The sequence below is a fragment of the Micromonospora sp. NPDC049230 genome (genome assembly GCF_040647875.1).
Lineage (GTDB): Bacteria > Actinomycetota > Actinomycetes > Mycobacteriales > Micromonosporaceae > Micromonospora.
Genome location: NZ_JBEZCZ010000001.1, coordinates 1 through 365,412, shown reverse-complemented (window position 1 = coordinate 365,412; position 365,412 = coordinate 1). Strand labels below are relative to the sequence as shown.

Here is a 365,412-nt window from a genome sequence, read left to right as displayed (position 1 = left end):
CGCAAAACCCCGTTGCGTTACGGCCCGGCTTGGCGATCATGGAGTTGTGGTGCCGACTTTGGGGGTTTTACGGGCGTTTTGTTACCCACCACAACTCCATGATCGGCGAGGCAGTGCTGGTTGACGCAAGATCGAGCACGATCATGCGGTGACACCGATCAACGGATGAGGGCGCGCGGATACGACGGAGGTCGCCGGCGCTGTGCCCGGCGACCCGCTCGTCGCGGCGTACGGCCCGCCTCAGCGGCGGGACTGGCTCAGCGGTGCCCCTCCGGGCGCTGCCGCCACCTGTCCTCCATGCGGTCCAGGATCGACGACCGGCGACCGGATCGGCCACCACGCGGACGGCGACGACTCGTCGTGCCGCCCACCACGTGCAGGTCGGGTGACTGCGCCCGCCGGTGCGACTGCACCGCGTACGCGGCCGACGCCAGCATGACGACAAAGCCCGCCACCGCCAGCGGTGGAGTCTTGATCACCGCGCCATAGACCAGTAGAGCCAAGCCAGCGATGACGACGCCGGCGGCGACGAGCAGGCGACGCCGCGCGTGAAAGCGCGGATCGCTGGCGCGCACGGCCGAGGCGAATTTGGGGTCCTCGGCAAGCGACCGCTCGATCTGCTCGAACAGCCGCTGCTCGTGCTCCGAGAGCGGCACGGCACTCCTCCCCGGTCACGTTGGTCGGGCCCACTCGGGCCGACAGACCGTGGCAGCCATCCGGCTGCTTACCCGCAAGTCTACGAGGGGGGTCGCGCGTCGGAAAGCGGGACGACCTACGGGTGGGGTGGATTTTCCTTTCGTTGGGCGTCACGGTCGCCCATCAGACTGGCCGGACCTATGACGGACCGCCCGAATCGGGCAGCGGCGGCGTCGGCGGCAGCTTCCGCCTCCCGCCAACCACGCTCGGGCGCGCCGAGGGTGAGTTGCCGGGGCGCGCCGTGCGCCGCGCTGAGCCCCTCCACCCGGACACCGACGAGCCGGATCCGCTCGCCCGGGTCCAGTGCGGTGTAGAGCGCCCAGACCGTGTCGAACATCTCGCGGGCGGTGTCGGTGGGAACGTCGAGGGTGCGGGAGCGGCTGACGGTCCGGAAGTCGGCCAGCCGCACCTTGAGCGCGACGGTGCGCCCGACCTGCCCGGAGCCTCGCAACCGGATGCCGACCTTGGCGCTGAGCGCGAGCAACGCGCGGCGGATCTCCGACGGGTCGGCCACGTCGACGTCGAACGTCACCTCGGCGCCGATCGACTTGTCGACGTGCTCGGGGCTGACCCGGCGCGGATCCCGGCCCCAGGCCAGCTCGTGCAGGTGGGTCGCCGACGCCGCGCCGACCGCCTTGCGGAGCATGCCCAGCGGGGCTTCGGCGAGGTCGCCCACGGTGGTCAGGCCGAGCCTGCGCAGCGCCTCGGCGGCGCGCTCCCCCACGCCCCAGAGCGCGTCCACCGGCAGCGGGTGCAGGAAGTCGAGCACCTGCCCCGAGGGCACCACCAGCAGACCGTCGGGCTTGGCCCGGGTGGAGCCGAGCTTGGCCACGAACTTGCTCGGCGCCACCCCGACCGAACAGGTCAGCGCCTGCTCGTCAGCGACCCGTCGGCGGATCAGCCGGGCGATGGTGGCCGGGGAGCCGAAGAGTCGACGGGCGCCGCTCACGTCGAGGAACGCCTCGTCCAGGGAGAGCGGCTCGACCAGCGGGGTGACGTCCCGGAAGATCTGCATCACCGCGCGGGAGGCGGCCGTGTAGGCGCTGAACTCCGGTGGCAGGTAGACCGCGTGGGGGCAGCGCGCCCTGGCCTGGCTGGTCGGCATCGCGCTGCGTACGCCGTAACGGCGGGCCTCGTAGCTGGCCGAGCTGACCACCCCGCGCGGCCCCACACCGCCGACGATCACCGGCCGGCCGCGCAACTCGGGCCGGCGGCGCACCTCGACGGCAGCGAAGAAGGCGTCCATGTCGACGTGCAGGATCGGGCTGCCGGCGTCGTCGGCATCCGGCCCGAAGCGCGGATCGCCGCCCCGGGGCAACGACTGACTGCGGCCCATCCCGGCAGGTTAACCCGGAGGTACGACATCCCCGGCGGCCAGCGAGCCGGAGGACATCCGCAACGGCCGGCGAGCCAGCGGACCGCGGCAACCACCGGACCACGGCAACCACCGGGCAACCAGCAGCCACCGGGCCGCAGGACAGCAGCGGAGGCCAGCGGTCAGCCGCGTACGACCAGCAGTGGCACTGTCAGCTCGGCGGCGGTGTCCGAGCCGTGGTACGCCACCAGCTTCGACGCCATCGGCCGCTCGGTGCGGCTGGCCATGACCGCGTAGGTGTCGTTGCAGGTCACCACCACGTCGCCGATGCGGGCGAGGTGTTCCTCGGGTACCGGCCCGAACCAGCCGGTGGCCACCACCTCGTCGCGGGTGCGTACCCGCGCGGCGTCGCCGAGCACCGTGGACCAGGCGGCCACCACGTCGTCGAGTGCGCCCGGCGCGACGTGCAGGTAGCGCACCCGGGCCTCGCCGGCGACCACCCGGATCCCGTCGCGCAGTCGGGGATCGGTGTCCAGGTCGAAGCGGTGCGTGGCGGGAATGTCGAGCTGGCCGTGGTCGGCGGTCACCAGCAGGGCCGCGTCCGGCGGCAGCCCGTCGACAAGTCGGGCGACGAGTGCGTCCACCTCGGTGGCGGCGTCGCGCCAGGGCACCGAGTCGACGCCGCTGAGATGGCCGTGCCGGTCCAGGTCGGCGTGGTAGCCGGAGACCAGGGTCGGCCCCGACCCGGCGGCCAGCGCGGCCAGCATCGCGGCGGCCACCGCGGCCCCACCGGCGGCGCCCCGGAAGTCGCCGCCCCGGTTGGCGGCCACTGTCAACCCGCTGCCGCCGAACTCCGGCCGACTCACCACTGTCGTCGTCACCCCGGCGGCGCGGGCGCGCTCCAGTTGGGTGGTCACCGGCTGCCAGCTCAGCGGCGACGGATCCCCGGCCCAGTCGGTGTGGGTGAGCACCCGGTCGGTGCCGGGCACCCGCACTGTGAAGCCGAGCACCCCGTGCGCGCCGGCCGGTACGCCCGTGCCCAGCGACACCAGGCTGGTCGGGGTGGTGGACGGGAAACCGGCGATGAGCGGACGGCCCACCGTCGCGGCGAGCCCGGCGAGCGTCGGCGCGTACGGGGCGGCGGTGGGCAACTGGTACCAGCCGAGCCCGTCGACGAGCAGCACGGCGATCCGGCGCACCCCGGCCAACGCGGGCGCCAGCCCGAGCGGGTCGGCCGAGCCGGGCACGCCCAGCACGGCGAGCGCGCTGGGCAGCACCTCGGCGAGACGGCCGCCGCCGTGCTCCGGCCCGAGGATCGCCAGCGGCGCCGGGGTCGGTGATTCGCTCATGCCGGCCGGCGGGCGAACAGGTGCAGTTGGGCGGCCAGGTCCCGGTACGGCGGTTGCGCGGCCAGTACGCGTTCCAACTCCACCACCGCGGCCTGCTGCCCGTCGGCGACAGCGGCCGGCAGCAGGTCGGCCAGCACGCGTACCCCGTGGATCTCCTCGACCACCAGCCCGGCGGCGCCGAGCAGCGCGGCGGCGCCCGGGGCGTCGTAGCGTCGGCGCAGTGTGTCGCGCGGCCCGGCGGTGCCGGCCGGATCGGCGGCCAGGGCGGTCGCGACGTCCAGGTGCCCGTTCATGGCCCGGCCGAGCACTGCGGCGGCCCGGCCGGCCACCAGGACACTGGCCGCCCCGCCGGGACGCAGCGCGGTGGCCAGCGCGGCCACCACCGGTGTCGGGTCGTCGACCACCTCCAGCACGGCGTGGCAGAGCACCAGGTCGACGCCGGCCGGCTCGACCAGCCCGGCGAGGGCGTCGCCGTCGCCCTGCACCGCGGCGATCCGGTCGGCCACCCCGGCCTCGGCGGCGCGGCGGGTGAGCGCCGCGAGGGCGTCGGGGCTGGCGTCGACAACCGTGACCCGGTGCCCGGCGCGGGCCAGCGGGACGGCGAAACCGCCGGTGCCGCCGCCCACGTCCAGCACTGTCAGCTCGGCGTCGCCGCGCCGGTCCAGTTCGGCGCGGAGCACCGACCAGATCACTGCGGTACGGGGTGTCAGCGGCGGCTCGGCGAACCGGCCTCGGGTCTGCTCCACCCGGTCGAGCCTAGTGGGTCAGGAGTCGGTGCCCTCGGCCTCGTCCTCGGCGCGGGACCGGCGTTCGTTGGCCACCGGGCCGTTTGTCACCTCGTACTCGCGAGGGTCGGCGAGGTGCCCCGGCACCCAGCCGGTGCCGAGCCGGGTCCGCCGGGCGTTGGCGATTCCACCGGTGTACGCGTGATTTCCCGTCACTGTCGTTCCCCCTCACGGATCACGGGCCGCTCTGCCCGCTCAGGACGAGTCTCCCGCTCGACGGCGCGAGAAACCGTAATGTGGATCACTCTCCTAACGGAAGTCGCGGGAGGCGGGGCTGACCGGCGGTTCGATGGCGTCCAGCCGGTCGGCGACCAGGTTGGTCACCCCCTCGTGCCGCTGCAACCGCCCCCGGACCACGAGCGCGGCGCTGGTGCGGGCCACCCGCCGGTAGCGCTGCCACAGCCCCGGCGAGCAGGTGACGTTGAGCATCCCCGTCTCGTCCTCCAGGTTGAGGAAGGTGACCCCGCCCGCCGTCGCCGGGCGTTGCCGGTGGGTGACGATGCCACCGACCCGGATCCGCTGGCCGGGCTCCACCCGGCCGAGCCGGGCGATCGGCACCGCGCCGAGCACGTCGAGCTGACCCCTGATGAACCGGGCCGGATGGCTCTCCGGCGACAACCCGGTGGCCCACACGTCGGCGACCAGCCGGTCCACCGCCTCCATCCCGGGCAACGTGGGCGCCGCCGCGCCGGTCACCGTGCCGGGCAGCCGGCCCGGCCGGTCCTGGGCCGCCGCGCCGGCGGCCCAGAGCGCCTCGCGCCGGGTCAGCCCGAAACAGGCGAAGGCGTCCGCGGTGGCCAGCGCCTCCAGCTGCGCCGCGCTGAGACCGACCCGCCGGGCCAGATCAGACATGTCGTGGTACGCCCCGCCGGCCGCCCGCTCGGCCGCGATCCGCTCGGCCACGTCGGCGCCGAGGGTACGCACACCGGACAGCCCCAGCCGGACGGCCGGGCCGCCCAGCCCCCACGCGTGCGGCGGCTCCCCCGGCCCGCTGCCCCACCGGGTGTCCGGGGTGGACTCCAACACCGCCACGGCCCCGCTGGCGTTGATGTCCGGGCGGCGAACCTCCACCCCGTGCCGACGCGCGTCGTCGACAAGTGTCTGCGGGGAGTAGAAGCCCATCGGCTGGGCGTTGAGCAGCGCGGCCAGGAACGGCGCCGGGTGGTAGCGCTTGAGCCAGGAACTGACGTACACCAGGTAGGCGAAGCTCATCGCGTGACTCTCCGGGAAGCCGTAGCTGGCGAACGCGGTGAGCTTGCGGTAGACGTCGTCGGCCAGCTCGCCGGTGATGCCCCGCTCGGCCATCCCGGCGTAGAGCCGGTCGGCGATGCGGGTCATCCGCTCGACCGACCGTTTGGCGCCCATCGCCCGGCGCAGCTGGTCGGCCTCGGCCGCGTCGAAGCCGGCCAGGTCGATGGCGAGCTGCATCAACTGCTCCTGGAACAGCGGCACCCCCAGGGTCTTCTCCAGGGCGTTGCGCATCAGCGGGTGCGCGAACGTCACCGGCTCCTGGCCGTTCTTACGCCGGATGAACGGGTGCACCGAACCGCCCTGGATCGGGCCGGGCCGGATCAGCGCCACCTCCACCACCAGGTCGTAGAACTCGCGGGGCTTGAGCCGGGGCAGGGTGGCCATCTGGGCGCGGCTCTCCACCTGGAACACCCCCACCGAGTCGGCCCGGCAGAGCATGTCGTAGACCTCCGGGTCGTCAAGCGTCATGTCACCCAGGTCGAGGCTCTCGCCGATCATGTCGTAGCCGTAGTGCAGGGCGGAGAGCATGCCCAGCCCGAGCAGGTCGAACTTGACCAGGCCGACCGCGGCGCAGTCGTCCTTGTCCCACTGGAGCACGCTGCGCCCGGGCATCCGCCCCCACTCCACCGGGCAGACCTCGATCACCGGCCGGTCGCAGATCACCATGCCGCCGGAGTGGATGCCCAGGTGCCGGGGGAACGTCTGCAACTCGTTGGCGTACTCCACCACCTGCTCGGGGATGCCCTCGACGTCGACAGTGGCGACCGAGCCCCACCTGTCGATCTGCTTGCTCCAGGCGTCCTGCTGCCCGGGTGAGAAGCCGAACGCCTTGGCCACGTCCCGCACCGCCGACCGGGGCCGGTAGGAGATGACGTTGGCGACCTGGGCGGCGTGTTCCCGGCCGTAGCGGGAGTAGACGTGCTGGATCACCTCCTCCCGGCGGTCGGACTCGATGTCCACGTCGATGTCCGGCGGGCCGTCCCGTTCCGGGGCGAGGAACCGCTCGAAGAGCAGCCGGTGCCGGACCGCGTCCACATTGGTGATCCGCAACGCGTAGCAGACCGCCGAGTTGGCCGCCGACCCCCGACCCTGGCAGTAGATGTCCTGCTCGCGGCAGAACGCGACGATGTCGTAGACCACCAGGAAGTAGCCGGGAAAACCCAGCTCCTCGATCATGTTGAGTTCGTGGTCGAGCTGCGCGTACGCCGCCGGGTGCGCCTGCGGCGGCCCGTAACGCTCGTGTGCCCCGTCGGCGGTCAGCTTGCGCAGCCAGCTCATCTCGGTGTGCCCCGGCGGCACCGGGTACGCCGGCAACTGCGGCGCGACCAGTTGGAGGTCGAAGGCCAACTCGGCGCCGAACTCGGCGGCCCGCGCCACCGCACCCGGGTACGCGGCGAACCGGGCGGCCATCTCCGCGCCGCTGCGCAGGTGGGCGGTGGCCGCCGCGGGCAGCCAACCGTCGATCTCGTCCAGGCTGCGGCGGGCCCGCACGGCGGCGACGGTGGTGGCCAGCCGACGCCGGCCGGGGCTGGCGTAGTGCACGTTGTTGCTGGCCACCGTCGGCAGCCCGGCCGCGGCGGCCAGCTCGGCGAGCGCGTCGTTGCGGTCGGCGTCGATCGGATGGCCGTGGTCGGTCAGCTCCACCGCGACCGTCTCGGCACCGAAGAGCGCGGTCAGCCGGTCCAACTCGCGGGCCGCCGCGTCCACCCCCTCGGTGAGCAGCGCCCCCGGCACGTGCCCCTTGCGGCAGCCGGTCAGCACCAGCACGTGGTCCTTCAGCTCGGCGGCGACCTCCTCCAGGTCCCCGTAGACCGGGCGGCCCTTCTCCCCGCCGCGCAGTTGGGCGCGGGCGATGGTGGTGGCCAGCCGGGCGTACCCCTCGTGGCCGTGCGCGAGCACCAACAGGTGCGCGCCGTGCGGGTCGGGTTCGCCGTTCTGCGGGCCGGGCAGCCCGAGGGACAGCTCCGCGCCGAAGATGGTCGGCAGGCCCAGCGTGCGGGCCGCCTCGGCGAACCGGACCACCCCGTAGAAGCCGTCGTGGTCGGTGACGGCGAGCGCGGTGAGCCCCAGCCGGGCCGCCTCCTCGGCCAACTCCTCCGGGTGGCTGGCGCCGTCGAGGAAGCTGAAGTTGGTGTGCGCGTGCAGCTCCGCGTAGGGCACCACACCGTCGGGGCGGGTCAGCTCCGGTGGTTGGTACCGCTCGCGGTGGCGGCTCCAGGCCGGGGAGTCTCCCCCGTCGGCGTCCACGGCGAGCGGGTCCACCACGTGCAGGTGCCGCTCCTCGCGCGACCGCCCGCCGGAGCTGCCGTCGGCCCGCCCCGAGCTGCCGTCGGCCCGCCCGGAGAGCACCCGCTCCAGCTCCGACCAGGGCATCTTGGGGTTGTGGAAGCTCACCTGGCCGCCACCTCGCCCGGCCAGAGCGTGTGCTCAGTCATAGATCGCCTCCACCAGCCACTGCCCGGCCTCGACGGCGAGCAGCAGAGCGGTGCCGTCGGCGAGGCCGACCTGGAACCGGGCCCGACGGCGGGCCTCGGCCGGGGCCCACCACCGCTCGTCCACCGGCCACGGGCCGACCCAGCCGACGATCTCCGCTGGCCGGCCGGTGCCGACCACCAGCCGGGCCGGCGGAGCGCTCACCGCCAACCGTGCGCTGATCACCACCGGCTCGCCGGCGGCGTCGTGCACTGTCGCGGCGAGTGGGCTGGGCAGCACCACAGCCGGCGCCGGCGCCGGGAGTCGTCCGGGCCACGGCGGAACCCCACCCGTGTCGCGGGCAGCAGGCCGACCGGCACCCACGGCCCGGGCACCGCCGCTGGCGCTCGACTCACCGGCCAGCGGCACCGACGCGACCGACTCCCCCGACAACGACACCGAACCAGAACGCCCGACCGACTCACCGGCCAGCGGTGCCGGGCCGGGGCGGGCGGGCAGACGTTCGTCGCCCCACGGCACCAGTCGGACCTGGTCGGCCGGGGAACGCCCACCGCCGAGCACCGCGGTGACCACCGCCTCCGGGCCGAGGATGCCCTGCACGCGGCTCAACGCCCGGTGTGCCCGTTCCCGTTCCTCGCCGGTCTCCCCCCACAGACCGGCTTGCAGACCGGCCTGGGCGATCACCCCGTCCGGGACCAGCCGCAACCGGATGATGCCGGCCGTCGGCCGGGCCGGTCGGGCGCCGGTACGCCCGCTGCTGCCGGAGAGCCAACCGTCGAGCTGCCAGCGCACCCGGTCGGCGATGGCAGCGGCGGTGAGCAGGCCATCGTGGCGCCACACCCGGTGTAGCTCCTGACCGTGCTCGGTGACCGCCTCGATGCCGAGCCGGGTGCAGGCCAGCCCGTGCCCGGCCAGCCCCTCGTGCAACTGCTCGGCCAGCGCGCGACCCGCGAACGCCGCCGCGTCGACCCGGTCGATCGGCTCGTCGTAGTCGGCGGTCACCGTCAGGTCCGCCGGTGGTTGGCGGACGGCGAGCGGGCGGTGGTCGCGCCCGGCCGCGAGCCGGTGGGCCAGCGCACCGTCGAACCCGAACCGGGCCAACACGTCGCCGGCGGGCAACGCGGCGAAGTCGCCGAGACTACGCACCCCCAGGCGGCGCAGCAGGTCGGCCAACGCCGACCGACCGAGCGCCTCGACCGGCAACCCGGCCAGGAACTCCGGTGTCCCGCCCGGTGCCACCACCCGACCGGCGCGGGCGGCCAACCCGGCCGCGAACACCCCGTCGGCGATGCCGACCTGGCTCTCCACCAGGCACGACTGGGCGACGTGCTCGATGATCCGCTCGGCGGCCGCCTCCTCGCCGCCGAGGTAACGGCCCGGCCCCCGGGCGGCCACCGCGCAGGCGCCCGGACGGACCACCTCCACGCCGGCGACCAGTTCCTCCACCGCGGCGACCACCGGCTCGAACGCCCGGGCGTCACGGCCCGGGTCGTACTCCACGACGGTGAGTTGCGGGCAGCGACCCTGCGCCTCCCGCTTGCGCAGACCTCGGCGTACCCCCTCGGCGCGGGCCCGCTCGGAGCAGGCGACCACCCGGTTGGCGTGCAGCACGGCGACCGGGCCGGTCGCCGGCACCCGGTCGACGATCTCGGCGGCGAGCACCGGCCAGTCCGGGCACCACAGCAGCAGGGTGCGTGCCGGAGAACCGGTCACCCCCGACCGACCAGGGCAAGCGGCGTGGCAGGTCGGCCCACTGTCGACGACACCGTGCGGGGAATGACCCGGGTCAGCTCGTCCCCCGGGAGCCAGACCTTGATCTCCTTGGGTCGGGCGGCCGCCCCGCGCCCGCGCGCCGAGACGGTGACCTCCCGGCGGCGCAGCCGCCCCCGGCCCTGCCCGAGCCCTTCCCACACTCCACGGACCACCTGAAGTGTCACGTCCGCGCCGTCCCACCGGCCGTACGGGACGAGCACGCTGCCGCGCTGCCGGGCCCGGGCGGCCAACCGGGTGGCGACCGAGGCGGAGACCGTGGCCGGCACTGTGGTGACCACGACGTCCACCCCGTCGATCAGCGCGGCGACCACGGTGGCCCACTCGGGGCCGGGATTCGGAACCAGGGCCAACCGGTCCAGGGCGATGCCCAACTCGGCGGCCGCCCCCGCACCGAACGTCGGCACACCGACCACGGCGCACCACGAGCCGGCCCGGGACGCCTCGGCGAGCAGGGCCAGCATCAGCGAGGTGCCGCCGCTGCGCTGGGGCTGGCCGGCGGCAACCGCGATGGTGCTCCCCCGGCGTAGGCCCCGGTTGGGCAGCAGACCGGTCAGCTCGGGTGCCACCGGCAGCACCCGGTGGCCGCCGACCTGGTCGGGTGCGCTCGCGGGGCGCACCAGATCGGCAAGTGCGGCGGAACCGACCACCATGCGGCCCGCCATTGGACCAACCCCCCGTCGTTGCTGCTGCTGTGGATCACATTCCGGACCGACCCGCCGTGCCACCGGCCGCCCGGCTCCCCCCGCGGGGCGGTCGGTGGCACGGCGGGATCATGCGGCGAGGCCGTCCAGGGCCGGTTGGTGGGACACACCGAGCGCGGTCTCCACCACCGTGACGAACTGTTCGGCGGCGCGGAGCAGATCGTCGGCCTCCCGGGCGCTGACCACCCGGGGGATGCCCGCCTCGGCGGCGGCGCGTTTGCTGGCCCCGGCGGCGAAGAACCGGGACCACTCGTCGAGCTCCGGAGCGACGGCGCAGAGGAGGACCCAGACGCTGGTGATCCGGTTGCGCCGACTCGGCGCGGGCCGGGCCCGGGCGGCGAGCAGGGCAGCCGCCGCACGCAGCGCCGCCAGGTGGGCAGCCGCGTAGCGCAGGCCGTCGGGTCGGGTCTGGCCGGCCTCGACCAGCCCGCGCCGGGCCAACGTGAGGAGTTGGGCGGGGGTGCGGTGCGGCAGCACGTGCGCCGGCACGGTCGGTGCCTGAGCCGGATTGGTCGGCATGGGTGTCTCCTCCACGTGGCCGGGCGTCGCCTCGGCGCGTTGGTGCCGCCGACGAGACGCCGAGGTCGGGTGGTGCGGAGGAAGACGCACCGGGTGTGGCCGGCCGGGTGTGGACGCTTCCCCACACCACACCCGGCCGGCGTACCGGCGGGTGCGTCGCCCGCTGCCCGGGGGTCGTGGGCAGCGGGCGACGCTCCTGCCTGTCGGGACCAGGCTCGCGACTGCCCGGAAACCCAGGTGCGGCCCGCGGAGCCACACCGCCCGGAGCTGGCGCCGCGAAACGCCGCGCTCCGGCTGGTTGGAACGGGCGTTCGAGGCAATCGAACACTCGTTCTAACTGCTGCTGACAGTACACCTCCCCACCGACGAAAATGCAACGTGTGACGCGCCGGCCGTGCCAGCCGCGCGAACCGGGTGAACCGACACCTGCCGAACCGGGAAGAATGACGACATGCAGCCACACCCGAACGTACGAGCGGTGCAGGACGCGCTCACCGCCGCCGGCACGCTCGACGGCGCCGGTGAGCCCAGCACGATCCGCCTGCTGCCCGACGCGGTGCCCACCGCGGCGGCCGCCGCCGAGGCGCTCGACATCGAGGTCGGCCAGATCGCCAACTCGCTGGTCTTCGACGCGGACGACACGCCGCTGCTCGTGCTCACCTCCGGCGCGCACCGGGTGGACACCGCCGGCCTGGCCGCGTCGATCGGGGTCACCCGACTGCGCCGGGCCACCCCGGAGTTCGTCCGGGCGCACACCGGGCAGCCGATCGGCGGGGTCGCCCCGCTCGGGCACCCGCACCCGCTGCGCACCCTGGTGGACACGGCGCTGGCGACGTACCCCGAGATCTGGGCCGCGGGCGGCGTACCGCAGGCGGTCTTCCCGACCACCTACGCCGAGCTGCTGCGGGTCACCGCCGGCAGCCCGGCCGAGGTGGCGTGAGCGAGCGGACCAGCGAGGGCAGCCGCGAGACGCTCGCGCCGCCGCCGCCGAGCGGCAGCGTACGCGCGGCGCCGGAGCTGGTCACCCTGCACGTCTGGCGGATCTCCCGCGGCGCGTTGCCCCGGGCGCTGACCCGGATGGCGGTGGACCCGCGCCGGCTGCGGGCCCTGCCCGGCGTCCGGTTCGGCAAGCTGCTGGGCACCGGGACCGGCACCGGCTTCGGGCCGGGTGACGCCGACCTGACCCGGTGGGCGGCGCTGACCGTCTGGGACTCCCCCGCCTCGGCGGCCGGCTTCGACGACTCGCCGGTCGGGCGTGCCTGGGCCCGCATCGCCCGCGCCCAGGCCCGGGTCGACCTGCGTCCGCTGACCAGTCGGGGCGAGTGGTCCGGCCAACGACCGTTCGGCGAGCCCGCGGGCGGCCGGGTGACCGGCCCGGTGCTGGCGCTGACCCGGGCCCGGTTGCGGGCCCGCCGGGCGGCCACCTTCTGGCGGGCGGTCCCGCCGGTGGCCGCCGCCCTGCGGGACGCGCCCGGGTTGCTGGCCCGGTTCGGGGTCGGGGAGGCACCGCTGGGTTGGCAGGGCACGGTGAGCGTGTGGCGCGACCCGACAGACCTGGTGGCGTTCGCGTACCGTCACCCGGAGCACCGGGCGGCGATCATGCGAACCCCCACCGCGGGCTGGTACGCCGAGGAGCTGTTTGCCCGGTTCGAGGTGCGCGACGTGGTCGGCGACCGGACGGTGCTCGGGTGGGTCGCCGACGGCGGCCCCGAAACGGTGAAGGGTGGACGGGCATGAGGTTGGTGCGCTGGACGCCGGACGATCTGGTCCGGCGGCTGGACGACGTGGTGGCCGTCTACGGCGAGGCGATGGGATACCGCACCGACCTGTTGGAGGCCCGGCGCGGCTACATCGCCACCCACGTCCGCCGGCCGGGTTTCCGGGCGGTCGCCAGCCTGACCAGCGAAGGTCACCTAGCCGGCTTCGGCTACGGCTACCTGGGCGCCTCCGGCCAGTGGTGGCACGACCAGGTGCACCGCGCGCTGGACGCCCCGAGCCGGGCGCGCTGGCTCACCCACTGCTTCGAGGTCGTCGAGCTTCATGTCCGGCCACCGGCGCAGGGCCACGGCCTGGGCACCGGCCAACTGCGCGCGCTGCTCGGCATGGCCGAGGGCGACACCACGCTGCTGTCCACCCCGGAGGCCGACGAACAGACCTCGCGGGCCTGGCGGTTGTACCGGCGGTTCGGCTTCGTCGACGTGCTGCGTAACTTCCACTTCCCCGGCGACGAGCGGCCGTTCGGCGTCCTCGGTCGGGATCTGCCGCTCGATCCACCGGCGTCATGACCTGGCGGTTCTCCTGGACGCTACTCGCCGTCCTGGTGCTCGCCCAGATCTGCTACCCGCTCACCACCGGCGCCACCCGGGCCGGGCTCACCGTGGCCACCGTCGTGCTCGGGTGGCTGCTCTCGGTCGGCCACGCGCTGCTCAGCCGGGGCCCGCGGGTCGCGGCGGCGCTTGTCGCGGTGGCCACCTTCGGCGGGTTCGCGATCGAGGCGGTCGGGGTGGCCACCGGCGTGCCGTTCGGCAGCTACGACTACGCCGGCGAGTTGGGCCCCAAGCTGGCCGGAGTGCCATTGATCATTCCGCTGGCCTGGACCTGGATGGCCTGGCCGGCCTGGCTGGCGGCGGTCCGGCTGACCGGCGGCGGCGCATCGCGGGCCGCCGACACCGGCGACAGCACATCGCGGGCCGCCGACACCGGCGACAGCACATCGCGGGCCGGCAAGGCATCGTGGACCGGCCGCGCATCGCAGCCCGGCCGCGGCGGGTCGGCGGCCGGGCTGTGGGTACGGCGGATCGTGCTGGCCACTGTGGGGTTGGCCGCCTGGGACCTCTTCCTCGACCCGCAGATGGTGGCCGAGGGCTACTGGGTCTGGCGCGACGCCACCCCCGCCTTGCCCGGCCTGGCCGGCATCCCGGTCAGCAACTATCTGGGCTGGCTGCTCTTCGCGGTGCTGCTGATGAGCGCGTTGCGTCCGCTGGCCGGGTCGGCTGCCGAGCACACCGACCGGCGCGACGACCCGATGGTCACGCTCTACCTGTGGACGTACTTCTCCAGCATCCTGGCCCACGCGGTCTTCCTCGACCTGCCCGCGTCGGCGCTCTGGGGGGCGGCCGGCATGTCGGTGACCGCCGTCCCGCTGGCGGTGACCCTGCTGCGTGCCCGCCGGGGCGGCGCCACCCGCCGGGGCGGCGCCACCCGCCGGGAGGCCGACCAGCCGCACCGGCCCGGCGTCGACGCGACCCGATGATCGTCCTGCTCGCCCTGCTGGTCGGCGTCGCCGCGTTGACCGGGCACACCTGGCTCAACGCCGCCCACTGGCTGCGCCGCCCCACCGACCGACCCGACGAGCTGGACGAGCGGGTCGCCGTGCTGCTGCCGCTTCGCGACGAGGCCGCCCGGGTCACGCCCTGCCTGCGCGCCCTGCTCGCCCAGCGCGGCGTGCCAGGGCTGCGCGTCGTGGTCCTCGACGACGGGTCCACCGACGGCACCGCCGAGGTGGTCCGCGCGGTGGCCGGCGACGACCCCCGGGTCACGCTGCGCACCGGGGTCGCCCCGCCGCCGGGCTGGCTGGGCAAACCGCACGCCTGCTGGCAGTTGGCCACCGGAGCCGACCCGGACGCCACAGCGCTGGTCTTCGTCGACGCCGACGTGGTGCTCGCCCCGCACGCGGTCGCGGCGGCCGTCACCGAGCTACGCGCCGCCCGCGTGACGCTGCTGTCGCCGTACCCCCGGATCGTGGTGGCGACGGCGGCCGACCGGCTGGTGCAGCCGCTGTTGCAGTGGTTGTGGCTGACGTTCCTGCCGCTGCGCGCGATGGAACGCTCGCCGCGGCCGGCGCTGGCCGCGGCCGGCGGACAGTTCCTGGTGGTGGACCGGGCCGGCTACACCGCCGCCGGCGGGCACGTCGAGGTCGCCGACAAGATCCTGGAGGACGTCGAGCTGGCTCGGGCGGTCAAGCGGGCCGGTGGGCGGATCGCCCTGGCCGACGGTTCCCGGCTGGCCACCTGTCGCATGTACGACGACTGGCCGCAACTGCGCGACGGGTACTCGAAGTCGCTCTGGGCGTCGTTCGGGCACCCGGGCGCGGCGGCGGTCGTGGTGGCGCTGCTGCTCCTGCTCTACACGGCCCCGCCGCTGGTAGCGGTCATCGCCCTGCTCGCCGGCGCGCCGGGGTTGGCCGCCGTGGCCCTGGCCGGTTACCTGCTGGGGGTGGCCGGCCGGGTGCTCACCGCGCGGGCGACCGGGGGCCGGTGGTGGCCCGACGCGCTCGCACACCCCGTGTCGGTCGTGGTCCTCGGTTGGTTGACACTGCGGTCGTACCATCTGCGAAAGCGACACCGCCTGACCTGGCGGGGCCGCTCGGTCAGCTAGGAGGGCGCGGCATGGCGCGGATCGTTGTCGTCGGCGCCGGGGTGGGTGGCCTCGCCACCGCCGCCCGGTTGGCCGCCACCGGGCACCAGGTGACCGTCTTCGAGGCCGCCGACGCGGTCGGTGGCAAACTCGGCCGGTACGCGCACGACACCCCGGCCGGGTCGTTCCACTTCGACACCGGGCCGAGCCTGCTCACCCTGCCCCAGGTCTTCCACGACCTGTTCGAGGCGACCGGGGCGAAGCTCGACGAATACCTGGACCTGGTCGCCCTGGACCCGATCGTCCGGCACGTCTTTCCCGGCGGCGGCCCGACCCTGGACTCGTGCGCCGACCCGGTGGAGTTCACCGCCCGGATCGGGGCCGCCCTCGGTGACCGGGCCGCTACCGACTGGCAGCGGCTGTGGCGCCGCGCCGAACGGGTGTGGCGGGCCTCCGAGCGCGACATCCTGCGCCGCACCGTCGACTCCCCCCGCGATCTCGCGTCGCTGGCCTGGCGGCTCGGCGACCTGGCCGCCATCGCCCCGGGCCGCACCCTGCGCGGGCTGGGCCACCAGCATCTGTCCGACCCGCGGCTGCGGATGCTGCTGGACCGGTACGCCACCTACACCGGCGCCGACCCGCGCCGGGCGCCGGCGGCGTTGGTCGCGGTCCCCTACGCCGAGTTGGCCTTCGGCGGCTGGTACCTGCGCGGCGGGTTGGGCACGCTCGCCGACGCGCTGCTGACGCGCTGCCTGGACCTCGGCGTGGTCGTGCAGACCGACACCACTGTCACCCGGATCGACGCCACCGGCGGCCGGGTGCACGGGGTACGCCTCGCCGGCGTCACCGCCCCGGTGCCCGCCGACGTCGTGGTGGCCAACGTCGACGCGCTCACCGTCTACCGTGACCTGCTGCCGCACCCGCGTCGGCTGGCCGGGCTGACCGACCGCAGCCTCGCCGGCTTCGTGTTGCTGCTCGGTGTCTCCGGCAGCACCGGGCTGGCCCACCACACCGTCTTCTTCCCGCGCGACTACGACGCGGAGTTCGACGCGGTCTTCGGGAACCCCGGGCGCGGCGTACGGGCCCGGCCGGCGGTCGACCCGACGGTGTTCGTCACAGTGGCCGACGACCCGATGGTCCGCCCGGCCGGGCACGAGGCGTGGTTCGTACTTGTCAACGCACCCCGCCACGGCACCGCGGCGGGTGCTGTCGACTGGCGACGGCCGGGGCTGGCCGACGCGTACGCCGACCGGATCCTGGAGGTGCTGGCGGAGCGCGGTGTGGACGTACGCGACCGGCTGCTGTTCCGCGAGATCCGCACCCCGGCCGACCTGGGTGCGGCGACCGGCACGCCGGGTGGCTCGATCTACGGCACCGCCGGTGGGCTGCTGCGCCCCGCCAACCGGGGCCCGGCGAACGGGTTGTGGCTGGTCGGCGGCTCCACCCACCCGGGCGGCGGGCTGCCGATGGTGACCCTCTCCGCACAGATCGTCGCCGACGAGATCGGCCCCGCCTGGTAGGCCCGGGGTGCCTCAGCCGGCGTCGAGCAGGCCCGATCCTCAGCCGGCGTCGAGCAGGGCGCGGCGGATGGTGGAGAGCAGTTGCCCGAGGCCGAAGCCGGCAAGCAGCACCCACACCGCGGTCGCCATGGTGATGGTGCCGGCGGCCAGGTCCGGCTCGATCAGCCCGGCCAGCCCGGCGACCACCAGGCCCGCCAGGGCGACCGAGACCCGGGTGGGGCGTTCCCCCACGGTGACCGCACCGATGTCGCGCATGCCGGCGGCGACCGCCCGAGCCCGCACGTACTCGTGCAGCCAGGACAACGCGCCGCCCGCGACGATCAACGCGCCCGGCGCGCCGACCAGCCAGAACGCCAGCAGCCAGGCCACCTCACCGAGCCGGTCGGCGACCGAGTCGTAGACGTAGCCGAGCCGGGTGGTGCGACCGGTGGCGACCGCCACCGCACCGTCCACGCTGTCGGCCACGGCGGCGAGCAGCACGAACAACGCGCCCAGGAAGGGCCCGTCCCCCGGCCGGGTGACAAGCAACGGTACGCAGAAACAGAGCAGCACCCCGGCCACGGTGACGGCGGTGGGGCTGACCCGTAGCCGCCCCAGCACGTACCCGACGTGGTAGGCGAACCGCAACCAGGCGCGTACCACAGGGGCCGCGACCCGGGGGTCGAACCCGCCGTGCAACCGCGCCCAGGCCGTGGCGTACTGGTCCCAGTTCAGCTGTGTGCCCACCACTGATCAACCGTCGTGCCGGGCATCAGGTAGCGCAGGCTCCGCATTCACACCCGCGCGCCGGCCTTCAGGTTCTGCCAGACCTCGCGGGTCGCGGTGGACCGGTTGAGGGTGATGAAGTGGATTCCCGGCACACCCTCGTCCAGCAGGCGGCGGCACATCTCGCTGGCCTGCTCGACACCGAGCCGGCGGACGGCCTCCGGGTCGTCGGCGACGCGTTCGAAGCGGGCCGCCAGCGCTGACGGGAACGGCGCACCGGACAGCTGCACGGATCGCTCGATGGTGCCGATCTGGGTCACCGGCATCACCCCGGCCAGGATCGGGGTGTCGCAGCCGGCGGCGGCCACCCGGTCGCGCAGCCGCAGGTAGTCGTCGGCCTCGAAGAACATCTGCGTGATGGCGAACTCGGCGCCGGCCCGACACTTGCGGACGAACTGCGCGGTGTCGCTTGCCACGTCGGGCGAGCGGGGGTGCTTGTACGGGAAGGCGGCCACGCCGACGCTGAAGTCACCGGCGTCACGCACCAGCCGGACCAGGTCCTCGGCGTAGTCGACGCCCTCGGGGTGCCGGACCCACTCGCCGCTCGGGTTGCCGGGCGGGTCACCGCGCACCGCCAACACGTTGCGCACCCCTACCCCGGCGAGCCGGCCGACCACGTGCCGCAGCTCGGCGACGGAGTGGTTGACCGCGGTCAGGTGGGCCATCGGCAGCAGGGTGGTCTCGGTGGCGATGCGCTCGGTCACCGCCACTGTGGTGTCCCGGGTCGAGCCGCCCGCGCCGTAGGTGATCGACACGAACGACGGGCGCAGCGACTCCAGCTCGCGGATGGCCTGCCAGAGCAGCCGCTCCCCCGCATCCGTCTTGGGCGGGAAGAACTCGAACGAGAAGGTCGGCTGGCGCTCACGAATGAGCTCCCCGATCGCCGGCTGCGGGTTGGGGAGTACCGAGGGAAGACCGAGCGCCACGATCCGACTCTAGCGGGCGACGCCACCACGGCCCAGACGCTTTCCACCTCGGCGTCCGATACCGCCTGCCGGACGCGGTCCCGGCGGGCGGAAGGCGTCGTACCCCCGGGGTAGCAATGGGGGGCGTGGGAGGGCGACGGGGGCGACGCCCGGGGTCCCGCGCGGGGGTCAGCAACCACGCGGTGACACCGGTCCCGCCCGGTCGGGGCGGGTGGGCCGTCACCGCGCCGACGCCCGCCAGGAGGACGCATGACCCCGCCCCGATCGCCGCGCCCGACGCAGCTCGGCCCGCTGCTGGCCCGGTGCCGGCTGGCCCGTGGCTGGAGCCAACAACGCACCGCCGCCGAGTTGTGCGCCGCCGCCGGGGTGCCGACGTTGAGCCGGCACGAGGTGTCCCGGTGGGAACGACAGCGTCGTGTTCCCGGCGGGTTCTGGCTCGGCTGGCTCGCCGTCGTCCTGGACGTGCCGCTGGTGACCCTCACCGAGGCTGCCACGGCCACCCGCCGAACCGGCTCGACGCGGCCCCCCGGACCGGGCCGAGCGGCGGTGGCCGGTGTGCGGCCGGCGGGGCGCGGCGGCCCCGGCCGCACCGACGGGACTACGCGTGGCGGTAGGGCGCGGAGCGCGGCGACCCGCTAGCGTCGGGGCGTGACCCACGCTGCCCCCGTCTCACCCGTCGACCGCGCCGGCCTACGGCAGCGGGTCGACAAGGCCCTCACCGAGTTCCTGACCGGCCAACGGGTTCGGCTCGCCGCCGTGGATGACGCCCTGGCCCCGGTGGCCGAGGCGATCGAGGCTTTCGTGCTCGGTGGCGGCAAGCGACTGCGCCCGGCCTTCGCGTACTGGGGGTTTCGGGGCGCGGGCGGGGTCGACGGCGACCAGGTGCTCACCGCCCTGGCCGCGCTGGAGTTCGTCCAGGCCAGCGCCCTGATCCATGACGACCTGATGGACCGCTCCGACACCCGACGCGGCGAGCCCGCCGTGCACCGGCGGTTCGCCGCACGGCACCGGGAGGCCGGCTGGGGCGGTGACCCGGACGGCTTCGGCGACGCCGCCGCCATCCTGCTCGGCGACCTCTGCCTGGTCTGGTCCGACGAGCTGCTGCACTCCGCCGGCCTGGACCTGTGGTCGTTGGCCCGGGCCCGGCCGGTCTTCGACGAGATGCGCACCGAGGTCACCGTCGGGCAATACCTCGACGTGCTCACGCAGGTCACCGGCGACACCTCGGTGGAACGGGCCAGCAAGGTCGCCCGGTACAAGTCGGCGAAATACACCGTCGAGCGTCCGATGCTGCTCGGTGCCGCGCTGGCCGACGCGACGGCCGACGTACGGACGGCCTACTCGGCGTACGGGCTGCCGCTGGGCGAGGCGTTCCAGCTCCGCGACGACGTGCTGGGTGTCTTCGGTGACCCGGCGCTGACCGGCAAGCCGGCCGGGGACGACCTGCGCGAGGGCAAGCGCACCTACCTGGTGGCGGCGGCCGTGGAGACCACCGACGACGCGGGCCGCGAGCTGCTGCTCAGCCAGCTCGGCGACCCGGAGCTGGACGAGCGGGGTGTGGCTCGGCTGCGCGAGCTGATCTCCGCGAGCGGGGCGTTGGCCCGCACCGAGCAGCGGATCGTCACGCTCACCGACACCGCGCTGGCCGCGCTGACCAACGTCGACCTGGACACCGAAGCCCGCCAAACCCTCGTCGACCTGGCCATAGCCGCAACCCGCCGAGCCGACTAACCACCCCCACCCTGCCCCCGCCCTCCCCCACTTCCGTGCGTTGATCATGGAGTTATCGCCATTCACCTCGGCGTGTCGTGGCAATAACTTCATGATCGACGCGGGAAAAGGGGGGTGGGGGGACGGGGGTGGGGGTCGGGTTAGAAGCCTAGGGCTTGGGCTCGGCGTTTTACTTCGCGGGCCTGGTCGCCGGAGAGGGCGGCGGCTGGGGTGTTGCCGGGGAGGGTCTCGTCCGGCTCGTACAGCCAGCGCAGGGCGGCCTCGTCGTCGTAGCCGTTGTCGGTGAGCAGGTTGAGCACGCCGGGCAGGTGCTTGAGCACGGTCTGGTTGGCAACCAGGTCCGCCGGGATCCGGCGGACGCCGTCGCGGCGGACCGCCAGCAACTCCCGGTCACGGATCATCTGGTGCACCTTGCTGATCGACACGTCGAGGCGCTCGGCGACGTCGGGCAGGGTCAGCCAGCCGGCCGGGTCGGCGGGGCCGGCGAGCTCCAGGCTGGGCACGGCCTGGTCGGGTACGGGTTCGGTCACCCGACCACCCTGCCACGCCGCCGTCGCGACGGGCCACCGGCACCCCGAGCGGCCGCTCTCGTGGCGCCGCTGACCTGCGGGCACGGGCACGAGGAGTGCGGCGGGACAGACCCGTTAGGCGGCCGGCTGTAGCATCCTGTTCAACCTTCACCCCCTGGACACATAGACTGCCTGCCGATGGACACTCAGGTCGCCGACACGTTGCTGGGCTCGCTGATCGACGGGCGCTACCGCATCCGCGGTCGCGTGGCCCGTGGTGGCATGGCGACCGTGTACACCGCCACCGACGAACGCCTTGAGCGCACCGTCGCTGTCAAGATCATTCATCCGACCCAGGCGCCCGAGGCGCGGGTCGGGACCGCCAACTTCGTGGCCCGGTTCACCGACGAGGCGAAGACCATCGCGCGGCTGACCCACCCGAACGTGGTGGCGGTCTACGACCAGGGCACGCACGCCGGCCTGCCGTACCTGGTGATGGAGTACGTGCGCGGTCGCACGCTGCGTGACGTGCTGGCCGAGCGGCGCCGGCTCAACCCGGACGAGGCGCTGGCCATCATCGAGCAGATGCTCGCCGCGATCGCCGCCGCGCACCGGTCCGGTCTTGTGCACCGCGACGTCAAGCCGGAAAACGTGCTGGTCGCCGAGGCGCCCACCGGCGGTGTCGCCAATCTGGTCGACAGCGTCGTCAAGGTGGCCGACTTCGGCCTGGCCCGGGCGGTCGAGGCGAGCGCCGACGAGGAGCAGGGCAACCAGCTGATGGCCACCGTGGCGTACGTCGCCCCGGAGCTGGTCACCGAGGGCCGGGCCGATCCCCGCACCGACGTCTACTCGGCCGGCATCGTGCTGTTCGAGATGCTCACCGGCCGCGTGCCGTACGACGGGGACCGCCCGGTGGACGTCGCCTGGCAGCACGTCGACCGGGACGTACCGGCGCCCTCGATGCTGGTGCCCGGCCTGCCACCGGTCCTCGACGACCTGGTGCAGCGGGCCACTCGGCGCGATCCGGCGGCGCGGCCTGCCGACGCCGGCGCGCTGCTGGCCGAGGTCCAGGTCGCCCGGGATCGCCTCGGTGACGCCAACACCCGCACCGCCGTGCTCCGCGCGGTGAGCGACGATGCGCCACTCTCTCAGCCGACCATGGTGGTCGCGACGGTCCGCCCGACCGACCGCCCGGCCTGGGCACGGCTGCCCGAGGGCGCCAGCCAGGGGCCGGGGCGACGACGGGCCGCCCCGGAGTCCGCGGAGGGTCTCGGGTCCCGGCTCGCGGCGCTGCGTGCCACATTGCTGGCGAGCCCGCGCGGCCGGTTGGCCGTCGCGGCCGTGGTGGTGACGCTGGGCCTGGTGGCCGCGATCGGGGGTTGGTGGTTCGGCGTCGGCCGTTACACGGATGCCCCGCAGCTGGTGAGTTTGAGCAAGGCCGAGGCGCAGGCGCAGGCCAGCCGCGCCGGCCTCACCCTGAAGTACGGTGAGCCGCGCTTCGACGAGAAGGCACCGAAGGACAGCGTGCTGGGGCAGAGCCCGGCGTCCGCCACCAAGATCGTCAAGGGTGGCACGATCACCCTGACCCTCTCCCTCGGCCCGGAGCGCTTCCCCGTGCCGGACGTGATCGGCAAGGAGTTCGAGCTCGCCGAGGCGGACCTGCTCAACGTGAAGCTGGTGGTGGCGAAGGGTGCACCCCGCTACGACGACAGCCTGCCGGCCGGGGTCGTACTGGAAACCTCCCCCAAGGTGGGCACCGAGGTCAAACCCGGTGCGACGATCACCCTCATCCTGAGCCGGGGCCGGGCGCCGGTGACGGTGCCGAACCTGGTCGGTAAGAACCTCAACGACGCTCGGGCCGCCCTGGCCCAGCTCAACCTGGTGCTGGTGGAGACCTACAAGGACTCCGACAAGCCCAAGGACGAGATCCTCGGGCAGAGCCCGGCCGACGGCGCCGGCGTGGAGAAGGGCACCCAGGTCAAGGTGGACGTCAGCAAGGGCCCGCCGGCGATCGTCGTGCCCCGGGTGATCGACCTGCCCTGCCAGCAGGCCAAGCAGGCCCTGGAGGGCCAGGGCTTCCCGGTGACGGCGCTCATCAACCCGAACGCCACGGTCCGGATCCAGGCCCCCGGTGAGAATTCGCAGGTGCCGCCGGGCACCCCGGTCACCCTCACGTGCTTCTGATGTCGACTGTCACCTCGCGTCCGGTGGGCGCGCACACTCCGACCTCGGGAGGGCTGGCCAAGGCCGCCCTGCCGTACGCCGACGCGACAGGCGCCCAGGTGGTGCAGGTCTACGTCTCCAACTCCCGGGGTTGGGCGCTGCCCAGCGGTGATCCGGTCCAGGACGCCCTGTTCCGCGACGGCTGCGCCGAGCGGGGCATTCCGGCCTTCATCCACGCCTCACTGTTGGTCAACCTCGGCTCGCCCACCCCGGCCACTGTCGAGAAGTCGGCGCAGACGCTGGCCCACGCCCTTCGTCGGGGCATGGCGATCGGCGCTCAGGCGGTGGTGTTCCACGCGGGCAGCTCGGTCGACGAGACGTACGCCGAGGCGGCGATGCGACAGGTCCGCCGGGAGTTGCTGCCGCTGCTCGACTGGGCCGCCGACGCCGGCGGGCCGATGTTGCTGGTCGAGCCGAGCGCCGGCGGCGGCCGGTCACTGGCCTCCCGCGTGCAGCAGCTCGGCCCCTACCTGGACGCGGTGGACCGACACCCCATGCTCGGCGTCTGCTTCGACACCTGCCACGCCTGGGCGGCCGGGCATGACCTGGCGGCCGAGGGCGGCATGACGGCGACCCTGGACACTCTGGTGGCCACTGTCGGTGCGGACCGGCTGCGGCTGGTCCACGCCAACGACTCGAAGGATCTGTGCGGCTCCACCCGGGATCGGCACGAGAACATCGGCAAGGGCACCATCGGCGAGCCGGCCTTCGCCGAGCTGATGGCCCACCCCGCCACCGCGGGCGTCCCGATCGTCGTGGAAACCCCAAGCGAGAAAAGCCTCGGCCACGCCGCCGACATCACAACCCTAACCCGCCTAACCCCACCCCGGTGATCATGGAGTTATAGCCACGACACGCCGATCCGAGTGGCAATAACCTCATGATCAACAGGGGTAAGGCGGGGCGGGGCGCGGTCAGGCTGCGGCGAGGGCGCGGGGTAGGGCTGCTACCGCGCGGTCGATGTCCGCGTCGTCCAGGCCCAGGTGGGTGACCAGGCGGGCGGTGCGGGGGCCGAGCACCGAGACGAGCACACCCTCGGCCCGCGCGGCGGCGGCCAGGGCACGCGCGTCCAGGTCGTGCTTCGTCAGGTCCAACGCGACGATATTGGTACGCACCGGGGAAGCGAGCACCCCGAACGGCGCGACGGCCTCGGCGAGCCGGGCCGCCCGGGCGTGGTCGTCGGCCAGCCGGTCGATGTGGTGCGCGAGCGCGTACCGGCCGGCGGCGGCGAGGATGCCAGCCTGACGCATGCCGCCGCCCATCCGCTTACGGATCATCCGCGCCCGCTCGATCTTCTCCGCGCTGCCCACCACCAGCGAGCCGACCGGCGCGCCGAGGCCCTTGGAGAGACACACCGACAGCGTGTCGAAGAGCCGGCCGTACTCGACCAGGGGCACCCCGTCGGCGACATGTGCGTGCCAGATCCGCGCGCCGTCGCAGTGCGTCGCGACGCCCGCGTCGTCGGCGACCCCCCGCAGCTCCCGCAGGGTGGCGAGTGGTATCACCCCGCCGCCACGGCCGTAGGTCTGCTCCACGGCGATCGCACGGGTGGGGACGGCGAAGTAACCGTCCGGCCGGATCATCCGGGCCACCTGCTCCGGGTCGACGTCCGCGCCGACCGCGGGCCAGGTCCGCGAGGAAATACCGCCGTACGCGGCCGCGGCACCGATCTCGTACGTGACCACGTGCGCGTCGGCGTCGGCGAGCACCTCGTCGCCGGGCGACACCAGCAGTTGCAGGGCGATCTGATTGGTCATCGACCCGCTCGGGGCGAACAGCGCCGCCTCGTGCCCGAACAGCGCGGCGGCCTCGGCCTCCAGCGCGTTGACGGTCGGGTCCTCGCCGTAGACGTCGTCACCGACCTCGGCGGTGGCCATCGCCTCCCGCATCCCGGCGGTGGGTCGGGTGACAGTGTCCGACCGCAGGTCCACAAAGTCAGCCACTGTTCTTCCTCCGGCTGCCGACTGCGGGGCTCGCAAGCTCACTCCTCGCGTCAGCCACGGAGCATTTCCGCCACCAGGAAGGCCAACTCCAACGACTGCTGGGTGTTGAGTCGCGGGTCGCACGCGGTCTCGTACCGGTCGGGCAGGTCGAGGTCCTCGATGCCCTGGGCGCCGCCGAGGCACTCGGTGACGTCCTCGCCGGTCAACTCGACGTGCAGGCCACCGGGATGGGTGTCCAGACCTCGGTGCACCTCGAAGTAGCCGAGCACCTCGTCGACGATGCGGTCGAAGTGGCGGGTCTTGTAGCCGTTCGACGACTCGTGCGTGTTGCCGTGCATCGGGTCGCACTGCCAGACCACCTTGGCACCGGCGGCGGTGACCTTGGCGACGATCGGCGGCAGGGCGTCGCGCACCCGGTGGTTGCCCATCCGGCTGATCAGGGTGAGCCGACCGGGGATGTTGTCCGGGTTGAGCTTCTCGCACAGCTCGATCGCCTCGTCCGGAGACGTGGTCGGGCCGAGCTTGACGCCGATCGGGTTGGCGATGCGGGAGATGAAGTCGATGTGCGCGCCGCTGATCTGACGGGTGCGCTCGCCGATCCAGAGGAAGTGCCCGGAGAGCCCGTACGCCCGACGGTCGGAGACCCGGGTGAGCGCCCGGTCGTACTCCAGGGCGAGGGCCTCGTGCGAGCAGTAGAGCGTGACGGTCCGCAGCGCCTCGTCGTCGGTCATGCCGCAGGCCCGGATGAAGGCCAACGCCCGGTCGATCTCCCGGGCGATCGCCTCGTAGCGCTCCCCCGCCGGGGAGTTCTTCACGAAGCCCTTGTTCCAGTCGTGCACGGCGTGCAGGTCGGCGAGCCCACCGGCGAGGTACGCCCGGAGCATGTTCATCGCCGCCGCCGAGTTGGCGTACGCCCGGATCATGCGCTGCGGGTCGGCGACCCGGGCGGCCGGGTCGGCCTCCAGCGAGTTGATCATGTCGCCGCGGTACGCGGGCAGACCGCGCGCGTCGGTCGGCAGCGAGCGGGGCTTGGTGTACTGCCCGGCCACCCGGGCGACCTTGACCACCGGCAGGGACGCGCCGTAGGTGAGCACGATCGCCATCTGGAGCAGGGTGCGGGCGTTGGCCAGCAGGTGGCTCTCGGTGTTGTCGACGAACGTCTCCGCGCAGTCGCCGCCCTGGAGCAGGAACGCCTTGCCCTCGCAGACCAGTGCGAGTTTCTGCCGGAGCTGGTCCACCTCGTAGGGCGCGACGACCGACGGCACTGTGTCGAGGACCTTGCAGACCGCCGCGACGGCGGCCGGGTCGGACCACGGTGGGACCTGCTCCCGGGGCAGCTCCCGCCAGCGGTCCAGGCCGAGCGCGGCGTCCTCCGCGGAGTCGACTGTCGGTCGGCTGGTCTGCAGGCCCGGGTTACTCACCGCGGGATGGCTCAGCTGATGCCACTCATGGCGCATGACAGAAAGCGTACGGCGACGGTCGGGGCGACCGGGCGGCGAGGGGGACGGTTCCGGCAGATGGGAGATCAATCCGCCGTGGGTTGGCCCGGCCGCGCGGGCACGAAGAGGGCGTCCGGCGCGGGCGTGGGCGTGGCGGGTGGCCCGCCCGGCATTTCCCCGGCGATGCACCAGTCGCTTCCGTCGCGGATAACGGTGAACACCAACGGCCGGGCGACAGTGCGGCCGCCGGCGACGACCGAGACCGACACGCTGACCTCCTGCCCGAGCGGACCGGACCGGACGTCGGTGATGGCCGCCTCCGGCACCTGGAAGTGATCGGCGAAGTCGCCGTTGGGGCCGGTGGCAGCCTGGTCGAAGCTCTCGTACAGCAGAGCGCAGAGCTGACTCCGGCCGGCGGCGACGTCCTTGGCGGTCATCGCGTCGAGGTACGCCTGCACGCGCTCACGGGAACGGCTGGCGGCCTCGTCGGCGGGGGTTCGGGTGGGCGTGACCGGCGGCGGCACGTCCTTGACCTCGTCCCGGGCATCGTCGACGATCCCGCAGCCGACCAGGGTCACCGGCAGCAGCAGTGTGGCAGTCGTGGCCGCCAGCCTCAGGTGGGTCGCTCGCATGACCACCTCCGTCGAGGGTGAGATCGAGACCTACCGAGCCGCGAGTCTGCCACATTGACCTGGCCTAACCCACCGAAAGCGGCCCGGCCGACGCAAGGCGTCGACCGGGCCGCGGTGTCACCGGGCGGGGAGGGGCGGTGCGCACCCCTCCCCGCCGGGTGGGTGGTGCGTCGGCCCTCGGCTCAGCCGAGACCGCCCTTGATGGCGCCGATGAGCTCGCCGTTGCTGGTGTCACCGGAGAGTTCCCAGAAGAAGGCGCCACTGAGGCCCTGGTTGTTCGCGTACTGCATCTTGCCGTTGATTGTCGACGGGGTGTCGTAGCTCCACCAGTTGCTGCCGCACTTGGCGTACGCGGTGCCGGCGATCGTGCCGGTGGCCGGGCAGGTGTTCTTGAGGACCTTGTAGTCCTCGATGCCCGCCTCGTAGGTGCCCGGTGCCGCACCGGTGGCGCTGCCGCCCGGAGCGGCCTGGGTGACCCCGGTCCAGCCTCGACCGTAGAAGCCGATGCCGAGCAGCAGCTTGTTGGCCGGGACGCCCTTGCTCTTGAGCTTCTGGATCGCCGCGTCGGAGTTGAAGCCCTGCTGCGGAATGCCGGTGTACGAGGTGAGCGGGGAGTGCGGTGCCGTCGGCCCCTGGGCGGCGAAGGCGCCGAAGTAGTCGTAGGTCATCGGCATCAGCCAGTTGAGGTTGCCGATGGCCCCGGCGTAGTCGGTCGCGTCGATCTTGCCGCCGTTGCTGCCGTCCGCGGTGATGGCGGCGGTGACCAGGGCGTTGGAGCCGAACCGCGACCGCAGCGCGCTGATCACGTTCTTGAACGCGTTCGGGCCGCTGGTGTCACAGGTCAGGCCGCAGGCGTTCGGGTACTCCCAGTCGACGTCGATGCCGTCGAAGACGTCCGCCCAGCGCGGGTCCTCGACCAGGTTGTGGCAGCTCTCGGCGAACGCGGCCGGGTTCTGCGCGGCCTGGGTGAAGCCGCCGGACCAGGTCCAACCGCCGAACGACCAGATCACCTTCAGGTGCGGGTTTAGCTGCTTGAGCTTGCGCAACTGGTTGAAGCTGCCACGCAGTGGCTGGTCCCAGGTGTCGGCGACGCCGTCCACACTCTCCGCCGCCGTGTACGCCTTCTCGTAGTCGGCGTAGCTGTCCCCGATGGCGCAGCGGCCGCCGGTGGTGTTGCCGAAGGCGTACAGGATGTGGGTCAGCTTGGCGGCGGACCCGCTGGTCTGGATGTTCTTGACGTGGTAGTTGCGTCCGTAGACACCCCACTCGGCGAAGTAGCCGACGACCTTCTTGCCGCCCGGGTTGGGCGGGTTGGTGGTCGGCGGCGCCGTGGTGGGCGGTGCGGTGGTGGGCGGCGCCGTGGTGGGCGGGGCCGTGGTCGGCGCGCTCGTGGTCGGCGGGCTGGTCGGGGTGCCGCCACCGCAGGGTGCGCCGTTGACAGTGCAGTTCAGTGGGGCCTTGAAGGCGCCCGTGCCGTTGTAACCCCAGCTGAACGAGGCGCCCGGGGCGAGGCCGCCGGCCCAGCTCTTCTTGACCGCCACGTAGTGGTTGCCGCTGCTCGTCACGTCGGCGTCCCAGGCGCTGCTGATGGTGGTGCCCGACGGCAGGTCGAACTCGACGCGCCAGGTGGCGACAGCGGCACTCGACCCGTTGGTGACGGTCACCCTCGTCTCGTGACCGGTCCCCCAGTCCTGTGCCCTGGTGAACGTGGTGGTGACACTGCCGGCGCCGAACGCGGTGGTCACCGGCACCGCCGCGACGGTCACGGCGACCACGGCACCGGCCCAGAGGGCCCGGCGGAGCGATCTTTTCATGAGGCGTCTCCCGAACTGTTAGGAAACTTTCCAAAAGAGATGGTGAGACGGTACTCACAGCGTCATCACTTCGTCAAGATGCGCATGTTTCGATTTCCCTGATGCGGGGATTGCCGCTACCTCAACCCGCCGCCGGTCCACTGCGGCGGCCGGCGCGTAGCCTCGGGCCATGACCGTCTTCGACATCCCGATCGACGCCCTCAACGGCGGCCCCGCCGAGCTGGCCCGCTACCGCGGCAAGGCGCTGCTGGTGGTCAACGTGGCCTCCCGCTGCGGCCTCACCCCGCAGTACGCCGGCCTCCAGACGCTCGCGGACACCTACGCCGACCGCGGCCTGGTGGTGCTGGGCGTGCCGTGCAACCAGTTCGCCGGGCAGGAGCCGGGCAGCGCCGCCGAGATCAGCGACTTCTGCCAGGTCAACTACGGGGTCACCTTCCCGCTGACCGAGAAGGTCGACGTCAACGGCCCCAACCGGCACCCGCTCTACGCCGCGCTGGTGAACGCCCCGGACTCCGACGGGCACACCGGGGACGTCCGGTGGAACTTCGAGAAGTTCCTGGTGGCCCCGGACGGCACTGTCGCCGCCCGCTTCGCCCCCACCGTCACCCCCGACTCCGACGACCTACGGGCAGCCATCGACAAGGTCCTGCCCGCCTGAAGGCCAAGCGGCCGGGCGCGCGCCTGGCTCCACAGCACCACCTTGCTCACGCTCGAACCTGGTTGTCGTGGCCTCCCCCTTTCCGGATGCCACCACAACCAGGATTGAGCGCGACCCTGCCGGGTCACCACCCGCGACCTTGCCGGGTCGCCGCCGCAGGACGACCGGCCGCCCGCACGAACCGCCGTCACCGTTGAGTGGGATGTCTCCGGGGAGCCGGTCGGCGACAGGCGTGAGCAGTACCGTGTGCGGGGCGGGCCCGCGGCGCGACCAGGTCGCCGGCGGGGCGGCGAAGGCCGCGAGCAGCCCGCGCGGCCACCCGTCGGCGGGTCACCGAAATAACCCACCGGACTGGTCGGGAATGCGTCGTGGGTGGACGGAGTTGGGAACGAGCATGACAACTGTGGGACTGATCGGCAGCGGCAACATCGGCGGCACCCTGGCCCGGCTGGCCGTGGACGCCGGCTACGACGTGGTGCTGAGCAACTCGCGCGGCCCGGAGACGCTGAAGGGCCTGGTTGACGAGTTGGGTGAGCACGCGAGCGCCGGCACGGCACAGGACGCGGCACAGGTTGGCGACCTGGTGGTGGTCACCGTGCCGCTGAAGGCGTACCGCGCGGTGCCCGTGGAGCCACTGGCCGGCAAGGTCGTCATCGACACCAACAACTACTACCCGCAGCGCGACGGGACCTTCCCGGAACTCGACTCGGGCGAGACCACCAGCAGCGAACTGCTCCAGCGGCACCTGCCGGGCTCCCGGGTGGTCAAGGTCTTCAACAACATCTACTACAAGGGCCTGGCCGCGCTCCCCCGGCCGTCCGGCGCCGCCGACCGCAGCGCCCTCGCGATCGCCGGTGACGACGCCGCCGCGAAGGCCGAGGTGACGGCCTTCCTGGACCGGATCGGCTACGACGCGGTGGACGTCGGCCCGCTCGCCGAGGGCTGGCGCTACCAGCCGGACACCCCGGCGTACGGCACGCTCTACTCCGCCACGCCGACCGACTGGGAGCACCCGGCACCGGGCGACGCCGACAAGCTGCGCGCCGCCCTGGCCGCCGCGACCCGCTGAGCGACGCCGCCGTCCTCCCCCCGACCGCCTACCGGGCGGCCGTGCGGAGGGCGGCGGCGAGTTCGTCGTCGTAGCTGGCGATCGGCTGGCCGTCGGAGGCGTACGCGACGAGCCGCCCCTGCGCCATGTTCGCCGAGCGGAACGAGAACGTGCGGCTTCCCGGGTACGCGTCGAGCAGCGGGATGACCCGGGGCGCCCCGCCGGGCGCGGAATAATATTCCAGGCGGGTCACCTGCGGGGAGACCACGCCGTTGACCCGGACCTTTGTCTTCTCGGCGCGGGTGCCGAAGGTGACCGGCGCGTCGGTGCCGTAGGCGGCGCACTCGACCGGGCCCCGACAGACGAAGAAGTATCGCGGGTTGACCACGTCGTCGAGGGCGTACGCCTTGAAGGTGGGGTCCGCTCCGGCGGGCAGCGGCTGCACGGCGAAGAACGCGAGCGCCACAGTGGCCGTGACGCCCACCCGCAACCAGCCCCGCCCACCGGCCGGCCGGCGCGACGTCCGGGTGACGGCGACCGCGACGCCGCCGAAGCCGACCAGGCACAGCAGGCACACCCCGATCGCGCGGGCGTTCTCGAAGAGGAACTGCACACCCGGGCGTGTGGACACCGGGCTGAGCACCGCCCCCAACGAGACGACCATGGCGGCGAGCAGCGCCACGCCGGCGGCGCGTCGGGTGACGCCGGACGCGCCGATCAGCAGCATCGCGGCGAGCACCGGCCACACCTGGTGGTGGGTCCAGGACACCGGGGACGCGGCGACGGTGGCGCAGCCGACCAGCACGGCCGCGTGCCCCGGGCGGCCCCGCACCGCCAACTGTCGGGCCCGCAGCAGCGCCGCCGCGCACACCAGCGCCACCAGAGCGGCCCAGAGCAGGGGCAACGTCGCCTCGTCGACGCCGACGCGCAGCAGCATCCCGTGCAGGGACTGGTTGCCCAACGACGCGAGGTTGCCGATCCGCGAGGTCTGCCGCACCGCCTCGGTCCAGTACGTCCAGCTCTCGGCGGGTAACACCACCGCGGCGAGTGCCGCGCAGGCCAGGAACGTGGCCACCGCGCGGGCGGCGTCGCGGTAGCGGCCGGTGGCGAGGAAGTAGATCACGAACAGCAGCGGGGTCAGCTTGATCGCCGCGGCGACGCCGACCAACATTCCGCGCAGCCGGGGCGGACCGGCCCCCATCCCGTCGAGCAGGGCCATCAGCACGATGAAGACGCTGACCTGACCGAAGCGCAGGTTACTCTGCACCGGCGCGGAGAGCATCAGCACCGTGGCCGCCACCGCCACCACGAGCGGTCGCCGGGACCGCCGGGTGGTCAGCGCGACACCGACCGCCCCGGCGATGGCGACGACCGCCGCGCACGTCGCCACCAGCCAGATCACCTGGAGTACGCCCTCGGGCACGGCGGTGATCGGACCCAACACGAGAGCGGCGAACGGCGGATAGGTGAACGGGCCACCGTTGGCCGCCACGAACGCGTACAGCGGGCGACCGGCGTGCAGATCGGACAGTGCGCCGTAGTAGATGTGCAGGTCGGAGAGGCGGTCCTCGCGCCGCAGCACGAGCACACAGGACACCAGCGCGACGACGACGAAGGCCGCCCACACCAGTGCCACCCGGCGATCCCGCATCGACCGAGGATAGGCGAACGCGACGATCCACGGCGGCCCGCGGCGGGGAGATGCCGGCTGCCTCTGCCCTCGGCAGAACGGACACGGCGCGACCGGCTCCGCTCCCTAACATCGACCGATGGGAACGACGAGCACACCGGCGTACGACGCCCACGCGGACTGGTACGAGGACTTCATCTCCGGCGGCGGCGACTATCTCCGGCGGGTGCACGCCACAGTGGCGAAGCTGCTGGGCACGGGCGAGGGTGTCTGCCTGGACATCTGCTGCGGCACCGGCGCGCACGCACCGGTGCCGGCGGGTCTGGGTTGGACGCCGGTGGGCGTGGACCTGTCCGGCGGGCAGTTGCGGCATGCCAGCGGGCGGTTGCCGGTGGCGCGGGGCGACGCGACAGCCCTGCCGTTCCTCGACGCGTCGCTGCCGGCCGCGATGTGTGTGCTGTCCAGCACCGACATGCCCGACTACCCGGCCGCGCTGCGCGAGGTCGCCCGGGTGCTGCGCCCCGGCGGGCGCTTCGTGCACGTGGGCGTGCACCCGTGCTTCGTGGGCGCGTTCGCCGACTGGGGCCAGCATCCGAGCGTCGTCGTCGACGCGCGGTACGCGGACCGGTCGCGCAGCTTCGACAGTTGGAACACCAACGGCGTCCGGGTACGCGTCGGCGCCTGGCACCTCCCCCTCGCCGACCTGGTCAACACGACAGTGGCGGCCGGTCTCCGGCTGCTCCGGGTCACCGAGGCAGGCCCGGGCGGGGTCCCCGACCTGTTCGGCCTCCTCGCGATCCGAGAGGGGTAGCGACACGTCACCCGCCCCGGCCGACGAGCGGCGATCTTGCGCGGAGGGGCGGGCGGGGGCGGGCGCGGGGAGACGGCACGGCGGGGACACGCCGAGAAACATCTCGTTGGCAACTTGCGTTGCAGTCCCGCGCACGGGACCCTGTTCTCTGGGTTGCCGCCCGCTCACCGAAAGTGCTTCCGGAGGCGACATGTACACGCTCCGTACCCTTCCTCGCCGGCTGCTCGCCGGCTCCGGCGCGCTCCTGGTCACCACCGCTCTCGCCGCCGCCGGCACGTCCACGCCGGCCAGTGCCGCGGCCGGTGTGGACACCGTCGGCTACGTCCGGCTCGCCCACCTCTCTCCGGACACGCCGGCCGTCGACGTCTACCTGGCCGCGCCGGACGCCGCGAAACCGAGGGTCTTCCCCGGGGTCGGCTACGGGGTGGTCTCCGACTACTTCGAGCTGGCGCCCGGCCGGTACGCGGTGGCGATGCGCGAGGCCGGCGCTCCCGCCAGCGACCCCCCGGTGCTCACCACGGAAGTCGCGGTGACCAGCGGCGACGCGTACACGGTGGCCGGTGTCGGCCGGCACGCGGACCTGGGGTTGCGGGTGCTCAACGATGACCTCAGCGCCCCCGCGCAGGGCCGCGCCAAGGTGCGTGTCGTGCAGGCTTCCGTGCGTACCCCGGTGTTGGACGTGGCCGCCGCGGACGGTCCGCTGATCGCCGACGACGTGCAGTTCGCGACCACGACCGAGTATGAGCAGGTCGAGCCGGGCAGTTGGCGGCTGCGGCTGGCGGGTGCCGACGGGCCGAGCACCAACGCCGAGGTGCGGCTCACCGGCGGCGCGGTCTACTCGCTGCTGGTGCTCGACGCCAAGCAGGGCGGGCTGACCGCCGAGCTGCGCCGCGACGCCGAGGGCGGCACCGTCGTTCCGGCCGGTGGGGTGGACACCGGTGCCGGTGGCACCGCCGGCACGGGACTGCCCCCGTACCCCCTGGTGGCCGGCGGGTTGGCCGCGGCGGCCGTCGCGGCGGCCCTGGTGTTCTGGCGTCGGTGGCGGCGCACCACCTGGTGAGCGCCGGGCCGGGCCTGTCGATCCGGCGGCACCGCGACCGTCGGATGCCGCTCGTCGCGTTCGTCGCGGCCGGCGCGGCGGCCTGCCTGGCCGCCGGCACCGGGGTCGGGCTGGCCGGCACCGACGCTCCGCCGCCGGTGGCCAGCTGGCACCCCGGCTGCACCGACGACTGCCCGCCGGTGGCCGCCGTGTCCGTGCCGCAGGGTCCACCCACGCGGGTACGCGTGCCGCGCATCGGCGTCGACTCCGCGCTCACAGTGCTGGGCCTGGACCGCGCGGGCGCGCTGGTGCCGCCGGGCGACTTCGGTGTCGTCGGCTGGTACGGCGGTGGCCCGGCGCCGGGCGACACCGGCCCGGCGGTGCTCGCCGGCCATGTGGACTCGCGGCGCGGCCCGGCGGTGTTCGCCCGGCTCGGTGAGCTGCGCTCCGGTGACCGGGTGGAGGTGTGGCGCGGCGGGCAGCGGCTGTCGTTCCGGGTGACCGGGTTGCTGCGTACCCGCAAGGACCGCTTCCCGACGGAGGCGGTCTACGGGCCGACGCCCGGCGCGGAGCTGCGCCTGGTCACCTGCGGGGGTGACTTCGACAGGCGGCGGGGCCACTATGTCGACAACGTGGTGGTGTTCGCGGTGATCGAGGCCGCCGATCCGGTCCTACCGACGTCCAGGGCGGGCTGAGCGACACATCCAGCTTGATCCACTCGCGTTCCTGAAGATCGGGGTGTCCGCCAGTCGCGGACACCGCGGATTCCGTGAACCCGAGTGGATCAAGGGGTGCGGGACGGCAGCGACGTCAGATTGGGCGGCGGCCGGCGAAGCCGCACTCGGCCCGGTGGTACCAGCGCACGTCGGAGTCCCCCTCCAACCAGCACCAGAGCACGGATCGACCCTCCCGCTCGCCGGGAAAGTCGAGCAGCACCGGCGCGATGCCCTTGACCTGGATGTCGTGCTGGTGCAGCTCGTCGACGACGGCGTGCAGCCGGGCCTCCAACCCCTTCACCTCGGCCAGGCCGCCGAGGGCACTGACACCGTGGTCAGCCAGGTCGACGCGCAGCTCAGCCAGGTCGGCGCGGACCCGGACCAACTCGTCGACGCGCGGTTGCAGGGTGGCCACCAGGTGCCGGGCCTGGGCGAGTGTGAACACCGGGCCAGTATGCGGCACACACCGGGGCACGGCCTGCCCGCGACGGGCGACAGGCCCAGTCAGCCCGGGCGGCCAGCCCGCGGGCAGGCACCTCCGGCCGAGCGACAGGCTCAGTCGGCCTGGGCGGCCAGCTCGCGGGCGCGGTCCCGGGCAGCCTCCAGCGCGGCGAGCAGCGCCGCCCGGACGCCGTGCTTCTCCAGCTCGCGGATCGCGGAGATGGTGGTGCCGGCCGGCGAGGTGACCGCCTCGCGCAACTTGACCGGGTGTTCGCCGGAGTCGCGCAGCATCACCGCGGCACCGACGGCGCTCTGGACGATGAGTTCGTGCGCCACCTGCCGGGGCAGCCCCAGCAGGATCCCCGCGTCGATCATTGCCTCGACCAGCAGGTAGAAGTAGGCCGGCCCGGAGCCGGAGAGCGCGGTGACCGCGTCCTGCTGCGACTCGGGCACCCGCATCGTGTGGCCGAGGGGCTTGAACATCTCCTCGGCCAACGCCAGGTGCGCCCCGGTGGCGTACGCGCCCGCCGAGATCGCCGTCATGGCCTCGTCGACAAGCGCCGGAGTGTTGGTCATCACCCGGACCACCGGGGTGCCCTCGGGCAGTCGGCGGTTGAAGAAGCTGGTGGGCAGGCCGGCGCAGAGCGAGATGACGAGCTTGTCGGCCGGCACCTTGGGGCCGATCTCGTCGAGCAGTGCGGCGGCGTCCTGCGGTTTCACCGAGACCGCCAGCACCTCCGCCTCGGCCACCGCTGTCAGGTTGTCGACGACCCGTACGCCGTAGCGGGCGGTCAGCTCCTCGGCCCGGGCCGGCCGGCGGGCGGTGGCCAGCAGCCGGTCCACCGGCCATCCCGAGCGCAGCAGCCCGGAGAGCATCAACTCGCCGATCTTGCCCGCACCGATGACCGCGACCGTGTGCACCTCGGCTGACATCTCGGCTCGTACCCCCTCGCGTGTGGTCGCGGCGCGGCGGACCCGCCGGCCCGCCGCGCCGCCTACCGGTTGATCAGCTGCCGAAGAAGACCTCGGCCTCGACGTACCGCTCCAGCGGCACGGTCTTCAGCTCGCGGGTGGCCTCCGCGAGGGGCACCCGGACGATGTCGGTGCTCTGCATCGCGACCATCTTGCCCCAGTCGCCGTCGTTGACCGCGTCGATGGCCTGTAGGCCCAGGCGGGTGGCGAGCACCCGGTCGAAGGCGGTCGGGGTGCCACCGCGCTGGATGTGGCCCAGCACCACGGTGCGGGCCTCCTTGCCGGTCTTGGCCTCCAGCTGCTCGGCGAGCCACTGGCCGATGCCGCCGAGGCGGACGTGGCCGAACGAGTCCAGCTCCTGGTTGGCGAGGACCATCTGGCCGTCCAGCGGCTGGGCGCCCTCGGCGACCACGACGATCGGGGCGTACTGGTGCTGGAAGCGCTTCTCGACGTAGCCGGCCACCTGGTCGACGTCGAACTGCCGCTCCGGCAGCAGGATCACGTTGGCGCCGCCGGCCAGGCCGGCGTGCAGGGCGATCCAGCCGGCGTGCCGGCCCATGACCTCGACGACGAGGGTGCGGTGGTGGCTCTCCGCTGTGGTGTGCAGGCGGTCGATGGCCTCCATCGCGATGTTGACAGCGGTGTCGAAGCCGAAGGTGTAGTCGGTGGCGCCGAGGTCGTTGTCGATCGTCTTCGGTACGCCAACCACGTGCACGCCCAGCTCGTAGAGCTTGGTGGCCACGCCGAGGGTGTCCTCGCCGCCGATCGCGATCAGCGCGTCCACACCCTGGGTGGCGAGGTTGTCCTTGATCCGCTCGACGCCGTTCTCGATCTTGAACGGGTTGGTCCGGGACGAGCCGAGGATGGTGCCGCCACGGGGCAGGATGCCACGGACGTCCGCGATGCCGAGGGGCCGGGACAGACCCTCCAGCGGGCCCTTCCAACCGTCGCGGAAGCCCACGAACTCGTGACCGTAGGTGGCGACGCCCTTGCGGACCACCGCCCGGATGACCGCGTTGAGACCTGGGCAGTCGCCGCCGCCGGTGAGCACGCCGATACGCATGATCCGCTCATCCTCCTGGAGCATCAGGTAAAGCCCGAATTGCCCCAGGGTATGTGTCAGATCAGACCATCGGCGCCGTTGCCGGCCCGGGGCGGGCCGTCACTGCGCACTGTAGTCGGCCTGCCGGTACGGCGACAGCGCGCCCCGGGGGGCGACGGATCAGAACGTCACCTCGTGGTTCTCGCCGGCGTTCGGCGGCCGCCCGGTGACCGCGGCCTTCGCGTAGCCGAGCAGGTTGACCACGGCACTGTTCGCCGAGTCCCAGTACTCGGCGGAGCTGGCATGCACCTTGATCAACGTGAGGCCCGGGGTGTCCAGCCCATCGGGGAACCACGCCTTGAGCAGCGGGTTCCACAGCCGCTCGGCCCGTGCCCGGTCGAAACCCTCGGTGGCGGTGCCGGAGATCGACACCCAGGCGTGGTGCTTCTGGTCGGAGAAGGCGACGTTGACCTCCGGGTTGACCCGGAGCTGGCGGACCTTGGCCGAGTCGGCGGAGGCGAAGAACCACAGCTCGCCGTCGAACTCGGCCTCCTGTAGCCCCATCGGCCGGCTCACCTGCCGCCCGTCCAGAGCGGTAGTGGTGAGCATGCAGATCCGCGCGGCCCGGGCCAGCTCGGTGACCCGGGCTCGAGCGTCGGCGGCGCTTGTCGGCTGGTTGCTCATGGCACTCTCCTCCGCTTCGGTTCGTCGAACCGATGCCCGGGACAGAACCGGTCAAACCTACGGCGGCGCGGCCGGCACTCAGCGGGCGGTCATCGCCCGCCAGCGGGCCAGATTGTGCCGGGCGTCGACCAGAGCGTCGTGCCGGGCCGCGTCCGCGTCCGGCAGGGTCGGCCGACCACTGTCGTCCCAGAGCTGGCGCAGTTCCTTCGTGTAACGGGGGATCTCCCGGGGCAGCGCCGGCATCGCACCCCAGAGCTGGGCGAGCACCACGTGGTCGTACGCGGCGTACCACGCCCACAGCTCCAACTGCTCCCCCGGCCGGTCCCGGATCGGCTCGACCAGGAAGTCGTACAGGTCGTCACGGATGCGCTCGCGCGACCGCCAGGCCCGGTCCGCCGGGGACGGCAGCTTGTCCAGCACGTTGCGCCGCACCCAGGGCACGGCACGGGAGTCGTCGAACTCCGTGGAGACCGCGTAGAACTCCCGGCCGTACTCGTCGACGACACCAATCGAGACGAGGTCGACGGTTGTGCCGTCCTCGATGAACTCGCAGTCGTAAAAATAGCGATAGACCATTCCGGCCATCCTCGCCCACCGCCGTCCGGCCGCGCCCGCCGGGGGCGCCGCACCGCTGGTGACAGGCCCGTTCGGCCCTTCGACAGGGGTACGCGGCAGCTCACGACGGTCACGGAAGTGCTTCGAGGGGTGTACAGCAAGCGACCGGACCGTCATGATCTGATGTGTACCGCTACCGGATGCCGAATCGGTGTCAGTTCACCTTGTCAGGGCCATCAGGTTCACCCGGTGAGCGAGTTTGTGGTCCATGACCGGGGAGGGGTTGGACCGTGGAGATGCGCCTGCCGGAGCCGGGTGACGCGCTCACGGGTGTCGAGATGTTCGCTGGCTTGGAGCCCGAGGTGCGGCAGCGCGTCATCGCCGCCGCCGTCCCCCGTACCTACCGCAAGGGTCAGTTGCTCTTCGTCGAGAACGACCCGGGTGAGTCGCTGATCGTGTTGCGCCGCGGCGCGGTGGCCGTCTTCCGCACCGCACCCACCGGCGAGCGCGCCGTGCTGTCGGTGATCCGTCCACCGGACGTGCTCGGCGAGGTCTCCCTGCTCGACGCGTCCACCCGGTCCGCCTCGGCCGAGGCCATCGAGGACTGCGCGGCGCTCGCACTCTCGCGGGGCGCGTTCATGGAGCTGGTGCACTCCAACCCCCGCATCCTGGACGCGGTGATGCGCTCGCTGGGCGGGCTGATCCGCCGGCTCACCGAGCAGAACGCCGACCACGTCTTCCTCGACCTGCCCGGTCGGGTGGCCAAGACGCTGGTCCGGTTGGCCGGCGAGAGCCAGGCGCCGATGATCACGATCGAGCTCAACCAGAGTCAGCTGGCCGAGATGGCCGGCGGGTCCCGGCAGAGCGTCAACCAGGCGATCGGTTCGTTCGCCAGCCGCGGCTGGCTGCGGACCGAGGGGCGCCGGATCGTGGTGACCGACGTGGCCGCGCTGCGCCGTCGCGCCGGCATGAACGACCGCTGACCGATCGGGCCCGGGCCAGTGCGTGTTTCGCGTGCCGCGAGCCACCCCGTGCCCAGACACGGATGTGGCCGGCAGACCCGTGGGTCCGCCGGCCACATCTGGGCTGATCAGTTGTCCGTGTCGTCGGCCGGCGGCGCGCCCGGCCCCGGCCCGATCTTCTTCGGGTCGGTCGGCTTGTCAGCCGTGGACGTGCTCGACGACGTGGTCGTGGTCTTACCCGACCCGCCCCCCTGGCCCTCAGGCTCTTCCACCATGCCCTGCTCCTCCAGCTCGGCGAGAGTGACCGCATCGACGTCTATCGTGTCGCCCGGAGCCCATCGCATACCACCCGGATCGGTCCACGAGGCGGACAGTCGCACCTGCACGGCACTCTCCCTGACATGAAACTTCCTGGTACGGAACACTAACTCCGACCGATCGATGGCGTCGCCCGCCCACACGTCGGGTACCCGACTGGCCCGGGTGGACGCGATACTGACCCATCTCGCCCACGGAGCTGAACATCGACCTCAGGTGTGGACACTGCGCCCGCGCGGCCGGGCCGGACGACCGTTTCTGCGGCGGGTGTGGCCAGCCGCTCGCGGTCACCTGCGCGCACTGCGGGCATGCCAACAGCACCGAGGTCAGCTTCTGCACCGGTTGTGGCCAACCCCTGCGCGACCACGTCGCGGTGGTGCAGGAGGACCGGCGTCAGGTCAGCGTGCTCTTCGTCGACATCGTCGACTTCACCAGCTACGCCGAACGGACCGACCCGGAGCAGGCCCACGGTCTGCAACAGACCTACTTCGCGACGGTGCGACGGATCGTGCACCAGTACGGCGGGGTCGTCGAGAAGTACATCGGCGACGCGGCGATGGCGCTGTTCGGCGCACCGGTGGCCACCGACAACGACGCGCTGCGATGCGTCCGCGCCGGGTTGGAGCTGCAACGCAGCCTGGCCCACCAGCCCAACGGCCCGCAGCCGCCGCTGGGCTTCCGGGTCGGCATCGCGACGGGCGAGGCCCTGGTCGACCTCTCGGCCACCCGCGACGGCGGGCAGGCCTTCGTCACCGGGGACGTGGTCAACACCGCGTCCCGGTTGCAGGCGTTCGCCCCGGCCGGCGGCGTGGTCGTCGACGAGAGCACCTGGTCGGCCACCCGACACGAGATGGAGTACGCCGACCAGCCGCCGGTCACGCTGCGCGGCCGGTCCGCGGTGAGCCGGATCTGGCTGGCCGTGCAGGTCCGGCCGGACCGGGACCTGCGCACGGCCGAGCTGACGCCGATGGTGGACCGGGAGCATGAGCGCGGCCTACTGATCAACGCGCTACACCGGATGGTGACCGAGCGGACCTCCCAGTTGGTGACGGTGTTCGGCCCGGCCGGTGTGGGCAAGAGCCGGCTGCTCCGCGAGCTCGAACGGCACGCCGGCCGACTGCCCGGACCGCCGGTCACCTGGTTGGTGGGGCAGTGCCCGCCATTCGGCGAGAACGTCACCTGGGCCGCGTTGGCGGACATCGTGAAGAGCTGGGTGGGCGTACCGGAGGTCGACGACCCGGCCGCCCTGCGGGAGCGGCTGCGGGCCCGGCTGGGGCAGCTCGCCGACCCCCACGCGACACGGCTGGCCGAGGCACTCGGTCCGCTGATCGGCGTGCCCGGCGAGCGACTCACCCCGGGCGAGACCGAGGCCTCCTGGCGGCGTTTCCTGATCGCCCTGGCCGGCACCGGGCCGACAGTGCTGGCCTTCGAGGACATGCACTGGGCGGACCAGGCGATGCTGGCCTTCGTCGAGCAGTTGGGCGCGACGGCGCGCGGCGTACCGCTGCTGGTCGTCGCGACCGCCCGCCCGGAGCTGCGGGAACGGCACCCGGCCTGGACCGCCACGATCAGCGGCGCGATGTCCATCTCGGTGCCGCCGATGCACGACACCGACATCGACACGCTGTACTCGCTGCTGCTCGGGCAGTCCACTCTGCCCACCGCCGCGCGCACCCCGCTCATCGAGTTCGCCGACGGCAATCCGCTCTACGCCCAGGAGTACGCCCGGATGCTGCTCGACGGCGGGCTGCTCGACGCGGCGCGCTCGGCCTCCCGCCTCGACCCCGACGGTGGGGCGGAGATGCCGCGTACGGTGCAGGCGGTCATCGCCAACCGGCTCGACCTGCTGGACCCGGCCGACCGGGCGGTGCTCCAGGCCGCCGCGGTGGTCGGCGTGCAGTTCTGGGCCGCGCCGGTGGCCACGGCGCTGGGGCGGCCGGTGGAGTGGGTGGAGCGCGCGCTGGACCGGCTGCAACGGCGCGACCTGGTGTACGAGCAGAGCACGTCGACGATGCCCGGCCAGTCCGAGTACCGGTTCCGGCACATCCTGGTGCGGGACGTCTGCTACCAGCGGTTACCACGGGCCGAACGGGTGCTGCGGCACCAGCGCACCGCCGACTGGATGGCGCAGCTCGCCGATGGCCGACAGCACGACCTGGCCGAGGTGCTGGCCAACCACCGCTGGGCGGCGCACGAGATCGCCCGGACCGTCGGGTTGGACACCGCCCCCTACGCCCCGCCCGCGCGGGCCGCGCTGCACCGGGCGGCCCGTCGGGCGTACGAGCTGCACGCGTTGGACACCGCGGCCGCGCTGGTCGGACGGGCGCTGACCCTGGACGTCGGTCCGGACCCGGCGCTTGAGTTGTTCGACGCGGAGCTGGCGTTCTACCGCGACGGTGACGCGTTCCTGGTGGCCGGCGGCACCGACACACTCACCCGGCTGACCGAGCGGCTCGCGGCGGCCGGCGACCGGACGGGTGCGGCGCGGGCGTGGACGCTGCTCGCCACCGCCGCGTGGAGCCGGGCCGACCGTACCGCGACCCTGCACTGCCTGGACCAGGCGATCGGCATCTACAGCGAGCTACCGGACAGTCAGGAGAAGGCCGGTGCCCTGCTGGAGCTGGCCCGGGTGCACATGCTGAACGCCGAGACCGACCCGGCGTGCGCCGCCGCCCGAGCCGCGGCGACCCTCGCCGAGCGGCTCCAACTGCGCGAGGTGCAGGCCAACGCGCGGATCACCCTGGCGGTCGCGCGTTACCTGGCCGGTTCCGCCGAGGCGTACCCGGAGCTGGTCGAGGTGACCGAGCACTGCCGGGTGGAGCGGCTGACCAGTCGACGTCGGGCGGTGCAGAACCTGGCCTGGGCGTTGCAGGAGGAGGGTGACCTGGCCGGCTCGGCCCGGCTGGTGGACGAGCAGCTCACCCTCGACCTGGGCGGCGAGCACAGCCTGGCGACCAGCTTCGCCGACCAGTGGGCGCGGGCGTACTACGCGGGCGACTGGACTGCCGCGTTGGCGATGGCCGCCGAGTCGACCCGCCGGCCGACCGCGGAGTGGGACCTGCACATCGTGGCGGTCTCCGGCTGGATGCGCGGGCTGGCCGGCGCCGGGCCGGACGCGCTGGCGGGGCCGGACGGCACCGCGCCGGCGGGCGGCACGGGTGGGGACCTGGTCGAGCAGGCGCTGGTCGCCGCGCGGCGCAGCGGATTCCACCGGGTGCTGCGCTCCACCCTGGCGCACTCCGCGCTCTGCCGGGCCGTGCAGGGTCGCCGGGACGAGGCGATGGCGCTGCTGACCGAGCTGGACGAGGACTGGCGGCGGACCCGGATGATCCCGTTCGCCGAGTGGGTGCCGGCCGTCGGGCACGTCGCCGGGGTGCTCGGCGTGGACGCGGCCCGGCTGGTCCGGGAGATGCTCGACCGGGCGCCCCGGACGACCCCGTGGGCCCGCGCCGCGGGTCAGGTCGCCGACGCCACGCTGGCCCGGCACGCCGGGGACGCGGCCGGTGCCGCGGACCTGCTGAGGTCGGCGGCGGCCAGCTACGCCCGGATGGCCGACGTGACCGACGAGATCATCACGATGGCGCTGGCGATCGGCCCGCTGACCGAGACCGACCCCTCCGCCGCCGCGACGACCCGCGCCCGCCTGCACGACTTCGCCACCCGCCACCACGCCCCCACCCTGCTGCGCCTGCCCTGACACCAACGCCCCGGTCGGGGACCGTGCCCCAGCGGCCGGAGCGGCCAAGCGGCCGGAGCGGCACCGAGATGGCGCTTGTCGCGCAAGAACGGACAAAGGACCCCGGTCGCGACCTGCGGCGACAGGCGTGACTTTGGAAGACGCGACACAACGCACTCCCGGAACCATGCCCTGACGTGTCACGATTCAGAGCACGGCGTGCGGACGGGCGTCGAGGGTCGCGCCGCGAGGCGCGTTAAGGGGGATGTCCGGGTGTCAGCGGGTGGTGCCCGCCGGGGACGGCGGGACAACGGGCTCGACGCGAACGAGTACGCCGTCGTCGGCGACGTCGATCCGCGCGTCGGCGAGCACCTGCTCGACGTGCTGGCCGCCGGCGGGATCGCCGCCTACCTCCAGCCCTCCGCCGACCTCAACCCGGTCACCCGCACCACCACCGTTCCGGCCCGGCCGGTCGACCGGCTCTACGTCGACCGCTCGCACCTGACCACCGCCCGGGACTATCTGACCCAGCTCGCCGACGAGACCGCCCCCGAGCAGCCGCCCGCCCGCGACGAACCGGACATCGACGCCGAGTGGGCGCGGATCGTGGCCGGCTTCCACACCTCCTCCACGGTTGGCGAGCACCCGTGGCCGGCCTCGGAGGACGTGGACGACCGCGACGCCCGGGACGAGCCGACCACCGGCCCGCTGGCCCGCTCGGGGACCGACGAGCCCGGCCCCACCGCCACCGACATCCGCCGGCTCCCGTCCGCCACCGACTTCTCCGGGATCTCCGTCGGTCGCGACACCCGGGCGGACGAGCCGTCCCTGCTCGACGGGCTGGACACCTTCGGGGCCGATCTGCCCGACGACGAGGACGACGAGGGTTACCACCCGCCCCCACCGCCGCCGCTTCCCCGCATCAGCAAGTACGCGGTGGTCGGTGTGCTCGGCGTGGTCGTCGGGTTCGTGCTCTTCCTCTTTCCGTCGCTGATCCCGGTGGACCGCTCGGCGGTCACCCTGTTCGGGTTCACCGGCATCCTGGCCGGCTTCGTCACGCTGATCTGGCGACTGCGCCCCGGCGACGAGGACGAGGACGACCCGGACAACGGCGCCGTCGTCTAGGGCCTGTGTCAAAGCCCCTGGCCGGCCTGCGGCGGGCCCAGACGACGACTGGCCTCCGCCTCGGCTCGACCGAGGACTTTGACACAGGCCCCAGGGCCCGCATCCCGGGACGGCTCCGACCCGCCGTGCGCGTAACAGTGGTGTAACTTACTGTCAGTAGGAATACCGCTGTACGTCACTTCCCCCGCTGACTGACCGGTTTTTCCTTGCTCGTGGCGGTCAGTCCTCTGCTGATCGGAATGCCCGAGATGCGACAGAGTTCCCTCGTGGTGGTGGCCAACCGCCTCCCCATCGACGACAGCCAGGCCCCCGACGGGGCCTGTGAGTGGCGGCGCAGCCCCGGTGGGCTGGTCAGCGCGCTGCACCCGCTGCTGCGGCACACCCCGGCGACCTGGGTCGGCTGGGCCGGCGGCACCGGGCCCGCCCCCGCACTACCGGACGTGGACGGCGTCCGCATGCACACCGTCGCGCTCAGCCCGGAAGACCTGCGCGACCACTACGAGGGGTTCGCCAACGCCACCCTCTGGCCGCTCTACCACGACGCCGTCGAACAGCCGCAGCATCACCGGCGGTGGTGGGAGGCGTACCAGCGGGTCAACCAACGCTTCGCCGAGGCGACCGCCGCGGTGACCGAGCAGGGCGGCGTGGTCTGGGTGCAGGACTACCACCTGCAACTGGTCCCCGGCCTGCTGCGCGCACTCCGCCCGGACCTGCGCATCGGGTTCTTCCTGCACGTGCCGTTCCCGCCGCCGGAGCTCTTCATGCAACTGCCGCGCCGGGCCGAGTTGCTGCGCGGGATGCTCGGCGCCGACCTGGTCGGCTTCCAGCGGGTGCAGGCGGCGCACAACTTCGCCCAGTTGGTGACGAGGGTGCTGGACCTGCCGGCCACCGACCGGCGGATCGGCATCGACGACCGGGTCGTGCGCATCGGCGCGTTCCCGGTCTCCATCGACACCGCCGAGATGGGCGCGCTCGCCGCCCGCCCGGACGTGGCCGCGCGGGCCCGCCGCCTCCGTCAGGACCTCGGCGATCCCCGGCAGGTCATCCTCAGCGTGGACCGGATGGATTACACGAAGGGCATCGAGCAGCGCCTCAAGGCGTACAGCGAACTGCTCGCCAGCGGCGACGTCAAGGTCCGCGACACGGTGTTGGTGCAGGTCGCGATGCCGAGCCGGGAACGCGTCGGCCAATACCAGATCCTGCGTGAGCGCATCGAGCGCGAGGTGGGTCGGATCAACGGCGAGTTCGGGCGGGTCGGCGAGCCCGCGATCCACTACCTCACCCAGCCCTTCGACCGGGCCGAGCTGGCCGCGCTCTACCGGGTCGCCGACGTGATGGCGGTGACCCCGCTGCGCGACGGGATGAACCTCGTCGCCAAGGAGTACGTGGCCGCCCGGGTGGACGACACTGGCGCCCTGCTGCTCAGCGAGTTCGCCGGCACCGCCGCCGAGCTGTCCCAGGCGTACCTGGTCAACCCGCACGACCTGGAGGGGCTCAAGCAGGGCATCTGCGCCGCGCTGCGGGCCAGCCCGGCCGACACCACCCAGCGGATGCGGGCCATGCGCGCCCACCTGGAGGAGCACGACATCCGGGCCTGGGCCCGCTCCTACCTGCGCGCACTGGACGAGCGCGGCGCCCTGGCCAGTCGCCTGACCAGCGCCGATACCGGTCCCGGCGACGACACCCAACCCGGCGGCGACGCCCGGGTGCCGCAACCCACCACCCCGACCACCGCGGCCACCCAACAGGCGGCCGGCTGACCGCTCACCCCGGCGGCCGAGCACCCACCCGCCCGCGCCGGCGATCAGCCGGCGGCGGCGACCCCGACCGGGGCGGGCGCGGGTGCTCAGTGCGCCGTGGGCTCCTTCTCCAGCCAGTCCAGGATCGCGTCGATCGGCTCCGCCCAGCGCGCGTCCAACATCAGGTCGTGGCCCATGCCGGGAAAGAGCAGCGGTGCCGAACCGTAGCGGCGGGCCACCCGGGTCAACGTCGACGCCGGCACCACCCGGTCGTCCGGGCTGCCCAACACCAGCACCGGCGGGGCGCCCACCGCCGGCTCGGCCTCCGGCTCACCCAGCAGCGCCCACTGCGCCCGCCGGCCCGCCCGGCCGAGCCGCCCGACATACCGCCGGGCCTCCTCGTCGGGCAACTCACTGCTGAACAACTGCCCACCGTTGAGCCGCAACGCCCCACCGAACACCGCCGGCACCGTGCCCGCCGGGTTGCGGCGCAACGCCGCGCCCAGCACCCCCCAGCCACCGAACACCGGCGCCACCAGCACCGCGCTGCGCGCCGGGTAGCGGGCCAACGCGTGCGCCACCACCAGAGCCCCCGCACCGTGCCCCACCAGCACCGCCTGGCGCGGCAGGCCCGCGGCCACCTGGACCACATCGTGCGCGTACGCCCGCAGCGTCGCCTCCGGCGCCGGCTCGCTGGCACCGTGCCCGCGCAGGCTCATCGCGTACGCCGGGAACCCCCGCGACGCCGCGTGACCCAACCAGTGCTCGGCGAACGCCCACGCACCGTGCCCGAACCCGGGGACGAACAGCAACGGCGGTCGCCCCTCATCCAACTCGGGAAGGACGCTGAGCACCTCCCGTCGGGCCGGCCGGACCGGACGTGCCCACTCCCGGCTCCGCATGATCCGCAGCTCACCGCTCACTTGCTGCCCTCCAGGTCGTGCAGGGCGCGCTGGACGGCGCGCAGGTAGTCGGCGTGCCCGACCTCGAACCAGTGCCGACTGCTCTCCTTGACCGGCCCGGAGTACCGCTCCCCGGCCCGCTCCCGTACCCGACGCGCGAACGCCATGGCCCGTTCCGGCCGGTCCCGACGTGCCTGGAGCAGCCGCGCGAAGAGCACCGTCTGCCAGTGCGACAGGGTGAACAACCCGGAGTCCGGCTGCAACAGGCCCGCGACGGCGAGGGTCGGATGACCCGGCGTGAACGCGTTGAGCCACAGCGTGGGCCGACCCGCCCCGGCGCTGTCGGCGAACACCGACGCGTCGAGGAACTCGAAGCGCGGCAGGTAACCGGTGGCGAAGATGACCACCTCGGGGTCGATCTCGCGGCCGTCGGACAGCTCCACGCCGTACGAGTGGAACCGGGCGACGTCGGGCACCGGGCCGATCCCGCCGTGACCCACGTAGTAGACGAGCTGGCTGTTCGCGATCGGGTGCGTCTCGTACACCCGGTGGTCGGGCTTGGGCAGGCCGAAGCGGGTCAGGTCACCGACTGTCAACCGCATCGTCCAGTGGTAGAGCCACTGCCGCACCCGCAACGGCACCCGCAGCGCCAACAGGGTGTCGTTCACCTGGTCCGCCGGGCGGCCGAGCACGTACTTCGGCGCGTACCAGTAGCCGCGCCGGGTGGAGTGCCAGCACCGCGACGCCTGCTGGGCGGCCTCCACGGCGATGTCGCAGCCGGTGTTGCCGGCGCCGACCACCAGCACCCGCTTACCGCGCAACTGCGCCGGGTCCTTGTACGACGAGGCGTGCATGATCTCGCCGCGGAACTCCTCCAGGCCCTCGTAGCGGGGCAGCTTCGGCGACCAGTTGTGCCCGTTGGCGATCACCACGGCGGCGTACCGGGAGGTGCGCTCCGGGCCGTACCCGCCGGTGGAGCGGGTGGTCACGTCCCACCGGTCCCCCTCGGCGGGCTCGACCCGGATCACCTCGGTGCCGAACCAGATGTGCGAGCGCAGGTCGAAGTGGTCGGCGTACCGCTCGAAGTAGGACAGCAGTTGACTGTGGTGCGGGTAGTCCGGCCAGGAGTCCGGCATCGGGAAGTCGGGGAACTGGGTGAACGGCTTCGACGAGATCAGGTGGGTGCTGGCGTACACCGGGCTGCGGTCGTGCCGCCAGTTCCAGGCGCCGCCGACGCCGGTCTCCCGTTCGTAGCAGTCGACGCCGAACCCGTGCTCGCGCAGGTTCTTGATGGCCGTCAGACCGCTGGCCCCGGCCCCGATGACGCAGACCGTGTCACCACGGTCGGAGACCGGGCGTTCGTCGCCGCGCGCGGACGGGGTCGCCTCCGGGTCGGGCCGGCCGTGGTCGGTGGAGGTGGACACCGGGACATCTCCTTTTGGTACGGCAGGCGTGCCGGTCGCCGCGAAATCCTCTCCACAACGGAGCCGGATGTCCAGTCCTGAGGCGGACGCGTCGACTGTCGGGCCGGGTCGGGGTCAGCCGGCGGCGGGCAGCAGCAGGTCGACAAGGACCGGGAAGTGGTCGCTGGCCCGTCGGGTCTGCGGGGTGTCCACCACGTCGTAGTCGACAACTGTGATCCGCGGGTCGACGAACAGCGCGTCGATGCGGCGGCGCGGGTCGGCGCAGGAGTAGGTGAGCCGGTCCGCCCGGTCGGCCGCCACCGCGGTGTCGGTCAACCCGCGCGACACTGTCGCCCACGCCGGCCCGTCCGGGCCCTCGTTGAGGTCCGCCCCGGCCACCACCGGGCTGGTCGCCGCTTCCAGCCCGCGCTTGAACTCGGCGGCCTGCGCGGGGCGCTCGGTCGGGTCGGTGGACAGGTGCGAGCCGGCGAGGGTGACGTGGGCGTCGCCGACCCGGCAGTCGGCGTACGCGGCGCCGCGCAGGTGTCGGCCGGGGGTCAGCGGGAAGCGTTGGCAGCGGCTGCCCCGCACCTGGACCCGCAGGCTGGTCACCAGCAGGTTGCCCAGCGCGGGCAGCCCGCCGGCGGCCACCACCAGGCCGAACGACTCGGCCAACGTGGCGGACTTCTGCCGCCACCGGAACCGGCGCGGCCCCTCCTGCACGATCACCACGTCCGGCCGCGCGGCCCGGACCACCGCCGCCAGCGCGGCGGTGTCGTCGCGCTGACCGTGGATGTTGTACGAGACGACGCGCAGCGGCACCCCCATCGCGGACCGCCTCAGATCCGGCGGGCCAGGTCGGCGGCGCCGATCACCCCGGCGCTGTTGCCCAGCTCCGCCGGGAGCACCTCGGCCACCGGCAGGCGACCACGTTGGGCGAGCGCGTCGAGGTACGAGCGGCGCGTCGGGCCGAGCAGCAGGTCACCGGCGTCGATCACACCGCCACCGACCACCAGGGTCTGCGGGTCGAGGATCTGCGCCATGTCGGCGAGGCTGGTGCCCAGCCACCGGCCGATCTGCGCGAACGCCTCGGCGGAGACGGGGTCGCCACCCTGCGCGGCGGCGGTCACCATCGGGCCGGTGATCGCCTCGGCCTCGCCGCCGGCCAGGTCCAGCAGCGCGGCGGCCCGGTCGGGCTCCTGCCGGGCGCCGGCGCGGGCGAACCGCACCAGGGCGCTGCCGCTGGCGTACTGCTCGATGCAGCCCAGCCGGCCGCAGCCGCACTGGTGCCCGTCCGGCACGGCCAGCATGTGGCCCAGCTCCGCGGCGATGCCGTGCGCACCCCGCATCAGCTCCCCGCCGAGGACGATGCCGCCGCCCACGCCGGTGCCGATGGTGAACATGATCATGGAGTCGTCGGCGTCGCGGGCCGCGCCGTAGCGGAACTCGGCCCAGGCGGCAACGTTTCCGTCGTTCTCCACGATCACGGGGAGGCCGACTGCCGTGCTGACGTACTCGCGCAGCGGTTCGTCCCGCCAGGCGAGGTTGGGAGCGAAGAGCACCGTCGAGCGGCTGGCGTCGATCCACCCGGCCGCGCCGATGCCGACGGCCTCGACCGTCCGCCCGGCCGCCAACTCGCCGACCAGCTCGATGATGACGTCGCGGGTCTTGCCGACGTCATCGGCGGGGGTGTCCCGTCGGCTCTGCGCGAGGACCGTGCCGGTGTCGTCCACGACACCGCCAGCCACCTTCGTGCCACCGACGTCGACTCCGATGGTCAGCGTCACCGCTGCCGCTCCCCTCTGCTGTCCGACCCGGGTGCCGGCGGCCTGCCGGCCCGGGTCGGGATGTCCCGCGCTCAGGCGCCGTCGCCCGGTGCCTGCGCACCGGTGTCGTCCGGCACCCGCGAGGCGGGCACCGCGGGACGAGTGGTCGGTGCCGGAACGGTCGCCGGCCCGGCGTCGTCGACGGGCGGTGCGGCGGCCGGGGCGAGTGGGTCCGCCGTCCGGGTGGCGACCGACCAGACATCCCGCTCCGGCGCCGGCTGAGAATCATGCCCGCTACGGGTGGCATCGCGCCACACGTGGTTGTCGCCGGCCGCCGGGGGCGGGTCGCCGGGGGCCGGCTGCGGAGCCACGTCGTGGGTGCTCGCGGCGGGCGCGGAGGTCGGCGCGGCGGTCGGCGCGGTGGTCGGCCACGACGCGCTCGTCGCGGGCGGCTCCGCCGGGGAGAACGCGCGGAGCAGGCTGGCGACGCCCGCCGCGAGGTCACCGGCGCCGGTCGCGAGGCGTTCGGCGAATTCCGGACTCGGGTCACGCAACGCGGCGATGCCCCGACAGACCGGGCAGACGCAGCATTCGGCCGATCCGGTGGCGAAAGCACCGCCGGTGCCGGGCCGGCCCTCCGGGTCGGCAGTGTGACCGAGGACACCGGACAACACCGCACCCAGCGAGCCGAACGCGCCGCCCGCCGAGCCGGCGGAGGCCAGTCGTGCCCCCGCGAGCAGGGTGGCGACAAGCCGCTCCGCCTCTTCCCGGGCCGAACCCGGATCCGTTCCGCCCACCGTCGGCTCCTCTACCGTGCCACCGGACCCGTCACTGCGCCGCACCGGTTACTTCTACCCGGCGCTTGAGCTGCTTCAACGCGGTGTCCATGATCATCTTCTCGGCTTTGCGCCGAAACATTCCGAGCATTCCCACCGACAGGTCGACCTCCAGCGTGTAGGTCACCGTCGTACTGCCGTCCGGGTTGCCCACCAGGTCGTACGAGCCGCGCTGGGACTTCTGCATCTTCGAGGGAGCGACCAGGTGCCACTCGATCCGGGAGAGGTCCTCGGCGTAGGAGTAGGCGAGCACGTACTCGTCGGCCATCACCCCGGCGTCGATGGTGAAGCGCACCTGGCTGGCGTAGCCGTCCTCGTACTCCTCGACGACCTCGGCGCGGCGCACCGCCTCGGTCCACTCCGGGTAACGCGCGAAGTCGCAGATGACCGCCGTCACCCGATCCGGTGCGGCGCCGATGATGATCGACTGGGTGGAGGAGTCCGCCATGGGGGGAGGCTACCCGCCTCCTGCCTGTCCCACCCCGACCGCCCGCCGGGTAGGTTTCGACACAGCCGCCGCGGCAGGGCGGTGGCCGGCCCGGCCAGTGCGAGCACGAAGGAGTGCAGGTGCGCGAGTTCTCCGTCCCGCCGATCGTCACCGTCGGCGATGCGGCCAACCTCACCGATCCGGTCTGGGACAACGCCGAGGTCGCGCCCGACGCCGTCCAGTTCGCCCGCCCCGTCCCCGGCGCCGGGGGCACCGTCACCGCCTGGGCCGACGTGACCTGCCTACAGTTCCGCGACGAGGTGGTCGCGGTGGCCCGTGGGCTGATCGCCGCCGGCATCGAGCCGGGCGCCCGGGTCGGGCTGATGAGCCGCACCAGGTACGAGTGGACGCTGCTGGACTACGCCATCTGGACCGTCGGCGCGGTCACCGTGCCGATCTACGAGACCTCCAGCGCCGAGCAGGCCGCGTGGATCATCGAGGACTCCAACGCGGTCGCCGTCGTGGTGGAGACCGACGCGCACGCCGCCCTGATCGCCGACGTCCGGCACCGGCTGCCCGAGCTGGCCCAGGTCTGGCAGATCGACCTCGGTGGGGTCGACGAGCTGGTCAAGGCCGGTGCCACTGTCGAGCTGGCCGAGGTCGACAGGCGACGCAAGGCGGTCCGCGCCGACGACCTGGCCACGATCATCTACACCAGCGGGACCACCGGCCGGCCCAAGGGTTGCGTGCTCACCCACCGCAACATGTACGCCGACATCGCCAACGCGGTGCCGGTGCTGCCCAACCTGTTCCACGCCGGCGCGTCCACCCTGCTCTTCCTCCCGCTGGCGCACGCCTTCGCCCGGCTGATCCAGATCGGCGTCGTGCAGGCGCGGGCCACCATGGCGCACTGCGCCGACACCAAGAACCTGGTCGCCGAGTTGCAGGCGTTCCGGCCGACCTTCGTGCTCTCCGTACCCCGGGTGTTCGAGAAGGTCTACAACGCGGCCAAGCAGAAGGCCGAGGCCGACGGCAAGGGCGGCATCTTCGCCCGCGCCGAGCAGGTCGCCATCGCGTACAGCGAGGCTCTGGAGACCCCCGGCGGTCCGGGCCTGGCGCTGCGCGCCCGGCATGTGGTCTTCGACCGGCTGGTCTACGGCAAGCTGCGGGCCGCGCTCGGCGGGCGATGCCGCGACGCGATCTCCGGCGGCGCACCGCTCGGCGCCCGACTCGGGCACTTCTTCCGGGGCGTCGGCGTGACGGTCCTGGAGGGCTACGGCCTGACCGAGACCTCGCCCGCCGCCGCCGCGAACCTGCCGACCGGCACCCGGATCGGCACCGTCGGCCGCCCACTGCCCGGCGTGACGGTGCGGATCGAGGACGACGGCGAGATCCTGATCTCGGGCGAGCTGGTCTTCCAGGGTTACTGGCGCAACGAGACGGCGACCGCCGAGACGCTCAGCACCGACGGGTGGTTCCGCACCGGCGACCTGGGCCAGCTCGACTCCGACGGCTACCTGAGCATCACCGGGCGCAAGAAGGAGCTGATCGTCACCGCCAGCGGCAAGAACGTCGCCCCGGCGGTGCTGGAGGACCTGGTCCGGGCGCACCCGTTGATCAGCCAGTGCGTCGTCATCGGTGATCGCAAGCCGTTCATCGCGGCGCTGGTCACCGTCGACGAGGAGGCGCTGCCGGCCTGGCTGGAAGGTGCCGGCATACCCGCCGACACCCCCGCCGAGCAGCTGCGCGAGCACGAGGCCCTGCGCAGGGAGATCCAGGCCGCGATCGACACCGCGAACCAGGCCGTCTCCAAGGCCGAGGCGATCAAGATGTTCCGGGTCCTGCCGCACGACTTCACCGAGGCGACCGGCGAGCTGACCCCGTCGCTCAAGGTCAAACGCCAGGTCGTCCACAAGACGTACGCGGCGGAAATCGCCGACATCTACCGAGGCTGACTACCATCCGTCACGTGCCCGCATCCACGATCACCGCACCGCACCCGCATCCCCTCGCCGCGGCCGCCCGCCTGGTGATGCTGGCGCTGATCGCCGTCCTGACCCTCTTCGCCACCCGCGACGTCACCCAGCTGTGGTGGATCGCTCTGCTGGCGGTGGCCGGGCTCCCGTCCCTGCTGGCGCCGCAGCACCAGCTGATCGCGCCGCTGAGCCGGGTGGCCGAGGTGGTGGTGCTGGGCCTGGCCGCGAGCCAGGTGGCCGCGGTGGCGTCGATCGGCACCGTCGACGGGCTCGGCGCCTCGGCGGTGCTGCCCTACCTGGCGGTCCCGGTGACGGTCACCGCGCTGCGCCGCCGCTTCCGCGAAGGCGCCGCCCTGCTCGCGGTCAGCGCCGCCACCCTGCTGGTCAGCGGCGCGCTGACCGAGGTTGGCGGAGGAGTCCAGCTCGGCCAGCCGGGTTACCTCGCGGTCTGCGCGCAGTGGCTGATCCTGGCGGCGCTGGGCCTCTACGCCGCCGGCACGCTGCACCAGGTGATGGCGGTCCGCGGCGAGGGCAAACCCCAGCCGTACGCCGAGGCGACCCGACTGCTGACCCAACTACGGACCGTGGCCCGCCAGTTGCCCGGTGCCACCCTCGACCCGGGCGGCATCTCCGAGCACCTGCTGGAGGAGTTGCGCACGGTGGCCCAGGCGGACCGGGGCGCGGTGCTGTCGGCCAGCGGCGGCGGTCGGCTCGTCGTGCTCGCCCAGGCCGGCGTCGACCGGGTGGACTGGGAGACGACGCTGGACGCGGACTCGGCGATCGCCGACGCCTGGGCCAGCCAGCAGGCCACCACCGCCGCCCGGTCACAGTCGCGCTCGCACCGGGGCGCGGACGTGTCCGCGCTGATCGTCCCGCTGGTCGCCGGGGTGCGCACGGTGGGGCTGGTGGTGCTGGAGGCGGACGCCGCGCACGCGTACCCACCGCCGGTGGTGTCCCGGGTGACGGCGCTGACCCGCCCGGCCGCGCTGCGGCTGGAGGCGGCGCTGCTCTTCGACGAGGTGCGCTCGCTGGCCACCAACGAGGAACGGCAGCGGCTGGCCCGGGAGATCCACGATGGGGTGGCGCAGGAACTGGTGATGGTCGGCTACGGCATCGACAACGCCATGGCCACCGTCTTCGACGACGCCGACGAGACCGCCGAGGCCCTGCGGACGCTGCGCGGCGAGGTGACCCGGGTGATCCAGGAGCTGCGACTGAGCCTCTTCGAGCTGCGCAGTGAGGTGGACCGGCAGGGCGGGCTGGCCGCGGCGATCGCCGAGTACGCGCGCACCGTGGGCGCCTCCGGCGGGCTGCGGGTGCACCTCTCGCTCGACGAGTCCACCGCCCGGCTGCCGGCCGCCACCGAGGCCGAGTTGCTGCGCATCGCGCAGGAGGCGGTGACCAACGCGCGCAAGCACGCCGGCGCCTCGAATCTGTGGGTCACGTGCGAGGTCGACCCCCCGTACGCGCAAATAGAAGTGTCGGATGACGGTCAGGGGATGGCTGACCAGCGCCCCGACGGACGGTACGGTCTTGCGATCATGGCCGAGAGGGCGGAACGTATCCGGGGCCGGTTGGAGATCAGGCCGCGGCAACCCAGCGGCACAACCGTGGCCGTGGTTGTCGGCACCTCGTCCCGCCGAGATAACGTGCGCGACAGCGCAGCACCAGAAGGGGAGTAACCCGAGGATGACCACAAGTCCGACACCGGCCACCCGCACCAAGGTCCTCCTTGTTGACGATCATGACCTGATTCGTAAGGGCCTGCGCCACGCCTTCGAGCGCGATCGGCAGTTCGAGGTCGTCGGTGAGGCCGCCACCGCGGCGGAGGGGGTGCGCCAGGCCGGCGCCCTACAGCCGGACGTGGTGATCATGGATCTGCGGCTGCCCGACGGCAGTGGCCTGGAGGCGACCCGCGCGCTGCGCAAGTCCAGTGCGTCGATGGGCATCGTGGTGCTGACCATGTATGCCGGCGACGACCAGCTCTTCGGTGCATTGGAGGCCGGCGCGAGTGCCTTCGTGCCGAAGACCGCCCCGGCCGACGAGGTGGTGGCCGCCGCGCGGCACGCCGCCTCCTCCCCCAGCGCGTTCACCGCCGCCGATCTGGCCGAGGCGATGAAGCGCCGGCTCGCGCCGTCCGGCCCGCAGCTGTCTCCCCGGGAGGGGCAGGTGCTGCGGCTGCTCGCCGACGGGATGAGCGTGGCGGGCATCGCCAAGCAGCTGTTCGTCAGCGAGTCCACGGCCAAGACGCACATCTCCAAGCTCTACGAGAAGCTCGGTGCGGCCAACCGGGCCCAGGCGCTGATGACCGCCCTGCGGCTCGGCCTGCTCGAGGCGCCGGACGCGCCGAAGTTCTGATCTGCCCCCGCTCCGGTGGCGGGAAAGCACGACCGACGGTCCGCGCCAGCTTCGGCCAGCGCGGACCGTCGCGCATCGACCGACGTCGGCGGGCAACCGCCCGCGCGCTATGGTCTGGCGTGCGTGGCGGGTGCACAATACCCGCGCGGGCGACGACGCCCGCGACGCGGACTCAAGGGGTGAACGCATGCAGCGGCCAGACTGGGCACCCGAGACCATCGACATCGAGCGCCCGAGTGTCGCGCGGATGTACGACTACTACCTCGGTGGCTCGCACAACTTCGCCGCGGACCGCGCCGCGGCACAGGCGATGGTCGCTGCGGTGCCGGAGGCGCCGTTGATGGCCCAGGCCAACCGGGCGTTCCTGCGCCGGGCCGTGCACCACCTCGCCGACGCCGGGGTCCGGCAGTTCCTGGACATCGGCTCGGGCATCCCGACCGTCGGCAACGTGCACGAGATCGCCCAGCGGCTCGCCCCGCAGTCGCGGGTGGTCTATGTGGACGTCGACCCGGTGGCGGTGGCGCACAGCCGCGAGATTCTCGCCGGCAACGACCGGGCGGTGGTGGTGCAGGAGGACCTGCGGCACCCGGAGGCGATCCTGGCCCACCCGGAGGTCCGCAAGCTGCTCGACCTGAGCCAACCGGTGGCCGTGATGGTCGTGGCCGTCCTGCACTTCGTCTCGGACGACGACCGGCCGGCCGAGCTGCTGCGGACGCTGCGCGACGCCCTGGCACCCGGCAGTTATCTGGTGCTGTCGCAGGCCAGCGACGACGGGCGCAGCGACGACGAGCGCGCCGAGGCCGAGCGGGTCTACCGGCGCACCGACAACCCTCTGTGGATACGCGGTCGGGCCGAGTTGACCGCCCTCTTCGACGGGTTCGAGCTGCTCGACCCCGGTGTGGTGTGGGTGCCCCAGTGGCGACCGGACACCCCGGAGAGCGCGGAGGACGCCGAGCGCGCGGTCTTCATGGGCGGCGTCGGGCGACTCGGTGGCTGAGTCGCCCGGGGCCGTCTCCCGCCCGGGCACGTTCGCCCGGGCATGGGCGAAGGCGGTCTCCGGCACCAGCTACCTTCCGATGACCCAGGCCCAGCTGGAGACTCTGCTGGACCGGCTCACCGGCCAACTGGCCGGCGCGCTGCTCACGGAGCCGTTCGACCTGCGAGCCGGGCACCGGGTCGGTGCCGAGTTGGTCGCCGCGCACATCGCCTCCGCGGAGGGGCTGGGTCGTACCGTGGAGGTCATCCAGCTCCGGTTCGTGCGTGACCTCGGGTTGGTGGCCGAGGACGTCGAGGACCGGCTGGCCCGGCTGCTGGCGGCCGTGGCGACCGGCTACGCCCGCGCGCTGCGCGACCGCACCCTCGACGAGCAGGAGTCGATCCGCCGGGCCGCGATGAGGGCCCGGACGCAGGCCGAGCGGGCGCTGCGTGCCAGCGAGGCCCGGTTCCGGCACCAGGCCACCCACGATCCGCTCACCGGCCTGCCCAACCGGACGCTGTTCACCGAGCGGCTCACCGCGGCGCTCAACGAGCCCGGCCGGGGTGCGCGGCGGGTCGGGGTGTTCTTCCTCGACCTGGACCGCTTCAAGGTCGTCAACGACACCCTGGGGCACCAGGTCGGTGACCGACTACTTGTCACTGTCGCCGAACGGCTGTGCAAGGCCACGGGTGAGCACCTGGTGGCTCGCCTCGGCGGGGACGAGTTCGTGATCCTTGTGGAGAACAGCGGCGGCACCGACGACATGGCGGCGTTGGCCGAGACCGCGCTGGCCGCGGTCCGGACACCGGCGCTCGTCGACGGGCACGAGTTGCAGATCTCGGCGAGCATCGGCATCGTCGAGCGACCGGTGGCCGGAGCCAACCCCAGTGACCTGATGCGGGCCGCGGACAGCACCCTGCACTGGGCGAAGTCCGCCGGCGGTGCGCGCTGGGCGCTCTACGACGCCGAGCGCAACCAACGCGAGCTGGCCCGGTACGCGCTCTCCGCGGCCATCCCGGCCGCGCTGGAGCGGGGTGAGTTCTACCTCGACTACCAGCCACTGACCTCACTTCGCGACGGCAGCCTGGTCGGCGTCGAGGCGCTGGTCCGGTGGCGCCACCCGGAGCTGGGGGTGCTGCGTCCGGACAGCTTCATCGGGTTGGCCGAGGAGACCGGCCTGATCGTCCAACTGGGCGGTTGGGTGCTGGCCGAGGCGTGCCGCGAGGCGGAGGCCTGGTCGGCCGGCGGCGCCGCCGCACCGTTCGTCAGCGTCAACCTGGCGGTGCGGCAGGTGCACCGGCCCGGTCTGGTGCAGGAGGTTCGCGCGCTGCTGCGGCAGACCGGCCTGCCGCCGGAGCGGCTCCAACTGGAGATCACCGAGAGCACGATGATGAGCACCGCCGAGGAGCCGGTACGCGCCCTGCGGGTGCTCGCCGACCTCGGGGTACGGATCGCCATCGACGACTTCGGCACCGGCTACAGCAACCTGGCGTACCTGCGGGACCTGCCGGTGACCGAGCTGAAGGTCGCCGGGGAGTTCGTGGCCGGCCTCCGGTCGCCGTCGGTCGGCCGCACCGACGAGCGGATCCTCGCCTCGCTGGTCTCGCTGGCACACGCGTTGGACCTGACGGTCACCGCCGAGGGCGTGGAGACCGCCGGGCAGGCCGAGCGACTGCGGGCGATCGGCTGCGACGCCGGCCAGGGCTGGCACTTCGGGCGCCCGGCCCCCGCCGACCGGATCCTGGCCCGCATCCGCTGAATCCGCGGACCGCGCGACCCGGCCGTCGGCCGCACCGGCCACGATCCACTCGTCTTTCATGATGTCGGGGTATCCGTGGCACCAGAACACCCCGACTTTACGAAACCGGAGTGGATCACAGCCAGCGGTAGACAGCGTCTACGCCACGCTGGTAGACAGTGTCGGTGAGCGCGGACGAGACGGGGCTGCGGACGCGCCTGGTGGCCGTCGGGGTGGACCTGGTGCTGCGGGAGGGCCAGTCGGCGATCTCCCTGCGAGAGATCGCCCGCCGTGCCGGGGTCTCCCACGGCGCACCGCGCCGCTACTTCCCCACCCACGTCGACCTGCTCTCCGCCATCGCCCGGGAGGGCTTCGCCGACCTCACCGCCCGGGTCGAGCGCACGTTGCACGACGTCGACGCGGACCCGCGTACCCGGTTGACCGCACTGGCCCGGACGTACCTGGACTTCGCGGCCACCCACCGCGGCATGTTCGAGCTGATGTTCCGCCACGACCTGCTGGACAGCGGCCGGTTGCGGCTGCGCGAGACGAGCCTGCCGCTGTTCACCGTCCTGGCCGACCTGGTGGCCCAGGCGCGTCGGCCCACCGACGCGCCCACGGCGGTGCTCGCCGGCGCGCTCTGGGCAAACCTGCACGGCATCGCCCAGCTCTGGGCCTGGGGCAGCCTGCCGCTGGCCACCGGCGCCACCGACGACGACACCCTGCTGCGCGCCGCGCTGGAGGCCCACCTCGGCCCGGCGCCGGCCTGAGACTCGACTCCCGGAGGACACGTGCCCCTGCTGTACGACGTCGCCAAACTGACAGTCGGCACCGCGATGCGGGTGGGCTGGCGGCCCCAGGTGGAAGGGCTGGAGCATCTGCCCCGGCACGGCGGCGCGATCCTCGCCGGCAACCACCTGTCCGTCGCCGACGAATGGTTTCTCGTCACCTCGACGCCCCGACACGTCACCTTCTGGGCGAAGGTCGAGTACTTCACCGGCGGCGGGCCGGGCGGCTGGCTCAACCGGCGGATCGTCGCCGGCATGGGCGCCATCCCGGTCAACCGCACCGACGGCCGCGCCGCCCTGCGCGCCCTCGACGCCGCCGTGCCGGTGCTGCGCGCCGGTGGCCTGGTCGCCATCTATCCGGAGGGCACCCGCTCCCCCGACGGGCGGCTCTACCGGGGCCGCGTCGGGATGACCCGGCTGGCCCGCGACGCCGGGGTGCCGATCATCCCGGTCGGCGTGCTCGGCACCGCCGAGGTGCTGCCGGTCGACGCGCGGATCCCCCGTCGACACCCGGTCACCCTGCGATTCGGCCCGCCGATCCCGGTCGCCGACCGGATCCACGGGCCGCGCGACATCCGGACGATCACCGACGAGGTGATGGCGGAGATCCAGAAGCTCACCGGCCAGGAGTACGTGCCGCACTACGCGCCAGCCCGGGAGAGCTGAACGGCGATCAGCCGGCGAGCAGCGCCGCCATCCGTTCCGCCTGCGCCTCCCAGCGCCACTCCCGCTCCACCCACGCCCGACCGGCGGCGCCCAGTTGGCGGGCCAGGTCCCGGTCGGCGAGCAGCCGGGCGACCCGGTCGGCGAGCTGGGCCACGTCCCGCCCGCGGACGACGTAGCCGGTCTCCCCCTCGCGGACCGCGTCCGGTGCGCCCCCGGAGTCGCCGGCCACCACCGGCAGGCCGGTCGCGGACGCCTCCAGGTAGACGATGCCGAGCCCTTCCACGTCGAGGCCACGATTGCGGGTGCGACACGGCATCGCGTAGACGTCGCCGGCCGCGTAGTGCGCCGGCAGCTCGGCCGACGGCACCGAACCGGTGAACACCACGTCCCGCTCCACACCGGTCTGTCGGGCCAGCTTCTCCAGCGTCGCCCGGTACGGCCCGCCGCCCACGATCAGCAGCGCCGCGTCGGGCACCCGGCGGCGGATCTCCGGTAGTGCCCGGATCAGCATGTCCTGGCCCTTGCGCGGCACGAGCCGGGACACACAGACCACCACCGGGCGGTCGGTCAACCCGAGCCGGGCCCGGACCTGCTCGCCGTCGACCGTCGGGTGGTAGGTGTCCACGTCGACGCCGGGCGCGAGGCGGCGCAGCTCGGTCACCCCGTCCAACACGCGCGCCAACCGGGTGCGCGTGTACTCGCCGAGGTAGGTGGTGACGTCCACACCCCGACCGATGCGCCGCAGTGCCGGCCGGGCGGCCGGCAGCGCCGCCCAACCAACCTCGTGGCCGTGGGTCTGTGCCACCACCCGGCGGATGCCGGCCCGCCGACGCAGACCGGCGGCGAGCAGCCCCAGCGGGGCAGCCGCACCGAACCACACGGTGTCGCAGTCGTACGCGCGCGCCAGCCGCGCCGCCCGGCGGGCGATCAACGGGGTGGGCAACAGCACCCGGGTGCGCTCCCGGATCACCTCGAACGGCTGGTCGGCGTCGAACTTCGCGGCCCCGCGCCAGCTCGACGCGTAGACGACCACCGAGCCGGCCGGTTGCCGCACCGCGAGGTTGTGCACGAAGGACTGGATGCCGCCCGGTCGGGGCGGAAAGTCGTTGGTGATCAGCAGCGTGCGGTTCATCGGCCGGCCTTCCGGGCGTACGCGCGGGCGGCGGCCATCCGCTCGACAGTGGACGGATGCGAGGCCGAGTAGAGGTATTCCCAGCGCGGCGGGTCGGGGTCGCCCAGGTTGACCGATCCGAGCCGACGCTGCATCGACTCGAAGGTCTCCGGGTCGTGGGTCAGCGCGAGCGCGTGCGCGTCGGCGCGTGCCTCCACCCGTCGTGACATCAGCGCCTGCATCGGCGTGGCGACCAGCCCGGCGACCGTCACGAGGGCGACAAGCAACGGAAAGGCGCGTGGTTGGGCGACCGAGTCGACGCCGGCCAGTCGCAGCAGCGGCCCCCACGAGCCGAGCAAATAGAGCGCCACCACGGCGGCAGCGGCACCCAGTGCCCCGGTCACCGTGCCCACCGCCACGTCGGAGTCCTTCGCGTGCCCCAACTCGTGCGCCACCACGGCTGTCACCTCGCCCGGGGTCGCCTCGCGCAGCAGCGTGTCGTAGACGACCACCCGCCGGGTCGGCCCGAGACCGGACACGTAGGCGTTGACCGCCCGGGTGCGACGGGAGGCGTCGGCGACGAGCACGTCGCGCACCGGCACCCCGTCGCGGGCGGCCATGCTCATCAGCTCGGTGCGCAGCGGGCCCTGCTCCATCGGTGTGAACTTGTTGAAGACCGGCTCCACCAGCACCGGCAGCACGAACGACAGCAGCACCACCAGCAGCGCCGCGCCCGCCGCGCCATACGCCCACCACCAGCGTGGCGCGAACCGGATCACCGCGTAGAAGCCGACAAGCGCCACCGCGCCGATCACCGCACTGACGGCGTACGACTTGAGCAGGTCGACGGCCCAGCCACTCCAGCCGTTGGTGCTCAGGCCGTAGCGGGTGAGCACGCTCTGGCGCCAGGCGGCGAACGGGAGCGTCACCAGGTCGGCGACGAGCACCACGGCCAGCCCGCCGAGCACCGCCTGCGCGGCCCAGTGCCCCCCGAACGGCCGGCCCACCAACTCGACCAGGCGGCTGCCCAGCGGGGTCAACCCGAGCGCGAGGGCGACCAGCAGCCCCACGGCGAGCGCGGCGTAACCGCCCGGGCGCAGCGCGGCCCGGAACTCCCGCCCCTTGGCCACCTGCTCGGCCGGCAGGTCACGCAGCGCGGCGAGCTGGTCGGCCCGCGGGGCCGGCGGTCGGTGCCACGGAATGAACAGCGCGGCGATCACGACAAGCGCGACGGTCAACCCGGCCAGCGTGAGCAGCGCCCAGCCACGCGGGGTCATCGCGTCACTGCCCGTCGTGTCCCGCTCATCGCGCCGCTCCTCCCGCCGTGACCGCTCATCCTATGGCCCGCGAGAAGCTCGCTTCCGGGCGCGGTGTCGCGCTCAGGCGATGCGGCGGACGGCCCGCTGGCGTGCCACGCCGGGACGCTCGGGCGCGGCCAGCACCTCCACGTCGAAACCGGCCCGCGCGAACACCTCGATCGCCTGGACCTCGGCGGCGACCAGTCCGGCCGCCGGGGACGTCTCGTCGAACAGGGCGGCCAACAGACAGCCGGAACAGCCGTCGGCCCGCCTCGCACACCCGTCGCAGTCGATGAGCATCAAGCCCTCCTGATCGCTCGCGATGCACGGCCGGCGCACCTCGTCGTCGCCACCCGAGCACCGTCGGTCACATCGACGCTAACCACCGGGTACGACAGAAATGACGTCCGACCGGCCGTTTGGGGACGAGATCAACTCGATTTCCATGAAATCGGGCCATCCCACGCGGTCGGACACCCCGACATCGTGAAACCCGTGTCGATCACGGCGGGCGGGGATGGTGTCAGGAGCGGGCGAGGCGCCGCAGCAGCGAGTCGGCGCCCAGCGGGTAGGCGCCGTGTCGGCGTACCCCGTCGGCGACCTCGCGGTCCGACGAGACCACCACCACCGGCCGCCCCGACGGCTCGGCGCGGACCAGCCGACGGATCAGCTCGTCGGCGGTCTCGCCCTTGCGCGAGAACAGCACCCGTACGCCGCGCGGCGCGGGCGGCAGCCCGTGCATCCGCTCGGCGCCGTCGAAGACCACTGTGACCTCGTCGCCGGTCTGCGCGGCGATCCCGCCCAGCCCGGTGATCAGCCGTTTGCGCTGCTGCTCCAGGGACATCTCGCCGAAGCCGCGCTTGGTGACGTTGTAGCCGTCCACCACCAGGTGCGCCCGGGGCAGCGCGAGAAGTTGGTCGAGTCGAGCCGGGTCGTCGGTGTCGCGGGCACGGGCGGCGGGGCTGGCGGGAGCGGTGCCCGGCTGCTCGGCGAACGCGTCGGCGACGAAGTCGGCGGGGAGTTTGTCGACCGGGTCGAGCGCCAGTTCGCGGCGCAACCCCACGGCGGCCTGGCCGATGGTCTCCAGCAGCAGCCACAGCCGTGCGTCGTCGACCGAACGGGCCTCCTTGGCGGTGGCCCGGGCCACCCCGGCGGCGGCCTCCGCCTCGGCCAGCCGGGCGCGGGCGCGGCGCAGCTCGGCGTCCACGTCGGCGCTGGCACGCGCGGCCCGGCCACGCTCGGTGGCCAGCAACTCGGTGGCCTTGCGCTCGCGGGCCTGGGTCTCCCGGAGGGTACGGGCGACCTGCCGGGACTCCTCGCGGAGCTGCCCCAACTCCTCGCGGACGCGGGCCAGCTCGTCGCGGAGCTTCTCCGCCTCGACCCGCGCCACCGCCCGGTCGTGCTCGGCACGGGTGGCCCGCTGCTCGGCCTCACGGACCAGCTCGGCGACGACCGCGCTGTCCGCCTCGGCGCGGACGGCGGCACCGCTGGCGTCGATCAGCTCCCGCCAACCGCGCGGCCGGGCCAGGTAGGCAAGCGCGGCGACCTCGACCGGGTCGGCGGCGGCCGGGGCGGTGCCCTCGACGACGGCGGCACCGAGGTCGCCGGCATCGGCCAGGACCCGGGCGGTGACCCGCTGCCGGAACAGCGGGTCGGCGGTGAGCTGGGCGGCGATGGCCGGCGCACCGAGGCGGGCGCGCCGGTTGGGGGCGAACTTGGCCACCCGGCGCAACGGCACCGGCACCTCGTCGCCCGGCAGGGTGGGCAGCACCGCGGCGGTCAGTGTCACGATCCGCTGCCGGACCGGCTCGGGCAGCGTCGGCTCCGGCTCGACGGTGGGGCCGTCGCCCTGCGGTGTCGGGCCGTCGTCCTGCACGGTCGGGGCGTCGCCCCGCCCTGCCGGGTCGTCGCCCTGCGCGGCCGGGACGGATGCCTCAGATGTCTCGTTGACTACGTTGTCGTCCGGGTTGCCCACGGCACCGTCGAGCACGACCGGATCCTCCTGCGGGAGGTGGTCGTCGTGCGGCTCGGTGAGGGGCATGTGGCAAGTCTCCCACCGCGACCGGGCCCACCGCCCGGTGAGTGAGCCGATCTCTCATCCTAGCCCCATGGTGACTGGTGGGACGGCTGCGCCGGGAGTGTCGGACCGGGGCGCTAGCGTGCCGGCGATGGCACAGGCGGAGTACGTCCAGGAGTCACTTGCCGGTTTCGACCCGGCGGCGGGCGGGGTGGACCCGGCGCTGCCGCTCTACGCGACCACCTTCGTGGTGGTCGACCTGGAGACCACCGGCGGCACGCCGGACGGCGGCGGCATCACCGAGATCGGCGCGGTCCGGGTGCGCGGTGGCGAGCAGTTGGGCGTGCTGGCCACCCTGGTCAACCCGGGGCAGCCCATCCCGCCGTTCATCACCGTGCTGACCGGCATCACCCAGGCGATGCTGGTGCCGGCGCCGCCGATCGAGCAGGTGCTGCCCAGCTTCCTGGAGTTCATCGCCGACGCGGTGCTGGTGGCCCACAACGCCCCGTACGACGTGGGCTTCCTCAAGGCCGCCTGCGCGAAGCACGGCTACCGCTGGCCCAACCCGCGCGTGCTGGACACGGCGGCGCTGGCCCGCCGGGTGCTGACCCGCGACGAGGTGCCCAACCGCAAGCTCGGCACCCTGGCGGCCTACTTCCGCACCGCCACCCAGCCGACCCACCGGGCCCTCGACGACGCGTTGGCGACAGTCGACGTGCTGCACGGGCTGATCGGTCGGCTCGGCGGGCACCGCGTGGACACCGTCGGCGACGCCATCGAGTTCGCCCGGGCGGTCACCCCGACGCAACGGCGCAAACGGCACCTGGCCGACGGGTTGCCCAAGGTCCCCGGGGTCTACGTCTTCCGGGCCGCCGACGACCGTCCGCTCTACGTGGGCACCTCCGTCGACATCGCCACCCGGGTGCGCAGCTACTTCACCGCCGCCGAGAAGCGCGCACGGATCTCCGAGATGCTCGCGGCGGCCGAGCGGGTCGAGGCGGTGGAGTGCGCGCACTCGTTGGAGGCGGAGGTCCGCGAGCTGCGGTTGATCGCCGCGCACGCCCCGCCGTACAACAGGCGGTCGAAATTTCCGGAACGGATGGTCTGGCTCAAGCTCACCGACGGTCCCTATCCCCGGTTGTCGATCGTCCGCACCCTCTCCCCCACCGACACCGCGTACCTCGGGCCGTTCACCTCCCGGCGGGCCGCGGAGCTGGCCGCCGCCGGTTTCCACGACGCCGTGCCGCTGCGCCAGTGCACGCACCGGCTCTCGCTGCGCACGATCACACCGGCCTGCGCGCTGGCCGAGTTGGGTCGCTGCCCGGCACCCTGCGAGCACCGGATCACCCCCGAGGAGTACGACGACAGCGCGGCAGGTCCCTTCCGCACCGCCACGACGAGTGACCCGCAGCCGGTGGTGGACGCGCTGCTCGCCCGGATCGACGTGCTCTCGGCCGACCAGCGCTACGAGGAGGCCGCAGTGGTGCGGTCCCGGCTGGCGGCGGTGCTGCGGGCCACGGTGCGGATGCAGCGGCTGGCCGCGCTCACCGGGATCGTCGAGCTGGCCGCGGCTCGGCCGGCCGCCCGGGGTGGCTGGGAGTTGACGTTGGTGCGGCACGGCCGGCTGGCCGGCGCGGGGGTGTCCCCGCCCGGCGTGCACCCGCGGCCCACGCTGACCGCCATCCGGGCCACTGCCGAGACGGTGTCGGGCGGGCACGGCCCGGTGCCGGCGGCCACCGCGGAGGAGTCCGAACGGATCCTGTCCTGGTTGGAACGACCGGAGACCCGGCTGCTGGAGATGTCCTCCGGTTGGTCCTCGCCGGCCAGAGGCGCGGCGCGGTTCCGTGACCTGCTGGCGAAGGCTGACAACGGCGCGTCCCACCAACTCTCGACCGAACGCTCATGACCAACTGACCGATCGGACTACGTCTACTCGCTTAGGCTGTTAAGGAAGTGCAGTCCTGCCCGATTCGTGGGCCTGCTCCCTGTCGCCGGCCGCCGGCGTCGCGGAGCCGGGGTGAGGAGGTGTCCCTCGTGGACGTCGACGCCGGACACGGCGCCGCCCTGGGGGGCGCCCTGCCGACACAGCCGGGCGAGCTGCCGCTCACCCGCCGACTACGGTCGCTGCTCAGCTGGCCGACCACCGACTCCGACCCGGTCACCCACCTGGTGCGCACCCACCGGGGCATCCACGCCGGCACCGACCCCGCCGTGCTGCGCCGCGCCTACACGATCGCGGAAAACATGCACCGCGGTCAGTTCCGCAAGAGCGGCGAGCCGTACATCACCCACCCCCTCGCGGTGGCGCAGATCTGCGCCGAGCTGGGCATGGACACCACCACCCTGGTCGCGGCGCTGCTGCACGACACCGTGGAGGACACCCGCTACACCCTCCAGGCGCTCTCCGAGGACTTCGGCGGCGAGGTGGCCCACCTGGTCGACGGGGTGACCAAGTTCGACAAGGCGTTCTACGGCAAGGCCGCCGAGGCGGAGACGATCCGCAAGATGATCGTGGCGGCCGCCAAGGACGTCCGGGTGTTGATCATCAAGCTGGCCGATCGGCTGCACAACATGCGCACCCTCGGGGTGCGCTCCGCGTCCTCGCGGGAACGCATCGCCCGCAAGACCCAGGAGGTGCTGGTCCCGCTCTGCGACCGGCTGGGCATCCAGACCCTCAAGCGTGAGCTTGACGACGTGGTGCTGCTGCACCTGGAGCCCGACGAGCACGCCCGACTGGCCCGACACGTGCACGACCGGCCGGGCTGGGACGCGTACCTCGACGCGGTGGTGGCCCGTGCCCGGGTCGCGCTGAAGCGCAGCCGGGTCGACGCCGTGGTGAGCCCCCGCCCCCGGCACCTCTACTCGATCTGGAAGGACACCATCGCCGGCGGCCACACCGCCCCGTTCGACCTGCCCCGCATCGTGGTGGTGGTCGACGGCCCGGCCACCGACTGTTACGCCGCCCTGGGCGCCATCCACGGCACCTGGCGCCCCGTGCCCGGCCGTTTCAAGGACTTCATCGCCTCACCGAAGAACAACCTCTACCGTTCGCTGCACACAAGCATCTGCGGCCCCCAGGACCGCACTGTGGAGGTGCTGATCCGCACCGAGGAGATGCACCGTTCGGCCGAGTACGGCATCGCCGCCGACTTCCGCTTCCCCCAGTCGGGTCGGGGCAGCGCGGCGGCCCGCGCCGAGCAGTTGGACTGGCTGCGCCGGGTGCTCGACTGGGAGCCGGACGCCGCCGACCCGGCGCAGTTCTACGAGTCGTTGCGCTGCGACCTCGCCGAGGGTCAGATCCAGGTCTTCGCCGACGGGCGACAGATCGTGCTGCCGGGCGGCGCCACCCCCGTCGACCTCGCGTACGAGCTGGGCAACGAGCGGGGCGACCACTGTCTCGCCGCGCGGATCAACGGTCGGCTGGCCCCGCTGAGCTCGGAGCTGGACGAGGGCGACGTGGTGGAGATCTTCACCGAGAACGACGGTGACAACGGTTTCGAGGCCGGTGTGGCATCGCGGGGTCCCCGCCGGGAGTGGCTGAGCTTCGTCAAGTCGCCGCACGCGCAGATGCAGATCAACAGGTGGTTCGCCGAACACACCGAGCCGGGCATCACGATCAGCGACAAGGTCCGCCTCGGTCGGGCCACCATCGGGCTCGCCCTGCGTCAGCACAACCGGGGCCTCGCCAGTGACCTGCCGCTGTTGCGCCTCTCCGAGGAGTTGGGCTATCCCGACCTGGAAACCCTGCTGGTCGCGGTCTTCGACCGGGTGATCGAACCAGACACCGTCGTACGCCAGCTCATCGACCTGGTCGACCATCGACAGTGACCCTGGCGGCCCAGCGCGTCCGAGGGACATTCGCGACCACTAGCCTGGAGTCATGATCCCCCGTTCCCGCGCCACCGGTCGGGCCGTCTTCTACCAGGCTTTCTACCGGCTGCCGCTGCCGGTGCGTCGACGCCTGGTCAAGCTGGCGATGCCCAAGTACATCGTCGGCGCGGTCACACTGGTCCGCGATTCCGAGGCGACGGGCGCGGGACGGCTGCTGATGCTGCGCCAGCCGCCCGGCAAGGGCTGGTCGCTGCCCGCCGGCCTCCTGGACCGGGGCGAACCCCCGGTGGTGGGTGCGGCCCGCGAGCTGTTCGAGGAATCCGGCGTCCGACTCCCCCCGTCCCGGTTACGCCCGGCGGTGCCGAACGCGATCGTGCACGCCAAGGGCTGGGTGGACATGGTCTTCGAGACGGAGGTGCCGGCGTCCGACACCAAGCTGACGGTCGACGGCGCGGAGGTCTTCGAGGCCGCCTGGCACCCCCTGGACGACCTGCCCAAGCTGACCTGGCCGACCGCCCGGCTGCTCGCCTACTACGGCATCGGGCCGCTGGCCGGGCAGTACCCGCCCCCGATCCCCGACGACCTGCCATGACCGGCGGGGCCTCCGCACCGGCCGAGGTCTGCGCTGTGGTGCTCGCCGCCGGCGAGGGCACCCGGTTGCGCCCGCTCACCGAGCGGCTGCCCAAGGCGCTCTGCCCGGTGGGTAACGTGCCGCTGCTGGATCGGGCGTTGGCCCGGGTGGCGGGGCTCGGCCTGGCCGGCCCCGACCGGGTCGCGGTGAACGCCTGCTACCTCGGCGACCAGGTGGTCGCGCACGTCGGCGACCGCGCCCACGTGTCCGTCGAGCCCGACGATCCGCTGGGCACCGCGGGCGGGGTGGCCAACCTGCGGGACTGGATCGACGGGCGGCCGGTGCTGGTCGGCAACGCCGACGCGTACCTCGCCGACCCGGCGGCCGCGCCGGGCCCGGACGTGGCCGCCCTGCTCGACGGGTGGGACGGCCACACCGTACGCCTGCTCGGCCAGCCCGCCGCGGACCCGGCGGCACCCGGCACCTTCTCCGGGCACTGCTTCACCGGCTTCTCGCTGCTGCCCTGGCGGCTCGTCCGCGAGTTGCCGGTCGTCTTCTCCGACCTGGTCCGCGCCCTCTGGCGTCCGGCGGAGGCGGCGGGCGCCCTGGAGGTGGTGCCCTACCCGGGCACCTTCTACGACACCGGCACCCCCGCCGACTACCTGGCGGCCAACCTGCACGCCGCCGCCGGGGGCGTCCTCGTCGACCCGTCTGCCACGGTGACCGGTCGTTGCGTCGAGTCGGTCGTCGGCGCGGGCGCGCGGGTGGTCGGCGACGTGTGCCGCACCGTGGTGTGGCCGGGTGCGGACGTGCCGGACGGCGAACGGTTGTGTGGCGTGATCCGGACCGCGGACGGGAGCACCGTTCCGGCCACCACGCACGGCTGACCGGCCTCGGCCGCAACGCCGGGCAGGCCCGCACCGCCGAGCAGCCCCCCGCGGCGCCAGGCTGGCCCGCAGTCTCGGGCGGCGGCAACGGTGACGGCCAGGACGCCAGGCCACACCGGAACATCTAGCATGGGCGACGACGCCGACGAACGGAGAAATGTCCCGTGATCACCGCAATCGTGCTGATCGACTGTGCCACCGACGCGATCCCCGAGGTGGCGGAGACCCTGGCCAGCCTCTCCGGCGTCAGCGAGGTCTACTCGGTGGCCGGGCACGTCGACCTCATCGCCATCGTCCGGGTCCGCGAGTTCGACCAGATCGCCCAGGTCATCGCCGGCAGCATCTCCAAGGTGCCGGGCGTGCTCAACACCGAGTCGCACATCGCGTTCCGGGCGTACTCCCAGCACGACCTGGAGGAGGCGTTCGCCATCGGCCTGGCCAGCGCCGACTGACAAGCGCACGCGCGGCGGCCGGTCCACCCCACGGGGCGGACCGGCCGTCTGCTGTCGCTACGTCAGCTCACGCCGGGAGCCGGCGTCTCGGTGGTGCCGCCACCGGGTGCCGGGGACTCCGGGGTGCCACCAGGAGCCGGCGACTCGGTGCCGGTGCCACCCGGAGCCGGCGACTCGGTGCCGGTACCGCCCGGGCTGGGCGTACCGCTGGCACTGGTCTGCGGAACCGGGATGCCCAGCTTGTTGGCGAGCTGCACCAGCTCGTCGTAGTGCGCCTGCAGCGTCGGCAGGGCGTTCTGGGCCAACTGGACCACCGACTGCTCGGAGCCCTGCGAGATCTCTGTCTGGGTGGCCTGGATGGCCTGGACGTGACCAGCCAGCTCACTTGTCACCCAGAGCCTGTCGAACTCCGCACCGCTGGCGCTGTTCAGCTTGTCGATGACCGCCTGCTGATCGGCGCTGGGCTCGTTCGGCAACTCCACGCCGAGCTGGGACGCGGTCTGCTGCACTGTCTGGTCCAGCTGGGTGTGGTCGGTCTTCAGCATCGCGCCCAGGTCCTTGACCCCCTGGTCCTGCCCCTTCTGCTGAGCCAGGTCACCGGCGGTGATCTCGAACAGGTTGACCTGGTGTACCGCCTGCAGGTACTGGGTGTCCTGCGTCGACGGCTGTGCCGCGGCCTGCGCGGCCGCAGCCGGCGCGACCCCGACCAGTACCAGCGCGGCCAACAGGCCGAGGCGTTTGATACCCAACATGCTTCCCCCCCTTGAGACGTTGGACCGCACGGATACCCGGCTCACCGGGGTTATTCCTGCGATCGCCCGTCGCGCGGGGTCGACCGGTCCCGCCGTGGCCGTCCGACTCCGGGCCGGATGGGCGGTCGGTGCTCATACGACGTGGCGCCCGCCGGGATCCGGCGGGCGCCACGTAACTGTGCGTTCGGGCGGGTCAGCGGCGGCTGTCGCCGCTGGTGATCTCCTCGCGCTCGGGTCGGGGCTCGACCGGCGGGTGCCCCGGTGAGACCGGCGCCTCGACCGGCTTCTCGATCGGGTAGAAGAAGCCCCGGATGGCCGGGCCGAGTGCCCCGAGCCGGTTCATCTTCTTCGGCACGACCCAGCCGACGTACTCCAGCTCGCCGTGGCCGTCGGCGTGCCCGTTGGACGCGCTGAGCGGTTGGTGCACCTCGACGAACCGACCGTCCGGCAGGCGCCGGATGATGCCGGTCTCCACGCCGTGCGCGAGCACCTCCCGGTCGTGCTGCTGCAGGCCCAGGCAGAGCCGGTACGTCACGTAGTACGCGATCGGCGGGACCACCAGCAGACCGATCCGGCCGGCCCAGGTCATCGCGTTCAAACTGATCTGGAACTTGTCGGCGATCACGTCGTTGCCGCCGGAGAGCGTCAGCACGACGTAGAACGACACGGCCATGGCGCCCACCGCGGTCCGCGCCGGCGCGTCGCGGGGCCGCTGGAGCAGGTTGTGGTTCTTGCGGTCCTTGAGCTGTCGGGCTTCCAGGAACGGGTACATCGTCGACAGGCCCACCAGGATGCCGGGCAGCACGACCGTCGGCCAGAACAGCGGCGGGATGACGTACCCGTCACCGAGCGGGATGTTGATCTCCCACGCGGGCATGAGTCGGGTCGACCCGTCGAGGAACATGACGTACCAGTCGGGCTGGCTGGCGGCCGAGACCACCCACGCCTCGTACGGGCCGAACAACCAGATCGGGTTGATCTGGAACAGACCGCCCAGCAGCGCGATGACGCCGAAGACGACCATGAAGAAGCCGCCCTGCTTCAACGCGTAGCGCGGGAACATCCGCTCGCCGACCACGTTGTTGTTGGTCCGTCCGGGGCCCGGCCACTGGGTGTGCTTCTGCTTGAAGACCAGGCCGAGGTGGACGCTGATCAGCGCCAACAGCAGACCGGGGATGAGCAGCACGTGGGCGATGAAGAACCGGCTGATGATGATCGTGCCCGGGAACTCGCCACCGAAGATCGACGAGGTGACCCAGGAACCGATCACCGGGATGGACAGCATGATCGCCGAGGCGATCCGCAGACCGGTGCCGGACAGGCCGTCGTCCGGCAGCGAGTAGCCGGTGAAGCCCGCCAGGAAGCCGACCCAGAACAGCAGCGAACCGATGATCCAGTTGGTCTCGCGCGGCTTGCGGAAGGCGCCGGTGAAGAAGACCCGCAGCATGTGCACGACGATCGCGGCCATGAACAGCAGCGCCGCCCAGTGGTGCATCTGCCGCATCACCAGACCACCGCGGACGTCGAACGACAGGTCCAGGCTGGAGGCGTACGCGGCGGACATCGGGGTGCCCTGCAACGGCGCGTAGCTGCCGTTGTAGACCACCTCGGTCATCGCCGGCTCGTAGAAGAAGGTGAGGAACACACCGGTCAGCAGCAGGACGATGAACGAGAACAGCGCGATCTCGCCGAGCAGGAAGGACCAGTGGTCCGGGAAGACCTTGTTCAGCAGTTTGCGCAGCGGGGTGGCCACCTGGAAGCGGTCGTCCACTCCCACCGCGGCCTTGCCCGGCGTCGCCGCAATGTCAAACTTTCGACGCTTCATGGCCGCTCCCAGAAATCAGGCCCGACGGTCTCAGTGTAGTCGGACTTCGCCACGAAGAAGCCCTCGGAGTCCACCTCGATCGGCAGCTGCGGCAGCCGCCGGCTGGCGGGGCCGAAGACGGGCCGGGCGTTATCGGTGATCAGGAACTGGGACTGGTGGCACGGGCAGAGCAGCCGGTTGGTCTGCTGCTCGTACAGGCTGGCCGGGCAGCCCGCGTGCGTGCACACCTTGGAGAACGCGGCGTAGTTGCCCCACATGTAGTCGCCGTGGCCGACGCTCGGCCGTGAGTTGGCCTCCCGGGACTTCTGGGCGTCGGAATCACGCAGGTGGATCAGCAGCGTCGGGGAGTCGGCGTGGATGTTGCTCACACCGTGCTCGATACCGGGGAAGACCGTTATCTGGCCACCGACGCTGACGTCCGCCGGGCGCACCGGGCGGCCGTCCTCGCGGACCAGCCGGATCTTCCGCCCGCCCTCGCCCGGGGCGAACCCGGTGGTGAACATCTGGTTGTTCTTGTGCGGCTGGGAGATCAGACCGCCGACCAGCGGCGCCGCCGCGACCGCGGCGACCGGCGCGAGACCGGCCAGCAACGAGATGCCGAGCAGCGGGCGACGCTTCACGCCCAGCTCGTCGGCCATGTAGAGCATGGTCTGGCCGGTGATCGTGCGGCCTTCGGAGTCCACCTGGCCCTCGTGCCGGTCCTGGATCGAGACCTCCTTGGGCAGCAACTTCTTGCCCCAGGTCAGGATGCCGAAGCCGACGGCCAGCAGGGCGATGCCGAGGGTGGCGCCCAGCAGCGGCGTGTACCACTTGTCGCCGCCTCGGCCCGCCTCGTACTGCCACGGCCACCAGATGTAGACGGCCAGGAAGGCGGTCGCGGCCAGACCGGTGATCAGGAAGAACCCGGCGACCACGCGGGTCAGCCGGCGCTCCGCCTTGGTGCCGGGCAGCACCTGCGGCTCGTAGTGGACGATCTCGATGTCGTCCCGACGCGCGCCCTCGCGAACGATGTCGAACCGGGTCAGCTTGGGGTCGTCCAGGTCGAGCGGCTCCTGGCCCTGCGGGGCCTGGTGCTCGGTGTGGGTGCTCATGCCGTCACCTCGCTACGGGTGGCGCCGAGCGGCGCCACAGCACTGAATCGGATGATCCGCTCGGTCACGACTTGCCCGCAATCCACAGGCTGGCGAAGACGAGCGCCACGATGCCAACCAGGAAGATCGCCAGGCCCTCGGTGGACGGGCCGTACCGCCCGAGGTTGAACCCGCCCGGGTCCTGGTCGTGCTTCAGCGTCTCCTGGATGTAGGCGATGATGTCGGCCTTCTGCTCCGGACGAAGCTGGTTGTCGCCGAACACCGGCATGTTCTGTGGGCCGCTCAACATGGCAGCGTAGATCTGGCGGTCGGTCGCGGGGTGCAGGCTCGGGGCGAACTTGCCCGAGGAGAGCGCGCCGCCGCCGCCACCGAACGCGTGGCACTGCGAGCAGTTGATCCGGAACAACTCGCCGCCGGACGCGACGTTGCCGTCCTCGTGGAGGTCGTCGCCCGCGGGCACGACCGGGCCACCACCGAGCTCCTGGATGTACTGCCCGAGCTGACGGGTCTGCTCGTCGGTGAAGACGGGGGGCTTGCGGTGCGCCTGGGCCTCCTGGCGGGCCAGCGGCATCCGCCCGGAGCTGACCTGGAACTCGACAGAGGCCGCGCCGACGCCGACCAGGCTCGGCCCGCGACCCTCGACGCCCTGGGCGTTGCGGCCGTGACAGGTCACACAGCTCACGTCGAACAGCGCCTTGCCCTCGGCGGCGGCACCGGTCAGCTGCGGGTTGTCCTGCGCCTGGGCACCGGGGGCGAAGACGGTGTAGGCGCCGCCGGCCAGCATCAGCGCGGCGATCAGCCGGACCGCGGCGCCCAGCCGGCGGCGGCCCCTGCTGCGCGCGGCGGGCCGCTCGCGCAACCGCGCGAGCAGACCGCGTCGGCGGTCGTTGTCAGAAGTCATGAGCGGTGTCCTTAACCGGTTGGACCTGTCTCAGGGGACGGAGCGGCAGCGCGGAGTGTGACGCGCAAGATCACTGAAGCCAGTAGATCATGGCGTACAGCCCGATCCACACGACGTCGACGAAGTGCCAGTAGTACGACACGACGATCGCCGAGGTCGCCTGCGCCGGGGTGAACCGGCCCATGGTCGTGCGGACCATGAAGATGATGAAGGCGATCAGACCGCCGGTCACGTGCAGGCCGTGGAAGCCGGTGGTCAGGTAGAACACCGACCCGTACCCGTCTCCGTTGATCTTGATGCCGTCCTCGACCAGGTGCCGGTACTCGTTCAGCTGGCCGAGCACGAAGATCAGGCCCATCACGAAGGTGACGGTGAACCAGCGCCGCAGCGCGTGCACGTCGCCCTTCTCCGCCGCGAAGACGCCGAGCTGGCAGGTCACGGAGGACAGCACGAGGATCACCGTGAAGGTGGTCGCGTACGGGATGTTCAGCGCCTCGGTGTGCTTCTCCCACTGCTCCGGCGCAGCCGCGCGGATCGAGAAGTACATCGCGAACAGCGCCGCGAAGAACATGAGTTCGCTGGAGAGCCACACGATCGTCCCGACGCTGACCATGTTCGGTCGGGTCAGAGAGTGGATCCGGCTCTTGTCAATGGCTGGGGCCGCAGTCACGCCGTCATTATTGCCCCTGACCGGGGCCGGCGATCAGCGGGGTGGCAAACCTGCGCCTTCCGTGGCCCGACCGTCAGGGTCCGGTTCGCCTGGCCTAGCCTGAAAAGCGTGCTGCACGTCGATTCGATCTTAGCCGCCACCTCGGCCCCGCCGCCGTTCACCGTCGGCACGGTGCTGACCGAGACCCGGCTGGACAGCTGGCTGGCCCTCGGCCTGGTGCTCGCCGCCGGCCTGTACCTCTACGGGGTGTACCGGCTGCGCCTGCGGGGCGACCGCTGGCCGGTCGCCCGTACCGTGTTCTTCCTCGGCCCCGGGCTGGGCGGCATCGCGCTGGTCACGGTCAGCGGCCTGCACGCGTACGACACCGCGCTGCTGTCCGTGCACATGATCCAGCACATGGTGCTGTCCATGGTCGCGCCGATCTTCCTGGCGCTGGGCGCGCCGATGACCCTGGCCCTGCGGACCCTGCCGGTCGGGCCGCGCAAGCGCCTGCTGGCGATCGTGCACAGCCGCGTCGCCCGGGTCTACACGTTCCCGCTTGTGGCGTTCGCCATCTTCGTGGTCAACCCGTTCGTGCTGTACTTCAGCGACCTGTACCGCTTCACCCTCGAACACGCCTGGGCGCACGAGCTGGTGCACGCGCACTTCATCATGACCGGCTGCGTGTTCTTCTGGCCGCTGCTCGGCCTCGACCCGCTGCCCGGCCGCTGGCCGTACCCGGCGCGGGCGCTGCTGATGCTGCTCTCGGTGCCGTTCCACACGGTGCTCGGCCTCACCATCATGCAGAGCACCACGCTCTTCGGCGGCGACTGGTACCCGTCGCTCAACCTGAGCTGGGCCGACCCCAAGGCGGACCAGGTGGTCGCCGGCGGCATCCTCTGGGCCGGCGGCGAGTTCGTCAGTGTGACGATGCTCGCGGTGCTGGTGGTCCAGTGGGTCAAGCAGTCCGAGCGCGAGGCCCGCCGGGTCGACCGCGAACTGGACCGCCAGGAGGCCCGCGAACGCGCCGCCGACGCCGCGGCCGCCTGAGCTGCCCGGACGGTACGCCCCGAGGGGTGGCGGCGGGCGGGATGTCGGCTACGTCACCCCGACCGGTACGATCGGCGGGCAGCTACGAGGTGGGAGCAAGCCCGGCCAATGAGTGAGCACAGCGAACCAACCATCACGCGCAGTGCGATGGTGCCCCACGACGGCACCGCTCACCGTCCGGCTCCCGGCCGAGGCCACCTCGAGGCCATGGGATATCACGAAACGGCCGGTACCCGGACCGTTCGGCGAAGCGGAGTGCCGGCATGAGCGATCGTCTTTGCACCGTCCTGCTCTACAGCGACGACCCGCAGGTCCGTGATCGGATGCGGTTGGCCGTCGGCACCCGACCGGCGCCCGGCCTGCGGATCGAGTTCGTCGACGCGTCGACCTACGCGGAGACCATCCGGCTGGTCGACGACTACGAGATCGACCTGCTGCTGCTCGACGGCGAGGCGAGCCCGGGTGGCGGCATCGGCATCGCCCGACAGATCAAGGACGACCGGGACGACGCTCCCCCGACCTGCCTCGTGATCGCCCGCGCCGCCGACCGATGGCTCGCCGCGTACGCCGAGGTCGACGCCACGCTGGTGCACCCGCTCGACCCGGTGACCACCGGAGGCACTGTGGCCGAGCTGCTGCGGACGCACGCACCCGCCTGACGTCCCCCCAGCAATCCGGCACCGTCGCGGCGTCGGATCCGCCGACGCCCGTTCCAGCCCACCCGCACTTCGCACGCTCGGGAGGCCCGCCATGGGCGATCGGACCTGGCCGCACCTGCTCACCTCGCTGCTGAACGGCGAGGAGTTGTCCACCGCCGACACCGCCTGGGCGATGGACGAGATCATGACCGGCTCGGCGAGCGCGGCGCGGATAGCGAGCTTCGCCATCGCACTGCGGGCCAAGGGCGAGACCTCGGCCGAGCTGGCCGGTCTCGTCGAGGCGATGCTGGGTCGCGCGGTCCCGGTGGTGCTCCCCGAGGAGACGCGCCGCACCGCGCTCGACGTGGTCGGCACCGGCGGTGACCTCGCCCACACGGTCAACATCTCCACCATGACCGCGCTCGTGGTCGCGGGCACCGGCGTACGCGTGGTGAAGCACGGCAACCGGGCCGCCTCCTCCCTGTGCGGCACCGCCGACCTGCTGGAATTCCTCGGCATCCCCCTGGACCTCGACCCCGAACAGGTGGCCCGCTGCGTCGAGGAGGCGGGCATTGGGTTCTGCTTCGCGGCCCGACACCACCCCGGAATGCGGCACGCCGGCCCGGTCCGCCGCGAGGTGGGAGTGCCCACCTTCTTCAACTTCCTCGGCCCGCTGACCAACCCGGCCCGCCCCCGATCCGGCGCGGTCGGCTGCTTCGACGCCCGGATGGCCCCGGTGATGGCCAGCGTGTTCGCCGCCCGCGGCGACTCGGTGCTCGTCATGCGGGGCGAGGACGGCCTGGACGAGTTCACCACGGCCGCGCCGACCCGCGTCTGGGCAGCCCAGGGCGGCACCGTACGCGAGGCCGTGCTGGACGCGACGGACCTGGGGGTGCCCCGGTCCACCCTCAACGACCTGCGAGGCGGTGACGCCGCGTACAACGCCGGCGTGGCCCATCGCCTGCTGGCCGGCGAGACGGGTCCGGTTCGGGACGCGGTGCTGGTCAACGCCGCCGCGGCGCTGGCCACCCAGGGTCCGCTCGACGGCGACCTGACCGAGGCGCTGCGCGCGGGCATGCACCGCGCGGCCGAGTCGATCGACTCCGGCGCGGCCGCCGCGACCCTGGACCGCTGGATCATGACCGCCGCCGCCCTCGCCTCGGCCCCCGTCTGACCGCCACCCGCAGGCCGCCCCCCGTCCGACCGCGGCGCCGCCCGTCGACCCACCGCCGCAGCCCGCCACACCCCAGCCCTTGATCGACTCGGGTTCCTTGAATCGGCGGTGTCCGGCGGCGTTGGATACCGCGACCTCAGTGATATCGAGTGGATCATGCGGCTCGACACTCCAGCGCAGCTCGGCGGCCGAACCCTGCGCCTGGACCCTGCGTCCAGCTCCGCGACGAGACTCTGCGACGGGGCCTTGCGACGAGACCTCTGCGCCCAGCCCTGCGAACGGGGCCCAGTTACGACACCCCGCACCCGGCGCTGCGACGAGGCCAAGCCGGCGGGGCCAAGCCGACGGGGCCAAGCCGACGACGCCAAGCCGCAGGGACGGCGATGAGCCTGTGTCGGGCCTCCCGGGCAGCGCTGGACGGAGATTTGTCGGACCCGCGTGGAAAACTACAGGCGAGTGGTTCTCCGTTTCCGTTGTGCGCCGTTGTCGCATCCGGGGGCGGTTCACCTGGAATGAGAAGGAGACACCCGTGTCGCACCGCGAGCTCTACTGCGATGTCTGCGAGGACTTGGCGGCGTTCGAGACGCCGCCCTGCGTCGACGGCCACGACACCGACTGTCCCGAGCTGATCTGCACCGGCTGTGGCGCCGCCGTGGTGATCGCCACTGTCGCCTTTCCGGTCACCCGGCTGGCCGAGCGCCGACGCCACCAGCCCGCCCACCGCCACGCCGCCTGAAGCGCCCCGCCCCGCACCCCGCGCCTCCTGGGTCGGGCTACGACGAAGGCCCGCTCCCAGGGGATGCGGGCCTTCGTGACGTACGGGTCGGCCGGGACGGCGACCGGGTGGATCAGTGCTCGGCGGTGCGCCGGGTGCCGCTGTAGTACTCGAACAGCAACCCGCAGGCGGAGAAGACGACAGCCAACAGGCCGGCGCCGATCAGCCAGTACTGCCAGAACACCATGCCGAGCGCGGCGGTCGCGGCGGCCAGTGCCAGACCGAACGGCCAGTAGCTGCCCGGGCTGAAGAAGCCGACCTCACCGGCGCCGTCGGCGATCTCGGCGTCGGGACGGTCCTCCGGGCGCAGGTCGATGCGTCGGGAGACGAACCAGAAGAAGCCACCGCACATCGAGCAGAGCAGGAACGACAGCAGCAGGGCGACGGTGCCAACCCACTCGACGCCGCCCGACTCTCCGTGCGTCCACGCGCCGTAGAGGATGGTGGCACCAGCGAGGAACCCGGCAATGATCAGGAAGATACGCCACTCGGTCTTCATGCGGCTGCCTCAGCTTCCCGTGCGGGCCGGAGCTTTGTCCGGGTTGAAGTTGTCCTGCGTCCGCCGGGTCTCGAACGGCTGCGTGGTCGTCGCGTACGGCTGCTCGCCGATCTGGGTCAGCGCGTCCTGGGTCGACTTGCCGCTCTGCTTGGCGGCCAGGAACTGGTCGTACTTCTCCGGCGAGACCACCCGCAGCTCGAAGTTCATGAACGCGTGGTAACTGCCGCACAGTTCGGCGCAGCGCCCGACGTAGGCGCCCTCGGCGTCCAGACTGGAGACCTCGAACACGTTGCGGATCTTGCCCGGCATGACGTCCCGCTTGAACAGCAACTCCGGCACCCAGAACGAGTGGATGACGTCGCGGCTGGTCTCCTCGAAGCGGATGGACCGGCCGGTCGGCAGCACCAGCACCGGGATGACCTCGCTGGTGCCGAGCGTCGACGCGGTGGTGCGGGCCTCGGTGCCCTGGCCGTCGCGGTAGTTGAACTGCCAGTTCCACTTGAAGGCGACGACCTCGACAGTGACGTCCGGGTTCTTCGACAGCTTGTCGACGTCGGTCTGCACGATCGCCGTGTAGTAGAAGAGCACCGAGACGATCAGGATCGGCGCGATGGTGTAGAGGAACTCCATCGGCAGGTTGTAGCGGGTCTGCACCGGCAGCGCGTTGCCACGCTTGCGGTAGCGCACGACACACCAGAAGATCAGGCCCCACACGAAGACGCCGACCGCGAGGGCGGCGATGCAGGAGGCGATCCACAGGTCGTACATCCGCTTGGACTCCGGCGAGATGCCGCCCTGCGGCCAGCCGAAGCCGTGGAAGGTCTGACCCACGTCACAGCCCGTGAGCAGGATCAGCAGCGCCACGCCACTGAGACCGAGCCCGGCCAACCGACCAGCACCACGCCCCCGGCGTCCACCGACCCCTGGCGAAGCGCTGTGCCGTACGGCCGACGGCCGTACCTCCGAACTCCTTGCGACCACCTGGTCCTGCCTCCCTAGCGCGCCGCGGTGCGTCTTCCCTCAGCACCGGCGGCAAAGGCGTCACCGACGGTCGCAGATTACTCGACCATGACGGACTCGACAGTGGTGGGGTCACTGTCCGCCCCCATCGGGGGGATCCTGGGCATACCGCCGCGATAGCGTAATGATCTGTGAGCGCATCCCCGGTCTACCTGGACGCGGCGTCCGCCGCGCCGACGCATCCGGTCGCGCGGCAGGCGCTGCTGGCCGCCCTCGACGACGGCTGGGCCGACCCGGGCAAGCTCTACACCCAGGCCCGTCGGGCGCGGCAACTGCTTGACGCCGCCCGCGAGGCCACCGCGGTGACCCTCGGCGTGCGTGCCGACGAGGTGTCGTTCACCCCCAGCGGTACGACCGCGGCCCACGGGGCGGTGCTCGGAGGGCTGGCGGCGCGGCACCGGGTCGGGTCGGCGCTTGTGCACTCGGCGATCGAGCACTCGGCGGTGTTGCACGCGGCGGAGCGGCACGTCGCGCGGGGCGGGACCGCCACCGGGGTGCCGGTCGACAGGTTGGGCCGACTGGATCTGACCGCGTGGTCGGCGGCGGTCCGGGCCCCCGGGGTCGCGTTGGCCGCGCTGATCACCGCCAGTCACGAGGTGGGGACGGTGCAACCGGTCGCCGAGGCGGCCGCCGACTGTGCCGACGTGGGGGTGCCGCTCTACGTGGACGCCGCGCAGTCGGTTGGCCGGGTGCCCCTGCCGGCCGGCTGGTCGGTGCTCACCGCGAGTGCCCACAAGTGGGGCGGCCCGCCCGGGGTGGGAGTGCTGGTGGTGCGTAAGGGCACCCGTTGGGAGTCGCCCTGGCCGGCCGACGAGCGGGAGGGTGGGCGTACCCCCGGGGTGGTGAACCTGCCCGCGGTGGTGGCGGCGGCGGCGAGCCTGCGCGCGGCGGCGGCCGACGCGGCGGCGGAGGCGACCCGGCTGGCCGCGCTCGTGGATCGGATCCGGGCGCGGGTCGCGGCGGACGTGCCCGACGTGGAGGTGGTGGGTGACCCGGTGCTCCGGCTCCCCCACCTGGTCACCTTCTCGTGCCTGTACGTCGACGGGGAAGCGCTGCTACATGCTCTGGATCGGCGGGGCTTCGCCGTGTCGTCCGGTTCGTCCTGCACGTCGTCGACGCTGCGCCCGTCGCACGTGCTGGAGGCGATGGGGGTGCTCTCGCACGGCAACGTGCGGGTCAGCCTGCATCGGGAGACGACCGAGGCGGACGTGGAGCGGTTCCTCGCCGAGTTGCCGGGGATCGTCGCCGGGTTGCGGGCCGAGGCGGGGGTGGCGGGACTGTGACAATGCCACACGAGGTGATCGACTGTCGGGGGCAGCGGTGCCCACTGCCCGTGATCGCGGCGGCCCGGCGGCTGCCGCAGGTGCCGGTCGGCACCGTGGTGCGGGTGCTGGCCGACGACCCGGCGGCGGCTGTCGACATCCCCGCCTGGTGCCGGATGCGCGGGCAGGAGTTCATGGGCGCGGTGAACGGCCCGGACGGCCCCGCCTACGACGTCCGCCGCCTGCACTAACCCACCCCACGCCCGCGCCCCGCCCACTCCCGTCGATCTTGCACCTTCTGTCCCGGCAAAGGGCACAGAAGCCGTGACATGGCGTCAGAAAGTGCAAGATCGACGAGGAGAGGGGGTCAGGCCGGGATGAGGTGGGGGCGGACTTCGTCTGCTGCCTCGTCGCCGTAGGACTCGGCCAGGCGCTTGACGAACAGGTCGGGGCGGATCTCGTACTCCTGGGTGCCGACGGTCTCCAGGACCAGCGCGGCCAGCAGCGAGCCGACCTGGGCGGCCCGCTCCAGGTCGACGCCCCAGGAGAGCGCGGTGAAGAACCCGGCCCGGAAGCCGTCACCCACACCTGTCGGGTCGACCGCCCGGGCCTCCCGTGCGATCGGTACGTGGATCGGGTCGATGCCCCGCCCGGCGATCTCCACACCGTGCTTGCCCAGCGTGGTGACCCGCACCTTGACCAGGTCCAGCAGTTGGGCGTCGGACAGCTGCGCCTTGCTCTGCAACAGCGACTTCTCGTAGTCGTTCGTCATCAGGTAGTCGGCGCCCTCGATCAGCGCCACCACGTCCTCGCCGGGCATCCGGGCGAGCTGCTGGGAGGGGTCGGCGGCGAACGCGTACCCACGGCTGCGGCACTCGGCCGAGTGCCGCAGCATCGCCTCGGGGTCGTTGGCGCTGACCAGCACCAGGTCCAGGCCGCCGATCCGGTCGGCGACCGGGGCGAGCTCGATGTTGCGGGCCTCGCTCATCGCACCGGCGTAGAACGACGCGATCTGGCACATGTCGGTGTCGGTGGTGCAGACGAACCGAGAGGTGTGCGCCACCTCGCTGACGTGCACCGAGTCGCAGTCGACGCCGTGGCGCTCCAGCCAGGAGCGGTAGTCGGCGAAGTCCGCACCGACCGCGCCGAGCAGCACCGGGCGCAGGCCCAGCTGCCCCATGCCGAAGGCGATGTTCGCCGCCACGCCGCCGCGACGGAGCACCAGATCGTCGACCAGGAAGGAGAGGGACACCTTGTGCAGCTGATCGGCGATGAGTTGGTCGGCGAAGCGACCGGGGAAGCTCATTAGGTGATCGGTGGCGATCGAGCCGGTCACGGCGATCTTCATATCAACCCTCGGGGTAGGAAGCAGGGCGCGGTCAGCCTACCGGCCCGGCAACCTGACGGTGACCTGTCGGTGGGGCGTCGGTGACCGGCCCGTCACCGCCGCTTCGGGGCCGCTCCCGGCCCCACCAGCACGGATGGGGCCATCCCGAAGGACGGCCCCGCCTGTGCTTCGGTGGTGTGACTCAGTTGAACGAGTCACCGCAGGCGCACGAGTTGCCCGCGTTGGGGTTGTCGATGGTGAAGCCCTGGGCGTCGATCCGGTCGGCGAAGTCGATCGTCGCGCCGGACAGGTACGGGGCGCTCATCCGGTCGACGACGACCCCGACACCGCCGAAGTCGGTGACGACATCACCGTCGAGCGAACGCTCGTCGAAGAAGAGCTGGTACCGCAGGCCGGAGCAGCCACCCGGCTGCACCGCGACGCGGAGCCGCAGGTCGTCGCGGCCCTCCTGCTCGATCAGGGCCTTGACCTTCTGCGCCGCGACGTCGGTGAGGACGACGGAAGTAGGGGCCTGGGCCTCGGTCGACTCGGTCTGCGCTGGCGTGGTCACGTGGAAGTCTCCCTGCGCGGTGTGGGTCCGGACACACTGGCCAACGCCGTGCGCCGTCCAGTGATTCCCGGTTGTGGTCCTCCGCCGATCGTACGCCGCCCCGGCCAGACTCACCCGCGTGGCGTGATCGCCGCCGCAGGTCCGCCCCCTCCGCGGGCGGCCGGGAGCCTCAGCGGCTCCACTGCCGGGCCAGCCGGGCGCCCAGGTCGTGCAATCCCTCCGCGGGCCGGCTCAGAGCGGCGTCGAGCCCGCCGCCCTGCTCGCCACCGAAGTGCTCGACCAGGCTGTACGCGTCGGTAACCCCGGCCGAGGCGGCCTCGCGTCGGCCGGTGCTCACCTGCCCGGCCAGGACCACGCAGGGCACCCCCCGGTCGCGGGCGGCACCCGCCACTCCGGCAACCACCTTGCCGCGCAGCGACTGGTGGTCGAACGACCCCTCACCGGTGATCACCAGGTCGACGCTGTCCAGCGCGTCGTCCAGCCCGGTGGCCCGGGTGACCAGGGCAATGCCCGACTCGCAGCCGCCTCCCAGGGCGAGGACGGCAGCGCCGAGGCCACCCGCGGCACCGCCGCCGGGCAGCGCGCCGAGCCCGGCCGGGCAGCCGGGCAGATCCCGCTCCAGCACTGCCGCGAAGCGCTCCAGAGCGGCGTCGAGCAGCAGCACGTCCGCCCGGTCGGCGCCCTTCTGCGGACCGAACACGTTGCTCGCGCCGTGCAACCCGAGCAACGGGTTGTCCACGTCGGTGGCGGCGACGAGCCGGACGCCGCGCAGCCGGGGCACGCCGTCGAGGGCGTCGACCAGGGCCAGAGCCGCACCGCCGTACGGCAGCGCGGCACCCGTGGCGTCCAGGGGGGTCACGCCCAGCGCGGCGAGCATTCCGGCTCCCGCGTCGTTGGTGCCGGAGCCGCCCAGCCCGATCACCACCGTCCGTGCGCCGCTCTCCACCGCGGCGGCCACGAGCAGGCCCAGCCCGTACGACGTGGTGGCCTTCGGGTCGCGTTCGGCGGTGCTGAGCAGGTGCAGTCCGCAGGCCTGCGCGCTCTCCAGGTAGGCGGTCGCGCCGTCGGCGGTGACCAGGATCTCACCGACCGCCGGCCGGCCCAGCGGATCAACTGTCGACACCGGCATCCGCCGGCCGCCGAGGGCTTCGGCGAGCACCCGTACGAAGCCCGGCCCGCCGTCGGAGAGCGGCCGGATCAGCAGCTCGTCGCGGTCGGTGACGGTGCGCCAACCGCCGGCCACCGCGGCGGCAACCTCCGGTGCGGACAGGGTGCCGGCGAACTTGTCCGGGCAGAGCAGCACGCGCATGCCGAGCAGTGTGGCAGCACACACCGAGGGAAGCTGCGTCGCGCTCCCGCTGTGGGACCATGGGCTACGTGACTTCGACCTGGGTGGAACCCTCCAACACCGCGACGGCTCTGCTGCTGCTCGGTCGGGGCAGCGACCCCGACACCGAGCGCGGCGTCGAGTGTCCGGGCGACCTGCCGGCGCCCAGCGACCCGGATCTGGTGGCCCGCGCCACGGCCGCGAAGGCGAAGCTGGGCAGCAAGGTCTTCGTGCTGGGGCACCACTACCAGCGCGACGAGGTGATCCAGTTCGCCGATGTGACAGGCGACTCGTTCAAGCTGGCCCGGGAGGCCGCGGCCCGTCCGGACGCGGAGTACATCGTCTTCTGCGGCGTGCACTTCATGGCCGAGAGCGCCGACATCCTCACCACCGACGCCCAGCGGGTGATCCTGCCGGACCTCGCCGCCGGCTGCTCGATGGCGGACATGGCGGTCCTGGGCCAGGTCGAGGCCGCGTGGGACACGCTGACCGAGCTGGGCATCGCCGGTGAGACCGTCCCGGTGACGTACATGAACTCCTCGGCCGACATCAAGGGCTTCGTCGGCCGCAACGGCGGCGTGGTGTGCACCTCGTCCAATGCCAAGCGCGCCCTGGACTGGGCGTTCGAGCAGGGCTCGAAGGTGCTCTTCCTGCCCGACCAGCACCTGGGCCGCAACACGGCGGTGCTGGAGATGGGCCTGTCGCTTGACGACTGCGTGCTCTACGACCCGCACAAGCCCGGTGGCGGGCTCACCCCGGAGCAGCTGCGCGACGCCAAGATGATCCTCTGGCGGGGGCACTGCTCGGTGCACGGCCGGTTCACGCTCGACAGCGTCAACGACGTCCGCGAGCGGGTGCCCGGCGTCAACGTGCTGGTCCACCCGGAGTGCCGGCACGAGGTGGTCACCGCGGCCGACTACGTGGGCTCCACCGAATACATCATCAAGGCCGTCGAGGCGGCTCCGGCCGGTTCGGCGTGGGCGCTCGGCACCGAGCTGAACCTGGTCCGCCGTCTCGCGCTGGCGCACCCGGACAAGCAGGTCATGTTCCTGGACAAGGCCGTCTGCTACTGCTCGACGATGAACCGGATCGATCTGCCCCACCTGGTCTGGGCCCTTGAGGAGCTGGTCGCGGGCCGGGTCGTCAACCAGATCACGGTGGACGCGGACACCGCCCACCACGCCCGGGTCGCGCTGGACCAGATGCTCGCCCTGCCCGGCGCGGACACCCCGCCGCCGGCGGCGCCCTGATCACGATCCGTAGTGCTCTTGGTACGCAAAAGCGCCGGATCACCGATTAATGCCACACACGCCGATGTGACCGAGTCCTTTTTCGTCACCGAGGGCTATGCTGCCGGAGCGACGACATACGCGGGCCGTTTCGACTTGGCCGCATCCGGGGTAGCGACAGCGTTCAGGCGCCCCACCAACAACACGGCAGCACCGACGCGCTGGAGGTTGCGTTGACCGACGACGTCCTGGTTGTGCACGGAGGCACTCCGCTCGAAGGGCGGATCCGCGTGCGCGGCGCGAAGAACCTGGTATCGAAGGCGATGGTCGCCGCGCTGCTCGGCGACAGCCCGAGCCGGCTGTTCGACGTGCCGAAGATCCGCGACGTCGAGGTGGTCCGGGGTCTGCTCGGCCTGCACGGCGTCAAGGTCACCGACGGCGCCGAGGACGGCGAGCTCGTCTTCGACCCGGCGAACGTGGAGAGCGCCAGCACCGACCAGATCAACGTGCACGCCGGTTCCAGCCGGATCCCGATCCTGTTCTGCGGCCCCCTGCTGCACCGGCTCGGGCACGCGTTCATCCCGGATCTGGGCGGCTGCCACATCGGCCCGCGCCCGATCGACTTCCACCTCCAGGCGCTGCGCGAGTTCGGCGCCACTGTCGAGAAGCGGCCGGAGGGTCTACACCTGTCCGCGCCGAACGGCCTGCACGGCACCAAGTTCGCCCTGCCGTACCCGAGTGTCGGCGCCACCGAGCAGGTGCTGCTGACCGCCGTCATGGCCGAGGGCGTCACCGAGCTGCGCAACGCCGCGGTCGAGCCGGAGATCATCGACCTGATCTGCATCCTGCAGAAGATGGGCGCGATCATCAAGGTCCACACCGACCGGGTGATCGAGATCCAGGGCGTGCCGAAGCTGCACGGTTACACCCACCGGCCGATCCCGGACCGGATCGAGGCCGCCAGCTGGGCGGCTGCCGCCCTGGCCACCCGCGGTCACGTCGAGGTGCTCGGCGCGCAGCAGGCCGACATGATGACCTTCCTGAACATCTTCCGCTCGGTCGGCGGCGAGTACGAGGTCACCGACGCGCGTGCGCCGAAGCTGGGCGACCCGGGGCAGGAGGGCGGCATCCGCTTCTGGCACCCGGGTGGCGAGCTGAACGCCGTGGCGCTGGAGACCGACGTGCACCCCGGGTTCATGACCGACTGGCAGCAGCCACTTGTCGTGGCGCTCACCCAGGCCCGGGGCCTGTCGATCGTCCACGAGACGGTCTACGAGCAGCGGCTGGGCTACACCGAGGCACTGAACTCGATGGGCGCCAACATCCAGGTCTACCGGGACTGCCTCGGCGGCACCCCGTGCCGCTTCGGCCGGCGCAACTTCAAGCACTCCGCGGTGATCGCCGGGCCGAGCAAGCTGCACGCCGCCGACCTGGTCATCCCGGACCTGCGGGCCGGGTTCAGCCACCTGATCGCGGCACTCGCGGCCGAGGGCACCTCCCGGGTGTACGGCGTCGACCTGATCAACCGCGGCTACGAGGACTTCGAGGCGAAGCTCGCCGACCTGGGCGCGCACGCCGAGCGTCCGTAACCTCGCACACCTCCCGTTCGCCACACGGCCGCGCTCGCGACCTCGATCCGCGCCCGGTGCACCGCGATGTGCACCGGGCGCGGATCGTTGGCTACCCTTGCCGCGTGCCGTCGCTCTTTCGCCGCAAGTCCACTGACCTCGTCGACGAGGCCGTCTCATCGGTGACCACCGAGGAGACCGCCGAACGTCCCCGGGGTTACACCCCGGCCAAGGGTCGGGAGACGCCGAAGCGGCCGACCGTCGGCCGTCGCCCGGCCGGTCCCACCCGCCCCCTCACCAAGGAGGAGGAGCGGGAGCGTCGCCGCCAACTGCGCGCCGAGGCCGCGTCGGAGTTCCGCCGTGAGGGTGGCCCCCGCGACCGCGGCCCGGAACGGCTGCTGGCCCGCAACGTGGTCGACTCCCGGCGTACCGTCGGCACCTGGTTCTTCGGCGGTGCGCTGATCGTGCTGATCGGGTCGAACGCCGCGATGCCCGACCCGGTCCGGTTGATCTCCAACGTGCTCTGGGGCGCACTGGCCCTGGGTGTGGTCATCGACTCGGTGTTGATCTGCCGCAAGATCAGCAAGTTGGTCCGGGAGCGCTTCCCGAAGACTGACCAGCGGATGGGCTCGCTCTTCCTCTACGCCGTCATGCGGTCGATCACCTTCCGGCGGATGCGCGCCCCGGCCCCGCAGGTCAACCTCGGCGACAAGGTCTGACCCGGCTCCCTGCCCCATCCACGCAACCCATCGGCGAAACTGCTGTCTCCGACGTCTCGGAGGCAGCAGTTTCCCGTTAGTCGCGCGAATCTTGCTCGGCCAGGGGGACGCTGGCAAGCACCTGCTGCTGTTCGTCGCAACGAACGCTGATCCAATGGAGCGAACGCATGCCTCCGGAACCCGCCGCCCCGCTGGCCACCATCGCCGCCGCCCTGCGTCGGGAGCGGGAACGGGTGGGCATCTCGCTGACCGAGCTTGCCCGCCGGGCGGGGGTGGCCAAGTCCACCCTCTCCCAACTGGAGTCCGGCACCGGCAACCCGAGCGTGGAGACGCTCTGGGCGTTGGGCGTGGCCCTCGGCGTGCCATTCAGCCGACTGGTGGAGCCCCTCGACGACGCCGTACGGGTGATTCGGGCCGGCGACGGGTCCCGGGTCCGCTCCGAGCAGGCCGACTTCGCCGGCACACTGCTCAGCGCCGGGGCGGCACACCTGCGCCGGGACGTCTACCTGATCGAGCTGGAACCGGGCGCGGCCCGGGCCGCCGACGGGCACACCCCGCGCAGTGTCGAACACGTGGTGGTCGCCGCCGGTCGGCTGCGGGTCGGCCCGGAGACGGCACCTGTCGAACTCGACCCCGGCGACTACGCGGCGTTCCCCGGCGATGCCCCACACCGCTACGAGGCGCTCGCACCCGGCACGTTCGCCGTCCTCATCCTGGAGCATCCCTGACCGACGACGACGATCCGCCCGAGCCAGGCGGCAGTCGAATGCGGTAGGGTCGAAGACCAGATTGGGTTATAGGACCAAATGTCCGAAACCATTGGGATAACGTTTGCGCCCGCGGGCGGTGCCACAGTGGCGGTGAGCGAGCCCACGCCGTTACCCTCCATCCGCAGCCACGGCCCGTCGGCGCGGGCGACCTGACCGGCACGTGAGGCCCCAGCACGACAATTTGCAACGAGGTGACAACGCCGTGAGCGAGCGGACGCGAGCCGGCCACCGGGGTGTGGCAGGCGGCGACCGGACGCCCGGCGATCACCCGGCTGCGGCTGCGGAACGCTCGGCTGCGGCGGGAGCCGGCCGGGCGGCCGGGTATGGCGACGGGCTCGGCCGATGAGCGGCCGCTACCCCGACCGGTGGTCAGACCCGAACGAGCCGTCCTGGGTGGTCGAGCCGACCACCGAGTGGCACCCGCAGTTCCCCGGCCAGCGCTATCCCGGCGACATCGGCGCGGCGCACCAGCCGCCACCGCGAGGTCGGGCGACGGTGAGCGGCCGAGCCGAGGTGCCGTCGCTCGCGCCCACCCGCCCGGACGGCACCTACCTCGGCCGGTCCTGGGCCGACGAGCCGCCGGAGGAGCCGGCGGCCCACGGCCGGACCTGGGTGGATGACGAGCCGGGCGAGACACCGACCTACGGCCGGCCCCGGAGCGACGCGCGCTCGGCCGACGCGTCCACCTACGGCCGGAACGACGGCGCGGCCCCCCGCACCTACGACCACGAGCCGTACCGCCGGCCACTCCCCGAACCGCCCCGGCGCGACGATCGTCGCAACCCCGAGTCGGACCGGCGTACCGCCTGGTCCGACCGACGCCCCACGGACGAGCGAGGGCCGGCGCGGGAGGCCGCCTGGCACCGGGACCAGCCCTCTTCCGAGCAGCGGTACGACAGCCGCCGGCAGCGGCCCGAACCCACCGAGCGGGACCGGGGTCACCCGGGCACGCCACCGGTCTCGCCCGCGCCCCGGTCCGATCCCGGTTGGGTGCCGGAGCCGGACGATTCGCCGCGTCGGCGCGGCACGCACGAGCGACCCGTCGCCGGTTACGAACGCCACCCCGGCGACGGATACGGCGGACGACCCACCCGGGACCACGACGGCCGGACGACCGAGGACCGGGTCGTCGACGGAGCCGACAAGTGGGCACCCATGGACGGCCGCCCGCGATACCGTGCCGACGGGCACCCGGACCGCGCCGACGACACCCGTCGCCCGGACCGGCGCTACCCCGCCGACGAGGGGGCCGGCACACAACCGTCACCCAACGGCGTTCGACGGCACCGCCCCGAGGCGCAACTGCCCGATCATCCCCGCCGCGACGACGACCGGCGTCGGGCCGACAGCGACCCGCACCGGCAGCAGCCCCGCGAGACCGCGGCCCGCGCCGAGGCGTACCCGGACCGGCGCCCCCGCGAGCAAGCCCGACCGGACGCCTACCGCGAGGACGGGCACCGCGAGCACGCGTACCGCGAGGAAGCGCCGCGCGACAACGCCTACCGCGACGAACGGGCACACGACAACGCCTACCGCGACGAACGGCCGCACGACAACGCCTACCGCGACGAACGGCCGCACGACAAGACCTACCGCGACGAACCGCCGCGCGACAACGCCTACCGCGAGCCTCGGCCGCAGCCCGGCCAACGGCCGGACGGCGGCCTGCCCTGGCCGCCGTCGGGTCCGTTGCGCCCGGACCGCACGCGGGAGCCGGGCCACCGCGGCGACCCACACCGCAGCGCCGACCCACACCGCAGCGCCGAGTCGGGTATCCCGGCACGACCGGACGCCCGGCCCGAGCGCCCGGCGGTCACCCCGTCCCGCTACGACGAGCGACCGGTACGCCCAGCGGCGACGGCCCCGTCGCCGTCCAGCCGGGTCGTGCCGGTTGCGCCGGAGCGAGCGATGCCGCAATCGCCTGTCTCCCCCGCCGCACCCGGCCGGGACCGACCGGTGTCGGCCGCCCCGGTCTCCCCCGCCTCCGAGGTGCCCGTCTCGGGTCCACCCGCCGCACGCCTTCGGCTGGAGTACCTGCCCGCGCCGGTGGACCCGCCCACCTCCGACGAGCGCTCGGATGTCCCACCGCCGTCCGCGCGCCGGGCACCGGCCGAACCAGCACCGGCTGCCGGGGTGCGTCCCACCCCACCGCCGCGTTACCCCGGTCCGAACACCGCGGACCGCCCAACCGAGCAGCGGCGCGACGGCGAGCCGACCGCAGACCGTCGCCAGGTCGGTGACGTGTCCGGCAGCGCCTCTCCCACCGACCACCGCATGCCGCCGCACTCCATCAACCGCCCGCACTCCCCAGACCGGCCGCACTCCCCAGACCGGCCGCACCCGACCGACCGCCCGCACCCCACGGACCAGCCGCACTCGACCGACCGGCCGCACCCCACGGACCAGCCGCACTCGACCGACCGGCCGCACCCCACGGGTCAGGCGTCTGGGCCGGCAGTCGCACGACCGGCGGTCGCGCCACCGCCCGCCTGGCAGGTCCCGGCCCCGGCGACAACCCCGCCCGCCCCGACGCCGGCGGCCCCGGAACCCCCGGTGCCAGCCGCCGAGGCGACACTCCCGCTCGCCCCTGGCACACCGCGCCGCTACGTACCGCCGCCGCCCTCGGAAGAGCCGGTCGCCCCCGTTCCAGACCCGGACAAGGTTGTGGGTGCCCGCGGGCCGGACGCGTGGTTCAGCCCCGCTCAGCCTGCCGACCCTGGGCCAAGCGAGGCCGCGCCGACCCGGCAACCGTCCGAGTCAGCCGACAATGACCCACGCCCGTCCGAGTCGGTCGACGATGATCCGCGGCGGTCCGCGGCGACCGACGATGATCCGCAGCGGTCCGCGGCGACCGACAATGATCCGCAGCGGTCGGCGGCGACCGACAATGATCCGCAGCGGTCCGCGGCGACCGACAACGACCGACAGCGCTCCGAGTCGACCGAGAATGCGTCGACGGCCGGCGACCCCGAGCTATCCACCGCACCGGCACTCGATCGACCCACCACACCGGGCACTGTGGACCGGAATCAGTCGACATCGACCACCGACGTCCGTCGCGATCTGACCGACGAGCAGGCAGGCAGGTCGACAGCGGTTGACTCTCCTGGATCGGTGTCCGCGCCGCCCGCTCGCCCGACCGCCGGCACCTGGGCCGCCGACCCGTTCGACGACACGCCGGCGACTGTCGGGCCCGAATCGGTGCAGGGCGACGACCGGCCCGTCTCCGGCGCCCCCGCCACCGCGACGCCGCACCAGCAGCCCGAAGCCGTAGCCGAGGTCGACGGCCAATATGCCGCCGCTCGCCTGGTCGGGGACACCGATCCCGTTGCGCCTGATCGAACTGACGACGCCCTGCCGTACGCCCGGCCGTCCGATGTTCAGGGTGATCCGAGCAGCACCGGGTTGACGGACGGTTCACGAACCGACGGCTGGTCGGACGACGTCGCACTGCCGGCCCCGCCCGCAATGTCTGATGACAACGATGCAACGGTCTCGGGAGCACCAGTCCCGGGAGCACCGGGCTGGGCAGACCGCACACCGTCGACCCTGACGCCGCCCGTCGCACCCGTCCCCGCACCGACTGCGCCCGCACCGCCGGTCGCCACGGGACCTGTCTCCGCGCCACCTGCCCCTACACCTTTCGCCGCCGGAGAACAGAGCTTCGGGACCCCTGTCTCCGCGCCACCCACCCCCGCACCTGCCGACTCCGCACCTTCCGCCGCCGCAGAGCAGACCTTGGGGGCACCCGTCTCCGCGGCACCGGTGTCCGCGCCGCCATCCTCGGTGCCACCGCCCGTCTCCGCACCGCCGATCGTCCCCACGCCCGTGTCCGCACCACCCGCGCCGACAGAGCCGGCGTCCGCGACACCCGACTCCACCTCACCCGCGTCGACACAGGCGGCGTCCGCACCACCCGCCTCCGCACCACCCACCGCCCCAGCAGCACCCGTCTCCGCACCACCCGCGCCGACACAGGCGGCGTCCGCACCACCCGCCTCCGCGCCGCCCACCGCCCCAGCAGCACCCGTCTCCGCACCACCCGCGTCGACACACACGGCCTCCGCACCACCCGCCTCCGCGCCGCCCGCCTCAACGGTTCCCGGCCCGAGGACCGGCTCGCGCGGGGAGAACGCGCCCGTCTCCGCACCCCCCGACGACGCTCCGCCGGCGATCCGCCCATCGCTGGCCGACCCGGGCGACCCGGAGCAGGTCCTCGCGGCGTACCGCTGGCGGTTGGACCCGGTCACCCTGCGGGAGGAGCTGACGGAGCCGGACGACCTGCGGGCCATCCGGCGACGGCTGACCGAGAAGCTGGGCTCGGCGGTCGACAACCGCGCCCGGGCCCGGCTGCTCAGCCTGCGGGCGGTGACCTCGCGGATCCTCGGCGACCTGGACGACGCGCTGGCCGATGGTCGGCTCGCCCTCACCTACGCCGAGGCCACCGGCGAGCTGCGCCGGACCGCGTTGGCCCAGGCCCGGCTGGCCCACGTCCTGCGCTGGCGCGGCAACTTCGCCGAGGCTGACCAACTCTTCGCCCAGGCCAACTCGGTCGAGCTACCCGACCGGTTGCGGGCCGCACTCCACGAGCACGCCGGACGGTCGTGTTACGACCAGGGACGGCTCATGGAAGCCTGCCAGCACTTCGAGCAGGCGCTCGACCTGCGCGGCGCCGGCGACGCCGAACTGCTGGACCGAATCCGGGTGGCCCTCGACGCGGTCGCCGTCCGGGCCACGGCTGACGGCTTCGGGCCGTACCGCAGGGGTCGGGACGAGGTGCTCGACCGTGACCGGCCCCCGGTGCCGGACCGGGACGGGTCGCTGTGGGGTTACACCGGCCCGGACGGCGACGTGGTCATCCCCGCCCGGTACGCCGAGGCGCAGCCGTTCCACGACGGTTTGGCCTGGGTACGCCGGCCGGACACCGACCGGTGGTCGCTGATCAACCTGCTCGGTACGACGGTGATCCCGCCCTCCTACCGGGCGGCGCACCCGTTCAGCGACGGCCTGGCCTGGGTGGTCGGCGAGGGTGGGTGGACGGCCATCGACGCGACCGGCGCGGTGCAGGTCGCGCCCAACTTCGCCGAGGTACGACAGTTCCGTCGCGGGCTGGCCGCGGTGCGGCGCGAGGGGTGGGGGGCGGTCGACCGGACCGGTCGGATCGTCGTGCCCACGCGTTACCACGGGTTCGTCACCGAGTTGGCCGACGGCCAGAAGGTCGACGGTTTCACCGACGAGGGGCTCGCCGTGGTCGACGTGGCCGGCCGGCGCGGTGTGGTGGACCGCACCGGCGCGGTGCTGGTCGCACCGGCGCACCCGATGCTTGTCATCCACCCGGTGGCGTTCCTGGTCGAGAGCGGCAACGGGCGATGGGGTGCGCTGGACCGGCGCGGCGTACCGCTCATCGACCCGGTGCACCGCGATCGCGCCGAGGTGCTGGAGGAGATCGACCGGCTACTCACCGACGCCAATCCGGTGCTCTGAGTCGCCGCCCGTCACTGGTGATCCACTGGAGCTAGGGTCGGTACATGGAATTCCGATACCTGGGCCGTTCCGGCCTGATGGTCAGCGAGATCTCGTACGGCAACTGGATCACCCACGGTTCGCAGGTCGAGGAGGACGCGGCGTTCGCCTGCGTCCGGGCCGCGCTCGACGCGGGGATCACGACCTTCGACACCGCCGACGCGTACGCCGGCACGCAGGCCGAGGACGTGCTCGGCCGGGCGTTGCAGAACGAGCGTCGCGAGGGCGTGGAGATCTTCACCAAGGTCTACTGGCCGACCGGGCCCAGCCGCAACAACCGTGGCCTGTCCCGCAAGCACATCATGGAGTCGATCAACGGCTCGCTGCGCCGACTGCGCACCGACTACGTGGACCTCTACCAGGCCCACCGCTACGACATCAGCACCCCGCTGGAAGAGACGATGGAGGCGTTCGCCGACGTCGTGCACTCCGGCAAGGCGCACTACATCGGCGTCTCCGAGTGGACCGCAGCCCAGCTGCGCGCCGCCCACCCGCTCGCCCGGGAGTTGCACATCCCGTTGATCTCCAACCAGCCACAGTATTCGATGCTCTGGCGGGTCATCGAGACCGAGGTCGTGCCGGCCAGCGAGGAACTGGGCATCGGGCAGATCGTCTGGTCGCCGATGGCGCAGGGCGTGCTCTCCGGCAAGTACCTGCCGGGCCAGCCGCCACCTGCCGGTTCCCGTGCCACCGACGAGAAGTCGGGTAAGGGGTACATCTCCCGGTTCATGAACGACGACGTGCTGACCCGGGTCCAGCAGCTCAAGCCCCTCGCCGAGCAGGCCGGGCTCAGCATGGCCCAGCTCGCCGTGGCGTGGGTCCTGCAAAACCCGAACGTCTCGTCGGCGATCATCGGCGCGTCCCGCCCCGAACAGGTGCAGGACAACGTCAAGGCGGCCGGGGTGAAGCTCGACGCCGGCCTGCTCAAGGCCATCGACGACATCGTCGAGCCGATCGTCGAGCGGGACCCGGCGAAGACCGAGTCCCCCGCGCGGCGTCCCTGACACCGTTCCGGCCCGGCCGACGCGAGGGCTTCGCGCCGACCGGGCCGGGGCCGGTCACCTCAGCTCCGCCGGTCGGCGGGGCCGGTCAGCTCCGCCCCGTCGCCGGGGCCGGTCAGCTCCGCCCCGTCGCCGGGGCCGGTCAGCTCCGCCCCGTCGCCGGGGCCGGTCAGCTCCGCCCTTTCGCTAGGGCCGGTCAGCTCTGCCAGAAGCGGATCAGCTCCAGGCCGGTGGCGTAGAGCCACGAGGGCAGACCGAGCAGGTCACCGATCGCGAAGACCGCGTCGAAGAACCAGCCGCCGATGCGCGGGTTCCACAACAGCGCGAAGAGCAGCAGGAAACCGTACGGGGCGAACAGGTCGTACATCTTGCGCCACTGCGGGTTGAGCCACGGCTGGATCATGTTGCCGCCGTCCAGACCGGGCACCGGCAGCAGGTTCAGCACGCTCGCGGTGAGTTGCAGGAAGGCGAGCAGCGCCACCCCCGCCCAGAACTCCACCGGCCCGCCCGACTGGGTGCCGAGCCGCACCGCCAGCACGAGCACCAGCGTGAACAGCACATTGGTCGCCGGTCCGGCGAGGCTGACAAGTGTGTGCCGCAGTCGACCCGGGATGGCGTGCCGGTCCACCCAGACCGCCCCGCCGGGCAGGCCGATGCCACCGAGCAGCACCACCGCCACCGGCAGCACGATCGACAGCAGCGGGTGGGTGTACTTCAACGGGTTGAGCGTCAGGTAGCCGCGGTGGGCGATGTCCCGGTCGCCGGCCCGGTAGGCCACCACCGCGTGGGCGTACTCGTGCAGGCACAGTGAGACCAGCCAGCCGGACACCACGAACAGGAACACGTCGAACCGGACGTTGCCGTAACCGTTCCATGCCATCACTCCGCTGACCGCGAAGAGGGCGACCAGGCCGAGGAAGACCGGGCTGGGCCGAAACGCCGCCCTGGGTACGCCGAGGACCAGCCCGTCGGCTCCCGGCCGGTCGTATGCCATCACTCGGCCGTGGGCAGCAGGCTCATCCGGTACTCCACCCGGTCGTCCTCGACGAGCGCGACCGAGGTGACGCCGGACGCCGCGAGCTCCCGCCAGGTCTGACCGATCCAGGATTCGGCGTCGGCCTGGCTGCTGAACGACTCCGCCGGTCCTTCGACCGTCTGGCCGTCAGTGCCCTCGTACCGCCAGCTCCACGCCATGCCGCGTCTCCCCTCGCCGCTGAAGTCCCCGTGGGACGAACCCTCGCCAGCGTAGTCGGCCCACAGCGCAACGGCCGCTCGCTCACCCACGGAACCCCGGCAAGATCAATCCCCACACCACCCATCCCTCCCGCGATCTTGCACTTTCTGCCGGGATATTGAAGGCATTCCACGCATCTCGGCGACCGAAAGTGCAAGATCGGCGCGGCGGGAGGCGGATCTTCGGCAGGGCTGGGGCGACGTGCCCGGACTCGGACGCGGCGAACTAAGGTACGGGCATGTCCGTAGACGGGTGGAACACGGTCCTGGTGCTCGGCGGGATCCGGTCCGGCAAGTCCGAGTTCGCCGAGTCCCTGGTCACCGACGCGCCGGTGGTCCGCTATCTCGCCACCGCGCCCGAGGGCGACCCGGAGGACACCGAGTGGGCGACCCGGCTGGCGGCGCACCGCGCCCGACGACCGGGCAGTTGGACCACCGAGGAGACCACCGAGGACCCGCGCCGGCTGGCCGACGTGCTCGCGTCCGCCGAGCCCAACGAGACGCTGCTCGTCGACGACCTCGGCGGCTGGGTGACGGTGCTGCTCGACCCGGCGCACCAGCCGGCCAACGACGTGGCGACGATCGACGAGCTGGCCGACGCGATCCGCACCTGCTCGGCCCGGGTGGTGCTGGTGAGCCCCGAGGTGGGGCTGTCGTTGGTGCCGACCACCCCGCTGGGCCGGGCGTTCACCGACGCGCTGGGCGCGGCCAACCGCGCGGTCGCCGACGCCTGCGACGCGGTGGCCCTGGTGGTCGCCGGCCAGCCGGTGTGGCTCAAGCCGGCCACCAGCACGACCATCCCCGCGGCACCCACCAACGCGACCGAGCCGGCCTCCCTCGGCAGCGCCACCACCCCGGCCACCGCCAGCAGCGCCACCACCCTGGCCACCGCCGGCAGCGCCACCACCCTGGCCGCTGCCGGCAGCACGAGCGGGCCAGCCGCCCGCGGCAGCCTGGCCGACGCCGAGCCCGTCCCCGAGGTGAAGCTGCCCGACGTGCTGACCCACGCGCCGCCGGTCGTTCCGACCCAGGAACCCGGCAACCCCTGGGCCGCCCCGACCATGGCGCTGCCGATGGTGGCCACCGGGCTGGTCATCCAGCCGGGCATGGAACTGCCGATGCCCGACGAGTTCGCGGGCCCGCAGGCGGTGGACCGACTGGCCACGCTGGACGTACCGGGCGCCGGGCTGGGCGTACTGGACCGGGTGGTCGGCTTCGCCGCCGCGACCCAGGGCACCCCCACCCCCCGGGCCTGGGGCTCGGTCCGGGTGTTGCTGCTGCACGGCGACCACGCCGGCGGGGCGTCCGCCGGCACCGTCGCCGGCGAGTCGGCACGCCGGGCCGCGCAGGCCCGCGCCGGCAAGGGCGCGTTGGCGCGACTCGCCGCCGAGAGTGGCGCCAGCCTCCAGGTGGTGGACACTCCCACCGCCGCGCCGATGGAGGACCAACCGGCGCTCTCGCTCGATCAGGTGGAGTCGGCGCTGCGCTACGGCTGGCGGCTCGCCGAGCAGGCCGCCGACGCCGGCGTACAGCTGCTGGTGCTGGGGGCGTGCGGCGCCGGCACCGAGGCGGCGGCCGCGGCGGTGCTCGCCGCGACCGCGGGCGCCGAGCCGCCGGCCGTGCTGGGCCGGGTGATCACCGACGCCGGCGAGATCGACGACGCGGCGTGGATGATCCGCTGCGCGGCGGTCCGCGACGCGCTGCACCGCACCCACCGCTCGTCGCGCGGCGCCAAGGACATCCTGGCCGAGCTGGGCGGCGGCGACGTGGCGGTGGCCACCGGCGTGCTGCTCGGCGCCACCGCCCGTCGGGTACCGGTGCTGCTCGACGGGCCGGTCGGGGTGGCCGCCGGCATGGTCAGCCGCGACCTGGCCGGGCAGGCCCGGCACTGGTGCCTGCTCGCCGACCACGGCGGTCACCCGTCGGTGCGGCTCGCCGCCGACGTGCTCGGCCTCACCCCGCTGCTCGACCTGCGGATGGATCTCGGCGAGGGCGCGAACGCGCTTGTCGCGCTCCCGCTGCTGCGTTCGGTGCTCGCGCTGTCCGTCGCGCTGCCGGTCCACCCGTCGCTCGGGGGCGGCGAGACGGACCCGGCCGCCGACGAGCCGCAGCCCACCGGCCCGAGGCATGCCGGCCCGGATGTCGCCGAGCCCGACTTCGCTGAACCCGACTTCGCCGAACCGGAGCCGGACGGGCCGGGTCCGGCCAGCACCGGGGCGGACGAGCAGCCGGCGTCGGGCTGGCGTGCCGGCTGAGTCGCGGTTCCTCGCGGGAACCCGGCTGGCGGTCACCACGTTCACCACGCTGCCGGTGCGGGCCGGGCGGATCGACCGCCCGGTCGCCGGCACCGCGATGGCACTCGCCCCGGTGGTCGGCGCGCTGCTCGGCGTCCTGCTGGCCGGTGTGCTGCTGCTGACCGGCGCGTTCGCTCCCCCGCTGGTGGCCGCGGGTGTGACGGTCGGCGCGGCCGCACTGCTCAGCCGCGGGCTGCACCTGGACGGGCTGGCCGACACAGTGGACGCGCTCGGCTCGTACCGGCGGGGGGCGGCCGCACTGGAGATCATGAAGAAGCCGGACGTCGGCCCGTTCGGGGTGGTCGCCCTGGTGGTCGTACTCCTGGTGCAGGCGGCGGCGCTCGCCGACCTGGCGGGGCGGTCCGGGCTGGCGTGTCTCGCGGCGGTGGTCGCGGCGACCGCCGCCGGGCGGTTCGGCGTCACTGTGGCCTGCCGACGGGGAGTGCCGGCGGCCCGACCGGACGGGCTCGGCGCGCTGGTGGCCGGCACTGTCGGCCCGGTGGCACTGGCCGTCGGCGCGGTCGCCGTCGCGCTGCTGGCGGTGCCCGCGGTGCCGGGCCGCCCGTGGCAGGGGCCGCTGGCCGTCGCCACCGCACTCGCCGTCGCACTCGCGCTGCTGACCCACGTGGTACGCCGGCTCGGCGGGATCACCGGCGACGTGCTCGGCGCGACCGTCGAGGTGGTCACCACGCTGGTCTACCTGGGTGTGGTGCTGTCCGCCTGAACCGGGCACGGCGGGCCGGGTAGCGTTCGGCTCGACAGCACCGGCACGGCCACCGGGGGACACAAGCATGCTCATCACTGACGACTTCCTGCCCGTACCGGTGCCGGAGTCGCTCAGCGCGACCTACCTGGTGCCGATGGCGGGGCTGCCGAAGGTCAGCGCGAAGACCGCGGTGGCGGCCCTGACCGGCCGGCTGGCCGAGCCGGTGCACGGGCTGGCCCGCCAGATGCTGGACAGCCCGCTGATGAGCGTCGACACCCGGCCGATCGCCGACTTTCCCGAGCTGCCGCCGGACCTGCTCACCGCGTTCGGCGCCACCGAGGAGCAGTTGGCCCGGCTGGCCGCGGCGAGCCACCTGGTGGTCGTACAGGCCGAATACCGGCCCGGTTGGCCGCCCGCGCACGAGTGGGCGGCCCGCGCGGTCGCGGCCGCCGTGGCGGAGTCCGTCGACAGCGACGTGGTGGACGTCTTCGGCCTCCAGTTCCTCGACCCGGCGACCGCGCTGCGCTCGCTCCCCGACGAGCAGGGCCGCGTCCGACTCGTCGACTGGGTGCTGGTGCCGTACTCGTCCGACACGGAGGGGCTGTGGTTCACCACCAAGGGGCTGCGCCGCTTCGGGCTGCTGGAGTTGCAGACCCAGGGGGTGCCCGACCACCTCACCCGCGCCTGGGGTGCGGTGATGACCGGGGCGGCCCGTCGACTGCTGCGGGACTGGACCGACGGGCTCACCGGCGAGGAGGTGCCGGCGTTCGTGCAGTTGCCGGTGCTGGCCACTGTCACCGGGCACGACATCGCGGTGGCGTACGGCAATCCGGAGCAGCACGGCGCGACGGCCCCGGTGCTGCTGCGCCTGGAGCTGGACCCGGCGACGGACCCGGAGGCCGACTCGTTCCTGAGCCTGCGCCCACCCGCCGGCCACCCGGGCCCGGACGGGCGCTACTACGCCGCTGCCTGCGCGACCCTGTTCTCCGGAATCCAGCCGGACGTGCGCTACGCCCGCTCCGGTGACGCGATGAGCCGGGCGGTCGCCACCGCGCGGGCGGCGCTGGGTGACGCGCGGGCCCGGTTCGTCGCCGGCCAACTGCCCGCCGAGTCGCAGCTGGTGGTCAAGTACGGCCTGCCCGGCGACGACGGCCCGGAGTACCTCTGGGCGGGCGTCACCTCCTGGGAGGCCGCGGAGCGCATCGTCGGCGTGAGCGCCAGCGACGCCAACACCGACCCGAGCGTGCGCATCGGCGCCCCGGTGGTGGTGGAAGCGACAGACGTAGTCGACTGGGCGGTCCTGGACGCGTCGGGCGTCATCGAAGGCGGCTGGACCCAGGCAGTCCTAGATTCCGGCGAACCCCCCACCCCCTAACCCACCCACCCCACCCCCACCCCGGTTGATCATGGAGTTATAGCCGTGACACGCCGACGGCGACGGCTATAACTCCATGATCAACGGGGCGGGGCGAAGGGGGAGGGGTGGGTGGGGGTTACTTCACTGAGGGGGTTACGAAGGGGGGTTTCGTGAGGGTTAGGGGGGCTCGGCGGCCTCGGATGTCGATCTCGACCTCGTCGCCGTCGGAGAGGTTGGCGTCGGTGTCCAGCAGGGCCAGGGCGATGCCCTGCTTGCGGGTTGGCGAGAAGGTGCCGCTGGTCACGGTGCCGACCTGCTTGTCGCCCACGTGCAGGGTCATGCCGGGGCGCGGGATGGCCCGGTCGACGGCCACCAGGCCGCGCAGCGTACGCCGGGGGCCGGCGGCCTTCTCGGCGAGCAGCGCGTCGCGGCCCCAGAAGGCCGGCTTGTCCCAACCAACGGCCCAGCCCGAGCGGGCCTGCACCGGGGTGATGTCCGCCGAGAGGTCCTGCCCGTGCAGTGGGTAGCCCATCTCGGTACGCAGGGTGTCCCGGGCGGCCAGCCCGCAGGCCCGCAGCTCGAACGCCTCCCCCACGGCGAAGAGCGCGTCCCAGACGGTCACCGCGTGCTCGGCCGGCACCACCAGCTCGTATCCCAGTTCGCCCGTGTACCCGGTACGGCAGACGGTCAGCTCCACCCCGGCCAGGCTCGCCGCGGAGAAGCTCATGTAGCCGTGGTCGGTGGGCAGGTCGAGGGCGGCCAGCAACTCGGCCGAGCGGGGGCCCTGCACGGCCAGCACGGCGTACCCCTCGTGCTCGTCGGTGACGGTGACCTGCGCGGGCGCGGCGGCGCGCAACCGGCGCACCACCTCGGCGGTGTTCGCGGCGTTCGGGATGAGGAACACGTGGTCGTCGGCGTAGAGGTAGGCGATGATGTCGTCCACCACGCCCCCGGTGGCGTCGTCGCAGCAGAGCGTGTACTGCGCCCGGCCCGGCCCGATCCGGCCCAGGTCGTTGCTGAGGCAGGAGTTGACGAAGTCGGCCGCGCCGGGGCCGCTGACCCGGGCCTTGCCGAGGTGCGACACGTCGAAGACCCCGACCGCGGTCCGCACCGCGGTGTGCTCCTTGAGCACCCCGCCGCCGGCGTACTCCAGCGGCATCTCCCAGCCCCCGAAGGGGGCGAACTTGGCGCCGGCGGCGGTGTGCCGCTCGTGCAGCGGGGAACGACGCAGCCGGGTCGCGGCGGCGTCGGAGGTCACGTCGGTCATGGGTGGCAACTTACCGGGGGCCAGGTCGCTGGTTAGCATCGGCGGGAGCCCGCTGGCGCTGTCGGCGGGACAACCATGACGTTCGGCGGGTACGTTCCGCCGAAGACCTTCACCGCCGGTACGCGACGCCGCGACCGGCCCGGCCCGCCCGGAGTAGCTTCAGTGACATCGCCCCGCACCACCAACCTGAGCCTGGTCGACACCGATCCGGCCGAGCTCGCCGTCGACGCGATCGTGATCGGCGTGCACAGCCAGACCGGAGAGCAGGGCGCCACCAGCGGCCTCGCCGGCACCCTGCTGCTCGCCAGCGGCGCGGAGAGCATCGCCGCCGCGTTCGACGGAAAGCTGACCGAGACGCTGGCGCTGCTCGGCGCGACCGGTGGGCCGGGTGAGGTCATCAAGCTGGCCACGCTGGGCACCGTGACCGCCCCGCTGGTCGCCGCGGTCGGGCTCGGCCCGGAGCCGTCCGGTGCCGCGCCGGCCCCGGAGACGCTGCGCCGGGCCGCCGGTTCGGCGATCCGGGCCCTGGCGGGCGCGCCCACCGTCGCGCTGGCGATGCCGTTGCCGGACGACTCGGACGCGTCGGCCGAGCTGCGCGCGGTCGCGGAGGGTGCGCTGCTCGGCGGGTACCGGTTCGCCGGTTACAAGACCCGCCCGCAGCCGACCCGGCGGGAGCCGGTGACCGAGGTGCTCATCGCGGTGCCGGACGCCGGTGACGCGGGCGCCCAGGCGGAGGTCACCCGGGCTCAGGTGGTGGCGAACGCGGTCCGGCTCACCCGGGACTGGGTGAACACCGCTCCGAACGAGTTGCGTCCGCCGTCGTTCGCCGACGCGGTCGCCGGTGCCGCCCGGGACGCGGGCCTCGGCGTCGAGGTGCTCGACGAGGCGGAGCTGGCCGCCGGCGGTTACGGCGGCATCGTCGCGGTCGGTCAGGGCTCGGAGGCCCCGCCCCGGCTGGTGAAGCTCACCTACACGCCGCAGGACGGCGGCAACGGCAAGCGGGTCGCGTTGGTCGGCAAGGGGATCACCTTCGACACCGGCGGCATCTCGATCAAGCCGGCGCAGGGCATGTGGGAGATGAAGTCCGACATGGGCGGCGCGGCCGCGGTGGGCGCGGCCATGCTGGCGATCGCCGCGCTGAAGCCGGCGGTGGCGGTCAGCGCGTACCTGCCGATGGCGGAGAACATGCCGTCGGGCACCAGCTACCGGCCGGGTGACGTGATCACCATGTTCAACGGCAAGCGGGTCGAGGTGCTCAACACCGACGCCGAGGGCCGGATGATCCTGGGCGACGCCATGGCCCGTGCCTGCGCGGACGGCACCGACTACCTGTTCGAGACCTCCACCCTGACCGGTGGCCAGGTGGTCGCGCTCGGCAAGCGGGTGGCCGGCGTGATGGGCACCCCGGAGCTGTGCGAGCGGGTCCAGGTGGCCGGCGACGCGGTCGGGGAGCCCGCCTGGCCGATGCCGCTGCCCGACGACGTGCGTAAGGGCATGGAGTCCGACGTGGCGGACATCTCGCAGGTCAACGCCGGGATGGACCGGGCCGGCCACATGTTGCAGGGCGGCGTGTTCCTGCGCGAGTTCGTGACCGACGACGTGGCCTGGGCGCACATTGACATCGCCGGTCCGAGTTACCACTCGGGCGAGCCGACCGGCTACTGGACCAAGGGCGGCACCGGCGTCCCGGTCCGCATGCTGGTGCAGCTCGTCGAGGACGTCGCCGCCAACGGCTGACGGAGCCCCGCGGAAGGGCCGCCCGCCAACGCGGGCGGCCCTTCCGCACGCCTCAGTGCCGCTCGCGGCGCCAGCGCCTCGGGGCGGCGCCAGCGCCTCAGTGCCGCTCGGGGCGGCGTTTGCGCCGTTCGTTGAAGTCGCGCATCCGCTGCGGGTAGCCCATCAGCCGGACGTCGTACACCGGGATGCCCATCCGGTACGCGAAGCGCCGCGCGCCGTCCGGGCCGTCGATGCGCCGCCGGGTCCACTCCCCGTCGTCGGCGATCAGGATGACAGTGGTCTCGGTCACCGTCGTGCGCGGCTCGATGAACGCCTCGACGCCACGTCGGCTCCGGACGAAGTTCTCCAGATGGTCCAGGTCGCCACGATCGGCGACACGATCACGGCTCGGCACAGCCGCCTGTTTGCGGCGCCGGAACAACCCCACCGGACCTCTCCCCCACCGTACGTCATCGACAACGGTGCCAAGGGTACGTGTCGATGACGTGTCGTTGGGCACCTCGGTACGCACCCTGTGCCCGGTGGTGACAAGATGACCGAGGTGGGGTGTGTCTGTGTTACACCCCGGTGACCCCCCATTGCAGCGACGCGACCTGGGAGTTGGACGTGAGCGAGCCGAACGAAGCGACCTTCGACATCGTCATCCTCGGAGGTGGCAGCGGCGGTTACGCGGCGGCGCTGCGCGCCGCCCAGCTGGACCTGAAGGTCGCGCTGATCGAGAAGGGCAAGCTCGGCGGGACCTGCCTGCACAACGGCTGCATCCCGACGAAGGCGTTGCTGCACGCCGCGGAGATCGCCGACCAGGCCCGCGAGTCGGAGCAGTTCGGTGTGAAGGCCGAGCTGATCGGCATCGACATGGCCGGGGTCAACTCGTACAAGGACGGCGTGATCTCCCGCCTGCACAAGGGCTTGCAGGGCCTGCTGAAGGGCAACAAGGCGATCACCATCGTCGAGGGCCACGGCACGCTCGTCGGCAAGAACGTCGTCGAGGTGGACGGCAAGCGCTACACCGGCCGCAACATCGTCCTGGCCTCCGGCTCGTACGCCAAGAGCCTGCCCGGCCTGGACGTCGACGGCGAGCGGATCATCACCAGCGACCACGCGCTCACGATGGACCGGGTGCCGTCGTCGGTGATCGTGCTCGGTGGCGGCGTGATCGGCGTCGAGTTCGCGAGCGTGTGGAAGTCCTTCGGTGTGGACGTGACGATCGTCGAGGCGCTGCCCCGGCTGGTCGCCGCCGAGGACGAGGAGTCATCGAAGGCGCTGGAGCGGGCGTTCCGCAAGCGGAAGATCAACTTCAAGGTCGGCAAGCCGTTCGAGAAGGTCGAGAAGACCGAGAACGGCGTCAAGTTGACCATCTCCGGCGGCGAGACCGTCGAGGCGGAGCTGCTGCTGGTCGCCGTGGGTCGCGGCCCGAACACCGCCAACCTCGGGTACGAGGAGCAGGGCGTCAAGATGGACCGCGGCTTCGTGCTGACCGACGAGCGGCTGCGCACCAGCGTGCCGAACGTCTACGCCGTCGGCGACATCGTGCCCGGCCTCCAGCTCGCGCACCGCGGCTTCCAGCAGGGCATCTTCGTCGCCGAGGAGATCGCCGGGCAGACCCCGGCCGTGATCGACGAGGTCGGCATCCCGCGGGTCACCTACTGCGACCCGGAGCTGGCGTCGGTCGGCCTGACCGAGGCGAAGGCCAAGGAGCAGTACGGCGCCGACAAGGTCAAGACGTACAACTACAACCTGGGTGGCAACGGCAAGAGCCAGATCCTCAAGACCACCGGCTTCGTGAAGCTGGTCCGGGTCGAGGACGGCCCCGTGGTCGGGGTGCACATGATCGGCGCCCGGGTGGGTGAGCTGATCGGTGAGGCGCAGCTCATCTACAACTGGGAGGCCTACCCGGCCGAGGTCGCCCAGCTCGTGCACGCCCACCCGACCCAGAACGAGGCCCTGGGCGAGGCGCACCTGGCCCTCGCCGGCAAGCCGCTGCACGCGCACGCCTGATCATCCACAACCGCGGCGTCCGGCGACGGGCGAAGATCCCACCAGGGGAATGAAGGAGTCTCAGAAAATGCCGGTATCGGTCACCATGCCCCGGCTCGGCGAGAGCGTCACCGAGGGCACTGTCACTCGCTGGCTCAAGCAGGAGGGCGACACGGTCGAGGTCGACGAGCCCCTGCTCGAGGTCTCGACCGACAAGGTCGACACCGAGATCCCGTCGCCTGCGGCGGGCGTGCTGAGCCGGATCGTGGTCGGCGAGGACGAGACCGCCGAGGTTGGCAGCGAGCTGGCGGTCATCGCCGGTGAGGGCGAATCGACCGGCGGTGGCGAGGCCGCCCCGCAGGAGCAGGCCCCCGCCGAGTCGGTCGAGCCGGTCACCGAGCCGACGGCCGCCGCCGAGGGCACCGCCGACGAGGTGGCCCAGGACGAGGCCCCGGCCGAGGCCCCGGCTCCGGCCGCCGCCTCCTCGGGCGAGGGCACCGCGGTGAAGATGCCGGCCCTGGGCGAGAGCGTCACCGAGGGCACCGTCACCCGCTGGCTCAAGCAGGTCGGCGAGACCATCGAGGTCGACGAGCCGCTGCTGGAGGTCTCCACCGACAAGGTGGACACCGAGATCCCGTCGCCGGTCGCCGGCACCGTCCTGGAGATCAAGGTCGCCGAGGACGAGACCGCGGCGGTCGGCGCCGACCTGGCGATCATCGGCGTTGCCGGTGCGGCCCCCACCCAGGCGAAGCCCGAGCCGAAGCCCGAGCCGAAGGCGGAGGCGCCGACTCCGAAGGCCGCGCCGAAGCAGGAGCCGAAGGTCGAGGAGCCGACGCAGGGCGCCTCGTACAGCGAGCCGGCCGCGGAGACCGAGAGCTCGGCGCAGCCGGCGAAGACCGAGCAGGCCGCGCAGCCGGCCGCGCCGACCTCGGCACCGTCGCGCCCGTCCGCTCCGGCGCCGGCTGCCGGCGAGGAGGCCGCCGGGTACGTGACCCCGCTGGTGCGCAAGCTGGCCAGTGAGCACAGCGTCGACCTGTCCACGCTCAACGGCACCGGTGTGGGTGGCCGGATCCGCAAGCAGGACGTGCTCGACGCGGCCGAGAAGGCGAAGGCCGCCAAGGCCGCTCCCGCTCCGGCGGCACAGCCGGCCGCGTCGGCGGCCCCGGCCACGCCGGCCGCGAAGCCGCAGCCGAGCGGTAAGCGGGGCACCACCGAGAAGCTCCCCCGGATCCGCAAGGCGATCGCCAAGCGGATGCAGGAGTCGCTGCACGAGATGGCGCAGCTGACCACCGTGATCGAGGTGGACGTCACCCGGGTCGCCAAGCTGCGGGCGCAGGCGAAGGACTCGTTCGTGCAGCGGCACGGCGTCAAGCTGTCCTTCCTGCCGTTCTTCGCCCTCGCCGCCGTCGAGGCGTTGCAGACGTACCCGATCGTCAACGCCCAGCTGGACCTGGACGGCGGCACGATCACCTACCCGGCCGCGGAGCACCTCGGCATCGCCGTGGACACCGAGCGGGGCCTCGTGGTGCCGGTCATCCACAACGCCGGTGACCTCAACCTCGGTGGCATCGCGAAGCGGGTCGCCGACCTGGCCGAGCGGACCCGGACCAACAAGATCAGCCCGGACGAGATCGCCGGAGCGACCTTCACGCTCACCAACACGGGCAGCCGGGGCGCGCTCTTCGACACCCCGATCGTGCCGAAGCCGCAGTCGGCGATGCTCGGCACCGGTGCCGTGGTCAAGCGCCCGGTCGTGGTCAACGACCCGGACCTGGGCGAGGTCGTCGCGGTCCGGTCGATGGTCTACCTGGCCATGTCGTACGACCACCGGCTGATCGACGGTGCCGACGCGGCCCGCTTCCTGAGCGCGATCAAGGAGCGGCTGGAGGCTGGCAACTTCGAGTCGGAGCTGGGCCTGTCCTGATCCCGCTCAACGCGTAGAGGGCGCCCCGGTCGTCGGCCGGGGCGCCCTTTCGTCTGCGTCGCTCAGCTCTTCAGCAGGTCGGTCGAGACCTTCCAGAGCCGCTCGGCGGCCTCCGGGTCCAGCGCGTACGCGGCGACGCCCGTGCGCCCGCCGGGCCGGGCGGGGGCGGCTTCCTGACAGTCCTCGAAGTAGCGCCCGCCCACACCGTCGAGCAGTGGTGAGGCGGCGACCAGCACCGAGGTGGCGGCACCCTGTTCGACTGTCTTCCACGCCGCCGCGTTGCCCGCGCGGATCCGGTTGAGTTCCTCCTCGCTGACGTAGCGCTGGAGATTGGTCTGGATCGCGCCGGGCATCAGCGAGTTGGCAAAAATGCCGTCGTCGGCCCAGCGGCGGCTCGCCTCCACGGCGAAGAGCACGTTGGCCGTCTTCGACTGCCCGTACGCCTGCCACGGCTCGTACTCCCGGCGCTCGTACTGGATGTCCTCGAAGACCACCGGTGAGCGCAGGTGGGCGGCGGAGCTGACCGAGACGATCCGGGCCCCGCCGTCGGCGGCGAGTGCCTGTCGCAGCCCGGTGGCGAGCGCGAAGTGCCCCAGGTGGTTGGTGGCGAACTGCATCTCCCAGCCCTGCGGGGTTCGGCTCAGGGGCGCGGCCATGATGCCGGCGTTGTTGACAAGGATGTGCAGCGGGCCGTCCCAGTTGGCGACGAAGGCGGCGACGGATCCCTGGTCGGCGAGGTCGAGCGGCGCGACCATGACCCGGTCGTTGCCCGTGGTGCCGGTGATGTCGTCGGCGGCCTGCTGGCCGGCGTCCGGGTTGCGGACGGCGAGGGTGACCTCCGCGCCGGCGCTGGCGAGGGCCCGGGCGGTCTCCACGCCGATGCCGGACGAACCGCCGGTGACGATCGCCCGCCGGCCGACGAGGTCCACGCCCCGGATCACGTCCATGGCCGTGGAGTGATGGGCGAACGAGGTGGTGATCGGGTTGTTCGTCGTCATGATCCATCCTTGTCCAGGGTGGGTCGGACCGACCGGCCCGCTGCCGGAGGCCGTTGGTGGCCATGATTCGGCCTGCGCGCCGACCGGCGGCGCTCCGGACCGAACGACTGCCCCTCCCGGCGGTTCCCCGCCCCGGGCCGGAGGTAACGCTCGACCGGGCCGCCATCGCCGTTCGAGCCTATGAGCAGGGCAGACGCTGCCAGAGTGGGACCGTGGGCAGTTACCGGCGGGGCGGGCAACTGGGCCCTGCCGTCCCGATCGCCCCCGGTGCCCGGGTGGACAAGTTCGAGGTCTTCTTCGACCTGGTCTTCGTCTTCTCGTTCTTCATCATCACCCGGGCGACCGCCGCGAACATCTCCGGCCGACAGTTGCTGCACGCCAGTCTGGTGCTCGCCGTGCTCTGGTGGATCTGGGTGGTGCACAGCCTGGTCGCCACCCGGGTCCGGCTCGGTGAGGGCTACGTGCCGGTGCTCATGGTGATCGCCATGGTGGCCCTGTTCGCGTTCGCGCTGGCGCTGCCGCAGGCGTTCAGCGACCCGAAGGGCGGCGCCGGCGGCCCGATGCTGGTGGCCATCAGCTACGTCGTGGTCCGGGCCGTGCACATGTACCTGTATCAGCACGTGGTGCGGGACAGCCCGCAGGAGCGGCGGCAACTGCGGCGGTTCGCCCCGGAGTTGGCGGTGAGCATCGTGCTGCTGCTGGCCGCCGCGCTGATACCGCCGCAGATCACCGACCCGGACCGGGCCGCCATGGTCCGCGACGCGCTGTGGATCGCGGTGGTGGTGGTGCAGTACGCCACCGGCTTCATCGTCGGCACCTGGGGCTGGGGAGTGACAAGCGCCGAACACTGGACGGAGCGCTACGACCTCATCCTGATCATCGCGCTGGGCGAGTCGATCATCTCCACGGGTGTGGGCGGCAACCTGCTCGGCAAGCCGGTCACCTGGCCGGCGGTGGCGGCCGCCGCGCTCGGCATCGTGGTCACTGCCGCCCTCTGGTGGGCGCACTTCGACTTCATCGGGCCAGCCGCCCGGATCGCCCTGCACTCCTCCGAGGGCGGCCCGCGGGTGGCGATGGCCCGGGACGCGTACGCGTACCTCTACCTGCCGATGATCGCGGGGGTGATCCTCTTCTCGATCGGCAACGAGCAGATCCTGCACAAGATCACCGACCCGGCCGGCGGGATCGCCGAGCGGGTCGAGGGCCCGGCCGTGCCGATGCTGTTCGGCGGCCTGATCTGCTACTTCGCCGTCAACATGCTCTTTCAGCTACGCACCCTGCACACCGTCACCTGGACCCGCGTCGGCGTCATCGTGGTGTTGACGGCCGCCCTGCCGGTCGGCCAACACCTGCCGGGGCTGGGCGCGCTCACCCTCGCGACAGTGATCTGCGTGGGGCTGGTCGCCGTGGAGGTGCTGGTGTTGTCGGGCTCCCGACACGCGTTGCGGGCCGCCGTCTTCCAGGAGCGCACCAGCCACGAGGCCCACGAGGCGGCCTGGCGCGCCCGCTGGCACGACGTGCGGGAAACCGACGAGCCGACCACCCCGTGACCGCCGGTATAGAATCCGGCGCAGCGTCGCGGTGCACCCGGCTCGAAGGCCGCCGTGGGCATGGAGGCGCGGGGACAGCATGGGACGAACGTGCACCCGAGCACCTCACCGGCCGGCCGGCTCGCCGCCGTCGGCAATCAGATGATCGAGATCCACCTCTGGCTCAGCGCGGAACTGGCCCGACTTCGGGCCGACCTCGACACCTCGGGCGACGCGCGGGCGTCGCGGGACCTGCGGGCGCACTGCCTGACCTTCTGCGCGGCACTCGGCCGACACCACACCGGTGAGGACGCGGGCGCGTTCCGGCTGCTCGCCGACCAGGTCCCCGAGCTGCGCCCGGTCATCGCGAACCTGATCACCGACCACGAGGTGGTGGCCGGCATCCTGGCACGGGTCGAGGCGCTGCTCGCCGGCGACCCGGCGCTGCCGCTCGCCCAGGTGCGCGCCGAGCTGGACGGGTTGGCCGCGTTACTGGAGTCGCACTTCCGCTACGAGGAGAAACGGCTGGTCAGCGCGCTGAATGCGCTCACCGGCCGGCCCGGGACGACCGAGCAACTCCTCGGCCTGACCGCACCGCCGACCTGACGGATGGCCCGGCCCGGTGCCGATCACTCCTGCGGCGCCGGGCCGAGCTGCCGCTCGTAGAAGCGGATCTTCTCCCGCAGGTGGTCGTACTGGCGCTGGAGCAGGCGCATCTGCTCCTCCACCCGCGCCGCGTGGTGGCGCAGCAGGTCGCGCCGCTCGTCGGCGGTGTGCTCGCCCTCCCGGGCCAACTGCGCGTAGCGGCGCATCTGCGCAATCGGCATTCCGGTGTCGCGCAGGCAGCGGAACAGCACCAGCCAGCCCAGGTCGTCGTCGGTGAAGACCCGCTGCCCGCCCGCCGTCCGATCCACGTCGGCGAGCAGCCCGATCTTCTCGTAGTACCGCAGGGTGTCGAGGCTGAAGCCACTGCGGCGGGCGGCCTCCGAGGGGGCGTAACCGTTCATGCTCCGCGATGGTAGTGCTTGACCTGGAGTGCGCTCCAGGTTGGAGGCTGGTGACCATGACGACGACACGAACGCTGGGACGCAGCGGCATCACGGTGAGCGCCATCGGGATGGGGTGCTGGGCGATCGGTGGGCCGCTCTGGGGCGACGACGCGCAGCCGTTCGGCTGGGGCGAGGTGGACGACGACGAGTCGGTCCGCACCATCCACCGGGCGCTCGATCTCGGGGTGACCCTGTTCGACACGGCCAGCAACTACGGTGCCGGGCACAGCGAGCGGATCCTCGGTCGCGCCCTGGCCGGCCGGCGGGACCGCGCGGTGATCGCCACCAAGTTCGGCAACGTCAGCGAGGAGGCCACCCGGCGGGCGCTCGGCACCGACGCCAGCCCGGCGTACGCGGTCCGCAGCCTGGAAGACTCACTGCGCCGGCTCGGCACCGATCACGTCGACCTGTACCAACTGCACATCGCCGAGCTGCCGGTGCCCGCCGCGCTCGACCTGGTCGACACCCTGGAGGGCCTCGTCGACCAGGGCAAGATCCGGGCGTACGGCTGGAGCACCGACGACCCCGCCTCGGCGGAGGCGTTCGCCGCCGCCGGCCCGCACTGCGCCGCGATCCAGCACGACGAGTCGGTGCTGCGCGACAACCCGGCGGTGCTGGCGGTCTGCGACAAACACGACCTGGCCAGCCTCAACCGCGGTCCGCTGGCGATGGGGCTGCTCACCGGGTCGACCCGGGCGGTCGGGCCAGACGACGTGCGCGGACGCGCCCCGGAGTGGTTGGAGTGGTTCACCGACGGTCGGCCGACGCCACGCTGGGCGGCCCGGGTCGAGCAGGTCCGCGCGGCGCTCACGGCGGACGGGCGCACCCTCGCGCAGGGCGCGCTCGGCTGGCTGCTGGCGCGCAGCCCCCGTACCGTCCCGATCCCCGGTCTGCGCACTGTGGCGCAGGCCGAGGAGAACCTGGCCACCCTGGCGCTCGGCCCGCTCAGCGCCGAGGCGTACGCCAAGGTGGAGCGACTGCTCGCCGACCTGCGCCCGACCCACGCGGCCTGACCGCCGCGGTGGCCGGCCGCCCCGGGCGCCGTCACCGGAAGTCGTCCGCGTGCTCCGCGGCCCACTGCCGGAACGTGCGCCCGGGGCGGCCGGTCACCTGCTCGACATCCGGGGCGACCCATCCGCTGCCGTCGGGATGGCGCCCCATCTCCAGGAACCACTCGATCACCTCGGCCGGGTAGAGGTCCTTCCAGTGCTCGCGGGCCTGCTCCGGAGTCAGCTCGTCGAAGCGCACCGGGCGGCCGATCGCCTCGCCGATCATCCGGACGGCGTCGCGGCGGCGGACCGGCTCCGGTCCGGTGGGCTGGTAGACGCGGCCGGCGTGGCCGTCCTCGGTCAGCGCGGCCACGATGACCGCGGCGATGTCCGCCTCGTGGACCAGCGCGCTGTTCCAGTCCCCGAACGGTGCCCGCACCACCCCCTCGGTGCGGATCCCGGCCGCCCAGTCGCGGGTGTTCGCCATGAACTCACCCGGGAAGATGTGCGTCCACTCCAGGCCCGAATTCTCCACCGCCCGGTGCAGGGGCCGGTGGGGTGCCTCGATCGGGTCGTCGTCCGCCCGGCTCGGATCGTTGTGGCCGAGGTGGGTGACCCGGCGGACACCGGCCTGCCGGGCCAACTCCAGGACCTCCGCGCCGGTGGTCAGCGGACCATACCCATCCATCGCGACCAGGTGCATGCGCGTCACGCCGCGCAGCGCCGCAACAAGCGTGTGGGGCCTGGCGAAGTCGCCCGCCACCACCTCCACCCCGGCGGGCAGCGCGGTGGCCGCCGGCGACGCGGGATCGCGGGTCAGCGCGCGTACGTCGTGGCCGGCGCTCACCAGTTGCCGGACCAGGCTGCCTCCGACAGTCCCGGTCGCTCCGGTCACCAGAATCGGCATGGTTCCTCCTCAGGGTCGCCCGTCGGCGGGCGCGGCGAGCCAACCCCGCCATTCCGGGGGCGCTCTCGGATGGCTCATGGTCGGTCAGATCGGCGCCGGAAGCAATTGCGAATAACGTATTCATGTTTGCTCTGACCTGCGGAAACGCGGTGACCCCGAATACGCGCGGCACAGTTTTTTCGGCGGCTGGGACGCCCCTTGACCTGCGTTTTCCACGCGGATCGGCGTGCTGGCGCAGGTTTCTTGGCGGAACACCCCGCCGTCGCCGGGCCAACGCATCCGTCAGTGGCGTTCTGGACGAAGATGGGGGTATGCGCATCCTTCTGGCCGGCGCGTCCGGCTTCCTCGGCACTCGGCTGGCCGAACGGCTCACGGCGGACGGGCACCAGATCACGAGGCTGGTCCGTCGGTCGCCGCGCGACTCGCGGGAACGGCGGTGGGACCCCGCCGCCGGGCAGCTCGACCCGGCCGTCGTCGCCGAGGCGGACGCGGTGGTCAACCTGGCCGGTGCGGGCGTCGGCGACAAGCGCTGGGACGACGACTACCGGCGGCTGATCAGGACCAGCCGGGTGGACAGCACCACCACGCTCGCGACCACCACCGCCGGGCTGCCGGCCGGGGACCGGCCCCGGGTGCTGCTCAACTCCTCGGCCGTGGGTTGGTACGGCAACACCGGCGACCGGGCCGTGGAGGAGGACGCGCCGGCCGGCGAGGGCTTCCTGGCCGACGTCTGCCGGGTGTGGGAGGCCGCGACCCGACCGGCCGAGGACGCCGGGGTACGCGTGGTGCGGCTGCGCACCGGCCTGCCACTACACCGCGACGGCGGGCTGCTCAAGCCGCAGTTGCTGCCGTTCAAGCTGGGCATCGCCGGGCGGTTGGGCAGCGGCCGGCAGTGGCTGCCGTGGATCTCGCTCGCCGACTGGCTGGACGCGACAGCCTTCCTGCTGGACCACGACATCGCCGGCCCGGTCAACGTGGTGGGCCCGAACCCGGTGACGAACGCCGAGTTCACCCGCGAACTGGCCCGGCAGCTGCACCGCCCGGCGATCATCCCGATCCCCGCGCTGGCGCTCAAGGTGGCCCTCGGCGGCTTCGCCCACGAGGCCCTCACCAGCACCAGGGTCCTCCCCGGCGTCCTGACGAGAGCCGCCTACCGCTACCAACACCCCACCCTCCCGACAGCCCTCCAAAAAGCCCTAACCCCAACCCCCTAACAGTGCCCCGCCCCCGCCCCCGCCCCCTCCTGCCCCGCCCCCGTTCGCGTTGATCATGAGGTTATTGCCATTCGCCTCGGCGCGTGTCGTGGCAATAACCCCATGATCAACAGGGGCGGGGGGTGGGGAGGTGGGGGTAGGGAGCAGGGGGTTAGCAGCCGATCACCCAGTGGTTGGGGGCGGTTTGTTTGAGGGTGCTGGTGTAGAAGGTGTTGTACAGGCCCATGCGCTGGTTGGAGCCGTTGGCGTAGGCGTAGCCGCCGGACTGGTAGGCCCGGCCCGCCGCCACGTGCGCGTAGTTGCTGGCCGTCACGCAGGTCGCCGGCGTCGTCGGGGTCGGGGTCGGCGTGGAGGTCACCGTCGGGGTCGGGGTGGGGGTCACCGTCGGGGTGGGGGTCGGGGTGGTGCCGCCGCCGTCCAGGCCGAAGAAGAGCGCGTCGCGGTACGTCGAGCAGATGGTGTCGAGGAAGTACGCCCCGGCGGTGCCGCACTGGTCGGCCCCGGAACCCGGGTCGACCGGAGTGCCGTGGCCCATGCCGGAGACCCGGTAGAGGCGCACCTCGTCGTTGCCGTACACCTCCAGGCTGGTGTTGGCGGGCAGGGACGAGGTGCTGGTCGGGGCCTGCGAGATGCCGCGCACGTTGGTCCACTGGTCGCGGGACTCGGTGCCGTTGAGCGGGGCGACCGTCGGGTCCGAGGTGCCGTGCCAGATGGCCACGCGGGGCCGTGGGCCGGCGTAGCCGGGGTACGCGCCCCGGACCAGGTCGCCCCAGGCGGCGGGGGTCTTGTCCGCGCCCGGGTTCATGCAGCTGAAGGCGTTGACCATGCTGGTGGCGCAGCGGTACGGGATGCCCGCGACGATCGATCCGGCGGCGAAGACGTCCGGGTAGGTGGCGAGCATGACCGCGCTCATCGCCCCGCCCGCGGACAGCCCGCTGACGAAGACCCGGAAGCCGTCCACCCCGAAGTTCGCCTTGGCGTGGTCGACCATCTGCTTGATGGACAGCGCCTCGCCCTGGCCCCGGGCGGTGTCGCCGGCCTCGAAGAAGTTGAAGCAGGAGTTGGCGTTGTTGCCGGCCGGCTGCTGGGCGACGATCAGGGAGAACTTCCACTGGTCGGCGTACTTCTGCCAACCCGAGCCGGCGAAGTAACCGGCGGCGGTCTGCGTGCAGCCGTGCAGCAGCACCACGGCCGGGGAGTTGGCCGGCAGGTTGTCCGGCCGGTAGGCGTACATGGCGAGGTTGCCCGGGTTGGAGCCGAACCCGGTGACCTGGGTGAGGGTGGCGGCCTGGGCGGGTGCGGCGATGGCGACCGCGCCGGCTGCGGCGAGGACGAGCCCGACGCCCGCGCCGATCAGCCGGGTGAGGATGGACGAGGAGCGGCGCACGGCGGCCTCCTGAGGCGGCGAACTGTGAACTGGGTCACTGTCGAATTGCCGTGACGTTACGACGATGTGTCGCCGCCCTGACATGGGGCGCGCTCACACATTCACGGCCGCCGAGGTGTACGCGAAACCGTCGACGCGAGTCCTCCCCAGCCTCACGCGACAACAACGGTCCCCTCCTTGCAGGTCTGACCGGCCTGTCCAGGTCCGGTTGGTAACGTCCGCTGCGTGCCGTCCTCCCCGTCGCTGGCCACCGGGCCCGCACCCGCGTCACCGCCGCGCGCCGTCCGGGACCGCCGGGCCGACCTGATCGTCGTGCTGGTGTCGCTCGTGCTCGCCGTCTGGGTGACGAGCGGGCTGTGGCGGGACCCGAACGTTCGCACCATCACCGTCAACTCCAGCGACCAGGCGCTCTTCGAGTGGCTGTTGGCCTTCGGCGGGCACGCGGTCACCCACGGGGACAACCCGCTCTTCACCTACCTGATCAACGTCCCGGACGGCGTGAACCTCGCGGTCAACACCTCGATCACGGTGTACGCGGTGGTCTTCGCCCCGCTCACGTACCTGATCGGGCCGCCGGCCACGTTCCTGGTGATCCTCACCCTGAACCTGCTCGCCACGGCACTGGCCTGGTACTGGCTGCTCTCCCGGCACCTGGTCCGCAGTCGGCTGGCCGCCGGGGTGGGCGGCCTGTTCATCGCCTACTCCCCCGGCATGGTCTCGCATGCCAACGCCCACCTGAACTGGACCGCCGGTTGGCTGGTGCCGCTGCTGATCTGGCGCCTGTTCGCGCTGCGCCGCCCCGGGCCCTGGCTGCGCGACGGGGTGCTCCTCGGCGTGCTCGTCGCGGTGGCCTTCTCGATCGCCGCCGAGGGGCTCTTCTTCACCGCCCTGGCGCTCGGGGTGTTCGTCGCCGTCTGGGCGCTGCACCCGGTCAACCGGGCCGAGGCCCGCGCCGCGCTGCCGACCTTCCTGCGCGGGCTCGGGGTGACCGCGGTGGTGGCCGGCGCGCTGCTGTCGTACCCGCTGTGGCTGCACTTCGCCGGACCGCAACGGTTCCACGGCACCGGCTTCGACCCGGTGATCCACTCCGAGGACATCGCCGCGTTCGCCGCCTTCCCACGGCGTTCGCTGGCCGGCGAGGCGGGGCTAGGCACCTCGCTGGCCCCGAACCCGACCGAGGAGAACTCGTTCTTCGGCGTGCCGCTGCTGGTGCTCACAGTGGTCTGCTTCGTCGCGCTCTGGCGGTGGGCCGACGCCGGCCGCCGGGCCACCCTCTGGGCGCTGGGCGTCCTCGCGCTGATCTTCGCGGTGCTCTCCTTCGGGCCGGTCGCCAAGGTCGACGGGCGACGCACCGACCTGCCCATGCCGTTCGACCTGCTCGGGCAACTGCCGGTGGTGAACGCCGCGCTGCCGGCCCGGCTGGCGCTGGTGGTGGCGCCGGTGATCGGGCTGCTGCTGGCGTACGCGGTGGACCACCTGCGCGCCGCCCCACCGCGGCACCGCTCCACGGAGTTGGCCTGGCTGATCGGGTTCGCGGTGGCCCTGGTGCCGCTGCTGCCCACCCCGCTGTTGACCGACGAGCGGGAACCCATTCCCCGGTTCATCACCTCGGGCACCTGGCGGGGCTACGTCTCACCGGACGGGGTGCTCACCCCGGTGCCGTTGACAGTGGACATCTACCCGGACGGTCAACGCTGGCAGGCGTACGCGCTGTCGCACCGGCAGGGCGAGTTCGAGATCCCCGGCGGCTTCTTCCTCGGCCCCGGCGGGCCGGACGGGCGCGGCCGGATCGGCCCGGTGCCCCGCACCCTGAGCGCGTTGATGGACCAGGCCGGCCGGACCGGGCTGGTGCCGATCGTCACCGACGGAACGATCCGGGAGGTCCAGTCGGACCTGCGGCACTGGCGGATCGAGACGGTGGTGCTCGCCGACCAGGTGCACGGCGCGAAGTTCGAGGTCGACGAGGAGGCGCTGCTTCGCACCGGCACCGCCCTGTTCGGCGAACCGCAGCGGGTCGACGACGTCTGGCTCTGGCGCATCCCGGCGGCGCAGCGGTAGCCGTGCCGGGAACGCCGGACTGGCTTGCGCCCGAGCGTCCCGCCGCCGGCCCGCAAATGCCGCCGGCCCGCAATGCCACGCCCACCAACCGGAGCCGTCGTCCGCCGCCCGCGTCGTCGCCGCCCGACGCCGAGGGCCCGAGTCCGTGCGGCCTAGCCGCCGGTGAGGCGGCTCACCAGGGACGATCGCCGACATCGGGACTAGGCTGGACGCCGTGACGACGACGACTCCCGGCCTGACGGCCGTCCGCGCCGGCCTGCTCGACTACCAGGCCGCCTGGGACGAGCAGCGGCGCCTGCACGAGGCGGTTGTCGCTGGCGAGCGTGGCGACACCGTGCTGCTGCTGGAGCACCCGAGCGTCTACACCGCGGGCAAGCGCACCGAGCCGTGGGACCGGCCCACGGATGGCACTCCGGTCGTCGACGTGGACCGCGGCGGCAAGATCACCTGGCACGGGCCGGGGCAGCTCGTCGGTTACCCGATCCTGCGGCTGCCCGACCCGGTGGACGTTGTCGCGTACGTCCGCCGCACCGAAGAGCTGCTCATGGGCGTGTGCGCCGAGTTCGGGCTGACCGCCGGCCGGGTCGAGGGGCGCAGCGGCGTCTGGGTGCCCGAGGACGACAGGGGGCCGGCCCGCAAGGTGGCCGCCATCGGCATCCGGGTCGCCCGGGGCGTCACCCTGCACGGCTTCTCGATCAACTGCGACTGCGACCTGACCTCGTTCGACCGGATCGTGCCGTGCGGCATCCGGGATGCCGGCGTCACCTCGCTCACCGCCGAGCTGGGCCGCCCGATCACCGTCGCCGACGTGCTCCCGGTGGTCGAGCGCCGACTCTCCACCCTCGTCGAGGTCTGACCGCGGCATCGGCCGACGAAACGCACCAGCGCACCGGGGACAAGACGTGACGGACGCGGTACGACCGCCGACCGGCACCGCCGTCACGGCCCTCGAATGCATCAGATGCGGCACCCGACATCCGGTCGGCGACTACTCGCTCGGGTGCCCCTCCTGCGAGGCCGCCGGCCGCGGCTCGAACCTGTTCTGCCGTTACCCCGCCGAGGCGGTACGCCAGGACCAGCTGGTGCCGTACCCGGTGGTTCCGGATCTGGGCCAGGGGCGCACACCGCTGTTCCCGCTGCGCTGGCTCGACGGGGTCCTCGTCAAGAACGAGGCGGCGAATCCGACCGGATCCCACAAGGACCGGTTCGCGGCGATGGCGGTGACCCACGCGAAGGCCTCGGGCTACGAGCGCGTCGTCGTCGGATCGTCAGGTAACGCCGGGCTGGCCACAGCCGCCTTCGCCGCCGCCGCCGGCCTCCGGGCCGTGGTCGCCGGCTTCACCTGGCTGCCCGAATCGCTCGCGGAGCCGCTGCGCAGGCTCGGCGCGGACCTGCGCACCTTCGACACCGACGAGGAACGCATTCGGTATGTCAAGGAGGCGGCCGACCGCGACGACTCGTTGGCCGTCTCCAACGTCGCCGACATCGTCATCGGCAGCAGCTGCTTCGGGATCGAGGGCTACAAGGCCATCGCCTGGGAGATCGCAGCCGACGTACCCGGCGGGGTGGACCACGTAGTGATCCCGTCGAGCCGTGGCGATCTGGCGTGGGGCATCCACCTCGGCTTCGCCCAGTGGTCGGCCCTGACCGGCGCTCCCCTGCCACGCCTGCACCTGGTCGAACCCTTCCCCAGGTTGTCCGAGGTGCTCGCCGGCCGGGACATCGCGACACGCTTTCCCGACAGCGCCGGAAGCCTCCACTCGATCGCCGGGGACAGCACGACCGTGCAGGCCCAGGCCGCGGTGACCCGTAGTGCGGGCAGCGTCGTGGTGGTGCGGGAAGACGTGGCGACCAGCTGGTTCGAGCGGGCGAGCCGACACGGACACACCTGGGAGATCAGCAGTTGCACAGTGTTGGCTGCCTACGACCTCCTACGGCGACGCGACGTCATCCCATCCGCCGAGCGGACCGTCCTGATCACCACCTCCCACCTGTTCAAGGGGCTGTGACGCCGCACGGGCCGACGTCGTACGACGTCGGCCCGTGCGTCCACTTAGGGGGTCAGGCGGTGCAGGTCGCGCGGGAACGCGGTGACCTCCCGGATGTTCGCCGCGCCGACCAGGCGGGCCACGAACCGTTCCAGCCCGATGGCGAAGCCGCCGTGTGGCGGCATGCCGTGCCGGAACGCGTCGAGATAACCGGCGTACGGCTCGACCGGCTCGCCCCGGGCCGCCAGCGCGGCCAGGTAGTCGGCGTGCCGATGCAGCCGCTGCCCGCCGGTGACCAGCTCCAGACCACGAAAGAGCAGGTCAAAACCATTCGAGTACGCGGGCCGCGCCGGGTCCGGATGGGTGTAGAACGGCCGCTTCGCCATCGGGTAGCCGGTGACGAAGAGGAAGTCGGAGCCGTGTTCACGGCGGGCCCACTCGCTCAGCGCCCGTTCGTGGGCGGGCGCGAGGTCCGGCTCGTCGGCGGGCGCTCCGGCGATGGTCAACGCCTCGGTGAAGTGCACCGCCGGGATCTCCGCCGGCACCCGCGGTGGTGTGACGCCGAGTGTTGCCAGGGCCCCGCCGGCCCGCTCGCCCACGGTGCCCAGCATCCCGGCCACCGTGTCCCGCAGCACGCGCATCACGTCCCGGTGGTCGGCGACGAAGCCCAACTCGGCGTCGAGCGACGTGTACTGCGCGAGGTGTCGGACGGTGTCGTGCGGCTCGGCCCGGAAGACCGGCCCCACCTCGTAGACGCGCTCGAAGACGCCGACCATCAACTGCTTGTAGAACTGCGGCGACTGGGCCAGGTACGCGGGCCCGCCGAACCAGTCCAGCGAGAACACGTTCGCCCCGCTCTCGGTGGAGGAGCTGACCACCTTCGGGGTGTGGATCTCCACGAAGCCGTGGGCGTCGAGTGCGGCCCGGAACCCGGCGACGGCAGCCGCCGAGATCCGCAGCGCGGCCGACCGGGTCGGGTGGCGCAGGGCAGTCGGTGCGTTGTCGAGTTGGGTGGGCAGGCTCGCGGTGAGCGCCGGCCGGTACAGGTCGAACGGTGGCGGCACTGCGGGCGGCCCGAGTGGGCGTACCTCCGGGTCGGTCAGCTCGACCCCGGCGGGCGCCGTGTCGTTCGCGGTCACCGTCGCGGTGACCTCGACGACCGTCTCCTCGGGAAGTTTCTCCAGCTCGGCGCGGACGGCCGGGTCGGTCACGACCACCTGGGCCAGGCCGGCGGCGTCCCGCACGATCAGGAAGGCCACCGACTTGAGCAGTCGGCGGCGGTGCACCCAGCCGGCGATCCGCACTGTCGTGCCGATCTGGGCGGGCAGGTGGTGGGACAGGGTTCGTCGCATGGCGGGCTCCTCGGTCGATCGCCACGCCGTCGCCGCCCGGGGGCGGCGAAAGCGTCGCATCAGCCCCAGGGAGGTGTGGGCGAGCGGGATCCTCGCGGTGCCACCACACCTTCACCCCCGCCGGAGCGGGGGCCTCGTTCGTCGCCTGATGACCGGGGCCAGCCGGGCGGGCTCTACTGGGCACTGGTGAGGAGTGCCGTTCTTCCCGCAGCTCAGGAGGGTCTTCGCGCACCGGTGCCAGACCGCCTCTCAGCACCGGCGGCTCTCTGCACTGGCGGGTCGGTGCGCTACTCGGCTCCGTCGTCGCTGTTGGCGGTCACCGTAGCACCGGATTCCGACGCGTGTGACGCCCTATTTCGACTATCCGGTGTCCGGCGTCACAACGTTTGGAGCGTGACGCCGGTCGCGTGGCGTACATAGACACCTGCCGTCCGGCGTAGGCTCGTTTTCGTGACGATCGAGCACTCCGCGCCGACGACCGGCCAGGCAGCGCGCACCGCGACGGCAGCCCCCGAGGGGCGGCGTCTGCTGCGCATCGAGGCGCGCAACGCCGAGACGCCGATCGAGCGCAAACCGCCATGGATCAAGGTCAAGGCCAAGATGGGTCCGGAGTACACCCAGCTGCGCGGGCTCGTCTCGCGCGAGGGGCTGCACACCGTCTGCCAGGAGGCCGGCTGCCCCAACATCTACGAGTGTTGGGAAGACCGGGAGGCCACCTTCCTCATCGGTGGCGACCAATGCACCCGGCGCTGCGACTTCTGCCAGATCGACACCGGCAAGCCGGCCGAGTTCGACGCCGACGAGCCGCGCCGCGTGGCCGAGTCGGTGGTCGCGATGGGGCTGCGCTACGCCACCATCACCGGCGTCGCCCGTGACGACCTGCCCGACGGCGGCGCCTGGCTGTACGCCGAGACCGTCCGGCAGATCCACGCCCTTCAGCCCGGCTGCGGCGTCGAGCTGCTCATTCCCGACTTCAACGCCGTGCCCGAGCAGCTGGCCGAGGTCTTCGGCTCCCGCCCCGAGGTGCTGGCCCACAACGTGGAGACCGTGCCGCGCATCTTCAAGCGCATCCGGCCGGCGTTCCGCTACGACCGTTCCCTGGACGTGATCCGGCAGGCCCGCGCCGACGGTCTGGTCACCAAGAGCAACCTCATCCTGGGCATGGGCGAGGAGCGCGCCGAGATCTCCCAGGCGCTGCGCGACCTGCACGAGGCCGGCTGCGAGCTGATCACCATCACGCAGTACCTGCGCCCCACCCCCCGGCACCACCCGGTGACCCGCTGGGTCAAGCCGGAGGAGTTCGTGGAGCTGCGCGAGGAAGCCGAGGAGATCGGCTTCGCCGGGGTGATGAGCGGTCCGCTGGTGCGCTCGTCGTACCGGGCCGGCCGGCTCTACAAGCAGGCGCTCGACGCCCGCGCCGCGACTCCGGTCGTCACTGCCGTCTGACCCCGCACGATCGGTCGAAGCGGCGGGAGGCGAGCCCTCTCGCCGCTTCTCCATGTCGCCGGTCGTGGACGAAACGGGTCACCGCGCGCCACCCCGTCTTCCCCGCCCGCACCGGCCCGATCCGGGTGGGTGCGGCCACGCGAGGTACCCAGCCGGCCTGCACCCGGACGCGGATCAACGGGGCGGGCGGCGACCACTAGACTCTGCGGCATGGCAAAGCCCCAGGAGAAGGTCTCGTTCGGCCAGCGGCTGAAGCAGATCGGGATGGTGTTCCAGTTCACCGCCAAGCAGGACCGGTGGTTCGCGCCGCTGGTCGCCGCCGCGGTGCTCATCCCGCTCGCCCTCACCGTGGTCGCGGTCATCCTCTGGAGCTGGATCTGGCTGCCGATCGGCATCCTGTTCGTCCTGCTCGCGGTGCTGATCGTGCTCAACCTGCGCTCCAACAAGGCGATGATGAACGCCGCCGAGGGGCAGCCCGGCGCGGCGGCGCAGATCATGGAGAACATGCGCGGCGACTGGCGGGTGACCCCCGCGGTCAGCTCGACCACCCAGATGGACATGGTCCACCTGGTGATCGGTCGCCCGGGCGTGATCCTGCTGGCCGAGGGCAACCCGCAGCGGGTGCGTGGCCTGCTCGGGCAGGAGAAGCGGCGGCTGTCGAAGGTGATCGGCTCCGCACCCCTGCACGACTACGTGATCGGGCAGGACGAGGGCGAGCTGCCGATCCGCAAACTCCGCACCACGCTGCTGCGCCTGCCCCGCGCGCTCTCCGGCAAGGACGTCAACTCGCTGGACAAGCGACTCAAGGCGCTCACCGCCCGTCCGCAGATGCCCAAGGGCGCGATCCCGAAGAACATGCGGCCGCCAGGCGCCTTCCGCCAGTCGCGGGGCCGCTGATCCCCCAAGGTGTACGCCTAAAGAGCCGGACCCGTGCGGGTCCGGCTCTTTGCCGTCCGCACCCCGCACCCCGCACCCCGCACCCCGCACCCCGCACCCCGCACCCCGCACCCCGCACCCCGCACCCCGCACCCCGCACCCCGCACCCCGCACCAAGATCCTCACAACTTCAGGGATGTTGCTGCCTCAGACGCGCCGGAGGCAGCAACATCCCTGAAGTTGCTTGGATCTTGCCCAGATGCGACCCGTGGGCCGCCGGAACGTGGGCTTCGCACCCGCCGCCGGTCAAGATCGTGCTCGATCCTGGATCCAGTGGCCTCAAGACGCTGGGACACCACTACATCCTGGTCAACACCGTTGCGTTAGGGCTGTAGCCGGCGGGTCAACCCGGACAGGAAGTGCCCGATCGGGGAGCGGGTTGGGCCCGGCTTGGCGATCATGGAGTTGTGGTGCCGGCTTTGAGGGCTTTACGGGCGTTTTGTTACCCACCACAACTCCATGATCGGCGAGGCAGTGCTGGTCGACGAACAGCCGTTCCACCTAACGCAACGGCGTTGACATCCTGCTTCGAGCACGATCTCGGGCGGGCGGACTGGGCGGACTGGGCGGGCCGGGCGGCAGCAGGGGCCGGGCAGGCGCGGCGGGGGCGGCAGCAGGGGCCGGGCAAGCGCGGCAGGGCGGCGGCGGGGGCGGCGGGGGCGGCCGGGGCGGCGGGGGCGGCCGGGGCGGCTAAGCCGGCATGCCCACCCCCCACCTTCCCCGCCGATCTTGCGCTTTCGTTCGCCGAAATGCACGGAATCACCCTTATGCCGCGACAGTAGGTGCAAGATCGCGGAGCGGCAGGCTGGCCCGGGGCGGCGACCGGGGACGGAGGGGCCGTGGGCGCGGGAGGGCCCCGGGACGCCGGCGGGCCGGGGGGTCAGCCTCGGGGGACGTCGACGATGACCGAGTCGGCGAGTCGGTCGTGCAGGCCACGGCGGTGCTCGTCCATGATCAGGGCGGGGACGACGAGGGCCAGCAGCAGGCCACGGATCAGTCCCCGGAGCACGCCGATCCGGCCGCCGTCGCGCCAGCTCACGCAGCGGATCTTCGTGATGTACATGCCCGGCGTCTGGGCGAACAGGCCGAGGAAGACGCCGTACACCAGGACCAACACCAGCACCGGCAGCCACGGATGCCGAACGGGCCCGCCGAAGAAGTTGGACACCAGCAGGCAGAGCAGCCAGTCGATGATCAGCGCCCCGAACCGCTTGCCGAGGCTCGGCGGGGTGAAGCTGGGGTCGGTTGCCGGCGCTGCCGGGGCGTGCGGATTGGTCACAGCGGTCAAGGGTATCCGCGTCGGCACGGGAGCTTGCCGGGGCCGCCGCCACGGTGTGCTGATTCGGGCCAAAGGCATCAGATGTCATTACACTGGCACAGTCGGTACGGCGTTCGTGGCGGGCCGGAGGCGTGGACCGGGGCGTCGCCCACGTTCCGCGAGGGACGTAACACGGCAGAAACAACGGAGACACGGCCGGGCAACCGCCCGGCCCTAGCGTCGCCAGAAGCCTAGCCACCCCGTGGACGTGCCAGGAGGATGTGTGTTCGCCAATCCCGAGGAACTGCTGCGATACCTCAAGAACGAGGACGTGAAGTTCGTCGACGTTCGTTTCTGTGACCTGCCCGGCGTGATGCAGCACTTCAACCTGCCGGTCGAGTCCGTCAACGACGACCTCTTCACCGACGGCCTCGCGTTCGACGGTTCGTCGATCCGCGGTTTCCAGGCGATCCACGAGTCGGACATGCTCCTGCTCCCGGACGTCGCCACCGCGTTCATCGACCCGTTCCGCGCACAGAAGACTCTCGCGCTCAACTTCTTCATCCACGACCCGTTCACGCGCGAGGCCTACAGCCGCGACCCGCGTAACGTCGCGAAGAAGGCCGAGGCGTACCTGGCGGCGAGCGGCATCGCCGACACCGCCTACTTCGGCGCCGAGGCGGAGTTCTACATCTTCGACTCGATCCGCCACGAGACCTCGGCGCACCAGTCGTTCTACTACATCGACTCGATCGAGGGCGCCTGGAACACCGGCCGCGAGGAGCCGGGCGGCAACCGTGGTTACAAGACCGCCTACAAGGGTGGTTACTTCCCGGTGCCGCCGGTCGACCACTACGCCGACCTGCGTGACTCGATCGTGCGCCGGCTGGTCGACACCGGTTTCAACGTGGAGCGCTCGCACCACGAGGTGGGCACCGCCGGCCAGTCCGAGATCAACTACCGGTTCTCCACCCTGCTGCACGCCGGTGACCAGCTCCAGCTCTTCAAGTACATCGTGAAGAACGAGGCCTGGGCCAACGGCAAGACCGCGACCTTCATGCCCAAGCCGCTCTTCGGTGACAACGGCTCGGGCATGCACACCCACCAGAGCCTCTGGCTCAACGGTGAGCCGCTCTTCTACGACGAGACCGGCTACGCGGGTCTGTCCGACATGGCCCGCTGGTACATCGGTGGCCTGCTGCACCACGCGCCGTCGCTGCTGGCCTTCACCAACCCGACGGTCAACTCGTACCGTCGCCTGGTGCCGGGCTTCGAGGCGCCGGTCAACCTGGTCTACTCGCAGCGCAACCGGTCGGCCTGCACGCGCATCCCGGTGACCGGCAGCAACCCGAAGGCCAAGCGCGTCGAGTTCCGCGTTCCGGACCCGTCGGCCAACGTCTACCTGGCGTTCTCGGCCATGATGATGGCCGGCCTGGACGGCATCAAGAGCAAGATCGAGCCGCCGACGCCGATCGACAAGGACCTCTACGACCTCCCGCCGGAGGAGTGGGGCGACGTCAAGCAGGTGCCGGGTTCGCTGCCGGCCGTGCTCGACTCGCTGGAGGCCGACCACGACTACCTGCTCGACGGCGGCGTCTTCACCCCGGACCTGATCTCCACCTGGGTGGACTGGAAGCGCGCCAACGAGGTCGACCCGGTGCGCCTGCGCCCGACCCCGCACGAGTTCGCCATGTACTACGACTGCTGAGCCTGATCAAGGCCTTTGACCCGCACCAACAGGATCGCTACTGATCTTGGGTACAGGTTGGGTACAACCTCACGAACGGCGGTCATGCCCGGCTCACAGCCGGCATGGCCGCCGTTCCGTGTCGACCGAGCGCGCCGTCAATAAGCAGACGGGTCCGGTCGATGATGGCGGACACGTCGGCCTCGCCTGAGGCTCGCAGCTCAACAGCGATCGCCACCGGTGACGATCGCGGTGATGGTGCTCCGTTCGAGCCGCTGCGTCAGCAGCTCAAGCTCCACCCGGGTTCCCTCGATGCCGGTGGTGACCGCACGCTGAGCCGCCGTCTGCGCCTCCGGCAACGAGGCTCCGGCATCACGGAAGACCTTCAACAACGCCACGCGGCCGGGTCCCGTGGTGCCCTCGACGGTGAGGCGGGCCAAGCCGCAGCCAGCGACCAAGGCGTCGCGGATCTCGGCGGGCGTGTCATCCCAGCCGAACGTCTCTTCGGCCGAGCCGCAGTGGGGACAATGACACCAAGCGGTCCAGTGCAGCCGGTCGTTGACGATGCGCTGCGCCAGGTCACACGTCATCTCAGATCCGCAATCACTACAAGCACGGACGATGCTCACGCCGTAGGAGATCATCTTGCGATCCGTTCAGCTTGACGTGGTTCAGAGCCCAGCAGGCCCGACTTCAGCGCGATCATGTCAAACATCAACTGGGACCGCCGTGTCAAACGCAGTCGCCTCGTCACCGGCAGGCCAGCCCGGCCGGTTCCCGCCCCCCACCATACCTTCGCGTCCGATATATTGCGGCCATGGATACACCGCTGCGTGAGCCCACCTTCCTGATCCTCACCGCGCTCGCCGCCGAGCCGATGCACGGCTACGGGCTGATCGGCGAGGTCGCCGCCCTCTCCGACAACCGCGTGTCGCTGCGCCCCGGGACGCTCTACGGGGCACTGGACCGGCTTGTCGACGCCGGCCTCGTCGAGGTCGACCGGGAGGAGGTGGTGGATGGTCGGCTGCGCCGCTACTACCGACTCTCCCCCACCGGCGACGCCACCCTGACCGCCGAGACCGAGCGGCTCCGTCGCAACGTCGAGGCCGCCACCACCCGGCTCGCCGAGCGGGCTCGCGCCGCCCGACCGATCACCCCGCGCGTGGCCGGAGGGCTGGCATGACCGAGCTTGAGCGTCGCTACCTGCGGCTGCTGCGCGCCTACCCCGTCGACTACCGGCGCTCCCGTGGCGCCGAGATCGTCGGGACGTACCTCGATCTGGCTGACCCGGGTCGGCGCTGGCCCTCGCCCGCGGACGCCGCGGACGTCCTGCGCGGCGGCCTGCGCCAGCGGGTGCGCGCCACCGGCGCGGCCGGCCTCCTGCCGGGTGTACGCCTCGCGGCCGCTCTGGCCCTGCTCACCGCCACCGCACTGGCCGGGGTCTGGATGGTGCTGGAACTACGCCCCGCACCGACCGCCGGCTTCGGCGAGCCGAGGCTCGGGCCGTTCATCTCGCTCGGCATCGTGGCGTGGACCGCCTGGGGGCTCGCCGCGCTGGCGCATGCCCTGGCACCCGGCCGGTGGGCCCGACGCGCCGTCGCCCTCGCGGTGCTCCTCACGGCCGTGCTCGTCCCGGTCGCCGCGCTCACCGGTCTGCCGCGCCCGCCGCTGTTCGTGCTGCTGCCCCAGCTCGGGTTGGGCCTGGTCGCGCTCGGCGCGGCCGACGGGCTGCCGGCGTCGCTGCGGGCGGCCCCGCTTGTCGCCGCCGGCGGCGCCGGCGTCCTGGGGGCGTTTCTGTTGTCTCCGAACGTGTTCTCGTCGAGCTACCACACCTGGACGGTGGTGCCGGTGCTGCCGACCGCCGCCGTGGCGGTGCTCGCCGTGGTGGTGCTGCTCGGCGCGGGGCTGGCGCTGCGCGGCGACCTGCGGGGCGGCTGGGCCCTGCTGATCCTGCTCACCCCGGTGGGCCTGCTGGCTCTGCGCCCTCTGGCGGGAGCGTTCGACAGCATGCCCGCCGAGTTCGTGCCGAGCTGGATGGCGCTCGCCGCGACCACTGCCGTGGTCACACTCGTCGGCCCCGCCCTGCTGCCGCTGGCGCTCGCCGTCCGCTCCCGCTCCACCCCCAACCCCGACCCTCTCCCCCAGTGATCATGAGGTTGGCGGCGCTTTCGAAGATCGACGACGCCGCCACCTCATGATCAGCGCGGTCGGGGTCGCCGGCGTTGGGTGGGCAGGAGGATGGCCGCCAGGAGCAGGGCGGTCATCGCCAGGGCACCCGGAGCTTTCGTGAAGCGGGCCAGGTTGGTGCCGTCGGGCAGGGCGAGGAACGCCGCCGCCGCGGCCGGCACCACGAACCACGTCGTCCGCCGGGCGGTGAGCGCCAGCAGCACCAGCGGCCAGGTCGCGTACCAGGGGTGGAAGACCGGGGACAGGACCACAGTGGCGGCCAAGGCCAGGCCGGCGCCGTGCAGCGTGACCCAGGAGTGGGCCAGGGCCGGATCATCCGGGGCCCGCAGGGCCCGCCAGGCCCTCCACCACAGCACCACCAGCACGACCGCGAGCAACAGCAGGGCCACCGCCCGGAGCACCGGCACCGCCTGCGGGCCCCGCCCGGCCAGCGCGCCGGCATAGTCCACGACCAGGCCGACGGCGGTGGGCGGCGACGTCCACTGCTCCGAGTCCCCGCTGTGGGTCAACCCGCCCACCCAGCCGAACCCGAGCCCGGACGCCGCCGAGCTGACCAGCAGCGCGCCGAGCACCCCCCCGGTCAGCCAGCCGCCGTCGCGCAGCAACGACCGTACGGTGTGGCGACCCCGCACCGCGGCCAGCGCGGCGAACGGCGTCACCACCACCGCGCTGGCCTTCACCGTCACCGCCAGTCCGAGCAGCACCCCGGCGACCAGCAGCGCCGACGGCCGACCCGGTCGGCGGACCGCGATCAGGAGCCCGGACAGCAGCAGGCCCAGCATCACCGCGTCGTTGTGCGCCCCGGCCACCAGGTGCACCCCGACCAGCGGGCCGGCCAGCGCCAGCCAGACCGCCCGCCGGGTGGGCACCCCGGCCGCCCGTGCCAGTCCGGGCAGGCAGAGCGCGCCCAGCAGCAACCCCGCCACGGCGATGACCCGAAGCGCCACGATGGTGCCGGTGAGGCCGCCGCCGAGCACTACCGCGAGCGCCGCGAGCAGCACGAACACCGGCCCGTACGGTGCCGGGGTGTCCCGCCAGATCGGTGCCACCGCGTCCGCCCACGGGCAGCCGGCCGCCGCCACCGGAACGGCGTACGGGTCGACGCCGTGCGCGTACGTCCAGCCCTGGCAGGCGTACGAGTAGACGTCCCGGCTGCCCAGCGGCGGCGCGACAAGCAGCGGCAGCGCCCACAGCCCGGCGGTGCCGTACGCCCACCGGGTCGACGGCACCGCCCCGCGCAGCGACCACCACGCCCCGACCAGCAGCCCGGTGCCGACCAGCCAGCAGGCCAGCGTCGCCGGGCCGCCCGGGGCTCGCCAGATCGACTCCGGTGTCGCGCCGAGCGGTGCGTGGGGCAGTGCCCCACCGAGGTACCCGGCGACGGCGAGCAGGACCGCGCCGACCAGCCCCGCGTATCGGGCCAGGCTTGCCCCCCGCCCATCGACAGGCGGCGGACCGGAAGCCAACCGCCCGGGACGCGGCGGGCCGGGAGCGGTCACCGGCGCACCTTCCCTCAATCGGCGGCGACCGGCTGACGGGCCACCCGAGCCGACCGTACCAACCAGACGACCAGGGCGATCACCAACAGCGTCATCAGCGGCGCCCCGACCGTCTTGGTGAACCGGGGCAGGCCGGTGCCATCGGGCAACACCAGGAACGACGCGACGAGTGCGACGACGACGAACCATCCGGTCCGCCGGGCGGTGGCCGCGAGCACGGCCAACGGCCAGATCCAGTACCAGGGGTGGAAGATCGGCGCGAGCGCGACAGTGGCGGCCAACGCCACAGCGGCGTGCCACAGCGGCTCCCGGGTGCGGGCCCGCCACCAGAGCCAGACCAGCAGCAGCGCCAGCACCGCCACACCGATCCCCCGGGTGACCGGCAGCGCGTCGATGTGCCCGCCGAACGGCACCGCCAGGTAGCCGACGGTCTGGCCGATCGCTGTGGACGGCGACGTCCAGGCGATCGCGTCACCGCCGCTGGCCAGCCCACTGACCCAGCCGAAGTCCAGCCCCGCCGCGACTGTCACCCCGACCACGGCGGCGACAGCGCCGCCGACCACCCACCCGCCGTGCCGCAGCAGAGCCCGGATCGAGTACCCGCCGACGATCGCGGCCAACGCCGCGAACGGCACCACGACGGCCGCGGTCACCTTGATCGCGGCGGCCAGTCCGAGCAGCGCGCCACCGGCGAGCAGCGGGCCGGGGCGGCCCGGCCGGGAGGCGATCACCGCCAGCCCGGCGACCAGCAGGCCGACCATCAGCGCGTCGTTGTGCGCGCCGCCCACCAGGTGCACGGCGACAAGCGGGCAGGCCAGCGCGAGCCAGATCGCCCGATCGGCGGGTACGCCCGCGCGGCGTGCCAGCACCGGCAGGCTGACCGCGGTCAACGCCACGCCGGCCACCGCGATCAGCCGGAACACCACGATCGCGCCGGTCAGCGAGCCGGTGGCCTTGACCACCGCACCGGAGAGCAGCACGAACAGCGGCCCGTACGGCGCGGGCGTGTCCCGCCAGATGTACGAGATGGTGTCCAGCCAGGGGCAGGGCAGCGCGGAGACGCCCTGCTCGTACGGGTTGATCCCGGCGGCGTAGCTGGCGCCCTGGCAGGCGTACGCGTACACGTCCCGGCTGGCCAGCGGCGGTGCGATGAGCATCGGCAGCAGCCAGAGCCCGACGGTGGTCAACGCCCACCGGGTCGATGGCACCGAGTCCCGCAGCGCCCACCAGGCGTAGGCCAGCAACGCGGTGCCGACCAGCCAGGCGGCGAGGACCAGCGGACCGTTCGGGCCCTGCCAGATGCTGACCGGGCTGGAACGCAGCGGGGAGCCGGGCAGGGCGCCGCCGAGGAACGCGGCGACGGCGAGCAACGCCGATCCCGCCAGGCCGATCCAACGCGCGAGGTGGTGAGGCACGCCGGACATGCTGCCAGTACGGTGGTCGCGGTACGGAGGTGGGCATGCGGCGCAGTCGGGTGGTGGCGGTGGCCACCGGTTCCGCCGTCGTGCTCGGCGCGCTCTGGCTGGCCCTGCCGCTGATGGGGTCGGACCTGTCCGCGCAGGTGGCCCGGGCGGACTTCTTCGCGGCCCACGGGCCCACCCCGGTCGACCTGCGGTGGTACGCGGGGGTGCAGCAGTTCGGCTACAGCCTGCTCTCCCAGCCCCTGATGGCACTGCTCGGCGTGCGGGTGACCGGCGCGCTGGCTCTCGTGGCGTCGGCCGCCGCGCTGGCCGCGCTGCTGGTTCGCGCCGAGGTGCCCCGACCGCTGCTGGGCAGCCTGGTCGGGGTGGTGACACTGGTCGGCAACCTGGTCTCCGGCCGGGTCACGTACGCCCTGGGGGTGGCGTTCGGGCTGGCCGCGCTGCTCGCCCTGCGTCGAGGCGTACCCCGAGGAGGGCGAGGGCGGCTCGCGCTCGCCGCGCTCGCCGCGCTGCTGGCCTCGGCGACCAGCCCGGTGGCCGGCCTGTTCGTCGGCCTGGTGGGCGTCGCGCTGCTGCTCACCCGCCGGTACGCCGACGGCCTGGCGCTCGGTGTCGCGGCGGCGGTGCCGCTGGCCGCGACGGCGCTGCTGTTCGGCGACGGCGGCTGGATGAACATCAGCCGCACCGACACGTTGCGCGCGGTGCTGACCAGCCTGCTGGTGGCGGCGCTGGTGACGTGCCGGCCGGTGCGGTTCGGCGCGCTGCTCTCCGCCGCCGGGGTGCTCGCCGCCGCCGCGGTGCACACGCCGGTGGGGTTGAACGCGACCCGGCTGGTGACGATGTTCGCGCTGCCGCTGTTGGCCGCCGCGGCCGGCCCGCCCGCCTGGCTCTCCGAGCGGCTGGCCCGCCGCGCCTGGCTCTCCGAGCGGCTGGCCCGCCGATCGCCACGACCCGCCCGCGCCCGGCTGGCCGGCGGTGTGGGTCTGACCGCGCTGCTGGTGGCGGTCTGCGTGTGGCAGCCGCCGGTGGTCCCCGCCGACCTACGCGGCATCGGCGACCCGACAAGTGCGCCGGGCTACCACGCGCCGCTGCGCGCGTTCCTGGCCGGGCAGCGGCTCACCGGCCGGGTCGAGGTGCCGCCGACCCGCAACTACTGGGAGGCGGCCCGCCTCGGTGAGGTGCCGCTGGCGCGGGGTTGGCTGCGGCAGGCCGACATCGACCGCAACCCGCTGTTCTTCACCACGGTGCCCGGCGCGGCCGGCACCGGCGTACCGCTGACCCCGACCAGCTACCGGGCCTGGCTGGCGGAGAACGCCGTGCAGTTCGTGGCGCTGCCGGACGCCCCGCTGTCCTGGGTGGGGCGGGCCGAGGCGGAGCTGGTCCAGGGCGGGTTGCCGTACCTGACACCGGTCTGGTCCGGGCCGCACTGGCGGGTCTGGGCGGTGGTCGACCCGACGCCGCTGGTCGCCACACCCGCCGAGCTGATCCGCGCCGACGGCGCGGCGGTGACCTTCCGCGCCCCGACCGCCGGTCCGGTGGCGGTCCGGGTCCGGCACAGCCGGTGGCTTGTCGCGTCCGACGGCGCCACTGTCACCGCCGACGGGGCCTGGACCACCGTGACAGTGCCGCGCCCCGGCGAATACACCCTCGGGAGCTGACGCGCCCGCTACCCCTCCAGCACCCGCTGGGCGGCGGCGCGGGAGCGGCGGCCGGTGCGCAGGTACTCGTCGAGGAACTCCCCCGGGTCGTCGCGCCCGAGCAGCCGCACCACGCCGGCCAGCTCCACCCCGTGCCGGGGCAACTGGTCGCCGGCCCGGCCCCGGACCAGCATCAACGCGTTGCGGACCTGTGCGGCCAGGGACCAGCCGGCGGCCATCTCCGCGGCGTCCGCCGGGTCGATCAGGCCGGCCCGCTCGGCCGCCGCGAGGGCATCGAGGGTACGCGTGCCGCGCAGCTCCGGGACCCTGCCCGCGTGCCGGAGCTGGACGAGCTGCACCGCCCACTCCACGTCGGCGAGCCCGCCCCGACCCAGCTTGGTGTGGGTGGCCGGGTCGGCACTGCGGGGCAGCCGCTCGGTCTCCACCCGGGCCTTGATCCGGCGGATCTCGACGACCTGCTCACGGGTCAGCCCCTCGGCCGGGTACCGCACCGGGTCGATCATCGTCGCGAACTCGGCGCCCAGGTCGGCGTCGCCGCAGACGAACCGGGCACGCAGCAACGCCTGCGCCTCCCACACCCGCGACCAGCGGGCGTAGTACTGCGCGTACGCGGCGAGACTGCGCACCAGCGGACCCTGCCTACCCTCCGGGCGCAGGTCGGCGTCCACGCCGAGCGGCGGATCGGGGGCGGGTACGCCGAGCAGCCGGCGCAACTCCTCGGCGATCGCGTGTGCCGCCGCGCTGGCGTCGCTCTCGCTGGCACCGGCGGGCGGGTCGTAGACGAAGAGCACGTCGGCGTCGGAGAGGTAGTTCGACTCGTACCCGCCGAGCCGTCCCACGCCGATCACCGCGAACCGCAGACCCTCCGGGGCCGGCTGACTCGCCCGGGCGGCGCGCAGCGCGGCGGCCAGCGTGGCGTCGGTGACGTCGGCGAGCGCCGTGCCGATCTCGGTGATGTCGACAACCCCGCCGGCGGGCCGGTTCGCGCCGTCCGGCCGACTCGGGGTGGGTGCCAGCGCGCCGGCCCGGCTGAGCACGTCCGCGCAGGCCACCCGGACCAGTTCCCGACGTCGCAGCGCCCGCACCGCGCGGGTGGCCTCGACCGGGTCGGTGTGTCGGGCCGCCGCCGCCAGGAACCCCTCCCGGAGCACCTCGGGCGGGCGCGGGGCCAGCTCGTTCTCCTCGGCCAGCAGCCGCAGCGCCTCCGGGTCCCGGGCGAGCAGGTCGGCCACGTATCGGGACAGGGCGAGGACCCGGGCCAACCGCCGGGCCACCGGGCCGCCGTCACGCAGCAGCCGCAGATACCAGGGCGTGCTGCCCAGTTTGTCGGAGACCTTGCGGTAGTTGAGCAGCCCCCGGTCCGGCTCCGGCGCGTCGGCGAACTCGCTGAGCAGCACCGGCAGCAGCGTCCGCTGGATGGCCGCCGTACGACTCACCCCGCCGGTGAGCGCCTGGAGGTGGCGCAGCGCCCCGGCCGGGTCGGCGAAGCCGAGGATCTCCAGCCGGTGACTGGCCGCCTCCGGAGTGAGTCGCAACCCGTCGGCCGGCACCCGGGCCACCGACTCCAGCAACGGCCGGTAGAGCAGTTTGGCGTGCAGTCGGCGTACCTCGGTGGCGTGGGTGACCCACTCGGCCCGGAAGCTCTCCACGGCGCTGTGCCCCGGCGTGGCCGTGAAACCCAGCGCGGCGGCGAGCCAGCGCAACGCGCCCGGTTCGCTGGGCACTGTGTGCGTACGACGCAGACCCTGGAGTTGGAGCCGGTGCTCGACGGTGCGCAGGAAGCGGTAGCCGCGCAGCAGCGCCTCGCCGTCGGCCCGACCGACGTAGCCGCCGGCGACGAGCGCGCGCAGCGCCGGGATGGTGCCGGGCACCCGCAGCGTCTCGTCGACGCGGCCGTGCACGAGTTGCAGCAACTGGACGGCGAACTCGATGTCGCGCAGCCCGCCGGGGCCGCGCTTGATCTCGCGTTCCAGCTCCTTCGGCGGGATGTGGTCGATGATCCGCCGGCGCATGGCGCGGACGTCCTCGACCGCCTCGGGCCGTTCGGCCGCCCGCCACACCAGCGGCGCGAGCCTGTCGATCCACTCCTGGGCCACCGGCACGTCACCGGCGGCCGGGCGGGCCTTGAGCAGCGCCTGGAACTCCCAGGTGCGCGCCCACCGGCGGTAGTAGGCCAGGTGGCTGGCGAGGGTTCGCACCAGCGGGCCCCGGTTGCCCTCGGGGCGCAGCGCGGCGTCCACCGGCCAGGCGACGAGCCCGCAGATGTGGATCAGCCGGGTCGCCACCAGGGTCGCGGCCGGCAGGTCGGCGTCCTCGGCCGCCACGAAGATGACGTCCACGTCGGAGACGTAGTTCAGCTCGCCGCCGCCGCACTTGCCCATCGCCACGACCGCGAGCCGGGGCCGCTCGGTGCCCTCCGCCAGCTCCGTGACGGCGATCTCGTACGCGGCGGCCAGTGTCGCGTCGGCAAGCGCGGACAGCGCGGCCATTGTCTGCTCCAGGCCACGCCCGCCGGTCAGGTCGGCCGCCGCGATCCGCAACAGTGCCAGCCGGTACGCGGTCCGCAGCGCCGCCACCGGGTTGCCGCCGGCTGTCAGCTCCAGCCGGCCCTCGGCGATCGGGGCGAGCCCGTCCGCGGCGGTGCGCAGCGCCAGGCAGTGCTCGGGGTTGGCCACCAGGTGATCACCGAGGGCCGCCGACGCGCCGAGCACCGCGATCAGCCGCCGCCGCAGGCCGGGATCGGCGTGCAGCTCCGCGAGCAGCGACGATGCGGCGCTGCGGCCGCCGCCCTCGGTGTTCCCGCCGCTCAGGCTGCCCCCGGCGTTGCCGGCGCTCGTGCGGCCCCCGGCGTTGCCGCCGCCCCCGCCGCCGCTCAGGCGGTCCCCGGCGCCGCCGGCGCTCGTGCGCCGTTCGGCCTCCATGATGCGGTGTAGTTGCCGCAGCGCCAGGTCCGGGTCGGCGGCCCGGGACAGTGCGGCGAGCAGCTCCGCGGCGGCCTCGTCGGCCGGCTCCTGCTCCTCCGGCAGCCACAGCCGCAGCCCGTCCGGGCCGAGCAGGTCCGCGGCGCGCGCGCCACCGTCGCCCTCTGCGGTGCCGAAGCCGTAACGGGCGAGCCGGCCCGGTGCCCTGGTCGGCCGGCTCATCAGTGCCCGAGCAGCGGCAGGCCGCGCCGCGTCGTGCTGTCGTCCAACTCGCCGAGGGCCAGCGCGGCGAACCGGGCGGCGAACGGCTGCCAGACCTCCTCGACGTCGGCGAGCACCGAAGCGCAGGCCGCCACCACCAGCTCCGGGTCGTAGCCCAGCTCGGCGAGTTGGGTCGAGTCGGTCGCCCAGTCGGCGATCATCGCGGCGTCGCACTCGATGTGGAACTGCAACCCCCACGCCCGGTCACCGAGCCGGAACGCCTGGTGCGGGTAGCGGGTGGACGCGGCCAGCAGGGTGGCGCCCCGGGGCAGCTCGGTGATCTCGTCGGCGTGCCACTGGAGCACGTCCGGGATCAACGGCACGTACCGGAACAACGGGTCGTGCTCGGCGGCGTCGCGCCGGCCGACCACGCCGGGGCCGATCTCCGGCCCGGACGGGCTCCGCTCGACCAGGCCGGCATGCGCGGTGGCGAGCAGTTGCGCGCCCAGGCAGACCGCCAGGGTGGGCACCCGGTAGCGGACGGCCTTGCGGAGCAGGCCCTCCACCGCCGGAAACCATGAAGCGCCGGGCGAGCCGTCCGGCAGCGGGTACGCCTGTTGGTCGCCGCCGAGCACCACAAGCGCGGCGTACCCCTCCAGGTCGGCGGGGAGTTCTTCGCCGGCGTGCGGGCGGACCACCCGCAGCTCCAGCCCAGCCTCGGTCAGCCACTCACCCAGCCGGCGCGCGTCGTCCGTCGGGTCGTTCTCGATCACCAGCGCGGTTGCCACCCGTCGAGGCTAGCCGGTGCGCCGTGTGCCGCCATGCCCCGCCACCGGGATGCGCGCGCCGGCCGTCGATCCTGGATCCGGCGGGGTCGCTGACGCCTGTTTCCTAAGAACTGGCCGACCTGCGGCGGGCCCGGACGACGACCGGCGGCGTTACGGTTTCGTCCAGATACCACACCGGTATCCGAACGAAACCCCGCCTTGCCGGATCGCCGCCCGGACTCCGCCTCGGCTCGACCGCCCTAATGAAACAGGCGTTAGGCTCTGCGGTTGTGATCAACGAGGACCCCGCCGCCGTCCGCCCGCCCGTGCTGCGACCGGGTGACACGGTGCTGCTGGTGTCACCGTCCGGGCCGACCTCGCCGGAGCGGGTGGCTCGGGGGATGGAGCTGCTCCTCGGTTGGGGGCTGCGGCCGGTCCCGGCACCGCACGCGTACGCCCGCCACGGCTACCTCGCCGGCACCGACGACCTGCGTGCCGCCGACCTGAACGCCGCGTTCGCCGACCCGCAGGTACGCGGGGTGATCTGCACCCGGGGCGGCTACGGCGTCCAGCGGATCGTGGACGCCATCGACATGGCCGCCGTACGCCGTGACCCGAAGGTGGTGGCCGGTTTCTCGGACATCACCGCGTTGCAGTTCGCGCTGTGGCGGGGTGCCCGGCTGGCCGGGGTGCACGGCCCGGGGGCGGCCTGGCGCGACGAGCGGACCCCGCTGCGCTCCGCCGAGTCCCTGCACGCGGCGCTGATGACGACCGAGCCGGTGTCGATCAGCGCGCTGCCCACCGAGGACACCTTCGGCGTACGCGTTCCCGGTCGCGCCACCGGCACCCTGCTCGGCGGCAACCTGTGCCTGATCGCCGCGTCGATCGGCACCCCGGACCTGCCCGACCTGACCGGTGCGGTGCTGTTGATCGAGGACGTGCAGGAGCCCCCGTACAAGGTCGACCGGATGCTCACCCAACTGCGCCGGGCCGGCGTGCTGGACGGGCTGGCCGGGGTGGCGGTCGGGCAGTTCACCGACTGTGGCGACGGTTGGGACACCACGATCGTCGACGTGCTCACCGAACGCCTCGGCGACCTGGGCGTACCAGTGCTCGGCGGCCTGCCGATCGGCCACGGCCACGGCCAGCTGACGGTCCCGTTCGGCACCCAGGCCACCCTCGACACCAACACCAACACCCTGACCGCAGCCCCCGCAGTCCAGTAACCCCCGCCCCCGTCCCCCTCCCCCGGTGATCATGAGGTTGTAGTCGGTCGCCACGGCGTGTCGCGGCAATAACGTCATGATCACCGCCGGGTCAGGCGGGGTGGGGTGGGGTTAGGGGAGGGGGAGGTGGGCTACTGCGCCGGTCTCCAGGGCGGCCCAGATGCCGTTGGCGGTGCGGGTGATGCCGTGTGGTTCGGCGTTGGGCGTGGGTAGGGCGTAGCTGTCGATCCGGCCGGTGGGATCAAGGTGACCGACCCGGTTGGCTCCCCACTCGGTGAACCAGGCCCCACCGGCCGGATCGGCCACGATCGCGTGGGGACGGGCCGCACGATCGGGCAGCGGGAACTCGGCGATCTCGCCGTCGGGGGCGATCCGGCCGAGCTGACCGGCGGTGATCTCCACGAACCAGATCGCACCATCGCTGCCAAGCGTGATGCCGACCGGGCCGGCGTCCGCGGTGGGCAACTGATGCAGTGTCACAGTGCCGTCGAGGTCGATCCGGCCGATCGCGTTCGCCTGGTTGAGGGTGAACCAGAGAGCCTGGTCCGCCCCGGCGGTGATCATCGAGGCGAACCCGCCGGTCACCGGCAACGGGAACACCGTGACCGTGCCGTCGACGTCCACCCGGCCGATCGTGTCGGAGCTCATCCCGGCGTACCAGAGCGCGCCATCTCCTCCGGCGGCGATACCGCCCGGCCCGGTGCCGCTCGGCAGGGCGATCGTGCGCTGCTCGCCGTCGGTGCTGATCCGACCGATCCGGTCGTCCCCCGAGCGGGTGAACCACAGGGCGTCGTCCGGCCCCGCTGTGATGATCAGTGGGCGGCCGCCAGGCGGATCCAGCGGGTACGTCCGGACCGTTCCGTCGGCCCCCAGGCGGGCGATCGCGCCGGCGTGGACCAGCGTCAGCCACAACGCGCCGTCGGGGCCAGCCGTGATGCCGTACGGGCCGACGCCCGGCTCGACGAGTGGTATCTCCCGAATCTCGACAGTCATCGCGACCTGCGTCCTTTCGTCGGTGAGTCGCCAATCCTGACGGTTCATCACGGGCTGGCGCAATCGATTTGGCCGCCGACCGGCCAGGATTGTCAGCCCGCTGACAGGTTCGCCACGGGTTACGCCCAGCCAGCCTGGTCACTGTCGGTGCTGACAGCGCACGTCACCGACCTCCTGGAGGACAGCATGTCCCGCACCATCCGTAGGAAGCACCTGCTGGCCGGTCTGGCCACCGCCGGCGTCCTCGGCGTGGGGATCGCCGCCCCGACGATCGCGTTCGCCGCGGACACCCCGACTCCGACACCGAGCGCCAGCACCGCCCCGGCTCCCGGCGCGAAGGCCGACGCCGCTCCCGGCACGGAGGCCAATGCCGCTCCGGGTGCGAAGGCCGACCGGCAGAACGAGTTCGCCGAAGCGCTCGCCAAGGAGCTGGGCGTGCCCACCGACAGGGTGACCGCCGCGCTGGAGAAGGTCCGCGAGCAGCACCGGCCGGCCGGTCGGCCGCAGCGCCCGTCCGCCGAGGACCGGCAGGCCGCGCTCAGGGAACGGCAGGCCGCGCTGAAGGCACGCCTGGACCAGGCGGTCAAGGACGGCAAGCTCACCCGGGAGCAGGCCGACGCCGTCACCAAGGCCATCGAGGCCGGCGTCCTCCCCGGCCCGGGCGCCCACCGGGGGCCGGGCGGTCACGGCGGACCGGGCAACGACGGCGGCCCAGCGGGTACGCCCGGCAAGTGACCCTCCGGGGCAGGCCCTGGCCGGACCGGGCCTGCCCCGGCTTGATCCACTCGACATTCATGAACCCGCGGTGTCCACACCAGCCCAACACCCCCGATTCCATGAAACCGAGTCGATCAACGCCCGACGCACACCAACCAGACCCACCCGGCCGGCCGCACTCTGGGCGGTAGACCCCGCAGGCGTCCGGCAGCGGGCCCCAGGCAGGCGGGCTTCAGGCTGGCGGGCTTCAGGCTGGCGGGCTTCAGGCTGGCGGGCTTCAGGCTGGCGGGCTTCAGGCTGGCGGGGGCGTGAAGACCCCCAGGTGGTTGCCGGCCGGGTCGAGCAGGTGGGCCAACGTGAGCCCGCTCGGGGCCGTTCGCGCCGGCACCAGCACCCGGCCGCCGGACTCCTCGGCCCGCCGGCAGGTCTCCGCCACGTCGGCGACCTCGGCGTAGAACACCGCGTAGTTCGGCGACGTCCCGTCGGTGGCCCGGATCGCCCCGCCGATCCCGGTGTCGCCACCGGCGCCGGTCACCCGGTAGGACCCGCCGTCGGCCGAGCCCTGCTCCTCGAAGGACCAGCCGAACAGTTCGCCGTAGAAGCGTTCCGCCTCCTCCGGCCGATCGGTGCCGATCTCGAACCAGGTGATGGGTGTCGCGGACATCTGCTGCCTCCAGGGTTTTCGAGCCGTCGTTCGGCCGTCTTCTGGAGCAGTCTCAAGGTCGTCCGCGACACCGTCCTGTCGGTGTTTCCGGATCACCCGACAGATTTTGGGGCCCGGCACATGCCCGGCGCACCCACCGATGCCCCGACACGCGCAGCCGGTTGCCCGGCACGCCCCACCGGGGCCGCTCAGTCGACCCGTCTCAGACCAGGCTCAGCGATCGGACCCGCTCCCGGGGGATGTCCAGATCCGTCGGGCGAAGCTCCCGGACCACCACGTCGGGCAGCGCCTGGACGCTGCGGATCCGGTCGGTGCGAAAGCAGCGCAGTTCGTCGCGCAGCCGGCACCAGGCCAGCAGATACCAGTGTCGGGGGTTGCCGAGGTAGCCCAGCGGCTCGACGTCGCGCGCCGAGGCCGTGCCGGCGCGGTCGGCGTACCGGATGCGCAGCACCCGCCGCGCGGCGACCGCGTCGGCGACGATGGCCGGGACGGGCGTGGCCGGCCCGTCACCGACCAGGTGCACCCGGCCGGCGAGGCGGTGCGCTTCGGCGGCGTCGGCGGCCGGCAACACCGCCACCAGTTTGCGCAGCGCGGTGGCCCCCGGGGCGGCGAACGGCGTGCCGTCGAGGCGGTGCAGCGCGACGGCCATCGCCACCGCCTCGGCGGCGGTCAGGTTGACCGGCGGCAGGGTGCGGCTGCGGTCCAGGACGTAACCACCGGTGCGCCCCGGCTCGGCCCAGATCGGCACCCCGGCCTCCTGGAGTGCGCCGATGTCCCGCTCGATGGTCCGGCTGCTCACCTCGAAACGGACCGCCAGCCAGCGGGCGCTGCGTGGCCGTGGTGACACCGCCCGCAGCTCCTCGACCAACGCGTAGAGCCGGTCCGTACGGTTCATGCCCCGCACGCTACGGCCCGGGTACGACGCCCCGCGGCGACCCGCCCGCACAGCGACGCCGAGACGGCACGCCGACGCCGACGCCGACCCACCAGCACGGGCTTGCGGACAGCCGCCTCAGGCGATGCAGGCGCAGACGATCAGCGCGGCGCCGAAGTGGGTGGCGGCGCTGACCCGGGCCGCCGGGTGCGGCTCGGGCGAGCAGATGACCTCGCCGAGCTTGCCCGGGGTGAGCAGGTCCAGCACCACGAAGGCCAGCGCCATGATGGCCAGCCCGACCAGCCCGAACAGCACAGTGGAGGCGAGCCCCCTGCCGAAGTCGCTGTAGCTGGTCAGGATCGCGGTGAAGACGATCCCGGCGATGCCGAGCTGGTTGGCGGCCAGCAGCAGCCCCGCGTTGGCGTTGCGGTCGACCCAGATCAGGTCCCGCAACCGCCCGGGGGTGAGCAGGTCGACCAGGCCGAAGCCGGCCGCCATCAGCCCCACGCCGACGATCCCGAACACGACGCTCTGCCAGGCACCGCTGAGCAGATCCTCCAGCACCGACTGCCTCCCGACTCTCCGCCCGGAGGGGTACCGGCGCGGTGATCGAGACGATAGCGGCAGTGCGCAACCGCGTCAGCCCCGCGACTGGGCCGCGTGTCGAAGTCCTCGGCCGAGCCGAGGCGGAGTCCAGACGGCGGTCCGGCCGCGCCTGCCGCAGGCCTGGCAGGGGCTTTGACACGCGCCCTAGAGCGCCAGGTAGCGCTGCCGCTCGTACGGGGTGACCTCGCGGCGGTACTGCTCCCACTCGGCCCGCTTGTTGCGCAGGAAGAAGTCGAAGACGTGTTCGCCGAGCACCTCGGCGACCAGCTCGGACTCGGCCATCACGTCGATCGCCTCGGCGAGGTTCTCCGGCAGCGCCTCGTAGCCCATGGCACGCCGCTCGGCGCTGGTCAGCGACCAGACGTCGTCCTCGGCGCCCGGCGGCAGCTCGTAGCCCTCCTCGATGCCCTTCAGGCCGGCGCCGAGCAGCACCGCGAAGGCCAGGTAGGGGTTGGCCGCCGAATCGGGTGAGCGGACCTCGACGCGGGCCGAGTTGGGCTTGCCGTACGCGGGAACCCGGACCAGCGCGGAGCGGTTGAGGTGACCCCAGCAGACGTACGCCGGGCTCTCGGTGATCCGGTCCGGCAGGGCCTGCGGGAACAGCCGCTTGTACGAGTTGACCCACTGGTTGGTGACCGCCGTGTATTCCCGGGCGTGCACCAGGAGGCCGGCGATGAACGACTTCGCGACCTTGGAGAGCTTCATCGGGTCGCCGCTGTCGTGGAACGCGTTGCGCTCCCCCTCGAACAGCGACAGGTGGGTGTGCATCCCGCTGCCCGGCTGGTCGGTGAACGGCTTCGGCATGAAGCTGGCCTGCACACCCGTGGAGAGCGCCACCTCCTTGACCACGTGCCGGAAGGTCATGATGTTGTCGGCGGTGGTGAGCGCGTCGGCGTAGCGCAGGTCGATCTCCTGCTGGCCGGGTGCGACCTCGTGGTGGCTGAACTCCACGGAGATGCCGATGCGTTCCAGCGCCAGCACGCCCTGGCGGCGGAAGTCGCGCGCCACGGCGTGGGTGGTGTGCTCGAAGTAGCCGCCGGTGTCGACCGGGGTGGGCACCGAGCCGTCCTGGGGGCCGTTCTCCAGCAGGAAGAACTCGATCTCCGGGTGGGTGTAGAAGGTGAAGCCCTTCTCGGCGGCCTTGGACAGCGCGCGGCGCAGCACGTGCCGGGGGTCGGCCCAGGAGGGGCCGCCGTCGGGCAGCAGGATGTCGCAGAACATCCGGGCGCTCTCGCCGCTGACCCCGCCCTCGAAGGGGAACACCTGGAAGGTGGTCGGGTCGGGCATGGCCACCATGTCCGATTCGAAGACCCGGGCGAAGCCCTCGATCGCCGAGCCGTCGAAGCCGATGCCCTCCTCGAAGGCCGCCTCCAACTCGGCCGGCGCCACCGAGACGCTCTTGAGCGTGCCCAGCACGTCCGTGAACCACAGCCGAACGAACCGGATGTCCCGCTCTTCCAGCGTGCGGAGGACGAACTCCTGCTGACGGTCCACTTCCCCAACCCCTCGCGACACTCTTTTGTCCGCCTTGGCCGGGCTGCCCCGGCCTGATCGCCCAGTCTTACCGGGCCTGGTTACGCAGACGTTACGCGAACTGCCGCCGGCCGTCCCCTCGTGTCCCGCCCGGCGAGCGTGTGCGCCCCGGCGGTGCCGCCCCGCGTCCGCCGTCCGGACGGCCGGGCCCCTGCCGTCGCGGCCTCGCGGACGCCCGTCGCGGCAGGTGGCGGCAATCTCGTCCGAGGGTACGGATTGTCGCCCGGAGCCTGGGGCAAGATGAAGGCATGCCCACCCTGCGTCTCGCCCTGTCCCAGGTCAACCCGAGCGTCGGCGACCTCGCCGGCAACGCGGCCCTGGTCCGCAGCTGGACTCGCCAGGCCGCCGATGCCGGTGCCCAGTTGGTGCTCTTCCCGGAGATGATGCTGACCGGCTACCCGGTCGAGGATCTGGTCTTCCGGCGTTCCTTCGTCGCCGCGTCCCAGGCCGCCGTCGAGCGGCTCGCCGCGGACCTGGCCGCCGACGGCCTCGGGGAGTTGCCGGTCGTGGTCGGCTACCTGGACGCCGACGGGCCGCCGCAGGTCAGCGGTGACGCCGAGCCGGGCCGGGGGGCCCGCAACGCCGCCGCGCTGTTGCACCGGGGCACCGTGGCCGCCCGCTACTTCAAGCACCACCTGCCCAACTACGGGGTCTTCGACGAGGACCGCTACTTCGTCTCCGGCGACACGCTGACAGTGGTGCGGATCGGCGGCGTGGACGTCGCGTTGACCATCTGCGAGGACCTGTGGCAGGCCGGCGGTCCGTTCGCCGCGGCCCGGCAGGCCGGCGTCGGCCTGGTGGTCAACATCAACGGCTCGCCGTACGAGCTGAACAAGGACGACATCCGGCTGCCGCTGGTGCGCCGCCGGGCCGCCGAGGCGGGCGCCACCATCGCGTACGTCAACATGACCGGCGGGCAGGACGAGCTGGTCTTCGAGGGCGACTCGATGATCGTCACCGCCGACGGTGAGCTGCTCACCAGGGCCCCGCAGTTCGTCGAGCACCTGCTCGTACACGACGTCGAACTGCCGGCCGCCACCGCCGCGACGACCACGGAGACGGTCGCGGACGGCATGCGCATCCTGCACAGCGCACTCGACGGCATTCCGGCCGCGCCGACCGGCCCGGCCGCCACCGGCGGTCTGATCGAGCCGGTGGCCGACGAGGCCGAGGTGTGGCAGGCACTGGTGCTGGGCCTGCGCGACTACGTCAACAAGAACCGGTTCCCGTCGGTGGTGCTCGGGCTCTCCGGCGGCATCGACTCGGCGGTGGTGGCGGCGTTGGCCGTCGACGCCCTCGGGCCGGACCGGGTGGTCGGCGTGTCGCTGCCCAGTCAGCACTCCTCGGAGCACTCCCGGGAGGACGCCGCCGACCTGGCCAAGCGCACCGGCCTGGACTACCGCGTCGAGCCGATCCAGCCGATGGTGGACGGTTTCCTGGCCAACCTGTCGCTGTCCGGGGTGGCCGTGGAGAACCTCCAGGCCCGGGTCCGGGGCGTGATCCTGATGGCCCTGTCGAACCAGGAGGGCCACCTGGTGCTGACCACCGGCAACAAGAGTGAGCTGGCGGTGGGCTACTCCACGCTGTACGGGGACTCGGTGGGCGGTTTCAACCCGGTCAAGGACGTCTGGAAGACGCTGATCTGGCGGCTCGCCAAGTGGCGCAACCGGGACGCGGAGCGGCGCGGTGAGACCGCCCCGATTCCGGAGAACTCGATCGGCAAGCCGCCGAGCGCCGAGCTGAGCCCGGGCCAGCTCGACAGCGACACCCTGCCCGACTACGACGTGCTGGACCCGATCCTGATCGGGTACGTCGACGGTGACCTCGGCCGTGACGGGCTTGTCGAGTCGGGCCACGACCCGGCGGTGGTGGACAAGGTGCTGCGGCTGGTGGATACCGCCGAGTACAAGCGACGCCAGTCGGCCCCGGGCACGAAGATCTCCATGAAGGCGTTCGGCCGGGATCGCCGCCTGCCGATCACCAACCGGTGGCGCGAGCACGGCTGAGGCGTACACCTGGGGGTGCCGGGTCGGTGGCGCGGCCCGGCGTCGCCTCGCGCGGGCCGCGCGGCGCGGACCTCGCGCGGTCCAGTGATATCTCGCACTGGGCCCTGCCGTCACCCCGTCTCGCGGTGCGACGATCGCGACGGAACCCGGGGACCGCGCAGGCGGCCTCGAGGAAGGGAGACAGAGATGGTGGAGTCCACTCCGAGCGAGGTGACCGCCCTGTACGGCGGGCCGGTCACCCGTCGGGTCCGCACCCGCGATCTGATCGCCGCCAAGGAGCGCGGCGAACGGTGGCCGATGCTGACCTCGTACGACCAGTACACCGCGGGGATCTTCGACCAGGCCGGCGTCCCGGTGCTGCTGGTCGGCGACTCGGCCGCGAACAACGTCTTCGGCTACGAGACGACCCTGCCGGTCACCGCCGACGACCTGCTTCCGCTGGTCCGGGCCGTGGTCCGCTCGACCCGGCAGGCGCTCGTCGTCGGTGACCTGCCGTTCGGCTCCTACGAGGAGGGCCCGGCGCAGGCGCTGCGCACCGCCGTCCGGTTCATGAAGGAGGGTGGCTGCCACGCGGTGAAGCTGGAGGGTGGCCGTCGCTGCGCCGCGCAGATCGCCGCGATCGTCGGTGCCGGCATTCCGGTGATGGCACACATCGGCTTCACCCCGCAGAGTGAGCACACCCTCGGTGGCTACCGCGTGCAGGGCCGGGGCGACACCGCCGACGAGGTGCTCGCCGACGCCCGGGCGGTGGCGGAGGCGGGCGCGTTCGCGGTGGTGCTGGAGATGGTGCCCGGTGAGGTGGCCAAACGGATCACCCATGACCTGGCGATCCCCACCGTCGGCATCGGCGCCGGCCCGGACACCGACGCCCAGGTGCTGGTCTGGCAGGACATGGCCGGCCTGCGCACCGGTAGGGCGCCACGTTTCGTCAAGCGGTACGCGGACCTGGCCGGCGCCCTCACCGACGCCACCCGCCGCTTCGCCGACGAGGTCCGTGGCGGCGAGTTCCCGACCGCCGAGCACACCTTCTAGGGCCTGATCGACTCGGCTTTGCCGAAAACGCGGTGTCCCTGACCTCGGGACACCGCGTTTTCAGGAAACCGGAGTGGATCACGCCGCCCGAGAGGACTCAGAGGTCCGTGACGCGGATGCCGGCGTGCGCCTTGTAGCGCTTGTTGATGGCGATCAGATTCGCGGTGAACGCCTCGATCTGGTGGGCGTTGCGCAACCGGCCGGCGTAGATGCCGCGCATTCCGGGGATCCGGGCCGCGAGCGCCCCGACGATGTCGACGAGTTCGCGGTCCTCGGTGCAGATCAGCACGTCGAGGTCGATCCGGTCGACCTCGGGGTCGGCCAGCAGCGGGGCGCTGACGTGGTTGAACGCCGCGCAGACGCGGGAGTCGGGCAGCAGCGCGGCAGCCTGCTGCACGGCGCTGCCCTCGGCGACGGTGAGCGCGTACGGGCCCTGCTTGTCGAAGCCCAACGGGTTGACACAGTCGACCACGATCGTCCCGGCGAGCGGCTCGGCGAGTGCGGCGACTGTCGCGGCGTGCCCGTCCCACGGCACCGCGATGATCACCACGTCGCTGCGGCGGGCCACCTCGTCGTTGGCCGCGCCGGTGATGCGCACGTCGGCCGGCATCCGGGGCAGCGCGGCGATCTCGGCGGCGGACTCGGCGGCCCGCTCCGCGGACCGGGAACCGATCAGCACCGTCTGCCCGGCTCGGGCGAGCCGGTAGGCGAGGCCACGTCCCTGATCGCCGGTGCCACCGATGATGCCGACCGTCAGCCCGGACACGTCGGGCAGCGTGCTCGCGTCGTATGCCATGGGCTCATCCTCGCAAACCGTCCGGCCGGTCAGCAGCGGCAGTCGCTGTGACAATCCCCGCTGCCGGCGGGCCCGCCGCCCGCGACGCCATCCCGGAGACGGGCGGGACCGCCGCGAGTCGGCTCAGGCCAGCTCGAACAGCACGGTGCGGGCTGCCGGGTCGGCGGTGACCAGGCGGACCCGGACCCGCTCGCCGAGCGGCAGGTCGCCGTGGCAGCGGGCACGGACCGGTGGGGTGTCCAGGGCGACGGTGCCGCCGGGCGGGCGGGGCCGGGACTTGCCGTTGGGTGGGGCGTCGACGTCGAGCACGGCCGCGTCGAAGGTCTCCCCCACCCGGTCGGCCAGCAGCACCGCCTCGGCCAACTCCACCGCGCCCCGGGCAGCCGCCGAGGCGATCCGGTCGGTGCTGGCCATCACCTCGGGCAGCCGGGGCAGCGCCGCGCGTGCCCAGTCGGGCACGTCCCGGCCCGTGTGCAGGGCCAGGCAGACCTCTGTGGCGTACCGGTCGGCCAGGCGTCGCAACGGTGCCGTGACGTGGGCGTACGCGGCGGCCACACCGCCGTGCTCCGGCTGCTCCGGCCGCGTGCCGTCGAAGGCGGTGTACGCGGCGCCGCGCATCAGCTCGGCCGCCTGGTCGATGAAGGCCGCGGAGCGCGGCTGCGCGGCGTCCAGGCTGGCGATCACCTCGCCGGGGCCCGCGCCGTCCGGCCAGTGCACGCCGAGCGGTGCGGCGGCCGCCCGCAGCCGCCGCACCGCCTCCGGTTTCGGGGCGGGCATCGTCCGCAGCAGGCCGATCCCACCGGCCAGCATGATGTCGGCGGCGGCCATGCCGGTCAACAGGGAGATCTGCGCGTTGTGCTCCTCCATCGGCACCGGCCCGCGCAGCACCAGCCGCCAGCCGTCGCCGTCGGGCTCCACGTCCTGCTCGGGCAGCGGCAGGTTGATGGCCCCGCGGCGCAGCCCCCGGGCGGTCAGCCGCTCGCCGATCTCGGGCAGCAGCGCGATCGGCTCGGGCAGTCGCCCGGCGTCGGCCGCCGCCTGCACCCCGGCGTAGTCGAGTTTGGCGCGGCTGCGCACCAGTGCGCGTTCCAGCTCGACGGCTACCGTGCCGCCGTCGGCGTCCAGGTCGATGGTCCACACCACGGCGGCCCGGTCGTCGTCCGGCAGGAGGCTGGCCGCGCCCTCGCTGAGCGTCAGCGGGTGCAGCGGCACGTGACCGTCGGGCAGGTAGACCGTCTGCCCGCGCCGCCAGGTCTCCTCCTCCAGCGCGCCACCCGGCTCGACGTGCGCGGCGACGTCCGCGATCGCGTACCGCACCCGGTAGCCGCCGCCCGGACGGCGGGCGAGGTGCATCGCCTGGTCCAGGTCACGCGAGCTGGCCGGGTCGAGCGTGACGAACGGCACGTCGGTGCGGTCGACGGAGGGCCGCGGCGGCGCGGCGGCTGCCGCGTCGGCCTCCCGTTGGGCGGCCGCCGGGAAGCCCTCGGGCAGACCAAACTCGCGGCGCAGCGCGCCGAAGTCGATGCGGGGCGCGAGTACGCGTCGAATGACCACGGGCCAATCCTGACAGCGCCGACGGTGATCCGCTTCCGGTGACCGGCCGAGATCTCCGCCGAGCCGCGGCACCGACCGCCCCGCTCGGAGCGGCGTGCGCACCCGCCACCTCAGCAGCGGCGTCGCGGCGGGTCCACGGGACAAGCCGAGCCGAGACGCACCTGTGCTCAGCCGGTCGCCTTCCGGGCGGTGCTGCGCGTACTCCGGGGGGCGGTGGCTCGGGCGGCCACCGGGCGGGCCGGCGACTTGCGGGCCGTCACCTTGCGGGCCGGCACCTTGGCCGCTGTGGTCTTCTTCGCCGGGGCCTTCTTCGCCGCCGCCTTGCGGGCGGTGCTCGACGACGTGCCCGTCGCCTTCGCGGCCGGCGCCTTCTTCGCGGCGGCCTTGCGGACGCCACCGCTCGGGCGGGTGGAAGCGGCCTTCTTCGCCGTGGTCTTCTTGGCCGGGGCCTTCTTCGCCGGGGCCTTCTTCGCCGGGGCCTTCTTGGCGGCCGTCTTCCGCACCGGGGACGCCTTGGTCGCGGCCTTGCGAGCCGGTGCCTTCGCCGCGGCGGTGGTCCTCTTCGCCGCCGACGCCGTGGTCTTCTTCGCGGCGCTCGTCGTCTTCTTCGCGGCCGACGCCGTGGTCTTCTTCGCGGCGCTCGTGGTCTTCTTCGCCGTGCCCGTCGCTCTGGTCGCGGCGGTGGTGCTCTTGCGTGCCGTGGACGCGGGGGCACGCTTCGCGGCGGTCGTCGTCTTGCGGGTGGCGGTCGAGGTCTTCGCCGGGGCCTTCCGAGCCGCCACGCTGGTCGTGGTCGCGGCCCTCTTCGTCGCGCCGGCCTTGGCGGCGGCGGTGGTCTTGGTCGCGGCGGTGGTCCTGCTCGCGACGGTCTTGGTCGGGGCCTTCTTCGCCGGGGCCTTCTTCGCCGCCGTGGTGGTCTTCTTCGCCGGGGCGCGCCCCGCACCGCCGGCGGCCTTCCGGGCCGGCGCCTTCGCCGCGGCGGCCCCGGCGGTGGACCTGCGCACGGGGGTGGTCCGGCTCGCCGCCGTGTTCCGTTCGGCCGCGGCGGTCTTCTTCGCGGTGGTGCGTCGGACGGTCGGACGGGTGGTGGCCTGCTGTGCTTCGGCCATCGTGGTTCCCTCCTCGGGGGCGTGCTCTCGCGTGCGTCCTCGCGGAGCACGAAATACCTCGGCACGGGCCGTCCCGCGCCGTCTACTTGTCCTCCCCGGCCCAACGAGCGTCCTCGGCGTCCCACGCCTCGTTGCGCTCCTGCACTCGTTGCAGGGCGTTCTCCGCGTCGGCCGCCGAGTTGTACGGGCCGAGAACATGCTTCGCCGGACACACGTCGGCGTCCGTCTCGACCCGGTGGTGCCGGGTGCACCAGTAGAAATGCCCACCACGTCCGCTGTCGCTCATGGGAATCACTGTGCACCGGGAACCGACCGGCCGCCACCGGATCGCGCAAGTCGCCGACCCTCTCCACAGTAGATATGCATCGGCCCGGGCGGGGCAGAACACCCGAAATAGGTCGATCGGGTTGGCCCGCGCGGCGGCTGGCCAGCGGGGGTCGCGGCCTATGATCACCCGATGGCGACACCGGACTACATCGTGGGGTTGCGCAAGCACGTCGGTCACGACCTGCTCTGGCTGCCGAGCGTCAGCGCCGTCGTTCGCAACGACGCCGGCGAGCTGCTGCTCGGCCAACGTGCCGACGACGGCCGCTGGTCGGTGGTCAGCGGCTTCGTCGAGCCGGGCGAGCAGCCGGCCACCGCGCTGGTGCGCGAGGTGCGCGAGGAGACCGGCCTGGAGGTGGCGCCGGTGCGCCTGTCCAGCGCCGTCTCGCATCCGCACACCTACCCCAACGGTGACAGTTGCGAGTACCTGAATCTGGGCTTCCTGTGCCGGCTCGTGAGCGGCACCGCCCGGGTCAACGACGACGAGTCGCTGGCCGTGGGGTGGTTTTCGGTGGACCGGCTGCCCGAGTTGGACAAGCACGCCCTGCTGGTCATCGCGTACGCGCTGCGCGAGAAGCAGGTGGCCGGTTACCTGGAGCCGGGCACGACGTGGGACGACGTGCCCGACTGAGGTTCACACCGGGGTCGGTGTGAGGGCGACCGGCGCGGTGGGCGCGGACCGCGCGGCCCGGATGGTGTACGCGAGCGCGTACGGCGTGCAGGCCAGGTAGAGCATCGGTTCCGCCAGCACGTGCTCGGTGATGATTCCGAAGATCTCCCACGGGATGGCGGGCCGGGGTAGGCCGATGTTCCAGTCTGTCCAGGCGGCGAGGAGCCACAGCGGCGCGGAGCCGCGGTCGATGCTGTCCACTGGTGTCGGACCGATGACCGGCCCGGCGCGGCTGCCCGCCGAGATGGCGTCGACAACGGCGAGAACCACCGCGAGGTCGGCGACGGCGAGTGCGCCGAGGATGCCCACCCACCAGGCCGCGCGGAGGCGGTTGCGGGCGGCGAGGCTCGCCGCGGCCCAGAGGACGAGCGTCAGACCGGCCAACCAGAGCAGCAGCCCGGGGACCGAGGTGGCCAGGTCTTCCGGGACGAGGGCGGACAGCAGCACGACCACTGTCACGCCGATGGGCAGCACCACGCCGAGCGCGATGCGCAGCGGGCCGTCGAGTGCGCCGTGCCGGGCCCAGCGCGCGGCGACCATCGCCAATAGCACCGCCAGCACGACGGTGAGCGCCGTCCAGATTGGCTGCTGTGCCCGCTGCGGCCAGCTCACTCCCGCCAGCCAGGGCTGAAGCGGGTCCAGCGCGTACGCGCCGCCGAGCACGATCCCGACGCAGGCGATCGGGGACAGCAGCAGAGCCGCAGCGGTACGGCCGACTCGACCGCGCAGCAGGCGGCGGTCGACGACCGGAGCGCCGGCCCGACTGACCGCGAGGCTCACCGCGAAGCCCAGCATCGTCGTCCAGCGACCGCTCTCGGCGAGCACGTGCACCTCGGCGGCCCACTCGCGGCGCAGATCCTCGCGGACGTCGGCCGGCCACCGACGCGCGGCCATCTCCAACAGCAGCTCGGCGGCGCGACGGGTCACCACGCCGGCGCGCCGGTCGGCTCGGTGCCACCCCACGAGGGACGACCGTCGGGGATCGCGGCACGCAGGTCGGCGAGCGTCCGCCGGGCCTGCGCCGCGCCTTCGGCGGTCAGCCGGTAGTAGCGACGGGCCGGCCGGCCAGCCTGGACCGGGTCGATCGGCTCCCAGTCGGCGGCCAGCCAGCCGGCCTCTCGCAGCCGGTGCAGCACCGGGTAGAGGGTGCCGCTGGGCAGGCCGGTCAGTCGCATCAGGTCCAGCCCGTAGCGCTGCTCGTCGGGCTCGGCGAGCAGCGCCGCGAGCACCTTGGCGACCGGAATGGTGATCCGCACCCCACCACTGTATCGGAACTCTACATAGGGGTGGGGGTCCTCTCGACCGGGAACCACAGCTCGGCGTCGGCCTCGGTGCCGTCCGCGGACACCCGGACCCGGGAGATCTCCGGTCCGGGTCGGCTGCGGTACGGGTTGGACGGAAACCACTGGGTGAACACGTCGCGCCACAGGTGCTGCACGGCCTGCGGAAACGCCCCGGAGGTGGTGAACACCGCCCACGTGCCGGCCCGCACCGGCAGCGCGTCCAGATCCTCCGGTGGCACGGCGCCGGTGACCACGCCGTGCCAGTAGTCCAGCTCGGCGCCCTCCTGGCGGCCGTCGGCGAGGTTGTCGCTGACGTTGACGATCCCCTTCGGTTCCTGGTCGGAGAGCGCCTCGATCCGCGCGGTCGTCTCCGTGTCGATGCTCCGGACGAACGCGACGATCGCCGGGTTCATCCCCTCGTGCACAAGGGGGACCCGGGCCTTGCGCCCCACCAGCGTGAACGCGTCCTTGTCGACGATTCGGTACTCCATGCTGCCGCTCCCTTCGACGGTGAGTCGGAAGGACATCCGGGGCTGGGCACGCAACGCTGCCCCCGTACGCCGAGCCTCTCCGGGCCCCACGCCGTGCACGGCGTGGAACGCACGGGCGAACGCCTCCGCCGAGCCGTAGCCGTGGTGCACCGCGACGTCGAGCAACGTCCGCTCCCCCGCCAGCACGTCCGCACCGGCGACGGTGAGCCGACGTCGCCTGATGTACTCCGACAGCGGCATCCCGGCCAGCGCGGAGAACAGCCGTCGGAAGTGGTACTCCGACGTCAGCGCGATCCGCGCCAGCTCGGCCACCTCGATCCTGCGGTCGAGGTGCCGCTCGATGTACGCCATGGCCTCGTTGAGCCGATCCAGCACCCGGCACTCCTTCCCTTTCGAGCACCGACGCTAGGTCGCGGAGCCGGTGGCCCACCCGACATCCGATGCCCGCATCGGTCGGGTACGGCCGCACGATCGCCACCGTCGACGCCGCGCTACCTCGCGGAGAGAGCCTCGGCGAGGTGTGCACCCTCGCGCTGTTGCTGCATGATCCAGGTGGGCACGGGCTCGGCCAGCAGGCCCACCACCTCCCAGCCGGCCCGGCGGTACAGCGCGACGTTGCCCGGCTTGCTGGTCTCCAGGATCGCCGGCAGGCCGTCGGCGGCGGCACGATCCAGCCCAGCCCGCATGACGGCACGACCCCACCCGCGTCCGGCGCTGCCCGGGTGGGTGCCCAGGACGCCGAGATACCAGAACGGGTACGTCGGCAGCGCGGCGTGCACGGCGTCGTCGTAGCCCTGGACGCGGACCAGCACGTCGGCGGGGTAGTGAGCGGAGAGCCCGTCGTCCAGGGTGGCATGGTCCTCGGCTGGTGGCTCCCAGATGGCGACGGACGCGCCCCCACCGATAGTCCAGATCGACGAGCGGTGCACCCGCTTGTCGAAGAGGTTCCCGAAGAAGGTGGCGGCGTGGCGCGGGTAGGTCTCGTCGTCGGGGAACAGGTGCCGCAGGATGGGATCCCTGACGAATGCGGCGACCAGCGTACCGATGACCGCGCCGCGGTCCGCTGGGGTGGCGATGGTGATCTCGGGCGTTGTCACAGCAGTCGATGCTATCCGGGGGTGGGCGCGCGTCAGCCGAAGGTGAAGGCGTACGCCTCGGCCCCGGGCTCACCGAACGTGACCTCCAGGGTCCGCTCACCGACCGCGCCGTCCTGGCGGACGAGCTGGTAGAGGCGGCCGTCCTCCAGCACACCGTTGCCGTCGGCGTCGACGTCGACGCCGTGCGACGGGCCGGGCGCCGCGCCGTCGAGCAGCACCCGGAACGGGATCGGCGCTCCCGCCCCGGGGGCCAGCACGAGATGCGCGTCGCGGGCGTGGAACCGGAAGGCGATGCCGCCGCCGGCCCGGTCGAGCGTGACGTTCTCCGACCCGATCGTCCACTCCCCCGCCAGGGCCCACGTGTTGACGCCCAGGCTCTCCGGCACCTGGTAGGCGCGGCGTTCGTCGAGCGCCGGGCCGTTCGGCGACGCGAAGTGTTCGCCGCGACGGAAACCGAGGTACGTCTCGGGGGTGCGCAGGTTGGTCCAGTCGGCCTCCGCCTCCGGGCCGACCCCCTCGACGGGTACGGGGTCGCGCTCGATGCCGAGCAGTTGCTGGAGCACCCGCTCGGACTGCTCGTAGCGCCCCTCACCGAAGTGCTCGTCGCGGATGACCCCGTCGGTGTCGACGAAGTAGAGCGCCGGCCAGTAGTGGTTGTCGAACGCGCTCCAGATCGCGTAGTCGTTGTCGACAGCCACCGGGTAGTCGATCGATCGCGCCGCGACCGCCCGCCGCACCCAGTCGACCTCGTGCTCGAACGCGAACTCCGGCGTGTGCACCCCGACGACGATCAGCCCGTCGTCGCGGTACGCCTGCGACCACGCACGCACGTACGGCTCCTGGCGCAGCCAGTTGATGCAGGTCAGCGTCCAGAAGTTGACAAGGACGACGCGCCCGCCCAGGTCGGCGGGGCCGAGTGGCTCGGAGTTGAGCCACTCGGCCGCCCCGTTGAGCGCGGGCAAATGCACGGCCATCTAGCGCAGCGACCGGAAGGCGGTGCGAAGCTCCTCGGAGAAGATCTTCGGCTGTTCCCAGGCCGCGAAGTGCCCACCCACGTCGAGCTTGTTGTAGTAGATGAGATTGGAGTACGCCTGCTCGGCCCAACTCTGCGGCGCCTCGTACAGCTCGTCGGGAAAGACGCTCACGGCGACCGGGATGGTCACGCCCTTGGCTGCGAAGAACGACAGTTTGTTCTCCGCGTACAGGCGGGACGCGGAGACCGCGGTGTTCGTCAGCCAGTAAAGCGAGATGTTGTCCAGGATGTCGTCGCGGGTGAGGCCCGCCTTGGCGCCGTCGAAGACCTGCGCGATCAGGGCGAGACTCTTCGCGTCATGGTCGAGCAGGAAGGACGCCAGTCCGACCGGGGAATCCGCCAGAGCGGTGAGTGTCTGCGGCCGTGTCGCCATCATGAGGGCGTACGCGACGTGTTTCCAGACGTAGTTGGCTTCCTCGGCGGCGCGCATCTCGTCGGCGGACAGACCGGACGGCAACGAGCCCATGGCGTTGTTCGCGCCAGTGGTGTCGCCCTGGAACAACAGGTCGATCTCGGATGGGATCGCACCGGGCATGTTGGTGTGGATGCCGAGCAGTTCCGCGGGCGCCTGGAGGCCCATCTGATCCACGATGACCGCGCCCCAGTCGCCCCCCTGCGCGACGAACCGCGTGTAGCCCAGACGCGTCATCAGCTCGGTCCAGGCGGTTGCGATCTTCTGCGGGTTCCACCCGGGCGTGGTCGGCTTGGCGGAGAAGCCGTGGCCCGGCAACGACGGGATCACCAGGTGGAAGGCGTCCGACGCGCTGCCGCCGTGTGCGGTGGGATCGGTGAGCGGTTCGATGATCTTCAACTGCTCGATCACCGACCCGGGCCAGCCGTGGGTGACGATGAGCGGCAGCGCGTCCTCGTGCCTGGAGCGCACGTGGATGAAGTGGATGTCCACCCCGTCGATGGTGGTCATGAACTGCGGTAGGGCGTTCAGTCGCGCCTCGACAGTGCGCCAGTCGTACTCGTTCTCCCAATAGCGGGCGACGGCCTGGATTGTCGCGAGTGGCACGCCCTGCGACTGGTCGTCCACCGTCTCCTTGTCCGGCCAGCGGGTCGCCTTGATGCGCCTCGTCAGGTCATCAAGGTCGGCTTGCGGAATGTCGACGCCGAAGGGCCGAATCTCCGTCGTACCGGGACGGGTCTTGGTTTTGACAGCCATGCGTGTTCCTCTCCGTCTAGGTTTGCGCCTCGTGAGGAGAAAACATGGGGTGAAGGCACTGCCCGGACTTCTGTGCCAATTCGAGATGGGCACGCCGCCGCCATATCTCGGAGCCTAGAACGCCGCACCCCGCACCCGTGGCGATACGCCGTCAGTGCGCCCCGGGTGCCGCGACCGCGTGTTCGGCGGCGCGGCTGACCTGCTCCCAGCCGGCCCAGGTGTCCATCCGCCGGCGGGAGATGTCGAACGCCAGGTCGTACACCATGCTCCCGAGCAGGAGCCGCAGCGGCGGGTCGTCGCTGTCGACCAGGCGCAGCAACGCCTCGGCGGCCAGCCGGGGCGCACTGTCGATCGAGCTGTCCGCCCACTGCCGCTCCAACTCGGCCCGCAGCGGCGCGTAGGCCGGCAGGGGCGTGGTGGCGCTCAGGCTGCTGTAGAGGTCGGTCCAGTATCCGCCCGGCTGCACGATGCTGAGCTTGACGCCGAAGGCCGCCGCTTCCATCGCCAGCGCCTCGCTCATGCCCTCCAGGGCGAACTTGCTCGCGCTGTACAGACCGGTGCTCGGAAAGCCGCCGAGGGCGGCGATGCTGGAGATCTGCACGAGGTGGCCGGACCGCTGGGCCCGCAGGTGTGGCAGCACGGCCTGACTGACCCACAGCGCGCCGAAGAGGTTGACCTCGAACTGGGCGCGCGCCTGCGCCTCGGTGAACTCTTCGATCATGCCCATGGACAGGGCGCCGGCGTTGTTGACGACGATGTCGAGGTGTCCGAAGTGCTGGACGGCGGTGTGCACGGCGGCGATGACCGCCGCCCGGTCGGTCACGTCGAGGGTCAGGGCCAGCAGCCGGTCGGCGTGCCGCTCGTCGAAGTCGTCGCTCGCGACGGTCCGGGCGGCGGCGACCACCCGGTCACCCCGGTCGAGCGCGGCGGCGGCGAACGCGCGGCCCAGACCGCGGCTGGCGCCGGTGATGAACCAGGTACGCATGTCGGTCTCCATCCTCGAAGCGAGACGAGACGGTCCGTCTCGTTATGCCAGAAGAATAGGCCCGCACTGGGCACCCGTCAAGACGAGACGGTCCGTCTCGTTGCTGGTATCGTGCCGCCTCATGACGCCCAACACGGCACGCCGGCGGGAGACCTCCCGACGCGCCATCCTCAGCGCGGCCTTCGACCTGCTCCAGGAGGTCGGGTACGCGAAGGTCAGCATCGAGGGCATCGCCACGCGCGCCGGCGTCGGCAAACAGACCATCTACCGCTGGTGGCCGTCCAAGGGCGCTGTCATCTTCGACGCGTTCCTCCTGCTCAGCGAGGCCACCGAGGGTGGGCCGCCGACCCTGCCGGACACCGGCGACCTGGCGGCGGACCTGACCCTGGTGCTGCGCGCCACCGTCGAGGAGCTGAACGATCCCCGGTACGAGCAGCCGATGCGCGCGCTGGCCACCGAGATCGCCCACGACCCCGAGCTGGCGGCGGTCTACGCCGAGCGCCTGGACGGGCCGCTGAAGGAGGCCAAACGGCAGCGCCTGCGCAGCGCCCAGCGGGCCGGCCAACTCGCCGGGGACATCGACCTCGACGTGGCGGTGGACCTGATCTGGGGACCGGTGTTCAGCCGCTGGCTGCAACGCGGTGGGCCGCTCACCGCCGAGTACGCCGACCTCGTCGTCACCACCGCCCTGAACGGACTGCGCCCCCGCCAATCCGCCGAGTGACGATCGCTGGGACGGCTTTGCGCCGCCCCCGCGCCATGCGGCAACATCAGGCGCCGTGACGGCACCAGGCACGGCCCCCGACGACGACAACGGCACACCTCGGTCGAGTCGGCGGGTCAGACACTGGCTGGCCGGCGCCGGGGTCACCGCGCTGGCGGCAGTACTCGGCATCACCCTCGCCGTCCGTGGCGGCGCCGCCCCGGCCTGCGCCGCCCCGCCGACCGGCAACGCCGTCCACAAGGGAAAGGCCAGCTTCTACGACGCGGGCCGCTCGGGCGGCACCTGCTCCTTCCCGGGCCCGCCGGCGGACCGGCTCTACGTGGCCCTCGGCGCGTCCGCGTACGCCGGGTCGGCGGCCTGCGGCAGCTACCTGGACGTGAGCGGCCCGAAGGGCAAGGTGCGGGTCCTGGTCATGGACCAGTGCGGCGGGTGCGGCACCGGCAAGATCGATCTCTCCGACGAGGCGTTCGCCAAGATCGCGGACCGGGCGCAGGGCATCGCGTCGGTGACGTACCGCGCGGTGGTGAACCCGCCACTCGACGGCGGCCTCACCTTCCGGATGAAGAGCGGCGCCTCGCGGTACTGGTTCGCGGTGCAGGTCGGCAACCACGGCAACCCGCTGCGCTCGGTCGAGGCGGCGGGACCGGGCGGCGGCTTCCGCAAGGCGGCCCGGCAGAGCGACAACTACTGGACCGTCGAGGACGGCCTCGGCCCCGGGCCCTTTCGCATCAGGGTCACCGACGTGTACGGGCGTCAGGCCACCGCCACCGGCATCCGGATGACCCCTCAGCGGGTCCAACGCAGCACGGCTGCCCTCGCCAGTGCCGCCCCACCCAGCGCTGTGTCCCCGCCGACTCCCACGACTGCGCCCTCGCCGACCCCGACAGAGTCGGCCGCACCGACGGCGACAGTCGAGGCGCTCGCCGGTGCCGCCCCGCTCGACCGTCCGCGCTGCTGACCCGCCGGCTTGACCGGCGCGGCCGGCGGACCAGGGACAGCCACCCGAGGAACCTGGCCGGCATCGCGGGCGGCACCGGACGCGGCCCCAGGCCGGACTATGATCGCCCGCTGTGACAGCCAGATGGTTCGAGGGCGACGCGGCCCATGGAGGCGACCTGGCGGCCGCGCAGCCGGCCCGGCGTTCCACCGGACGATCAGTGGCTCTCGCGGCGCTGGCCGCGGTGCTCGTGCTCACCGGCTGTTCGAACGGCCCGGCCGGCCCGCCGACCGCCGGGGCCACCCCGCCACGCTCGACGAGCGGGCTGGGTCAGGCGCCGGATGTGCAGCCCGGCGAGTCAGGTTCGGTCAGCGCCGACGAGGCGCAGCGCCGGCGCCTCACCGCGGCGGCCACCCTGGTCACGACCAAACCGGGGGTCCTCGGCATCCTGGTGCGGGACCGGCGGACCGGCGATCTCTGGCAGGCAGGGACCACCGACCATCCGATCTGGACAGCCTCCACCATCAAGCTCGCGATGGCCGTGGGCCTGCTGGAGCGTGCCCGTGCCGGCGAGATCACACTCGACGCCACCGCACGCCGGCAGATCGCCGACATGCTCAGCGTCTCCTCCGACGACGCGGCGACCGCCCTGTGGAACCGCTACGGCCGCGACAGCCAACTCAAACGCTTCCAGCAGCGCTACGGGATGACAGGGCTGACCACCGTCGCCGGCTACTCGCGCTTCTGGGGACACCTCAAGTGCACGGCGGACGATCTACAACGGTTGATGTCGTACGTGCTGGACCGCCTCGACCCGACCGACCGGGCCTACCTCCTCGACGCGATGCGCTCGGTCGGCTCGATCCAGCACTGGGGCGTGTGGGCGGCCGGCGCCACACAGCAGCCCGGCACCAAGAACGGCTGGTCGATCGAGCCAGACCCGGGCGGTAAGCACTGGGTCACCAACACCGTGGGATTCGCCGGCGACGGCCAGCGTTATGTCGTCGCCATCATGTACCAACTCCCACCCGGCAAGACGATCGACGCGGGGGTGCACACGGTGAGCGACCTGGTCGCCACCGTCTTCGGGGCGCGGACCCCGGCGCGGGTCACCGTGCCGGACCCCAGCACCGGGCTCTGAGGACGACGCCCCCATCCCGGCTCACCGGAACGGGCGCGCGAGGATCGCGAACAGCGTCCGGAGCAGCACCACCACGCGGTACACCGCGTAGACGAGCCACGCGAAGAACAGGCCGGCGGCGGTGGCGAGCAGGGCGGGCCCCACGACTGTCGTCTGCTCGACCACCCCGCCACCCGCGATCATGACGGTGACCACGACACCGAGCAGCACGACGGCACGCCCCACCCCCTTCGCCGCCTCCCACACGGCGGTCGCGTGTGCGCGGGCCGGTAGGGCTCCCGACGAGGGCAGGGTGGGCGACGCGACGGATGCCGGTGCCCGCGCCGCCAGCTCGTCGAGCTGCCGACCCGCGGCACGGTCCCGTTCGTCGGCGGAGCGACGCAGGACCGCCTCCAGTGCCCGCAGGTCGTCCCGATCGCGAAGCAGCCCGGTGCGGGGATCGGCGAGGAGCAGCAGAGGCACCGGAGGTTCCTCGTCAGCCGAGCGGACGAGCACCCACGCCCTACCGAAGCCGCTGAGCTGACCGGGTCGCCGCACCCGGACGATCCCCGACAGCAGGCTGATCCGGGGCGCCGTCGGGTCAGGACCAAGCATGAGGCCGGAGCCGTCGATCATCGCCTCCCCGTCGACCAGGTCCCGGCAACTCTCGGTGAATCGCCGAGCCAGGGTGGTGACAAAGCCGACCACCACCAGGGACACGACCAGCACGATGACGCCGAGCAGCTCGTTGCGCAGTGCCGCCGCGTCGATCAGCAGCAGCGGAGGAACGAGGACGAACAGGTACCAGCCGGCGAACAGCAGGGCCCGACGCCGGTCCAGCCACCGCACCAGCCGGGCACGGTCGGGCTCGTCCGGAAAGCGCCGCAGGGGGACCGCGTCGGTCGGCAGGACCGGTTGTCGACACAGATCGTGCAACAGTTCGCCCGCCAACACCGCCAGGTCCCGCGCGAACTGCCCCTCCTCGTATTTCACCTCGCGGAGTTCGAACAGTTCGATGGCCGCCCGACCGTCCACCGGGTTCTTCTCGGGCAACGCGACGCCCAGGCGCACCCCGGCGGCGGGCACCAACAGCAGACGCGGCCCCCGCAGGGTGCGTCGCCCGACGGCCGCCGGATCGTCGACGAGCACCACCGCGGCAACCTCGTCCCACCGCAGGTGACATGTGAGCTTCGGGGTCCGCACCGACCAGCCCTGCGAATCGATGTCGACGCGGAACGGCAACACCGCGTCCCGCACCAGCCGGCCACCCGTCGCCAGGCCGAGCGCCACGGCCGCCGCGCCCAGGAACAGGCCGACCCAGGCGACATCCAGCAGCGCGTACGCGATCCCGACAGCTCCGGTGAGCAGCAGCATCCCGAAGAACAGAAGAACAACACGATCGAAGTACGGCTGCCGTACCTTCACCAGCCCATCGTCCAGCACGAGGTCAAGGCGTCTGCCGCATAGGCGCTGTGAGCCGCCGCAACGGTTCGGTGCGCTGCCCTGCCGGGTTGCCATCGCAACTTGGTGCCAGACTGCCTGGATGCCCGAACGCCTTGCACCTGTCCTCCGGACCACGGACGCCATCGCCGCCGCGACCTGGTATTCACGCCTTGGATTCGTGCGGCAGTGGGAGCACCGGTTCGCCTCTGACCTGCCGCTCTACGTGAGCATCGCCCGGGGCGATATGGAGATCCATCTGTCGGAGCACACCGGGGACGCGCGGCCAGACACCCTGCTGTATCTGTACGTCGACGACATCGATGCAGTCGCGGCTGCCTGCGGCGTGGCAACTGTCGAACAAGAGGACTGGGGGCATGAGTTCGAGGTGGTCGACCCTGACGGCAACCGACTCCGCGTCGGGGCACTCCCCCGATGAGCCGATGGAGGCTTCATACCGCCTTCCGTGCGGTTGCCGTTGGGATGCCGACGTGAGAGGGGACGCGTTCGCCCAGATCGGGCTGGACGGGCAGGTAGCTGTCGAGCCCATGCCGCAACTGGGTTACGCAGCGTCAGAAGCGACCCCTGGCCTCGGCGATGGCCTCGCGCATGTCGGCTGTGTGTTGGTCCGCGAGGTCCGACCGGCCGTGGTATTGCGCCGGCGTGTTGTGGAACAACGCGACACGCCACGTCCCGTTCTGCTGCACCGCGATCAGCGACTGCACCGCGTTCACCGCCGGGTTCACATCTGTTTGGCCTGGTGGGACCATCCCGACCCGCGCTCTCAGCAGCGCGACCGCCTCACCGAGCGGACGCACCTCCTGCACTCTCCACACGTACGAGGCGGTCGGATGGTCCGTGAAGATCGGCGCCAGGTGCCCCTCCAACTCCGACGCGCTGACCTGGCTGCCGTCGAAGCCGACAAGCGAGGCGTCGTCGGCGAACAAGGCGGCGTACCGGCGCGCGTCGCGGTCGTTCCAGGCGGTCAGCAGCTCCTCATATAGCCGCTGTACGGCGACGCTTTCCTCGGCCATGCCTCTCATCCTGCCACGCAGGGTGACGGCGGGCCGGCCAGCGCCGCCGTTCGCCGGGCACCCCCTGGTGGGCACGTCCTGGTTGCTGAGTCGGCTCCGAACCACCCCGAAACTCCTACGCCCGCCAGCGGGCACGGTGTCAACCTGGCAGGACGGCGAGTTCACCTGGATCAGAGGTCGCGCACGATGGGCGCCCTCCAGGCGCATGCAGCGGTACGCCTCAGCCGAGGAGGTCGACGCGCTGCCGCCTCCGCCGCCCGGCGACGGGTGGCTGTACGCGTGGGCGTGGCAGGACCGAGCCGCCGGTCGGGTGCGTACCAGGGGATTTCCGCGCCGGGCGACGCCATCATCGAGGATGAGGCCACCGGAGCGTCCGCGATCGCGCTCACCGCGGAGTTACGCCGGGCGCTGGACATCACGCAGGGCAAGGGATCGCAGATCCTGACCCGACCAGGCGCGGATGACACCGTCGAGGTCGGCGGCCGGGTCGTCCTGGCGGAAACCGGCTCGCTCTGGATGAGTCATCCCCGAGGCGCCCCAAGCATGGCGCTGGCCGCGTGCGCCTCACGCGACAAGCGCGAAGATTCTGCCGCTCGATGGTGCCTGCTGCGGTTGTCCGTGGAACCGGTGAACGCCGACCGAGAACAGCACGTCGGACGGTGCGTGAAAGGCCTCCTCGGCGAAGCCGGCGGCGGCGAACCAGCCGCGTACAGCCGGGGTGAGATCGGGATCGCGGCGCGTCCTGGTCCAGATCACCGTTGCCTCGGAAGCGCACAGCCGGGGCAGAGCATCGATCGTCGCTCGCACGTCGCTCTCGCTGAGGTTGCCCAACACCCCCGCGAGGACGACCAGATCAGCAGGGGCGGCCGTGCCGTACGCGGCGAAGTCGCCCGCATCGGCTTGGGTGACGGTGAACCCCGTGAGCTTGGCGGCAGCGATGCCCATGCGGGCTGCTGCCACGTTGCGTGCGTCGTACTCGATCAACTCCGCGCGTACCCGATAAGCGTCCGACCTCGGCGCAACGGCGCCGATCAGGTCATGCCCTTGTCCCGCGCACACGCTGACGGCCCGGAGCGAGGAGTCCGACCGATGGCCAAGCCAGTCGTTGATGTGCTGCTGAACGAGCCGAAGCCGCCGCGACAACGGCGATGTGTCGTCGCCGTAGGGCAGGTGCCAGTCGTGCCAGTCCCTCGTGGCGGTCACCGAAGCCATACTGCCATCCGGTGGGCGAGCCGCGTTCTCCGGCACCAATACACGCCCACCCTCAACGCTATGCCCATCCCGCCATCCGGAGTTCCACGCCCTTCAACGGGACCCGACAAACGGAGTGGCGCCTCGACGATGAGTAGCGGCTCCCGACCGGCAATCCCACAACCCCGCCCAACCGAGAAGGCAAATGCGCTGGCAGCCCCGGGTTGGCTAGCTGAGGGTGAGTGACGATGAAGAAGTCCCGGTGACGATCGGGCCGTCAGCGGCGATCGAAAGCAACAACTGCCACGCTTGGCGTTGCGGTGTCTGCCCGGATGACAAAGGGCTGCCGGGAGTGGCAACGCGGGAACCCCGACCGGTACACGTGAAGCCCGGAAGGATCCGGGCTTCACGCATTGCTCATTGCAGCACTAGCGCTTGAGGGGTGTTAGCGGGAGGGCCTTTACTGCAATCAACTTATAGGATGTGGACGATCTCGGTTTGTCCCTCGCGGGTCTCCAGCTTGAGTCGCCCGCCCCCGCGTTCGAGCAATTCAAGTACGAGATTGTAAACGACCAAGGCTCTATTTATCGTGTCGGTCTTGGTGTCTCGCGTCTTCTCGCAAGCCTGGTCCAGGGCTTCCACGGCGCGGGGCGTTAGATTGACCGTTACGCGAACCAGCGAGCTGCCAGCGCCTCCACTGCCACCGCCGCCGCCAGTGTCGGCCGGGCGGTCACCCTTGGGGTCTCCAGGCTGCTCCGTCTCGGCTTGTCTTCGGCTTTGGCTGGATCGGCTATTCACGTCCACTCCTCTCGGATGGTCAGGGGTCGTGAGCTGAGGTTCCAGTCCCGCCCCTGGCCCGCCCAGCACACTTCCCGTCTTAACCACGGCGTACTCCTTCTCCTCTAGGCGCAGGCCTGGGCTAGCACCCTTGGCAAACCGCAAGGACGGCAACCTCCTGCTCGCCACTGCGGTGCGGTAAGCACTCAAAAGGCTCATAGCCCCACTCATGCCTGCCTGACGACCGCCTCAACAGTCATACAACGTATGCATCGCTTGCGGCTGTTCCAGCGTCTCACACTGTCACAGTCTGGACTAGGTGCCAACCAGTCGCGGCACGATAGCAGCCAAATGCGAAGATCGCGAGATACAGCCGTCATGCTCGCAAGACTGCCTACCTCGGCTCGGCGCGGCCTCCCACCGACAGTCACTGTGCAGTGTTGTCCATGTCACTTGGGGGTAACGACCCTACGTCCATGTGGCAATGGGGGACGTTACCCTCAGTGTTGTATCCGTTACCACCAAGCATAGTGTCGGGTCTGCGACTCTCCACCGCTTCCGTGCGACTGATCGTCGTCAGTACGCTCATGCAGACAAAAGTGGGAGTGATGCTGGCGGTGAGGATGTGATCCTTGGTGCTAGGGTGACTGGCCGTAGCCCTGCTGGGTCTACGCGTAGAGGTGGAAAGGGCTGTGGCGGGGGAGTAGCCCTATCAACAGGCGAAAGGTGTACAGGGGCATGACGAGTCCCACCCAGCCTGAGCGTCAGGTCGACGTCGACCTGACGCAGCAGGGATACCCGGAGAGCGAGCCGACGGCGAGGGGGCAGACCGAAGACATCGAGGCCGAGGCTGAAATCGAGGCCGAGGCTGAGATCAAGGCTGGAATCTTCCAGGGAAGGGTGCGGCTCCGGGACGGAGCCGGCCGGACCTCCGCGAGCTTCTCCCACCTCGTGGACGCACTTGTGGTGCTGATCTGGCCCGCAGGCGCGGCACTCATTCTGCTGCTAGTTGGTGCGCCAGGGCCTGTCAAAGCGTGGGGGCCGCCCGTGGTCTTCATCCTCGCCCTGATCGTGTTCGTATCGCGGATGTGGCTGACCGGGAGGGAGCGCCGAAGGAAGTAGTGGCGGGGCCGGCGGGGCCGAGGCGGGGCGGCCCGCCGCCCTGCCCGTCCGGGAGCGATCCCCAACGGGTGGGGGCAGGAGACGGCAGCGAGCCCGTGGAGGCGGATCGCCGGTCGAGTTGACAGTCGACGACCAATCGACATCGGCCACGGGTCGGGTCGGGTTTCCTAGGATCCAACCCCCAGATGACCTGCCGGCCCCCCCGGTCCACGACCAACCCTCCCCTCACCACGGTCGAGGCATGCCAGGTCACCGGTATATCCATACAACTGGGCGATGAGCGGTTTGACCCCCCTGGCCGCTCTTTCCACATCTTCGTCGAAGTTGGAAATAATGCGATCAATCTCGCTCGCACACGCAAAAGCCTGGCGCATGAATTTTGTCTTCGACCGCGATCTTGATCCAGGCACACCAGCGAAAACGATTGAATCCGAGCAGAGCTGCCAAAACCAACTCTTGCCAACACCAGCATTGATGTACTCGATTGCGTCGTCGCGATTATCGAAAGACGGCATCATGTCATGACAGTGGCGGCAAAGCGGAACTAGATTTAATGCCTCCATTGAGCCACCGAGCGCATGATCGTGCAGGTGAGCCCTTTCGAGCCACCCGCTCGCAGAGTTCCATACATCATCCAGCTCCGGAAGGGTGTCATCGACGGCTGCAAGCCATCCACACCTGAAGCAGAACGGTTCACCCCAACCAATCACCACTGAATACAAGTCAGGGGAAACCGTTCGATACTCCCACATCCAGCACTGGGCAATTCGATAGAGCGCGGGAGTGCCACGTCGCGGTCGAGCCACTCCTCCACCTCCTCAGTCACGTCCGAACCGGACACCTCGCTATTACAATCGGGCGGGGACCATATTCGATGGTTATGACATCGTCGAAAGCACCAGGCAACTGGCTCGCATCTTGTTGTCGCGGACCGAAGACGAGCCGGGCGAGGCGCACGTGGTTGGGCGTCGGTGGGCTGTGGCGGCCAGCAGAACCGGCATAGCGCGCTAGTTGACGGGGTCAGTGGGCGCTGATTGCTGGCTGAGGGTCAAGGAGTCTGTGGCTTTGGCGACACGTCGGGCACAGTCACATGGAAAGCCGCCGCCGGCTCGCCAGGTCGCCATCCCTCAGCCAGAGCCCTGCGGACGACTGCCGCGACCGTCGACGGAAGTACCGGAACGGGCGGGCCGCCGAACCAGTTGCTCGGATGGTTTTGAGGCATGCTGACCAGCAGCACGCTTCCCTTGCGGTCGGCTTGCTCGATGGCGAAGGTGAGTGGTCGCTCGCAGAGCGCCTGGTCGTAGGTCGGCTTCCCACGTACTCGCCACCGGTAGACGATGCCGTCGACAGTGATGAGCCTTGAGCCCTTCCTGGTCAATGCCATGCCGATCCCCCTCGCGGTTGATTGTGGGGCCCCGTCAGGAGGGTGAGGCGGTCGGAGCCGACGCCGGGTCGTAGTTGGCGTCGGATCGGAACAAGACGACGCCGCTCGCCGAGTCCAGCAAGTATGAGACTGACACGGACGAGCCTTCCTCGCCGTCGCTCCAATCCAGGCCGGTCCCACCACGCCACTCCGGTTCGGCGGGCAGCCAGGACGACAGCCGCGGGTGTGGTGCGACGTCGTCGGGGATGTCCACGTCCAGGGCTGTCGTCAACTCGGTCAGCCTGGCAATGTCGGCCTGCGCAACCCGGACCGCGCCCTCACGCACCAGGAAGAGGTCGCCAACGTTGAAGTCGCAGCGGCCGTTCTCTGTCCACTCCCACCAGTGGACCTCCAGGACCCGACCCAGCGGTTGCAGCTCCGACTCGATCGGCGCGGCCTCGGTGTGCACGGATGCGTCGACAGTCGCCTCCGGCTTCGGGCAGCTGAACGGCACAGAACAGCCGCCCTGGGACATCGACAGTGCGCCCAGGGCAAGAATGCCCACCACGCGGCGCCTCACGTCACCACCAGGACGAGCACTGTGGGTAGCGAGGGGCCGATCATCCGACCGATGGTACGACTTGGCATGACGCCGGTGGTCGAGGAGTTGCCCGATCGCGAGCCGGGCAGCGTTACGGGTCGCCGTTGCTTTGGCCTCGCACAGCTCGTCGGCGGCATCCGCCTTGATCAGGTCTCTGAGCTGGCCACGCTCGGTGGTCGATCTCTGAGCCGATCGGTATCCCGGAGCGCCGCGAGTCCATCAACCGATCAGCGCTTCCGTGATCTGCCGGGTGGTCTGTGCGGCCACCCGCGCATCGGAGGCGGCGTACGAGCAGTAGGCGTTCAGGCCGGTAGCGACTGCCCATCCGCGCCCCCTTGCCCACGTCGGGTCGTCCACGCCGAGCGCGGCGCGGAAGACGGCACGCGTGGCGCGCGACATCAGAGTGAAGGCGATGGTCATGTCCCGTGCCGGATCGCCGACACCGAGTCCACCGAAGTCGATCACGGCGCTGACCCGGCCGTTCACGGTCAGAATGTTGCCCGTGTGGAAGTCGCCGTGGAACCAGACCGGTGGGCGATTCCAGCCGGGTGCGCTCAGCGCAGTCTCCCAGACCGACATCAAGGCCGCCGCGTCGAAGACCCCGGCAACCTTGGCGATCGCGGTACGTGTGTCGTCGTCTCGAGCAGCCAACTCCCGCCCGTCACCCTGCGGCGCTTCCCGGGCCGGGAACCGCTGAAGTGCGCTGAGAAAACCGGCCAGCGCGACGGCGGCCTCCCGCGACTGCCCCAGCGAGTCTGAGGTTGCCACCTCGCCGTCAAGCCATTGCGAGACCGCCCAGGGCCACGGATACCCGAAGTCCGGTCGACCCACCACGACCGGTTGCGGGATGGCCAGCGGTAGGTGCGGGGCCAACTGTGGCAGCCACCGATACTCCTTCTCGGCCTGACTGACGGCACCGGTGTGCCGGGGCAACCGGACCGCGAGGTCCTCCCCGAGCCGATGGATGACGTGGTCGGACCCGCCTGGCTCAACCAGGTGCAACGGCAGCCCGGCCCATTGTGGGAACTGCGTTTCGATCAACCGTTCGACAAGCACGCGGTCGATTCGAGGTCGGACAATCACCAGGGAAGGCTCCTACCGGGAGAAGAGTCATGACCAGGACAACTCACGATTGATTACCTGTACGTTCCTCGCAGGCCTGCATCAGGTGCGTGTAGACCCGGAGAGTGAAGCCGGGATCAGCATGCCTGAGGTCCGCCGGGACCGCTTCCCGGGTTCCGGGTGAAGGTCCATCACCCGCACCTGCCACACCCGCTGGCCGGTCAGCTTGTCCTTCGCTGGAGAGCGCCGGCCGGTCTTCTCGTCGTAGTCCTCCACCTCGCCCAGCGACTCGGGCACCAACGCGCACCCCGCCGGGAACACGTCCTCACAACGCACGGCGAACCTCGTACCGCCACGCAGAGCCATTGCTCAACCTCCTGATCTCACCTGACTATCCTGACTAGCCAGGCGGTATGGATCAAAGGTAGGCCGGCTTGGCTAGTCACGTCAACACAATCTGGGGAGCTTTCCTAGCCTGGCTAGTCAGCGGTACTCTCCGTGCATGAGTCTTGACCCCGACGACCCCCGCACCCCGTCACAACAGATCGCCGCCGCACTCCGCGCCGAGATCAAGACGGGCAAGTTCGCCCCCGGCGAGAAACTGCCCTCACAACACGACCTCGTCGAACGCTTCAGCGTCGCTCGCGAGACGATCAAGGCCGCCCTGCGCAAGCTTCAAGAGGAACGCCTGATCGTCACGCGCCAGGGCAGCGGCACCTTCGTCCGCGCCAACACCGAACGCCCCGTCGGACTACGCCCCCACGTCGAACGCGCCTTCGAGGCACCCAACGTCACCATCGACTTCGCCGGCTTCTCCGGAGAGACGCTCTACAACGCGATCCAGGAGACGTTGGACAGGGTCCGCATCGGCCGACTCACCCCGGAGTCGATCCGGCTAAGGGTGCTGATCTCCGACATGACCGCACCGATGGCGATCCCCTGCCGCGCCGAGGACCAGGCCGACGACCCCGCCATCCGCGCCCGCGCCCGCCGCATCACCGACCGGTCCATCCATGCCGTCACCGACGCCGTCCAGGAACTTGCCGACCTGGGCTTGGTCAAGACCGCCACCGCCGAGGTACGCGTCCACAACGCCGCGCCCCTGTTCAAGCTGTTCATCATCAACGAACAGGAAGCCTTCTTCGGCTTCTACCCCGTGGTCGAGCACACCGTCTCCATCGAGGGCAAGCCGGTGGCGATCTACGACGCGATGGGCAAGGACGCGATCCTGTTCCCGTTCACGCCCAGCGACGACGACAACTCGAACGACGCCCTCTACGTCGAGCAGGCCCGCGCCTGGTTCGACAGCATGTGGGGCACCATTTCGCGCGAGTACGCCTCGTGAGCCCCACCGCCCTGACCGAGATCATCGGTCGCGCCCGCGTCGTGCTGCTCGACTTCGACGGCCCGGTATGCAGGGTCTTCGCCCAGCACTCCGCATCGACTGTCGCCCACGAGTTGCGCCGGCTGCTCGTCGACCAGGCCGTCACCCTGCCGCCGGCGATACTGGCTGAACGTGATCCGCTGGCTGTCCTACGGTTCACCGCCACACTGGGTCGGCCCGCCGTCGTCCGCCTGGTCGACGAAGCGCTGTCCCGCGAGGAGGTCACCGCGGCCCGCACCGCCGAGCCCACCCCGTACGGGCGTGAGGTCATCGTTGCCGCCCAGCAGACCGGCCGACGAGTGGCGATGGTGTCGAACAACTCCGCCGCCTCGGTTCACACCTACCTGAACGTGCGCCGGCTGACCAGCTACATCCATCCGGTCATCGGCCGACCCACCGCCGACCCGCGACGGATGAAGCCCGACCCCGCCTCAGTCCTGGACGCCATCCGGGAACTCCGCGCCGACCCAGCCGGCTGTGTCTTCGTCGGAGATTCCCCCAGTGACATCGAAGCCGCCCACGCCGCCGGGGTCGCCGCCATCGGGTACGCCAACAAGCCCGGCAAACGCGAACGACTGGCCGCCGCAGACGTGGTCATCGACAGCATGGCCGACCTGGTGGCCGCCTTCGCCGTGAACGAGTTGTAGAGCAGGACGACGCTACGAACCGGCCTCGGTCACGTCCTGGGCCGTGACGTAGGTACCGCGTTGCGGCATGGTCACGACCAACCCGCGCTCGCGCAGTAGTGCCACCGCAGCGCGGACCGTGCCGCGACTGACACCGAACTCCTGCCGAAGCTGTGTCTCGCTCGGCAGGGTCTGACCCGACACCAACTTGCCCGCCTCGATCCGCTTAGTCAGCAGGTCGGCGAGCTGCACATACAACGGCGTTGGCGACAACGGATTGACCACACCCCCCAACCTAGAAACGACCTGTACGCCCTGATCGTGCGGTACGTCCTGGACGTTCTAGACGTCATGCTTTTGGGGCTGGGGGTCCAACCAGCGGAGGCGCTGATGTTCATCCGGCTCAGGAAGTGGCTCGGACTGCCCACCCCGACACCTCAGCTCGACCGAACTGGACCAGCCACGGTCTACCCCGACCGAGCCGGAGCCGCACCCCCACCACGACAGGCACGCCAACCCGGCTGGAACGAACCCACCAGCCAGCACACGAGCGTCGCCCCAATGACGACCCTCGGTGCCGAGTGGCGATCGTCGGCAGACCGGAGGCCCCTGTGACCCGCCGAGTACCCTTGCTCGTCCAGCGTGCCGCCTGCTGCCTCGACTACCACCGGCGCAACAAGTGCTGGAGATGCACGGACACCGGCTTCTGCCCCATGGCCGTCATCGCACGCTCCCGCATCTGGACCTGGCGCCGATACCGCGCACTCAACGGACGATGGCGGTAACCCTGCCCAAGGCCGGGGATGTCGTACATCTGACCCGAGCCGCAAGCGTCCAGTTCATCAACCCCATCATGTTCCGAGTCATCCGCGTACTCGACTGGGTCACCTACGACCACTGGGTTTGGCTCGACGGCTACCAGCTCGACCGCAAGGGAGAAGCCGTCGCGCGACGAACCCTCTTCGTGCAGAGGGCAGGACTGCGACTCATGCGGGTCGACCGGACGGATCGCCCCTCCCCGCCGAACACCTGACTCATGCAACCATCCCGACTTGAGTCCGAAATTTGATCAAACCGTCTCGCCGAGATGTTGCCGGAGGTAGCCGCTGAGAAAAGGGCATCCCGAGCTGTCGAGTGCATCCCACAGGCTCTTCGATCCTGGGATTTGCCCCGCGAGACGGATCTTTGTTGCCTGTGACGCCCTACGGGAACCCGGAAGATCACTTCCGCACACCAGGAAGTGTTCGTGATTGCGCTTCCTAGCATCGTATGACACTGTCTTCGTGTGGCAGATCTCGACTCCCAGCCAAAGTCAATCCAATCGATCTACTCTTGGTACAGCGAAGGCAAGCTTTTTGTAAATCGGCGCTATCAACGGAAGCTAGTATGGAGTCAGATAGAAAAGAAAAAGCTTGTAGAGTCTATTCTCAAAAAGTTCCCCGTTCCAGCCATCCTCTTGGCAGAAAGGCCGGGAGGGACCTATGAAGTAATTGATGGGTTGCAGCGCCTTCACACTATCGTCTCATTCATTGAGAACTCGTTCGAGACCCTGGATGAGAAATTTTTTGACGTATCTCGCTTTCCGACAGCCAAGGAACGGGCCGATAACGCATGCTTTACGGTCGCGGAGGGTGGCGATTATCTCGGAGCATCGGCGGTCACCGCCTACTTAGACTACACACTCGCGATTACAGTGATGCGTGGCGCCACCGAGTCTGAAATCGACGACGTTTTCGCTCGGATTAACACATATGGCCACAGACTCAGCGACCAAGAGCGGCGACAAGCTGGAACCCAAAGCAAGTTCTCACAACTCGTACGAGAAATCGCTTGCGAAATTAGGGGAGACGCCTCAGAGAACACCTTAGAGTTATCCTCTATGCCCTCTATCAGCATCGACCTTCCCAAAGTGAAACACGGATACTCGATCACGGCCGAGAACGTATTCTGGGTCAAACAGGGGATTCTAACCTCGACCGATTTGCGTGATTCGCTGGATGAACAATGCCTGGCAGACATTTCTGCGTGCATCCTTGGCGGGCGCATTATTGCCCGCTCAAAGGAAGCTTTGGACGGCATTTACGATGCTGACGTACATATAAAGAGTTACAGCGATGGCCACAGCAGGAGGGTTGATGACGCCAAGAGAATTGATGACGCTCTGACTGTTTACGGAGCTGATCGGTTCAAAGCGGAACTTAAGCAATGCATTGACGAGATCGAAAAGATAACGCAGGCAGGGAAATCGAAAAGGCTTCGACTACTCCTCTTTGCAGGGACGAACACCAACTCTTTCCCAGCAGCTTTCGCGACTCTAGTAATAGCCTTTCATGAGGCTATTATTCAGGGGCGCAAGAAAATATCGGATCATGAACTTGCACAGACGTCCCTTTCGGGCTTAAGTAAGCGCATTGTGACGCACCGGGGGGCTACCACCCCAACTGAGCGGCGGAAGAACATAGACTCGATCAAGTCGCTTATTGCCGGATGCCTTGTAGACAACGACCCGCCAGAGAATCGAGGAACGCACTCGACCTTTGACATCGACAGTGCCATCGTTAGATCGACGCCTGAACTTCCGTTCTACGAGCTGAAACAAGGCATAATTCACATGGACGGATCCGGGAAAATCAATCAGGAGGTCTTTCCGGCGGTGATCAATACCATCTGCGCGATAGCCAACAATGGCAAAGATCGAGAAGGTAAGATAATCATCGGCGTTGCCGATAAAGCAAGCGCAGCTCAGCGAGTCCGCCAGCTTTACGGAGTTGAGCCCATAGAGGTGGGCAAACGCTTTGTGGTTGGCATTAATCGCGAGGCAGCGGCACTAAACGAAAATGTCGATGCATATCTAGCTCGATGGAAGAAAGAGATTAAGAACTCGAAGCTGAGCCAACCCCTTAAAGACGAAGTGCTATCTTCGATCGACTTCAACGAATATTATGGCTTAGGAGTAATCGTCATCACAGTACCCCGCCAGAAAATGATCTCCTTTGTTGGTGAAGATGCTTATTGGCGTGAGGGCGACTCCACCGAAAAGGCGGCCGGCTCGGTAAAAGTCTCGGAATTGACCATGCGTTTCGTCTAGCACCTTGCATCTACGACCTACGACTACATCGCCCGGCACGTTAGAGCGAATTCTAGGATGGGCACAGGCAAGCACGGTTACGGCCAGTCCAACAGGTCTAGCAATAGCCCTACACACATCAGAACCAGTCTACGTTGCCGAACTGTTCTCTTATAGATCAAGGCACCGCGCTCCGCGCGGTGCGGGGCGGCAAGCCCGGCCGGCGGCAAGCCGCCCCGGCCGCCTACGGCGCCGGGGCGGTGAGCCACCGACAGCCGCCGGGACACCGCCCCACAGTCGGATCTCAGCTCAGCGCAAGTTCGTCTGGGAAGCGCTCGTGAAGCGCGGCGACCACATGCCGCAGGCAGTAATCGAGGCTGTGGCCGTCGGCCCTTATCGCCGCACCATCGAGCCGCTGACCCGAGATCACCACGGTCCAGGGCTTGCGCTCCCGCTCGCCGTCAATCTTGACCAGCCCGACCAGACCCATCTCCCCCAGGTGCTCCAGCAGCTCCGGCACGCACTCATCCCACCTCATCCACGAATGGGACCACCAAGACCGCTACGGAAGCCAGCGGGGTCGGCCTGGTCGTGCGTCGGGGCTTCCGTCTGCCGCGCCAGTCCAACCCCGGGACTGGCTTGCCACCGGATCACCGGGTCACGGCACCAGCTCCACCACCAGGACGTGCCCGACCCTCCCCACAGCCGCCGGCCCCAGCCGGAACGGTCGGGCGTGGGCAGGGAGACGGCCCACGGCGGCCCAGCCAGCCCGACCCGAGAAGAGGTCAACTGAGCCAAGAATCAGGGCGTCTCCAGGGCGTCAGGGCGTGCTCAGGGCGTCAAACGCCGCCCAATGTTGACCATGAACGACCATCGACGCCCGAACATAGAACCAGCTCAGAGCCTTGATCGGGCCTCTGAGCTGGTGGGCGACGGACGAGTCGACCTGTACGCCGGATTCTGTGCGCGACGCGTACCCCAAAGGGGTCTGCGCCGGCGGCGGCCATCCATCTCGGCCTGCCGTTGCCGGCAGGCTCCAGCGGCCTACCCGCAGACATCGGGCGGGCAGCCCTCAAGCGTCTGCGCCGGGTCGTCATCTTGCGGTGACGGCCCTTGCTTGGCCTTGCTCCGGGTGGGGTTTACCGAGCCACCCCGGTCACCCGGGGTGCTGGTGGGCTCTTACCCCACCGTTTCACCCTTACCGTCCCCGTTGGGGTCGGCGGTCTGTTTTCTGTGGCACTGTCCCGCGGGTCGCCCCGGGTTGCCGTTAACAACCACCCTGCCCTGTGGAGTCCGGACGTTCCTCGGCGGCGGGCCGAAGCCCGCCGACGCGACCGCCCGGTCGACTCGTCCGTCGCGCTCCCATCCTAACGACGTGCTGGGGGCGCCCCGTTCCGCCCCGGCTCGGCTCGGCCGATGACGATGGCGGACCGACGCGACCGGCAGACGGAGCCCGATCGACGCGGCGGGCGGCGCTGGCGGACCGGCACGGCCTTCGACGAGGGCGGCGCGCGGTGCCCGAGGCTGGATCGTGCGCGGCGGCCTGCTACCGGATTATCCGAGGGCCCCCAGGCGCGTCGTCCACGACGCCACGTCGGCGACCGTGGCGTTGCCACCGCAGAGCACGAGACCCAACCGGGCATCGTCACCCACCCGCTCCCGTACCCGGCGGGCGGCCGGCAGGAGGCATCCGGCGGCCGGCTCCGCCCAGACCTTCGCATGCTCGGCCAGCTCCACAGTCCCCCGCACCGCCTCGGCGTCGGAGACCACGAGCACGTCGCTGACCAGGGCAGTCACGTGATCGTAGGTGAGTTGCGAGACGGTCGGCGCGCTGAGCGTGGTGACGATCGACGACAGCGGCACCTCGACCGGTCCACCCTTGGCCAGGGCCTGCGACATCGCCTGCGCGCCCTCGGTCTCCACGCCCCAGACCCGTACCCCCGGCCGGCGTGCCCGCAGCGCCGCGGCCACCCCGGAGATCAGCGCCCCGCCGCCGACGCTGACCAGCACGTCGGTCAACTCACCGGCGTCGTCGGCGAACTCCAATCCGACAGTGCCCTGCCCGGCGAGCACCACCGGGTCGTCGAACGGGTGCAGCAGGGTCAGGCCGTCCTCCCGCAGTCGGGACATGAGCGCGAACGCGGCGGACATGCCGTCGGTCAGCTGGACGTCGGCACCGGCCGCGCGGGCCACCTCGACGGCACGCGCCGGCGCGGTCCGGGGCATCACCACTGTCGCCGCCACGCCCAGGGCGCCGGCCATCACCGCGACCGCGATGCCGTGGTTGCCGCCGCTGACCGCCACCACGCCGGCCGCCCGTTCGGCGTCGTCCAGGACGAGCAGCTTCGCCGCCGCGCCACGTGCTTTGAACGACCCGGTACGTTGCAGCAACTCCAGCTTGGCGCTGACGGGCACACCGAGTAGCTCGGACAGGCCGGGGCTGGACACGGTGGGCGTGTGGACCACGTGGCCGGCGATCCGGTCGGCGGCCGCCTCGATGTCTGCGAGCTCGATCATCACCGAAGCCTGCCACAGCAGCGGCACGGGCCAGCCCGCGGATCAGGAGCAGCCGTCAGCGATACCGGGTCAGCAGCTCCGCCCGAAGGTCGACACCGGTGGCGATGTACGCGTCATAGACGTCCCCGAGCCGCAGCGCGGTGAAGTCTTCCAGCTGGTATTCGGAGATCAACGAGAACATGACCTTGCCCTTCGGTACCCAATACTGTTCGAGGGAGGCCACCGCGACCCGGCTGACGTGATAGATCTCCACGCCCGCGCTGACGAACCGGTTGGCCACCTCCTCGAACGGCACCTGGGACGGGACGCTCCCGTACCGGCTGCCGATCGCCGTGGGGACGAAGTCGTCGAACCGGTGCGACTGCCAGGGGTTGACCTTGACGCAGTCAGGTTCCGGCTCGACCAGGGCGACTTCCAGCAGTCCACGATTCGCCACGCAGGCGGCTACCTGAGCGTGTACGCGGTCAGCGGGCATGCTCTGCTCGCCGTGATCGGGCAGGACAGCATCAACGTGGCCCGGCTGCACCTGCGGGCACCGGCGACCACCGAGTGCCTGGCCGACCTGCTGAACGAAGTCACGCCGACCAGCCATTGACGTTCGGTGTCGGGGCGCGGGCGACTGGCCAGCCGACTGCGCGGGGGTCCGGTCGGCCGGGCTAGCCTCGTGGGGCTATGGATCTCTCCCACGCGGCGCTGCTGCTCGCCGCCGGTCTCACCGCTGGCACTGTCAACGCGGTGGCCGGTGGTGGTTCCCTCATCACTTTCCCAGCGATGATCGCTGTCGGGTTGCCCCCGGTTCCGGCGAACGTCAGCAACTCCATCGCGGTGTTCCCCGGCTACCTGGCCAGCGTGGCGGGCAGCCGGATGGACCTCCCGCGCCCCCGCGCCCTGGCCACGCTGGTGCCCACCACGGTCGTCGGCACGATTCTCGGCGCACTGCTGCTGCTGGCCACCCCGGCCCGCGCGTTCGAGCTGGTCGTACCCTTTCTGGTCCTCGGCGCGACAGCGGTCCTGGCGTTCCAGGACCCGCTGCGCCGGCTGGTCGGTCACCCCCGGGACCTGTCGCCACGCCGGCGGACGGTCACGGTGCAGACGATGGTCGCGCTTGGCTCGGTGTACGGCGGTTACTTCGGTGCGGCGCTCGGGGTGATGCTGGTCGCCGGTCTGGCCCTGGTGCTGGACGCGACCCTGGCACGGGTGAGCGCGATCAAGAACCTGCTCTCCGCGGTGGTGGGGTTGACCACGCTCGTGGTGTTCGCCCTGTTCGGTCCGGTGAACTGGGCGGCGGTCGCGGTGGTCGCGCCGGCCACCCTCCTTGGGGGGTACGCGGGCGCGCGGCTCGTCCGCCGGCTGCCGCCGGTGGTGCTCAAGACGGTGATCGTGGTGTTCGGCACGACGATCGGCCTCTACCTGCTCTGGCGCGCCCTGAGCTGACCGTGCCCGTGCCACCACTCAAGATCCGCGCAACTTCACCGAAACTGCTGCCTCAACCGACGCCGAGGCAGCAGTTTCCCCGCAGGTGCGCGGATCTTGGACAGGGCCGGCGACGGTGGCGCGGGGGCGCGGCACAGCGCGGGTTAGTAGGCCTCGCCTACCGGCTCCTCGACGGCGTTCTCGGCATCCGCGGCGGTGCGGTTCGACCGGGACCACAGCACCCGCTCGCCGTAGCCGGACGCCATCACGTGCGCGAAGGCCAGGTAGACGAGCACGCCGACGGCGAGGACCCCGAAGCCGACCCAGAACGGCAGGGCCAGCGAGTGCTCGGCGAGCTTGCCGGAGATGATCGGTGCCGGCGCGGCGGCGCCCCAGCGGACCAGGTTGAACGCTCCGGTGGCGACCCGACGGTCACTGGAGCCGAGGCCGAGCGCCAGGTCGGTGAGGTTGGCGTTGGCCAGCCCCATGCAGAGGCCGGCGAGCACCAGCACCACGAGCGCCTCGGCGGTGGACTGCGAGGTGGCGAAGAGGACCATGCAGACCAGTAGGCCGGTGATGGCGACACCGACGGTCTGCACACCGCCGATGCGGTGGGCGAGCCGGTGGCCGACGACCAGGATGCCGGCGGCCAGGCCGAGGCCCCAGCCGGTGAACGCGAGCCCCAGCGGCACGATGTCCAGGCCGAGGAAGAGCGGCGTGTAGCCGAGCACCACGAAGAACACGAAGTTGTACGCGGCGGTCACCACGCAGAGGGCGATGAACGCCGGTCGGCGGTAGGTGGCGAAGATCTGGCCGACGCGTACCGGGGCCTGCCGGTTGGTGGGTTCGCGGAGTCTGCGGGAGGCCACGCCGAGGGCGAGGACCATGAAGACGCCGCAGACGAGGAACGGCAGCCGCCAGCTGACCTGGCCGAGCAGTCCGCCGATCAGCGGTCCGACGGCGAACCCGAGGCCGAGGGCGGTCTCGAAGAGGCCGACCACCCACTCCCGGTCGACGGCCAGGTTGACGAGCACCACCATGGCGGTGGCGAAGAACATCGCGTTGCCCAGCCCCCAGACTCCGCGCAGCACGGACAGTTGCACGATGTTGTCGCTGAACGAGGCCAGGATCGCGGCGAGGCCGACCACGGAGACGCCGGTGATGAGCACCGGCTTGAAGCCGAACCGGCCGCTAGCCAGCGTCGCCGGGATCATGCCCAGGGCCATGACCGCGATGTACGCGGTGAACAGCAACTCGACCTGCCAGGCACTGACGCCGATCGCCTCGCCGATGGCCGGCAGGATCGGGTCGACGACGGCGATGCCGGCGATGGCGAGGAAGGCCACCAGTGTGGTGGCGTAGATGGCACTGCGGTTCGGTTCGGAACGCCGGTCCACTCCGACTCCTCAGATAGCTGTATCGTGCAGGTACTTATCCTGTATCATACAGCTATGAGCGACGACGACGAGAGCACCCTCGGCCGGATCGAGACCGAGGTGGCCCTGCTGATGCGCTTCGGCGAGGCCACCCGGCGGGCCACCGGCACCGCCGAGCACCGGGTGCTCGACCGCGCGGCGTACGTCATCCTGCGTCACCTGGCCGACGCCGGCCCGCAGAACGTCTCGGCCCTCGCCGCCCGGCTCAACCTGGACGGCTCGACGGTGACCCGGCAGGTCTCCGCGCTGCAACGCGACGGCCTGATCAGCCGCACCCCGGATCCTTCCGACGGCCGGGGCACTGTCATCTCCCCCACCACCGCCGGCCTCCAACGGATGGCCGCCGTGCAGGCCGCACGCACCCGGCTCTACGGCGACATGCTGGCCGACTGGACCACCGAGGACCGCGCCACCCTGGCAACCCTGCTGGGCCGCCTCAACCAGGCCCTGATAAACCGCAACCGCCCCCGCTGATCCCCTGATCCACCCCCCACCCCACCCCACCCCGCCGAGCCCCAGCCCAGCCCCGCCCCGCCCTGCCCTGCCCTGCCCCGTCGATCTTGCAGTTATGGTGGGGGACAAACGGTCTGAATCACCACCTGCCGGGCACCACAACTGCAAGATCGACGCGGGAGACGCCGGGCGCGGGAGACACGGGGCGCGGGAGACACGGGGCGCGGGGACACGGGGCGCGGGGACACGGGGCGCGGGGACACGGGGCGCGGGGACACGTGCGCCCGGGCACCGACCCACGTCGGCGCCCGGGCGTAGGTGCCTGGGGTCAGGCGACCGGCTCGCGGGCCGAGTCGGCGTCGCGGTCCGGGCCCGGGGTGATGCGGGGGTCGCCCTCGTCGGCGAAGTAGTCGTCAGGTGTGGTGCCGTCGACTCCCTCGTCCACCTTGGCAGCCCGCAACGCCAGCGTCACCAGCGCCGCGACGGCCAGGTTGACCAGGACCGCCACGATGCCGACGTAGATCGTCTTGGTGGTGTCGAACCCGAACTCCGACAGCGGGAACGCCGAACCACCGAAGTGCTTCTTCGTCGGGCTGGCCACCTGGTAGAGCATCCACATGCCCAGGCCCATGCCGGCCACCCAGCCGACGATCAGGCCGGTGCGGTGGAACCAGCGGGTGTAGAGGCCGAGCGCCACCGCCGGCAGCGTCTGAAGGATGATCACGCCGCCGATCAGCTGGAGATCGATGGAGAACTGCGGGTCGAGGAACACGATGCAGGCCACCGCGCCGACCTTCACCACCAGCGAGGTGATCTTCGAGACGTTAGCCTCCTGGGCCGGGGAGGCGTCCCGCTTCAGGTACTCCTTGTAGATGTTGCGGGTGAACAGGTTCGCCGCCGCGATCGACATGATCGCCGCGGGCACCAGGGCACCGATGCCGATCGCGGCGTACGCCACACCGGCGAACCAGTCCGGGAACTGCTGGTCGAACAGCAGCGGCACGATGGTGTTGTTGTCGACGGTGCCGGCCGAAGCGCCGGGCAGCGGCTTCACCCCCGCCGCGATGGCCATGTAACCGAGCAGCGCGATCAGCCCGAGCAGCAGGCTGTACGCCGGCAGCGCCGACATGTTCCGCTTGATCACGTCGCGGTTCCTGCTGGCCAGCACACCGGTGATGCTGTGCGGGTAGAGGAAGAGCGCCAACGCCGAGCCGAGCGCCAGCGTCACGTACTGAAGTTGGTTGTTGCCGTTGAGCAGGATGCCGTCGTTCGGGTTGGGTGAGGCGTCGAACTTCGCGTCCGCGGCGGCGAAGATGTCACCCCAGCCGCCCAGCTTGTAGGGCAGGTAGACGACCGCCACCAGGATGACGATGTAGATCAGGCTGTCCTTGACGAACGCGATGAGCGCGGGCGCGCGCAGCCCCGACTGGTACGTGTACGCGGCCAGGATGGCGAACGCGATGATGATCGGCAGGTGCCGGGCCAGCGCGTTGTCGCCGGTGACGCCCATCGTCTTGAGGACCGACTCGATGCCGATCAGCTGCAACGCGATGTACGGCATGGTGGCCACGATGCCGGTGATGGCGATCAGCAGGGCCAGCACCGGCGAGTCGAACCGGTTGCGGACGAAGTCGGCCGGCGTGACGAACCCGTGCCGGTGCGACACCGACCAGAGGCGCACCAGCACCAGGAAGACCAGCGGGTAGATGACGATGGTGTACGGCACGGCGAAGAACCCGGCCGCGCCGGCACCGAACATCAACGCCGGCACGGCCACGAAGGTGTACGCGGTGTAGAGGTCACCGCCGACCAGGAACCAGGTGATCCAGCCGCCGAAGCTGCGACCGCCCAACCCCCACTCGTCCAGATGCGCCATGTCCTTCGGTGCCCGCCACCGGGCGGCCACGAAGCCCATCGCGCTGACCAGGAGGAACAGCAGCGAGAAGACGATGATCTCGGTGAGATGGTCGCGCCACATCAGCGGCCTCCCCGCTTCTTTGTCATCTGGTAGACCAACGTGGTGGTGCCGACGCCGAGCAGGATGAAGGCCAGTTGCAGCCAGTAGAAGCGCGGGAAGCCGAAGACCCGAGGCGAGTCGCCGTTGAAGAAGGCCGGGATCAGCGGTACGACGATGGGAATGAAGAGCAACCAGTTCCAGGGGCTGTGGTCCTTCGCCCTGGTTGGCGCCGTGGTGGGCGCCTCCGGTTCGGGTGCAGCCATCTGACACACCTCCGGGGAGTCGAAGATCTCGATGTGACGGGCCGGAGGCTACGGCTTCGCGCGGACCGTCAAACGGTCCGGCCGGCGAGTCGTGCGCCGAGCGGCGAGCACGGTGCGCCGAATGACGCGCACGCCCAGCAGGGCAGCGAGGAACGCCGCCGTCGGGGCGAGGCGGGCCGGTGGGCCCGACCGCCGCCGATCAGAGCGCGGCGAGGTGGGCGGTGTCGTTGACCGTGCGGACTGCCACGCCGCCGTCGGGCCACATGTCGAGCACCGAGATGCCGGCCGCGTCAAGGAAGAGCCGGTGCAGGAACCCGTCGCCGGCCGCGAGGGCGTCGCGCAGCATCAGCTTGATCGGCGAGACGTGCGAGACCACCACCACGGTCTCCCCGGGGTACGCGGTGAGCAGCCCGGCTGTCACGCGGTGGGCGCGTTCGGCGACGTGGGTGAACGACTCTCCGTCCGGCGGGGCGATGCGAGGTGAGGCGAGCCAGGCGTCCATCTCCCCCGGCCACTGCTGACGCACCTCGGCGAAGGTGCGCCCCTCCCACGCGCCGAAGTCGCACTCGATCAGGTCGTCCTCGGTGCGCACCGGCACGTCACCGCCGAGTGCGGCGGCGATCGCCGCCGCGGTGGCCGTACACCGGGACAGCGGTGAGCTGAGCACGGCCGCGACGGACGGGGCCAGCGCGGCCACCCGGGCGCCGGTCGCCCCGGCCTGGGCCCGGCCGCGCTCGGACAGGGGCACGTCGCCCCGGCCGGAGTAGCGCCGCTGCTCGGTGTACTCGGTCTCGCCGTGGCGGACCAGGATCAGCCGGGTGGCGGTGAAGGTCGGCCGTGGCTCCCACGAGGCCGGCACGGTCGCCGGGTCGCTGCCGGTCGCGGATGTCGCCGGCGGTTGGCCCGTCGTCCGGGCCGAGGTGGGACGGCCGGCGGCGGCGTCCATGGCGGCGTTGGCGAGCGCGTCGGCGTGCCGGTTCTCATCGCGCGGAATCCAGGTGAACCGGACGGCGGTGAACCGGCCCACCAACCCGGCGGCCTGGGCGGCGAGGGGCCGCAGGCCGGGGTGCTTGATCTGCCACCGGCCGCACATCTGCTCGACCACCAGTTTGGAGTCCATCCGGACGTCCACCTCGGCGGCGCCCAGCTCGGCGGCGGCGGTCAGGCCGGCGATCAGCCCCTGGTACTCGGCGACGTTGTTTGTCGTCGTACCCAGCGACTCGGAGCGCTCGGCGAGCACCTCGCCGGTCTCCGGGTCGAGCACCACCGCGCCGTAGCCGGCGGGGCCGGGGTTGCCCCGGGACCCACCGTCGGCCTCGACGGCGACCACGCGCGGCGCCACGACCTACAGGCCCGACTCGTTGGTACGGACCATGATCCGGCGGCAGTCCTCGCAGCGGACCACGTCGTCCGGGGCCGCCTTGCGGATGCGGGCCAGGTCGGCGCCGGACAGCTCCAGGCGGCAGCCGCCGCAGCGGCCCGCGGTGAGCAGCGCGGCACCGAGGCCGGTGTCCTCGCGGATCTTGTCGTAGAGGGTGACCAGGTCGCTCGGGAGGTCGGCGGCGAGCGGCTGGCGGGCCCCGCGCTTGAACTCCTCCTCCTTGGCGATCTCGGCCAGCGCGTCGTCGCGGCGCTGCTCGGTCGCGGCCCGCTTTTCCCGGGTGTCGGCCAGCCGCTGCTCCACGCCCTCCAGGACGCCCTGCGCGGTCTCGCGCTGCTCCATCAGCTCCAGTTCGGCGTCCTCCAGGTCGCCCTGGCGCCGGTTCAGCGAGACCAGCTCGTGCTGGAGCGCCTCCAACTCGCGGGCCGGGCCGGTGCCGGCGGCCAGCCGGTTCTCGTCCTTCTCCTTGCGGGCGCGGACCTGGTCGACGTCCTTCTCCAGCCGGGCGATGTCCCGGTCCAGGTCGTCGACCGCCACCTGGGCGCGGACCCGCTCGTCCTCCAGCGACGACAGCTCCCGGGCCAGCGACTCCAGCTCGGCCCGCTCGGCAAGCGTTCGCCTGCGGTGCGCGAGCTGGGCGAGGTTGGTGTCGATCGCCTGGAGGTCGAGCAGGCGGCGCTGCACCTGAGGGTCAGCCTTCACGGTCGGGCTCCTTGTCGTCCACAACGGGTGCGGCGGCATGCACGGTCCACGGATCGGTATCCAGGTCGGACACCAGCGTCTCGACGCCCAGCGCCTCCCGCAGGAGGGCGGCCAGGTCGTCCAGCCACGGTCGTTCGGTCGCCCAGTGGGCGGCGTCGATCAGGGCGGGACCATCGGCGGCGAGGTGCTCGCCGGCCGGGTGGTGCCGCAGGTCGGCGGTGAGGAACGCGTCCACCCCGGCGGCGGTCGCGGCGCCGAGGAAGCTGTCCCCCGACCCGCCGCTGACGGCGAGGGTACGAACCATACGCCCGGGATCCCCCGCGGCGCGAACTCCCCAGGACGTGACGGGGAGCACGGCGGCCGCGTGTCGGGTCAGCTCGGCGAGAGTCATCGGCTCGGGCAACTCGCCGACCCGGCCGAAACCCCTGTCGTCGCCGTGGGCCGCCGAGCCGGGCGCGGGCCGCTGCAACGGGCGCAGGCCGGTCAGCCCGAATCGGGCGGCGAGGGCGTCGGAGACGCCGGGGGACGCCACATCGGCGTTGGTGTGCGCCGCGTAGAGCGCCACCCCGGCGCGGATCAGCTGGTGGATGATCCGGCCCTTGACGGTCGTCGGCGCCACCGACGAGACCCCGCGCAGCAACAGCGGATGATGCGCGACGATCAGGTCCGCGTCGACGGCCAGCGCTTCGGCGACCGTCTCGGGCACCACATCGACCACGCAGAGCACCCGGCGGACCGGGGCGGTCGGCTCGCCGAGCACCAGGCCCACCCGGTCCCAGTCCTCGGCCCAGACCGGTGGATAGCGCCGTTCCAGCTCGGCCACCACGTCGGTCACCGTGGGGACGGATCCGCTAGTGCTCACGGCGGGCCAGCTTACCGGCGCGGGGGCCGCCCAGCGGTGACGCCCGGCCCGGTCGCGCCGCGCACGGGCGCCGCCGTGGGCGCTAAGCGGCTCCCACGGCGACGGCGTGCAGCGCGGCCAGCGGCATCGCCCACGGGAAGGCGTGCAGGTGTTGCTCCCCCGTGCCGGGCGGGTGCAGGGCGACCACGTCGTCACCGAAGAGCACAGTGACACCCCACTCGGCCAGCCGGGCCACGCCGGCTCGGAACGCCGGGTGGGCGGCCATCGCGACGTTGGTGTACGGCACCGCCACGATCGGGATGCCCTTACCCTGCGCCTCCACCAGCAGCCCCAGCGCGAGCGTGTCGGCGATCCCGGCCGCCCACTTGTTGACAGTGTTGACCGTCGCCGGGCAGACGATCATGGCGTCGGCGGGCGGCAGCACGTCCGGGTCGTCGGGATTCTTGTAGTGCGTCCGCACCGGATGGCCGGTCTGCCGGGCCAGGGCTGCCTTGTCGACGAACTTGGCGCCGTCCGGCGTGACGATCACGCAGACGTCCCAGCCGTCCTGCTGCGCCAGGTCGACCAACTGCCCGACCCTGCGGGCCAGCGGCGAACCACAGGCGACGACGTAGAGCACCGCACGGTGCCCGCTGCTGCGCGCTGAACCGGCCATCACGCCGGCTCCGCGGTCATACTCCTACTCCCATGTGCTCAGCCAACTCCGCTACCGGAGAAGGCAGCGCACCACGTGTGCGACGAAGGACGTCCGACATCACCTCGTGGGCGATCGGCCGGCAGCGGATCTCCGCCGGCGCGAGCCGATCACCCATCAGCAACATCTCACCGGCGTTCGCCACGTCGCCGACCTGGGCGTACCCGCGGGCGATGTCGAGCAGGTGGTGGGCGCGGCGTTCGGGCAGCAGCGCGTTGAAGGAGTGCTCCGCGATCCGGTCGTGCACCTCCACCGCCCGGCCACCGTCGCCCAACTCCACAGCGGCGGCGGCCCGGTGCAGCTCGACGTTCGTCGGGCCGAACGACGTCCAGTAGTGGTTGTGGTCGCCACCGAGCAGGGTGGCGGCCTCCTGGGCACAGTTGATCAGGTCGTCGACGCTTGCCGAGTCGCCGATGCGGGACGCGGCCATCGCGCCCTGGAGCAGCAGCATCCCGTAGACGGAGAGCCGGGCCGGGGTGACCTCGTTGCTTCCGCCCGGTGCCAGCCGGTTGGCGATCTGGACGTTCAGCTCCAGCGCGGGGCGGGCCCGACCCATCGCGACCAGGGCGTTGCACACCCGGGTGGTGGCGATGCCGGCCAGCAGCGGGTCGTCGGCCCGCTGGGCCACCGCCATCGACCGGTCGGCGGCCAGCCAGGCCAGCTCGCACTCGCCGAGCTTGCGCAGCACCGAGGAAGCGATCTGGTAGACCTGGCCGAGCAGGTGGGCCGCCTCGGCGGCCTGCCCACCGCCGTAGGCGGCGTCGGCCGCCTGGGCGTCGCGCAGCAGCTTCGGCAGGGCCCGGGTGAGCATGCCGTAGCGGCCGTACTGGTAGGTGAGCCAGGCGTGGTTGATGGCCTTGCGCAGGTCGTCCAGCGGTGGCGGACACGGCACCGCGTCGAAGTACGCGCTCATCGAGTCGTAGCGTTCCAGCGCGGCCCGAATTTCCTGCACCTCGACCTGGTCGATGCAGTTGAGGGCGTCGGCGCGCCGCTCCGGATCCTTGCCCATCAGCAGTTGCACGTCCATCTGGAGAATGTCGGCGATCTCGTAGAGGACGGAGAACTTGTCCAACCGGCGGACGCCGCGTTCGACCTTGTCCACCCAACTCTTGGACTTGCCGAGCCGGTCGGCGAAGACCTGTTGCGACATCTTGCGGCGTCCCCGCCAGTAGGCCACTCGCCGTCCTATGGGTAGCTCGTCCATCTCCCCATCCTCCTCCGTCGCCGCCGATAGATCGAGCCAGGGCGATGTCCCCGGGTGCGGCGACCGCCGTTCGCTTTCAGGTCTTCGCTGGTCGCACACGATGTGCGTCAGCCGAACGGCCAGTTCTCGTACTTTCGTGCAAGTTGCACGAGCCGTTCGTCAACCTCAACGATCGTGGGTTACGGCAGTGACGGTGCTCGACATGCGACCTGGCGACCGCCGGGCCCGACGAGGGGAGATGGCACACATGTGGGGGAACGTCGGACCGCGCGTCGCCGAACTGTCACCACTGGAACGAGTCCGGCTGCGCAGGGTCGCCATGCGGTACGCCACACACGGATGGGAGGTCACGCCCGGGGCCTGTCTGGCCCGCAGCCGCTTCGTCTGCGGTCGGGCCGGATGTCCCACCGTGGGTTGCCACCCCGCCCTGGAGAACTGGGAGTTGGCCGCCAGCGCCGACCCGGCCCGGGTGGCCACCTGGTGGCGGAACCGCCCACACGGGGTGCTGCTGCCCACCGGCCGGACCTTCGACGTGCTGGAGGTGCCCGCCCACCTGGGTCGGCACGTGCTCGACGCGGTGCGGATCCATCCGGCCGGCACCGGCGTACGCGGCCCGGTGCTCGTCACCCCCACCGGGCGGTGGATGTTCCTGGTCCGCCCCGGCGACCCGCTCCGGCCGGAGTTGGAGCACTGCTTCCACGTGGTCCGACACGGGCCGGGCTCGTGGATCCCCGCGCCGCCCACCCGGCTGCCGGAGGGGACTGTCCGCTGGGCGGTCGCTCCCGAGCAGGCCCGCTGGCAACTGCCGGATTCGTACCTCGTACAGAACACGTTGATCGGGGCGCTGCGCGCCGCCGGGGTGACCCTCGCCCCCGACCTGCTCCCCGGTCACCTGCCGCTGCCCCGACGAGGCCGATGAGACCGGCCCGACCGACGATTCGATCCGGTGCCCGACAGCGTCGCCGGGACGCCGGTCCTCGTTGACAGGGAGACAGCGCGCAACGCGCGCCACGAACGGGGGAACGATGTCCACTGACGACAGAGCGCCGCATCCCGGCGGCACCGAGCCACCCCGACGCAGCCACCCACGGCACCGTTGGGCCGGCACCAGACCGTCCGGCTCGCGTCCCGGCCGCCCACGCCCCACCGGCTCCCGCCCAGCCGGCACGAACCGCCCAGTCCGCTAACCCACCCCGCACCGCCCGGCCTCCGCGATCTTGCACTTTCTGCCCCGGCGATCTCCGCAAACCAGGACGAACGACAGAAACTGCAAAATCGCGGGAGCGGGGCGAGGGCGGGCTGGGGTGGGGCGTTAGGGGGTTCGCGGTAGGGCGGCGGAATGGTACTGGCGGGCGTCGTCGGTCACCACCGCGTGGGTGTGGTCGTCGAGGGTGTTCAGCCAGGCTAGACCGGGAGCGCCCATGGCCAGGGCGGCGGTGGCGTACGCGTCGGCCACACCGAGGTCCGTGCCGACCACCGTCACCGAGCGCAACCCGCTGGCCGGGGTGCCCCGGCGGGGGTCCAGCACGTGCCGGCCCCGCTCGTAGACGCCGGACGTGGCCACGGCCAGGTCGGTCCCGGTGAGCACCAGGCAGGTCGCCATGGCGTCCCAGGGGTGCCGGATGCCGATGCGCCACGGTGCCCCGGTCGGCGACAGGCCACGCACCCGCAGGTCACCGCCGGCGTTCACGCAGTGGTTCGCGGCACCTGCGGCGAGCAGGCGGTCCGAGGCGACCTGGGCGGCCCACCCCTTGACGAAACCGGACGGATCGAGCCGCCCGGTGGCGTACGCGTCGAAGAACCCGTCGGTGGCACCCCACAGGTCGGCACAGGTCTCCAGCACGAACCGCAGATCCGCCGACGCCTCGGAGAGCGGCACCTCCCCCCTGTCGAAGCGGCACACCTCGCTGCCCGGCCGGTACGTGCTGAACCGGGCGTCCACCTCGCGCATCCAGGCGAAGGCGTCGTCGGCCAACTCGGACAGGGTGGCCGGCGGCAGGTCGTCGGCGAGGTCCACCGTGATCGCCGTACCCATGATCTGCTCGACCCGGCACAGCCCGGGTCGGATCAGCGCGACCGGCACGTCAGAACGCCTGCTCGATCGCGCCCCGCAGCGACTGCTTGTAGGAGTTGCTGGTCTCGGTGGCACCGGAGACGGTGTTGACGTTGGCGCTCTGCTTCTGCACCACCTCGCCGCCGCTGCCGTCGTACCGGTTGCTGACGTCGTCGCTGTGGATGTCGGACTCACCCCCGCTGGGCAGCGACAGTGCGACGGCGTCGACGATCCGGTTGCCGGAGACCACGATCTGCACCTGCACGTACCCGTACTCGTTGTCCACGCCCGGCCCGGTGATCCGGCGGGTGGTCGGCTGCGGCGCCTTGGTGGTGGGCCGCGGCGCCGTCGGAGCCTTCGTGGTGGTGCGGGGGGTGCTGGGCGGCCGGGTGGTGCTCTTTGTGGGTTTGGCCGACGACGGCGCGTTGGGCGCCACCGACGGCGTCGGTGCCCCGGCGGGCGGTTCGGCAGCCGCGCCGACGGCCGGAGCGCCGGCCGGGTCGACGTCCTGCGGGGTGGGGTCGACCGGCTGGGCGGTCGGCAGGTTCTGGGCGACCTGGGTGGCGGCCGGCGACCCCTTGAACACCACGAGCGCGGTGGTGCTGGCGGCCAGGCCGGTGATCGCGAGCAACGCGCGACGCATCTGATGCCTTCCTACAACTCGAACGTGGCCAGGTGGATCTGCCGTCGGGGCACGCCGGCCCGGCGCAGCGCGCGCACCGACTGTTCCACAAGGCCGGGTGGCCCGCACAGGTAGACGTCGCGCCGGGCCACGTCGGGCACCAGTTGACGCAACCCGTCCGGGCTCATCAGTTGACGGGGGCCGGGGTCGTCGCGGGAACCGATGACATACCAGACCGAGGTGTCGCGCTCCTGCGCCAGCCAGTCCAGCTCACGGCTGAGCAGCACGTCGGCGGGGGTACGGGCCCGGTAGATCAGGGCCGCGCCCGGCGGCAACTCCTCAAGCATCGCCCGGATCGGTGTGATGCCGCTGCCGCCCGCGATCAGCAGGGCCCGCTCGCGGACCCGGTGCGCCGCCGTGAAGGTGCCCGAGGGGCCCTCGGCCCAGACCCGGGTGCCGGCGGTGAGGTCCCGCAGGTCCCCGGTGTGCGCGCCGACGACCTTGACGGTGAGGCGCAACCAGCGACCGTTCGCGGCGGCCGAGACGGAGAACGGGTGCGACTGCCACCAGCAGCCCCTGGTGAGGAAGCGCCAGCGGAAGTACTGACCGCCGAGCATCGCCAGCCGGCCGAGCCGCTCGCCGGTGAGGTAGATGGAGATGGTGTCGGGGCTCTCGGCGACCACGTCGGCGACCCGCAGTTTGTAGCGCAGGTTGAACGCCAGCGGCACGAGCACCCGGCCCCAGAGCAGGGCGGCGACCACCAGCACGTAGAGCGCGATCCAACCGGTGCGGACCGGACCGGGCTTGTAGAGCTGCGCGCCATGGGTGAACTGGTGGCCGAAGCCGAGCAGCAGGATCAGGTAGCTGGACAGGTGCAGCAGGTGCCACAGCTCGTAGGGCAGCGCCCGGCGGATCCCCCGGATGCTGCTGAACCCGACAAGCATCATGATGCCGGCGGCGACGAACGCCGACACCATGTCCTCGTAGTCGCCGAGCAGTGTGCCGACCTCGGCGAGGACCGACTGGTTCCGCAGGTCGGCGTAGCCGACGATGATCAGCGACAGGTGCGCCAGCACGGCGGCCAGCAGGGTGGCGCCGACGTCGCGGTGCCAGCGGGCCATCTGCTCGCCGCCGATCCACCGTTCCAGCACCGGCAGCCGGCTCATCATCAGCACCTGCACCAGCAGCAGGTAGCCGGCGATCAGGCCGCTGATCCGGCCCGCCGCGGTGACTGTGGACGCGGTGCTGCGCAGCGAACCGGCGGGGGTGCCCAGCCACCACGGCAGCACGCTGGCGAGCAGGCCGACCAGGAGCAGCAGGCCGAGCAGCCGCCGGCCGCCGGGTCCGCGCCGGTCCGGGATCTGCGGGGGTACGGGTGCAGCCGACCGGCCGCCGTGCCGGGACGAGGTCCCGGTACGACGGCCGGCGGCGTGGGTGTGCGAATGCGTCACGCGTACAGCTTCATCGGGGCGTACTTCTGGCGGGGGAAGACCTTCTCGACCTCCGCGTTGGTGAGCCCGAACCGGCCCTGGGCCACAGCGCCGTACACGTTGAACATGTTGTTGTACTCCGGCACGTCACCGGAGTCCAGCTTGTCCAGACCGTTCCAGTCGCCGAGCAGCGAGCCGGCCAGCTTCTTGCCGGAGAGGATCGTGACCACCCCACCGTGCCCGTGGTCGGTGCCGCCGGTGTTGGAGCCGACCCGGCGTCCGAACTCGCTGGACACCATGATCGTCACGTCGGCGGCCTGCGGGCCGAGGTCGGTGAAGAAGGCGGCCATCGCGCTGGCCAGCTCGTTCAACCGGCGGTGCAGTTGGCCGCCCGCGGCGGTGCCCTGGTTCTCGTGGGTGTCGTAGCCGCCCATCCCGACGGTGGCGACCCGGACGTTCGCGCCGCCCTTGATCAGCTGGGCGAGTTGCTTGAACGAGTTGCCGACGCCCTCGTACTTGACGCCCTCGGCGGGCTCGTACGGCTTGGCGGCCAACTGCTGGGCGGTGGCCAGCGCGCCCATGCCCTCCTGCACGGCCTCCTCCACCGGGTGGTTGATCCCGGTGAAGAGCCCCCTGATGGCGGCCTCGGTGGCGGCCCGGTACTTCTGGTCGCCGTTGAGCCGCAGCGAGCCCACGTTGTTCAGCGACAGCGCGCCGTTGGTGCCCACCAGTGAGCGGGGCAGGGTGCTGCCGATGCCGACGCTGCGGAACGCGGTGCCCTTGCCCAGGTGGTCGACGAGACCGTCGAGCCAGCCCCGGCCGCCGGTCTCGTTGGGCAGGCCACCCAGGTTGCAGGCGTCGGCGGCCTGGAAGTGGCTGCGCGACAGTCGCGGGTCCGAGGTCCCCGGGACGAAGCCCAGCTGACCGGCGGCGAGCCACTTCTCCAGCGGCTTGAACGCGCTGGTCAGCTTGAAGCCGCGGTCGAGGGCCAGCGAGTCGTTGCCGAGCAGCAGGTCGGGGCGGGCCTTGGCGAGCACCGGCTCGTTGTCCGGCGCGACGAGGCTCAGTCCGTCCAGGCCGCCATAGAGGAAGACGTGGATCAGGGTGCCGGTCGGGGTCGCCGCGAACGACGCCGACGTGGTGACGAACTGGGCGGTGGCCAGGGCGGTGGCGGTGGCCGCGGCACCCACGACGAAGGTCCGGCGGGTGACGCCACGACCGTCCTGCTGGGCCTCCTCCAGGTTCTCCAGAGTGCGGTAGCGGTCGGCCTCGGCGGCGTTCTCGGCGGCGACGATGTCCGCCTCCGCGCGCAGCAACGCCTCGGCCGGGTTGTCGGCCAGCCGTCGCACGTCGGGGCATTCGGGGTGCAGGGGGAAAGAGTTGTACACAGTCTTCTCCATCGGGTGCCTCACCGGAGGTGGTGCTGGGGGGAAGCGAGGATCGCCCGCGCGACGGCGGTGATGGCCCCGTTGAACGTGGCGTCCACCTTGGCAGTCGCCGGCACACCGGCCACACCGAGGATGAGGTTCTTCTCCCGCGTGCTCAGCTTCTGACCCACCAGCCGCTGGGAGAGCGCGTCCACGTACGCCCCGGCGGTGGCCGGCGGCGCGGCGATGAGCTTCTCGGGCGCCGTGTACGTGAAGGCGGTGCGGTAGCCGGCGATGATCTCGCCCGCCTCGTTCCAGCCGTTGACCATGGTGCCGGCCGACGTCCAGGCGACGTAGACGTCCGGGTAGCCGTCCGGGGTGGGCTGACCCATCGGGAAGTGGCCCAGCTCGCGCAGCTTGTCGTGGATCTGCCGCAGGCCCCTGGCGTACGGGGTGCGCTTGTTGTCGCCGTTGTTGTGCTTCGGCGACGGGTCCGGTGAGACGCCCAGGGTGCGGTACGTGGCGACCAGGTACTCCATCGGCCGGCGCACCTTCTGGCCCACGCCGGCCCAGAACTCCGAGGAGCTGAACAGCGCCATCAGCACCGGCTTGATCAGGCCGTTGTTCGTGGTGTACGTCTTGGCCAGCCGGTCCACCAGGGACTTCGGCGGGGTGTCCGAGACGAACCGGGTCGCCAGGCTCTGCGCGACGTACTTCGCGGTCGACGGGTGCAGCGCGATGTAGGCGATGTACGCGTCGATCGCCGCGTCGGCCTTCTTCGGGTCCAGGGAGTCGTTGGCGTGGGTGAAGCCGAGAATCTTCACCTTGCCGACGTAGTGCTGTTCCGGCTTGAAGACGTACTTGCCGTCCCGGTCGATGCCGCGACCGGTCTGCAGCATTGCCGCCTGCCGGACGTCCTGCTCCTCGTAGCCGCCGTCGACGCCGACCGAGTAGAGCTCGAGGTTCTCCCGAGCGAGGTTCTCGTTGATCGCGTCCTTGCGGGAGTCCTTCTGGTTCAGGTAGATCAGCAGCGCGGGGTGCTTGTTCGCGGCGACGAGCATCTCCGGGTAGCTGCCCAGCGCGTGCTTGCGCACGACGTCCTGGTCGAACGAGTTGCGGTAGACCTCGCCGCCGTCGAAGTCGGCCGCGACGTGCAGGAAGTCGTTCCAGAAGTCGACCATCACCTCGAACAGCTGGCGCTTGGACCAGATCTGCCGGGCGATGGTGGCGTCGACCATCTCCCGCTCCGGCTGGGCGCCCTGCTCGTTGAGCTGGTCCCGCTGGGTGCGCAACTGCTGCGGGTTGAGCTTCAGCGTGGGCAGTTCGGAGAGCTTCAGCTCGGCCTTGCTCGGCTCCAGCTTGTCCGGCTCCAACTGGGCGCGGATCCAGGCGTCGATGCCCTGGCTCTTGATGTCGGCGACCACCGCGGGCGTCGGCCCGAAGGTGGCACGCCGGGCCAGGTGCAGGATCGGGTCCTTGGCCAGCACCGTCTTGACTGTCACAGTGGTCGCCGCCGCGGCGGCGGCCGGGCCGGGCAGGGTCCGTCCACTCGTCGGCGCGTTCTTCTTCAGCGCCGCACCGGCCCGAGAGCCCATGTAGCTCTCGTTCTGCTCGGTGTACGTACGCACCGTGCTGGGCTGCTGGCCACTGGGCCGCGCCGCGGTGCCGTCGGTGACCGTGCTGCCGGTCGCGTCGCCAGCCGCCGCCGCCTCGTCGCCGAAGAGGCCACGGATCTGCGGGGTCATGGCGAGCGCCGCGCCACCGGCGACGACGGCAGCGGTGCCGCCGAGGGCGACCATGGCCCTGCGCCGGCCGACCTTGCGGCCCGGGTCGTCGTCATCGTCGAGGGCGGGCAGTCCGGCTCCGGCCGGTCGCGCCGGCGCCGGCCGGCCGAGACCCTCCGGGCCGACCCACTGCGGTCCGCGTGGGCCGGGGGCCGGGTGTCCGGCGGGGGCGTAACCGTCGCCGTACTGCTCGCGCGGGTCGGCCTGCGCCGGGTAGCCGCCCTGGTAGGGGTGGGGCGAGTCGTACCCGTACGACGCGGGCGGGTGGGGGTCGCCGTAGCCGTCCGCGCTGTGGTGCTGGCGTCCGTCCCAACCGCGGTCGTCCCGCGGTCGACGTGGTGGCACATTCTGGTCGGCCATGTACCAATCCCGATTTCTGATGAGCGCCGAGAACTGCGACCGGGCAGGTGCGGCAGGTGCGGCGACTGTTGCCTGAGGGGGTTGCTACGGCAAGGTAGCCAAGCGCTCAGGTGCCTTCAAGGTGGGCTGAACACCCGCAGGAGGGCACTTAAGACAGCGCTCAGCGCGCCACCGGGGTCGGACGGCGGGCCGGAGTCGAGCGCGGACCCTCCCAGCAGGGCGTACGCGCGGCAGCCAGGCACAGATCGGACCGCCCCGCCGTAGACGACACGTTCCGCGCCGTCCACCACCACAGACAAACTTAAGGTTTGGGTAAGCCAGACATGAAGTGCTCTCGCGTGACGGAAAAGTAGCAGCAGCGGTCGGGCGTGAGCCGCCGTCACGGCGGGTATGCCGCCGAACCGCTGAACGCGTGAGGGGAAGGCAGCGCCATGCTCAGTAAAGAGGATCAGCGCAGGTTCGACCAGATCACCCGTCAGCTCCGGGAGAGTGACCCGGCCTTCTTCGCCCGGCTGGACCACCGGGCCCGGGCCCGCAGGGGCCGCTACCTGATGTTGTTGACAATCGTGCTGTGGGCGTCGCTGCCAGCGATAGCCGTGTTCGCCGGCCGGTTGACCGGCGCGATCTGCGCGGTGGTGCTTGTGGTGAACGCCGCGATCATGTGGCGGTTCCGCCGTCGCTGGACGTGACGGCTCACCGGTCGGCCGGGCCGAAGGCCCGGTACGCACGGCGCAGGCGCTCCAACAGCCCCGGCCCGCCGATGGCCGGAGCTGGCGCTCCGAGTTGGCGCAGCAGGAGGTCGGGGCCGGTCGCCAGTCGGGGTGGCCGATCGGGCAGTGGCACCGACGGCATCCAGAACCGGTCCGCCGATTCGGCAAGCGGGGTCGCCGGCAGCCCGGCGAGCGCGCGGGCCGCGCCGACCGGTGCGGCGACGGCCACACTCGACTCCGGTCCGTCCGGTTCGGACGGTGGGCCGGCCGGTGCGGGTGGCAGGGCGGCGCCGGTGGCCCCGACCCGCCGGGCGCGCAACTCGTCGAGCAGCTGCGCACGGGATCGGCCGCGCCAGTGCAGCAACTCGAACGGGTCCGCGTCGAACGCCTCGGCCAGTAGGTAGAACGTCGCCGCGAGGTGCTTGCACGGCACGGCGAAGTCGGGGCAGTTGCACCGCTGGGTCAGCTCGTCAACGGCGGCGGGAAACAGCGGCGCCCCAGCGGCGACGAACAGCTCCTCCAGCTCGTCGGGCAGGTCCCCGGCGAGCAGCCGGGCGCTGAAGAACGCCTGGCCGGCCAGCTCCGCCTCGATCCGGGACCAGCGTGCGGCCGGGAACGGCTTCAGCGCGATCGACACCTGGTACGGCTGCGGACGGGAGCCCTGCACCACCGCGCTGACCCGTCCCGGTGCGATGTCGAGCGTGAGCACCTGCCCGGCCCGCGCGTACGACCGGCCACGGGTCAGTCGGGTGCCGAGCGCGAACGACTCCAGCACCTCCAGGAAACGCCGCGACCACCAGGAACTGCCGATCGCGCCCCGGGCGCTGCGCGCCCGCAGACCCCCGTCGACCCGACGGGGACGCCCGTAGTCGGCGAACCGGTCGGTGCTCGGCTGGCTCACTCCAGCGCTCCGCTCGCTCACTCCACCACCGCCCCGGCCTCCAGGGCGAACAGGTCCCGCAACTGGCCGGTGGACAACTCGGTGATCCACTGCTCGCCGGTGCCGACCACCCGCTCGGCGAGGTTGCGCTTGTCCGCGATCAGCGCGGCCACCTTCTCCTCCACGGTGCCCGCGCAGACGAACTTGCGGACCTGCACCCGCCGGCGCTGACCGATGCGGAACGCCCGATCGGTGGCCTGGTCCTCCACCGCCGGGTTCCACCACCGGTCCACGTGCACCACGTGGTTGGCGGCGGTCAGGGTGAGCCCGGTGCCGCCGGCCTTGAGGGAGAGGACGAACAGCGGCGGACCGTCTTCCGACTGGAAGCGCTGCACCAGGGCGTCCCGCTCGGCCTTGCCGAGGCCGCCGTGCAGGAACAACACCTCCCGGCCGAACCGCGCCGACAGGTGACCGCGCAACATCGCACCGAACTCGGCGTACTGGGTGAACAGCAGCGCCCGCTCCCCCGCCGCCAGCACCTCCTCCAGGATCTCGGTCAGTCGGGCCAGCTTGCCGGAACGGCCCTCCAACGGCGAGCCGTCGCGCAGCAGTTGGGCCGGGTGGTTGCAGACCTGCTTGAGCCGGGTCATGGTGGCCAGCACCAGGCCGCGTCGCTCGATGCCGTCGCTGGTCTCGATCCGGGCCAGCATGTCGTCGACCACCACCCGGTACAGGGCGGCCTGCTCGGCGGTGAGGTTGCAGACCACCTCCATCTCCAGCTTCTCCGGCAGATCCGAGATGATCGACGAGTCGGTCTTGAGTCGGCGCAACACGAACGGCCCGGTGATCCGGCGCAGCCGCTCGGCGGCCTCGGCGTCACCGTGCCGCTCGATCGGCTCGGCGAACCGCTTACGGAACGTCGCCGCGGGCCCCAGCAGACCCGGGTTGGCGAACTGCATGATCGACCACAGGTCGGCGAGCCGGTTCTCCACCGGCGTACCGGTCACCGCCACCCGCTGCCGGGCGGGCAGCGCGCGGACCGCCTCGGCCTGCCGGGTCGAGGCGTTCTTGATCGCCTGCGCCTCGTCCACCACCACCCGGTGCCAGTCGATGCCGGCCAGGTCGACGGCGTCGCGGGCGGCCACCGAGTAGGTGGTGAGGACCAGGTCCGCGCCGTGCGCGGCAGTCGTGAACGCCGCCCCCCGCGCCCGCTCCGCGCCATGGTGTACGTGCACCCGCAGCGTCGGCGTGAACCGTGCCGCCTCCCGCTGCCAGTTGCCGACCAGCGACATCGGACAGACCAGCAGCGTCGGCCCGGCCTCCGGCGGGTCCCCGGCGAGCAGCGCGAGCAACTGCACGGTCTTGCCCAGCCCCATGTCGTCGGCGAGCACCCCGCCCAGGCCGAGTGAGCGCAGGAAGGCAAGCCAGGCCAGCCCGCGCTGTTGGTACGGCCGCAGCGTCCCCTGAAAGCCCGGCGGCGGGTCCAGCGGGGTCAGCCGGCGCTCGACCGCCCCGGCGAGCAGGTCACCCAGTGCCCCGTCGGCGGTCACCTCCAGCACCGGCAGCGCCCCGGTGGCCTCTCCGTCGGCCAGGCCGAGGCGCAGCAGGTCGGCGACGCTCAGCTCACCCGCCGAGCGGAGCAGACGCAGACCGGCGGCGAGCCGCCCCGGGTCCAGTTCGACCCACCGGCCGCGCAGCCGCACCAGCGGGGTCTTCAGCTCGGCCAACGCCGCCAACTCCTCGGCCGACAGCGGCTGGTCACCGAGGGCGATCTCCCAGCGGTAGTCGACAAGGGCGTCCAGGCCGACACCTGCCTCGGTGCCACCGACAGTGCCCGGCGCGGTGCGGCTGCGGGCCCGCAGCCGAGCGCCGAGCCGCGCGGACCGGCGCTGCCACCAGGAGGGCAGCAGCACTCCGAAGCCGGCCGCGTGCAGCACCGGGGCGCCCTCGCTGAGGAACCGGTGTGCCCCCTCGACATCCAGGTCCATCGCCTCGGGAGCGGCGGTGCGCAGCGCGGCGTCCAGGTCCGGCCAGAGCCGACTGGCCCGACCCAACTCGGCCAGCAGCGTCTCCTGCGGGCTGCTCGTGCGACCGGCCAGGCCGCCGAGCGTCTGCGGGGCCCGCCAGACCTGCCCGGCGTCGACGTGCAGGCCGGGCTCGTCCGCCGCCTGCAACCCGAACTCCAGCCGCCACCGCCCGCCCCCGACCGACTCCGTCGGCACCGGCACGATGTCTGTCGGTGCCGGGCGGGTGGCCAGGATGGGTTCGGTGACCTCGTCGGGGGCCGGCTCCACCAGCCGGAAACTGGCCCGCACCGGGCCGCCGGCGGCGTCCCGCTGCCAGACGTCCAGCTCTTCGCGCAGCGTGGCCAACGCCAGGGGATCGACTGTGAAGTCACGCTGCGGGCCGGCGAGCGCGGCCAACCAGGCCGGCGCCGGGCCCCCCGGCCGCAGTCCCCGGGCCAGCGTGGTGGCCGCCAGAGCAGCCCGCGCGGCGGCGTCGGTCAACGCGTCGAGCGCGTCCGCGACAAGCACGGCGGCCGTCGGCTCAGCCCCACCTGGTTCGACGGATGCCGAACCCGCCGAGGTCGGGGTGGCCGAGGTCGGGGTGGGCCGCACGGCGGCGGCGCGGGCGGCCGGTGGCAGGGCCAGCGCCAGCGATCGCGCCCAGGCGGCGTCGGTGCCGGTCAGCAGCGGCCGCCAGACCGCACGCGCCGACACCTGAGCGGAACCGCCCGACGAAGCCCCTGCGGCCACGCCCCTGGCCGGTGCTGCGCTCGCCGCCGTCCCGCCCGTCGGCGCGGCAGTCGGCACCGTCCCGCCCGCCGTCCCGCTTGTCGAGGTGACAGCCGCCGCGGTGACGCTCACCGGCGTGCTGCTCCCCGCCGCCGCGCCGGCGAGCGGCGGATCCGTCGGCGCGGCGACGCCGGGGAGCACCCGGCCCCGGGTTACCAGGTCGGCGGCGAAGTCGGCCAACTCGGCGAGGTGGCGCAGGGTGGCGCCGGGCACCGCCGGGAGGTCGTCCAGGGCGCGCAGTAGCGGCAGCGCGTCGTCTGGGGCGTACACCAGCACGGGGACCCGCCACCCGGCCAGGGTGAGTCGGCCGCGGGCCGGGGGTGCGACGGCGGTCCGGATCAGCTCGGGTGAGTCGGTCGGCACGCCGGCCCGGGTGGGCAGGGTGAGCAGCGCGGTGTCCGGGCGGGTCGGCTCGGCGACGTCGCCGAGGACGGCGGCCAGGTCGGCGTGCCCGGCGGCGAAGGGGTGTGGGCGCTCGCGGGGCGGCCGGCCGGGACGGGTCGGCGCTTGTGGCGCGGCGCTGTCCTCGGCCCAGACGGCGAGGCCGCCGGTCGAGCCGTCGCAGGGCAACCACAGCCCGTGGATGACCAGCACCTGCTCCCCCTCGTCGCCGCCCGCGCCCAGGATAGGCGGCCCTGGCGCGACCCCGGCGAACCCCTCGCGCACCCCTCACGCGATGTTGCACATTCTGTCGGCGATGCGTGCCCTATGCCCCTTATGCGGCGACAGAAAGTGCAAGATCGCGGGGCTGCGGGGTCGGGGGTCAGATCGCTCCGGACTCGCCGTCGGTCAGCTCGCGGAGGATGTCGGCGTGGCCGGCGTGTCGGGCCGTCTCCTCGATCAGGTGCACCAGGATCCAGCGCAGCGACACCTCGCCGAGCTGCGGGTGCGGCACCACGTGGTCGAGGTCGAAACGCGCGGCGATCGACCGGGACCGGGCGCAGGCCCGCTCGTACGCCTCGGTGAGCCCGGCGACCGTGTCCTGGTCGCCGAGGGTGAAGCTCGCCACCGCGTCCTCCTCCGAGGTCAGGTAGACGTCGCCCGGCTCGGGGGCCAGCAGGGTCGGGAACCAGTTCCGCTCGACAAGGGTCAGGTGCTTGACCAGCCCGGCGAGGGTGGTCGCCGAGGGCACCAGCCGTCGACCGGCGTCGGCGTCGGAGAGACCGCGCACCTTGCGCAGCAGCACGGCACGGTGGAAGTCGAGAAACGAGTCCAGTACGGCGCGCTCGTCGCCGGTGCGGGCGAGCACCGGACCGAGCGTCGGATCGATCGTCTGCTCCATCCGCCGACCCTAGTCACAGGGTGGCCACCCCGCTGCCCCGCTATCGCTGCGGGCCGGCGACACGACGGGCAGGATGGGCGCATGGCTTCATCCGTGCAGATCCCTCTCGTCGGCGGCTCGGCGGACGGGCAGACCATCACCGTCGAACTGGACAGCAACGGCCGTCCACCGCTGACCCACCACCACCTCGGCTCGGGTGGGCTGGCGGGAGCCCAGATCTACGAGCTGGAGACCGCCCACGAAGATGCCGGCGAGTGGCGCTACCGGTGGACCGGCCCCGCGGTCTGAGCGCCCACTCAGACCCGGGTCAGGGCCTGGCTGCGCAGGCCCTCCAACACGCCGCGGGTGACCTCCGAGGTGCCCCGCGCCTGCTCGCACACCTCCGCCACCCGGCGGGCGGTGGCCTCGGCGCGTTGCTCCCGTTCGTCCCACAGCCGGTCGACCTCGGCCAACAGCGGCCCCTCGACCTCCCGCTCCACGCCGCGCAGGGCCGGCACGCCGAGCCGCTGGGCCAGGTCGAAGACCTTGCCGGCGTACGGCAGGGGCAGGAACGGTGTGCCGACCATCGCCGCGAAGATCAGGAAGTGCAGGCGCATGCCGACGGCCAGGTCGAAGTGCCGCATCAGCCCGAGTACCTGCTGTGGAGAGTAGGTGCCGTGCAGGATTCGCCCCCGATCGGCGGCGACCATGTGGGAGAGCACCCCGTGGGCGTGCCGGATGTCGTCGCGCTCCATCGGCACGAACAGCACGTACGCGTCGATCCGGTGCACCAGGAAGTCACCGATCTGGGCCAGCAGCCGGTGGTAGCCGTCCACGTCCAGCCGCTCGGCGGCCCGCCCCGGCTCCCGCACGCTGATCCCGACCAGCCGCTTACCGACCGGCACGCCCTCCTCGGCGAGCAGGTGCGTCGGGAACTCCTCGGGTTGCAACAGGAACGCGGGGTCGGCGGTGACCGTGATCGGATTGAGCAGACCGGCCTCCTCCAGCACCATCCGGGACTCCTGGTCACGGACCGTCACCTGGGTCGCGCCGGAGAGCGTCTCCCGGACCATGCCGCTGTCCACCGCGTCGCCGAGCGGCCCGACCCCCACCGCGTACGTGATCAGGGGCAGGCCACGCTCCTGCGCGACCCGGACCACCCGCAGGTAGCGGCGGGCCTCCCGGTCGTAGAGGATGCCGCCGCCGCCCAGGATGAGCAGGTCGAGCTGGGCCAGGACCAGGGCCGAGTCGGTACGGCTGACGCCCTCCCAGGGCACCGCCTCGACATCCGGATGGGCGGCCCGGGTGTGCTCCGGGTTACGGGAGAAGACAATGATCCGGGCGTTTGGTTCCTGCGTGCGCAGATCGGTGAGCAGGCCGGTGAGGATCGCCTCGTCGCCGAGATTTCGCCCACCGTACGAGCCCAGCACACCGATGGTCAGTCCGGCGCCATGCGTCATCCGTCGCTCCTCCCCAGGTGCGGTCCGCGCCGGTTTCCCGCTGGGCAGGTGAACAGTCCTGCCGCCGGGACCGGCCTGGGTGGCTCGCGACTCAGCTCGCCGCGGTGATGCGCTTCGCCATCTGCTGCGAGGTGACCTCGAAGCCCAGACTCCGGTAGAGCCCGATCGCCACGGCGTTCGAACCGAAGACGTTCAGACCCAACTCGGGCACGTTGAGCTGGGCGAGTTCGGCCTCGATGAGCTGGATCATCCGACGTGCGTAGCCGCGCCCCCGGTGCGCCGGGTGCACCTCGATGTTGTGTATCCAGGCCTGTCGCGGGGCGGTCGCCGCCGGCAGCATCACCCAGATCCAGCCGATCTCGGTGTCGTCGACCCGGCCCAGCCGCAGCAACGCCCCCTCGGTCGCCGCGCCCGCCGGCAGCGACTCCCGGATCTGGCTGACCGACCGTTCGAGGGCCGCCTCCGGGGTCAACCCCCGGTTTACGACCAGGTCCTCCGCGTACCCCTGCTCCAACTCCCCGAGCAACCGGGCCAGGTCCTGTGCCGTCATCGGCGTCAACGTCAACTCCACCGAATCTTCCCCTCTGTCGTCGCCGGTCAAGAGTGCAGCAGATCCGACCCGGGCGTGCCACCGGGTTCACCACGACCGGCCCGGCGCCTCCGTGATCATGAGGTTGACCGTCGGTCTACTCTCTGCTGGATTGTCACGACGACGGCGAGTGGGTGGCGCTGGTCTTCTCCGACGTGGACGGTCGGCACCCTGCCACGCCGTGGAGGGTCGACGAGCTGACCTCCGTGCTGAACGCGCTGGAGGTGATGGCGACAGTCCTCACCCCGAGCCCGGTGGCGCACGTGCCAACCGCGGTCGAGCTGCTGGCCACGGACTTCGCCGGCTGGCACCGGATCGCCGCGGACCCGCGGAACTGCTGGACCCCTGGGTCCGGGGGCACCTGGACCAACTGCGTGCCGCCGCCGACCGGGGCGTTGCCGCGCTGGCCGGTGACACGCTCTGCCACGTGGACGTACGGGCCGACAACCTGCTGCTCGACGCGACCGGCAGGGTCCACGTGGTCGACTGGCCGTGGGCGTGCCGGGGGCCGGCCTGGCTGGACACCGCGCTGCTGCTGGTCAACGTCCGGCTGCACGGCGGGCACGACACCGAGGCGCTGCTGCGCCGGCTACGCCTCACCGCCGAGGTCGATCCGATCGCGCTCACCGGGGTGTACGCCGGGCTGGCCGGCTTCTTCGCCGACAGCGCCCGGCGCCCGCCGCCGCACGGCATCCCCACCGTCCGCGCGTTTCAGCAGGCCCAGGCCGACGCCCTGCTCCCCTGGCTGGCCGCCCGTCTACGCTGACGCCCCGACCGTCTTCGCGGCCTCCTGGCGGTCAGGGTGTCGTGAGCGCCGACTCCAGTTGGCGTGCCAACTGCGCCAGGTCGTCGAGGCACAGGTCGCCGTCGAGCCCCTTCAGCGCGGCGGTCATCGCGCCGGCCGCGCGCCCGGCCCGTAGGCCGACCTCGGCGTCCTCGACGACCAGGCACCGCGCCACGGGCACGTTCAGCAGCGCTGCGGCCCGCAGGTAGCCCTCCGGGTCCGGCTTGCCGACCCGGACGTCCTCCACAGTGACCAGCACGGGAGCGACGATGCCGGCGGCACCGAGGCGAGCTTCCGCCAGCCGGGTGTCGGCGCTTGTCACCACCGCCCAGGGCAGCATCAGCCGGGCCAGCGTGCCCAGTAGTTCGCGCGCACCGGGGGTGGCCACCACGTCGGAGAGGTCGTCGTACTGCAACGCGAGCTGTCGAGCCGCGGCCCCGGCGACCGTGGCGTCGTCGAGCGCGGGTAGCAGGCGGCGAATGGTCCGGTCCGCGGGGCTGCCGTGGGCGAGCGCCAACGCGGCACTGCTGTCGATCCCGTACTCGGCGGCCCAGCGCTCCCAGGCCCGCTCGACGGCCGCGTCGGAGTCGACAAGGGTGCCGTCCATGTCGAACAGCACCGCGCCGATATCGGCCAGTTCCACGATCACGCTCCCCCAGTCGCTCGGGTCCCGAGGATAAGTCGCCCCTCCCTCACTTCCCAAGATCCGCGGGGCGGGGGCGGGCGCGGGCGCGGGTTTCGGACCTGGGGGTGGGGACGAGGGGTCCGATTGCCGCCAGACGGACAGGTCGGCGCGGCCACATGATCGTTCGCATGATGACACTCAACGACAGGGTCGCCCTGGTGACCGGAGGCTCCCGCGGCATCGGGGCCGGCATCGCCCTGCGCCTGGCCCAGGACGGTGCCGACGTGGCGCTGACCTACCGGCAGGACGCGGAGCGGGCCGCGACAGTGGTGAAGCAGATCGAGGCGCTGGGCCGGCGGGCGCTGGCCGTGCGGGCCGACGCCGCCGACCCGAGCGCCGTGCGGGGTGCGGTCGACCGGGTGGCCGCCGACCTGGGTCGGCTGGACATCCTGGTGAACAACGCCGCGGTCTTCCCCGTCGGCACCATGGACGAACTCGGCCCGGCGGAGATGGAGCAGACCATCGCGGTGAACATCCGGGCACCGTACGTCGCCGTGCAGGCGGCGCTGCGGCACCTGGGCGAAGGCGGACGGATCATCAGCATCGGCAGCAACGTCGGTGAACGGGCCGTCTTTCCCGGGCTGACGCTCTACTGCATGAGCAAGACCGCGCTTGTCGGGTTGACCCGGGGCCTGGCCCGCGAGCTGGGCCCACGCGACATCACCGTCAACCTGGTCAACCCCGGACCAACCGACACGGACGCCAACCCGGCGGACGGCCCGAACGCGGCGGCCATCAGCGGCTTCACCGCCGTCGGCCGCTACGCTCGCCCCGCCGACATCGCGGCCACCGTCGCGCACCTGGCCAGCCCCGAGGCCGGATACGTGACCGGTGCGGTGATCAATGTGGACGGCGGCTTCACCAGCTGAGAATCCCGGGCGGCGTCGCCGTGCCATCCGGCGCCGCCCGACCTCAACCACAACACCGTTGCGTTAGGGGTCGGGCCCGGCTTGGCGATCATGGAGTTGTGGTGCCAATTTTGAGGGTTTTACGGGCGTTCTGTTACCCACCACAACTCAATGATCGGCGAGGCAGTGCTGGTTGACGAACAGCCGTTCCACCTAACGCAACGGCGTTGACCTCAACTAGCACCGGGCTCGCTCGGCGGCTTGACCGGACCGCCTACGGTGCCGGCCATGCCCCTTCGCGCGGCACGCCTGTTGGTCTGGCCCTTCGCCGTGGCCGCGTTCGCCCTGCGGGTGAGCGCCGAGCTGTGGTTCAAGCCGGTGAGCTGGCGGATCGACCCGAATGGCGTCGCCTTCCTGGCATGGGTGGCCGTCCTGGCCGGCACACTCCTGGTGCCGTGGATCGGCTACCGCCTGTTGACCAGGAGTAACCGGCGGCCCGCGACCACACAAGGTCACGCTTGTAGTGAAGGGTGGGCGCGGCAGGTTTCGAACCTGCGACCCCTCGCTTGTAAGGCGAGTGCTCTCCCACTGAGCTACGCGCCCGGATCGCCCGTGCGGCGGGCCGGTGGCTGGCAAGCTTACCCTGCTCGCCGCCGACCCCGGCGCACGGCGTACCCCGGTCAGATTGTCGCTTCGGCGATGGCCTTGCGCCAGCCCTGCTGGTCGCGGGCCTCGCCCGGTCCGTTCATCTCGGCGTAGCGGACCACGCCGGCCTTGTCGATGACGAAGGTGCCCCGGTTGGCGAAGCCGGCGACGTCGTTGAAGACCCGGTACGCCTGGGCGACGGCGCCGTGCGGCCAGAAGTCGGCAAGCATGGGGAACTGGTAGCCCTCGCGGTCGGCCCAGACCTTGTGGCTGTAGACCGAGTCGACGCTGACCGTCAGCACCTGGACGTCGTCGTTCACGTACGCGTCGAGGTTGTCCCGCACCTCGCTCAACTCACCCTGGCAGGTGCCGGTGAAGGCGAACGGGTAGAAGACCAGCAGCACGACGCGCCTGCCCCGAAAGTCCGAGAGCCGGACTTCCTGGTTGTTCTGGTCCTTCAGCACGAAGTCCGGTGCCTGGGCACCAACCTCGATGGGCATGCGTGACCTCCTCGGGGGTCGAGTCGGGGAAACGGCACCAGCCTGCCACCCGACGGTGTGGACCGCCGGGCCAGCGGAACGGCGCGGGCTACTTCTTGGCCTTGGCCGCCCCTCGACGCAGCACCAGACGTGCGCCGCTCCAGTCCCGGCCGGCGTTGACGGTCGAGGTCTGCTGAAGGCCGGCGGTGGGCGCGGACTCCGCGACCTCGCTCGGCTCGACGTGCCCGTCACGCCCCGCCTTCGGGGTGAGTAGCCACACGACCCCGTTGTCGGCCAGCGGGCCGAGGGCATCGAGGAGGAGATCGAAAAGGTCACCGTCGCCGTCGCGGAACCAAACCAGCACCGCGTCGACCACCTCGTCGGTGTCCTCGTCGACCAGCTCTCCACAGCGGTCGGTCAGGGCGTCCCGGAGATCCTGGTCGACGTCGTCGTCGTACCCCATCTCCATGACGACCATCCCCGGTTCGATTCCGAACCGGTCCGCCAGGCTGCGTACCCCGTCGGCGGCCTGACCAGCGGTCGCGCTCACTGTCGCGTGCCTCCTCATCTCGTCCCTGCTCGCGGCGTCGGTGCGACGCCGTCAGGCAAAGTCCACACACTTGTGCGTCCCCGCGCAAGTGGCGCACCGGATGGAACGGAATTTACCGTGCCAGCAGCGTACGGGCACCGTCGGTAATGGCTTCCGCCGAGACCAGAACATGACGTGCTGCCGGACCTAATGGTACAAACGAGTCAACTCCGGCCACCCGCCGCGCGGCGCCGACATATCCGCCGTCCACCAGAGCGGCGATAACTCCCTCGCCAACGCCACCTGACCGGCGTGTCTCGTCCACCACCAGCACCCGGCCGGTCGCCGAGGACTCCCGGATGATGTCGGCCACCGGCAGTGGGGCAAGCCAGCGCAGATCCACCACCCGGGTGCCCACCCCCTCCTCGGCGAGGGCCGCCGCGGCCCGCAGCGACATCCGCACCCCGTTACCGAAGGTGATGATGGTCAGATCGTCGGCCGAGCCGACCCGGTAGACGCGGGCCCGACCGATCGGCACGTGCCCGGAAACCCACGCGCCCGGCTCCGGGTAGGCGGCCAGCCACTCCCCGTCACCCTCGGCGTACAGGTCACGGGTGTGGTAGAGCGCGATCGGCTCCACGAACACGCAGACGCTGCCGTCCACCGCAGCGCTGGCCAGGCAGGTCCGCAGCATGGGCGCCGCGTCGTCCGGCCGCGCCGGCACCGCGACCACCAGACCTGGCACATCCCGGAGTACGGCCACCGAGTTGTCGTTGTGGAAGTGCCCGCCGAAACCCTCCTGGTACGCCAGCCCGGCGACCCGGACCACCATCGGGTTGCGGAACGCCCCCCGCGAGAAGAACTGCATCGTCGCCGCCTCGCCGCGCAGTTGGTCCTCGGCGTTGTGCAGGTACGCCAGATACTGGATCTCCGGCACCGGCAGCATCCCGGCCAACCCGGCGCCGAGACCCAGCCCGAGCACCGACGTCTCGTCCAGCAGGGTGTCGAAGACCCGGGCCGCCCCGAAACGGTCGCGCAGCCCCTTCGTCACCCCGTACACACCGCCCTTGGCGGCCACATCCTCGCCGAAGATCGCCATCTGCGGGTGGTCGAGCATCCCGTCGGCGAGCGCCGCGTTGATGCTCTGCGCCAGGCTCATCGGGCCGGCCAACTCCGGCGGCTTACCGCCGAACGCCTCGACCCGGGCGCCGGCGCCCGGCCCGCTGGCCCGCGCCGCGGCGTCGGCCACCGCCCGCGCCACCCGCACCGGCCGGCGTGGGGCCAACGCCGACACCACGTCGGCCGCGGAGGCCAGCTTCGGCTCGCCCAGCACCTCCTCGGCCAGCCGGCGTACCTGCCAGCCGGTCTCGTCGTACCGGGCCAACAGCTCCTCGCCGGTGGCCACGCCGGCGTCGACGAGCAGCCGCGCGGTGGCGGCAACCGGGTCCCGGTCCAGGTCCTCGGCCAGCTCGGCCGTGCTCCGGTACGCCGACTCCGCGTCGGCACCGGCGTGCCCCATCAGCCGTACCGTGCGCAGGTGCAGCACGGCCGGGCGCCGGTTATGACGCACCCAGGCCGCGGCCTCGGCCGCTACCGCGTACGCCCGCACCGGGTCGGCCCCGTCCGCACCGAAGTAGCGGATGCCCGGCTTCGCCCGCAGGGTCGCCTCGACCCAGCCCTCCGGTGAACGGACGCTGATGCCCAACCCGTTGTCCTCGCAGACGAAGAGCACCGGGATGCGCAGGCCGGCGTGGTCGTACCAGCCGGCGGTGTTGAACGCCGCGGTGGCGCTGGCGTGGTTGACCGAGGCGTCGCCGAAGGAACACACCACTATCGCGTCCGGCGGCCACGGCGCGGATGCGGGGCCCGCCCCGCCGCCGACCCGCACCCCGGCACCGGTACGACGCCCGACGCTGTCCAGCCGGCGCAGCCGCTCCACGGCCAGTCCCATCCCGACCGCGCGGGGCAGGTGCGAGGCGACAGTGGAGGTGGTCGGCACGATGGCCAGGTCGGCCCGGCCGAACACCTTGTGCCGGCCGCCGGCGATCGGCTCCTGACTGGAGGCGACCATCCCGCGCAGCACGTCCCGGGCCGCGTCCTCGTACGCCGCGAACCCGCCGGTGGGCGGCTCGGACCCGGCGGGATCGCGGTCGGTCACCTCGGGGCCGGTCACCTCGGGGCCGGTCACCTCGCGGCCGGTCACCTCGCGGCCGGTCACCTCGCGGCCGATCATCTCGCGGCCGGTCACCTCGCGGCCGGTCGCCTCAGGGCCGGTTGCCTCGCGGTCGGGCCACTCGGCGCTGGTCGACCCCCGGTCGGGCCACTCGGCGCTGGTCGACCCCCGGTCGGGCCACTCGGCGCTGGTCGACCCGCGGCCGCTCGGCCGGGACTCGGATCGGTCGACGTCCACCGGCACAGACCCGGTCAGCACGGACCCGGACGGCACGGAACCAGACGGCACGGGAGCGGACGACTTCGGGTCGGCGGTCGCTGCCGAATCGGCGTTCGTTGCCGAACCCGCTGTCGCTGCCGAATCGGCGGCGGCCTGCGCGGCGCGGACGCAGTAGAAGGCGCCGGAACGGTAGTGCAGCAGCGCCGGATCGGTGGGGCGCAGCGCGGCGGCGACCGCGGCGTTGCCCTCGTGCCCGGCCGAGCCGATCGTGTAGAAGCCCTCGCCGAAGCCGCGCAGCCAACGGCCGGCCAGGTCGAGCTGCCGGCTGGTCACCTGCGCGTCGAACAGGTCCAGCACCTGAGCCCCGGTCAGTGGGGCATCGTCGGTGACCGGGTCGGCGGGGTCACGCCGCCGCCCCGCGGCGGGCAGCGCCGCCAGCGTCTCCCGGAACCGGTCGTCGAGATCTTGCGGGGTCGTCACGTGGGACAGCATTACCGACGAGAGCCTTTGTCGCCCAGTGGGACACGGTTGGCACCTGTCGACTCAGTCCGGCCCACCGGGCTCCGAACAGTCACCGTCGGACATCTTTCGGACCAGGTCACGAAGGGTGCTCAGCTCCCGGTCGGTCAGCCCGGACAGGAGTCCGGAGTCGGACATCACCTCGGCCACCCGGTCCCGTTCGACGCGTCCCCTGTCGGTCACCACCAACGTCTTCTGCCTGCGGTCCGCCGGGTCGGTACGGCGCTCGACCAACCCGGCCTGCTCCAGCTTGTCGACAAGCGCCGTCACGTTCGACCTGTCGCACCGCAGTCGACCGGCGAGGTCACGGGCGGGCAGCGGCTGCTCCGGGTCCAGTTCGCGCAACGCCCGGGCCGTCGCCGGGGTGAGCCCCAACTGGGCGAACGCGACGCCCTGCCGGTGCCGCAGCGCGGCGGTCACCTGCGCCATCCGACGCACCACATCGTCGGCGAGACCAGCCCGATCCACGGGTCCACCTGCAGCGGAACCCGCCTCCTGAGTCACGTCCACACCGTACGCAGGCGTCCGGCGGCGGAGCTCAGCGATCGGGTTCGAGCACGCCGCCCAGCGGTCGCACGCCCGGCGAGCAGTGGCTCGGCAGCCCGGGGGAGTACGTGCACTACGCCGCCGTCCTGGTCGGCGCGGTCGGACGCCCGGCGAGCAGTGGACCTCGGCGGGCTGCACCCGCGGGCCGTGAGGGTGGGCGCGCTATGCCCACGCCCCGGGGCGAGGATGCCCACGAAAACGGACCGACCTGGCCGGCCGCGAGGAAACCACTTGGCCGACAACCCGATCGGTCGCGAGGCCGCGGTCAGCCGGCAGAGGCGGCGAGTTCCCTCCGCCCTGCGCAAGTTCATGGATGTGGTGGCCTCCCGCACGCCCGACACCACTACAACCAGGATCGAGCACGATCTTGGCGCGAGGCGCGAGGCGCGAGGCGCGAGGCGCGGTCAGCCGGGGAGGAAGGAGAAGCGGACCTGGCGGGTGGGGTTGTCGCCGTTGGTGTCGACCAGACAGATCGACTGCCACGTGCCCAGCGCCAGACGCCCGCCGAGCACCGGCAGCGTGGCGTACGGCGGGACGAACGCCGGCAGCACGTGATCCCGACCGTGGCCGGGTGAGCCGTGCCGGTGCCGCCAGCGGTCCGTCGTGGGGAGCAGGTCGTCCAGCGCGCTGAGCAGGTCGTCGTCGGAGCCCGACCCGGTCTCGATGATCGCCAGGCCAGCCGTGGCGTGCGGCACGAAGACGTGCAGCAGGCCGTCGCCCTCCCCGGAGACGAACTGTTGGGCTTCGGCGGTGATGTCCCGGACGGTCGGCCGGGACCCGGTCTGGACGGTGATCACGTCGCTGCGCATACGTCGCATTCTGCCGCAGGCAGGGGTCAGGAGCTGCCGCCACCGCCACCCGAGTCGCCACCGCCGGACCAGCCGCCACCGGAGTCACCGCTGGACCAGCCCCAGCCGGACCAGCCGCCACCGGAGTCACCGCCGCCGACCGGTTCCGTACCGTCGGAGTTGTCGTGGTCGCCGTCACGCTGGCGGCCGACGTGCCCGCTCCCGGCGTCCGGGGCGGGCATCGGGTAAAGGGGGTACCCGGCGGCGCCGTCCGTGTCGGGACGGCGGCGGCGACGGCCATCCGGGCCGTTCAGACGGACCGCCCGGCTCGCGTCCCGCAGCAGGACCACACCGAACACGACGAGCACGACCGCGAGGGCCAGCAGTCCCACCGTCGGCCAGGTGTTACCGGCAGCGAGGCGGACCGCGCCGAGGATCAGGCCCACCACCCCCATAACGATCATGCTCACGGCGACCGCGACATGGCGTCCGTTCATGGTGGTGACGGTAGGTGCCGCGGTCAAACCGCTCGGTTTCCGGCCCGGTCGTAGCGTTAAGTTACCGGCGGGTACCTGTGTTCAGCATCGCGTCCGGGGGACCTAGACGTGACGAGGGGTGCCACCAGGGGGCAGGATGGCGGCAGAGACCTATCCCACACACAACCGAGGGAACGCCTGTGGCTACGGAACGCAAGCGCCCGGTGATCAGCGACGGCCTACCGAGCCAGCTTCCGGACATCGACCCTGACGAGACAAGCGAATGGGTCGAGTCGCTTGACGGTGTCATCGACGAACGCGGCGCCAAGCGCGCCCGCTACGTCATGCTGCGCCTGCTGGAGCGGGCCCGTGAGCGCCAGGTCGGGGTTCCGCCCCTGACCACCACCGATTACATCAACACCATCCCGTCCGAGCGTGAGCCCTGGTTCCCGGGTGACGAGCACGTCGAGCGGCGGATCCGGGCGTACGTCCGGTGGAACGCCGCGATGCTGGTGCACCGGGCGCAGCGCCCGGAGATCGGCGTCGGCGGGCACATCTCCACCTTCGCCAGCTCCGCGTCGCTCTACGAGGTGGGCTTCAACCACTTCTTCCGGGGCAAGAACCACCCGGGCGGTGGCGACCAGATCTTCTACCAGGGCCACGCCTCCCCCGGCATGTACGCGCGGGCGTTCCTGGAGGGGCGGCTCAGCGAGCACCAGCTCGACGGGTTCCGCCAGGAACTGTCGCACCCCGGCGGTGGGCTGCCGTCGTACCCGCACCCGCGGCTGATGCCGGACTTCTGGGAGTTCCCCACCGTTTCGATGGGTCTCGGCGGTCTGAACGCGATCTACCAGGCCCGGTTCAACAGGTACCTCCAGCACCGCGGCATCAAGGACACCTCGCAGCAGCACGTCTGGGCGTTCCTCGGCGACGGCGAGATGGACGAGCCGGAGACGCTCGGCGCGATCGGCGTTGCCGCCCGCGAGGAGCTGGACAACCTCACCTTCGTGATCAACTGCAACCTCCAGCGGCTGGACGGCCCGGTGCGGGGCAACGGCAAGGTCATGCAGGAGCTGGAGGCGTTCTTCCGGGGTGCCGGCTGGAACGTGATCAAGGTGGTCTGGGGCCGCGAGTGGGACCCGCTGCTCGCCGCGGACACCGACGGCGCGCTTGTCAACCTGATGAACACCACGACCGACGGCGACTACCAGACCTACAAGGCGGAGTCGGGCGCGTACGTGCGGGAGCACTTCTTCGGCCGTGACGCACGGACCCGCAAGATGGTCGAGCCGCTCAGCGACGACGAGATCTGGAACCTCAAGCGGGGTGGGCACGACTACCGCAAGCTCTACGCGGCCTACAAGGCGGCCACCGAGCACACCGGTCAGCCCACTGTCATCCTGGCGAAGACGATCAAGGGCTGGACGCTCGGCTCGCACTTCGAGGGCCGCAACGCGACCCACCAGATGAAGAAGCTGACGCTGGAGGACCTGAAGACCTTCCGCGACCGGCTCTACCTGGACATCCCGGACAAGGCGCTGGAGGACAACCCCTACCTGCCGCCGTACTTCCACCCGGGTGAGAAGTCCGAGGAGCTGGCGTACCTCAAGGAGCGGCGCGAGCAGCTCGGCGGCTACCTCCCGTCCCGGCGGACCAGCACGAAGCGGCTGACCATCCCCGGTCCGGAGCGGTTCGCCGACGTCAAGCGCGGCTCGGGCAAGCAGAAGGTGGCCACCACGCAGGCCTTCGTCCGTCTGCTCAAGGACGTGATGAAGGACAAGGAGTTCGGCAAGCGCTGGGTGCCGATCATCCCGGACGAGGCCCGCACCTTCGGTCTCGACTCGATCTTCCCGACCGCGAAGATCTACTCACCGCACGGCCAGCGCTACACCTCTGTCGACAGGGAGCTGTTCCTGTCGTACAAGGAGTCGACCTCCGGGCAGATCCTGCACGAGGGGATCAACGAGGCCGGTTCGGTGGCCTCGTTCACCGCGGCCGGCTCGGCGTACGCCACGCACGACGAGCCGATGATCCCGATGTACATCTTCTACTCGATGTTCGGGTTCCAGCGGACCGCCGACGGGCTGTGGGCAGCGGCCGACCAGATGGCCCGGGGCTTCCTGCTCGGTGCCACCGCGGGTCGGACCACGCTCAACGGTGAGGGCCTCCAGCACGAGGACGGGCACTCGCTGCTGATCGCCGCCACCAACCCGGCGGTGGTCGCGTACGACCCGGCGTTCGCGTACGAGATCGCGCACATCATGGAGCAGGGTCTGCACCGGATGTACGGGGACGCGCAGGAGAACGTCTTCTACTACCTGACGGTCTACAACGAGCCGACGCTCCAGCCGGCCGAGCCGGCCGACGTGGACGTGGAGGGCCTGCTCAAGGGCATCTACCGCTACGCGTCGGCGCCGCAGGTCGACGGCCCGAAGGCCAACCTGCTGGCCTCCGGCACCGGGATGCAGTGGGCGCTCAAGGCCCAGCAGCTGCTCGCCCAGGACTGGGGGGTGGGCGCCGACGTCTGGTCGGTGACCTCCTGGACGGAGCTGCGCCGCGACGCGGTGCAGACCGAGGAGTACAACCTCCTCAACCCGGGCGCCGAGGCGAAGGTTCCGTACATCCAGCAGAAGCTGGCCGACGCGGACGGGCCGAAGGTCGCGGTGAGTGACTTCATGCGTGCCGTACCGGATCTGATCGCCCGCTGGGTGCCCGGCGACTACACGTCGCTCGGCACTGACGGCTTCGGCATGTCGGACACCCGGCACGCGCTGCGTCGACACTTCCACGTCGACGCGGAGTCGATAGTGGTGGCCACGCTGCGACAGCTCGCCCGCAGCGGCGCGATCGCGGCCACGATCCCGGCCGAGGCCGCCAAGAAGTACGCGATCGACGACGTCAACGCCGCCCCGGTCGGCGAGACCGGCGGCGACAGCTAGCCCCAGCACCATCGACGAAGGGCCCGGCGCTGCGCGCCGGGCCCTTCGTCATGCCTGCCCCACGTGCACCCGTCGATCATGCAGTTGTGGTGGTGGACGAAGCGCTTGAATCGCACCTTTCCCGGCACCACAAGTCCATGATCGACGCCATGCGGGGGCGGGGGCGGGGTGGCGTACGGAGCGGCGGTGGTCCGGGGGCCCTGGCGGGGATCCGGACCACCGCCGTCGCGGGTGGCGCCGGGAGGATGGGCGCTCGTCAGCCGACGGCGGCCAGGTCGGTGAGCCGGGCCAGCGAGTCCTCCAGGTCGGCGCCGACCCGACGCAGTCCGAGGCGCAGCAGGGCCGCCTTGACCGGGCCGGCCGGCCAGCGGACCACGATGAGCCGCACGATGGTCCCGCCCTCTTCCTCGTCGGTGGTGAGCTGGACGTAGATCTCGGTGCGTGCCTCCGCCCGAGAGCCGGCGCCCTTGGCCCGTTCCCGCCAGCCGATCAGCGTCGGCTCCTGGTAGGCGATCACCTCGGCCTCGTGCGCCGAGCCGCGCCCCGCCTGGACCAGTTGTCGCCGGCCGAAGCCCTCTCCCGAGAGCACTTCGGCCGCGCGAACCCCGGCCAGCCAGGCCGGCAACTGCTCGGCCCGCTGGACAACATCCCAGACCACTTCAACTGGCGCCGCCACGTGCGCACTGCGTTCAACGAGGATCATTTTCCGTCTTCCTCCGGTGAGGACATCCCACGATATCGGCACTCTATGCGCTAAATCGGACTTACCTGGACGGGTTCGGAAAAAGACACGCCGATCAACCATTGCGGATTGCGCCAGGCCGGCCTATGGCGCATCCATCGAGAGCGCCCTAAAGTCCCGAACACGTTTCACGTTGACCGGGAGGGCGCATGTCCACCGCACCGATGCCCGAGTTCCCCACCGGCTTCCGCTGGGGCGTCTCCACCTCGGCCCACCAGATCGAGGGCGCCAGCACGGCCGACGGACGGGGTCCGTCCATCTGGGACACCTTCGCGCACTCCCCCTGGCGCATCAGCGACGGCAGCAGCGGCGCGGTGGCCTGCGACCACTACCACCGGCACACCGAGGACGTCGCGCTGCTGGCCGGACTTGGCGTCTCGGCGTACCGGTTCTCGATCGCCTGGCCCCGCGTGCGGCCCACCGGCACCGGCCCGGCCAACCCTGCCGGCCTGGACTTCTACGACCGGCTGGTGGACGAGTTGCTGGCCGCCGGCATCGACCCGGTGGCCACCCTCTACCACTGGGACCTGCCGCAACCGCTCGAGGACGCCGGCGGCTGGCTGCACCGCGACACCGCCGCCCGCTTCGCCGAGTACGCCGACCTGACCGCCGCCCGGCTCGGCGACCGGGTCCGGCTCTGGATCACCCTCAACGAGCCGTTCATCCACATGAGCCTCGGCTACGGCATCGGCGAGCACGCCCCCGGCCGGGCGCTGCTCTTCGACGCCTTCCCGGTCGCCCACCACCAACTGCTCGGGCACGGGCTCGCCGTCGCCGCGCTGCGATCGCACACCACCAGTCCGGTGGCGATCGCCAACAACTACTCGCCGGTGCGGGTGCGCGGCGACCGGGACGCCGACCGGGCCGCCGGGGCCGCGTACGAGGTGCTGCACAACCGGCTCTTCACCGATCCGCTACTCGGTCGCGGCTACCCGGAGGTGCCCGGCTTCGACCCGGACATCGTGCGCCCCGGCGATCTGGACACCATCGCCGCCCCGATCGACGTGCTCGGCGTCAACTACTACAACCCCACAGGTGTACGGGCCGCCGAGGAGGGTTCGCCACTGCCGTTCGACCTGGTGCCACTGGACGGCTATCCGCGTACCGCCTTCGACTGGCCGGTGGCCCCCGACGGGTTGCGCGAGTTGCTCGGCTGGCTGCGCGACACGTACGGCGACGCGCTGCCGCCCATCGAGATCACCGAGGGCGGCTGCGCGTACGACGACGCACCGGACGCGCACGGGCAGGTGGCGGATCCGGAGCGGATCGCGTACCTCGACGGGCACCTGCGGGCGGTCCGGGCCGCCATCGACGACGGGGTGGACGTGCGCGGGTACTTCGTCTGGTCGCTGCTGGACAACTGGGAGTGGGCCGAGGGGTTCACCAAGCGCTTCGGTCTGGTGCACGTCGACTACGCCACCCAGTCGCGTACGCCGAAGTCGTCGTACACCTGGTTGCGGGACGTGATCGCGGCGTCCCGGGACGGGTCGGCGCGGTGACCACCCTGGACCCGACGCCGGCGTCGCTGCCGGCGGCGCTCGCCGAGCCGACGGTGCCGGTGCGGCGCGGCTGGATCGGTCTGATCTTCGCCGCCAACCTCGGCGTGTGGATGGCGTTCTTCACGCCCATCCAGGTGCTGCTGCCGCAGCAGATCGAGCAGATCGCACCGGGCGACAAGGAGAACATGCTGGCCGTGGTCACCGGCCTCGGCGCGCTGGCCGCGGTGCTCGCCAACCCCCTGGCGGGCGCGTTCTCCGACCGGACCTGCCTGCGGATCGCCGGCCGGGAGTTCGGTCGTCGGCACGTCTGGACGGCGGGCGGGGCCCTGCTCGGCGCGGTGGCCCTGGTGCTGCTGGCCCAGCAGCGGACCATCCTCGGGGTCGCCCTCGGCTGGGTGGCCGCGCAGGTCTGCTTCAACGCGATGCTGGCCAGCCTCAGCGCGGCCATCCCGGACCGGGTCCCGGTGACACAGCGCGGCGGTGTCTCGGGTTGGGTGGGCATCCCGCAGGCGCTCGGGCTGGTGCTCGGCGCGGTGCTGGTCACCGCCGTGGTGACCGGCAACGCCGCCGGCTATCTGGCAATCGCGGTGGCGATCCTGCTGCTGTCGCTGCCGTTCGCGCTGCTCACCCCGGACGAGCCGCTGCCACGTACCCATCGGCCCGTGGTGCGCACCCGGGCGCTGCTGGCCTCGATGTGGATCAGCCCGCGCCGGCACCCGGATTTCGCCTGGGCCTGGATCACCCGGTTCCTGGTCCAGCTCGGCAACGCGTTGGGCACCCTCTACCTGCTGTACTTCCTCACCGACGGGGTGCACCACGCCGATCCCGAGGGTGGCCTGCTCGTGCTGATCCTGCTCTACACGCTCGGCATGATGCTGACCGCGGTGGTGGCCGGCCGGCTGTCCGACCGCTCCGGGCGCCGCAAGATCTACGTGATCGTCTCTGGGCTGATCATGGCGGTGGCGGCGCTGCTGCTCGCCGTCGCGCCGGTCTGGCCGATGGCCATCGTCGCGGCGCTGCTGCTCGGCGCCGGCTACGGCGTCTACCTCTCGGTGGACGCCGCGTTGATCACCCAGGTGCTGCCCCGGGCCACCGACCGGGCCAAGGACCTGGGCGTCATCAACATCGCCAACTCGGCGCCGCAGGTGCTCGGGCCGGCTCTGTCCGCCCCGCTCGTGGTGTACCTGGGCGGTTACCCCACGCTCTACGCGGTCACCGCCGTGGTCACCCTGATCGGCAGCGCCCTGGTGGTCAAGATCCGCTCAGTTGCCTGAGGGGTCGTGGCGGAACGCGATTGCGGTCCGCCGTAGGCTGGGGGCGTGACGGTACGTGTGCGCTTCGCCCCCTCCCCGACCGGTATGTTCCACGTCGGCGGTGCCCGCTCGGCACTGCAGAACTGGATCTACGCCAAGCAGCAGGGCGGGGTGTTCGTGCTGCGCGTCGAGGACACCGACGCGGCGCGCAACAAGCCCGAGTGGACCGAGGGCATCCTCTCCGCGCTGGACTGGATCGGCATCTCCCGGGGCAGCTACGAGGGGCCGTACTTCCAGTCGGAGAATGCCGGCGAGCACCGGGCCGCCGCCACCCGCCTCTACGACTCGGGCCGTGCCTACTACTGCGACTGCACCCGCGAGGACGTGCAGGCCCGCACCGGCTCCCAGTACCAGGGCTACGACGGCTACCACCGCGACCGTGGCCTCGGCCCCGGCCCGGGGCACGCGCTGCGCTTCCGTACGCCCGACGAGGGCACGACAGTGGTTGTCGACCTGATCCGCGGTGAGCCCACCTTCGAGAACAAGCTCATCGAGGACTTCGTCATCGCCCGCGGCGACGGCTCGCCGGTCTTCCTGCTGGCCAACGTCGTCGACGACATGACCATGGGGATCACCCACGTGATCCGGGCCGAGGAGCACCTGCCCAACACGCCCAAGCAGCAGTTGCTCTGGGACGCGCTCGGGGTCAAGCCGCCGATCTGGGCGCACGTGCCGGTGGTGGTCAACGAGAAGCGGCAGAAGCTCTCCAAGCGCCGGGACAAGGTCGCCCTGGAGGCGTACCGCGACGAGGGTTACCTCGCCGGTGCGATGCGCAACTACCTGATGCTGCTCGGTTGGGCGCCGTCGGGCGACCGGGAGATCGTCCCGTGGTCGGTCATCGAGGACGAGTTCCGGTTGGAGGAGGTCAACCCCTCCCCCGCGTTCTTCGACGAGAAGAAGCTGCGGGCGTTCAACGGTGAGTACATTCGGGCGCTGTCCGTGCCCGACTTCATCGACGCCTGCCAGCCGTGGCTCACCGGCACCGGGACCATCGCGCCGCCGCCCTGGCAGCCGGAGGAGTTCGACGCCGACGCGTTCGCCGCGGTCGCCCCGCTCGCCCAGACCCGGCTCGCGCTGCTCAGCGAGATCGTCCCGAACGTCGACTTCCTCTTCCTCGCCTCGCCAATGATCGACGAGGCCGCCTGGGCCAAGACGATGAAGGACGGCTCGGCCGAGCTGCTGGACGCCGCCCTCGCGGCGTTCGAGTCGCTGGAGTCGTGGGACGCCGAGGCGCTGAAGTCGACGCTGGAGGCGGTCGGCGCCGAGCGTGGCCTCAAGCTGGGCAAGACGCAGGCACCGGTCCGGGTCGCGGTCACCGGCCGCACCGTGGGTCTGCCGCTGTTCGAGTCGCTGGAGGTGCTCGGTCGCGAGCGCACCCTGACCCGGATGCGCGCCGCCCGACTCCGCCTGGTCTGACCGTCGCTCGTCGACGCGTCAAGAACGGCGACGGTGTCGCCGCCGGCGCGCGTCGCCCCCGCGCATCGCCCTCGCCCCCGCGCATCGCGCTCGCCACTGCCCATCGCACTGCCTTTGCTCTGCACCCCAATAGGCGCCAGTCACAGACCGTAGCCGTCGCATCCGCGGGCGCAGGGCAAAGGATGACCATCCACCTGTCCCACCGGGAGCGGTGACTCTCAGCGGGTCACCGAACTCGTCGGTGCCGACGGAACATGAGGGCGGTTGCGAGTGCGGCGAGCAGCAGCACGCCACCGAGCGCCCAGATCCAGGGGCGAGCACCGGGGCCGGACTGCTCCGACGCCGCCGGCACCGTGGAGGCCGTCGGGCTGCCAGGCGTGGCCGACGCGGGCCCGGCGGATGGTGTGCCGACGGCCGAGGGCGAACCGGCCGGGCTGGTGCCGGCGGTGGCCGATGGCGAGGCGGACGGATCGGCGGCGGTCCCGGTCGTCATGGTGAACCGAACCTCGCCCTTCACCGGGTGCCCATCGCTTGACGCGAGTTGGTAGCCGACGATGTAGAGCCCCGCGGCCGTCGGCGTGAACGGCACCCGAACGCGGCTGCCATCGAAGACGGGTGGGCCGCCGGCGACCACATTGTTCGGTCCCGTTATTGTGATCTTCGTCGTAGCCGGTGCCGGCTTGGCGAGGAACCGCAGCTCGATCCGGGCCGGAGCCTTCGCCACTCGGGCACCGTCGCGCGGATCGCTGCCGGTCAGCGAGTTGTGCGCGGCGGCCGGAGTTGCCGGCATCAGGAACGACACACCGAACGCCACGCCGAGCACCACTGGCATGACCCGCACCGTACGTGTAACCCTGCCCCCCATGAACCCCTCCGTAAGGGTACGATCCGCCCGCTGATCAAACGGCTCCTCATTAGTTGAGCAGAGATCGCAGATAGTTCCAATTACTGTTCCAGAAGCTGCAACTCATCGACGTTCTGCGGAGTCTGTAGGAGTAGGCCCGGCCATCTGGTCGATGCCGCACCGACGGACCGCTTCAGGCGTCACACCGAAGCCATCCATCGAACGGGGCGAGGAGGCGGGATGCTCCGACACATGAGGCGGTTGGCCGCCGTGCTGGCGGGCACGCTGGCGACGGCGCTGCTGTCGCTCGGCACCGCCGGCCCGGCTCTGGCGGCGCCGAACACGGCACCGGCCGGGGTGGACATCACCGGCGAGGGGATCGCCGCGCCGCTGCGGTTGCGCGTGGACACCCAACCCGCCCACGTCGGCGCGGTCATCGACCAGGTCAACTTCCTGGGGCGCACCGGCATGCCGACCGGCCCGAAGCCGGCCGACCTCGGTCCGAAGTACACAGTCGTGGTGTTCGCCGGTGAGACGCCGCAGCAGACGTACGACCTCTACCCCAGGGCTGTCGGTGGCCCGCGGGTCTACCGGCCGGCGAAGCAGCCCGACGGCCGCAAGACCAGCGCTGGTTGGTTCCTGGGTCGGCTCAGCATGTCGGAGACCCTGCGTACCGCCGGTGTGCCGCTGGAGCGGCAGTTCGACACGGTCAGCGGTGGTGCGGGTGGTGGCGAACGGGTGCTCCCGGAGGACACGCTCGACCCGGCGAAGGACCTCGACGACGCGCTCGGCGACCTGCAACGCCTGCTGCTGCTCAACGTCGGGGTGATGCTGACGATCACGGTCGGCCTGGCCGGGATCGCCCTGCTGATCCGCCGCCGCACCCGCTGACCCGCCGCACGCACTGACCCGCCACACGCGCTGTCTCGCGTGGCGGGCGGTCAGCACCAGCGGCGTGGTGGGCGCTCCCGGCGGGTGGCCCGTGGGCGCGGCCGGACCGGGCCGTGCCGATGCGCCCCCGCCCAGCCGGGAAGTTCGCTGAGGCAACCAGCGGGAACGTCCGCGTCGGGCTCGGCCGGGGCGGCGGCCTCGGCGGAACGCTGGCGCGGGAGCGTGGTCTCGTCGTCCCGGCCGGTGAGCGGCTCCCCCGGGTGCCCCGGCGCGCCAGCCGGCCGGCGGTGCTTACCGGCCACCTGCGGGTCGTGGTGCCCCGGCCGGCAGGGCTCGCCCTGGGCGCAGCCGTGCTCGGCCTCCCCGTGCGCCATCCCCGGTCTCCTCACGTTCGCCTCACCCGCGGGTGCTCCCCCGACGTGCCCCTGTCACCGTACTGGCCGGGACCGACGGGCCACGCACGGCGTACCCGGGGTGGGCACCGGTCGGCTCGCGAAGACGGCGGTGAGCGCGGAACCTGGTCGCGCAGTTCACAGCCTCTTTTCGCGCCGTTAATCCGGACGTCGCAGACAACGGGCGCAGCCGGAGCGGGCCCGCGCTCAGCGGGCGCGGCGCAGCCGGAGCGGGCCGGCTGCGCGTACCCCTTTCGGCGCATGTCGACGCCGTCGGCCTCCTCCTCCGGTCGGTGTCCGGGGGTCGGCGGCTGTGGTGGGATCGTGGGTATGCGACCGCCACCGTGGCTCGGCTCCGGCACCCTCGGCCGCGACCTCGCGCTCGCCGCCGCGTCGCTGGCCGGCGGCCTGGTGCTCTACGCCCTGGGCTGGCAGCCGCAGGTCCGTCCGGACCCGGGCGTGCCGTCGGCGCTGTTCCTGCCGCCGCTGCTGGTGATGTGCGCGGCGGTGGGCATGCGTCGGGTCGCCCCACGCGCCAGCCTGGCCGTGGGCACCGGAGCGCTGGTGGTGGACACCGCGCTCGGCAACTCGCTGGGCACGATCCTGGTCTACACGCAGGTGCTCTACGACGCCTGCGTGTACGGTCCGCCCCGGCTGTGGCGGTGGCTGCTGCGGGTCACCATCGGGCTGAGCCTGGTCGGTGCCGTCGTCGGCGTGGTCTCCTTGGACAACTGGCGCGGGGTCACCGTCGGGGTCCTGGTGGTGCTCGCCGGGCTGCTGCCCGTCCTGACCGGCATCAGCGTGCGGCAGTACCGCGACCAGGCCGCCGCCGAGCGGGCGCGGGCCGAGCAGACCGCCCGGCTGGTCGAGCTGGACCGCCGGCAGGCGGTCAGCGCCGAACGGGCCCGGATGGCCCGGGAGCTGCACGACGTCGTCGCCAACCACCTCAGCGCGGTCGCCATCCACGCCACCGCCGTGCTGTCCGTACCCGGCCTGGATCGCGGCCAGGTCACCTCGGCGTTGCGCGTGATCCGGGAGAGCAGTGTGCAGGGCCTGGCGGAGATGCGTCAGATGATCGAGGTGCTGCGGGAGCCGGCGACCGGCGACGGTCTGGCGGGCGACGGCCCGGCGGTGCCGGAGGCGGTCGCCAAGCGGCTCGCCGAGGCGGACGGACTTGTCGAGCGGATCCAGGCCGCCGGCCTCGCGGTGCGGGTACGCACCGATGGCACCCCGGGCCCGCTGCCGGTGGGGGTGGACCTCGCCGCGTACCGGATCGTGCAGGAGTCGCTGACCAACGCGCTCAAGCACGGTACGGGTGAGGCGGAGCTGACCATCGCGTACCGGCCGGCGGAGGTGGTGGTGACTGTCGAGAATCCGGTGCGCGCACCCGGGGGCGGGATGCCGGGCGCCGGGGCCGGGCTGATCGGGATGCGGGAGCGGGTCACGCTGTTGGCCGGGAGGTTCACCGCCGGGCCGCAGGACGGGCGCTGGCGGGTCCGGGCCGCGCTGCCCACCGGGCAGGGCGGATGACCGGGCCGGCGCGCGCACCGGACGACGCGGCCGTCCGGGTGGTGCTCGCGGACGACCAGCCGACGGTACGGGCCGGACTGGCCCTGATCCTGGGCGCCGCCCCCGGCCTGGAGGTGGTCGGCGAGGCGACCGACGGTGACGAGGCGGTGCGGTTGTGCCGGGAGTTGCGCCCGGACGTGGCGGTGCTGGACGTGCGGATGCCCCGCCGGGACGGGATCTCCGCGACCCGCGCGATCGTCGCCGACCTGCTCGCCGACGTGCTGGTGCTCACCACCTTCGACCTCGACGAGTACGTCTTCGGCGCGCTGCGCGCCGGCGCGGCCGGGTTCCTGCTCAAGGACACCGACGCCGACGGCCTGGTGACGGCGGTGCGGACGGTGGCGCGTGGCGACGGGTTCATCGCCCCCGCGGTGACCCGTCGGTTGATCGCGGCCTTCGCGGCCACCGCGCCGGGGGCGTCGGCGGACACCCGGGCCGCGCTGGGCACCCTCACCCCCCGTGAGCGTGACGTGTTGGCGTGCCTCGGGCTGGGCCTGTCCAACCAGCAGGTCGCCGACCGGCTGGCGATGGCGGAGAGCACCACCAAGACGCACGTGAGCCGGATCCTGGCGAAGTTGGGCCTGCGCAGCCGGGTACAGGCCGCGATCCTGGCCCAGGAGTTGGGCCTGCCGCCGCCGTGATCCACCGCCGGTCCACTCTGGACGGTGTCGCGTCGGTCTGCTGCCGTACGCTGCGCGCCATCGACGCCGACAGCGGCGGCCCAGAACGGAGACAACGTGCGACGGTGGTGGGGGACGACGACGGTCCTGGCGGTGCTGATCATGGGGGCGGGCGGTTGCGACAGCATCTTCGCCGACGAGTCGCTCCCGTCCTACACCCCCGAGGCGGGGGTGTGTCACGCCACCGCCTCCGACGAGCGCAGCCCCGAGACGTACACGCCGATCCCCTGCTCGTCGAAGCACGAGACGGAGACCTTCCTGATCGGCCGGTTCGGTGGCGCGGACGCCGCCGCGTCGGCACCGCCGGCGGCCGGCAGCAAGGGCGTCGGGCGGGCGTACGGATCCTGCGACGCCGAGGCCGACCTCTTCCTGGGTGGCGAGTGGCGCGAGTCGCGGCTGGCGATGCGGGTGCTGATCCCGTCGGCGGCGCACTGGGAGGCGGGTGAGCGGTGGTATCGCTGCGACCTGCTGGAGATGCACGCGGTGGACCGGTGGTTCCCCAATCCCCGGGCGAACAGCCTCAGCGGCGCCCTGACCGGTGACTCGCCGCTGCGGCTGACCTGTTTCACCGAACCGGAGGAGACCGCCGAGGGCGGCGTCAACCTGCCGCCGACCGACTGCACGGGGCCGCACGCCACCGAGTTCGCCGGCCTCTGGCGGCCCGCCCCGGAGGCCGCCAAGGTCACCGATGAGGTCATGCACGCGGGTTGCCGGTCGACGATCGCGCAACACGTCGGGCTGCCGGAGCGGGATCTGGGCGACCGGTTCGAGGTGTTGGCGCACTTCCCGCGCACCGAGCCCGAGTGGCAGGCGAATGCCGGCGCCTGGTGTTTCCTGTACAGCCCCGACCGGGTGCTCACCGCGTCGGTGAAGGGTGCCGGTCGGACCGTGCTGCCGGCGGCCCGCTGACCGGTGCCGACGTGGTTGGCCTGGTCACGACGTGTCAGGCTAGGGCGATGAGTACGCCGGGGGGTGGAGAGCTGGCGGCCACGCTGCGCCGGATCGAGCGTTCGGCGGGGGCGTTGGCCACCTCCAGCGTGGCCCGGATGGATGAGACGCTGCCGTGGTTCCGGGCGCTGCCGGCCGACCAGCGCTCCTGGGTGATGCTTGTGGCCCAGGCCGGCGCCCGGTCGCTGGTGCAGTGGCTGAGCGAGGGTGGCGGCACCGCGGACAGCACCCAGGAGGTCTCGGACGAGGTCTTCGCCGCCGCCCCGCAGGCGCTGGCCCGGTCGATCACCCTCCAGCAGACCGTCGCGTTGATCAAGGTGACCATCGACGTGGTCGAGGAGCAGGTGTCGCACCTGGCCGCCGAGGGCGAGGAGCAGCAACTCCGGGAGGCGGTGCTGCGCTTCTCCCGGGAGATCGCGTTCGCCGCCGCCCGGGTCTACGCGCGGGCGGCCGAGTCGCGGGGCGCGTGGGACGCCCGGTTGCAGGCCCTGCTCGTCGACGCGCTGTTGCGGGGTGACTCGCCCGACGTGCTGGCCAGTCGGGCCGCCGCGCTCGGCTGGGCGGACGCGCCACCGGTGGCGGTGGCGGTCGGCCGATCGCCGGGCGGGGAGGTCTCCGCGGTGCTGCACGTGGTCTACCGGCAGGCCCGCCGGATCGGTGTGGAGGTCATCGGCGGGGTGCACGGCGACCGGCTGGTGATCGTGTTGGGCGGCGCGGCGGACCCGCTCACCGCGACCGCCAAGTTGCTGAGCGCGTTCGGTGACGGGCCGGTGGTGGTCGGTCCGGCCGTACCGAGCCTGGACGAGGCGACCGAGTCGGCGCGGGCGGCGCTGTCCGGTTTCCGGGCGGCGCCGGCCTGGCCCAACGCTCCCCGTCCGGTGCCGGCCGCGGACCTGCTGCCGGAGCGGGCCCTGGCTGGCGACGCGGAGGCGCGTCGGCGGCTGCGGCACGACGTGTACGCGACGCTGGTGCGTGCCGGCGGCGAACTGCTGGCGACCCTGGACGCCTTCCTCGCCGCCGGTGGCACGCTGGAGAGCGCCGCCCGGGCGTTGTTCGTCCACCCGAACACTGTGCGTTACCGGCTCCGGCGGATCGCCGAGGTGACAGGCTTCTCGCCGCTGTCTCCCCGGGACGCGTTCGCACTTCAGGTCGCGCTCACCGTGGGTCGCCTGGATCCGGTCGTCCCGATCACCTCGACTGTGTCGAGTCAGACAATGACCCCGAATGCTCGGAAAACCGCCCAAACTGAGGATGATCCCCGCCGATTTTTGTAGGAAACCTGCAAAGGTTCTAGTGTGGTTTGGTCGAAGGCGGCACAGCGTTACCCGCGCGAATCCGGGAGAGTCATAGGCGTGCTCGCCGTACTTAGTCCCGGCCAGGGTTCTCAGAAACCCGGCTTCCTGACCCCCTGGCTCGACCTGACCGGCACCGAGGCGCGGCTGCGCGAGTGGTCGGCGTTGGCCGGAGTCGACCTGACGCACCTGGGCACCGCCGCCGATGCCGACGAGATCATGGATACCGCCCGCACCCAGCCGCTGCTGGTCGCCGCGGCGCTGCTCGCGGCCGAGCATCTGCCACTGGAGAACGTCGACATCACCGCCGGGCACAGCGTCGGCGAGTTGAGTGCCGCCACCCTCGCCGGTGTGCTGACCGCCGAAGCCGCGATCACCCTCGCCGGCGTGCGAGGCCGGGAGATGGCCGCCGCGTGCGCGCTCGAGCCCACCGGGATGGCCGCGACGCTGGGTGGCGACCCCGACGAGGTGCTCGCCGCCATCGAGGCGCACGGGCTCTACCCGGCCAACCGCAACGGCGCCGGGCAGATCGTCGCCGCCGGCACGCTGGGCGGTCTCGACAAGCTCGTCGCCGAGCCGCCCGCCCGGACGCGGATCATCCGACTCAAGGTGGCGGGCGCGTTCCACACGCCGTACATGGCTCCGGCCGCCACCGCGCTCGCCACTGTCGCCGCCGGCATCACTCCCTCCGACCCGACCCGGACCCTGCTCTCGAACCTCGACGGCACCGCCGTCGACAACGGCGCCGAAGTGGTGCAGCGCCTCGTCCGCCAGGTCACCGCGCCGGTGCGCTGGGATCTGTGCATGCGTACGCTGGCCGGCCTCGGGGTCACCGGCGTGATCGAACTACCGCCGGCCGGCACGCTCGCCGGGCTGGTCAAGCGGGACCTCAAGGGCGAGGGCGCGCCGGAGATCGTCACCCTGAACACCCCGGACGACCTGCCGGCCGCACGGGACCTGATCGCCCGCATCGGAGGTCGTTCATGACTGGCAGTCGCATCGTCTCGATGGGGCATTACCAGCCGTCCCGGGTGGTGACCAACGACGACATCGCCCAACTCGTCGACACCAACGACGAGTGGATCCGCGACCGGGTCGGCATCGTCAGCCGACGGATCGCCGACACCGAGACGGTGGCCGACATGGCCGCTGCCGCCGCCGGCAAGGCACTCGCCAACTCGGGCCTGACCGCCGCCGACATCGACCTGGTCGTGGTCGCCACCTGCACGTCGATCGACCGCAGCCCCAACGTGGCCTGCCGGGTCGCCGCCAAGCTGGGCATCACCGCCCCGGGCGCGTTCGACGTGAACACCGCCTGCTCGGGCTTCGCGTACGCGCTCGGCACCGTCGACCACGCCATCCGGGCCGGCGCGTCGCGCAACGCGCTCGTCATCGGCGCGGAGAAGCTCTCCGACTTCACCGACTGGACCGACCGCTCCACCTGCATCATCTTCGCCGACGGCGCAGGTGCCGCGGTGGTCACCGCCACCGCCGACGACGAGCCGGCCGGGGTCGGCCCGGTGGTCTGGGGTTCGGTGCCGGAGAAGAGCGACGCGGTCCGCATCGAGGGCTGGCGCCCGTACGTCCAGCAGGAGGGGCAGGCGGTGTTCCGCTGGGCCACCACCGAGCTGGCGCCGCTGGCCCTACAGGCCTGTGAGCGGGCCGGGGTCGACCCGTCGGAGCTTGCCGCGTTCGTGCCACACCAGGCCAACAGCCGCATCATCGACGGCATCGCCAAGCGGCTCAACATCCCCAACGCGATCATCGCGAAGGACATCGTCGAGTCCGGCAACACCTCTGCCGCGAGTGTGCCGCTGGCCCTGTCCAAGCTGGTCGAGCGCCGGGAGGTGCCCTCGGGCGCACCGGTGCTGCTGTTCGGCTTCGGCGGTGGCCTGACCTACGCCGGTCAGGTCGTTCGCTGCCCCTGAAGACCACCTCCGGCGCGTACGCGTCGAGGAGTGGCGGTCGGCGACGCCGTCCGTCGGACAACCCCGATGAAAGGAACCAACCGCAATGACCCGTGACGAGATCACCACCGGCCTCGCCGAGATTCTCGAAGAGGTTGCCGGAGTGAACCCGGACGACGTGGCCGAGGGGAAGTCCTTCACCGACGACCTCGACGTCGACTCGCTCTCGATGGTGGAGGTCGTGGTGGCCGCCGAGGAGAAGTTCGGCGTCAAGATCCCGGACAACGAGGTGCAGAACCTCAAGACCGTCGGTGACGCCGTCAGCTACATCGCGGCGCAGTCCTGATCATGAGTCGTCCTGACGTCGTCGTCACCGGGCTCGGCGCGACGACCCCGCTCGGCGGGGACGTCGCGTCGACCTGGGACGCCATGCTCGCCGGCCGCTCCGGGGTGAGTGCCCTCACCCAGGAGTGGGCCGAGCAACTGCCGGTCCGCATCGCCGCCCAGTTGGCCGTGGAACCGTCCGAGGTGCTGGACCGGGTCCGACTGCGCCGACTGGACCGCTCCGAGGCGATCGCGATCATCGCGGCGCAACAGGCCTGGGCGGACGCCGGCCTCGCCGGCTCCGACCTGGACGGGGAGCGGTTGGCCGTCAGCGTCGGTTCCGGCATCGGCGGTGCCACCACCCTGCTCGCGCAGGACGACATCCTGGAAGCGTCCGGGCCGCGGCGGGTGTCCCCGCACACCATCCCGATGCTGATGCCGAACGGTCCGGCCGCCTGGGTCGGGCTGGAGTTGGGCGCCAAGGCCGGGGTGCACGCGGTGGCCAGCGCCTGCGCCACCGGCGCCGAGGCGATCGCGCTCGGTCTGGACATCATCCGCTCCGGCCGGGCCGACGTGGTGGTGGCCGGCGGCACCGAGGCGGTCATCCACCCGCTGCCGATCGCCGGTTTCAGCTCGATGCGGGCCATGTCCACCCGCAACGACGACCCGGAGCGCGCCTCCCGCCCGTGGGACCGGGGCCGGGACGGCTTCGTCCTCGGCGAGGGTGCCGGCATCCTGGTGCTGGAACGGGCCGAGCACGCCGCGGCGCGGGGCGCCCGGGTCTACGCGCGCCTCGCCGGGGCCGGCATCACGTCCGACGCGTACGACATCGTGCAGCCACACGCCGAGGGCGAGGGCGCGATCCGGGCCATCGCCAGGGCCATCGCGGACGCGGACGTGGCCAAGCGGGACATCGTGCACGTCAACGCGCACGCCACGTCGACGCCGGTCGGTGACATGCTGGAGATCGGTGGGCTGCACAAGGCGCTCGGCGACCACCCGGTGTTGTCCGCGACGAAGTCGATGACCGGTCACCTGCTCGGTGCGGCCGGCGCGCTGGAGTCGATCGCCACCATCCTGGCCATCCGCGACGGTGTCGTCCCGCCGACGATCAACCTCGACGACCCGGAGCCCGGTCTCACCCTGGACGTCGCGGCGCACAAGGCACGCCACATGGAGATCCCCGCCGCGTTGAACAACGCGTTCGGCTTCGGTGGCCACAACGTGGCGCTCGTCTTCGCCCGACCCTGAGATCCCGCGAAAGGGGCCCCTCCTCGTCGAGGAGGGGCCCCTTTCGTCGTTCAGCCCCGGTTGCGGGGGTGCTGTTTCGCGGTGCGCTCGTTGCCGTGGCGGTAGTTGCCCGTCCAGCGGGCCATCACCAACTGCGGGTCGTCGTCGACCTCGGCGAGGAACTGCGCGGCCCGAGCACCGCGAAGCGTGCCGGCGACCCGGCCGTGGTGGGTGATCACCACGGTGTCGTCCGCCCGTTGCACGTATCGGAATCCCGCTGCCGCTCCCATGGGGTGAGGTTGTCAGACCGACCCGGGCCGGGGCGACCCGATTTCCGTCGTGGGGGCCGGCCCCGCCGGCCGCGACAACCATCCCGGCCGCGCCACACGATCGCCGATTGACGTCGAGAGACCGGCCGGCTTAGATGGGCCGACTGAAGATCGACTGACGGGGCTCACCACCATGGACACTCGTACCCTTGTCGCCGTGTCGGCGGCGGCGCTCACTCTCGGCCTGCTGGCCGGTTGCGGCGACGACGCCGCCGCTCCCGCCGGGCCGGCGGCCGGCGGCCCGGCCCCGCAGGCCACGGGCGAGCCCTGGTACGACGAGGTGGCCCCGGCGTCGCCCGGCACCACCACCGGCGGCGTGGGTTCTCCCTGCCCGGTGCCCGTGTCGTTTCCGCTGGCCGACGGGTGGACGGCCAAGGCCGTCGAGCCGCCCAAGGGTGAGCTGGCCGAGCTGCTCGGCGAGGCCCTCACCAAGCGCGGCGGCACCACGGTGCGCTGCGAGGTGGACGGCCGCTCGGCCGGCGGCGGATTCCTGCGGATCTGGGCGGCGGACCAGCCGGCTGTCACCCCGCGCGCCGCGCTGGAGGGTTTCGCCGCCGGGGCCGGCGAGACGGTCGCCGGCCAGCAGTTCCGCGACCTCCGCGCCGGCGGCTTCGACGCCACCGAGATGACCTGGCTCGCCACCAACCCGTTGACCGAGGAGGAAGAGTCGCGGAACTGGGCGCTGGCCGTCCAGTCGGCGGGGCAGACGCTTGTCTTCGCGGTCAACGAGGGGCTGATCGCCGAACGGGCCGACGTGCTGCCGGCGTACCGGCTCGCGGTGCGGGGGCTCGCGAAGGGCGAGTGAGGTGGGCGCCTACCTGCCCGCGCCGGCCGGTCAGGTCCGACAGGTCGTGGCGGGCAGGCCGGGCACGGCCACCGGGGACCGGCCTCCCGGCCGGGCCTTACCGGCCAGCACGGCAGCCAGGGCGGTCATTGACGCCCGGCTGGAGGAGTACGTGGCCAGCAGCGTCGGAGACTTCGCCTCGCCCAGCACGTACGGGGTGTCCATGGCGACAGTGACCGCGGCGTCGGCGCGCAGGTCCTTGGCGCCGTCGCCGTAGCCCACCAGGTGCACGACCGTCCCGCCGCTGGGCTTGACCGTCACCCCGGCGGCGGTCAGCGCGGCGGTGAGCGCGGCCCGGGTGCCGTCCCGACCTCCGGAGGAGGTGACGGTGACCGGCCCGGGAATCGCGCCGCCGCAGGTGCCGCGCAGCACTGTGACAGCGGCGGCGGCCAGCGCGTCGGCCGCGGCCCGGTGCGCCGGGGCGTTGAGCGTGGACATCTGCGCGGCCGGGGTCTCCGCCAGCCGGAACTTCATGGTCAGCACCCGGGTGACCGCCTCGACGAGCCGGGTCCGGGGCAGTGTGCCGCCCCGCAGCGCGGTGAGCAGCCCGTCGTACGCCTGGCCGACGTTCGGGGTCATCAGGATGAGGTCGTTGCCGGCGTTCAGCGCGCGGACCGCCGCCTCGCCGGGCGCCCACCGCTTCGCGGGCGGCATGTTCATCCCGTCGGTGATCACCACGCCCTTGAAGCCGAGTTGGCCGCGCAGCACGTCGGTGAGGAGCTTGTGGGAGAAGGTCGCCGGGGTCCCCGGGTCGATCGCGCGGGCGTCCAGGTGACCGGACATCACCGCCATCGCCCCGGCGTCCATCCCGGCGGTGAACGGCGGCCACGCGCCGCTGCGCAACGCCTCGGCGGACTGGGTGAGCACCGGCAGGTCCTGGTGCGAGTCGTCGGCGCTGTGGCCGTGCCCGGGGAAGTGCTTCAGGGTGGCCGCGACCCCGGCCGCCTGGAGGCCACGGACGGCCCCTCCCACCTGCGCGGCGGCCTGCTTCGGGTCGGAGCCGTACGACCGGGAGCCGATCACTGTGCTGCGGGTGGCCAGCACGTCGGCCACCGGGGCGAAGTCGACGTTGATCCCCATCGCGGCCAGCTCGGCGCCGGCGGCCCGCCAGGCGGCCTCGGTCAGCTCCGGGTCACCGGCCGCACCTGCCGCGAGGGCGCTGGGCAGCACTGTGACCCCGTCGGTGACGCGGGTGACGACGCCGTACTCCTGGTCGGTGCCGATCAGCAGCGGCGCGGGGCCGGCGGCGAGCCGACCGGCGGCGGTACGCAACCCGGTGGTGAGCTCGTGCACCTGCTTCGGGTTGTCGACGTTCGTGGTCTCCTGGTTGCCCTTGGTCGGGTCGTCGGCGCTGAAGCCGACAAGGATCAGGCCACCCAGCCGGTACTTGGCGATCATGTCGGCGGGGGTGTCGACCCCGGCGAGGGCCTGGTTGCCGGCAGCCGAGCCGGCGGAGACCTTCGTCGCCGAGTCGCCGTAGGCGTACGGCATCAGCACCTGACCGACGAGATCCTCGTCGGACAGCGTGGCGACCAGGGCCGCGGCCCGGGCGGCGGGATCGCTGGCCGGTGTCGCGGCGGGGGCGCTCGGGGCGGCGGTCGCGCCGGCCGGGCTGGGCGGCGGCGCGGGGCGCTTGGGGTCGCCTGAGCAGCCGGAGACGAGCAGAGCGGTCAGGGCGGCGACTGCGACAGCGGCGCGCCACGGGCGATTCGACACGCCGTCCATCCCACCAGCTTCCCCCTTATCGGGGCAACTTGACCTTACCGGTCGCCGCCGGCCCGACCGTGTACGGCCAGCGCGCCAGCGACCGGATCAGCCGACCCGGGTGAGCAAGGTCACCGGAGCCCCGTCGCCGGCGTACCGGTACGGCTCCAGGTCCGCGTCCCACGCCGTGCCGAGCGCCTTGTCCAGGGCGTGCGCCAGCGCCTCCGGTGCCCGGGAGGCGACCATCAGCGCGCGTAGTCGGTCCTCGCCGAGCTGGATGTCGCCGGCCACGCCGACGGTGGCCCGGAACAGGCCACGGGCCGGCACGTACATGAACCGCTCCCCGTCGGCGCCGGGACTCGGCTCCTCGGTGACCTCGAAACGGATCATGGGCCACTGCCGTAGGGCAGCAGCCAGCTCGGCGCCCGTCCCCGGACGACCGGTCCACCCGCACTCGGCCCGGCGTGCGCCGGGATCGACGGGCTGAGCCGTCCACTGTAGGTTGACCGGCGCGGCTAGGACGCGCGCGATCGCCCACTCGACGTGCGAGCACACGGCGAGTGGGGTCGAGTGGACGTATACGACGCCACGCGTTGGCACGGTGACCTCCCGGAGAGCGAGGTGCGTCTTCCCCTACGACCTCGTCCACCCGGGTAGTTGCTGCAACACATGATGACTCCTGTGACGCGTGGTGCGCCAGGGAATCGGAAAAAACGCCGGGTGGAATAGCCGGACGGGTGGCCGCCGTTGCCTCTCAGGACACCGCGACGACCAGCATGATGTCGTGGTCCTGTACAGTTCCATCGGCGGCTTATGCCGCGTTACATCTTCGCGGGCCGAGCGCAGTGTGGCCCGCACACAGCCCCCGGACGTCCAGTCCTCCCGTACGTCTTGCAAGGAGTACCTCCGTGGCGAGCAACACCTCTAAGACCGCGCGCGCGTCCGTCCGGGCCGGCCAGGCTGGCCAGGGTGGCGCCCTCAGCGTGCTGGGCGAATTCAAGTACCTCATCCCGCTCAACGGCGGCAAGCACGCCTACGTGCGGAACCTGACCAACGGCAAGACCGCGCACCTGCGCACGGACTCCGACGCCTTCGTCGAGGAGATCCGCGTGCTGGCCGCCGCCGGCCACGCCGCCAAGATCCGGGCCGAGATCAACAACCTGGCCGCCGTTCACCCGAACGACGGCTGGGAGGCCACCGAGAAGCGCCTGGTCGCGGCCGGCGTCTTCGAGGGCTGAGCCCTCCCCCACCGCATCAGCGAAACCGCCCGCCGGGAGTTCCCGGCGGGCGGTTTCGCGTCTCCGGCGCGAGATCCACTCGACTTCCCGGAAACCGGGGTGTCCCGGCAGGCCGGACACCCCGACATCAGGAAACCCGAGTCGATCATGGGCTCGGAGCGGGGGGCGGTCGAGCGGCGTCGGGCGGGGGGCCGGTCGAGCGCGTCGGGCGGGAGGCCCGTCGGGCGGGTTCAGGCCGGGTCGAGCAGGGTGACCTCGCCGGTGGCCAGGTCGTAGAGGCCACCGACCACGGCCACCCGTCCGGCGGCGACCGACCCGGCGAGCAGGTCGTCGACGCGCAGCGTGCCCACCGTTCGCCGGACGTGCCGGCGGATCGCCAGCGGCAGCACCGCCGGGTCGTCGATCCCCACCTCGGTCACCGCCGGAGCGATCTCGTCCACCAGGTGCGCCAGCGAGCCACCGGGGCGCTCCCCGGTGCGCAGCGCGTCCACCGTGGCGCCGACCGCGCCGCACCGCTCGTGACCGAGGACCATCACCAGCGGTACGCCGAGCTGGCCGACGACGTACTCGATCGACCCGCACACCGCCCGGTCGAGCACGTGCCCACCGGTACGGATCACGCAGATCGCACCGAACGTCTGGTCGAAGATCGCCTCCAGCGGCACCCGCGAGTCGATGCAGCCGAGCACCACGGCGTACGGCTGCTGGTCGCCGGAGGCGGCGGCCGCCGCCGCCGTGACGTCGTGCCCGTGGACCGGCTGGCCGCTGACGAACCGCCGGTTACCGGCGAGCAGGTCGGCCAGCGCGGCGCGAGGAGTGCCGCCGGCCTGCCGCCCCGGCCCCGATGTCCCGCCCATTGGCGCTCCCGACGCTCCCATGCCGTCCAGCTTGGCCCGCGGGCCCGGACCCACGGGCGGGGTCGGGGAATGTCAGCCGCGGCGCGATTGGCGTGGTGTCATGACGGGTAGCCGGGTACTACCGGGACTGGTGGTGCCGGGCGGCCTGGGGAGGTGGCGATGCCGGAGCGGTTCGAGGTCGGGCTGCCGGACGGCGTACGGCTCAACGTCGAGGCGACGGGGCCGACGGATGCCGAGGTCACCGCCATCCTGCTGCACGGCTGGACGTTGGACGGGCGTGCCTGGCACCGGCAGGTCGCCGCGCTGACCGCGGCGTTCGGCGGGTCGGTGCGGGTGGTCACCTACGACGCGCGGGGGCACGGGCGGTCCAGCTGCATGGCGTTGCCCACGGCCACCCTGGCCCAACTCGGCGACGACCTGGCCACTGTGCTCGACACTGTGGCGCCGGTCGGGCCGGTGGTCCTGGTCGGGCACTCGATGGGCGGCATGACGATCATGGAGTACGCCCACCGCCACCCCGCGCACTTCGCCGCCCGTACGGTCGGTCTGGTCTTCGTGTCGACCACCGCCGAGGGGCACACGCACACCGTCTACGGGCTCTCGCCTCGGATCGCCCGGTTGATCCGGCTGGCCGAGACGACAGGTGCCGGAGTGCTGGCCCGGTGCGGCTCCTGGCGGGCGCCCCGGGCGCTGCTGAACGCGCTGCGGCCGAGCATCCGGTGGATGCTCTTCGGCGACCGCTGCGACCCCTCCGACATCCGCCTGGTGACCTCCGCTGTGGCTCGTGCCTCGCTGCGCTCGATCGGCGGGTTCCGCGCCTCCATCGGCACCCAGCACCGACTGGACACCCTCACCGCGTTGGCGCACCTGCCGGCCGCCGCCCTGGTCGGCGACCGGGACCGGCTGACCCCGCCGCCGTGTGCCGAGTCGATCGCGGCGGCCCTGCCGGCCACCGAGTTGACAGTCTGCCCGGGTGCCGGGCACATGCTGATGATGGAGCGCCCGGACGAGGTCAACGCCGCCCTCACCGGCGTCCTGCGCCGGGTGCTCGCCGAACCGCCGCCCCGCAGGCGGGGGGCGACGCCCGCCGAAACGGGCGTCTGAGCGCGTTCCCGCACCTCGGGCGCGGCGGGCCAGGCGCGGGGCCGTACCCTTCTGCGGTTGGCTCGCGCGGTTCCCGCCGCCTGCCGGCGACAGTCGAAGGAGCGTGCGTTGACCGACCAGACCGGCCTGGAGCAGGAGATCGCCGTCGAGCAACGCCATCTCGACCGGGTGTACGCACGACTCGCCGAACTGCGGCAGTCGGCGGTTCGTGCCGAGCGTGACGGCTACCGGATGGCCCGGGTGGGCACGTACGGCTCGTTGGTCGAGCGCGACGCGATGGTCTTCCACGCCGCGCAGCGGCGGCACGTCCTGGACGCCGAGTACGAGGGGCTGGTCTTCGGCCGGTTGGATCTGCGGGACCGGCAGGTGCTGCACGTCGGGCGTCTCGGCATCCGCGACGAGGACACCACAACGCTCGTCGTCGACTGGCGGGCACCGGCCGCCGCCGCCTTCTACCAGGCCACTCCGGCGCAGCCGCTGGACGTGGTGCGTCGCCGCACGATCCAGTCCCGCGCCGAGAAGGTCACCCGGATCGAGGACGACCTGCTGGACCCGAACGCCGCCCCGGAGGGGATGACTGTCGTCGGCGACGGCGCGCTGCTGGCCACCCTGTCCAAGGCCACCGGCCGGGGCATGCGCGACATCGTGGCGACAATCCAGCGGGAACAGGACGAGGCGATCCGCTCACCCGGTTCCGGGGTGACGATCGTCGCGGGCGGCCCCGGCACCGGCAAGACCGCCGTCGCCCTGCACCGGGCCGCCTTCCTGCTCTACTCCGACCGCAGCCGGTACGCGGGTGGCGGCATCCTGGTGGTCGGCCCGTCGGGGGTCTTCGTCGAGTACATCGCGTCGGTGCTGCCGTCGCTCGGTGAGGACACCGCGACCCTGCACTCGCTGGGCACCCTGTTTCCGGGAATGAGCGCCACCCGCACCGACCCGCCCGAGGTGGCGGCGGTGAAGGGCTCGCTGCGGATGCGCCGGGTGCTGGAACGGGCGGCCCGCGACGCGGTGCCGGGCGGCCCCGGTGAGCTGCGGCTGCTCTACCGGGGCACGTTGCTGCGCCTGGACCGGGCGGCGCTGGACCGGGTCCGCGACCGCGCGCTGCACCGGGGTGCCCGACGCAACGAGGTCCGCCGGGCCGGCTTCGACGGAATATTCGCCGCGCTCTGGGCGCAGGCCCGTGAGGTGGGCGTTCGACTGCCGGAGCAGCGGACCTTCGAGGCGGAGATCGCCGAGCGGTCGGAGTTCCGCGAGTTTCTCAAGGCCTGGTGGCCTCGGCTGCACCCTCGGCACGTGCTCGGCTGGTTGGCGCGGCCGGACCGGCTGCGGCGGTACGCCGGTGGGATCCTCTCCGGCGCGGAGATCCGGCTGCTCACCGCCGCATACCGGAACCTGGAGTCGGACGGCTTGACCATCGCCGACATCGCGCTGCTCGACGAGTTGGACGCCCTGCTCGGCAAGCCGGCGCAGCCGGCCAAGGCCCGGCGTGACCCGTTCCAGTTGGCCGGCGGCGTCCGTGAGCTGAGCACCGCCAGCGACCGGCAGCGGGCCGCCCGCGCGGCGGCGCGGGAGCGTCCGGAGGACTACCGGGACTACGCGCACGTGGTGGTGGACGAGGCGCAGGACGTCTCACCGATGCAGTGGCGGATGGTCGGTCGGCGTGGCCGGCTGGCCTCCTGGACGGTGGTGGGTGACCCCGCGCAGACCGCGTGGACCGGCGACCCCGACGAGTTGGACCGGGCCCGGGAGCAGGCGTTGGGCCGACGCAAGCGGCACGATTTCACGCTCACCACCAACTACCGCAACTCCTCGGAGATCTTCGCGGTGGCGGCGGCGGAGATCCGCCGGCTCTACCCCGATCTGCCGCTGCCGACGGCCGTACGCTCCACCGGGGTCGATCCGGTCGAACTGGTGGTGCCCGCGACGGGGTTGGAGACCGCGACCGTGCAGGCGGCCGCCGGCCTGCTGACCGAGGTGGAGGGCACGGTCGGGGTGATCACGCCGGTCCCCCGCCGGGACGAGGTCGCCGGTTGGCTCGCCGCGCTCGACGCGCCGAGGTTGCAGGTGGTCACCAGCCTGGAGGCCAAGGGCATGGAGTACGACGGAGTCGTGCTCGTCGCCCCGAGTGAGATCCGGGCGGATCCGGGCGCCGGGGTGCGCACCCTCTACGTGGCGCTGTCCCGGGCCACGCAGCGACTCACCACCATCGACCCCACCGGCTGATCCGTGCCAGCGTGCCAAACGGGCCAGCGGCGAACCCAACACTTCCATACATAGCGATGTGAACATACATTTGACCGGGCCCCGGTCGGCAGCGGAAGGTGGAGCTCGTGGGCGCAGGTCATGACCACCACCATGGGTCCGTCGCCAATGCCGCACAGCAGCACCGGGGCCGTCTCTGGGCGGCATTCGGGCTGCTCGCCACCCTGATGGTGGTCGAGACGGCAGCCGCCCTGCACACCTCCTCGCTCGCCCTGCTCTCCGACGCCGGGCACATGTTCACCGACGTACTCGGCATCGGGATGGCGCTCGCCGCGATCACCGCGACCCGACGGGCCACCGGTGACCCGCAGCGCACCTTCGGGCTCTACCGCCTCGAGGTGCTCGCCGCACTGGCCAACGCCGTCCTGCTCTCCGGCGTCGCGATCTACGTGGTGATCGCGGCGATCCGCCGCTTCGGCGACCCGCACGAGGTCGTCGCCGGCCCGATGCTCGCGGTGGCCGTGCTCGGCCTGCTCGCGAACGTCGCCGCCTTCGCCCTGCTCCGCCCCGGCGCCCGGGAGAGCATCAACCTTCAGGGCGCCTACCTGGAGGTGCTCGGCGACCTGCTCGGCTCACTCGGCGTGATCGGCGCGGCACTACTCATCGCCGTCACCGACTGGTGGTGGGCCGACCCACTGGTCGCGGTCGCCATCGGCGCGTTCATCCTGCCGCGCACCTGGCGGCTGGCCCGCGCCGCCGTCCGCATCCTGGTGCAGGCCGCCCCGGAACACCTCCAGGTGACCGCCGTGCACGACCGGCTGGCCGCGGTCCCCGGCGTGGTGGAGGTGCACGACCTGCACGTCTGGACGCTCACCTCGGGCATGGACGTGGCCTCCGCGCACCTGACCATGGCACCCGGCGCGGAGGTCGGCGCGGTGCTCACCGCAGCGCGTACCGCCCTGCACGACGACTTCCGGATCGAACACGCGACGTTGCAGATCGAGCCCGGCGCCGCCACCGGGGCCTGCGGCTCGATCGAGTGGTAACACACGTTTCCGTGATGACGTAGGCACCTTCCGTCACATCGGCTGCAACAGCCCCACCGGCACCGGTAGGCTCGGTCCCGGCCTCCACCAGGCGGCGCCCTCCAGGCGCCGGTGGCGGTCGCCGCCTAATCGCCCAACCAGGCGAACCGGGGAACCACGTTCCTGGGGTGCATCCGCGTCAGCGGTAGGGATCTTCCGTCCCGAACCCGTCAGCTAACCCGGTCGGCGGCTGACGGAAGGACATGCGCAGTGGCACCAGCACGACCACCCGCCGCCCGACTGGCGGCCCTGATCGTCGCGATGTTCGCCCTCGGCGTCGCGATCCCGGCCGGCAGCGTCTCGGCCGCTCCCCCGACCGGCCTGCGAGCCGCCGCCGCACCCGACTCCGACGAGGAGGGCGGCACCCCGTCGCTGCGCGCCCAACTTGAGGCCGCCAGCAAGGGCTACCTGGACGCGAAACGCGCTCTGGACACCTCCGTGCAGCGGCAGCAGCAGCTCACCACCCAACTGAAGACCATCGAGGTCGAGCTGGCCCAACGCGACGGCAAGGTCGGCCAGATCGCCGGCGTGGCGTACCGCACCGGCCGGCTCGGCGCGGTGTCGGCGCTGCTCAACAGCAGCAGCCCGGAGGGCTTCATGGACCGGGCCGCCGCCCTGGAGGCGGTGGCCGCCAACGAGGACCGGGTGCTGCGCGACCTGCTCGCCACCAAGGACCAGGCCAACCGCACCCGGGCCGCCCTGAACGGCGAGATCACCGAACAACGCAAGCAGGTCACGGTGATGGCCAAGCGCAAGGAGCAGGCCGAACGCGCCCTGACCGTCGCCAACACGCCCAAGCCGCCGCAGACCACCGCCGACACCGGCTCCAACCGGGGCACCTCCACCGCCAACGCGAAGGCCGCGCCGCGCAACTCCGACGGCTCCTGGCCATCCGAGTCGTGCAGCGTCAACGACCCCACGCCGGCCAACGGCTGCATCACCCCGCGCACCCTGCACGCGCTCGAACAGGCCAAGGCCGCCGGCTTCACCCGGTACGTCTCCTGTCACCGGCCCAGTGGCTCCGGCGAGCACCCGAAGGGCCGAGCCTGCGACTTCGCGGCGCAGAAGAGCGGCTTCGGCGGCAACGCCACCGGCGGCGACAAGACGTACGGCAACAACCTGGCCGCGTACTTCATCCGCAACGCCGACCGGCTCGCCGTGCTGTACGTGATCTGGTATCGGCAGATCTGGCTGCCCAGCAGCGGGTGGAAGTCGTACAGCGGCGCCGGTGGCACCCCGTCCACCGACCACACCAACCACGTACACCTGTCCGTCTACTGACCCACCCGACGGCCCCCGGCCCGGTCCGGGAATGATCCACTCGCGTTCGCCGACTCCGGGGTGTCCGGGACGACGGGATACCCCGGAGTCGGCGATGTCGTGTCGATCACGAGGGCGGGTCGTCACCAGGGCCGGGGTGCTCGCCGGGCCGGGCTACGTCGCCGGGCGTACCCCGGATGTCGTCGGCGGTCGGACGACCTGGCGCGGGTCGGCGGGCAGCATCGCGGTATGCGTCGGATCCCACCCACCGCCCGCAAGGGGCTCCTCACCCTGCACCTGGTCACCTCGCTCGGGTGGCTCGGTGCCGACCTGGTGCTCCTCACGCTCGGCATCGCCGTGCAGCGGGGTGCCGACCCGGCGGTGATCTACCCGGTCACGGCGCTTGTCGGCACTGTGCTGTTCGCGCCGCTGAGCGTCCTGGTCTGGCTGATCGGGGTCGCCAGCGCGCTGTTCACGCCGTGGGGCCTCTGGCGCTATCGCTGGGTGGTCGCCAAGCTCGTACTCACCACGGTCATGGTCGGGCTGGTGCTGTTCCTGCTCACGCCGAATCTGCGGCACGCCGGCGCGGTGGGCGCCGCCCTCCCCGCACGGGACCGCGTCGACCTGGTGATCGCGCCCGCGGTGTCGACCAGCCTGATGATCATCGCGACGGTGCTGTCCACCTACAAACCGTGGGGCCGCCGCCCCACCCGCCCTCCCGGGGCACGGCCGCAACCCGTGACCGGGCCACCGCAACCGGGCCACCGCGACCGGGCCCCCAAGATCGGGCCCCCAGATCGCGCTAAAACCAAGATGTAGTGGCCTCCCGACGCCCGCAGGCCACTACCTCCTGGACCGTGCACGATCATGGCGGGGCAGGGCGCGAGCGGGTCCGGGTGACGCGCGCGGGCGCTCAGGCCGGTGGTGGGGCCTCGCCGGTGCGGTCGAGGGCTGGGCCGAGGCGGGTGGCCAGGGCCAGGTGGGCTGCCCGCGCCTGGCGGAACGCGTACCGGAACAGCGGCGTCGGTGCGGTCAGGGTGATCTCGACGTCGATCCGGACCAGGCCGTCCGGCTCGGCGCGCAGTCGGGTGTGGTTGTGCACAGTGGTGGCGGGCCACTGGCGGGCCACCATGATGATCTCGTCGTTGCCGCTGCTCAGCACGTCCGCGTGATAGGTGGTGCGGAAGCGTAGCGGGCCGGCCACCAACCTGTCGTTGATCGTGTAGCTGGCCTGGGCACCGGGTCGGGGCGGCAGTTGACGGACCTGGACGATCAGCGGGTGCAGCTCACCCTGTCGGGTCAGGTCACTGAGCATCGCCGCCGCCTCGGCCGGCGAGCACCGGGCCTGGACGGTGTAGCTGAAGGTATCGCTGCTGAGCACACGTCTCCCGCCGTCGCTTGTCGCACGATCGTCCCGTACCGATGCCTGGCTGGCAACGCCCGACGGCCGCCGGATGCCCGGACGAACCCGCGCGTCGCATTAAGGTCGGTTTGTGGGAAATCACCCGACTGGGACGAAGGGCGACATCATGCGCGGTGACGACAGGTGAGCGGGCACGTGATGGTCTTCGCGCCCACGCCGCAGCTCACGGTCACAGTGGACCAGCCGAACGACCACCCCGAGCTGCACCTGCACCCCGGCGGGCAGGGCGTCTGGCAGGCCCGGATGGTGCTGTCGCTCGGTGTCGACGTGGTGCTCTGCGCCGCCCTCGGCGGTGAGATCGGCCAGGTGTTGGAGCCACTTCTGGTCAGCGAGGGCGTGGACCTCAAGGTGGTGGTCCGGGATTCCGGCAGCGGCGGGTACGTGCACGATCGGCGGGGCGGCTCACGGCAGGAGATCGCCGACGTGCCCGGGCAGCCGTTGAGCCGACACGAGCTGGACGAGTTGTACAACCTGGCCCTCGGCGAGGGCTTGCAGGCCGCGGTGAGCGTCCTCAGTGGGCCGAACGAGCCGTGGCTCGTCCCGGCCGACCTGTACCGGCGCTTCGCCGCCGACCTCGGCGCCAACGGCGGCCGGGTGGTGGTCGACCTCTCCGGCGATCACCTCGGCGCGGTGTTGGAGAGCGGCGCGTTCTTCCTCAAGGTGAGCCACGAGGAGTTGATCCGCGACGGCCGCGCCCGCAGCGACGACAGCCTGGAACTGACCCGCACCATGTACGAGTTGCACGCCGCCGGCGCCGAGACGGTGGTGGTGAGCCGGGCCGACCAGCCGGCGTTGGCGCTCGTCGACGGGGAGCTGTTCGAGGTCGAGATGCCCCGGTTGGAGGCTGCCGACCCGCGTGGCGCGGGCGACTCGATGACCGCCGGGGTGGCGGCCGTCGTGGCCCGGGGCGGGGACATCCGGACCGCCATCCGCACCGGCGCCGCCGCCGGGGCGATGAACGTGACCCGGCACGGCCTGGGCACCGGGCGACTGGACTCGATCACCGGCCTGGTCGAGCGGGTCCGGCTGGTGCCGGCGGACAGCCGGCCCCAGGAGCGGACCACCCCTGACGAGTTGGCCGACCGGGTGGTCGAGCGATGACGCTGCGGGTGCTGATCACCAACGACGACGGGATCGCCGCGCCGGGCATCCAGGCACTGGCCTGGGCGGCGGCACAGCGGGGCCTGGACGTGGTGGTCGCGGCGCCGCTGGAGGAGGCGAGCGGCACCAGTGCCGCGATGAGCGCCGTGGAGCGGGACGGGCGGGTGGTCGTGCACGACCACCCGCTGCCGGACCTGACGGGTGTGCCGGCGTACGGGGTGGGTGGCTCCCCCGGCTTCATCACCCTGATCGCGCTGCACGGCGCGTTCGGCCCGCCGCCGTCGGTGGTGCTCTCCGGCATCAACCGGGGTGCCAACGCGGGCCGGGCCGTGCTGCACTCCGGGACGGTGGGTGCCGCGTTCACCGCCGCGATGAACGGTTGCCGGGCGATGGCGGTCTCGCTGGACGTGCTCTCCGCCGGCGAGGCGACGGCAGCCAGCGGTGGCGCCGCCGTGGACGCCGCCGCCCGGGTACGCGACGCCGAGCGGCACTGGAGCACCGCCGCGCGGGTCGCCCTGGACCTGCTTCCCCGGTTGACCTCCGCGCCGCCGGAGAGCGTACTCAACGTGAACGCCCCGGACCTGCCGCACGGGCGGCTGCGCGGGGTGCGACGCGGCACGCTGGCCAGCTTCGGTCAGGTGCAGATGACGGTGGCCGAATCCGGCCACGGCTTCGTCCGGACGTCGCTGGAGGAGCCGGGGCAGGCCGCACAGCCCGGCACGGACGTGGCGTTGCTGGCCGCCGGGTACGCCTCGGTGACGGCCATCCGGGCAGTCACCGAAGCGACGGATGTCGACCTGACCGGGCTGGACGCCCAGCCCTGACGGGTCATGCCTGGCGCGCTCAGGCGCCGGGCAGCACCTCGGGGGTGGCAGTGCCGGCGAAGTAGGGCTCCGGTGCACCGAACAGGCCGAGCAGGCCGGTCACCCAGAGCTGCCGGTGCACGAACCGGCTCGGCTCGGTGACCACCAGCTTGACGTCGCTGACCTCGGCGGTCTGGAAGCCGGCAACCATGGCGCTGATGCCGACGGAGTCGATGAAGGTGACAAGCCTCATGTTGAGCTCGATGCGCAGCGGCCGGCCCTTGGCCAGCACCTCCGCGATCGCCTCACGTACCTCGTACGCTGTGTCGACGTCGATCTCGCCCCGCGGGGCGATCTCCACGACTCCACCGGACAAAACCGACTTCACGATCGACAGGCTCACGCGAGCACCTCCACCCGCCCGTCCCCCGGGCGCCTCATCAGTACGCGGGCCGCGACCGAGAGTATTCCTCCGACGGCCTCGGTCGCCACCCCTCGGGATGAGCAATTCACGGATCCGGCCGCACAAAGGCACCCATATCCGCACTTTTGAGTATCTGATTGCTCAAGACTTTTTGTTATTTGACCTCCGACGACCGGTCGTCACCGACGCGCCGCCGAACCAGGGTAGCGGCCCCGGCCCGACGCGCCCGACAACCGGCCCACAAGCGACGCCCGCCCGCTGTCATCGGCGTGTCGCCCGCGGATACCGGCCCGATCCGCGCCGTCGGTTTGCCGACGCCACCTAGCATCGGCCGGGACACCGCCCGTGACGGAGAGGATCTTCGATGATCAAACGACTTGCTGGGCTGGCCGGCGTCGGCGTGCTGCTGGCCCTCGTACTGGCCTGCGGTTTCGGCGGCGGCGACGACGATGACGACGACGATGACGACGACTTCGCCCGCGGCGTCTCCGTGGTGGCGGTGCGCTGAGTCCCGGCAGCGGGCCGGAGCCGGCCGGGTTTGCGCCCGGACGGCCCTGGGCACTGGCGGGGTAGGCGAACCGTGACGCGCTGAACAGACGCCGAAGTCCGAAGTGGCCGGCGGCTTCGGCACCCGAGGAGGTAACCACGATGTTCGGAACCAACCTGCTGGACCGCCGCAGCAAGCCGGAGCGGATTGCGGACCAGGCCTGGGAGCACCTGCTCTCCGCCGTCAGTTCCGCCGGAGACAGTGTGCGCGACACCGCCCGCTCGGCCCGTCGCAACAGCGGCGACCTCGCCGACGAGGCGGGTGACCTGGTCGGCTCCGCCGCCGAGGAGGCGCGACGCCGCGCCTCGCTGGCCTTCGACGCGCTCGCCGGCCGGCAGCCGGCTCTGCCCTGGACCCTGCTGATCGGCGCCGCGCTTGTCGGTGCCGCGGTTGGCTGGGCCGTCGGGTCGGCCGCGCGGGCCGCCGGCAGCCGGGATGACCGCGCGGTCGACGACGTGGAGTTCGTCGACGTGGACCGTCCCAACTCCCCGGCGGTCTGAACGACCGAACGACGCGGGGCCGCACTCGTTCGAGTGCGGCCCCGCGTCGTTCGCACCTCACCGACGGTGTCGGCCGGGGTGGACCGGTCCGCCGGGTGCCGGACCCCTCAGGCAGCCCGACGGACCGGTGCTCGGGTGGTGATCGGGCCGGTCGGGCCCGGATCACCAGTTAGCGACTCAGGCAGGTGACGGTGGTCGGCGGCGTGTTGCTGCCGGTCCACGAACCGAGGAAGCCGCCGGTGGTGGTGGCCCCGGCACCGAGCGCGCCGTTCCAGCCGCTGTCGCGGACCGAGACGACAGCCCCGGCCTGGGTGTGGATGCCGCCCCAGAACTGGGTGATCTGCTGCCCGTTGGGGAAGGTCCAGCCGAGCGTCCAACCGGCGATGGGCACGCTGCCGGCGTTGCGGACCACCAGTTCCGCCTGGAAGCCACCCGACCAGGAGCCGGTGACGCGATAGGTCGCCGTACACCCACTCGTCGGAGGCGGCGTGGTCGGAGGGGGCGTGGTCGGAGGGGGCGTCGTGGGAGGCGGCGTGGTCGGAGGCGGCGTGGTCGGAGGGGGCGTGGTCGGAGGCGGCGTGGTCGGAGGCGGCGTCGTCGGAGGCGGCCCGTCGGCCCGGTCGGCGACGAGGATGCCGCGCCCGTTGGAGCCGAGGTACACCCGGCCGTAGACGCGGGGGTCACCTGTCAACGCCTCGGCCGGGTTGCCGTACTGGTGGCTGTCGTCGTTGATGCGTACCCACGTCGCGCCGGCGTCGTCAGAGCGGTGCACGCCGGGCTGACCGTTCACCGTGCCGTACAGGAAGACGGCGGGGTTGGTGCGCCCGGGAGCCGCCTTGCCGAAGCCGACGTTGCCGGAGGCGCTGACGCCGTCCAGCTTGGTGAAGCTGGCGCCGGAGTCGGTGGATCGCCACAGTCCGCCGGGCCCGGCCAGCCACAACTCGCCGGAACGGCCGGGCAGCGCCTTGAACCGGACGTCGGTGGCGGGCAGACCGGTCGCCGCCGTGGCGGTGAAACTCGCCCCACCGTTGGTGCTGAGGTAGACCCGCCCGGCGCTGAAGCCGTAGAACCGGTTGGGGTCGACCCGGTCGGACTCGATTGTCGCGTTGGCGGGGATGCCGGCCGAGGGCGCCCACGTGTTGCCGAAGCCCACCGAGTAGACCACCCGTTGACCGGGGTCGCCGGGCGCCCAGACGAACCGGCTGCCGTCGGCCGCGGCGGCGACGGTGCCACCGGTGTTGACCCCGGACGGTTCGGTGCCCTGGAACCAGGTGGCCCCACCGTCGGTGGAGAACGCGACATGACTGTCGTTGGGCCGGTCGGAGTCGGTGAAGCTCCCGGCCCGCACCAGTGTGGCCGGCTTGCTCTCGGCATAGTCCAGGCTGGTGGTGGTCGTGAACACCGGCTGGGTGAACAGCATTGGCGGAATGGCGTCCAGGTCGGTGTGGCGGAAGCCACCGACGTCACCGAGCGCGCTGATCAGCGGTGCGCCACTGGGCGGGCTGACCAGGTCGAGCACCGCCGTCTCCTCCAGCCCGCGGACCATCGGTCGGATGGTGAACTGACCGCCGGTGTCCCACTTGGTGAGGTCGGTGGTGCCGTAGATGGTGGCACCGGTGCCGTACATCATCCGGTTGGAGTCGTGCGGATCGATCTCCACCGACTCGTTCATCCAGCCGAGCTTGGGCGAGGCCTCCGGGGGCGCCGGGTTGACGCCGAAGGTCAGCCAGGGCACCGAGCTGATGTCCATGGTGTAGCGGCGGGACCGCTCGGGATAGCTGGTGAAGTCCCAGATCCGGGTCCAGGTCGCCCCGCCGTCGGTGCTGCGGAAGAAGATCGCGTCCGGCCACCAGGAGACCTGGGTGGCCACCATCAGCGTGTTGGGATGCTGCCGGTCGATGGTCAGACCGCTGTAGCCGAAGTAGTCGTCGCCGCTGGTGGAGGGCACCGGACTGATCCGGGTCCAGGCTCCGGTCGACCGGGTGAACTTCCAGACGTCGCCCTTGCCGCCGTCGTACGGGCCACCGGTGTCGCTGGTGGCGATGTAGAGGTGACCGCCGACCGGGTCGACGACACCCTTGTGCGCCAGGTAGCCGGTGGGCTGCCCGGGGATGCGCGACCAGGTGACGCCCCCGTCGGTGCTGCGGTAGACCGGATTCTCCTTGTCCGCCACGCCCACGTAGATGGTCTGCGTCGTGGATCCGGCGGTGCCGGTGCTCTTGTCGAAGCTGACCCAGGTCAGGCCCTGGTTCTGCCCGTTGTAACCGTTCGGGTCGCTGGGGTCGGCCCGGTAGTTGCCGGCGTTGGGGAACGCGGTGACCCGGGCCCAGGTCACCCCGTGGTCGGTGCTGCGCCACAGCCCGTTGCCGCCCTCGGCGCCGTAGTACACGATGCTGTTCCGGTTGGGGTCGACGGCCAGCCGCTCGCCCATGCCCCGGCCCGGCATGTTGCCGCCGTTCTTGAACGGCAACTCGGTGGTCTGCCAGGTGGCACCCTTGTCGGTCGAGCGCAGGATCGCGCCGTTGTTCGGGTCCCAGCCGTTGGTGTACATGCCGACCGCCGCGTACACCCGGTTGGTCTGCACCGGGTCGGTGGCGATGCTGACCACGCCGTTGTAACCCCACCGGTCGGCGCCGACCCAGTCGAGCAGCGGCGTCCACGACTGGCTGGCCTGCTCCCAGCGGTACGCCCCACCGATGTCGGTGCGCGCGTAGATCAGGTTTTTCTCGGTGGGGTTGAAGACGATGCCGGGCACGAAGCCGCCGCCGCCCACCGGGACGTTGCGCCAGGTGTATGCCTCCGCCGCGGTCGGGGCGGAGGCCGACCCGGCGGGGGTGAGCGGGACCGCCACGATGGCTGTGGCGGCTGCCAGCACTGTTACGACAGTGCTGGCGAGACTTCTGGGCATCTGCGGGTCCTCTCGGGAGGCAACCCCGGGGGACGGGGTTGGTCACGTGGCGACGCCGTGGCCCGGGGGACGGGCACAACGACGGGACGGACGGAGCTGCCCTGGCTCCCGCCACCCGACGCGACGGCTCCCGCGATCGAGGAATGTGACTACCGTAACCGAAATGCACTCGCTTTGGAAGCGCTCCCAGCGACAGCGTGTGACCCGGCGCCGGGCCCTCCCTCACCCGGTGCGGGTGAGGACGGTTCACCCCTGTCGGCGGCAGGCTCGGACCCCGGCGGACCTCCGGCCGCAGCCGCCACCGGTCCGCCACCCACGTGGGGAGGAGGCCCAGATGGCGATCGCGGAGATCGACCGCACCGACCAGGACATCCAGTCCGCCGTACTCGACGAGCTGACCTGGGAACCGAGGGTGCAGCCACACGAGATCGGTGTGACAGTGGCCGAGGGTGTGGTCACGTTGACCGGACGGGTGGACAGCTACGCCAAGAAGTGGGCCGCCGAACGGGCCGCCCACCGGGTCGTCCGGGTCCGGGCGGTCGCCAACGACCTGGCCGTGCAACTGGCCAACGGGGCCGAGCGCACCGATCCCGACCTGGCCGCCGCCGCCAGCCACGCGCTGGAGTGGGACGCGTTCGTACCCATCGAGAAGCTTCAGGTCACCGTCTCGTCCGGTTGGGTGACGCTGCACGGCGATGTCGAGTGGGAGTACCAGCGCCGGGCAGCCGAACGGGCCGTCGCGCGGCTCACCGGCGTACGCGGGGTGAGCAACGGCGTCACCGTCCGGCCGGCCGCCGCACCGGACGGCCGAAACCTGGCCGAACTGATCGTCGACGCCCTGGCCCGGGCCGGTGCGACGGAGGCCGAGCGGATCAGCGTCCAGGTGCACGGCGACACGGCGGTGCTCGCCGGGCTGGTGCACTCGATGCCGGAGCGCGCCGAGGTCGAGCAGGTGGCCTGGTCCGCGCCGGGCATCCGGGAGGTGCAGAACCACATCGCCGTCGCGCCGGTGCTGCGCTGAGCGAGCGCCGCGCCGAGCTAGCGCGAAACCACCCGGGGTGGGTGAGCCGGCCTCACCCACCCCGGGAGCAGGCTGGTGGCATGAGTGATCCGAACGGGCTGATCCAACCGGGGCGCCCCGCGCCCGGTTTCACCCTGGCGGGCACCCCGGACGGGGCCCTGACCGGGCCCGAGCAGTTCCGGGGCCGACCCGTCGTACTCGCCTTCTATCCCGCCGACTGGAGCCCGGTCTGCGGCGACCAGATGTCGCTCTACCAGTCGGCGGCACCCGTCTTCGCCCAGTACCGGGCGGTGGTGCTCGGCGTCTCGGTGGACAGCATCTGGTCGCACCGGGCGTTCGCCCAGAGCCGGGGCATCGAGTTTCCGCTGCTTGCCGACTTCGAGCCGAAGGGCGAGGTGGCCCGCCGCTACGGCGCGTACAACTCGCGAGGTGAGGCGGACCGCGCGCTCGTGGTGCTCGACCCGGCGGGGACGGTGACCTGGAGTTACCTCTCGCCGCCGGACGTCAACCCGGGCGCGGACGGCATCTTCGACGCGCTGGACCAACTCACCACCGATCGGAAGGTGATGGCCGGATGACCACGCCACTACAGGTGACCGCCCGACTGCGGGACCCGGTCACCACCGAGGACCACATCCGGGGGCCGGCCGACGCGGCGGTGACGGTCGTCGAGTACGGCGACTTCCAGTGCCAGTTCTGCGGCGCCGCGTACCCGAACCTGCACGAGATGCTGCGGCAGCGGGCCGACACCGTCCGGCTGGTCTACCGCTACTTCCCGATCGCCAACGTCCACCCGTACGCCGAACGTGCCGCCGAGACGGCCGAGGCGGCCGCGGTTCGGGGCCGGTTCTGGGAGATGCACGACTGGCTCTACGAGCACCAGGACCAACTCGACCCGGTGCACCTCTCGCTCGGTGTCGAGCAGGTCGGACTGCCACCTGACGAGTTGAATGCCGAGGTGGAGGGCCGGGCGCACGCCGACCGGGTGCGCCGGGACTTCGTGGGTGGCATTCGCAGCGGGGTGAACGGCACGCCCACCCTGTTCGTCAACGGTGTCCGCCACGACGGCGGGTACGAGTTGCCCGACCTGCTGACGGCCGTGGACGCGGCGAGTGACGCCTGACGCGTCCCGCTCAGATGAGCCGCAACTCGCGCGCCCGCCGGACCGCCTCGCGCCGGCGGGTCGCGTCGAGCTTGCGGTAGATGTTGCGCACGTGGGTCTTCACGGTGTTGACCGAGAGGGACAGCTCACTGGCGATCTCCACGTTGGACAGGATGCTCTGTAGGTAGCGCAGGATCGTCAGTTCCCGCTCGGTGAGCGGCTCGTCCAGGGTGCCCCTCGGCTCGGTGGTGCCCTGGCCGGGCCCGCGCACGCTCTGCCCGGCCCCGCGCACCAGGTCACCGACCAGCGCGAAGTGTGCGGTGCCCGCGTCCAGGTGTGCGGCGAGCAGGTCCCGGACCGGCGGTTCGGCGCGGGTGAAGACCCGTAGGCAGCCCTGCGGGCCAGCCAGGTCCAGCACCTGTTCCAGGAGTCGGCCCGCCCGACGCCCGTCGCCGGCCCGCTCGGCCAGTACGGCGTCCAGCAGGCCCGCGTCCAGGCGTACCGGCAGGGGCCAGGCCGTGGCGGTCGGCGCCTGCCAGTCGGGCACGCTGCGCCCGGCGGCGGCGTGGTCGCCGGCCAGCAGCTCGACCCTCGCCCGCGCCACCGCGAGCACCGGGTCGGCCCCTTCACCACTCTGCTCGTCGGCACCACCGGCGAGCAGGCCGCGGGCGGCGTCCAGGTCGCCCCGCTCGGCGCGCAGTCCGGCCTCGGCGGCTCGCAGCAGGCCGGTCAGCTCGGCGGCGGACGGCCGGTCGGCAAGAGCTTCCCGGGCCCGGACGAGAAGTCGTTGGCCGGCGGCCAGGTCTCCGGAGTCGCGGTGCAGTTGCGCGCGGCACAGAGCGGCCGCCGCGGTGGCCACCGGTTCGCCGTCAGCGGCGGAGAGCCAGCCGTCGCCGGTGTCGCCGACCCAGCCGCCGGTGACGCCGAGTGCCGGGCCGGCGAGGTTGAGGTTCGCGGTGGCCTCGTCGGGCTGGTCGCGCAGCAACGCCACGTGCGCCAACGCCAGGTACGCGTAGGCGCAGTCGAGCTGACAGGACCAGCCCCGACACGGCGGCATGCGCAGCGCGTCCCGGGCCGCCTGCTCCGCAGCCCGTAGACCCCCGCGCAGGGCGAGCAGCAGCGCGGCCCGGCTGGCGCCGACCAGCTCGGTACGCGGCCGGCCCGCTTCCCGGGCAGCCGACCGAGCACTGACGAACCGGGCGGCCGGCAGCGCGCCCTCGGCCAACTCGACGAGCCCCAGCCCGGTGCCGGTGAACGCCCGCAGGTCGGCGTCGTCGGCGGCGTCGCCGCCACCGGACGTCGGAGCGGTCGTCGACGCGGGGTCCGGCAGCCGGGTCGGCGTGGCGCCCTCCGGGCGGGTCCGCAGCAGCCGGGCGGCGGCGGCCCGCACCCGCACCGGGTCGCCGGCGAGCCGGGCCACTGTCAACTCCAGCGCGGTGACCAGCCGCAGGAACCGTTGCCGGCGAGGCACCGGCAGTCCGGCGGCGTGTGCGGCGGCGGCGCGCAGGTGACCGCTCGCGGCCGGCAGATCGTCGGCGTACGCGCGTTCGGCGGCGTACGCCAGCGCCACCTCCGGGTCGGCGCGGAGCACCTCCGCCGGTGGGGCCACCGGTGCCGGTGCGGGCACCGGGCCGCTGTCGTACCGGGTCAGCTCGGGCCAGTGTGCGACGAACAGGTCGCCGGCCAGGTCCCACCGGCCGGCGGTCAGCGCGTGCCGCAGCGCGTCGACCGGCCGGCCGTCGCCGGCGTACCAGTCGGCCGCCCGCACGTGCAGATCGCGCACCTCGTGGTCGGGCAACCGGGCCAGGTCGGCGCGGAGCAGGTCGGCGAGCAGGGGGTCGACGCGGTACCAGGGCGGGCGGGTGTCCTCCCGGTGCAGCAGACCGCCGCTACCGGCCAGGTCGGCGAGCGCCTGCCCGGCGTCGGCACGGCCGGTCAGCGCCCCGGCCAGGTCGGCGCAGACGGTCTCGACGAGGGCGGTACGACGCAGCAGGTCCTCCTCGGCCGGGTCGAGCGTCGCCAGCACCTCCTCGCGGAGGTACCCGGCGATCTCCGGTTGGTCTCCCCCGAACTGCCCCACCCAGCGCTCCGGGTCGGTCTGCCCCCGGACCGCAAGCGCGGCGATGCGCAACGCGGCCGGCCAGCCCCCGGCGCGCTCGCGCAGTTGGCGTACGGTGGCCGCCGGCAGGGCCGCGCCGTGCGCGGTGAGCAGGTCGGCCACCTCGTCGTCGGTGAACGCCAGCTCGTCCGGGCCGATCTCGGTCAGCTCGCCGGCGAGGCGCAGCCGGTGCAGGGGCAGGTGCAGCCCGGCCCGCGCCCCGATCACCAGGCGCAGTCGCTGCCCGGCATGGCGCAGCAGGAACTCCACGCCACTCAGCGCCGCCGGGTCGGCGACCCGGTGCAGGTCGTCCAGGATCAGCAGCACCGGCCGGTCCGCGGCGGCGAGCGTGGCGGCCAGCACCTCCAGTTGGTCGGGGCGGGGCGGTCGGTCGGGCACCGGGCCGCCCTCGTCCGACCCGGTCGCCGTGCGCAGCGCCGCCGCGAGGTACGCCCACAACCGGTCGGCGTCGTCGCCGACCTCCACCGACACCCAGACCGGGCTGACCTCCGGCCCCGCCGCCAGTTGGCCGGAGTCGGGCACGATCGCGCCCGGGTCGACGTCGGGCGTCGCGCCTTCGAGCCGTGCCCAGGTGGCGAGCAGCGTGGTCTTGCCCCAGCCGGCGGGGGCGACGACCAGGGTGACCGGTCCGGCACTGCCCTCGTCCAACCGCCGCAGCAGCCGGGGCCGGGCCACCACCGGCTCCGGTGGCACGGCCGGGCTCAGCCGTGAAGCGAGCAGCGGTCGCCCCGGTGTCGTGTCGACTCGTACGCGATCCTGCTGTTCTGGCACTCAGCCCCACCCCCACCACGCGCTCCGCCCCCGGTCGGCGAGCGGTTACCCGACGTGGGCCGGTTCACCCCTTCCGGGCGAGCACGCTTCACCCGAGGGCGACCGACGATCGGGGGACGTGGACCGGGAGGACGTGGGACGGGTGGGAGCGATGCGACGGCTGACGCGGGCGGGACCCGCCCTCGGCGGCGCGGCGGCGCGCCTGCTGCGCGTACCCCGGTGGCGCCCTCGGACCGGCGCGGACCGCGACCCCTCCGCGCCGGCCCGGTGGGAGGTGGTGACCGTCGACCGGCCGCCGGAGCAGGTGCTTCCCGCCGGTCGGTGGCCGGAACCGCTGCGCCGCCTGGACGGCGCGGTCGAGGTGCGGGTGCGGCCGGCGCCCGGCGACCGGGGCACCGAGCTGGCCGCCCGCCCGGTGGCCGGTGCCACCCCGCCCGTCGGGTTGGCCGCGCACCTGGTCGGCGACGACCCCCATCTGCTGGTTCGCCGGACCCTGCGCCAGATCAAACAGCGGGTGGAGGCCGGCGAGGTGCTGCGCGCCGACCGGTCGGCGCTGGACCGTCCCGAGGTCCGCGGGTGAGGGCGCTGTGCTGGGTGGCGGCCGACGAGCTTGCGGTACGCGAGGTGCCCGACCCGGAGCTGCGCAACGAGCGGGACGTCATCGTCCGGGTACGTCGCAGTGCCACCGCCGGCGGGGACCTGCCGCTGCTGGCCGGACGGCATCCCCTGCTGCGGGCCGGCGACGTGCTCGGGGCCGAGTTCCTGGGCGAGGTGGTCGAGGTCGGTCCCGGGGTCCGCCGGCACCGTGTCGGCGATCGGGTGGTCGTCGGCGCGAGCGTCGCGTGCGGCGGCTGCTGGTACTGCCGTCAGGGCCTGCACTCCTGCTGCGACAACGCCCACGTCGACCAGGCGAGCGCCGACCCCGACCGGGGACACTCGGACGCCGGCTGCTTCGGCCGTCCCCGGGCGGCGGGCGGGTTCGCGGGCGGTCACGCCGAGTACGTGCGGGTGCCGTACGCGGATGTGAGTGCCTTCCCGGTGCCGGACGCGGTCGACGACGACCGGGCGGTGTTCGCCGCCGACGCGGCACCGACCGGGTGGCTGGCCGCCGAGCTGGGTGCGGTGCGGTCCGGGGACGTGGTGGCGGTCTGGGGCGCCGGGGCGGTGGGGCAGTTGACCGCCCGCGCGGCGGTGCTGCGCGGTGCCGCCCGGGTGCTCGTCGTCGACCGGCACGAGGAGCGGTTGCGGATGGCCGAGCGGCACTCCGGGGCGGAGCCGCTGGACTACCGTCGCACCGACGTCGCGGCGGAGCTGCGCGACCGCAGCGGTGGGCGCGGGCCGGACGTGTGTGTGGTGACTGTCGGCGCGCCGCCACCCGAGCGGTTCGCTGGTCAGGCCGACCGGCCGGACGCGAGACGCGAGGCCGTGCACGTCTGCCGCAAGGGCGGCGTGGTGGTGCTGCTCGGCGGGACGGACGGGTTCGTCGACGCGTTCCCGCTGGGCACTGTGACCGACCGGCGGCTGACGCTGCGCGGGGCCCGTCGGCCGGACCTGGGCACCGTGCCGATGCTGCTGGACCGGATGGCCCGCGACGAGCTGCGCACCGAACATCTGGCCACCCACCGACTGCCGCTGACGCGCGGCCCCGAGGGGTACGCGCTGTTCCGGGACCGGGCCGACGGCTGTGTCCGAGCCGTGTTCACGCCGTGACGTCTCCTCGTCGACGTGCCTCGGCGCGAGCGGGTGGCAGACTCCGGGCATGGTTGGCGAGCGGACGTACGACGTGGTGCTGTTCGGGGCGACCGGGTTCACCGGCGGCCTGACCGCCGAATACCTGGCCCGACACGCGCCGGCCGGGCTGCGCTGGGCGCTGGCCGGGCGCAACCCGGCCCGCCTCGCCGCCGTCCGGGACCGGCTCGCCGCGATCGACCCGACACGTGCCGATCTGCCGCTGCTCACCGCCGACGTGACGGACGCCGACTCGTTGCGGGCCGTGGCGGAAAGCGCCCGGGTGGTGGCCAGCACTGTCGGCCCGTACATCCACCACGGTGAGCCGCTGGTCGCGGCCTGCGCGGCGGCCGGCACCGACTACCTGGACATCACCGGCGAGCCGGAGTTCGTCGACCTGATGTACGTGCGCCACCACGCCCAGGCGACAGGCACCGGCGCGCGGCTGGTGCACGCCTGCGGGTTCGACTCCGTCCCGCACGACCTGGGCGTCTGGTTCACCGTCAAGCAGTTGCCCGCCGACGTCCCGATCACCGTGGACGGTCACGTCCGCGCCGGTGGCCGGTTCTCCGCCGGCACCTACCATTCGGCGCTCACCGCGTTCTCCCGGACCGGGCAGGCCAGCCGGGCCGCCCGGGAGCGCCGGGCGGTCGAGCCGCGCCCCACCGACCGCCGGGTCCGCGCGGTGCCCGGCCGGCTGGCCCGCTCCGCCGAGCTGGGCAGCTGGACCGTGCCGCTGCCGACAATCGACCCGCAGGTGGTCCGCCGGTCGGCGGCGGCCCGCCCGGAGTACGGCCCGGACTTCCGGTACCGGCACTTCGCCGCGGTGAAGCGACTACCCACGGTGCTGGCCGGCGCGGTCGGGCTCGGCGCGCTGATCGGGCTGGTACGGCTGCCGCCCACTCGACGCTGGCTCCTCGGTCGGCTCACGTCCGGGCAGGGGCCCACCGCCGAGCAGCGGGCGGCGTCCTGGTTCACGGTCCGGTTCGTCGGCACCGGCGGCGGGCGACGGGTGGTCACCGAGGTGGCCGGCGGCGACCCCGGGTACGACGAGACGGCGAAGATGCTCGCCGAGTCTGCGCTGTGCCTGGCGCTCGACGAGCTGCCGCCGACCGCCGGGCAGCTCACCCCGGTCGCCGCGATGGGTGACGCGCTGCTCGACCGGCTCATCCGGGCCGGGCTCACCTTCCGCGTGCTGGACCGCTCGGCTTGACCCTCGACCGGGTCGAGGGGGCAGGATGCCCAGCGTGAGCGACCTGCACAGCATCGGTGAGCTGGCCCGGGCCAGTGGCCTGACCGTCAGCGCGTTGCGCTTCTACGACTCGGCGGGAGTGCTTCAGCCGGCCCTTGTCGACCCGGTGACCGGCTACCGCTGGTACACCGACGAGCAGATCACACCGGCCCGGCTGGTCGCCGGGCTGCGCCGGATCGGGATGCCGGTGCCGGAGATCGCCGCCGCGGTACGCGCCGAGCCGGCCGCGGTGCACCTGTTGCTCGACGCGCACCTGCGCCGGCTCGCCGACGGGCTCACCGACGCCCGCCGGGAAGCAGCCCGGCTCCGGACCCTCGTCGACCTGGGCCAGCCGGCCACCACCACGCTGCTGCTCTCCCCCGCCGGCCTGGCCGCCGCGCTCGACGCGGTGCGCTTCGCCGTCGGCGTCGACCCGGAGCTGCCGATGCTGTCCGGCGTGCTGCTCGACGTGGAGCCCGACGGGGTCCGACTCGTCGCCACCGACAGGTACCGGCTCGCGCTCGCCCGCGCCACGGCGGAGGTCGACGGACCTCCGGTGCGGGTGTTCGTGCCGGTGGCCCTCGTCGACCGGCTCCGCCCGCTGCTCGACGCCACCGACACCCGACCGGTGGGGCTGAGCGTGGCCGGCGCGGACCTGCGGGTGCGGGTGGCCGAGGCCACGGTGACCGGCACCGCCCTGCCGTACGACTTCCCGGACTACCGCAGGCTGCTACGCAAGGCCGTCGGCGAGCGGCCGGCCGCGCGCCGGATCCCGGTGGACGTGGCGACGCTGCGCGCCGCGCTGGCCGACCCGGCGGCCCCCACCGTCGCCCGCGACCACGACGGCACGACCCGGGCGGTCACCGTGCTCGGCGTCGACGACGAGGGCGGTCTGCGGCTGCTCCCCGCCGCCGACCTGGCCTCCGACACGTTGCGGGTCGGGGTGGACGGCCGCTACCTGCTGGACGCCCTGAACGCGGCCGGCACGCCGCAACTGGTGTTGGAGTTGGACGGACCGATCGCCCCGCTGGCCGTGCGCCGTACGGACGACGCGGACACCTACTCGGTGCTGATGCCGATCCGACTCTGACCTGACGGCCCGCACTCCCCGTTGCGGGAATGCCCGCACTCCCCGTTCCGGGAGGAAAAGCCCGCGACGGTAGCATCGGGTGGTTCACCTGTGACCCCGGACGGAGGCGTACGGAGCAGCATGCTCGACATGGAGTTGATCCGGAAGGATCGCGAGGCGGTGGCGACCGCGCTGGCGAAGCGTCTGGATCCCGCCGAGGTCACCCGGGCGCTGGACGAGATCCAGCGGCTCGACCAGGAACGCCGCGCCCTGATCACGGAGATCGACGCCGAGCGGCAGCGTCGCAAGGCCGAGGCTCGGGCGTACGCGCAGGCGAAGCGGGCCGGCGAGGAGCCGCAGGCCGCCGCACCGGAGGCCGAGCGTAAGCAACTCGCCGAGCTGGAGTCCCAGCTGGACGAGGTGCAGTCGCGGCTGCGTACGGCGATGAGTGAGCTGCCCAACCTGCCGGCCGACGACGTGGTGGCCGGCGGCAAGGAAGCCAACCGGGTCGTGAAGACCTTCGGCGAGCCGCCGGTGATCGACAAGGTCCGCGACCACGTCGAGTTGAGCCGCGCGCTGGGCCTCGTCGACTACGAGCGCGGGGTCAAGCTCGGCGGCTCCGGCTTCTGGATCTACACCGGCGCCGGCGCCCGGCTGGAGTGGGCGCTACTCAACTACTTCATCGACCAGCACGTCAAGGCCGGGTACGAGTTCCTGCTCCCGCCGCACCTGCTGCTCGACTCGGCCGGCTTCGCCGCAGGGCAGTTCCCCAAGTTCTACGACGACGTCTACCACCTGGACGCCGAGTCCGCCCCGCGTGGGCAGTTCCTGTTGCCCACCTCGGAGACGGCGATCCTGGGCGCGTACCAGGACGAGATCCTGGAGACCCCGAAGCTGCCGCTGAAGGCCTTCGCGTACACGCCGTGCTACCGGCGGGAGTCGGCCGGCTCGCACTCCGACGAGCGTGGCACGGTGCGCGGGCACCAGTTCAACAAGGTGGAGATCTTCCAGTTCACCCTGCCCGAGCAGGCCGACGCGGCCCTGGAGGAGATGCTCGCCCACGCGGAGAGCCTGGTCGAGGGGCTGGGCCTGCACTACCAGCGCTCGCTGCTCTCCGCCGGGGACGCCAGCGCGTCGATGCGGAAGACCCTCGACATCGAGGTGTGGATGCCGAGCACCGGCAAGTACAAGGAGGTGTCGTCGGTCTCCTGGGCCGGCGACTACCAGGCGCGTCGGGCGGCCATCCGCTACCGCGAGCCGGGCGGCAAGCAGACCCGCTTCGTGCACACCCTCAACGGCTCCGCACTGGCCACCAGCCGCCTGTTCCCCGCCATCCTGGAGCAGAACCAACAGCCCGACGGCAGCGTCCTGATCCCCAAGGTCCTCCAAGACCGCCTAGGAACAGACCGCCTAACCCCCCGCTGACCCCCGCTCCGCCTGCTCCACCTCGTTGATCATGGAGCTATTGCCCCTTGCCTCGGCGTGTCGTGGCGATAACCTCATGATCAACGGGGCGGGGTGGGCGGTTCGGGCGCCTGGGAAGGAACACGGTCAGGATCAGGGTGGCCAGCACGGCCAGCAGCAGCGCTGGGCCGACGGTGTCCAGGGCGTTGGTCAGGGCTTGTTGCAGGTGGGACGCCGCCTGGATCACCGGGTCCCGTAGTGCCTCTCGGCGGCCGGCGGCCAGCCGTAGCTCGTACCAGCCGTACCAGGCGACGTAACCGCCCGCGAGCAGCAGCACCAGACCGCTGAGGCGGGGCACCAGCGCGCCGGCGACGCGCAGTCGGGCCACCAGACCGTCGCGCAGCAGCGCCACACCCAGCGCGGCGACAGCGACCACCAGGCCCATCCCGAGGGCGTACGCGCCGAACAACGCCAACCCGTGCCCGGTCGAGCCGGCCTGGAGGCTTGTCACCACGATGGCCAGAAACGGGGCGATGGCGCAGCCGAGCGACGCCAGCGCGTACGCCGCGCCGAACAGCGCCATCGACGGCCAGGAGCGGGTCAGCCGGGGTGCCCTGGTGCTCCAGCCGGGTGCGGGCAGTCGTCGGCCGGCGAGCAGCCAGCAGCCGGCCACCGCCAGCAGCACGCCGAGCGCCACGGTCAGCCACGGCAGCCTGGGCCGCAGCCAGCCGGCCAGCGGCGCGAGCGCCAGGCCGAACGCGCCGAACACCAGCACGTACCCCACTGTCAGCCCGGCCGCCGCGGTGAGCGCGCGGCCGACCGCGCCGCGGGTGTCCGACGTCCCGGTGACCAACAGCGAGAGGTACGCGGGCAGCAACGCGAAGCCGCACGGGTTGACCGCGCCGAGCATGCCGGCGGTCAGCGCGAGCAGCAGCGGGGCGGTCACGCCCCGGCCAGTGCGGCGACCCGGGCGGTGAGTGCCGCACCGTCGAGGAAGCCCTGGTGGACCACTGTGCCGCTGCGATCGATGAGCACGAAGATGCTCTGCTCGGTCACCTTGAACCGCTTCCAGAGCACGCCCTTGCGGTCGTCGATCTGTGGTGTCGCGGCGAGGTCGAACTCGGTGACGAACTCCTTCATGGCCCGCTGCTCGCCCAGCCCGGCGACACCGATGATCGGCACGGTGTCCCGGTAGCGGGGTGCGACCTCGGCCACCGTCCAGGCCTGGCTGGCGCAGGTGGCGCACCACGGCGCCCAGAACCACAGCACCACCGGCTTGCCGGCGAGCTGCGTCGCGTCGAACGCCGCGCCGGTGAGGGTGGTGCCGGTGAAGCGCAGCACGTCCGGGACCGCTGCCGGGGCCGTGCTCGGCGAGCCGGTCGCGGCGGCGGTGGTGGTTGGCGGGGCGCTGGTGGTGGTCGGCGCGGTGCCGGCGACCGCCGGTGCCGGGGTGGCCGTACCGGTGCAGGAGACCACGCCGAGCAGCGCGGCGGCCAACGCCACGGCGGTGCCGGCGCGGCGGGCCGCACCAACCCCGGACAACCGCCTCGGTACGTGCCAGCTGCGCATGCGCGTCTCCGTTCGTTCGGCGAAAAAGGTGCCCTTCCCTACTCGGCCTTGGCGAGGCGCAGAGCCAGCTCGGGGCACACCTTGACCGCCTTCAGCGCGCCCTCCCGCAGCCAGGTCGGCACGGGGGTGGGCGGGAAGGCGGGGTATCCGTTCGCGTCGAGCCGGATGAAGTCCGGTACGACGTGCGCGCACAGGCCGTGCCCGTCGCAGCGCGACCAGTCCAGGGTGAGCTTCTGCGGGTTCGCGTCGGGTGCGCCGGGCAGCCCCATCACACCCTTGACCCGCCGGCCACAGCCGTCTCCGGTGGTGTGCAGTCGCAGGTCGTCGGCGAAGACCTCGATCGCGGAGAGCGCGAACCGGGCGGTGCCGTCGGGGTGGCTGCACGCGCCCCGGCCCCGCACCTCGCCGGCGGCGGCGCGCACCACGTCGGCCGGCTGACTGCCGGCCACGGCCAGGTCCACAGCGCGGGCCAGGTCCGGCAGGCCCATCTTGCACGGCCCGCACTGGCCGGCGGACTCCCCGGCGAGATAGCGCACCACCTGGGCGGCCTCACCGAGCGGGCAGGTGTCGACGCCGAGCGGGACGATGATGCCCGCGCCGAGGGTGCCGCCGACCGCGGCCAGGCCCTTGCGGGACACCTCGGCCCGGTCCGCCGCCTCCGGGGTGATCCACTTGCCGTGGTAGCCGCCCATCAGGATGCCCTGGGTCTCCGGCACCTCGCACAGGTCGAGGACGTCGCGCAGCGGCATGCCGGCGGTGCACTCCACAACGGCCGGCCGGCCCGCCGCGCCGGTCACGGTGAGCAGCACGGTGCCTGGCTCGTCGTCGGTGCCGAGCGCCGCGTACTCGTACGGGCCGAGACGGGCGCCGACGGCGAGCTGCGCGTACGTCTCGGCGTTGGACAGCAGGGTGGGCAGGCCGCTGACCCCGGAGTCGCTGGAGCGCTTCTTGGTGCCGGGCGGGATGTGCGGCAGGCCGTTGATCCCGTTGACGAGTGCGCCGCCCTCGCCGGAGATGAACCGGTGCGGCACTGTGACGATGGTGGTCAGCACCGGCATCCGGCGCTCCTCGAGGGCCTCCATCAGCGAGTCCCGGCCGACCCCGTCGTCGGCAACGCCGATCACGATCTCGTCGGCGTCCAGCGCGTACGCGGCAAGCGCCGCGCCGTCCAGGATCAGGTGCGGGGCGCGGGTGAGCAGCACCTTGTCCTTCCAGCTGGCCGGCTCCCCCTCGGTGGCGTTGACCACCACGACGGCGGCGAGGTCCTGGCGTTCGCAGGACTCCAGCACCGCGCGCAGTTTGCGGGCGAACGGGAAACCCGCCCCGCCCTTGCCCTTGAGCTGCATGCCCTCGGCGAGCCGGAGCAGTTGCGCCGGCTCCATCGGGCCGATCGGGCCGTGCACCTCCTCGTGCGCGGCCAGGTCGAGCCGACCGAACTCGGCGAAGCCGGCGGTCAGCCGGGGCTCGCCCACGCAGGCGACGGGTGGCACTGCCGTGCGCATCACTTCGCCTCACCCCGCAGCCCAGCCCAGTACGCCCCGTCCACCGCATCCGCGCTGGCCTTGCGACGCTTGGCGGACCGGCCCTCGCCGGCTGCCCGCCGAGCGCGCCGCGACGCCAGGTCGACAAGGGTCGGGGTGTCGTCGACGGGCGGCGCGACCTCGTCCGGCACGTACCGGGCCGGCGGACGCCAGTAGTCGGGCTCCTCCGGCACGTCGTCCTCGATACTGTGCCGGCCGCTGCCGCTGCGCGGTGTCGCGGAGATCGGGCTGGCGGAGATCGGGCCGGCGGAGACGGGGCCGGCGGAGATCGGTTCGGCGGCCTGCCACCGCAGCGGGCTGTCCCACGGCTCCTCCGGCTCGACCGTCGGCCGCGGCGGCGCCGAGTAGCGGCTGCCGTCGTCCTCGCTGCGGGACCGGCGGCGGGACCGCTCGGCGGCCGGCTCCTCGGCGCGTCGCCGGCCGGTCGGAACGGCCTCGTCCCGGGTACGGGAGCCGCGCCGCCGGGTCACCGGCTCCAACTCCTCCTCGTCGCGCCGACGGATGACGGTCTCGTCGTCGCGCCGACGGGTGACGATCTCCTCGTCGTCGCGCCCGCGGGTGACGGTCTCCTCGGCGCTGCGGCGCGAACGGCGGGTCGTGGACTCCGCCTCGTCGCGCCGGCCGCGCGACTGTCGCTCGGTGTCGCGGCGGGCCGCCGGCTCTTCCGTACGCCGGCGTCGACTGGGCCGGGCCGACTCGACGAGGGAACCGGGCTCGGGCACCACCGGAACGGTGAACCGGTCCGGGTCACGCCGCGCGGCCGGCGCGGCCCAGGTGGCGGTGGTGGTCTCCGCCCAGGCGGGACGCTTGTCCGCGTCGGCGTTCTTGCGCCGGCTCAGCCCGGCCAGCAGCGACCGGCCGGTGTTCGTCTCGTTGGCCCGCCCGGCCAGCACCGCGTTACGCACCGCGGCCTGGTGCTGTTCGCGGCTGCGCCGGCCAATGGTGACCGAGAGCCGGACCAGCAGGGCCAGCACCACCAGCAGGATGCAGCCGAGGTAGCTGAACACCACCCAGGGGCTCGCGGCCCGACCGGCGTTGAGACCGTGCAGCACGGCGAACGGCCAGGCCAGGTACGCGGTGGAGTGCAGGGTGCGCCACAGCCACTTCGGACCGACACCGGCGAAGCGGGCCCGGATGATGCCGGTCCAGATCACGCTGACCATCAGCAGGGCGGCCACGGTGCCGAGCCCGACGTAGAGCCCTCGGCCGCCGACGAACGGCACCAGCGCGTCGGTCGCGGCCGCCCGCCCGGTGGCGATCTTGGTGAGGACGTGGAAGCCGAGCCCGGCCACGCCCAGCACGCCGGTGGCCCGGTGCGCCGACTGCATCAGCACCCGGTGCGAGATGCGCAGCACCAGCCGGTCGGTGGCGAGCAGGCCGAGCATCACGGTGAGGCTCAACGTCACCAGGGAGACCACCCCGGCGAAGAACTCGGTGAAGAAGAAGCCGTACGCGTACGCCTTCTGTCCAGCGCCCGTCAGCATGACCGCCGCCCACAGAGCGGCGAGCGCCGACGCGATCAGCAGGGTGGCCGCCGACCGTGACGGTGTGCGTACCCCCCGACTGCTGGCGCTGGTCCGGACGGTGGCCGCCTTCTGGTTCTGCTGTGCCCGGGCCATGTGCTCCTCGATCGTCTCGCGGCGGCGTACCACCGGCCGACCCCTGCTCCCCCATCCAGTACGGACCGGCGGGGCGCGCGGATCACCCGGGCCGAAAAATTTCTGGGCCGGGATCGAACCGAGGTGCGTCGACGTGCGTTGTTCTCCACCTCGGCGCGGGTCTGGCCCTTCGATCGGCGGGTATCGGCGAACCGGGAGCCGCGAGCCGGCTGTCACCTTAGAGTGGTTTGGTGTCGTTTGCCGGAAAGTCCGCGTACCGCCGTCGAGGCGTCTGGGTGGCCGCCGCCATCGTCGTACCCGCGCTGTTGGTGACCGCGCTGCTGGTGGGTCAGGCGCTGACCCCCGGCGCGGCCCCGGACAGACGGATCGCGGCAGCCGACCCGACTCCGAGCAGTGCCGAGCAGAGCCCGGAGGAGTCGGTCCTCCCGGCCGCGCCCGCCCCGGCCGGGCTGCCGGTCGTCGACTACGACCCCGCGCCCGGAGGCTTCCCCGCCGATCCGGCCACCATGGACACCACGCCGCTGGCCGAGGGCGCGCACCCGACCAGGCGGATCGCCGCGTACGACGCGCCCGGCGGCCGTCCGCGCGCCTTCCTCGAACCCACGATCAGCGGTGTCGACCTGACCATGCCGATCGCCGACCGGCGTGCCGGCTGGACGGCCGTCCTGCTGCCCTCCGCCAATCGTCGCCTCGCCTGGCTGCCTCCCGGCGGGTTCGACACCGTGGCGCTGCGCGACCAGATCGTTGTGGAACGCAAGGTCCACCGGCTCACCTGGTACCGGGCCGGCACGGCGGTGCGCTCCTGGGAGGTCAGCCTCGGCCAGTCGGGGCAGGAGACTCCGCTGGGGCGGACGTTCGTCCTGGGCCGGACCCCGCCGCCCGAGGAGGTCTACGGCGGGGTGGACATCTACGCCCTCGGCTCGGTGCCCGACGACCCCGAGTCGGTGCCGGCCGGGCTGCGTGGCGCCCACATCGGGGTGCACACCTGGTACAACGACGACGAGCTGGGTGAGAACACCACGAACGGCTGTATCCGGCTGACCCGCAGCGGTCAGCGGGAGTTGCTGGCCGAGGTCCGGCCCGGCAGCAGCGTGGTGGTCGTCGACAAGCTGCCCACCCCGCCCCCGACCGCCTGACCGGCGGTTGTCACTCGCCGAGCAGCCAGCCGTTCTGCTCGGCGACCCGGATCGCCTCGGCCCGGTTGCGCGCACCGGTCTTGCCGATCGCCGCCGAGAGGTGGTTGCGCACTGTCCCCTCGGACAGGTGCAGCGCCCCGGCCAGATCGGCGACAGTGCCGCCGCCGCGCGCGGTCCGCAACACCTCGGTCTCCCGGTCGGTCAGCGGGCTCACCCCGGCAGCCAGGGTCTCGGCGGCCAGCGCCGGGTCGACAACCCGCAGACCGGCGTGCACCCGGCGGACCGCGTCGGCGAGTTGCCGGGCCGGGGTGTCCTTGACCACGAAGCCGCTCGCGCCGGCCTCCATGGCCCGACGCAGGTAGCCGGGCCGACCGAAGGTGGTCACCACCAGCACCCGGCAGGTCGGCAGCGCGGTTCGCAACGCGGCGGCGGCGGCGATCCCGTCCAGGCCGGGCATCTCCACGTCCAGCAGGGCGACGTCGGGGTTGCTGCGGCGGGCCGCGGCGACCACCTCGTCGCCCCGGCCGACCTCGGCCACCACGCTGAGGTCCTCCTCCAGCGAGAGCAACGCGGCCAGCGCGCCCCGGACCAGCGCCTGGTCGTCGGCGAGCAGCAACCGGATCGGCGGGGAGTCGCCGCTCACCGGGCCTCCGCCGGGGCGTGCACCCGGAGCAGGAAGCCGCTCCCGTCCGGCCGGCGACCGACGCTGAGCGCGGCGTCCAACTCCCGCGCCCGCTCACGGAGGCCGACGAGCCCGTACCCACCGGCGTCGGGAGTGGACGGACCCCGCCCGTCGTCGCTCACCTCGACCCGATCCGGGTGTACCCGGACCGTGCAGCACCGCGCCCCGCTGTGCCGGACCACGTTCGTCACCCCTTCCCGCACCGCCCACCCGAACAACCGGTCCCACTCGTCCGGCAGCGCCGGCACCTCGGCCGGCAGGTCCGCCGCGATGCCCGCCGCGGCCAGCGCGGAGCGGGCGCCGGCCAGCTCCGCGACGAGGGTGACCTCGCGGTACGCCCCGACCGTCTGCCGTACGTCGGACAGCGCCGCGCGGGCCAGTGCCTCCACCTCGGCGATCTCGACGGCCGCGCGCGCACGGTCCACCTCGATGAGCCGGCCCGCCAACTCGGCCTTGATCGCCACCACTGTCAACGAGTGCCCCAGAATGTCGTGCAGGTCCCGGGCGGCGCGGGCCCGCTCCTCGGCGACCGCGAGTCGGCTGATCTCCCGCTGGGCAGCCCGGAGTTCGCTGTTGCGCTGCGCCAGCCGGGACACCCCGAACATGGCGAACGAGGCGAGCAGGACCGCGAAGGTGACGGTGCTCTCCCCCGTCCAGGTCGGCACCAGCCAAGCCCCCACCAGTGGAATCAGCGCGCAGAGCGCCACGATGATCAGTGCCTGCGCCGCGGACAGCAGGAACACCGCGGACGCGGCCACGAACACCAGCGTGGCCGTCCAGTCCCCGGCGGTGCCCGGGATGCTGGCCAGACCCAGCACCGCCAGGCCGGTCAGCGCGATCCCAGCCCGGCGTGGGGGGATCGGTTGAAGGTGCTCACGCAGCTGACGGGCCCACTGGAACAGCAGCACGTAGCCGAGACCGAAGGCGATCAGGGTGGCGACGCCGACCACCCGCCGCCACGGCTGCGGCTGGTGCAGTGCGGTGGAGAGCGGCACATTGAGGAAGAACAGCCACACCGCGGCCAGCAGCCACCCGGTGAACCGCCATCGGCGGCTCACCGGTCGGGGCTGACCCGTCAGGGAGTCCATCGGGTTCACGCTAGCCGTCGCGCGGGGGTCAGACCCGCGCGGTGTCCCGGCGGAACAGCCGGGCCGCACCGACACCGAAGAGCAGCGCCCAGCCGACGAGGTTGACCACCGCCGCCACACTCACCCCCTCGCCGGTAAGCGGGGCGCGGGCCAGCACACCCATGCCGTACACCGGGGTGAACTTCGCGACCTGCTGGAGCACCTCCGGCAGCACCTCGACCGGGACGAACAGGCCGCCGAACATGGCCAGCACGGCCAGGATCGGGCCGATGAACTGCATGACGTTCTCGGCCGGCACCAGGTAACCGATGAACAGGCCGAACGCGGCGAAGACCAGCGAGCCGAGCCAGGCGGCGAGCCCGGACAACAGCCAGACGTACGCGGGGATGCGCACACCGGCCGCCGCGCCCACCAGGAACTCGACGACGACGGCGAGCAGGCCGAGGGTCATCGCGGTGACCAGCTTCGTGGCCACGTACGCGGTCGGGCGCAGCGGGGTGAGCCGCAGCTGACGGCTCCAACCCAGTGCCCGCTCGGTGGCGACCGCGCCGCCCGCGCTGGTGGTCGCCACCATGGCCGCGTACACCGCCAGGCTGATCATGACGTACGCGGTGACCGGGCGGCCGTTGTCCAGCGACTGCCCGCCCTGCGGCAGGCCGAAGATGAGGAAGAAGACGCCCGGCATGATCAGCGTGAAGGCGAGGGTGCGGCGGTTACGCAGCACCCGGCGCAGCTCGATGAGCAGGACACCCGGAGCGAACCCGCCCAGGGCGGGCAGCCGACGGTCCGGCTCGACGGCACGGGTGGGGGTGGGGGTGACGGTGGTCATCTCAGGCTCCGCTCTGCGCGGTGGTCAGGGCGAGGAAGGCGTCCTCGAGGTTGCGGGAGGTGATCTCCACGTCCCGGGCGTCGGTCCGGGTGAGCAGGTGTCGGGCGATCGCGTCCGAGTCGCCGGTGCGCACCAGCACGCTGTCGCCGCGTACCTCCACGGCGTCGACGCCGGGCAGCGCGGCCAGCGCGGCCTGGTCGGCGCCCGGCAGCGTGGCCCGGACCGTGCGGCCGGCGGCCAGGTTCTTGATCTCCGCGGTGGTGCCGTCGGCCACGATCCGCCCCTGCCGGACCAGCACGATCCGGTCGGCGTACGCGTCGGCCTCGTCCAGGTAGTGGGTGGCGAAGATGACGGTGCGGCCGGCCCGCGCGTCGCGGCGCAGGGCCTGCCAGAAGTCCCGTCGACCCTCGACGTCCATGCCGGTGGTCGGCTCGTCGAGCACCATCAGATCCGGGTCGGGCAACAGGGCCAGCGCGAAGCGCAGCCGCTGCTGCTGCCCGCCGGAGCACCGCCCGACGACCCGCCCGGCGATGTCGGCGATACCGGCCCGCTCCAGCACCTCGGCCGTCGGGCGGGTGTGCCGGTAGAAGTGCGCGCTCATCTCGACCGTCTCGCCGACGGTGAGGTCCTTGAGCAGGCCGCCGGTCTGGAGCACGGCGGCGACCCGGCCCCGGGCCACCGCGTTGTCCGGGGTGCCGCCGAGGACGCGGACGGTGCCAGCGTCCGGGCGGGCCAAACCGAGCAGCATGTCGATGGTGGTGGTCTTGCCCGCCCCGTTGGGGCCGAGGAACGCCACCACCTCGCCGGGCTGCACCCGCAGGCTCAGCCCGTCGACAGCGGTGACCGCGCCGAAGGTCTTGGTGAGGCCGCTCAACTCGACGGCCGGATGCGTACTGGTCATGTCACTCATGCTCCGGCGGCGCGTACCCCGATGCCCGGAGCGGTCGTCACGTCCCGACCGTGACATTTGTCAGGGGCCTGGGTGGCACGCAGAGTGACCGGCGTGCGAGCGAGCACCACGGCGAGCGTGATGCCCCTGAGTCATCAATATGCCCCTGTGTCATCACGCTCTCTGCCACGTCCGCCCCGTGCGAGGCACGACGAGGCGAGCGCCGGCGGAGGAATTCCCGGCGCGGCAGCGGGTAACCGCCGGGCCGGACGCCGCGACACCGGGAGGATGCGATGGGTGCCACGCCGCAGGGCCAGGTCGACACGATCGTGCTGATCCACGGGCTCTGGATGACCCCGCGCAGCTGGCAGGGGTGGGCCGAGCGGTACACCGCGCGCGGCATGCACGTCATCGCCCCGGCCTGGCCCGGGATGGACCGGTCCGTGGAGGAGTTGCGTGACAACCCCGCCCCCATCGCCGAGCAGAGCATGGCCACTATCGTCGCGCACTACGACAGGATCATCCGGGCGTTGCCGCGACCACCGATCATCATGGGCCACTCGTTCGGCGGCCTGTTCGCCCAGGTCCTCGCCGACCGGGGGCTCGGCGCGGCGGTGGTGGGCGTGCATCCCGCGGCGGTGAAGGGGGTGCTCAAGGTGCCGCTGAGTCAGTTGCGCTCCGGCTTCCCGATCCTGCGCAGCCCCGCCAACCGGAGCAGGGCCGTGCCGTTCACCCCCGACGACTTCGCCTACACCTTCGGCAACACGATGAGCCGTGCCGACTCCGACCGGGCCTATCAACGCTACGCCGTCCCCGGCGCCGGCCGGGTGTTCTTCGAGGGCGCGTTCGCCAACGTCGACCCGCGCTCACCCGCCCGGGTCGACACCGCCCGCGACGACCGCGCGCCCCTGCTGCTGCTGGCCGGCGGGGCGGACCACGTGGTGCCGGCGTCGGTGGTCCGCGCCAACGCGGGGCTCTACCAGAAGTCCCGGGCGCTCACCGCGTACCAGGAGTTTCCCGGCCGGTCGCACTTCACCGTCGGGCAGGACGGCTGGGAGGAGGTCGCCGACTACGCGCTGGACTGGGCGGTACGCGCGGCAGCCCTGCCCCGGGAGGCGACAATCGCCAGTGAGGCACCCCGCCGCTGACCTCGCCCGTAAGAAGATCACCGATTCCAACGCCACAGTCGCTCGTCTTTATGCCACCGCGACAGTCGCCCGTCTTTAGTGGAGGCACGACACACAACGCTTCACTGACAGCTCCGGGTCAGGCATCCGGGAAAGGACCGTGACCATGGAATCGGCTTCGGTACGGGGTATCGCCCGACGGCGACTGGTTAGCTGGGGCGGGCTCGCTGCCGCAGGTGTGGTCACGGCCGGCGCCCCGTTGCTGAGCGCCGGGATCGGCCATGCCGACTCGATCCCAACTGGCTCGTCCGGACACGGCCGGATCCCGTCGGACACCCTGCCCGGCGGAACCTTCGACCGGTACGTGGCGCGGCTGGCCGCCGAGGGCAGGTTCTCCGGCGTGGTGCTGCTGTCGCACCGGGGCCGGACGGTGCTGTCCCGCAGCTACGGTATGGCCGACAAGGAGAGGGGAATCCGCAACCACGAGGGCACCGCGTTCAACCTCTCTTCAGCGAGCCAGCCCTTCCTGGCCGTGGCCGTCCTGCAGTTGGTACAGCAGGGCAGGGTGGCGCTGTCGGACACGGTGGGCAAACACCTGGCGGGCGTTCTGGAGGAGATCGCCGAGAAGGTGACCATCCACCATCTCCTCACCAGCACCTCCGGGGTGGACGCCCCGATGCCGGACTGGCAACGCGTCTTCCACAGCCGGGAGGAGGTGCACGAGAACGAGAGGCAGTGGATCCGGCAGGCAACGCTGGCGGGCATCCCCGGCTCGGGGTCCAATGGCCACCTACCCGGCGGGGGTGTGGGCCTGGCGATGGCCGCGCAGATCGTGGAGGCCGTATCCGGCATGACGTTCTGGGACTACGTGCACGAGCACATCTTCCGGCGCTGCGGCATGAAAGGCTCGGCGTTCTACACCAGGGACCAGTGGCTCACCGACAGGCACATCGCGCACCCGTACATGCGGCAGGCCGACGGCAGCCTGGTGGACGCAGTCCGTAATCTGGACAAGGGCAGCGTGTTCCCGCCCATCGAGGGCCGGAATCCGGGCCGCAGCTTCATCGGCTACTCCTCGGGTGACGGCTTCGCTACCGCGCCGGACCTGGTTCGGTTCGCGGAAGGGCTGCGCGACGGCACGGTGCTGGCCCGGCCCTACGCGGACCTGTTCGCCGGGGCCAAGCTCCCTGGCCCGGAACCCGCGTCGTTCCACGGGTACACGATGCCGCTCAGCATCAGCAACGGCCAGTGGGTGTTCGGGCGCGGCGGCGCGGGTGCCGGCATCGGCGCCAACTGGAGCATCTACCCGAACACCGGTTGGGTGGGCATCGTCCTCAGCAACGACGACAACGTGCAGCTACAGGACATCCTGCTGCGGCAGGAGGCGGCCATCACCGGCGCATCGGTCAACCCGCCGCCCGGCGGCGGCGGCTGAGGCGCGGGCACGGGCGGGTGTTGCGGAGGCGGTGCTTGGAGCGTGTCGTTCGGCCGGTCGGCTCAGTCGGGTTCGGCATGGGCGGGCCCGACTGGGGTATCCGGGTGCGATGAGGGCCAGTTTCCGACTCGGTCGGGTCGCGGGGGTGCCGGTCGGCGTCAACTGGAGCGTTCTGGTCATCTTCGCGTTGATCGCGTGGGGTCTGGCCGCGAACCAGTTCCCCCGCTCGTACCCGGATCGCTCGCCCGTGGCGTACACCCTCGCGGGGTTGGCCGCGGCGGTGGTCTTCTTCGTCGGCCTGCTCGCCCACGAGGTGTCGCACGCGGTGGTGGCCAAGCGCAACGGGCTGAAGGTCGACGGCATCACGCTGTGGCTGTTCGGCGGGGTGGCCGAGTTGCGGGGCGAGCCGCGCGACCCGGGCGCGGAGCTACGGATCGCCGGGGTCGGCCCACTGGTCAGTCTGCTGCTCGGGGCGTTCTTCGGCGCGATCGCCGCGCTGCTCGCGCTGGCCGGGCAGGACGGGCTGCTCTTCGGGGCGGTGGCGTGGCTGGCCGGCATCAACGTCCTGCTGGCGATCTTCAACGTGCTGCCGGCCGCGCCGCTGGACGGTGGCCGGTTGCTGCGCGCCGCGGTGTGGAAGGCGACCGGTGACCGGACCAGAGCGTCGGTGGTCGCCGCGCGGGCGGGCTGGGTGCTGGGCGTCCTGCTGATCGGTCTGGGGTTGTGGCAGTTCCTGTCCGGGGTTGGTTTCGGTGGGCTCTGGCTGGCCCTGATCGGTTGGTTCCTGATCGGGGCCGCCGGGATGGAGGAGCGGCAGGCCCGCACCGGCAGCGCACTGCGCGGTGTGCGGGTGGGTGACGTCATGATCCCGCAGCCGCAGACCGCCTCGGCGGAGATGACAGTCGCCGACTTCGTCGACCACTACCTGTTCGCGTACCGGCATTCGGCGCTGCCACTCACCGAGGAGGGCCGGCCGACCGGCCTGGTCACCGTCGACCGGGTGCGCGGTGTGCCGGCCGAAGTGGCCACGGACGGTCGACTGGTCGGAATAGTCTCCCCCAGCGACATCAGCCGAGCCGTCCAACGCAGCACCCTGCGCACCCCGGCCACCTCCCGTTGATCATGAGGTTAGCGGGGCGATTCGCCAAGCTGGACCCCGTCAACCTCATGATCAACGGGGGTCTGCGGAGGGTCGGCATGGTCGTGGAGGATCAGCGGGGGAAGTAGTGGTTCAGCAGGTCGGTGTGGAACTTTCCGGTTGGGTCTAGGTGGCGCAGCAGGGCGGCGAAGTCGGTGTGGCGCGGGTAGCGGGTGGCCAGCTCTTTCGGGTCGGTGACGAAGACCTTGCCCCAGTGAGGGCGGGGTGCGAAGGGCGCCAGGCGTTCCTCCACCGCGGCCACCACCGGCAGTACGGCGGCGGTGTCGTCGATCCAGGTGAAGTGCACGACGAAGCTGTCCCGTTGGTAGTTCGGGCTGAGCCACAGCTCGTCCGCCGCGACAGTCCGCAACTCGCACACCAGCAGCACCGGCGCGATCAGGTGTGCCACCTCGTCCAGCGCGGCGAGCGCGTCGGCCGCCGCCGTACGCGGCACGTGGTATTCGGACTGCAACTCGTCGCCGCTGCTCGGGGTGGAGCCGAGCTTGAAGTGTGGCAGCCGCTCGTGCCACGGGCCCGGCTCGCCGAGCTGCGGAGTGCAGTTCTCCGGCGCCATGCCGAGCACCGGGTGCCGGGGCGCGGTGGCGGGGGTGGTGCCGAGCCAGTCCGCCGGGGGCGGCGGCTGGTCGGCCACCTGCTTGCGCCACACCTCACGCAGCCGGGGTGCCTGCCAATCGGTGAAGACACTCACGCTGTACGCCGAGTCGAGCGCCTCGTCCAACGCGTCCCGGCCGAGGTCGAGCGACACGTACTGGCGCAGCTCGTAGGCCGGCACCAGGTCCAGCGTGACCCGGGTGACCACGCCGAGCGCGCCGAGACCGACAACCATGCCGGCGAACGTGTCCGGGTCGGTCTGGCGGTCGACCCGCAGCAGGTCGCCGTCGGCGGTGACCAACTCCAGGGCGGCGACCGCGGTGGCCAGGTTGCCGTGGGTCGGACCGGAGCCGTGGGTGGCGGTGGCCACCGCGCCGGCCACCGAGATGTGCGGCAGCGAGGCGAGGTTGGCCAGCGCGTACCCCTGGGTGTGCAGCTGTCGGGCGACGTCGCCGTAGCGCATCGCGCCGCTCACTGTGGCCTGCCCGCGCTCGCGGTCCACCTCGACGACCGGGGGCAGCCCGGCGAGGGTGACCAGGTCGCCGTCGGTGTCGCCGAAGCGGTTGAAGGAGTGCCCGCTGCCCACCGCCCGGACCCGGGTGCTGCCGGCGACGAGGCGGCGCAGTTCGTCGGTGGAGGTCGGCCGGTGGAACGCCCGAGCGGCGTACCGCACGTTGCCGGCCCAGTTGCGGCGCGGAACCTCGGGTGCGGTGGCCGGGGTGGCGTGCTGTCCGTGCGCGATCACGTTGCGGTCTCCCGATCGGTGGACTGGTGGTCGGCCAACGCGGCGACGAGGGCGTCCAGAACCGTATCCGTCTGGAACGTGTGGTAGCCACGTTGGGCGATCGGCAGACCGGCCGCGCTGGCGCGTTCGATCTCACCTCGGGCCGCCTGTCGGGTCGGCGCGTCCCCGGCCAGCAGGGCGTCCTGACCACGGCGGATCAACCTGTCGACCCGGTCCATCTGATAGCCCCGCAGGCCCACCGGCAGGTCCGGGTCGGCGAAGGCGGCTCGGCGCAGCGCCAGCAGGTCGACGAAACGGTCACCGGCGTACTGGGTGAGCGCGGCGGCCACCTGGTCGGGCTGCTCACGGACCTGGTCGAGGACGAGCAACTCGATGGCGGGGCGACCGTCGACCGGGTGGCGGGCGGTCACCGGCTCCAGCGACACACCCGGCACGGGCACCAGCAGCAGCCGCGGCGGCCTCCGGTAGCCGTCGCGGCGGGGCGGCTCGTCCAGGACCAACGCGTCGACCTCGGCCCACCGGATGTGCCGGCGCAGGCCGGGCCGTCGGATGGTGAGCCCCTCGGCGCCGATTCCGAACCGGAACGGTCGCAGCGCGCTGACCAGGGCCACGACGCCGAGCGCGACGGCACCCCCCGCGATGATCGTCCGTAGCGGGGCGCCGTCGCTGGGATAGACCAACAGCAACACCCCACCTAGTACGCACACCAGAGCGAGCGCACGGGCCCCCCGATTCCGGCGCAGTTCCACGCTCGGACCCCCGTTCATGACCGTGGCGTCGGTTCCCGCATCCTCCGCCAAACCGCCCACCGAGGACACCGGTCGATCGGGCACGGTTGTTCTCGTCATCGCCGGGGAACCCTACGCCCATGAGCAGCTACCGCGATCCGGCCCCACGGGGCGATGTGTTCCCCTCCGAGGAGGAGCTGGACCCGACCGGCAGCGGCGTCGAGCCGGCCAGCACGCCGCCAACCGGCGGGTTGCCCGGCCATCCGTCGCCCACGCCCGGTCCCCGCCCCACGCCGGCGCCCGCACCGGCCCCGACTCCGGTGCCAGCGCCCGGCCCCGCACCGCGCGCGCCAGGCGCCGGGCCACAGTCGATCGTGACCCGGCACCTGGACGGCTCGGTGGAGGTGGTCACCGACCTCGACGGCGACGGCGTCGCCGACGTCGTGCAGATCGACGTGGACGGCGACGGGATCGCCGACATCACCTATGTGGACAGTGATCGGGACGGACGGCTGGACACCGTGCTGGGTGCGGCGGACCTGCCCGGGACGGGCGTGGGCGCCCACCGCCGCGCCTGACCACCAGCAGCACGTCGACTCGTCGACTCAGAGCTTCGCCATCACCTCGTGGGCGACCAGTTCGAGGTGTTCCAGGTCGCCGAGGTCCAGCACCTGGAGGTAGAGCCGCTGGCTGCCGATCTCCGCGTACCGGCCGATGGTGTCCAGGACCTCGCCGGGCGTCCCGGCCAGGCCGTTGACCCGCAACTCGTCCGGCTGGCGGCCGATGGCGGCGGCCCGACGAGCCACCTCGGCGTCGTCGCGTCCGCAGCACAGCACCAGGGCGTTGGACCACACCATCTCGGCCGGGTCCCGACCGATCTCCGCGCACGCGGCGCGGACCCTGTCGAACTGGGCCGCCGTGTCCGGCACCGAGGCGAACGGCAGGTTGAACTCGTCGGCGTAGCGGGCGGCCAGCCTGGGGGTGCGCTTCGGGCCCGTCCCGCCGAGCAGGATCGGCGGGCGCGGCTGCTGCACGGGCTTCGGCAGCGCTGGCGAGTCCCGGACCGGGTAGTACCGCCCGTCGTGCTCGTAGCGCTGCCCCGGCGGCGTGGACCAGAGCCCGGTGATGACCGCGAGCTGCTCCTCCAGCCTGTCGAACCGCTCGGCCAGGGGCGGGAACGGGATGCCGTACGCGCTGTGTTCCTCGGCGTACCAGCCGGTGCCGATGCCCAACTCGACGCGGCCGCCGCTCATCTGGTCGACCTGCGCCACGGTGATCGCCAGTGGGCCGGGCAGCCGGAAGGTGGCCGCGGTCATCAACGTGCCGAGCCGGATGCGGCTGGTGTCCCGGGCCAGGCCAGCCAGTGTGGTCCACGCGTCGGTGGGGCCGGGCTCGCCTGTCACGTCGCCCATCTTGAGGTAGTGGTCGGACCGGAAGAACGCACCGTAGCCGGCGTCCTCGGCGCAGCGGGTGACGGCGAGCAACTGGTCGTAGCTGGCGCCCTGCTGGGGTTCGGTGAAGATCCGCAATTCCATGATCCGAGCATAGGGTCCCCCGGTCGGCCCGGTCGGCAGTCACACCGACCGGGCCGCCCAAGCCGCTGACTCAGGCGTACGGCGGGGTGGCGTAGGCGGACCGCAGCGCGGCCAGCCCGGTCGCCTTCGGGGTCAGCGTGCCCCACCCGGAGTTGAAGTAGTTGGTGCGGGCGATCGGCGGTCCACCCTCGGCGTTGAGCTGGGCGATGGCCGCCGGCACAGTGGCGATCCAGGCGGCCTGGTTGGGGATCTCGGCCACCCGCACCCCCCACTCGGCGATGAGCACCCGGCGGGACAGCGCCACCGGACCGAGGTCGGCCACCGCCCAGTCCTTGGTACGGCGGAACCGGGCCAACGCGGTGTGACTGGCGTTGATGCCGTAGACGTTCCACTGGAGGAAGTCCAGACGGGTCATCAGCGACTCCGGGTGGACGCGCTGGAAGCAGGCCCTGTCGAAGCCGGCGATGCCGACCGAGAAGGTCGTGCCGCCGGGCAGCGTCCGCGCCTTGAACCAGGTGAGGATGTAGTTGATCGCCTGCACCGCGCGGGCGTCGGACTGCGCCCAGGTGTACGCGACACCGGCCTCGGTGGTGCCGAACTCGTGGTCGGTGTCCAGTTCGGACGTGAGTTGGATGTTCACGCCGAAGCCGAGCGTCCGATACTGCGCCAGCGCGCGGGCGAACAGCCCGTCACACTGCCCGCTGATCACCTGTCCGTACCCGTACGCCTTCGGCCAGGTGCTGCTGGGGCGCTGCTGGATGGTCATCGACGGCGCCGGCACGGTGTAGGTGGTGCCGTCCACGGTGAAGGTCTGCGGGCCGGTGTCCGCGGCACCGTAGTGCTTGAGTTCCAACACCATGTTGATCTGTACCCCCGTCTTGCCCAGGGTGATCAGCCAGGGCCGGTTGTAGCCGGGGAAGGTGTAGCCGTCGGCGAAGCTGCGGTACTGGGTCAGTGAGCGGAAGTTGCCGCCGGCCATGTCGGCGGTCGGGTCGGCACCACCGGAGAGGTAGTAGCCGCCGAGCACCGGTTGGCTACCCACGATGTAGTCGGCGGTGGCCGTCGCGGTGTTGCCGGCCGTGTCGCGCACCTGGACGGTGACGCGGGGCATCACGCCACCGCCCGGTACACGGCGACGGCGCCGTTGTCGGAGACCCGGGTCCAGATACGCCCGGAGTTGTCGGTCACGGTCAGGGTGAGCGGGTCGATGACCGCGGTGACCTTGACGGGTGCGCTGCTGTTGCCCTGCGCGTCGGTGACCACGATGGTGACTGTCAACGGCTTGGTGTCGGTGTCGGCGTAGGTGACTGTCAGGAGCATCTGGTCGCCCGGCGAGTAGGCCGGCGCGGTCAGGGTCGCGGTTGCGGTGGGAGCGGCCATGGAAATGCCTCTCTGAAATAGGTCGCCGGGCCCGGACGGCATTGAGCGACGCCGGACCGGCGTGACGCACAGAAGTGCGAGAGGGAAGACGGGACACCGGCCCGGTCGACGCGGCCATGCGGCGGCGTCGGCGGTGATGACGTCCCTGTCCCGGTGAGGAGGAAACCGCTGCGGGCGCCCCCAGCGGAGTCGGCACCTGCCCCAACAGTGCTCCGCCGGAGGCCCTACCGTCTTGTCCGGTGCACGACACAGACCCCATCTGACCTGCGAAAACGTGAGTCGCGGTTGCTACCCGGCCGCGACACCCCGCACGGCCCAGGCGCGCGCGCCGAGGTGGATCGAGCCGTCCGGCTCGACCGGTAGACGGGCCGCCAGCGCCTCCCGCAGCGCGTCCCGGGCCGGCTCTGCCAACGTCGTCAGGTACCCGGGGGCCGTGCCCTGTCCACCGAGGAACGGTGTCCAGTAGTCGGCGAAGTCGGCGAAGACCGTCGGCACGTCGACGGGTCGGACCGACACCTCGCCCAGGCCGGCGTCCTCCCAGAGCGTCCGCAACGCCTCGGGCCGCCACACGGTGCCACGGCTCTCCTCGTCGAGGGTCGCCGCGGCCGGATCGAGCTGCGCGGCGGCGTCCCAGAAGTGCCGCATCATCGCCATGCCGTCGGCGTAGTCCCAGATGTAGGCGGCCACCGTCCCCGCCGGCCGGACCACCCGGGTGAACTCCGCCACCGCCCGCGCCGGCTCCGGCACGAAGTTGAGCGTCAACCCGCTCACCACGACGTCCGCGGTGCGGTCACCCACCGGCAACGCGCGGGCGTCGCCCACCTGGAAGGTCGCCCGCGCGTCGGCGACCCGGGTACGCGCGGTCGCGACGAAACCCACCGACCGGTCGACGCCGGTGACCCGAGCGGGTGCGGCGTCGGCGAGGATCGTCGAGGTCAGCACGCCGGTGCCGCAGCCGACATCCAGCCACTGCCGACCGGGTGCCACGCCCACCCCGCGCAGGAACTCCGCCGCGACCAGGCGGCTCCACCGACCGACGTACGCCTCGTACGCGTCACCGTCCGCCCACACCGGGTGCGTCATGCCGGCACGATACGACGAGCGCTGCCCCTCGGCGGTGAATTTCAGTCGAGATGATCGGCGGGAGTCGTGTGCAGCAGCCATGCCAACGGCATCCGGGCCCGCTCCTCGTCGCTGCCGTCGCCGCCCAGCCGATGCACTGTGACCGTCTGCGCGCCGTCCCGGTCCGCCACCCAGTACCGCGGGATCCCCGCCGACGCGTACTCGCGGACCTTCGTCACCGAGTCGATCGCTTCCGAGCCCGGCGAGACGATCTCCACGACGAGCACGACGTCGTCGACCGCGATCATGGCGTGGTCCGAGTCGGGGGGCGGCATGACCGACAGGACCCCCTCGGGGCTGGTCTCGTAACGGTGGCCGTTCGGGTCGGCGGCGTTCATCGCGGCCACGTCGTCGAGCGTCACGATGGCGGGCATGTGCATGCCGACGGCCTCAGCGCTCATGAGCCTCATCCTCGTTGACCAGGCGCACCGTGCCCTGCTCCGCTCAGCGACGTCGGCGTGCCGGGTCGAGCAGGGCGGGCGGCGTGTCGGTCTCCTCGTCGCGGGGCTGCGCCTCCTGTAGCCCCGCGGGCAGCGCTAGCGTGGTGATCATGGTGGAGTGGGAGCTGCGGCCAGCCTCGATGGCGGACGTCGACGCCGTGGCCGAGCTGCGCGCCGTGGTGCTGCGGGCCGATCTGGAGCGACTCGGGCGCTACGACGAACAGCGCGTGCGGCAGCGCCTGCGCGACGGCTTCGTTGCGGCGTACACCTGGGTTGTCGAGGTGGGCGGCGCGTTCGCCGGCTGTGTGGCGCTGCGCCCGGCGGACGACGCCCGCTGGTTGGAGCACTTCTACCTGGCGCCGCACCTCCAGGGCAGCGGCATCGGCACGGCCGTGCTGCGCGAGCTGCTGGACCGGTGCGACAGCGACGGCGCCGTGGTCCGGTTGAACGTGTTGCGGGGCAGTCCGGCGCGGCGGCTCTACGAGCGACACGGGTTCACGCTTGAGGCCGAGGATCCGGTGGACGTGTTCCTGGTGCGCGCACCGACGCGGAAACTGTCAACGTAATGTTGACAGGATGACGTCGGAGCTGGCGCAGTTGGCGGACGTCCAGGTTGCCCGCGCCCGCCTGGACGAGCAGGAGTTGGACCTGATCGACCGGGCGCGGCACGGCGGCGCGACGTGGGCGCAGGTGGCACACGCGCTGGGCCTCGGCAGCCGGCAGGCCGCCGAGCAGCGCCGGCAGCGCCTGGTGGCGGCGCGGCGGTCGCGGCGGCAGCAGCTCGACGTCAGCTACTCGACGCAGATCGCGGCGGTGCGTGCCGCCGTGGCCGACCTCGGGCGATGGATCGCCGCCGACCGGCGGTGGGACGCGCGGTTCCGTCGGGCGGGGCTGGTGCGCGACACTGTGGACGCCGCCCTGGACGCCGCCCCCGGATCGCTGTACGCGTTGGCCCTGCACCTCGTCGCCGACCTCGGCGAAGCGGGCGACCGGCTGCCGGCACCCGCCCGAGCCGCCGCGTCGACGATCGAGACCGCCCTGTCAATGCCGCGTTGACATTGGCCATCAGCATTGCGTCGGGACGCCTCAATAAACAGGATGTGAGTCACCTCGACTCAACCTGGAGGGCCCATGCGGCGCAACGCGGGACTGTTCGTGGCGATCTCCCTGCTGTCCGGCTTCGGCGGCAGCGCCATGTCCCTGGTGGCCGGCATCTGGATCCTGGACCTCACCGGCTCCACCGGTTTCGCGGCCCTCGCCGGGCTGTGCGTGTACGCCCCGGTGCTCGCCGGCCCGTGGCTGGGCGGCCTGCTCGACCGGGCGCCCCGACGGCCACTCGTCATCGCGGTGAACCTCCTGTTGGCCGCCGCCCTGCTGACGCTGTTCGCGGTGCGGGGGCCGGGGCAGACGTGGCTCATCTTCGCCGTCTCCTCCGTCTACGGCGTCAGCTACGTGCTCATCGACGCGGGTGAGACGGCGCTGTTGCCGTCCGCGCTGTCACCTGCCGAACTCGGCGACGTCAACGGGTGGCGCTCCAGCGCACAGGAGGGCATGAAGCTCGTCGCCCCGCTGGCCGGCGCCGCCCTCTACGCGTGGCGCGGCGGCCACGCGGTCGTCGTCCTCAGTGCGGCCATGCCGGTCCTGGTCGCCATCCTGTACGCGGCGGTGCGCCCGCACCGCACGCCACCCGACCAGCCACCGCAGCGGCGCCACGGTCCGCGTACCGGACTGTCGGTCCTGTTCGGACAGCGGGCGACGGTCGTGCCGGTCGTGCTCGCCGCCGTGTCCATCGCGATGTCCGGCTTCACCACCGCGGCGGTCTACCAGATCGTGATCACGGAACTGCGCCTACCGACGACGTTCCTGGGGGTGCTGACCAGCGCGCAGGGGGCCGGTTCCATCATCGGCGGCCTGCTCGTCGGCAGGCTCCTGGCCGGCCGGGGCCCCACCGCTGTCGGTGCCGCCGGCACCGTGCTGTTCGCCGTGGGTTGCCTGGCCCGTTGCCTGCCGTGGTGGCCGGTGACTGTCGCCGGCGCGGTGGTCGCCGGCGTCGGCCTGCCCTGGACGCTTGTCGCGGCGGTGACGGCCGTGCAGACGCACACGCCGTCGGCACTGCTGGGCCGGGTCTCCGCGACGGCGAACACCGCCATGTTCGGCCCGCTCGTGCTGGCCATCCCGCTCGGCTCGGCGGCCGTCCACCTCGGCGGACGCCCGCCGCTCATCGCCGCTGTCGTGCTCTGCCTGACGGCGGTGGCCGCCACGCTCCGGTTTTCCACGGGCACGGTCGGCCGGCTCGCGGGCGTGGTTAACTATCGAGCCATGCCGCTCAGTCCGGACGAGGTCGAGCTCTTCGAACGCGCCAGGGCCCGCCTGGGAGCGATCGCCTACCGCCTGCTGGGCTCGACCAGTGACGCGGAGGACGCGGTCCAGGACACGTTCCTGCGCTGGCAGGCCGCCGATCGGCAGCGGGTCGAGACGCCCGAGGCCTGGCTGACGAAGGCGCTCACCAACGTGTGCCTCAACCAGCTCACCTCGGCGCGGGCCCGGCGCGAGACCTACGTGGGCACCTGGCTGCCCGAACCGGTCCTGGCCGGGGACCGGATGCTCGGCCCCCTCGACACCGCCGAGCAGCGCGAGTCGGTCTCGATGGCGGTCCTCACCCTCCTGGAGCGGCTGTCGGCCAAGGAGCGCGCGGTGTACGTGCTCCGCGAGGCCTTCGGCTACTCGCACGCGGAGATCGCCGACATCCTCGGCGTGAGCGAGTCGAACTGCCAGCAGATCTACCGGCGGGCCAAGCAACACGTCACCGGCGACCGGGCCCGCGCCGAGGTCGACGGTGCCACCGCGCGCCGGATCGTCGAGGAGTTCCTGGCGGCGGCCGCCAACGGCGAGACCCAGCGGCTGGTCACGCTCCTCACCGACGACGCGACGAGCGTCGGCGACGGCGGCGGCAAGATCCCGGCCCGGACCACTCCCGTCGTCGGCGCGCTGGCGGTGGCCAGGTTCCTGCGCGGCCTGTTCGCGCCCAGCACCGCCAAACGCGACATCGTGGGCGGCAGCCCCGCCCTCTACGTCGAGGTCGCCAACGGCGCCCCGGCGCTGGTGGTGGTGCTCGACGAACAGGTCGTCGGTGTCCTGGCGCTCCAGGTGACGTCCGACGGCGTCGCGGCCCTGCACGCCCAGGTCAACCCGGACAAACTGGTACGCGCCACCCGCCACTGGTCCGCGTCCGCGCACGGGGAGCCCCTGCTGCACGTCTGGTGACCCAGCTCTCAGCCGACTCCTGTCAGGAATCGGGTCGCTGTCCGGTTCAGGAAGCGACCCTCACCGAGACAGGAGTGACACCATGAAGCACCGGATCGTCGTCCTCGGGGCCGGATACGCCGGAGCCACCGCCGCCGGGCGTCTCGCCCGGCGACTGCACCGCGACGACACGCGGATCACCGTCGTCAACGCCGACGCCGACTTCGTCGAGCGGGTCCGTATGCACCAACTCGCCACCGGGCAGCACCTCAAGCACCGACCGCTGGCTGACGTCTACGCGGGCACCGGAGTCGAGACCCGCGTGGCCCGGGTCACCGCCGTCGACACCGACCGCAGGACCGTCGCCCTCGTCGCCGAGCACGGCACCGACGAGATCGCGTACGACACGCTCGTCTACGCCCTCGGCAGCACCAGCGCGGACCACGGCGTCCCCGGCGTCGCCGAGCACGCGTACGACATCGCCGGCCGGACGTCGGCGGCGCGGCTGCGCGACCGCCTGGCCCAGCTTCCGGCGGGCGCGACGGTGCTCGTCGTCGGCGGTGGCCTCACCGGCCTGGAAGCGGTCACCGAGATCGCGGAGGCCCGCCCGGACCTCGACGTCGCGCTCGCCGCCCGGGGTGCGCTCGGCGACTGGCTCACCGCGAAGGCGCGGCAACACCTGCGCGGGGTCTGCCACCGGCTCGGGATCACCGTCCACGAGCACACCGACATCGCCCGGGTCGACGCCACCGGCGCGGTCACCGGTGACGGCCGGGTGCTCCCCGCCGAGGTGACAGTGTGGACGGCCGGCTTCGCCGTCCACCCCGTCGCCGCCGCCACGACCCTGACCGTCGCGGACACCGGGCAGATCGTCGTCGACGCCACGATGCGGTCGGTCTCCCACCCCGACGTGTACGCCGTCGGCGACGCGGCGATCGCCGCAGGACCGGGCGGGAAACCACTGCGGATGTCCTGCGCCTCGGGCGTCCCGATGGCCTGGCAGGCCGCCGACGCCATCGCCGCACGCCTGACCGGTCGGACGAAGATCCCGAAGGCCCCGCTGCGCTACTTCAACCAGTGCGTCAGCCTCGGCCGCCGCGACGGCATCATCCAGTATGTGACAGCCGACGACCGGGCCCGGCCCGCCCTGCTCAAGGGCACGCTGGCGGCCCGCTACAAGGAGTTCGTCTGCGCGGGCGCGGCCTGGAGCATCTCCCGCCCGATCCTGTACCCGGTGCGCCGCCACCGCATCGTCGCGAATCGACCGGAGACCCTCGCGACGGTCTCGTGATCGGGTGACTATCCGGCGAAGGTGCGCCGGGCCCAGGTGCGGAAATCGGTGGTGGGCAGGCCGAGCGCCTGGGCGGTCTCCGGGCGGGCGGGGCTACCGTTCTCGTTGATCCGCTCGACCGCGTTGACCATGGCCGGGAGCAGGCCACGCTCCACCGCCTGTTGCGGGGTGAGCACGGGCGCGGCGATCGTCCGGCCGGTGACCTCGCTGAGGATCGCCGCGACCTCGGTCATGGTGAGCAGGTCGCCGGCGAGTTCGACGTCCAGGCCGTCGAACTTCTCCGGGTTCGTGAACGCGGTCGCCGCGGCTTCGCCGATGTCGTCGACGGCGATCCAGGGAAGCCGCGCGTCCGCGGCGAACCCGGTGATGATCGTGCCGCTGGACCAGTCGCCAAAGAGGTAGGACCAGCCGACGAGGTTCTCCATGAAGGTCGAGGGCAGGAGCACTGTCCAGTGCGCGAAGCCCCCGGTACGCACCATCTCGTCGATGGCCGCCTTGCTCTCCCAGTAGTGCCGCTCCCAGCGCCCTTCGGCCCAGCCGGGCTGGTTGCGGTGGAAGTCGCCGGCACCCGACACGCTGCTGTGCACGACGTGCGACACACCGGCCCGGCGGGCGGCCTCGACGACGTTGCGGCCGCGGGTCAGCTCGGCGTCGCCCTGCATGTTCGCCACGTCGGGGTACGGGATCGAGAAGAGGCCGTCCACCCCCTCGGCCGCGGCGAACAGCGACGCCGCGTCGTCCAGGTCGCCCCTGACCAGTTCGGCCCCCCGCTCCAGCAGGGCCTGGGCGCCGTCGGCGCCGGGGTCGCGGACCAGCGCGCGGACCGCGACGCCACGGTCGAGCAGTGCTCGGGCCGTCGCCCCGCCCTGTTTGCCGGTCGCGCCGATGACAAGGACAGTCATGATTGCCTCCCACGAAGTGGGGCCTCCCCCCACTTCTCGTCGGCTACGATATGGGGGACCACCCCACTTTGGCAATGGCGGGCCATGCGAGCGGACGCACAACGCAACTACGACCTCATCGTCACGGCGGCCGCCGAGGCGATCGCCCGCGACGGCGCCTACGCGTCGCTGGAGGACATCGCCCGCACCGCCGGGGTGGGTTCGGCGACCCTGCACCGACACTTCCCGTCCCGCTGGTCCCTGCTCCAGGCCGTGTTCCGCACCTGTGTCGGCAACCTCTCCGCCCGCGCCGACGACCTGCTGGTCGAGCCGGACGCACTCGCCGCGTTCACCACCTGGTTGCGGGAGGTCACCGCGTACGCCACGACAACCCGCGGCCTGGCGGTGACGCTGCTGAACGCGCCACCCGAGGAGAACGGGACCTGTGGCGCGACGCTCACCGTGGCAGGAGAGAAGCTGCTGCGTCGGGCCGTGGACCAGGGTTCCGTACGCCCGGACGTCGCGATGGCGGACCTGGTGACCCTCGTCAACGCGATCTCGCTCGCCGCCCAGCCGTCCGACGCGACAAAGGCGGAGCGGCTCCTGACCCTCGCCCTGGCGGGAATTCAGCCACCCGGGGCGTGACCCGTGCCGTTCCGGCCCTCGGGCCAGGTCTGTCGAGGATCGACCTGCTTGACGGGAGGCGGAGGCGCTCCTCGACCGGGCACGCGAACAGGCGGCCGGCATTGCTGAGGATCGCCGCGAACTCGGTCATGGTGAGCAGGGCGCCGGCGAGTTCGACGTCCAGGCCGTCGAACTTCCCCGGGTTCGTGAACGCGGTCGCCGTGGCTTCGCCGATGTCGTCGACGGCGATCCCGGAAGCCGTCAACCACCGCCGGCTGCCGTTCACGCCCGGGATTCGTCGCCCGAACGAATACACGAGGGGCGTTCACGTCGCCAGCCGATCCCCGAGCCGTCGAAAGGCATCCTCGATGGTGGGACGGGCCAACAGCGGATCATCAGGCTCATGCGACGTTCAACTCCTGCGCGGACACGTACACGCCACGACGGTGGCGGAATGCTGCCGGCGCGTGAACCACCGCGTCTCGGGCGGTTCCCATCGGCACTCCTCCAGGAAGGCGGATCCACGGCCAGCGAGAGGCTTTGAAAGCCGGGGGCCGGCTCGGGCATGGCACGAGAGCGGCCGCCTGCGGTAGCGGCCGTCTATCAATCCCGCACCGGAAGGCGGACTCACGCGTTCTCTAATGCCGCTTCCAGTCGGTCGAGATAGTTCCACCACTCCTCATCATCGCGCCGGCAGGACGACAGCAGGTTGGCCGCCGAGACGATCGCCAGTATTACGACGTTCTCCGTGGGCACCGCACCCGCGAATGGCTCACCCTTGACAAGGCGCAGGAGGAACGCGGAGACCTGCTCGTCAGTCGCATGCGCCCAAGCCTCGGCCCGTACGATCTCAGCAGCAACGGCCCGGATTTCCTCGTCGCTCGGCTCGCCCTGGTGGATATCCCGCAGAACAAGCTGCGTGACGGCCAGGGCTAGCTCGACAGCCTCTCGCACTGCCTGATCGTCAGGTAGCGCCTGCAAAGCCGTCTCCAGTTTGGAGGGGTCCTGCTGCACTGCCGCGTGAATCGCGCTGCGGGTCAGCGGCTCAACTCGACTGCTGATCTTCATCCTTGCCCCTCTTCTCATCGAGCTTCGCCACCCAGGCCCTGAGCGCGCCACCCGCCGCACCGAGGGCGAGCAACGTCCCAACGAGCGCCTTGGCAGTGATTGGCATGATTTCCGACACGCTAGCCCACGCCGCCGACCCAATCGCAGCACCAGCGCTGATCGCTTCCGGGCTGACGATCTCACGCCGTGGGTCGAACCTGCCCTTCCCCTTGTCCGCCGCACGTCGTGCCCTCGCCGCCGCCGAGGCGTTGCGGGCAGTTGGCTTGCCTTGTGACGATTTCGCGGGTGGCTGGCTTGATCCGTTGCCACCACCCGCGTTTAGTTTCCCAGCGCTTGCACCTTCGCAATCGTCTGCTTCACCTGCTCATTGGTGACTGCCGGACGGCTGGCAACCTGACCGAGCACCTCAACCAGGCCGTCGATCTGCCCGACCAACTGCCCAGAACCGCCCTGCAACGCGCCGGCCACGAGCGTCCGAGCCTGGCTCGCGTCCTCCCTCGCCGCTAGCAACTTGGCCTGCGCTTCATCCAACCTCTGCGATGCAGCGGCCAACTGCGCGATGATCTGCGCCGCGCTCACATGCCCTCCCCCGCGGTGCGACGTCCAGCACTCACCAAGCGTGATTAGTCGGTAGCAGCTTACGCAAGGCGACCTCGTATATGCACGCCCGTGACTGCCCGTTGCGGCGAAGATCAAGCAGCCCAGCCTCGCACGCCTTCCGCCGCGAAACCTGGCAGCGGACTAAAACACGACGCGCATGCCCCAGAGCGCTGCGCGGAATTTCAGCTCGTCTCGCTCTTGAGCCGGCCATTGAGGTAAGGCTGGGACGGCCGCTGAAAGCATGCGCCGGAGACGCGGGACGTGACGGTGCGGACGTGTCGGAAGCCTTGCTGTCGGTAGTAGTCGTGTAGCCGGGGGTTGGTTGTCCAGGCATCCAGCCGCAGCCAGGTCAGCCCGGCCGCGTACGCCCGGCCGCCGGCCCAGTCCAACATCTCGCCGCCCAGGTTCTCGCCTGCGCGGGCGAACGGGATAATCATCTTCGCCGCGTACAGCGCGTCGGCTGGATCATCCTCGGGGTGCCACAGCGCCTCGGGATCCCGGTCGGGCTTCCACAGGGCGTCGACGTCGACGTAGGCGGTCAGCGTGATAGTGGCGGCCGGCGCGTCACCGTCCCACACCATCCAGGTTTGTCCGGCCGAGACGGTCGATGCCATGGCGGAGCGGGGCAACGGGATAGACCACTGCTCCTCACCTCGGGCGGCGAGCCAGGCCACTCGCTCGCGCCGCCACCTCATGATGATGTCGACATCCTCCAGCCGGGCGGGAGTGATGATCATTCGGAGGACTCTTCCGGCCGGAATCTTGCGATGACTCCGATGTCGCCCTGAGTGGCGACGATCTGGTTCCGGTCGCCGGCGAACACGTTGAACGAGACTCGGAGAGGTCGTCGCTCGGTGTAGCCGGTGCGGATGTGCAGCAGGACCGTCGTGCCAGGTTGGAGTCCGAGCAGATGCGTCTCCTCGGGCGTCGGCATCCGCGAGACGTACTCGTCGTAGTAGGCCACCTGCTCGTGGCCCCGCTCGGCCAGGAGCCTGGTGGTTCCTTGCGGGACGTCCTTGGGCGAGAGCAGTTCGCGCACTTCCTCTGCGAGATCCATTGGGTAGTAGGTGTCCTGCAACGAGGACGGCTGGCCGTTGACGTGCCGGACGCACCGTCGCAGCACCGCGACCGAGTCGGGCTCCACGTGGAGACGTTCGGCGAGATCGGGTGAAACCGACTTGATCGTCAAAGAGAAATCCTGCGACGCCTCGTAGCCTTGCGCTACCACCTCTGAGCGCCACGCGTCGGTCTCGGCGGTGGGCTGGGCGGGCATCTCGGCTCGATGCGCGTGGAACGTCAAGGTGACCTTCCCTCGGACGATCATGCCGCCACTTCGCCCCGGCACCCTCTGCACCAAGCCCTCATTGACCAGCAGAGCAGTCGCGTCGCGAACCGTATTGCGTGAGGCACCGTACTGGTCTTGAAGCTGCGGTTCCGTCGGCAGCCGGTCGCCTTCTCGCAGAGTTCCCGACGCTATCTGGTCCCGAAGTTTATTCGCGATCTGGCGGTATCTCGGCTGAGCCATCTCGCCACCCTCCCGATGTCGTACCAACCAATCTATCGGGCGCTCTTGACTACGCCCCCATCTACTGAAATGGTTGGTATGAATCCAACGACACTCAAAGCGACTTTTCGATTGCTCGGAGGTGTGCGCATGGGTGACCAAGCCCGCGAGCTGGCCCGGGACATCGAAGTCGTCAACCGTGCTCTTGAGTCCAGCCGTGTTCACCTGGCAGCTCTCGCTCGGGCCGAGGACGCGCGAGAGCTGCGCCGGCCCATCAACTCTCCCTTGCTCACGCTTGTCGAGCAGGCCGAGAAGGTAGCTGCCCGGGTGACGACGTACCTGCGAGAGATGGTCCGCCCATGAACCCCTCAACTTGTCAGAGAGCGAGCGAGCACGTGGTTTCCGGAGTTGTGGCGGTGGTGTTCGGCGGCCTGGTGCCGGGGTTTCTGCTCGGGCTGCTGGCGTTCCGGGTGAAGTCGAGGTGGTGTCCGCACTGTGGCCAGCACACCCAGGCACCGTCGGAAGGGCGGGACCGGTGACGCGGCCCGCCGGGGAACGCGACGAGCCGGTTGGGCGGCGGGTGGCCCGGTGGCGGATGCGTCGCCGGATGACCCAGCAGATGCTCGCCGATCGGCTCGGCAAGTCGAAGAGCTGGGTCGACAAGGTTGAGCGCGGCGTACGCGGCCTGGATCGGTACTCCGTCGTGCAGGAGATCGCGGAGGTGCTGCGCCTCGACCCGACCGTCCTGCTCGACCCTCGCACACCACCGCCGGCAGCGGCCACCGGCCTGGACGGCATCGACGCGGTCCGCGCCGCCCTGGCCCACTACCACCAACGCCCCACCCGAATCGTCGCCGTCGACGAGGTGCAACGGCACGTCACGCACGCCTGGCTGACCTACCAGCACGCCCACTACGCCCAGCTTCTTCGGGCGCTGCCCGTCCTGCTCGACGTCGCTCACGCCACGCCCCCACTGCTGGTGTCCGCGTACCGGATCACCGCCTCCGTTCTCATCAAACTCGGCGAACCCGACCTCGCCTGGCTCGCCGCCGACCGAGCCGTCACCGCTGCCACCGGCGATCCCATTCGCACCGGCACGGCCACCATCGTGGTCGCCCAAGCACTGCGCGCCCTCGGCCGCGACCGCCTCGCCCTCACCGCGGCGGTCGCCGCCGCGGGCACCGCCGCCGATGATCAGGTACGCGGAACACTGCTACTTGAGGCCGCGATCGCCGCCGCCGGCTGTGGCGATCACCGCCGCGTCGAGGACCTGCTCGACCACGCCGAGGCACTGGCCGGCCGTCGTACCGGCGCAGACGACCCCCACCACACCGCGTTCGGCCCGATCGTCGTGCTGCTGGCCCGCTTCCTCACCGCCCTGCACCTCGGCGACGCCGACGAAGCCGTGTACCGCCACGAGCAGTCGATCCGCCGCGACGACTGGCCCCTGCTACCAGCCGAACATCGCGCCGCTCACCTCATCGACGCGGCCCGCGCCTACCTCCAGAACGGCGACCTCACCACAGCCGGGCACGCCCTGGCCGACGCCGACGCCATCGCACCCGCCGAGGTCCGCCACCGCCCTGCCGCCCGTACCCTCATCACCGAGATCGCTCACCACGGCCCGGCAGCCGCCGGCGTGGCCCAGCTGGCCACCCACATCGGGCTCATCCGATGAGGCCGGATCTGTTCCGCGGGTGGTCCCGGCACCGACGCCCGGACCCACGGCGACGACCGCGAGGCAATCGCTCCTGGTTCTACCTCGCCGGCGCGAGCCAGGTGGGTGCCGGTCGCGCGTACTCGATGGTGGCGGCGACACTGTCGGCGGTGGCCGCGCCCAGCTCCCGTTCCGTGATCCACAGGGCCAGATCGAGCCCGGCGGCGAGCGCCCCGGCGGTGATGCGGTCACCGTCGTCGACGACCCGCTCGTCCACGACGTCGACGCCGTAGGAGCGCAACTCCTCGTACGCGTTGCGGTTGGTGGTCGCCTGCCGCTGGCCCAGCAGGCCGGCGGCGGCCAGCAGCAGACCGCCGGTGCAGACCGACGCCATCCAGCGGGTCGAGGGGGCCAGCGCGGCCAGCCGGGCCGGGAGCACGCCGTGCCGCGCCTGGGCCCAGGCGCCAGCGGCGGCCCGGTTCAGCCACCCCCCACCCGGCACGATCACACCGTCGGGCCGCCCCAGCACCGCCGGCACCTGGAGGTGGACACCCCGCATGCTGACCACCGGCCCCGGGCGCTCGACGGCGACCAGCTCGACGTGGAACCCGGCGATGGCCAGCACCTCGAAGGGCCCGAAGACGTCCAACTCGTCGAAGCCATCGAAAACCACGATTTCTATTCGCACCTCACGAGGATGTCGCGCGAGGCCCGTCGAGGACGAGTGGCATTCTTGCCACTGTGCACAAGCAATCAGCCACGCACCGGGTCGCCGTGCTGGCCCTGCCACCCGTCGTCGCCTTCGACCTGACCATCGCGACACACGTCTTCGGTCACGAGGGCCAGGGCCGTTACACGACCACCGTCTGCTCGCCGGACGGCGGCGCGGTCCCCACCACCACCGCCGGGCTGGCCCTGACCGTCGATGCCACGATCGACGCCCTCGCCCACGCCGACACCGTGCTCGTTCCCGGTTTCCGCAGGGGACCGGCACCGGCCCCGGCACTCGACGCCCTGCGTGCCGCCTACCGGCGTGGTGCCCGCATCGCGTCTATCTGCACCGGCGCGTTCGCACTGGCCCAGTCCGGGCTGCTCGATGGTCGGCGGGCCACCACCCACTGGATGCACGCCGAGGCGCTGGCCCGCGAACATCCAGACGTCAGAGTGGACGCGAACGCGCTGTACGTCGACGAAGGGCAGGTGCTGACCAGCGCCGGCCTCGCGGCGGGCCTTGACCTGTGCCTCTATCTGGTGGGCCGGGACCACGGCCAGGACGTGGCCATCGAACGCGCCCGTCTCATGGTCACACCGCTGCACCGGGCGGGCGGCCAGGCGCAGTTCGTCCCCGCCCAGGCGAGCGGGGAGGACGCCGAGCTGGCCGCCGTCACCACCTGGGCCACCGCCAACCTGCACCTGCCGATCACCGTCGCGGATCTTGCCCGAGCGGGTCTTCAGTCCACCCGCACCCTGCATCGCAACTTCCGGCACCGGTTCGGGATGAGCCCGCAGGCATGGCTGACCGAGCAACGCCTGCGCGCCGCCTGCGGGTTGCTCGAAAGCGACGACAGCACCATCGACGACGTCGCCAGACGGACGGGGTTGGGCACCGCCACCAACCTCCGGGCCCACTTCCGGCGAGCCTTCGCCACCACACCCACCGCCTACCGCCGGGCCTTCACCCCCTGACGCAGCCGCGGACCCGCTCCGGGCCGAGGGCGTGCCGGCGGGTCACTGGAGCAGACCCCGTTTGACCAGGTACGCCCGCAGCGTCTCGGCGTCCTCGGGGGACATCAGGCGGCGTGGGATGACTGTCGCCGGCATCCGGCCGACGAACACGATCCAGAAGTCGGCGGTGTCCTTCACCTGGGCGACCCCGTCCCAGGCGATGCCGCTGGACTGCGTGCCACTGCGCATCATGATGTTGTCGTCGGTGATGTCGTAGGCGCCCTCGACCGCGTAGCCGCTGGACCGGCGCCGGGCACGCCACCGCACCCAGGGCGAATACAGCATCGACAGCAGACCGGCCACGACCATCGCCAGGCACAGCGGCGAGATCTGCTCGGCCCGGTCGGACCCGCGCGAGACGGCGAGACCGATCGCCCCCACCGCCACCAGCACCGCGCCGATGTAGCCGTACCTGCGCAGGCGCACACGGCTGAGCGCGGCGGCCACCTGGCCCGGGTAGGCGGGATCGGCGGGGACGTCGAAATGGATGTGCACGCCAGAACGATAGTGCCCCGCCCACCCCCGGGCAGCGCCTGACCCGCGCCCGCCGGCCGGACCGCCGGGGACCTCCCGGCACCGGCTGCCGGTGCGACCGCCGCACGTTTGTCGGTCGGTTGGGCGAGACTGGCGGGCATGGCTGATCTGGGTGATGCGAAGACCGCGCTGCACCACTATCTCCGGGTGACCCGCGACGACCTGATCTGGAAGCTCGACGGGCTCAGCGAACGCGAGGCCAGGTTGCCCCGGACCGCGACCGGCACCAACATCCTGGGGGTCGTCAAGCACTGCCTCAATGTCGAGGCCGGCTACTTCGGGCCCACGTTCGGGCGCGAGTTCCCGACGCCTGAGGAGTTGGTCCCCGAGCACGCGTTCGACGAGGACCCGCAGGCCGACTGGTACGCCACCGAGGACGAGACGAAGGACGGGCTGATCGATCTGTATCGCCGGGTGGGGGCCTTCGCCGACGAGACGATCGACACGCTCCCCCTCGACGCGCCGGGGCGGGTGCCGTGGTGGCGGCCGGGCAGTCAGGACGTGACGTTGCAGCGGATCATCATCCATGTGACAGGTGACCTCGCCCGCCATGCCGGTCACGCCGACATCATGCGCGAGCAGCACGACGGGGCGATCGGTTGGCGGCGGGACAACAGCAACATCCCCGACGGCTACGACTGGCCGGCGTACGTGCGCAAGCTGACGAAGCTCGCCGACCGGTTCGGGTAGCCGACCGGGTCCGTCACCGTGTCGCGCCGGCACCATGCGGCCCCGCTCGGCGTCCCGGCCGGTCGGCCGGCGTTCGTCACTGGCTCTGCTCCAGCGACGTCGATGCTCCGGTGGCGCGCAGGGTGTCGTAGGGATGGCAGCCGTAGGCCTCGCGGTACGCCTGGGCGAAGCGCCCGGGATGGGTCCAGCCCCAGCGTCGCGCCGTCTCCGCCACGGTCTGCCCCGGCTTGGCGTGTTGCAGGTCCCAGTGTGCCTGGCGTAATCGGACGGTCCGCAGGAACGCCATCGGGGTCTGCCCGTGGTAACGCTGGAACGCGACCTGTAACGCGCGTTGGCTGACCTCGCAGGCTTCGGCTATCCGGCCCACTGTCAACGGTGCCGCGGCATGGGCCTCGATGAACTCGGCGGCCCGGCGCACGATCGCGCGGCCGACACCCGCCTGTCCGGGCAGGTAGTTGATGGTCATCGTGGTGTTCGGGAAGACCGCGACGGCGGTGGTCGCCAACAGGTCCACCAGGCCGGCGCGGGCCAGCGGACTGGCGGCCACCGCGTTGACGGCGAGTTGTCGTCGGGCGAACGCCGTCACCGACTGCCAGAGCAGGGCCATTGCCGGTGACAGGGGTGTCATCGTGGTGAAGTGGAAGTTCGCGATGGGTAGGCCGGTGCGGGCGGAGGCCGCCGCCGCGACCCGTTGCATCGGCAGCCGGACGGAGGCGGCCGTCAGGTCGTCGACGAGGTGGACCGCTCCCACCTCCGGGTATCGACCTGTCATGTTGGGGCCGAGGCGCAACTCCTCGTCGTTGGTACGGACGGCGTACCGACCGCCGGCCACCGTCACAGCGGTGAAGTCGCGATAGGGCAACGACTCGGCGCGGTTGCGCATTGTGTACCGGCTCTCACCGATCTCCAGGTCTTCGACGCGCAGCGTCGCCTGCCGGTAGCGGAATCGAGCGGGTGGACCGGAGATCCGCACGCGGTGTTGTCCGTACGTGAGTGAGATTACGTGGTGCGCTTCTTCTGGGTCGTCAGTCTCGACGACGTCTCGGCTGACAGGCTCCTGCCCGTCATGATTCCCCGCCCACGGCATGGGCCGTCACCTCCGTCGGCCGTCAATCCAGCCCGATCTGTTTGAACGCGCTTCGGGGTGGTTCGCAACGGCCTCTCGCAGACTTCCAGACAGCTGTCGCCGCATCCTCCCGGGCCGCGACAAGCCGAATCGACAAGTCGATCCGGTTCCGGCATAAAACTGGCCATTTCACGAATGACAGGTCGCGTGATGGTTCGCTGCTACGCAACAATCGAGTTCGATCCTGCGTCCCCGGGCTGCATCGAGGCGGTCTCCGGAGCGAGCTGCATGACTATGTCAAAATGGTTACCCGTTTCGTGGGACGAAATTGTCGGCTTGTCGACACTTCAGCCGGCGCGGTAGCCCCTGATCCCCGCTCCCCACCCCAGCCTGTCCGAGCCACTCACCCCGGGTCGGCCCGATCGGCCGGCCGATCGGGGTCCGCGACGAAGCGACCCCGGTCGGCCGGTCCCGCCCTGACGTTCCGGCCAGGTGCGCAACGGTCAGCGCAGCCAGGCCGACGGGACCGGATGCCGCAGGATCTCGGCCAACCCGTGCCGGTGCGGGTCGGGGTCACCGTCGAGCCAGGCGTGGGCGTGGAAACCGCCAGCCGGCGCGCTGACCCCGATCACCACTGTCCGCGGCACCCCCCGCTCGGCGAACCAGCGCTGCCGTACCAGCGCGCTCTCCAGGCAGTTGCCACCGCTGCGGCCCAGCGCCCGCCGGACCAACGTGTCGGTGCCGCCGGATGGGGGCGCGGTGAGGCGTACCGCGCCCAGCCCGCCTCGGGCGAGCTGGCGACGTACTCGCCGACAGGCCAGCATCGTCCAGGCCGCCACTGCGAGACCACGTGGTCCGTGACGGCGGAGCAGCCGGGCCAGCGCGCCGAGGCCGGCCGTCACGGCAGCGATCCGGTGAGCGCGGCGCCGAGCAGTCGGTGGGTGGCGTCGAGGGCCGCCCAGTCGCGGGGACGGGTCAGGTCGAAGCCCGGCCGGGCGGCGAGCGCGAGCAGCGCGCCCGGGTCGGAGGACAGCTCGGGCAGGGATCGGCGAGCGACGAGGCGGGCCAGCAACTCGGCCGGGCCGACCGGGGTCACCGCGACCCGGTCGCCCCAGTGCAGGAAGATCCAACCGCCGATCGGCAGGCGAGGCGTGACGGCGGGCAGGGTGAGCCGAAGCCGACTGCCGTCGCGGACCACCCGGGTGGGCGACCCGAAACCGGGGATCGGCTCTCGCAGGTCGACGCAGCGTGGGCCGGCGAGCACGTCGCCGGCGGCACAGACCACGATGTCGTCGGCCAGCACCGGCACGTCCCGGGCGGCGAGCGCCGCGAGCAGCGTGCTCTTGCCGGCGGTACGACCACCGAGCACCACCCACGCCCGTCCCGCGTGGACGAACGCCCCGGCGTGGAAGGTCTCCCGTTCGGCCCAACGGTTGACCACCACGGCCACCGGGGCGAGGTACGGGTGGGCGAGCAGGTCCGCGGCGAGCGGCGGCCCGTAGAAGGTGGCGCTGCCGTTGGCCCGGTGCACGTCGAGGGTGCGGCCGTCGGCGAGTATCCGGACCATCCGGTCGGCGTTCAACGGCGCGGGCGGCGGCGGGACGACGTGCCGCTGCCGTACGGTCACCGGCCGGCCCCCCACGGGTGGGCAGGTGTCGGCGTCCAGTTCGACGACCTCGTCGAGGCCCTCGATGCGCAGCCCGTAGGCGGTTCTCATGGGTGGATCTCCTGGTGTCGCTCGCGCGCGTGGCCGACACCCGGGTGCGACCACCCGCCCGGCGCCTGGTCCGGTTCGGAGCGTGTTCGGCGCGGCGTTTCGGCCGTCCGGGACGATCGGCGCCGTCCGCCCGGCGGGTGCCTGCGATATGGCCTGGTGAGCGGCGGGAAATCCGCCCTCTCGGGACTACCATGTCCGAGCCGTCGCGGCCATTTTCGGCGGCCCCTGGTCTACGTCATCTGGCCTGCCTCGTGCGCATTGCGGACAGCACGATCCCCATCGTCCGCCGAAGCGGGTAGGTTTCTACCCATGTCGACGGGAGTTCGGCGTCGTTGAGGACAACGAACCGTCTTCACATTTCCAGCTCTTCGCCCATCCGTGCGTCGCCAAGCAGACGCGTCTGACGGTCCTCCAGCTTGGCAATGAGGAGCCGGCATGCCGCATGACGCTGTGGCGGCGGGTCCGCCCATCTGGCGCAGGTACGAGACCCGCGAGGTCTCGGGAGCGCACGACGTGATCAGCCAGGAGTGCGTGGGGATCGAGCTTCGGTCGCACGACGTCACCGGGCAGTTCACCTACCAGCAGGAGTCGGTGCAGGCGGGCCCGGTCCTGGTGAGTCGGTTGCGGTGCGGCGCGGACATCGAGGGTCATTTCCTCGAGCCGCTGACCGACCTGATCTTCCTCTCGGTGCTGCACGGGCAGGTCGAGACACGGGATGGCCGCGACGAGACGCGGACAGGCCCCGGCGAGGTCCTCCTGAACCCGACCGGCCGCCCGTTCACCAACATCTGCCGGGATTTCGACATCCACGGCGTCACCCTGGACCCGCGCACCGTGGCCGAGGCCGCCACCGAGCGGACGGGCATCGCTCCGGTCGACTTTCGATTCGAGGCGATCACGCCGATCTCCCGGGAGATGGGTCAGTTCTGGCACAGCACCACCACTCATCTCTACGACCTCTTCAACGGGCCGTCGGAGCCGCTGCGCAGCCCGCTCGTGGTCGGTGCCGCGATCGACCAGGTCACCTCGGCCGCCCTCGCCGTCTTTCCGAACTCCGCCATGACGGCGCCGCACCGGATCGAGGCGGTCCCCTCACCCGCCGGCCCGGTCCGCCGTGCCGTGTCGTTCATCGAGACGCACGCCGACGAGCCGATCACCGTCACCCAGATCGCCGACGCCGCCCGGGTGACGCCTCGCGCCCTACAGGCGGCGTTTCGTCGCCAGTTGGGCACCACGCCGATGGCGTACCTACGGCGGACGCGGCTGGACCGGGCCCACCGGGACCTGCTCAAGGCCGATCCGACCCAGGGGGGCACAGTGGACGCTGTCGCACACCGCTGGGGTTACCCGCACCTGGGCCGCCTCGCCGCGGACTATCGGGCGGTGCACGGCCAGTCGCCCACCGACACCCTGCACACCTGATCCGGCCGGTGAAGGCCGCCGTCGGCCCGCCACAGTGGTGTCGCCGGGCAGGTCGATCTCGTCGGTGCTCCGACGCGACAGGAAGCACTCCCAGCGGGTACGTCAGGGAAGTCGACTGGCGTCGAGCTGTGCCAGGTCGGCGCGGATCGAGTCGGCGTCGGCATCGCCGAGCTCGTCGAGGATGGCAAGTGCCCGGCGCCACGCGGCACGGGTGGCACCGAGATCGGCGAGGGCCCGGTGGCTGCCACCGAGGTTGACGTACGTGCTCGCCTCGGCGTACCGGTCGTTGACCTGGGTGAAGAGGTCGAGCGCGTGCTCGTAGCAGGCGATCGCCCGCCGGTCGTCGCCGAGCTGGTGATGGGCGTGACCGAGGCTGTCCCAGGTGTCGGCCTGCCCCTGGACATCGTCCACCTCCTGCAACATCCGCAGTGCCTCGCCGCACGACGCGAGGGCACTGTGGTGGTCGCCGAGCAGCGCCTGCTGCCAACCGACAGCGTTGAGGGTGTACCCCTGCCCGGCCCGGTTGCCGGTCCGCCGGAACAGGGTCAGTGCCCGCCGGGAATTGTCGAGCGCCTGGTGGTGCTGCCCCCGCCGCTCGGCCAACTGACCACTGTTGAGAAAGGTGTGGGCCAGCCCGTCGTCGTCGCCGACGTCGGTGAACAGGTCGAGCGCGCGCCGCAGGTGGTCGTCGGCCTCGTCGTGCTCGCGCAGCCGGGAGCAGGCCAGACCGAGGCTGCGGTGCGCGTGGCCCTGCCCGGTCTGGTCGCCGATGCGGGACGCGGCGGCCAACGCGATGCGCTGCGTGCCGAGCCAGTCCTGCCAGTGCCCCTGCCGGTGCAGGAAACCGGCCATGGTCCAGGCGAGCCGCCAGGCGTGTCCCTCGAACCCGGACCGTGCCGCCAGCGGTACGGCGGCGAGCAGGACGGGAAGCTCGGCGGTGAACCACGCAGTGGCGACCGCCCTGCTCCGGGGGCTCTCCGGTGTCACGTCCGCCAGTGGTGGCGCGAGGCTGACCTGGCTGAAGTGCGGGTGCAGGGCGAGGTCGGCGGCGTGTGCGGTGTGCAGGCAGTGGTCGAGCAGCCGGTGCACGGCGGCACGTCGGTCGGCCGGTGGCTCGGCCTCGTCGGCGAGGCCGGCGGCGTACGCGCGCAGCAGGTCGTGGAACGCGAAGCGCCGGTGGGTGTGCTCGGTGAGCAGGCTCGCCCGGGTCAACTCGGTCAGCAGCGCGGCGCTCACCGGCGGGGTGAGACCGGCCAGGCTGGCCACGGCCGGGACGGCGACGTCCGGGCCGGGGTGCAGGCTCAACAGCCGGAACAGCCGCAACGCCGGAGGGCTCAGTGTCCGGCACGACCAGGAGAAGACCGCCCGCACGTCGGTGGTCTCGTCGCCCCCGTGGAAGGCGTCCAGATCGCCCAGCTCGGCGGCGAGGGTGGCCAGCGGGAAGTGCTGGTTGGTGGCGGCTCTGGCCGCGACGACGGCCAGGGCGATGGGCAACCGCGCGCACCTGTCGGCGATGGTGTCGGCCGCGGCGGGGTCTGCGGCGACCTGGTGCTCCCCCAGCCGGCGGACCAGCATGTCGCGGGCCTCGCCGGGGCTCAGCAGGTCGAGGAACACCGGTTGGGCGCTTTCGGTGACGACGAGCGGGATGAGCTGGTCGCGGCTGGTGACGATGGTGAGGCAGTCGGGTGAGCCGGGCAGCAGCGGCCGGACCTGTTCCGCGTCGCGCGCGTTGTCCAGTACGACCAGCAGGCGCTTGCCGGCCACCGTCGTGCGGTACAGGCTCACCATCAGGGTCTCTTCGCTCGGCATCCGTGCCGCCGGCACGCCGAGCGCCTCCAGGAAGCCGTGCAACGCTCGCGCCGGCTCGGTGGGTGCGGCCCCCGGGTCGAAGCCGCGGAGGTTGACGTAGAGCTGCCCGTCCGGGAAGCGTTCGGCCGCGCGGTGCGCCCAGTGCACGGCGAGCGCGGTCTTGCCGACGCCCGCGGTTCCGGACACCACCACGGCGCCGCCCCTGTCGATCAGCGCGTCGAGGGCGACCAGCTCCGCCGCGCGCCCCCCGAACGTCGGTACGGGGGGAGGCAGCTGCGCCGCCACCGGCGTCGGTGCCGCCGTCACCGGCGCGGGTGCGGCGATCGCGCTGTCCTGGCGCAGGATGGCGCACTCCAGATCCCGTAGCCGCGGACTCGGGTCGATGCCGAGGGTTTCCCGCAGGGTGTCGCGCAGCCGCCGGTACGTGGCGACCGCCTCGCCCTGCCGGCCGTCGCGGTACAGGGCGAGCATCAGCTGCGCGTGCAGGTGCTCGTCGAGGGGGTGTTGCCGGACGAGCCGTTCCAACCCGGGGACGAGCCGAGCGTGCTCGCCGACCGACAGCCGGGCCTCGGCGAGCGCCCGTTCGGCCTCCAACCGCAGGCTGGCCAGGTGGTCGGCCTGCTCTTCGAGCCAGGCGGACCCGGCCACGTCGGCCAACGGCGGTCCACGCCACAGCGCCACCGCGGCCGTCAGGTGAGCCACCCGCTCGTTGCGGTCCGACGACCGGCGGGCCAGTTCGAGGAGGTGCTCGGCGGCCTGGACATCTGTGGACTCCGGCCCGGTGTCGAGCACGTAACCGGGCTGACGGGCCACTATCGAACCGGGCTCGCCGAGCACTCCGCGCAGGTAGGAGACGTGGCGCTGCAACGTGTTGGCTACGGTGGCCGGTGGGTGCTCGCCCCAGACCACGTCGATGAGCCGGTCGACGCTCACCACCCGGCCCGCGTGCAGCGCCAGCGTCGCCAGCACCGCCTTGCGTCGCACGCCGTTGACCGCCTGCGGCCTGCCGGCGACGACCACCTCCACCGGCCCGAGCAGCCTGACCCGCACCCCCGTGCCGACCATCGAGATCACCAAATCAGGCTAGTTGCGCAGCCCGGGGACCTTGCTCTGTTCGTCGGGCACTGGACACGACCGACGACAGAGCCCGCCGTCAGCCAACGAACTTGCCGTTGCGGGTGTCCCCCGAGTTGCCGTCGTAGTGCACCTTGCGGTAGCGGTGCACCGAACCCTTCTTGACCGCCTGCCAGTGGGCGTACGCCACCTCGTAGTCGTGCTGCTTGTAGTAGTCACCTGCCGCCTTGTAGTAGATCCGGTGCCGGGCGTCGCCGCCGCAGTTGGCGAGGTAGCTGTAGGAGTACATCTTCATCCCACCGAAGTCGGACGAGTAGTACGTCTTCGCCGGGTGCCACACCGATGCCGGATTCGGGTATCCGGGCAGCTCCGCCCAGTTGTACGGGTCCCAGTACAGGTCCCAGCACGTCCTCACGGCCGTGGCGGACATCGCGCTGGACGTCGGCGCCGCGAGGTCGTCGGCGACGACCGGCGACGCCACGATGGTCCGGTAGGCCAGCTCCGGCGGGGTCGGCGTGCCGGCCGGCGGCTCCGACAGCAGCACCCGAGGCACCGGCACCGACCTGGGCGTGATGCTCAGGTACGTCTGCAACATGCTCTGCTTGTCGTCGTACGCCAGGGGTGCGTTGCGGCCCATCTCGCCGTCCTGACGAAGACCCCAGTCGCCGGACAGCTCGTTGCGGGAGAACACCACCCGCACCCCGTTGCGGTAGCCCAGCCGCGCCAACTCGACGTCGCGGTCCACTGGCTCGTCGGCGTACACCCCGGGGTTTGCCGCCCCGGCGGCGCTGGCCGGCGCGGCGTTCCACGCGGTCAGCGTCGGCAGGGCGACAAGCACCGCGAGCAGTGCGCGTCCCGACAGCACTCTTGCCATCACAACTCCTCATCCGATCGATTGCGAGACACGGACCCGAACGGTTCGTGCCTCTGCGTCGCTTGCCGGGACAGCCTGCGAGGCGAGGTTCAGAGCGTCGTCAAGGTGGCGTCAAACGCGCCGGGTTTCGGTGTCGTAACGGCGACGCTCGCGTACGCACGGCTACCGGCGCAGCGCCCAATGAGACGATGAACGCCACGACGGATCGAGTGTGGAGCCGGTGGTGCACCGTCGTGGTCGCCGCGGCCGGTTACGGCAAGACCACCGCCGTGCGGGGTTGGCTGGGCGACCGCCCGGTGCGGTGGTGCGACGGGTCGGACGTGGCCGCTCTGGCGACGGCCGGGCCGGAGTGGCTCGCCACCCTCGGTGCCACGATCGACCTGCCCGACGGCGCACCGGGTTGGCTCGTCCTCGACGACGTTCCGCGACTCTCCCGCCGCCGGCTACAGACCCTGCTGGACACCCTGGAACGGCTTCCCCCACAGCTCAGGGTCGTCCTGGTGACCCGCCACCCGCCACCACTGCCCCACCGGCAGTCGGGGCTGCTCGCCGAGCACGGGCCGACGGATCTGCGGCTCTCGCCCGACCAGGTGGCGGCCGTACTCGCCGCCGACCACGGCCGCACCGACCCGGCGGTCGCGACCCGGATCCACGCCGCGACCGGTGGCTGGCCGGCGCTCGTCACCCTTGCCGCGCGGGCGGCCGCCGCCACCGGCACGATCGGGGGCGACCCGGCCGAGCCGGGGTCACCGCTGGAGTCCTATCTGGTGCGTGAGGTGTTCGCGGAGCTGCCGCCCGAAGTCCGCCGACTGCTGCGCGACACGGCGCACCTCGACCCGATCCACCCCGACCTGACCAGTGTCCTCGGGCACCGGGTTCACCGGCTCGACCAACTGGCCCGCGTCGGCGTTCTCGTCCCGGCGAGCGCGGGTGGGTGCGCGTACCGGATGGTGCCGGTCGTCGCCAGCGTCGCCCGCCGCCAGTTTCCGTTGGACCCCACGGCCGCCGAACACCTGCACGCGAGAGCGGCGGCGTGGTACGCCGCGCACGGCCACCCCGTGGCGGCCCTGCGGTCGTACCAGAAATCAGGTGTCGCCGAGGCCGCGGCGCTGGTCCTCGCCCACCACGGCGCGGAGTTGCTCGCCTCGGGTGGTGCCGAGACCGTCGTCGACACCTTCCAGTCCCTACCCGGGCACGCCCGGTCCGACGGTCTGCGGCTGCTCTACGGGGAGGCGCTCCAACTGCGCGGCGACTTCGACGCCGCACTCGCCGTGTACGCCGCGCTGGGCGATCATCAGAAGTACCTCACCGCGGGGCTCGCCTGGCAGTACGGCCTCGTGCACTACCTACGCGGCGAACCGCAGGTCGCTCTGGAGGTCTTCCAGCGCGGTGTGCTCGACCCGCACCCGTCCACCGACAACGCCCGACTGCTCGCCTGGACCGCCTCGGCACAGTGGACGACCGGGGACGCCGAGGCGTGCCGGCGCAACGCCGAACGGGCCCTCTCGACGGCGGCGGCCGTCGGCGGCGACGCCGCACTCGCCGCCGCGCACACCGCGCTGGCCCTCGACGCCAAGCTGCGCGGTGACCGACCGGCGGCCGACGAGCATCACGAGAAGGCGCTGCGGGCCGCCGAGGCGGCGCGCGACACCGTCCAGGTGACCCGCATCCGCGCCAACCGCGCGTCCGCCCTGGTCGGTGAGGGCCGTTACCTCGAAGCGCTGGCCGAGGTGCGACCCGCAGTGGAGTTGGCCCAGAGCAACGGGCACGCCGCGATGCTCGCGCTGGCGCTCTGCAACGAGGGCTCGGCCTACTTTCACCTCGGTCAGCTCACCGAGGCAATCGCGTGCTACGAACGCGCCGTGCCGCTCCTCCAGCGCATGGGTTCCCGCAAGGTGGCGTACCCCCTGGTGGGGATCGGCGACGTCCACGCGCTGCGGGGCCGGACGGCCCTGGCCCGCGCGGCGTACGAAGAGGCGCTGCGCGCCAGCGAACCCGTCAACGACCACCAGATCCAGGTGCCGGCGCTCGCCGGACTGGCCCGGGTGCTGGCCGCCGAGGACGGCGCCACGGCGAACGCCCTGGCGCAACGCGCCGTCGAGCTGGAACGTGGCCCGGACTCGGCGATCGCCCGACTCGCGCTCGGCTGGGTGGCGCTGGAGACCGGCGACCACCAGCGAGCCGCCGAGGTGGCGCTGCTGGCGTCCACCGCCGCCCGGCTGCACCGCGACCGTGCGGCGCTCGCCGAGGCGTTGGAGCTGCGCGGGGCCGCCGCCGTCGACTCCGACGACACTCGCCACGCCTGGCGGGAGGCGGCGGCGACCCTGCGCGACATCAGGTCCGCCGTGGCCGCGGACCGACTCGCGGTGCTGCTCGGCCGGTTGCCCGGGGCGGATCCCCAGGAACGCGTCGACGCCCAGCTCGCCGCCGAGCGGCTGACCGGCGCCGGCGTACCGCTGCCGACGCTCGACCGGCAGCGCCCGCGCTGCGTCGCACAGGTCACCGTCCGCACCCTCGGACGCTTCGAGGTGCACGTGGACGGCTCCCCGGTGCTGGCCAACGCCTGGCAGTCCCGCAAGGCACGGGACCTGCTCCGGATCCTCGCCGCCCGGCGCGGTCGCGCGGTGCCCCGCGAGCAGCTCGGCGAGATGCTCTGGCCCGCCCAGGACCCGGACCGGGTCAGCCACCGGCTGTCCGTGGCCCTGTCCACCCTGCGCGGTGTCCTCGATCCGGAACGCCGCACGTCGACGGACCACTTCATCATCGCCGCACACCCCAGCCTGGCGCTCGACGTCGAGCACGTGGAGCTGGACGTCGAGGAGTTCCTCGCCGAGGCCGCACACGGCCTCCGCCTGGCCGAGCACTGTGCCACCGATGACGCCCGCGCCACGCTCCTCCTCGCCGAACACCGCTACCGGGGCGACTTCCTGGAGGACGAGCCGTACGACGACTGGTCCCGCCCGACCCGCGACGAGGCCCGTCGGGTCTACCTGCGGGTCGTCCGCAAGCTGGCCGCACTGGCACACGACGTGGGCGAGATCGACGAGGCCATCCGCCACCTCGGCCGTGCTCTGGAGCTGGAGCCCCACGACGAGGGCGTGCACGGCGAGTTCATCCGGACACTGACGGCCGCGGGCCGGCACGGCGAGGCCGCCCAGGCGTACCGACGGTACGTGGAGGCGATGTCGGCGATCGGCGTAGCGGCCCGGGCGCGTGGCGACCTTGGCACGCCCGGCCGGTCGTCCGTACTGCCGTCAGCCGATGCCCAACGGGTTGTCACTGGCTCCCCGTAGCCTGCCCGGCAGACCGGCCGAAAGAGTAGTACGAGGGAGAGTGTGGTGTCCGCGATCGCGTCCTTGACCCTGGTGCCCAGGGACAGCATCACCGAGCTGGCCCGCCTGGCCCGCACATCGCCGTCGTCGCTCCACTCGTACCTGGCGGAACACGGGCGCGAGGCGCGGCAGACGTACGACTGGTCCGGGTACTGCATGCTGTACGTCCTGACCTATCTGGACGAGCGCGGCATCGACCTGGATCAGCCGGAGTTCAATGCCGAGTCCGAGGTCATCAACAGCGTGTACGGCTTCACCACGCTCATCACCGCGGCCCCGCGGTTGGTGGATCAGCTCGATCCCGGCGCGCACCGCGAGGAGGATCTGGTCGCCCACTTCGAAGAGATGGGGGTGGACTTCGAGGAGAGCGGCGCGGCCGGTCTGGACACGCTGAGGGTGTTGCGCGACAGCATCGCCGAACTCGCCGATGACCAGGTGTTGTTGCTGAACATCGGCTGAGGCCGACCCGGCCAGGTGGTGTCACCACCCCGGGGCGGTAGGCGCGGCTCCCGCACCGGCTGCGGACTCGTGGGTGACGGTTCCGCCGGCACCGAATGTCAACGCACCGTGCCGAGCTGCTTGACGTTTCGGAGCAGCGGTTCCGACTCGATCCGCTCCACACCGTCCAGCGAGCTCAGCTTCTCGGTCAGGTACCGGTAGAACTCCGGCATGTCCCGGCAGAGCACCAAGGCCTGCACGTTCGTCGGCCCAGTGGTGGCCGCCGCGAAGACGATCTCCTCGTGCTCGCGAAGCGCCGCACCGACCGCCGCCAGCCGGGACGGACTCACCGCCAGCCAGAGCAGGACCGGGGCCCGGAACCCGTACAGCTCCGGCTCGACCTCCACGTCGGTGTAGAGCGACCCGGACTCGAACAGCTCCTGCACCCGGCGGCGGGCGCTCGACTCCGGCCAGCCGGTGGAGGCCGCCAGCTCCGCGTAACTGAGCCGCCCGTCCCAGGCGAGCGCCTCCAGCAGCGGCGCGTCCGCGGAGGTGAGGTGCGCCGCCGACCGGCCACCGCCCGGCGCCGCCCAGACCGGGGTCAGCGCGGCGATCTGCTCGGCGGTCAGCGCGTCGTCACGAAGATCCGGGCCGACCGCCCCGCCGACGAACTGGTGAACCACGCAGTGCGCGCTGACCGAGGTCACCCGCGGGGTCCGGGGCAGCTTCTGTAGCAGCAGGGTCCCCCGGTCGACCGAGGCCGGCACCCGCACGTTGCAGACAATCTCCGTACCACCCGAGGTGATCGACACCCAGCCGGTATCCGGGCGGCGGGCCAATGCGCCAGCGATCTGCGCCGCCGAGTCCGGGGCGGCGCGCAGGCGGATCATCCAGGTCTCGTACCCCAGCTCGATGGGGTTGGGCATGCCGACCACCCGCAGCCCCGCCTCGGCGCGCAACCGACGGTAGCGCCGGGCGACCGTCTGGTCGGAGACGCCGAGCACTGTGCCGATCTCCCGGTACCCGGCCCGGCCGTTGATCCGCAGGGCGTGCGTCACCTGCCGGTCCAGATCGTCGATTTCCACCGCATAATCCTACCGAACGTCGAGATCCGCAGGAACCACGACTCGGACTAGCGATAATTGTGCTGGTACCGGCATCCTGCGATGCATGCGCAAATGGTCACCACTGATCGCCGTCTGCCTCGGCACCTTCCTCCTGCTGGTGGACGTCCTCATCGTCATCGTCGCCCTACCGGCGATCTCCGACGACTTCCACGCGGACTACACCGACCTCCAGTGGGTCATCGACGGGTACGCCCTGTCCCTGGCCGCCCTGGTGCTCGGCGCCGGATCGCTCGCCGACCGGTTCGGCCGCCGCCGCACCTACCTGAGCGGCATCGGCATCTTCGCGATCTCCTCGCTGCTCTGCGCGGTCGCCCCGAACGAGCAGGCCCTGATCGCCGGCCGAATCCTGCAGGGCTTCGGCGGCGCGGCCATGTTCGCCTGCACCGCCGCCCTGCTCAACGTCACCTACCACGGCCACGACCGGGGTGTCGCGTTCGGCATCTGGGGCGCGGTCAACGGCGTCGCCGCCGCGGCCGGCCCGCTCGCGGGCGGCCTGCTCACCGAGCACTTCAGTTGGCGCTGGGTATTCCTGATCAACCTGCCGATCTGCCTGGTCGCGGTCTGGTTCACGATCCGCGGGGTGAGCGAGTCCCGGGCGCCGCGGGGTGGCCGCTTCGACCTGCCCGGCACGATCACCTTCACCATGGCGGCGGCCGCCCTGACGTACGGTCTGATCCGCGCCGGTGACGCCGGCTGGACCGACGGCGTAACCCTGGCCGCGTTCGCCGCCGGCCTGCTCGCCCTGGTCCTGTTCCTCTTCGCCGAAACCCGCTCGGAGCACCCGATGCTCGACCTGACCCTGTTCCGCCGGGCGCCGTTCACCGTGCTGATCGTCGCCGCGTTCCTCGCCCAGGCCGCCGCGTTCAGCTACCTGCCGTTCAGCATGATCTGGTTGCAGCAGGTACTCGGCAATGGCCCCGTCGACGCCGGCCTGTACGGCGCCCTCCCGATGGCCGCCGCCGCCCTGGTCGTCGGCGCGTCCGCCGGCCGGTTCCTACAGCGGATCGCCCCGCGCTGGACCGTCGGCCTCGGCCTGCTCCTGATCGCCGTCGGTAACCTGCTACAGGCCAGGATCGACACGGACAGCACCGGTGCGACAATGATCCCCGGACTGATCGTGGCCGGTCTCGGCGTCGGCTGCGTGCTGCCCACTAACGCCTCGGCGGTGATGGCCGAAGTGCCACGCGAGCGCAGCGGGATGGCCGCCGGGGCGCTCAACACGTTCCGCCAGCTCGGGCTCGCGTTCGGCGTCGCGGTCTTCGGGACCGTCTTCACCAACCGGATCGCCGACGGGCACGGCTCGCCGGCCGGGTTCGCTGACGGACTGAACGCGACCCTGCTGATCGCCTCCGGAACCGCCCTGGCCGGCGGGATCCTGGTGCTCGTCCTGGTCCGCAAGCACGCCGCCGCGCCGGTCGCGGCACCGACCCTGGTACCGGCGGAACCTTCGGCCCATCGATAAAGCCGCTCGTCCCCGGGCGTGCGGCGCACCGAGTGTGACGCTGCTCAAGAGGGCTACCGTACGCCGCCCTGCGGCTGCGGGACCGCAGCTCGATTCGCCTACTTCCGTTGCGGCGCTAGTTGTCGTTGAGGTTGACGGTCACACCCTGGTCGGCGCATGCCCTCTGGAAACCCGCCACCGCGGCCCCCAGCGGCGCGATGAACCCGAGCGCCCTTTCCCTCTGCCCCTCCGGCAGCTGGGTCATCTGCCAGGCGATGTCGATCAGCGCGGTGCCGTGCTTGCGGATGTCCTCGTGCCGGGAGTCTTCGAACAGCTCGCGGGTCTTGCGGTACTCGGCTTCGGTGAGCTTGCCGTCGCCGGGGTTCGTGTTGGTGCCGTCGGGGTTCTTGCCCGCGGCCATCGCCTTGCACGCGGCAACCCCGGAATCCTCCTTGATGAACCCGTCGTACACGGCATATCCGCTGGCCGCGACCATCAGGACGGCGACGAGTGCGAGGCCGGCGATCAGCAGCGGCTTTGCGCGTGGGGTGGCCGGCGGCGGCGACGGCGGGAGGTCGGGTGCACCTGCCCAGGGTTCCTGCTGCCCGATCGGGTGGGGCTGAGACTGCTGCGGCGGGTACGCCGGACCGCCCTGCTGGTAGGGCGGCTGGGCTTGGTAAGGGTCGGTCACGGTGTGCTCCCCACGTGATTTCTGGCGCTGGTGTGGCAAGTTACCCGTCCTGACTCAGCCCCGAAAGGTCCACGGTGGGTAGACCGCCCGGTGCGCGCCGGGCGCACTGTCGAGGTCGGCCGGGCGGATCGCCGACACGGGCCGGAGGGGTACGGCGTTGACCGTCGCCGTCAACGCCGTACCCCAGCTCGACCTGGCGTCCGACGGACGCCCACCGGCCGACCCGGCCTCCCTTACGTGCGTGGCCGGTAGGTCAGGCGGCGGAGGACGAACTCGGCGGGGCCGGGGCGTCCGCGCCGGCCCAGCTCACGGGCGATCAGGACGGTGGCGAGCCACACGGCCACCGCGATGACCAGGCCGGTCACCGTGGGGCTGCCGAAACGGTCGCCGAGGGCGAGCGTGAAGGGTGCCAGGAGGAGGAGCCAGGCCACGGACTGCGTGAGGTACCCGGACAGGGAGCGCTGGCCCAGGGCGGAGAGTGCGCCGACGACCGGGCCGGATCGGGTGGCCCGCATGGCGATCAGGCCGAAGACGGCCACATAGCCGGGGCCGGCGAACATGCCGCTGGCGCCGTGGAGCAGCAGCGTCAGACCGGCTGTCGACTCGTCGACACGCAGCCATCCGGCGCTGAGCAGAGCGGCCGGGAGTCCTCCGACGATGGCCGTGCCGAGGCCGAGGATGGCGGTCCAGGTGAGCAGGGTGCGGTGGCGGGCCGGCTCTTCGAGGACGCGGCGGCGAGCGGCCCACATGCCCAGCCAGGCGATCATGATGAAGGGCAGGACGGTCAGGGTGTGCGCCGGCCATTCCCCGAGGCGGTCCAGCATCGCCGTGGCGTAGTCGGTCGCGGCGAGGGAGTCGACGTGTGTCGACGGCAGCGGTGCCGACCCGCCGGTGCCGCCGAGGATGGTGATGACCACGATGACGCCGAGGGCCAGCACCTCGACCGCCGCCAGCGCCCAGAGCACCAGCGCGATCCGGTGGACCCTGTCGCCGCGACGCAGGAGCAGCAGGGTCATCGCGATCCCGACGATGCCGTACGCGCCGAGGAAGTCGCCGTAGTAGAGCAGTGCGGCGTGCGCGAACCCGAACACGACGAGCCAGAGGTTACGGCGCAGCAGCACGGAACGGACCTGCTGGGGCGTGGCACCGGAGGCGTTCTGGCGGCGGGCGAGCTGGACGAGCCCGTAGCCGAACATCACGGCGAAGACCGGGTAGCCGCGGGCATGGACGAGGTCGAAGAGCAGGAGGTTGAGGCCGCTGTCGACGCCCTCGGGTGTGGCGTCGAGGCCGGGCTCGCCGGCGAAGACGACCCCGGCGACGTTGGCCAGCGCGATGATCAGCAGCATCGCTCCCCGCGCCAGGTCCGGCGCGAGGGCGCGTTCGGTGCGCAGCACCGGCCCTCTCGATGTCCGCGAAGCGGTGTCAGTACCCATGGTCATCTCTCCCCGCTGTCCCGATTTTAGTTTCATGGAGAAAGTATCACGGGCAAACTAATAGATCTGGCATGATGGGTCGGGTATCTGTCCGGGCGAACGTGGGAGCCCATGACCAGCGAGGACTTCGTCCCGGCGCCGCTGCGCCGGCTGTGGGGAATGCCAGAGTCGTCGCGTCTCGGACGACCCGCGACCCTCGACGTCAACGTGATCGTCGCCGCAGCGGTCACGATCGCCGACCGCGACGGGTTGGCCGGCGTCACGCTCCCCAAGGTCGCCGAGAGTCTCGGCTTCACGAGCATGTCGCTCTACCGGCACGTCGGGTCCAAGGACGAACTGCTCACCCTCATGGCGAACGCCGCACTGGGCCTACCGCCGACGATCGACGGCGGCGACTGGCGGGAGGGGCTGCGCGGTTGGGCATTCGCGCTGCGCGCGGTCCACCAGCGTCGACCCTGGCTGACCCGCGTACCCATCTCCGGGCCGCCCGCCGGGCCGAACCAGATCGCCTGGATGGAGACCGCGCTGGCGATCATGTCCCGCACCCACCTGGACTGGGCGCACAAGATCGGCGCCCTGTCCCTGATCAGCGGATACGTGGTCCAGTCGGTACGGCAGTACAGCGAACTCTCCGAGGGCAGGCCCCCGGGCCAGGGTCAGGCCGACGCCGAACGCGAATACGGCCGGGCGCTGGCGCGGCTCGTCGACCCCGCCCGCTTCCCCGAGATGGCCCGCCTGTTCTCCTCGACGCTGTTCGAGGCACCACCGTCGGACACTCCCGACGCGACAATCGCCGACGCGGACTTCACCCTCGGGCTGGAGCTGATCCTCGACGGCATCGCCGTCCGGATCGAGCGCTCCGACTCCTGACCAGACCCCGGGCCGGATGGCCGCGCCGCCTACCGCCTTGGCACGCTCCAGATCGGGCGCTGGGGCTCGTCGTTGTGCACGACGATGTCCGCGCGACGGGTCGGGCGGGCAGTGGCGACATACAGCTCCTGGGAGGGGATGTACCGCTCGCGCCACCGTCGTTCGACGACGGCCCGGGTGGACAGCCGACGCTCGCGGAGCACGGCACGATCGACTGTCTTCTCCGGCGCCGTCGACACGAAGACACGCAGCTCCCACCTGTCGACCAGTTCCGGGCGCAGGAGGAAGACGCCGTCGAAGACCAGCACGGCGTCGACCGGGGCGGTCGTGACCGGCGGAGACACCGTGGCATCCGCGCGGTGGTCGTACACCGCGTGCTGGAAACGTCGATCGCCGCCCGGCCCGAGCGGATCGAGCAGGACCCGGGTCAACGCCTCGCGGTCGTGCGTGTCGTGGTAGCAGCCCTCGGCCGAGTACTCGCCGCGCGGATAGCGCTGGGCCCGGGGAAAGAGGAAGTCGTCGACCGTGGCGCGGATGACGTCGCGGCCCTGGTCGCGCAGGACGATGGCCAACTCGTCGGCGAGGGTGGTCTTGCCGGCGGCGGGTGGTCCGTCGACGGCGACCCGCGTCGGGTGGGCGACGGTGACGGACCCGACCGCCTCGGCCAGGTGCCCGATCAGCTCGTCGCGGGTGCCCTGCACCAGGCCACCGTCCTCTCCGGTCAGGGGCGGTACGCGTTCGTCTTGATCGTGTCGACGAACGCGTCCCAGGCGGCGGGCGCGAAGCTCAACATCCCGGCATCGGGCGCCGTGGAGTCGCGGACATCGACCTGGACGCGGCGGTCACGCACCTCCACGCACTGGCCGTTGTTGCCGGAACGGCTGGACGTGCGCCAGGCGTTACGTTCCATGCTTGCTCAGCTCCTTGACGAACGTGATCGACTCGGCAGGCGACATCGCCAGCGTCCTCAGATTGTCGTACGCCGCCGACAGTCGCGCCAGGTCGCGGCTCGACTCCAGGAACAGCTCACCGGCCAGGGTCTCGATGTAGCCCAGTGGTGGCTCATCCCGCTCGAAGCTGAGCAGGGCGAAACCGCTGCTGATCGCCAGGTGGGCGCCGGCCCCGAAGCGCAGCACCTGGATCGTCACGTTCGGCAGTCGACTCAGGGCGACGAGGTGATCGAGTTGCTCCCGCAGCACGTCCGGGCCGCCGACCTCGGTGCGCACCGACGCCTCGGACAGGATGGCGTGCATCCGCAGCGGAGTCGGTTGCCGGCGCAGCACCCCCTGCCGGGTCATCCGGGCGGAAACCCGCTGGTCGACGGTCGCCTGGTCGGTCTCCCGGCCGATGACGTTGACCTCGCGGGCATAGCTCTCGGTCTGGAGTAGACCGGGCACGAGCATCGGCTCGAAGTTCTTGAGCTCCACGGCCTCGATCTCGTACGCGATATAGGTGGCGTACTTGCCACCGAGGCGCTGCCACCACCCGTCCTCACGCAGACCGCGTGCCTGATCGAGCAGCGAGGTCCCCGGCTCCTCGTCAATCTTGACGCCGTACGCGACAAGCAACTCCATCACGTCACCGACCCGAGGTCTGATCTCGCCCGACTCGATCCGACTGATCCGAGACGGTGAGCAGTCGACGATCGCCGCTGCGGCCTCGCCGGTCAGATCCTTCGCTTCGCGGAGCTTGCGGAGTTCCCGGCCCAGTCGCCGAGAGCGCGGTGTCGCTGGCGTAAATCGAGGCATGTCGTGATTCTGCGCCCTGACTCGCGTTTCTCCATGCTCTGCCGCACGTGCTCGGCGTGTCGATCATGTTGATTGCCTTGCTTTGCATCACATGATGCGCAACTCTGATGACTGTCGGCCACGGAGCTTCACCCGAGCGTGAGCTACGGCATGGCGACCTCCCGACCTCCGGCTTCGTCAGAAAGCGAGAGTGCGCATGGCCTCTGAAGTCGTGTCGATCGTGTTCGGCGGCCTGGTGCCCGGCTTCCTGGTCGGGCTCCTCGCCTTCCGGGTCAAATCGCGCTGGTGCCCGCGCTGCGGGGAATCCACCGACGCCGTTGAGCCGTCGCCGGAGCGGAAGCGATGACCGGGACCAGCCGCAGCGGCAATGAGCCGCCGATCGGGCGACGGATGGCCGAGCTGCGGGCACGTCGGGGAATGAGTCAGCAGGTCTTCGCCGACCGTATTCGCCGGTCGAAGAGCTGGGTGGACAAGGTCGAGCGAGGAGTGCGTACCCTCGACCGGCTCTCGGTGATCGAAACGGTCGCCGCGGCCCTCGGCGTCGCCCCGGACGTCCTGCTCGCGGGCAAGGCCCCGCGCGAGCCGGCCGCCGAACCCGGCGGCGACGTGGAACGCCTCCGCGCGGCGCTGGCCCGCTACGACCTACCCGACTCCGGCAACGACGGCAGGCCAGCGCCGTCGTTGGCTCAGCTCGATGCCCAGGCGGGGTACGCGTGGACGGCGTACCGCAACGGTCACCACCCCCAGGTGCTGCGCCTACTGCCCGATCTGCTCTGCGACAGCCGCACGCAGCCGGGAGACGCGGCGGATTTGCTGGTGCGGGTGTACCGGCTCGCCGCCCAGGTGCTGGTCAAGCTCGGTGAGGCCGACCTGGCCTGGCTGGCCGCCGATCGGGCGATGAACGCTGCCGCCGGTAACCCTTGGCGTGCCGGCCTTGCGGCGATCTCGCTCACGCAGGCCCTGCGATCCCTGCGGCGAGGAGGGTTGGCGGTGACGGCCGCCGTCGCCGCCATACACCAACTCGACCTGGCACCGCCCCACGTCCGCCAGCCCGGCGTAACCGGGACCCTGTTGATCGAAGCGGCGCTCGCCGCCGCCGTCAGCGGAGACGCAAGCGCGGCAGGCGAACTCACCGAGCGCGCGGCTCGCCTCGCCGAAGGCCAGCGTCAGCACGACTGGGACGGCATCGGATTCGGTCCCGCGCCTGTCGACCTCGCCCGCGCCCTGATCGCGATGTGGTCCGGCGACCACCAACTCGCCGTGACCACCCACCTCCGGGTAGCCAGCGGTAACGCCTGGCACCTGCTTCCCGCCGAACACCGGGCCGCCCACCTGATCGACATCGCGCACGCCTATCTGGACCTCGGAGACACACGCGCTGCTGGTCGGACGCTGGTTGCCGCCAACCGGATTGCCACCTGGGAGACACGAATTCGCCCCGTGGCTCGGGCAGCGCTGACTGCTGTGTTCCGCGCCGGACCCGGTGCGGTCGACGTGTCCCGCCTGGCCGACACCATCGGACTGACGCGAGAACGGTGACCCGATCGCGCACGTCGTGTCGGAGTGGCCGCAGGGCTCCGACGACCAGTTGCCGTTGGACCACTGCACGACTGTCGGGCAGATGACACCCGACTGCTCGTCGGTGCCCTCCGCCCCTAATGTCCGGGCACGCCTCCGCCATGGTGGCGTTCTTCGCGGTGGGCCGGAGGTACCACCATGCGAACCAAGCCGCGACTATCGCCGGTGATCCGCTGCGGATGTGCAGGTCAGGAGCGTGGCTCGGCGGCCCGGCGCAGGATCAGGCGATCTGACGGAGATCGCTGCCGTAGTCGAAGATGATCCGCATTCGCGCGCCCAGCGCTCGGGCGTACCGGCTCAGGGTCGCGACCTCGTTGGCCTCCAGGTCGCCGTTCTCGATCTGGCTGACCCGGCCCGGCGTGACCCCCATCAACTCGGCCACCTGCCGCTGAGTGAGACCGAGCCGCTTACGCTCCTCGGCAAGGTGGAACGCGCTGACCCACGCCTCGGTACGGGCGCGCTCCACATCGAGCGCGTCGTCGTCCCCGTCGTGCAACTCGGCACGGATGTCGTCCCAGTCATGGAAGTCGCCCATCAGCCCTCCCTCCGTTTCCTCTCAAAGGCGAGCCAGCCTTCGTACGCGACCTCGGCGACCGGGATCGCTTCCTCATACCATCGAGACCAGTCGCCGGCCTTGTTGCCGGCCACCAACAGCACCGCCTGCGACCAGGGATCGAAGACGAACAGAACCCGGATGGCGACTTCCCGCCCAGACCTCGGCCGTAGCTCCTTCAGGTTGCTGATATTCGAACCTTTGAGCGTGTCGACCAGTGGACGCCCCAAACCCGGACCGGCGTCAGCGAGCATGTCGATCGCCACGTTGACCGACCGGTACGTTGCCGGATCGGTTTGGCGCAGCGAGCGCAACCAGTCGCGGACATCGCTGGTCGTCCTGATCGCCCAGCGACGATCGGAGCCGTGAGGCATGGGGCTAACTATAGCCCAGCCTATACCCTGAGACAGCATGCGAAGCGAGAAGCGCAGGTCGAGAGCCGAATGACATCGGTCGGTGGAGCCGAGGTTGCGGCATGCGAACCAAAGGATCGTGGCACAGGGTGCCGACCTGGCCCTCCTCTGGCGGGCCCCATACGTTGACTCGGCCGCGGCCTGGGCCTGCTTCGCCCGGTGCTACACGGTCGAGAACAGGAGTGCGCGGCAACGAGCAGACTGGTTGGATCGCTGAAATGGCCCGCTTATATCCGGAGATCGAACCCTTCGCACACGGCATGCTCGACGTCGGGGACGGCCACCTCGTCTACTGGGAGAGCAGCGGCAACCCCGCCGGAAAGCCAGCCCTGGTGTTGCACGGTGGCCCCGGCTCCGGAGCCGACGCCTCCTGGCGGCGACTCTTCGACCCGGCCGCCTACCGGGTGGTCCTGTTCGATCAGCGGGGATGCGGGCGCAGCACACCAGACGCGGGCGACGTGCGAACGGACCTGTCGACAAACACCATGCCGCACCTGCTGGCGGACATCGAGAAGCTGCGCACGCACCTGAACATCGACAGGTGGCTACTGCTCGGCGGATCGTGGGGTAGCGCCCTCGGCCTCGGCTACGCCGAGCGGCACCCCGACCGGGTCACCGAAATCGTGCTGTTCAGCGTCGTCACCAGCACGCCGGCAGAGCACAGGTGGCTCACCCGCGACCTCGGACGGATCTTCCCCGAACAGTGGGAGAGATTCCGCGACGGGGTGCCGGTGGCCGAACGCGACGGCAATCTGCCCGCCGCCTACGCCCGCCTGCTCGCCGATCCTGACGAGGGCGTGCGGGACCGGGCCGCCCGCAACTGGTGCGCCTGGGAGGACGCACTCGTCTCGAACCTGCCCGGCAGTCGACCTGACCCTCGATACGAGGACCCGGCGTTCCGGATGACCTTCGCGCGTCTCGTCACCCACTACTGGGCGCACGACGGTTGGTTCGCCGACGGCGAGTTGATGGCCGGTGCACACCGGCTCGCCGGCATTCCCGGTGTGCTCGTACACGGCCGGCTCGACCTCGGGAGCCCGGTCGACATTCCCTGGCAGCTGTCCAAGGTGTGGCCCGAGGCACGGTTGGAGCTGATCGACGATGCTGGCCACGGCAGCGGGCGCGGCGTCGGCGACGTGGTCATCGACGCCTTGGACCGCTTCGGGGCCGGCTGAGGTTCGCGGAGATCAGGCGATCGCCGAAGGTCGCTGCCGTAGTCGAAGATGATCCGCATCCGCGCGCCCAGCGCTCGTGCGTATCGGCCGAGGGTCGCCACCTCGTTGGCGTCCAGGTCGCCGTTTTCGATCTGGCCCACCCTGCCGGGCGTGACTCCCATCAGCTCGGCCACCTGCCGCTGGGTGAGGCCGAGACGCTTGCGCTCCTCGGCCAGGTCAAACCACTGGCGCATGGGGCCACGCACGTTAGACTAAGCCCTTAGCTAACCGAGGAGGTCGCGCCATGTCGGCTGAGGCCGTGCACTACAACATGCACGATGCCAAGACCCATCTGTCGCGCATCATCGAACGGGTCGAACGCGGCGAGGAGATCATCATCGACCGCGCCGGTACGCCGGTGGCGAAGGTCGTGCCGCTGGTCCGGCGAGCCAACCGCACCGCAGTCGGCTCCCTCGCCGGACAACTGGACCTCTCCGGCGACTGGGACTCACCACAGACCAACGCCGAGATCGCCGCCGACTTCGGCATCGGCGCATGACCCTGCTGCTGGACACCCACGTCGCGCTCTGGGCCATCACCGGCGACGCGACCCTCGGCATCGAGTTCCTCGACCAGCTACGCCACGAGCCGGACATCTTCCTCTCCCCGGTCACCCTGTGGGAGATCACTATCAAACAGCGGGCGGGGAAACTCCCCGGCCCCCCTGACCTCGCCGAGCGGGTAAGAGACATGGGCTTCCGCGAACTCCCGGTGACCCACGCCCACGCCATCGCCGCCGGCCGCCTGCCACCGCATCACCGCGATCCGTTCGATCGCATGCTGGTGGCCCAGGCGATCACCGAGAATCTGACCCTGGCCTCCCGCGACGCGTCGATAGCGCTGTACGACGTGGACGTCCTCAAGGTGTGATCGGCCGGGTCCAGCAACGCTTGATGCCGACGAGGGGCCTACCCCCAACCGCGCACGCTGGCCGTTCGGCCGGTGCCGTTCCGAGCAACGCCGGTTGTTCGATCTCCGAGATACCGGCCGTGGCCTGCAACTTCGCGGGTCTTGAACCCTCCGTTGGTGCTTCCGTTTCGGTGGGGCGGGCGGGACTCGAACCCGCGACCGAGGGATTGCGAGATCAAACTGCCTGTCCCACCAACCTGGGCACCCGGCGGTCTACCAGCGGAAACACCTCTCAACATCTCATACCACTCCCCCGCCGTCCGCCGACCTCTTGCGGACCAGATGCGGACTGCTCACCCTGCGAAGCCGGCATGTGCGGCACTCAGTCGAGGCAGAACTCGTTGCCTTCAATGTCCTGCAGCGTGTAGCACGACTCGTTTTCCTCATCGGCATGCTGCAGCAGCACAGGTGTCGCGCCGAGCGCGATCAGCCGTGCGCCTTCGGCCTCAAGTACGGCCAGACGCTCGGCGCCCACGAGCCCCGCGCCGGTCCGCACATCGAGATGTACCCGATTTTTTACTACTTTGCCTTCTGGGACGCGCTGAAAGAACAGTCGCGGGCCGACGCCGGTGGGGTCGATGCAGGCCGACCATGCGTCCCGCTGCTCGGACGGCAGGGCGAGGTTGTAGTCCTCCCAGCTGGCAAACCCCTTCGGTGGTGGCGGCAAGACGTACCCCAACACCTCGCACCAGAATCGAGCGACGCGCCCAGGCTCCTTGCAGTCGAAAGTGACCTGGAACTTCTTGATCGACTTCATGGCTTCACCCTAACTAGGTCGTTGGCAACCATCGAGCCTCCACTGTCCGGTCAGCTAGGCAGCAGGGTACGCAACAAGCGCACGAGCCTCCCGACGCTGCTGCCATCCCGTCTGCCGCCGAGCGTCGCCCCGTCGAACCTGGCCTCGCCGCTGAACGTCGCCCCGACGAACAGGGCGGCGCCGCTGAACGTCGTTGCGATGAAGGCGGTGTTGTGGAGGTAGCAGCCGCCGAAGTTGGCGTTGATGAGGGTTGCTTCGGTGAGGCCCAGGACCAGTTTCGGGCCCCAGTACGAGGGGTTGAGTTTTCCTTCGAGGGTTGTGGGGCGGAGGTGGCGGGCGAGGATGCGTTGGGCGGCGAGGCGGACCTGGCGGTCGTCCCGGGGGTCCACGGCTGGTTTGTCGCTGTCATCGGTGGCGGCCACCGAGGCGGCTTCGTCTGCGGGTGGTGGGGTGACGGACGTGGGGGTGGTCAGGTCGTCGGGTGGGGTGTAAGGCATGCGTAGGTAGGCGCAGATCACTTCCACGATGCTCTGCCGGTGGATCGGGTTGTCTTGGGCGAGGCGTTCCAGGGCGTACAGGCCGGCAAGGCGGACCGGGGCCCTGTCCGCGCCGAGTTGGTCGGCGGCCTTGACGTACAGCTCGGTAACCCGTTTCTCCCCGGCGTCGTACTCGGTGGCCTGCTGGGTGCGCTCGGCCAACTGCTGCCGACGAAACGCCAGCAGCAACGCGAACGCCCCGGTCACCGCCGCGCCGATGGTCAAGCCTGTGCGGATGGACTCCACCCGCAACCGCGCCCGCTGCACCCCGTCACCCACCGCCGGCACCGAGTCCTGCAACCAGGCGACCGCCGCCCAGGTGACCACCCCACCAGGACCACAGCGACCGGGATCACCCACGACCGCAAGGGCTGCACCTGCCGATCCGGTGGCATAGGCGCGGCAGGCAGCTCAGGCTTCACGCCGTTCCGCTGCCAGAGCAGCACCCCCGCGACCAGGACCGCCACGCCTACCGCCGCCGGGGCCAGCACCGGCCATCCGGTAGCCAGGACACCCCACCAGGACCGGGGAACCGACACCAGCGCGACCGACAGCAGAACCAACCCGCCGACCGCCATCAGAGCGACACTCAACCGTCTTGTCACGCTCTGGAATCATGCCCGTACGCGTCAAACCACGGGCCTGCCCCGCACGAGCTGCGGCGCACGGCGGCAAGTCTGACGGTGGCCGAGGGTGCCAACGTCAAGGCGGTGCAGCGGATGCTCGGGCACGCCTCGGGTCGTGCTGCTGCGGACTCCGTGCGGACTGAGGGCGTCGGTCCGGACCTCGATGCAGCTCGCCTGGGTCGTCGCCAGCATGGCTGATCAGGCGAAATGGCTGGTGGGGCGGACGGGACTCGAACCCGTGACCGATCGATTATGAGTCGACTGCTCTAACCGGCTGAGCTACCGCCCCGAAACACCGCGCCGGATCTTATCCCGCTCGGCGATCAGCAGCCAGCACCGTGCCGGCCGATGCCCACGCCTGCACCAGCACGATGGGCTACAGGAATATAACAGCGTGCTCGGGTACGCCGGTCAGCCGGCGCGCAGCTCGTCCAACACCGCCCCGGCGGCCCGCCATCCGCTGGCGAGAGCACCCTGGATCGATGGGCTGTCCCGGTGGTCACCGGCCACGAACAGGCCCTCCCCCAACGACACGGGCTTGCGCAGCCGCCCCTGCGGTGGCGGTGCGGCGGGCAGCGCCTGGGGGACGGCCACTGTGGTGAGGTGGGTCCAGTCGGCGGTGGATCGGCCGTACAGCCGGGTCAACTCGGCCCGGATGGTCGGCTCCGGTGGGGCGGTCGGGCCGACCACCGAGGTGGCCACCAGGTGCCGGCCGGCGGGCGCGTAGGTCGTCGCCGCGTTGCTGAGCACCACAGTGTTGGCCACGATCTCCCGCCGGTCGCCGTCGACGAGCAGGATCGGCTCGGTGAGCGGCGGCTCCGGAGCGCTGTGGTAGTAGGTGGTGTAGCTGTGCATGCGTACCGTCGCCAGGGCCGGCAGCAGCGCGGGCGCCGCGGGTGGGTCGACGGCGACCACGACGGCCCGGCAGTGGATGTCGCCGGCCTGGGTGCGGACCCGGCCGGGGGCGACCTCCGCGACGGGGGTGTCCAGGTCGAGCAGGTCGGCGGGCAGGGGGTCGGCGATGGCCCGGGGCAGCGCGGCCATGCCCTCGGCGGGCAGGCCGATCCGGCCGCGGGCGAAGGAGCGCAACACCATCGCGAGTACGTGGCTGGACGTGGCCAACTCCCGGTCGATGAACACACCGGACAGGAATGGCCGCAGCAGCTCCTCGATGATGGCGTCGGAGAGGCCCGCCCGGCGCAGTGCCGTCTCGGCGCTGGTCTCCGGCGCGGCGAGCAGCCGGGACACCGGCAGTGTGGCGCAGCCGGTCGCGAGCGCGGCGAAGCGGAGCCGGTCGAGCAGGGAGCCGATTCCGGCGAGCGCGGTGCCGGGGGCGCCGGTCGGTTCGCGCAGCGGGTTGACCAGCCGCAGCAGGTCGTCGCCCCGGCGCACCAGCACCCCGGAGGTGAAGTACCCGAGGTGCAGCCGGTCGGTGTCGAGCAACGTGCCGAGCTGCGGGTAGGCGGTGTTGAGCACCTGGAAGCCCCGGTCGACGAGGTAGCCGTCGACGACGTCGGTGGCGACCCGACCGCCGAGCCGGGCGCTGGCCTCCAGCAGCCGCCAGGGCACGCCGGCGCGGTGCAGCCGGCGGGCGGCGGCGAGGCCGGCCAGGCCACCGCCGACGATGACCACGTCCGTCTCAGCCAGCATCGCGCGCCTCCCGCTCACCGTTCGCCCGGGACAACCGGCCCGGCCACCAGATCTTCGGCCCGATGTCGTACGCGAGCGCGGGCACCAGCAACGACCGGACGATGATCGTGTCGATCAGTACCCCGATCGCGACAGCGGTACCCAGCTCGACGAGCAGCACCAGTGGCAGGACGGCGAGGGCGGAGAAGGTCGCGGCGAGCACGATGCCGGCGGAGGTGATCACTCCGCCGGTGACGGCGAGGCCGGCGAGCACCCCGGCGCGGGTGCCGCGCTTGACCGACTCCTCCCGTACCCGGCTGGTCAGGAAGATGTTGTAGTCGATGCCGAGGGCGACCAGGAAGACGAAGGCGAACAGCGGGAACGACGAGTCCACCCCGGGAAAGTCGAACACGTGGCGGAACAGCAGCGCGCAGAGGCCGAGGGTCGCCGCGAAGCTGAGCAGCACGGTGGCGATCAGCAGCAGCGGGGCGAGCAGCGCGCGCAGCAGCAGGGCCAGGATGACCGCGATGACCACAAGCACCACCGGGATGATGACGTTCTGGTCGCGCTTCGCGGCGTCGGAGGTGTCCACGTTGATCGCGGTGAAGCCGCCGACCACCGCGTCCGCGCCGGCCACCCGGTGTACGGCGACCCGCAGCTCCCGGATGGTCCGCTCGGCGCCGCCGCTGTCGGGCGGGTCGGCCAGGGTCGCCTCCAGTTGCACCCGCCCGTCGACGACCTTGGGTGGGGCGTTCTCCGTGGGTGGGCCGGTCTGCGGGCCGGCGGTGCGGGGGCGGACGTCGGCGACGCCGGGCACGCCCTGCGTCACCTGGGCGACCTGTCGGGCCGTCTGCTGGGTGGTGAAGATGGTGGCCGGGCTGCCCGTGCCGGCCGGGAAGTGCCGGGCGATCACCTCCTGGCCGTCCACCGAGTCGGTGCGCTGGGTGAGCAGGTCGGACTGCCCGAGCGTGGTGGCACCGAGCTGGGTGAGACCCAGCGTGAGGGCGGCCAGCACGACGGCGGTGCTCAGCCAGATCGGTCGGGCGTGCCGGGCCACGAAGCCGGCGACCCGGCTCCAGATGCCGTGCTCGGCGCGCGGGTCAGCCTGGTCGGCTCGGGGCCGCCGTGGCCAGAACGCCCACCGGCCACCCAACACCAGCAGTGCGGGCAGGAAGGTCAGCATCACCAACAGGGTGGCGGCGATGCCGATGGCGGCGACCGGGCCGAGCGCCCGGTTGGAGTTGAGGCTGGACAGCAGCAGGCAGAGCAGGCTGACGATGACAGTGCCGCCGGAGGCGATGATGGCCGGCGCGGCGCCCCTCCACGCCGTCCGCATGGCGTCCCACGGTCGGTCGTGGCGGTGCAACTCCTCCCGGTAGCGGGCGATCAGCAGCAGCGCGTAGTCGGTGCCCGCCCCGAAGACGAGCACGGTGAGGATGCCCTGCGCCTGCCCGTTGAGCTTCACCACGTCCGCGTCGGCGAGCAGGTAGACGAAGACCGAGGCCAGGGCGTACGACATGCCGGCGGCGAGCAGCGGGAAGATCCAGAGCACCGGGCTGCGGTAGACCACCAACAGGATGACGAGCACCACGACCAGCGTGACAAGCAGCAGTGGCCCGTCGATGGCGGAGAACACCTTGATCAGGTCGGCGAGCAGGCCGGCGGGTCCGGAGACGTCCACGGTGAGCCCGTCCCGGTCACCGCCGGTGATGTCACGGAGCCGTTCGACTACCGCTTCGATCTCCTCCCCCTCGGCGTCGTCCACCGGCACGACGACCTGGAGGGCCTGGCCGTCCTCGCTCGGGATGGGCGGGGGCAGTGGGGTGAGCACACCGGGCACCTGGGCGAACCGGGCGGCGTCGGCGCCGACCCGCTGCCGGTCCGCGTCGGTGATCCCGGCCGGCCGCTCGTAGACCACAAGTGCCGGGATGGTCTGCCGGTCGACGAAGTCGTCGGTGAGGTCCTGGGCGCGGGTCGCCTCGGCGTCGGTGGGCAGGAACGCCGCGTTGTCGTTGGTGGCGACCTCGCTGAGACGCCCCGCGTACGGGCCGGCCACGCCGCCGATCACCAGCCAGGCCAGCACGACCGCCACCGCGATCAGCGTGGTCCTGCCGCCCCGTCCCGACATCCGCACTCCCCCATGGATCGACGCGGTGGAGTTTGCGTCAACGTCGACCATCCTGCCGGCCAAGCAGGTCGAAAGGACCGAAACCGTAATCCCAACGGCGTCGATCAAGGAGTTGTGGTGGTGGACGAAAGGCTCAATCACCACTCAACCCGGCACCACAACTCCATGATCGACGGGGGCTGGGGGTGGGGGTGGGGGTGGGGGTGGGAGGGGGTACGGGAACGCCCGTCGGCCGGGGGCCGACGGGCGTTGGGTGGAGAAGCTCCCCCGATTGGACTCGAACCAATAACCTGCCGGTTAACAGCCGGCTGCTCTGCCAATTGAGCTACAGGGGATCGTGCACCGCCCGGCCCCGGATCATGCTGGTGCCGTGCGACGGGAAAAGAATACAGGACATCCCCCGGTGGTGGTCCAGTGGGTTCCGCCCCGTACGCCGATGATCGAGGTGCGCAGGCCAGGGCCCGCAACGCATCGACAATTAGGGTAAATCGTCATCCCGGCACAAGTATGCGTGAGCGGGGAGCAGGATGGGTAGTTAGCTGCGGACAGAGGACGCAGGCGCGAACAGGTCGCCTTCCGACGGGGCAACTCGCCGGGGCGACGGCGCGTCAGGTACGGAAGGAGCCGCCATGCGCGGAAAGATCATGTTTCTTGGCGGGCTGGCTGCGGGATTCGTCCTGGGCGCCCGTGCCGGCCGGGAAAAGTACGAGGAACTCGTTGTTCGGGGCCGCAAGGTGCTCGACCACCCGACCGTCCAGGAGGCGGCCGGGGTCGCGCAGGCCCAGGCCAACAAGCTCTACAGCGAGGGCAAGGACAAGCTCGGCCAGACCAAACTGGGCGAGAAGCTGGGCACCGGCAACGGCAGCACCGGCAAGCAGGAGCTGACCGCCGCCGACGACGCGTTCGCCGGCACGCCCGCCACAGTGGGCGCCAAGGCGGGCACCAGCACGGTCGGCACGACCTCCGGGTCGCCGTCGTCCACCAACACCCCCCGCACCAAGCCGTCCGGCTCGGGCACGAACGCCAGCACGCTCTGACCAATCGCACGTTGACGGGCCGGTCGCCGCAGGGCGACCGGCCCGTGGTCTGTCCGGAGTACTGTCAGTCCTTGCTGCTGAACGCCGCGTCGAAGGCCGCGCTCGGGGCGTCGAAGGCGAGCCGGCGGACGAACTGCAACGCCTCCGGGGCGCCGAGCAGCCGGTCCATCCCGGCGTCCTCCCACTCGACCGAGATCGGGCCGGTGTAGCCGATCGCGTTCAGGGCGCGGAAGCAGTCCTCCCAGGGCACGTCACCGTGCCCGGTGGAGACGAAGTCCCAGCCACGGCGCAGGTCGGCCCAGGGCAGGTGCGAGGCGAGCCGGCCACGCCGGCCATCACCGGTACGGACCTTGGCGTCCTTGCAGTCCACGTGGTAGATCCGGTCGGCGAAGTCGAAGATGAAGTTCACCGGGTCCAGCTCCTGCCAGACGAAGTGCGACGGGTCCCAGTTCAGCCCGAACGCGGGCCGGTTGCCGATCGCCTCCAGCGTCCGCTTCGTCGTCCAGTAGTCGTACGCGATCTCGCTGGGGTGTACCTCGTGCGCGAACCGCACACCCACCTCGTCGAACACGTCGAGGATCGGGTTCCACCGGTCGGCGAAGTCCTGGTAGCCGCGCTCGATCATCGACGGCGGCACCGGCGGGAACATCGCCAGGGTGTGCCAGATCGACGACCCGGTGAAGCCGACGACGGTCTTCACGCCGAGCTTCGCCGCCGCCCGCGCGGTGTCCTTGATCTCCTCGGCGGCCCGCTGGCGGACCCCCTCGGGCTCCCCGTCACCCCAGATGCGGCCGGGCAGGATGTCCTGGTGCCGCTCGTCGATCGGGTGGTCGCAGACCGCCTGACCGACAAGGTGGTTGGAGATCGTGAAGACCTCAAGGTTGTGCTTCGCGAGGGTCTCCCGCTTGCGCTCGACGTACGAATCGTCGGCGAGCGCCTTGTCGACCTCGAAGTGGTCGCCCCAGCAGGCGATCTCCAGGCCGTCGTAGCCCCACTCGGAGGCGAGCCGGCAGACCTCCTCGAAAGGCAGATCGGCCCACTGGCCGGTGAAGAGCGTGATGGGTCGCGCCATTGTTCTACTCCCCTGTTGTCATGGGGGATTCCAGGTGCGGACCGGGGCGAGGGTGACCGGACGTACGCGGCACCGGACGGTCACCGGCGGGTGCGGAACACACCTGAGCCCGGCGGGTTGCGCCTCCCACCGGGTCACCGGCCACCAACACGGTCGCCGCCCCCACCCTATTTCCGTGGCACCCCATTGCGAAAGCCCTGCGGCCCGATCATCATTCGGCCATCTCCTCGGGTGCCGGCAGGGCGGCCCGCACGGTGAAGCCACCACCGGCACGCGGGCCGGCGGACAACGTGCCTCCGAGGCGTTCCGTGCGCCTGCGTACCCCGAGCAGACCCCGACCGACCTCGGAGCTGCCACCGCCGGACGGCAGAGGGCCGGCACCCTCGTCGCGGACCTCGATGGTGATGCCCGTGGCGTCGTAGCGCAGGCGGACCGCGACCGGCGCGCCCCGGGCGTGCCGGCAGGCGTTGGTCAACGATTCCTCGATGATCCGGTACGCCACTGCGTCGACCGGCCCCGGCAGCGGCCGGGGTTGCCCGGCCAGGGTCCACCGCACCGGCTGGCCGGCGGCGAAGCCCTCCACGAGCGCGTCGAGGCGGGTCAGACTGCCCGTCGGATCGAACGGGTCGTCCAGCTCCTCCGGCCGCCGAAGCGCACCGCGCAGCCGATGCCCCTGCTCCAGCACCATCCCGCGCCACTGCGCGAACCGCCCCATGCAGGTCAAGGTACGGCAGTCGACTGCGCGCCGGACTCCCGCGTCACCGAACCCGCGCCCCTCCCGGTCCACCCCGAGTGCCCCGACCCGGCGGGGTGAGCGGGGCGGGGCGGGCGGGGTGGCGGGGTGGGGCCGACGTTGTGGGCGTCGGCCCCACCTGGCCTGGTGGTTAGGGCAGCGTCCACTTCTGGTTGGCCGCGCCGAGGCAGGACCAGAGGTGTACGGCGGTGCCGTCCGCCGAGTTGTTGCCGGAGACGTCGAGGCACTTGCCCGACGACGGGTTGCGCAGGCTGCTGTCGGAGGACTGGGCCGCCCAGTTCTGCGCGCCGCTGCCGTTGCAGGTCCAGAGCTGGATCTTGGTGCCGTTGGCGGTGGCAGCGCCGTTGACGTCCAGGCACTTGCCCAGCGCCCTGATTGTCGAGCCGGACACGGTCCAGGTCTGCGCCGCGCCGCCGTTGCAGGTGTAGAGCTGGATCTGGGTGCCGTCGGCGGTGCCGCCGCCGCGCACGTCCAGGCACTTGCCCGCCAGGCCCTTGATCGGGCCGACGCCGGGGGTGCCGCCGCCGCCCTTGACCAGGGTGAAGTCGTCCAGGTCGAAGAGCCCCGTGCCGCTGCCGGTGAAGGTGAGGTAGAGGTTCTGGGTGCCGGACGGGACGTTGGCGAGTGTGGTGGTGACGTTGGCGTACGTCGACCAGCCGCCGGTGTTGGGCACCGCGACGCTGCCGAGCACCGGGCCGGTGGCGGAGCCGGTACGCACCTGGATGGTGCCACCCGCGCCGCCGGAGACGACCCGGGCCGTGAACGAGGTGACCCCGGTCAGGTTGACCCCGTTGTACGCGGCCCAGTCACCCGGCTCGATGTAGCCGAGGGTCTGCCCACCGTTGGCGCCCTCCTTGGCGAACGCGGAGACACCGTTGGCCGAGGTGAACGCCTCGGCCTGGATGGTGCCGGTGGGCGTCGGGGTGGTGCCCAGCTCCTTGATCCGGATGTTGCGGAACGCGACGTCGTCACCGGTGCCGTGGTTCTGGATGCCGATGTGGCCGGCGAGCGAACGGACCGGGTCGGTGTTGGTGAAGTCGTTGATCTTCACCCCGTTGAGGAAGACCTGGAGCCGTTCGCCCTCGACCAGCAGCTCGTAGGCGTTCCACTCCCCCGGCGCGTTCAGCGCCGCGTCACGGGCCGCGGTGTCGGCGGCCTTGTACGTGTAGACCGCGCCGGTGGTGCGGTCGACGGCGTCGGTGGCGTCGATCTGGACCTCGTAGCCGTTGTTGATCGCCGACTGCGGGTCACTCGACGGCGGGAAGCCGATGAAGATGCCGGAGTTGTCGTCCCCGGCCATCTTCCAGTCCAGCTTGAGCGAGTAGTTGGTGAACTGCTTGGCGTTGTACCAGAACAACCCCATGCCGCCCACCGACGTCAGGGTGGCGTCGGAGTTGGTGAAGTTACCCGGGCCAGCCTGCGACCAGCCGGTCGTCGAGCCGTTGTAGAGCGGGGTGTAGCCGGTCTCCGGACGGCAGTCGGCCTTGCTCCGACCGGAGGCGTACCGGATGCCACCGAGCAGGTGGGTCCGGAACGCCGGCTCCGCGTACGAGGCCTGGGTGTGCCCGGCCCCCGTGTAGAAGGACCGGCCGCCGTTGTAGCTCTTGCACCAGCTCAACGGATGGTCGGCGCCCATGCCGCCGCCGGAGTACGACGACTCGTCGAGCGTGGCGAGCACGTGGGCGGTGGAGCGGGCGTTGGTGCGGTAGTTGTACCACTCGTCGGTGCGGGTCCAGGTCTGCGGCAGGTGCCCGGTCGCGGCGTGCGCCCGGTCCTCCACCTTGACGTTGGCCTGCTGGATCGCCGGGTGCGAGGCGAACCACGCGCCCACCAGGTTGCCGTAGAACGGCCAGTCGTACTCGGTGTCGGAGGCCGCGTGCACGCCCACGTAACCGCGACCGGAGGCGATGTACGACTCGAAGGCGGTCTGCTGGGTGGCGTCGAGCACGTCGCCTGTGGTGTTGAGGAAGACGACCGCCTCGTACTGGGCGAGGTTGGCGGTGGTGAACGCGTTCGCGTCCTCGGTGGCGGTGACCGTGAAGTTGTTCGCCGCGCCCAGGTCGCGGATGGTCTGGATGCCGACCGGGATCGCGTCGTGCCGGAAACCGGCGGTCTTGGAGAAGACCAGTACGTCGTACGCGGCGTCGGCGGCGCTGGCCGGGCTTGCGGGGGTGGTGCAGGCGATGACGGCGAGTGCGGCCATTGCCGCACCGAGGACGGGTCGCAGGCGTCTGCGCATATCGCTCTCCTAACTGTGGTTAGGAAGGGCCCCCTGCCCAACCGTAGGCGGTGACAGGGGGCCCCACCACTCAGCTCAGGGCAGGATCCACTTTTGGTTGGCCGCGCCGAGGCAGGTCCAGAGGTGGACCGCCGTGCTGTCGGCGGAGCTGTTGCCGGAGACGTCGAGGCACTTGCCCGACGCCGCGTTGCGTAGCGTGCCGTCGGCCTGTGCGGCCCAGTTCTGCGCGCCGGTCCCGTTGCAGGTGTAGAGCTGGATCTTGGTGCCGTCGGCGGTGCCGGCGCCGGCGACGTCCAGGCACTTACCCAACGACTTGATCGTGGAGTTCGGCGTGACCGCCCAGGTCTGGGCGGCGCTGCCGTTGCAGGTGTAGATCTGGATCTGCGTGCCGTCGGCGGTGGCGGCGTCGCGGACGTCCAGGCACTTGCCACCCAGACCCTTGATCGGGCCACTCCCGCCGGTGGCGGTGCCGGTGACGAATGTGAACGCGTCAAGGTCGTAGAGCGCGCCGGTGCCCGACCCGGCGAAGGTCAGGTACAGGGTGGTCGTACCGGTCGGGGGGTTGGTGATCGTCCCGGTCACCGTGGCGAACGTTTCCCAGCCGCCGGTCACCGGGACCGTGGCCGAGCCGAGCACCGTGCCGGTGGCCGAGCCGGCCCGGACCTGGAGGGTGCCGCCGGCACCCGCCGAGGAGACCCGGGCGTTGAACGAGGTCACGTTGCCCAGCCGGTACGGCTGGAACGCGATCCAGTCACCGTTGTTGATGTCGCCGACGGTCTTGCCGCCCTCGGCCGTGGCCTTGCTGAACACGTTGATCCCGGACGAGGTGCCGTAGAACTCGGCCTGCCGGTGCCGCGGCGGCAGCGTGTGCTGGGTGTGGGTGGTGAGCCCGCCGGCGTCGGTGTACTCGGCGTCGAAGATCGCGAAGATGTTCGCCGCGTCGTCGTGCTCACCGTCGACCGGGATGGTGATCGAGCCGGAGCACCCGGTCTTCGAGGTGATCTGGTGCCCGTGCTGGTCGTGGCCGAGCACGTAGGTCATCTTGACCTTCGTGCAGTCGATAGTGCCGTCCTCCGGGTCGGTGACCGTGATGCTGTACGGCACCGTGTCGCCGAAGCTGAACAGCTGGCCGTTGCCGGGGTTGTTGATGGTGACAGTGGGCGCGGTGTTGCCGACGCTGATCCGCACGCTGCTGCTGCCGGTGGCGCCCTGCGGGTCCCGCACCGTCAGCGTGGCGGTGTAGGTGCCGTTGGTGGTGTAGGTCTTCGTCGGGTTGGCGGCGGTCGAGGTGGTCCCGTCGCCGAAGGCCCACGAGTACGTCAGCGCGCCGCCCTCGGGGTCGGACGAGCCCGCCGAGGAGAAGGTCACCGCGAGCGGTGCCGCGCCGGAGGTCCGGTTGGCGCCGGCCACGGCCGTCGGTGCCCGGTTGCCGCCGCCGACGTAGTCGAAGCGGTAGAGCGCCGAGTTGGCGTCGCCGTTGAAGTAGCCGGTGCCGTAGTCGAGCACGTAGTACGCGCCGTCCGGGCCGAACGCGGAGTCCATCACCTGCTTGCCGACCCAGGGAAAGGTGTCGATGGCGCCCCGGGAGCCGTCGGAGTTGACGTGGATCGGCTTGATCCAGCCCCGGCCGAACTCGGTGGCGAAGAACTGCCCGTCGAAGGACTGCGGGAACTTGGTGGTGGAGGTCGACGAGGCGTTGTACCGGTAGACCGGGCCACCCATCGGCGACTCGGAGCCGCCGCCGAACTCGGTCGGGGTGCCGGCGTCGCCGGCGTACCGGATCCAGGCCGGCTGGGCCGGCGGCAGGGTGGTCAGGCCGGTGTTGCGGAACGAGTTGTTCGTCGGCCCGCCGGCGCAGTTGTACTTCGCGCCGCCGGTGTTGGCGGCGAAGTCCCACTCGTTGTACGTCTCGGTGGAGGTGTTGGTGCCGGTGCAGTACGGCCAGCCGAAGTTGCCCGGTGCGGCGACCCGGTTGAACTCGACCTGACCGGACGGCCCGCGGGTGGAGCTGGTGGTGCCGGCGTCCGGCCCGTAGTCACCGACGTAGACGACCCCGGTGGCCTTGTCCACGCTGATCCGGAACGGGTTGCGGAACCCCATCGCGTAGATCTCCGGCCGGGTCCTGGCCGTGCCGGGCGCGAACAGGTTGCCCGACGGGATGGAGTACGTGCCGTTGGCGTTCACCTTGATCCGCAGGATCTTGCCGCGCAGGTCGTTGGTGTTGCCGGCACTGCGTTGCGCGTCGTACCCCGGGTTGCGGTTGGTCCGCTCGTCCAGCGGCGAGTAGCCGGCGGACTCGAACGGGTTGGTGTCGTCACCTGTGGACAGGTAGAGGTTGCCGGCGGCGTCGAAGTCGATGTCCCCGCCGACGTGGCAGCACAGGCCGCGGTCGGCCGGCACGTCGAGCACGTCGACCTTGCTGGACTGGTTGATCGTGAAGTCGGCGTTGAGGGTGAACCGGGAGAGGCGGTTCACTCCCTGCCAGGCGGAGAAGTCGGTGCCGGTGGCCGGCGCGTCGCCGCCGGGGGTGGACAGCGGCGGCGCGTAGTAGAGGAAGATCTGCCGGTTGCTGGCGAAGTTGGGGTCGACCCCGACGCCCTGCAACCCCTCCTCGTCGTGGTTGTAGACAGACAGGGTGCCGATCACGGAGGTGGTGCCGCTCGCGTCGGTGCGGCGCAGGGTGCCGTTGCGGGCCGTGTGCAGGACGGAGCGGTCCGGCAGCACGGCCAGCGACATCGGCTCGCCCATGTCGGTCACGCCGCGGGCGAGTTCGACCTGCTGGAAGTCGGTGGCGACGATCGTGTGCGCCTGTGCGGGGGCCGCACCGGCGGCCAGGGCGACGGTGCCGGCGGCGACCGCCAGCAACAGCGCCGAGCCAGCGGAGGACCACCGTCGGGAACGATGGTGTGGAGCGTCCTTCATGGACATGTGTGCTGCCCCTTCCTGACGAGTGACTGCCAGGCGGGCGCGCGCCGTCGCGCCGGATGCCGTAGCGGTGATGGTGGGGGTCGATGGGTTACCGCGCCGCCGGTTCACCTCGACGAAACACTGTCGTGTTGGACACGACACTAAGTTGCGAGTGTCAATGTGTCCATACCTTCCGGCGGTACAGCGCCAACTTTCGTCGATCTGATCGAAAGTTGGCGATCACGCCCGGCGGTCGATCGCCTGTCCGGCCAGCGCGACGAGCGCCGCACGCGCCTCGTCAGCCACCATCGCGTTCTGGAGGGCACCGAGCGCGGCCTCGGTCCGGACGCGGATCATCTGCTCGATCCGCTCCAGGGCACCTGTCGTCTCGATGATCCCGCGCAGCTCCGCCGCGCCTTCGGCGTCCAGCGCCGGATTGCCGAACAACTCCCGCAACCGGACGGTCTGCGACCGGTCGGCGGCACTGCGCGCCAACGCCATCATCACCGTGGGCTTGCCCTCACGCAGGTCGTCCAGGACCGACTTGCCGGTGACCGCCGGGTCCCCGAAGACGCCAAGCACGTCGTCGCGGAGCTGGAACGCGTCACCCAACGGGTCACCGAACTCGCCGAGCGCGTCGATCAGGTCCGGCTCCGCGCCGGCCAGGGCCGCCCCGATCTGCAACGGCCGGGTCACCGTGTAGCGGGCAGCCTTCATCCGGATCACGGTGAGCGCGCTGGCCACCGAGCCGTCACCCACACCCGAGACCAGGTCCAGGTACTCCCCCGCGATCACCTCGGTGCGCATCAGCGCGAAGACGCCGTACCCCCGGTGCACCTGTTCGGTGCTCAGCCCACACTCGTGGAACATCTGGTCCGACCAGGCGGCGCAGAGGTCCCCGCAGAGCAGTGCGGTGTTGCGCCCGTACGCCTCCGGGTCGCCGCGCCACGCCGAGCGGGCGTGCAGGTCGGCGAAGAGCCGGTGCACGGACGGCTCACCCCGGCGGCGGTCGCTGCCGTCCAGGATGTCGTCGTGGATCAGCGCGAACGCGTGGAACAGCTCCAGCGCCGCCGCGGCCACCACGATCGGGGTGCTGTCGGGCGCCCCCGCGCCGCGCCAGCCCCAGTAGCAGAACAGCGGGCGGAGCCGCTTCCCGCCGGCCAGCACGAACCGTTGCAACGCGGTGAACACACCGCGCGGCGCGCCGTCGGGCCAGTCCGGGCCCTGCCGTTCGAGGAACCCGGCCAGCTCGGCGTCGAAACGCGCCCGCAGCCCGCTGGCGTCGGCGGGCGCGACGGTCACCGTCACGACCCCTCCCCCGGCCCACCGTCACGCAGCCCGGCCAGCTCCAGCAGCAACGCCTTGACCTCGGTGGCCGCGATCTTGTCCCGGGCGGCCGTCGGGTCCGAGCAGAGCAGCACCGGGGCGTCCGCCGGGTCGTCCGGCAGCCGCCCGTGCGAGCCCTTCACCGCCCGCGCGCCGGCGTCCAGGCCGACCGCGCTCATCAGGTACCGCATGCCGAGCTTCTTGCGGGCCAGGGCCACCCCGGCGCGGGCCTTCGCGGCACCGGGGTTGGCCGGGTCGAAGAACAGCTCGGCGGGGTCGTACCCCGGCTTGCGGTGGATCTCCACCAGCCGGGCGAAGTCCGGCGCCCGATCGTCGTCGAGCCAGTAGTAGTACGTGAACCAGGCGTCCGGCTCGGCCACCAACACCAGCTCACCGGCGCGCGGATGGTCCAGACCGTGCGCGGCCTTGCCCTCGGCGTCGAGCACCTCGGCCACCCCGGGCAGGCCGGCGCAGAGCTTCGCCACCGCCGGCACGTCGGCCGGATCCCTGACGTAGACGTGCGCGATCTGGTGGTCGGCGACGGCGAACGCCTTCGACGTCCACGGGTCGAGGTATTCCATGCCGGCCTGGGTGTGCACCCGCAGCAGCCCCTCGGCGCGCAGCAGCCGGTTGACGTCCACCGGCCGGGACACGTCGGTGATGCCGTACTCGGAGAGCACCACCACCGTGGCGTCCCGGGCGCGGGCGGCGTCCAGCAGCGGCCCGAGCACCGTGTCCAGCTCGGCTGCCGCGGCGGCGGCCTGGGCCGAGGACGGGCCGAAGCGTTGCAGGTCGTAGTCGAGGTGCGGGACGTAGACCAGGGTGAGGTCGGGTGACACGTCGGCCAGGATCTGCTCGGCCGCCTGGCAGATCCACCGCGACGACGGCAACCCGGCCGTCGGCCCCCAGTAGGTGAACAGCGGGAACGTGCCCAGCCGCCCGGTGAGCGCGTCGTGCAGCTCCGGCGGGTCGGTGTAGCAGTCCGGTTCCTTGCGACCGTCGGCGTAGTAGACCGGGCGGGGCGTCACCGTCCAGTTGACGTCCGCGCCCATGGCGTACCACCAGCAGACGTTGGCCACCGTGTAGCCGGGCTCGGCCCGACGCGCGGCCTGCCAGAGCTTGTCCCCGCCGACCAGCGCGTTGTGCTGCCGCCACAGCAACACCTCACCCAGCTCCCGGAAATACCACCCGTTGCCGACGATCCCGTGCCCGCTGGGCGGCTCGCCGGTGAGGAAGGTGGACTGCACCGAGCAGGTCACCGCGGGCAGCACGGTGCCCAACTCGGCCCGGAAGCCGCCGTCGGCGACACCCCGCAGCCGGGGCATGTGCGCCAGTAGTCGGGGCGTCAACCCCACCACGTCGAGGACCACAAGTCGTCGGCTCATCGCGTCATCCCCATGCTCACGGTTCGGTCTGTGGTCAGGCCGAGGCCGACCAGTTCGTCTCGGGCGAAGGCCAGCTCCGCGGCGATGCCGGCGGCCAGCTCCGCGTCGGTGCCGGGCCGTCGTGCGGCGGGCAGCACCCCCCAGGTGTACGTCTCGACGTCGAGGTGGTCGCAGCCGGCGGTCGGGCCGTCGAAGAGCGCTCTCAGGGCCGCGCGGAGCACCGGCAGGGTCGAGCCGAGCGGCTCCTCGGGTGGGGCGTGCAGCGGCACGTGGTAGTGCACCCGCCACGGGCCGGGCAGCTCCCGGTCCAGTGCCTCGTCCAGGTCGTCGGCCGCGTACGCCGGGTCGGCCGGGTCGGCCAGACCGGCGCAGCCGGCGCCCCGGGTCTGGTGCAGGAAGCGCGGCTCCACCCAGCGGCGCAACGCGTCGGCACCGCCGGCCGGGTCGGCCGCCTCGACGGCGGCGGAGACCTGCACCTTCACCACCGGCAGCCCGGCCGCCCGCAGTCGCTCCAGGGCCTCGGCCGGCTCCTCCCAGGCGCACGCCAGGTGGGCCAGGTCCACGCAGACACCCAACCGTTCGGTGTCCATTCCGGACAGCAACTCGGCCGCCTGACCGGTGCTCTCCACCACGCAGCCGGGCTCGGGTTCGAAGGCGACCCGCACCTCGCGGCCGGTGTCGCGCCGCACCTCGGCCAGACCGGCGGCCAACTGGTCCAACCGGCCTCGGGCCGCGTCGGCCCGAGTGGTGTCCCAGGGCTGCCGCCAGGCCAGCGGCAGGGTCGAGATCGAGCCCCGCGCGGCGTCGTCGGGCAGCAGGTCGGCGAGCACCCGGGCCAGATCCAGTGTGTACGCGAGGCGCTGCTCGGTGGTCCAGTCCGGGTGGTACACGTCCTGCTTGACCACCGGGGCCTGGAAGGCCGAGTACGGGAAACCATTGAGGGTGACCACCTCCAGCCCCCGCGCGGTCAGCTCGGTGCGCAGCCGGCGGCGCAGCGTCGGGTCGGCGGCCAGCTCGGCGGCGACCGGGGCGGCCAGCCACAGGCCGAGCCCGAGCAGGTCACCGCCGAGCGTCTCGCGGACCGGCACGGCGTAGGTGTCCAGTTGACCGAGGATCCCGGCGAGATCCTCGGCGGGGTGCACGTTCGTGCAGTAGCTGAGGTGGACGGTGTCGCCACCGGCGTGTCGCAGCCGCATCAGCTGCCGCCGCGCAGGATCGAGTTGCCGGTCTGCGGGTCGACCTTGGCGGTGACGTCCAGGTCGCTGAGGTCGAGCCGCCCGGACTGCCCGTAGAACTCCACGGGGTTGCGCCACAGCACCTTGTCGACGTCGTCGTCACTGAACCCGGCCTCCAGCATCGCCTCGCCGGTGGCCCGGGTCAGCAGCGGGTCGGAGCGCCCCCAGTCGGCGGCCGAGTTGACGAGCATCCGCTCGGTGCCGTACTCGCGCAGCAGCTCCACCATCCGCGACGGGGTCATCTTGGTGTCCGGGTAGATGGAGAAGCCCAACCAGCAGCCGCTGTCGCGGACCAGCTTGACGGTCACCTCGTTGAGATGGTCCACCACCACGCGGCCCGCCTCGATGCCGGATTCGGCGACCACGGCGAGGGTGCGTTCGCAGCCGCGCGCCTTGTCCCGGTGCGGGGTGTGCACGAGCGCCGGCAGGTCGTACGCCACGGCGAGAGCGAGCTGCGCGGCGAACGCCTCGTCCTCCTCCGGCGTCATCGAGTCGTACCCGATCTCGCCGACCGCCACCACCGCGTCCTTGTCCAGGTAGCGGGGCAGCAGGTCGAGCACCGGGCGGCAGCGCGGGTCGTTGGCCTCCTTGGGGTTCAGGGCCACAGTCGCGAAGTGCCGCACCCCGAACTGCCCGGCCCGAAACGGCTCCCACCCGATCAGCGAGTCGAAGTAGTCGGTGAACGAGGCGGCGCTGGTGCGCGGCTGACCCAGCCAGAACGACGGCTCCACCACGGCGCGTACGCCGGCGGCGGCCATCCGTTCGTAGTCGTCGGTGGTGCGCGAGGTCATATGGATGTGCGGGTCGAAGATACGCATGTCACGCCTCCCGGGGCAGTGCGGCGGTGAGCCGGTCGAGCAGGTCGGTGGCGTCGGCGGGCAACTCCCGGCCGGCGGCGTTCCGCTCCGCGGCCAGCGCGGCGAGCATCGCGGCCAGCTCCCCGTCGGCCCGGCTGTCCAGGTCGGCCACGGCCACCAGGGGGACGCCGCTGAACACGCACTTGAGCACCGCCTGCCGCCAGGCGGCCGGGTCGAGGTGCCGGGCGTACGGGCCGAGGGCCGCGGCGACCAGGCGGGTGTCGTTGGTGCGGATCGCGTCGTGCAGCAGCGGCACCCCGGCGGCGCCGATCGGCAGCAGGGGCAGGGCCCGCAGCACGGCTCGCCGCTCGGCCGCGTCACCGTGCTGGTAGAGGCTCTCGGCGTACGCCGCGTGATCGCTGGGCAGGCTGGTCAGCAGCAGCACCCGGGCCGCGTCGTCGGCGGTCCAGCCGGGGGCGTCGGGCAGCTCGGCCCGGCCGCAACGTCGGCCGGCGGCGGGGAAGAGCCGGGTGATCGCGGTGGGCTCGGCCGCGACCCGGCGCAGCGCCGTGTCCAGCCAGTCGGGATCGGGTACGCCTCCCAGCGCGGCCCGCAGTGAATCCGGTGTCATCCCGTCTCCTCCCTCGTGCTGCTCCAGGCGCCCCACCACCACCCTTTGCTCTGCACCTACATGTGCGCCGGGGCCTCGTCAGCGGGTGTCGCCCGGGTGGGTGCCGCTGCGGCGGCGGCGCGCAGGAAATCGATGGACCGGGCGGCCACGTCCGGTGCGGCGTGCGAGTCGCGCGGCAACTCGACGGCGACCAGCCCTCGGTAGCCGGCCTCGGCCAGGGCCGTCAGCACCGGCGGGAAGTCGATCTCGCCGACGCCGAACTCCAGGTGCTCGTGCACGCCTCGGCGCATGTCGTCGATCTGCACGTTGACCAGGTGCCCGGCCACCTCGGCGACGCACTGCGGCACCGGCCACGGCTCCAGGCACCGGCAGTGGCCGATGTCGAGGGTGATGCCGAACCGGGCCGGGTCGCCGAGGGCGGCACGCAGCCGACGCCAGTCGGCGATGTCCTGCACCAGCATCCCCGGCTCCGGCTCGAAGCCGAGGGTGACGTCGGCGGCGTCCGCCGCGTCGAGCACTGTGGCGCAGCCGGACACCAGCCGGTCCCAGGCGCACTGCGGTGACACCGTCTCGGGCCGGACGCCGGCCCAGAACGAGACAGCCTCCGCGCCCAGGTCGGCGCCGATCCGGACGGCCCGGCGCAGGAACTCGACCCGCTTGGTCGGGTCGTCGTGCAGCAACGTCGGGGCGTGCTTGTGCCACGGGTCGAGCAGGTAACGGGCCCCGGTCTCGATCACCACCGCCAGGCCCAGCTCCTCCAACCGGCGGCCGAGGACGGCGACCCGGCGCGCGAGCCCCGGGGCGAACGGGTCCAGGTGGTCGTGGTCGAGGGTGAGCGCCACCCCGTCGTAGCCGAGGTCGGCGAGGACGGCGAGCGCGTCGTCGAGGCGGTGGTTGGCGAAGCCGTTCGTGCCGTACCCGAGGCGCAGCGTCGTGGCGTCGGCCGTCGGCGGTGCGGATCGGGGCCGCGGAGCTGTCATGTCGGCGAGACTTTCCGGGCCAGGCGTCGACCCAGCGGCGCGGCCGCCGCGACGGCCAACCCGAGCAGGCCGGCGCCACCCCGCGCGGTCAGCGCCCCCTGGAGGGCGGGCAGACCGGTGATCCCGGCGCCGACGGCGGCACGAACCCGCCCGGCCGACGGATCCCGGATCACCTCGGCCTGGGCCGCGCCGTAGCGGGCGGCGTACCACCCGGCCAGCACAGCGGGCAGCACGGCCGCGACCCCGGCCGATCGGGTACGACTCGCGCGTCCGCCGACCTCGTCGTTGGCACCGCCCTGGTCGGCGGCACTGGCGGCGGCGCGTCGGGCGTGCGGAAGGGCGGCACTGGCGGCGACCAGCGCCGTGCCCGCGAGGGTGCGCATCGGCAGCGCGGCATCCGCGCCACTGACCTCCCGGCGGGACAGCGCGGTGACCGTCCAGGTGTGCGCGGCGACGGTGACCGCCGCCGGCAACGCCCTGGTCACCCGGCCGCCGGACGCGCCGAGCAGCACATCCAGGCCACGGCAGGCGGCCATCACGGCCGGACCGGCGGCGGTGTTCTTCGCCAGCAGGTCGTACCCCCAGATGGTGGCGGCCAGCGGCACGGCGAGCGCGGCGGCGCGGCGACCGCCCACGGCGGCGGCCAGGCCCACGCCGGCGGCAGTGAGGCCCGCCGCGAGGCCGACCGCGGCGGCCGGGGTGATCCGCCCGCTGGGGATCGGCCGCTCGGGCCGCTCCACCGCGTCCAGGCCACGGTCGGCCCAGTCGTTGGCGGCCATGCCGGCCCAGTAGAGCAGCACCGAGGCGCCGGCCAGGGCGGGGGTACGCGGACCCAACGCGCCGGCCGCCGCCGCGCCGGCGACCACGTCACCGGGGACCGAGAGCGCAGCCGGCGCCCGGACCAGCTCGGCGAGGTCAGCCAGCGTGGTCATCGGCACCGTCCCCGCCGGTGTGCAGCAGCCGAGTGAACTCGGTCAGCCGCGCCCACTGCTCGCCCAGCGAGTGGCCCGGTGAGCCGAGCGGGTCCTTGAAGAAGAAGCCCAGCTCGGTCAGCGGCCCCACGTGCCCGGCGGCGTGCGCGGCGGCGGTGAGTCGGGCCAGGTCGAGCACCAGCGGCGCGGCCAACGCGGAGTCGCAGCCGTGCCAGGTGAACTCCATCCGCATGCCGGTGCCGAGGAACCCGGCGAAGGTGATCAGATCCCAGGCGGTCTTGAAGTCGCCCAGCTCCTCGACGTACTCGATGCGGGTGCCGCCCTGCGGGACGTAGCCCAGCGTCTCGCCGAGCACCCGCTGCTTGCTCTGCACCTTCGCGGCGTTGGCGGCCGGGTCGGCGAGGGTGGCGCCGTCGCCACCACCGAGCAGGTTGAACCCGGACCAGGAGCGCACGTCCAGGTTGCGCATCGCGAACATCGGCGCGAGCACGGACTTGACCAGTGTCTCCCCGGTCTTGCCGTCGTGCCCGGCGTACGGCAGGCCGGTCTCCTCGGCGAGCGCGGCCAACGCGGGCAGCCGCAGCCCGGTGGACGGGGTGAAGTCGACGTAGGAGCAGCCGGCCAGCAGCGCCGCATACGCGTAGAGGGAGCTGGGGGGCAGCACGTCGTCCGGGCCGGTGAGCGCGGCGCGCAGCGCGTCGGGGTCGCTGTGCCCGGGGTGCGGTGCCGCGGTGGCCTCGGTGGCGGAGACGTTGACGACCACCACCCGGTCCAGCCCGTGCCGCTCGCGGAAGCTGGTGAGGTCGCGGACCACGGCGTCGGCGCGATCGGCCTGGGTGCCCCCGACGGGTGCGGGGCGCAGCTCCTGCTCGACCGCGCCCAGCTCGTCCGGGAGGGCTGCGACCAGCCGCCAGGGGATGACGCCCGCGTCGGCCAGTGCCTCGGCCCGCTTGGACAGCGGGGTGGTCGCCAGGTCGTGCCCACCGAAGACGAGGTCCGCGAAGGCCGGCAGGGCGGGGCCGCGCAACTCGGGCAGCTCGGTGACGCAGCCGGTGGGCCCGGCCAGACCGGCTCGCAGCGCGAGCCCTCCGACGATGCTGGTGGTCGCGACGGAACCACGCGCTCCTATCAGCCAGACACCTGTTCGCATGGTGCTCCTTCCCCGTTCTCGAGGAATCGTCGGTACCGCTAAATATAGGAATATCAGAATAAGTTTCGGAAAGATATGGCCTTGCTTGGATGGGCCCCGCCCGCCCGACCCGCACCGAGACGGCACCGGCTTCCGACGTCGACGTCGGCGGCGGCGACGCCGGACCGGTCCCCGGTACGGGTGCGGGCAGACGGGGCTGGCAGGCAGGGTCGGGTCGGCGTCTCGACCCTGCCTCCCCCGCATTCGGTCTCCACCGGTGGTGGCGGTCCTCCGGTGCGGCCGGGGAATCCCGGTCCGGTCGCACCGGACGACCGTCCTGCTCGTGCGCCACCGGGCCGTACGGCCCGGCTGCACGCTCTCCGTCGCCGACCTCGTCCCGACCGCGGGGCGCAATCCGCTGTCGGTCCCTCGCCGGTCGGCGTCGGAAAGCCGGTCGGGCGATGGCGGTGCGAACACCGCCGTCGCGAACGGTCAAAGGTCAGGCGGCGGCTGTGACAAGCGCCGGTTCCACCTCGGCCCAGGATGAGCCGAGTTCGGCCGAGCGGGCCACCGCGTCCAGCACCAGCTGGACCTGCAACGCGTCGGCGAAGGAGGGAGTCGGGTCGACGCCGGTGGCGACCGCCTCGATGAAGTCGCGCATCTCGTGCGTGAACGAGTGCTCGTAGCCGATGATGTGGCCCGGCGGCCACCACGCCGACATGTACGGGTGCTCGCCCTCGGTCACCAGGATGCGGCTGAAACCCTGCTCCACGGTAGGCCGGGTGGCGTCGTAGAACTCCAACTCGTTGAGCCGCTCCAGGTCGAAGACCACGCTGCCCAGCGAGCCGTTGATCTCGACACGCAGCGCGTTCTTGCGACCGGTGGCGAACCGGCTCGCCTCGTACGTGCCCAGGGCACCGCCGTCGAGCCGGGCCACGAAGACCGCGGCGTCGTCGACGGTGACCGGCCCGGTGGGCACCGAGCCGCCGTCCACTGTGGCCGCCAGACCACTGGACTCGGCCGGCAACGGCCGCTCCTTGACGAAGGTCTCGGTCACCGCGCTGACCCCGCTGATCCGCTGACCGGTGACGAACTGGGTCAGATCGATGATGTGCGCACCGATGTCACCGAGCGCGCCGGAGCCCGCCCTGTCCTTCTGCAACCGCCAGACCAGCGGGAACTGCGGGTCCACGATCCAGTCCTGTAGGTAGGTCGCACGGACGTGTCGAATCACCCCGAGCCGTCCGTCGGCGACCATCTGGCGCATCATCGTGACCGCGGGGACCCGGCGGTAGTTGAACCCGCACATCGACCGCACTCCGGCGGCCCGGGCGACGTCCGCCGCGGCGGTCATCGCCCGCGCCTCCGCCACCGTGTTGGCAAGCGGCTTCTCGCACAGAACGTGCTTGCCGGCAGCCAGTGCGGCGAGGGCGATCTCGGCGTGACTGTCACCCGGTGTGCAGATGTCGACGACGTCGATATCGTCCCGGTTGATCAGATCACGCCAGTCCGTGGTGGACGCGTCCCAGCCGAGCCGATCGGCGGCATCTGCCACCTTCGTTGTGTCTCGACCGCAGATCAGCGCCATCCGGGCCCGCGCCGGCAGGTCGAAAACGCGGTTCACGGTACGCCACGCCTGTGAGTGCGCGGCGCCCATGAACGCGTAGCCGACCATGCCGACCCGCAGTTCTTTGTCTGTCGTGGACAAGGTGGCCTCCCCTGGTATGTCAGAACCCGAGCTTGTCGTAGCTGCTCGCGTTCTCCTTGGTGATCGTCTCCGAAGCCAGGGTCACTTCCTTCGGAACCTGCAGCTCCGTCAGGTCGCCCAGGCCCCGACCCTGCGCGACGAGCCGCGCGAGCGAGATAGCCGACGAGGCCATCGACGGGTTGTAGGTGACAGTCGCCTTGAGCACCGTGTTGTCGGCCTTGATCGCGTCGATCGCGAGCTTGGAACCGGCGCCGCCGACCATGAAGAACTCCGACCGGTTGGCCTGCTTGATGGCCGCGAGCACACCGATGCCCTGGTCGTCGTCGTGGTTCCAGATCGCGTCGATCTTCGGCAGCGCCTGGAGCAGCTGGGACGCCTCGCGCTGGCCGCTGTCCGAGGTGAACTCCGCCGAACGGCGGTTCTTCACGGTGAAGCCGTAGGTCGCCAGGGCGGCCTTGAAGCCGTTGCTGCGCTCGACGGTCAGCGGGATCTCCAGGCCGGCGATCTCACCGATGACCGGGTTGGTGACACCCTTGTCCTTGAGCATCTTGCCGATGAAGTGCCCGGCCGAGACGCCCATGCCGTAGTTGTCACCCTTGATCACCAGCCGGGAGGCCAGCGCGTCGGGGAACGCCCGGTCGAGGTTCACGATCGGGATGCCCGCCTGCATCGCCTGGAGGGCAACGGCGTTGACCTCCTTGCCGTCGTGCGGCAGCACGACGATGATGTCCGGCTTCTGGGCGATCAGCGTGCCGAGCGTGGAACGCTGGGCCTCCGAGTTCGACCCGCCGTCGACCTCCTTGAACTCCACGTCCGAGTAGGCCGCGGCCTGCGCCTTGGCGTTGGCGTGGATGGCGCCCATCCAGCCGTGGTCGGCGGCCGGGGCGGAGAAGCCGATGACGACCTTCTTGCCCGGGGCGTTGTTGCCCTCGGCGTTGCCGGCGGCCTTGGTCTGGGTGCTGGCCGCCGGGGTCTCGTTGCTGGTGCAGGCGGTGAGCAGGGTGGCGGCGCCAACTGCGGCTCCACCGAAGAGCAACCGGCGGCGCGACAGGTCGCGACTGTGCTGGGTCATGAAAGACCTCCTGGGAGCGGAATTTCAGTTGATAAGGGTGTGCGGGGCCCGGCCACCGTCGAATTTCTCGACGTGGCCCGGGACATCGGTGCGGTGCGTCAGGTTGCGGTGGTGACCCTGTTCCGCGCGAGGAGCCGAGTGACTGACTTGAACTGGAACTGCTGGATCAGGACGGCGGCGACGATGATGCCGCCCTTGACCATGTTCTGCGCCTCGATGGAGAGGCCGTTGATGGCGAAGAGGTTCGTGATCGTGGCGAAGATGATGACGCCGAGCAGCGAGCCGACGATCGTGCCCCGGCCACCGCTGAGCAGCGTCCCACCGATGATCGCCGCGGCGATCGCGTCCAGCTCGTACAGGTTGGCCATCGCCGCCTGCGCCGAGGTGGCCTGCGAGGTGAGCATGATGGCCGCGATGCCGCAGCACAGACCGGAGAGCGCGTAGAGCAGCATGGTGTGCCGCCGGACGTTGATGCCGGCCAGTCGGGCCGCCTCCGGGTTGCCGCCCACGGCGATGGTCCGCCGGCCGAAGGTCGTCCGGTTGAGCAGGATCCACCCGGCCACCACCACCGCGCCCAGGATGTAGACGAGGATCGGAATCCCGAGAACCTTGCGCGCCGCGATGTCGTTGATGAAGGTGCTGCTCGACACCTGGGTCTGCTTGTTGGAGATCGACGCCGCGAGCCCCCGGGCTGCCACCAGCATCGCGAGGGTCGCGATGAAGGGAACCAACCGCCCGTACGAGATGAGCACGCCGTTGACCAGGCCGACGCAGATGCCGACCACCAGCGCGGCGAAGATCATGCCGCCGGCGCCGTAGCTCTGGGTGGCGACAGTGGTGCACCAGACACCGGCCAGCGCGACGATCGCACCGACCGACAGATCGATGCCCCCGCCGATGATCACGAAGGTCATCCCGACAGTGACCACGCCGACGACCGACGCGAGTTGCAGGATGGCCAGCACGTTGTTCCAGACCCACGTCGGGTCGCCGTACAGGTCGGGCTTGGTGATCGCACCGACGATGATGAGCGCGGCGAGCACCCCGATCAGACCGAGGTTTCGCTTGGCGCCGTCGCCACCGTCACCCCGCCACCAGGAGAGCCGACCCGCGCCCGCCGCCTTGTCGCTGGCCACCGCCGTCTCCGCCGGGTCCACCGGCGGCGACTGTGCCGGAAGCTGCGGGCGCTCCGGTGTCGCGGTGGGAGTGGGAGTCGCGTCGCTCATGCCGGTGCGCCTTCCATCAAGGACCCCGCCATCACGAGGTCGAGCACAGTGTTTTCGTCAAGTTCGCCGGCCGCCGCTTCACGCACGACCCGCCCTTCCCGCATCACCAGCACCCGGTCGGCCAGACCCAGCACCTCGGGCACCTCGCTGCTGACCAGCAGCACCCCGACGCCCTGCGCGGCCAAACCCCGGATGACCTGGTAGAGCTCAGCCCGGGCGCCCACGTCCACGCCCCGGGTGGGCTCGTCGAGCAGCAGCAACTTGGTGCCGCCGAGCAGCCAGCGCCCGACCACCACCTTCTGCTGGTTGCCACCGGACAGCGTGCGTACCGGCCGGTCGACGTCCCGGGGCCGCAGCTCCAGGCTGTCGGCGATCCGGTCCGCCTCGGCGCGCTCCTTTGCCGCGTTGGTGAAGCCGAGCCGCGCGTACCGGCCGAAGGTGGCAAGCGTGACGTTGCGGTAGATCGGCTCGCCGAGCAGCAGCGCCTGGCTCTTGCGTTCCTCCGGGGCCATCCCCATGCCGGCCCGCACCGCGGCGCCGACGCCGGGACGCAGCACGTTCCCGTTCATCCGGACCGACCCGGCCTCCGCGAGACGGGCGCCGTAGATGGTCTCCAGCAGCTCCGAGCGGCCGGAGCCGACAAGCCCCGCGATGCCGACGATCTCCCCGGCGCGCACGTTCAACGAGACGTCAGCGAACTCACCCGTGCGGGTCAGCCCCTCCACCTGGAGCAGATCGGCGCCGGCGGGGTCCTCGGCCGGGCGGTCCGGGAAGACGTACTCGATGGTGCGGCCGGTCATCCGGCTGACCAGGTCACGGGTCGGGGTGTCGCGCGCCGGCAGGTTCGCCGCGGTGGTCCGGCCGTCCTTGAGTACGGTGACCCGGTCACCGATCTCGCGGATCTCCTCCATGCGGTGGGAGATGTAGATGACGGCGATGCCCTGCGCGGTCAGCTCCCGGATGATCCGGAACAGGTTGCCGACCTCGTCGTGGGCCAGCACCGCGCTCGGCTCGTCCATGATGATCAGTCGGGCCTCGTGCGAGAGCGCGCGGGCCATGCTGACGATCTGCTTGCCCGCGGCCGGCAGCGACCGGACCATCCGGCCCGGCGGGATCTCGCCGTGGCCCAGCCGGCTGAGGATCTGTCGGGTGTGCCGGGCCATCCGGCCGCGCCGGACGAACCCGAAGCTGCGGTACTCGTGACCGAGGAAGGCATTCTCCGCCACCGACAGGTCCTCGACGAGGTCGAGCTCCTGGTAGATGGTGGCGATGCCGGCCTTCATCGCGGCCTGCGGGTTGGTGAACGCGGCCGGCTCGCCACGCCACTCCACCTGCCCGGAATCCGGTTGGTGCACCCCGGAGAGCACCTTGATCAGGGTCGACTTGCCGGCGCCGTTCTGCCCGAGCAGGCAGTGCACCTCGCCGGCACGCACCTCCAACTGCACGCCGTCCAGTGCGCGTACACCGGGGAAGGTCTTGACCACATCGGTGAGGCGCAGGACCACCTCGCCCGCGACGGTGTCGGCGGGAGCCTCGACCAGCGGTGCCTCGGCGGCGGCCTCGGCCGACGCGGTGGCGGGGTCATCCTCGGACAGAGCCACAGTCTCCTCCTCGCTCACGACAGGATTTCGGTCAGGTTCATGCGGCTTCCCCGAAGGCGACATCGCCGGCGAGCACCGCCGCGCCGGTGACACCGGCGCGTCCACCCAACTCGGACAGCACGACCGGCAGGTTGCCCGTGGCCAGCGGCAGCGACCGGCGGTAGACCACACTGCGGATCTCGGCGAGCAGGATGTGCCCGAGTTGGGCCAGCCCGCCGCCGATCACGATCATCGACGGGTTGGTGAAGCTGACCAGGCCGGCGAGCACTCCACCGACCCGCCGTCCGCCGTCACGGATCAGTTGGATGCACGTCACGTCGCCCTCGACGGCACCCTCGGCGACGTCCAGCGCGGTGACCACCCCGCGCAGCGCCAGTCGCTCGGCCAACGCCGGCGACGTCCCGCTGCGGGCGGCGGCTGCGGCGTCCTTGGCCAGTGCGGCACCGCTGAACAGCGCCTCCAGGCAGCCGACGTTGCCGCAGGAGCACATCGGACCGTGCGAGTCGACCTGGATGTGGCCGATGTCGCCGGCGCAGCCGTCGGTGCCCCGGTAGACCTCGCCGGTGAGGTAGATGCCGCACCCGATGCCGGTGCCGATCTTGATGAAGAGGAAGTCGTCCACCGAGTGGGCTACCCCACCGTGCCGCTCGCCGATCGCCATGATGTTGACGTCGTTGTCGACCACCGCCGGGCAGCCGTGCTCCCGGCTGAGCAACTCGCGCACCGGGAACCGGTCCCAGCCCGGCATGATCGGCGGCGACACCGGAACGCCGTCGCGGAAGCTGACCGGCCCCGGAACGCCGATGCCCACCGCGTCCAACCGCTCGTACGCGCCGTCGACCCGGGCCTTGTGCAGCAACTCGTTGACCCGTTGCAGTGTCACCTTCGGTCCATTGCGGATGTCGGCCGGCTCCGCGTACTGGGCGACCGGTTCGAGGCGGCCGTTGACCACCTCGATGTCCATCGAGCTGGCGCCGAGGTCGACGGCGGCGAAGCGCAGCTTCGGGTTCAGCTCGACGAGTGTCGAGCGCCGCCCACCCCGGGACGCGGCGAGCCCCGCCTCGGCGACGTAACCCAGCGCGACAAGGCGATCCAGCTCGGCCAGCATGCGCGGGCGCGGCATCTGGAGTCGGTCGCCCAACTCGGCGCGGGAGACGGCCCCCTCGTCGCGGAGCAACCGCAACAGTCGTACGTGCAGGGGGTCGGCGGTCCGCACCGGGGGGTCACCTCTTCATTGGCATCGTTCACATCGACGCAATGTCGAAGTGTTGTGCCCGACACAGTAGGAGCGCGCTGTGCCGCGTGTCCAGAGCTTCAACCGTTCCGAGATGAACTTTTGTCCGAAAGAACAAAAGCTACTAGTCGATCAAGAAAAGGATCACGGGCGGCCCTCGTCCGCTCGCCCGCAGTTTCATCGACACACACGAAAACGCCCCGCCAGTCGATCTTTACTGGCGGGGCGGTGGGCTGCGCGGACGGTCGGTGCGGAGCCGCCGGTCGGTCCTCGCTGCGGGAGGGCGGCCGGTGCTTGCCGGTCGGCCCCCGGTGCGGGAGGGCGGCCGGTGCGGGAGGGCGGTCAGCGGCGGTTGGCGGCGTTGCGCTTCTTGCGGAGCTTGCGGTCGTCGCGCAACTCGACGTACGGCTCGTCGTCGACGCCATGGCCGGCCGCGATGGCGCGGCCCCGCTCCAACTCGGCGTCGAACTCGGCACCCAGCAGGATCGCGATGTTGCTCAGCCACAGCCAGATCAAAAAGACGATCACCCCGGCCAGCGCCCCGTACGTCTTGTCGTACGAGCCGAAGTTGCTCACGTAGAGGGCGAACAGGCCGGAGATCACCAACCAGATCACCACGGCCAGCACACCGCCCGGGCTGACCCAGCGGAAACCGCCGTGCCGCGCGTTCGGTGAGGCCCAGTAGAGGATGGCGAACATCAGGCTGACCAGGATCAGCAGTACCGGCCACTTGGCGACGTCCCACACCGTGACCGCCGCCGCGCCGAGGCCGACCACGTCCCCCACCGTCTCGGCGAGGCGGCCGGTGAAGACCACGATCACCGCACTGGCCAGCAGCAGCACTCCTACCACCGCTGTCACGCCGAGCCGGATCGGCAGCGTCTTCCAGATCGGACGACCCTCCGGCACGTCGTAGATGCTGTTCGAGGCGCGCATGAACGCGCCGATGTAGCCGGACGCCGACCAGAACGCGGCCACCACACCGGCGATCGCCGCGATGCTGGCCAGGCTGCCGTTCTTGTCCGCCGCGGTGATCGCGTCGACGATGATCTGCCGGATGCTGCCCTCCGGCACCGCCTGGTTGACGGTGTCCTTGACCCCCTCGGTGGCGCCCGCGCCCAACAGACCGAGGATCGAGATCAGCACCAACAGACCGGGGAAGATGGACAGCACCCCGTAGTAGGTGAGCGCCGCCGCCCAGTCGGTCAGGCTGTCGTCCTGGAATTCGCTGACAGTGCGCCGCAGCGCCGCCTTCCAGCCGCTGCCGGGTAGATCGGTGGGGCTGTCCGGCCCCGCGTCGGGTCCGACCGGCGCGCTGGCGTCGCCGCGTTCCCGGCGGGCGACTGACTCGTCCGAGGTCATCGCCCCTCCTCGTCGTCGATGGTGGTGGTGGTGTCACCTCCGACATGCCCCGTGGACCCGCGCCGATAACCCGGACCCCGCTCGGCGTTTCGACATTTGATCGACTCGGCCGTGCACCACGCGAATCGCGCGCCGCGCAGGTCCATGGTCACCGTGGATGGCCCGGGCCGCCGGCACGTCGGTCCTTGCATTCTTTCGGGGCAATGCGGTTCGCCGGGATTCGGCAACACCCCACTGGCCAGCGCGATAACAAGAAGGTCACATCGGCAAGTTTTTTCGGCTGGCGGCCGGGCGAGATCCAACCCGACCAAGCCAGCTAAAGCAGCACCAAACCGGCGCGCGGAGACGATTGATGTGACTGTCGGTGATCACGAGTTGGGGGATGCGTGTCCGTGACGCCGACAACTCACAGCCGCCGCGAGCGGACCACAGAGCCCGCACGACCTGCCGAGTCGTCGCTTGTGTGAGACTGTTGCCGACAGGAAGCCTATTCGACAATCGACATTCCCGGGGATTTCCCTCACCAATCAATAGTCACCCACAGCAATCACGTTCAACAATATTCCCATACAGCGCAGTCCCCCGTATTGTCCCCCAGCGTGTCATCCGTGCACCCCGTTCAGGACGCCGTCCCCTCGCCCCGAGACGACGACGCGCCCACACCGGTCGACGTCGACGAACGGCCACTGAGGCCACCCGCCGCGAACGGCCCGACCACCGAGAACGGCCCACCCGCCGAACCCGGTGGGGCCGACCCCGCTCCCGTGGCCGTCGGCGGCCAGCCCGACCGCGAGTTGACCGCACAGTTCGAGGACGAGAAACCGGGCCGGGTGTTCACCGGGCCACTCGGCCTCTTCGTCGCGGGCGTCACCCTTGCCGTCGCCCTCCTCGCGATCTACCAGGTCTTCTTTCCGCTGGCGCAGGGCAGCAAGTTCTACCTGATCATCTTCCTCGCCGGCGTCCTGCCGATGGTCTTCCTGGCGTATCCGTCGGGAGTGCGCCTACCCCGACGAGGCACCCCGGCAGCGGTCGCCGACCCGGCGAGCAGCTCGACGAGACGGACGCGCCCCACCCCGGTCGACTGGGTGCTCGCCGTGGCCGCCTTGCTGAGCTGCCTCTACCCGGTGGTGCCGGTGGCCGTCGGTACGGGCGGCGGCGGATACGACGCCTTCCTCGATCGGCAGGGGCTGCTCGACCCGGTCGACCTGGTGTTGGGCACCGTGCTGCTGCTCCTGCTGCTGGAGGCGTGCCGCCGGACCACCGGCTGGATCCTGCCGGCGGTCTGCCTGCTCTTCCTGGCCTTCGGCTACTACGGCGGGCTGCTGCCGCAGTCCTGGCCGGTGGCCCATGCCGGCCTCGACTTCGGGCAGCTCGTCGACGCGTTCTACAACTCCGACAGCGGCTTCTACGGCACCCCACTGGACGTGGCCGCCTCGTACATCGTGCTCTTCACCATCTATGGCGCGGTGCTGGACCTCTCCGGCGCCGGTCGATTCTTCGTGGAACTCTCCGCCGCCGCGTTCCGCCGCTCCCGAACCGCACCGGGACGCACCGCGGTGGCCGCCGGCTTCCTCCTCGGAACCGTCTCGGGTTCGGGAGCGGCCACCACGGTCAGCATCGGCTCGGTCACCTGGCCGATCCTGCGCCGCGCCGGCTATCCGCCGGAACGGGCCGGCGGCATGCTCGCCGCCGCCGGCGTCGGCGCGATCCTGTCGCCGCCGACGCTGGGGGCCGCCGCGTTCATCATCGCCGAGTACCTCGGCGTCTCGTACCTCCAGGTGCTCGGCTGGGCCACCGTGCCGACACTGCTCTACTACCTGGGCATCCTGCTCGCGGTGGAGATCGACGCCCGGCGCTCCGGAGTACGCCGGGTCACTATCGACGCCGGGTCTGCCCTTTCGCTGCTGGCCCGCTTCGGCTACCACTTCCTCTCGCTGATCGTGATCGTCGTGATGCTCGCCCTCGGCGCCTCGGCGACCAGGGCCGTGGTGCTGGCCACCGTGTTGGCGGCAGTGCTCTCCTTCCTGGACCGGCGGCACCGGCTCACCCCCGCACGCCTGGTCGAGGCGCTCACCAACGGAGTGCGCGGAGTGCTGGCGGTCAGCGCGGTCTGCGCCGCTGCCGGCATCATCACCGCCACCACCACCAAGACCGGGCTCGGCCCGCAGGCCGCGGCACTGCTGCTCAGCGGCGCCCAGGCGGTCAGCTCCGACCCGTTCGTCGTGCTCCTGCTCACCGCCCTGCTCGCCGCGCTCGCGCTCACGCTGCTCGGCCTGGCCGTGCCGGTCACCGCCTCGTTCGTGATCGGCTGGGTGATCATCGGTCCCGCGCTGCTCAACCTGGGCGTCGCCGCACCCGCCGCGGCGATGTTCGTCTTCTACTTCGCGGTGCTCTCCGAGGCCTCGCCGCCGACCGCGCTCGCCGCGGTGGCCGCCGCCGCCGTCACCGGCGGGCGACTGGTCCCGACCATGTGGCAGACCCTGCGGTACGCGCTGCCCGCGTACCTCATCCCGATCGCCTTCGTGCTCACGCCGACCGGGCTCGGGCTGCTCGGCATCGGCGGGGTGGACCGCATCCTGCTGGCCGGCCTGACCACCGCGCTCGGGGTCGCCGTGCTCGCGGTGGCGGCCGGCGGGTGGCTGCCCGGCATCGGCCCGGCCGGAAAACCCGAGCGGATCGTCGGCGCGCTCGCCGGGCTGGTTCTGCTGTGGCTCGAACCTGTCCCCGTCATGGTCGGCGCCGCCCTGGTCGCGCTCACCGTGGCGGGTGTTCTGCTCCGTCGCGGAACGGCCAACCGGACGGCCGTCGCCGACAGGGGCGTCAACCAGAAAGACCATCAGGAGGAGAACAGGTGAGACGGATCAACGTGCGAATAGCCGCGAGTCTCGGGGCAGTCACCCTGATCGCGGCCGGCGTCGCCGGATGCGGGGGCCGTCAGAAGAGCGCGGCCACCGACGACACCTCCAGCGCGGTCGGCTGCGAGGTCACCAAGGACACCCGGGTCGGCATCGCCACCGGCAACGCCACAGGGGTCTACTACGTCGTCGGCAACGCGCTCGCCGGGCAACTCGCCACGGCCAGCGGCGGCAAGCTCACCGGCACCGCCGCCGAGACCGGCGCCTCGGTGCAGAACATCGAGCAACTCGTCGCCGGCCAGTACGACGTCGCCTTCTCGCTCTTCGACACCGCGGTCAACGCGACGCAGGGCAAGGGGACCTTCAAGGGGCCGCAGCCGGTGAAGGCGCTCGCGCGGATCTACGACAACTACACCCAGGTCGTCGTCCGGGCCGACTCGGGAATCACCTCGGTCGCCGAGATGAAGGGCAAGAAGATCTCCACCGGATCGCCCAAGTCGGGCACCGAGGTCATCGCGCAGCGGCTGCTCACCGCGGCCGGCCTCGACCCGGCAAAGGACATCCAGGCGCAGCGGCTCGACCTGACCAAGACCGTCGACGGCATGAAGGACGGCAGCGTCGACGGCTTCTTCTGGTCCGGCGGCACCCCGACCGGCGGCGTCACCGACCTCTTCACCACGGCGGCCGACAAGGTGAAGTTCATCGACATCAGCCCGCTGCTGCCGAAGATGGCAGAGCTGAACCCCGCGTACCAGGCCGGGACGATCGGCAAGGACGTCTACAAGACTCCCGCCGACGTCCCGACCATCGTGGTGCCGAACGTGCTGCTGGTCCGCGACGACCTCGACGCCAACGTCGCCTGCGTCATCACGAAGACCGTGTTCGAGAAGAAGGACGCCCTCAGCCAGGCCAACCCGGCGGCCAAGGGCATCGACCTGGCCAACGCACGCAAGACCGACCCGGTGCCGCTGCACCGTGGGGCGGAGACGGCACTGACGAAGCTGAGCGCCGCAAGCTGATCCGATCGTCCCGGCCCGGGCCCACCGCCCGGGCCGGGCACCACCCCGACCCGGGAGACCCCGTGCCGCTCCCCGCCCACGTACGCCAGCACCGCTCCGGCGGTGTTCTGGAGAGCCTTCGCTCGATCCGCACCCAGCTACTCGCGCCGATCCTGGTGACGATCATCAGTCTGACCGTGCTCGGTGCCGCGCAGACCACCGCCGCGCTGGACGCCAGTGCGGACGCCGACCGGGCCCGTGTCCTCTCCGGCACCGCCACCGTCACCGTCCAACTGGTCCACGAACTGGAGCGGGAACTCGGCGAGACGGCGGCGCTGCGCCAGCGCGGCGGCACCGCCGGACGGCCACTCGTGGACGCCCAACGGCGCCGCGTCGACGCCGCCGTCGAGCGGTTCCGCTCCTCCGGTGAGCAGGCCCGGGAGTCCGTGCCCGAGCTGACGTCGGTGCTCGGCAGGGCCAGCGGTCAACTCGACCAGCTCTCCCCCAACCGTGCCCTGGCGCTGACCGGCACGGAGGCGGACGTGGCGTACGCGCGCACCGTCGAGTCGCTGCTGGCCGTCGCGGACGCGCTGCCGGCCCAGTTGCGGGACCCGGAGTTGGCCAACGCCGCCCGGGAGGTCGCCTCCGTCGCCACCCAGGAGCACCTGGCCTCCGTCGAACGTGACCTGCTGCGCGCCGTCTTCGTCCGGGGCCGGCTCAACGCCGGCGAGCTTGCCCGGCTTGGTTCGCTGAACGGCGCTCAGGAGCAGCGCGAGGCCGAGTTCCTCCGGATCGCGACCGACACGGCGAGCGATTCCTGGGCCCGGCTGATGACCGGCGGTGACGTGGAGGCGGCCCGCACCATGCGGGACGCGGTGCTGGCGACCGACGGTGGCGCCCAGGCGATGAAGACCGATGGCGACGCCTGGTTCGTGGCGCAGAGTGGCACCCTGCGCCGATACAACCTGCTCGGCCGTGAACTCTCCGAGGACCTCGACCGCGACGCCGCGGCGCTGGCCCGCGAAGCGCTGCGGACGGCCCTGCTCACCGGTGGGGTAACCATTGCCGTGGCGCTCGGCTCGCTGATCACGGCCGTGGTGCTGGCGATCCGGATCAGCCGGCGGTTGGGCCGCCTGCGGGCCGCGGCGTTGACCATGGCCAACCACGAGCTACCGGAGCGGATCACCGCCATCGCCGCCGGGGCGGAGCGCCCGGACGAGAGCGCCGCCGGCGCGGCCACCGCCGCGATCGCGCGTGGTCACGACGAGGTCGCCCAGGTCGCCGCGGCCTTCGGTACGGTCAGCCAGGCCACGCTGCGCCTCGCCGGCGCGCAGGCCGAGTTGCGCCTGGACATGACGCGGATGGCCGAGGCGCTGGCCCGGCGGATCCGCACCCTGATCACCCGCCAGCTACGGCTGCTTGACGACTTCGAGCGCGAGGAGACCGATCCCCGGATCCTCGAACGCCTCTTCGCACTGGACCACCTCGCGGCACGCCTGCGTCGCAACGGGGAGAACCTGCTGGTCCTCTCCGGCGGCGAGCCGAGCCGGGGGCACGAGGCTCCGCTGCACCTGGAGGACGTGGTCCGGGCGGCGGCCTCGGAGATCGAGCACTATCCCCGGGTGGAGTTGAACCTGCCGGCGGCCGGGGTGCAGGGCGCGGCGGTCGGCAGCCTGGTGCACCTGCTCGCCGAACTGCTGGAGAACGCCACCGTCTACTCCCCGCCGCACACGCCAGTGCTTGTCGACGGCCGGCACACAGTGGACGGGCTGTTGCTGCGGGTCCACGACCACGGGATCGGCATCCGGCCGGGCCGGTTGGCCTCGATCAACGAGCGGCTCGCGAGCCCAGCCATGATCAGCAGTGCGGCGGCCGGCAGCATGGGGTTGCACGTGGTGGCTCACCTGGCCGTCCGGTACGGGATCCGGGTGCAGCTCTACAGCACCAGCACCGGCACCATCGCCCAGGTGGAACTGCCCGACCTGCTGTTGACCCGGATCGAGACGCTCGCCCATCACCAGCCCGTGGCGGGTCGACCGCTGGCCGGACGGCCGGCGGCCTGGTTCCGGCCGATCAGCAACGCTGCCACCGGGGCACGGCCACTTGTCGCCGCCCAGGGCGCGGCGGGCGGGCAGGCTCGCGGCGTCGCCGCGGTACCGCCGCCCGGCGGAGGGTTTGCCGGCGCTGCTCCCCTGCCGCCGCCGACTGCCCCGCCGGCCCCGCAGCTCACCGCTGGCGGGCTGCCCCGTCGCAGCCGCGGTGACTCACTGCCCACGCAGTTGCCCACGCACCTGCCCCCACCACAGTCCCCCGTCAGCGAGTCGGATCTGCTCGATCCCGAGGTGGTCCGGCGTCGCCTCTCCGCCCTCGCCGAAGGCGTTGCGAGCGCCGCCCGCTCCAACCCGTACACGACACCCACCGGGAGAATCCGATGACCCCACCCGTGACAACAGGCCTGGACTGGCTGCTCGCGAACTTCGTGGACCAGGTTCCGGACGTGTCGCACGCCCTCGCGGTCTCCGAGGACGGGCTTCGACTGGCCGCCTCCCCACACCTCTCGGTCGACCAGGTCGACCAGCTCGCCGCCGTGATCAGCGGACTGGCGAGTCTGACCGTCGGCGCGGCTCGGCTGATGTCCGCCGGCCGCGTACGCCAGCAGATCGTCGACATGGACGGCGGTGTGCTGCTGGTGATGGCGGTCGGCTCACGCGCGCTGCTCGGCGTGCTCGCGGCGCCCGGCTGTGACCTCGGCCAGATCGGCTACGAAACCGCGACCCTGGTGCAGCGGGTGGCCGAGGCCCTGGAGCCGGCGGCCCGCCGGTGACCACACGAGTGCGACGGCTGGGGGCGGCGCTGCTGTTGGCAGTGCTCGTCGCGGGTTGCGGCGGCGAACCGTCCACGTCGGACGCCTGGCACGGCGGGCGGATCTTCCTGGCCACCGGCAACACCACAGGTGTCTACTACCAGCTCGGTGGCGGCTACGCGGACCTGATCAATCGGCATCTGCCCGGCTACGAGGCACGGGCCGAACCGACCGGCGCCTCGGTGGAGAACATCAACCGCCTGGCCACCGGCGACATGGAGATCGCGTTCAGTCTCGCCGACACCGCGGCCGACGCCATCGCCGGAACTGGCGCGTTCGACGGGAAACCGCAGTCGGTCCGCGCGCTGGCGCGCATCTACAGCAACTACACCCACCTGATCGTGCGCGCCAACAGCAAGATCGGGACCGTCGCCGATCTTCGGGGCAAGCGGGTCTCCACCGGCTCGCCGAAGTCCGGCACCGACATCATCGCCGGCCGGCTGCTCACCGCGGCCGGTCTCGATCCGGACCGCGACGTCCAACGCCTCACCCTGTCGCTGCCCGAGACGGTCAAACAGATGCGGGCCGGAAGCCTGGACGCCATGTTCTTCTCCGGCGGTCTGCCCACCCCGGGCATCAAGGACCTGCTCGGCAGTTCGCCCGGCGCGTTCCGGCTGCTGCCGCTGGACAACCTCCTCCAGCCGCTGGAGAAGGGCTACGGCCCTGTCTATACCACCTCGACGCTGAGCGCCGACGTCTACAAGACGGCGAGTGACGCGCCCACCATCACCGTCGCGAACGTGATCCTGGTCAGCGCCGACATGCCCGACGGCCTGGCGTACGACCTCACCCGGACGCTCTTCGAACACCAGGCGGAGCTGATCGCCGTCCATCCCGAGGCAGCGAACTTCACCCGGGCCAGCGCCGCGCTGAGCGAGCCGATCCCGTTGCATCCCGGTGCCAACCGCTACTACCGGGGGAGTTGACCGATCGAGCGTTCGCTCACAGGTCGCCCGGGGCCGTGGCGGCGCGGGCCACGCCGACCAGGCGGTCGGTCTCGGTGAGCAGGGCCTCGTCGTCCGCCGGGGTGCCGGGATCCAGGCGGACCGTCCAGGTGAGACCGTCGGCCCCGGACACACGGCGGGCCGCGACCCGCGCCGCTCCGCCGGGCACCGGCTGGTGCTCGGTGTACGCGACCGAGCGGGTCACCCGCGCCCGCACCTGGTGCGGCAGCTCACCCGGGTCGAGCAGCAGACAGGTCTCGGCCGGGCCGTCGGCGACAACCGTGTAGCCGTCGCGCTCGACGACTGTCTCGGCGGGCGTGACAGTCAACTGCCGGCCGGACCAGACGGCCTTGAGGATGGTGTGCCAGCCGAGCCGATGCCCCCGACCGGGCAGCCACAGCCCGAGGTTGCTGGCGACCACCACCCCGTCGCCCTCGCCGTTGCCGGCGGCCGCCCAGGCCAGCACCCGCTCGTCGGGGGTCAGCGGCGGCCGGCTGGCCGGTGGCAGCTTCGGTTTGCGGCTGAACAGTCCCATCTAGAGGCCTCCCGCAGCCTGCTCGCGTAGCGCCCGCGCGTGCTGCTCCAGGGACAGCAGCTCACCGAAGGCGGCGAAATACTCGTCCTTGTTGTTGACCGGGTTGATCCGCTGGATGCGCGACTTGATGTCGCGGATGCGGGAGGTCACCGACCCGAACTGCACCCGGGCCATCGTGATCGACACGTAGCGCGGGTCCGCCTCGCCGTCGATGCGCAGCGGCTCCACCGCCAACTCGCCGACGAGCGCCGCCGCGGCCAGGTCGTCACAGGCGTCCCGGACCGACTCGATCCAGACCGCCCCGCCGGTCGCCGACACGGCACCACCGGCCGCCGCGATGGCCGCCCGCACCGCCACGTGCACCGGGTGGCGGTATTCGGTCGACTCGACCGCGTCGAACATGGGCCCGGCCAGGACGGGCTGTTGGAGGGCGAGCTTCAGCGCCTCCCGCTCGACCATCGACTGCGGGCTGTCCAGGGCCGGCTCGGGGCGAGCCGAGGCGGGCCGGGCGGCGGGGCCGGCGTCGCGGGTGCCGGGCGCCGGGGTGTTGGCGGCGGCGAGCACCGCCCGCTGCACCGGCTCGATCTCCATCCCGAGGTCCATGGCGAGCTTGCGGACGTACTCCGGGCGCTTTTCCCGGTCCTTGAGTCGCGCGACAAGCGGCGCGGCGTGACGCATGGCCTCGACCCGGCCGTCGACGGTGTCCAGGTCGAAGCGGCCGATCACGTGCCGCAGCGCGAAGTCGACGAGCGGCTCACGACGGGCGACCAGGTCACGCACCGCCAGGTCGCCCTTGGCCAGCCGCAGATCGCACGGGTCCATGTTGTCGGGGCTGACCGCGATGAACGTGCGCCCGACGAACCGCTGGTCGTCCTCGAAGGCCCGCAGTGCGGCCTTCTGGCCGGCCGCGTCACCGTCGAAGGTGAAGATGATCTCGCCGGCCACCTCGTCGCTGTCGAACAGGAGCCGCCGCAGCACGGAGATGTGGTCCGCCGCGAAGGCGGTGCCGCAGGTCGCCACCGCCGTTGTCACCCCGGCGAGATGGCAGGCCATGACGTCGGTGTAGCCCTCGACGATGACCGCCCGACCCTGCTTGGCGATCTCGCGCTTGGCCTGGTCGATGCCGTAGAGCACGTGCGACTTCTTGTAGATCGGCGTCTCGGGGGTGTTCAGGTATTTCGGGCCGTCGTCATCGTCGAAGAGCTTGCGCGCGCCGAAGCCGATCACGTCGCCGGCAAGGTCACGGATCGGCCAGAGCAGCCGACGGCGGAACCTGTCGATCAGGGTGCCGGAGCGCGACTCCCGGGACAGCCCCGCCGTGACCAGCTCCTGGTGGGTGAAACCCTGCTGGCGCAGGTGCTTGGTGAGCAGGTCCCAACCCTCCGGGGCGAAGCCACAGCCGTAGCGCTCGGCGGCGGCCCTGTCGAAACCCCGTTTGGCCAGGAACTCCCGGGCCGGCCGGGCCCCGGCCGTGCTGAGTTGCGCCCGGTAGAACTCGACGGCGGCGGCGTGCGCGGCGACCAGGCGCTGCCGTTGGCCCTGCTGCGGGCGGGGGCGTGGGGTGCCCCGGTCGTCCTCGATGTAGCGCAGTTGGATGCCGGCGCGGCCGGCCAGCCGCTCGACCGACTCGACGAAGCTGAGGTGGTCGGCGTCCATCAGGAACTTGATCGCGTCGCCGCCGGCCCCGCAGCCGAAGCAATACCAGACGTTGCGGGCCGGGGAGACGTTGAACGACGGGCTCTTCTCGTCGTGGAACGGGCACAGACCCTTGAGGTTGCCGCCACCGGCGGACTTGAGGGTGACCGTCTCGGAGATCACATCCCCGATCGAGGTGCGTTCCCGGACCAGTGCGATGTCCTCGTCCCGGATCCGCCCAGCCATGTGCCACCCCCTCGACGTACATCCTGCCCTGCCGGACCGACGACACGCCGGCCGGGGGATGCCGGTGTGGCGGCGGCCGCTGCCGGCTGGGCGGTTCCGGCCCGCCGGCCGGGCCCGCACGGGGACCATGACCAGATGCGCAGGGTACGCACCGACGCCCTCCACCTGCCGAGCCGGCTGGCCGCCCGGGTGGGGCTGCGTGGGCAGACCCCGCAGACCGACGATGCCGGCCACCGGCACGCCACCTGGTTGGAGCTCTTCCTCGACCTCATCTTCGTGTACGCGTTGGCGGCGGTGGTGGCCCGCCTCGGCAACGAACCGGCCCCGTCACCGACGGCCGTGCTGGCCGTGATCGGGCTCTTCGTGGTGATCCAGTGGGCCTGGTTGGGGCAGGTCTACTACGACACCCGCTTCGATCCGGACGACGCGCCGCACCGACTGCTGGTGCTCGTCGCGTTGGTCGGCGCTGGCGCGATGACCCTCGGCGTCGACGAGGTCCCGGAGAGCGTGCTGCTGCCGGTCGGCTACCTGATCGTGCGGGGTGTGCTGCTCCTGCTGTACCTGCGGGCCCGCCCGACCAGCGCGATGGCCCGCCTGGTGACGACGATCTACCTGATCGGCTTCGGGTCGGGCTGGCTGATCTGGCTGGTGTCGCTGACCGTGCCCACCGGGCTGCGCCCGGTCCTGTGGATCGTCGCGATGGTCATCGAACTGGCCACGCCCTGGGTCGGGGCGCGGTGGCTCAACCGCTGGCCGGTGGACAACCGGCACCTGCCGGAACGCATCGGCCAGTTCACCATCATCGTGCTGGGTAGCGCGCTGGCCAGCCTGCTCTTCGCGGTGCCGGACCACCCCCCACCCCACATGATCCTCACCGCCGCGATGGCCTTTCTCATCCCGGCGGCCGTCTGGTGGGTGTACACCACATTCGTCACCACCCGCCTGCTCCAGAGTCGGCTGCGCGGCGGGCAGGCGTACAGCTACCTGCACATCCCGCTCGGCGGCGCGCTGCTGCTGCTCGGCTGGTCGCTCGGCCAGGTGGTCCGGCTTGTCGACGCCAACGCGGCCCGGCTGCCGCTGGAGCTGCGGCTGCTACTGGGCGCGTCGATGGTGGTCTGGACGTTGTGTGGCCTGGCCCTGTACTGGCTGTGGACCCGACCGAGCCGCGCCCGGTTGGCGATCGCCGCCTACGGGGTGCTCTCGGTCTCCCTGGTCACCGGGGCGGTGCACCGACCGAGGGTGCTGCTGTCGCTGCTCGCCCTGGCGGTCGTCGGGTACGCCGTGCTGCTCAGCCGACGGCTCGCCCGCGCCGGGGAGGCGAACCACACATCCGAGGGTTGAGCCGGCCCTCAGGCGGCGGTGGCCTCCTCGGCTGCCACCTGGCTGTTCCAGTCGGCCTTGGTGGAGCGCCACCCCTCGTCGTCCATGCCGCGCCGCCAGTAGCCGGAGATGGAGAGCCGGTCGAGGGGGATGCCCCGCTCGCCGCGCAACAGCCGGCGCAGGTCCCGGACGAAGGCGGCCTCGCCGTGCACGAACGCGTGCACCTGACCGGCCGGGAACTCCAACGCCCGTACCGCCGCGACAAGCGCCTCGCCCACCGGGCGGTCGCCCCGGTGCAGCCAGGTCAGCTCGACAGCGCCGGGGCTGAGCAGCTTCTGCTCGTCCGCCGGGTCGGCGATCTCCACGAAGACGTGGGCCGGCACACCCAGCGGCAGTCGTTCGCACGCCGCGGCGATCGCCGGCAGGGCGCTCTCGTCGCCGACCAGCAGGTGCCAGTCCGCGTCCGGGCTCGGCGCGTACGCCCCGCCGGGGCCGACGAAGTGCACCGGGTCACCCGGACGCAGCGCGGCGGCCCACGGGCCGGCCAACCCCTCGTCGCCGTGGTGCACCACGTCCACTGTCAGCTCCTCGGTCAGCGGATCCCACCGCCGCACGGTGTACGCGCGCAGCCGGGGCCACTGCTCCCGGGGCAGGTCCCGGCGGATCGCGGCGAGGTCCAACGGCTGCTGGTACGCGACACCGGGCTGCGGGAACACCAGCTTGATGTAGTGGTCGGTGAAGTCGCCCACCGGCAGGCCGGCCAGCTCGTCCCCGCCGAGGACGAGCCGGATCAGGTGCGGGGTGGGCCGCTCGGTGCGCAGCACGTGGACCGAGGTGACGTTCCTGGGGCGCTCCGTCATGCCAGTTAGGCTAGCCTAAGCTGACTCGTGATCGTTCGGCGGTGTGCCGCTACCGGCCAGTCGGGTGTGCCAGGTCACCGCGGCAGGGTCGGTGAGCGACGCGACCTGGTCGATCACCACCCGCAGTCGGGCGGCGTCATCCTCCGCCGCCCGCCACATCGGCGCGAAGATCGGATCGAGCCCGTCCGGCGCCCGCCGCAGCAGTGCGGCCACCAACTCGGCAAGCATCGTCCGCTGCCGTTCGTAGCGGCCCCGGAACCCGGAACGACGCATCACGTACCGCAGGGCGATGCCCTTGAGCAGCGCGCACTGGGCCCGGGCCAGCCTCGGCACCACCAGATCAGCGTCGTAGCGGCGGTGCGGGCCGGGGCCGGAGCGCTCCTCCGTGGCGGCCACCGCCGCCGACACGAACCGGCCGGTCAGCCCACTGGTGGTGGCCTTCAGCGCGACCTGGGCGCGGTGGCTGCCGTCGTAGCCGACAAGCGGGGCCAGCAGCGGATCGGCCAGCAGGTCCACAAGCACCCCGGCCAGGTCGTCCGCCGACTCGCCGGAGTACGCGGCGGCCACGTCGGCGCAGAGCGCGGCCCGCTCGTCGGCGTCCGCGAGCAGCGGCCCCAACGTCACGTACCCGCCGTGGATGCCGTCCTCCACGTCGTGCACCGAGTACGCGACGTCGTCCGCCCAGTCCATCACCTGCGCCTCCAGGCAGCGCCGGTCGCCGGGAGCGCCGGCCCGGATCCAGTCGAAGACCGCCGCGTCGTCGGCGTACACCCCGAACTTGCGCTGCCCCGGCCGGCGCGGCCAGGGATACTTGCCGATCGCGTCCAGCGACGCGCGGGTCAGGTTCAGGCCGGCGGACGAGCCGTCCGGGGCGAGCACCTTCGCCTCCAGCCGGGTCAGCACCCGCAACGTCTGCGCGTTGCCCTCGAAGCCACCGCAGGGCGTGGCCAGCAGGTCCAGAGCGGACTCGCCGTTGTGCCCGAACGGCGGATGCCCGAGATCGTGGGCCAGCCCGGCGACGTCGACCACGTCCGGGTCGCAGCCCAACCGGGCACCCATCTCCCGGGCGATCTGCGCCACCTCCAACGAGTGCGTCAGCCGCGTACGCAGGAAGTCGTCAGTGCCGGCGGTGTGCACCTGGGTCTTGGTGGCCAGCCGGCGAAACGCCGCCGAGTGCAGCACCCGGGCACGGTCCCGCTCGTACGGCGAGCGGCGATGCCCGGTGTCCTTGGGCGATTCCTCGACCAAGCGGGCGTCCGGCTCACTGCTCACGCAGGACGCAGAACTCGTTGCCCTCGGGGTCGGCCAGCACCGTCCAGTCGACGTCGCCCTGGCCGATGTCGACGTGCCGGGCGCCCATGTCGACAAGGCGCTCGACCTCGGCCTCCCGGTCGGCGGGGCGCAGGTCGAGGTGCAGCCGGTTCTTGCGCTCCTTGCCCTCGGTCACGAGGCCGAAGAACAGGGCGGGTGACCGGTCCGGGGACTGCCGGATCTCCACGCCGCCCGGCTTCTCGGTGACGATCTGATAGCCGAGCGCCTCGGCCCACCAACGGGCCAGTCGCGCCGGGTCACGGGCATCGACGGTGAGGCTCTCCCAGACGCTTGTCATTCAGTCACCTTTCCCGTTCGACGGCTTACGCAATCAGCCGTTTGCGAGCGAGCCAAGGTTACGCCCGTCCCGGCTGCCCGACGCGCCCCCGACGCGTCGACGAAGTGTCCACAACCGCCGATCGGCCCGGAGTTGCGGACCGATCGCCGTGCGTTACGGGCTCGCGGGCGGAGATGGCCAGCGGTAGCGTTCCCAGCGCGGAACGTGACCAGCCGACCGACACGCAGATCCGACCGGCAAGGGAGCAACTCGTGGACGCAGACACGGTGGTGGGTACGGAACTACGCGGGCTGCGCCGACGCCGACCCGAGGTCGCCGGGACGGTGCTGGCCGGCACCGACGGGCTGCTCATCTCCAGCGACCTGCCCAGCACCGACGCCACCCACCTCGCCGCGCTGGCCGCCGCCAGTTTCGGGCTCGGCCACCGGGTGGCCGACACCGTCCGGCGTGGCGAGTTCCGGGAGTCGGTGGTCCACACGACGGCCGGCTGCGTGGTGACCTACCCGGCGGGGCGCACCGCCCTGCTGACCCTGGTCACCGCGTCGGCACCGGACAACCTGGAGGAGCTGCACCAGGAGGCTCGGGCGGTGGCCCGACGGGCCGGTTCGGTGCTGGACACGCGGGTTGGTGGTGGCGGCGCCAGCGCGGTTCCGAATGGGCACGCGCCGCTCGCCGTGCGTACCCCGATGGCGACCCTGCCCGCGCAGTTGCGCCGCTCGGCCCGGCCGACCTGGCGTCGCCCGCCGATCTGATCGTCGGTGCCGGCGGCGGCCGGGCCGCCGCCGGCCCACGTCACCGGCTGTCCGAGCCGCCGGTCTCCACGACGGCCCGACCGGCCTCCAACCGGGCCACCGGCACCCGAAACGGCGAGCAGGACACGTAGTCCAGGCCGACCTCGTGGAAGAAGTGCACCGAGTCCGGGTCGCCGCCGTGCTCGCCGCAGACCCCGAGCTTCAGCCCGGGTCGGGCGGCCCGGCCCTCCTCGGCGGCGATCCGCACCAGCCGGCCGACGCCGTCGCGGTCGATCGACTCGAACGGCGAGATGCCGAAGATGCCCAGCTCCAGGTAGCGCCAGAAAAACGCGCCCTCGACGTCGTCGCGGGAGAAGCCCCAGCCCATCTGGGTCAGGTCGTTGGTGCCGAACGAGAAGAACTCGGCCGCCTCGGCGATCTGCCCGGCGGTCAGCGCCGCCCGGGGGACCTCGATCATCGTGCCGATCAGCACCTCGACGCCGCTGTCCCCGACCACCTCGGCGATGATCTTCTCGGCCTCGGCGCGGACCGTCTCCAACTCCTGCACGGCACCGACCAGCGGCACCATGATCTCCGGCTTCGCCACGCCACCGTTACGGGCGCAACCGACCGCCGCCTCGGCGATGGCCCGGACCTGCATCGCGAACAGGCCGGGAATGACCAGGCCGAGGCGCACACCCCGCAACCCGAGCATCGGGTTCTCCTCGTGCATCCGCCGGACGGCGGCCAGCAACGCCTCCTCCTTGGCCACGTCCTCGCCGCGTTCCTGGGCGACCGCCACGTTGACCGCGAGCTGCTCCAACGGCGGCAGGAACTCGTGCAGCGGCGGGTCGATCAGCCGGACGGTGACCGGCAGCCCGTCCATCTCCCGGAAGATCTCCTCGAAGTCGGCCCGCTGCAACGGCAGCAGCGCCGCCAGCGCCGCTTCCCGCTCCCCCGGGGCCCGGGCCAGGATCAGCCGCTCGACCAGCTCCCGCCGGTCGCCGAGGAACATGTGTTCGGTGCGGCACAACCCGATGCCCTCGGCGCCGAAGCGCCGGGCCCGGGCGGCGTCCGCGCCGGTGTCGGCGTTCGTGCGGACCGCCAGCCGCCGCTTGCCGTCGGCGTGCGTCATGATCCGGTGTACGGCCCGGACCAGCGCGTTGTCGATGTGCTCCGGGTCGAGGCTGCCCTCGAAGTACTGCACCACCTCCGACGGCATGACCGGCACCTCGCCGAGGTAGACCTTGCCGGTGGTGCCGTCGATGGAGACGACGTCGCCCTCGCTGACGGTCTGTCCGGCCACTGTGAACCGCTTCGCCGGCACGTTCACGTCGACCTCGTCGGCGCCGGAGACGCAGGTCTTGCCCATGCCCCGGGCCACCACGGCGGCGTGGCTGGTCTTGCCGCCGCGCGAGGTGAGAATGCCCTTGGCGGCGATCATGCCGTTCAGGTCGTCCGGGTTGGTCTCCCGGCGGACCAGGATCACCGACCTCCCCTCGGCGGCCAGCTCGACGGCCCGCGCGGAGGTGAAGACCACGGTGCCGGACGCCGCGCCCGGTGACGCGCCGATGCCCGTCGCGACCGGCTGGAACTCGTGGTCGAGCTGGAAGCGGGGGAACATCAGCTGGGCCAGTTGTGCCCCGTTGACCCGGTGCAGCGCCTCGTCCAGGTCGATCAGGCCCTCGTCGACGAGTTGACCGGCGATGACGAACGCGGCGGCGGCGGTGCGCTTGCCGACCCGGGTCTGCAACATCCACAGCTTGCCGCGTTCGATGGTGAACTCGATGTCGCAGAGGTCCCGGTAGTGCTCCTCCAACCGGGCCATGATGCCCAGCAGCTCGTCGTAGGAAGCCCTGTCGAGCTGCCCCAACTCCTGCAACGGCACTGTGTTGCGGATGCCGGCGACCACGTCCTCACCCTGGGCGTTGGCCAGATAGTCGCCGTAGATGCCCTGTGCGCCACTGGCCGGGTCACGGGTGAACGCGACTCCGGTGCCCGAATCGGGGCCGAGGTTGCCGAAGACCATCGTCACCACGTTGACCGCGGTGCCGAGGTCGGCCGGGATGCGCTCCTGGCGGCGGTAGAGCACCGCGCGCTCGGCGTTCCACGACTCGAAGACCGCCCGGATGGCGAGGTCGAGCTGTTCGCGTGGCTGCTGCGGGAACTCCCGACCGGTGTGCTTCGAGAAGATCTTCTTGTACGCGTCGACGAGCCCACGCAGGTCGTCCGCGTCCAGGTCCAGGTCGTCGTGCGTACCCTTGGCGCTCTTGATCTCGTCGAGCGCGTGCTCGAACTCCTCGCCCGGCACCTCGCAGACGGTCTTGCCGAACATCTGGATGAGACGGCGGTAGGAGTCCCAGGCGAACCTGTCGTTCTGACCCGCCTGCGCGGAGAGCCCGACCACACTCTGGTCGTTGAGGCCGACGTTGAGGACGGTCTCCATCATGCCGGGCATGGAGAACTTCGCGCCGGAGCGGACGGAGACCAGCAGGGGGTCCCGCGGGTCACCGAGACGTTTGCCCATCGCCCGCTCCAGCGACTCCAGGTGCGCCTCGATCTGAGCGGCGAGCCCGTCCGGCTGCCGGCCCGTCGCGAGGTACGCCTGGCAGGCCTCGGTGGTGATGGTGAACCCGGGGGGAACGGGCAGGCCGAGGTTTGTCATCTCGGCGAGGTTCGCCCCCTTGCCGCCGAGCAGGTCCTTGAGGTCCTTGTTGCCTTCGGAGAAGTCGTAGACGTACTTGTGGTCGACGGTTTCTTGCGCTGCCACCAAAGCCTCCACACACGCGCCGGACGGAAACTTAACGAAGGTTCAGGCCGAAGGTTAGGTGAGCGTCGGGTGACCTGGGACCGTTCGAGACAATTGGCACAGCCATCACGACTATCCGTGTTCGTACCGGTTTTTGGGAACGCTTCCATGCGCACCATCACGCATCCCGGCCGAGCGTCGTACGCTTGACGGCACGCCAGCCGGTGAACCTCACTTTTGCCATAACCGACGCGAATACACCCCCTCGGAGTCGCCGCCGTGTCGACCATCCCCTCCCCCACCCCCGCCACCGGCCCGGTGCCGCCCCCGGCGCGGGAGTCGGACGCGGTCACCCTGGCCGAGACCGCCGAGCGGGCCGCCCACGAACTGCTCGCCCCGCCGGCACCACTCCCGGCACCGCCGGCACCGCACCTCGCCCCGCCGGCACCGCACCGACTGGCCGACGTGGTGCCCGCTCCCGCGCAGGTCCAGCCGGTCCCGGCCGACGACTGGGTGCTGCCGGCCGAAGCGGTCATCGTGACCAGCGCCGACCCCGCCGCACTGGCCGTCGCCACGCAACTCGCCGAGCTGCTCCGGCCCGCCACCGGCTACCCGCTGCCGGTCACCCACGCCACCGCCCACCCGGCGCCGACCGCCGACTCACCCGCCCGTCCGGTGCCGACCGGTGGCGCTGCCGGGCCGGAGCCGGCCGGTGGCATCGCGTTGGTGCTGGACGAGGCCGCCGACCTCGGCCCGGAGGGCTACCGGCTCGACGTCGCCCGCGACGGAGTCCGCCTCACCGCCGTCACCGCCACCGGCCTCTTCCACGGCGTGCAGACCCTGCGCCAACTGCTGCCACCGGCCATCGAAAGCCCGACCCCGGTCGCCGAACGCTGGGCGTTGCCCGGCGGGACCATCACCGACACTCCCCGTTTCCCCTACCGGGGCGCGATGCTCGACGTCGCACGGCATTTCTTCACCGTCGAGGACATCCTGCGCGTCGTGGACCACCTGGCCCGCTACAAGCTCAACCATCTGCATCTGCACCTCACCGACGACCAGGGCTGGCGGATCGCCGTCGACTCCTGGCCGAGGCTGACCTCCGTCGGTGGGGCGACCGAGGTCGGCGGCGGCCCCGGCGGGCACTACACGAAGGCCGACTACCGGCGGATCGTCTCCTACGCCGCCGCCCGCCACATCACAGTCGTCCCGGAGATCGACCTTCCCGGGCACACCAACTCGGCGCTCGTCGCGTACCCGGAACTGGCACCGGACAAGATCGCACCACCGCCGTACACCGGCACCGAGGTCGGTTTCAGCTACGTCGACCCGGCCGACGAGCGCACGTACGACTTCATCACCGACGTGCTGGGCGAGGTGGCCGCGCTCACCCCGGGGCCGTGGCTGCACATCGGCGGCGACGAGGCGTTCAAGGTCAAGGGCGAGGTCTACACCGGTTTCGTCGAGCGGGTGCAGCGCATCGTGGCCGGTGTCGGCAAGACCGTCGTCGGCTGGCACCAGCTCGCACCGGCCGGGCACGTCGACGGGCGGGTGCTGCAGTGGTGGGGCACGAACGCCGACGACCCCACCACTGCCGACGCGGTCCGGCGGGGCGCCCGACTCATCGTGTCCCCCGGCAACCACGCCTACCTGGACATGAAGTACGCGCCGGACACCCCCATCGGGCACGACTGGGCTGGCCTCATCGACGTGCGCAAGGCGTACGACTGGGATCCGGGCGCACACGTCTCCGACGTGCCCACCACGGCTGTCCTCGGGGTGGAGGCCCCGCTCTGGACCGAGTCGGTCACCTCGCTGGCCGACATCGAGCTGCTGCTCCTGCCCCGACTCCCCGCCATCGCCGAGCTGGGATGGTCACCCCGGGCGACCCATGACTGGGCCGACTTCCGTCATCGACTGGCCGGTCAGGGCCCGCGCTGGGAGAGGGCCGGGATCACCTTCCACCGCGCGCCCGAGGTCCCCTGGCCGAACACCCCGACCATTCCCACCCAGCGCGACACGACGCACACCGAAACCGCCGACCTCTGACCCCCGCCCGGGCGCGTGGTCGCCGCAGACCGGCGTGATCGTCTCGGCTTTCCGGATGTCGGGGTGTCCCCGGCATCCGGACACCGCGATTTCCGTGAACCCGAGTCGATCACACCGCCTCGTCCGCCGTGTCGGCGTGGCCGAGTGGGCGCGGTGGGCGGTTTGTCGGGTTTAACCGCCGGTGTCGGGTGGTCGCGGCCACTCCGGGGACGGAATGGGGGGCCGGGCGGGGTCGTTATACCTGGCATGCCGCCGTAGCCTCCGGGCTCTGGTGTGCGGCAGCCCCCGGGAACACCCGCCGGGATGCCACGGTTACACCCCCGGCCCCCCAAGTGGCAGCGCCCGGGTCGAGGTGGCAGGGCCACCCCCGGATCAGCGTGGCGAAATACCCCGCCGCCCCGGATGGTTACACCCCCGAACGCCCGAGCAGGTCCCCCCCGGATCGCCGGCGTCGTCGCGAACTTCCCCGCACGGCACAACACCCCCCGCACACGTGTGCCGTGCGCTTTCCCCCGATGCAGAGGAGCACGCCATCATGCGTACCGATCTGATCCGCAAGACCGCCCTGACCGCCGCTGGCCTCGCCTTCACCGGCGGCGCCATC

336 protein-coding genes, 3 tRNA genes, 1 other RNA gene, 4 pseudogenes and 1 riboswitch are annotated in these 365,412 nt (G+C 71.9%); of the genes and pseudogenes, 153 read left to right on the top strand and 191 right to left on the bottom strand.

All coding sequences use genetic code 11. The annotated features are described in order from the left end of the window. Positions 1-257: 257 nt before the first annotated feature. The 9 genes from AB0A95_RS01720 to AB0A95_RS01680 form a co-directional block, all read right to left on the bottom strand. Positions 258-656: a DUF3040 domain-containing protein gene (locus tag AB0A95_RS01720; protein WP_357069513.1), complete on the bottom strand. Its 399-nt coding sequence runs from the start codon at positions 654-656 to the stop codon at positions 258-260. 116 nt (positions 657-772) lie between these two features. Continuing rightward, positions 773-2,032 carry a DNA polymerase IV gene (locus AB0A95_RS01715; protein ID WP_357553651.1) on the bottom strand — a complete coding sequence of 420 codons (1,260 nt, stop codon included), beginning with the start codon at positions 2,030-2,032 and terminating at the stop codon, positions 773-775. Positions 2,033-2,193: 161 nt separating this feature from the next. Next, positions 2,194-3,360 (bottom strand): nucleotide pyrophosphatase/phosphodiesterase family protein, encoded by a 1,167-nt coding sequence (locus tag AB0A95_RS01710; protein ID WP_357553650.1) that lies wholly within the window; start codon positions 3,358-3,360, stop codon positions 2,194-2,196. Continuing rightward, complete coding sequence (locus AB0A95_RS01705) at positions 3,357-4,106, bottom strand: methyltransferase domain-containing protein (protein ID WP_357553649.1); 750 nt, start codon at positions 4,104-4,106, stop codon at positions 3,357-3,359. Before AB0A95_RS01705 ends, AB0A95_RS01710 begins: the two co-directional genes overlap by 4 nt. Before the next feature lie 18 nt (positions 4,107-4,124). Beyond that, on the bottom strand, positions 4,125-4,301 hold the full coding sequence (locus tag AB0A95_RS01700) for a hypothetical protein (protein ID WP_357553648.1): 177 nt from the start codon (positions 4,299-4,301) through the stop codon (positions 4,125-4,127). Between the two features lie 93 nt (positions 4,302-4,394). Beyond that, a complete protein-coding gene (locus AB0A95_RS01695; RefSeq protein ID WP_357553647.1) occupies positions 4,395-7,790 on the bottom strand; it encodes an error-prone DNA polymerase in 3,396 nt (1,131 codons plus the stop codon). A gap of 33 nt (positions 7,791-7,823) precedes the next feature. Continuing rightward, positions 7,824-9,542 carry a DNA polymerase Y family protein gene (locus AB0A95_RS01690; protein WP_357553646.1) on the bottom strand — a complete coding sequence of 573 codons (1,719 nt, stop codon included), beginning with the start codon at positions 9,540-9,542 and terminating at the stop codon, positions 7,824-7,826. Further along, a complete protein-coding gene (locus tag AB0A95_RS01685) occupies positions 9,539-10,264 on the bottom strand; it encodes a hypothetical protein (protein ID WP_357553645.1) in 726 nt (241 codons plus the stop codon). Before AB0A95_RS01685 ends, AB0A95_RS01690 begins: the two co-directional genes overlap by 4 nt. A gap of 108 nt (positions 10,265-10,372) precedes the next feature. Beyond that, positions 10,373-10,822: an SAV_6107 family HEPN domain-containing protein gene (locus AB0A95_RS01680; protein WP_357069494.1), complete on the bottom strand. Its 450-nt coding sequence runs from the start codon at positions 10,820-10,822 to the stop codon at positions 10,373-10,375. Positions 10,823-11,273: 451 nt separating this feature from the next. On the opposite strand from AB0A95_RS01680, the gene AB0A95_RS01675 reads away from it, so the two are divergent. The 6 genes from AB0A95_RS01675 (at position 11,274) to crtI (ending at position 16,698) form a co-directional block, all read left to right on the top strand. Beyond that, complete coding sequence (locus AB0A95_RS01675) at positions 11,274-11,762, top strand: YbaK/EbsC family protein (RefSeq protein WP_357553644.1); 489 nt, start codon at positions 11,274-11,276, stop codon at positions 11,760-11,762. A 77-nt stretch (positions 11,763-11,839) separates the two neighbouring features. Beyond that, positions 11,840-12,559: a monooxygenase gene (locus AB0A95_RS01670; protein ID WP_357553670.1), complete on the top strand. Its 720-nt coding sequence runs from the start codon at positions 11,840-11,842 to the stop codon at positions 12,557-12,559. Next, positions 12,556-13,107, top strand: coding sequence for a GNAT family N-acetyltransferase (locus tag AB0A95_RS01665; protein WP_357553643.1), 552 nt, complete (start codon positions 12,556-12,558; stop codon positions 13,105-13,107). The genes AB0A95_RS01670 and AB0A95_RS01665 overlap by 4 nt, the downstream gene beginning before the upstream one ends. Next, positions 13,104-14,075, top strand: a complete 972-nt coding sequence (locus tag AB0A95_RS01660) for a carotenoid biosynthesis protein (protein ID WP_357553642.1) — start codon at positions 13,104-13,106, stop codon at positions 14,073-14,075. The genes AB0A95_RS01665 and AB0A95_RS01660 overlap by 4 nt, the downstream gene beginning before the upstream one ends. Continuing rightward, positions 14,072-15,199, top strand: a complete 1,128-nt coding sequence (locus tag AB0A95_RS01655) for a glycosyltransferase (protein WP_357553641.1) — start codon at positions 14,072-14,074, stop codon at positions 15,197-15,199. The genes AB0A95_RS01660 and AB0A95_RS01655 overlap by 4 nt, the downstream gene beginning before the upstream one ends. An 11-nt stretch (positions 15,200-15,210) precedes the next feature. Further along, positions 15,211-16,698, top strand: coding sequence for a phytoene desaturase family protein (gene crtI, locus AB0A95_RS01650; RefSeq protein WP_357553640.1), 1,488 nt, complete (start codon positions 15,211-15,213; stop codon positions 16,696-16,698). Positions 16,699-16,737: 39 nt separating this feature from the next. On the opposite strand, the gene AB0A95_RS01645 is transcribed toward crtI, so the two are convergent. Together AB0A95_RS01645 and metF are read right to left on the bottom strand one after the other, a co-directional pair. Continuing rightward, positions 16,738-17,427 carry a CDP-alcohol phosphatidyltransferase family protein gene (locus tag AB0A95_RS01645; RefSeq protein ID WP_357553639.1) on the bottom strand — a complete coding sequence of 230 codons (690 nt, stop codon included), beginning with the start codon at positions 17,425-17,427 and terminating at the stop codon, positions 16,738-16,740. Between the two features lie 44 nt (positions 17,428-17,471). Beyond that, entirely contained in the window at positions 17,472-18,389 is a 918-nt protein-coding gene (gene metF, locus AB0A95_RS01640) for a methylenetetrahydrofolate reductase [NAD(P)H] (protein WP_357553638.1), read from the bottom strand. A gap of 249 nt (positions 18,390-18,638) precedes the next feature. Between metF and AB0A95_RS01635 the strand changes: the two genes are divergently transcribed. Beyond that, positions 18,639-19,028 carry a helix-turn-helix transcriptional regulator gene (locus AB0A95_RS01635; RefSeq protein ID WP_357553637.1) on the top strand — a complete coding sequence of 130 codons (390 nt, stop codon included), beginning with the start codon at positions 18,639-18,641 and terminating at the stop codon, positions 19,026-19,028. A 9-nt stretch (positions 19,029-19,037) separates the two neighbouring features. Next, on the top strand, positions 19,038-20,120 hold the full coding sequence (locus AB0A95_RS01630) for a polyprenyl synthetase family protein (RefSeq protein WP_357553636.1): 1,083 nt from the start codon (positions 19,038-19,040) through the stop codon (positions 20,118-20,120). 140 nt (positions 20,121-20,260) lie between these two features. Here the strand turns inward: AB0A95_RS01630 and AB0A95_RS01625 are convergent, their stop codons facing one another. Beyond that, the gene (locus tag AB0A95_RS01625) at positions 20,261-20,650 is read right to left on the bottom strand and encodes an Rv2175c family DNA-binding protein (RefSeq protein ID WP_357553635.1); all 390 of its coding nucleotides are present in this window, start codon (positions 20,648-20,650) and stop codon (positions 20,261-20,263) included. Between the two features lie 177 nt (positions 20,651-20,827). Between AB0A95_RS01625 and pknB the strand changes: the two genes are divergently transcribed. Further along, a complete protein-coding gene (gene pknB, locus AB0A95_RS01620) occupies positions 20,828-22,813 on the top strand; it encodes a Stk1 family PASTA domain-containing Ser/Thr kinase (protein WP_357553634.1) in 1,986 nt (661 codons plus the stop codon). Further along, positions 22,813-23,685 carry a deoxyribonuclease IV gene (locus AB0A95_RS01615; protein WP_357553633.1) on the top strand — a complete coding sequence of 291 codons (873 nt, stop codon included), beginning with the start codon at positions 22,813-22,815 and terminating at the stop codon, positions 23,683-23,685. The genes pknB and AB0A95_RS01615 overlap by 1 nt, the downstream gene beginning before the upstream one ends. An 81-nt stretch (positions 23,686-23,766) precedes the next feature. On the opposite strand, the gene AB0A95_RS01610 is transcribed toward AB0A95_RS01615, so the two are convergent. From AB0A95_RS01610 to AB0A95_RS01595, 4 genes are all read right to left on the bottom strand, one after another. Then, positions 23,767-24,795 (bottom strand): GntG family PLP-dependent aldolase, encoded by a 1,029-nt coding sequence (locus AB0A95_RS01610; protein WP_357553632.1) that lies wholly within the window; start codon positions 24,793-24,795, stop codon positions 23,767-23,769. Positions 24,796-24,845: 50 nt separating this feature from the next. Next, positions 24,846-26,252 (bottom strand): class II 3-deoxy-7-phosphoheptulonate synthase, encoded by a 1,407-nt coding sequence (locus AB0A95_RS01605; RefSeq protein WP_357553631.1) that lies wholly within the window; start codon positions 26,250-26,252, stop codon positions 24,846-24,848. 68 nt (positions 26,253-26,320) lie between these two features. After that, on the bottom strand, positions 26,321-26,866 hold the full coding sequence (locus AB0A95_RS01600) for a hypothetical protein (protein ID WP_357553630.1): 546 nt from the start codon (positions 26,864-26,866) through the stop codon (positions 26,321-26,323). 182 nt (positions 26,867-27,048) lie between these two features. Then, positions 27,049-28,680, bottom strand: a complete 1,632-nt coding sequence (locus AB0A95_RS01595) for a glycosyl hydrolase family 18 protein (RefSeq protein WP_357553629.1) — start codon at positions 28,678-28,680, stop codon at positions 27,049-27,051. A 169-nt stretch (positions 28,681-28,849) separates the two neighbouring features. On the opposite strand from AB0A95_RS01595, the gene AB0A95_RS01590 reads away from it, so the two are divergent. Together AB0A95_RS01590 and AB0A95_RS01585 are read left to right on the top strand one after the other, a co-directional pair. Further along, positions 28,850-29,338 carry a glutathione peroxidase gene (locus AB0A95_RS01590; protein ID WP_357553628.1) on the top strand — a complete coding sequence of 163 codons (489 nt, stop codon included), beginning with the start codon at positions 28,850-28,852 and terminating at the stop codon, positions 29,336-29,338. 394 nt (positions 29,339-29,732) lie between these two features. Continuing rightward, positions 29,733-30,407: an NADPH-dependent F420 reductase gene (locus tag AB0A95_RS01585; RefSeq protein ID WP_357553627.1), complete on the top strand. Its 675-nt coding sequence runs from the start codon at positions 29,733-29,735 to the stop codon at positions 30,405-30,407. Positions 30,408-30,435: 28 nt separating this feature from the next. Here the strand turns inward: AB0A95_RS01585 and AB0A95_RS01580 are convergent, their stop codons facing one another. Beyond that, positions 30,436-32,037, bottom strand: coding sequence for a glycosyltransferase 87 family protein (locus AB0A95_RS01580; protein ID WP_357553626.1), 1,602 nt, complete (start codon positions 32,035-32,037; stop codon positions 30,436-30,438). A gap of 118 nt (positions 32,038-32,155) precedes the next feature. Between AB0A95_RS01580 and AB0A95_RS01575 the strand changes: the two genes are divergently transcribed. The 3 genes from AB0A95_RS01575 (at position 32,156) to AB0A95_RS01565 (ending at position 34,561) form a co-directional block, all read left to right on the top strand. Further along, the gene (locus AB0A95_RS01575) at positions 32,156-32,827 is read left to right on the top strand and encodes a methyltransferase domain-containing protein (protein ID WP_357553625.1); all 672 of its coding nucleotides are present in this window, start codon (positions 32,156-32,158) and stop codon (positions 32,825-32,827) included. A 190-nt stretch (positions 32,828-33,017) separates the two neighbouring features. Further along, entirely contained in the window at positions 33,018-33,887 is an 870-nt protein-coding gene (locus AB0A95_RS01570; protein ID WP_357553624.1) for a DUF4397 domain-containing protein, read from the top strand. Further along, positions 33,866-34,561, top strand: a complete 696-nt coding sequence (locus AB0A95_RS01565; RefSeq protein ID WP_357553623.1) for a class F sortase — start codon at positions 33,866-33,868, stop codon at positions 34,559-34,561. Before AB0A95_RS01570 ends, AB0A95_RS01565 begins: the two co-directional genes overlap by 22 nt. Before the next feature lie 115 nt (positions 34,562-34,676). Here AB0A95_RS01565 and AB0A95_RS01560 read toward each other — a convergent pair whose 3' ends face one another. The 5 genes from AB0A95_RS01560 to AB0A95_RS01540 form a co-directional block, all read right to left on the bottom strand. After that, positions 34,677-35,027, bottom strand: a complete 351-nt coding sequence (locus tag AB0A95_RS01560; protein ID WP_357553622.1) for a DUF2203 domain-containing protein — start codon at positions 35,025-35,027, stop codon at positions 34,677-34,679. 110 nt (positions 35,028-35,137) lie between these two features. After that, positions 35,138-35,956: a pyrroline-5-carboxylate reductase gene (gene proC, locus AB0A95_RS01555; RefSeq protein WP_357553621.1), complete on the bottom strand. Its 819-nt coding sequence runs from the start codon at positions 35,954-35,956 to the stop codon at positions 35,138-35,140. A 73-nt stretch (positions 35,957-36,029) separates the two neighbouring features. Next, a complete protein-coding gene (locus tag AB0A95_RS01550) occupies positions 36,030-37,058 on the bottom strand; it encodes a 6-phosphofructokinase (protein ID WP_357074956.1) in 1,029 nt (342 codons plus the stop codon). A 159-nt stretch (positions 37,059-37,217) separates the two neighbouring features. Further along, positions 37,218-37,721 carry a pyridoxamine 5'-phosphate oxidase family protein gene (locus AB0A95_RS01545; protein ID WP_357074749.1) on the bottom strand — a complete coding sequence of 168 codons (504 nt, stop codon included), beginning with the start codon at positions 37,719-37,721 and terminating at the stop codon, positions 37,218-37,220. Positions 37,722-37,799: 78 nt separating this feature from the next. Beyond that, entirely contained in the window at positions 37,800-38,297 is a 498-nt protein-coding gene (locus tag AB0A95_RS01540) for a polyadenylate-specific 3'-exoribonuclease AS (protein ID WP_145785522.1), read from the bottom strand. A 269-nt stretch (positions 38,298-38,566) separates the two neighbouring features. Between AB0A95_RS01540 and AB0A95_RS01535 the strand changes: the two genes are divergently transcribed. After that, a complete protein-coding gene (locus AB0A95_RS01535) occupies positions 38,567-39,259 on the top strand; it encodes a Crp/Fnr family transcriptional regulator (RefSeq protein ID WP_007463121.1) in 693 nt (230 codons plus the stop codon). A 107-nt stretch (positions 39,260-39,366) separates the two neighbouring features. On the opposite strand, the gene AB0A95_RS01530 is transcribed toward AB0A95_RS01535, so the two are convergent. Next, on the bottom strand, positions 39,367-39,624 hold the full coding sequence (locus tag AB0A95_RS01530) for a hypothetical protein (protein WP_357074752.1): 258 nt from the start codon (positions 39,622-39,624) through the stop codon (positions 39,367-39,369). 116 nt (positions 39,625-39,740) lie between these two features. On the opposite strand from AB0A95_RS01530, the gene AB0A95_RS01525 reads away from it, so the two are divergent. The 3 genes from AB0A95_RS01525 to AB0A95_RS01515 all read left to right on the top strand — a co-directional run bounded on the left by AB0A95_RS01525 (position 39,741) and on the right by AB0A95_RS01515 (position 46,117). Beyond that, the gene (locus tag AB0A95_RS01525) at positions 39,741-43,253 is read left to right on the top strand and encodes an adenylate/guanylate cyclase domain-containing protein (protein ID WP_357553669.1); all 3,513 of its coding nucleotides are present in this window, start codon (positions 39,741-39,743) and stop codon (positions 43,251-43,253) included. A 252-nt stretch (positions 43,254-43,505) separates the two neighbouring features. Continuing rightward, positions 43,506-44,357 (top strand): DUF308 domain-containing protein, encoded by an 852-nt coding sequence (locus tag AB0A95_RS01520; protein ID WP_357553620.1) that lies wholly within the window; start codon positions 43,506-43,508, stop codon positions 44,355-44,357. Positions 44,358-44,605: 248 nt separating this feature from the next. Further along, positions 44,606-46,117 (top strand): trehalose-6-phosphate synthase, encoded by a 1,512-nt coding sequence (locus AB0A95_RS01515; RefSeq protein ID WP_357553619.1) that lies wholly within the window; start codon positions 44,606-44,608, stop codon positions 46,115-46,117. 86 nt (positions 46,118-46,203) lie between these two features. Here the strand turns inward: AB0A95_RS01515 and AB0A95_RS01510 are convergent, their stop codons facing one another. The 6 genes from AB0A95_RS01510 to AB0A95_RS01485 all read right to left on the bottom strand — a co-directional run bounded on the left by AB0A95_RS01510 (position 46,204) and on the right by AB0A95_RS01485 (position 51,451). Beyond that, on the bottom strand, positions 46,204-47,019 hold the full coding sequence (locus tag AB0A95_RS01510) for an alpha/beta fold hydrolase (protein ID WP_357553618.1): 816 nt from the start codon (positions 47,017-47,019) through the stop codon (positions 46,204-46,206). After that, positions 47,016-48,422 carry an NAD(P)-binding domain-containing protein gene (locus AB0A95_RS01505; RefSeq protein ID WP_357553617.1) on the bottom strand — a complete coding sequence of 469 codons (1,407 nt, stop codon included), beginning with the start codon at positions 48,420-48,422 and terminating at the stop codon, positions 47,016-47,018. Before AB0A95_RS01505 ends, AB0A95_RS01510 begins: the two co-directional genes overlap by 4 nt. Before the next feature lie 114 nt (positions 48,423-48,536). Then, positions 48,537-49,229 carry an endonuclease/exonuclease/phosphatase family protein gene (locus AB0A95_RS01500; RefSeq protein WP_357553616.1) on the bottom strand — a complete coding sequence of 231 codons (693 nt, stop codon included), beginning with the start codon at positions 49,227-49,229 and terminating at the stop codon, positions 48,537-48,539. Positions 49,230-49,240: 11 nt separating this feature from the next. Next, positions 49,241-50,188, bottom strand: a complete 948-nt coding sequence (locus tag AB0A95_RS01495) for an ROK family glucokinase (RefSeq protein ID WP_357553615.1) — start codon at positions 50,186-50,188, stop codon at positions 49,241-49,243. Between the two features lie 71 nt (positions 50,189-50,259). Next, positions 50,260-50,964, bottom strand: coding sequence for a hypothetical protein (locus tag AB0A95_RS01490; protein WP_357553614.1), 705 nt, complete (start codon positions 50,962-50,964; stop codon positions 50,260-50,262). Positions 50,965-50,995: 31 nt separating this feature from the next. Then, positions 50,996-51,451, bottom strand: a complete 456-nt coding sequence (locus AB0A95_RS01485) for an SRPBCC family protein (protein WP_357553613.1) — start codon at positions 51,449-51,451, stop codon at positions 50,996-50,998. 119 nt (positions 51,452-51,570) lie between these two features. On the opposite strand from AB0A95_RS01485, the gene AB0A95_RS01480 reads away from it, so the two are divergent. The 7 genes from AB0A95_RS01480 to AB0A95_RS01450 all read left to right on the top strand — a co-directional run bounded on the left by AB0A95_RS01480 (position 51,571) and on the right by AB0A95_RS01450 (position 59,932). Next, positions 51,571-53,385, top strand: a complete 1,815-nt coding sequence (locus tag AB0A95_RS01480) for a long-chain fatty acid--CoA ligase (protein WP_357553612.1) — start codon at positions 51,571-51,573, stop codon at positions 53,383-53,385. Positions 53,386-53,399: 14 nt separating this feature from the next. Then, on the top strand, positions 53,400-55,088 hold the full coding sequence (locus AB0A95_RS01475; RefSeq protein WP_357553611.1) for a GAF domain-containing sensor histidine kinase: 1,689 nt from the start codon (positions 53,400-53,402) through the stop codon (positions 55,086-55,088). A gap of 7 nt (positions 55,089-55,095) precedes the next feature. Then, on the top strand, positions 55,096-55,764 hold the full coding sequence (locus AB0A95_RS01470; RefSeq protein WP_007072219.1) for a response regulator transcription factor: 669 nt from the start codon (positions 55,096-55,098) through the stop codon (positions 55,762-55,764). A gap of 187 nt (positions 55,765-55,951) precedes the next feature. Then, positions 55,952-56,761 carry an SAM-dependent methyltransferase gene (locus AB0A95_RS01465; protein WP_357553610.1) on the top strand — a complete coding sequence of 270 codons (810 nt, stop codon included), beginning with the start codon at positions 55,952-55,954 and terminating at the stop codon, positions 56,759-56,761. Positions 56,762-56,840: 79 nt separating this feature from the next. Then, positions 56,841-58,499, top strand: a complete 1,659-nt coding sequence (locus AB0A95_RS01460; RefSeq protein ID WP_357553668.1) for a bifunctional diguanylate cyclase/phosphodiesterase — start codon at positions 56,841-56,843, stop codon at positions 58,497-58,499. Positions 58,500-58,663: 164 nt separating this feature from the next. Then, positions 58,664-59,248: a TetR/AcrR family transcriptional regulator gene (locus AB0A95_RS01455; protein ID WP_357553609.1), complete on the top strand. Its 585-nt coding sequence runs from the start codon at positions 58,664-58,666 to the stop codon at positions 59,246-59,248. Between the two features lie 21 nt (positions 59,249-59,269). Next, a complete protein-coding gene (locus tag AB0A95_RS01450; RefSeq protein WP_357553608.1) occupies positions 59,270-59,932 on the top strand; it encodes a lysophospholipid acyltransferase family protein in 663 nt (220 codons plus the stop codon). Between the two features lie 7 nt (positions 59,933-59,939). On the opposite strand, the gene AB0A95_RS01445 is transcribed toward AB0A95_RS01450, so the two are convergent. From AB0A95_RS01445 to AB0A95_RS01430, 4 genes are all read right to left on the bottom strand, one after another. Beyond that, positions 59,940-61,064 carry a glycosyltransferase family 4 protein gene (locus AB0A95_RS01445; RefSeq protein ID WP_357553607.1) on the bottom strand — a complete coding sequence of 375 codons (1,125 nt, stop codon included), beginning with the start codon at positions 61,062-61,064 and terminating at the stop codon, positions 59,940-59,942. Further along, a complete protein-coding gene (locus AB0A95_RS01440) occupies positions 61,061-62,320 on the bottom strand; it encodes a M48 family metallopeptidase (RefSeq protein WP_357553606.1) in 1,260 nt (419 codons plus the stop codon). Before AB0A95_RS01440 ends, AB0A95_RS01445 begins: the two co-directional genes overlap by 4 nt. Positions 62,321-62,422: 102 nt before the next feature. Then, positions 62,423-62,641 (bottom strand): hypothetical protein, encoded by a 219-nt coding sequence (locus tag AB0A95_RS01435; RefSeq protein WP_357553605.1) that lies wholly within the window; start codon positions 62,639-62,641, stop codon positions 62,423-62,425. A gap of 223 nt (positions 62,642-62,864) precedes the next feature. Further along, a complete protein-coding gene (locus tag AB0A95_RS01430; protein WP_357553604.1) occupies positions 62,865-64,382 on the bottom strand; it encodes an NYN domain-containing protein in 1,518 nt (505 codons plus the stop codon). A 127-nt stretch (positions 64,383-64,509) separates the two neighbouring features. On the opposite strand from AB0A95_RS01430, the gene AB0A95_RS01425 reads away from it, so the two are divergent. The 5 genes from AB0A95_RS01425 to AB0A95_RS01405 all read left to right on the top strand — a co-directional run bounded on the left by AB0A95_RS01425 (position 64,510) and on the right by AB0A95_RS01405 (position 70,099). Continuing rightward, on the top strand, positions 64,510-66,264 hold the full coding sequence (locus tag AB0A95_RS01425; RefSeq protein ID WP_357553603.1) for a DEDD exonuclease domain-containing protein: 1,755 nt from the start codon (positions 64,510-64,512) through the stop codon (positions 66,262-66,264). A 128-nt stretch (positions 66,265-66,392) separates the two neighbouring features. Beyond that, on the top strand, positions 66,393-68,186 hold the full coding sequence (locus tag AB0A95_RS01420; protein WP_357553667.1) for an HD domain-containing protein: 1,794 nt from the start codon (positions 66,393-66,395) through the stop codon (positions 68,184-68,186). Between the two features lie 52 nt (positions 68,187-68,238). Next, positions 68,239-68,781 (top strand): NUDIX domain-containing protein, encoded by a 543-nt coding sequence (locus AB0A95_RS01415; RefSeq protein ID WP_357553602.1) that lies wholly within the window; start codon positions 68,239-68,241, stop codon positions 68,779-68,781. Further along, positions 68,778-69,647, top strand: a complete 870-nt coding sequence (locus AB0A95_RS01410) for a sugar phosphate nucleotidyltransferase (protein WP_357553601.1) — start codon at positions 68,778-68,780, stop codon at positions 69,645-69,647. Before AB0A95_RS01415 ends, AB0A95_RS01410 begins: the two co-directional genes overlap by 4 nt. 164 nt (positions 69,648-69,811) lie before the next feature. Then, positions 69,812-70,099 (top strand): Lrp/AsnC ligand binding domain-containing protein, encoded by a 288-nt coding sequence (locus AB0A95_RS01405; protein WP_357074810.1) that lies wholly within the window; start codon positions 69,812-69,814, stop codon positions 70,097-70,099. Positions 70,100-70,161: 62 nt separating this feature from the next. On the opposite strand, the gene AB0A95_RS01400 is transcribed toward AB0A95_RS01405, so the two are convergent. The 5 genes from AB0A95_RS01400 to AB0A95_RS01380 form a co-directional block, all read right to left on the bottom strand. Further along, positions 70,162-70,851: a DUF4142 domain-containing protein gene (locus tag AB0A95_RS01400; protein WP_357553600.1), complete on the bottom strand. Its 690-nt coding sequence runs from the start codon at positions 70,849-70,851 to the stop codon at positions 70,162-70,164. Positions 70,852-71,044: 193 nt separating this feature from the next. After that, complete coding sequence (locus AB0A95_RS01395) at positions 71,045-72,676, bottom strand: cytochrome b N-terminal domain-containing protein (protein WP_357553599.1); 1,632 nt, start codon at positions 72,674-72,676, stop codon at positions 71,045-71,047. Then, a complete protein-coding gene (locus AB0A95_RS01390) occupies positions 72,673-73,767 on the bottom strand; it encodes a Rieske 2Fe-2S domain-containing protein (RefSeq protein ID WP_357553598.1) in 1,095 nt (364 codons plus the stop codon). Before AB0A95_RS01390 ends, AB0A95_RS01395 begins: the two co-directional genes overlap by 4 nt. Before the next feature lie 64 nt (positions 73,768-73,831). Next, the gene (locus AB0A95_RS01385; RefSeq protein ID WP_357553597.1) at positions 73,832-74,668 is read right to left on the bottom strand and encodes a cytochrome c; all 837 of its coding nucleotides are present in this window, start codon (positions 74,666-74,668) and stop codon (positions 73,832-73,834) included. 70 nt (positions 74,669-74,738) lie between these two features. Continuing rightward, positions 74,739-75,338 (bottom strand): heme-copper oxidase subunit III, encoded by a 600-nt coding sequence (locus AB0A95_RS01380; RefSeq protein ID WP_124820713.1) that lies wholly within the window; start codon positions 75,336-75,338, stop codon positions 74,739-74,741. Between the two features lie 99 nt (positions 75,339-75,437). Here AB0A95_RS01380 and AB0A95_RS01375 point away from each other — a divergent pair, with 99 nt between their 5' ends. The 4 genes from AB0A95_RS01375 to AB0A95_RS01360 all read left to right on the top strand — a co-directional run bounded on the left by AB0A95_RS01375 (position 75,438) and on the right by AB0A95_RS01360 (position 78,915). Further along, complete coding sequence (locus AB0A95_RS01375) at positions 75,438-76,367, top strand: cytochrome c oxidase assembly protein (protein ID WP_357553666.1); 930 nt, start codon at positions 75,438-75,440, stop codon at positions 76,365-76,367. A gap of 263 nt (positions 76,368-76,630) precedes the next feature. Further along, complete coding sequence (locus tag AB0A95_RS01370; RefSeq protein ID WP_139585787.1) at positions 76,631-77,026, top strand: hypothetical protein; 396 nt, start codon at positions 76,631-76,633, stop codon at positions 77,024-77,026. 91 nt (positions 77,027-77,117) lie between these two features. After that, positions 77,118-78,179, top strand: a complete 1,062-nt coding sequence (gene trpD / locus AB0A95_RS01365) for an anthranilate phosphoribosyltransferase (RefSeq protein ID WP_357553596.1) — start codon at positions 77,118-77,120, stop codon at positions 78,177-78,179. Between the two features lie 529 nt (positions 78,180-78,708). Continuing rightward, positions 78,709-78,915 (top strand): hypothetical protein, encoded by a 207-nt coding sequence (locus tag AB0A95_RS01360; protein ID WP_357553595.1) that lies wholly within the window; start codon positions 78,709-78,711, stop codon positions 78,913-78,915. A gap of 112 nt (positions 78,916-79,027) precedes the next feature. Here AB0A95_RS01360 and AB0A95_RS01355 read toward each other — a convergent pair whose 3' ends face one another. Both AB0A95_RS01355 and coxB read right to left on the bottom strand, forming a co-directional pair. After that, the gene (locus AB0A95_RS01355; RefSeq protein ID WP_357553594.1) at positions 79,028-79,453 is read right to left on the bottom strand and encodes a cytochrome c oxidase subunit 4; all 426 of its coding nucleotides are present in this window, start codon (positions 79,451-79,453) and stop codon (positions 79,028-79,030) included. Between the two features lie 9 nt (positions 79,454-79,462). Further along, positions 79,463-80,434: a cytochrome c oxidase subunit II gene (gene coxB / locus AB0A95_RS01350; protein ID WP_357074832.1), complete on the bottom strand. Its 972-nt coding sequence runs from the start codon at positions 80,432-80,434 to the stop codon at positions 79,463-79,465. A gap of 170 nt (positions 80,435-80,604) precedes the next feature. On the opposite strand from coxB, the gene AB0A95_RS01345 reads away from it, so the two are divergent. Both AB0A95_RS01345 and AB0A95_RS01340 read left to right on the top strand, forming a co-directional pair. After that, positions 80,605-81,756, top strand: coding sequence for an aminotransferase class V-fold PLP-dependent enzyme (locus AB0A95_RS01345; RefSeq protein ID WP_357553593.1), 1,152 nt, complete (start codon positions 80,605-80,607; stop codon positions 81,754-81,756). Then, complete coding sequence (locus AB0A95_RS01340; RefSeq protein WP_357553592.1) at positions 81,753-81,986, top strand: sulfurtransferase TusA family protein; 234 nt, start codon at positions 81,753-81,755, stop codon at positions 81,984-81,986. The genes AB0A95_RS01345 and AB0A95_RS01340 overlap by 4 nt, the downstream gene beginning before the upstream one ends. A 116-nt stretch (positions 81,987-82,102) precedes the next feature. On the opposite strand, the gene AB0A95_RS01335 is transcribed toward AB0A95_RS01340, so the two are convergent. From AB0A95_RS01335 to AB0A95_RS01325, 3 genes are all read right to left on the bottom strand, one after another. Continuing rightward, positions 82,103-83,083 carry a carbohydrate kinase family protein gene (locus AB0A95_RS01335; RefSeq protein WP_357553591.1) on the bottom strand — a complete coding sequence of 327 codons (981 nt, stop codon included), beginning with the start codon at positions 83,081-83,083 and terminating at the stop codon, positions 82,103-82,105. A gap of 181 nt (positions 83,084-83,264) precedes the next feature. Further along, positions 83,265-83,633, bottom strand: coding sequence for an iron-sulfur cluster insertion protein ErpA (erpA, locus tag AB0A95_RS01330; RefSeq protein ID WP_238661535.1), 369 nt, complete (start codon positions 83,631-83,633; stop codon positions 83,265-83,267). 169 nt (positions 83,634-83,802) lie between these two features. Beyond that, the gene (locus AB0A95_RS01325) at positions 83,803-84,942 is read right to left on the bottom strand and encodes a glycerate kinase (protein WP_357553590.1); all 1,140 of its coding nucleotides are present in this window, start codon (positions 84,940-84,942) and stop codon (positions 83,803-83,805) included. Between the two features lie 68 nt (positions 84,943-85,010). Here AB0A95_RS01325 and nadA point away from each other — a divergent pair, with 68 nt between their 5' ends. From nadA to AB0A95_RS01295, 6 genes are all read left to right on the top strand, one after another. Then, positions 85,011-86,210 carry a quinolinate synthase NadA gene (gene nadA / locus AB0A95_RS01320; protein WP_357553589.1) on the top strand — a complete coding sequence of 400 codons (1,200 nt, stop codon included), beginning with the start codon at positions 85,011-85,013 and terminating at the stop codon, positions 86,208-86,210. Between the two features lie 212 nt (positions 86,211-86,422). Continuing rightward, entirely contained in the window at positions 86,423-87,778 is a 1,356-nt protein-coding gene (murA, locus tag AB0A95_RS01315) for a UDP-N-acetylglucosamine 1-carboxyvinyltransferase (RefSeq protein ID WP_124820727.1), read from the top strand. Positions 87,779-87,882: 104 nt separating this feature from the next. Beyond that, positions 87,883-88,476, top strand: coding sequence for a DUF3043 domain-containing protein (locus AB0A95_RS01310; protein WP_357553588.1), 594 nt, complete (start codon positions 87,883-87,885; stop codon positions 88,474-88,476). A 167-nt stretch (positions 88,477-88,643) separates the two neighbouring features. After that, entirely contained in the window at positions 88,644-89,204 is a 561-nt protein-coding gene (locus tag AB0A95_RS01305) for an XRE family transcriptional regulator (protein WP_357553587.1), read from the top strand. Positions 89,205-89,588: 384 nt separating this feature from the next. Beyond that, a complete protein-coding gene (locus tag AB0A95_RS01300) occupies positions 89,589-94,730 on the top strand; it encodes a WG repeat-containing protein (RefSeq protein ID WP_357553586.1) in 5,142 nt (1,713 codons plus the stop codon). Between the two features lie 44 nt (positions 94,731-94,774). Beyond that, on the top strand, positions 94,775-95,773 hold the full coding sequence (locus AB0A95_RS01295) for an aldo/keto reductase family protein (protein ID WP_357553585.1): 999 nt from the start codon (positions 94,775-94,777) through the stop codon (positions 95,771-95,773). A 193-nt stretch (positions 95,774-95,966) separates the two neighbouring features. On the opposite strand, the gene AB0A95_RS01290 is transcribed toward AB0A95_RS01295, so the two are convergent. Both AB0A95_RS01290 and AB0A95_RS01285 read right to left on the bottom strand, forming a co-directional pair. Then, the gene (locus tag AB0A95_RS01290) at positions 95,967-96,764 is read right to left on the bottom strand and encodes a site-2 protease family protein (protein WP_357553584.1); all 798 of its coding nucleotides are present in this window, start codon (positions 96,762-96,764) and stop codon (positions 95,967-95,969) included. Then, a complete protein-coding gene (locus AB0A95_RS01285; RefSeq protein WP_196918986.1) occupies positions 96,764-96,964 on the bottom strand; it encodes a hypothetical protein in 201 nt (66 codons plus the stop codon). Before AB0A95_RS01285 ends, AB0A95_RS01290 begins: the two co-directional genes overlap by 1 nt. 278 nt (positions 96,965-97,242) lie before the next feature. Between AB0A95_RS01285 and AB0A95_RS01280 the strand changes: the two genes are divergently transcribed. The 3 genes from AB0A95_RS01280 to AB0A95_RS01270 all read left to right on the top strand — a co-directional run bounded on the left by AB0A95_RS01280 (position 97,243) and on the right by AB0A95_RS01270 (position 101,378). Then, complete coding sequence (locus AB0A95_RS01280; protein WP_357553583.1) at positions 97,243-99,258, top strand: bifunctional adenosylcobinamide kinase/adenosylcobinamide-phosphate guanylyltransferase; 2,016 nt, start codon at positions 97,243-97,245, stop codon at positions 99,256-99,258. Continuing rightward, positions 99,248-100,021 (top strand): adenosylcobinamide-GDP ribazoletransferase, encoded by a 774-nt coding sequence (locus AB0A95_RS01275; protein WP_357553582.1) that lies wholly within the window; start codon positions 99,248-99,250, stop codon positions 100,019-100,021. The genes AB0A95_RS01280 and AB0A95_RS01275 overlap by 11 nt, the downstream gene beginning before the upstream one ends. Positions 100,022-100,088: 67 nt before the next feature. Next, on the top strand, positions 100,089-101,378 hold the full coding sequence (locus tag AB0A95_RS01270) for a DUF2314 domain-containing protein (protein ID WP_357553581.1): 1,290 nt from the start codon (positions 100,089-100,091) through the stop codon (positions 101,376-101,378). A 118-nt stretch (positions 101,379-101,496) separates the two neighbouring features. Here the strand turns inward: AB0A95_RS01270 and gcvT are convergent, their stop codons facing one another. Further along, entirely contained in the window at positions 101,497-102,627 is a 1,131-nt protein-coding gene (gcvT, locus tag AB0A95_RS01265) for a glycine cleavage system aminomethyltransferase GcvT (RefSeq protein ID WP_357553580.1), read from the bottom strand. 162 nt (positions 102,628-102,789) lie between these two features. Between gcvT and AB0A95_RS01260 the strand changes: the two genes are divergently transcribed. Next, positions 102,790-104,364: a leucyl aminopeptidase gene (locus AB0A95_RS01260; protein WP_357553579.1), complete on the top strand. Its 1,575-nt coding sequence runs from the start codon at positions 102,790-102,792 to the stop codon at positions 104,362-104,364. A 97-nt stretch (positions 104,365-104,461) separates the two neighbouring features. Here AB0A95_RS01260 and AB0A95_RS01255 read toward each other — a convergent pair whose 3' ends face one another. Then, positions 104,462-104,791, bottom strand: coding sequence for a hypothetical protein (locus AB0A95_RS01255; protein ID WP_357074879.1), 330 nt, complete (start codon positions 104,789-104,791; stop codon positions 104,462-104,464). A 140-nt stretch (positions 104,792-104,931) separates the two neighbouring features. On the opposite strand from AB0A95_RS01255, the gene lpdA reads away from it, so the two are divergent. Further along, positions 104,932-106,362, top strand: a complete 1,431-nt coding sequence (lpdA, locus tag AB0A95_RS01250) for a dihydrolipoyl dehydrogenase (protein WP_357553578.1) — start codon at positions 104,932-104,934, stop codon at positions 106,360-106,362. A gap of 67 nt (positions 106,363-106,429) precedes the next feature. Then, entirely contained in the window at positions 106,430-108,265 is a 1,836-nt protein-coding gene (sucB, locus tag AB0A95_RS01245) for a 2-oxoglutarate dehydrogenase, E2 component, dihydrolipoamide succinyltransferase (RefSeq protein WP_357553577.1), read from the top strand. 62 nt (positions 108,266-108,327) lie between these two features. Here the strand turns inward: sucB and AB0A95_RS01240 are convergent, their stop codons facing one another. After that, a complete protein-coding gene (locus AB0A95_RS01240) occupies positions 108,328-109,263 on the bottom strand; it encodes an SDR family NAD(P)-dependent oxidoreductase (RefSeq protein WP_357553576.1) in 936 nt (311 codons plus the stop codon). Positions 109,264-109,475: 212 nt separating this feature from the next. Here AB0A95_RS01240 and AB0A95_RS01235 point away from each other — a divergent pair, with 212 nt between their 5' ends. Further along, a complete protein-coding gene (locus AB0A95_RS01235) occupies positions 109,476-110,813 on the top strand; it encodes a low temperature requirement protein A (RefSeq protein ID WP_357553575.1) in 1,338 nt (445 codons plus the stop codon). A gap of 90 nt (positions 110,814-110,903) precedes the next feature. Beyond that, positions 110,904-111,398 carry a hemerythrin domain-containing protein gene (locus tag AB0A95_RS01230; protein WP_357553574.1) on the top strand — a complete coding sequence of 165 codons (495 nt, stop codon included), beginning with the start codon at positions 110,904-110,906 and terminating at the stop codon, positions 111,396-111,398. 23 nt (positions 111,399-111,421) lie between these two features. Here AB0A95_RS01230 and AB0A95_RS01225 read toward each other — a convergent pair whose 3' ends face one another. Continuing rightward, positions 111,422-111,799 carry a MerR family transcriptional regulator gene (locus AB0A95_RS01225; RefSeq protein ID WP_357553573.1) on the bottom strand — a complete coding sequence of 126 codons (378 nt, stop codon included), beginning with the start codon at positions 111,797-111,799 and terminating at the stop codon, positions 111,422-111,424. 56 nt (positions 111,800-111,855) lie between these two features. On the opposite strand from AB0A95_RS01225, the gene AB0A95_RS01220 reads away from it, so the two are divergent. After that, positions 111,856-112,854: an aldo/keto reductase gene (locus AB0A95_RS01220; protein ID WP_357553572.1), complete on the top strand. Its 999-nt coding sequence runs from the start codon at positions 111,856-111,858 to the stop codon at positions 112,852-112,854. A gap of 31 nt (positions 112,855-112,885) precedes the next feature. On the opposite strand, the gene AB0A95_RS01215 is transcribed toward AB0A95_RS01220, so the two are convergent. After that, the gene (locus AB0A95_RS01215) at positions 112,886-113,737 is read right to left on the bottom strand and encodes an NAD(P)H-binding protein (RefSeq protein WP_357553571.1); all 852 of its coding nucleotides are present in this window, start codon (positions 113,735-113,737) and stop codon (positions 112,886-112,888) included. Between the two features lie 311 nt (positions 113,738-114,048). On the opposite strand from AB0A95_RS01215, the gene AB0A95_RS01210 reads away from it, so the two are divergent. Next, entirely contained in the window at positions 114,049-114,951 is a 903-nt protein-coding gene (locus AB0A95_RS01210) for a TIGR01777 family oxidoreductase (protein ID WP_357553570.1), read from the top strand. A gap of 151 nt (positions 114,952-115,102) precedes the next feature. Here AB0A95_RS01210 and AB0A95_RS01205 read toward each other — a convergent pair whose 3' ends face one another. Further along, positions 115,103-116,338, bottom strand: coding sequence for a PHB depolymerase family esterase (locus tag AB0A95_RS01205; protein WP_357553569.1), 1,236 nt, complete (start codon positions 116,336-116,338; stop codon positions 115,103-115,105). A 225-nt stretch (positions 116,339-116,563) separates the two neighbouring features. Here AB0A95_RS01205 and AB0A95_RS01200 point away from each other — a divergent pair, with 225 nt between their 5' ends. The 3 genes from AB0A95_RS01200 (at position 116,564) to AB0A95_RS01190 (ending at position 120,405) form a co-directional block, all read left to right on the top strand. Continuing rightward, positions 116,564-118,396 carry a DUF2079 domain-containing protein gene (locus AB0A95_RS01200; RefSeq protein ID WP_357553568.1) on the top strand — a complete coding sequence of 611 codons (1,833 nt, stop codon included), beginning with the start codon at positions 116,564-116,566 and terminating at the stop codon, positions 118,394-118,396. A 214-nt stretch (positions 118,397-118,610) separates the two neighbouring features. Then, the gene (gene lipB, locus AB0A95_RS01195; protein ID WP_357553567.1) at positions 118,611-119,252 is read left to right on the top strand and encodes a lipoyl(octanoyl) transferase LipB; all 642 of its coding nucleotides are present in this window, start codon (positions 118,611-118,613) and stop codon (positions 119,250-119,252) included. A gap of 46 nt (positions 119,253-119,298) precedes the next feature. After that, entirely contained in the window at positions 119,299-120,405 is a 1,107-nt protein-coding gene (locus AB0A95_RS01190) for a pyridoxal-phosphate dependent enzyme (protein WP_357553566.1), read from the top strand. Between the two features lie 44 nt (positions 120,406-120,449). Here AB0A95_RS01190 and aspS read toward each other — a convergent pair whose 3' ends face one another. Beyond that, positions 120,450-121,736, bottom strand: a complete 1,287-nt coding sequence (gene aspS, locus AB0A95_RS01185) for an aspartate--tRNA(Asn) ligase (protein ID WP_357553565.1) — start codon at positions 121,734-121,736, stop codon at positions 120,450-120,452. Positions 121,737-122,186: 450 nt separating this feature from the next. Here aspS and lipA point away from each other — a divergent pair, with 450 nt between their 5' ends. Together lipA and AB0A95_RS01175 are read left to right on the top strand one after the other, a co-directional pair. Next, positions 122,187-123,182 carry a lipoyl synthase gene (gene lipA / locus AB0A95_RS01180; RefSeq protein WP_357553564.1) on the top strand — a complete coding sequence of 332 codons (996 nt, stop codon included), beginning with the start codon at positions 122,187-122,189 and terminating at the stop codon, positions 123,180-123,182. Between the two features lie 210 nt (positions 123,183-123,392). Continuing rightward, positions 123,393-124,079, top strand: a complete 687-nt coding sequence (locus AB0A95_RS01175) for a DUF4191 domain-containing protein (protein ID WP_357358122.1) — start codon at positions 123,393-123,395, stop codon at positions 124,077-124,079. Between the two features lie 919 nt (positions 124,080-124,998). On the opposite strand, the gene AB0A95_RS01170 is transcribed toward AB0A95_RS01175, so the two are convergent. Then, positions 124,999-125,397, bottom strand: coding sequence for an RDD family protein (locus AB0A95_RS01170; RefSeq protein WP_357553563.1), 399 nt, complete (start codon positions 125,395-125,397; stop codon positions 124,999-125,001). A 262-nt stretch (positions 125,398-125,659) separates the two neighbouring features. Between AB0A95_RS01170 and glnA (AB0A95_RS01165) the strand changes: the two genes are divergently transcribed. After that, the gene (gene glnA / locus AB0A95_RS01165; RefSeq protein ID WP_184177273.1) at positions 125,660-127,084 is read left to right on the top strand and encodes a type I glutamate--ammonia ligase; all 1,425 of its coding nucleotides are present in this window, start codon (positions 125,660-125,662) and stop codon (positions 127,082-127,084) included. A gap of 200 nt (positions 127,085-127,284) precedes the next feature. Here glnA (AB0A95_RS01165) and AB0A95_RS01160 read toward each other — a convergent pair whose 3' ends face one another. Then, on the bottom strand, positions 127,285-127,707 hold the full coding sequence (locus AB0A95_RS01160) for a hypothetical protein (RefSeq protein WP_357553562.1): 423 nt from the start codon (positions 127,705-127,707) through the stop codon (positions 127,285-127,287). Between the two features lie 173 nt (positions 127,708-127,880). On the opposite strand from AB0A95_RS01160, the gene AB0A95_RS01155 reads away from it, so the two are divergent. Further along, positions 127,881-128,246: a helix-turn-helix transcriptional regulator gene (locus AB0A95_RS01155; protein ID WP_357553561.1), complete on the top strand. Its 366-nt coding sequence runs from the start codon at positions 127,881-127,883 to the stop codon at positions 128,244-128,246. Then, positions 128,243-129,211, top strand: coding sequence for a hypothetical protein (locus AB0A95_RS01150; protein WP_357553560.1), 969 nt, complete (start codon positions 128,243-128,245; stop codon positions 129,209-129,211). The genes AB0A95_RS01155 and AB0A95_RS01150 overlap by 4 nt, the downstream gene beginning before the upstream one ends. 50 nt (positions 129,212-129,261) lie before the next feature. On the opposite strand, the gene mptB (AB0A95_RS01145) is transcribed toward AB0A95_RS01150, so the two are convergent. Continuing rightward, a complete protein-coding gene (gene mptB, locus AB0A95_RS01145; protein ID WP_357553665.1) occupies positions 129,262-130,716 on the bottom strand; it encodes a polyprenol phosphomannose-dependent alpha 1,6 mannosyltransferase MptB in 1,455 nt (484 codons plus the stop codon). A 47-nt stretch (positions 130,717-130,763) separates the two neighbouring features. Then, positions 130,764-132,164, bottom strand: coding sequence for a polyprenol phosphomannose-dependent alpha 1,6 mannosyltransferase MptB (gene mptB, locus AB0A95_RS01140; RefSeq protein WP_357553559.1), 1,401 nt, complete (start codon positions 132,162-132,164; stop codon positions 130,764-130,766). A 44-nt stretch (positions 132,165-132,208) separates the two neighbouring features. On the opposite strand from mptB (AB0A95_RS01140), the gene AB0A95_RS01135 reads away from it, so the two are divergent. After that, positions 132,209-133,828 carry a hypothetical protein gene (locus AB0A95_RS01135; protein WP_357553558.1) on the top strand — a complete coding sequence of 540 codons (1,620 nt, stop codon included), beginning with the start codon at positions 132,209-132,211 and terminating at the stop codon, positions 133,826-133,828. 8 nt (positions 133,829-133,836) lie between these two features. On the opposite strand, the gene AB0A95_RS01130 is transcribed toward AB0A95_RS01135, so the two are convergent. Then, a complete protein-coding gene (locus tag AB0A95_RS01130; protein ID WP_357553557.1) occupies positions 133,837-136,971 on the bottom strand; it encodes a bifunctional [glutamine synthetase] adenylyltransferase/[glutamine synthetase]-adenylyl-L-tyrosine phosphorylase in 3,135 nt (1,044 codons plus the stop codon). After that, a complete protein-coding gene (locus AB0A95_RS01125) occupies positions 136,971-137,738 on the bottom strand; it encodes a type 1 glutamine amidotransferase (RefSeq protein WP_357553556.1) in 768 nt (255 codons plus the stop codon). Before AB0A95_RS01125 ends, AB0A95_RS01130 begins: the two co-directional genes overlap by 1 nt. A gap of 269 nt (positions 137,739-138,007) precedes the next feature. Between AB0A95_RS01125 and AB0A95_RS01120 the strand changes: the two genes are divergently transcribed. Beyond that, on the top strand, positions 138,008-138,943 hold the full coding sequence (locus AB0A95_RS01120; protein WP_357553555.1) for an LD-carboxypeptidase: 936 nt from the start codon (positions 138,008-138,010) through the stop codon (positions 138,941-138,943). A 111-nt stretch (positions 138,944-139,054) separates the two neighbouring features. Here AB0A95_RS01120 and AB0A95_RS01115 read toward each other — a convergent pair whose 3' ends face one another. After that, positions 139,055-139,936 (bottom strand): virginiamycin B lyase, encoded by an 882-nt coding sequence (locus AB0A95_RS01115; protein ID WP_357553554.1) that lies wholly within the window; start codon positions 139,934-139,936, stop codon positions 139,055-139,057. A gap of 186 nt (positions 139,937-140,122) precedes the next feature. On the opposite strand from AB0A95_RS01115, the gene AB0A95_RS01110 reads away from it, so the two are divergent. After that, positions 140,123-140,671, top strand: a complete 549-nt coding sequence (locus tag AB0A95_RS01110) for a hypothetical protein (RefSeq protein ID WP_357553664.1) — start codon at positions 140,123-140,125, stop codon at positions 140,669-140,671. 274 nt (positions 140,672-140,945) lie between these two features. Here the strand turns inward: AB0A95_RS01110 and AB0A95_RS01105 are convergent, their stop codons facing one another. From AB0A95_RS01105 to glnA (AB0A95_RS01090), 4 genes are all read right to left on the bottom strand, one after another. Then, on the bottom strand, positions 140,946-141,317 hold the full coding sequence (locus tag AB0A95_RS01105) for a VOC family protein (protein WP_357553553.1): 372 nt from the start codon (positions 141,315-141,317) through the stop codon (positions 140,946-140,948). 202 nt (positions 141,318-141,519) lie between these two features. Then, the gene (locus AB0A95_RS01100; RefSeq protein ID WP_357553552.1) at positions 141,520-142,212 is read right to left on the bottom strand and encodes a WYL domain-containing protein; all 693 of its coding nucleotides are present in this window, start codon (positions 142,210-142,212) and stop codon (positions 141,520-141,522) included. Between the two features lie 117 nt (positions 142,213-142,329). Continuing rightward, on the bottom strand, positions 142,330-142,755 hold the full coding sequence (locus AB0A95_RS01095) for a DUF350 domain-containing protein (protein WP_357070446.1): 426 nt from the start codon (positions 142,753-142,755) through the stop codon (positions 142,330-142,332). Between the two features lie 186 nt (positions 142,756-142,941). Further along, complete coding sequence (gene glnA, locus AB0A95_RS01090) at positions 142,942-144,291, bottom strand: type I glutamate--ammonia ligase (RefSeq protein WP_357553551.1); 1,350 nt, start codon at positions 144,289-144,291, stop codon at positions 142,942-142,944. 287 nt (positions 144,292-144,578) lie between these two features. Between glnA (AB0A95_RS01090) and AB0A95_RS01085 the strand changes: the two genes are divergently transcribed. Together AB0A95_RS01085 and panB are read left to right on the top strand one after the other, a co-directional pair. Beyond that, on the top strand, positions 144,579-146,336 hold the full coding sequence (locus tag AB0A95_RS01085) for an NAD+ synthase (RefSeq protein ID WP_357553550.1): 1,758 nt from the start codon (positions 144,579-144,581) through the stop codon (positions 146,334-146,336). A gap of 186 nt (positions 146,337-146,522) precedes the next feature. Continuing rightward, on the top strand, positions 146,523-147,368 hold the full coding sequence (panB, locus tag AB0A95_RS01080) for a 3-methyl-2-oxobutanoate hydroxymethyltransferase (protein ID WP_357553549.1): 846 nt from the start codon (positions 146,523-146,525) through the stop codon (positions 147,366-147,368). Between the two features lie 97 nt (positions 147,369-147,465). Here panB and npdG read toward each other — a convergent pair whose 3' ends face one another. The 4 genes from npdG to AB0A95_RS01060 form a co-directional block, all read right to left on the bottom strand. Continuing rightward, positions 147,466-148,164 (bottom strand): NADPH-dependent F420 reductase, encoded by a 699-nt coding sequence (gene npdG / locus AB0A95_RS01075; protein ID WP_007463329.1) that lies wholly within the window; start codon positions 148,162-148,164, stop codon positions 147,466-147,468. A gap of 123 nt (positions 148,165-148,287) precedes the next feature. Then, positions 148,288-149,718 carry an RNB domain-containing ribonuclease gene (locus AB0A95_RS01070; RefSeq protein WP_357553548.1) on the bottom strand — a complete coding sequence of 477 codons (1,431 nt, stop codon included), beginning with the start codon at positions 149,716-149,718 and terminating at the stop codon, positions 148,288-148,290. Positions 149,719-149,885: 167 nt separating this feature from the next. Beyond that, positions 149,886-150,827, bottom strand: a complete 942-nt coding sequence (locus AB0A95_RS01065; protein WP_357553547.1) for a histone — start codon at positions 150,825-150,827, stop codon at positions 149,886-149,888. Between the two features lie 82 nt (positions 150,828-150,909). Beyond that, entirely contained in the window at positions 150,910-151,113 is a 204-nt protein-coding gene (locus AB0A95_RS01060; protein ID WP_357553546.1) for a hypothetical protein, read from the bottom strand. 171 nt (positions 151,114-151,284) lie between these two features. Between AB0A95_RS01060 and AB0A95_RS01055 the strand changes: the two genes are divergently transcribed. Further along, complete coding sequence (locus AB0A95_RS01055; RefSeq protein WP_357553545.1) at positions 151,285-151,782, top strand: NUDIX domain-containing protein; 498 nt, start codon at positions 151,285-151,287, stop codon at positions 151,780-151,782. A gap of 3 nt (positions 151,783-151,785) precedes the next feature. Here the strand turns inward: AB0A95_RS01055 and AB0A95_RS01050 are convergent, their stop codons facing one another. From AB0A95_RS01050 to AB0A95_RS01020, 7 genes are all read right to left on the bottom strand, one after another. Then, positions 151,786-152,784 carry a hypothetical protein gene (locus AB0A95_RS01050; RefSeq protein WP_357553544.1) on the bottom strand — a complete coding sequence of 333 codons (999 nt, stop codon included), beginning with the start codon at positions 152,782-152,784 and terminating at the stop codon, positions 151,786-151,788. After that, positions 152,745-153,077 (bottom strand): PadR family transcriptional regulator, encoded by a 333-nt coding sequence (locus AB0A95_RS01045; RefSeq protein WP_357553543.1) that lies wholly within the window; start codon positions 153,075-153,077, stop codon positions 152,745-152,747. Before AB0A95_RS01045 ends, AB0A95_RS01050 begins: the two co-directional genes overlap by 40 nt. Before the next feature lie 20 nt (positions 153,078-153,097). Beyond that, entirely contained in the window at positions 153,098-153,970 is an 873-nt protein-coding gene (locus AB0A95_RS01040; RefSeq protein WP_357553542.1) for an AraC family transcriptional regulator, read from the bottom strand. A gap of 116 nt (positions 153,971-154,086) precedes the next feature. Then, positions 154,087-154,692, bottom strand: coding sequence for a GNAT family N-acetyltransferase (locus AB0A95_RS01035; RefSeq protein ID WP_357553541.1), 606 nt, complete (start codon positions 154,690-154,692; stop codon positions 154,087-154,089). A gap of 32 nt (positions 154,693-154,724) precedes the next feature. After that, positions 154,725-155,666, bottom strand: a complete 942-nt coding sequence (locus AB0A95_RS01030; RefSeq protein WP_357553540.1) for a redoxin family protein — start codon at positions 155,664-155,666, stop codon at positions 154,725-154,727. After that, positions 155,667-156,893 (bottom strand): epoxide hydrolase family protein, encoded by a 1,227-nt coding sequence (locus AB0A95_RS01025; protein ID WP_357553539.1) that lies wholly within the window; start codon positions 156,891-156,893, stop codon positions 155,667-155,669. A gap of 151 nt (positions 156,894-157,044) precedes the next feature. Further along, positions 157,045-157,878, bottom strand: a complete 834-nt coding sequence (locus AB0A95_RS01020) for an SDR family oxidoreductase (protein ID WP_357553538.1) — start codon at positions 157,876-157,878, stop codon at positions 157,045-157,047. 121 nt (positions 157,879-157,999) lie between these two features. Here AB0A95_RS01020 and AB0A95_RS01015 point away from each other — a divergent pair, with 121 nt between their 5' ends. The 3 genes from AB0A95_RS01015 (at position 158,000) to AB0A95_RS01005 (ending at position 160,680) form a co-directional block, all read left to right on the top strand. After that, positions 158,000-158,602 (top strand): TetR/AcrR family transcriptional regulator, encoded by a 603-nt coding sequence (locus AB0A95_RS01015; protein ID WP_357553537.1) that lies wholly within the window; start codon positions 158,000-158,002, stop codon positions 158,600-158,602. 55 nt (positions 158,603-158,657) lie between these two features. Continuing rightward, a complete protein-coding gene (locus AB0A95_RS01010) occupies positions 158,658-159,560 on the top strand; it encodes an expansin EXLX1 family cellulose-binding protein (RefSeq protein WP_357553536.1) in 903 nt (300 codons plus the stop codon). A 112-nt stretch (positions 159,561-159,672) separates the two neighbouring features. Continuing rightward, complete coding sequence (locus AB0A95_RS01005; protein ID WP_357553535.1) at positions 159,673-160,680, top strand: hypothetical protein; 1,008 nt, start codon at positions 159,673-159,675, stop codon at positions 160,678-160,680. A gap of 21 nt (positions 160,681-160,701) precedes the next feature. On the opposite strand, the gene AB0A95_RS01000 is transcribed toward AB0A95_RS01005, so the two are convergent. Then, entirely contained in the window at positions 160,702-162,084 is a 1,383-nt protein-coding gene (locus AB0A95_RS01000) for a hypothetical protein (protein ID WP_357553534.1), read from the bottom strand. 118 nt (positions 162,085-162,202) lie between these two features. Here AB0A95_RS01000 and AB0A95_RS00995 point away from each other — a divergent pair, with 118 nt between their 5' ends. After that, a complete protein-coding gene (locus AB0A95_RS00995; RefSeq protein WP_357553533.1) occupies positions 162,203-162,538 on the top strand; it encodes a glyoxalase superfamily protein in 336 nt (111 codons plus the stop codon). Positions 162,539-162,671: 133 nt separating this feature from the next. Here the strand turns inward: AB0A95_RS00995 and AB0A95_RS00990 are convergent, their stop codons facing one another. The 3 genes from AB0A95_RS00990 to AB0A95_RS00980 form a co-directional block, all read right to left on the bottom strand. Continuing rightward, a complete protein-coding gene (locus AB0A95_RS00990; protein WP_357553532.1) occupies positions 162,672-163,133 on the bottom strand; it encodes an SgcJ/EcaC family oxidoreductase in 462 nt (153 codons plus the stop codon). A gap of 396 nt (positions 163,134-163,529) precedes the next feature. After that, positions 163,530-163,658, bottom strand: coding sequence for a hypothetical protein (locus tag AB0A95_RS00985; RefSeq protein ID WP_357553531.1), 129 nt, complete (start codon positions 163,656-163,658; stop codon positions 163,530-163,532). A gap of 39 nt (positions 163,659-163,697) precedes the next feature. Then, the gene (locus AB0A95_RS00980) at positions 163,698-164,336 is read right to left on the bottom strand and encodes an SAM-dependent methyltransferase (RefSeq protein WP_357553530.1); all 639 of its coding nucleotides are present in this window, start codon (positions 164,334-164,336) and stop codon (positions 163,698-163,700) included. A 1,503-nt stretch (positions 164,337-165,839) separates the two neighbouring features. On the opposite strand from AB0A95_RS00980, the gene AB0A95_RS00975 reads away from it, so the two are divergent. Together AB0A95_RS00975 and AB0A95_RS00970 are read left to right on the top strand one after the other, a co-directional pair. Beyond that, on the top strand, positions 165,840-166,223 hold the full coding sequence (locus AB0A95_RS00975) for a hypothetical protein (protein ID WP_357553529.1): 384 nt from the start codon (positions 165,840-165,842) through the stop codon (positions 166,221-166,223). Between the two features lie 276 nt (positions 166,224-166,499). Further along, the gene (locus AB0A95_RS00970; protein ID WP_357553528.1) at positions 166,500-166,748 is read left to right on the top strand and encodes a hypothetical protein; all 249 of its coding nucleotides are present in this window, start codon (positions 166,500-166,502) and stop codon (positions 166,746-166,748) included. A gap of 523 nt (positions 166,749-167,271) precedes the next feature. Here AB0A95_RS00970 and AB0A95_RS00965 read toward each other — a convergent pair. The 4 genes and pseudogenes from AB0A95_RS00965 to AB0A95_RS00950 all read right to left on the bottom strand — a co-directional run. Further along, positions 167,272-167,607 (bottom strand): hypothetical protein, encoded by a 336-nt coding sequence (locus AB0A95_RS00965; RefSeq protein WP_357553527.1) that lies wholly within the window; start codon positions 167,605-167,607, stop codon positions 167,272-167,274. A gap of 34 nt (positions 167,608-167,641) precedes the next feature. Further along, complete coding sequence (locus AB0A95_RS00960; protein WP_357553526.1) at positions 167,642-168,151, bottom strand: hypothetical protein; 510 nt, start codon at positions 168,149-168,151, stop codon at positions 167,642-167,644. Between the two features lie 255 nt (positions 168,152-168,406). Continuing rightward, complete coding sequence (locus AB0A95_RS00955; protein ID WP_357553525.1) at positions 168,407-169,270, bottom strand: aminoglycoside phosphotransferase family protein; 864 nt, start codon at positions 169,268-169,270, stop codon at positions 168,407-168,409. 126 nt (positions 169,271-169,396) lie between these two features. Further along, a pseudogene (locus AB0A95_RS00950) lies at positions 169,397-169,615 on the bottom strand (transcriptional regulator); the annotation flags it as partial. A 136-nt stretch (positions 169,616-169,751) separates the two neighbouring features. On the opposite strand from AB0A95_RS00950, the gene AB0A95_RS00945 reads away from it, so the two are divergent. Together AB0A95_RS00945 and AB0A95_RS00940 are read left to right on the top strand one after the other, a co-directional pair. Next, positions 169,752-170,594: a GntR family transcriptional regulator gene (locus AB0A95_RS00945; RefSeq protein WP_357553524.1), complete on the top strand. Its 843-nt coding sequence runs from the start codon at positions 169,752-169,754 to the stop codon at positions 170,592-170,594. Then, positions 170,591-171,280, top strand: coding sequence for an HAD-IA family hydrolase (locus AB0A95_RS00940; RefSeq protein WP_357553523.1), 690 nt, complete (start codon positions 170,591-170,593; stop codon positions 171,278-171,280). The genes AB0A95_RS00945 and AB0A95_RS00940 overlap by 4 nt, the downstream gene beginning before the upstream one ends. A gap of 12 nt (positions 171,281-171,292) precedes the next feature. Here the strand turns inward: AB0A95_RS00940 and AB0A95_RS00935 are convergent, their stop codons facing one another. Then, entirely contained in the window at positions 171,293-171,544 is a 252-nt protein-coding gene (locus tag AB0A95_RS00935; RefSeq protein ID WP_357553522.1) for a winged helix-turn-helix domain-containing protein, read from the bottom strand. Positions 171,545-172,034: 490 nt separating this feature from the next. Here AB0A95_RS00935 and AB0A95_RS00930 point away from each other — a divergent pair, with 490 nt between their 5' ends. Beyond that, the gene (locus tag AB0A95_RS00930) at positions 172,035-172,292 is read left to right on the top strand and encodes a hypothetical protein (protein ID WP_357553521.1); all 258 of its coding nucleotides are present in this window, start codon (positions 172,035-172,037) and stop codon (positions 172,290-172,292) included. A 252-nt stretch (positions 172,293-172,544) separates the two neighbouring features. Further along, the gene (locus AB0A95_RS00925) at positions 172,545-174,347 is read left to right on the top strand and encodes a DUF262 domain-containing protein (protein WP_357553520.1); all 1,803 of its coding nucleotides are present in this window, start codon (positions 172,545-172,547) and stop codon (positions 174,345-174,347) included. 283 nt (positions 174,348-174,630) lie between these two features. Here the strand turns inward: AB0A95_RS00925 and AB0A95_RS00920 are convergent, their stop codons facing one another. The 4 genes from AB0A95_RS00920 to AB0A95_RS00905 all read right to left on the bottom strand — a co-directional run bounded on the left by AB0A95_RS00920 (position 174,631) and on the right by AB0A95_RS00905 (position 177,279). Beyond that, positions 174,631-174,846: a hypothetical protein gene (locus AB0A95_RS00920; protein ID WP_357553519.1), complete on the bottom strand. Its 216-nt coding sequence runs from the start codon at positions 174,844-174,846 to the stop codon at positions 174,631-174,633. A gap of 413 nt (positions 174,847-175,259) precedes the next feature. Continuing rightward, positions 175,260-175,676: RNase P RNA component class A (gene rnpB / locus AB0A95_RS00915), an RNA gene on the bottom strand. A gap of 204 nt (positions 175,677-175,880) precedes the next feature. Continuing rightward, positions 175,881-176,843 carry a threonine/serine dehydratase gene (locus AB0A95_RS00910; protein ID WP_357553518.1) on the bottom strand — a complete coding sequence of 321 codons (963 nt, stop codon included), beginning with the start codon at positions 176,841-176,843 and terminating at the stop codon, positions 175,881-175,883. 55 nt (positions 176,844-176,898) lie between these two features. Continuing rightward, positions 176,899-177,279 (bottom strand): hypothetical protein, encoded by a 381-nt coding sequence (locus AB0A95_RS00905; protein WP_357553517.1) that lies wholly within the window; start codon positions 177,277-177,279, stop codon positions 176,899-176,901. Between the two features lie 18 nt (positions 177,280-177,297). Here AB0A95_RS00905 and AB0A95_RS00900 point away from each other — a divergent pair, with 18 nt between their 5' ends. Together AB0A95_RS00900 and AB0A95_RS00895 are read left to right on the top strand one after the other, a co-directional pair. Continuing rightward, on the top strand, positions 177,298-177,438 hold the full coding sequence (locus tag AB0A95_RS00900) for a hypothetical protein (protein ID WP_357553516.1): 141 nt from the start codon (positions 177,298-177,300) through the stop codon (positions 177,436-177,438). Between the two features lie 77 nt (positions 177,439-177,515). Further along, the gene (locus AB0A95_RS00895) at positions 177,516-178,277 is read left to right on the top strand and encodes a sulfite exporter TauE/SafE family protein (protein ID WP_357553515.1); all 762 of its coding nucleotides are present in this window, start codon (positions 177,516-177,518) and stop codon (positions 178,275-178,277) included. Between the two features lie 143 nt (positions 178,278-178,420). Here the strand turns inward: AB0A95_RS00895 and AB0A95_RS00890 are convergent, their stop codons facing one another. After that, complete coding sequence (locus AB0A95_RS00890; protein WP_357553514.1) at positions 178,421-179,653, bottom strand: MFS transporter; 1,233 nt, start codon at positions 179,651-179,653, stop codon at positions 178,421-178,423. Positions 179,654-179,707: 54 nt separating this feature from the next. On the opposite strand from AB0A95_RS00890, the gene AB0A95_RS00885 reads away from it, so the two are divergent. Then, positions 179,708-180,166 (top strand): MarR family transcriptional regulator, encoded by a 459-nt coding sequence (locus tag AB0A95_RS00885; RefSeq protein WP_357553513.1) that lies wholly within the window; start codon positions 179,708-179,710, stop codon positions 180,164-180,166. Positions 180,167-180,473: 307 nt separating this feature from the next. Here the strand turns inward: AB0A95_RS00885 and mctP are convergent, their stop codons facing one another. The 7 genes from mctP to AB0A95_RS00850 form a co-directional block, all read right to left on the bottom strand. Then, positions 180,474-182,123, bottom strand: a complete 1,650-nt coding sequence (mctP, locus tag AB0A95_RS00880; RefSeq protein WP_357553512.1) for a monocarboxylate uptake permease MctP — start codon at positions 182,121-182,123, stop codon at positions 180,474-180,476. After that, a complete protein-coding gene (locus tag AB0A95_RS00875) occupies positions 182,123-182,365 on the bottom strand; it encodes a DUF3311 domain-containing protein (RefSeq protein WP_238661636.1) in 243 nt (80 codons plus the stop codon). The genes mctP and AB0A95_RS00875 overlap by 1 nt, the downstream gene beginning before the upstream one ends. 199 nt (positions 182,366-182,564) lie before the next feature. Further along, positions 182,565-183,707 carry a bifunctional RNase H/acid phosphatase gene (locus AB0A95_RS00870; protein ID WP_357553511.1) on the bottom strand — a complete coding sequence of 381 codons (1,143 nt, stop codon included), beginning with the start codon at positions 183,705-183,707 and terminating at the stop codon, positions 182,565-182,567. A 3-nt stretch (positions 183,708-183,710) separates the two neighbouring features. Beyond that, complete coding sequence (locus tag AB0A95_RS00865) at positions 183,711-184,448, bottom strand: C4-type zinc ribbon domain-containing protein (protein ID WP_357553510.1); 738 nt, start codon at positions 184,446-184,448, stop codon at positions 183,711-183,713. Continuing rightward, positions 184,438-185,310, bottom strand: a complete 873-nt coding sequence (locus AB0A95_RS00860) for a Nif3-like dinuclear metal center hexameric protein (protein WP_357553509.1) — start codon at positions 185,308-185,310, stop codon at positions 184,438-184,440. The genes AB0A95_RS00865 and AB0A95_RS00860 overlap by 11 nt, the downstream gene beginning before the upstream one ends. 82 nt (positions 185,311-185,392) lie before the next feature. After that, positions 185,393-185,965, bottom strand: a complete 573-nt coding sequence (locus tag AB0A95_RS00855; protein WP_357553508.1) for a flavoprotein — start codon at positions 185,963-185,965, stop codon at positions 185,393-185,395. Between the two features lie 16 nt (positions 185,966-185,981). Next, on the bottom strand, positions 185,982-187,208 hold the full coding sequence (locus AB0A95_RS00850) for a helix-turn-helix domain-containing protein (RefSeq protein WP_357553507.1): 1,227 nt from the start codon (positions 187,206-187,208) through the stop codon (positions 185,982-185,984). A 247-nt stretch (positions 187,209-187,455) separates the two neighbouring features. Between AB0A95_RS00850 and AB0A95_RS00845 the strand changes: the two genes are divergently transcribed. Next, on the top strand, positions 187,456-188,127 hold the full coding sequence (locus AB0A95_RS00845; protein ID WP_357071031.1) for a bifunctional DNA primase/polymerase: 672 nt from the start codon (positions 187,456-187,458) through the stop codon (positions 188,125-188,127). Between the two features lie 393 nt (positions 188,128-188,520). Here AB0A95_RS00845 and AB0A95_RS00840 read toward each other — a convergent pair whose 3' ends face one another. From AB0A95_RS00840 to AB0A95_RS00820, 5 genes are read right to left on the bottom strand one after another with little or no spacing between them, the layout of a single operon-like run. After that, on the bottom strand, positions 188,521-189,243 hold the full coding sequence (locus tag AB0A95_RS00840) for an FAD:protein FMN transferase (RefSeq protein WP_357553663.1): 723 nt from the start codon (positions 189,241-189,243) through the stop codon (positions 188,521-188,523). Between the two features lie 49 nt (positions 189,244-189,292). Beyond that, positions 189,293-189,904 (bottom strand): FMN-binding protein, encoded by a 612-nt coding sequence (locus AB0A95_RS00835; RefSeq protein ID WP_357553506.1) that lies wholly within the window; start codon positions 189,902-189,904, stop codon positions 189,293-189,295. An 11-nt stretch (positions 189,905-189,915) separates the two neighbouring features. Beyond that, the gene (locus AB0A95_RS00830) at positions 189,916-191,334 is read right to left on the bottom strand and encodes a ferredoxin reductase family protein (RefSeq protein WP_357553505.1); all 1,419 of its coding nucleotides are present in this window, start codon (positions 191,332-191,334) and stop codon (positions 189,916-189,918) included. Then, complete coding sequence (locus tag AB0A95_RS00825) at positions 191,331-192,713, bottom strand: DUF1501 domain-containing protein (protein WP_357553504.1); 1,383 nt, start codon at positions 192,711-192,713, stop codon at positions 191,331-191,333. The genes AB0A95_RS00830 and AB0A95_RS00825 overlap by 4 nt, the downstream gene beginning before the upstream one ends. 8 nt (positions 192,714-192,721) lie before the next feature. After that, positions 192,722-194,824: a DUF1800 family protein gene (locus AB0A95_RS00820; protein WP_357553503.1), complete on the bottom strand. Its 2,103-nt coding sequence runs from the start codon at positions 194,822-194,824 to the stop codon at positions 192,722-192,724. A gap of 431 nt (positions 194,825-195,255) precedes the next feature. Between AB0A95_RS00820 and AB0A95_RS00815 the strand changes: the two genes are divergently transcribed. Further along, positions 195,256-195,513, top strand: coding sequence for a DUF3040 domain-containing protein (locus AB0A95_RS00815; RefSeq protein WP_357553502.1), 258 nt, complete (start codon positions 195,256-195,258; stop codon positions 195,511-195,513). Positions 195,514-195,517: 4 nt separating this feature from the next. On the opposite strand, the gene AB0A95_RS00810 is transcribed toward AB0A95_RS00815, so the two are convergent. The 3 genes from AB0A95_RS00810 to AB0A95_RS00800 all read right to left on the bottom strand — a co-directional run bounded on the left by AB0A95_RS00810 (position 195,518) and on the right by AB0A95_RS00800 (position 200,491). Beyond that, entirely contained in the window at positions 195,518-196,456 is a 939-nt protein-coding gene (locus AB0A95_RS00810) for an SWIM zinc finger family protein (protein WP_357553501.1), read from the bottom strand. Beyond that, a complete protein-coding gene (locus tag AB0A95_RS00805; RefSeq protein WP_357553662.1) occupies positions 196,453-199,803 on the bottom strand; it encodes an SNF2-related protein in 3,351 nt (1,116 codons plus the stop codon). The genes AB0A95_RS00810 and AB0A95_RS00805 overlap by 4 nt, the downstream gene beginning before the upstream one ends. Positions 199,804-199,972: 169 nt before the next feature. Further along, positions 199,973-200,491 carry a DinB family protein gene (locus AB0A95_RS00800; RefSeq protein ID WP_357553500.1) on the bottom strand — a complete coding sequence of 173 codons (519 nt, stop codon included), beginning with the start codon at positions 200,489-200,491 and terminating at the stop codon, positions 199,973-199,975. 81 nt (positions 200,492-200,572) lie between these two features. On the opposite strand from AB0A95_RS00800, the gene AB0A95_RS00795 reads away from it, so the two are divergent. Further along, positions 200,573-200,779, top strand: coding sequence for a hypothetical protein (locus tag AB0A95_RS00795; protein WP_357553499.1), 207 nt, complete (start codon positions 200,573-200,575; stop codon positions 200,777-200,779). A gap of 8 nt (positions 200,780-200,787) precedes the next feature. On the opposite strand, the gene AB0A95_RS00790 is transcribed toward AB0A95_RS00795, so the two are convergent. From AB0A95_RS00790 to AB0A95_RS00780, 3 genes are all read right to left on the bottom strand, one after another. Beyond that, positions 200,788-201,930: a polysaccharide pyruvyl transferase family protein gene (locus tag AB0A95_RS00790; protein ID WP_357553498.1), complete on the bottom strand. Its 1,143-nt coding sequence runs from the start codon at positions 201,928-201,930 to the stop codon at positions 200,788-200,790. A gap of 91 nt (positions 201,931-202,021) precedes the next feature. Next, positions 202,022-202,501 carry an N-acetyltransferase gene (locus AB0A95_RS00785; RefSeq protein ID WP_357553497.1) on the bottom strand — a complete coding sequence of 160 codons (480 nt, stop codon included), beginning with the start codon at positions 202,499-202,501 and terminating at the stop codon, positions 202,022-202,024. Between the two features lie 133 nt (positions 202,502-202,634). Next, entirely contained in the window at positions 202,635-202,946 is a 312-nt protein-coding gene (locus tag AB0A95_RS00780; RefSeq protein ID WP_357553671.1) for a hypothetical protein, read from the bottom strand. On the opposite strand from AB0A95_RS00780, the gene AB0A95_RS00775 reads away from it, so the two are divergent. Continuing rightward, the gene (locus AB0A95_RS00775) at positions 202,854-203,285 is read left to right on the top strand and encodes a phosphotransferase (RefSeq protein WP_357553661.1); all 432 of its coding nucleotides are present in this window, start codon (positions 202,854-202,856) and stop codon (positions 203,283-203,285) included. The genes AB0A95_RS00780 and AB0A95_RS00775 overlap by 93 nt on opposite strands. A 31-nt stretch (positions 203,286-203,316) precedes the next feature. Here the strand turns inward: AB0A95_RS00775 and AB0A95_RS00770 are convergent, their stop codons facing one another. Next, positions 203,317-203,946 (bottom strand): HAD-IA family hydrolase, encoded by a 630-nt coding sequence (locus AB0A95_RS00770; protein WP_357553496.1) that lies wholly within the window; start codon positions 203,944-203,946, stop codon positions 203,317-203,319. Between the two features lie 170 nt (positions 203,947-204,116). Between AB0A95_RS00770 and AB0A95_RS00765 the strand changes: the two genes are divergently transcribed. Next, a complete protein-coding gene (locus AB0A95_RS00765) occupies positions 204,117-204,857 on the top strand; it encodes a 3-oxoacyl-ACP reductase family protein (RefSeq protein WP_357553495.1) in 741 nt (246 codons plus the stop codon). 510 nt (positions 204,858-205,367) lie between these two features. Here the strand turns inward: AB0A95_RS00765 and AB0A95_RS00760 are convergent. From AB0A95_RS00760 to AB0A95_RS00730, 7 genes are all read right to left on the bottom strand, one after another. Then, positions 205,368-205,439, bottom strand: a tRNA-Val gene (locus AB0A95_RS00760). A gap of 77 nt (positions 205,440-205,516) precedes the next feature. Further along, positions 205,517-205,981, bottom strand: coding sequence for a peroxiredoxin (locus AB0A95_RS00755; protein ID WP_357553494.1), 465 nt, complete (start codon positions 205,979-205,981; stop codon positions 205,517-205,519). A gap of 88 nt (positions 205,982-206,069) precedes the next feature. Further along, a complete protein-coding gene (locus AB0A95_RS00750; protein WP_357553493.1) occupies positions 206,070-206,510 on the bottom strand; it encodes a DUF3052 domain-containing protein in 441 nt (146 codons plus the stop codon). A 112-nt stretch (positions 206,511-206,622) separates the two neighbouring features. Next, positions 206,623-209,238, bottom strand: coding sequence for a thiamine pyrophosphate-dependent enzyme (locus AB0A95_RS00745; protein WP_357553660.1), 2,616 nt, complete (start codon positions 209,236-209,238; stop codon positions 206,623-206,625). A gap of 186 nt (positions 209,239-209,424) precedes the next feature. Next, positions 209,425-209,829 (bottom strand): MarR family winged helix-turn-helix transcriptional regulator, encoded by a 405-nt coding sequence (locus AB0A95_RS00740; protein ID WP_357553659.1) that lies wholly within the window; start codon positions 209,827-209,829, stop codon positions 209,425-209,427. 521 nt (positions 209,830-210,350) lie between these two features. Continuing rightward, entirely contained in the window at positions 210,351-210,755 is a 405-nt protein-coding gene (locus tag AB0A95_RS00735; protein ID WP_357070617.1) for a YjbQ family protein, read from the bottom strand. Between the two features lie 26 nt (positions 210,756-210,781). Further along, the gene (locus AB0A95_RS00730; protein ID WP_357553492.1) at positions 210,782-211,231 is read right to left on the bottom strand and encodes a hypothetical protein; all 450 of its coding nucleotides are present in this window, start codon (positions 211,229-211,231) and stop codon (positions 210,782-210,784) included. A gap of 179 nt (positions 211,232-211,410) precedes the next feature. Between AB0A95_RS00730 and aceE the strand changes: the two genes are divergently transcribed. Next, positions 211,411-214,149 (top strand): pyruvate dehydrogenase (acetyl-transferring), homodimeric type, encoded by a 2,739-nt coding sequence (gene aceE, locus AB0A95_RS00725; RefSeq protein ID WP_357553491.1) that lies wholly within the window; start codon positions 211,411-211,413, stop codon positions 214,147-214,149. Positions 214,150-214,405: 256 nt separating this feature from the next. On the opposite strand, the gene AB0A95_RS00720 is transcribed toward aceE, so the two are convergent. After that, positions 214,406-214,852, bottom strand: a complete 447-nt coding sequence (locus AB0A95_RS00720; protein WP_357553489.1) for an SRPBCC domain-containing protein — start codon at positions 214,850-214,852, stop codon at positions 214,406-214,408. A gap of 188 nt (positions 214,853-215,040) precedes the next feature. Between AB0A95_RS00720 and AB0A95_RS00715 the strand changes: the two genes are divergently transcribed. The 3 genes from AB0A95_RS00715 to gltX are packed head-to-tail and all read left to right on the top strand — an operon-like array spanning position 215,041 to position 219,119. After that, positions 215,041-216,390 carry a GH1 family beta-glucosidase gene (locus AB0A95_RS00715; protein ID WP_357553487.1) on the top strand — a complete coding sequence of 450 codons (1,350 nt, stop codon included), beginning with the start codon at positions 215,041-215,043 and terminating at the stop codon, positions 216,388-216,390. Continuing rightward, the gene (locus AB0A95_RS00710; protein ID WP_357553485.1) at positions 216,387-217,664 is read left to right on the top strand and encodes an MFS transporter; all 1,278 of its coding nucleotides are present in this window, start codon (positions 216,387-216,389) and stop codon (positions 217,662-217,664) included. The genes AB0A95_RS00715 and AB0A95_RS00710 overlap by 4 nt, the downstream gene beginning before the upstream one ends. Before the next feature lie 45 nt (positions 217,665-217,709). Next, entirely contained in the window at positions 217,710-219,119 is a 1,410-nt protein-coding gene (gltX, locus tag AB0A95_RS00705) for a glutamate--tRNA ligase (RefSeq protein WP_357553483.1), read from the top strand. Positions 219,120-219,345: 226 nt separating this feature from the next. Here gltX and AB0A95_RS00700 read toward each other — a convergent pair whose 3' ends face one another. After that, positions 219,346-219,951 carry a copper resistance protein CopC gene (locus AB0A95_RS00700; RefSeq protein WP_357553482.1) on the bottom strand — a complete coding sequence of 202 codons (606 nt, stop codon included), beginning with the start codon at positions 219,949-219,951 and terminating at the stop codon, positions 219,346-219,348. A gap of 252 nt (positions 219,952-220,203) precedes the next feature. Here AB0A95_RS00700 and AB0A95_RS00695 point away from each other — a divergent pair, with 252 nt between their 5' ends. Continuing rightward, positions 220,204-220,854 (top strand): hypothetical protein, encoded by a 651-nt coding sequence (locus AB0A95_RS00695; protein WP_357553480.1) that lies wholly within the window; start codon positions 220,204-220,206, stop codon positions 220,852-220,854. Between the two features lie 50 nt (positions 220,855-220,904). Here AB0A95_RS00695 and AB0A95_RS00690 read toward each other — a convergent pair whose 3' ends face one another. Continuing rightward, positions 220,905-221,228 carry a hypothetical protein gene (locus AB0A95_RS00690; protein ID WP_357553479.1) on the bottom strand — a complete coding sequence of 108 codons (324 nt, stop codon included), beginning with the start codon at positions 221,226-221,228 and terminating at the stop codon, positions 220,905-220,907. 348 nt (positions 221,229-221,576) lie between these two features. Here AB0A95_RS00690 and AB0A95_RS00685 point away from each other — a divergent pair, with 348 nt between their 5' ends. From AB0A95_RS00685 to fabF, 8 genes are all read left to right on the top strand, one after another. Continuing rightward, positions 221,577-222,776 carry a histidine kinase gene (locus tag AB0A95_RS00685; protein WP_357553477.1) on the top strand — a complete coding sequence of 400 codons (1,200 nt, stop codon included), beginning with the start codon at positions 221,577-221,579 and terminating at the stop codon, positions 222,774-222,776. Further along, entirely contained in the window at positions 222,773-223,456 is a 684-nt protein-coding gene (locus tag AB0A95_RS00680) for a response regulator transcription factor (protein ID WP_357553475.1), read from the top strand. Before AB0A95_RS00685 ends, AB0A95_RS00680 begins: the two co-directional genes overlap by 4 nt. A 96-nt stretch (positions 223,457-223,552) precedes the next feature. After that, positions 223,553-224,404, top strand: a complete 852-nt coding sequence (locus AB0A95_RS00675; RefSeq protein WP_357553474.1) for a septum formation family protein — start codon at positions 223,553-223,555, stop codon at positions 224,402-224,404. A gap of 47 nt (positions 224,405-224,451) precedes the next feature. After that, positions 224,452-225,717, top strand: a complete 1,266-nt coding sequence (locus tag AB0A95_RS00670; RefSeq protein ID WP_357553472.1) for a helix-turn-helix domain-containing protein — start codon at positions 224,452-224,454, stop codon at positions 225,715-225,717. A 78-nt stretch (positions 225,718-225,795) separates the two neighbouring features. Continuing rightward, positions 225,796-226,722, top strand: coding sequence for an ACP S-malonyltransferase (locus AB0A95_RS00665; protein ID WP_357553470.1), 927 nt, complete (start codon positions 225,796-225,798; stop codon positions 226,720-226,722). Next, positions 226,719-227,663 (top strand): beta-ketoacyl-ACP synthase III, encoded by a 945-nt coding sequence (locus AB0A95_RS00660; RefSeq protein ID WP_357553468.1) that lies wholly within the window; start codon positions 226,719-226,721, stop codon positions 227,661-227,663. Before AB0A95_RS00665 ends, AB0A95_RS00660 begins: the two co-directional genes overlap by 4 nt. An 85-nt stretch (positions 227,664-227,748) precedes the next feature. Next, positions 227,749-227,988 carry an acyl carrier protein gene (locus AB0A95_RS00655; RefSeq protein ID WP_030330276.1) on the top strand — a complete coding sequence of 80 codons (240 nt, stop codon included), beginning with the start codon at positions 227,749-227,751 and terminating at the stop codon, positions 227,986-227,988. A 2-nt stretch (positions 227,989-227,990) separates the two neighbouring features. Continuing rightward, the gene (gene fabF / locus AB0A95_RS00650) at positions 227,991-229,217 is read left to right on the top strand and encodes a beta-ketoacyl-ACP synthase II (protein ID WP_357553467.1); all 1,227 of its coding nucleotides are present in this window, start codon (positions 227,991-227,993) and stop codon (positions 229,215-229,217) included. A gap of 50 nt (positions 229,218-229,267) precedes the next feature. Here the strand turns inward: fabF and AB0A95_RS00645 are convergent, their stop codons facing one another. Next, positions 229,268-229,486 carry a hypothetical protein gene (locus AB0A95_RS00645; protein WP_357553466.1) on the bottom strand — a complete coding sequence of 73 codons (219 nt, stop codon included), beginning with the start codon at positions 229,484-229,486 and terminating at the stop codon, positions 229,268-229,270. A gap of 172 nt (positions 229,487-229,658) precedes the next feature. On the opposite strand from AB0A95_RS00645, the gene AB0A95_RS00640 reads away from it, so the two are divergent. Beyond that, on the top strand, positions 229,659-230,330 hold the full coding sequence (locus AB0A95_RS00640; protein WP_357553465.1) for a lipoprotein: 672 nt from the start codon (positions 229,659-229,661) through the stop codon (positions 230,328-230,330). A 30-nt stretch (positions 230,331-230,360) separates the two neighbouring features. Here the strand turns inward: AB0A95_RS00640 and AB0A95_RS00635 are convergent, their stop codons facing one another. Continuing rightward, complete coding sequence (locus tag AB0A95_RS00635; RefSeq protein WP_357553464.1) at positions 230,361-232,094, bottom strand: glycoside hydrolase family 3 N-terminal domain-containing protein; 1,734 nt, start codon at positions 232,092-232,094, stop codon at positions 230,361-230,363. A gap of 87 nt (positions 232,095-232,181) precedes the next feature. Then, positions 232,182-232,673: a DUF3145 domain-containing protein gene (locus tag AB0A95_RS00630; protein WP_112700027.1), complete on the bottom strand. Its 492-nt coding sequence runs from the start codon at positions 232,671-232,673 to the stop codon at positions 232,182-232,184. A 308-nt stretch (positions 232,674-232,981) separates the two neighbouring features. Here AB0A95_RS00630 and AB0A95_RS00625 point away from each other — a divergent pair, with 308 nt between their 5' ends. Further along, positions 232,982-233,311 carry a hypothetical protein gene (locus tag AB0A95_RS00625; protein ID WP_007463527.1) on the top strand — a complete coding sequence of 110 codons (330 nt, stop codon included), beginning with the start codon at positions 232,982-232,984 and terminating at the stop codon, positions 233,309-233,311. Positions 233,312-233,541: 230 nt separating this feature from the next. Here the strand turns inward: AB0A95_RS00625 and AB0A95_RS00620 are convergent, their stop codons facing one another. Then, positions 233,542-234,168: a carbonic anhydrase gene (locus AB0A95_RS00620; protein WP_357553463.1), complete on the bottom strand. Its 627-nt coding sequence runs from the start codon at positions 234,166-234,168 to the stop codon at positions 233,542-233,544. A 159-nt stretch (positions 234,169-234,327) separates the two neighbouring features. On the opposite strand from AB0A95_RS00620, the gene AB0A95_RS00615 reads away from it, so the two are divergent. The 5 genes from AB0A95_RS00615 (at position 234,328) to AB0A95_RS00595 (ending at position 240,638) form a co-directional block, all read left to right on the top strand. Further along, the gene (locus tag AB0A95_RS00615) at positions 234,328-235,272 is read left to right on the top strand and encodes an alpha/beta hydrolase (protein WP_357553461.1); all 945 of its coding nucleotides are present in this window, start codon (positions 234,328-234,330) and stop codon (positions 235,270-235,272) included. Positions 235,273-235,380: 108 nt separating this feature from the next. Then, complete coding sequence (locus AB0A95_RS00610) at positions 235,381-237,495, top strand: AAA family ATPase (RefSeq protein ID WP_357553459.1); 2,115 nt, start codon at positions 235,381-235,383, stop codon at positions 237,493-237,495. 107 nt (positions 237,496-237,602) lie between these two features. Beyond that, on the top strand, positions 237,603-238,520 hold the full coding sequence (locus AB0A95_RS00605) for a cation diffusion facilitator family transporter (protein WP_357553458.1): 918 nt from the start codon (positions 237,603-237,605) through the stop codon (positions 238,518-238,520). Positions 238,521-238,632: 112 nt separating this feature from the next. Further along, a riboswitch (cyclic di-AMP (ydaO/yuaA leader) is annotated at positions 238,633-238,764 on the top strand. Between the two features lie 56 nt (positions 238,765-238,820). After that, entirely contained in the window at positions 238,821-239,840 is a 1,020-nt protein-coding gene (locus tag AB0A95_RS00600) for a hypothetical protein (protein ID WP_357553658.1), read from the top strand. Between the two features lie 228 nt (positions 239,841-240,068). Continuing rightward, the gene (locus tag AB0A95_RS00595; protein ID WP_357553456.1) at positions 240,069-240,638 is read left to right on the top strand and encodes a hypothetical protein; all 570 of its coding nucleotides are present in this window, start codon (positions 240,069-240,071) and stop codon (positions 240,636-240,638) included. A 94-nt stretch (positions 240,639-240,732) separates the two neighbouring features. Here AB0A95_RS00595 and AB0A95_RS00590 read toward each other — a convergent pair whose 3' ends face one another. Continuing rightward, positions 240,733-241,200, bottom strand: a complete 468-nt coding sequence (locus AB0A95_RS00590) for an SRPBCC family protein (RefSeq protein WP_357553454.1) — start codon at positions 241,198-241,200, stop codon at positions 240,733-240,735. Positions 241,201-241,365: 165 nt separating this feature from the next. Here AB0A95_RS00590 and AB0A95_RS00585 point away from each other — a divergent pair, with 165 nt between their 5' ends. After that, the gene (locus AB0A95_RS00585; protein ID WP_357553452.1) at positions 241,366-242,343 is read left to right on the top strand and encodes a PfkB family carbohydrate kinase; all 978 of its coding nucleotides are present in this window, start codon (positions 241,366-241,368) and stop codon (positions 242,341-242,343) included. Then, complete coding sequence (locus AB0A95_RS00580; protein WP_357553448.1) at positions 242,340-243,167, top strand: 5'/3'-nucleotidase SurE; 828 nt, start codon at positions 242,340-242,342, stop codon at positions 243,165-243,167. Before AB0A95_RS00585 ends, AB0A95_RS00580 begins: the two co-directional genes overlap by 4 nt. Positions 243,168-243,186: 19 nt before the next feature. Here the strand turns inward: AB0A95_RS00580 and AB0A95_RS00575 are convergent, their stop codons facing one another. Next, complete coding sequence (locus AB0A95_RS00575) at positions 243,187-243,549, bottom strand: STAS domain-containing protein (RefSeq protein ID WP_278147425.1); 363 nt, start codon at positions 243,547-243,549, stop codon at positions 243,187-243,189. Positions 243,550-243,934: 385 nt separating this feature from the next. On the opposite strand from AB0A95_RS00575, the gene AB0A95_RS00570 reads away from it, so the two are divergent. Both AB0A95_RS00570 and AB0A95_RS00565 read left to right on the top strand, forming a co-directional pair. After that, positions 243,935-244,078 carry a hypothetical protein gene (locus tag AB0A95_RS00570; RefSeq protein WP_357553446.1) on the top strand — a complete coding sequence of 48 codons (144 nt, stop codon included), beginning with the start codon at positions 243,935-243,937 and terminating at the stop codon, positions 244,076-244,078. 140 nt (positions 244,079-244,218) lie between these two features. Beyond that, positions 244,219-244,617, top strand: coding sequence for a hypothetical protein (locus AB0A95_RS00565; protein ID WP_357553445.1), 399 nt, complete (start codon positions 244,219-244,221; stop codon positions 244,615-244,617). A 169-nt stretch (positions 244,618-244,786) separates the two neighbouring features. On the opposite strand, the gene AB0A95_RS00560 is transcribed toward AB0A95_RS00565, so the two are convergent. Then, complete coding sequence (locus AB0A95_RS00560) at positions 244,787-247,525, bottom strand: cellulose binding domain-containing protein (protein WP_357553444.1); 2,739 nt, start codon at positions 247,523-247,525, stop codon at positions 244,787-244,789. A gap of 334 nt (positions 247,526-247,859) precedes the next feature. Here AB0A95_RS00560 and AB0A95_RS00555 point away from each other — a divergent pair, with 334 nt between their 5' ends. The 3 genes from AB0A95_RS00555 (at position 247,860) to AB0A95_RS00545 (ending at position 249,669) form a co-directional block, all read left to right on the top strand. Beyond that, positions 247,860-248,546: a BON domain-containing protein gene (locus tag AB0A95_RS00555; RefSeq protein ID WP_357553443.1), complete on the top strand. Its 687-nt coding sequence runs from the start codon at positions 247,860-247,862 to the stop codon at positions 248,544-248,546. Positions 248,547-248,626: 80 nt separating this feature from the next. Further along, positions 248,627-249,124, top strand: a complete 498-nt coding sequence (locus AB0A95_RS00550) for a redoxin domain-containing protein (protein ID WP_357553442.1) — start codon at positions 248,627-248,629, stop codon at positions 249,122-249,124. Further along, the gene (locus tag AB0A95_RS00545; RefSeq protein WP_357553441.1) at positions 249,121-249,669 is read left to right on the top strand and encodes a DsbA family protein; all 549 of its coding nucleotides are present in this window, start codon (positions 249,121-249,123) and stop codon (positions 249,667-249,669) included. The genes AB0A95_RS00550 and AB0A95_RS00545 overlap by 4 nt, the downstream gene beginning before the upstream one ends. A gap of 10 nt (positions 249,670-249,679) precedes the next feature. Here the strand turns inward: AB0A95_RS00545 and AB0A95_RS00540 are convergent, their stop codons facing one another. Continuing rightward, the gene (locus AB0A95_RS00540) at positions 249,680-252,538 is read right to left on the bottom strand and encodes a LuxR C-terminal-related transcriptional regulator (RefSeq protein ID WP_357553438.1); all 2,859 of its coding nucleotides are present in this window, start codon (positions 252,536-252,538) and stop codon (positions 249,680-249,682) included. A gap of 151 nt (positions 252,539-252,689) precedes the next feature. Here AB0A95_RS00540 and AB0A95_RS00535 point away from each other — a divergent pair, with 151 nt between their 5' ends. From AB0A95_RS00535 to serS, 5 genes are all read left to right on the top strand, one after another. Further along, a complete protein-coding gene (locus AB0A95_RS00535) occupies positions 252,690-253,118 on the top strand; it encodes a hypothetical protein (RefSeq protein ID WP_357553437.1) in 429 nt (142 codons plus the stop codon). Then, positions 253,115-254,248: an alcohol dehydrogenase catalytic domain-containing protein gene (locus AB0A95_RS00530; protein ID WP_357553436.1), complete on the top strand. Its 1,134-nt coding sequence runs from the start codon at positions 253,115-253,117 to the stop codon at positions 254,246-254,248. Before AB0A95_RS00535 ends, AB0A95_RS00530 begins: the two co-directional genes overlap by 4 nt. Before the next feature lie 49 nt (positions 254,249-254,297). Then, positions 254,298-255,479: a saccharopine dehydrogenase NADP-binding domain-containing protein gene (locus AB0A95_RS00525; protein ID WP_357553434.1), complete on the top strand. Its 1,182-nt coding sequence runs from the start codon at positions 254,298-254,300 to the stop codon at positions 255,477-255,479. A 25-nt stretch (positions 255,480-255,504) separates the two neighbouring features. After that, positions 255,505-256,587 carry a MerR family transcriptional regulator gene (locus AB0A95_RS00520; RefSeq protein WP_357553431.1) on the top strand — a complete coding sequence of 361 codons (1,083 nt, stop codon included), beginning with the start codon at positions 255,505-255,507 and terminating at the stop codon, positions 256,585-256,587. Positions 256,588-256,707: 120 nt separating this feature from the next. After that, a complete protein-coding gene (serS, locus tag AB0A95_RS00515) occupies positions 256,708-257,991 on the top strand; it encodes a serine--tRNA ligase (protein ID WP_357553657.1) in 1,284 nt (427 codons plus the stop codon). A gap of 37 nt (positions 257,992-258,028) precedes the next feature. Here serS and AB0A95_RS00510 read toward each other — a convergent pair whose 3' ends face one another. Genes AB0A95_RS00510 through AB0A95_RS00495 form a run of 4 tightly spaced genes read right to left on the bottom strand, consistent with a single transcriptional unit; the run spans position 258,029 to position 262,732 of the window. Continuing rightward, on the bottom strand, positions 258,029-258,916 hold the full coding sequence (locus tag AB0A95_RS00510; protein ID WP_357553429.1) for a cytochrome c biogenesis protein CcdA: 888 nt from the start codon (positions 258,914-258,916) through the stop codon (positions 258,029-258,031). Continuing rightward, the gene (locus AB0A95_RS00505; RefSeq protein ID WP_357553428.1) at positions 258,913-259,539 is read right to left on the bottom strand and encodes a thioredoxin-like domain-containing protein; all 627 of its coding nucleotides are present in this window, start codon (positions 259,537-259,539) and stop codon (positions 258,913-258,915) included. The genes AB0A95_RS00510 and AB0A95_RS00505 overlap by 4 nt, the downstream gene beginning before the upstream one ends. Positions 259,540-259,577: 38 nt before the next feature. Continuing rightward, positions 259,578-261,041, bottom strand: coding sequence for an NADH-ubiquinone oxidoreductase-F iron-sulfur binding region domain-containing protein (locus AB0A95_RS00500; RefSeq protein ID WP_357553426.1), 1,464 nt, complete (start codon positions 261,039-261,041; stop codon positions 259,578-259,580). Continuing rightward, the gene (locus AB0A95_RS00495; RefSeq protein ID WP_357553425.1) at positions 261,041-262,732 is read right to left on the bottom strand and encodes a hypothetical protein; all 1,692 of its coding nucleotides are present in this window, start codon (positions 262,730-262,732) and stop codon (positions 261,041-261,043) included. The genes AB0A95_RS00500 and AB0A95_RS00495 overlap by 1 nt, the downstream gene beginning before the upstream one ends. Before the next feature lie 197 nt (positions 262,733-262,929). Between AB0A95_RS00495 and AB0A95_RS00490 the strand changes: the two genes are divergently transcribed. Next, positions 262,930-263,835, top strand: coding sequence for a L,D-transpeptidase (locus AB0A95_RS00490; RefSeq protein WP_357553423.1), 906 nt, complete (start codon positions 262,930-262,932; stop codon positions 263,833-263,835). Positions 263,836-263,845: 10 nt separating this feature from the next. On the opposite strand, the gene AB0A95_RS00485 is transcribed toward AB0A95_RS00490, so the two are convergent. Genes AB0A95_RS00485 through AB0A95_RS00470 form a run of 4 tightly spaced genes read right to left on the bottom strand, consistent with a single transcriptional unit; the run spans position 263,846 to position 267,335 of the window. Then, the gene (locus AB0A95_RS00485; RefSeq protein ID WP_357553422.1) at positions 263,846-264,478 is read right to left on the bottom strand and encodes a response regulator transcription factor; all 633 of its coding nucleotides are present in this window, start codon (positions 264,476-264,478) and stop codon (positions 263,846-263,848) included. Continuing rightward, positions 264,475-265,605, bottom strand: a complete 1,131-nt coding sequence (locus AB0A95_RS00480) for a histidine kinase (protein ID WP_357553421.1) — start codon at positions 265,603-265,605, stop codon at positions 264,475-264,477. Before AB0A95_RS00480 ends, AB0A95_RS00485 begins: the two co-directional genes overlap by 4 nt. A gap of 28 nt (positions 265,606-265,633) precedes the next feature. Further along, positions 265,634-266,434, bottom strand: coding sequence for an ABC transporter permease (locus AB0A95_RS00475; protein WP_357553420.1), 801 nt, complete (start codon positions 266,432-266,434; stop codon positions 265,634-265,636). Between the two features lies 1 nt (position 266,435). Then, positions 266,436-267,335: an ABC transporter ATP-binding protein gene (locus tag AB0A95_RS00470; RefSeq protein ID WP_357553418.1), complete on the bottom strand. Its 900-nt coding sequence runs from the start codon at positions 267,333-267,335 to the stop codon at positions 266,436-266,438. Positions 267,336-267,616: 281 nt separating this feature from the next. On the opposite strand from AB0A95_RS00470, the gene AB0A95_RS00465 reads away from it, so the two are divergent. From AB0A95_RS00465 to AB0A95_RS00455, 3 genes are all read left to right on the top strand, one after another. Next, positions 267,617-268,471, top strand: a complete 855-nt coding sequence (locus AB0A95_RS00465; RefSeq protein ID WP_357553416.1) for an alpha/beta hydrolase — start codon at positions 267,617-267,619, stop codon at positions 268,469-268,471. 145 nt (positions 268,472-268,616) lie between these two features. Continuing rightward, positions 268,617-269,885 carry a serine hydrolase domain-containing protein gene (locus tag AB0A95_RS00460; protein ID WP_357553414.1) on the top strand — a complete coding sequence of 423 codons (1,269 nt, stop codon included), beginning with the start codon at positions 268,617-268,619 and terminating at the stop codon, positions 269,883-269,885. A 109-nt stretch (positions 269,886-269,994) separates the two neighbouring features. Continuing rightward, entirely contained in the window at positions 269,995-271,005 is a 1,011-nt protein-coding gene (locus AB0A95_RS00455; protein ID WP_357553413.1) for a site-2 protease family protein, read from the top strand. 91 nt (positions 271,006-271,096) lie between these two features. Here AB0A95_RS00455 and AB0A95_RS00450 read toward each other — a convergent pair whose 3' ends face one another. Beyond that, positions 271,097-272,380 carry an FAD-binding protein gene (locus AB0A95_RS00450; RefSeq protein WP_357553411.1) on the bottom strand — a complete coding sequence of 428 codons (1,284 nt, stop codon included), beginning with the start codon at positions 272,378-272,380 and terminating at the stop codon, positions 271,097-271,099. Continuing rightward, positions 272,377-273,147, bottom strand: a complete 771-nt coding sequence (locus tag AB0A95_RS00445) for a hypothetical protein (RefSeq protein ID WP_357553409.1) — start codon at positions 273,145-273,147, stop codon at positions 272,377-272,379. Before AB0A95_RS00445 ends, AB0A95_RS00450 begins: the two co-directional genes overlap by 4 nt. A 101-nt stretch (positions 273,148-273,248) precedes the next feature. On the opposite strand from AB0A95_RS00445, the gene AB0A95_RS00440 reads away from it, so the two are divergent. Further along, a complete protein-coding gene (locus tag AB0A95_RS00440; protein ID WP_357553407.1) occupies positions 273,249-273,686 on the top strand; it encodes a hypothetical protein in 438 nt (145 codons plus the stop codon). Positions 273,687-273,713: 27 nt separating this feature from the next. Here AB0A95_RS00440 and AB0A95_RS00435 read toward each other — a convergent pair whose 3' ends face one another. The 5 genes from AB0A95_RS00435 to AB0A95_RS00415 form a co-directional block, all read right to left on the bottom strand. After that, entirely contained in the window at positions 273,714-274,643 is a 930-nt protein-coding gene (locus AB0A95_RS00435) for an LLM class F420-dependent oxidoreductase (protein ID WP_357553406.1), read from the bottom strand. A gap of 70 nt (positions 274,644-274,713) precedes the next feature. Next, positions 274,714-275,754, bottom strand: coding sequence for a hypothetical protein (locus tag AB0A95_RS00430; RefSeq protein ID WP_357553404.1), 1,041 nt, complete (start codon positions 275,752-275,754; stop codon positions 274,714-274,716). Continuing rightward, positions 275,754-276,023, bottom strand: a complete 270-nt coding sequence (locus tag AB0A95_RS00425; RefSeq protein ID WP_357553402.1) for a hypothetical protein — start codon at positions 276,021-276,023, stop codon at positions 275,754-275,756. The genes AB0A95_RS00430 and AB0A95_RS00425 overlap by 1 nt, the downstream gene beginning before the upstream one ends. A 288-nt stretch (positions 276,024-276,311) precedes the next feature. Next, on the bottom strand, positions 276,312-277,106 hold the full coding sequence (locus tag AB0A95_RS00420; protein ID WP_357553401.1) for a class I SAM-dependent methyltransferase: 795 nt from the start codon (positions 277,104-277,106) through the stop codon (positions 276,312-276,314). Positions 277,107-277,147: 41 nt separating this feature from the next. After that, positions 277,148-277,546 (bottom strand): Uma2 family endonuclease, encoded by a 399-nt coding sequence (locus AB0A95_RS00415; RefSeq protein ID WP_357553399.1) that lies wholly within the window; start codon positions 277,544-277,546, stop codon positions 277,148-277,150. Between the two features lie 149 nt (positions 277,547-277,695). Between AB0A95_RS00415 and AB0A95_RS00410 the strand changes: the two genes are divergently transcribed. The 5 genes and pseudogenes from AB0A95_RS00410 (at position 277,696) to AB0A95_RS00390 (ending at position 282,119) form a co-directional block, all read left to right on the top strand. Next, complete coding sequence (locus AB0A95_RS00410; protein WP_357553398.1) at positions 277,696-278,151, top strand: GNAT family N-acetyltransferase; 456 nt, start codon at positions 277,696-277,698, stop codon at positions 278,149-278,151. Between the two features lie 10 nt (positions 278,152-278,161). Next, positions 278,162-278,641 carry a hypothetical protein gene (locus AB0A95_RS00405; RefSeq protein ID WP_357553396.1) on the top strand — a complete coding sequence of 160 codons (480 nt, stop codon included), beginning with the start codon at positions 278,162-278,164 and terminating at the stop codon, positions 278,639-278,641. Positions 278,642-278,716: 75 nt separating this feature from the next. After that, positions 278,717-279,835: pseudogene (locus tag AB0A95_RS00400) on the top strand (MFS transporter); the annotation flags it as partial. Between the two features lie 69 nt (positions 279,836-279,904). After that, entirely contained in the window at positions 279,905-280,849 is a 945-nt protein-coding gene (locus AB0A95_RS00395; protein WP_357553656.1) for an RNA polymerase sigma-70 factor, read from the top strand. A gap of 82 nt (positions 280,850-280,931) precedes the next feature. Beyond that, positions 280,932-282,119, top strand: a complete 1,188-nt coding sequence (locus AB0A95_RS00390) for an FAD-dependent oxidoreductase (RefSeq protein ID WP_357553395.1) — start codon at positions 280,932-280,934, stop codon at positions 282,117-282,119. Between the two features lie 8 nt (positions 282,120-282,127). Here AB0A95_RS00390 and AB0A95_RS00385 read toward each other — a convergent pair whose 3' ends face one another. Then, on the bottom strand, positions 282,128-283,021 hold the full coding sequence (locus AB0A95_RS00385; RefSeq protein ID WP_357553393.1) for an NmrA/HSCARG family protein: 894 nt from the start codon (positions 283,019-283,021) through the stop codon (positions 282,128-282,130). Positions 283,022-283,105: 84 nt separating this feature from the next. Between AB0A95_RS00385 and AB0A95_RS00380 the strand changes: the two genes are divergently transcribed. Further along, positions 283,106-283,645: a helix-turn-helix domain-containing protein gene (locus tag AB0A95_RS00380; RefSeq protein WP_357553391.1), complete on the top strand. Its 540-nt coding sequence runs from the start codon at positions 283,106-283,108 to the stop codon at positions 283,643-283,645. A gap of 606 nt (positions 283,646-284,251) precedes the next feature. Here AB0A95_RS00380 and AB0A95_RS00375 read toward each other — a convergent pair. The 4 genes from AB0A95_RS00375 to AB0A95_RS00360 form a co-directional block, all read right to left on the bottom strand. Further along, a complete protein-coding gene (locus tag AB0A95_RS00375; RefSeq protein ID WP_357553390.1) occupies positions 284,252-284,692 on the bottom strand; it encodes a hypothetical protein in 441 nt (146 codons plus the stop codon). A 318-nt stretch (positions 284,693-285,010) separates the two neighbouring features. Beyond that, on the bottom strand, positions 285,011-285,271 hold the full coding sequence (locus tag AB0A95_RS00370) for a DUF6244 family protein (RefSeq protein ID WP_357553389.1): 261 nt from the start codon (positions 285,269-285,271) through the stop codon (positions 285,011-285,013). 203 nt (positions 285,272-285,474) lie between these two features. After that, complete coding sequence (locus tag AB0A95_RS00365; RefSeq protein WP_357553388.1) at positions 285,475-286,029, bottom strand: GCN5 family acetyltransferase; 555 nt, start codon at positions 286,027-286,029, stop codon at positions 285,475-285,477. Then, the gene (locus AB0A95_RS00360; RefSeq protein ID WP_357553387.1) at positions 286,026-286,817 is read right to left on the bottom strand and encodes a GntR family transcriptional regulator; all 792 of its coding nucleotides are present in this window, start codon (positions 286,815-286,817) and stop codon (positions 286,026-286,028) included. The genes AB0A95_RS00365 and AB0A95_RS00360 overlap by 4 nt, the downstream gene beginning before the upstream one ends. A gap of 129 nt (positions 286,818-286,946) precedes the next feature. Here AB0A95_RS00360 and AB0A95_RS00355 point away from each other — a divergent pair, with 129 nt between their 5' ends. Genes AB0A95_RS00355 through AB0A95_RS00345 form a run of 3 tightly spaced genes read left to right on the top strand, consistent with a single transcriptional unit; the run spans position 286,947 to position 288,474 of the window. Further along, positions 286,947-287,159: a hypothetical protein gene (locus AB0A95_RS00355; protein ID WP_357553386.1), complete on the top strand. Its 213-nt coding sequence runs from the start codon at positions 286,947-286,949 to the stop codon at positions 287,157-287,159. Between the two features lie 32 nt (positions 287,160-287,191). Further along, complete coding sequence (locus AB0A95_RS00350) at positions 287,192-287,335, top strand: hypothetical protein (RefSeq protein WP_357553385.1); 144 nt, start codon at positions 287,192-287,194, stop codon at positions 287,333-287,335. Beyond that, the gene (locus AB0A95_RS00345) at positions 287,332-288,474 is read left to right on the top strand and encodes a helix-turn-helix transcriptional regulator (protein ID WP_357553383.1); all 1,143 of its coding nucleotides are present in this window, start codon (positions 287,332-287,334) and stop codon (positions 288,472-288,474) included. The genes AB0A95_RS00350 and AB0A95_RS00345 overlap by 4 nt, the downstream gene beginning before the upstream one ends. Positions 288,475-288,553: 79 nt before the next feature. Here the strand turns inward: AB0A95_RS00345 and AB0A95_RS00340 are convergent, their stop codons facing one another. After that, entirely contained in the window at positions 288,554-289,141 is a 588-nt protein-coding gene (locus AB0A95_RS00340; RefSeq protein WP_357553382.1) for a DJ-1/PfpI family protein, read from the bottom strand. A 53-nt stretch (positions 289,142-289,194) separates the two neighbouring features. Here AB0A95_RS00340 and AB0A95_RS00335 point away from each other — a divergent pair, with 53 nt between their 5' ends. Further along, on the top strand, positions 289,195-290,139 hold the full coding sequence (locus AB0A95_RS00335; RefSeq protein WP_357553381.1) for a helix-turn-helix domain-containing protein: 945 nt from the start codon (positions 289,195-289,197) through the stop codon (positions 290,137-290,139). Positions 290,140-290,181: 42 nt separating this feature from the next. On the opposite strand, the gene AB0A95_RS00330 is transcribed toward AB0A95_RS00335, so the two are convergent. Further along, positions 290,182-290,673 (bottom strand): YcxB family protein, encoded by a 492-nt coding sequence (locus AB0A95_RS00330; protein ID WP_357553380.1) that lies wholly within the window; start codon positions 290,671-290,673, stop codon positions 290,182-290,184. A 138-nt stretch (positions 290,674-290,811) separates the two neighbouring features. Here AB0A95_RS00330 and AB0A95_RS00325 point away from each other — a divergent pair, with 138 nt between their 5' ends. Further along, positions 290,812-291,402 (top strand): DinB family protein, encoded by a 591-nt coding sequence (locus tag AB0A95_RS00325; protein WP_357553379.1) that lies wholly within the window; start codon positions 290,812-290,814, stop codon positions 291,400-291,402. Between the two features lie 76 nt (positions 291,403-291,478). Here the strand turns inward: AB0A95_RS00325 and AB0A95_RS00320 are convergent, their stop codons facing one another. The 3 genes from AB0A95_RS00320 to AB0A95_RS00310 form a co-directional block, all read right to left on the bottom strand. Further along, entirely contained in the window at positions 291,479-292,375 is an 897-nt protein-coding gene (locus tag AB0A95_RS00320; RefSeq protein WP_357553378.1) for a helix-turn-helix transcriptional regulator, read from the bottom strand. Positions 292,376-292,971: 596 nt separating this feature from the next. Further along, a complete protein-coding gene (locus tag AB0A95_RS00315; protein ID WP_357553376.1) occupies positions 292,972-293,370 on the bottom strand; it encodes a lasso peptide biosynthesis protein in 399 nt (132 codons plus the stop codon). Then, positions 293,367-294,185: a hypothetical protein gene (locus AB0A95_RS00310; protein WP_357553374.1), complete on the bottom strand. Its 819-nt coding sequence runs from the start codon at positions 294,183-294,185 to the stop codon at positions 293,367-293,369. Before AB0A95_RS00310 ends, AB0A95_RS00315 begins: the two co-directional genes overlap by 4 nt. 435 nt (positions 294,186-294,620) lie before the next feature. Between AB0A95_RS00310 and AB0A95_RS00305 the strand changes: the two genes are divergently transcribed. Then, complete coding sequence (locus AB0A95_RS00305; protein WP_357553373.1) at positions 294,621-295,607, top strand: AraC family transcriptional regulator; 987 nt, start codon at positions 294,621-294,623, stop codon at positions 295,605-295,607. Between the two features lie 102 nt (positions 295,608-295,709). On the opposite strand, the gene AB0A95_RS00300 is transcribed toward AB0A95_RS00305, so the two are convergent. Continuing rightward, entirely contained in the window at positions 295,710-298,481 is a 2,772-nt protein-coding gene (locus AB0A95_RS00300) for a BTAD domain-containing putative transcriptional regulator (RefSeq protein ID WP_357553655.1), read from the bottom strand. 88 nt (positions 298,482-298,569) lie between these two features. Next, entirely contained in the window at positions 298,570-299,364 is a 795-nt protein-coding gene (locus AB0A95_RS00295; RefSeq protein WP_357553371.1) for a hypothetical protein, read from the bottom strand. A 188-nt stretch (positions 299,365-299,552) separates the two neighbouring features. On the opposite strand from AB0A95_RS00295, the gene AB0A95_RS00290 reads away from it, so the two are divergent. Continuing rightward, positions 299,553-302,657, top strand: coding sequence for a BTAD domain-containing putative transcriptional regulator (locus AB0A95_RS00290; RefSeq protein WP_357553370.1), 3,105 nt, complete (start codon positions 299,553-299,555; stop codon positions 302,655-302,657). A gap of 45 nt (positions 302,658-302,702) precedes the next feature. Beyond that, the gene (locus AB0A95_RS00285) at positions 302,703-303,155 is read left to right on the top strand and encodes a hypothetical protein (RefSeq protein ID WP_357553368.1); all 453 of its coding nucleotides are present in this window, start codon (positions 302,703-302,705) and stop codon (positions 303,153-303,155) included. 98 nt (positions 303,156-303,253) lie between these two features. Here AB0A95_RS00285 and AB0A95_RS00280 read toward each other — a convergent pair whose 3' ends face one another. After that, positions 303,254-304,219: an Lrp/AsnC family transcriptional regulator gene (locus AB0A95_RS00280; protein ID WP_357553367.1), complete on the bottom strand. Its 966-nt coding sequence runs from the start codon at positions 304,217-304,219 to the stop codon at positions 303,254-303,256. 85 nt (positions 304,220-304,304) lie between these two features. Between AB0A95_RS00280 and AB0A95_RS00275 the strand changes: the two genes are divergently transcribed. Next, positions 304,305-305,723: an MFS transporter gene (locus AB0A95_RS00275; RefSeq protein ID WP_357553366.1), complete on the top strand. Its 1,419-nt coding sequence runs from the start codon at positions 304,305-304,307 to the stop codon at positions 305,721-305,723. Between the two features lie 115 nt (positions 305,724-305,838). On the opposite strand, the gene AB0A95_RS00270 is transcribed toward AB0A95_RS00275, so the two are convergent. Further along, complete coding sequence (locus tag AB0A95_RS00270; protein ID WP_357553365.1) at positions 305,839-306,393, bottom strand: hypothetical protein; 555 nt, start codon at positions 306,391-306,393, stop codon at positions 305,839-305,841. 233 nt (positions 306,394-306,626) lie between these two features. Further along, positions 306,627-307,826, bottom strand: coding sequence for a DUF418 domain-containing protein (locus tag AB0A95_RS00265; RefSeq protein ID WP_357553363.1), 1,200 nt, complete (start codon positions 307,824-307,826; stop codon positions 306,627-306,629). Between the two features lie 111 nt (positions 307,827-307,937). On the opposite strand from AB0A95_RS00265, the gene AB0A95_RS00260 reads away from it, so the two are divergent. Beyond that, positions 307,938-308,696: a TetR/AcrR family transcriptional regulator gene (locus AB0A95_RS00260; RefSeq protein ID WP_357553362.1), complete on the top strand. Its 759-nt coding sequence runs from the start codon at positions 307,938-307,940 to the stop codon at positions 308,694-308,696. 29 nt (positions 308,697-308,725) lie between these two features. On the opposite strand, the gene AB0A95_RS00255 is transcribed toward AB0A95_RS00260, so the two are convergent. Genes AB0A95_RS00255 through AB0A95_RS00245 form a run of 3 tightly spaced genes read right to left on the bottom strand, consistent with a single transcriptional unit; the run spans position 308,726 to position 310,444 of the window. Beyond that, positions 308,726-309,400: a uridylate kinase gene (locus AB0A95_RS00255; protein WP_357553654.1), complete on the bottom strand. Its 675-nt coding sequence runs from the start codon at positions 309,398-309,400 to the stop codon at positions 308,726-308,728. Between the two features lie 17 nt (positions 309,401-309,417). Then, on the bottom strand, positions 309,418-309,606 hold the full coding sequence (locus AB0A95_RS00250; RefSeq protein WP_357553360.1) for a DUF397 domain-containing protein: 189 nt from the start codon (positions 309,604-309,606) through the stop codon (positions 309,418-309,420). After that, positions 309,596-310,444 carry a helix-turn-helix transcriptional regulator gene (locus tag AB0A95_RS00245; protein WP_357553359.1) on the bottom strand — a complete coding sequence of 283 codons (849 nt, stop codon included), beginning with the start codon at positions 310,442-310,444 and terminating at the stop codon, positions 309,596-309,598. Before AB0A95_RS00245 ends, AB0A95_RS00250 begins: the two co-directional genes overlap by 11 nt. 211 nt (positions 310,445-310,655) lie before the next feature. On the opposite strand from AB0A95_RS00245, the gene AB0A95_RS00240 reads away from it, so the two are divergent. Then, on the top strand, positions 310,656-310,790 hold the full coding sequence (locus AB0A95_RS00240; RefSeq protein WP_357553358.1) for a hypothetical protein: 135 nt from the start codon (positions 310,656-310,658) through the stop codon (positions 310,788-310,790). Then, on the top strand, positions 310,787-311,983 hold the full coding sequence (locus AB0A95_RS00235) for a helix-turn-helix domain-containing protein (RefSeq protein WP_357553356.1): 1,197 nt from the start codon (positions 310,787-310,789) through the stop codon (positions 311,981-311,983). Before AB0A95_RS00240 ends, AB0A95_RS00235 begins: the two co-directional genes overlap by 4 nt. Positions 311,984-312,242: 259 nt before the next feature. Here AB0A95_RS00235 and AB0A95_RS00230 read toward each other — a convergent pair whose 3' ends face one another. Further along, positions 312,243-312,557, bottom strand: coding sequence for a helix-turn-helix transcriptional regulator (locus AB0A95_RS00230; protein WP_120727370.1), 315 nt, complete (start codon positions 312,555-312,557; stop codon positions 312,243-312,245). Continuing rightward, positions 312,557-312,949 carry a type II toxin-antitoxin system RelE/ParE family toxin gene (locus AB0A95_RS00225; protein ID WP_357553355.1) on the bottom strand — a complete coding sequence of 131 codons (393 nt, stop codon included), beginning with the start codon at positions 312,947-312,949 and terminating at the stop codon, positions 312,557-312,559. The genes AB0A95_RS00230 and AB0A95_RS00225 overlap by 1 nt, the downstream gene beginning before the upstream one ends. 257 nt (positions 312,950-313,206) lie before the next feature. On the opposite strand from AB0A95_RS00225, the gene pip reads away from it, so the two are divergent. Further along, positions 313,207-314,163, top strand: coding sequence for a prolyl aminopeptidase (gene pip / locus AB0A95_RS00220; RefSeq protein WP_357553354.1), 957 nt, complete (start codon positions 313,207-313,209; stop codon positions 314,161-314,163). Positions 314,164-314,183: 20 nt separating this feature from the next. Here the strand turns inward: pip and AB0A95_RS00215 are convergent. After that, positions 314,184-314,396 (bottom strand): annotated as a pseudogene (locus AB0A95_RS00215) (helix-turn-helix transcriptional regulator); the annotation flags it as partial. Positions 314,397-314,446: 50 nt separating this feature from the next. On the opposite strand from AB0A95_RS00215, the gene AB0A95_RS00210 reads away from it, so the two are divergent. After that, entirely contained in the window at positions 314,447-314,701 is a 255-nt protein-coding gene (locus AB0A95_RS00210; RefSeq protein ID WP_132405220.1) for a type II toxin-antitoxin system prevent-host-death family antitoxin, read from the top strand. After that, entirely contained in the window at positions 314,698-315,072 is a 375-nt protein-coding gene (locus AB0A95_RS00205; protein ID WP_357553353.1) for a type II toxin-antitoxin system VapC family toxin, read from the top strand. The genes AB0A95_RS00210 and AB0A95_RS00205 overlap by 4 nt, the downstream gene beginning before the upstream one ends. Before the next feature lie 361 nt (positions 315,073-315,433). Here the strand turns inward: AB0A95_RS00205 and AB0A95_RS00200 are convergent, their stop codons facing one another. Together AB0A95_RS00200 and AB0A95_RS00195 are read right to left on the bottom strand one after the other, a co-directional pair. Beyond that, positions 315,434-315,868 carry a VOC family protein gene (locus AB0A95_RS00200; protein ID WP_357553352.1) on the bottom strand — a complete coding sequence of 145 codons (435 nt, stop codon included), beginning with the start codon at positions 315,866-315,868 and terminating at the stop codon, positions 315,434-315,436. A gap of 50 nt (positions 315,869-315,918) precedes the next feature. Further along, positions 315,919-316,764, bottom strand: a complete 846-nt coding sequence (locus AB0A95_RS00195) for a pentapeptide repeat-containing protein (RefSeq protein ID WP_357553350.1) — start codon at positions 316,762-316,764, stop codon at positions 315,919-315,921. An 11-nt stretch (positions 316,765-316,775) separates the two neighbouring features. On the opposite strand from AB0A95_RS00195, the gene AB0A95_RS00190 reads away from it, so the two are divergent. Further along, the gene (locus AB0A95_RS00190; RefSeq protein WP_357553653.1) at positions 316,776-317,228 is read left to right on the top strand and encodes a tyrosine-type recombinase/integrase; all 453 of its coding nucleotides are present in this window, start codon (positions 316,776-316,778) and stop codon (positions 317,226-317,228) included. A gap of 14 nt (positions 317,229-317,242) precedes the next feature. On the opposite strand, the gene AB0A95_RS00185 is transcribed toward AB0A95_RS00190, so the two are convergent. The 4 genes from AB0A95_RS00185 to AB0A95_RS00170 all read right to left on the bottom strand — a co-directional run bounded on the left by AB0A95_RS00185 (position 317,243) and on the right by AB0A95_RS00170 (position 321,122). Further along, positions 317,243-317,319 (bottom strand) — tRNA-Ile (locus AB0A95_RS00185). Between the two features lie 122 nt (positions 317,320-317,441). Then, positions 317,442-318,680 carry an FAD-dependent oxidoreductase gene (locus AB0A95_RS00180; RefSeq protein WP_357553349.1) on the bottom strand — a complete coding sequence of 413 codons (1,239 nt, stop codon included), beginning with the start codon at positions 318,678-318,680 and terminating at the stop codon, positions 317,442-317,444. Next, positions 318,670-320,787 carry an MMPL family transporter gene (locus tag AB0A95_RS00175; protein WP_357553348.1) on the bottom strand — a complete coding sequence of 706 codons (2,118 nt, stop codon included), beginning with the start codon at positions 320,785-320,787 and terminating at the stop codon, positions 318,670-318,672. The genes AB0A95_RS00180 and AB0A95_RS00175 overlap by 11 nt, the downstream gene beginning before the upstream one ends. A 262-nt stretch (positions 320,788-321,049) precedes the next feature. Then, positions 321,050-321,122, bottom strand: a tRNA-Asn gene (locus tag AB0A95_RS00170). 294 nt (positions 321,123-321,416) lie between these two features. Here AB0A95_RS00170 and AB0A95_RS00165 point away from each other — a divergent pair. Then, positions 321,417-321,824 (top strand): hypothetical protein, encoded by a 408-nt coding sequence (locus AB0A95_RS00165; RefSeq protein ID WP_357553346.1) that lies wholly within the window; start codon positions 321,417-321,419, stop codon positions 321,822-321,824. A gap of 64 nt (positions 321,825-321,888) precedes the next feature. On the opposite strand, the gene AB0A95_RS00160 is transcribed toward AB0A95_RS00165, so the two are convergent. The 18 genes from AB0A95_RS00160 to AB0A95_RS00075 form a co-directional block, all read right to left on the bottom strand. Then, positions 321,889-322,896 carry a sugar phosphate isomerase/epimerase family protein gene (locus AB0A95_RS00160; protein ID WP_357070937.1) on the bottom strand — a complete coding sequence of 336 codons (1,008 nt, stop codon included), beginning with the start codon at positions 322,894-322,896 and terminating at the stop codon, positions 321,889-321,891. A gap of 211 nt (positions 322,897-323,107) precedes the next feature. Then, positions 323,108-323,611, bottom strand: a complete 504-nt coding sequence (locus tag AB0A95_RS00155) for an ATP-binding protein (protein ID WP_357553345.1) — start codon at positions 323,609-323,611, stop codon at positions 323,108-323,110. 169 nt (positions 323,612-323,780) lie between these two features. After that, on the bottom strand, positions 323,781-325,889 hold the full coding sequence (locus tag AB0A95_RS00150) for a ThuA domain-containing protein (protein ID WP_357553344.1): 2,109 nt from the start codon (positions 325,887-325,889) through the stop codon (positions 323,781-323,783). 75 nt (positions 325,890-325,964) lie between these two features. Next, positions 325,965-328,817, bottom strand: a complete 2,853-nt coding sequence (locus AB0A95_RS00145) for a PQQ-dependent sugar dehydrogenase (RefSeq protein ID WP_357553342.1) — start codon at positions 328,815-328,817, stop codon at positions 325,965-325,967. 219 nt (positions 328,818-329,036) lie between these two features. After that, the gene (locus AB0A95_RS00140; protein ID WP_357553341.1) at positions 329,037-330,104 is read right to left on the bottom strand and encodes a polyprenyl synthetase family protein; all 1,068 of its coding nucleotides are present in this window, start codon (positions 330,102-330,104) and stop codon (positions 329,037-329,039) included. Further along, positions 330,101-331,507, bottom strand: a complete 1,407-nt coding sequence (locus AB0A95_RS00135) for a nucleotide pyrophosphatase/phosphodiesterase family protein (RefSeq protein ID WP_357553340.1) — start codon at positions 331,505-331,507, stop codon at positions 330,101-330,103. The genes AB0A95_RS00140 and AB0A95_RS00135 overlap by 4 nt, the downstream gene beginning before the upstream one ends. Further along, entirely contained in the window at positions 331,504-332,703 is a 1,200-nt protein-coding gene (gene eboE, locus AB0A95_RS00130) for a metabolite traffic protein EboE (protein WP_357553339.1), read from the bottom strand. The genes AB0A95_RS00135 and eboE overlap by 4 nt, the downstream gene beginning before the upstream one ends. Continuing rightward, on the bottom strand, positions 332,703-333,560 hold the full coding sequence (locus AB0A95_RS00125) for a TatD family hydrolase (RefSeq protein WP_357553337.1): 858 nt from the start codon (positions 333,558-333,560) through the stop codon (positions 332,703-332,705). The genes eboE and AB0A95_RS00125 overlap by 1 nt, the downstream gene beginning before the upstream one ends. Before the next feature lies 1 nt (position 333,561). Continuing rightward, positions 333,562-334,170 carry an EboA domain-containing protein gene (locus AB0A95_RS00120; protein ID WP_357553336.1) on the bottom strand — a complete coding sequence of 203 codons (609 nt, stop codon included), beginning with the start codon at positions 334,168-334,170 and terminating at the stop codon, positions 333,562-333,564. A 56-nt stretch (positions 334,171-334,226) separates the two neighbouring features. After that, positions 334,227-335,150, bottom strand: coding sequence for a sugar phosphate isomerase/epimerase family protein (locus tag AB0A95_RS00115; RefSeq protein ID WP_357553334.1), 924 nt, complete (start codon positions 335,148-335,150; stop codon positions 334,227-334,229). Next, complete coding sequence (locus tag AB0A95_RS00110; protein ID WP_357553333.1) at positions 335,147-336,082, bottom strand: SCO3242 family prenyltransferase; 936 nt, start codon at positions 336,080-336,082, stop codon at positions 335,147-335,149. Before AB0A95_RS00110 ends, AB0A95_RS00115 begins: the two co-directional genes overlap by 4 nt. After that, positions 336,066-337,232 (bottom strand): inositol-3-phosphate synthase, encoded by a 1,167-nt coding sequence (locus AB0A95_RS00105; protein WP_357553330.1) that lies wholly within the window; start codon positions 337,230-337,232, stop codon positions 336,066-336,068. The genes AB0A95_RS00110 and AB0A95_RS00105 overlap by 17 nt, the downstream gene beginning before the upstream one ends. Before the next feature lie 478 nt (positions 337,233-337,710). Further along, entirely contained in the window at positions 337,711-338,919 is a 1,209-nt protein-coding gene (locus tag AB0A95_RS00100; RefSeq protein ID WP_357553329.1) for a Gfo/Idh/MocA family oxidoreductase, read from the bottom strand. A 19-nt stretch (positions 338,920-338,938) separates the two neighbouring features. Then, positions 338,939-339,991 carry a substrate-binding domain-containing protein gene (locus tag AB0A95_RS00095; protein ID WP_357553327.1) on the bottom strand — a complete coding sequence of 351 codons (1,053 nt, stop codon included), beginning with the start codon at positions 339,989-339,991 and terminating at the stop codon, positions 338,939-338,941. Between the two features lie 98 nt (positions 339,992-340,089). Beyond that, positions 340,090-341,217 carry an ABC transporter permease gene (locus AB0A95_RS00090; protein WP_357553325.1) on the bottom strand — a complete coding sequence of 376 codons (1,128 nt, stop codon included), beginning with the start codon at positions 341,215-341,217 and terminating at the stop codon, positions 340,090-340,092. Next, the gene (locus AB0A95_RS00085; RefSeq protein WP_357553652.1) at positions 341,214-342,722 is read right to left on the bottom strand and encodes a sugar ABC transporter ATP-binding protein; all 1,509 of its coding nucleotides are present in this window, start codon (positions 342,720-342,722) and stop codon (positions 341,214-341,216) included. The genes AB0A95_RS00090 and AB0A95_RS00085 overlap by 4 nt, the downstream gene beginning before the upstream one ends. Before the next feature lie 133 nt (positions 342,723-342,855). Beyond that, a complete protein-coding gene (locus tag AB0A95_RS00080; protein WP_357553323.1) occupies positions 342,856-344,034 on the bottom strand; it encodes an ROK family protein in 1,179 nt (392 codons plus the stop codon). A 360-nt stretch (positions 344,035-344,394) separates the two neighbouring features. Further along, complete coding sequence (locus AB0A95_RS00075) at positions 344,395-345,414, bottom strand: YihY/virulence factor BrkB family protein (RefSeq protein ID WP_357553322.1); 1,020 nt, start codon at positions 345,412-345,414, stop codon at positions 344,395-344,397. A 608-nt stretch (positions 345,415-346,022) separates the two neighbouring features. Here AB0A95_RS00075 and AB0A95_RS00070 point away from each other — a divergent pair. From AB0A95_RS00070 to AB0A95_RS00050, 5 genes are all read left to right on the top strand, one after another. Then, positions 346,023-348,269, top strand: coding sequence for a TRAP transporter fused permease subunit (locus AB0A95_RS00070; RefSeq protein WP_357553321.1), 2,247 nt, complete (start codon positions 346,023-346,025; stop codon positions 348,267-348,269). After that, positions 348,266-349,288 (top strand): TAXI family TRAP transporter solute-binding subunit, encoded by a 1,023-nt coding sequence (locus AB0A95_RS00065; protein WP_357553320.1) that lies wholly within the window; start codon positions 348,266-348,268, stop codon positions 349,286-349,288. Before AB0A95_RS00070 ends, AB0A95_RS00065 begins: the two co-directional genes overlap by 4 nt. A gap of 62 nt (positions 349,289-349,350) precedes the next feature. Next, on the top strand, positions 349,351-351,702 hold the full coding sequence (locus AB0A95_RS00060; RefSeq protein ID WP_357553319.1) for a nitrate- and nitrite sensing domain-containing protein: 2,352 nt from the start codon (positions 349,351-349,353) through the stop codon (positions 351,700-351,702). Then, positions 351,699-352,091: a roadblock/LC7 domain-containing protein gene (locus tag AB0A95_RS00055; RefSeq protein WP_357553318.1), complete on the top strand. Its 393-nt coding sequence runs from the start codon at positions 351,699-351,701 to the stop codon at positions 352,089-352,091. Before AB0A95_RS00060 ends, AB0A95_RS00055 begins: the two co-directional genes overlap by 4 nt. Further along, the gene (locus AB0A95_RS00050) at positions 352,088-353,056 is read left to right on the top strand and encodes a TAXI family TRAP transporter solute-binding subunit (protein WP_357553317.1); all 969 of its coding nucleotides are present in this window, start codon (positions 352,088-352,090) and stop codon (positions 353,054-353,056) included. The genes AB0A95_RS00055 and AB0A95_RS00050 overlap by 4 nt, the downstream gene beginning before the upstream one ends. A 16-nt stretch (positions 353,057-353,072) precedes the next feature. Here the strand turns inward: AB0A95_RS00050 and AB0A95_RS00045 are convergent, their stop codons facing one another. Continuing rightward, positions 353,073-353,609, bottom strand: coding sequence for a hypothetical protein (locus AB0A95_RS00045; RefSeq protein ID WP_357553316.1), 537 nt, complete (start codon positions 353,607-353,609; stop codon positions 353,073-353,075). After that, a pseudogene (gene dnaG / locus AB0A95_RS00040) lies at positions 353,610-355,512 on the bottom strand (DNA primase). 113 nt (positions 355,513-355,625) lie between these two features. Between dnaG and AB0A95_RS00035 the strand changes: the two are divergent. After that, positions 355,626-356,831: a low temperature requirement protein A gene (locus AB0A95_RS00035; protein ID WP_357553315.1), complete on the top strand. Its 1,206-nt coding sequence runs from the start codon at positions 355,626-355,628 to the stop codon at positions 356,829-356,831. Positions 356,832-356,839: 8 nt separating this feature from the next. Here the strand turns inward: AB0A95_RS00035 and AB0A95_RS00030 are convergent, their stop codons facing one another. From AB0A95_RS00030 to AB0A95_RS00020, 3 genes are read right to left on the bottom strand one after another with little or no spacing between them, the layout of a single operon-like run. After that, on the bottom strand, positions 356,840-357,670 hold the full coding sequence (locus tag AB0A95_RS00030; protein WP_357553314.1) for a siderophore-interacting protein: 831 nt from the start codon (positions 357,668-357,670) through the stop codon (positions 356,840-356,842). Between the two features lie 15 nt (positions 357,671-357,685). Then, positions 357,686-358,942: a deoxyguanosinetriphosphate triphosphohydrolase gene (locus tag AB0A95_RS00025; RefSeq protein WP_357553313.1), complete on the bottom strand. Its 1,257-nt coding sequence runs from the start codon at positions 358,940-358,942 to the stop codon at positions 357,686-357,688. Then, on the bottom strand, positions 358,932-359,279 hold the full coding sequence (locus tag AB0A95_RS00020; RefSeq protein ID WP_357553312.1) for a VOC family protein: 348 nt from the start codon (positions 359,277-359,279) through the stop codon (positions 358,932-358,934). The genes AB0A95_RS00025 and AB0A95_RS00020 overlap by 11 nt, the downstream gene beginning before the upstream one ends. Before the next feature lie 251 nt (positions 359,280-359,530). Between AB0A95_RS00020 and AB0A95_RS00015 the strand changes: the two genes are divergently transcribed. Continuing rightward, positions 359,531-360,031, top strand: coding sequence for a roadblock/LC7 domain-containing protein (locus tag AB0A95_RS00015; RefSeq protein WP_357553311.1), 501 nt, complete (start codon positions 359,531-359,533; stop codon positions 360,029-360,031). Between the two features lie 40 nt (positions 360,032-360,071). Here the strand turns inward: AB0A95_RS00015 and ppdK are convergent, their stop codons facing one another. Continuing rightward, complete coding sequence (gene ppdK / locus AB0A95_RS00010) at positions 360,072-362,780, bottom strand: pyruvate, phosphate dikinase (RefSeq protein ID WP_357553310.1); 2,709 nt, start codon at positions 362,778-362,780, stop codon at positions 360,072-360,074. A 258-nt stretch (positions 362,781-363,038) separates the two neighbouring features. On the opposite strand from ppdK, the gene AB0A95_RS00005 reads away from it, so the two are divergent. Then, complete coding sequence (locus tag AB0A95_RS00005; protein ID WP_357553309.1) at positions 363,039-364,808, top strand: beta-N-acetylhexosaminidase; 1,770 nt, start codon at positions 363,039-363,041, stop codon at positions 364,806-364,808. The last annotated feature ends 604 nt before the right edge of the window (positions 364,809-365,412 follow it).

What these genes read in the sequence shown, in the direction of transcription:
- AB0A95_RS01715 (WP_357553651.1), bottom strand. Translation starts at nt 2,032, where the DNA reads ATGGGCCGCAGTCAGTCGTTGCCCCGGGGCGGCGATCCGCGCTTCGGG.
- AB0A95_RS01710 (WP_357553650.1), bottom strand. Translation starts at nt 3,360, where the DNA reads ATGAGCGAATCACCGACCCCGGCGCCGCTGGCGATCCTCGGGCCGGAG.
- AB0A95_RS01685 (WP_357553645.1), bottom strand. Translation starts at nt 10,264, where the DNA reads ATGGCGGGCCGCATGGTGGTCGGTTCCGCCGCACTTGCCGATCTGGTG.
- AB0A95_RS01680 (WP_357069494.1), bottom strand. Translation starts at nt 10,822, where the DNA reads ATGCCGACCAATCCGGCTCAGGCACCGACCGTGCCGGCGCACGTGCTG.
- AB0A95_RS01675 (WP_357553644.1), top strand. Translation starts at nt 11,274, where the DNA reads ATGCAGCCACACCCGAACGTACGAGCGGTGCAGGACGCGCTCACCGCC.
- AB0A95_RS01665 (WP_357553643.1), top strand. Translation starts at nt 12,556, where the DNA reads ATGAGGTTGGTGCGCTGGACGCCGGACGATCTGGTCCGGCGGCTGGAC.
- AB0A95_RS01660 (WP_357553642.1), top strand. Translation starts at nt 13,104, where the DNA reads ATGACCTGGCGGTTCTCCTGGACGCTACTCGCCGTCCTGGTGCTCGCC.
- AB0A95_RS01655 (WP_357553641.1), top strand. Translation starts at nt 14,072, where the DNA reads ATGATCGTCCTGCTCGCCCTGCTGGTCGGCGTCGCCGCGTTGACCGGG.
- crtI (WP_357553640.1), top strand. Translation starts at nt 15,211, where the DNA reads ATGGCGCGGATCGTTGTCGTCGGCGCCGGGGTGGGTGGCCTCGCCACC.
- AB0A95_RS01635 (WP_357553637.1), top strand. Translation starts at nt 18,639, where the DNA reads ATGACCCCGCCCCGATCGCCGCGCCCGACGCAGCTCGGCCCGCTGCTG.
- pknB (WP_357553634.1), top strand. Translation starts at nt 20,828, where the DNA reads ATGGACACTCAGGTCGCCGACACGTTGCTGGGCTCGCTGATCGACGGG.
- AB0A95_RS01615 (WP_357553633.1), top strand. Translation starts at nt 22,813, where the DNA reads ATGTCGACTGTCACCTCGCGTCCGGTGGGCGCGCACACTCCGACCTCG.
- AB0A95_RS01605 (WP_357553631.1), bottom strand. Translation starts at nt 26,252, where the DNA reads ATGCGCCATGAGTGGCATCAGCTGAGCCATCCCGCGGTGAGTAACCCG.
- AB0A95_RS01600 (WP_357553630.1), bottom strand. Translation starts at nt 26,866, where the DNA reads ATGCGAGCGACCCACCTGAGGCTGGCGGCCACGACTGCCACACTGCTG.
- AB0A95_RS01595 (WP_357553629.1), bottom strand. Translation starts at nt 28,680, where the DNA reads ATGAAAAGATCGCTCCGCCGGGCCCTCTGGGCCGGTGCCGTGGTCGCC.
- AB0A95_RS01590 (WP_357553628.1), top strand. Translation starts at nt 28,850, where the DNA reads ATGACCGTCTTCGACATCCCGATCGACGCCCTCAACGGCGGCCCCGCC.
- AB0A95_RS01585 (WP_357553627.1), top strand. Translation starts at nt 29,733, where the DNA reads ATGACAACTGTGGGACTGATCGGCAGCGGCAACATCGGCGGCACCCTG.
- AB0A95_RS01580 (WP_357553626.1), bottom strand. Translation starts at nt 32,037, where the DNA reads ATGCGGGATCGCCGGGTGGCACTGGTGTGGGCGGCCTTCGTCGTCGTC.
- AB0A95_RS01575 (WP_357553625.1), top strand. Translation starts at nt 32,156, where the DNA reads ATGGGAACGACGAGCACACCGGCGTACGACGCCCACGCGGACTGGTAC.
- AB0A95_RS01570 (WP_357553624.1), top strand. Translation starts at nt 33,018, where the DNA reads ATGTACACGCTCCGTACCCTTCCTCGCCGGCTGCTCGCCGGCTCCGGC.
- proC (WP_357553621.1), bottom strand. Translation starts at nt 35,956, where the DNA reads ATGTCAGCCGAGGTGCACACGGTCGCGGTCATCGGTGCGGGCAAGATC.
- AB0A95_RS01550 (WP_357074956.1), bottom strand. Translation starts at nt 37,058, where the DNA reads ATGCGTATCGGCGTGCTCACCGGCGGCGGCGACTGCCCAGGTCTCAAC.
- AB0A95_RS01545 (WP_357074749.1), bottom strand. Translation starts at nt 37,721, where the DNA reads ATGAGCAACCAGCCGACAAGCGCCGCCGACGCTCGAGCCCGGGTCACC.
- AB0A95_RS01540 (WP_145785522.1), bottom strand. Translation starts at nt 38,297, where the DNA reads ATGGTCTATCGCTATTTTTACGACTGCGAGTTCATCGAGGACGGCACA.
- AB0A95_RS01515 (WP_357553619.1), top strand. Translation starts at nt 44,606, where the DNA reads ATGCGACAGAGTTCCCTCGTGGTGGTGGCCAACCGCCTCCCCATCGAC.
- AB0A95_RS01500 (WP_357553616.1), bottom strand. Translation starts at nt 49,229, where the DNA reads ATGGGGGTGCCGCTGCGCGTCGTCTCGTACAACATCCACGGTCAGCGC.
- AB0A95_RS01485 (WP_357553613.1), bottom strand. Translation starts at nt 51,451, where the DNA reads ATGGCGGACTCCTCCACCCAGTCGATCATCATCGGCGCCGCACCGGAT.
- AB0A95_RS01470 (WP_007072219.1), top strand. Translation starts at nt 55,096, where the DNA reads ATGACCACAAGTCCGACACCGGCCACCCGCACCAAGGTCCTCCTTGTT.
- AB0A95_RS01465 (WP_357553610.1), top strand. Translation starts at nt 55,952, where the DNA reads ATGCAGCGGCCAGACTGGGCACCCGAGACCATCGACATCGAGCGCCCG.
- AB0A95_RS01460 (WP_357553668.1), top strand. Translation starts at nt 56,841, where the DNA reads ATGACCCAGGCCCAGCTGGAGACTCTGCTGGACCGGCTCACCGGCCAA.
- AB0A95_RS01445 (WP_357553607.1), bottom strand. Translation starts at nt 61,064, where the DNA reads ATGAACCGCACGCTGCTGATCACCAACGACTTTCCGCCCCGACCGGGC.
- AB0A95_RS01440 (WP_357553606.1), bottom strand. Translation starts at nt 62,320, where the DNA reads ATGACCCCGCGTGGCTGGGCGCTGCTCACGCTGGCCGGGTTGACCGTC.
- AB0A95_RS01435 (WP_357553605.1), bottom strand. Translation starts at nt 62,641, where the DNA reads ATGCTCATCGACTGCGACGGGTGTGCGAGGCGGGCCGACGGCTGTTCC.
- AB0A95_RS01430 (WP_357553604.1), bottom strand. Translation starts at nt 64,382, where the DNA reads ATGCCCCTCACCGAGCCGCACGACGACCACCTCCCGCAGGAGGATCCG.
- AB0A95_RS01425 (WP_357553603.1), top strand. Translation starts at nt 64,510, where the DNA reads ATGGCACAGGCGGAGTACGTCCAGGAGTCACTTGCCGGTTTCGACCCG.
- AB0A95_RS01415 (WP_357553602.1), top strand. Translation starts at nt 68,239, where the DNA reads ATGATCCCCCGTTCCCGCGCCACCGGTCGGGCCGTCTTCTACCAGGCT.
- AB0A95_RS01410 (WP_357553601.1), top strand. Translation starts at nt 68,778, where the DNA reads ATGACCGGCGGGGCCTCCGCACCGGCCGAGGTCTGCGCTGTGGTGCTC.
- AB0A95_RS01400 (WP_357553600.1), bottom strand. Translation starts at nt 70,851, where the DNA reads ATGTTGGGTATCAAACGCCTCGGCCTGTTGGCCGCGCTGGTACTGGTC.
- AB0A95_RS01395 (WP_357553599.1), bottom strand. Translation starts at nt 72,676, where the DNA reads ATGAAGCGTCGAAAGTTTGACATTGCGGCGACGCCGGGCAAGGCCGCG.
- AB0A95_RS01390 (WP_357553598.1), bottom strand. Translation starts at nt 73,767, where the DNA reads ATGAGCACCCACACCGAGCACCAGGCCCCGCAGGGCCAGGAGCCGCTC.
- AB0A95_RS01385 (WP_357553597.1), bottom strand. Translation starts at nt 74,668, where the DNA reads ATGACTTCTGACAACGACCGCCGACGCGGTCTGCTCGCGCGGTTGCGC.
- AB0A95_RS01370 (WP_139585787.1), top strand. Translation starts at nt 76,631, where the DNA reads ATGAGCGATCGTCTTTGCACCGTCCTGCTCTACAGCGACGACCCGCAG.
- trpD (WP_357553596.1), top strand. Translation starts at nt 77,118, where the DNA reads ATGGGCGATCGGACCTGGCCGCACCTGCTCACCTCGCTGCTGAACGGC.
- AB0A95_RS01355 (WP_357553594.1), bottom strand. Translation starts at nt 79,453, where the DNA reads ATGAAGACCGAGTGGCGTATCTTCCTGATCATTGCCGGGTTCCTCGCT.
- AB0A95_RS01335 (WP_357553591.1), bottom strand. Translation starts at nt 83,083, where the DNA reads ATGAAGATCGCCGTGACCGGCTCGATCGCCACCGATCACCTAATGAGC.
- AB0A95_RS01325 (WP_357553590.1), bottom strand. Translation starts at nt 84,942, where the DNA reads ATGCGCGTGCTGCTCTGCCCGGACAAGTTCGCCGGCACCCTGTCCGCA.
- AB0A95_RS01305 (WP_357553587.1), top strand. Translation starts at nt 88,644, where the DNA reads ATGCCTCCGGAACCCGCCGCCCCGCTGGCCACCATCGCCGCCGCCCTG.
- AB0A95_RS01300 (WP_357553586.1), top strand. Translation starts at nt 89,589, where the DNA reads ATGAGCGGCCGCTACCCCGACCGGTGGTCAGACCCGAACGAGCCGTCC.
- AB0A95_RS01295 (WP_357553585.1), top strand. Translation starts at nt 94,775, where the DNA reads ATGGAATTCCGATACCTGGGCCGTTCCGGCCTGATGGTCAGCGAGATC.
- AB0A95_RS01290 (WP_357553584.1), bottom strand. Translation starts at nt 96,764, where the DNA reads ATGGCATACGACCGGCCGGGAGCCGACGGGCTGGTCCTCGGCGTACCC.
- AB0A95_RS01285 (WP_196918986.1), bottom strand. Translation starts at nt 96,964, where the DNA reads ATGGCGTGGAGCTGGCGGTACGAGGGCACTGACGGCCAGACGGTCGAA.
- AB0A95_RS01280 (WP_357553583.1), top strand. Translation starts at nt 97,243, where the DNA reads ATGTCCGTAGACGGGTGGAACACGGTCCTGGTGCTCGGCGGGATCCGG.
- AB0A95_RS01270 (WP_357553581.1), top strand. Translation starts at nt 100,089, where the DNA reads ATGCTCATCACTGACGACTTCCTGCCCGTACCGGTGCCGGAGTCGCTC.
- gcvT (WP_357553580.1), bottom strand. Translation starts at nt 102,627, where the DNA reads ATGACCGACGTGACCTCCGACGCCGCCGCGACCCGGCTGCGTCGTTCC.
- sucB (WP_357553577.1), top strand. Translation starts at nt 106,430, where the DNA reads ATGCCGGTATCGGTCACCATGCCCCGGCTCGGCGAGAGCGTCACCGAG.
- AB0A95_RS01240 (WP_357553576.1), bottom strand. Translation starts at nt 109,263, where the DNA reads ATGACGACGAACAACCCGATCACCACCTCGTTCGCCCATCACTCCACG.
- AB0A95_RS01225 (WP_357553573.1), bottom strand. Translation starts at nt 111,799, where the DNA reads ATGAACGGTTACGCCCCCTCGGAGGCCGCCCGCCGCAGTGGCTTCAGC.
- AB0A95_RS01220 (WP_357553572.1), top strand. Translation starts at nt 111,856, where the DNA reads ATGACGACGACACGAACGCTGGGACGCAGCGGCATCACGGTGAGCGCC.
- AB0A95_RS01215 (WP_357553571.1), bottom strand. Translation starts at nt 113,737, where the DNA reads ATGCCGATTCTGGTGACCGGAGCGACCGGGACTGTCGGAGGCAGCCTG.
- AB0A95_RS01210 (WP_357553570.1), top strand. Translation starts at nt 114,049, where the DNA reads ATGCGCATCCTTCTGGCCGGCGCGTCCGGCTTCCTCGGCACTCGGCTG.
- aspS (WP_357553565.1), bottom strand. Translation starts at nt 121,736, where the DNA reads ATGCGACGAACCCTGTCCCACCACCTGCCCGCCCAGATCGGCACGACA.
- AB0A95_RS01175 (WP_357358122.1), top strand. Translation starts at nt 123,393, where the DNA reads ATGGCAAAGCCCCAGGAGAAGGTCTCGTTCGGCCAGCGGCTGAAGCAG.
- AB0A95_RS01160 (WP_357553562.1), bottom strand. Translation starts at nt 127,707, where the DNA reads ATGATCTCCTACGGCGTGAGCATCGTCCGTGCTTGTAGTGATTGCGGA.
- AB0A95_RS01155 (WP_357553561.1), top strand. Translation starts at nt 127,881, where the DNA reads ATGGATACACCGCTGCGTGAGCCCACCTTCCTGATCCTCACCGCGCTC.
- AB0A95_RS01150 (WP_357553560.1), top strand. Translation starts at nt 128,243, where the DNA reads ATGACCGAGCTTGAGCGTCGCTACCTGCGGCTGCTGCGCGCCTACCCC.
- AB0A95_RS01135 (WP_357553558.1), top strand. Translation starts at nt 132,209, where the DNA reads ATGCGGCGCAGTCGGGTGGTGGCGGTGGCCACCGGTTCCGCCGTCGTG.
- AB0A95_RS01130 (WP_357553557.1), bottom strand. Translation starts at nt 136,971, where the DNA reads ATGAGCCGGCCGACCAGGGCACCGGGCCGGCTCGCCCGTTACGGCTTC.
- AB0A95_RS01115 (WP_357553554.1), bottom strand. Translation starts at nt 139,936, where the DNA reads ATGACTGTCGAGATTCGGGAGATACCACTCGTCGAGCCGGGCGTCGGC.
- AB0A95_RS01110 (WP_357553664.1), top strand. Translation starts at nt 140,123, where the DNA reads ATGTCCCGCACCATCCGTAGGAAGCACCTGCTGGCCGGTCTGGCCACC.
- AB0A95_RS01105 (WP_357553553.1), bottom strand. Translation starts at nt 141,317, where the DNA reads ATGTCCGCGACACCCATCACCTGGTTCGAGATCGGCACCGATCGGCCG.
- AB0A95_RS01100 (WP_357553552.1), bottom strand. Translation starts at nt 142,212, where the DNA reads ATGAACCGTACGGACCGGCTCTACGCGTTGGTCGAGGAGCTGCGGGCG.
- AB0A95_RS01085 (WP_357553550.1), top strand. Translation starts at nt 144,579, where the DNA reads ATGCCCACCCTGCGTCTCGCCCTGTCCCAGGTCAACCCGAGCGTCGGC.
- panB (WP_357553549.1), top strand. Translation starts at nt 146,523, where the DNA reads ATGGTGGAGTCCACTCCGAGCGAGGTGACCGCCCTGTACGGCGGGCCG.
- npdG (WP_007463329.1), bottom strand. Translation starts at nt 148,164, where the DNA reads ATGGCATACGACGCGAGCACGCTGCCCGACGTGTCCGGGCTGACGGTC.
- AB0A95_RS01065 (WP_357553547.1), bottom strand. Translation starts at nt 150,827, where the DNA reads ATGGCCGAAGCACAGCAGGCCACCACCCGTCCGACCGTCCGACGCACC.
- AB0A95_RS01060 (WP_357553546.1), bottom strand. Translation starts at nt 151,113, where the DNA reads ATGAGCGACAGCGGACGTGGTGGGCATTTCTACTGGTGCACCCGGCAC.
- AB0A95_RS01055 (WP_357553545.1), top strand. Translation starts at nt 151,285, where the DNA reads ATGGCGACACCGGACTACATCGTGGGGTTGCGCAAGCACGTCGGTCAC.
- AB0A95_RS01030 (WP_357553540.1), bottom strand. Translation starts at nt 155,666, where the DNA reads ATGGCCGTGCATTTGCCCGCGCTCAACGGGGCGGCCGAGTGGCTCAAC.
- AB0A95_RS01025 (WP_357553539.1), bottom strand. Translation starts at nt 156,893, where the DNA reads ATGGCTGTCAAAACCAAGACCCGTCCCGGTACGACGGAGATTCGGCCC.
- AB0A95_RS01020 (WP_357553538.1), bottom strand. Translation starts at nt 157,878, where the DNA reads ATGCGTACCTGGTTCATCACCGGCGCCAGCCGCGGTCTGGGCCGCGCG.
- AB0A95_RS01015 (WP_357553537.1), top strand. Translation starts at nt 158,000, where the DNA reads ATGACGCCCAACACGGCACGCCGGCGGGAGACCTCCCGACGCGCCATC.
- AB0A95_RS00995 (WP_357553533.1), top strand. Translation starts at nt 162,203, where the DNA reads ATGCCCGAACGCCTTGCACCTGTCCTCCGGACCACGGACGCCATCGCC.
- AB0A95_RS00990 (WP_357553532.1), bottom strand. Translation starts at nt 163,133, where the DNA reads ATGGCCGAGGAAAGCGTCGCCGTACAGCGGCTATATGAGGAGCTGCTG.
- AB0A95_RS00985 (WP_357553531.1), bottom strand. Translation starts at nt 163,658, where the DNA reads ATGACTCATCCAGAGCGAGCCGGTTTCCGCCAGGACGACCCGGCCGCC.
- AB0A95_RS00975 (WP_357553529.1), top strand. Translation starts at nt 165,840, where the DNA reads ATGACGAGTCCCACCCAGCCTGAGCGTCAGGTCGACGTCGACCTGACG.
- AB0A95_RS00970 (WP_357553528.1), top strand. Translation starts at nt 166,500, where the DNA reads ATGAGCGGTTTGACCCCCCTGGCCGCTCTTTCCACATCTTCGTCGAAG.
- AB0A95_RS00965 (WP_357553527.1), bottom strand. Translation starts at nt 167,607, where the DNA reads ATGGCATTGACCAGGAAGGGCTCAAGGCTCATCACTGTCGACGGCATC.
- AB0A95_RS00945 (WP_357553524.1), top strand. Translation starts at nt 169,752, where the DNA reads ATGAGTCTTGACCCCGACGACCCCCGCACCCCGTCACAACAGATCGCC.
- AB0A95_RS00930 (WP_357553521.1), top strand. Translation starts at nt 172,035, where the DNA reads ATGGCGGTAACCCTGCCCAAGGCCGGGGATGTCGTACATCTGACCCGA.
- AB0A95_RS00910 (WP_357553518.1), bottom strand. Translation starts at nt 176,843, where the DNA reads ATGATCGAGCTCGCAGACATCGAGGCGGCCGCCGACCGGATCGCCGGC.
- AB0A95_RS00895 (WP_357553515.1), top strand. Translation starts at nt 177,516, where the DNA reads ATGGATCTCTCCCACGCGGCGCTGCTGCTCGCCGCCGGTCTCACCGCT.
- AB0A95_RS00885 (WP_357553513.1), top strand. Translation starts at nt 179,708, where the DNA reads ATGAGCGACGACGACGAGAGCACCCTCGGCCGGATCGAGACCGAGGTG.
- mctP (WP_357553512.1), bottom strand. Translation starts at nt 182,123, where the DNA reads ATGTGGCGCGACCATCTCACCGAGATCATCGTCTTCTCGCTGCTGTTC.
- AB0A95_RS00875 (WP_238661636.1), bottom strand. Translation starts at nt 182,365, where the DNA reads ATGGCTGCACCCGAACCGGAGGCGCCCACCACGGCGCCAACCAGGGCG.
- AB0A95_RS00855 (WP_357553508.1), bottom strand. Translation starts at nt 185,965, where the DNA reads ATGGCCGGTTCAGCGCGCAGCAGCGGGCACCGTGCGGTGCTCTACGTC.
- AB0A95_RS00850 (WP_357553507.1), bottom strand. Translation starts at nt 187,208, where the DNA reads ATGGACGAGCTACCCATAGGACGGCGAGTGGCCTACTGGCGGGGACGC.
- AB0A95_RS00845 (WP_357071031.1), top strand. Translation starts at nt 187,456, where the DNA reads ATGTGGGGGAACGTCGGACCGCGCGTCGCCGAACTGTCACCACTGGAA.
- AB0A95_RS00840 (WP_357553663.1), bottom strand. Translation starts at nt 189,243, where the DNA reads ATGGGTACGGCGATCACGGTGGACCTCGCCGACGACCTGCCGCCGGCC.
- AB0A95_RS00835 (WP_357553506.1), bottom strand. Translation starts at nt 189,904, where the DNA reads ATGCGTCGCGCGTTGCTCGCGATCACCGGCCTGGCCGCCAGCACCACC.
- AB0A95_RS00825 (WP_357553504.1), bottom strand. Translation starts at nt 192,713, where the DNA reads ATGGAGAAGACTGTGTACAACTCTTTCCCCCTGCACCCCGAATGCCCC.
- AB0A95_RS00820 (WP_357553503.1), bottom strand. Translation starts at nt 194,824, where the DNA reads ATGGCCGACCAGAATGTGCCACCACGTCGACCGCGGGACGACCGCGGT.
- AB0A95_RS00815 (WP_357553502.1), top strand. Translation starts at nt 195,256, where the DNA reads ATGCTCAGTAAAGAGGATCAGCGCAGGTTCGACCAGATCACCCGTCAG.
- AB0A95_RS00800 (WP_357553500.1), bottom strand. Translation starts at nt 200,491, where the DNA reads ATGGAGCAGACGATCGATCCGACGCTCGGTCCGGTGCTCGCCCGCACC.
- AB0A95_RS00795 (WP_357553499.1), top strand. Translation starts at nt 200,573, where the DNA reads ATGGCTTCATCCGTGCAGATCCCTCTCGTCGGCGGCTCGGCGGACGGG.
- AB0A95_RS00790 (WP_357553498.1), bottom strand. Translation starts at nt 201,930, where the DNA reads ATGACGCATGGCGCCGGACTGACCATCGGTGTGCTGGGCTCGTACGGT.
- AB0A95_RS00765 (WP_357553495.1), top strand. Translation starts at nt 204,117, where the DNA reads ATGATGACACTCAACGACAGGGTCGCCCTGGTGACCGGAGGCTCCCGC.
- AB0A95_RS00755 (WP_357553494.1), bottom strand. Translation starts at nt 205,981, where the DNA reads ATGCCCATCGAGGTTGGTGCCCAGGCACCGGACTTCGTGCTGAAGGAC.
- AB0A95_RS00740 (WP_357553659.1), bottom strand. Translation starts at nt 209,829, where the DNA reads ATGGCGCAGGTGACCGCCGCGCTGCGGCACCGGCAGGGCGTCGCGTTC.
- AB0A95_RS00735 (WP_357070617.1), bottom strand. Translation starts at nt 210,755, where the DNA reads ATGCGCAGCGACGTGATCACCGTCCAGACCGGGTCCCGGCCGACCGTC.
- AB0A95_RS00730 (WP_357553492.1), bottom strand. Translation starts at nt 211,231, where the DNA reads ATGAACGGACGCCATGTCGCGGTCGCCGTGAGCATGATCGTTATGGGG.
- AB0A95_RS00720 (WP_357553489.1), bottom strand. Translation starts at nt 214,852, where the DNA reads ATGATCCTCGTTGAACGCAGTGCGCACGTGGCGGCGCCAGTTGAAGTG.
- AB0A95_RS00715 (WP_357553487.1), top strand. Translation starts at nt 215,041, where the DNA reads ATGTCCACCGCACCGATGCCCGAGTTCCCCACCGGCTTCCGCTGGGGC.
- AB0A95_RS00700 (WP_357553482.1), bottom strand. Translation starts at nt 219,951, where the DNA reads ATGCCAGTGGTGCTCGGCGTGGCGTTCGGTGTGTCGTTCCTGATGCCG.
- AB0A95_RS00695 (WP_357553480.1), top strand. Translation starts at nt 220,204, where the DNA reads ATGCTCCGACACATGAGGCGGTTGGCCGCCGTGCTGGCGGGCACGCTG.
- AB0A95_RS00690 (WP_357553479.1), bottom strand. Translation starts at nt 221,228, where the DNA reads ATGGCGCACGGGGAGGCCGAGCACGGCTGCGCCCAGGGCGAGCCCTGC.
- AB0A95_RS00685 (WP_357553477.1), top strand. Translation starts at nt 221,577, where the DNA reads ATGCGACCGCCACCGTGGCTCGGCTCCGGCACCCTCGGCCGCGACCTC.
- AB0A95_RS00680 (WP_357553475.1), top strand. Translation starts at nt 222,773, where the DNA reads ATGACCGGGCCGGCGCGCGCACCGGACGACGCGGCCGTCCGGGTGGTG.
- AB0A95_RS00670 (WP_357553472.1), top strand. Translation starts at nt 224,452, where the DNA reads ATGAGTACGCCGGGGGGTGGAGAGCTGGCGGCCACGCTGCGCCGGATC.
- AB0A95_RS00660 (WP_357553468.1), top strand. Translation starts at nt 226,719, where the DNA reads ATGACTGGCAGTCGCATCGTCTCGATGGGGCATTACCAGCCGTCCCGG.
- AB0A95_RS00655 (WP_030330276.1), top strand. Translation starts at nt 227,749, where the DNA reads ATGACCCGTGACGAGATCACCACCGGCCTCGCCGAGATTCTCGAAGAG.
- fabF (WP_357553467.1), top strand. Translation starts at nt 227,991, where the DNA reads ATGAGTCGTCCTGACGTCGTCGTCACCGGGCTCGGCGCGACGACCCCG.
- AB0A95_RS00645 (WP_357553466.1), bottom strand. Translation starts at nt 229,486, where the DNA reads ATGGGAGCGGCAGCGGGATTCCGATACGTGCAACGGGCGGACGACACC.
- AB0A95_RS00640 (WP_357553465.1), top strand. Translation starts at nt 229,659, where the DNA reads ATGGACACTCGTACCCTTGTCGCCGTGTCGGCGGCGGCGCTCACTCTC.
- AB0A95_RS00635 (WP_357553464.1), bottom strand. Translation starts at nt 232,094, where the DNA reads ATGGACGGCGTGTCGAATCGCCCGTGGCGCGCCGCTGTCGCAGTCGCC.
- AB0A95_RS00620 (WP_357553463.1), bottom strand. Translation starts at nt 234,168, where the DNA reads ATGGGCGGGACATCGGGGCCGGGGCGGCAGGCCGGCGGCACTCCTCGC.
- AB0A95_RS00615 (WP_357553461.1), top strand. Translation starts at nt 234,328, where the DNA reads ATGCCGGAGCGGTTCGAGGTCGGGCTGCCGGACGGCGTACGGCTCAAC.
- AB0A95_RS00600 (WP_357553658.1), top strand. Translation starts at nt 238,821, where the DNA reads ATGTTCGCCCTCGGCGTCGCGATCCCGGCCGGCAGCGTCTCGGCCGCT.
- AB0A95_RS00595 (WP_357553456.1), top strand. Translation starts at nt 240,069, where the DNA reads ATGCGTCGGATCCCACCCACCGCCCGCAAGGGGCTCCTCACCCTGCAC.
- AB0A95_RS00580 (WP_357553448.1), top strand. Translation starts at nt 242,340, where the DNA reads ATGACGCTGCGGGTGCTGATCACCAACGACGACGGGATCGCCGCGCCG.
- AB0A95_RS00570 (WP_357553446.1), top strand. Translation starts at nt 243,935, where the DNA reads ATGATCAAACGACTTGCTGGGCTGGCCGGCGTCGGCGTGCTGCTGGCC.
- AB0A95_RS00565 (WP_357553445.1), top strand. Translation starts at nt 244,219, where the DNA reads ATGTTCGGAACCAACCTGCTGGACCGCCGCAGCAAGCCGGAGCGGATT.
- AB0A95_RS00560 (WP_357553444.1), bottom strand. Translation starts at nt 247,525, where the DNA reads ATGCCCAGAAGTCTCGCCAGCACTGTCGTAACAGTGCTGGCAGCCGCC.
- AB0A95_RS00555 (WP_357553443.1), top strand. Translation starts at nt 247,860, where the DNA reads ATGGCGATCGCGGAGATCGACCGCACCGACCAGGACATCCAGTCCGCC.
- AB0A95_RS00550 (WP_357553442.1), top strand. Translation starts at nt 248,627, where the DNA reads ATGAGTGATCCGAACGGGCTGATCCAACCGGGGCGCCCCGCGCCCGGT.
- AB0A95_RS00545 (WP_357553441.1), top strand. Translation starts at nt 249,121, where the DNA reads ATGACCACGCCACTACAGGTGACCGCCCGACTGCGGGACCCGGTCACC.
- AB0A95_RS00535 (WP_357553437.1), top strand. Translation starts at nt 252,690, where the DNA reads ATGCGACGGCTGACGCGGGCGGGACCCGCCCTCGGCGGCGCGGCGGCG.
- AB0A95_RS00525 (WP_357553434.1), top strand. Translation starts at nt 254,298, where the DNA reads ATGGTTGGCGAGCGGACGTACGACGTGGTGCTGTTCGGGGCGACCGGG.
- AB0A95_RS00520 (WP_357553431.1), top strand. Translation starts at nt 255,505, where the DNA reads ATGCCCAGCGTGAGCGACCTGCACAGCATCGGTGAGCTGGCCCGGGCC.
- serS (WP_357553657.1), top strand. Translation starts at nt 256,708, where the DNA reads ATGCTCGACATGGAGTTGATCCGGAAGGATCGCGAGGCGGTGGCGACC.
- AB0A95_RS00505 (WP_357553428.1), bottom strand. Translation starts at nt 259,539, where the DNA reads ATGCGCAGCTGGCACGTACCGAGGCGGTTGTCCGGGGTTGGTGCGGCC.
- AB0A95_RS00500 (WP_357553426.1), bottom strand. Translation starts at nt 261,041, where the DNA reads ATGCGCACGGCAGTGCCACCCGTCGCCTGCGTGGGCGAGCCCCGGCTG.
- AB0A95_RS00480 (WP_357553421.1), bottom strand. Translation starts at nt 265,605, where the DNA reads ATGGACTCCCTGACGGGTCAGCCCCGACCGGTGAGCCGCCGATGGCGG.
- AB0A95_RS00475 (WP_357553420.1), bottom strand. Translation starts at nt 266,434, where the DNA reads ATGACCACCGTCACCCCCACCCCCACCCGTGCCGTCGAGCCGGACCGT.
- AB0A95_RS00470 (WP_357553418.1), bottom strand. Translation starts at nt 267,335, where the DNA reads ATGACCAGTACGCATCCGGCCGTCGAGTTGAGCGGCCTCACCAAGACC.
- AB0A95_RS00465 (WP_357553416.1), top strand. Translation starts at nt 267,617, where the DNA reads ATGGGTGCCACGCCGCAGGGCCAGGTCGACACGATCGTGCTGATCCAC.
- AB0A95_RS00460 (WP_357553414.1), top strand. Translation starts at nt 268,617, where the DNA reads ATGGAATCGGCTTCGGTACGGGGTATCGCCCGACGGCGACTGGTTAGC.
- AB0A95_RS00455 (WP_357553413.1), top strand. Translation starts at nt 269,995, where the DNA reads ATGAGGGCCAGTTTCCGACTCGGTCGGGTCGCGGGGGTGCCGGTCGGC.
- AB0A95_RS00445 (WP_357553409.1), bottom strand. Translation starts at nt 273,147, where the DNA reads ATGAACGGGGGTCCGAGCGTGGAACTGCGCCGGAATCGGGGGGCCCGT.
- AB0A95_RS00440 (WP_357553407.1), top strand. Translation starts at nt 273,249, where the DNA reads ATGAGCAGCTACCGCGATCCGGCCCCACGGGGCGATGTGTTCCCCTCC.
- AB0A95_RS00435 (WP_357553406.1), bottom strand. Translation starts at nt 274,643, where the DNA reads ATGGAATTGCGGATCTTCACCGAACCCCAGCAGGGCGCCAGCTACGAC.
- AB0A95_RS00430 (WP_357553404.1), bottom strand. Translation starts at nt 275,754, where the DNA reads ATGCCCCGCGTCACCGTCCAGGTGCGCGACACGGCCGGCAACACCGCG.
- AB0A95_RS00425 (WP_357553402.1), bottom strand. Translation starts at nt 276,023, where the DNA reads ATGGCCGCTCCCACCGCAACCGCGACCCTGACCGCGCCGGCCTACTCG.
- AB0A95_RS00420 (WP_357553401.1), bottom strand. Translation starts at nt 277,106, where the DNA reads ATGACGCACCCGGTGTGGGCGGACGGTGACGCGTACGAGGCGTACGTC.
- AB0A95_RS00415 (WP_357553399.1), bottom strand. Translation starts at nt 277,546, where the DNA reads ATGAGCGCTGAGGCCGTCGGCATGCACATGCCCGCCATCGTGACGCTC.
- AB0A95_RS00410 (WP_357553398.1), top strand. Translation starts at nt 277,696, where the DNA reads ATGGTGGAGTGGGAGCTGCGGCCAGCCTCGATGGCGGACGTCGACGCC.
- AB0A95_RS00405 (WP_357553396.1), top strand. Translation starts at nt 278,162, where the DNA reads ATGACGTCGGAGCTGGCGCAGTTGGCGGACGTCCAGGTTGCCCGCGCC.
- AB0A95_RS00395 (WP_357553656.1), top strand. Translation starts at nt 279,905, where the DNA reads ATGCCGCTCAGTCCGGACGAGGTCGAGCTCTTCGAACGCGCCAGGGCC.
- AB0A95_RS00390 (WP_357553395.1), top strand. Translation starts at nt 280,932, where the DNA reads ATGAAGCACCGGATCGTCGTCCTCGGGGCCGGATACGCCGGAGCCACC.
- AB0A95_RS00385 (WP_357553393.1), bottom strand. Translation starts at nt 283,021, where the DNA reads ATGACTGTCCTTGTCATCGGCGCGACCGGCAAACAGGGCGGGGCGACG.
- AB0A95_RS00380 (WP_357553391.1), top strand. Translation starts at nt 283,106, where the DNA reads ATGCGAGCGGACGCACAACGCAACTACGACCTCATCGTCACGGCGGCC.
- AB0A95_RS00375 (WP_357553390.1), bottom strand. Translation starts at nt 284,692, where the DNA reads ATGAAGATCAGCAGTCGAGTTGAGCCGCTGACCCGCAGCGCGATTCAC.
- AB0A95_RS00365 (WP_357553388.1), bottom strand. Translation starts at nt 286,029, where the DNA reads ATGATCATCACTCCCGCCCGGCTGGAGGATGTCGACATCATCATGAGG.
- AB0A95_RS00360 (WP_357553387.1), bottom strand. Translation starts at nt 286,817, where the DNA reads ATGGCTCAGCCGAGATACCGCCAGATCGCGAATAAACTTCGGGACCAG.
- AB0A95_RS00355 (WP_357553386.1), top strand. Translation starts at nt 286,947, where the DNA reads ATGGGTGACCAAGCCCGCGAGCTGGCCCGGGACATCGAAGTCGTCAAC.
- AB0A95_RS00325 (WP_357553379.1), top strand. Translation starts at nt 290,812, where the DNA reads ATGGCTGATCTGGGTGATGCGAAGACCGCGCTGCACCACTATCTCCGG.
- AB0A95_RS00310 (WP_357553374.1), bottom strand. Translation starts at nt 294,185, where the DNA reads ATGAGAACCGCCTACGGGCTGCGCATCGAGGGCCTCGACGAGGTCGTC.
- AB0A95_RS00305 (WP_357553373.1), top strand. Translation starts at nt 294,621, where the DNA reads ATGCCGCATGACGCTGTGGCGGCGGGTCCGCCCATCTGGCGCAGGTAC.
- AB0A95_RS00300 (WP_357553655.1), bottom strand. Translation starts at nt 298,481, where the DNA reads ATGGTCGGCACGGGGGTGCGGGTCAGGCTGCTCGGGCCGGTGGAGGTG.
- AB0A95_RS00295 (WP_357553371.1), bottom strand. Translation starts at nt 299,364, where the DNA reads ATGGCAAGAGTGCTGTCGGGACGCGCACTGCTCGCGGTGCTTGTCGCC.
- AB0A95_RS00290 (WP_357553370.1), top strand. Translation starts at nt 299,553, where the DNA reads ATGAACGCCACGACGGATCGAGTGTGGAGCCGGTGGTGCACCGTCGTG.
- AB0A95_RS00275 (WP_357553366.1), top strand. Translation starts at nt 304,305, where the DNA reads ATGCGCAAATGGTCACCACTGATCGCCGTCTGCCTCGGCACCTTCCTC.
- AB0A95_RS00265 (WP_357553363.1), bottom strand. Translation starts at nt 307,826, where the DNA reads ATGGGTACTGACACCGCTTCGCGGACATCGAGAGGGCCGGTGCTGCGC.
- AB0A95_RS00260 (WP_357553362.1), top strand. Translation starts at nt 307,938, where the DNA reads ATGACCAGCGAGGACTTCGTCCCGGCGCCGCTGCGCCGGCTGTGGGGA.
- AB0A95_RS00250 (WP_357553360.1), bottom strand. Translation starts at nt 309,606, where the DNA reads ATGGAACGTAACGCCTGGCGCACGTCCAGCCGTTCCGGCAACAACGGC.
- AB0A95_RS00245 (WP_357553359.1), bottom strand. Translation starts at nt 310,444, where the DNA reads ATGCCTCGATTTACGCCAGCGACACCGCGCTCTCGGCGACTGGGCCGG.
- AB0A95_RS00235 (WP_357553356.1), top strand. Translation starts at nt 310,787, where the DNA reads ATGACCGGGACCAGCCGCAGCGGCAATGAGCCGCCGATCGGGCGACGG.
- AB0A95_RS00230 (WP_120727370.1), bottom strand. Translation starts at nt 312,557, where the DNA reads ATGGGCGACTTCCATGACTGGGACGACATCCGTGCCGAGTTGCACGAC.
- AB0A95_RS00225 (WP_357553355.1), bottom strand. Translation starts at nt 312,949, where the DNA reads ATGCCTCACGGCTCCGATCGTCGCTGGGCGATCAGGACGACCAGCGAT.
- pip (WP_357553354.1), top strand. Translation starts at nt 313,207, where the DNA reads ATGGCCCGCTTATATCCGGAGATCGAACCCTTCGCACACGGCATGCTC.
- AB0A95_RS00210 (WP_132405220.1), top strand. Translation starts at nt 314,447, where the DNA reads ATGTCGGCTGAGGCCGTGCACTACAACATGCACGATGCCAAGACCCAT.
- AB0A95_RS00205 (WP_357553353.1), top strand. Translation starts at nt 314,698, where the DNA reads ATGACCCTGCTGCTGGACACCCACGTCGCGCTCTGGGCCATCACCGGC.
- AB0A95_RS00200 (WP_357553352.1), bottom strand. Translation starts at nt 315,868, where the DNA reads ATGAAGTCGATCAAGAAGTTCCAGGTCACTTTCGACTGCAAGGAGCCT.
- AB0A95_RS00180 (WP_357553349.1), bottom strand. Translation starts at nt 318,680, where the DNA reads ATGCTGGCTGAGACGGACGTGGTCATCGTCGGCGGTGGCCTGGCCGGC.
- AB0A95_RS00175 (WP_357553348.1), bottom strand. Translation starts at nt 320,787, where the DNA reads ATGTCGGGACGGGGCGGCAGGACCACGCTGATCGCGGTGGCGGTCGTG.
- AB0A95_RS00165 (WP_357553346.1), top strand. Translation starts at nt 321,417, where the DNA reads ATGCGCGGAAAGATCATGTTTCTTGGCGGGCTGGCTGCGGGATTCGTC.
- AB0A95_RS00160 (WP_357070937.1), bottom strand. Translation starts at nt 322,896, where the DNA reads ATGGCGCGACCCATCACGCTCTTCACCGGCCAGTGGGCCGATCTGCCT.
- AB0A95_RS00155 (WP_357553345.1), bottom strand. Translation starts at nt 323,611, where the DNA reads ATGGGGCGGTTCGCGCAGTGGCGCGGGATGGTGCTGGAGCAGGGGCAT.
- AB0A95_RS00150 (WP_357553344.1), bottom strand. Translation starts at nt 325,889, where the DNA reads ATGCGCAGACGCCTGCGACCCGTCCTCGGTGCGGCAATGGCCGCACTC.
- AB0A95_RS00145 (WP_357553342.1), bottom strand. Translation starts at nt 328,817, where the DNA reads ATGTCCATGAAGGACGCTCCACACCATCGTTCCCGACGGTGGTCCTCC.
- AB0A95_RS00135 (WP_357553340.1), bottom strand. Translation starts at nt 331,507, where the DNA reads ATGAGCCGACGACTTGTGGTCCTCGACGTGGTGGGGTTGACGCCCCGA.
- eboE (WP_357553339.1), bottom strand. Translation starts at nt 332,703, where the DNA reads ATGCGGCTGCGACACGCCGGTGGCGACACCGTCCACCTCAGCTACTGC.
- AB0A95_RS00125 (WP_357553337.1), bottom strand. Translation starts at nt 333,560, where the DNA reads ATGCGTATCTTCGACCCGCACATCCATATGACCTCGCGCACCACCGAC.
- AB0A95_RS00120 (WP_357553336.1), bottom strand. Translation starts at nt 334,170, where the DNA reads ATGACACCGGATTCACTGCGGGCCGCGCTGGGAGGCGTACCCGATCCC.
- AB0A95_RS00115 (WP_357553334.1), bottom strand. Translation starts at nt 335,150, where the DNA reads ATGACAGCTCCGCGGCCCCGATCCGCACCGCCGACGGCCGACGCCACG.
- AB0A95_RS00110 (WP_357553333.1), bottom strand. Translation starts at nt 336,082, where the DNA reads ATGACCACGCTGGCTGACCTCGCCGAGCTGGTCCGGGCGCCGGCTGCG.
- AB0A95_RS00105 (WP_357553330.1), bottom strand. Translation starts at nt 337,232, where the DNA reads ATGCGAACAGGTGTCTGGCTGATAGGAGCGCGTGGTTCCGTCGCGACC.
- AB0A95_RS00095 (WP_357553327.1), bottom strand. Translation starts at nt 339,991, where the DNA reads ATGACCCAGCACAGTCGCGACCTGTCGCGCCGCCGGTTGCTCTTCGGT.
- AB0A95_RS00090 (WP_357553325.1), bottom strand. Translation starts at nt 341,217, where the DNA reads ATGAGCGACGCGACTCCCACTCCCACCGCGACACCGGAGCGCCCGCAG.
- AB0A95_RS00075 (WP_357553322.1), bottom strand. Translation starts at nt 345,414, where the DNA reads ATGACCTCGGACGAGTCAGTCGCCCGCCGGGAACGCGGCGACGCCAGC.
- AB0A95_RS00055 (WP_357553318.1), top strand. Translation starts at nt 351,699, where the DNA reads ATGACCCCACCCGTGACAACAGGCCTGGACTGGCTGCTCGCGAACTTC.
- AB0A95_RS00045 (WP_357553316.1), bottom strand. Translation starts at nt 353,609, where the DNA reads ATGGGACTGTTCAGCCGCAAACCGAAGCTGCCACCGGCCAGCCGGCCG.
- AB0A95_RS00035 (WP_357553315.1), top strand. Translation starts at nt 355,626, where the DNA reads ATGCGCAGGGTACGCACCGACGCCCTCCACCTGCCGAGCCGGCTGGCC.
- AB0A95_RS00030 (WP_357553314.1), bottom strand. Translation starts at nt 357,670, where the DNA reads ATGACGGAGCGCCCCAGGAACGTCACCTCGGTCCACGTGCTGCGCACC.
- AB0A95_RS00020 (WP_357553312.1), bottom strand. Translation starts at nt 359,279, where the DNA reads ATGACAAGCGTCTGGGAGAGCCTCACCGTCGATGCCCGTGACCCGGCG.